Annotated in this window: 373 protein-coding genes, 11 tRNA genes, 1 other RNA gene, 4 pseudogenes, 1 CRISPR repeat array, 1 riboswitch and 1 other annotated feature (2 of these 392 only partly in view); of the genes and pseudogenes, 232 read left to right on the forward strand and 157 right to left on the reverse strand. The window is 55.3% G+C overall.

Going from position 1 to position 461,373, the window contains the following annotated elements:
- The 8 genes from EGO56_RS05220 to EGO56_RS05255 form a co-directional block, all read left to right on the forward strand.
- On the forward strand, nucleotides 1-582 hold the 3' portion of the coding sequence (locus EGO56_RS05220; protein ID WP_033733500.1) for a DsrE family protein. It extends 27 nt beyond the left edge of the window; 582 of the gene's 609 nt are visible here — the last part of the coding sequence; the start codon falls outside the window, past its left edge; the stop codon is at nucleotides 580-582.
- A 124-nt stretch (nucleotides 583-706) separates the two neighbouring features.
- Entirely contained in the window at nucleotides 707-1,729 is a 1,023-nt protein-coding gene (locus tag EGO56_RS05225; protein WP_135907880.1) for a LacI family DNA-binding transcriptional regulator, read from the forward strand.
- Nucleotides 1,713-2,735: an ABC transporter substrate-binding protein gene (locus EGO56_RS05230; RefSeq protein WP_135907881.1), complete on the forward strand. Its 1,023-nt coding sequence runs from the start codon at nucleotides 1,713-1,715 to the stop codon at nucleotides 2,733-2,735. The genes EGO56_RS05225 and EGO56_RS05230 overlap by 17 nt, the downstream gene beginning before the upstream one ends.
- A complete protein-coding gene (locus EGO56_RS05235; protein ID WP_135907882.1) occupies nucleotides 2,735-3,610 on the forward strand; it encodes an ABC transporter permease in 876 nt (291 codons plus the stop codon). The genes EGO56_RS05230 and EGO56_RS05235 overlap by 1 nt, the downstream gene beginning before the upstream one ends.
- A complete protein-coding gene (locus EGO56_RS05240) occupies nucleotides 3,607-4,422 on the forward strand; it encodes an ABC transporter permease (protein WP_135907883.1) in 816 nt (271 codons plus the stop codon). Before EGO56_RS05235 ends, EGO56_RS05240 begins: the two co-directional genes overlap by 4 nt.
- Complete coding sequence (locus EGO56_RS05245) at nucleotides 4,419-5,402, forward strand: ABC transporter ATP-binding protein (protein WP_135907884.1); 984 nt, start codon at nucleotides 4,419-4,421, stop codon at nucleotides 5,400-5,402. Before EGO56_RS05240 ends, EGO56_RS05245 begins: the two co-directional genes overlap by 4 nt.
- 10 nt (nucleotides 5,403-5,412) lie before the next feature.
- Complete coding sequence (locus EGO56_RS05250) at nucleotides 5,413-6,243, forward strand: phosphodiesterase (RefSeq protein ID WP_135907885.1); 831 nt, start codon at nucleotides 5,413-5,415, stop codon at nucleotides 6,241-6,243.
- 161 nt (nucleotides 6,244-6,404) lie between these two features.
- Complete coding sequence (locus tag EGO56_RS05255) at nucleotides 6,405-7,970, forward strand: sensor domain-containing diguanylate cyclase (protein WP_135907886.1); 1,566 nt, start codon at nucleotides 6,405-6,407, stop codon at nucleotides 7,968-7,970.
- Between the two features lie 108 nt (nucleotides 7,971-8,078).
- On the opposite strand, the gene bcp is transcribed toward EGO56_RS05255, so the two are convergent.
- Entirely contained in the window at nucleotides 8,079-8,546 is a 468-nt protein-coding gene (gene bcp, locus EGO56_RS05260; protein WP_010260016.1) for a thioredoxin-dependent thiol peroxidase, read from the reverse strand.
- 151 nt (nucleotides 8,547-8,697) lie between these two features.
- Nucleotides 8,698-9,279 (reverse strand): glycine cleavage system transcriptional repressor, encoded by a 582-nt coding sequence (locus tag EGO56_RS05265; protein ID WP_135907887.1) that lies wholly within the window; start codon nucleotides 9,277-9,279, stop codon nucleotides 8,698-8,700.
- Nucleotides 9,280-9,422: 143 nt separating this feature from the next.
- Between EGO56_RS05265 and dapA the strand changes: the two genes are divergently transcribed.
- The 6 genes from dapA (at nucleotide 9,423) to ypfH (ending at nucleotide 15,931) form a co-directional block, all read left to right on the forward strand.
- The gene (gene dapA / locus EGO56_RS05270; protein WP_010260008.1) at nucleotides 9,423-10,301 is read left to right on the forward strand and encodes a 4-hydroxy-tetrahydrodipicolinate synthase; all 879 of its coding nucleotides are present in this window, start codon (nucleotides 9,423-9,425) and stop codon (nucleotides 10,299-10,301) included.
- Between the two features lie 14 nt (nucleotides 10,302-10,315).
- Nucleotides 10,316-11,347 (forward strand): outer membrane protein assembly factor BamC, encoded by a 1,032-nt coding sequence (gene bamC / locus EGO56_RS05275; protein WP_013358687.1) that lies wholly within the window; start codon nucleotides 10,316-10,318, stop codon nucleotides 11,345-11,347.
- Nucleotides 11,348-11,492: 145 nt separating this feature from the next.
- A complete protein-coding gene (gene purC / locus EGO56_RS05280; RefSeq protein WP_013358686.1) occupies nucleotides 11,493-12,206 on the forward strand; it encodes a phosphoribosylaminoimidazolesuccinocarboxamide synthase in 714 nt (237 codons plus the stop codon).
- A 140-nt stretch (nucleotides 12,207-12,346) separates the two neighbouring features.
- Nucleotides 12,347-13,213, forward strand: a complete 867-nt coding sequence (gene ypfJ / locus EGO56_RS05285) for a KPN_02809 family neutral zinc metallopeptidase (RefSeq protein WP_061063085.1) — start codon at nucleotides 12,347-12,349, stop codon at nucleotides 13,211-13,213.
- The gene (locus EGO56_RS05290) at nucleotides 13,213-15,177 is read left to right on the forward strand and encodes a tRNA(Met) cytidine acetyltransferase TmcA (protein WP_135910528.1); all 1,965 of its coding nucleotides are present in this window, start codon (nucleotides 13,213-13,215) and stop codon (nucleotides 15,175-15,177) included. Before ypfJ ends, EGO56_RS05290 begins: the two co-directional genes overlap by 1 nt.
- 73 nt (nucleotides 15,178-15,250) lie before the next feature.
- On the forward strand, nucleotides 15,251-15,931 hold the full coding sequence (ypfH, locus tag EGO56_RS05295; protein WP_135907888.1) for an esterase: 681 nt from the start codon (nucleotides 15,251-15,253) through the stop codon (nucleotides 15,929-15,931).
- A gap of 46 nt (nucleotides 15,932-15,977) precedes the next feature.
- Here the strand turns inward: ypfH and EGO56_RS05300 are convergent, their stop codons facing one another.
- The 7 genes from EGO56_RS05300 to narQ all read right to left on the reverse strand — a co-directional run bounded on the left by EGO56_RS05300 (nucleotide 15,978) and on the right by narQ (nucleotide 24,225).
- Nucleotides 15,978-16,199 (reverse strand): hypothetical protein, encoded by a 222-nt coding sequence (locus tag EGO56_RS05300; RefSeq protein ID WP_098052656.1) that lies wholly within the window; start codon nucleotides 16,197-16,199, stop codon nucleotides 15,978-15,980.
- Nucleotides 16,200-16,388, reverse strand: coding sequence for a YpfN family protein (locus tag EGO56_RS05305; RefSeq protein ID WP_003848800.1), 189 nt, complete (start codon nucleotides 16,386-16,388; stop codon nucleotides 16,200-16,202).
- A 22-nt stretch (nucleotides 16,389-16,410) separates the two neighbouring features.
- A complete protein-coding gene (gene dapE, locus EGO56_RS05310; protein WP_013358682.1) occupies nucleotides 16,411-17,538 on the reverse strand; it encodes a succinyl-diaminopimelate desuccinylase in 1,128 nt (375 codons plus the stop codon).
- Nucleotide 17,539: 1 nt separating this feature from the next.
- A complete protein-coding gene (locus tag EGO56_RS05315) occupies nucleotides 17,540-17,908 on the reverse strand; it encodes an ArsC family reductase (protein WP_135907889.1) in 369 nt (122 codons plus the stop codon).
- Nucleotides 17,909-18,492: 584 nt separating this feature from the next.
- On the reverse strand, nucleotides 18,493-21,609 hold the full coding sequence (acrD, locus tag EGO56_RS05320) for a multidrug efflux RND transporter permease AcrD (protein ID WP_135907890.1): 3,117 nt from the start codon (nucleotides 21,607-21,609) through the stop codon (nucleotides 18,493-18,495).
- Nucleotides 21,610-21,777: 168 nt separating this feature from the next.
- Complete coding sequence (locus tag EGO56_RS05325) at nucleotides 21,778-22,407, reverse strand: response regulator (protein ID WP_013358679.1); 630 nt, start codon at nucleotides 22,405-22,407, stop codon at nucleotides 21,778-21,780.
- A 129-nt stretch (nucleotides 22,408-22,536) separates the two neighbouring features.
- Entirely contained in the window at nucleotides 22,537-24,225 is a 1,689-nt protein-coding gene (gene narQ / locus EGO56_RS05330) for a nitrate/nitrite two-component system sensor histidine kinase NarQ (RefSeq protein WP_135907891.1), read from the reverse strand.
- Between the two features lie 254 nt (nucleotides 24,226-24,479).
- Here narQ and EGO56_RS05335 point away from each other — a divergent pair, with 254 nt between their 5' ends.
- The 4 genes from EGO56_RS05335 to EGO56_RS05350 all read left to right on the forward strand — a co-directional run bounded on the left by EGO56_RS05335 (nucleotide 24,480) and on the right by EGO56_RS05350 (nucleotide 28,510).
- Nucleotides 24,480-24,752 carry a YdgH/BhsA/McbA-like domain containing protein gene (locus EGO56_RS05335; protein WP_013358677.1) on the forward strand — a complete coding sequence of 91 codons (273 nt, stop codon included), beginning with the start codon at nucleotides 24,480-24,482 and terminating at the stop codon, nucleotides 24,750-24,752.
- A 280-nt stretch (nucleotides 24,753-25,032) separates the two neighbouring features.
- Nucleotides 25,033-26,529 carry an L-asparagine permease gene (gene ansP / locus EGO56_RS05340; protein WP_135907892.1) on the forward strand — a complete coding sequence of 499 codons (1,497 nt, stop codon included), beginning with the start codon at nucleotides 25,033-25,035 and terminating at the stop codon, nucleotides 26,527-26,529.
- 142 nt (nucleotides 26,530-26,671) lie between these two features.
- Nucleotides 26,672-27,250, forward strand: a complete 579-nt coding sequence (nudK, locus tag EGO56_RS05345) for a GDP-mannose pyrophosphatase NudK (protein WP_033733476.1) — start codon at nucleotides 26,672-26,674, stop codon at nucleotides 27,248-27,250.
- Between the two features lie 186 nt (nucleotides 27,251-27,436).
- Nucleotides 27,437-28,510, forward strand: coding sequence for a DUF1176 domain-containing protein (locus EGO56_RS05350; RefSeq protein ID WP_135907893.1), 1,074 nt, complete (start codon nucleotides 27,437-27,439; stop codon nucleotides 28,508-28,510).
- Here EGO56_RS05350 and ampH read toward each other — a convergent pair.
- The 5 genes from ampH to amiA form a co-directional block, all read right to left on the reverse strand.
- Nucleotides 28,507-29,670, reverse strand: a complete 1,164-nt coding sequence (gene ampH / locus EGO56_RS05355) for a D-alanyl-D-alanine-carboxypeptidase/endopeptidase AmpH (RefSeq protein WP_033783837.1) — start codon at nucleotides 29,668-29,670, stop codon at nucleotides 28,507-28,509. The genes EGO56_RS05350 and ampH overlap by 4 nt on opposite strands.
- Before the next feature lie 258 nt (nucleotides 29,671-29,928).
- The gene (gene tkt / locus EGO56_RS05360; protein WP_033733471.1) at nucleotides 29,929-31,929 is read right to left on the reverse strand and encodes a transketolase; all 2,001 of its coding nucleotides are present in this window, start codon (nucleotides 31,927-31,929) and stop codon (nucleotides 29,929-29,931) included.
- Between the two features lie 57 nt (nucleotides 31,930-31,986).
- The gene (tal, locus tag EGO56_RS05365; protein ID WP_013358671.1) at nucleotides 31,987-32,937 is read right to left on the reverse strand and encodes a transaldolase; all 951 of its coding nucleotides are present in this window, start codon (nucleotides 32,935-32,937) and stop codon (nucleotides 31,987-31,989) included.
- 346 nt (nucleotides 32,938-33,283) lie between these two features.
- Nucleotides 33,284-34,198, reverse strand: coding sequence for an oxygen-dependent coproporphyrinogen oxidase (hemF, locus tag EGO56_RS05370; protein ID WP_135907894.1), 915 nt, complete (start codon nucleotides 34,196-34,198; stop codon nucleotides 33,284-33,286).
- A 100-nt stretch (nucleotides 34,199-34,298) separates the two neighbouring features.
- On the reverse strand, nucleotides 34,299-35,147 hold the full coding sequence (amiA, locus tag EGO56_RS05375; RefSeq protein WP_013358669.1) for an N-acetylmuramoyl-L-alanine amidase AmiA: 849 nt from the start codon (nucleotides 35,145-35,147) through the stop codon (nucleotides 34,299-34,301).
- A 207-nt stretch (nucleotides 35,148-35,354) separates the two neighbouring features.
- On the opposite strand from amiA, the gene EGO56_RS05380 reads away from it, so the two are divergent.
- From EGO56_RS05380 to EGO56_RS05425, 10 genes are all read left to right on the forward strand, one after another.
- Entirely contained in the window at nucleotides 35,355-35,780 is a 426-nt protein-coding gene (locus EGO56_RS05380; protein ID WP_003848834.1) for a GNAT family acetyltransferase, read from the forward strand.
- Nucleotides 35,770-36,237 carry a DUF2919 family protein gene (locus EGO56_RS05385; RefSeq protein ID WP_135907895.1) on the forward strand — a complete coding sequence of 156 codons (468 nt, stop codon included), beginning with the start codon at nucleotides 35,770-35,772 and terminating at the stop codon, nucleotides 36,235-36,237. Before EGO56_RS05380 ends, EGO56_RS05385 begins: the two co-directional genes overlap by 11 nt.
- 65 nt (nucleotides 36,238-36,302) lie before the next feature.
- Nucleotides 36,303-36,920, forward strand: a complete 618-nt coding sequence (locus EGO56_RS05390; protein WP_135907896.1) for an RpoE-regulated lipoprotein — start codon at nucleotides 36,303-36,305, stop codon at nucleotides 36,918-36,920.
- 254 nt (nucleotides 36,921-37,174) lie between these two features.
- The gene (locus EGO56_RS05395) at nucleotides 37,175-38,191 is read left to right on the forward strand and encodes a sulfate ABC transporter substrate-binding protein (protein ID WP_135907897.1); all 1,017 of its coding nucleotides are present in this window, start codon (nucleotides 37,175-37,177) and stop codon (nucleotides 38,189-38,191) included.
- Nucleotides 38,191-39,024, forward strand: coding sequence for a sulfate/thiosulfate ABC transporter permease CysT (cysT, locus tag EGO56_RS05400; RefSeq protein ID WP_013358665.1), 834 nt, complete (start codon nucleotides 38,191-38,193; stop codon nucleotides 39,022-39,024). Before EGO56_RS05395 ends, cysT begins: the two co-directional genes overlap by 1 nt.
- On the forward strand, nucleotides 39,024-39,899 hold the full coding sequence (gene cysW, locus EGO56_RS05405; protein ID WP_013358664.1) for a sulfate/thiosulfate ABC transporter permease CysW: 876 nt from the start codon (nucleotides 39,024-39,026) through the stop codon (nucleotides 39,897-39,899). The genes cysT and cysW overlap by 1 nt, the downstream gene beginning before the upstream one ends.
- The gene (cysA, locus tag EGO56_RS05410; RefSeq protein WP_013358663.1) at nucleotides 39,889-40,977 is read left to right on the forward strand and encodes a sulfate/thiosulfate ABC transporter ATP-binding protein CysA; all 1,089 of its coding nucleotides are present in this window, start codon (nucleotides 39,889-39,891) and stop codon (nucleotides 40,975-40,977) included. The genes cysW and cysA overlap by 11 nt, the downstream gene beginning before the upstream one ends.
- An 81-nt stretch (nucleotides 40,978-41,058) precedes the next feature.
- Entirely contained in the window at nucleotides 41,059-41,943 is an 885-nt protein-coding gene (gene cysM, locus EGO56_RS05415) for a cysteine synthase CysM (RefSeq protein ID WP_135907899.1), read from the forward strand.
- A gap of 168 nt (nucleotides 41,944-42,111) precedes the next feature.
- Complete coding sequence (locus tag EGO56_RS05420) at nucleotides 42,112-42,792, forward strand: response regulator transcription factor (protein ID WP_013358661.1); 681 nt, start codon at nucleotides 42,112-42,114, stop codon at nucleotides 42,790-42,792.
- Nucleotides 42,789-44,129, forward strand: a complete 1,341-nt coding sequence (locus EGO56_RS05425; protein WP_013358660.1) for an ATP-binding protein — start codon at nucleotides 42,789-42,791, stop codon at nucleotides 44,127-44,129. The genes EGO56_RS05420 and EGO56_RS05425 overlap by 4 nt, the downstream gene beginning before the upstream one ends.
- A gap of 61 nt (nucleotides 44,130-44,190) precedes the next feature.
- Here the strand turns inward: EGO56_RS05425 and crr are convergent, their stop codons facing one another.
- The 5 genes from crr to cysZ all read right to left on the reverse strand — a co-directional run bounded on the left by crr (nucleotide 44,191) and on the right by cysZ (nucleotide 49,145).
- Nucleotides 44,191-44,691 carry a PTS glucose transporter subunit IIA gene (gene crr / locus EGO56_RS05430; protein WP_008926530.1) on the reverse strand — a complete coding sequence of 167 codons (501 nt, stop codon included), beginning with the start codon at nucleotides 44,689-44,691 and terminating at the stop codon, nucleotides 44,191-44,193.
- Between the two features lie 42 nt (nucleotides 44,692-44,733).
- The gene (gene ptsI / locus EGO56_RS05435) at nucleotides 44,734-46,461 is read right to left on the reverse strand and encodes a phosphoenolpyruvate-protein phosphotransferase PtsI (protein WP_033783822.1); all 1,728 of its coding nucleotides are present in this window, start codon (nucleotides 46,459-46,461) and stop codon (nucleotides 44,734-44,736) included.
- 161 nt (nucleotides 46,462-46,622) lie between these two features.
- Nucleotides 46,623-46,880 (reverse strand): phosphocarrier protein Hpr, encoded by a 258-nt coding sequence (gene ptsH, locus EGO56_RS05440; protein ID WP_003848868.1) that lies wholly within the window; start codon nucleotides 46,878-46,880, stop codon nucleotides 46,623-46,625.
- Nucleotides 46,881-47,267: 387 nt separating this feature from the next.
- The gene (gene cysK / locus EGO56_RS05450) at nucleotides 47,268-48,236 is read right to left on the reverse strand and encodes a cysteine synthase A (RefSeq protein WP_033733457.1); all 969 of its coding nucleotides are present in this window, start codon (nucleotides 48,234-48,236) and stop codon (nucleotides 47,268-47,270) included.
- A gap of 141 nt (nucleotides 48,237-48,377) precedes the next feature.
- Nucleotides 48,378-49,145, reverse strand: a complete 768-nt coding sequence (gene cysZ, locus EGO56_RS05455) for a sulfate transporter CysZ (RefSeq protein WP_135907903.1) — start codon at nucleotides 49,143-49,145, stop codon at nucleotides 48,378-48,380.
- A 218-nt stretch (nucleotides 49,146-49,363) separates the two neighbouring features.
- On the opposite strand from cysZ, the gene zipA reads away from it, so the two are divergent.
- From zipA to EGO56_RS05470, 3 genes are all read left to right on the forward strand, one after another.
- A complete protein-coding gene (gene zipA / locus EGO56_RS05460; RefSeq protein ID WP_135907904.1) occupies nucleotides 49,364-50,362 on the forward strand; it encodes a cell division protein ZipA in 999 nt (332 codons plus the stop codon).
- 75 nt (nucleotides 50,363-50,437) lie between these two features.
- Entirely contained in the window at nucleotides 50,438-52,456 is a 2,019-nt protein-coding gene (gene ligA / locus EGO56_RS05465) for an NAD-dependent DNA ligase LigA (protein WP_135907906.1), read from the forward strand.
- Between the two features lies 1 nt (nucleotide 52,457).
- Nucleotides 52,458-52,676: a DUF3820 family protein gene (locus EGO56_RS05470; protein ID WP_135907908.1), complete on the forward strand. Its 219-nt coding sequence runs from the start codon at nucleotides 52,458-52,460 to the stop codon at nucleotides 52,674-52,676.
- Nucleotides 52,677-52,703: 27 nt separating this feature from the next.
- Here EGO56_RS05470 and EGO56_RS05475 read toward each other — a convergent pair whose 3' ends face one another.
- Nucleotides 52,704-53,714 carry a bile acid:sodium symporter family protein gene (locus EGO56_RS05475; protein WP_135907909.1) on the reverse strand — a complete coding sequence of 337 codons (1,011 nt, stop codon included), beginning with the start codon at nucleotides 53,712-53,714 and terminating at the stop codon, nucleotides 52,704-52,706.
- Between the two features lie 95 nt (nucleotides 53,715-53,809).
- Between EGO56_RS05475 and EGO56_RS05480 the strand changes: the two genes are divergently transcribed.
- Nucleotides 53,810-54,730 carry a LysR family transcriptional regulator gene (locus tag EGO56_RS05480; protein WP_013358651.1) on the forward strand — a complete coding sequence of 307 codons (921 nt, stop codon included), beginning with the start codon at nucleotides 53,810-53,812 and terminating at the stop codon, nucleotides 54,728-54,730.
- Here EGO56_RS05480 and EGO56_RS05485 read toward each other — a convergent pair.
- From EGO56_RS05485 to EGO56_RS05515, 7 genes are all read right to left on the reverse strand, one after another.
- On the reverse strand, nucleotides 54,727-55,068 hold the full coding sequence (locus EGO56_RS05485; protein ID WP_013358650.1) for a FlxA-like family protein: 342 nt from the start codon (nucleotides 55,066-55,068) through the stop codon (nucleotides 54,727-54,729). The genes EGO56_RS05480 and EGO56_RS05485 overlap by 4 nt on opposite strands.
- A 339-nt stretch (nucleotides 55,069-55,407) precedes the next feature.
- Nucleotides 55,408-55,541: non-coding RNA, RtT sRNA (locus EGO56_RS05490), on the reverse strand.
- Between the two features lie 43 nt (nucleotides 55,542-55,584).
- A tRNA-Lys gene (locus tag EGO56_RS05495) sits at nucleotides 55,585-55,660 on the reverse strand.
- 4 nt (nucleotides 55,661-55,664) lie between these two features.
- A tRNA-Val gene (locus tag EGO56_RS05500) sits at nucleotides 55,665-55,740 on the reverse strand.
- Between the two features lie 34 nt (nucleotides 55,741-55,774).
- Nucleotides 55,775-55,850: transfer RNA gene (locus EGO56_RS05505), tRNA-Val, on the reverse strand.
- A 34-nt stretch (nucleotides 55,851-55,884) separates the two neighbouring features.
- A tRNA-Val gene (locus tag EGO56_RS05510) sits at nucleotides 55,885-55,960 on the reverse strand.
- A gap of 40 nt (nucleotides 55,961-56,000) precedes the next feature.
- Nucleotides 56,001-56,076, reverse strand: a tRNA-Val gene (locus EGO56_RS05515).
- Nucleotides 56,077-56,348: 272 nt separating this feature from the next.
- Between EGO56_RS05515 and gltX the strand changes: the two genes are divergently transcribed.
- Nucleotides 56,349-57,764 (forward strand): glutamate--tRNA ligase, encoded by a 1,416-nt coding sequence (gltX, locus tag EGO56_RS05520; RefSeq protein ID WP_135907911.1) that lies wholly within the window; start codon nucleotides 56,349-56,351, stop codon nucleotides 57,762-57,764.
- 35 nt (nucleotides 57,765-57,799) lie between these two features.
- On the opposite strand, the pseudogene EGO56_RS05525 reads toward gltX, so the two are convergent.
- Both EGO56_RS05525 and EGO56_RS05530 read right to left on the reverse strand, forming a co-directional pair.
- A pseudogene (locus EGO56_RS05525) lies at nucleotides 57,800-58,133 on the reverse strand (YfeC-like transcriptional regulator).
- 111 nt (nucleotides 58,134-58,244) lie between these two features.
- Entirely contained in the window at nucleotides 58,245-59,033 is a 789-nt protein-coding gene (locus EGO56_RS05530) for a formate/nitrite transporter family protein (RefSeq protein ID WP_013358647.1), read from the reverse strand.
- Nucleotides 59,034-59,392: 359 nt separating this feature from the next.
- Here EGO56_RS05530 and EGO56_RS05535 point away from each other — a divergent pair.
- Nucleotides 59,393-59,468, forward strand: a tRNA-Ala gene (locus EGO56_RS05535).
- 44 nt (nucleotides 59,469-59,512) lie between these two features.
- Nucleotides 59,513-59,588, forward strand: a tRNA-Ala gene (locus EGO56_RS05540).
- A gap of 323 nt (nucleotides 59,589-59,911) precedes the next feature.
- Here the strand turns inward: EGO56_RS05540 and EGO56_RS05545 are convergent.
- Entirely contained in the window at nucleotides 59,912-61,102 is a 1,191-nt protein-coding gene (locus tag EGO56_RS05545) for a NupC/NupG family nucleoside CNT transporter (RefSeq protein WP_013358646.1), read from the reverse strand.
- Nucleotides 61,103-61,471: 369 nt separating this feature from the next.
- Here EGO56_RS05545 and EGO56_RS05550 point away from each other — a divergent pair, with 369 nt between their 5' ends.
- Nucleotides 61,472-62,713, forward strand: coding sequence for an Nramp family divalent metal transporter (locus EGO56_RS05550; RefSeq protein WP_013358645.1), 1,242 nt, complete (start codon nucleotides 61,472-61,474; stop codon nucleotides 62,711-62,713).
- Nucleotides 62,714-62,761: 48 nt separating this feature from the next.
- On the opposite strand, the gene EGO56_RS05555 is transcribed toward EGO56_RS05550, so the two are convergent.
- On the reverse strand, nucleotides 62,762-63,166 hold the full coding sequence (locus EGO56_RS05555; protein ID WP_135907913.1) for a DUF2502 domain-containing protein: 405 nt from the start codon (nucleotides 63,164-63,166) through the stop codon (nucleotides 62,762-62,764).
- Between the two features lie 170 nt (nucleotides 63,167-63,336).
- Entirely contained in the window at nucleotides 63,337-64,326 is a 990-nt protein-coding gene (mgrA, locus tag EGO56_RS05560) for an L-glyceraldehyde 3-phosphate reductase (RefSeq protein WP_135907915.1), read from the reverse strand.
- A 219-nt stretch (nucleotides 64,327-64,545) separates the two neighbouring features.
- Between mgrA and ipdC the strand changes: the two genes are divergently transcribed.
- Both ipdC and glk read left to right on the forward strand, forming a co-directional pair.
- Entirely contained in the window at nucleotides 64,546-66,198 is a 1,653-nt protein-coding gene (gene ipdC, locus EGO56_RS05565; protein WP_135907917.1) for an indolepyruvate decarboxylase, read from the forward strand.
- Nucleotides 66,199-66,358: 160 nt separating this feature from the next.
- Complete coding sequence (gene glk / locus EGO56_RS05570) at nucleotides 66,359-67,324, forward strand: glucokinase (RefSeq protein ID WP_135907919.1); 966 nt, start codon at nucleotides 66,359-66,361, stop codon at nucleotides 67,322-67,324.
- A 134-nt stretch (nucleotides 67,325-67,458) separates the two neighbouring features.
- Here glk and EGO56_RS05575 read toward each other — a convergent pair whose 3' ends face one another.
- The gene (locus EGO56_RS05575; protein ID WP_003848909.1) at nucleotides 67,459-68,187 is read right to left on the reverse strand and encodes a LytR/AlgR family response regulator transcription factor; all 729 of its coding nucleotides are present in this window, start codon (nucleotides 68,185-68,187) and stop codon (nucleotides 67,459-67,461) included.
- Nucleotides 68,184-69,854, reverse strand: coding sequence for a sensor histidine kinase (locus EGO56_RS05580; protein ID WP_013358640.1), 1,671 nt, complete (start codon nucleotides 69,852-69,854; stop codon nucleotides 68,184-68,186). The genes EGO56_RS05575 and EGO56_RS05580 overlap by 4 nt, the downstream gene beginning before the upstream one ends.
- A 278-nt stretch (nucleotides 69,855-70,132) precedes the next feature.
- Here EGO56_RS05580 and EGO56_RS05585 point away from each other — a divergent pair, with 278 nt between their 5' ends.
- Nucleotides 70,133-70,657 carry a GNAT family N-acetyltransferase gene (locus tag EGO56_RS05585; RefSeq protein WP_033733799.1) on the forward strand — a complete coding sequence of 175 codons (525 nt, stop codon included), beginning with the start codon at nucleotides 70,133-70,135 and terminating at the stop codon, nucleotides 70,655-70,657.
- Between the two features lie 116 nt (nucleotides 70,658-70,773).
- A complete protein-coding gene (alaC, locus tag EGO56_RS05590; protein ID WP_135907920.1) occupies nucleotides 70,774-72,006 on the forward strand; it encodes an alanine transaminase in 1,233 nt (410 codons plus the stop codon).
- A gap of 51 nt (nucleotides 72,007-72,057) precedes the next feature.
- Here alaC and ypdK read toward each other — a convergent pair whose 3' ends face one another.
- The 3 genes from ypdK to EGO56_RS05605 form a co-directional block, all read right to left on the reverse strand.
- Nucleotides 72,058-72,132: a membrane protein YpdK gene (gene ypdK / locus EGO56_RS05595; RefSeq protein WP_099257831.1), complete on the reverse strand. Its 75-nt coding sequence runs from the start codon at nucleotides 72,130-72,132 to the stop codon at nucleotides 72,058-72,060.
- 201 nt (nucleotides 72,133-72,333) lie between these two features.
- Entirely contained in the window at nucleotides 72,334-73,362 is a 1,029-nt protein-coding gene (locus tag EGO56_RS05600) for an HlyD family secretion protein (protein WP_013358637.1), read from the reverse strand.
- 2 nt (nucleotides 73,363-73,364) lie between these two features.
- A complete protein-coding gene (locus EGO56_RS05605) occupies nucleotides 73,365-74,963 on the reverse strand; it encodes an MFS transporter (RefSeq protein WP_135907922.1) in 1,599 nt (532 codons plus the stop codon).
- Between the two features lie 149 nt (nucleotides 74,964-75,112).
- Here EGO56_RS05605 and EGO56_RS05610 point away from each other — a divergent pair, with 149 nt between their 5' ends.
- The 5 genes from EGO56_RS05610 to EGO56_RS05630 all read left to right on the forward strand — a co-directional run bounded on the left by EGO56_RS05610 (nucleotide 75,113) and on the right by EGO56_RS05630 (nucleotide 79,108).
- The gene (locus EGO56_RS05610; RefSeq protein WP_010257875.1) at nucleotides 75,113-75,898 is read left to right on the forward strand and encodes an IclR family transcriptional regulator; all 786 of its coding nucleotides are present in this window, start codon (nucleotides 75,113-75,115) and stop codon (nucleotides 75,896-75,898) included.
- Nucleotides 75,899-75,905: 7 nt separating this feature from the next.
- Nucleotides 75,906-76,358 (forward strand): universal stress protein, encoded by a 453-nt coding sequence (locus tag EGO56_RS05615; protein ID WP_013358635.1) that lies wholly within the window; start codon nucleotides 75,906-75,908, stop codon nucleotides 76,356-76,358.
- 9 nt (nucleotides 76,359-76,367) lie between these two features.
- On the forward strand, nucleotides 76,368-77,174 hold the full coding sequence (locus EGO56_RS05620) for a hypothetical protein (protein WP_135907924.1): 807 nt from the start codon (nucleotides 76,368-76,370) through the stop codon (nucleotides 77,172-77,174).
- Nucleotides 77,175-77,438: 264 nt separating this feature from the next.
- The gene (locus tag EGO56_RS05625) at nucleotides 77,439-77,720 is read left to right on the forward strand and encodes a putative periplasmic lipoprotein (RefSeq protein WP_013358633.1); all 282 of its coding nucleotides are present in this window, start codon (nucleotides 77,439-77,441) and stop codon (nucleotides 77,718-77,720) included.
- Between the two features lie 512 nt (nucleotides 77,721-78,232).
- Nucleotides 78,233-79,108, forward strand: coding sequence for an SMP-30/gluconolactonase/LRE family protein (locus EGO56_RS05630; protein WP_135907925.1), 876 nt, complete (start codon nucleotides 78,233-78,235; stop codon nucleotides 79,106-79,108).
- Between the two features lie 47 nt (nucleotides 79,109-79,155).
- Here the strand turns inward: EGO56_RS05630 and EGO56_RS05635 are convergent, their stop codons facing one another.
- Entirely contained in the window at nucleotides 79,156-80,382 is a 1,227-nt protein-coding gene (locus EGO56_RS05635) for an L-lactate MFS transporter (protein ID WP_135907927.1), read from the reverse strand.
- A gap of 295 nt (nucleotides 80,383-80,677) precedes the next feature.
- On the opposite strand from EGO56_RS05635, the gene EGO56_RS05640 reads away from it, so the two are divergent.
- Nucleotides 80,678-80,911 carry a hypothetical protein gene (locus tag EGO56_RS05640; protein WP_033733431.1) on the forward strand — a complete coding sequence of 78 codons (234 nt, stop codon included), beginning with the start codon at nucleotides 80,678-80,680 and terminating at the stop codon, nucleotides 80,909-80,911.
- Between the two features lie 36 nt (nucleotides 80,912-80,947).
- Here EGO56_RS05640 and EGO56_RS05645 read toward each other — a convergent pair whose 3' ends face one another.
- The gene (locus tag EGO56_RS05645; RefSeq protein ID WP_135910529.1) at nucleotides 80,948-81,847 is read right to left on the reverse strand and encodes a DMT family transporter; all 900 of its coding nucleotides are present in this window, start codon (nucleotides 81,845-81,847) and stop codon (nucleotides 80,948-80,950) included.
- 177 nt (nucleotides 81,848-82,024) lie between these two features.
- Between EGO56_RS05645 and EGO56_RS05650 the strand changes: the two genes are divergently transcribed.
- From EGO56_RS05650 to EGO56_RS22270, 13 genes and pseudogenes are all read left to right on the forward strand, one after another.
- The gene (locus EGO56_RS05650) at nucleotides 82,025-82,903 is read left to right on the forward strand and encodes a helix-turn-helix domain-containing protein (protein ID WP_135907929.1); all 879 of its coding nucleotides are present in this window, start codon (nucleotides 82,025-82,027) and stop codon (nucleotides 82,901-82,903) included.
- A gap of 504 nt (nucleotides 82,904-83,407) precedes the next feature.
- Entirely contained in the window at nucleotides 83,408-83,944 is a 537-nt protein-coding gene (locus EGO56_RS05655) for a type VI secretion system contractile sheath small subunit (protein WP_167493420.1), read from the forward strand.
- A gap of 286 nt (nucleotides 83,945-84,230) precedes the next feature.
- Complete coding sequence (locus EGO56_RS05660) at nucleotides 84,231-86,582, forward strand: type VI secretion system Vgr family protein (protein WP_135907933.1); 2,352 nt, start codon at nucleotides 84,231-84,233, stop codon at nucleotides 86,580-86,582.
- A gap of 14 nt (nucleotides 86,583-86,596) precedes the next feature.
- Nucleotides 86,597-87,973 (forward strand): annotated as a pseudogene (locus EGO56_RS05665) (M23 family metallopeptidase); the annotation flags it as partial.
- 839 nt (nucleotides 87,974-88,812) lie between these two features.
- Nucleotides 88,813-89,421 (forward strand): hypothetical protein, encoded by a 609-nt coding sequence (locus EGO56_RS05670; RefSeq protein ID WP_135907934.1) that lies wholly within the window; start codon nucleotides 88,813-88,815, stop codon nucleotides 89,419-89,421.
- A 64-nt stretch (nucleotides 89,422-89,485) separates the two neighbouring features.
- Nucleotides 89,486-89,821 (forward strand): hypothetical protein, encoded by a 336-nt coding sequence (locus EGO56_RS22265; protein WP_167493421.1) that lies wholly within the window; start codon nucleotides 89,486-89,488, stop codon nucleotides 89,819-89,821.
- A 271-nt stretch (nucleotides 89,822-90,092) separates the two neighbouring features.
- On the forward strand, nucleotides 90,093-90,344 hold the full coding sequence (locus EGO56_RS22470) for a hypothetical protein (RefSeq protein ID WP_238348999.1): 252 nt from the start codon (nucleotides 90,093-90,095) through the stop codon (nucleotides 90,342-90,344).
- Nucleotides 90,345-90,759: 415 nt separating this feature from the next.
- Nucleotides 90,760-91,968 (forward strand): hypothetical protein, encoded by a 1,209-nt coding sequence (locus EGO56_RS05685; protein WP_135907936.1) that lies wholly within the window; start codon nucleotides 90,760-90,762, stop codon nucleotides 91,966-91,968.
- A complete protein-coding gene (locus EGO56_RS05690) occupies nucleotides 91,965-95,447 on the forward strand; it encodes an ImcF-related family protein (RefSeq protein ID WP_135907938.1) in 3,483 nt (1,160 codons plus the stop codon). Before EGO56_RS05685 ends, EGO56_RS05690 begins: the two co-directional genes overlap by 4 nt.
- Nucleotides 95,448-95,813: 366 nt before the next feature.
- Nucleotides 95,814-97,094 carry a PAAR domain-containing protein gene (locus EGO56_RS05695; protein ID WP_135907940.1) on the forward strand — a complete coding sequence of 427 codons (1,281 nt, stop codon included), beginning with the start codon at nucleotides 95,814-95,816 and terminating at the stop codon, nucleotides 97,092-97,094.
- Nucleotides 97,091-97,516 carry a DUF1240 domain-containing protein gene (locus EGO56_RS05700; protein WP_135907942.1) on the forward strand — a complete coding sequence of 142 codons (426 nt, stop codon included), beginning with the start codon at nucleotides 97,091-97,093 and terminating at the stop codon, nucleotides 97,514-97,516. Before EGO56_RS05695 ends, EGO56_RS05700 begins: the two co-directional genes overlap by 4 nt.
- A gap of 140 nt (nucleotides 97,517-97,656) precedes the next feature.
- Nucleotides 97,657-98,804 (forward strand): annotated as a pseudogene (locus tag EGO56_RS22645) (GIY-YIG nuclease family protein).
- Nucleotides 98,805-98,827: 23 nt separating this feature from the next.
- A complete protein-coding gene (locus EGO56_RS22270; protein WP_167493422.1) occupies nucleotides 98,828-99,004 on the forward strand; it encodes a hypothetical protein in 177 nt (58 codons plus the stop codon).
- Between the two features lie 427 nt (nucleotides 99,005-99,431).
- Here the strand turns inward: EGO56_RS22270 and EGO56_RS05710 are convergent.
- Nucleotides 99,432-99,506, reverse strand: a tRNA-Arg gene (locus EGO56_RS05710).
- A gap of 291 nt (nucleotides 99,507-99,797) precedes the next feature.
- Entirely contained in the window at nucleotides 99,798-100,733 is a 936-nt protein-coding gene (locus tag EGO56_RS05715; RefSeq protein WP_135907944.1) for a formate/nitrite transporter family protein, read from the reverse strand.
- Nucleotides 100,734-100,975: 242 nt separating this feature from the next.
- Here EGO56_RS05715 and ccmA point away from each other — a divergent pair, with 242 nt between their 5' ends.
- From ccmA to mlaA, 10 genes are all read left to right on the forward strand, one after another.
- Nucleotides 100,976-101,593 carry a cytochrome c biogenesis heme-transporting ATPase CcmA gene (gene ccmA / locus EGO56_RS05720; RefSeq protein WP_135910530.1) on the forward strand — a complete coding sequence of 206 codons (618 nt, stop codon included), beginning with the start codon at nucleotides 100,976-100,978 and terminating at the stop codon, nucleotides 101,591-101,593.
- A complete protein-coding gene (gene ccmB, locus EGO56_RS05725; RefSeq protein WP_135907946.1) occupies nucleotides 101,593-102,252 on the forward strand; it encodes a heme exporter protein CcmB in 660 nt (219 codons plus the stop codon). Before ccmA ends, ccmB begins: the two co-directional genes overlap by 1 nt.
- 67 nt (nucleotides 102,253-102,319) lie before the next feature.
- The gene (locus EGO56_RS05730; RefSeq protein ID WP_033783760.1) at nucleotides 102,320-103,060 is read left to right on the forward strand and encodes a heme ABC transporter permease; all 741 of its coding nucleotides are present in this window, start codon (nucleotides 102,320-102,322) and stop codon (nucleotides 103,058-103,060) included.
- Nucleotides 103,057-103,290, forward strand: a complete 234-nt coding sequence (gene ccmD / locus EGO56_RS05735; RefSeq protein WP_013358623.1) for a heme exporter protein CcmD — start codon at nucleotides 103,057-103,059, stop codon at nucleotides 103,288-103,290. Before EGO56_RS05730 ends, ccmD begins: the two co-directional genes overlap by 4 nt.
- The gene (ccmE, locus tag EGO56_RS05740; protein ID WP_013358622.1) at nucleotides 103,287-103,772 is read left to right on the forward strand and encodes a cytochrome c maturation protein CcmE; all 486 of its coding nucleotides are present in this window, start codon (nucleotides 103,287-103,289) and stop codon (nucleotides 103,770-103,772) included. The genes ccmD and ccmE overlap by 4 nt, the downstream gene beginning before the upstream one ends.
- The gene (locus EGO56_RS05745; protein WP_135907948.1) at nucleotides 103,769-105,727 is read left to right on the forward strand and encodes a heme lyase CcmF/NrfE family subunit; all 1,959 of its coding nucleotides are present in this window, start codon (nucleotides 103,769-103,771) and stop codon (nucleotides 105,725-105,727) included. The genes ccmE and EGO56_RS05745 overlap by 4 nt, the downstream gene beginning before the upstream one ends.
- Nucleotides 105,724-106,281, forward strand: a complete 558-nt coding sequence (locus tag EGO56_RS05750) for a DsbE family thiol:disulfide interchange protein (RefSeq protein WP_013358620.1) — start codon at nucleotides 105,724-105,726, stop codon at nucleotides 106,279-106,281. Before EGO56_RS05745 ends, EGO56_RS05750 begins: the two co-directional genes overlap by 4 nt.
- Nucleotides 106,278-106,730, forward strand: coding sequence for a cytochrome c-type biogenesis protein (locus EGO56_RS05755; protein ID WP_185948872.1), 453 nt, complete (start codon nucleotides 106,278-106,280; stop codon nucleotides 106,728-106,730). The genes EGO56_RS05750 and EGO56_RS05755 overlap by 4 nt, the downstream gene beginning before the upstream one ends.
- A complete protein-coding gene (ccmI, locus tag EGO56_RS05760) occupies nucleotides 106,730-107,941 on the forward strand; it encodes a c-type cytochrome biogenesis protein CcmI (RefSeq protein WP_135907964.1) in 1,212 nt (403 codons plus the stop codon). The genes EGO56_RS05755 and ccmI overlap by 1 nt, the downstream gene beginning before the upstream one ends.
- Nucleotides 107,942-108,089: 148 nt before the next feature.
- Nucleotides 108,090-108,854 carry a phospholipid-binding lipoprotein MlaA gene (mlaA, locus tag EGO56_RS05765; protein ID WP_013358617.1) on the forward strand — a complete coding sequence of 255 codons (765 nt, stop codon included), beginning with the start codon at nucleotides 108,090-108,092 and terminating at the stop codon, nucleotides 108,852-108,854.
- Nucleotides 108,855-109,201: 347 nt separating this feature from the next.
- Nucleotides 109,202-110,267: direct repeats of the CRISPR family, unit length 29 nt; unit sequence GTGTTCCCCGCGCGAGCGGGGATAAACCG.
- A gap of 248 nt (nucleotides 110,268-110,515) precedes the next feature.
- Here the strand turns inward: mlaA and fadL are convergent.
- Nucleotides 110,516-111,799 (reverse strand): long-chain fatty acid transporter FadL, encoded by a 1,284-nt coding sequence (fadL, locus tag EGO56_RS05770; RefSeq protein ID WP_013358616.1) that lies wholly within the window; start codon nucleotides 111,797-111,799, stop codon nucleotides 110,516-110,518.
- A gap of 358 nt (nucleotides 111,800-112,157) precedes the next feature.
- Here fadL and EGO56_RS05775 point away from each other — a divergent pair, with 358 nt between their 5' ends.
- The 4 genes from EGO56_RS05775 (at nucleotide 112,158) to sixA (ending at nucleotide 116,726) form a co-directional block, all read left to right on the forward strand.
- Nucleotides 112,158-112,454 (forward strand): YfcZ/YiiS family protein, encoded by a 297-nt coding sequence (locus EGO56_RS05775; protein ID WP_081093852.1) that lies wholly within the window; start codon nucleotides 112,158-112,160, stop codon nucleotides 112,452-112,454.
- Between the two features lie 158 nt (nucleotides 112,455-112,612).
- Nucleotides 112,613-113,923 carry an acetyl-CoA C-acyltransferase FadI gene (gene fadI / locus EGO56_RS05780; protein ID WP_135907965.1) on the forward strand — a complete coding sequence of 437 codons (1,311 nt, stop codon included), beginning with the start codon at nucleotides 112,613-112,615 and terminating at the stop codon, nucleotides 113,921-113,923.
- Nucleotides 113,923-116,019 carry a fatty acid oxidation complex subunit alpha FadJ gene (gene fadJ, locus EGO56_RS05785; protein WP_135907967.1) on the forward strand — a complete coding sequence of 699 codons (2,097 nt, stop codon included), beginning with the start codon at nucleotides 113,923-113,925 and terminating at the stop codon, nucleotides 116,017-116,019. The genes fadI and fadJ overlap by 1 nt, the downstream gene beginning before the upstream one ends.
- A gap of 224 nt (nucleotides 116,020-116,243) precedes the next feature.
- Nucleotides 116,244-116,726, forward strand: coding sequence for a phosphohistidine phosphatase SixA (sixA, locus tag EGO56_RS05790; RefSeq protein WP_013358611.1), 483 nt, complete (start codon nucleotides 116,244-116,246; stop codon nucleotides 116,724-116,726).
- A gap of 28 nt (nucleotides 116,727-116,754) precedes the next feature.
- Here sixA and smrB read toward each other — a convergent pair whose 3' ends face one another.
- Nucleotides 116,755-117,303, reverse strand: coding sequence for an endonuclease SmrB (gene smrB, locus EGO56_RS05795; RefSeq protein WP_013358610.1), 549 nt, complete (start codon nucleotides 117,301-117,303; stop codon nucleotides 116,755-116,757).
- 159 nt (nucleotides 117,304-117,462) lie between these two features.
- On the opposite strand from smrB, the gene prmB reads away from it, so the two are divergent.
- Genes prmB through EGO56_RS05825 form a run of 6 tightly spaced genes read left to right on the forward strand, consistent with a single transcriptional unit; the run spans nucleotide 117,463 to nucleotide 122,049 of the window.
- Nucleotides 117,463-118,395 carry a 50S ribosomal protein L3 N(5)-glutamine methyltransferase gene (prmB, locus tag EGO56_RS05800; RefSeq protein ID WP_033783751.1) on the forward strand — a complete coding sequence of 311 codons (933 nt, stop codon included), beginning with the start codon at nucleotides 117,463-117,465 and terminating at the stop codon, nucleotides 118,393-118,395.
- A gap of 45 nt (nucleotides 118,396-118,440) precedes the next feature.
- Nucleotides 118,441-119,526, forward strand: coding sequence for a chorismate synthase (gene aroC, locus EGO56_RS05805; protein ID WP_013358608.1), 1,086 nt, complete (start codon nucleotides 118,441-118,443; stop codon nucleotides 119,524-119,526).
- A gap of 4 nt (nucleotides 119,527-119,530) precedes the next feature.
- On the forward strand, nucleotides 119,531-120,355 hold the full coding sequence (mepA, locus tag EGO56_RS05810; protein WP_061063025.1) for a penicillin-insensitive murein endopeptidase: 825 nt from the start codon (nucleotides 119,531-119,533) through the stop codon (nucleotides 120,353-120,355).
- Nucleotides 120,356-120,363: 8 nt separating this feature from the next.
- Nucleotides 120,364-121,167, forward strand: a complete 804-nt coding sequence (locus tag EGO56_RS05815) for a sulfite exporter TauE/SafE family protein (RefSeq protein WP_013358606.1) — start codon at nucleotides 120,364-120,366, stop codon at nucleotides 121,165-121,167.
- A 19-nt stretch (nucleotides 121,168-121,186) separates the two neighbouring features.
- Entirely contained in the window at nucleotides 121,187-121,732 is a 546-nt protein-coding gene (locus EGO56_RS05820) for an elongation factor P hydroxylase (protein WP_041457001.1), read from the forward strand.
- Between the two features lie 32 nt (nucleotides 121,733-121,764).
- A complete protein-coding gene (locus EGO56_RS05825; RefSeq protein ID WP_003854283.1) occupies nucleotides 121,765-122,049 on the forward strand; it encodes a YfcL family protein in 285 nt (94 codons plus the stop codon).
- A 33-nt stretch (nucleotides 122,050-122,082) separates the two neighbouring features.
- Here EGO56_RS05825 and mnmC read toward each other — a convergent pair whose 3' ends face one another.
- Nucleotides 122,083-124,089, reverse strand: coding sequence for a bifunctional tRNA (5-methylaminomethyl-2-thiouridine)(34)-methyltransferase MnmC2/FAD-dependent 5-carboxymethylaminomethyl-2-thiouridine(34) oxidoreductase MnmC1 (gene mnmC, locus EGO56_RS05830; protein ID WP_135907969.1), 2,007 nt, complete (start codon nucleotides 124,087-124,089; stop codon nucleotides 122,083-122,085).
- Between the two features lie 154 nt (nucleotides 124,090-124,243).
- On the opposite strand from mnmC, the gene fabB reads away from it, so the two are divergent.
- Together fabB and EGO56_RS05840 are read left to right on the forward strand one after the other, a co-directional pair.
- Nucleotides 124,244-125,464 (forward strand): beta-ketoacyl-ACP synthase I, encoded by a 1,221-nt coding sequence (gene fabB, locus EGO56_RS05835; RefSeq protein ID WP_033783746.1) that lies wholly within the window; start codon nucleotides 124,244-124,246, stop codon nucleotides 125,462-125,464.
- A 174-nt stretch (nucleotides 125,465-125,638) separates the two neighbouring features.
- On the forward strand, nucleotides 125,639-126,184 hold the full coding sequence (locus EGO56_RS05840; protein WP_420371897.1) for a hypothetical protein: 546 nt from the start codon (nucleotides 125,639-125,641) through the stop codon (nucleotides 126,182-126,184).
- A gap of 49 nt (nucleotides 126,185-126,233) precedes the next feature.
- On the opposite strand, the gene EGO56_RS05845 is transcribed toward EGO56_RS05840, so the two are convergent.
- The 3 genes from EGO56_RS05845 to EGO56_RS05860 form a co-directional block, all read right to left on the reverse strand.
- The gene (locus EGO56_RS05845; RefSeq protein WP_135907971.1) at nucleotides 126,234-126,818 is read right to left on the reverse strand and encodes a hypothetical protein; all 585 of its coding nucleotides are present in this window, start codon (nucleotides 126,816-126,818) and stop codon (nucleotides 126,234-126,236) included.
- 320 nt (nucleotides 126,819-127,138) lie between these two features.
- Nucleotides 127,139-128,185: a flagella biosynthesis regulator Flk gene (gene flk / locus EGO56_RS05855; protein WP_033733397.1), complete on the reverse strand. Its 1,047-nt coding sequence runs from the start codon at nucleotides 128,183-128,185 to the stop codon at nucleotides 127,139-127,141.
- Nucleotides 128,186-128,398: 213 nt separating this feature from the next.
- The gene (locus EGO56_RS05860; RefSeq protein ID WP_033733395.1) at nucleotides 128,399-129,298 is read right to left on the reverse strand and encodes a DMT family transporter; all 900 of its coding nucleotides are present in this window, start codon (nucleotides 129,296-129,298) and stop codon (nucleotides 128,399-128,401) included.
- Between the two features lie 108 nt (nucleotides 129,299-129,406).
- Between EGO56_RS05860 and EGO56_RS05865 the strand changes: the two genes are divergently transcribed.
- From EGO56_RS05865 to hisP, 15 genes are all read left to right on the forward strand, one after another.
- Complete coding sequence (locus EGO56_RS05865; protein ID WP_135907973.1) at nucleotides 129,407-130,186, forward strand: AraC family transcriptional regulator; 780 nt, start codon at nucleotides 129,407-129,409, stop codon at nucleotides 130,184-130,186.
- A 55-nt stretch (nucleotides 130,187-130,241) separates the two neighbouring features.
- Nucleotides 130,242-131,375 (forward strand): 4-phosphoerythronate dehydrogenase PdxB, encoded by a 1,134-nt coding sequence (gene pdxB / locus EGO56_RS05870; RefSeq protein ID WP_135907975.1) that lies wholly within the window; start codon nucleotides 130,242-130,244, stop codon nucleotides 131,373-131,375.
- A gap of 174 nt (nucleotides 131,376-131,549) precedes the next feature.
- Nucleotides 131,550-132,557, forward strand: a complete 1,008-nt coding sequence (locus EGO56_RS05875; protein WP_013358595.1) for an aspartate-semialdehyde dehydrogenase — start codon at nucleotides 131,550-131,552, stop codon at nucleotides 132,555-132,557.
- Nucleotides 132,558-132,559: 2 nt separating this feature from the next.
- On the forward strand, nucleotides 132,560-133,363 hold the full coding sequence (gene truA, locus EGO56_RS05880; RefSeq protein ID WP_135907977.1) for a tRNA pseudouridine(38-40) synthase TruA: 804 nt from the start codon (nucleotides 132,560-132,562) through the stop codon (nucleotides 133,361-133,363).
- Nucleotides 133,364-133,392: 29 nt separating this feature from the next.
- A complete protein-coding gene (locus tag EGO56_RS05885) occupies nucleotides 133,393-134,055 on the forward strand; it encodes a DedA family protein (protein WP_033783739.1) in 663 nt (220 codons plus the stop codon).
- Nucleotides 134,056-134,199: 144 nt separating this feature from the next.
- Nucleotides 134,200-135,114, forward strand: a complete 915-nt coding sequence (gene accD / locus EGO56_RS05890) for an acetyl-CoA carboxylase, carboxyltransferase subunit beta (RefSeq protein ID WP_013358592.1) — start codon at nucleotides 134,200-134,202, stop codon at nucleotides 135,112-135,114.
- Nucleotides 135,115-135,208: 94 nt separating this feature from the next.
- Nucleotides 135,209-136,477 (forward strand): bifunctional tetrahydrofolate synthase/dihydrofolate synthase, encoded by a 1,269-nt coding sequence (folC, locus tag EGO56_RS05895; RefSeq protein WP_135907979.1) that lies wholly within the window; start codon nucleotides 135,209-135,211, stop codon nucleotides 136,475-136,477.
- A complete protein-coding gene (gene dedD / locus EGO56_RS05900; RefSeq protein ID WP_135907980.1) occupies nucleotides 136,467-137,249 on the forward strand; it encodes a cell division protein DedD in 783 nt (260 codons plus the stop codon). The genes folC and dedD overlap by 11 nt, the downstream gene beginning before the upstream one ends.
- Before the next feature lie 264 nt (nucleotides 137,250-137,513).
- Nucleotides 137,514-137,999, forward strand: coding sequence for a colicin V production protein (gene cvpA, locus EGO56_RS05905; RefSeq protein ID WP_003854265.1), 486 nt, complete (start codon nucleotides 137,514-137,516; stop codon nucleotides 137,997-137,999).
- A gap of 37 nt (nucleotides 138,000-138,036) precedes the next feature.
- The gene (purF, locus tag EGO56_RS05910) at nucleotides 138,037-139,554 is read left to right on the forward strand and encodes an amidophosphoribosyltransferase (protein WP_013358590.1); all 1,518 of its coding nucleotides are present in this window, start codon (nucleotides 138,037-138,039) and stop codon (nucleotides 139,552-139,554) included.
- Between the two features lie 113 nt (nucleotides 139,555-139,667).
- Nucleotides 139,668-140,237: a UbiX family flavin prenyltransferase gene (locus EGO56_RS05915; RefSeq protein WP_135907982.1), complete on the forward strand. Its 570-nt coding sequence runs from the start codon at nucleotides 139,668-139,670 to the stop codon at nucleotides 140,235-140,237.
- Between the two features lie 259 nt (nucleotides 140,238-140,496).
- Nucleotides 140,497-141,279, forward strand: coding sequence for a lysine/arginine/ornithine ABC transporter substrate-binding protein ArgT (argT, locus tag EGO56_RS05920; protein ID WP_095706851.1), 783 nt, complete (start codon nucleotides 140,497-140,499; stop codon nucleotides 141,277-141,279).
- A gap of 181 nt (nucleotides 141,280-141,460) precedes the next feature.
- Nucleotides 141,461-142,150: a histidine ABC transporter permease HisQ gene (locus EGO56_RS05925; protein WP_033733384.1), complete on the forward strand. Its 690-nt coding sequence runs from the start codon at nucleotides 141,461-141,463 to the stop codon at nucleotides 142,148-142,150.
- A complete protein-coding gene (locus tag EGO56_RS05930) occupies nucleotides 142,143-142,859 on the forward strand; it encodes an ABC transporter permease (protein ID WP_013358586.1) in 717 nt (238 codons plus the stop codon). Before EGO56_RS05925 ends, EGO56_RS05930 begins: the two co-directional genes overlap by 8 nt.
- Nucleotides 142,860-142,867: 8 nt before the next feature.
- Entirely contained in the window at nucleotides 142,868-143,641 is a 774-nt protein-coding gene (gene hisP, locus EGO56_RS05935) for a histidine ABC transporter ATP-binding protein HisP (protein WP_013358585.1), read from the forward strand.
- Between the two features lie 35 nt (nucleotides 143,642-143,676).
- Here hisP and EGO56_RS05940 read toward each other — a convergent pair whose 3' ends face one another.
- Nucleotides 143,677-144,576 (reverse strand): TIGR01777 family oxidoreductase, encoded by a 900-nt coding sequence (locus EGO56_RS05940; protein WP_135907984.1) that lies wholly within the window; start codon nucleotides 144,574-144,576, stop codon nucleotides 143,677-143,679.
- A gap of 182 nt (nucleotides 144,577-144,758) precedes the next feature.
- On the opposite strand from EGO56_RS05940, the gene yfcF reads away from it, so the two are divergent.
- Nucleotides 144,759-145,400 carry a glutathione transferase gene (yfcF, locus tag EGO56_RS05945; RefSeq protein WP_013358583.1) on the forward strand — a complete coding sequence of 214 codons (642 nt, stop codon included), beginning with the start codon at nucleotides 144,759-144,761 and terminating at the stop codon, nucleotides 145,398-145,400.
- 107 nt (nucleotides 145,401-145,507) lie between these two features.
- Nucleotides 145,508-146,032, forward strand: coding sequence for an NUDIX hydrolase YfcD (yfcD, locus tag EGO56_RS05950; RefSeq protein WP_003854255.1), 525 nt, complete (start codon nucleotides 145,508-145,510; stop codon nucleotides 146,030-146,032).
- A 109-nt stretch (nucleotides 146,033-146,141) separates the two neighbouring features.
- On the opposite strand, the gene pta is transcribed toward yfcD, so the two are convergent.
- Nucleotides 146,142-148,271 carry a phosphate acetyltransferase gene (gene pta, locus EGO56_RS05955; RefSeq protein ID WP_033733375.1) on the reverse strand — a complete coding sequence of 710 codons (2,130 nt, stop codon included), beginning with the start codon at nucleotides 148,269-148,271 and terminating at the stop codon, nucleotides 146,142-146,144.
- A gap of 86 nt (nucleotides 148,272-148,357) precedes the next feature.
- Entirely contained in the window at nucleotides 148,358-149,560 is a 1,203-nt protein-coding gene (gene ackA, locus EGO56_RS05960) for an acetate kinase (protein ID WP_033733374.1), read from the reverse strand.
- Nucleotides 149,561-149,897: 337 nt separating this feature from the next.
- Here ackA and yfbV point away from each other — a divergent pair, with 337 nt between their 5' ends.
- The 3 genes from yfbV to EGO56_RS05975 all read left to right on the forward strand — a co-directional run bounded on the left by yfbV (nucleotide 149,898) and on the right by EGO56_RS05975 (nucleotide 151,663).
- Nucleotides 149,898-150,350 (forward strand): terminus macrodomain insulation protein YfbV, encoded by a 453-nt coding sequence (yfbV, locus tag EGO56_RS05965; RefSeq protein ID WP_013358580.1) that lies wholly within the window; start codon nucleotides 149,898-149,900, stop codon nucleotides 150,348-150,350.
- 145 nt (nucleotides 150,351-150,495) lie between these two features.
- A complete protein-coding gene (locus EGO56_RS05970) occupies nucleotides 150,496-150,990 on the forward strand; it encodes a YfbU family protein (protein WP_033783734.1) in 495 nt (164 codons plus the stop codon).
- A gap of 13 nt (nucleotides 150,991-151,003) precedes the next feature.
- Nucleotides 151,004-151,663: a sugar phosphatase gene (locus EGO56_RS05975; RefSeq protein ID WP_135907986.1), complete on the forward strand. Its 660-nt coding sequence runs from the start codon at nucleotides 151,004-151,006 to the stop codon at nucleotides 151,661-151,663.
- A 29-nt stretch (nucleotides 151,664-151,692) separates the two neighbouring features.
- Here EGO56_RS05975 and yfbR read toward each other — a convergent pair whose 3' ends face one another.
- Both yfbR and EGO56_RS05985 read right to left on the reverse strand, forming a co-directional pair.
- Nucleotides 151,693-152,292: a 5'-deoxynucleotidase gene (gene yfbR / locus EGO56_RS05980; RefSeq protein ID WP_013358577.1), complete on the reverse strand. Its 600-nt coding sequence runs from the start codon at nucleotides 152,290-152,292 to the stop codon at nucleotides 151,693-151,695.
- A gap of 69 nt (nucleotides 152,293-152,361) precedes the next feature.
- Complete coding sequence (locus EGO56_RS05985) at nucleotides 152,362-153,579, reverse strand: pyridoxal phosphate-dependent aminotransferase (RefSeq protein ID WP_033733369.1); 1,218 nt, start codon at nucleotides 153,577-153,579, stop codon at nucleotides 152,362-152,364.
- 963 nt (nucleotides 153,580-154,542) lie between these two features.
- Between EGO56_RS05985 and lrhA the strand changes: the two genes are divergently transcribed.
- The 15 genes from lrhA (at nucleotide 154,543) to EGO56_RS06060 (ending at nucleotide 171,854) form a co-directional block, all read left to right on the forward strand.
- Complete coding sequence (gene lrhA / locus EGO56_RS05990) at nucleotides 154,543-155,466, forward strand: transcriptional regulator LrhA (protein ID WP_013358575.1); 924 nt, start codon at nucleotides 154,543-154,545, stop codon at nucleotides 155,464-155,466.
- Nucleotides 155,467-156,103: 637 nt separating this feature from the next.
- Nucleotides 156,104-156,547, forward strand: coding sequence for an NADH-quinone oxidoreductase subunit A (locus tag EGO56_RS05995; protein WP_010258058.1), 444 nt, complete (start codon nucleotides 156,104-156,106; stop codon nucleotides 156,545-156,547).
- 15 nt (nucleotides 156,548-156,562) lie between these two features.
- Nucleotides 156,563-157,240, forward strand: coding sequence for a NuoB/complex I 20 kDa subunit family protein (locus EGO56_RS06000; RefSeq protein WP_013358574.1), 678 nt, complete (start codon nucleotides 156,563-156,565; stop codon nucleotides 157,238-157,240).
- A gap of 113 nt (nucleotides 157,241-157,353) precedes the next feature.
- Complete coding sequence (nuoC, locus tag EGO56_RS06005) at nucleotides 157,354-159,153, forward strand: NADH-quinone oxidoreductase subunit C/D (protein WP_013358573.1); 1,800 nt, start codon at nucleotides 157,354-157,356, stop codon at nucleotides 159,151-159,153.
- 2 nt (nucleotides 159,154-159,155) lie between these two features.
- Nucleotides 159,156-159,671, forward strand: coding sequence for an NADH-quinone oxidoreductase subunit NuoE (gene nuoE / locus EGO56_RS06010; RefSeq protein ID WP_033733367.1), 516 nt, complete (start codon nucleotides 159,156-159,158; stop codon nucleotides 159,669-159,671).
- 2 nt (nucleotides 159,672-159,673) lie between these two features.
- Nucleotides 159,674-161,014: an NADH-quinone oxidoreductase subunit NuoF gene (gene nuoF, locus EGO56_RS06015; RefSeq protein WP_175501446.1), complete on the forward strand. Its 1,341-nt coding sequence runs from the start codon at nucleotides 159,674-159,676 to the stop codon at nucleotides 161,012-161,014.
- A 112-nt stretch (nucleotides 161,015-161,126) separates the two neighbouring features.
- Nucleotides 161,127-163,850 carry an NADH-quinone oxidoreductase subunit NuoG gene (gene nuoG, locus EGO56_RS06020; RefSeq protein ID WP_135907988.1) on the forward strand — a complete coding sequence of 908 codons (2,724 nt, stop codon included), beginning with the start codon at nucleotides 161,127-161,129 and terminating at the stop codon, nucleotides 163,848-163,850.
- Nucleotides 163,847-164,824 (forward strand): NADH-quinone oxidoreductase subunit NuoH, encoded by a 978-nt coding sequence (gene nuoH, locus EGO56_RS06025; protein ID WP_003854240.1) that lies wholly within the window; start codon nucleotides 163,847-163,849, stop codon nucleotides 164,822-164,824. The genes nuoG and nuoH overlap by 4 nt, the downstream gene beginning before the upstream one ends.
- Before the next feature lie 11 nt (nucleotides 164,825-164,835).
- The gene (gene nuoI, locus EGO56_RS06030) at nucleotides 164,836-165,378 is read left to right on the forward strand and encodes an NADH-quinone oxidoreductase subunit NuoI (RefSeq protein WP_003854239.1); all 543 of its coding nucleotides are present in this window, start codon (nucleotides 164,836-164,838) and stop codon (nucleotides 165,376-165,378) included.
- A 10-nt stretch (nucleotides 165,379-165,388) separates the two neighbouring features.
- Nucleotides 165,389-165,940, forward strand: coding sequence for an NADH-quinone oxidoreductase subunit J (gene nuoJ / locus EGO56_RS06035; RefSeq protein ID WP_003854237.1), 552 nt, complete (start codon nucleotides 165,389-165,391; stop codon nucleotides 165,938-165,940).
- The gene (nuoK, locus tag EGO56_RS06040; protein WP_003854236.1) at nucleotides 165,937-166,239 is read left to right on the forward strand and encodes an NADH-quinone oxidoreductase subunit NuoK; all 303 of its coding nucleotides are present in this window, start codon (nucleotides 165,937-165,939) and stop codon (nucleotides 166,237-166,239) included. The genes nuoJ and nuoK overlap by 4 nt, the downstream gene beginning before the upstream one ends.
- Nucleotides 166,236-168,071 (forward strand): NADH-quinone oxidoreductase subunit L, encoded by a 1,836-nt coding sequence (nuoL, locus tag EGO56_RS06045; protein WP_135907990.1) that lies wholly within the window; start codon nucleotides 166,236-166,238, stop codon nucleotides 168,069-168,071. The genes nuoK and nuoL overlap by 4 nt, the downstream gene beginning before the upstream one ends.
- Nucleotides 168,072-168,281: 210 nt before the next feature.
- Nucleotides 168,282-169,802, forward strand: coding sequence for an NADH-quinone oxidoreductase subunit M (nuoM, locus tag EGO56_RS06050; RefSeq protein WP_033733363.1), 1,521 nt, complete (start codon nucleotides 168,282-168,284; stop codon nucleotides 169,800-169,802).
- A gap of 6 nt (nucleotides 169,803-169,808) precedes the next feature.
- Complete coding sequence (gene nuoN / locus EGO56_RS06055) at nucleotides 169,809-171,266, forward strand: NADH-quinone oxidoreductase subunit NuoN (protein ID WP_003854230.1); 1,458 nt, start codon at nucleotides 169,809-169,811, stop codon at nucleotides 171,264-171,266.
- A gap of 129 nt (nucleotides 171,267-171,395) precedes the next feature.
- The gene (locus EGO56_RS06060; protein ID WP_135907992.1) at nucleotides 171,396-171,854 is read left to right on the forward strand and encodes a GNAT family N-acetyltransferase; all 459 of its coding nucleotides are present in this window, start codon (nucleotides 171,396-171,398) and stop codon (nucleotides 171,852-171,854) included.
- Nucleotides 171,855-171,886: 32 nt separating this feature from the next.
- Here EGO56_RS06060 and EGO56_RS06065 read toward each other — a convergent pair whose 3' ends face one another.
- A complete protein-coding gene (locus tag EGO56_RS06065; RefSeq protein WP_135907994.1) occupies nucleotides 171,887-173,545 on the reverse strand; it encodes a glucan biosynthesis protein D in 1,659 nt (552 codons plus the stop codon).
- Nucleotides 173,546-173,880: 335 nt separating this feature from the next.
- Between EGO56_RS06065 and elaB the strand changes: the two genes are divergently transcribed.
- Both elaB and EGO56_RS06075 read left to right on the forward strand, forming a co-directional pair.
- Nucleotides 173,881-174,192 carry a stress response protein ElaB gene (elaB, locus tag EGO56_RS06070; RefSeq protein WP_013358566.1) on the forward strand — a complete coding sequence of 104 codons (312 nt, stop codon included), beginning with the start codon at nucleotides 173,881-173,883 and terminating at the stop codon, nucleotides 174,190-174,192.
- A 239-nt stretch (nucleotides 174,193-174,431) separates the two neighbouring features.
- Nucleotides 174,432-175,628, forward strand: a complete 1,197-nt coding sequence (locus EGO56_RS06075) for a nicotinamide mononucleotide deamidase-related protein YfaY (protein ID WP_135907995.1) — start codon at nucleotides 174,432-174,434, stop codon at nucleotides 175,626-175,628.
- A 330-nt stretch (nucleotides 175,629-175,958) separates the two neighbouring features.
- Here the strand turns inward: EGO56_RS06075 and yfaE are convergent, their stop codons facing one another.
- The 4 genes from yfaE to ubiG all read right to left on the reverse strand — a co-directional run bounded on the left by yfaE (nucleotide 175,959) and on the right by ubiG (nucleotide 180,963).
- Nucleotides 175,959-176,219 (reverse strand): class I ribonucleotide reductase maintenance protein YfaE, encoded by a 261-nt coding sequence (yfaE, locus tag EGO56_RS06080; RefSeq protein ID WP_013358564.1) that lies wholly within the window; start codon nucleotides 176,217-176,219, stop codon nucleotides 175,959-175,961.
- A 2-nt stretch (nucleotides 176,220-176,221) separates the two neighbouring features.
- Nucleotides 176,222-177,352, reverse strand: a complete 1,131-nt coding sequence (gene nrdB / locus EGO56_RS06085; protein WP_135907997.1) for a class Ia ribonucleoside-diphosphate reductase subunit beta — start codon at nucleotides 177,350-177,352, stop codon at nucleotides 176,222-176,224.
- Between the two features lie 72 nt (nucleotides 177,353-177,424).
- A complete protein-coding gene (gene nrdA / locus EGO56_RS06090) occupies nucleotides 177,425-179,710 on the reverse strand; it encodes a class 1a ribonucleoside-diphosphate reductase subunit alpha (RefSeq protein ID WP_013358562.1) in 2,286 nt (761 codons plus the stop codon).
- Nucleotides 179,711-180,237: 527 nt separating this feature from the next.
- Nucleotides 180,238-180,963: a bifunctional 2-polyprenyl-6-hydroxyphenol methylase/3-demethylubiquinol 3-O-methyltransferase UbiG gene (ubiG, locus tag EGO56_RS06095; RefSeq protein ID WP_013358561.1), complete on the reverse strand. Its 726-nt coding sequence runs from the start codon at nucleotides 180,961-180,963 to the stop codon at nucleotides 180,238-180,240.
- Nucleotides 180,964-181,140: 177 nt separating this feature from the next.
- Between ubiG and gyrA the strand changes: the two genes are divergently transcribed.
- Nucleotides 181,141-183,813 (forward strand): DNA topoisomerase (ATP-hydrolyzing) subunit A, encoded by a 2,673-nt coding sequence (gyrA, locus tag EGO56_RS06100; protein WP_013358560.1) that lies wholly within the window; start codon nucleotides 181,141-181,143, stop codon nucleotides 183,811-183,813.
- A gap of 1,047 nt (nucleotides 183,814-184,860) precedes the next feature.
- On the forward strand, nucleotides 184,861-187,713 hold the full coding sequence (gene rcsC / locus EGO56_RS06105) for a two-component system sensor histidine kinase RcsC (protein ID WP_135907998.1): 2,853 nt from the start codon (nucleotides 184,861-184,863) through the stop codon (nucleotides 187,711-187,713).
- A gap of 63 nt (nucleotides 187,714-187,776) precedes the next feature.
- Here rcsC and rcsB read toward each other — a convergent pair whose 3' ends face one another.
- Genes rcsB through EGO56_RS06120 form a run of 3 tightly spaced genes read right to left on the reverse strand, consistent with a single transcriptional unit; the run spans nucleotide 187,777 to nucleotide 192,260 of the window.
- Nucleotides 187,777-188,427: a response regulator transcription factor RcsB gene (gene rcsB / locus EGO56_RS06110; protein ID WP_009089068.1), complete on the reverse strand. Its 651-nt coding sequence runs from the start codon at nucleotides 188,425-188,427 to the stop codon at nucleotides 187,777-187,779.
- Between the two features lies 1 nt (nucleotide 188,428).
- On the reverse strand, nucleotides 188,429-191,086 hold the full coding sequence (gene rcsD, locus EGO56_RS06115; RefSeq protein WP_013358558.1) for a phosphotransferase RcsD: 2,658 nt from the start codon (nucleotides 191,084-191,086) through the stop codon (nucleotides 188,429-188,431).
- Nucleotides 191,087-191,105: 19 nt separating this feature from the next.
- Nucleotides 191,106-192,260 carry an MFS transporter gene (locus EGO56_RS06120; protein WP_135907999.1) on the reverse strand — a complete coding sequence of 385 codons (1,155 nt, stop codon included), beginning with the start codon at nucleotides 192,258-192,260 and terminating at the stop codon, nucleotides 191,106-191,108.
- A gap of 739 nt (nucleotides 192,261-192,999) precedes the next feature.
- Here EGO56_RS06120 and EGO56_RS06125 point away from each other — a divergent pair.
- The 6 genes from EGO56_RS06125 to ompC all read left to right on the forward strand — a co-directional run bounded on the left by EGO56_RS06125 (nucleotide 193,000) and on the right by ompC (nucleotide 219,959).
- A complete protein-coding gene (locus EGO56_RS06125) occupies nucleotides 193,000-211,008 on the forward strand; it encodes an Ig-like domain-containing protein (RefSeq protein WP_135908001.1) in 18,009 nt (6,002 codons plus the stop codon).
- 345 nt (nucleotides 211,009-211,353) lie between these two features.
- Nucleotides 211,354-213,270, forward strand: coding sequence for an Ig-like domain-containing protein (locus tag EGO56_RS06130; RefSeq protein WP_135908003.1), 1,917 nt, complete (start codon nucleotides 211,354-211,356; stop codon nucleotides 213,268-213,270).
- A gap of 304 nt (nucleotides 213,271-213,574) precedes the next feature.
- Nucleotides 213,575-214,930 carry a TolC family outer membrane protein gene (locus EGO56_RS06135; RefSeq protein WP_013358552.1) on the forward strand — a complete coding sequence of 452 codons (1,356 nt, stop codon included), beginning with the start codon at nucleotides 213,575-213,577 and terminating at the stop codon, nucleotides 214,928-214,930.
- A gap of 16 nt (nucleotides 214,931-214,946) precedes the next feature.
- Entirely contained in the window at nucleotides 214,947-217,082 is a 2,136-nt protein-coding gene (locus tag EGO56_RS06140; RefSeq protein ID WP_135908005.1) for a type I secretion system permease/ATPase, read from the forward strand.
- Nucleotides 217,079-218,248, forward strand: a complete 1,170-nt coding sequence (locus EGO56_RS06145; RefSeq protein ID WP_013358550.1) for a beta-barrel domain-containing protein — start codon at nucleotides 217,079-217,081, stop codon at nucleotides 218,246-218,248. Before EGO56_RS06140 ends, EGO56_RS06145 begins: the two co-directional genes overlap by 4 nt.
- Nucleotides 218,249-218,846: 598 nt before the next feature.
- On the forward strand, nucleotides 218,847-219,959 hold the full coding sequence (gene ompC, locus EGO56_RS06150; RefSeq protein WP_135908007.1) for a porin OmpC: 1,113 nt from the start codon (nucleotides 218,847-218,849) through the stop codon (nucleotides 219,957-219,959).
- A 26-nt stretch (nucleotides 219,960-219,985) separates the two neighbouring features.
- Here the strand turns inward: ompC and EGO56_RS06155 are convergent, their stop codons facing one another.
- The gene (locus EGO56_RS06155) at nucleotides 219,986-220,180 is read right to left on the reverse strand and encodes a hypothetical protein (RefSeq protein WP_013358548.1); all 195 of its coding nucleotides are present in this window, start codon (nucleotides 220,178-220,180) and stop codon (nucleotides 219,986-219,988) included.
- A 149-nt stretch (nucleotides 220,181-220,329) separates the two neighbouring features.
- The gene (locus EGO56_RS22425; RefSeq protein WP_013358547.1) at nucleotides 220,330-220,440 is read right to left on the reverse strand and encodes a hypothetical protein; all 111 of its coding nucleotides are present in this window, start codon (nucleotides 220,438-220,440) and stop codon (nucleotides 220,330-220,332) included.
- A gap of 172 nt (nucleotides 220,441-220,612) precedes the next feature.
- Here EGO56_RS22425 and apbE point away from each other — a divergent pair, with 172 nt between their 5' ends.
- The 3 genes from apbE to EGO56_RS06170 all read left to right on the forward strand — a co-directional run bounded on the left by apbE (nucleotide 220,613) and on the right by EGO56_RS06170 (nucleotide 224,048).
- A complete protein-coding gene (gene apbE / locus EGO56_RS06160; protein ID WP_135908009.1) occupies nucleotides 220,613-221,659 on the forward strand; it encodes an FAD:protein FMN transferase ApbE in 1,047 nt (348 codons plus the stop codon).
- Nucleotides 221,659-222,300: a DNA oxidative demethylase AlkB gene (gene alkB / locus EGO56_RS06165; protein ID WP_135908011.1), complete on the forward strand. Its 642-nt coding sequence runs from the start codon at nucleotides 221,659-221,661 to the stop codon at nucleotides 222,298-222,300. Before apbE ends, alkB begins: the two co-directional genes overlap by 1 nt.
- A 95-nt stretch (nucleotides 222,301-222,395) precedes the next feature.
- A complete protein-coding gene (locus tag EGO56_RS06170) occupies nucleotides 222,396-224,048 on the forward strand; it encodes a multidrug ABC transporter permease/ATP-binding protein (protein WP_135908013.1) in 1,653 nt (550 codons plus the stop codon).
- 155 nt (nucleotides 224,049-224,203) lie between these two features.
- Here EGO56_RS06170 and EGO56_RS06175 read toward each other — a convergent pair whose 3' ends face one another.
- The 5 genes from EGO56_RS06175 to EGO56_RS06195 all read right to left on the reverse strand — a co-directional run bounded on the left by EGO56_RS06175 (nucleotide 224,204) and on the right by EGO56_RS06195 (nucleotide 227,790).
- Complete coding sequence (locus tag EGO56_RS06175) at nucleotides 224,204-224,920, reverse strand: 4'-phosphopantetheinyl transferase family protein (protein WP_135908015.1); 717 nt, start codon at nucleotides 224,918-224,920, stop codon at nucleotides 224,204-224,206.
- A 72-nt stretch (nucleotides 224,921-224,992) separates the two neighbouring features.
- Complete coding sequence (locus EGO56_RS06180) at nucleotides 224,993-225,196, reverse strand: hypothetical protein (RefSeq protein WP_003854174.1); 204 nt, start codon at nucleotides 225,194-225,196, stop codon at nucleotides 224,993-224,995.
- A 439-nt stretch (nucleotides 225,197-225,635) separates the two neighbouring features.
- Nucleotides 225,636-225,712: transfer RNA gene (locus EGO56_RS06185), tRNA-Pro, on the reverse strand.
- A 73-nt stretch (nucleotides 225,713-225,785) separates the two neighbouring features.
- Nucleotides 225,786-227,540: an LPS biosynthesis-modulating metalloenzyme YejM gene (gene yejM / locus EGO56_RS06190; RefSeq protein WP_135908017.1), complete on the reverse strand. Its 1,755-nt coding sequence runs from the start codon at nucleotides 227,538-227,540 to the stop codon at nucleotides 225,786-225,788.
- 22 nt (nucleotides 227,541-227,562) lie between these two features.
- Nucleotides 227,563-227,790, reverse strand: a complete 228-nt coding sequence (locus tag EGO56_RS06195) for a YejL family protein (RefSeq protein WP_010248348.1) — start codon at nucleotides 227,788-227,790, stop codon at nucleotides 227,563-227,565.
- Between the two features lie 158 nt (nucleotides 227,791-227,948).
- Here EGO56_RS06195 and yejK point away from each other — a divergent pair, with 158 nt between their 5' ends.
- The gene (gene yejK / locus EGO56_RS06200) at nucleotides 227,949-228,953 is read left to right on the forward strand and encodes a nucleoid-associated protein YejK (RefSeq protein ID WP_013358541.1); all 1,005 of its coding nucleotides are present in this window, start codon (nucleotides 227,949-227,951) and stop codon (nucleotides 228,951-228,953) included.
- A 344-nt stretch (nucleotides 228,954-229,297) separates the two neighbouring features.
- Here yejK and rplY read toward each other — a convergent pair whose 3' ends face one another.
- Together rplY and radD are read right to left on the reverse strand one after the other, a co-directional pair.
- Nucleotides 229,298-229,582 (reverse strand): 50S ribosomal protein L25, encoded by a 285-nt coding sequence (rplY, locus tag EGO56_RS06205; RefSeq protein WP_013358540.1) that lies wholly within the window; start codon nucleotides 229,580-229,582, stop codon nucleotides 229,298-229,300.
- A 163-nt stretch (nucleotides 229,583-229,745) separates the two neighbouring features.
- The gene (gene radD, locus EGO56_RS06210; RefSeq protein WP_135908019.1) at nucleotides 229,746-231,500 is read right to left on the reverse strand and encodes a DNA repair helicase RadD; all 1,755 of its coding nucleotides are present in this window, start codon (nucleotides 231,498-231,500) and stop codon (nucleotides 229,746-229,748) included.
- Between the two features lie 155 nt (nucleotides 231,501-231,655).
- On the opposite strand from radD, the gene rsuA reads away from it, so the two are divergent.
- The 3 genes from rsuA to EGO56_RS06225 all read left to right on the forward strand — a co-directional run bounded on the left by rsuA (nucleotide 231,656) and on the right by EGO56_RS06225 (nucleotide 234,234).
- A complete protein-coding gene (gene rsuA, locus EGO56_RS06215) occupies nucleotides 231,656-232,375 on the forward strand; it encodes a 16S rRNA pseudouridine(516) synthase RsuA (protein ID WP_033783707.1) in 720 nt (239 codons plus the stop codon).
- A 49-nt stretch (nucleotides 232,376-232,424) separates the two neighbouring features.
- Nucleotides 232,425-233,621 (forward strand): Bcr/CflA family multidrug efflux MFS transporter, encoded by a 1,197-nt coding sequence (locus tag EGO56_RS06220; protein WP_033733311.1) that lies wholly within the window; start codon nucleotides 232,425-232,427, stop codon nucleotides 233,619-233,621.
- Nucleotides 233,622-233,913: 292 nt separating this feature from the next.
- Nucleotides 233,914-234,234, forward strand: coding sequence for a YejG family protein (locus tag EGO56_RS06225; protein ID WP_013358536.1), 321 nt, complete (start codon nucleotides 233,914-233,916; stop codon nucleotides 234,232-234,234).
- On the opposite strand, the gene yejF is transcribed toward EGO56_RS06225, so the two are convergent.
- The 9 genes from yejF to yeiP form a co-directional block, all read right to left on the reverse strand.
- Nucleotides 234,221-235,816, reverse strand: coding sequence for a microcin C ABC transporter ATP-binding protein YejF (gene yejF, locus EGO56_RS06230; protein WP_135908021.1), 1,596 nt, complete (start codon nucleotides 235,814-235,816; stop codon nucleotides 234,221-234,223). The two genes, EGO56_RS06225 and yejF, sit on opposite strands and share 14 nt — an antisense overlap.
- Entirely contained in the window at nucleotides 235,817-236,839 is a 1,023-nt protein-coding gene (locus tag EGO56_RS06235) for an ABC transporter permease (RefSeq protein ID WP_135908022.1), read from the reverse strand. It lies immediately after the preceding gene.
- Nucleotides 236,836-237,930, reverse strand: coding sequence for a microcin C ABC transporter permease YejB (locus tag EGO56_RS06240; protein ID WP_061062943.1), 1,095 nt, complete (start codon nucleotides 237,928-237,930; stop codon nucleotides 236,836-236,838). The genes EGO56_RS06235 and EGO56_RS06240 overlap by 4 nt, the downstream gene beginning before the upstream one ends.
- Before the next feature lie 11 nt (nucleotides 237,931-237,941).
- Complete coding sequence (locus EGO56_RS06245; protein WP_135908023.1) at nucleotides 237,942-239,750, reverse strand: extracellular solute-binding protein; 1,809 nt, start codon at nucleotides 239,748-239,750, stop codon at nucleotides 237,942-237,944.
- 44 nt (nucleotides 239,751-239,794) lie between these two features.
- Nucleotides 239,795-241,291, reverse strand: coding sequence for a cyclic di-GMP phosphodiesterase (locus EGO56_RS06250; RefSeq protein WP_238349002.1), 1,497 nt, complete (start codon nucleotides 241,289-241,291; stop codon nucleotides 239,795-239,797).
- Nucleotides 241,292-241,579: 288 nt separating this feature from the next.
- A complete protein-coding gene (gene mepS, locus EGO56_RS06255; protein WP_013358530.1) occupies nucleotides 241,580-242,155 on the reverse strand; it encodes a bifunctional murein DD-endopeptidase/murein LD-carboxypeptidase in 576 nt (191 codons plus the stop codon).
- A 513-nt stretch (nucleotides 242,156-242,668) separates the two neighbouring features.
- Entirely contained in the window at nucleotides 242,669-243,376 is a 708-nt protein-coding gene (locus EGO56_RS06260) for a phosphatase PAP2 family protein (protein ID WP_135908024.1), read from the reverse strand.
- A 44-nt stretch (nucleotides 243,377-243,420) separates the two neighbouring features.
- Complete coding sequence (locus EGO56_RS06265; protein WP_135908025.1) at nucleotides 243,421-244,389, reverse strand: CobW family GTP-binding protein; 969 nt, start codon at nucleotides 244,387-244,389, stop codon at nucleotides 243,421-243,423.
- 75 nt (nucleotides 244,390-244,464) lie between these two features.
- Nucleotides 244,465-245,037, reverse strand: coding sequence for an elongation factor P-like protein YeiP (yeiP, locus tag EGO56_RS06270; protein ID WP_003854146.1), 573 nt, complete (start codon nucleotides 245,035-245,037; stop codon nucleotides 244,465-244,467).
- 163 nt (nucleotides 245,038-245,200) lie between these two features.
- On the opposite strand from yeiP, the gene EGO56_RS06275 reads away from it, so the two are divergent.
- The 4 genes from EGO56_RS06275 (at nucleotide 245,201) to fruA (ending at nucleotide 249,522) form a co-directional block, all read left to right on the forward strand.
- Nucleotides 245,201-245,455, forward strand: coding sequence for a YkgJ family cysteine cluster protein (locus tag EGO56_RS06275; RefSeq protein WP_135908027.1), 255 nt, complete (start codon nucleotides 245,201-245,203; stop codon nucleotides 245,453-245,455).
- Between the two features lie 272 nt (nucleotides 245,456-245,727).
- Entirely contained in the window at nucleotides 245,728-246,858 is a 1,131-nt protein-coding gene (fruB, locus tag EGO56_RS06280) for a fused PTS fructose transporter subunit IIA/HPr protein (RefSeq protein ID WP_033733297.1), read from the forward strand.
- Entirely contained in the window at nucleotides 246,855-247,793 is a 939-nt protein-coding gene (gene fruK, locus EGO56_RS06285) for a 1-phosphofructokinase (protein ID WP_033733296.1), read from the forward strand. The genes fruB and fruK overlap by 4 nt, the downstream gene beginning before the upstream one ends.
- A 16-nt stretch (nucleotides 247,794-247,809) precedes the next feature.
- Complete coding sequence (fruA, locus tag EGO56_RS06290; RefSeq protein ID WP_135908029.1) at nucleotides 247,810-249,522, forward strand: PTS fructose transporter subunit IIBC; 1,713 nt, start codon at nucleotides 247,810-247,812, stop codon at nucleotides 249,520-249,522.
- A gap of 246 nt (nucleotides 249,523-249,768) precedes the next feature.
- Here the strand turns inward: fruA and nfo are convergent, their stop codons facing one another.
- Both nfo and EGO56_RS06305 read right to left on the reverse strand, forming a co-directional pair.
- Nucleotides 249,769-250,614 (reverse strand): deoxyribonuclease IV, encoded by an 846-nt coding sequence (gene nfo / locus EGO56_RS06300; RefSeq protein ID WP_135908031.1) that lies wholly within the window; start codon nucleotides 250,612-250,614, stop codon nucleotides 249,769-249,771.
- A 52-nt stretch (nucleotides 250,615-250,666) separates the two neighbouring features.
- A complete protein-coding gene (locus EGO56_RS06305) occupies nucleotides 250,667-251,722 on the reverse strand; it encodes a YeiH family putative sulfate export transporter (protein WP_135908033.1) in 1,056 nt (351 codons plus the stop codon).
- A gap of 105 nt (nucleotides 251,723-251,827) precedes the next feature.
- On the opposite strand from EGO56_RS06305, the gene EGO56_RS06310 reads away from it, so the two are divergent.
- From EGO56_RS06310 to EGO56_RS06330, 5 genes are all read left to right on the forward strand, one after another.
- Nucleotides 251,828-252,202 (forward strand): YkvA family protein, encoded by a 375-nt coding sequence (locus EGO56_RS06310; protein WP_135908035.1) that lies wholly within the window; start codon nucleotides 251,828-251,830, stop codon nucleotides 252,200-252,202.
- Nucleotides 252,203-252,211: 9 nt separating this feature from the next.
- The gene (gene yieE, locus EGO56_RS06315) at nucleotides 252,212-253,078 is read left to right on the forward strand and encodes a DNA-binding transcriptional regulator YeiE (protein ID WP_135908037.1); all 867 of its coding nucleotides are present in this window, start codon (nucleotides 252,212-252,214) and stop codon (nucleotides 253,076-253,078) included.
- A 117-nt stretch (nucleotides 253,079-253,195) separates the two neighbouring features.
- Nucleotides 253,196-254,662, forward strand: a complete 1,467-nt coding sequence (locus EGO56_RS06320) for an amino acid permease (RefSeq protein ID WP_135908039.1) — start codon at nucleotides 253,196-253,198, stop codon at nucleotides 254,660-254,662.
- 306 nt (nucleotides 254,663-254,968) lie between these two features.
- Nucleotides 254,969-256,045 (forward strand): FecCD family ABC transporter permease, encoded by a 1,077-nt coding sequence (locus EGO56_RS06325; RefSeq protein ID WP_003854131.1) that lies wholly within the window; start codon nucleotides 254,969-254,971, stop codon nucleotides 256,043-256,045.
- A complete protein-coding gene (locus EGO56_RS06330; protein WP_033783692.1) occupies nucleotides 256,045-256,833 on the forward strand; it encodes an ABC transporter ATP-binding protein in 789 nt (262 codons plus the stop codon). Before EGO56_RS06325 ends, EGO56_RS06330 begins: the two co-directional genes overlap by 1 nt.
- A gap of 86 nt (nucleotides 256,834-256,919) precedes the next feature.
- Here EGO56_RS06330 and fghA read toward each other — a convergent pair whose 3' ends face one another.
- From fghA to ptrR, 3 genes are all read right to left on the reverse strand, one after another.
- Nucleotides 256,920-257,762: an S-formylglutathione hydrolase gene (fghA, locus tag EGO56_RS06335; protein WP_013358515.1), complete on the reverse strand. Its 843-nt coding sequence runs from the start codon at nucleotides 257,760-257,762 to the stop codon at nucleotides 256,920-256,922.
- Nucleotides 257,763-257,774: 12 nt separating this feature from the next.
- Nucleotides 257,775-258,899, reverse strand: a complete 1,125-nt coding sequence (locus tag EGO56_RS06340) for an S-(hydroxymethyl)glutathione dehydrogenase/class III alcohol dehydrogenase (RefSeq protein ID WP_003854127.1) — start codon at nucleotides 258,897-258,899, stop codon at nucleotides 257,775-257,777.
- A gap of 74 nt (nucleotides 258,900-258,973) precedes the next feature.
- Nucleotides 258,974-259,885 (reverse strand): putrescine utilization regulator PtrR, encoded by a 912-nt coding sequence (gene ptrR, locus EGO56_RS06345; protein WP_135908041.1) that lies wholly within the window; start codon nucleotides 259,883-259,885, stop codon nucleotides 258,974-258,976.
- A 117-nt stretch (nucleotides 259,886-260,002) separates the two neighbouring features.
- Between ptrR and EGO56_RS06350 the strand changes: the two genes are divergently transcribed.
- The 7 genes from EGO56_RS06350 (at nucleotide 260,003) to mglC (ending at nucleotide 268,246) form a co-directional block, all read left to right on the forward strand.
- Nucleotides 260,003-261,130, forward strand: a complete 1,128-nt coding sequence (locus tag EGO56_RS06350; protein WP_135908043.1) for a YbfB/YjiJ family MFS transporter — start codon at nucleotides 260,003-260,005, stop codon at nucleotides 261,128-261,130.
- Nucleotides 261,131-261,254: 124 nt separating this feature from the next.
- On the forward strand, nucleotides 261,255-261,920 hold the full coding sequence (gene folE, locus EGO56_RS06355; RefSeq protein WP_013358511.1) for a GTP cyclohydrolase I FolE: 666 nt from the start codon (nucleotides 261,255-261,257) through the stop codon (nucleotides 261,918-261,920).
- Between the two features lie 50 nt (nucleotides 261,921-261,970).
- Nucleotides 261,971-263,134 (forward strand): DUF418 domain-containing protein YeiB, encoded by a 1,164-nt coding sequence (gene yeiB, locus EGO56_RS06360; RefSeq protein WP_135908045.1) that lies wholly within the window; start codon nucleotides 261,971-261,973, stop codon nucleotides 263,132-263,134.
- A gap of 147 nt (nucleotides 263,135-263,281) precedes the next feature.
- On the forward strand, nucleotides 263,282-264,322 hold the full coding sequence (gene galS, locus EGO56_RS06365; RefSeq protein ID WP_013358509.1) for an HTH-type transcriptional regulator GalS: 1,041 nt from the start codon (nucleotides 263,282-263,284) through the stop codon (nucleotides 264,320-264,322).
- A 309-nt stretch (nucleotides 264,323-264,631) separates the two neighbouring features.
- Nucleotides 264,632-265,627: a galactose/glucose ABC transporter substrate-binding protein MglB gene (gene mglB / locus EGO56_RS06370; RefSeq protein WP_013358508.1), complete on the forward strand. Its 996-nt coding sequence runs from the start codon at nucleotides 264,632-264,634 to the stop codon at nucleotides 265,625-265,627.
- A gap of 68 nt (nucleotides 265,628-265,695) precedes the next feature.
- Nucleotides 265,696-267,216, forward strand: a complete 1,521-nt coding sequence (gene mglA, locus EGO56_RS06375; RefSeq protein ID WP_013358507.1) for a galactose/methyl galactoside ABC transporter ATP-binding protein MglA — start codon at nucleotides 265,696-265,698, stop codon at nucleotides 267,214-267,216.
- A 19-nt stretch (nucleotides 267,217-267,235) separates the two neighbouring features.
- Entirely contained in the window at nucleotides 267,236-268,246 is a 1,011-nt protein-coding gene (mglC, locus tag EGO56_RS06380; RefSeq protein WP_135908047.1) for a galactose/methyl galactoside ABC transporter permease MglC, read from the forward strand.
- Nucleotides 268,247-268,856: 610 nt separating this feature from the next.
- Here the strand turns inward: mglC and sanA are convergent.
- The 6 genes from sanA to metG all read right to left on the reverse strand — a co-directional run bounded on the left by sanA (nucleotide 268,857) and on the right by metG (nucleotide 276,027).
- The gene (gene sanA, locus EGO56_RS06385; protein WP_013358504.1) at nucleotides 268,857-269,576 is read right to left on the reverse strand and encodes an outer membrane permeability protein SanA; all 720 of its coding nucleotides are present in this window, start codon (nucleotides 269,574-269,576) and stop codon (nucleotides 268,857-268,859) included.
- 135 nt (nucleotides 269,577-269,711) lie between these two features.
- The gene (locus EGO56_RS06390; protein WP_013358503.1) at nucleotides 269,712-271,409 is read right to left on the reverse strand and encodes an NAD-dependent malic enzyme; all 1,698 of its coding nucleotides are present in this window, start codon (nucleotides 271,407-271,409) and stop codon (nucleotides 269,712-269,714) included.
- Nucleotides 271,410-271,678: 269 nt separating this feature from the next.
- Nucleotides 271,679-272,569, reverse strand: coding sequence for a cytidine deaminase (gene cdd / locus EGO56_RS06395; RefSeq protein WP_135908049.1), 891 nt, complete (start codon nucleotides 272,567-272,569; stop codon nucleotides 271,679-271,681).
- Nucleotides 272,570-272,689: 120 nt separating this feature from the next.
- Entirely contained in the window at nucleotides 272,690-273,382 is a 693-nt protein-coding gene (locus EGO56_RS06400; protein ID WP_135908051.1) for a CidB/LrgB family autolysis modulator, read from the reverse strand.
- Nucleotides 273,375-273,767: a CidA/LrgA family protein gene (locus EGO56_RS06405; RefSeq protein ID WP_095706884.1), complete on the reverse strand. Its 393-nt coding sequence runs from the start codon at nucleotides 273,765-273,767 to the stop codon at nucleotides 273,375-273,377. The genes EGO56_RS06400 and EGO56_RS06405 overlap by 8 nt, the downstream gene beginning before the upstream one ends.
- Nucleotides 273,768-273,993: 226 nt before the next feature.
- On the reverse strand, nucleotides 273,994-276,027 hold the full coding sequence (metG, locus tag EGO56_RS06410; RefSeq protein ID WP_135908053.1) for a methionine--tRNA ligase: 2,034 nt from the start codon (nucleotides 276,025-276,027) through the stop codon (nucleotides 273,994-273,996).
- 177 nt (nucleotides 276,028-276,204) lie between these two features.
- Here metG and apbC point away from each other — a divergent pair, with 177 nt between their 5' ends.
- On the forward strand, nucleotides 276,205-277,317 hold the full coding sequence (gene apbC, locus EGO56_RS06415) for an iron-sulfur cluster carrier protein ApbC (RefSeq protein ID WP_033733277.1): 1,113 nt from the start codon (nucleotides 276,205-276,207) through the stop codon (nucleotides 277,315-277,317).
- Here apbC and EGO56_RS06420 read toward each other — a convergent pair.
- A complete protein-coding gene (locus EGO56_RS06420; RefSeq protein ID WP_013358497.1) occupies nucleotides 277,314-277,769 on the reverse strand; it encodes a GNAT family N-acetyltransferase in 456 nt (151 codons plus the stop codon). The two genes, apbC and EGO56_RS06420, sit on opposite strands and share 4 nt — an antisense overlap.
- Before the next feature lie 234 nt (nucleotides 277,770-278,003).
- Here EGO56_RS06420 and ahpC point away from each other — a divergent pair, with 234 nt between their 5' ends.
- Nucleotides 278,004-278,567 carry an alkyl hydroperoxide reductase subunit C gene (gene ahpC / locus EGO56_RS06425; protein WP_135908055.1) on the forward strand — a complete coding sequence of 188 codons (564 nt, stop codon included), beginning with the start codon at nucleotides 278,004-278,006 and terminating at the stop codon, nucleotides 278,565-278,567.
- 71 nt (nucleotides 278,568-278,638) lie between these two features.
- Nucleotides 278,639-280,207 carry an alkyl hydroperoxide reductase subunit F gene (gene ahpF / locus EGO56_RS06430; protein ID WP_095706887.1) on the forward strand — a complete coding sequence of 523 codons (1,569 nt, stop codon included), beginning with the start codon at nucleotides 278,639-278,641 and terminating at the stop codon, nucleotides 280,205-280,207.
- Between the two features lie 54 nt (nucleotides 280,208-280,261).
- On the opposite strand, the gene EGO56_RS06435 is transcribed toward ahpF, so the two are convergent.
- A complete protein-coding gene (locus tag EGO56_RS06435; RefSeq protein ID WP_135908057.1) occupies nucleotides 280,262-281,221 on the reverse strand; it encodes an AEC family transporter in 960 nt (319 codons plus the stop codon).
- A gap of 97 nt (nucleotides 281,222-281,318) precedes the next feature.
- Nucleotides 281,319-281,516, reverse strand: coding sequence for a hypothetical protein (locus EGO56_RS06440; RefSeq protein WP_135910534.1), 198 nt, complete (start codon nucleotides 281,514-281,516; stop codon nucleotides 281,319-281,321).
- A gap of 266 nt (nucleotides 281,517-281,782) precedes the next feature.
- Between EGO56_RS06440 and EGO56_RS06445 the strand changes: the two are divergent.
- Nucleotides 281,783-282,450: pseudogene (locus EGO56_RS06445) on the forward strand (site-specific integrase); the annotation flags it as partial.
- 44 nt (nucleotides 282,451-282,494) lie between these two features.
- Here EGO56_RS06445 and EGO56_RS06450 read toward each other — a convergent pair.
- From EGO56_RS06450 to EGO56_RS06460, 3 genes are read right to left on the reverse strand one after another with little or no spacing between them, the layout of a single operon-like run.
- Complete coding sequence (locus tag EGO56_RS06450) at nucleotides 282,495-282,917, reverse strand: hypothetical protein (RefSeq protein ID WP_135908059.1); 423 nt, start codon at nucleotides 282,915-282,917, stop codon at nucleotides 282,495-282,497.
- A complete protein-coding gene (locus EGO56_RS06455; RefSeq protein ID WP_135908060.1) occupies nucleotides 282,898-284,277 on the reverse strand; it encodes a PAAR domain-containing protein in 1,380 nt (459 codons plus the stop codon). Before EGO56_RS06455 ends, EGO56_RS06450 begins: the two co-directional genes overlap by 20 nt.
- Nucleotides 284,277-284,747, reverse strand: a complete 471-nt coding sequence (locus tag EGO56_RS06460) for a PAAR domain-containing protein (RefSeq protein ID WP_135908062.1) — start codon at nucleotides 284,745-284,747, stop codon at nucleotides 284,277-284,279. Before EGO56_RS06460 ends, EGO56_RS06455 begins: the two co-directional genes overlap by 1 nt.
- Nucleotides 284,748-285,305: 558 nt before the next feature.
- Nucleotides 285,306-285,402, forward strand: a riboswitch (TPP riboswitch).
- A gap of 34 nt (nucleotides 285,403-285,436) precedes the next feature.
- On the opposite strand from EGO56_RS06460, the gene thiM reads away from it, so the two are divergent.
- Together thiM and thiD are read left to right on the forward strand one after the other, a co-directional pair.
- Entirely contained in the window at nucleotides 285,437-286,234 is a 798-nt protein-coding gene (gene thiM / locus EGO56_RS06465) for a hydroxyethylthiazole kinase (RefSeq protein WP_135908064.1), read from the forward strand.
- Complete coding sequence (thiD, locus tag EGO56_RS06470; RefSeq protein WP_135908066.1) at nucleotides 286,221-287,021, forward strand: bifunctional hydroxymethylpyrimidine kinase/phosphomethylpyrimidine kinase; 801 nt, start codon at nucleotides 286,221-286,223, stop codon at nucleotides 287,019-287,021. Before thiM ends, thiD begins: the two co-directional genes overlap by 14 nt.
- A 51-nt stretch (nucleotides 287,022-287,072) precedes the next feature.
- Here the strand turns inward: thiD and EGO56_RS06475 are convergent, their stop codons facing one another.
- From EGO56_RS06475 to EGO56_RS06535, 13 genes are all read right to left on the reverse strand, one after another.
- Nucleotides 287,073-287,759 (reverse strand): GntR family transcriptional regulator, encoded by a 687-nt coding sequence (locus tag EGO56_RS06475; protein ID WP_135908068.1) that lies wholly within the window; start codon nucleotides 287,757-287,759, stop codon nucleotides 287,073-287,075.
- Between the two features lie 100 nt (nucleotides 287,760-287,859).
- On the reverse strand, nucleotides 287,860-289,320 hold the full coding sequence (locus EGO56_RS06480) for a mannitol dehydrogenase family protein (protein WP_135908070.1): 1,461 nt from the start codon (nucleotides 289,318-289,320) through the stop codon (nucleotides 287,860-287,862).
- A gap of 67 nt (nucleotides 289,321-289,387) precedes the next feature.
- Entirely contained in the window at nucleotides 289,388-290,671 is a 1,284-nt protein-coding gene (locus EGO56_RS06485; protein WP_033733262.1) for an MFS transporter, read from the reverse strand.
- Nucleotides 290,672-290,752: 81 nt separating this feature from the next.
- The gene (locus EGO56_RS06490) at nucleotides 290,753-291,763 is read right to left on the reverse strand and encodes a Zn-dependent oxidoreductase (RefSeq protein ID WP_135908072.1); all 1,011 of its coding nucleotides are present in this window, start codon (nucleotides 291,761-291,763) and stop codon (nucleotides 290,753-290,755) included.
- Between the two features lie 10 nt (nucleotides 291,764-291,773).
- Nucleotides 291,774-292,988 carry a D-mannonate dehydratase ManD gene (manD, locus tag EGO56_RS06495; RefSeq protein ID WP_033783674.1) on the reverse strand — a complete coding sequence of 405 codons (1,215 nt, stop codon included), beginning with the start codon at nucleotides 292,986-292,988 and terminating at the stop codon, nucleotides 291,774-291,776.
- Nucleotides 292,989-293,519: 531 nt separating this feature from the next.
- A complete protein-coding gene (gene yegS / locus EGO56_RS06500) occupies nucleotides 293,520-294,419 on the reverse strand; it encodes a lipid kinase YegS (RefSeq protein ID WP_135908074.1) in 900 nt (299 codons plus the stop codon).
- A gap of 221 nt (nucleotides 294,420-294,640) precedes the next feature.
- Entirely contained in the window at nucleotides 294,641-296,023 is a 1,383-nt protein-coding gene (trhP, locus tag EGO56_RS06505) for a prephenate-dependent tRNA uridine(34) hydroxylase TrhP (RefSeq protein WP_135908076.1), read from the reverse strand.
- Nucleotides 296,024-296,290: 267 nt separating this feature from the next.
- Nucleotides 296,291-296,998, reverse strand: coding sequence for an envelope stress response regulator BaeR (gene baeR, locus EGO56_RS06510; protein WP_135908078.1), 708 nt, complete (start codon nucleotides 296,996-296,998; stop codon nucleotides 296,291-296,293).
- Between the two features lie 6 nt (nucleotides 296,999-297,004).
- On the reverse strand, nucleotides 297,005-298,393 hold the full coding sequence (gene baeS / locus EGO56_RS06515) for an envelope stress sensor histidine kinase BaeS (protein WP_135908080.1): 1,389 nt from the start codon (nucleotides 298,391-298,393) through the stop codon (nucleotides 297,005-297,007).
- A complete protein-coding gene (gene mdtD, locus EGO56_RS06520; RefSeq protein WP_135908082.1) occupies nucleotides 298,390-299,796 on the reverse strand; it encodes an MFS transporter in 1,407 nt (468 codons plus the stop codon). Before mdtD ends, baeS begins: the two co-directional genes overlap by 4 nt.
- 51 nt (nucleotides 299,797-299,847) lie before the next feature.
- Nucleotides 299,848-302,922, reverse strand: coding sequence for a multidrug efflux RND transporter permease subunit MdtC (gene mdtC, locus EGO56_RS06525; protein ID WP_135908084.1), 3,075 nt, complete (start codon nucleotides 302,920-302,922; stop codon nucleotides 299,848-299,850).
- On the reverse strand, nucleotides 302,919-306,041 hold the full coding sequence (locus tag EGO56_RS06530; protein WP_135908086.1) for an MdtB/MuxB family multidrug efflux RND transporter permease subunit: 3,123 nt from the start codon (nucleotides 306,039-306,041) through the stop codon (nucleotides 302,919-302,921). Before EGO56_RS06530 ends, mdtC begins: the two co-directional genes overlap by 4 nt.
- Nucleotides 306,041-307,279 carry an MdtA/MuxA family multidrug efflux RND transporter periplasmic adaptor subunit gene (locus tag EGO56_RS06535; protein ID WP_107319932.1) on the reverse strand — a complete coding sequence of 413 codons (1,239 nt, stop codon included), beginning with the start codon at nucleotides 307,277-307,279 and terminating at the stop codon, nucleotides 306,041-306,043. The genes EGO56_RS06530 and EGO56_RS06535 overlap by 1 nt, the downstream gene beginning before the upstream one ends.
- 239 nt (nucleotides 307,280-307,518) lie before the next feature.
- Here EGO56_RS06535 and EGO56_RS06540 point away from each other — a divergent pair, with 239 nt between their 5' ends.
- Complete coding sequence (locus EGO56_RS06540) at nucleotides 307,519-308,478, forward strand: aldo/keto reductase (RefSeq protein WP_135908087.1); 960 nt, start codon at nucleotides 307,519-307,521, stop codon at nucleotides 308,476-308,478.
- A 208-nt stretch (nucleotides 308,479-308,686) separates the two neighbouring features.
- Entirely contained in the window at nucleotides 308,687-310,030 is a 1,344-nt protein-coding gene (locus EGO56_RS06545) for a carbohydrate porin (RefSeq protein WP_167493424.1), read from the forward strand.
- A 225-nt stretch (nucleotides 310,031-310,255) separates the two neighbouring features.
- On the opposite strand, the gene yegD is transcribed toward EGO56_RS06545, so the two are convergent.
- The 3 genes from yegD to EGO56_RS06560 form a co-directional block, all read right to left on the reverse strand.
- Complete coding sequence (yegD, locus tag EGO56_RS06550; protein WP_135908089.1) at nucleotides 310,256-311,608, reverse strand: molecular chaperone; 1,353 nt, start codon at nucleotides 311,606-311,608, stop codon at nucleotides 310,256-310,258.
- A 75-nt stretch (nucleotides 311,609-311,683) separates the two neighbouring features.
- Entirely contained in the window at nucleotides 311,684-315,019 is a 3,336-nt protein-coding gene (locus EGO56_RS06555) for a diguanylate cyclase (protein ID WP_135908091.1), read from the reverse strand.
- A gap of 163 nt (nucleotides 315,020-315,182) precedes the next feature.
- Nucleotides 315,183-315,797: a phosphatase PAP2 family protein gene (locus EGO56_RS06560; RefSeq protein ID WP_135908093.1), complete on the reverse strand. Its 615-nt coding sequence runs from the start codon at nucleotides 315,795-315,797 to the stop codon at nucleotides 315,183-315,185.
- A gap of 284 nt (nucleotides 315,798-316,081) precedes the next feature.
- Here EGO56_RS06560 and udk point away from each other — a divergent pair, with 284 nt between their 5' ends.
- The 3 genes from udk (at nucleotide 316,082) to asmA (ending at nucleotide 319,222) form a co-directional block, all read left to right on the forward strand.
- Nucleotides 316,082-316,723, forward strand: coding sequence for a uridine kinase (udk, locus tag EGO56_RS06565; RefSeq protein WP_013358471.1), 642 nt, complete (start codon nucleotides 316,082-316,084; stop codon nucleotides 316,721-316,723).
- A gap of 81 nt (nucleotides 316,724-316,804) precedes the next feature.
- Nucleotides 316,805-317,386, forward strand: coding sequence for a dCTP deaminase (dcd, locus tag EGO56_RS06570; RefSeq protein ID WP_013358470.1), 582 nt, complete (start codon nucleotides 316,805-316,807; stop codon nucleotides 317,384-317,386).
- Nucleotides 317,387-317,398: 12 nt separating this feature from the next.
- Nucleotides 317,399-319,222, forward strand: a complete 1,824-nt coding sequence (gene asmA / locus EGO56_RS06575; protein WP_135908095.1) for an outer membrane assembly protein AsmA — start codon at nucleotides 317,399-317,401, stop codon at nucleotides 319,220-319,222.
- A 30-nt stretch (nucleotides 319,223-319,252) separates the two neighbouring features.
- On the opposite strand, the gene EGO56_RS06580 is transcribed toward asmA, so the two are convergent.
- Nucleotides 319,253-320,824 (reverse strand): TerC family protein, encoded by a 1,572-nt coding sequence (locus EGO56_RS06580; protein WP_135908097.1) that lies wholly within the window; start codon nucleotides 320,822-320,824, stop codon nucleotides 319,253-319,255.
- Between the two features lie 791 nt (nucleotides 320,825-321,615).
- Between EGO56_RS06580 and wbaP the strand changes: the two genes are divergently transcribed.
- The 25 genes from wbaP (at nucleotide 321,616) to EGO56_RS06705 (ending at nucleotide 357,907) form a co-directional block, all read left to right on the forward strand.
- Entirely contained in the window at nucleotides 321,616-323,049 is a 1,434-nt protein-coding gene (gene wbaP / locus EGO56_RS06585) for an undecaprenyl-phosphate galactose phosphotransferase WbaP (RefSeq protein ID WP_033733245.1), read from the forward strand.
- Between the two features lie 294 nt (nucleotides 323,050-323,343).
- Nucleotides 323,344-324,483, forward strand: a complete 1,140-nt coding sequence (locus tag EGO56_RS06590) for a polysaccharide export protein (RefSeq protein WP_013358466.1) — start codon at nucleotides 323,344-323,346, stop codon at nucleotides 324,481-324,483.
- Nucleotides 324,484-324,492: 9 nt separating this feature from the next.
- Nucleotides 324,493-324,927, forward strand: a complete 435-nt coding sequence (locus EGO56_RS06595) for an arsenate reductase/protein-tyrosine-phosphatase family protein (RefSeq protein WP_013358465.1) — start codon at nucleotides 324,493-324,495, stop codon at nucleotides 324,925-324,927.
- Nucleotides 324,928-324,939: 12 nt separating this feature from the next.
- Nucleotides 324,940-327,117, forward strand: a complete 2,178-nt coding sequence (wzc, locus tag EGO56_RS06600; protein ID WP_013358464.1) for a tyrosine-protein kinase Wzc — start codon at nucleotides 324,940-324,942, stop codon at nucleotides 327,115-327,117.
- A 270-nt stretch (nucleotides 327,118-327,387) separates the two neighbouring features.
- On the forward strand, nucleotides 327,388-328,524 hold the full coding sequence (locus EGO56_RS06605; RefSeq protein ID WP_013358463.1) for an EpsG family protein: 1,137 nt from the start codon (nucleotides 327,388-327,390) through the stop codon (nucleotides 328,522-328,524).
- Between the two features lie 128 nt (nucleotides 328,525-328,652).
- On the forward strand, nucleotides 328,653-329,570 hold the full coding sequence (locus EGO56_RS06610) for a glycosyltransferase family 2 protein (protein ID WP_135908099.1): 918 nt from the start codon (nucleotides 328,653-328,655) through the stop codon (nucleotides 329,568-329,570).
- 69 nt (nucleotides 329,571-329,639) lie between these two features.
- Nucleotides 329,640-330,392, forward strand: coding sequence for a glycosyltransferase family 2 protein (locus EGO56_RS06615; RefSeq protein ID WP_013358461.1), 753 nt, complete (start codon nucleotides 329,640-329,642; stop codon nucleotides 330,390-330,392).
- A 46-nt stretch (nucleotides 330,393-330,438) separates the two neighbouring features.
- Nucleotides 330,439-331,473: a glycosyltransferase gene (locus EGO56_RS06620; protein ID WP_135908101.1), complete on the forward strand. Its 1,035-nt coding sequence runs from the start codon at nucleotides 330,439-330,441 to the stop codon at nucleotides 331,471-331,473.
- An 82-nt stretch (nucleotides 331,474-331,555) separates the two neighbouring features.
- Nucleotides 331,556-333,772, forward strand: a complete 2,217-nt coding sequence (locus tag EGO56_RS06625) for a phage tailspike protein (RefSeq protein ID WP_135908103.1) — start codon at nucleotides 331,556-331,558, stop codon at nucleotides 333,770-333,772.
- A 159-nt stretch (nucleotides 333,773-333,931) separates the two neighbouring features.
- A complete protein-coding gene (wcaK, locus tag EGO56_RS06630) occupies nucleotides 333,932-335,194 on the forward strand; it encodes a colanic acid biosynthesis pyruvyl transferase WcaK (protein ID WP_135908105.1) in 1,263 nt (420 codons plus the stop codon).
- Nucleotides 335,195-335,198: 4 nt separating this feature from the next.
- Nucleotides 335,199-336,422: a glycosyltransferase gene (locus EGO56_RS06635; RefSeq protein ID WP_033733772.1), complete on the forward strand. Its 1,224-nt coding sequence runs from the start codon at nucleotides 335,199-335,201 to the stop codon at nucleotides 336,420-336,422.
- Complete coding sequence (locus EGO56_RS06640) at nucleotides 336,419-337,759, forward strand: lipopolysaccharide biosynthesis protein (RefSeq protein WP_033733234.1); 1,341 nt, start codon at nucleotides 336,419-336,421, stop codon at nucleotides 337,757-337,759. The genes EGO56_RS06635 and EGO56_RS06640 overlap by 4 nt, the downstream gene beginning before the upstream one ends.
- A 277-nt stretch (nucleotides 337,760-338,036) precedes the next feature.
- A complete protein-coding gene (gene galF, locus EGO56_RS06645; RefSeq protein WP_013358455.1) occupies nucleotides 338,037-338,939 on the forward strand; it encodes a UTP--glucose-1-phosphate uridylyltransferase GalF in 903 nt (300 codons plus the stop codon).
- A gap of 42 nt (nucleotides 338,940-338,981) precedes the next feature.
- A complete protein-coding gene (galE, locus tag EGO56_RS06650; protein ID WP_135908106.1) occupies nucleotides 338,982-339,995 on the forward strand; it encodes a UDP-glucose 4-epimerase GalE in 1,014 nt (337 codons plus the stop codon).
- A 546-nt stretch (nucleotides 339,996-340,541) separates the two neighbouring features.
- Complete coding sequence (locus EGO56_RS06655; RefSeq protein WP_135908108.1) at nucleotides 340,542-341,957, forward strand: mannose-1-phosphate guanylyltransferase/mannose-6-phosphate isomerase; 1,416 nt, start codon at nucleotides 340,542-340,544, stop codon at nucleotides 341,955-341,957.
- Between the two features lie 14 nt (nucleotides 341,958-341,971).
- A complete protein-coding gene (gene cpsG, locus EGO56_RS06660) occupies nucleotides 341,972-343,354 on the forward strand; it encodes a phosphomannomutase CpsG (RefSeq protein WP_135908110.1) in 1,383 nt (460 codons plus the stop codon).
- 48 nt (nucleotides 343,355-343,402) lie between these two features.
- Nucleotides 343,403-344,443: a GDP-mannose 4,6-dehydratase gene (gene gmd / locus EGO56_RS06665; RefSeq protein WP_135908112.1), complete on the forward strand. Its 1,041-nt coding sequence runs from the start codon at nucleotides 343,403-343,405 to the stop codon at nucleotides 344,441-344,443.
- 1 nt (nucleotide 344,444) lies between these two features.
- On the forward strand, nucleotides 344,445-345,347 hold the full coding sequence (locus EGO56_RS06670) for a GDP-mannose 4,6-dehydratase (protein WP_135908114.1): 903 nt from the start codon (nucleotides 344,445-344,447) through the stop codon (nucleotides 345,345-345,347).
- Entirely contained in the window at nucleotides 345,323-346,486 is a 1,164-nt protein-coding gene (locus EGO56_RS06675; protein ID WP_185948873.1) for a glycosyltransferase family 4 protein, read from the forward strand. Before EGO56_RS06670 ends, EGO56_RS06675 begins: the two co-directional genes overlap by 25 nt.
- Nucleotides 346,483-347,592: a glycosyltransferase family 4 protein gene (locus EGO56_RS06680; RefSeq protein ID WP_135908116.1), complete on the forward strand. Its 1,110-nt coding sequence runs from the start codon at nucleotides 346,483-346,485 to the stop codon at nucleotides 347,590-347,592. Before EGO56_RS06675 ends, EGO56_RS06680 begins: the two co-directional genes overlap by 4 nt.
- A 140-nt stretch (nucleotides 347,593-347,732) precedes the next feature.
- The gene (gene gndA / locus EGO56_RS06685; RefSeq protein ID WP_135908118.1) at nucleotides 347,733-349,142 is read left to right on the forward strand and encodes an NADP-dependent phosphogluconate dehydrogenase; all 1,410 of its coding nucleotides are present in this window, start codon (nucleotides 347,733-347,735) and stop codon (nucleotides 349,140-349,142) included.
- Between the two features lie 453 nt (nucleotides 349,143-349,595).
- Nucleotides 349,596-350,390, forward strand: coding sequence for an ABC transporter permease (locus tag EGO56_RS06690; protein WP_135908120.1), 795 nt, complete (start codon nucleotides 349,596-349,598; stop codon nucleotides 350,388-350,390).
- Nucleotides 350,390-351,670: an ABC transporter ATP-binding protein gene (locus EGO56_RS06695; RefSeq protein ID WP_135908122.1), complete on the forward strand. Its 1,281-nt coding sequence runs from the start codon at nucleotides 350,390-350,392 to the stop codon at nucleotides 351,668-351,670. The genes EGO56_RS06690 and EGO56_RS06695 overlap by 1 nt, the downstream gene beginning before the upstream one ends.
- Nucleotides 351,667-353,877, forward strand: coding sequence for a class I SAM-dependent methyltransferase (locus EGO56_RS06700; RefSeq protein WP_135908124.1), 2,211 nt, complete (start codon nucleotides 351,667-351,669; stop codon nucleotides 353,875-353,877). Before EGO56_RS06695 ends, EGO56_RS06700 begins: the two co-directional genes overlap by 4 nt.
- 13 nt (nucleotides 353,878-353,890) lie before the next feature.
- Nucleotides 353,891-357,907, forward strand: coding sequence for a glycosyltransferase (locus EGO56_RS06705; protein ID WP_135908125.1), 4,017 nt, complete (start codon nucleotides 353,891-353,893; stop codon nucleotides 357,905-357,907).
- A gap of 287 nt (nucleotides 357,908-358,194) precedes the next feature.
- On the opposite strand, the gene EGO56_RS06710 is transcribed toward EGO56_RS06705, so the two are convergent.
- The 14 genes from EGO56_RS06710 to hisL all read right to left on the reverse strand — a co-directional run bounded on the left by EGO56_RS06710 (nucleotide 358,195) and on the right by hisL (nucleotide 369,906).
- Nucleotides 358,195-359,493 (reverse strand): succinylglutamate desuccinylase/aspartoacylase family protein, encoded by a 1,299-nt coding sequence (locus EGO56_RS06710; RefSeq protein ID WP_135908127.1) that lies wholly within the window; start codon nucleotides 359,491-359,493, stop codon nucleotides 358,195-358,197.
- Nucleotides 359,494-359,599: 106 nt separating this feature from the next.
- Nucleotides 359,600-360,391, reverse strand: a complete 792-nt coding sequence (locus EGO56_RS06715) for an ABC transporter substrate-binding protein (protein WP_135908129.1) — start codon at nucleotides 360,389-360,391, stop codon at nucleotides 359,600-359,602.
- A 66-nt stretch (nucleotides 360,392-360,457) separates the two neighbouring features.
- Nucleotides 360,458-360,934, reverse strand: a complete 477-nt coding sequence (locus tag EGO56_RS06720) for a YbaK/prolyl-tRNA synthetase associated domain-containing protein (RefSeq protein ID WP_135908131.1) — start codon at nucleotides 360,932-360,934, stop codon at nucleotides 360,458-360,460.
- The gene (locus tag EGO56_RS06725) at nucleotides 360,921-361,253 is read right to left on the reverse strand and encodes a helix-turn-helix domain-containing protein (RefSeq protein ID WP_135908133.1); all 333 of its coding nucleotides are present in this window, start codon (nucleotides 361,251-361,253) and stop codon (nucleotides 360,921-360,923) included. Before EGO56_RS06725 ends, EGO56_RS06720 begins: the two co-directional genes overlap by 14 nt.
- Complete coding sequence (locus tag EGO56_RS06730) at nucleotides 361,250-362,566, reverse strand: type II toxin-antitoxin system HipA family toxin (protein WP_135908135.1); 1,317 nt, start codon at nucleotides 362,564-362,566, stop codon at nucleotides 361,250-361,252. The genes EGO56_RS06725 and EGO56_RS06730 overlap by 4 nt, the downstream gene beginning before the upstream one ends.
- A gap of 113 nt (nucleotides 362,567-362,679) precedes the next feature.
- The gene (gene hisIE, locus EGO56_RS06735) at nucleotides 362,680-363,291 is read right to left on the reverse strand and encodes a bifunctional phosphoribosyl-AMP cyclohydrolase/phosphoribosyl-ATP diphosphatase HisIE (protein ID WP_135908137.1); all 612 of its coding nucleotides are present in this window, start codon (nucleotides 363,289-363,291) and stop codon (nucleotides 362,680-362,682) included.
- Nucleotides 363,285-364,061 (reverse strand): imidazole glycerol phosphate synthase subunit HisF, encoded by a 777-nt coding sequence (gene hisF, locus EGO56_RS06740; RefSeq protein WP_033783632.1) that lies wholly within the window; start codon nucleotides 364,059-364,061, stop codon nucleotides 363,285-363,287. Before hisF ends, hisIE begins: the two co-directional genes overlap by 7 nt.
- The gene (gene hisA / locus EGO56_RS06745) at nucleotides 364,043-364,780 is read right to left on the reverse strand and encodes a 1-(5-phosphoribosyl)-5-[(5-phosphoribosylamino)methylideneamino]imidazole-4-carboxamide isomerase (protein ID WP_135908139.1); all 738 of its coding nucleotides are present in this window, start codon (nucleotides 364,778-364,780) and stop codon (nucleotides 364,043-364,045) included. The genes hisF and hisA overlap by 19 nt, the downstream gene beginning before the upstream one ends.
- The gene (gene hisH, locus EGO56_RS06750; protein ID WP_033733213.1) at nucleotides 364,780-365,370 is read right to left on the reverse strand and encodes an imidazole glycerol phosphate synthase subunit HisH; all 591 of its coding nucleotides are present in this window, start codon (nucleotides 365,368-365,370) and stop codon (nucleotides 364,780-364,782) included. Before hisH ends, hisA begins: the two co-directional genes overlap by 1 nt.
- On the reverse strand, nucleotides 365,370-366,437 hold the full coding sequence (gene hisB, locus EGO56_RS06755) for a bifunctional histidinol-phosphatase/imidazoleglycerol-phosphate dehydratase HisB (protein WP_135908141.1): 1,068 nt from the start codon (nucleotides 366,435-366,437) through the stop codon (nucleotides 365,370-365,372). Before hisB ends, hisH begins: the two co-directional genes overlap by 1 nt.
- Nucleotides 366,434-367,510, reverse strand: coding sequence for a histidinol-phosphate transaminase (gene hisC, locus EGO56_RS06760; RefSeq protein WP_135908143.1), 1,077 nt, complete (start codon nucleotides 367,508-367,510; stop codon nucleotides 366,434-366,436). Before hisC ends, hisB begins: the two co-directional genes overlap by 4 nt.
- Nucleotides 367,507-368,811 (reverse strand): histidinol dehydrogenase, encoded by a 1,305-nt coding sequence (gene hisD / locus EGO56_RS06765; protein ID WP_135908145.1) that lies wholly within the window; start codon nucleotides 368,809-368,811, stop codon nucleotides 367,507-367,509. The genes hisC and hisD overlap by 4 nt, the downstream gene beginning before the upstream one ends.
- Nucleotides 368,812-368,814: 3 nt before the next feature.
- The gene (gene hisG / locus EGO56_RS06770) at nucleotides 368,815-369,714 is read right to left on the reverse strand and encodes an ATP phosphoribosyltransferase (RefSeq protein ID WP_004571317.1); all 900 of its coding nucleotides are present in this window, start codon (nucleotides 369,712-369,714) and stop codon (nucleotides 368,815-368,817) included.
- A 48-nt stretch (nucleotides 369,715-369,762) separates the two neighbouring features.
- Nucleotides 369,763-369,883 (reverse strand) — a sequence feature (His leader region).
- Nucleotides 369,859-369,906: a his operon leader peptide gene (gene hisL, locus EGO56_RS06775; RefSeq protein ID WP_100396937.1), complete on the reverse strand. Its 48-nt coding sequence runs from the start codon at nucleotides 369,904-369,906 to the stop codon at nucleotides 369,859-369,861. It overlaps the preceding feature by 25 nt.
- Nucleotides 369,907-370,085: 179 nt before the next feature.
- Between hisL and EGO56_RS06780 the strand changes: the two genes are divergently transcribed.
- A complete protein-coding gene (locus EGO56_RS06780) occupies nucleotides 370,086-370,913 on the forward strand; it encodes an SDR family oxidoreductase (RefSeq protein ID WP_135908147.1) in 828 nt (275 codons plus the stop codon).
- Between the two features lie 165 nt (nucleotides 370,914-371,078).
- Here EGO56_RS06780 and EGO56_RS06785 read toward each other — a convergent pair whose 3' ends face one another.
- The 3 genes from EGO56_RS06785 to puuD are packed head-to-tail and all read right to left on the reverse strand — an operon-like array spanning nucleotide 371,079 to nucleotide 373,693.
- Nucleotides 371,079-372,356 carry an NAD(P)/FAD-dependent oxidoreductase gene (locus tag EGO56_RS06785; RefSeq protein WP_135908149.1) on the reverse strand — a complete coding sequence of 426 codons (1,278 nt, stop codon included), beginning with the start codon at nucleotides 372,354-372,356 and terminating at the stop codon, nucleotides 371,079-371,081.
- 19 nt (nucleotides 372,357-372,375) lie between these two features.
- Nucleotides 372,376-372,933, reverse strand: coding sequence for an HTH-type transcriptional regulator PuuR (gene puuR / locus EGO56_RS06790; protein ID WP_013358432.1), 558 nt, complete (start codon nucleotides 372,931-372,933; stop codon nucleotides 372,376-372,378).
- Complete coding sequence (gene puuD, locus EGO56_RS06795; RefSeq protein WP_135908150.1) at nucleotides 372,926-373,693, reverse strand: gamma-glutamyl-gamma-aminobutyrate hydrolase; 768 nt, start codon at nucleotides 373,691-373,693, stop codon at nucleotides 372,926-372,928. The genes puuR and puuD overlap by 8 nt, the downstream gene beginning before the upstream one ends.
- 204 nt (nucleotides 373,694-373,897) lie before the next feature.
- On the opposite strand from puuD, the gene EGO56_RS06800 reads away from it, so the two are divergent.
- Both EGO56_RS06800 and EGO56_RS06805 read left to right on the forward strand, forming a co-directional pair.
- Nucleotides 373,898-375,313 carry a glutamine synthetase family protein gene (locus EGO56_RS06800; RefSeq protein ID WP_135908152.1) on the forward strand — a complete coding sequence of 472 codons (1,416 nt, stop codon included), beginning with the start codon at nucleotides 373,898-373,900 and terminating at the stop codon, nucleotides 375,311-375,313.
- Between the two features lie 403 nt (nucleotides 375,314-375,716).
- Nucleotides 375,717-377,075 carry an APC family permease gene (locus tag EGO56_RS06805; protein WP_135908154.1) on the forward strand — a complete coding sequence of 453 codons (1,359 nt, stop codon included), beginning with the start codon at nucleotides 375,717-375,719 and terminating at the stop codon, nucleotides 377,073-377,075.
- 49 nt (nucleotides 377,076-377,124) lie between these two features.
- Here EGO56_RS06805 and ygbI read toward each other — a convergent pair whose 3' ends face one another.
- Nucleotides 377,125-377,886: a DNA-binding transcriptional repressor YgbI gene (gene ygbI, locus EGO56_RS06810; protein WP_135908156.1), complete on the reverse strand. Its 762-nt coding sequence runs from the start codon at nucleotides 377,884-377,886 to the stop codon at nucleotides 377,125-377,127.
- Nucleotides 377,887-378,153: 267 nt separating this feature from the next.
- Here ygbI and ltnD point away from each other — a divergent pair, with 267 nt between their 5' ends.
- The 5 genes from ltnD (at nucleotide 378,154) to EGO56_RS06835 (ending at nucleotide 383,223) form a co-directional block, all read left to right on the forward strand.
- On the forward strand, nucleotides 378,154-379,059 hold the full coding sequence (gene ltnD, locus EGO56_RS06815; RefSeq protein WP_135908158.1) for an L-threonate dehydrogenase: 906 nt from the start codon (nucleotides 378,154-378,156) through the stop codon (nucleotides 379,057-379,059).
- The gene (otnK, locus tag EGO56_RS06820) at nucleotides 379,059-380,321 is read left to right on the forward strand and encodes a 3-oxo-tetronate kinase (protein WP_135908160.1); all 1,263 of its coding nucleotides are present in this window, start codon (nucleotides 379,059-379,061) and stop codon (nucleotides 380,319-380,321) included. The genes ltnD and otnK overlap by 1 nt, the downstream gene beginning before the upstream one ends.
- Nucleotides 380,314-380,958, forward strand: coding sequence for a 3-oxo-tetronate 4-phosphate decarboxylase (gene otnC / locus EGO56_RS06825; protein ID WP_135908162.1), 645 nt, complete (start codon nucleotides 380,314-380,316; stop codon nucleotides 380,956-380,958). Before otnK ends, otnC begins: the two co-directional genes overlap by 8 nt.
- Complete coding sequence (locus EGO56_RS06830) at nucleotides 380,958-381,743, forward strand: HPr family phosphocarrier protein (protein ID WP_135908164.1); 786 nt, start codon at nucleotides 380,958-380,960, stop codon at nucleotides 381,741-381,743. Before otnC ends, EGO56_RS06830 begins: the two co-directional genes overlap by 1 nt.
- A gap of 124 nt (nucleotides 381,744-381,867) precedes the next feature.
- On the forward strand, nucleotides 381,868-383,223 hold the full coding sequence (locus EGO56_RS06835) for a GntP family transporter (RefSeq protein WP_135908166.1): 1,356 nt from the start codon (nucleotides 381,868-381,870) through the stop codon (nucleotides 383,221-383,223).
- A gap of 51 nt (nucleotides 383,224-383,274) precedes the next feature.
- Here the strand turns inward: EGO56_RS06835 and sbcB are convergent, their stop codons facing one another.
- Entirely contained in the window at nucleotides 383,275-384,702 is a 1,428-nt protein-coding gene (sbcB, locus tag EGO56_RS06840; protein WP_135908167.1) for an exodeoxyribonuclease I, read from the reverse strand.
- A gap of 668 nt (nucleotides 384,703-385,370) precedes the next feature.
- Here sbcB and EGO56_RS06845 point away from each other — a divergent pair.
- Nucleotides 385,371-385,856, forward strand: coding sequence for an Hcp family type VI secretion system effector (locus EGO56_RS06845; protein ID WP_135908169.1), 486 nt, complete (start codon nucleotides 385,371-385,373; stop codon nucleotides 385,854-385,856).
- Nucleotides 385,857-386,134: 278 nt separating this feature from the next.
- On the opposite strand, the gene EGO56_RS06850 is transcribed toward EGO56_RS06845, so the two are convergent.
- The gene (locus EGO56_RS06850) at nucleotides 386,135-386,641 is read right to left on the reverse strand and encodes a DUF2778 domain-containing protein (protein ID WP_135908170.1); all 507 of its coding nucleotides are present in this window, start codon (nucleotides 386,639-386,641) and stop codon (nucleotides 386,135-386,137) included.
- A 304-nt stretch (nucleotides 386,642-386,945) separates the two neighbouring features.
- On the opposite strand from EGO56_RS06850, the gene dacD reads away from it, so the two are divergent.
- From dacD to tmaR, 3 genes are all read left to right on the forward strand, one after another.
- Nucleotides 386,946-388,109, forward strand: coding sequence for a serine-type D-Ala-D-Ala carboxypeptidase DacD (gene dacD, locus EGO56_RS06855; protein ID WP_179291158.1), 1,164 nt, complete (start codon nucleotides 386,946-386,948; stop codon nucleotides 388,107-388,109).
- Nucleotides 388,110-388,368: 259 nt separating this feature from the next.
- On the forward strand, nucleotides 388,369-389,427 hold the full coding sequence (locus tag EGO56_RS06860; protein ID WP_033733196.1) for an FUSC family protein: 1,059 nt from the start codon (nucleotides 388,369-388,371) through the stop codon (nucleotides 389,425-389,427).
- Between the two features lie 160 nt (nucleotides 389,428-389,587).
- Nucleotides 389,588-389,914: a PTS system regulator TmaR gene (tmaR, locus tag EGO56_RS06865; RefSeq protein WP_004571340.1), complete on the forward strand. Its 327-nt coding sequence runs from the start codon at nucleotides 389,588-389,590 to the stop codon at nucleotides 389,912-389,914.
- Nucleotides 389,915-390,002: 88 nt separating this feature from the next.
- On the opposite strand, the gene EGO56_RS06870 is transcribed toward tmaR, so the two are convergent.
- The 4 genes from EGO56_RS06870 to EGO56_RS06885 form a co-directional block, all read right to left on the reverse strand.
- Nucleotides 390,003-391,064, reverse strand: coding sequence for a LacI family DNA-binding transcriptional regulator (locus EGO56_RS06870; RefSeq protein ID WP_135908171.1), 1,062 nt, complete (start codon nucleotides 391,062-391,064; stop codon nucleotides 390,003-390,005).
- Nucleotides 391,065-391,192: 128 nt separating this feature from the next.
- Complete coding sequence (locus EGO56_RS06875; RefSeq protein WP_135908172.1) at nucleotides 391,193-392,107, reverse strand: ketopantoate reductase family protein; 915 nt, start codon at nucleotides 392,105-392,107, stop codon at nucleotides 391,193-391,195.
- Between the two features lie 180 nt (nucleotides 392,108-392,287).
- Nucleotides 392,288-393,061, reverse strand: coding sequence for a phosphate/phosphite/phosphonate ABC transporter substrate-binding protein (locus EGO56_RS06880; RefSeq protein WP_135908173.1), 774 nt, complete (start codon nucleotides 393,059-393,061; stop codon nucleotides 392,288-392,290).
- Nucleotides 393,054-394,016 (reverse strand): fatty acid desaturase, encoded by a 963-nt coding sequence (locus tag EGO56_RS06885; RefSeq protein ID WP_135908174.1) that lies wholly within the window; start codon nucleotides 394,014-394,016, stop codon nucleotides 393,054-393,056. Before EGO56_RS06885 ends, EGO56_RS06880 begins: the two co-directional genes overlap by 8 nt.
- 208 nt (nucleotides 394,017-394,224) lie before the next feature.
- Between EGO56_RS06885 and EGO56_RS06890 the strand changes: the two genes are divergently transcribed.
- The 4 genes from EGO56_RS06890 to EGO56_RS06905 all read left to right on the forward strand — a co-directional run bounded on the left by EGO56_RS06890 (nucleotide 394,225) and on the right by EGO56_RS06905 (nucleotide 398,832).
- Entirely contained in the window at nucleotides 394,225-395,247 is a 1,023-nt protein-coding gene (locus tag EGO56_RS06890) for an LLM class flavin-dependent oxidoreductase (RefSeq protein ID WP_135908175.1), read from the forward strand.
- A 445-nt stretch (nucleotides 395,248-395,692) separates the two neighbouring features.
- Entirely contained in the window at nucleotides 395,693-397,912 is a 2,220-nt protein-coding gene (katG, locus tag EGO56_RS06895; protein ID WP_238349005.1) for a catalase/peroxidase HPI, read from the forward strand.
- 329 nt (nucleotides 397,913-398,241) lie between these two features.
- Entirely contained in the window at nucleotides 398,242-398,499 is a 258-nt protein-coding gene (locus EGO56_RS06900) for an AbrB/MazE/SpoVT family DNA-binding domain-containing protein (RefSeq protein ID WP_135910538.1), read from the forward strand.
- Nucleotides 398,500-398,832, forward strand: coding sequence for a type II toxin-antitoxin system PemK/MazF family toxin (locus EGO56_RS06905; protein WP_135908176.1), 333 nt, complete (start codon nucleotides 398,500-398,502; stop codon nucleotides 398,830-398,832).
- A gap of 105 nt (nucleotides 398,833-398,937) precedes the next feature.
- On the opposite strand, the gene EGO56_RS06910 is transcribed toward EGO56_RS06905, so the two are convergent.
- The 9 genes from EGO56_RS06910 to EGO56_RS06950 form a co-directional block, all read right to left on the reverse strand.
- Nucleotides 398,938-400,008, reverse strand: coding sequence for an ABC transporter ATP-binding protein (locus EGO56_RS06910; RefSeq protein WP_135908177.1), 1,071 nt, complete (start codon nucleotides 400,006-400,008; stop codon nucleotides 398,938-398,940).
- Nucleotides 400,005-400,985, reverse strand: coding sequence for an ABC transporter ATP-binding protein (locus tag EGO56_RS06915; protein ID WP_135908178.1), 981 nt, complete (start codon nucleotides 400,983-400,985; stop codon nucleotides 400,005-400,007). The genes EGO56_RS06910 and EGO56_RS06915 overlap by 4 nt, the downstream gene beginning before the upstream one ends.
- Nucleotides 400,982-401,929, reverse strand: coding sequence for an oligopeptide ABC transporter permease (gene opp4C / locus EGO56_RS06920; RefSeq protein ID WP_167493445.1), 948 nt, complete (start codon nucleotides 401,927-401,929; stop codon nucleotides 400,982-400,984). Before opp4C ends, EGO56_RS06915 begins: the two co-directional genes overlap by 4 nt.
- On the reverse strand, nucleotides 401,929-402,888 hold the full coding sequence (locus tag EGO56_RS06925) for an ABC transporter permease (protein WP_135908180.1): 960 nt from the start codon (nucleotides 402,886-402,888) through the stop codon (nucleotides 401,929-401,931). Before EGO56_RS06925 ends, opp4C begins: the two co-directional genes overlap by 1 nt.
- A 53-nt stretch (nucleotides 402,889-402,941) precedes the next feature.
- The gene (locus EGO56_RS06930) at nucleotides 402,942-404,549 is read right to left on the reverse strand and encodes an ABC transporter substrate-binding protein (RefSeq protein ID WP_238349007.1); all 1,608 of its coding nucleotides are present in this window, start codon (nucleotides 404,547-404,549) and stop codon (nucleotides 402,942-402,944) included.
- Nucleotides 404,550-404,918: 369 nt separating this feature from the next.
- Entirely contained in the window at nucleotides 404,919-405,968 is a 1,050-nt protein-coding gene (locus tag EGO56_RS06935; RefSeq protein WP_135908182.1) for an LLM class flavin-dependent oxidoreductase, read from the reverse strand.
- 22 nt (nucleotides 405,969-405,990) lie between these two features.
- A complete protein-coding gene (locus tag EGO56_RS06940; RefSeq protein WP_135908183.1) occupies nucleotides 405,991-406,941 on the reverse strand; it encodes an aliphatic sulfonate ABC transporter substrate-binding protein in 951 nt (316 codons plus the stop codon).
- On the reverse strand, nucleotides 406,938-407,792 hold the full coding sequence (locus tag EGO56_RS06945) for an ABC transporter substrate-binding protein (RefSeq protein ID WP_135908185.1): 855 nt from the start codon (nucleotides 407,790-407,792) through the stop codon (nucleotides 406,938-406,940). The genes EGO56_RS06940 and EGO56_RS06945 overlap by 4 nt, the downstream gene beginning before the upstream one ends.
- The gene (locus tag EGO56_RS06950) at nucleotides 407,789-408,922 is read right to left on the reverse strand and encodes an LLM class flavin-dependent oxidoreductase (RefSeq protein ID WP_135908187.1); all 1,134 of its coding nucleotides are present in this window, start codon (nucleotides 408,920-408,922) and stop codon (nucleotides 407,789-407,791) included. The genes EGO56_RS06945 and EGO56_RS06950 overlap by 4 nt, the downstream gene beginning before the upstream one ends.
- A 1,028-nt stretch (nucleotides 408,923-409,950) precedes the next feature.
- Here EGO56_RS06950 and EGO56_RS06960 point away from each other — a divergent pair.
- The 5 genes from EGO56_RS06960 to EGO56_RS06980 are packed head-to-tail and all read left to right on the forward strand — an operon-like array spanning nucleotide 409,951 to nucleotide 418,906.
- Nucleotides 409,951-412,545, forward strand: a complete 2,595-nt coding sequence (locus EGO56_RS06960; RefSeq protein WP_135908189.1) for a type I restriction-modification system subunit M — start codon at nucleotides 409,951-409,953, stop codon at nucleotides 412,543-412,545.
- Nucleotides 412,538-413,887: a restriction endonuclease subunit S gene (locus EGO56_RS06965; protein ID WP_135908190.1), complete on the forward strand. Its 1,350-nt coding sequence runs from the start codon at nucleotides 412,538-412,540 to the stop codon at nucleotides 413,885-413,887. Before EGO56_RS06960 ends, EGO56_RS06965 begins: the two co-directional genes overlap by 8 nt.
- Nucleotides 413,884-414,939, forward strand: a complete 1,056-nt coding sequence (locus EGO56_RS06970) for a PDDEXK nuclease domain-containing protein (protein ID WP_135908191.1) — start codon at nucleotides 413,884-413,886, stop codon at nucleotides 414,937-414,939. Before EGO56_RS06965 ends, EGO56_RS06970 begins: the two co-directional genes overlap by 4 nt.
- On the forward strand, nucleotides 414,936-418,199 hold the full coding sequence (locus EGO56_RS06975; RefSeq protein WP_135908192.1) for a type I restriction endonuclease subunit R: 3,264 nt from the start codon (nucleotides 414,936-414,938) through the stop codon (nucleotides 418,197-418,199). The genes EGO56_RS06970 and EGO56_RS06975 overlap by 4 nt, the downstream gene beginning before the upstream one ends.
- A complete protein-coding gene (locus EGO56_RS06980; RefSeq protein WP_227819530.1) occupies nucleotides 418,196-418,906 on the forward strand; it encodes a M48 family metallopeptidase in 711 nt (236 codons plus the stop codon). Before EGO56_RS06975 ends, EGO56_RS06980 begins: the two co-directional genes overlap by 4 nt.
- Nucleotides 418,907-418,992: 86 nt before the next feature.
- On the opposite strand, the gene EGO56_RS06985 is transcribed toward EGO56_RS06980, so the two are convergent.
- A tRNA-Asn gene (locus EGO56_RS06985) sits at nucleotides 418,993-419,068 on the reverse strand.
- A gap of 333 nt (nucleotides 419,069-419,401) precedes the next feature.
- Here EGO56_RS06985 and EGO56_RS06990 point away from each other — a divergent pair.
- On the forward strand, nucleotides 419,402-420,523 hold the full coding sequence (locus EGO56_RS06990) for a Gfo/Idh/MocA family protein (protein ID WP_135908193.1): 1,122 nt from the start codon (nucleotides 419,402-419,404) through the stop codon (nucleotides 420,521-420,523).
- A 94-nt stretch (nucleotides 420,524-420,617) separates the two neighbouring features.
- On the opposite strand, the gene EGO56_RS06995 is transcribed toward EGO56_RS06990, so the two are convergent.
- The 3 genes from EGO56_RS06995 to EGO56_RS07005 all read right to left on the reverse strand — a co-directional run bounded on the left by EGO56_RS06995 (nucleotide 420,618) and on the right by EGO56_RS07005 (nucleotide 423,559).
- Entirely contained in the window at nucleotides 420,618-421,448 is an 831-nt protein-coding gene (locus EGO56_RS06995; RefSeq protein WP_135908194.1) for a glycosyltransferase family 8 protein, read from the reverse strand.
- 12 nt (nucleotides 421,449-421,460) lie between these two features.
- Nucleotides 421,461-422,843 (reverse strand): D-arabinono-1,4-lactone oxidase, encoded by a 1,383-nt coding sequence (locus EGO56_RS07000; RefSeq protein WP_135908195.1) that lies wholly within the window; start codon nucleotides 422,841-422,843, stop codon nucleotides 421,461-421,463.
- A gap of 83 nt (nucleotides 422,844-422,926) precedes the next feature.
- Nucleotides 422,927-423,559, reverse strand: a complete 633-nt coding sequence (locus tag EGO56_RS07005) for a TetR/AcrR family transcriptional regulator (RefSeq protein ID WP_013358401.1) — start codon at nucleotides 423,557-423,559, stop codon at nucleotides 422,927-422,929.
- Between the two features lie 139 nt (nucleotides 423,560-423,698).
- Between EGO56_RS07005 and EGO56_RS07010 the strand changes: the two genes are divergently transcribed.
- Nucleotides 423,699-424,238, forward strand: a complete 540-nt coding sequence (locus EGO56_RS07010) for a DUF2058 domain-containing protein (RefSeq protein WP_135908196.1) — start codon at nucleotides 423,699-423,701, stop codon at nucleotides 424,236-424,238.
- Between the two features lie 16 nt (nucleotides 424,239-424,254).
- Here the strand turns inward: EGO56_RS07010 and EGO56_RS07015 are convergent, their stop codons facing one another.
- Both EGO56_RS07015 and EGO56_RS22590 read right to left on the reverse strand, forming a co-directional pair.
- A complete protein-coding gene (locus EGO56_RS07015; RefSeq protein WP_135908197.1) occupies nucleotides 424,255-424,953 on the reverse strand; it encodes an RluA family pseudouridine synthase in 699 nt (232 codons plus the stop codon).
- Nucleotides 424,954-425,025: 72 nt separating this feature from the next.
- Nucleotides 425,026-425,160 (reverse strand): hypothetical protein, encoded by a 135-nt coding sequence (locus tag EGO56_RS22590; protein WP_272949255.1) that lies wholly within the window; start codon nucleotides 425,158-425,160, stop codon nucleotides 425,026-425,028.
- Nucleotides 425,161-425,359: 199 nt separating this feature from the next.
- On the opposite strand from EGO56_RS22590, the gene EGO56_RS07020 reads away from it, so the two are divergent.
- Nucleotides 425,360-425,620 carry a hypothetical protein gene (locus EGO56_RS07020; protein ID WP_135908198.1) on the forward strand — a complete coding sequence of 87 codons (261 nt, stop codon included), beginning with the start codon at nucleotides 425,360-425,362 and terminating at the stop codon, nucleotides 425,618-425,620.
- A 338-nt stretch (nucleotides 425,621-425,958) separates the two neighbouring features.
- On the opposite strand, the gene EGO56_RS07025 is transcribed toward EGO56_RS07020, so the two are convergent.
- Nucleotides 425,959-427,881 (reverse strand): methyl-accepting chemotaxis protein, encoded by a 1,923-nt coding sequence (locus EGO56_RS07025; protein ID WP_135908199.1) that lies wholly within the window; start codon nucleotides 427,879-427,881, stop codon nucleotides 425,959-425,961.
- A gap of 681 nt (nucleotides 427,882-428,562) precedes the next feature.
- Here EGO56_RS07025 and EGO56_RS07030 point away from each other — a divergent pair.
- From EGO56_RS07030 to EGO56_RS07050, 4 genes are all read left to right on the forward strand, one after another.
- Nucleotides 428,563-429,459, forward strand: a complete 897-nt coding sequence (locus EGO56_RS07030; RefSeq protein ID WP_135908200.1) for an ABC transporter substrate-binding protein — start codon at nucleotides 428,563-428,565, stop codon at nucleotides 429,457-429,459.
- Nucleotides 429,456-430,379 (forward strand): amino acid ABC transporter permease, encoded by a 924-nt coding sequence (locus EGO56_RS07035; RefSeq protein WP_013358396.1) that lies wholly within the window; start codon nucleotides 429,456-429,458, stop codon nucleotides 430,377-430,379. Before EGO56_RS07030 ends, EGO56_RS07035 begins: the two co-directional genes overlap by 4 nt.
- Nucleotides 430,372-431,133, forward strand: coding sequence for an amino acid ABC transporter ATP-binding protein (locus EGO56_RS07040; protein ID WP_013358395.1), 762 nt, complete (start codon nucleotides 430,372-430,374; stop codon nucleotides 431,131-431,133). The genes EGO56_RS07035 and EGO56_RS07040 overlap by 8 nt, the downstream gene beginning before the upstream one ends.
- 348 nt (nucleotides 431,134-431,481) lie before the next feature.
- Nucleotides 431,482-433,767 carry a molybdopterin-dependent oxidoreductase gene (locus EGO56_RS07050; RefSeq protein ID WP_135908202.1) on the forward strand — a complete coding sequence of 762 codons (2,286 nt, stop codon included), beginning with the start codon at nucleotides 431,482-431,484 and terminating at the stop codon, nucleotides 433,765-433,767.
- A 4-nt stretch (nucleotides 433,768-433,771) separates the two neighbouring features.
- On the opposite strand, the gene EGO56_RS07055 is transcribed toward EGO56_RS07050, so the two are convergent.
- From EGO56_RS07055 to EGO56_RS07065, 3 genes are read right to left on the reverse strand one after another with little or no spacing between them, the layout of a single operon-like run.
- On the reverse strand, nucleotides 433,772-435,076 hold the full coding sequence (locus tag EGO56_RS07055; RefSeq protein WP_135908203.1) for an MmgE/PrpD family protein: 1,305 nt from the start codon (nucleotides 435,074-435,076) through the stop codon (nucleotides 433,772-433,774).
- The gene (locus EGO56_RS07060) at nucleotides 435,073-436,227 is read right to left on the reverse strand and encodes an amidohydrolase (protein WP_135908204.1); all 1,155 of its coding nucleotides are present in this window, start codon (nucleotides 436,225-436,227) and stop codon (nucleotides 435,073-435,075) included. Before EGO56_RS07060 ends, EGO56_RS07055 begins: the two co-directional genes overlap by 4 nt.
- Complete coding sequence (locus tag EGO56_RS07065; RefSeq protein WP_135908205.1) at nucleotides 436,224-436,769, reverse strand: GNAT family N-acetyltransferase; 546 nt, start codon at nucleotides 436,767-436,769, stop codon at nucleotides 436,224-436,226. The genes EGO56_RS07060 and EGO56_RS07065 overlap by 4 nt, the downstream gene beginning before the upstream one ends.
- 256 nt (nucleotides 436,770-437,025) lie before the next feature.
- Here EGO56_RS07065 and EGO56_RS07070 point away from each other — a divergent pair, with 256 nt between their 5' ends.
- The 3 genes from EGO56_RS07070 (at nucleotide 437,026) to EGO56_RS22685 (ending at nucleotide 439,914) form a co-directional block, all read left to right on the forward strand.
- Nucleotides 437,026-438,096: an iron-containing alcohol dehydrogenase family protein gene (locus EGO56_RS07070; RefSeq protein ID WP_135908206.1), complete on the forward strand. Its 1,071-nt coding sequence runs from the start codon at nucleotides 437,026-437,028 to the stop codon at nucleotides 438,094-438,096.
- 45 nt (nucleotides 438,097-438,141) lie between these two features.
- Nucleotides 438,142-439,443, forward strand: coding sequence for an LLM class flavin-dependent oxidoreductase (locus EGO56_RS07075; RefSeq protein ID WP_135908207.1), 1,302 nt, complete (start codon nucleotides 438,142-438,144; stop codon nucleotides 439,441-439,443).
- 303 nt (nucleotides 439,444-439,746) lie between these two features.
- Nucleotides 439,747-439,914, forward strand: a complete 168-nt coding sequence (locus EGO56_RS22685; RefSeq protein ID WP_371876272.1) for a hypothetical protein — start codon at nucleotides 439,747-439,749, stop codon at nucleotides 439,912-439,914.
- A gap of 153 nt (nucleotides 439,915-440,067) precedes the next feature.
- Here the strand turns inward: EGO56_RS22685 and fhuE are convergent, their stop codons facing one another.
- Nucleotides 440,068-442,230, reverse strand: a complete 2,163-nt coding sequence (gene fhuE / locus EGO56_RS07085) for a ferric-rhodotorulic acid/ferric-coprogen receptor FhuE (protein WP_135908209.1) — start codon at nucleotides 442,228-442,230, stop codon at nucleotides 440,068-440,070.
- 425 nt (nucleotides 442,231-442,655) lie between these two features.
- Between fhuE and EGO56_RS07090 the strand changes: the two genes are divergently transcribed.
- The 3 genes from EGO56_RS07090 to EGO56_RS07100 all read left to right on the forward strand — a co-directional run bounded on the left by EGO56_RS07090 (nucleotide 442,656) and on the right by EGO56_RS07100 (nucleotide 444,690).
- Nucleotides 442,656-443,744, forward strand: a complete 1,089-nt coding sequence (locus tag EGO56_RS07090) for a YncE family protein (RefSeq protein WP_135908210.1) — start codon at nucleotides 442,656-442,658, stop codon at nucleotides 443,742-443,744.
- Between the two features lie 285 nt (nucleotides 443,745-444,029).
- Nucleotides 444,030-444,383, forward strand: a complete 354-nt coding sequence (locus EGO56_RS07095; RefSeq protein ID WP_135908211.1) for a type II toxin-antitoxin system RelE/ParE family toxin — start codon at nucleotides 444,030-444,032, stop codon at nucleotides 444,381-444,383.
- Between the two features lie 4 nt (nucleotides 444,384-444,387).
- Nucleotides 444,388-444,690 (forward strand): helix-turn-helix domain-containing protein, encoded by a 303-nt coding sequence (locus EGO56_RS07100; protein ID WP_033733169.1) that lies wholly within the window; start codon nucleotides 444,388-444,390, stop codon nucleotides 444,688-444,690.
- Between the two features lie 89 nt (nucleotides 444,691-444,779).
- Here EGO56_RS07100 and EGO56_RS07105 read toward each other — a convergent pair.
- Nucleotides 444,780-444,855: transfer RNA gene (locus EGO56_RS07105), tRNA-Asn, on the reverse strand.
- Between the two features lie 505 nt (nucleotides 444,856-445,360).
- Here EGO56_RS07105 and EGO56_RS07110 point away from each other — a divergent pair.
- The 13 genes from EGO56_RS07110 to EGO56_RS07170 form a co-directional block, all read left to right on the forward strand.
- Entirely contained in the window at nucleotides 445,361-446,284 is a 924-nt protein-coding gene (locus EGO56_RS07110) for a sugar ABC transporter substrate-binding protein (RefSeq protein WP_013358384.1), read from the forward strand.
- Between the two features lie 32 nt (nucleotides 446,285-446,316).
- On the forward strand, nucleotides 446,317-447,801 hold the full coding sequence (locus EGO56_RS07115) for a sugar ABC transporter ATP-binding protein (protein ID WP_135908212.1): 1,485 nt from the start codon (nucleotides 446,317-446,319) through the stop codon (nucleotides 447,799-447,801).
- A 23-nt stretch (nucleotides 447,802-447,824) separates the two neighbouring features.
- Nucleotides 447,825-448,850, forward strand: a complete 1,026-nt coding sequence (locus tag EGO56_RS07120) for an ABC transporter permease (RefSeq protein ID WP_179291192.1) — start codon at nucleotides 447,825-447,827, stop codon at nucleotides 448,848-448,850.
- Nucleotides 448,851-449,303: 453 nt separating this feature from the next.
- A complete protein-coding gene (gene nac, locus EGO56_RS07125; protein WP_013358381.1) occupies nucleotides 449,304-450,221 on the forward strand; it encodes a nitrogen assimilation transcriptional regulator NAC in 918 nt (305 codons plus the stop codon).
- An 882-nt stretch (nucleotides 450,222-451,103) separates the two neighbouring features.
- Nucleotides 451,104-452,063: an HTH-type transcriptional regulator Cbl gene (cbl, locus tag EGO56_RS07130; RefSeq protein ID WP_013358380.1), complete on the forward strand. Its 960-nt coding sequence runs from the start codon at nucleotides 451,104-451,106 to the stop codon at nucleotides 452,061-452,063.
- Between the two features lie 160 nt (nucleotides 452,064-452,223).
- A complete protein-coding gene (locus EGO56_RS07135) occupies nucleotides 452,224-453,681 on the forward strand; it encodes an NAD-dependent succinate-semialdehyde dehydrogenase (RefSeq protein ID WP_135908213.1) in 1,458 nt (485 codons plus the stop codon).
- Nucleotides 453,682-454,124: 443 nt separating this feature from the next.
- Nucleotides 454,125-455,594, forward strand: coding sequence for an aldehyde dehydrogenase family protein (locus tag EGO56_RS07140; RefSeq protein WP_135908214.1), 1,470 nt, complete (start codon nucleotides 454,125-454,127; stop codon nucleotides 455,592-455,594).
- Nucleotides 455,595-455,621: 27 nt separating this feature from the next.
- The gene (locus EGO56_RS07145) at nucleotides 455,622-456,290 is read left to right on the forward strand and encodes a haloacid dehalogenase type II (RefSeq protein WP_135908215.1); all 669 of its coding nucleotides are present in this window, start codon (nucleotides 455,622-455,624) and stop codon (nucleotides 456,288-456,290) included.
- 10 nt (nucleotides 456,291-456,300) lie between these two features.
- Entirely contained in the window at nucleotides 456,301-457,578 is a 1,278-nt protein-coding gene (locus EGO56_RS07150; protein ID WP_041456961.1) for an NAD(P)/FAD-dependent oxidoreductase, read from the forward strand.
- 81 nt (nucleotides 457,579-457,659) lie between these two features.
- Nucleotides 457,660-459,267 (forward strand): ABC transporter substrate-binding protein, encoded by a 1,608-nt coding sequence (locus EGO56_RS07155; protein WP_135908216.1) that lies wholly within the window; start codon nucleotides 457,660-457,662, stop codon nucleotides 459,265-459,267.
- A gap of 41 nt (nucleotides 459,268-459,308) precedes the next feature.
- Nucleotides 459,309-460,265, forward strand: coding sequence for an ABC transporter permease (locus tag EGO56_RS07160; protein ID WP_013358372.1), 957 nt, complete (start codon nucleotides 459,309-459,311; stop codon nucleotides 460,263-460,265).
- Complete coding sequence (locus tag EGO56_RS07165; RefSeq protein WP_013358371.1) at nucleotides 460,262-461,113, forward strand: ABC transporter permease; 852 nt, start codon at nucleotides 460,262-460,264, stop codon at nucleotides 461,111-461,113. The genes EGO56_RS07160 and EGO56_RS07165 overlap by 4 nt, the downstream gene beginning before the upstream one ends.
- A protein-coding gene (locus tag EGO56_RS07170; protein WP_135908218.1) for an ABC transporter ATP-binding protein crosses the window boundary here: on the forward strand, nucleotides 461,110-461,373 show its 5' portion. Its footprint extends 1,401 nt past the window's final position; only the first 264 of its 1,665 coding nucleotides appear in the window; the start codon lies at nucleotides 461,110-461,112; the stop codon falls past the right edge of the window. Before EGO56_RS07165 ends, EGO56_RS07170 begins: the two co-directional genes overlap by 4 nt.

Genomic DNA, 461,373 nt, shown 5'->3' on the forward strand with positions numbered 1-461,373 from the left:
GCAGCCGTAGCAGGATTTATCGGAGGCAATGTTTTACAGTTGCCGGAATTATTCGATAAGGTCAGCGGAAAAATGGCAGATAATAAATCTGAGCCTGCTGATTTCTGGAGTACGCCTGCGATTGAAGGCTACGGCAAAATACATTATGTCGATACGCCAGCATTTAAACCCGGCACCACTGCGGGTCTGAGTAATAAAATTGTTTTCCAGATTAACCACAATGACGGCGATATTCGTAAGCCGAATCTGGGCCTGGAGCGTGTGGCACGTGTCACCAACCTCTATTATGCGGCGGGTGTGCCACTCGACCAGCTGAAATTTGTGGTGTCGATTAACGGCGACGCGGTGTCGTCAGCGCTGAATAATGACCAGTTCAGCAAAGCCTACGGCGTGGATAACCCGAACCTGAAGCTGATCAGCGAACTGAAAAAAGCGGGCGTTCAGGTCACTATCTGTGATCAGTCCGTGGCGTTTCATCAGCTCGATCGCAACTGGATCGATCCGATGGTCACCCACACTATCTCCAGCGGCACCACCGTTGCCACGCTGGAAAACAGCGGTTACGCCTTCCTGATGCTTTAATTCCCCGCAGCGGCGTCACTGCCGCTGTCACCTGCCGGTCATGTTACCGTGATGCGCCTGTCATATAACGCCGCTAGTTTACGTCGCAATGAGATCGATCTCATCGACGATAAACGAGGCAGTGATGACAGATTTAATCAGCGTAGCCCGACTGGCAGGGGTCTCCCGCGCAACCGCCGCACGCGCCTTCTCTGATCCTCATCTGCTGAAACCAGGCACGCTACAAAAGGTGCTTGCCGCCTCGGAACAGATCGGTTTTCGCCCGAATCATATTGCCCGTCAGCTCCGCACTCAACACTCCACCACGCTTGGCGTACTGCTGCCTTCACTGCTTAATCCGGTTTTTGCCCTGCAACTGCAGGCGATGGAGCAGCAGGCCCGTCAGGCTGGGTATGCGCTGCTGGTGGCAACCAGTGATTATCAGGCTGAGCGGGAAGTGGCCATTGTCGAACATATGCTGCACCAGCGTGTCGCCGGTCTGGTTCTGACGGTGGCAGACGCCGACCGCAGTGCGCTGCTGCCGACGCTGGCGGCAGCAAAGATGCCCTTCGTGCTGACTCACAACGTGCCGCAACAGCACGACTGGCCCGCGCTGTGCGTCGATAACCGTAAAGCGATGGCGGAAGCGACTGCCCATCTCATCAATCTCGGCCATCGCCACATCGTGATGGCCGCTGGACCTATGCAGCAATCTGATCGTGCGCGTCTGCGCTACCTCGGCTACTGCGAAGCCATGCAGCAGGCCGGTCTGACGCCGCGGGCAATGATTGAGATGCCCAGCCATATTCAGTCCGACTTCCGGCTGCTGCTGCCCCTGATGAATGCCCCTTCGCCACTGACCGCCGTGATTTGCAGTAACGATCTGCTGGCTATCAGCCTGCTGGGGGCTGCTGCGCGTGCCGGTGTCAGCGTACCGAATCAATTGTCAGTCATCGGCTTCGACGGCATTGAGCTGGGTGAACAGCTTTCACCATCACTGGCCAGCGTGGTGCAGCCGATTGCGCTGATGGGCACGCGCGCCATCGATCTGCTTCTGAATCCGGGCGGCAAAACCCACTTGCTGGCCCATCATTTACGGCTCGGGGAGAGTATCGCCCCGGCATTTCATGGTTCTATTTCAGGGAAACATCATGTCACTCAACCTTAATATCAGACAGGTCGCCAGCGCTGCGCTGCTGGCCGGATGCTCGCTTACCAGTTCGTGGGCGCAGGCGGCAGAAAATGCCATCTGCTATAACTGCCCGCCAGAGTGGGCCGACTGGGCCACGCAGCTTCAGGCGATTGAAAAAGCGACCGGCATTCATGTGCCGCAGGATAATAAAAATTCAGGGCAGGCGCTGGCGCAGCTGGTGGCGGAGAAAAACAATCCGGTCGCCGACGTGGTCTATTACGGCGTCAGCTTTGGTATTCAGGCTGTCAGTGCCGACGTGGTCAGCGCTTATAAACCGACTAACTGGGATCAGATCCCGGCAGGCATGAAAGATCCCAATGGCAAGTGGGTGGCGCTGCACTCCGGGACCATGGGCTTTATGGTTAATGTCGATGCGCTGGGTGGCGCGCCGGTGCCGCGCTCCTGGGATGATCTGCTGAAGCCGGAATATAAAGGTATGGTGGGGTATCTGGATCCGGCCAGCGCCTTTGTAGGCTATGTCGCAGCGGTCGCGGTGAATCAGGCCAAAGGCGGCAGCCTGCATGATTTCACCCCGGCGATTAACTGGTTTAAGGCGCTGCAGCGCAACCAGCCAATTGTGCCTAAGCAGACCGCCTATGCGCGTCTGATTTCGGGCGAAATCCCGATTCTGATCGACTATGACTTCAACGCCTATCGCGCCCGCTACAAAGATCACGCCAACGTTGAGTTTGTGATCCCGAGCGAGGGAACAGTCACGGTGCCGTACGTCATCAGCCTGGTGAAGAATGCGCCGCATCCGGCCAACGGTAAGAAAGTGATTGATTTCGTGCTGTCAGATGCCGGTCAGGCTATCTGGGCCAATGCCTGGCTGCGTCCGGTGCGGGCGGGGGCGATGTCACCCGAGGCGAAAAAATATTTCCTGCCTGACAGCGATTATGCGCGCGCCCACACGGTCGATTATCAGCAGATGGCCGATGCGCAGAAGGGCTTCTCCGCGCGTTATCTGAGTGAGATTCGCTGATGTCACTGTCAGAAATCAACCTGTCTGCCGCTGGCGGGCCGGTTCGCCACCGGCTCCGGCCGCTGGGGGCGAACTGGCTGTGGATGCTGCTGCCTGCGCTGCTCTTCTTTGCGGCCTTCTGGCTGCTGCCGTTTGCCCGCCTGTTGCAGATAGGGATGACGGAGGATCGTACCACGCACCACAGCGGCTACTGGACGGTGATCAGTCAGCCGCAGTATCTGCAAAGCCTGCTGAACACCGTGCTGCTCTCGGCGGCGGTCACGCTGGTGACGTTGCTGATTGCGGCGGTAGTCGGCTGTTTTCTGGCGCGGCAACGCTTTACCGGGCGCGGCACGCTGCTGGCGCTGCTGACCTTTCCGCTGGCTTTTCCGGGCGTGGTGGTGGGATTTCTGATGGTGATGCTGGCGGGGCGTCAGGGTGTGCTGGCGCAACTCAGCCTCAGCCTGTTTCATGAGCGCTGGGTTTTCGCCTATTCGCTCAGCGGCTTATTCATTGGCTATCTCTATTTTTCGCTGCCGCGTGCTATCGTGACGCTGGTGGCGGCGAGCGAGAAGCTGGATCGATCGCTGGAGGAGGCGGCCCGTTCGCTGGGAGCCAGCCAGTGGCGCATCATCATCGACGTGATCATACCGGGGCTGAAACCGGCGCTGCTCTCCTGTGGCGCGCTCTGTTTTGCCACCAGCATGGGTGCGTTTGGCACCGCCTTTACCCTGGGCACAGAGCTGGCGGTGCTGCCGCTGACTATTTATGGCGAGTTCACTAATTACGCCAACTTTGCCACTGCGGCGGCACTCTCGGTGGTGATGGGGGCAGTGGCCTGGCTGGCGCTGATGCTGGCTAATGGGCTTGCGTGCCGGAAGGAGCGTTCATCATGAAGCGCCGGGGTCTGTTCTGGCTGCAGGTGGCGATCACCAGCCTTACCGCACTGTTTATGATCGTGCCGGTGATGCTCTCAATGCTGGCGGGCGTCACGCAGAACTACTTCGCGGGCCTGCGCAGCGGGCTGACGCTGAAGTGGGTGGAACAGGTGTGGCAGATGTATGCCGACACCTTCTGGCTGTCGCTGCTGATCGCCCTGAGCTGTCTGGTGGTGACGGTCATCGTGGGTGTGCCCGCCGCCTGGGGCTTACTGAAGTCGCCATCGCGCTGGGCCTCACGCATTGAGGAGTGCCTGATGCTGCCGGTTGCGTTGCCGGGCCTTGCCACCGCGCTGGGTATCATTCTGCTTTATGGTCAGTTCAGCGCACTGCGCGACAGCTGGCTCTTCATCCTGATCGGCCATGTGCTTTTTACGCTGCCCTTTATGATCCGACCGGTGCTGTCGGTAATGCAGGCGATTGATCTGCCGCGGCTGGAAGAGGCCGCCGCGAGCCTGGGGGCGGGCTTCTGGCGTCGCTTCTTTACCGTGGTCGTCCCGAACTGTCGCAACGGCATTCTGGCGGGTGCGTTTATGGTGATTACGCTGTCGATAGGGGAGTTCAACATCACCTGGATGCTGCACACGCCCCTGACCAAAACCCTGCCTGTCGGGCTGGCCGACAGCTACACCTCGATGCGGCTGGAAGTCGGATCCGCCTACACCCTGATTTTTATCATGATGATTTTACCGCTGCTGCTGTTGCTCAACGCCTGTAATCACTGGCTGGAACGGCAATCAGCGCGGCAGCAGAGAGAGGAAACCCTATGAAAGAGGCCGTCAACGTGACGCTGCGCCACTGCTCGCGTCGCTTCAATCAGCAGGTCGCGCTGCATCCGCTCGATCTGCGGGTCCACGCCGGAGAAACGCTGGTGCTGCTGGGGCCATCCGGCTGCGGAAAAACCACGCTGTTGCGTATCATCAGCGGTCTGGAAAGCAGCGATGCGCCAGGTGAAGTCTGGTTTGATCAGCGGAATGTTACCGCGCTGCCGATTGAGAAACGCAACGTCGGCATGGTGTTCCAGAACTACGCGCTGTTCCCGACACTCAACGTGGCGCAGAATGTCGCCTATGGCCTGAAGGTGCAGGGCGTGCCGCGAGCCGAACGTGAGGCGCGGGTGGCAGAGATGCTGGCGCTGGTGGATCTGACGCATCTGTCACATCGCGCGATTGATAAATTGTCCGGCGGGCAGAAGCAGCGGGTGGCACTGGCTCGCGCGCTGGCCGCCCGGCCTAAAGTGCTGCTGTTTGATGAGCCGCTGGCGGCGCTTGATGCCAGGCTGCGCGATCGACTGCGGCTGGAGATCGGCGCACTGCTCAAGCGGCTGGCGATCACTGCCGTTTACGTCACGCACGATCAGCAGGAGGCGATGGCGCTGGGCGATCGCATCGCGGTGATGGAGCAGGGCCGTCTGGTGCAGCTCGATACGCCGCAGGGCATTTATCAGCGCCCGGCCTCCCGTTTTGTGGCCGACGTTGTGGGTGCCATTAACTGTATTGCGCACGATCCCCATGGTCAGCCCCTGCGTTTTTGCCGCCCGGAAGATGTGCTGCTGGCCGACGACATGCGCTATCCCCAGCGCGGCGTAGTGGTGGGCAGCACCTTCCTCGGCGCTTCGCAGCGCTTACTGATCGATATCGGAATGGATAGCCCCATTCAGGTAGAGCGTCATGCGCGCGAAATCTGGCAGGCCGGGCAGCGCATCAGCTGGTCGCTGACCAGTCAGGCCGCGCTGGAATTCAGTTGCTAAGGAGTCTGTTGTGTCTGTTCAACCCACGATGATTGCGCAAATCAGCGATCTGCATATCAAGGCCCATGGCCGCCTCTCTTACAAACAGGTCGATACCTGTGCTGCACTACTGCAGGTTATCGACACCCTTAATGCGCTGCAGCCGCGGCCCGATGTGGTGGTGATTACCGGCGACCTGGTCGATTTTGGCCGGGCGGAAGAGTACCAGACGCTGCGGGAAGCCCTGCAACGCCTGCAGCTGCCGTTTTACCTGATGGCGGGCAATCATGACGACCGCGAGGCGCTGCGTGCCGCTTTCCCGGATCACGCCTATCTGCAGACGGGACCCACCCTGAACTGGCAGCTTCGCGTCGGCGGCGTCAGGCTGCTGGCGCTGGACTCCAGCGTACCGCAACAGCCGTGGGGAGAGCTGGACGAACACCAGCTGCAATGGCTGGATCAGGCACTGAGCGCGGCTGCCGATCAGCCCACGCTGGTGATGCTGCATCATCCTCCTTTTGCCTGTGGCATTGCCCATATGGACCGGCAACGGTTACGTCATCCGGAGGCCCTTGAGGCGATCATCGCCCGCCATCCGCAGGTTGAGCGGGTGCTCTGCGGTCATCTGCATCGCAGTCTGCAGACCCGTTTTGCCGGCACGCTGGCCTGTGTTGCGCCAGGCGTGTCGCATCAGGTGGCGCTGGATCTGCACCCCGACGGGCCGGCTCACTTTATTCTGGAGCCGCCCGGCTTTTTGCTGCATTGCTGGCAACCCGGGCAGGGAATGATCACGCATCAGTGTGCGATTGGCCGCTTTTCAGGACCCTGGCCTTTTTACGATAGTCAGGGATTAATCGATTAGTGCCAGCTAAATCTGGATTCTCAGGCGTGAAATTTGTCTTAATGCTGCTCAAAAATGCCGACACCGTGTAGACTTAAGCCCGGATATCAGGGCTTCTGGCACACATTAAAAAAATAATCAGGCATTAACGACATGACATTTATCTTCGGGGCGGCGACGCCATGTTAAAGCTCTTTCGGCCCAAGGCCGATTTGCGCAATCTGATCGCCCTGCTGGTGATTGTCAGCATTGTTATCACGCTCGCGAATACGCTTTACGCTACCTGGCGGGTTCAGCGCCAGGTGCTGATTGACACCACGCTTGAGGCCAATCGCGCCTACGCCGCCAAACTGGCCTCAACCAGTGAGATTTTCTTTCAGCTGGCGCAGTCACAGCTGCACTACAGCGCTAATCAGCTCAGCCGCGACTTTAATAATGAGGCGCTGCTGGAAAGCGAAGTCAGCCGCCTGCGCGAGCAGACCAGCAGTTTCAACTCAGTGGCGATAGTGGATGCGCAGGGCGTGATCAAGGCGATTTCGCCTGAGTCGCTGACTCTGAAAGGTATGCATCTGACCAGCGACGCCTCACGGGAAGCGCTGACCCTGCGTCAGCCGATCATCAGTAAACCCACCCTTTCTGCTGCCAACAATCTGCTGGTGTTTGTCTCCTGGCCCGTCTGGAGTGCCGATGGCGACTACCTGGGATACATCGGCGGCACCATCTATCTGAAGAAAAAAAGCATTCTGAATGCGCTGCTGGGTGAGCAGTTCTACCGGGATGGCACCACGGTCTATGTGCTCGACAGCAATAATGAGGTGCTGTATCACCAGAACCGGCAGCTGGTGGGTAAAACGCTGCCGGCCATCGTCAGTCCGCGCGACGAGCAGACCAACGGCTCGCTGATGCTTGCCGGTCCGGGGGAGTCAGCTCAGCTGGCGGGCTTTGCGATCGTGCCGACCACCGGCTGGACGGTGGTGGCTCTGAAGCCGATTAACGTCACGCTGGATCCGCTGTCAGGCCTGTTAATGAAAGTCCTGAAAAATTCTGTGCCGTTCGCGCTGCTGACTCTGCTGGTGGCCGTGGTGCTGGCGCGGCTGATCGCCCGGCCACTCTTCCAGCTGGCCCGCAAAGCCAGCCGGATGGATGCGCAGGGGGTATCAAAAGAGATTGGTGGTATCACCGCCTGGTATTTTGAGGCGGCTCAGGTCAAACGTGCACTGCTCACCGGTATTGGTCTGGTGCAGGACAAGATTGGCCGTCTTAGCTCGGAAGCGCAGACCGATCCGCTGACCCAGTTGCTGAATCGCCGTGGTCTGAATGCGGTGCTGGAGTATTACCGCACGCTGCGCCAGCCTTTCTCGGTGCTGGCTCTGGATATCGACCATTTCAAAAACGTCAACGACAGCTGGGGTCATGATGTTGGTGACCGGGTGATTCAGCAGGTGGCGAGCACGCTGCGTGCCAGCGCCCGTCAGTCTGATGTGGTGTGTCGCAACGGCGGAGAGGAGTTTCTGATGCTGCTGCCGGGCACGGCCCTGGATGAGGCACAGATCATCGCGGAGCGCGTACGGCTGGGTATTGCCGAAGCCTGGCTTACGGATGTAGGACGAATTACCTTGTCTATTGGCGTTGCGGCCTGGAACGGCACCCAGGATGCCGGGCTGGAAACGAGTCTGAAACAGGCGGATGCCGCGCTCTACGCGGCGAAAAATGCCGGGCGAAACTGCGTTATCGTCGCCGCAGCTTAATCGCACGACTTAATCGCAAGTAGAGCAGATGTTTTTTTACGGCAGGCAAGCGTGAAAGGGAAAGAAGATAAGCAGGGCGCGGCGGTCGGGCTACCGCGCCCCTCAACATCAGGCTGACTTAACGTAATCCAGCACCATGTCGTGGTGATTCGAGGTCTTAAAGTTATCAAACACTTTCTCAATCCTGCCCTCAGCATCGATCAGGAAGCTGATGCGATGAATACCGTCATAGGTTTTCCCCATAAAGGTTTTTTCACCCCAGACGCCAAACGCCTGGCAGACTTCATGATTTTCATCTGACAGCAGCGTGAAGTTCAGCAGCTCTTTTTCGACAAACTTTGACAGTTTTTCCGGTTTGTCGGTGCTGATGCCCAGGACTTCCACGCCCGCTTTTTTCAACTCATCCATGTTGTCACGCAGACCGCACGCCTGCACGGTGCAGCCTGGCGTCATCGCTTTCGGGTAGAAGTACACCAGAACGCGCTGTCCCTGGAAGTCGGTCAGATTCACGTGTTCGCCGTCCTGGTCGGGCAGGCTAAATGCAGGTGCAGTATCTCCGGCTTTCAGTGGATTCATCACATCTCTCCATTTTCTTATTCAGGCTGTGGGTAATACACCATCTGGCCCGAAACGACCAGAGGGAATATGACCATCAGGGGGTATTTCACCACATAGCCGATCACGCGTCAGGCATGTGGAGAAATAACTCCGGTTTATTAACTAAAGCTTAGCGTACCGCGCTGACCGATTCGCTGTTGTCAGCGTCAGACACACTGTAGAGACGCAGTGTTCCCTGGGCATTCAGCTCCTGACACAGGGTATTAAAAGCCTGCTCAAAAGTGGTGCCACTGGTTCGTGTCGGACTGTGGGCGGTCATTTGAATATAGAGCGTTGGTGGCAAATCGTGTTGCGCGGGTGTGATGCGCGACACCAGTTCGGCCACGTTCATCTGATGCTTATCAATAAGATCGGTAAAGCGTTCAATAATATGCGGCGAGTCGGCCACTTCAACCTGAATGAACGCGGTATCGGGCATCGGCGGACGAACCCCGGCGTTGGTGCGCTTCATGACGATAAGCAGCTCCAGCTCTGCGCCTTTCAGCGGCAGCGTCGATTCAATCAGCGTAATCGCGTTCCAGCTGCCTGACAGCAGCATGATAAAGGTGAATTCATCCCCAAGCATGGCAAGACGGCTATCTTCAATATTGCAACCGCAGCTGCTGACGTGTCGGGTAATCGTATTGACGATACCCGGACGGTCAACACCGAGCGCGGTGATCACCAGATGATGGGGCTGAGATTGCGGCAAAATGGCTTTTCCTCTGCTTTCGCTAATAACCATAAGGTAAACATAAAAAAAACTGCTGACAAGCGCGGGAATGGCGTGGCTTGCTTGCTTTTCCCTAAGTGTAAAACGTACCATGAAGCACTTGTTTGTCGAGGGGATCGCCAATGTTTACGGGAAGTATTGTTGCACTCGTTACGCCAATGGATGACAGCGGTAATGTCTGCCGGTCGAGTCTGAAAAAACTGATTGATTATCACGTCGCCAGCGGCACCGCGGCGATCGTTTCCGTCGGCACCACAGGCGAATCTGCAACCCTGAGCCATGAAGAACATGGTGATGTGGTGATGCTGACCCTGGAACTGGCCGATGGCCGGATTCCGGTGATTGCCGGAACCGGTGCCAATGCCACCGCTGAAGGCATCTCTCTGACGAAGCGTTTTGAAAATTCCGGCGTAGTGGGCTGTCTGACTGTGACGCCATACTATAACCGTCCCACGCAGGAAGGGCTGTTCCAGCACTTTAAAGCGATTGCGAATAGCACCAGCCTGCCGCAGATGCTGTATAACGTTCCCTCGCGTACCGGTTGTGACATGCTGCCGGAAACCGTTGCCCGCCTGGCCGAAATTAAAAATATTATCGGAATCAAAGAGGCAACCGGGAACTTATCGCGGGTTAGTCAGATCCAAGAGCTGGTTAATGAAGACTTTATTCTGGTTAGTGGCGATGACGCGACTGCGCTGGACTTTATGCAACTGGGCGGCAAAGGCGTCATTTCGGTGACCGCCAATGTGGCTGCACGTGAAATGGTCGAGCTGTGTCAACTCGCACAGCAGGGCAATTTCGTTGAGGCACGCCGCCTGAATCAGCGTCTGATGCACCTGCACCAGACGCTTTTCTGTGAACCCAATCCTATCCCGGTGAAATGGGCTGCGAAACAGCTAGGATTAATCGCTAACGACACGCTGCGTCTGCCAATGACGCCACTGACTGCAGCCGGCCAGCCGAAAGTGGAGCAGGCGCTGGTGAAAGCGGGTTTGCGATAATTTAGGGAGTTTGAATGAATTACTCAGTAAAGCGGTCAACAGTAGCCACAGTAGTCGGGCTTTCTACTCTGATGCTGTTGTCGGCCTGTTCAAGCGATCAGCGTTATAAGCGCCAGGTCAGCGGTGACGAATCTTATCTTGAAGCCAGCCAGTTAAGTGAACTGAAAGCGCCAGCCGGAATGATCCTGCCGGTTCAGCGTGGTGACTATGATGTGCCGCGCACCAGCAGCCAGGCACCCACCGGCAAGCAGCTCGACATTCGTCCGCCAGCCCAGCCGCTGGCGCTGATGAACGGGACGCGCGCGCAGTTCAGTAACAATACCGGTGCGCTGATGATCGATAACAGCCGTGGTTCAGTCTGGTCCCGGGTCGTTAACGTCGTTGAGTCAAACAAATTCCCGATTGCTTCACGTAACGATGCCGGTCAGCAGCTGACGACCGACTGGGTGCAGTGGAACCGTGCTGATGAAGATCAGCAGTATCGTGGCCGCTATCAGATCAGCGTGCAGTCGCAGAGCTATCAGCAGCAGCTTACCGTGCGTCTGCTGGAGCTGCAGCAGGATGGTAAAACCATTACGTCACCTGTGCAGATCCAGCGTTACACCGCGCAGATGCTGAATGAAATCAGCACCGGTCTGGACAAAATTGATACCGCCAGTGAAAACGCCGCATCAGGCCGGGTAAGTGGCGCTATTGATGTGCAGAGCGGCGCAGATGACACCGGTCTGCCAATGCTGATCCTGCGTACGCCATACAACGTGGCATGGCAGCGTCTGCCAGATGCGATGAAACGCGTCGGGATGGAAGTGACCGATACCACCCGCTCAACCGGCAGCATGAAGGTGACCTACAAGTCACCGGGCAGCAGCGACTGGGATTCAGTCGGTGCGAAAGATCCGGAATTACCAAACGGTGATTACAAAGTGCAGGTCGGCGATCTCGACAACCGTACCAGTCTGCAATTCATCGACCCGAAAGGGCATGTGCTGACCCAGTCGCAGAACGATGCGCTGGTAGCCGTGTTCCAGGCGGCGCTGAACAAATAAAGTTGCCTCAGGCCGGAGATTCTCCGGCCTTTTTATTTTGTTTTTGGCATAATAGCGCGCGGCGAAGTAAACGATTGCGTCAAGGCAATCGCCGCAGCGGCACTGGTCGCTGAACACCCGTTATTTCAAGTCTGGAGTGAACAAGATGCAAAAGCGAGCTGAGTTGTATCGCGGTAAAGCGAAAACCGTATACAGCACCGATAACCCGGATCTGCTGATACTCGAATTCCGCAACGATACGTCAGCAGGTGATGGCGCCCGAATCGAGCAGTTTGATCGCAAGGGAATGGTTAACAACAAGTTTAACCACTTCATCATGACCAAATTGCAGGAAGCAGGTATCCCGACCCAGATGGAAGCGCTGCTGTCCGATACCGAAGCGCTGGTGAAGAAGCTGGAGATGGTGCCGGTCGAGTGCGTGGTGCGTAACCGTGCTGCAGGCTCGCTGGTAAAGCGTCTGGGCGTGGAAGAGGGCATTGTGCTCAATCCGCCGCTGTTTGATCTTTTCCTGAAAGATGATGCAAAGCACGACCCGATGGTCAACGAATCCTACTGCGAAACCTTTGGCTGGGTCAGCAAACAGAACCTGGCGCGGATGCAGGAGCTGACCTTTAAAGCCAACGACGTGCTGAGCAAACTGTTCGACGATGCGGGCCTGATTCTGGTCGACTTCAAACTGGAATTTGGTCTGTTTAACGGCGAAGTGACGCTGGGCGATGAGTTTTCGCCAGACGGTGCGCGCCTGTGGGACAAAGAGACGCTGGATAAAATGGACAAAGACCGTTTCCGTCAGAGCCTGGGCGGCGTGGTTGAAGCCTATGAAGCGGTGGCACAGCGATTGGGCGTAAAACTCGACTGAGTTTGTCTTAAGCGCACAAAGAAAGCACAAAGAAAGAGGAGAGCCCCGGCTCTCCTTTTTTCATTTCAGGGTAAAGCTGGTGATTGCTCCGTCACGCAACTAAAATCATGCCATCTGAAAAATGACTGAGGGAATACAGCATGCGCTGGCAAGGGCGTCGCGAAAGCGACAATGTAGAGGACCGTCGCGATCAATCGTCCGGTTTAGGTGGCGGAGGCCGCCAGATTCGTCTGCCGCGTGGCAAAGGCGGTATTGTATTGCTGATCGTGGTGGCAGTCGCCGGTTATTACGGATATGACCTGACCGGACTGCTGACGGGTGGCGAAGTCGCACCGACCAGCCAGCAGCAACAGCGCAGCGTCAGTGCCAATGATGACGAGGCCGCGAAATTCACGAAAGTGATTCTGGCCACCACGGAAGACACCTGGGGCAAGCTGTTCCAGCAGATGAACAAACAGTATGTGGCGCCGAAGCTGGTGATGTATCGCGGTGCAACCCGCACCGGCTGCGGAACCGGGCAGTCGGTGATGGGACCGTTCTACTGTCCTGCCGATCAGACTGTCTATATTGACCTCTCTTTCTATGACGAGATGAAAACCAAGCTGGGCGCAGGCGGTGACTTCGCTCAGGGCTACGTCGTCGCGCATGAAGTGGGCCACCATGTCCAGAAACTGCTGGGCATTGAGCCGAAAGTGCGTGAAATGCAGCAGGGTGCCAGCGAAAAGCAGGTGAATCAGCTCTCCGTCAAAATGGAACTGCAGGCGGACTGTTTTGCCGGTGTCTGGGGACACTACATGCAGAAGGAAAACATCCTTGAAGCAGGCGATCTGCAGGAAGCGCTGAATGCCGCTGAGGCGATTGGCGATGACCGTCTGCAGCAGAAAGGCCAGGGCCGCGTCGTGCCGGACAGCTTTACCCACGGCACTTCTGAGCAGCGCTACACCTGGTTTAAGCGCGGGTTTGATGGTGGCGATCCAGGACAGTGCAACACCTTCGCCAGCAACTGATGATCCCAACGCAGTTTATGCAACAGGCCGGTGTGCGTCGTCTGGCAGTCATCAGCGGCGACCCGGCCTGGTGCTTAGATCGGGCTGTGGCATGGCGTGAAGCGTTGCCAGGCGACTGGCTGGCGCTGAGTCCGGCGCCGCTATTCTCTGACGAGTCAGCTTTGCACAGGCAGCCTGGCGCGGTTCGCACGCTGCTGGGACGCGAATTCCATCATGCGATATTCGACGCCCGCCAGGGCTTTCATGCCGAGGCTTTCGCGGCGCTTGCCGGTACGCTCACCGCCGGAAGCTGGCTGCTGCTGCTGGTGCCGCCCTGGCAAGCGTGGTCGCAACAGCCTGACAGCGACAGCCTGCGCTGGGCAGATGTCGCTGAATCCATCGCAACACCTCATTTCGTTCACCACCTGCAACAGCTGATCCTGGCGGATGACCAGATGCTGCTGGAGCGGCAGCATCAGCCCTGCCGTTTTCCGGCTCAGCGTGACTGGCCGCTGTGGCACTGTCAGGCTCCGCAACAGCAGCAGGCGATACTCGATCAGCTGATGACGCTGCCCTCGGGTGTCGCTGTGCTGACCGCTGCCCGTGGACGGGGTAAATCGGCACTGGCGGGGATGCTGGCCCGGCAGAACAGCCATTGTCTGGTAACGGCACCGGCCAAAGCTTCAACAGAGGTGCTGGCCACCTTTGCCGGGGATCACTTTCACTTTATGGCACCCGATGCGCTGCTGGCGCTGGAGACGCCGCCACCGGCGGAGTGGCTGATTGTAGATGAAGCCGCGGCGATACCGGCACCGCTGCTGCAGGCGCTGGTCAGCCGCTATCCCCGCGTGTTGCTCACCACTACCGTACAGGGCTACGAAGGGAGTGGACGCGGCTTTATCCTTAAATTCTGCGCCGGGCTTGCAGATGCACACTATTTCACGCTGGATGAGCCGCTGCGCTGGTCGCGTTTCGATCCGCTGGAGCAGTGGCTGAACCAGGCGCTGCTATTTGACGATGCCAGCGCCACTGCGCCCGATACTCCGGCAATACCGCATCGTATTGAACGTCACGATTTCAGCGCGCTGGAAGCCGCTTATCGTCTGCTCACCAGCGCGCACTACCGCACGTCGCCGCTGGATCTGCGCCGCCTGCTGGATGCACCCGGTATGCAGCTGTGGCGGGCGGGAGATACAACCACTTTACAGGGTGCGCTCTGGCTGGTGGAGGAGGGCGGTCTTGAACCTGAGCTGGCGCAGGCGGTCTGGGCGGGCACCCGGCGACCGCGTGGCAATCTGGTTGCACAGTCGCTGGCAGCGCACGCCGGTCTGGCTGAAGCGGCAATCCTGCGCTCACAGCGCATCAGCCGGATTGCCGTGGCGGCGGAGAGCCGTCGTCGGGGAACCGGACAGCAGCTTGTTGCGGCGGCGGCTGATGCGGCTGCCGATCACGACTACCTCTCTGTCAGCTTCGGCTACACTGAATCACTCTGGGCGTTCTGGCGCGCCTGCGGTTTTACCCTGGTAAGAATTGGCAGTCAGCGCGAAGCCAGCAGCGGCTGCTACGCAGCGATGGCGATATTGCCCTGTTCTGCTGCGGGTGAGGCACTGACGCGCCGGGCGGCAGAGCAGCTGGCGCGTGACTGGTCGCGGTTGCGGCAGCATATCGCGCTGGACCTGCAGTTTGATCAGACCACAGATGACGGATTGAACGCTCAGGATAGCCATCTGGCCGTCGGTTTTGCCTGGGCGCAGCGGCCACTGGAGGCGAGTCTGCCAGTGTTGCAGCGTCTGGCAGAGGCCAGTGCCGTCTCCGTACCGCTGCTGGCCGCCGCGGTTGCTGCACCTGATGCGCTAAGCGACCTGTCCCGGCAGACGGGCTTAAGCGGCCGCAAGGCGTTGATAGCTAAGCTGCGTCAGCAGGCGGCTTCAGCCCTCGAAAGCCTGGGCGTTACTACGGACGCGCTGCACCGACCGTTGAAATAATTCGACCATCTGCCTCAAATTATCCTCATATCATTTTGTGCCAGGCGGCGTAGAGTGAACACAGGAGGTCAACATGACACTGAAATATGTAATCGTTCAACAGCCTGCTACCACCGCACAGCTGTTTCTGCTCTACCATGGCGTTGGCGATAACCCGGATTCTATGGGTGAGATTGGCAACTGGTTTGCGAAAACGTTTCCCGACGCGCTGGTGGTTTCTGTCGGCTCACCCGGCGCGGGTCGTCAGTGGTTCGGCGAAACCGACCTGCACGATCAGACCATCCAGCAGCGGGTGGATGCGGCGATGCCACAGTTTTTTGCGTCGGTGCGTCACTGGCAGAAAAAGAGTGGCGTGCGGCCGGAAGCGACAGCCTTAATCGGTTTTTCGCAGGGCGGCAGTATGGTGCTGGAAGGCGTCAAAGCCTATCCGGATCTGGCGGGTCGCGCAGTGGTGTTTAGTGGCCGGTTTATTACTCTGCCAGAGAAAGCGAGTACCCGCACCACGATTCACCTGATCCATGGTGATTACGATGAGCAGATCCCGATGCACCATGCCCGGCAGGCAGAACAGCGGCTGACCGCCTGCGGTGGCGACGTCACGCTGGATATCGTTGACGATCTGGCGCACGCCATCGATCACCGCAGCATGGAACTGGCGCTGAATCATCTGCGTTATACGGTGCCAAAACGCTATTTTGATGAGGCGTTAAGCGGCGCAAAACCCGGTGACGATGACGTTATCGCAATGATGTAAAAAAGCCCCTGCATAGCAGGGGCTTCTGACTAATGACATAACCAAATCAGGTTGAATCTGACAGCGACGAATAAACCCGAAGCGCAGGGAACACGGTCAGAAGAGGAAAGCGTCCCGCGCCATGGAAGGCGCGGGCCGAGCGTGTCATGGATGACAGCTTTTGCGTCTTTCCGATCTGACCGTGTTCCTTGTGCCAACTCGGTTTGATCGCCACCGAGCCGGACTTTAACAACATATTCAAGCCCCTGCATTGCAGGGGCTTTTTCATTTACTTCTTCTTCGGCCAGTTGTCGTCGTCATCCCACTTATCGTTGAAATCACGATGCGGCGGCAGGTCAGGTTTGTTATCCATAAATTTTTTGTGATCGATGCGTTTAAGATCTTTATAAACGTTCATCAGCACGCCAACCATCAGCAGGATCACCAGGATCCACCAGTAATCTTTAATAAATTCCATTTGATGCTCCTTAACATCGCCGTCAGGCGATCAGTTGTTCCATGATGCGCTGGTACATCCGGCTCAGCATCTGCAGGTCGGAGGCTTTCACACACTCGTTGATTTTGTGAATGGTGGCATTCACCGGCCCCAGCTCCACCACCTGCGCCCCCATCCGGGCGATAAACCGGCCATCGGAGGTGCCGCCTGTGGTCAGCAGCTGCGGTTTAATTTCATTATAGTGCGCCACAGCTTTCACGACGGCATCCACCAGCTTACCGCGTGAGGTCAGGAAGGGCTGACCCGAGAGTTTCCACTCGATGGTGTAGCGCAGCTGGTGACGATCCAGCAGTTCCGCGACTCGCTGACGGATCATCTCATCGGTGAGTTCAGTGCTGAAGCGGAAGTTAAACTGTACAAACAGCTCGCCGGGAATCACGTTGTTGCTGCCGGTGCCCGCCTGGACATTCGCAATCTGCATGCTGGTGGCCGGGAAGAACTCATTTCCCTGATCCCACTCCGTCGCGACCAGCTCCGTCAGCGCGGGCATCGCCCGGTGAACCGGGTTATCCGCCAGATGCGGATAGGCGACGTGGCCCTGCACACCGTGCACCGTCAGGTTGGCGGTAATTGAGCCGCGTCGGCCATTCTTTACCACGTCACCGACGACTTCTGTGCTGGACGGTTCGCCGACCAGGCAATAGTCGAGCCGTTCACGGCGCGCCATCAGTCGTTCAACCACTTTAACCGTGCCGTTGGTCCCGCTGGCCTCTTCATCCGAGGTAATCATAAAGGCGAGGCGGCCCCGGTGATTGGGGCGCACTGCCACAAAACGTTCGGCGGCCACCACCATGGCCGCCAGTGACCCTTTCATGTCAGCCGCACCACGGCCAAACAGCATGCCATCGCGGATCGTCGGTTCAAAGGGCGGGTTAATCCAGCGGCTGGCATCGCCAGGCGGCACCACATCGGTATGACCGGCAAACGCCAGCGTTTCACCTTCGCCACGGGTGGCCCAGAAATTCAGGGTGTCGTCGATGTTCATCGTTTCAATCTTAAAGCCAATGGCTTCAAGACGGGCGATCAGCAGAGCCTGACATCCGGCATCATCGGGGCTGAGAGAGGGGCGACGAATAAGCTGCTGCGTCAGCTCAATGACCGGGCAAAACATATTATAACTTCTCCTGAATAGCATTCTGATAGGTGGCTTCGCTGAAACCGGCGAGCAGGGAGCCATCCGGAGTACGCAACAGCGGACGCTTAATCATGGCGGGATGCACCAGCATCAGCGCTTTGGCGCTGCTGGCATCGTTAACCGCTTCACGATCAGCCTCGGGCAGTTTACGCCAGGTCGTGCCGCGTGTGTTAAGCAGGGCTTCATAGCCCAGCGCATCGATAAATTCCTGCAGCAGGGCATCGCTCAGGCCATCGGCACGGTAGTCGTGAAAGTGATAATCAACGCCTGCATCTGTCAAGAAGCGCCGGGCTTTTTTTATGGTGTCGCAATTTTTAATCCCGAACATCACCCACTGCGTGCTCATTGCCCGATCCTTATTATCCTGTGAGAAGAAAGCTGAAAAAAGCAGCCAAAGCGCGAGTTTAGCATAGTGTGATCGGTTGCGGCATCCGCGCTGGCGCGGGAATCGGTCCGGATATCCTGCGCGCCGTGTCGTTATTTCGTTGCGGGTAACCGCTATCAATTTCGCAGGCAATTATTACCCTGCTTATCGAAGAGTGCTTAAGAATTTCGCCATGTTGATAAAATAGTCTACCGCTGGGCTTATAATAAATTATCTTCAATCATGTTAAGGGGTTGCTGAAATGTGCGTCAGCTTCCAGAATCAGCAACATTCATGTTTTTGTGAGGTTTGCCGATAGATATAACAGGTGTAAACGTATTCACCTGCTTAAAAAAAGCGCGTAATATTGCCAGCACAATAAGAGAGGGCATTATGATTGATACTGAAATGGGAACCTGGAAAGAATTTATCGAAGCGATGTTACGCAACAAGTAACACGTGAAGATTAAAGCAGGTCAGTCCCACTTGCTGGAATTCTTACCACACACAGACCACACACAGAAATAAAGCGGCCACTGAACTCAGTGGCCGCTTTTAATTTAGCTTTAGTCGTGCGGTTTCTCTTTAAGTGGAAAGCGACGGCGGACCAGCACAAAGAACAGCGGCACAAAAAAGATTGCCAGCAGCGTGGCGGAGATCATCCCGCCCATCACGCCGGTTCCCACGGCGTGCTGGCTGCCGGAGCCTGCACCGCTACTGATTGCCATCGGCAGCACCCCAAAAATAAAGGCCAGCGAGGTCATCAGAATCGGCCGCAGACGCTGACGCGATGCCTCCAGCGTCGACTCCACCAGTTCACGGCCTTTGCTGTTAATCTCATTAGCAAACTCCACTATCAGGATGGCGTTTTTGGCAGATAGCCCCACCACCGTCAGCAGGCCAACCTGGAAGTAGACATCATTCTCCAGCCCGCGCATCCAGGTGGCGATAAGCGCACCCACCACGCCCAGCGGCACCACCAGCATTACCGAGAACGGGATCGACCAGCTCTCATACAGCGCGGCCAGGCAGAGGAACACCACCAGCAGCGAAATTGCATAAAGCGCTGGAGCCTGCGAGCCCGAGAGGCGCTCCTGATAAGAGGCTCCGGTCCACTGGAACCCGACGCCCAGCGGCAGGGCATTGACCAGCTTTTCCATTTCATCCATCGCCGTACCGCTGCTGACGCCATTGGCCGCTTCGCCGACAATCTCTAGCGACGAATAGCCGTTATAGCGTTCAAGACGGGGTGAACCGGTCTCCCAGCGGCTGCTGGCAAACGCGGAGAAGGGCACCATTTTGCCGCTGCTGTTGCGCACGTACCATTTGTTGATGTCGTCCGGCAGCATGCGGAATTCGGCGGCGGCCTGCACATAGACCTTTTTCACCCGGCCCCGATCCAGGAAGTCGTTCACATAGCTGGAGCCCCATGCGGTGGTCAGGGTGTCGTTGATGGTGTCCAGCGACACGCCCAGCGCCTGCGCTTTTCGGGCATCCACATCGATCTGCAGCTGCGGGCTGTCATCCAGTCCATTGTGTCTCACCCGCGATAGCGACTTATCGTTGCCCGCCATCTCCAGCAGTTTGTCGCGCATCGCCATCAGTTGCGTATGACCGATACCCGCGTGATCCTGTAGTTGCATGTCAAAGCCCGAGCTGCTGCCCATGCCGGTAATGGCGGGCGGACTGCTGGCAATCACACGCCCCTCTTTAATCTTCTGAAACGCCTGAGTCGCACGATCGATAATAGCGAATGAGGTGCGATCGGCACCGGGCCGATCTTCCCAGTCTTTCAGCCGCACAAACAGACGCGCCACGTTCTGCCCATTGCCGCCCGGGCCGGCACCGATGGTAGAGAAGACCGACAGCACGTTGGCCTTTTCCTCGGTGAGATAATAGTGTTCAACTTTCGCGACCACGCTGGCGGTTTGCTCCAGCGTTGCGCCTGCCGGAAGCTGAACCTGAGTCAGGAAGACGCCGCGATCTTCCAGAGGCAGAAACGAGGTAGGCAGACGCAGAAACAGAAACGCCATCAGGCCGATAATGCCGAGATAGAGCAACAGCCAGCGACCGCCCCGGCGCAGAATGCCTGCAACCCCGCGTTCATAGCGGTCAGCATTGCGATTGAAGTGACGATTGAACCAGCCGAAGAAGCCGCGACGTTCAGGCTGATCGCCTTTCTCCACGGGTTTCAGCAATGTGGCACACAGCGCCGGTGTCAGGATCATCGCGACCAGCACCGACAGCACCATCGCCGAAACAATGGTAATGGAGAACTGACGGTAAATCGCGCCGACGGTACCGCCGAAAAACGCCATCGGCACAAACACCGCAGAGAGCACCAGCGCGATCCCGACCAGCGCCCCCTGAATCTGGCCCATCGATTTTCGCGTGGCGGCACGCGGCGAGAGTCCCTCTTCGTGCATGATGCGCTCAACGTTTTCCACAACCACGATGGCATCGTCCACCAGCAGTCCTATCGCCAGCACCATGGCAAACATGGTCAGGGTATTGATGCTGAACCCGCAGGCATAGAGCACGCTGAAGGTACCGAACAGCACCACCGGCACCGCAATAGTCGGGATTAACGTGGCGCGGAAGTTCTGCATAAACAGGTACATTACGCCAAACACCAGCACGATCGCCTCCAGCAGCGTCTTCACCACATCGGTGATCGACGCTTTAACGAAAGGGGAGGTTTCGTAGGCAATTTTTGCTTCCAGCCCGTGCGGGAAGTAGTGCGACAGCTCCTCAATGCGCGCCCGCACCAGCTTATCGGTGTTCATCTCGTTAGCACCGGATGCAAGCTTCACCCCCAGACCGGACGCGGGCTGGCCGTTGTAGCGGCTCAGATAATCATACTTTTCTGCGCCCAGCGCCACGCTGGCGACATCACCCAGCGTCACCACGGAACCGTCGGGATTGTTCTTCAGGGTAATGGCCCGGAACTGCCCGGGGGTCTGCAGCATCGACTGCGCATTCACCGTGGCGTTCAGCGCCTGCTTCTCTACGGATGGCAGACCACCAACCTGACCCACGGCAACCTGGGTATTCTGCGACTGGATTGCACTGACCACATCGTCGGTGGTCAGAGAGTAGGCGATCAGTTTGTTGGGATCGAGCCAGATGCGCATCGCATATTGTGAGCCGTAAGCGTCTACCTGGCCAACGCCATCAATACGGCTTAACGGGTCCTGAATATTACTGGCGACATAGTCTGAAATATCCTGTTTATCCATACTGCCGTCGGTTGAGACGAAGGCGACCATCAGAATATTACTGTCACCGGTTTTATTGACCGTCACGCCCTGCGACTGTACCGCCTGCGGCAGTTTGCGCAGCGCTGACTGCAACTGGTTCTGAACCTGCTGACGGGCTTCATCGGGATTGGTCCCGGCGGTAAAGGTGAGGGTGATCTGTGCCTGACCGGTATTGCTGCTGTTCGAGGACATGTACATCAGATTATCGATGCCGGTCATATTCTGCTCGATGACCTGGGTAACGGTGTTCTCCAGCGTCTGGGCGGATGCGCCCGGATAGTTGGCGGTGATGCGCACGTTGGGGGGTGCCAGATCGGGATACTGTTCAACAGGCAGCGAAATAATCGAAAGCGTGCCACACAGGCACAGCAGAATCGCCAGAACCCAGGCAAAGATGGGACGGTCGATAAAGAAATTCGACATTAAATCGACACTCCTCAGGGACTTTTATAAGCGTTCAGGCCCAGCGGCAACGGGCGCACTGGCGGGCAAACCGGATGATCTATGCCACGATTTTCCGCCGCCATTTACTCTACGTGCGGCAGCGGGGGAAATCGTGGAGAAATTGAGGAGAAAATGTAAATTCGTTGGCTATTTGCGGCTTTCAAGCCACATCACCGTGGCGGCGACGCGTGAGCGGACATCCAGCTTACGCAGCAGGTTGCGGATATGCACTTTTACGGTCTCTTCGGAGATATGCAGATTAGCCGCGATCTCTTTATTCGACAGGCCGCGCGCCACCTCCTGCAGCACGTCGCACTCACGCCCGGTGAGCTGACGCAGGGGATCGGCACTGTGCTGGCGATTAGCCAGATAACGGGCCACGCCTTCACTGAAGACCTTTTCACCCTGCGAGGCCTGCAGAATATGCCCCAGCAGGATCTCCGGCTCGCTGTCTTTAAGCAGATAGCCATCGGCACCCGCATCCACCATGGCGAAGATATCACTGCGGGCGTCGGAGACGGTCAGGACCAGAATACGTGAACTGATCCCTTCATGGCGCAACGCCTTCAGCGTATCCAGCCCGGACATACCCTTCATATTCAGGTCGAGCAGAATGATATCGGGTTCCTGACGGCGGGCCTCGGCCAGCGCTTCCGTGCCGTTGTTGGCTTCTGCGATGACCTCAAGCCGGGGATCCAGCGCCAGCAGCTGACGGATACCACGGCGCATCAGCGGATGGTCATCCACAATCATCAATGTTAATGCGGGCTGTTGCATAGGTTCTCCATTTCATCGGCTTCAGATGGCGGCAGAAGAGCAGGGCTGGTACCAGATGGCGCCGTATCCGCTGGCCTGCGCGCTGAGACCGATAGATTATCTGAATAAGTTAACATCATGCCGGGCGCTTTATGTCAGTGAGCGCGCCGGCTGCGGTGGAAAGCGCAGTTCGACCCGGGTGCCGCGTTGCTGAGTATGGATAGTCAGATTGCCACTCAGGCGCTGGGCACGCTCTGTCATAATCGTCAGGCCGTAATGGCCCGCGGGTTCGTCAGTGCTGTTCATTCCCACCCCGTCATCCGTAATTGTCAGTAAGTGCTCACCTTGTTCGCTATGCTGATAATCCACCCGAATCACCTGCGCGCTGGCGTGACGAATGGCATTCAGCAGCGCCTCACGGGCGATCTGCAACACATGCACCTGCTGTTGTGCCTCCAGACTCTGCAGGCCTGTCTGGTAGTTAAAGTGTATCTCTGCGCCGCTCTTCTCCTGCAACGAGGCGATCATCGCCTGCATTGCCGCCACCAGATCCGCCTGCTCAATGGTCAGGCGGAAGGTGGTCAGCAGTTCACGCAGCTGACGATAGGCATCGGCCAGCGCCTGATCGAAGTCAGCGATAATCGCGTGGGCGGCGCTGTCATCCTTATCCACAGTGCGGCGCAGCAGGGTCAGCTGAATACGTAAAAACGAGAGCGACTGGGCCAGCGAGTCATGTAATTCCCGGGCAATGGTGGTGCGCTCTTCTATCAGCAGCATCTGCTGATACTGCTGCTGTGCCTGCCAGATCCAGATTGCCCGTCCCAGCATCGCCGCCAGGCTGCGCATCAGCTCATTGGGATGGGTGACGCCAGGCGACTGCCAGCGCAGTTCGCCAATCTGCTGATCGTCCTGTTGTAACGGCAGGCGTTGCCACTCACCGTCAGCCTGAGCATCCCCGGCGCAGAACTGAAACTGGTCGCTGTTCAGCCGGATCGCTGTCAGTTTTTCGCGCGTCAGTACAGTGGTTAACACTGACTCAAACAGTGCCGGGTGCAACGGGCTCGCCGTCAGCATCTGCGAGCTGTCGTAAAGCAGTGACAGCGTGCGATTCGCCTGGGTTAAGTCTTCCGTTTTCGCGCGTACCGTGCTCTCCAGCAGCTGGTAGTGCGAATGCAGACGTGCCGCCATGCCGCTGAAGGCGTGCGACAGTACCCGCAGTTCATTCTGCTGCTCAACGTGCAGCGGCGGAAAAGCAAAATTACCGCTTTCAACGTAGCGACTGGCCGTGACCAGCGCATTGAGTGGCCGCACCACGTGAAGCCGGGTAAAGCGAATCGTCATCAGTGCCAGCACGACAATCGCGATGACACCCGCCAGGCTGCTGGTCGCCACCAGACGCATTTTCAGCTCGGTATAGCGCTGCAGACCCAGCACAAAGCGATCGATTTCACCGACGTAGATCGGCACCTGCTGCTGGTATGCCACGGTATCACCCTGCTGCAACTGCTGTTGCAGGGAAGGCCAGGCAGCACGCAGTCGCTGATAGCGAGCGCTGACTTCACGTGGTACCCAGGGCCGATCCAGCTTTTGCAGCACCGGGGCATCCAGCGTTTGCTGATAGAGCGCAAAATGATGCGCCAGATTTTGTGGCTGACGGCTGGCATCCCACGCCATGCGATAGCTCTGCATGCGCAGGGATCCCGCCAGATTGATCGCCTCCGCATCGCGCTGACTGCTGAGCAGCGTGACTAAGGCCAGACCGGTGGTGAGTAGCGACAGCAGAACAATGGCGCTGAGCGCCTTAGCGATGCTTTGAGTAACGGAACGTTTAACAATCACATGGATGGCCCTGTTGAAAGTGCGGGAATTATAAGAGCGCAATAACGTAACGCAAATGATCCATCCCCTGTTTATCGCACAGGCGGTTACACATCGCACACAAAATGACCACAACTGACAGTTCCCAGGATGGGCTACCGTTTTGTGGTTAAAAAAGGAACAGGTTTACATCGCTCCGATGTTGCTTTTCATTGCAAGGCTAATAATTCATCCAGTCATCAGCTCAACCCCGATCGCAGATTAAGGAGCATCCAATGAAAAAACTGAATGCTGTACTGGCGGGCGCATTACTGGCTACCGCTTCTTTTGCCACTTTGGCTGCTGCGCCGGTCGACCCGTCACAGGCGCAGAATATGCAGAGCATCGGCAGCGTGTCGGTCTCCGGCGTTCGCGGCTCACTGGACGATGCTAATCGCCAGCTGTCGCAAAAAGCGGAAGAGATGGGCGCCAGCCATTACCGCGTTATTGGTATCGATAACCCAGGCGACTCCAGCCTGTGGAGCGGCACCGCAGAGATTTATCGCTAACCCAACCCTCCTGTTTCCATCCCTGTAGCTTTTACCGGCCTGAAAATGGCCGGTTTTTTTGTTTTTGTGCATCAGGATGGATTCTTACAAATCAGCCTGTGCATCTGCCCGGTATATTTTGCTTCGTTCTTGCAGAACGGGTAGGATTCATCGCCGTAAATTCCCGCGTTGCCCGGCACTCACTCACGGGCAAAGGCACAGAGGAAAATCCCCCATTTTGCAGGACGTTACGTCCGCACTGGGGAGACGACGACTGATAGTCAGGACAAACAGGAATGCTATGAAATCGAAAAAGAAAACCCCAAGTGAGATGCGCGCTGCCAAGCGCCGCTGGCTGAATTCTCACGATGCTGGTTACCAGAAGGCAATGGGTAACCGTCACGTACAGATGATTGCGATCGGCGGTGCCATCGGTACCGGTTTGTTCCTGGGCGCAGGTGGCCGTTTGCAGGCTGCTGGCCCCGCGTTAGCCATCATCTATCTGGTGTGTGGCATCTTCTCCTTCTTTATTCTGCGTGCGCTGGGCGAACTGGTATTACACCGTCCCAGCAGCGGCAGCTTTGTCTCCTACGCCCGTGAATTCCTGGGCGAGAAAGCCTCCTACGTGGCGGGCTGGATGTACTTCGTCAACTGGGCGATGACCGGCATCGTCGATATCACCGCCGTCGCGCTCTACATGCACTACTGGGGCGCGTTTGGTGATGTGCCGCAGTGGGTCTTCGCCCTGGGCGCGCTGGCGATTGTCGGCACCATGAACATGATCGGCGTTAAGTGGTTTGCCGAGATGGAATTCTGGTTCGCGCTGGTAAAAGTGCTGGCGATTGTCATCTTCCTGGTGGTGGGCGTGGTGTTCCTTGGCACCGGCAAACCGCTGGATGGCAACAGCACCGGCTTCCATCTGATCACCGATAACGGTGGCCTGTTCCCGCACGGTTTACTGCCTGCGCTGGTGCTGATTCAGGGCGTGGTGTTCGCCTTTGCCTCTATCGAACTGGTGGGTACGGCGGCCGGCGAATGTAAAGACCCGAAAACCATGCTGCCGAAAGCGATCAACAGCGTGATCTGGCGTATCGGCCTGTTCTATGTCGGCTCTGTGGTGCTGCTGGTGCTGCTGCTGCCATGGAACGCTTATCAGGCGGGTCAGAGTCCGTTCGTGACCTTCTTCTCAAAGCTGGGCGTGCCTTATGTTGGCAGCATCATGAATATCGTCGTATTGAGTGCGGCGCTCTCCAGCCTGAACTCCGGCCTCTACTCGACCGGGCGTATCCTGCGCTCCATGTCGATGGGTGGCTCTGCACCGAAATTCATGTCGAAAATGAACAGTCAGCAGGTTCCTTATGCCGGTATTCTGGTGACCGTCGCCGTCTATGTGATTGGTGTGGTGCTTAACTACTATGTGCCTTCTCAGGTGTTTGAGATCGTCCTGAACGTGGCCTCGCTGGGCATTATCTCCTCCTGGGCCTTTATCGTGGTTTGCCAGTTGCGTCTGCGCAAAGCGATCAAAGAGGGCAAGGCGGATGATGTCAGCTTCAAGCTGCCAGGCGCGCCGTTTACCTCGTGGCTGACGCTGCTGTTCCTGTTCAGCGTGCTGGTGCTGATGGCGTTTGACTACCCGAACGGGACGTACACCATCGCCTCCATTCCGCTGATTGCGGTATTGCTGGTGCTGGGATGGTTTGGCGTGCGTAAGCGCGTTCACGCCGTCGCTCAGACCGAACAGGATCATCACGAAGAAGAGCCTCAGCCGACCCGACTGGCTGACGACACCTCACGCTGATAAACTCTGCATATATCAGGCCAGCCTCCGGGCTGGCTTTTTTTTGGCTGCGAATCGACAGGTTACGACAAGAATTAGGATAGTTTTCCCGTAAGCCCCCCTCTATGATGAGAGGCTCCCTTTATGCGGTAGCGGAGTCATCATGTCGTTCAAGATCAACATCATCAAAGATAAGCTCCTGTCTGAAAACTGGTTTGTGCTGCGTAACTACACCTATGACATCACCGATCGCCGTGGCGAGGTTATCCGCCACAAACGCGAAGTCTACGATCGCGGAAATGGGGCAACCATCCTGCTCTACAACCGTGAAAAGAACAGCGTGGTCCTGACACGCCAGTTTCGTATCGCCACGTACGTCAACGGTAATGACGACGGCATGTTAATCGAAGCCTGTGCGGGCTTGCTGGACGACGACTCCCCGGAAGATTGCATCCGCAAAGAGGCGATTGAAGAGACCGGTTATGCGGTGGGCGAGGTGGAAAAACTTTATGCCTGCTATATGTCGCCGGGCGGCGTGACTGAGCTTATCCACTTTTTCGCAGCGGAATATAATGAATCGTTGCGCGACAATGCCGGCGGTGGCGTCGAAGATGAGTCAATCGACGTGCTGGAATTACGCTTCCCGGATGCGCTGGCAATGGTCGCTGAGGGTCGCATTCGAGACGGCAAAACCATTATGCTGCTTCAGCATGCACAGATTGCGGGCTGGCTGACGCCATAAAACCGTGCCACTAAGCCTGTTGCCGCGTGACAGCGTTGAGGGAGAGTGGTGAGCGTTAATCCACTTTATGCACGCTTTTTAAGCAGTTAACTGCGCTTTTTGCACAGGTTCACAGAATGCGAACCCTGTCAGGCCCGTTGATGCGCTATTCTCTCCACTCTGGGTATTCGGGGATCGATCTTCTTAATGTCGTATTGGATGAAATCGCTTTGGCTGTTGCCGTCTCTGTGGGTTGCCTCTGTTCAGGCGGAACCGTTGCAAAAGTCATTCAACGACTGGCAAATCACCTGCAACAATGAAGCCTTTTGCGTGGCGCGGAATATTCCGGGGGACAAAGGGCTGGTGATGACGATTTCGCGCCATGCGGGCGTCAACGATCGCCCTTTGCTGCGCATCGACTACGGCAGTGCCTACAGTGGTGCGCTGCCGGGTGGCCCGCTACAGGATAACCTGCTGCTCGATCAGCGCCGGCTTAAACCCGACCTCAAACACTGGACGGTAGAACCGCATCATCTCGCCACCAGCAATGCTATCGCCATTGATGAATTTTTTGATCTGGTGATGGAGGCCAAAAACCTGCAGCTCACCTACGATCCCAACGCGATGATCTCCCTGCGCGGCATGAAGGCCGCGCTGTTGCTGATGGATGACACGCAGGGACGGGTCAACAGCATGAGCGCGTGGATCAAACGTGGCGACAGAGCCCGCTGGGATGTTCCGCCACCGCCTGCACTGCCACCGCTGCCGCCTGCGGTCAGGTCACCCGCTGCGCTGACGCGCGATGAGACCAGCGGATTGATTGATTACGGCACCTGGCGGGTTAATACCGACTCCTGCTCACTCGATCCGCTGCGCCGCGAAGTCAGCGTGGCGCCGCTTACCGACCAGCGCGCGCTGCTGCTGGTGAGTTGTGAAATGGGGGCGTATAACGTGATCGATCTGGCGTTTGAAGTGACGCGCAGCCCGCCCTATGTGGCGCGTGGCATCACCCTGACTCTGCCTTTTACCCCGCCCGGAGCCAGCGATCGACAGCTTGAGCTGATTAACGCCGAATATGACGCGGCCAGCGGCCAGCTCTATACGTTTGGTAAGGGCCGTGGATTAGGCGACTGCGGCAGGGCGACACGCTGGCAGTTTGATGGCACACGTTTTGTGTTAGCGGAATATGCGGAAGAGTCGACCTGTGACGCCTGGCACAGCAGTGATGACTGGCCAACACTGTGGGTCAGCCAGTCTGACGGTGGTGTACAGCAGCGTTAACGAATGACCTGCACCATCATCGGTGAGCCAAGCTGGTTGCCGACCAGTTCGGCCAGCATATTATTCACACCGTCGCTCATTGGCGTAAAGCGGGTCAGCGGCGAGCGCGTCACCACCACAAAAACCCCCACGTTATGCTGCGGCACCATCGCCATATAGGTGATGAATCCACCACCGCCGCCGGTTTTCTGAATGATCCCAGGGCGACCACTTTTCGGTCCCATGTAGACCCAGCCCATGCCCAGCGCATCCGCTTTACCCGGGACATCCATGCCTTCGACTTTATTGAGCTGGTCGCGGCGATAGATCAGCGTCTGCAGGCGATCGATCTGCGGCGTGCGATGGTTAACCGACGAGTTCAGGAACTGCTGCATCCAGCGGCCCATGTCATCCGGCGTTGAGTAAACCCCGCCGCTGCCAATCGCGGCCAGCGTGTTATTACACGGACTGGCCCCTTTTTCCGCTACCATCAGGCGTCCGCACTGCTCAGGCGACGGCGTAAACGTGGTGTCCTTCATGCCGAGCGGGCGGGTAATCAGCTGCTGAAACAGCGCCGGATAGGGAGTTCCGCTGGCACGCGACAGCGCATCGCCCAGCAGATCGTAGCCCAGGTTGGAGTAGGCGGCACTGCTGCCTGGTGCCGCTTTGAGGTTCGCGCGCGCCAGCCATGCCCAGCGTTCGCTCTTCGTTGGCCAGACAAACACCGGACGCTGCGCTTTGCCGCCGGGCTGCTCGCGCGGCAGTCCGCTGGTATGGGTCGAGAGATTAATCAGGCGAATCGGCTGGCCATTGTAAGTGGGCACCCGTGCACCCGGAGGCGCATATTTACTCAGGGGATCGTCAAGGCGAATCTGTCCGCGCTCAGCCATTTTCACCATCACTTCACTGGTCATCAGCTTACTCAGCGAGGCGATACGAATCAGCGAATCTTTCTGCGGACGGACATTGTTGCCGGGACGGGTTTCACCGAAGCTGGCGAACACCCGCTGATTGCCATCAATCGCCACCAGCGCCATACCGGTTGCGCCGCTGCCGTAAAAGATATGTTCCGCATAGCGATCAACAATCTGTGAAGCCAGCAGCGGATCGGGCGCAACCTGCGCCATGCTTTTTAATGGAAGCAGTGAAACCATCAGGGCCAGTAAATAGGGTGTACGCATGTTCAACGGAAGTGGCTTCGCTATAAAAATCGGAGGAAATCTGCCTTCACTCATCAGGATGTATCAGGTCTCAGCCGCGTTATCCCGGCAGAATGACAGCAGGAAAAGACGGTCAGCCCGTACACAGGCAGCATTAAGTATGACGGCTCTATAGTAATCAGTTTGCGCGGAGCGGGAAGAGGGGAATGGATATTTTTTTATCTGCGAGGCTGCAAAATAAAATGGCCCTTCCCGATGAGACCGGGAAGGGCAAAAGCATTAAACCGGCTTGAGTAATGCTTCGGCGTGGCTGACGATGTTCTCAACCGTGAAGCCAAACTCCGGGAACAGCTGACTGGCTGGTGCGGATTCACCAAAGGTGGTCATGCCCACAATCGCGCCGTCCAGACCGACATACTTAAACCAGTAGTCAGCAATACCCGCTTCGACCGCCACACGCGCTTTCACGCCGCTCGGCAGTACCGATTCGCGGTAAGCAGCATCCTGCGCATCAAACAGGTCAGTAGAAGGCAGTGAAACCACCCGCACCTTGTGACCGCCTGACGTGAGCTTCTCAGCTGCACCCAGGGTGATCTCAATCTCTGAACCGGTCGCAATCAGAATGACTTCTGGCGTGCCGTCGCAATCCTTCAGCACGTAGCCACCGCGTTTGATGTTTTCGATCTGCTCCGGGGTGCGTTCCGGCTGCAGCAGGTTCTGGCGTGACAGGATCAGGGCAGTCGGCCCATGATGGCGTTCGACAGCGGCTTTCCACGCCACCGCAGTTTCAACCTGATCGCATGGACGCCATACGCTCATGTTTGGCGTCAGACGCAGGCTGGCGATCTGCTCAACCGGCTGGTGCGTCGGGCCATCTTCGCCCAGACCGATGGAGTCATGGGTGTAGACCAGAATCTGGCGTGCCTTCATCAGCGCTGCCATACGCGCGGCGTTACGCGCATATTCGACAAACATCAGGAAGGTTGCGGTGTAAGGCACGAAACCGCCGTGATGCGCGATGCCGTTACCAATTGCCGTCATACCAAATTCACGCACGCCGTAGTGGATGTAGTTACCCGCCGGATCCTCTTTGATCGATTTCGAACCCGACCAGATGGTGAGGTTACTCGGTGCCAGGTCAGCGGAACCGCCAAGGAATTCCGGCAGCATTTTGCCGTAGGCTTCCAGCGAGTTCTGAGACGCTTTACGGCTGGCAATTTTCTGCGGATTAGCCTGCAGATCCTGGATGAAACGGGTCGCTTCCGTTTCCCACGTGGCGGGCATTTCGCCATTCATCCGGCGCTCATACTCTTTCGCCAGCTCGGGATGGGCCTCTTTATAAGCGGCAAACTTCGCATCCCAGGCTTTTTCGCGTTCCGCACCCGCTGCTTTGGCATCCCACTGCTGGTAGATTTCAGCCGGGATCTCAAATGCCGGATAGTTCCAGCCAAGCTGTTTACGGGTCAGCGCCACTTCGGCCTCGCCCAGCGCTGCGCCGTGCGACTCCTCTTTACCGGCTTTGTTCGGTGAACCGAAACCGATAATGGTGCGGCAGATAATCAGTGAAGGCTTATCGGTGACGCTCTGCGCTTCTTTGATCGCCTCGCGGATAGCATCAGCGTCATGGCCGTCGATGTCGCCGATGACATGCCAGTTATAGGACTCAAAGCGTTTATGCGTATCGTCGGTAAACCAGCCCTCGGTTTCGCCATCGATGGAGATGCCGTTATGGTCATAGAAGCCGATCAGTTTGCCCAGACCCAGCGTACCCGCCAGAGAACAGACTTCGTGTGAGATCCCTTCCATCAGACAGCCGTCGCCCATGAACACATAGGTATGGTGGTCGACGATTTCATGGTCCGGACGGTTAAACTGTGCAGCCAGCGTGCGCTCAGCAATCGCCAGGCCCACGGCATTAGCCAGGCCCTGACCCAGCGGGCCGGTGGTGGTTTCAACGCCAGGCGTATAACCGATTTCCGGGTGACCCGGCGTTTTAGAGTGCAGCTGACGGAAATTTTTCAGCTCTTCAATCGGCAGGTCATAACCGCTCAGGTGCAGCAGGCTATAAAGCAGCATCGAGCCGTGGCCGTTGGAGAGGATGAAGCGGTCGCGATCAAGCCAGGCGGGATTGGTCGGATTGTGCTGGAGGAAGTCGCGCCACAACACTTCGGCTATATCGGCCATACCCATCGGCGCACCGGGGTGGCCTGAGTTTGCCTTCTGGACTGCATCCATGCTCAGTGCACGAATCGCGTTTGCCAACTCTCTGCGTGAGGACATAAAGTTCTCCCTTGTTATGCATCAGGGCGGGAAAGTGCCGCCCGATTAAAATAAAGACTACAGGCGTGCGGCGAGCACATCTTCCAGCTTCTGCTGGTCAACCGCGAACTGGCGGATGCCGTCAGAGAGTTTTTCGACTGCCATTGGATCCTGGTTATGTTCCCAGCGGAACTCCGCCTCGGAGAGCGGCGACGGCTGATGGAAGCCCTCGGTAGAGGGTTCCAGTTTGCGCTCCAGCGGCGCATCGCTGTTCTGCAGCTCTTCCAGCAGGTTCGGCGACAGCGTCAGGCGATCGCAGCCGGCCAGCGCGATAATCTGCTCCACTTTACGGAAGCTGGCGCCCATGATGATGGTGCTGTAACGGTGCTTTTTGTAGTAGTCATAGATACGACGCACAGATTTTACGCCTGGATCTTCATCCGCCACGTACGGTTCCAGTGGCTTGCGTGAGTTGTACCAGTCGTAGATACGGCCCACGAACGGGGAGATCAGGAACACGCCTGCTTCGGCACAGGCACGCGCCTGCGCAAAGGAGAACAGCAGCGTCAGGTTACAGTGGATGCCGTTCTTCTCCAGCTCTTCCGCTGCACGGATGCCTTCCCAGGTGGAGGCCAGCTTGATCAGTACGCGCGAACGGTCGATACCGTGCTCTTCATACATCCGAATCAGTTTTTCTGCTTTGGTGACACACATGCCACGATCGAAGGAGAGGCGCGCATCCACTTCGGTCGAAACACGGCCCGGTATACTTTTCAGGATTTCCATACCGAGGTTAATCGCCACTTTGTCGCTGGCATTGATAATCTGCGTCTCTTTGCTGCCGCCCTGTTTTTTCGCGTACTCAATCGCGTCATCCATCAGGTGCTTATATCCTTCCAGACCGGACGCTTTCAGAATGAGTGAAGGGTTGGTGGTGGCGTCTTCCGGGTGGTAATTACGAATCGATTCGATATCACCACTGTCCGCCACCACGGTGGTGAACTGTTTTAGGGCTTCTAGCTGGTTCATCTCTAAACTCCTTGAAAAGAAAAATGAAAGCGAACAGGGAGCACCTCAGGCCTCGCAGCCGGTCTGTGGCATGTTCTGCTACCGGTAACGCGAACCCATAACATTGCAACAGAGACTTTCTGATGGAAATGCGGTTTCTCTGATTGTTGCGCTGCGAGGCGGTGCGAAGGAGCCGTCATGCGGTTTTTACCGTGGGGTGCGCCATATTCCATCCTTAAGCATAGCAGTCAGGACGAATGACGCAGGTAACACTGTAGCAATCTGTGCCCTGTGAAACGGAACGGGTCTTTCGGGAGAAAGGTAAGCGCAGCGCGGGTTGCGGGCCGCGCTGCAGCAGGAGAAGCGATCAGACGGGGAGGTTCAGCCAGTTTTTTACCGGCAGGAAATCGCGATAGAGCGCAGCTTCAGGCGAGTCGGCATCGGGCTGATAATCATATTCCCAGCGCACCAGCGGTGGCATCGACATCAGAATCGATTCCGTACGGCCGCCGGTCTGCAAACCAAACAGCGTGCCACGGTCCCACACCAGATTAAACTCCACATAGCGACCACGGCGGTAGAGCTGGAACTGGCGCTCACGATCGCCCCACGGATGATCTTTACGGCGCGCCACAATGGGCCGATAGGCATCAATAAAGCCGCGGCCTACTGCCTGCATAAAGCTGAAGCTCTGCTCAAAGTCGGGCGTGTTGAGATCGTCAAAAAAGAGGCCGCCAATGCCGCGCTGCTCATCACGATGCTTCAGATAGAAGTAATCATCGCACCACTTTTTATAGCGCGGATAGACATCGTCGCCAAAAGGCTGACAGAGACTGGCTGCGGTCTGATGCCAGTGCAGCGCGTCTTCTTCAAAGCCATAAAACGGCGTCAGGTCAAAGCCGCCACCAAACCACCAGACCGGATCGGCCCCCGGTTTCTCGGCAATAAAGAAGCGCACGTTGGCGTGGCTGGTCGGCACATAGGGGTTATTCGGGTGGATCACCAGCGACACGCCCATCGCTTCAAAGCTGCGACCGGCCAGCTCAGGCCGGTGCGCGGTCGCTGATGCCGGCATCTGATCGCCATGCACATGCGAAAAGTTGACGCCCGCCTGCTCAAACACCGCGCCGTTGCGCAGGACGCGGCTCTGACCGCCGCCGCCGCCAGGGCGCTGCCAGCTATCTTCAGCAAACTGTGCACCGCCATCTTCAGCCGCCAGCTGGTTACAAATCTCATCCTGCAATGCGAGCAGGAACGCTTTTACGCGGGAAATATCAGCCATCTTTTCGCTTATCGTTTGTCAAAGTCTGACGCGATTATACGCAAAACCGCGCCGCTTGCATGAGCGCGGCGCGTCGCACGATGCAAACCAGCCAGACGAATCAGGCGTTGCGGCGGTCAAACTCATCGAAGTAGTTGACGATGCCGCTGGCAATCGCTGAAGCAATTTTCTGGCGAAACGCGGTAGTGCCGAGCAGCTGCTCTTCACGGGGATTGGTAATAAAGGAGGTTTCGACCAGCACCGAGGGAATCGACGGTGACTTGAGCACCGCGAAGGCCGCCTGCTCGGTATGCTGGCTGTGCAGATGGTGCACCGGGCGGATCTGATCCAGCACGTGCTTGCCCAGCGTCAGGCTGTTTTTGATGGTATCGGTCTGTACCAGGTCGAACAGAATCTGCTGCAGATAGTGATCCTGCTGCTGTGCCTTTACGCCGCCCAGTTTGTCCGCATCGTTCTCACGCTGTGAGAGATAACGTGCCATCGAGCTGCTGGCACCGCGGTTAGAGAGCGCAAACACCGAGGCACCGCTGGCATCGGGGCTGGTAAAGCCGTCAGCATGAATTGACATAAAGAGATCGGCACCGTGCTGGTGGGCGATTTCTACCCGCTGATAAAGCGGAATAAAGTGGTCACTGTCGCGGGTCAGGCGCACTTCAATGCGCGGATGACTCTGAAGCTGACGCTGCACGTTACCGGCAATCTCCAGCACGATATGCTTCTCTTCAGAACCCTCTTCACCAACCGCACCAGAGTCGATGCCACCGTGCCCCGGATCGATCATCACGATGCGTTTACCGTTTTTCGCTGGCGGGGCAGGGCGCGTATGACGATTTGCCCCGGTAAGGCCCGACTGCTCTTTAGCCTGGATCGCACGCGGCGATAAAATGGCCAGAGCCAGCCCGGAAAGAAGTAACTGACGACGATGAATCAAACGTTTAAGCAGCTGCATGTACGGGTCCGGTAACAGGAATCTTGCCGGTGTTATAGCCTAAGGCTCTGTTGCCTGCGATCACAGAACCATTTCAGGGCATTACTTTGTATTGCAGGTCGCGAACAGAAAATTTGCGCTTTTTTATTTTCCGCCGGTCATCGAGGGTTGCGTGCGGCAGAGAATGCGTGATAATCAGCAAATTGTGCTTATCTGCAGGTAAATAAGATGGAAATCCGCGCCTTCCGCCAGGAAGATTTTGAAGAAGTGATCACCTTATGGGAACGTTGCGATTTGTTACGGCCATGGAACGATCCGGAGCTGGATATCGAACGCAAAATGAATCACGACCCCGATCTCTTTCTGGTCGCTGAAGTGGGCGGCGTGGTCGTTGGCACGCTGATGGGCGGTTACGATGGTCATCGCGGCGCGGCTTACTATCTGGCGGTGCATCCTGACTATCAGGGACGCGGCTTTGCGAATGCCCTGATGAACCGTCTGGAGAAGAAACTCATCGCGCGCGGCTGTCCGAAACTGCATCTGATGATCCGCGAAGAGAACGATCAGGTGGTGGCGTTCTATGAGAAGCTCGATTACGAGCCGGTCGACGCGCTGCTATTTGGTAAACGTCTGATCGAAGATCGTGAATACTAATCCGCTGCCTGGCTATTCGCCGGACGAGTATGACGCCAGAGGGCAGCTGCGGCTGCCGTTTCTTTTTTGGCCGATCCTGTTACTTCAGGCGCGGACCTGGCTGCTGCTGGTGATGGCCGGAGCATCGCGACAGCAGGGCAACGACCTGCTGGCACTGTTCTATCCGGATCGTCAGGCGTTCTGGATCGGTCTGGCGCTGGGTTTACCGGCGCTGGCGGGCCTGTTGCTGACCGGATACCGCACGCGGCTGCCGCGCCTCTGGCAGCACTGGCGCAGCGTGTTAGCGCTGTCGCTGCTGGTGAATCTGCTCTGGCAGGGCTGGCAGTTTGTGCAGGGCGATCTGCTGAGTTCGCCGCTGCCGTTGCTGCTGACGCTGTTCGACCTGCTGGCGCTGTTCTGGCTGCAGTCGAATCGTCGCTGCCGCGACTGCTTTCTGCCTGAACATCATCTCAACTAAACTTTTTGTCGCTTTGCGACTCCAATCAGTTCCGCCTTTCCGGCATCGCATTTACAGGAGTTCTCATGAAAGCTGTTCGTTCCACGCTACTGATCGCCGCCGTTGTACTGAGCGGCTGTGCCAGTTCGGGTTCCGGCGCTGACAGCAGCCAGCAGGCAAGCTGGTGGAATCCGCTGACGTATCACTGGTCTTCGGCGCTGCCGTGGAACTGGTTCGGTTCCTCGCTGACCGCGACTGAACAGGGTGTGGGGGGATTAACCGCCTCCACCGCCATGAAAGAGGACGCGATTAAGGACGGACTGAACGGTGACTATACCCTGCGTCAGGGCATGCGCAGTCAGAACGGTCAGGTGGTCTCTTTCTGGCAGGCGCTGGATGACGGCAAGGTTAAGCTGGTGATTTACGGACAGTCGCAGATCGAACGTATTGAGGTGATGGACAGCGCGATTGCCAGCAGTGACGGCAGTAAAGTGGGCGACGCCTTCAGTAATAAGTTCAGTAAAGCCTTCGACAACTGCACACTCGCCAGCGGCACCGATGCGCGTGATGTAGCGTGTCGTGCGCCAGGCAGTCAGCATCTGACCTATGTCTATCATGGTGACTGGCACGGACCGGAGGGATTAATGCCTTCTGACGATACCCTGAAAAACTGGAAAATCAGCAAGATTGTCTGGCAGCGTTAATCTTTTTCTTCAGCGTGCCGCCCCTCCGGCGGTCGCTGAACCCTCGTAAAACCCCTGGCCCGCATGGGCTGCACGCGGTTCCTCTTCCCCATCGGCTTTTGCTGATTTCTGCATAAACTCTGCCGTCGTCTTATGCTTTTTTCGACTTTGAAATCATCAAACGATATATAAAACCGTTACTGGTTTTCACTGAGTTATAAATAAACTGATGCCTCAGCGGGTGAGATCCGCATCAAACTTTTTCAGGGTGCCAAATGACATTACAAGCGATGAAAAAAATCGTGAGCGGTATCGCGTTGTCGCTGAGCCTGGCCGGCGCAGCCAATGCCACTGAACTTCTTAATAGCTCATACGATGTGTCGCGGGAGCTGTTTGTCGCCCTGAATGCTCCGTTTGTTAAACAGTGGGATGCCAGTCACCCCACTGATCCCCTGACCATTAAGATGTCGCACGCCGGTTCATCGAAGCAGGCGCTGGCTATTCTGCAGGGACTACGCGCAGATGTGGTCACGTATAACCAGGTAACAGATGTGCAGGTGTTGCACGATAAAGGCAATCTCATTGCCGCAGACTGGAAAAGCCGTCTGCCGAACAACAGCTCGCCTTTCTACTCCACCATGGCGTTTCTGGTGCGCAAAGGGAATCCAAAGCAGATTCATGACTGGTCAGATTTGATCCGCAGCGATGTGAAGCTGATTTTCCCGAACCCGAAAACCTCCGGTAATGGCCGCTATACCTACCTGGCCGCCTGGGGCGCAGCAGATAAAGCGGACGGCGGCGATCAGGCCAAAACCCGTGCCTTCATGACGCAGTTCCTGAAAAACGTGGAAGTGTTCGACACCGGCGGTCGCGGCGCGACCACCACCTTTGCTGAGCGCGGTCTGGGCGACGTACTGATTAGCTTTGAGTCGGAGGTGAATAACATCCGCAACCAGTACGGTAAAGATGAATACGAAGTGGTGGTGCCGAAAACCAACATTCTGGCAGAGTTTCCGGTGGCCTGGGTGGATAAGAATGTCGCCACTAATAAAACCGCTGATGCGGCCAGCGCCTACCTGAACTATCTCTACACGCCAGAAGCGCAGAATATTATTACTCACTACTATTATCGTGTGAACAATCCACAACTGATGGCGGAGCAGAAAGATCGCTTCCCGCAGACCAGCCTGTTCCGGGTCGAAGATGCCTTTGGCGGCTGGGATAAAGTGATGCAGACGCATTTCGTCAGCGGCGGTGAGCTCGATAAATTGTTAGCGGCGGGGCGCGGATAATGTTTGCAGCCAGCCATAAACGCGTGTTGCCCGGCTTCGGTCTCAGCCTGGGTACCAGCCTGCTCTTTACCTGTCTGATCCTGCTGTTGCCGATTAGCGCCGTGATCATGCAGCTGTCGCAGATGACGCTGCAACAGTACTGGGATGTCGTGACCAACCCGCAGCTGGTGGCCGCCTATAAGGTGACACTGCTCTCTGCCGGTGTCGCGTCCCTGTTTAATGCGGTGTTCGGCATGCTGATGGCATGGATCCTGACCCGTTATCGTTTTCCTGGCCGGACACTGCTGGATGGCCTGATGGATCTGCCGTTTGCACTGCCGACTGCGGTAGCAGGTCTGACCCTGGCCGGACTCTTTTCGGTCAACGGCTGGTACGGACAGTGGTTCGCCCAGTTCGACATTAAAATTTCATACACCTGGATTGGTATCGCCATTGCCATGGCCTTTACCAGCATTCCGTTTGTTGTGCGTACCGTGCAGCCAGTGCTGGAAGAGTTAGGGCCGGAGTATGAAGAAGCGGCTGAAACGCTGGGTGCCACGCCGTGGCAGAGCTTCCGCCGCGTCGTGCTGCCGGAAGTGGCGCCTGCGCTGCTGGCCGGTACGGCGCTCTCCTTTACCCGCAGCCTGGGTGAGTTTGGTGCGGTAATCTTTATTGCCGGTAACATCGCCTGGAAGACGGAAGTCACCTCGCTGATGATTTTTGTCCGGCTGCAGGAGTTCGACTATCCGGCAGCCAGCGCTATCGCCTCGGTGATCCTGGCGGCCTCGCTGATTCTGTTATTCGCGATTAACACATTACAGAGCCGCTTTGGCCGTCGTCTGGGAGGTCACTAATGGCTGAAGTTTCACAGCTTAATCACGCGGCGCGTCAGCCTGTGAACTGGGGCAAGTGGCTGCTGATTGGTATCGGCGCGCTGATCTCGATTCTGCTGCTGGTAGTGCCGATGGCCTCCATCTTCTGGGAAGCGCTGAATCAGGGGCTGATTGTCGCGCTCAGCAATCTGGCCGATCCGGACATGCTGCACGCCATCTGGCTGACTGTGCTGGTGGCGCTGATTACCGTTCCGGTGAACCTGGTGTTCGGCACGCTGCTCGCCTGGCTGGTGACGCGTTTTACCTTTCCGGGCCGTCAGCTGCTGCTGACCCTGTTCGATATTCCTTTTGCCGTGTCGCCCGTTGTAGCCGGTCTGATGTATCTGCTGTTCTGGGGCGTGAATGGCCCGGCAGGCGGCTGGCTGGATGCACATAACATCCAGATTATGTTTGCCTGGCCTGGCATGGTGCTGGCGACGGTGTTTGTGACCTGTCCGTTTGTCGTGCGCGAGCTGGTGCCGGTGATGCTGAGCCAGGGCAGTCATGAAGATGAAGCGGCGGTGCTGTTAGGCGCGTCCGGCTGGCAGATGTTCCGTCGTGTGACGCTGCCGAACATTCGCTGGGCACTGCTGTATGGCATCGTCCTGACCAACGCCCGTGCGATTGGTGAATTTGGTGCGGTCTCGGTGGTATCGGGATCGATTCGCGGTGAGACCTACACCTTGCCGCTTCAGGTTGAATTATTGCATCAGGACTACAACACCGTTGGCGCGTTTACTGCCGCCGCCCTGTTAACCCTGATGGCAATTGTGACGCTGTTTCTGAAAAGTATTGTGCAGTGGCGTTTAGAGCAACAGCACAAACGCCTGCAACAGGAGGGAAATCATGAGCATTGAGATTAACAAGATCAACAAGTCCTTTGGTCGCACCTCGGTGCTGAACGATATCTCTCTGGATATTGCCTCGGGTGAAATGGTGGCGCTGCTTGGCCCATCAGGCTCGGGTAAAACCACGCTGCTGCGCATTATTGCCGGGCTGGAGCATCAGAACAGCGGTCAGATCCGTTTTCACGGCAACGATGTCAGCCGCCTGCATGCGCGCGATCGTCAGGTCGGCTTTGTCTTCCAGCACTATGCGCTGTTCCGTCACATGACGGTATTCGACAACATCGCCTTTGGCCTGACCGTGCTGCCGCGTCGTGAACGTCCTTCAGCGGCGGAGATCAAACAGCGTGTAACCCGTCTGCTGGAGATGGTGCAGCTGGCGCATCTGGCGAACCGCTTCCCGGCACAGCTGTCAGGCGGCCAGAAGCAGCGTGTGGCGCTGGCGCGTGCGCTGGCAGTTGAGCCGCAGATTCTGCTGCTGGATGAACCTTTTGGCGCGCTGGATGCTCAGGTGCGTAAAGAGCTGCGCCGCTGGCTGCGTCAGCTGCATGAAGAGATTAAATTCACCAGCGTGTTTGTGACCCACGACCAGGAAGAGGCGATGGAAGTCGCGGATCGCGTGGTGGTGATGAGTCAGGGCAATATTGAGCAGGTCGGCACGCCAGATGATGTATGGCGCGATCCGGCGACCCGCTTTGTGCTGGAGTTCCTGGGTGAAGTGAATCGCTTTGATGGCGAAATTCAGGGATCGCAGTTCCATGTCGGCGCGCACCACTGGCCGCTGGGTTATACCTCAGCTCATCAGGGCGCGGTTGAGCTGTTCCTGCGTCCGTGGGAAGTTGACGTGTCACGCCGCAGCAGTTTAGAAACGCCGCTGCCGGTGCAGGTGCTGGAAGTCAGCCCGCGTGGCCACTTCTGGCAGCTGGTGGTTCAGCCTGCTGGCTGGCAGAGCGAGCCGTTCTCACTGGTGTTTGAAGGTGAGCAGACAGCCCCGATTCGCGGCGAACGCCTGTTTGTTGGCTTGCAGCAGGCGCGTCTCTATAAGGGCGATACGCCGCTGCGCGCAGTTGCCTTTGCGCAAAGCGCCTGATATTTTCTCATCAACACCGGGCGGGAGTGTCACTCCCGCCTTTTTTTCGCCTCTTGTTTGTAAGATGCCAGGAACTGCACCGTGACGACTCTTGAACATACCATCGGCAATACCCCGCTGATTAAGCTGCAGCGCCTGACGCCAGCTAACGGCAGTGAGGTCTGGCTCAAGCTGGAAGGCAATAATCCGGCAGGCTCGGTAAAAGATCGCGCGGCCTGGTCAATGATCCATCAGGCGGAGCTGCGCGGTGAAATTTCACCCGGCGATCAGCTGATTGAAGCCACCAGTGGCAACACCGGCATTGCGCTGGCGATGATCGCGGCGATGAAAGGCTACCGGCTTCGCCTGCTGATGCCGGACAACATGAGTCAGGAGCGGCAGGATGCGATGCGTGCGTATGGCGCAGAGCTGATTCTGGTGCCGCGAGAGCAGGGCATGGAGGGCGCACGCGATCTGGCACTGGCGATGGCGGCGCGTGGTGAAGGCCGGGTGCTGGATCAGTTTAATAATCCCGATAACCCGCTGGGTCACTATCAGACCACCGGGCCGGAGTTGTGGCAGCAGTCGAACCAGCGCATGACCCATTTTATCTCCAGCATGGGCACCACCGGCACGATCACCGGGGTGGGACGTTTCCTGAAAGAGCACAATACGGGCGTGCAGGTGATCGGTTTGCAGCCGAGTGAAGGCAGCAGTATTCCGGGCATTCGCCGCTGGCCGCTGGCCTATCTGCCGGGGATCTACCGCCCCGACTTAGTGGATGATGTGATGGATATGACGCAGAAAGAAGCGGAAGAGACCATGCGTGCGCTGGCACGCCGTGAAGGTATTTTCTGTGGCGTCAGTTCGGGCGGTGCGGTGGCGGGTGCGCTGCGTATTGCGCAGGCTAATCCGGGCAGCGTCGTGGTGGCGATCGCCTGCGATCGTGGCGATCGTTATCTCTCGACCGGACTCTATCATCAGTAATCTCTGCTGATACGGAACCAGACCTGTGCGCGCCTTTAACGCCCACAGGTCTTTTTTTTAGCCAGCATTCCCACAACGGATAGACTGAATCTGTAAGGATCGCGTAAATCAGGCTGCGCGAATGCCCGGCACAGGACAAAATAGCGCCAATTCTGTCGAGAGATAACCATGAAAATTTTGCTTGTTGATGATGATGTCGAATTAGGCACGATGTTAAGCCAGTACCTTATTGCCGAAGGATTTGATGCCCAGCTGGTGCTGACCGGCAGCGCCGGGATTCAGGGCGCGCTCTCCGGCGAGTTCACTGCCATGATTCTGGATATTATGCTGCCCGACATGAGTGGCATCGATGTGTTACGTCAGGTGCGCCAGAACAGCCGGATACCGGTGATCATGCTGACTGCCAAAGGCGATAATATTGATCGCGTGATCGGCCTGGAGATGGGGGCGGATGACTATATGCCTAAACCCTGTTATCCCCGTGAACTGGTCGCCCGCCTGCGCGCGGTATTGCGCCGTTTCGAGGAGCAGGTACCGCAGCCGGATGCTAAAGAGCCGCTGCGCTGGGGAGACCTGACGCTTAATCCTGCCACCCGAATGAGTGAATGGCAGGGTAAAACCTTCGATCTGACTGCTTCAGAATTTAATCTGCTGGATCTGCTGCTGCGCGCGCCGGATAGGGTCGTGTCAAAAGATGAACTCTCTGAAAAGGGGCTGGGTCGTCCGCGTGAAGCCTATGATCGCAGTGTTGATGTGCACATCAGCAACATCCGCCAGAAGCTTAGCGCGTTAACCGCTGATAGCATCAATATCGAAACTGTACGCAGCATCGGTTACCGCATTCGATGAAACAGAGTTACCGTGGACGCATGTTCTGGAAGATCTTTATCGGCTTCTGGGTCGTTTTTGTCATCATGAGCCAGCTTATCTGGCTCGGTTTTTCGCTCTCCGGTAAACGGCATGAACCGCCTGAAATAATGGCTATCCGTCGCATTATTGATCTGCAGATGACCTCTGCTGCATCGGTGCTGGAGCGGGGCGGGCCTGATGAGCTGAATGCGATGCTGTCTGACTGGGATGAAACTGACCGTCAGTTCTTTCACGTTACGCAGCAGACTAAATCGCCCCAATCCCAGGACAGCGGCAACCTTGATTTCAGGGGCCGTCTTCCTGAAGAGGTGGTGCGCTGGGTACAGGGTGCGGATGGCAAAGAGTATCAGCTGCGCTACGACCTGGATGGCATGCGCATGAACAGCAAACAGAACATGATGCCGCGAAAATTTCTGAATATTCCCGAGCCGATGTTTGTCTTCGCCGGTTCGGTGGGGTTGCTGTTCAGTCTGCTGCTGGCCTGGAATCTGACGCGACCCATGCGTCAGTTGCGGGAGGGATTTTCCCGCGTCGCCGAGGGCGATTTAAGCGTGCGTCTGTTCCCGATTATGCGTAAGCGCCACGACGAGATTTCAAATGTCGCAGAAGCGTTTGATGCCATGGTTGAGCGGCTTGATACCCTGGTGCGCGCCCGGGAAGAGCTGCTGCACGATATCTCACATGAGCTTCGTTCACCGCTGGCGCGACTGCAGCTGGCGACCGGACTCGCCAGACAGACGCCAGAAAGCGTAAACAGTTCGCTTGATCGCATTGATGAAGAGGCGCGTCGCCTGGACAAAATGATCGGTGAACTGCTGACGCTGTCGCGGGCTGAACATGAAAGCATCCCAGATGAGCAATATTTTGACCTGACCGGATTGCTGGAGGCGGTCATCACCGATGTTCGCTATGAAGCACAGATCCCTGGCGTGCAGGTGGAGTTACAGGTTGACGAGCGGGGCGATTACACCGTGCGGGGCAATGCGGAGCTGATACGGCGCGGTGTCGAGAACGTCTTACGCAACGCGCTGCGCTTCTCTTTGCCGGGGCAGCGGATTGAGGTCGACTTACGCACAGAGCAGCAGTGGCTGGCGATTCAGGTACGCGATCAGGGGCCGGGTGTCGATGAGGAGAAACTCTCCAGTATTTTTGACCCGTTTGTGCGGGTGAATTCGCCGCTGATGGGCAAAGGTTATGGTCTGGGACTGGCTATCGTGCGTAAAGTGATACTGGCGCATCATGGTGAAGTTGAGGCGCGGAACCGGCCAGAGGGCGGACTTGAACTGACGCTGCGCCTGCCACACTGGCAGGGTTAAAACTTCATCCAGCAGAAACGATAACGGCACCCGCAGGTGCCGTTATGTTATAGACGAATGCTTACTTTCTGATGCGAATCACCGGCGTTTCGCCGACGGTGACCTGGCCAGACAGCTTAATCAATTCCTTGATTTCATCCATGTTGGAGATGACAACCGGTGTCAGGGTTGATTTTGCTTTCTCTTCCAGCAACGGCAGATCGAACTCAATAACCACGTCGCCTTTTTTGACCTTCTGGCCTTCTTCAGCGATGCGTTTGAAGCCTTCACCTTTCAGTTCAACCGTATCGATACCGAAGTGGACGAACAGCTCGATGCCGTTATCTGATTCGATCGAAAAAGCGTGATTGGTTTCAAAAATCTTGCCGATAGTGCCATCAACAGGCGCAACCATTTTGTTGCCGCTGGGTTTGATCGCAATACCGTCGCCCACGATTTTTTCTGCAAACACCACATCTGGTACGTCTTCAATGTTCACGATTTCGCCTGACAGAGGCGCTACGATGTCGATTGTCCCAGCGCTATCCGTTTTTTCGCCAAAAAGTTTAGAAAACAAACCCATGATCTTCTCCTAAGCAGTAATTTGGGGCCAGCATCATGCAGGTTAGCAGAGCGTTTTTTCCTTAATGAACTTGTTAACCAGGTTCATTAAGTCTTCCGCTGTCGGTTGAGCCAGTGCCTGCTCTGCCAATGCCTTCGCATCTTCAAAATTAGTATTACGAATGATTTTCTTGATGCCAGGGATAGAAATGGCACTCATGCTGAACTCGTCCAGCCCCATTCCCAGTAACAGTAGTGTAGCACGTTCATCACCTGCCAGCTCACCACACATGCCGGTCCATTTACCTTCAGCGTGAGATGCATCAATGACTTGCTTGATTAAGTTAAGCACAGACGGCGTCATTGGGTTGTACAGGTGCGAGATCAAATCATTACCACGATCGACCGCCAGAGTATACTGCGTCAGATCGTTTGTCCCAATACTGAAGAAGTCGACTTCCTTCGCCAGGTGATGGGCAATGACGGCAGAAGCCGGGGTCTCGACCATAATGCCGACTTCGATGCTTTCATCAAAGGCTTTACCTTCTTCACGCAACTGCGCTTTCAGCAGTTCCAGTTCCGCTTTCAGGCTGCGTACTTCTTCAACCGAAATGATCATCGGGAACATGATGCGCAGTTTACCGAAGGAGGAGGCGCGCAGGATGGCACGCAGCTGTGCATGCAGAATCTCTTTGCGGTCCATCGCGATACGGATAGCACGCCAGCCGAGGAACGGGTTCTCTTCTTTCGGCAGATTCATGTAAGGCAGATCTTTGTCACCGCCAATATCCATGGTACGCACGATAACGGCCTGTGAACCCATCGCTTCAGCAACGGCTTTATACGCCTGGAACTGCTCTTCTTCACTTGGCAGAGAGTCGCGATCCATGAACAGGAATTCGGTGCGATAGAGACCTACGCCTTCCGCGCCGTTACGCTCAGCACCGGCAATATCACGCACAGTACCGATGTTGGCACAGACTTCAACCTGATGGCCATCCAGCGTCACGGCTGGCAGATCTTTCAGCTTGGCTAATTCGTGTTTTTCCGACAGATACTGGTTCTGTACGGCTTTCAGCTCTTCCTGAATCGCTTCTGAAGGGTTGACGTGAATCGCATTGTTAACGCCATCCAGGATCAGGAAATCGCCGTTTTTAACCGTGACGGTTACATTGCCGGTGCCGACAATGGCCGGGATCTCCAGCGAGCGCGCCATGATTGAGGTATGTGAGGTACGGCCACCCAGATCGGTGATAAAGCCCAGCACCTTTTTCAGGTTCAGCTGTGCGGTTTCTGACGGCGTTAAATCTTTGGCCACCAGAATGGATTCGTCCGGAATCGCGCTCAGGTCAACGATGTGCAGACCGAGGATGTTTTGCAGCAGGCGCTTACCGATGTCACGCACGTCAGCCGCACGCTCTTTCAGGTATTCGTCATCTAACTCTTCCAGTGCTTTCGCCTGGCCATCAATGACCGAATAAGCAGCAGCATCGGCAGTCGCGTGATCTTTTTTGATCAGGTCGATGATTTCCTGCTCCAGCTCTTCATCTTCCAGCAACATGATGTGGCCTTCGAAGATGGCTGCTTTCTCTTCACCGAGGGTTTCACCCGCTTTGACGCGAATCGCTTCCAGTTGTAATGCCGCTTTGCTGCGGCCATCGAGGAAGCGCTGAACTTCCTGCTCAACCTGGTCATCAGAAATTTTCTTGCGGTTGATGACGATCTCGTCTTCTTTCAGCAGCAGTGCTTTGCCGAAAGCGATACCTGGTGATGCTAAAATGCCTGAAATCATAACGCTACCTTTTAATCACGATGGCTGATGGGACTCTTTGCGGTGCCATTGTCGCGGGACACGTACTCTACGAAAGCAATAACGCGGACAGGTTGTCCGCGATCAAGATGTTTGCACTCAATGGCGCAGAGGAGTCGATTGGCTGGAGAGCTGAGCGGAGATTACTCCAGTTCAGCCATCAGTTTGACCAGATGCTCAACTGCTTTCTGCTCGTCTTCACCTTCCGCGGAAAGGGTCACAACCGTTCCCTGGGTTAAACCCAGCGTCTGCAGTTTGAACAGGCTTTTCGCGCTCGCTGATTTGCCGTTAGAGGTCACGGTGATTTCTGACTGGAAAGCTTTGGCTTCTTTAACGAATTGCGCAGCTGGGCGAGTATGCAGACCGTTTGGTGCAGTAATGGTAACTTCTTGCTGGAACATTCTATTTCCCCAACGTTATCAGGATGAGTGTTATGGATCTAAAGTCTAGCCTGGAGCCTTCACTTTAGCCTGTGTAGGTGCGCGGGTATAGCTTCATGCTGACCAAAGACGCGCATGCGTCAAATCTACAATCCGTTGCGTCTCAAAACCGATTCTACACGTCACCGGTTAATTATGCCGTGATTCGCCGTTTCACTGAATCCGTAAATCGATTCAGCTTGATCCACTTCAAGCGCGGATTAATTTCAGGCATCGAAATAATTGGCAGTCTGAATACCAGATCGGCATCACTGAAATCAATCTGCCGGTTGGTGAAAGTGAGATCTGCACCACAAAAAAGCACCCGGATGGGTGCTTTTTTCGACATTTTCGGACTATCGGCCCCGGCTACTGCAGCTCTTTCTCAGTAAAGAGATCGGCGAACAGCGCGGTACTCAGATAGCGTTCGCCAGAGGAAGGCAGAATCACCACGATGTTTTTATTTGCGAAGGTTTCGTCTTCCTGCAGCTTCAGCGCTGCGGCGACGGCAGCACCGGAAGAGATACCGGCCAGGATACCTTCTTCTTCCATCAGCCTGCGCGCCGTACTAATCGCTTCTTCATTGGTAATGGCCACTACGCGGTCAACCAGGTTCAGCTCAAGGTTACCCGGAATAAAGCCGGCACCAATACCCTGAATTTTGTGCGGGCCGGGTTTAATCTCTTCACCCGCCAGCGCCTGCGCAATCACCGGCGAATCGGTCGGCTCAACCGCGACGGTAATCAGATCTTTTTTGCCTTTAGTGTTTTTGATGTAGCGACTCACGCCGGTCAGCGTACCGCCGGTGCCGACACCGGCAATAAAGACATCCACTTCGCCATCGGTGTCTTCCCAGATTTCCGGACCGGTGGTCTTTTCATGGATTTCCGGGTTAGCCGGATTGCTGAACTGCTGCAGCAGCACATATTTGTCCGGGTCGCTGGCGACAATCTCTTCCGCTTTGCCAATGGCACCTTTCATGCCTTTAGCACCTTCGGTCAGAACCAGCTTCGCGCCGAGCGCTTTCAGCAATTTACGGCGTTCCACTGACATGGTTTCCGGCATGGTCAGCGTGAGTTTGTAACCGCGCGCAGCAGCCACGTAGGCCAGCGCAATACCGGTGTTACCGCTGGTCGGTTCAACCAGCTCAATGCCGGGTTTCAGAATACCGCGTTTCTCTGCGTCCCAAATCATATTGGCACCGATACGGCATTTAATGCTGAAGCTCGGGTTACGGGATTCAACTTTCGCAAGAATGCGGCCGTTACCGATGCGGTTCAGTCGAACCAGCGGCGTATGACCAATTGTCAAAGAGTTGTCTTCATAGATCTTACTCATAGCCTGCCCTTAACTGTATGAATTATTGGGAACCCTATGAGCATACCTGTTCTGCCTGGGGGCGGAAGGAAAGAAATCGTATATCTATATGTCCCCCGGCAATAAGCCCTGCGAAAAAGAGCATAAGGCGCGCTGATGAGTCTAGCGCACCTCATTGCGTGCCAGCTGCGGCCGGTAGCGATCGACCCACATGGCGGTGGCACCGCAAACGGCAACCGGCATGATCACGAGGTTCAGGATCGGAATCATAGTAAACAGGCTGGTGAGTGCGCCGAATTGCATATTCGCGGTTTTGTGGCGACGCAGGGCGTTCCGCATCTGCTGAAACGGCACTTTGTGGTTGTCGAACGGATAGTCGCAATACTGAATGGATAACATCCAGGCACTGAACAGGAACCACAGAACGGGCGCAACCGTCTGACCAAAGCCAGGAATAAAGTAGAGCAGCAGCAGTCCCAGCGCACGGGGCAGATAATAGCCCAGCTTTTGCAACTCACGCTTCATAATGCGCGGCACATCTTTGAGCATTCCTGCCCAGCCGCTGTCAGGCAGGGGCTTGCCGGTCAGACGGCCTTCCAGCTGTTCGGCCAGCAGGCCGCAGAAAGGGGCGGCAATCAGGTTCGCCAGCGTCGAGAAGAAGTAGCTGAACACCAGCACAATCGCAATCACCGACAGCGGCCATAACAGATAGCTCAGCCACTGCAGCCAGTCGGGAATATGGGCCATCAGGCGTGGGATCCAGTCACCGAGACGATAGAACAGCCAGATGAATGCGCCACCGAGCATAATAATGTTAATCAGCAGCGGCATCACCACAAAGCGGCGAATACCAGGCAGACGGACCAGTTTCCAGCCCTGGCTAAAGTAGTGCGTGCCGTTAAAATCTGAGACCGAATTCTCAAGGGCCATAAAGCCATTTCTCCTGAAAGTGTTAAGGCGCGCCCACTATAACCTGGCTTTTTCTCCAGGCCAGGTGCCGTTTGGGTAAAAAAACAGCGAAAAAGCGTGGGTTGCCTATCTTATTTGTCAGAAAATAGTGCACAGACTTGCACTTGTGTAGCAGGGCAAATACAGTTAGAGGATAAAGTTTGCCGCGGTGGCAAGGTATTGGAACAACAGAGAATACAATGATGCAGGATTTGCGTCTGATATTAATCGTTGTTGGCGCGATCGCCATTATAGCGCTCCTTCTTCACGGGCTGTGGACCAGCCGTAAAGAGCGTTCGTCAGTGTTCCGCGATCGCCCGCACAAACGTCTGAAACAACGTGAAGAACATGATGAGCAGGACCTGATTGACGACGAAGATGACGGCGTCGGTGAGGTTCGCGTTCGTTCTGATCGCAGCACACACCAGGAACCGCGTTTCGATGAGATTCGTGAGCCACAGCCAGAAGCGCCGCGTAAGCAAGCGCCTGCTGAGCCTGTGCGTCAGCCTGCGCCACGACCCGCACCGCAACCTGAACCAGAAAGCGATCCGCTTTTCAACACGGCGCCGAAGCCTGCTCCGCAGCCGCGCCCTGAACCGGTTCGTCAGCAGCCTGCACCGACTTTTGTCGCGCCGCCCGTTCAGGCTGACCCGCTGCTGGATCTCGATCCGCTGGAATCTGTCCAGCCCGCTCCGCAGTACCAGGCAGAACCTGAGCCACAGCCTGAAGTAACGCCGGCTCCCGCGCCTTCACAGCCTGTAGCGAAAGCGCCAGCTGAAAAACCGAAAGAAGCGGTACTGGTGCTGCATGTTGCCGCCCATTCGGGCGGTGAGCTGAACGGTGAGGCATTGTTGCAGGGGATTCTGCAGGCGGGCTTCCAGTTTGGTGAGATGAACATTTTCCATCGTCATCTCAGTCCTGCTGGCAGCGGTCCGGTTCTGTTCAGTCTGGCTAACATGGTTAAGCCAGGCTCGTTCAACCCGGACCTGATGACCGATTTCAGCACGCCAGGCATCTCTATCTTTATGATGGTGCCTTCTTATGGTGACGCGAATCAGAACTTCAAGCTGATGCTGCAGTCGGCACAGCGTATCGCTGATGACGTTGGCGGTGTCGTGCTGGATGATGAGCGTCGCATGATGACGCCGCAGAAGCTGGAAACCTACAAAGCGCGTATCCGCGATGTGGTTGGCGTCTGAGACCTGCGCTGACCGCTATCTGAATTGTTAAAATAAACCCCCGCCTGTCGGGGGTTTTTTATCTGATGGGGCTATATGAAATCCGTCCAGGATCACATCACCGAACTGCGCACCACGTTGCGCCATCACGAATATCTCTATCACGTCATGGATGCGCCGGAAGTGCCGGATGCCGAATATGATCGTCTGATGCGTGAACTGCGTCAGCTGGAAGAGGAACACCCCGATCTCATTACCCCGGACTCGCCGACGCAACGCGTAGGTGCTGCGCCGCTGACGGTATTTGAGCAGGTCCGCCACGAAGTCCCGATGCTGTCGCTGGACAACGCCTTTGATGAAGCCACGTTCATGGCCTTCAACAAACGGGTGCAGGATCGGCTGAAAAGCAGTGACGACATTACCTACTGCTGTGAACTCAAGCTCGATGGTGCTGCAGTCAGCCTGATGTATGAAAATGGCCTGCTGGTCCGGGCCGCGACGCGCGGTGACGGTACTGCCGGCGAGAACATTACCGCCAACGTTCGTACCATTCGCGCGATTCCGCTGCGGCTAAAAGGCGACAATATCCCGGCCCGGCTGGAAGTACGTGGCGAAATATTTATGACGCAGCGCGGCTTCGAAAAGCTGAATGAGGAAGCGCGACGCACTGACGGCAAAGTCTTTGCTAACCCGCGTAACGCAGCTGCAGGTTCTTTGCGTCAGCTTGATCCGCGCATTACAGCGAAACGTCCGCTGACCTTCTTCTGCTACGGTTTTGGCCTGCTGGAAGGCGGGGAGATGCCGCATAGTCACATGGGGCGCCTGCAACAGTTCAAAGCCTGGGGCCTGCCGGTCAGCGACCGCATTAAGCTGGTGCACAACGCCGAAGAAGCCCTGGCTTTCTATCGGGATATTGAGCAACAGCGTCCGAACCTGGGTTTCGATATTGATGGCGTAGTGATCAAGGTCGATTCACAGGCATTACAGGAGCAACTGGGCTTTGTGGCGCGCGCACCGCGCTGGGCGATTGCCTTCAAATTCCCGGCACAGGAACAGCTGACCTGGGTACGTGACGTCGAATTCCAGGTTGGCCGCACGGGCGCTATCACGCCAGTGGCTCGTCTTGAGCCGGTGCAGGTGGCAGGCGTCATCGTCAGCAATGCCACGCTGCATAATGCGGATGAAATCGAGCGGCTGGGATTACGCATTGGCGACCGTGTGGTGATTCGCCGTGCCGGTGATGTGATCCCGCAGGTGGTCAACGTAGTGGTCGCTGAACGCCCTGAAGAGACGCGTCAAGTGGTCTTTCCTGCCCATTGCCCGGTCTGTGGTTCCGAGGTGGAGCGGGTCGAAGGCGAGTCGGTCACGCGCTGCACCGGCGGTCTGATCTGCGGTGCGCAACGTAAAGAGGCACTGAAGCACTTTGTCTCGCGTCGTGCGCTGGATGTTGACGGTATGGGCGATAAGATTATCGATCAGCTGGTGGAGAAAGAGTACGTCAATACGCCCGCCGATCTGTTCCGTCTCACGGCGGGCAAGCTGACCGGACTGGATCGAATGGGACCAAAGTCGGCGCAAAACGTCGTCGATGCGCTGGAGAAAGCGAAGTCGACCACGCTGGCGCGTTTCCTTTATGCGCTGGGCATTCGCGAGGTGGGTGAAGCCACCGCCGCCAATCTGGCTAACCACTTTGGTGAATTGCAAAAGGTGATGGATGCCGATCTTGAGGCGCTGATTGCCGTGCCGGATGTCGGCAAAGTCGTTGCCGCACACGTGCGCAACTTCATGGAGGAGGAGAGCAACCGTGAGGTTATCCGTCAGCTGACAGACGATATCGGCATTCACTGGCCGCAGGTGGTAGTGGTGAAAGCCGAAGAGATCGACAGTCCGTTCGCAGGCAAAACGGTGGTGCTGACCGGCTCGCTGTCGCAGATGAATCGCGATGATGCCAAAGCGCAGCTGATCGCGCTGGGGGCAAAAGTCAGCGGCAGCGTATCAAAGAAAACCGATCTGCTGATTGCCGGTGAAGCGGCCGGTTCAAAGCTGGCAAAAGCGCAGGAGCTGGGTATAGAGGTAATTGATGAAGCGGAAATGATCCGTCTGCTGGGTGCCTGAAATGGATGAGCATCAACTGGTGGCGATAGCCAATACGCCTATGCCGTTTGGCAAATATAAAGGGCGGATGCTGATCGATCTGCCTGAGCCTTATCTGCTCTGGTTTGCTCGCAGTGGCGACTTTCCGTCTGGTCAGCTTGGTGATCTTATGCAGCTGACCCTGACCATAAAAACAGAAGGCCTGGAGGGATTAGTTAAGCCGCTCCAGGCCCGCACATAATCGTGCCCGCACAGGCGGGCAACGGTTTTACTTCTGAGACTCCATCACTGAATCTTTCACCTGCAGAGCCTGCTGTTTCTCATTGGTCTTCTTGTAGCGACCGGCGATAAACGAGCAGACCATCAGCTGTACCTGATGGAAAATCATCAGCGGCAGCACAATAATCCCCACCGTACTGGCCGGGAACAGAATATTCGCCATCGGCACGCCATTCGCCAGACTCTTCTTCGAGCCACAAAACAGCACCACGATTTCATCGGCGCGCTTAAAGCGGAACAGACGCGAAGCCAGCAGATTGATGAGCAGCACGGCGGCCAGCAGAATAATGGAACCGGCCACAATCCACACCAGCGTCATTAACCCAACGCGATGCCAGATGCCATTAACCACGGCTTCACTGAAGGCGGAATAGACTACCAGCAGAATCGAAGTCTGGTCAGTTTTGCCAATCAGGCTGCGGTGTTTCTCAATCCAGCCACCGATCCAGCGACGTGAGAGGTGACCCAGGATGAAAGGCACCATCAGTTGCAGCATAATTTTACCGATTTGCTCCAGACCATCGCTCGGCGCGCTGCTGTGGATATCCATTACCAGATTCACCAGCAACGGTGAAATAAACACACCCAGCAGGCTCGATGCCGAGGCGCTGCACACCGCTGCCGCGACATTCCCGCCCGCCATTGAGGTAAAGGCTATAGCAGACTGGACGGTAGCCGGCAGGATACAAAGGTAGATAAAGCCGGTATAAATTTCCGGGCCGACATCAACCGGATGCCACCAGACCAGCAGCAGACCCAGTGCCGGAAACAGCACAAAGGTGCTGAACATGATCCACAGATGCAACTGCCAGTGACTGCTGCCTGCGATGATCTTTTCACGCGAAAGTTTGGCACCGTGCATAAAGAACAACAGCGCTATCGCTGCCGTCGCGAGGTAACTGAAGATATCAACGTAGATCCCTTTTGCTGGCAGGAAAGAGGCCAGCAGCACGGTGATGATCAGTTTAACCATCATCGGGTCGAGTTTTAAAAAGCCCATTGTTAAATTCCGGTAAATTATTCAATAGCGCGATTGTGCGGCAAGTAGTTTTAGAAATAAAATTGATTTATTGAATTAATCTATGAGCGCAATCGATGAATTACACCCTGCGTCAGCTGCGAACGTTTATTGCCGTGGCCCACTATGGTGGCTTCAGTCAGGCAGGGCAGGCGATAGGCCTGAGCCAGTCGGCAGTCAGCCACAGTATTAAAGAACTGGAAGCCGAAACCGGCGTGCGGTTGCTGGACAGAACCACCCGGGAGGTGATGCTGACGGAGGCGGGAAAACAGCTGGCGTCACGCATGGAGCGCCTGCTGGAGGAGATTCATACCACGCTACTGGATATCCGCAGTTTTGGCGAGCAGCGCAGTGGCACCGTCAGAGTGGCAGCCAGCCAGACCATTTCCGCGCATCTGATGCCGCAATGTCTGGCCGCCAGCCAGCATCATTTTCCCGATATCAAAGTGATTCTTCACGATCGCGCCCAGCAATGGGTGCTGCAAAGTGTGCGTAACGCGGAAGTCGATTTCGGCATCGTGATTGGGCCGCTCAGCGACAGCGATTTCGACAGCATTGCTATTCTGGATGAGCCTTTCCTGCTGCTATGTCGCGAAGATGATCCGCTGGCGAAAGTGGAAAGGGCTGAATGGGCGATGCTCGATGGCCGCACGATGGTATTGCAGGATTACGCTTCCGGCAGTCGGGTTCTGATTGATGCGGCAATGCAGCAGCAGAATATCAGGGCTGAAGTCGTGCAGGAGATTGGTCATCCCGCCACGTTATTCCCGATGGTACAGGTGGGAATCGGCATCAGTATTCTGCCTGCGCTGGCGTTACCCTTACCAGCGGATCGCGCCCTCACGGTGCGGCGTCTCTATCCGGAAATTAATCGTAGCCTGACGCTAATTAAACGTAAAAACCGCTCGCTGACCCCGGCTGCCGAAGCGATCTGGCAGGAGGTGCGCCAGCAGGCGATGCTGCTGGCGCAACAACGCGCGGTTAAACCGGCGTTTTAGATATAAACGTCAACTTTGTTAGTATCGGTTGGGCGGTTAATCCCGTCCGCTTTGATCTCACTGACGGGCGAACTGTCACTTTTTGGCTGATCCTGCTCAGCCTGCTTCTGTTCCAGTTGCGCAATCTGCGCCTGCAGCATGGTGATTTGTGACTGGTACATCTGCTGCATCTCAGACTTCTGTTCGTCAGTCAGTTCTTTATTGTCAGCCAGCTCCTTAACCTGCGTTAACACACCCTGAATCTGTTTATTCAGCGCCGCAACCTGCGAGGCCACACTGCCGCCGCCGCTGTCACCGCTACTGACCGCACTGCTTAAAATTCCGGAAATTGAAGACATCATTTTCTCCCTGTAAGTGGTCACATACGTTATCGGCACGCTGCGAAACGACTTGAGAGCTCAAAGTGTTAAGGTTCTGAAAAGGTAGGTGACGTTAAATCCTCACAGCAGAGCTGTGCCCTGGAAACGATAAAAGCGCCCCGAAGGCGCTTTTTTCTGAATGGGTGGGTCGTGCAGGATAGCCTCGGCCCATCGTGGGCCTCGCCCTCTGGGTGATGCTGTCGCATCAGCCTGTATCGCCGGGCGATTCAGTCGAACCTGCAGCAGGTTCTCATCCTGCACGGTAGAGACCGTGCCCCGGAAACGAAAAAAGCGCCCAAAAGGCGCTTTATTCTGAATTGGTGGGTCGTGCAGGATAGCCTCGGCCCATCCTGGGCCTCGCCCTCCGGGTGATGCTGTCGCATCAGCCTGAATCGCCGGGCGATTCAGTCGAACCTGCGGCAGGTTCTCATCCTGCACGGTAGAGTCCGCGCCCCGGAAACGAAAAAAGCGCCCAAAAGGCGCTTTATTCTGAATTGGTGGGTCGTGCAGGATTCGAACCTGCGACCAATTGATTAAAAGTCAACTGCTCTACCAACTGAGCTAACGACCCGAAGTGGTGGGTGATGACGGGTTCGAACCGCCGACCCCCTCCTTGTAAGGGAGATGCTCTACCAACTGAGCTAATCACCCACTTCGTACTTCGATACTGCTAACAGGCAAGATATGGTGGGTGATGACGGGTTCGAACCGCCGACCCCCTCCTTGTAAGGGAGATGCTCTACCAACTGAGCTAATCACCCACTTCGTACTTCGATACTGCTAACAGGCAAGATATGGTGGGTGATGACGGGTTCGAACCGCCGACCCCCTCCTTGTAAGGGAGATGCTCTACCAACTGAGCTAATCACCCATATCTTCATACCTGTTCACTGCGGGCACCCTGTTAAGAGTGGTGGGTGATGACGGGTTCGAACCGCCGACCCCCTCCTTGTAAGGGAGATGCTCTACCAACTGAGCTAATCACCCCCGCTGTGTGGAGTCGCATTATAGGGATAGTTGATTTTGAGTCAACGCTTTTTAAAACATAAATGTGCGTTCGGTTTATTTTTAAACATCCTGTTGCGCTTTTAGTCAATGTGCTGGTTTTACTGGCAGAAAAGCCCCTTTTCCCGGAGAGCAACCGGCGGGCATGCATTGAGGATTCACCGTCAGATGCTAGAATGTGCCCACTGTTTTTTCGCGTCTAACCTGTTTTTTGTCATCCAGACAGAGAACCCGCGCATCTAAGGCAATACTCAATGAAAATCAAAACACGCTTCGCGCCCAGCCCGACCGGTTATCTGCATGTCGGTGGCGCCCGTACCGCACTTTACTCCTGGCTCTTTGCGCGTCATAACCAGGGCGAGTTTGTGCTGCGTATTGAAGATACCGATCTGGAACGCTCCACGCCGGAAGCTATCGAAGCCATCATGGATGGCATGAACTGGCTCAGCCTCGACTGGAACGAAGGCCCTTACTACCAGACTAAACGTTTTGATCGCTACAACGCGGTCATTGATGAAATGCTGGAAGCGGGCACGGCTTACAAATGCTACTGCTCTAAAGAGCGTCTGGAAGCCCTGCGTGAAGAGCAGATGGCCAACAACGAAAAGCCGCGTTACGACGGCCGCTGCCGTGACAGCCATGAACATCATGCCAAGGACGAGCCGTGTGTGGTGCGCTTCCGCAACCCGCAGGAAGGATCGGTCATCTTCGACGACCAGATCCGTGGTCCGATTGAGTTCAGCAACCAGGAACTGGATGATCTGATTATCCGCCGCACCGATGGTTCGCCAACCTACAACTTCTGCGTCGTGGTGGATGACTGGGATATGGGCATCACGCACGTTATTCGCGGTGAAGACCACATCAACAACACACCACGTCAGATCAACATTCTCAAAGCCATTGGTGCGCAGGTTCCGGTCTATGCCCATGTCTCGATGATCCTGGGCGATGATGGTAAAAAGCTCTCCAAGCGTCATGGCGCAGTAGGGGTGATGCAGTATCGTGATGATGGCTATCTGCCAGAAGCGTTGCTCAACTACCTGGTTCGTCTGGGCTGGTCACATGGCGATCAGGAAATTTTCAGCGTGCCTGAAATGACTGAGCTGTTTACTCTGGATGCCGTCAGCAAGTCTGCCAGTGCGTTCAACACCGAGAAACTGCAGTGGCTGAACCATCACTACATCAATACGCTGCCGCCAGAATATGTGGCGACGCATCTGCAGTGGCATATTGAAGAGCAGAAAATTGACACCCGCACCGGGCCGGAACTGGCGAAACTGGTTAGTCTGCTGGGCGAGCGCTGCAAAACGCTTAAAGAGATGGCGGCGTCCTGTCGCTATTTCTATGAAGACTTTGCAGAGTTTGATGCTGATGCCGCGAAGAAACATCTTCGTCCGGTGGCGCGTCAGCCGCTGGAAGTGGTGCGCGATAAGCTGGCCGCCATCACTGAGTGGAACGCTGAAAACGTCCATCAGGCGATTCAGAGCACCGCAGATGAGCTGGAGGTGGGGATGGGTAAAGTCGGTATGCCGCTGCGTGTGGCGGTGACCGGCGCCGGTCAGTCACCGGGTCTGGACGTCACTGTTGAAGCGATTGGCCGCAGCCGCAGTGTGGCACGAATTGAGCAGGCTCTGACCTTTATCAGTGAGCGTGAAGCACAGGCTTAATAAACTTAGCCGGAAGCGTCACGCTTCCGGTTTCTTTACTCTTCACCAATTCCCAGACGCTGCATTACGCCCTAACGCGGTGAACTGATCCTGTTCATCCTGACTCATTTGCTGGATGGAACTTATCAATAACGCAGGTAAAGAATTAGCCACTGCACCATAGGTCGCGGCGGGTTCGTTGAGATTGCGTGTCGACTGAATAAAACTTTTTACGCGTTCATCAATATGAATCAGACGCGCCTTACCGCCTTGTACACCGGGCTTTGGCGTGGTTGTCCAATTCTCTCGCTTGATCCATTTATTCACCGTTTGCCGACTGTAACCCGTTTCTGCAGCCAGCTCTTCGGGAGTAAGCCATTCCTTTTTCACGATGCTATCCCTGTTAAATACATTAGCGGTACATATTACAGCAAAACGTAACGGGGGAAAGTAACTGAAGCTGAAATTGCCTTTTGTCTTTTGACAAAAGGCAAAACAGGATTACTGCGGGTTGCTGGCAGGTTCTGCGGCAGGGCGGAAGGCAAGGAAGTAGGCCAGGCCAACGAAGACGGCACCGCCCACGGCATTGCCCAGGAAGACGGCGACAAAGTTAGGCAGATACTCTGCCCAGCTCATCTGACCGGCAAAAATGGCAGCCGGGATGATAAACATGTTGGCGACAACGTGCTGGAAGCCAATGGCAACAAACGCCATTACCGGGAACCACATGCCGAAGATTTTGCCGACCACATCTTTACTGGCGAACGCCAGCCACACCGCCAGACACACCAGCCAGTTACAGCCAATGCCTGAAATAAAGGCGTGCAGGAAATCGGCATGAACTTTTGCAGAGGCAATCGCAACGGTTTTTTTCAGGTAATCGCCTTCGGTCATGCCCAGCATATGGCCAAAGAACCAGGCGACAGCCACGCTGCCGAGGAAGTTCGCCAGCGTCACCCAGAACCAGTTCCGCGCCACGCTCATAAAGCTGATGCGGCGGGCGAACCAGGCTACCGGCAGGGTCATCATATTACCGGTCAGCAGCTCACCCCCTGCCAGCACGGTCATGATGATACCTACCGGGAAGACAGCGGCACCTAACAGGCCACCAAACGAGCCCCACTCAGCCGGCAGGGTGTTTATCACGTGAAGATCCAGCAGGAAGCCGGTCGCAATAAATGCGCCCGCCATGAAGCCGAGAATCAGGAGGATGCTGACAGGCGCACGGCTTTTTGCCACGCCTGACTGGATCGCCAGTTGTGCGATTTCTTTAGGTGTATGCAGCGACATAGTATCTCAATAGTTTTTTTATGATTAATGGGACGATAACGCCTGGTGGACGCGTGGTGTGCGGGAGAGGGTCCCGGTGACCACTAAATTAGCGGGCTAAGTTTTGCACGCGAAAAAGACGAAGACAAGAAAATTCCTATAACATATTTAACCGGGAATTAACCTGACGGCAGACTGAATAACAGTTAAAAAACGGCCCTGCCGGGACAGACATGATTTTCAGCTGCGGCATGCTGCTGAAACTTCGCAGGTTGCCGCCTTTTTCAGCGATCAAACAGAGAATGTCATTTTGCCGTTGACACCCTGGAGGCGGTTTCATATTATGCCGTCCGTCGCTTAACGCGACAGTTTTTCGGTTCGGGGCTATAGCTCAGCTGGGAGAGCGCCTGCATGGCATGCAGGAGGTCAGCGGTTCGATCCCGCTTAGCTCCACCAAACTTCTTCCCAAAAGTTTGGCACTGAAAAACGATTCCAGATGTGGGGGTATAGCTCAGCTGGGAGAGCGCTTGCATGGCATGCAAGAGGTCAGCGGTTCGATCCCGCTTATCTCCACCATTTTCTGACACGTTGCTGTCAAATTTCTTTCCGATTTATCTTTCACTCGCCTTTTCCTGCGAATCTATATTCATTGCGATTTACATTACGCTGCTGCGTACGCTATTTACTGGCAAGACCTTCTGTAATGCCTCCAGCCCCCTGGCAGGACATTGTGCTGTCCGTCGCGCATGGGTTAACTCCAGACGTGACCAGGGTGTGCAGTGGAAGCAGGCATGTAAAAGAAGAGGCAAAGCGGAAAGGGTGAATCAGCGGAAGCTGAGCAGGGATGGCGCAAAATGAAAAGGGCGAGCCAGGCTCGCCCTTTGATGCTCAGAACCGTATCAGAACGCCAGAACCAGACCGGCTATAGCGGCGGAGAGCACGCTGACAAGCGTAGAGCCGTACAGCAGCTTCAGGCCAAAGCGGGAAACCACGTTACCCTGTTCTTCGTTCAGACCTTTAATCGCACCGGCCACGATGCCGATTGAAGAGAAGTTGGCGAACGACACCAGGAACACGGACAGAATACCTTCTGAATTTGGCGACAACTGACCCGCAATTTTCTGCAGATCCATCATGGCTACGAACTCATTCGACACCAGCTTGGTCGCCATAATGCTGCCGACCTGCAGCGCTTCGCCAGAAGGCACACCCATCATCCAGGCAAACGGATAGAAGACAAAGCCGAGAACGCCCTGGAAGCTGATGCCGAAGATCAGATCAAACAGCGCATTCAGGCCTGAAATCAGCGCGATAAAGCCAATCAGCATGGCGGCGACAATAATCGCGACGCGGAAACCGGCCAGGATATATTCGCCCAGCATCTCGAAGAAGCTCTGACCTTTATGCAGATCCTGCAACTGCAGATCTTCTTCGTTCTCAACGCGGTAAGGGTTAATCAGCGACAGCACGATAAAGGTACTGAACATGTTGAGCACCAGGGCAGCGACCACATATTTTGGCTGCAGCATCGTCATGTAGGCTCCGACGATGGACATCGAAACGGTCGACATTGCCGTAGCGGCCATGGTGTACATGCGGCGCTGTGACATCTTGCCCAGGATATCTTTATAGGCGATGAAGTTTTCTGACTGTCCCAGTATCAGAGAACTCACGGCGTTGAAAGATTCCAGTTTTCCCATGCCATTCACTTTCGACAGCACGGTACCGATACCGCGGATCACCCACGGCAGGATACGGAAGTGCTGCAGAATACCGATCAGAGCAGAGATAAAGACGATTGGGCACAACACGTTAAGGAAGAAGAACGCCAGACCTTTGTCGCTCATGTTACCGAAGACAAAGTTGGTTCCCTGAGCCGCATACTTCAACAGATGATCGAAGAAGCCCGCGAAGCCTTTGACGAAACCCAGTCCCGCTTCTGAGTTCAGGAAGAACCAGGCGAGCACAATTTCAATCACCAGTAGCTGTATAATGTAGCGAATGCGAATGCTTTTACGATCGTGACTGACCAGCAAGGAGAGTATCCCGACCACCACCAGTGCTAAAAGAAATTGCAAAATATGGGACATGGTTGCTCCAAATTTGAGGAGGGTTGTATTTTGTTGCGTATTCTATGTAACGCGTTACTTAAAAACGAGATCTGAACCACAATATAAGTATTCGCTATCGCTATATTTTCCAGAAAAGTTCCAGAGATCACGTCCTGTTTACAAATCATTCACGGCAGATAACCACATAATTATTGTCTATATTTTACACGGGGCGTAGAGTGACACTATTGCTCACATTTTTAGCAATCACCTCCTTTACTGTAAGATATAGCAATGGCTATACTTTATAGCAGCATCTATTACACCGATAACAATAAACGAATTTCACTTGCACATGCTAACCCCTAAGCTGGCGGGGCAGGCAAATGTTCAGACAGGGTACCGGATATGTTTGAAAGTCGTACCGCCGAGCGCGCCGCTCGCGGAGTCAGAAAAGTCAAACTCGCACTGCTGGGCCCCGCCTTTATTGCCGCTATCGGCTATATCGATCCGGGCAACTTTGCGACCAACATTCAGGCGGGCGCTGCTTACGGCTACAAATTGCTGTGGGTGGTGGTGTGGGCCAACATCATGGCGATGCTGATCCAGCTGATGTCCGCCAAGCTGGGTATCGCTACCGGCAAGAACCTCGCCGAGCACATCCGCGATCGCTTTCCGCGGCCCGCCGTCTGGTTTTACTGGGTGCAGGCAGAAATTATTGCGATGGCCACCGACCTTGCGGAGTTTATCGGCGCGGCGCTGGGCTTCAAGCTGTTGCTCGGTATCTCACTGATGCAGGGCGCGGTGCTGACCGGCATCGCCACGTTCCTGATATTGATGTTACAGAGCCGCGGTCAGAAACCGCTGGAGCTGGTGATTGGCGGACTGCTGCTGTTTGTGGCGGCGGCTTATATCGTCGAACTCTTCTTTTCTCAGCCCAACGTCAAAGAGCTGGTGGTTGGCATGGCGCTGCCCGCGCTACCAACGTCGGATGCCGTCTTCCTGGCAGCCGGTGTGCTGGGCGCGACCATTATGCCGCACGTAATCTATCTGCACTCCGCACTGACGCAGGGCAAAAGCGAGGACAGCAAAGGCCAGCGTTATTCTTCAACCAAACTGGATGTGGCGATTGCCATGACCATCGCCGGATTCGTTAACCTGGCGATGATGGCGACCGCGGCGGCGGCCTTCCACTTCAGCGGCCATAGCAAAATCGCTGAGCTTGACCAGGCCTATCTGACGCTGCAACCGTTGTTAGGTCAGGCGGCGGCGACGGTATTTGGTCTGAGCCTGGTGGCTGCCGGACTCTCCTCAACGGTGGTCGGCACGCTGGCGGGACAGGTGGTGATGCAAGGCTTTATCCGTTTCCATATTCCGCTCTGGGTGCGGCGAACTGTCACCATGCTGCCTTCCTTTATTGTTATCTGGGCAGGATGGGATCCAACAAAGGTGCTGGTGATGAGTCAGGTGCTGCTGAGCTTCGGTATCGCGCTGGCGCTGATTCCGCTGCTCTCCTTTACCGGCAACCGCGAGCTGATGGGCGATGATATGGTGAACTCACGCCTGATGCAGAACACCGGACGACTGATCGTGTTGCTGGTGATTGCGCTGAATCTTTATCTGCTGGTGGGCGAAGCGCTGGGGCTGTAAGGGTTCTAGGAAACAAAAAAACGCCCGGCATTTGCCGGGCGTTTTTAATTAGTGGCGATCGTGTCCGTGATGATCGGGACCACCAAGCCCAAAACCACGCGGGCCAGGACCACCCCGGTCATGACGATCCCAGTCACGATCGCGACGATGCTGATGTTCCCAGCGGCGCTCACGGTCGCGCTCATGCCAGCGGCGTTCACGCTCCCACTGCTGCTGACGACGCCACTCTTCGTGTCGCCACCAGCGGCGTTCGTTGTAGGAATAACGATCATTCCACCAGCGTGGTTCACGCCAGCGACCGCCATCCCAGTAATAACCACGATTGTCGCGATCGCCCAGATTCAGCGTAACGCCCGGGGCCAGAGTAATAGAGGCACTGGAGGCCTCTGCTGTGTGGTTTGCCAGCGGCGACAACACCGCCAGCAGGGCAGCAAAAATAAGAGCTCTTTTCATTATATTCTCCTCATCAACAGTCTGATGCTGTTGCGGCGCAGTGATTATGCCTGCGTAATGCTGTCGTTACCGCATCATTGTGTCGGAAGATTGTGAGGAAATTGGGGAGAGAAAGGGGATTGAGACTATTCTGGCGAGAAAACACCCGGCCTGCGCCGGGCGGTAAAACATTACATCAGAGCCGCGTCAATCGTCGCTAACTCCGTGTCGCTGAACTGACGTCGGGCGAGCATGGCCACCGCGTCATCGATCTGGGCCGTTTTACTGGCCCCTATCAGCACGGAGGTGACGCGATCATCGCGCAGTACCCACGCCAGCGCCATCTGCGCCAGCTTCTGCTCGCGCTGCTGGGCAATCACGTTCAGCTTACGGACCTTCTCCATCTTCTCATCCGTCAACTGATTCTCCGTCAGGAATTTGCTGCCGCTGGCCGCACGCGAATCTTCCGGAATGCCCTGCAGATAGCGATCGGTGAGCACGCCGCCCGCCAGCGGCGAGAAGGCGATACAGCCGACGCCCTCATCACCCAGCGTCTGAATCAATCCCTGTTCAGGCGTTCGTTCAAACATCGAATAGCGCGGCTGGTGGATCAGACAAGGCGTGCCGAGATCGCGCAGGATAGCAATCGCCCTGGCAGCAAGATCGGCCGGATAGTTAGAAAGGGCAGCGTAAAGCGCTTTGCCCTGGCGCACCACATGATCCAGCGCGCGCATGGTTTCTTCCAGCGGCGTTTCCGGATCGGGGCGGTGATGATAGAAAATATCCACATACTCCAGCCCCATGCGCTTCAGGCTCTGATCCAGGCTGGCAACCAGATACTTGCGCGAACCCCAGTCGCCATACGGCCCCTGCCACATGGTATAGCCCGCTTTAGTGGAGATAATCAGCTCATCACGATGGGCACGAAAATCTTCCCGCAGAATACGACCAAAATTCTCTTCCGCTGAACCAGGAGGCGGACCGTAGTTATTCGCTAAGTCGAAGTGGGTGATGCCAAGGTCAAATGCATGACGCAGCAGCTCACGGCTGTTATCGACCCGGGTACTGTCACCAAAGTTGTGCCACAGTCCCAGCGAAATGGCGGGCAGTTTAATGCCGCTGCGGCCGCTGCGACGGTATTCCATCTGTTGATAGCGATCGGGATGGGGGAAAGAGGACATTCAGCGCTCCTGAGTAAAAACGGGGATATGTGCCAAAAGTCTATCAGTGTATACGGTTACACTCAGTGACAGCGCGCAGCAGTTCGCGTTTTTACAGAATATTCCGCCAGCGTAACGCCGGCTTTCCAGCCATTGTGGCTGGCGTAAAGCGTGGCACTCCTCGCTAATTTCATCGGCTGTCAGATACTTAACCTAACTCTTCCCTGAAAGGATTGCGCAATGTCCACATTCACTGTTGGAGACTACCTGCTGACCCGTCTGCAGGAGATGGGTATAAAGCATCTGTTTGGCGTGCCGGGCGACTATAACCTGCAGTTTCTTGACTGCGTTATCGACCATCCGGAAATCAGCTGGGTGGGCTGTGCCAATGAGCTTAATGCCGCCTATGCGGCGGACGGCTATGCACGCTGCAACGGTGCTGGCGCGCTGTTAACCACCTTCGGTGTTGGCGAACTCAGCGCGATTAATGGCATTGCGGGCAGTTATGCTGAGTATCTGCCGGTGATCCATATCGTTGGCGCGCCTGCGACTTCAGCACAATTACAGGGTGACTGTGTTCATCATTCGCTGGGCGATGGCGATTTCCGGCATTTCATACGCATGGCCGCCGAAGTCAGTGCCGCAACAGCGCAACTTACTACCGACAATGCCACTGCTGAAATTGACAGGGTAATAGAGCACGCGTTACAGGCCCGTCGTCCCGGCTATCTGTCGCTGGCCGTTGACGTGGCAGCCATTGAGGTGCAGCCACCTGTTCAGCCCCTGAACCGTCATCAATCCTCTTCGCCCGCTGCGCGCCGCGCTTTCCGCGACGCGGCGGAGCAATTGCTGGCACCGGCAGAGCGCGTTTCACTGCTGGCCGATTTTCTGGCGCTGCGCTGGCAGCAGCAGTCTGCCCTGGCCGCGCTGCGTGAAAAGAGTGCGATTCCCTGCGCCAGCCTGCTGATGGGCAAAGGCGTACTGGACGAGCAGCAGCCGGGTTATGTGGGGACTTATGCCGGTGAAGCCAGCGCAGGTCAGGTGTGCGGGCAGATTGAGCAGGTGGATGTGGCGATCTGCGTCGGGGTGCGTTTCACCGACACGATTACAGCAGGATTTACGCAGCAGTTTGCGCCTGAGCGACTGATCGATCTGCAACCCTTCAGCGCCAGCGTAGGCGGTGAGCATTTTGCACCGCTGTCGATGGCGGATGCGCTTAGCGAGCTGCAACCGCTGTTTGAACACTACGGCCAGCAGTGGCAGCCCGCCATCGCACCGTCTGCCGTGCAACCGGCTGAACCGGCCGCCGTGATCAGTCAGCAGGCTTTCTGGCAGGCGATGCAGGCTTTTCTGCAACCCGGCGACCTGATTCTGGCGGAGCAGGGGACAGCCGCTTTTGGTGCCGCCGCGTTGCGACTGCCCTCGCAGGCGCAGCTGGTGGTTCAGCCATTATGGGGATCAATCGGCTATACTCTTCCGGCAGCGTTTGGCGCACAGACCGCTGACCCCGATCGCCGGGTTGTCCTGATTATCGGCGACGGTTCGGCGCAGCTGACGATTCAGGAACTGGGTTCAATGCTGCGGGATGAGCAGCGACTGACACTCTTTTTGCTGAATAATGAAGGCTATACCGTCGAACGGGCCATTCATGGCGCAACACAGCGTTATAATGATATTGCTCAGTGGAACTGGACGGCCTTACCGCACGCACTGAGTCTGCAGGGCCAGGCGCAGAGCTGGCGCATCAGTGAAACGGTGCAGTTAGACGAGGTGATGGCGCGACTTTCCGCGCCTCAATGGCTGTCGCTGGTTGAGGTGGTCATGCAGAAAGAGGATTTGCCGCCACTGCTACGAAAAGTCACCGCCTGCCTGAATCAACGCAACGGCGGCTAAGATTCAGATAGTTGCCGCTGTGCAGGGTGGACTATCGCGGTTAGGCTGTAGCACACCTGAGTAAGACGCTCACCAATCGCACCGGTGAGCGTTGTTGTTTTATGGGCAGAAATTTATAGTGTCCTCCAACTCTTAAGACCCCAAGCGGAGCAACAGAAGAATGACAACCTATGCCTTGGTCGGCGATGTCGGCGGTACTAACGCACGCCTCGCCCTGTGTGAGGTGGAAAGCGGCAGCATCACCCAGGCCAAAACATTCTCAACATCAGAATACGACAGCCTCGAAGCCGTCATCCGCCACTATCTTGATGAACAACAGCAGGATGTTAAAGATGGCTGTATCGCTATCGCCTGCCCGATTACCGATGACTGGGTTGAAATGACCAACCATGACTGGGCGTTTTCTACGCGCAAGCTCAAAGAGAACATCGGTTTTGAACACCTGGAAATCATTAACGACTTCACTGCGGTATCCATGGCGATTCCGATGCTGACCGACGACAACGTGATTCAGTTTGGCGGCACAGCCCCGGTTAAAGATAAGCCTATCGCGATTTATGGTGCCGGTACCGGATTAGGCGTCAGCCATCTGGTGCACGTGGACAAACGCTGGGTCAGCCTGCCGGGTGAGGGCGGTCATGTCGATTTCGCCGCTAACAGCGAAGAAGAAGATCAGATTCTGGAAGTGCTGCGTGAAGAGCTGGGCCATGTTTCAGCAGAACGTATCCTGTCCGGTGCCGGTCTGGTTAACCTCTATCGTGCGATTGTTAAAGTCGATAATCGTGTGCCGGAAAACCTGAAGCCGAAAGATGTCAGCCAGCGTGCGCTGGATGACAGCTGCATCGACTGCCGTCGGGCGCTGTCGATGTTCTGCGTCATCATGGGTCGTTTCGGTGGCAATCTGGCATTGAACCTCGGCACCTTTGGTGGCGTCTACATTGCGGGTGGCATCGTGCCACGCTTTCTGGAGTTCTTTAAGGCGTCAGGTTTCCGTGCCGCTTTCGAAGATAAAGGCCGCTTCCGCGACTACGTTGCCAGCATCCCGGTCTATATGATCACGCACGATCAGCCTGGCCTGCTGGGCGCGGGCGCGCATCTGCGTCAGACGCTGGGTCGCATTATCTGATGCAGTTACACCTCGCGCGCACGGCCACTTTGCGCGCGTTCGATTTTCCTGGCCTGCCTGCTTCAGCTGGGCAGGTTCGGGAAATCATTTTCGGCTTCATCACACGTTCTCCTGAAACATTCACCACTCCAGCGCTACAGGCGCATCAGTTGCCGAAACTGCTTCACCTTGCTGCGGCTCACCGGCACCTGAAACTCCAGATCGCGCAGCTTCAGCAGATAGGTGTTGTTAAACCACGGCTCAATTTCGCGGATCTTGCTGAGGCTGACACAGTAAGAGCGGTGGCAGCGGAAGAACTGCTGCTCCGGCAGACGTGAACAGAATTCGGTAATATTCATCGACATCACGTAAGACTCACGCCGTGTATACACAAACGTCAGCTTTTCATGGGCTTCTACATAGTAAATGTCATTCACGTCCGTGACGATAATGCGCTCATCTTTAATCAGGTTGACCGTCTGCGGGGCTGGCGTGGCGCTGAGATGGCTGACCGCCTGCTGCGCCTGCGCCGTGGCTTCCAGCTTGTTCAGCATGGTGACAATCCGCGACTCCTGATAAGGCTTGAGAATGTAGTCAAATGCCTCCAGCTCAAACGCCTCCACCGCATGCTCTTTCCACGCGGTGATAAAGACAATCAGCGGCTTGTGCGCAAACTGATGGATATTCTGTGCCAGCAGCATGCCATCCAGCGAAGGAATGTTGATGTCGAGAAAAATCACATCGACCCGATGCTGTTGCAGATACTTCAGCACGTCGAGGCCATCGTCAAAGCAGGCTTCAATCTCGATTTTGCTGTGATGCTGAATCATCCAGCTCAGCTCCTGCTGCGCCAGGAATTCATCTTCCACAATAATGGCTTTCATAACAGATTCTCCGCCAGGCGCTGACCATTCTTACTCAGCGTAAAGGAAATCTCGGTGCCCGGCTGGTGCCGCACGATGTTCAGTCCCTGACCCGACAGAAGTTTTACCCGATGATGCACATTCAGCAGGCCAATTTTGTTACCGGGCATCTCATTGCGTGCTACTCGCTCCATCACCTGGTCACTGATGCCCTGGCCGGTATCCCGAACTGAAACCCGCACCCGATCGCCCAGATCCCGCACGCTCAGCGTCACCACGCCTTTACCTTTACAGGGCTGGATGCCATGCACAATCGCATTCTCCACCAGCGGCTGGATCAGCAGACTCGGCAGCAGAAAATGCAGATCTTCATCGACGTCATAGATCATCGTCAGCTTATCGCCAAACCGCGCCTGCTCAATGGCGATGTAATCTTTGACCTGCCATAGCTCTTTACGGATATCGATCAGCTCATCATCGTTCAGCTCCAGGTTGTAGCGCAGGTAGCGTGACAGGTTAATCACCAGCTGGCGGGCGGTATCGGGATTAAGCCGGATAGAAGAGGAGATGGCATTCAGGGCGTTGAACAGGAAATGGGGATTTATTTTACTTTGCAGCGCGCGCAGTTCCGCTTTATTGGCCATCTCACGTAGCTGCTCGGCGCGCGACACTTCAAGCTGGGTAGAGATGATTTGCGACAGGCCGATGGCCATCTCCTTCAGCGAGCCGGTGATACGGTGCGCGCGGCGATAGTAGATTTTCAGCGTGCCGGTGACTTTGCCTTTTTCCCACAGCGGGATGACGATCATCGAATGGATATCTTTGGTGCGGTGCGCTTCATCATTGTTTTTAATGATAATTTTACCGCTGGCGATCGACTGCGCCGTGGTGGGGCTGATGCCATCATCCCCATGTTGATAGTTATGTTCGCCATAGCCGACGTAGGCCAGAATCTGTTTTTTGTCGGTCATCGCCACCGCATCGGCTTTGATCTCCCGCCGGATAATGTCACAGATGTTGCGAAGTGAGTCACTGTTCACCTGACGAAACAGCGGCAGGGTTTTGTTGGCGATCTCCAGCGCCAGCTTGGCCTGACGGGCGGCAATCGCCTCTTTCTCTCCCTCGACGCTCTGAACCAGCAACACAATGATACCGATGCTGGAGGCACCGAGGATCATGGGCAGCGCAATCTCCGACACAATCGCCAGCCCGAGTGAAGTTGGGCGCGCCCACAGAACGATCAGCACCATCGTCAGGGCTTCACACAACATGCCGCCGACGATACCGGCACGCCAGCGATGCTCTTTCAGCACCCGCCGGTTAATACCGCCCGCGACGATACCGGCAATAATACTGGTAATCAGACAGGGCACCGAGGTCACGCCGTGAATATCGATCAGAAAACGGTGCAGCCCCGCAATCACACCGGTGGCGATGCCAACCCAGGGACCAAACAGAATGCCGCCCGCCATCACGGCAATTACCCGCACATTCAGCAGCGAACCGTCGACATTAACGCCCGACCAGGTGCTAAACAGCGCAAACAGAGAAAAGATGGCCGTGACCGCCACTTTCTCCGCGCGGGTGTGTTCATCTTTTTGCAGCAGCTGACGAAACGGGCGGGTGCGCGTCAGGAAGAACAGGCAGATCAACATCAGGGCGGCGCGGTCAAATACAGCCAGTAACATCGTGAAGTGGGAGGACACAGGCGGCTCGTCGGCAATGGAAAGTGTCTCTATGATAAAAAATGTGATCGCGAACCGCTAGCGCCCCGCACAATCACGCCGGGACTTCGTGTTTCAGATCAATTTTTATGGCCTGGGCATAAAAAGAGGAAAGGTTGAGTGCAATAAAGGGGAACAGTTTTTCATCCTGCCAGCGCTGGTCGCTGTGATGCCGTTTTGCTATGTTGCGCGATGACGCGCGCCAGCGACCGCTGGAAAACCGCGCCCATCGGGAGCAGCAGATGCAACTTGTCACCGCCAGATTAACCCTGAATAAATTACAGCCAGAAGACTGGCAACTGTTTCGTGCCGTCCATGAAGATCGCGACACCATGACCTGGGTGAGCGAGATCCCCGATGAAGCGGATATTCGTCAGCGCTTCACCGAGCGTCTGGCTCCGTGGCAGCCAGGCAGTTTTCATATGCTCTGCCTGGTGGCACGACGACGCGACAGCGGTGAGCCGATTGGCCTGTTTGGCTGCAGCCCGGAGTGGGAGCCGCATCGTCAGGCGGAAGTCGGCTATATGCTGCTACATCGCCACTGTGGTCAGGGCTATGGCAGCGAAGCGCTGGCGGCCCTGTGTCAGTTTCTGCTCGAAGCGGATTTTCATAAACTCAAAGCGATGGTGGTTGAAGGGAACTGGGCGTCACGCCGGATTCTGGAGAAAAACGGCTTCCAGCTGGAGGGCACGCTACGGGATAATTATCTGCTGAACGGCTGCTGGGTGAACGATTGGCTGCTGGGACGACTGAATCCGCAAAAATAAAAATATTTTCTGCCCCCTCGACAAAATGATCCTCACCGCGTTATGTTCGTAACGGGTCACCGCAGTGACCCGCGTCGCTCGGACGGTCCGGGCGCTTACGTAATCCAGAGGACATCATGGCTGATAACAGCACACCCCGTCGTTTCTCACGTATTGAACGTTTACCCCCTTACGTTTTCAACATCACTGCTGAACTGAAGATGGCTGCGCGCCGGCGCGGCGAAGATATCATCGACTTTTCAATGGGCAACCCTGATGGCCCGACTCCGCCGCACATCGTCGAAAAGTTATGCCAGGTAGCGCAGCGCGACGACACCCACGGTTATTCCACCTCACGCGGGATTCCGCGTCTGCGCCGGGCGATCTCGCGCTGGTACGCCGATCGTTACCAGGTGGAGATCGATCCTGAATCTGAGGCGATTGTCACCATCGGCTCCAAAGAGGGGCTGGCGCACCTGATGCTGGCGACGCTGGATCATGGTGATACCGTGCTGGTACCGAATCCCAGCTATCCGATTCACATCTACGGTGCGGTGATTGCCGGAGCGCAGGTGCGCTCAGTGCCGCTGGTGGCAGGTGTCGACTTCTTCAATGAGCTGGAACGCGCCATTCGTGAGAGCTACCCCAAGCCAAAAATGATGATCCTTGGCTTCCCGTCCAATCCCACCGCACAGTGTGTGGAACTCGACTTTTTCGAGCGGGTGATTGCGCTGGCAAAACAATACAACGTGCTGGTGATCCACGATCTGGCCTATGCCGACATCGTCTACGATGGCTGGAAAGCGCCGTCGATTATGCAGGTACCAGGTGCGCGTGATGTCGCCGTCGAGTTCTTCACCCTGTCAAAAAGCTACAACATGGCGGGCTGGCGCATCGGTTTTATGGTGGGCAACAAAGAGCTGGTCGCCGCGCTGGCACGGATCAAAAGTTACCATGACTACGGCACCTTTACGCCGCTGCAGGTGGCAGCGATTGCGGCGCTGGAAGGGGATCAGCAGTGTGTTCACGACATTGCAGAGCAGTACAAACGCCGTCGTGATGTGCTGGTCAAGGGATTGCATGAAGCGGGCTGGATGGTAGATAACCCGAAAGCCTCGATGTACGTCTGGGCAAAAATTCCGGACCACTATGCGCATCTGGGGTCGCTGGAGTTTGCCAAACATATGCTGCAGGAGGCGAAAGTCTGTGTTTCGCCCGGTATCGGGTTTGGCGACTATGGTGATACGCACGTGCGTTTCGCACTGATTGAAAACAGCGATCGCATTCGTCAGGCAGTACGGGGAATTAAAGCGATGTTTCGGGCCGATGGCGTTTTGCCAGGCAGCATGAAAACAGAAGAAGAGCACTGACAGCCAGCAGGGGCGACGCAATGGTCGCCCCGTGGCGGCACTGTCACGCCATTACTTCAGCAGCAGAACAAAGGTTCCGAACCAAAGTAACGCGAAAAAAGATATTCCCATCAAGGCATATTTCACAAAGCAACTCCTCTGAGCGGTTACGATGATGGCGATCCCAAACCAGTGCAACGCGAACAGCTGTGGAAAAGAGATCGCCATTTCAGTAATGGTCTGCTCATTTCCGGGTCGATCTGAATAACTCAGAACAGGATCAGGCGCTAATTTACGCGTAATCCTGCCTAAATGAAATAGGTCCGTTCTGAGATATTGCTCACAATTTTACGGCACCTGGATTTCCGGGATCGCCGACATGCCGACACGTAACTGAGCCAGATGCTGTTGGTCACTATCCAGCACAATTTTAACCGGCAGACGTTGAACGACTTTAGTGTAGTTGCCGGTAGCGTTATCGGGAGCAATCGCGGAAAAAGTTGCGCCGGTGGCCGGTGCGATGCTGTCCACGTGGCCGGTAAAGGTCTTGCCTGGCAGGGCATCGACACGGATTTGCACGCGCTGACCCGGACGCACATCGCTTAACTGCGTCTCAAGGTAGTTAGCCGTAATATAGGTCTGCTGCAGTGGTACTACCGCCAGCAGACGGGTTCCGGCTGACACATAAGCGCCAATCCGCACTGAGCGCTGACCGACCATGCCGTCAACGGGCGCCGTGATTCGCGTGTAGGAGAGGTTCAGCCTGGCCTGATCGACGCTGGCTTTAGCCGCTGCGACATCCGCTTCCGCTGAACGCACCGCAGCCTGTAACACGCCGACCTGTTTCACTGCCGACGCCAGCGCAGCCTGACTCTGATGCACCGCTGCCAGCGCCGAGCGCTGGTTAGCGCTGGATTTTTGCTGATCGTCTGCGGCTACGGTACCGCTTTTATAAAGTCGGTTGTAGCGGTCGGCGCTCTGACCGGCATACTGCGCGGACGCCTGGCTGGCCGCGACGCTGGCTTTCTGCTGATCAATCACCGACTGCTGCTGCTCCAGCTGGGCCTGGCTGCTCAGCAGTTTCGCCTGACTCACCTGCAGGTCAGCCTCGGCACTCTCCAGCGCCACACGGTAGTCACGATCGTCCAGCGTTGCCAGCAGCTGACCGGCTTTGACCTGCTGATTATCCTGCACCTGCACATTGCTGATGTAGCCGGAGACTTTTGGCGCGACCAGAGTGTAATCCGCATTGACGTAAGCGTCGTTGGTGCGGTGATCGTTGCCGCTCATCAGTGACCAGACTGCAAAAGCGATGGCCAGTAACACCAGCAGCAGCAGGGTGAGCACCAGAGTTCTTTTCATTTCGAAAGCACGCATATTCAGTTATTCCGGGAGGGGTTTTGAAGCAAAGTTTGAGGCGGCCAGACCCGTTTTGGCAGGATGGCGGTAAGCAATAACAGGCAGGCGGCAAAACCGGTCAGCATCAGCCAGCTGTCGCTCAGACTCAAAACCGTAGCCTGATGACGAACCAGCGTGGCAAATCCGCTGAGATTATCACTGGCGCTGATGCTGCCGTCCGGCAACAGCGGCAGGCTGCGACTGGCCTGATCGGCCGCTGGCGCGGTCATCAGCCAGCTGCGGCTGGCGGCCTGATCAATCAGAACACTGGAGTGAAACTGCTCACGATGGGAGAGGAAAACCTCAACCAGCGTGGAGGCGGTAATGCTGGAGAAGCCGCGTACCGTATTGAACATCGCCGAGGTAAACGGGCCTTCTGGCGGGGCCACCACGCTGGTGGCGCTCATCAGTATCGGCAGAATAATCATCGGTTGCCCGAACGCCTGAAGAATCTGCAGCAGCCAGAAGTTCTGGCGCGCCCACTCACTGGTGATTTGCGAGCCCAGCAGACAGGACGTTACCAGCAAGCCGACGCCCGCCGTCAGCATCCAGCGGCAGTCAATCCAGCGAATATTCAGCAGGGCCGCAATCAGCGGTGCGATCAGCAGTTGCGGCAGGCCGACCGTCAGTGCCAGCGGGGCAAACTCCAGGGTGCGAAAGCCGCTGACCTGAGCAAAATAGGCCGACGGCAGGGCGGAGCCTGACAGACCAAGGATGAGCACGCAGGCCAGTCCCAGCAAGCCGTGCGCCAGATTGGGCCGCCGCAGCATCTGCAATTTAAACAGGGGCAGCGGGTGAAACCACTCATTAATCAGGAAAACCAGCAGCAGCGGCAGCGCGGTCAGCAGCATACCGGCGATCAGGGGCGAGTTCAGCCAGTCGAGACGCTCACCCTGAGTCAGCACCAGAACCAGCAGCGCCACCGCGCTGCAGCCGGTCACCATGCCAAACAGATCGATCTGCTGAAAGCGTTCCGGACGCAGCGGGTCCTGCGGTATCCCCCAGCTAATCAGCACCATGGCAATGAGCATGAATGGCACGACCTGCCAGAACACCATCATCCAGCTGACATGATCGGTCCATAACGACGCCAGTGAGGCCGCCATATTGGGGCCAAACGTCGCGGTCAGGGCATAGCCCGCCAGACCAAACAGCTTAAAGGGCGGCGGCAGAAAGCGCAGGGCGACGGTCATCAGCATCGGCGGCAGTGCGCCACCAAACAGGCCCTGCAGCACGCGCAGGCTGATAAAAAGCGTCGGATCCGGCACCAGCGGCAGCAGAATGCCGGTCAGCATAAATCCTGCCGATACGCCCAGTGTGAAACGCCGCAGCGACAGAGTGACGGCAAACCAGGGCGCGATCATCATGGCAGCGACTTCTGCCGCCTGATAACCGGAAATAATCCAGCTACCCTGATCGTAACCGATGCCTATAGCAGCCCGGATATCTGCCAGCGCGATATCACTGACGCGATCGTTCAGCCCGGAGGTCAGGGCTGCAATGAGCACGCCGACCAGGCCAAGCGCCAGTCGCAGTGTAAAAGGATGAGGGGCCGGCGCGGCGGCAGGCTTAGCATTCATTGCAGGCGATCTCGTTATTATGATGCAGTGTACTGCGATGTGATACAGGGCGTAATATTACATCCCGGTATACTGTATTGCAATGTGGTACAGACTGTAAAAAGTGCGGCATTCGCGCTACAGTAAGGCAGCTCAAACAGGACGACGCTATGGCACATCAACCCTCCAGCCGTGAGGATGAAAAAACGGGCGGCATTCAGGTCATCGCCCGTGCGGCAAAAATTCTTAACGCGCTGGGCGAACAGCCGGGCGGCATGAGCCTCGGCGAGATAGCTCAGGCAGTAGAACTGCCCCGTTCAACGGTGCAGCGCATCGTTGCCGCGCTCGACAGCGCCGAACTGGTGCGCAGCAGCGGGGCAGGCGGACTGCGCCTGGGGCCGGCGCTGTTAAAACTGATTTCCAGCGTGCATACCGATGTGGTCGATCTGGTCAGTCCGCTACTGGAAAAACTCTCTTCTGACACCAACGAGACGGTTTCACTGGCGCGCGCCAGCGGCAGCCAGCTGGCGATTATTCACCACGTGGTGGCATCGCGGGAGCTGCGGGTCGTTCCACATATGGGACTCAATCTGCCGCTCTACAGCACCTCCGGTGGACGGGCACTGCTGGCACTGGAGTGTGAAAAAGATGTGCGGACGATCGTCGGTGACGCCTGGCAGGAGTTAACCGATATGACGGTGAAAACCCTGCCGCAGTTGCTGCAACTTATCAGGGAAGTGCGCGAAACCGGTATCGCCGTGGATCGCGGTGAAACGCTGGAAGGTATCTCTACCATGGCGTTTGCGCTGGATACGCTGTTTGGTCGCTTTTCTGTCTCTTTGCTGGTGCCCTCTGCACGTTTTCTGCGTCACGAAGCCCGTTTTCGTGACGAGATGCTGAAGTGCAAAGAGGCGCTGGTGCGTGAAATCGGCAAAGTCGCCGCGATAGAAGGATAAGCATCTGATGAAAACCCTGCTGATGGCCATTGATCACTCTCCGGTGGCGGAGAAGGTGGTCGCCTTAACCATTGAAGAAGCGCTGGCGCATCGGGCCGATGTGGTAGTGCTGTGCTGCGTGGATCCTGCTTACTCCTCCTGCAATCAGCCGATGGAAATCGATGCGGGTGAAGATCCGGCCGATTTTGTGGCGGCGCAGGATGAGCAGAATACGGCGGAAATGGTGGTGCGCCATGCGCTGGCACCGTTATTGCGCGCGGGCATTAATGCGCGTGGCATGATCCTGGCGGGGGACGCAGCAGACACCATCGTTGCCCAGTCGCAACAGCTTAAGGCCAGTATGATTATCATGGGACGTCGCCATCTCTCCTCTTTTAATCGGCTATTAAAAGGCTCGGTTAGCGCTTCAGTTATTGAGCGTGCTCACTGCCCTGTGCTGATCGATGTGCGTAAGGATTAATCCCGCAGCATGAACTCTCTGCTTTTTATTACGCTGGCCGCGTTTGCGCCGCTGGCGCTGATCGTCATTGTGCTGATCAAAACCACCCGGCTGCGTTTGTGGCAGGGGCTGATCCTCTTTCTGCTGCCACTGATACTGGCAAATCTGCTCTGGTTCAGCTGGGTCGCGCCGCATCAGCAGCAGACTGCTCAGCATGAGCAGGCGGTGAATCAGCTGGCAGAGATGCCTGGCTATCGGGTATTGCAGACGCAGGAACCGGCATTATGGCTGTTGCTTACTCAGGAACTGACCCGGCGGATCCGTGCAGGCGAGCAGCCTGACAGGGCGACAGGTGAACTGCGTGGCTGGCTGATTGAGGTGATTAATCAGCGACTGATGCGCGGAACCGATGCGGCGGTCGTTAACTATATCAGCGTCTCGGTGGAAGAGATGCGGGCGCTGAACCACATCGATCCGGGCCTCTGCTTCCGTTATCTCTATCCGCAGGTGAGTGGTGGCATCAATTTGCAGACCACACTCCCAGCTTCTCTGAATCAGAAAGAGGCCGATGCCATGGAGCTGCTGCTGCTCAATAGCCCGCCACCCGAACAGCCCCTTGATAAACCGCAGGCGCAGGATGATCTGCAAAAGATTGTCGGCCGGCTTTATCTGAAGTGGGGCGATAAACTGCAGCAGCTGAATATGCCTGCCGACACGGCGGTGGATCGCTCTTCGCTGTGTGCCATGTCGATTGACCTCTACAGTGCCATTCTGGCATTACCTGACAAGCGCGCCGCTAACCTGTTACGTAGAATGGTGGCACTGACCGGTCAGTAAACTCGTGTTTAGCGGGCGAAAAAAAGCCCGCTAAGCGCGGGCAGGGAAGAGAGAGGAGCAGATTTTTATTTTTAGCATTTCCTGGTGTGGTGCAGTCTTCGTTTGGTCTGATTACATCCTGTCACTTCCGGCATGATAGTGATAGCCGTTTAATCGTATTACATTAATTGGTAAAAACTTCTCAAGTTTTAATTTTCGCGCATTAATCCTATGGATGCGTGGCATGCTGCGTCATACACTGCGCGGCAACGTGAGGATAACTAAATGAAAAAATTAATTACCGGCGCACTGGCGCTGATTCTGCTGAGTGGATGTACTGCCAGCAAACCCGGGGCATTTGAACGCGTTGATGAAGATCCCAGCTCGAATACCGTGCAGTACCGTTTTGACCCGGCAAAGGTCAATCGGGATGCAATGGATATCGATCTGGCGAATTACTGCAGTAATAAAGGATTTGATAAAGTTGAGGCGCTGCCTGCCCAGGAAAGTCATATTCCGGGGCTGAAGAAAGTGTGGTTCCAGTGTAATTATGCGCTGAAAAGCTAAATAAAACGGGCGGGATAATTATCCCGCCCTTAAAGTTTACTGCTTTTATTTTATGCTGTGTGACATCTTTGCCCGTTAGTGGCGATGGTGACCGCCATGATACCCACCGTGATAACCTCCATAGTAGCCTCCATGATATCCGCCGCCACCCCCGCGGTGCCAGCCATCGTCGTGTCTGGGGCTGATGATACAACCGCTTAGTAATGTCATCAGCGCAACCACCGAAGCGACTTTAATTAATCTCTTCATCGGAAGCCTCTCCTCTTTTTCAATGACTACGACATTACGCTGGAAAAGTGGAGTGAAGATGCAGGCTTTGTAGAGTTATTTAAGAAGATATGACGGAATATTTCAGCGTGCTGTATTTTTCCGCGGCAGGAAATAAGAAAATCGGAATGAGCTGAATAATAAATACTATCAAAGATAATAGTCTTAAAATCAAGCGAAAATAATTCTCATTTGAAAGTTTTTACCACTACATTATTAGCATGTCATTTCAATGGGAGAGAAACATGGCGCATAACGTAAAAAATATTCTGGCGTTACAGGCTGAACTGGGGGAATGCCCGCTCTGGTCATCAGAAGAACAGGTGCTCTATTGCGTCGATATTCTGGCGCCGGCCATTCACCGTTTTGATCCGGTCAGCGGTGAATTGCAGACCTTCCCGCAGGCGGAAGAGGTAGGGTGCATCGGTCTGCGTGAGCAGGGCGGGCTGATAGCCGCATTGCGCAATGGTGTCTGGCTGCTGGATGCGCAGGGTAAACCAGAGAAAAAGATCGCAGAAAATCCCGGTGTGGCCGCGCAAAGTCGCTTTAATGATGGCCGTGTGGATCCCTGGGGTAACTTCTGGTGCGGCAGCCTGTGGGAACCGCAGGATAAAAATGGTGGTCTGTTATGCCGCGTGACGCCTGACCTGAAGATGGAAGTGAAGGCGCAGGACATTAAAATTTCCAACGGGCTGGCATTCTCTCCGGACCGGCAATGGATGTATCACAGCGATACGCCGAATGAGGCGCTCTATCGCTATCCGTTAAGCGAGCAGGGCGAACCGGGTGAGCGCACACTGTTCCGTCGTTTTGACGCGAAAGGGGGTTTACCGGATGGTGCCGCGGTGGATAGCGAAGGTTTTTACTGGTCAGCACAGTTTGATGGCGGACGCGTGGTACGTATCGATCCGCAGAGCAGCGAAATCGTTGATGAGATCCTGCTGCCGGTGAAGTGGCCAACCATGGTGGCCTTTGGCGGTGCCGATCTTAAAACGCTGTTTATCACCAGTTCACGGGAAGATCGCACAGAAGAGGAACTGGCACGTTATCCGCAGTCAGGCGATATCTTTGCCGTGGATGTCGCGGTGGCGGGAATAGCAGAGCCGCGATTCCGCGGCTGAATGTTAACGGGCCGCGCATTGGCGGCCCGTGGTCGTTGCTTGCGAAGTTAGTGGCGCTGCAACACCGGCTCTGCTGTGACGGAACTCTGCGGCAGTCGGATGGTGAGCGACAGGAACAGAGAGATGACCAGCAACGTCATAATCAGGCTGAAGGTGACGGTGAAACCACCAAACAGTGAAGCGACCAGCGAACCCAGCACACTGCCGATACCAAAGCCCAGGTAGAGCAGGCCATAGTTTTTTGTCAGGTTGTTGAGGCCGAAAAAGTCACTGACCAGTGATGGGAACACCGTGATGGTCCCGCCAAAGCTAAAGGCCACACAGGCGAGTGACAGGAAGAAGGTGACCTCATTCATTCGGGTAAACAGCAGCACACTCATACCGATCAGCGACACAACCTGCGCCAGCGAAATGACCCGGATACGCAGCATTTTGTCGGAGAGCACACCCAGCACCAGACGACCACTCAGGTTAGCTATCGCAATCACCGTTACCGCGCTGGCAGCAGTTTGCGTGGAGAGATGCACCAGACCTTCGCCGATATCTTTGGCAACCCCTATCACATAGAGGCCACTCATACAGGCGGTCAGGAACATCAGCGCCAGCATCCAGTACTGCGGCAGACGCACTGACTGCGCCAGCGTGTAATCCCGCGCAAGTTGCTGACCTTGGGCGGTGGTCCCGGTCTGCTGCAGTGGCGCTTCACGCATCAGCAGCGCACCGAGAATAATCATCGACATGGCCAGCACGCCCCAGATCATAAAGGTCTGCTCCAGACCGACCGTTGCCAGCAGTGCTCCGCAGATAAACTTGAATCCCAGACTGCCAAGGCCGTAAGCGCCAATTGCACAGGCCGAGATCATCCCCTTACGCTCAGGGAACCATTTCACGCAGTTTGACAGCGTCATCAGGTAACCGGCACCATCGGCCAGACCGACCAGCAGTCCGGCACTGAAGTAGAGCATCATCAGGTTATTTGCGTGCGCGGTGAGCCAGAAGCCCAAAGCCATCAGTACACCCGCACCAATAGTGACGCGGCGTACGCCAAAACGTTCCTGTAATTTTCCGGCCAGTGAAGAGGCGATAGCCAGCCCTAAACTCAGCAGGCCAAAGGAAAATGCGACCTGACTGATCGGTGCATCCAGCTTTTGTGACAGCTGGCCGTTGAATAAACTCCATGTATAAACTGACCCCAGCGCAAACTGAGTGATTACCGTTCCGAACAATGTAAGCCAGCGGGAACGCTGGTAAGACGCCTGTTGAGTCTGGTTCATAATTTATCTCTCCCGTCCGGGAATCTGGAAACTGCGGTCAGAATAAAGCAGTGATTCGCGCGCGTGAGCAACAAAGGTATGAACGGAACATATCAGGGAATGAAATGCCATTCAGGCGGTATGAATGACACAACGCAGCTCTGCGGCGATAATGCAGCATTGCGTTAAAAGTAACCAAAGCGGCAGCTTAATCAATAAGCGTAACTACCCGTAATAGAATGTTTCAGCGAGCCGGTTATGTGAGCAACCTTCCGGATCTTTTGCCAGACTGAGAGTTCACTTATCAGGAGGAAATATGAAAGACCGGACATATGAATCCACCACCAGTGAGGACGAAGTTTGCTGCATCATCGGTCAGGCGGTGATTGAACTCAGTACAGAACAACAGCCTGTGACCAAATCGACGCTGGCATTGAAACTGCTGTCGATGGCCGACCGTGATAGTGACGATGAGCGTGTTCTGCTTTACTGGATTGCGCGCAAAGCGATCAATCAACCACAGAAACTTCTTCAGCAGCAGTGGGCATAACGCCCATCCGGACGCGGGCCTGAGCCCACCTCCGCGTCAGATGATCACCCGGCGACGGCTTGCCGGCCAGCGGGCAAACATGACGATATTGCCCAGTAGAATCATGACAAGGCCAGGGATGGCGCTGACATGCCATTCATACCCTTCGTAACGGGTCGAAAGTGCCAGCGCAACCAGTGGAAACAGAACGGTTGTATAGGCAGCCCGACTGGCTCCGATACGTCCCACCAGCGTAAAGTAGGCCCCGAAACCCATCACCGATCCCACGATAGCCAGATAGGTTAATGCGCCAATCCACTGGACATTCCATATTGGCTGTAGTGAAACACCCTGAAGCAGTGAGACCAGTGCCATCATCAGCGCGCCATACAACATGCCGTAACTGTTGGTTGTCAGCACGTCGCGTTGCAGACGCTGATGCCGCTGACTGATCATATTGCCGAATGAAAATCCCAGCGTGCCCAGCGCACTCAAACCAATTCCCCACATCAGCCCGGCAGAGGCCTGCGTACTGCGCAAATCGTGCCAGAACAGCGTAACAATGCCGGCCATGCCCAGCACGATTGCCGGAATCAGACGTGCGGAAGGGCGCTGACGGAAAAAGATCCAGCTGTTTATCGCATTGTACATTACCGCCATAGAGAAAATGACCGACTCCAGTCCGCTGCTGATATAGCCTGAAGCGTAATAGAAACAGACAAAGTTAAAACCAAAGACGCAGCAGCCCTGCAGCACGCAGAAAAGATGATCGCGCAGCGTCAGCCTGTGTAGTCGTTTTATCAGCTTAAGCAGCAATAACATGACCAGTGAAGCCAGTAAAAATCGCCAGAACACGGCAACCGTCACGGCCCCCATGCCAGCAGTCTGTTGTGCATAGATCGCAATCCAGGTTGTGCCCCAGATGAGTACGACAGAGAGATACAAAAACAGGTTCATTGCCAGGTTCTCCACCATAAAACGTCGAGTCTGCAATGGTAACGCGCACGGGTCTTGCAGCGGATTGCGCCGGGTTTGTAAAATCTTGCGCATTTTTATCCTCTGTCCCGATGTGACCTGTTTTCTGTCCCCCACAATCCGTAAACTGGCCTTCTGTTAATCTGAACTGATACCCCGATGCGTACCTATCAGACCTTTGAAATGCTGCAACGCCACAAAGCACAACTGCGCGATCAGGTACAACTCAATAATGGCATTCAGCTGGCCGCCTGGTTTAATAGTGGCGATCGCGTTACCAATCTGAGCGATCATCACACGCTGAGCCTTTATGTGGCGGGCGGCTACGATACCTGGCATAAAACAGCGCACGGCTGGCGTAACGGTGGTGCGCCGGATCGCTTCTGTCTGATGCCCGCAGGCACGGAATCAACCTGGGATTTGCGTGCCGACCTCGCTTTTGTTCATCTCTATTGCAGCGAGAATCAACTGCGGCACCTGGCCGAACAGGTCTGGGACCGCAGCCCGGCACAGTTAAATCTGCATGAGAAAGTCTTTTCCGCTGATGACCGCATTACCCAGCTTTATCGGCACTTTCTGCTGAGCAGCGACTGGCAACAGCCCGCCAGTCAGCTGACATTAAGCAGCGCATCAACCCTGCTTCTGACCCATCTGTTGCAGCACTACAGTGAGGTTAAATGGCAACTGCCACAGGTGCGGGGCGGACTGGCTCCCGTGGTGTTACGGCGTGTTCTGGAATTTATTGAAACCCATCTCGACCTGCCATTAACCCTTTCAGTGCTGGCGCAGGAAGCGGCATTGAGTGAGTTTCACTTTGCCCGTATGTTCCGTCATACCACTGGCGAAGCGCCGCACCAGTTCGTGATGCGTTGTCGTATGGATCGTGCGCGAACATTGCTTGATCGGCACGACCTGACGCTGACTGAGATAGCGCTTCAGTGTGGTTTCCACTCTTCAGCGCATTTCAGCCACCGTTTCCGTCAGGTTTATGGCATGACGCCTTCGGCATGCCGACAGGGGAGTCACGGAAAGTCTTAGCGGCAAATGAAGCGAAATACAGTGCACATCCACGCTATTAGTCATTAACATTACTTATGAAATTATCTAACTTTTTGAGGAGATGTTTCTTTTTCAATTTCTGTCTTAAACGAGCAATAACTTTCTCAGCCGCACTTTTTAGCAATCGGGTATTTCCAATCCTGACTCTGAAACTGATCGCTTCTTGAAACATCTCTTAGTGCATGATGACAAACATATTTACGCCGATTGCATGAGAAAATTCTTATATATCAGTAAGGTGCTGGGGTATCTGCAGTTCATTTATTATTTACATATAGTTACATTTTATAATTTTATTTATTCAGTCTGCTTTTTTTAAACTCGCAATATGAGTGTTTTGCTCAAACGCCCGTTACGGCTTTGCACTCTCGCAATACGTCACATCGCCAGTAAATGGAATGTACTCGCTAGTGACACAGCTCCTGCTTTTTACTGAATGTTTAAAGATGGGAATGTTCTTGCACTAAAAATACAAGGATGGTTATGTTCAGTGCTTATCAGTCCGAAATCCTCAAAACCCGCGTTATTAGCCAGTTCAGCATTCACTCCTGTCACCCACACAAGAACGTCGGGCTGCCCCTTAAAATAGTCCTGGCCGCACACGACACCCACTGCTGGGTACAGTGTCCGCTTTCCGGATGCAAAAAGACTAACGACAAGAATAATTTTGACAGCGCACCCGCTGATCTTGCCCCGGCTATAAGCCTGTCATTAGCGAATAATCTGGCGGGCGATGGTGCCGAAGAGGGCACTGACTTCACTTCTCACGCTATAAAAGATTTCGAACCAGAGGAGGTCATGCCTCAGCTCCCCCGGTGTGAAGCAATATTCTCAATGCGAAGCCTGCTTCATGACCTCAAAGCCAGACTGCTCAACAACATCACCTTTCTTAAAGAGCGGGGAAAATCACCTGGACCTGCACAGACGGCGACATCATTCATTCCTGTTGCGGGAACGAACAGGCCACGACGTAAGCCGCAGGTGGATCGTCTTCTCTGTCCACGTTGTTGTTTTTGCTGAACCTACGCCCGCTCGGGCGGTAAGCAAATAAAATCACAAACTACCCGCCCGACCGTATGCGCTTTGGTCCCTTTCTCAGGTAACAGCGATGGGCGGTAGCGTGTGCCACGTCGACTGCCGGTGCACGCAACGTTGACAGCCTGCTGAAACAATAAGTTTTGCCAGTGTTGAGTCTGTAACTGCTGGTCCACATGGATAACACACATAAATCTCAGTCCTTATACCTTAACTGGCCTGAGCAAAAGGATGTCGGGCTGGAATTTGACCGTACACAAGGAGTGCACGCATGAGCAGTAATCCCCCAATCTGGTTCAGCCACAATCATCACAGGCTTGCGGTAAAAGGCTGCGAAGCAGACCTCGATGTGCTGGCGTTTGAAGGCGATGAAGCCTTGAGCCGGCCATTCAGCTACCGTATTGAGTTCACCAGCAGTGACCATGCTATCAGCAGAGAGATGATGCTGATGAAAGCGGCTTCCCTGACGCTGCAGGCTCCGGTTGACCAGGGGTTTGGCATTAAAATGCAGCGGGTCGTGCGTACCCTGCAGGGGGTGGTAAGTGGATTCGAACGCCTCAGAACCTCCAAGGATGAAACGCTTTATGCCCTGACGCTCCAGCCACGTCTGGCGCTGCTAAATCGCTCGCACCAGAACGCCATTTACCAGGACATGTCCGTCCCGCAAATCGTGGAAAAAATTCTGCGCGAGCGCCACAACATGCGCGGTCAGGATTTTCTGTTCTCACTCTCAAAAGAGTACCCGCGCCGTGAGCAGGTGATGCAGTACGGCGAGGACGACCTGCACTTTATAACCCGCCTGCTGGGTGAGGTTGGCATCTGGTTCCGTTTTACCACCGACACGCGCCTTAACATTGATGTAGCAGAGTTCTGTGACAGCCAACTGAGTTACGAGAAAGGCCTGACGCTGCCATCCGTTCCGCCATCAGGTCAGCATTCAGAGGGCGTGGACTCGGTCTGGGGTATGGAAAGCCATTATAGCGTGGTTCAGAAGCAGGTCAGCACCCGTGATTACAACTATCGTCAGGCCACGGAAGACATGAACACCCTGGTGGATGCAACCCGCGGGGATGCCACCACCTATGGCGATGCCTATCACTATGCCGACAACTACCTGACGCCGGGCAGCATCTATGAACGCAACCCGGTGCCGGAGTCCGGTGCGTTTTATGCCCGCATTCGTCACGAACGCTACCTGAATGGCCAGACGCAGATCCGTGCCATCACCAGCTGCCCGACACTTTCTCCGGGTCAGGTATTAAAAGTGACCGGCGGGTACGAAGTGGCAGACGTGTTTGCGCATGGCGTGGTCGTCACCGCGATGCACAGCCATGCGCGGCGTGATGAAGATTTTGGCGTCAGGTTTGACGGGATCCCGGACAGCATGGATTTTGGTTTCCGTCCTGAGCCTGGTTCACGCCCGGTAATGGCCGGCACCTTACCCGCCCGCGTCACCAGTACCACCGAAAATGACACCTACGGACATATCGATAAAGACGGGCGCTATCGCGTCAACATGCTGTTCGACCGTGATAACTGGGAGACCGGATTCGAGAGCCTGTGGGTACGGCAATCCCGCCCGTATGCTGGCGATACCTACGGTCTGCATCTGCCGCTGCTGGCGGGCACCGAAGTGGCGATTGGCTTTGAGGACGGTAACCCGGACAGACCGTACATCTCCGGCGTGCTGCACGACTCGGCACATGGCGACCATGTCACTATCCGCAATTACAAACGTAACGTCCTGCGCACCCCGGCGAACAACAAAATCCGTCTCGACGATGAGCGCGGGAAAGAACATATCAAGGTCAGTACGGAGTTCGGTGGCAAGAGTCAGCTCAATCTCGGTCATCTCGTGGATGCTGAGAAGCAGAAGCGCGGCGAGGGGTTTGAACTCAGAACCGACAGCTGGGGTGCGATACGGGCGCAGAAAGGGCTGTTCATCAGCGCTGATGGTCAGACGAAAGCGCAGGGCCAGGTGCTGGAGATGCAGCCGGCGATGAGCAATCTGGGTGACGCCCGTGAGCAGATGACATCCATCTCCGATGACGCGCAGAAGGCGACCGCGAACCCGGCCGATCTCCAGGCGCAAATTAAACTGCTGGAACAGCAGCTGACAGACCTCAAAAAATCAGTACTGCTTCTCAGTGCGCCAGAGGGGATGGCGCTGACCAGCGGACAGCATCTGCAGGTATCTGCTGGCAAGAACCTGATAGCCACTGCCGGTAAAAATGCCGACGTCAGCGTGGTGAAAAATCTGTTCATCGGGGTGGGTAATGCCCTGAGCGTGTTTGTGCGCAAGCTGGGGATTAAGCTCATCGCGAACCAGGGGCCTGTGAGGATCCAGGCACAGAATGACCTGATGGAGCTTATCGCTCGTGGAGAAATCAGCGTCGTCAGTACCGAAGATCGTATCGAGATTATTGCCAGGAAGCAGGTCACGATCAACGGGGGTGGAAGCTATATCACCCTCGATGCCAATGGCATTGAATCTGCCACACAGGGGGAGTACCGGACTAAAGCCGGGCATTACGGACGAAAAGAAAAGGCTAACAAGCCAGAAGACTTCCCGAATGTGGCTCCTGAAACCACAGAACCTTCCAGTAAATTCAGCTTTTCCTGACAAGGAGTCAGTTTATGATTATCAGCCTACCGCTTTTGAAAGCGAAAGATGCCCATGAAACTGATGCGGCCTGGATTGAAAGAGTCATGACCGTAGTTGACCGCCGTGGGTATCCGGTTAACGGTTATGGTTCGTGGCATGGCGGAATACATATACGTCAGACTGACGAAGGGAGACCTGCTGAGAGCGTGCGGGCGATAGCGTATGGTACCGTAGTTTCACTCCGCAAAAGCTCAGACAAGCGCGATCAGGCACCATTTAACATCAACGCCGATAAACCCAATACAAAGGGGAGTGATGATGGTTATGTGCTGATAAAGCATGAAACCGAGATCGGTAGCGGTGATGAAGCAAAAGTGGCTTTCTACTCCCTATACATGCACCTGAAGTCGCTGGCTGAAACTGTTAAAGCCGGTGAGAAAGTTTACCGTAAGGATCCGTTAGGCCTTCCGGGCATGGTGGATGGAGTCAATGCTTTCCATTTCCAGATTTTCTGCGATGACGACAACATCAGCAAGCTGACGGGCAGGAAAACAGGAGAGCTGGATATTTCGAAGAATGGCCGCACTGATGCGGTTTACGGTGATATTCACTTTTATCTGCCTCCGCAGACAAAGTTTTATGACAAGGCCCCAGCAGATAACAGCACGTCTATCACCGGACTTTCTGAGCTCTATACCAGCAATGCGCCTCTGTATGCCAGCATGACTCTGGCCCAAGGCAACTGCACGATGGTAACGCGGCAGAAAAATACGCAGGTTGACGGGAAATATGATCTGCTGGGCGAGCCACTGGTTAATGCTGATGGCAATGACTACGAATACAATCTCTATAAAACCGCGATGCGGAATTATAAGGAAAGCCCGAGTGCCGGGTTCGAATTACTTCGCTTTGGGCGGGTAATCAACACGGACAATGAAACCCTCGTACCGGCAGACGCGCCATTATGGATGACGGTCAATTACCCCGGGGGAAAGGGGGTAGTCAATCTTGCTGATTCCGGTATTAAAAAGTTTAGTGACGCTGATTTCCCTCACTGGACGGGCTGGCAGTTGGTTGATGACGATAGTGACAGCGACAGCCAGTGTAATTCAGCCGCCATTAAGAAACTTCAGAAAGATGGTGAGTTCGGTAACCAGTGCGGAAAGCTAATCTGTCATTTCCCGTTTGAATGGGAAAGAAGTACGATCGACACCCGCTTCTCGTGGCTGAAAACGGGAAGTGAAGAGCATGATCCGATGACGGAAGAAGATTACGAAAAATTTAAAGCTCATGCAGAAGCGCTGTGCTTCGAATCAGCATTCAGTAGCGGAAGCATTTGGCACTTCAATCCCACTAAACTTATAAATAATTTGAGAGCGTGCGGCTGGCTTAGCCATGAAGAAATTTCCTCCATGATTCCAAGGAAATATTATGAAGGCTACCCCAGCAAACAAGTTAATGTGACTGTTCCATGGGCTACTTCGTTTGGTCGGTGGGAGAAGTATGTGAAAGATTTTAACAATACGTGTAATAAGTACAATATAATTTCCCCTCTAAGGCGTTCTGCATTTTTAGGACAGATTTATATTGAGACTGGAATGCTCAGGACAATGACTGAAGGCGGGAAGGGGCAGAAAAATAGTAAAGGTAAGTTTGTATCCCCAGCGGCTGAGTATTACCAGCCATTTTATGGCAGAGGTTTCATGCAGCTAACTTGACCGCAAAATTTCGATGACTATAGAAAATTTAGAACGAAAGAGAAGCTGCCTGATGAAACTTCAGGGTATGCTTACGATGATAGTCGAATAACAAATGTAAGTGAACACTACTGGGCAGATCCAAGAAAGACAGTTGTAGATAAGCATACCCATGAAAAACAAACGGTTATTGATGATAAACTATTAAAAAGATGGCACCCACGTTACGATCCTAAAATTGTTGCTGAAGATTCGTTCTGTGCAACTGATAGTGCTGGTTTTTATTGGGTTTCAAAACATCATAGCCACGAAATTAATATTAATCGAGTCCCGGACAATGGAATTACGTCAGAATCAATTGGTAGATGTTCAGTTCTGGTTAATGGTGGCGGGTATGGATATTTTGAAAGGCAAGCGTATACACGATATGCATTTTATTATTTAAATGATTCTATTATTACAAATTTCAAGGAAGTAATTGAAGTTCAAAAAGGAAGAAGCTCGGTAAAAATCATCGTTGATTATACAAAACAATGTAAGTGAGGTATGACGTGATTACGAAAAATATATTTTTATTGTTGGGTTTAGTTAGTTTTGTTAACTTTTATTCTTCAGGTGCACTTGCGAATGCCACGGATGTTTCAACAGCAGTAAAAAATTATACTTTTAAAGATGGGGAGCCTTACGGCCTCTCCCAAGTCTACCAAATTAATGCCCCTGATGCAGGGTTTCAACCTTACTATGTTTTTCTTAAATTAGGTTTTGATAATGCATACCCATTTGTATTTAATCGTGAAGGTGTGCCAGGGAAAGATGAGCCTTATAGTCGATGCAATGTAGTACTCAAGGTTAAAGATCAAAATTTTATACCAGATAGGAGGTTTAAGTCAGGATATGCAGAAGATTCTGAGCCATGTCTCGGTATAGAGAAACTGAGAGTTGTGCAAGGTAATAATGATATTAAATGGTATGTAACTTATGCTCTATATCAATCAGAAGGTGACACACCAGAAAAAACAGAAGAGGTTTACTTTTATTCAGGTGGCCATTTTTGCTTCTCAAAAGAAATTAGCAAAAAACTAGCTGCGGAGAAAATTTCAATGATAGAGTTAAAGAATATTAACTTAGGCAAGAAAGACTTCGAAGAATGCGCAAAGTAAAATTCAGAGAATCGACTCAAATATTCGCCTTGTTGTAAGTCTGAGGAAAAAATAAGGCATTATCATGAAATGTATTTTTTTCTTTCTGTGCTTTTTTACAAATTTTGCATTTGGTTTTGGTAATGACATTTTAGATGTTAATAGTGCAAAAAATATTTCTGCAAAGGTTTTGCTGAAAGATAATGATTCGTTGGAAGTATCAGTTTTAGAAGCCGGCAAGCAGGTTAATCTAGAAAATGTTGATGTGTCATCGGAGAAAAAAATCACATTACATTTAAAGATTACAATCGTGATGGCTATAAAGATTTTAGTATTTAACATCTGGATGAGGGAATGGGTACTTATAAAATCTATAGGTTTTTTCTCTTTTCCCCTGCTGGCAAAAAGTTCAAAGAGATAAAGCCTACATGTGGCGATAACTTTGTTAACGTAAGGGTTGAAGGTCATGATCTGATTAATATGATTTATGACGATAACACTCCAAAGTCATGCTCTATCTCCCTCAAACGTCTTAAATAACTACATTCGATATGTAAGCGTGAGAGATAGATTTGATGGAGTTAAAGAAATATTTAATTGAAAAATTGTATCAATGGCCGAAGTCCGGGGAAAAGTGAAATTCATAGTCATTAGGACATCCCTGAAAGGATGTACGCACAGGACGTAATGTTATGAAAAAAGTTTACATACCATTCATTATCGGTTTTAGTTCTTTCTCTATGGCTTCTGTTCTTGCTGCTAACGCAGGATTTGTATCTGTAACCAGAACCCTGTCACCTGATTCAAGTGCCAACATTTCTTCGTCATCCAGTTTGATGCATGCAATATGGATTTTAGTGAGTTTAAATAACCTGCATTGTCTGATGATGAGTACTTCCAAAAAAATCACCAATATCGGAGTGGACTTGCCTGTATTCTGGTGAAGCATTTGAAGCAGGATATTATGTAAAGCAAGTTAAAAAAAAGGGTGACAGTGTTAGTGTCACTGATAATAAAATTTTTATGACTACAAAAATAAGGTATGGAAATCAATTTCGGATGCTACATATGTGAAAAATGGTAAGGCAAATCATCCATCTCTATTTCAGGTTAAAAGTGAAAATGCATCTGGTTTTATGGCTGTTAATGCCATGGCGAAATTTAAAGATGGATCGCCAGGCCAGAGTGTTTGTTTTTTTTGATACATAATAATAATGCCCTATGTGGTTCTGGTGTTAATTCTTCGGATGATAAAGGTGAAGATTTATCTAAAAAAACATTGAAATTGCTTGGGAGCATTTAATTTGATGGTGACTAGCCTTAGTTAAAATTTGGAAATTTTAAAGTATGAGAGTGTGAATGTCGTATTCCCTGAAAGATCTTCCGAAATGTTATCCTCGGCAAGTTCCACCTAAAATATCCCGTTGGCTTGCCGTATTGGTTGCGATGCTGGGCATCAACGTGATCCTTATGCGGATATTCGGACGATACATCGATAACAGTCACTTCTGGATGTTGGCCATTAGCACAACATTAGTTATATGGATTGTGAGTTTCACTATTCGCATGTGGATCTGGTCATTACAGGACAGTAAAGCGAATGGTTTTGACCGGCGTCGGGAACAATGGATCTTGAGTGAGACCCGTAGGGCTCGTCGTGCGCTTCAGGTGCTGAATACGACATTTATTACAGCCCATCAGGAAGACGAACAGCGTTGTGTCGCTCTTAAAATACTCAATAATCACAGCATTATCATTTCGCAGTCGGACTGGAAAGGCGAAAAAAGCAGGAGGCTGAGTCGTATTAGGGCGGAACCAGAAGATACTCCTGCATTGGTCATCTCACGTCTGTTCTCTGAACTCATTACTGATCTTCCAGTTCACCACTTTCCAGAGAACACTTCGCTTGTTGTCATCCTCGATGTCTCGTCATCTCTGTCATTCCCTGCTGTCAGAAATATCTGGCAGGAAGCCTGGCAGGAGAGTGGCATGACCTGCGCTATTGAGTACACAGACAGCAATGGGCCGGGGGTAGTCAGCCACTGGCTGGATCACCGTATTAAAGACGATGCGATGTTATTGATTGTTGGCCTCCAGATTGATCCGGTTGTTTCTAACAATACTGCTGAAGCAGCCGTTGCACTGCTTCTTGGCAACCGCCTGACCCAGGAGGCACTCGAACCTCTCGCGCTGCTGCACCGGCCAGATGCTGCTCCAACCGGTGAGCTGAGGGAGGGGATGAACATGGCCGCCTATAACGTCCCGCTCAAAGAAAACATCGTGAAAAATTTATGGCTTGCCGGGCTGACGCGTGAGCAGCGTGCAGAATTTATCCAATGCCAGAATGCGCACCCTGCGCAGTCTGTAGAGGACGACGCTGTAGTTTCGCTCGATACATCCATGGGACATGCCGGTGCCGCGGCCCCCTGGCTGGCTATCGCTGCCGCCACTGAAATCGCCCGACAAACTCAGTTACCACAGATGATTATCTGCGGTGATACCACACAGAATGTGCTGTGGAGCACGCTCATTACCCCGATTGCTTCCCGACAGGAGATGGATCCGTGAAGCTACCTTTAGCCCCGAAGACTACGGAAGGCCGCTATCTTGCTGTCGCATTGATTTTCTTTTTGCTGTTAGCCGTTATGACTTTCATGGTCTGGAAGCATCCGGATATAGCCGGGATTGAAGACGGAAGTCAGCAGCAAATTTACTGGCTTATTGCCGGCGGATGTATTTCAGGCTGCGCCCTTATCGTATCAGTGGTACTTCTGGCGGCGGTACGCAGTGCCGGTAAGCAGGAGTTTAATGCGCTTGTCGACAATATCACCGGTGATGACGAGAAAGAGAAACAGGAAAATCATAAAGCGCCAGTTCATCCTGCAGTGGCCATGTGCGACAGGATTCGGAGACATCTGCGCTCCCGTATTGGATTTCACTGGCGTCGTAAAACCCGTCTGCTGTTAATCAGTGGCGATGAGGCGGCAATCGAACTGCTGGTACCTGGCCTGCAGGAAAAACAGTGGCTTGAAGGTAACCGTACCGTTCTGATTTACGGCGGCAGTCTGACTGCTGAGCCCGATAAGGAAAAATACGCCGCGCTGCGTAAACTGCGCCGCGGTCGTCCACTGGACGGTATTGTACGTGTCATGCCGCGGTCGCTTAATCTCACTCCGCAGATTAGTGATAACGATTTACGCGGACTGGAAAAAATCAGTGAACTGCTCCGTTATTCCACGCCGGTCTGGCTGTGGCAGTTGTGTGACAGCAAGTGGTCGCAGGCAAAACGCACTGAACAGACGGTAGGGGCCAGTTTCCCACTGCGTGCTAAGTCCGACGATATTAGCCGCCAGCTTGAGCTGATGCTGCCGGCCCTGCGAACGCAGGGCGTGAGTCAGGTCGCTGAGAACAATGGCCACGACTTCCTGCTGCGCCTGGGCCAGCACCTTAAAGACGGCGGCATCGCCCGCTGGGCTCAGCAACTGGTGCCATGGCTGGCTGCCTCTCAGCAGCGCGTTCCGCTGCGAGGCCTGATGTTTAGCCTGCCGGAGAATAAACCCGCCTCTACCGCAGGAGAAACAGCCGGTGCTGCACCTGCCGACGTTGAGAAATATATCCCGGAATCACAACGCCATGCGTTGACCCTGCCGGTAACCTGGCAGGGCATTGTGGATGACTGCACCCGCGTGCGTGGCCGCCGTGTTGGTATGGCCTGGGAACAGACGGTGGCTTGGACGCTGATGGCTATTATCGGTGTCTGGGGGGCAGGGACGCTGCTATCGTTTGCGGTCAACCGCCTGCAGATTGTCTCTGTGGCGCAGCAGGCGCATGCTCTGGTGGAGCATCCCTCCGTATCGGATTATCAGCTGACGGCTCTGCATACCCTGCGTAATGACGCAGGCCGCCTGCAGCACCGTATTCAGGAAGGCGCGCCATGGTATCAGCGCTTCGGTCTGGACCATAATCAGCAGCTGCTCGACGCGATGCTGCCCTGGTACGGCGTGGCGAACAATCGCCTGATCCGCGACTCGGCAAATGCCGCCCTGACGCAGAAGCTCAGCGTGCTGGCTGGCTCCGCTCCCGGCAGCGACCAGCGTGCACAGCTGGCGAAGCCAGGCTATGACCAGCTGAAGGCCTGGCTGATGATGGCCCGTCCGGATAAAGCCGATGGTGCGTATTACGCTCAGGCCATGAAAGCCGTGCAGCCGACGCGCATTGGCATCTCAACCGGCCTGTGGCAGAGCCTGTCGTCGGATTTATGGGCGTTCTATATCTCCGAATTACCAAAACAGCCGCAGTGGAAAATTACGCCTGATGCGCAACTGGTAAGCCAGAGCCGTCAGGTGCTGTTGCAGCAGATAGGCCGCCGAAACGCAGAAAGCACGCTGTATGAAAACATGCTCAAATCCGTGCGCCGTAACTTTGCCGATGTGTCTCTGGAAGACATGACCAGTGGTACTGATGCCCGCCGTCTGTTCACCACCGAGGAAGTGGTGCCGGGCATGTTCACCCGCCAGGCATGGGAAGGGGGCATTCAGCAGGCTATCGAAAAGGCCGCAAATTCCCGCCGGGATGAAATTGACTGGGTACTGAGTGAGAGCCGGAAAGCGGTTTCCTCAGACCTTTCGCCGGAAGCTCTGAAAGCGCGCTTGACGCAACGTTACTTCACCGATTTTGCCGGTAGCTGGCTGAGCTTCCTTAACAGCCTGCACTGGAATCCGGCAAACAACATTGCTGACGTTACCGACCAGCTGACGTTGATGAGTGATGTCCGCCAGTCGCCACTGATTGCCCTGATGAATACCCTCGCCTGGCAGGGGCAGACTGGCCAGCACAGCAAAGGCCTTTCTGATTCCATCATTAAATCGGCTAAAGACCTCGTGGGCAGAAAAGACAAGCCTGCGATTGACCAGTCTGCGTCAGGGCCGCAGGGGCCACTCGATGAAACCTTTGGCCCGCTGCTTCAGCTTCTGGGTAAAAACAAAGGTAGCAATGTGATGTCGGCTGACACCTCTCTGAGCCTGCAGACGTATCTGACCCGCATCACCCGCGTGCGCCTGCGTCTGCAACAGGTGGCCAGCGCCTCTGATCCGCAGGAAATGATGCAGACCCTTGCGCAGACCGTATTCCAGGGTAAAAGTGTGGATCTGACCGACACCCAGCAGTACGGCAGTCTGATTTCGGCAAGCCTTGGCGAAGAGTGGAGCGGTTTTGGCAGCACGATGTTTGTTCAGCCACTGACCCAGGCCTGGGAGACTGTGCTTCAGCCCTCGGCGGCGAGCCTGAATGATAAATGGAGCCGTTCCGTAGTGGCGAACTGGCACACTGCCTTTGATGAGCGTTTTCCGTTCGCTGCGAGTAAAAGTGATGCCTCTCTGCCGATGCTGGCTGAGTTTTTACGTAAAGACAGTGGACGTATTGAGCGTTTCCTGACGAGAGAGCTCAGCGGTGTACTGCATAAAGAGGGCAATCAGTGGGTACCGGATAAGGTTAACAGCCAGGGGCTGAGCTTTAACCCGGCCTTCCTGCGTGCCATTAACCAGCTAAGCCAGGTGTCGGACATCCTGTTTACTGATGGCAGCCAGGGGATCAGCTTTGAGCTGCAGGCGCGTCCGGTGCCGCAGGTAGTGGAAACCCAGTTAACCATTGATGGACAAAAGCTGCACTACTTCAACCAGATGGCCGACTGGCAAAGTTTCCGCTGGCCGGGAGACACCTACAAGCCGGGGACGATGCTAACCTGGACTACGGTCAACGCCGGCGCACGCCTGTTCGGAGATTACAGCGGGACCTGGGGCTTTATTCGCTGGCTGGACCAGGGTAAGCACCAGCAGCTTGACCGCAGCCAGTGGATGATGAGCTTAACCGCTCCGGACGGTCGAACCCTGCAGTGGGTATTGCGCTCACAACTCGGAAAAGGTCCGCTGGCACTGCTGGATCTGCGTGGTTTCACGCTGCCGGATCAGATATTCAGTGTCGACAGCGCGGCCACCGCGCAGGCGCTGATGGCCAGTGCAGGAAACAGTGACATGGATGGAGTCGAATAATGAGCATACTGCAGAATCTGGTCGCGGCCTGACAGGCTGACAAAACTCAGCTGCAGAAACAGACGTAGCCACGCACGGAAAATCAGCAGGGCTGGCTTGCTCCGGTAAGTGACAATGGCCGGAAAAAACCGTTATATGGCAATCATTTCCGGCGTATTCGCGAAGAGGTCAACAAGCTCTCTTTCATCAATACCGCACTGATTTCGCGTTTACCGCTTCACATGAAAACCACACGTAATAAAACCGATAAATCACAGCTTCAGCCTGAGATGCATCTGCTTCTGTTATGGCTGATTGCGATCCATCCGGCCAGCAATGCAATGCTGGCCGGATAACCAGGACAGAATTTAGCTATAAGGAAAAAATATGACAGCAGAGGGCTTTTATCTGGTGCAGGGCGACAAGACGACCTGCGGCGGGAAAATTATCACAGGTGCAGAGGATCATACACTGTTTGATAAACCCGTTGCCCGGGAGCAGGACAGCGTCACCTGCGGGAAGCACGCCGGGTTATACAAGATTGCCGGTGGCATCGACAACGATACCATTCACGACAGGCGAATGGCCGGAACCCTCGACAGCTACAGTACCTTCCCCTGTAATGCGAAGTTTATTCCGTCGATGATGGATGATACGTACGAGAAAAGTTCAGCATTAGCAGAAACTTCTGCTGAGGAGCCTGGGAAGACATCGATAGCGAATGCCGTTTTTCAGGCTTTTCTGGCAGGCGCGCAGGCTGATACGATGGTAGCTCCGGGATATCCTACGTTGATTAACACCTACACCGTTCCGGATGACAATGTGCGAGGGATGTTAAGACTTAACAAACATGATTTCTTCTTGCTGACGCTGGAGGAATGCCAGAGGATTATTGACGGCTGGGATTTCGTTAAAAAGAAATGGAAAGATGCCACAACAAATCCTGTCGGGAGTACTGTCAAAACATATGCAACGAATATAGATGATGTAGTTAATGCTTCAGCGATGGTTTACAAACTTGGAAGTATCGGTATTACCGCGACGGTGTTTGTTAATCACAAAGGAACACGGCTGATAAAGATTAGTGGTTATGCAGCTATCAGGAAAACTCTAAACGCTCCGGTCTTTGCAGAGATGAACCCAAAAATAATCGAAGCAGGCATAGGGAAATTTGGTTTGCAAAAAGCCATTGTCGATGGTGCGATTCTCGGTTTTGTCTATGTATCGGCAATAGATACAATTGACTTCATCTTGAATGATGAGACTACACTTGCAATGTTCCTTGGAACACTTGCTACCGACCTCGCCAAAGTAGGCATTTCTTCAGCAGTGCTTTACGCTGTTGGGTTATATACAATGTCGGCGTATGTTGTCCTGAACATAGCCATAGTCCTTGTTTTTGGGGCTGGTTTAGCTTGGGTGTTAAACACTATTGATAAGAAATATCATATTACAGATAACCTGGTTGATTTTATAGCTCCATACATCGAATCAGCCCAACAAGAGTTTGTTGAAAAATCCCGACAGGTTTCAGACGACGTACTGGATTTAGGCGCTATGTATATTGATGGAGTGCTTAGAAAAGGCCGGCAGGTCGTCGAGTCTGAGATAAAAAAGTACGTTAAAAAATACATTGGCGACTTAACTTCACAGGTGGTTGATTTATGAGTCCAAAACGTAGATTTATTGGAACCCTTATTATTTGGTGTATTTCATCTTTTGGTTGTTTATGGTTTGCATATGATGCATTCACTGGACTATTTGAATTCGGAAGTGAGATTGTTTTTTCACCAACGGTTTCCGCTCTACTAATGATACCGATAATCCTTCTTTTTCCATGTATATATTGGTATCTGGCTATGCGGCACGGAGAGAAACAGGCAATTATAAAATGCAAAAATACCAATAGAATTTTTATAGGTTTGGTTGGTTTTTTTCTCATAAGTTCTATCATTTTTTCTTTTGCATACACTTCGGCTCTTCAAAGTAAAGGCTATGTGAAATGCCCCGGCCGTCCTGATGGATGGATGCCGGGGATGGCTACAGAGTATGTGCTTACATCATCCTTTTGTGGTGGGGATAATAATTAATCACTATTTACCATCGCATAATTTTTATAGAAAAAATAAAAGAAATTAAACATGACAGGAAGAAAAAAGATGACAATGTGGCAGGTATTATCCTGGTCATTATTAGCGTCATTGTATGAGTTTTTTATGTCGCGGTAAAAATATTAATTAATCTTAATGGGCGATTCACTGAATCTGCGTAGAATCCGGCCGGAGTCATCGGTCTGTTCTTTGGTTACTCATAGCCGTTGCGTTGATAATGCGGGTTTTTATTTACCGGGGTTTCAGGAAAAAAGCAACAAAGTTTGAACTGGCAGCATCGGACCAGGCGCAGAGAGAAAGCCTTTGAAGAAACCGCTAGTATTGAAGTGGCTCGTGGTCTGTATTCTGAAAAGAGACAGCTTTTCGGTCTGTGCGACGAATTCCACAATGCCGGAAATAAGACCTCTAGGGCACTACAGCGTATTATGCATTTTGCTTATAAATTCAAAGTCAAAACACTGCTTTCCGGCTCCACGGTAAATAACTGCTAACGCAAATACGCCCAGCTCAGAAAGGAGGGAGACGCTTACGCTGCCATCAGCAAGAAAATCACCTTTCTGGAACTTGAAGATAATGCCAACTGGGAGGGCGGTAAACAGCAGTTTCTGGATAAGGTCTCTCTGCTGGACAAAGCGCAGAAAGAGTTTCAGGTCGAGCTTAAGCGTCAGATGCGGGAGGAAAGCAGTGTCAGAATGAACTGGACAGAAAGCAGAGCGAAGCGGAAGAGGAGGAGCTACGCCTTACTGAGCAGCAGCTTTTACTGGAGGAGGTCCTGCTCGCCGCTGAAGGTGTCCACAGGGAAGAGCTGGAAAGGCAGCGACTGACGGCGCTGGAGTAGAAAATACAGAATGCGCATTAGCAGTATGAGCGCGCCAAATCCATGCCCCAGCTCACGAAGCAGGGACATGTCTATGTGTTTTCGGATATCGGTTCCTTCGGTGAAAACGTCTTCAGAATTGGCATGACCCGACGGCTGGAACCTATGGAGCACGTGAAAGAACTGAGCGGGGCCGCCGTGCCGTTTGATTTTGACGTCCACGTCATGATTTCCTGCGATGACGCCCCTACGTTTGAAAAGATGCTGCATGACCATCTGGAAAGCTACCGTATTAACCGAATCAACCTGCGTAAGGAGTTTTTCCGGGTTGAACTCAGCCGGATTATTGATGAAGTGGAGCGTCAACACGGGCAGGTTGACTATATTGCTGATCCAGTGGCGCTACAGTATCTGCAGAGTCTCGAATATGCAGAAAACGAAGCCGCATAAGTTCATATTCTGAAGTTCTGATTATGGTGCTGTTGCAGTGTATTACTGATCCACAAGGCTGCCGCGCTTTACCTGCAGGTTTTGTTACTCCTTATTACATTGATTGCCCTAAAAAACGCTCCAGCGACTTAATTTTATTTATCAGTCAGGAGCCTGAAAAGGAACGGCTCTCTTATTTAAAGCCTGCAAAAAACAATTAGCGTAATTTATCGACCAGCCAGATTCTTTTAAGTTGTACAACCCGAGAGCTATTACTTCATTTCTTTTAAAGCTAAATTCTGCTAGTGAAACATCACAGTGCATTCCATACGATAGCCTTTTATTTTTAAAGGAAAATACATATTCCATGTGCCATTATTTTGAAGTATTAGTATTACCATAAGATAGAGACCCTGCTCCTGCGAGCTTATAAGGCTATATCTCTAAGCTTTATAATTTTGATCCGACAAGCATTTAAAAGGACCTCTTTTTACATTGAACAGGCTAAGCCGCAGCTTAAACACCAGAGATTAATTGAATTATATTGAAAGGTGCAGATGCCAGTTGAAAACACGCAGCCCGGATAAAGGCTTTATCACTGATTACAAAAGGGTGGGTGATACTGACAGGCTTCAGGATAGGTCCAGATGGTGTCCCCTGCAGGAATCGAACCTGCAACTAGCCCTTAGGAGGGGCTCGTTATATCCATTTAACTAAGAGGACTGCGGCGCGCAGTATAGCGCAAACAGGCTATGAGATTCACTACATCGCCGTCCGTTTGCTCATTCCGTCAGCAATCCGGCTTTCTGTACGCGCGAACATTACGTACAGAAAGCGGAAAGCAGCTGTTCTGAAGTCCAGGATGTCACCCAGACTGAAGCGGCACTCCGGCTCTGAATCTTCACTTCCGGCTACAGCAGACACTCCGGTAAACGTTTTTCAGCCGCCCGCATAGCAAATCGCCTCAGCCAACAGACCTGAAAGGCAAACAGAGTTAACTGTCTGCCTTGCCATCTACTCCGTGCCTTCCTGCTCTTCGCGCTGGCGGCGTTTCTCCTGCTTGCGCTTTTCAGCTTTCGCTTTCGCTACCGCCGCCTCACTCATGTCATTACGGATCTGCGCGTGGCTGATCAGGGCAAAAATCAGAGTGCCGCCGGTAATGTTGCCGAGCAGCGTCGGCAGGGCAAACGGCCACAAAAATTCATGCCAGCTGATGCTGCCGTTAAATACCAGATAGAGCACTTCGACCGAGCCCACCACGATATGCGCCAGATCGCCCAGCGCAACCAGCCAGGTCATCATCACAATGACCAGCAGTTTAGCGCCGCCCGCAGAGGGGAACATCCAGACCATGGTGGCGATAATCCAGCCGGAAATCACCGCATTGGCAAACATCTCGCCAGGGGTATGTTCCATCACCTTCATACTGATATTGGTAAAGGCCTGACGGGTTGCATCGTCAAATATCGGCATCTCATTGAACGCCAGCGCACCCAGCGCGGTGCCAATCAGGTTACCCAGCAACACAATGCCCCACAAACGTAACAGCAGACCCGCATTGCTCCAGGTCGGTTTGTGCATCACCGGTAAGACGGCGGTAACGGTGTTTTCGGTAAAGAGCTGCTGGCGCGCCATAATGACGATAACAAAACCAAAGGTGTAACCGAGGTTTTCCAGCAGAAACGCACCCGGTACGCCATCAAGATGCACCTGAAATATTCCCTTAGCCATCAGCGAGGCGCCCATAGACAGGCCTGCCGCGATAGCTGACCAGAGCAGCGCCATACCGTCGCGCTCCAGCTCCTTTTCACCATCCTGACGAATCTCTTCATGGATCGCCGCAGCGCGTGAGGGTAATGCCTCCTCATCGACTTCGATGTCAGTGCCCTTGTCCTTCTCTTCGCTCTCTACGTCGTTAGGACCCTGTTCATTACCTGATGAAGGCTTCATATTTTCTCCTGGTGATAGTGCTGTAGCGTAATAAGCGTAGCCGTTTTTTATTTGCTGATAATGTAACGACCAGTGCGAATAAGCGTAACAACGTTTTTCGGAACTGCATTTTTATTCAGACTTCCGTCGATACCGCACGAATAAGCTACTGGCAGCGAAACTGAGCGTTGGCTCACACTTCGGCCCACAGCAACATTGTGGTAATATCCCGGCCACTTTTAGCTGGTGCGATTCCCCCCTCGATGCTGGAAATCATTACGCTTACTTGTGCATACGACGAACGATCGCTGTTCCGGCGGCTCTCTTTTCGCGTCTCTGCTGGTGACATTGTGCAGATTGAAGGCCCCAACGGTGCCGGAAAGACCTCGTTATTGCGCCTGCTGGCGGGTCTGAGCCGTCCGGAAGAGGGTGAAATACGCTGGCAGCAGCAGCCGATCCTGCGACAGCGTGAAACCTGGCATCAGGCGATGCTCTATCTTGGCCACCATCCAGGTGTCAAAGGCGTGCTCACGCCGCTGGAAAATCTGCGCTTCTACCATCCCGATTGCACTGATGCGCAGATCTTTGCAGCACTCGAAAGTGTCGACCTTACGGGCGATGAAGAGGTGCCGGTCAGCCGCTTGTCGGCAGGTCAGCAGCGTCGGGTGGCGCTGGCGCGGCTGTGGCTCAGTCAGGCCCGTATCTGGATCCTCGACGAGCCGCTGACCGCCATCGACAAAGCGGGTATTGAAAAATTAATGGCGCAATTCGCCTGGCATGCCGATAACGGCGGTGCAGTGATCCTCACGACCCATCAGGATTTACCTGCGGATGCGGCGCGGGTGCGTAAAATTCGCCTTGGCGACGTGGAGGCAGAGTGATGCTGTTTCGCCTCATCCAGCGTGAATTGCGCATTGCCTTTCGCGGCGGTGCAGATGTGGTCAATCCGCTCTGGTTTTTCCTGATTGTCATCACCCTGTTTCCCTTGGGCATCGGACCGGACCCGCAACAGCTGGCGCGCATTGCGCCGGGCGTTGCCTGGGTTGCCGCACTGCTGGCGTCGCTGCTGGCGCTGGAACGGCTGTTTCGCGATGACTTCAGTGATGGCTCGCTGGAGCAACTGGTACTGCAGCCGACGCCACTGCCGGTAACGGTCATAGGCAAAGTGGTGGCGCACTGGCTGGTCACCGGCGTGCCGCTGATCATTCTGTCGCCACTGGCCGCGCTGCTGCTGTCGCTGGATTTTAATGGCTGGCGGGCGATGGCCCTGACGCTGCTGCTCGGCACGCCAACGCTGAGTTTTCTCGGTGCGATTGGCGTGGGTCTGACGGTGGGGTTGCGACGCGGCGGTGTGCTGCTGAGCCTGCTGGTGCTGCCGCTGGCGATTCCGGTATTGATCTTCGCCAGTGCGGCGATGGAGGCGGCCAGTCAGGGATTGCCGATTGGTGGTTATCTGGCGATTCTCGGCGCGATGCTGCTGGGCAGCGCCACGCTCGCGCCGTTTGCCACGGCAGCGGCGCTACGCATTACTTTGCAGTAACCTGCTTGTATCCACCGCGCGTAAAAGACGCGGCAATACTCTTTTATCGTTAATGTGAGCATCTGATATGTGGAAAGCGTTACATCAGCTGGCCAGGCCCGAACGGCTTTATCAATTTTCGGGGCGACTTGTGCCCTGGTTTGCCGTTGCAGGGCTGGCATCGTTGCTGCTGGGCTGGGTCTGGGGATTCGGATTTGCCCCTGCTGACTATCAGCAGGGCGACAGTTTTCGCATCATGTATATCCATGTACCCGCCGCGATGTGGTCGATGGGCATCTATGCCTCCATGGCTATCGCCGCCTTTACTGGTCTGGTGTGGCAGATGAAGATGGCCGATCTGGTCTCAGCCGCCATGGCTCCCGTAGGCGCGGTTTTTACCTTTATTGCGCTGGTCACCGGTTCCGCATGGGGCAAGCCGATGTGGGGCACCTGGTGGATCTGGGATGCGCGTCTGACGTCGGAGCTGGTGCTGCTGTTCCTCTATATGGGCGTGATCGCGCTTTATCACGCATTTGATGACCGCCGCACCGCAGGCCGGGCCGCCGGGATTCTGATTCTGGTTGGCGTGGTCAATCTGCCCATCATTCACTTCTCGGTGCAGTGGTGGAATACTCTGCATCAGGGCTCGTCAGGCATTCTTCAGCAGGCGATTGCGCCAGTAATGCGCACGCCGCTGCGCTGGTCGATCCTCGGTTATCTGCTGCTGTTTATCACGCTGACCCTGATGCGGCTGCGCAATCTGATTCTGTTAACCGAGCGTCATCGTCCCTGGGCGATTGATGTGGCGAAGCGGGGAGAGCAGGCATGACCCCGGCATTTACCTCGTGGCACGCCTTCTTTGCGATGGGCGGTTATGCCTTTTACGTCTGGCTGGCGGTTGCCTGCACGTTGCTTCCGCTTATCGGTCTGACGCTGCATACCCTGTTGCTGCGCCGCCGCCTGCTGGCTGAGATCCGCCAGCGTGATGCGCGGGAACGTCGCATCCGGGCGGCGAAAACGAAAAAAGCCGCGGCTGAAGCGGCAGGAGAGACACTGTGAATATCCGTCGACGCAACCGCCTCTATGCGGCAGTGGCGATCCTGCTCGGCCTTGGCCTTGCCACCGCGCTGGTCATGTATGCGCTGCGCTCAAACATCGATCTGTTCTATACCCCGGGTGAAATTCTCTACGGCAAAGGCGAGGCGCACGAGAAGCCTGAAGCGGGCCAGCGACTGCGCGTCGGTGGCATGGTGATGCCCGGCAGCGTCCGGCGCGATCCCAATACGCTGGCGGTATCCTTCAAACTTTATGATGCACGCGGCGTGGTCAGCGTCAGTTTTGAAGGCATCCTGCCGGATCTGTTCCGGGAAGGGCAGGGCGTTGTCGCACAGGGCGTGCTGACGACGGGCAACCAGGTTATCGCCAAGGAAGTGCTGGCGAAACATGATGAGAAATACACGCCGCCGGAAATTGAAGACGCGATGAAGAGTAATCACACCGGCCCGCAGTCGCTCTATCAGGCGGGAAATAAATCATCATGATGCCCGAAATCGGAACCTTTCTGCTCTGCCTGGCGCTGGGGCTTTCCCTGTTGCTGAGCAGCTATCCGCTGTGGGGCGCAGTACGTCAGGATGCCCGTCTGATGGCGATGGCGCGTCCGCTGGCCTGCGGCCTGTTTGTCTGCATCGCAGCGGCGTTTGCGCTGCTGGTCTGGGCCTTTATCAGCAACGATTTTACCGTTGCCTATGTCGTCACGAACTCCAACAGCCTGCTGCCGGTCTACTATCGCATCGCCGCCACCTGGGGCGCACACGAAGGTTCACTGCTGCTGTGGGTGCTGCTGCTCAGCACCTGGACACTGGCGGTAGCGATCTTCAGCCGAGGGATGCCGCAGGATGCGCTGGCCCGCGTGCTGGCCGTCATGGGAATGATCAACCTCGGCTTCCTGCTGTTTATCCTGCTGACCTCCAATCCGTTTGGCCGCACGCTGCCGGACTTCCCGATAGACGGGCACGACCTGAATCCGATGCTGCAGGATATTGGCCTGATCTTTCATCCGCCGCTGCTCTATATGGGCTATGTCGGCTTTTCAGTGGCGTTTGCCTATGCCATCGCCTCACTGATGGCCGGACGGCTCGATACCGCCTGGGCGCGCTGGTCGCGTCCCTGGACGACGGCGGCCTGGGTCTTTCTGACCATCGGGATTGTCCTTGGATCTGCCTGGGCCTATTACGAACTGGGCTGGGGCGGCTGGTGGTTTTGGGACCCGGTTGAAAATGCTTCGTTTATGCCATGGCTGGCGGGCACCGCCCTGATGCACTCGCTGGCGGTGACCGAAAAGCGCGGCACCTTTAAGGCCTGGACCGTGCTGCTGGCGATTACGGCGTTTTCGCTGAGCCTGCTCGGGACGTTCCTGGTGCGATCCGGCGTGCTGGTGTCGGTGCACTCCTTTGCCTCCGATCCGGCGCGCGGCATGTTTATCCTCGCATTTCTGGTGATTGTCATCGGCAGTTCACTGCTGCTCTACGCCATTAAAGGCGGGCAGGTGCGTGGCCGGGTTCAGAATGAAACCTGGTCGCGGGAATCGTTCCTGCTGGGTAATAACGTGCTGCTGATTGCCGCGATGCTGGTGGTGCTGCTCGGCACGCTATTGCCGCTGGTGCACAAGCAGCTGGGCCTGGGCAGCATTTCGGTCGGTGAACCCTTCTTCAACACCATGTTCAGCTGGCTGATGGCACCGTTTGCGCTGCTGATGGGGATTGGGCCGCTGGTGCGCTGGCGTCGCGATGAACCGCAGAAGCTGACAAAACGGCTGGCGCTGGCGCTGATGGTGACTCTGGCCTGTTCCGTGATCATTCCGTGGTGGCTGCAGGATCGTATTGAAGCGATGACGGTGGTTGGTCTGCTGATGTCACTCTGGATTATCGTGCTGACGCTGCTGGAACTGCATGAGCGCGCCACCCATCGTCATCCGTTCTTTTCGGGTTTACGTCATCTGTCGCGCAGCCACTGGGGCATGGTGCTGGGCCATCTGGGCGTGGGTGTCACGGTGATTGGCATTGCGTTCAGCACGCAGTACAGCGTCGAACGCGATGTGCGGATGAAGGCGGGCGATAGCGTCGATATTCATCATTATCACTTTGTCTTCCGTGGCGTGCAGAATCTGCAGGGGCCTAACTACAGCGGCGGCATGGGCATCATTGATGTCACGCGCAATGGCAAACATGAAGCGACGCTGCAGGCGGAAAAACGCTTTTATACCGCCGCCCGCACCATGATGACCGAAGCGGCGATCGATGGCGGTTTCAGCCGCGATCTCTACGCGGCGCTGGGCGAAGAGCTGGAGGATGGCGGCTGGGCCGTTCGCATCTACTACAAACCCTTTGTCCGCTGGATCTGGTTCGGTGGCGCGCTGATGGCGGTGGGCGGGCTGTTCTGCCTGTTTGATCCCCGTTACCGTTCGCGCAAAAAAGCAGAAACGGAGGTGCGGACATGAACAAGAAAATCCTGTTTATTCCCCTGATGCTGTTTCTGCTGCTGGCGGCTGCGCTGCTGTGGCAGCTGACGCGCAATGCCGATGGCGACGATCCGACCCGTCTGGAATCGGCCCTGATTGGCAAACCGGTGCCGCTGTTCCGGCTGGAAGCACTGGATCAGCCGGGCAAAACTTATGATCAGCGCGTGCTGACGGATGGCAAACCGATATTGCTCAACGTCTGGGCGACCTGGTGTCCGACCTGCCGCGCTGAACATCACTATCTGAATACGCTGGCAGAGCAGGGCATTCGTGTCGTCGGGCTGAACTATAAAGACGATCGTCAAAAGGCGGTTAACTGGCTGAATACGCTGGGTAATCCGTATGCGCTGAGCCTCTACGATGGCAACGGCATGCTGGGACTGGATCTCGGCGTTTATGGCGCGCCGGAAACTTTCCTGATCGACGGTAAAGGGATCATCCGTTATCGCCATGCGGGCGATCTGAATGCGCGCGTCTGGGAGCAGGAAGTGAAACCCTTGTGGATGAAATACAGTGCGGAGGCGGGATCATGAGAATGCTGTTACTGCTCTGCGGCCTGCTGATCAGCATTAACCTGTGGGCAAGCATCGACACGCTGCAATTTGACTCGGAGGCCCAGGAAGAACAGTACCGCGACCTGACTGCGTCACTGCGCTGTCCGAAATGCCAGAACAACAGCATTGCCGATTCGAATGCGATGATTGCCGCCGATATGCGGCTGAAAGTCTATCAGCTGATGAAGCAGGGCCAGAGTCGCCAGCAGATTATCGACTACATGGTGGCGCGCTACGGCAACTTCGTCAGCTATTCGCCACCGGTCACGCCTTCAACCCTTATTCTGTGGGCGGGTCCGGCGCTGTTTGCGCTGCTGGGTGGCGTGGTAATCATCCTGCGCAGCCGTCAGCGCAAAACCCGCAGTGAGCTGGATGAAAATGAGCAACAGCGTCTTAATGCGCTACTGAAGTCAGACAGGAAGCCGTAATGAGTGCATTCTGGATTACCCTTTTTCTGTTACTGCTGGCGGTCTGCACGCTGTTTCTGGCCGCAGGCTGGCGGCAGCGTCAGGCCAGCGCAGGCGATCGCGATCGCCTTAATCAGCGTTTCTACCATCAGCGGATAGATGAGCTGGCGCAGGATGAAGCGCAGGGCGTCGTTGCTGAGCGTCCGCTGATGGAACGGGAGCTACAGCAGACGCTACTGGCAGATATCCCGCCGGCACAGACGCTGCAGTCACACAGCAGCAGCCGCTGGATTCTGCTGCCAGGCCTGATTGTGCTGGTTGCGGTTTCGCTGGGAACTTATCTGAAAACCGGTGGCCTGGCACAATTCACCGGCTGGATGCAGGTGCAGCAGGCATATCCTGAGCTGCGTGCCCGCCTGATGGATCCCGGCGCAAAACCGCTGAGTATGGAGGAGCTGGCGCGTTTACAGCTCGGATTGCGTACCGCGTTGCAAACCGAACCGGATAATCTGGCCGACTGGACGATGCTGGGACGGCTCGGCATGGTGCTGAATAATGCGGAGATGGCCAGCCAGGCCTTTGAGCGTGCACTTCAGCTTTCGCCCAACGATCTGGCGCTCAAGCAGGATTATGCAGAGGTGCTGACAAGATCCTCCGATCCGCAGGATAACCGTCAGGCATCACTGCTGCTGCAATCATTGCTTAAAGTGGATCCGCAAAACCCGCGGACGCTGAGCCTGCTGGCGTATAACGCTTACGGTCAGCAGCACTACGATCAGGCTATCGATGCATGGCAGACCCTGCTGGGTCTGTTGCCTGCCGGTGATTCGCGACACGCGATGATCGCCCGCAGCATTGAAAAGGCCCGGAGTGATGCGGGGCAGCAGAGTCGTCAGCTGGCGCTGACAGTGACGCTGACGCCAGAGGCAGAAAAAATGTTACCTCAGGACGGAGTGTTGTATATTTCGGTTTCTGACGGGGATTCACCGGTACCGGTGGCGGTTAAGCGTATGCCGCTCAGCCACTTCCCGCTGTCGCTGACGCTGGATGACAGCGATGCCATGATGCCGGATCGCCTGCTTTCGGCGCAGCATCAGGTTGAGGTTCGGGTGCGGATTTCCCGCGATGGCAGCGCCAATCCGCAGCCGGGTGACTGGCTGGGTCTGAGCGCGGTGATGCCCTGGGATGGCCATCAGCCGATCGCGGTGGAGATCAATAAGCAGCTACCCTGAACGTCAAAATTGATAACGTTAAAAATGATGCGTGCCATTGCCTGCTGCCTCTGGCACAAAGTCAGCTATGCTCATCGGATAAGCCGATACGACAGGGCGATGACCTGAACGATGGGCTGACCTTTTTCATCCGCACAGGGAGATTGGAATGAATTATCGCCTGACCAGCCTGGCTATGGCCAGCGTCCTTCTGGTGGGTTGTGCCAGTTCAAAGCCGGCGAATAGCGATCCTGCGCAGCGCAGCGATCCATTCGAAGGCTTTAACCGCACGATGTTTAACTTTAACTACAACGTGCTGGATCCGTACGTGCTTCGTCCGGTCGCTGTCGCATGGCGTGATTATGTGCCGGTCCCGGCACGTACCGGCCTGAGCAATTTCCTCGGCAACCTGGAAGAGCCAGCCAGTATGGTCAACGCCATTCTGGTCGGTAACGGACGTGATGCGGGCATTCACTTCACCCGTTTCTTCCTGAACAGCGTGCTGGGGCTGGGCGGTTTCATCGACGTTGCTGGTAAAGCCAACCCGGAACTGGCGCGTGAAGAGCCGCATCGTTTCGGTACCACGCTGGGTCACTATGGCGTCGGCTACGGGCCTTATGTTGAACTGCCTGCTTACGGCAGCTTCACGGTTCGTCAGGATGGCGGCGACTATGTTGATACGCTCTATCCGATCCTCGGCTGGCTGACCTGGCCGATGTCGATTGGTAAATGGACGCTGGAAGGTATCGAGACCCGCGCTCAGTTGCTGGATTCTGATGCCATCCTGAAACAGCAGAGCGATCCATACGCCTTTATCCGTAACGCCTACTTCCAGCGGCACGACTTCCTGGCGCGTGGCGGTAAGCTCAAGCCGGAAGACAATCCTAACGCAGCCGCGATTCAGGATGACCTGAAGGATATCGATTCGCAGTAATGTCACGGTCCGTAAAAGGGCGCGACACAAATTTGTTGCTAACGTCTGCCCCGGTCTGCTGTAAGACCGGGGCAGAACAGAGTACAGGTTCAGCCTTTCCCTGACCGCCCGATTCTCGTTATTCATGCTACGGGACGGTTCTTTCCTCTGCCTTACTTCTGACTTTATCCGTAACAACCTTTCCAGTTTGAGACTGCTATTAACCTTCTGTCTTCCAGTATGAGCGTATTTTTTCGACAGATTTGGTGTCAGAGATTAACTGTTTATAGGGGCCAGATGCGGATGTAAAATTCAGTGGAATTTTCTGGTATGAAAAAGCGCTTTGTAATCAGTTGGATAAATTTAGAGTGTTCCCCGCGCGAGCGGGGATAAACCGCCATGAGACCTTCTGATCTTCTACTCGATTTTGTGTTCCCCGCGCGAGCGGGGATAAACCGTTCTTGTGCATAAAGAGCATTGTGATAAGTAGGTGTTCCCCGCGCGAGCGGGGATAAACCGCTTAGCTACACATCTGCTTATCGCTACGGCCCGTGTTCCCCGCGCGAGCGGGGATAAACCGTTGCCCACTATCGTCGCAGCCACGGCCCTAATGTGTTCCCCGCGCGAGCGGGGATAAACCGCTATTTCAGCCGCTGTCAGGTAGGACATAGCTGTGTTCCCCGCGCGAGCGGGGATAAACCGGCCAGCGGAAACAGCGGTGGTGGCTCACAGCAGTGTTCCCCGCGCGAGCGGGGATAAACCGTAACGCATTCTCCAACCAGTTATGGACGTAAAGTGTTCCCCGCGCGAGCGGGGATAAACCGCGACATTAATCACGCGCTCAGAAACAGCGATGGTGTTCCCCGCGCGAGCGGGGATAAACCGCATTAGTCCAAAATTTTATGGACACTCTCAGCGTGTTCCCCGCGCGAGCGGGGATAAACCGCGAGGAACGAACAGCTGGATCGAGGAAGCGTAGTGTTCCCCGCGCGAGCGGGGATAAACCGGCTGATGTGGGAGTGAAATTCATTCAAAAAACGTGTTCCCCGCGCGAGCGGGGATAAACCGAGAGGACACCGCCTCTCCGGCTGTCATGCTCCGTGTTCCCCGCGCGAGCGGGGATAAACCGATATGAGCGCACAAGAAGTCGCGCGTTTTGTTGTGTTCCCCGCGCGAGCGTGGATAAACCGGAGGCAGCGCCGGACGCTCCCCGGCTACGCCGGTGTTCCCCGCGCGAGCGGGGATAAACCGCCTCAGCCTGGCGGTCGCCACTTATCAGGCAGGTGTTCCCCGCGCGAGCGGGGATAAACCGGTTGGCAGTATATCGGCGCGTTTCTGGTTAGTGTGTTCCCCGCGCGAGCGGGGATAAACCGACGGCACGATGGATGTTGAATTTACTGGCGAAGTGTTCCCCGCGTGAGCGGGGATAAACCGTTGTTGGCATCAGCCAGCGCAACTATGCCTATATGTTCCCCACGCAAGCCGCGATAAACCTGTAATGGGAGAGTCCGGGAAAGGTGAGGATAAATCTTCTATCTGCGAGCGTTGATAAACTATGGTGAAGAAAGGCGTCGGGGAGTGAGAATCTCTGAAACTCCGGCACCTGCCGGGAATAAGCCGGAATTGGTGAGCAGTCTGAAGGCGACTCACCTGAGTCGCCTTTTTTTAATCTCGTCCCTCGGTCAGAACTTGTAGTTAAAGTTCGCGCCGTAAAGCCAGGCCTTACCTTCAGAGGTAAAGGTATAAGGACCTTCTTTCACCGTCACTTTCTGGCCATGCATATAAGAGATGCCCAAATCGACCGAGGCATCATCGTTAAAGGCATACGATGTACCAGCACTCAGCCATAAACGATCCTGGTCCGGAATAGAGATAGAACGCTTGTCAGCTGGTACCGGGCTATCATCAAACGCGATACCGGTGCGGAAAGTCCAGTTCTTGTCGTAGGAATAGGTGGTGCCCAGGGCAATGCGGTAAGCATCGCGGAAGCTTTCATCTTTATAGAACAGCGTCTGGCCATTTGAACCCGTGGCTTTCAGTTCCTGGAACTGGCTCCAGCTGGTATATGCCATGCTGTAGTGAACCGCCCACTGCGGAGCCACTTTATGCCAGCCCGATACTTCCCACATTTCTGGCAGATTCAGGGTTAATGCACCTGGAACGGTGGTGCCGTTGGTGCCAAACGGCACGCCTGATACTTCCGGGTTATTCACCGCATTCAGCCGGGATGAGAGGCTGCTCTTGTAATCACCATCAAAGTCGACTTTCACTTCGGAACGATAGGTAAAGCCGAAGCGGTTATTTTCATCCACTTCATACAGAATACCGGCGTTCCAGCCATATCCCCACTCATCGCCTTTCAGATGGGCAACCTGCGTATCAGCCGGAACGCCCAGTCTTGCACCAGACTCACCGGCATAGCGTTCAATTTTGGCTTTCGCATAAACCGCATCAAAACCGACGCCAAAACTAAAATGTTCATTTAAGCGGTACGCGGTGCTGAGATTAAAATTGCCGGTTACCAGATCGGTTTTACCGCCGTACCCCCCCGCGGTGTAACCATTATTAAACTCTGTTGCTAAGCCATAGTTAGAGGTTGCAGACGCGCCGATCCACCACTGATCGTTGATGGGCTGAACATAATGAATATTTGGGACCCACTGATTCGGGGCAATATTATTAGCATCCAGGCTGCGTCCGCTGGGACTGCGACCACTGATATTGACGTCTGGCGCAATATAAACCGCACCGATAGAAAATTCCGGACGATCCATCAACGCCATCGTCGCCGGGTTACGGCTGGCTGATGCCGCCGTATCACCCATTGCCCCTTCGCCTGAATATGCGCGACCTAAACCAATTGTAGAAAACTCATTTAACTGAAATCCAGCTGCGTAAACGTGTGAAGAGACAAGCGCCACTGCAGCCGCCACGGCTGACTTTGCAAACAGGTTTTTATGGTTCATGACCACAACCTCATGTGAATTATTATTTAACGCTATAACGTCGCGTAACAAAGGACGGCGGATTGTAGGGACTGATGTAAAACGCACATATCAGACCAGTGCGGAGAGTATAGGTCCGACCTGTGTGCATGTTGCAATATTGTTTTTAAAATATTTCAGGGTTGATCGCTTAAAATTCGATCTGCATAACAAAACTACCCTGATTCTGCACAGCATACCGATTCCAGTTTGTTCTGGATCAATTTTTATTGTGATATTCGTCACTTAGCGCCGTGTACATGGCACATCTTTACGCGAGCAGGTAAAATTTCGGCCATAAAATCGCTCAACCCACCAGATCGCTGGTCAGGAGAATGAAATGACTGATGCCATTAAAAAATGCAGTGCGACCGAAACAGCAGCCTGTTGTTGTGTTGATGTGGGTACGGTGATGGATAATACCGATTGCACCGCCAGCTGGTCGGAGTGGTTTGCTCAGCGTGCCGATGCGGAAGCCAAATTAGCGCTTCTCACCGAACGTGCACGTGAAGTTGAATCGGAACCCTGTGTGATTGAGTCGCGCTTCAGTGAAGTGGATCAGGGTGTGCAGCTGGATATCGATTTTACTTTCAGCTGCCAGGCTGAAACGATGATTTTTCAGCTCGGTTTGCGTTAAGTCTCATAACGCCGCGTTAATGCGGCGTTTTTCATTTTCGTGTCTCCCTTCGCACTTTTTCCTTTCCGGTATTGGCGGCTCACCCGCTTGTGGTTAACACTGATCAGGTCAGACCTCTTCAGGCAATGATGCCACAGTCCCAGCCACAGGTGAGAACAATGAGCAAAGCGCAGCCGCTGCTGACGCGTGATGGTGAACGCATCGCAATAACCCACGGGTTACGCACCCCTTTTTTGCGCCAGGCGACCGGCTTTCATGGCATTCCCGCCATTGAGCTGGGGCGGATGGTGGTCAGCGAATTAATGGCGCGCAGTGAACTGCCGGCTGAGGTGATCGAGCAACTGGTCTTTGGTCAGGTGGTGCAGATGCCGGAAGCGCCGAACATTGCGCGTGAAATTGTACTGAGCAGCGGTCTTGACGTGCACATCGATGCCTATAGCGTCAGCCGTGCCTGCGCCACCAGTTTCCAGGCGGTAGCGAATGTGGCAGAAAGTCTGCTGGCTGGCACGATTTCTGCGGGCATTGCCGGAGGTGCAGACTCCTCATCAGTACTGCCAATCGGCGTCAGTAAAACACTGGCCCGCGCGCTGGTGGATCTCAATAAAGCCCGCAGCCTTGGGCAAAAACTGCACATCCTTAAACGTCTGCGTCCGCGCGATCTGCTGCCTGTGCCACCCGCGGTGGCAGAATATTCGACCGGCCTGCGCATGGGTGACACCGCCGAGCAGATGGCAAAGAGTCATGGCATCACCCGTGAGGCACAGGATGCGCTGGCGCTGCGATCTCATCAGCATGCCGCCCGCGCCTGGCAATCCGGGGTACTCAATCAGGAAGTGATGGCAGCCTTTGTGCCGCCGTGGAAAGCCGCTATCGACCAGGACAATAACGTCCGCATGAATGCCAGAGCGGAAGATTACGCCCGCTTGCGCCCGGCGTTTGATCGTCAGCACGGCAGCGTCACGGCGGCCAACAGCACGCCACTCACCGACGGCGCGGCCGCCGTGATTCTGATGCGCGAAGGCCGCGCCCGTGAACTCGGTGTCACGCCGCTGGGCTATCTGCGTAGCTACGCGTTTACCGCGATTAGTGTACAGCAGGATATGCTGCTGGGTCCGGCGTACTCCTCCCCAATAGCGCTGGATCGCGCCGGGATTACGCTGGCCGATCTGACGCTAATCGATATGCACGAAGCGTTTGCGGCCCAGACGCTGAGCAATCTGCAACTGTTTCGCGACGAGCGCTTTGCCCGTGAGGTGCTGAATCGTCCGCATGCGCTGGGCGAAGTGAATGAAGAGCGCTTTAACGTGCTGGGCGGTTCAATCGCCTATGGTCATCCTTTTGCCGCCACGGGCGCGCGCATGATCACCCAGACGCTGAATGAATTACGCCGTCGCGGTGGCGGGTTAGGACTGGTCACGGCGTGTGCGGCGGGCGGTCTGGGTGCGGCAATGGTTCTGGAGGCCGAATAATGGAGCAGAATGCGTTTCACCTGAAGATGCGACTGGATCACGTTGGCATCATTACAATCGATGTCCCTGGCGAGAAGATGAACACCCTGAAAGCAGAATTTGCCGGGCAAATTACCGCCATCATTGCGGAGGCGCGACGCGATCCTCAGCTGGCAGGCCTGGTGCTGATTTCTGGCAAAGCGGACAGTTTTATCGCGGGCGCCGACATCAGCATGATTGATCGCTGTCAGAGCGCGCAGGAAGCCGAAGCGCTGGCAAAACAGGGGCAGGAAGTGATGGCCATGCTTGATGCGCTGCCATTCCCGGTAGTGGCCGCAATCCATGGTGCCTGCCTGGGCGGCGGGCTGGAACTGGCGCTGGCCTGCGATGCGCGCATCTGCTCGCTTGATGATAAAACCCGTCTCGGATTACCGGAAGTTCAACTCGGCTTACTGCCCGGTTCCGGTGGCACTCAGCGACTGCCGCGGTTAATTGGCGTGCAGCAGGCGCTGCCGCTGATTCTGACCGGCAAAACGCTGCGGGCGAAACAGGCACGTAAGCTGGGGGTGGTTGATGACGCGGTGCCTCAGGCGATTCTGCTGGAGACGGCTATCGCACGGGTGAAAAAGGGCAAGGTCAGCGGACGCACGCTGCCGCTGCGCGACCGTCTGCTGCACGGTCCGGTGGGCCGTCAGGCGCTGTTTGCGCTTGCGACCCGGCAGACTGCAGCCAAAACCCACGGTAACTATCCGGCGGCAAACCGCATTATTAAGGTAGTACGCATCGGACTGGAGCAGGGTAGCCGGGCCGGACATGATGCTGAAGCGCGTGCCTTCGGTGAACTGGCGATGACGCCGGAATCTGTTGCTTTGCGCGGGATCTTTTTCGCGACCACGGCCATGAAGAAGGAGCGGGGCGGTGAGGCGGAACCCGCTGCGGTGAAGCGTGTCGCGATTCTCGGCGGCGGTCTGATGGGTGGTGGCATCGCCAGCGTCACCGCAATCAATGCCGGGTTGCCGGTGCGCATCAAAGATATCAGCCTGGAAGGCGTTAACCATGCGCTGAAAACCAGCTGGGAACTGCTGAGCAAAAAGGTTAAACGGCGTCAGCTCACTCCGGCACAGCGTCAGCAGCAGATGGCCCGCATCACGGGCGGCATCGATTATCAGGGTTTCTCACAGCGCGATGTGGTGATCGAAGCCGTGTTCGAAGATTTAGCACTCAAACAGCAGATGGTCAGCGAAGTGGAAGCCCACTGTCAGCCGCATACGCTGTTTGCTTCTAACACCTCTTCGCTGCCGATTGAAGAGATTGCCGCCAAAGCACAGCGCCCGGAGAACGTCATCGGGCTGCACTACTTCAGCCCGGTCGATAAAATGCCGCTGGTGGAAGTGATTCCCCATCTGAACACCTCCACCGCAACGGTGGTGACGATTGTGGCGCTGGCGCGCAGCCAGGGCAAAACGCCGATAGTGGTGGCGGACAAGCCAGGTTTCTATGTTAACCGCATCCTGACACCTTATATAAATGAAGCGATGCGTTGCCTGCTGGAGGGCGAGCCGATTGACCATATCGATCGGGCGCTGGTGAAGGCTGGTTTTCCGGTCGGTCCGATTCAGCTGCTGGATGAGATAGGCATCGACGTCGGCAGCAAAATCAGTCCCATCCTGCATCAGGCTTATGGTGAACGCTTTGCCGCGCCCGCTGCATTTGATGCGGTGCTGAAAGATGGCCGCAAGGGACGTAAAAACAGCAAAGGCTTTTATCGCTATGACCAGCCGCGCTGGCAGCGAAAAAAACCTGACGCTTCACTGTATACGTTGCTGAAAGTCACGCCGCAGGCCAGACAGAGCGAAGCGCAGATTGCGGAACGCTGCATGATGATGATGCTGAATGAGGCGGCCCGCTGCCTCGATGAGCAGGTCATTCGCTGTGCCCGCGATGGCGATATCGGTGCGGTGTTTGGTATCGGCTTTCCGCCTTTCCTGGGGGGGCCGTTCCACTATATGGACAAACTGGGTGCGGCGGAGGTGGTCAACCGATTAACCCGCCTCATGCAGCAGCATGGCGAGCGATTTACGCCCTGCGAAGCGCTGGTTGAGGCGGCCACAAAGTAGACGAAATTTTACATTTATGCTGTAAATGGAATAACCAATCCGATTCAGCGGGTTAGAAAAGCGCCGCCAGAGTGTGCGGCGCAGCATGATTCTGAGAAGCGCTTATTTAATAAACAACCGGTTGACTATACTGAAGCCATTAGGGTAAAACACAGCGTTCATTCGCAGAGTGAAGAGTCAGGCGCCAGGCGTCGGGCGATGTCGACAAACAACAGCGGTGCTTTATGCAAGTTTTTATCATGCGTCACGGCGATGCGGCTCTGGAAGCAGCTAGTGATTCAGTCAGGCCTTTAACCTTATGTGGCTGCAATGAATCACGCCAGATGGCCAACTGGCTCAACAGCCAGACGCCGGACATAGAGCGTGTCCTGGTGAGTCCCTATTTACGCGCGCAGCAAACTCTCGCGACCGTGCGTGAAGCTTTTCCACTGCCGGAAAACCAGGATGTTCTGCCGGAGTTAACGCCGGGCGGCGATCCGGAAATGGTCGGGTGCTATCTGCAGACCCTGGCAAATGAAGGCGTGAAATCGGCGCTGGTGATCTCTCACTTACCGCTGGTGGGGTATTTAGTCTCTGAACTGTGCCCGCAGGAAGCACCCCCTATGTTTGCCACTTCCGCTATTGCCTGCGTGGAATTCGATCCAGCACAGCATGCCGGTAAACTCCTGTGGCAGGTCAGTCCCAAAAAGCTGGCGAAAGCGATCTGACGTCTGTGGGCCGATCCTCCGGCCCCTTTCACGGCAACTCAGGCGGTTGCCACTCCTCAATCTCAATCAAAACCAGCAGTGCGGCATCACCGCCAAACAGCTTCGGTGCCTGGTGAAAAGCCATCACCCACGGGTGCTGGGCCAGCCATAGCGGCGTCTGCTGCTTCAGGATATGCTTTCCATGACCGGTCATGACGCTGGCGCAGAACAGATGTTCACGGCGGCAGGCGGCGATCAGTGCGCCCAGTTCCTGCTTGGCCTGCTGCTGCGTTAAGCCATGCAGATCGAGGAAAATTTCCGGCGTATAGTCGCCACGACGCAGTTTTTTCAGCTCAAAGTGGCTGACATCGGCGCGCACATAACGGGTGGCGCCTTCGGTGGAGAGCAGCGGCTGAAACTCATCCGAAAAGTAATGGCTGTTGTCCGCCTGCTCTGAAAGCAGACGTTTTACCGGCAGTTCGCGGGTTTTAACCGGTAATTTATGCACGAAAGTATCTTGTTTCAACTGACGCGTGCCAGTCATCAACTGTCGGAACAGCGCCTGGTCATCCGGGCTTAAGGGTGTTTTTTTACTCATGACGGGTCAGTTATCTAAGAAAAGTCTGCTACACAGCATAGGCGATACCTTACCGATTAATGTCATTAAATGTCAGCTTTTTCACCTTGCTGCGCTGAATTCTCCCCGGCTTCATGGCACACTACTGGCCGATTTAGCAAAAGGCCTGCGGAGGGCTACGTGGACAAAATTTTCGTCGATGAGGCAGTGAACGAACTGCACACCATTCAGGACATGCTGCGCTGGGCGGTAAGCCGCTTTTCCGCTGCCGGAATCTGGTACGGACATGGCACAGACAATCCCTGGGACGAAGCCGTTCAACTGGTCCTGCCGTCACTCTGGCTGCCGCTGGATATTCCTGAAGATATGCGCAGTGCGCGTCTCACCGCCAGCGAACGTCTGCTGATCGTTGAGCGTGTCATTCGTCGCGTTAACGAGCGTATTCCTGTCGCCTATCTGACCAATAAAGCCTGGTTCTGCGGGCACGAATTCTTTGTCGATGAGCGCGTGCTGGTACCGCGTTCACCGATTGGCGAGCTGATTGAGAACCGCTTTGCCGGTCTGGTCAGCACACCGCCGCGTCACATTCTGGATATGTGTACCGGCAGCGGCTGTATCGCAATTGCCTGCGCCTATGCCTTCCCGGAAGCCGAAGTGGACGCCGTGGATATCTCCACCGGTGCGCTGGCGGTAGCCGAACAGAACATTGAAGAGCATGGACTCATCCACCAGGTGACGCCGATTCGTGCTGACCTGTTCCGCGAACTGCCACAGCTGAAATATGATCTGATCGTCACCAATCCGCCATACGTTGATGCGGAAGATATGGACGATCTGCCGAACGAATATCGTCACGAGCCGGAGCTGGGCCTGGCGGCTGGCAGCGACGGCCTGAAGCTGGTGCGCCGCATTCTGGCCTGCGCGCCCGACTATCTTAGCGAGCAGGGCGTACTGGTCTGCGAAGTGGGCAACAGCATGGTGCACATGATCGAGCAGTATCCCGATGTGCCCTTTACCTGGCTGGAATTCGACAACGGCGGCGACGGCGTTTTCACGCTGACGCGCCAGCAAATTGTCGACGCACAACACCATTTCTCTTTTTACAAAGACTAAAAGTGGGGCGAAGCCTCGCCCGCCGAACTCTGACAAGGAAACAGCATGGCCGGAAACAGCATCGGGCAATTTTTTCGAGTAACGACCTTTGGCGAGTCCCACGGTCTGGCACTGGGCTGTATCGTTGACGGTGTGCCGCCAGGCATCCCGCTGACCGAAGCAGATATTCAGCATGACCTCGATCGCCGCCGTCCTGGCACGTCGCGCTATACCACGCAGCGCCGCGAGCCGGATCAGGTGAAAATTTTGTCCGGTGTCTTTGAGGGTGTGACCACCGGCACCTCGATCGGCCTGCTGATTGAGAACACCGATCAGCGCTCGCAGGATTACGGTGCCATCAAAGATCTCTTCCGTCCGGGCCATGCTGATTACACCTACGAGCAGAAATATGGTCAGCGCGACTATCGTGGCGGCGGCCGCTCATCGGCGCGTGAAACCGCGATGCGCGTGGCGGCTGGTGCGATTGCCAAAAAATATCTGCAGATGAAACACGGTGTCGTGGTACGTGGCTATCTGTCGCAGATTGGTGATGTCGCCTGTGAGCTGAAAGACTGGAGCATCGTGGAAGAGAACCCGTTCTTCTGCCCGGATGCCGACAAGCTCGAGGCGCTGGATGAACTGATGCGCGGCCTGAAAAAAGAGGGCGACTCCATCGGTGCCAAAGTCACGGTTATGGCAGACAACGTGCCGCCAGGCCTGGGCGAGCCGGTCTTTGACCGACTGGACGCCGATCTGGCGCACGCGCTGATGAGTATCAACGCGGTGAAAGGCGTCGAAATTGGCGACGGCTTTGCGGTGGTTAACCAGCGCGGCAGTCAGCATCGTGACGAGATCCGCCACGACGGTTTCCAGAGCAACCACGCCGGCGGCATTCTGGGCGGCATCAGCAGCGGGCAGACCATCAGCGCTAATCTGGCGATGAAACCGACCTCCAGCATCACCGTGCCAGGTAAAACCATTACCCGCGACGGCGAAGAGGTGGAGATGATCACCAAAGGTCGCCACGATCCCTGCGTCGGGATCCGCGCTGTGCCGATCGCCGAAGCGATGATGGCGATCGTCCTGATGGATCATCTGCTGCGCCAGCGGGCGCAGAACGGTGACGTCAACAGCTCTGTACCGCGCTGGTGATGGCATGAAGGCTATTTTGCTTACTCTGAGCGCGCTGCTGATCAGTGCCTCCAGCCTGGCCGCAACGCCGTGGCAACAGATCCAGCAGCCGATCAGTGGCGCACCCCAGTCAATTGGTGGCTTCGCCAACGGCTGTATCGTCGGCGCACAGGCACTGCCGCTGAATTCACCGCACTATCAGGTGATGCGTCAGGATCAGCGGCGCTACTTCGGCCATCCCGATCTGATTCAGTTTATTCAGCGGCTCAGCACCCAGGTGCATAACCTGCAACTGGGTAACGTGCTGATTGGCGATATGGGCATGGCCGCAGGTGGGCGCTTCAGCAGCGGTCACGCCAGTCACCAGACCGGGCTGGATGTCGATATCTGGCTGCAACTGCCAAAAACACGCTGGAGCGCGCAGCAGTTGCTGAAGCCGCAGCCGCTGGATCTGGTCGGGCCGGGTGACAAAAATGTGATTGCCCGCCACTGGCAGCCGGAAATTGACAGCCTGATCAAACTCGCGGCGAAAGATGACGATGTTACGCGCATCTTCGTTAATCCGGCGATTAAAAAGCAGCTTTGTGCTGACGCGGGTAACGATCGCGACTGGCTGCGGAAAGTGCGCCCGTGGTTCGCGCATCGTGCCCATATGCATGTGCGACTGCGGTGCCCGGCGGGCAGTATCGGCTGTGAAGATCAGCCCGCACCGCCGGCTGGCGATGGTTGTGGCGCCGAGTTGCAGAGCTGGTTCCTGCCGAAACAGCCGGGTTCAGGCGCACCGGTGAAACGTGAGCCGCCGCCATTACCGCCTGCCTGTCAGGCTCTGCTGGATAAACATTTACTGTAAGGGATTCCATGGAGTGGTTTGTTGTCAGCCCGCTGCTGGTCGGGCTGCTGTTTTTAATCGCCATGCTGGCTGGTTTTATTGACTCCATCGCCGGTGGTGGGGGGCTACTGACGGTACCTTCACTGCTGGCAGCGGGCCTCTCTCCGGCGCAGGCGCTGGCGACCAATAAACTGCAATCGGTTGGCGGATCGTTTTCCGCAAGCCTCTACTTTGTGCGGCGTGGTGCGGTCAATCTGAATGAGCAGTGGCTGAACATCGCCATGACGCTGCTGGGGTCCATTCTGGGCGCGATACTGATTCAGCGCCTGCAGGCTGACTTCCTGCGCCAGATGCTGCCGCTGTTTTTGATCGCGATTGGCCTGTGGTTCCTGCTGATGCCAAAGCTGGGCGAAGTCGATCAGGCGCGCCGCCTGCACGGCCTGCCTTATGCGCTGGTGGGCGGCGGGGCAGTGGGATTTTATGACGGATTTTTCGGGCCGGGCGCAGGCTCGTTTTATGCGCTGGCTTTCGTTACCCTCTGCGGCTACAACCTGGCCAAAGCGACCGCGCATGCCAAGGTACTCAACTTCACCTCAAACATGGGCAGCCTGCTGTTCTTTATGTTCGGCGGCAAAGTGGTGTGGGGAACTGGTCTGATCATGATGCTCGGTGCCTTCTGTGGTGCGCGTCTGGGCGCACGGCTGGTGCTGAGCCGCGGACAGAAGCTGATCCGCCCGATGGTGGTGATTGTTTCTGCCGTCATGAGCATTAAATTACTGTGGGATAGCCACGGCAGCGAAGTTATGGCCTGGCTTGCCACGCTGCATTCGTAACCTGAAACGCGATACCGTCATGAACCCGACCCATCATTATGAACAGCTGATCACGCTGTTTGATCGCTGCTTCAGCGATGAATTTCAGACCCGCCTGATTAAAGGCGACGATGAACCGATCTATCTTCCTGCTGATGCGGAGTCGCCGTGGAACCGTGTGGTCTTTGCCCACGGCTTTTACGCCAGCGCCCTGCATGAGATCTCTCACTGGTGCATTGCCGGTGAAGCACGCCGCAAACTGGTCGATTTTGGCTACTGGTACTGCCCGGATGGCCGCGATGCACTGACCCAGAGTCAGTTTGAAGCGGTTGAAGTGAAGCCGCAGGCACTGGAGTGGATGTTTTGTATGGCGGCAGGCTTTCCCTTCAACGTGAGTTGTGACAATCTCGACGGAGATTGTGAGCCGGATCGCATTGCGTTCCAGCGTAAAGTGCATGCTCAGGTCATGAGCTATCTGACGTCGGGCATTCCCGACCGTCCCGCGCGTTTTATTACCGCTCTGGCGGAATTTTATGGCAGGCCTTCATTAACAGCGTCACAGTTTCCCTGGCCGGACGATCTGTGATGCAGGAAGGCATTATTAATAGAGGAATTGAGATGATCGCAGAATTTGAAGCGCGTATTCTGGCCCTGATTGACGACATGGTCGAGCATGCCAGTGACGATGAGCTGTTCGCCAGCGGTTATCTGCGCGGGCATCTGACACTGGCTGTGGCCGAAGTAGAGCAACTGGGCGAACATACGCCAGAAGCGCTGCAGATTCAGGTCTCCCGCAGCCTGCAAAATGCCATCGCTGCCGGAGAACTCTCACCGCGCGACCAGGCATTAGTGGTCGGAATGTGGGACAACCTGTTTGTTCAGGCACGCCAGCTCTCCGCATAACGTTGCAGGGCGGCGTGCCGCCCTCAGCATCGGCTAAACTGCTTTTCCCTTCAGTAATTTCCTCACCCAGTAACGATTCGGATTAAGCGCTGCCAGCGTACTCGCGTCCAGCGGCTGCGGCTCGCCCGTCAGCTGGGCTGCCAGCACTTCGGCTGCCAGCGGCGCACTGCACAGGCCGCGCGATCCCAGCGCACCAAACAGATACAGGCCCGCCAGATCGGGCGCATCAGCGATATCGTGACTTGCGGCCAGCTGAGCCGGTAAATCAGCGTACTGCATAAGCGTAGCGTCATAATCCGGCACGCCACCCACCATCGGCAGGTGATCCCGCGTAGCGCAGCGCACACCCATCCTTGCCTCACCGCTACTGACATCCACGCTCTCTGCCCAGCGACGGTCAGGCAGGCAATCCAGCAGTCGGCTGCGGTTCTCCTGCTGATCCTCTTCCCGGTAATCCGTTGCGGTTTCGCCACGATGATAGCTGGCACCGATACAGTGGGTGCCGAACTGCGGGCTGACGGGCGTCAGATAGCCGTCGTAACAGAGCACGGTCTGCAGCGCGTCGAGGCCTGGGGTTGACGGAACATGGCTCACCTGACCGGCCACCGGATAGGTTGGCAGCGGGGCGCTCTGCGCAACGTCGGCAATCGCATGGCCGTTAGCCAGCACCACCGTCGGATGACGGACCGCCGGGCGATCGCTGAACGTCAGCGTCCAGTGATCATCATCCCGTGAAAGGCTGCTCACCCGGTGCAGCCAGTGAATGCGTAAACCCTGGGTTTCGCCATAAGCCAGCAGCGCGGTGGTCAGCTCGGCTGGTGCGAGCCAGCCACCTTCAGGGTAGAAAATGCCGCTACAGCCATGGTCAACATTCGCCAGTTTCTCCGCCTCTGCGACATCCACGCCCCGAGCGATGGATTCAGGCAGGCCCATCGCCAGCATCTGATCAATCTTCTTACGGCTTTTCTCATCCCAGCCCAGTTGAAGCACGCCGCTCCAGTGATGCTCATAGGTGACGGTTAACTGATCGTAGAGCCGACGGGCGAAGCTGAAGGCCGCCGGGAAAAAGGTGGCGAGCGCCGGGTCGTGCTGGTTGAGCAGCGGATAAAGCGCGCCCTGACGATTACCGGACGCGCCCAGCGCGGGTGCTTCGTCGGCACAGTAAAGGGTGACCCGCCAGCCGCGACGCAGCAGCGCCAGCGCTAAGGTGGCACTGGCGACGCCGCCGCCAATCAGGGCAACATCACGCTGCTCCGCAGATTGACGATGATACCAGGGCTGCGGGCTGGGTAACGGAGGCGCATCCTGCAATGGTCCGCACAGCATTTCACGCTTCGGGCCAAATCCCTTGCGGCGGATAACGGTAAAGCCTGCCTCCTGCAGACCACGCCGCACGATGCCTGCGGCGGTAAAGGTTGCGAAGGTGCCTTGTGGACGCGCCAGCTTTGCCATCATGCCGAACAGTTCCGGCGTCCACATATCCGGGTTCTTCGACGGTGCGAAGCCATCCAGGAACCAGGCATCCACCTGACGATACAGGCTCTCATCCAGCTCTCCCATCAGCTGGTTAATATCGCCCAGCCACAGGTCGAGCGTGATCCGTCCCCCGTCAAACAGCAGACGCTGACAGCCGGGCAGGGCCGCGGGCCACTGTGCCTGTAATGCCTCTGCCCATGGAGCCAGTTCCGGCCAGTGCTGCTGCGCAGCAGCCAGATCTTCACGGGTTAACGGAAATTTCTCAAAGCTGATGAAGTGCAGACGTTTTAACGTGGCATCAGGCTGTTCGCGCTGAAACGCATCGAACGCCTGCCACAGCGTCAGAAAGTTGAGGCCGGTGCCAAATCCGCTTTCCGCCACGATCAGCAGATCGCGCGGATGCGCTGCAAAACGCCCGGGAAAACCGTTGCCGCCAAGGAAGACATAGCGTGTCTCTTCCAGACCATTGTCATTAGAGAAATAGACGTCACCAAACGCTCGGGAAACAGGTGTACCCTGTTCATTCCAGTTTAGCTGTGCATGTTCAACCGGGGTTAATTTCACGGTAAAGGCTCGTTTTTCAGGCAGTGGCGCGATTCTAACGACCCACGTGACATGACGCAAATTTACAAAAGGAAATAGCTGATCGGACTTGTTCGGCGTACAAGTGTACGCTAGAGTGCATGCCAATTAAGAAGAAGTGGATGAGGAAGATTGAATGAAACGTGCTGTGATTACTGGCTTAGGGATCGTTTCCAGTATTGGTAATAACCAGCAAGAGGTGCTGTCATCTCTGCGTGAAGGACGCTCTGGCATCACCTTTTCTGAAGAGATGAAAGATTCCGGCATGCGTAGTCACGTCTGGGGTAACGTTAAATTAGATACCACCGGCCTCATCGATCGCAAAGTTGTGCGTTTTATGAGTGATGCGTCCATCTATGCTTATCTTTCCATGGAAGAAGCGATTAAAGATTCCGGCCTCACCACTGAAATGTATCAGAGCAACCCACGTGTGGGTCTGATTGCGGGTTCAGGCGGCGGTTCTCCACGCTTCCAGGTGTTTGGTGCGGATGCTATGCGCAGCCCACGCGGCCTGAAAGCGGTTGGCCCCTATGTGGTCACCAAAGCGATGGCCTCTGGCGTTTCTGCCTGCCTCGCCACGCCATTCAAAATTCATGGCGTAAACTACTCGATTAGCTCCGCCTGTGCCACCTCTGCGCACTGTATCGGTAATGCCGTTGAGCAGATTCAGCTCGGCAAACAGGATATCGTTTTTGCGGGCGGCGGCGAAGAGCTGTGCTGGGAAATGGCCTGTGAGTTCGACGCCATGGGCGCGCTCTCTACCCGTTACAACGACACGCCAGAGAAAGCGTCACGTACTTATGACAATGAGCGCGACGGCTTTGTTATCGCCGGTGGCGGTGGCATGGTGGTGGTTGAAGAGCTGGAGCATGCGCTGGCACGTGGTGCGCACATCTATGCCGAAATCGTCGGTTACGGCGCGACGTCAGACGGTGCAGATATGGTTGCCCCATCAGGTGAAGGTGCAGTGCGCTGCATGAAGATGGCGATGAACGGTGTCGATACGCCAATCGACTATCTGAACAGCCACGGAACCTCTACTCCGGTAGGTGATGTGAAAGAGCTGGGTGCGATTCGTGAAGTATTTGGCGATAACACGCCATACATCTCTGCCACCAAAGCGATGACCGGCCACTCACTGGGTGCCGCTGGCGTGCAGGAAGCGATCTACTCGCTGCTGATGCTGGAGCATGGTTTTATTGCGCCAAGCATCAACATCACCTCGCTGGACGCTGCCGCAACCGGTATGAACATCGTCACTGCGCCGATGGAAAAAGAGCTGACCACCGTGATGTCTAACAGCTTTGGTTTCGGCGGCACCAACGCCACCCTGACCATGCGTAAATATCAGGCATAATCGCTCAACAATTTGACATAAGGCCGCCATTGCGGCCTTTTTTTCGCATCTAATTATTTAACTACGTTTCGTTGTTGAAAATCGATTAGTTTTTATTTATAAAAAGCCTTCTGATAATTCAAAGGCCGATCAGGCAAGAAAAAATAAGTGATAATGTTAGTCAAAGGAGCTGATGTGTTTAAAAAATGGGTGTTTGCCGCAGGGATGATTTTAAATTTAACCGGGTGTTCAGTCGCGACCTATAGTCATAAACTCCAGGATGTGGAAACCGGTGACCGCGTTGGAATTACATTCGATAACCGAAATCTGGATTACATTCGCGTTTATCCTGAAACCAAAACCTGTGTCAATCTGGACGCCAAAGATAATGGTTACACCAACAATGCCATTGGCTTTCAGACGCAATTAAATAATAAGCTGCTGGGGTTCCCTGAAATCCCGGAGACGCCAGAACTCCGTCGGGAATTTTGGGTAAGCGCAAAAGATAATATAGCCATTCGCATGATCCAACCCAATGGCGCCTATGATACCGTCTCATTTCGGCCTAAAGTCGGTTCGTTTTATTACGTGACCGGGCTTTTCACCAGTCCGTATACGCCGCGCAGCCTCTCAGTGGTGGAAGTTTATAAAACGGATAAAGGATATTATGATCGCAAGCCGGTAGAGAATCTTAAACTGGATAACTGTGAAGACGGCTCTTTTCGGTTACAGCATTTTTGATGGGCAGGAGAGCCTCGCTGCTGACAGCGAGGCTCGCACCTAACCGGTGTCAGGTAAACTGCTTGCCGATAAAACGCTTGCCATACCAACTATCCAGGGTTTCCAGCATTTTTTCCGCTTCCTGGACGGTAAAGCCGTAATAGCGCGTGCTTTTTGAAACATTTATCACCAGCATCGGCACATCTGCTCGCGTATGCACAAAATCAAAGCTGTAATCCACCTCAGTATTTTCAAATAAATAGCCCGCAATATTACCTGCCGGGCGTTTCATCACGATACGTTTATTGTCAGTCGCGTTGCGCTTTGCCCATGCTAAAAAGTCACGTATGGGTTGAGTTTGTGCTGCATAATTATCTCGGGTGAAACCGAGATAGCTAACCTCGTCGTTGTGATTAATATATTTTGACAGCGCAATTTTATTGTTGTCATCCGATATCTTAATGTCGAAATCCATCTTTTCCGCGCAGTCGGTAAATTTGACTTTGTAGTTGCAGGCAGAAAGATTGCTAACGGTATACATTTCATAGTAACGGCCGTTGGCATACTTATCAAACTTATCAAAAGCGGTGCAAGCGGATAATGAAGCTGCACAAAGGAAAATTGCTGGAATAAAATAAAATTTCAAAATATTCATCTCCATTGAATTAAAGCAGGATAATACAGTACCTCATTTCGCATGAGAAGAACGGAAGACAGGACGAATAGAATAAAAAAATACACGAGGCGCAGATCTGACTAAACCAACAGGGTAATGATTCGCCATATCCAATCGCGGCGTTACCCTGTGAACGATGCACGCTGCTGCTCAGGCGTCACCTGGTATCATGAGTAAAAGCGCTTCAATCCGGTAAATCGGGGGCCAAAACATCAGATAAAGGTTGATTCCGCTGACCTGGGGTGATGCAGCGGGCGAATGGCCTGCCGCCGCGCCCATAGCATCCTGTGGCTGCTGACTCAGAGTACCAGCCAGAGTAACAGCGTGATAACCACCAGTGCGACAAAGAATCCCAGCAGGGGACGCTGCGCCAGCGGCTGTATCGCGGGCGGCAGCGATGCAACAAACGGCGACCAGATTGGCTGAGGTTTAATCTCGCTGGGTGCCAGCGGCTGCTCGAGAAGTTTTTCTGCCCGGTCAGCGCGACGGCTGAACAGGAAGTTCAGCAGATCCTGCGTCTGTGCCGTGGTCAGAACCATCTGCGGCGTCGCCTGAAAACGCTGCTGACTGTAATCCTCCAGCTGCTGCCGTTCCTGCTGATCGAGCGGCTGCTTCAGGGACGCTTCCAGCAGTTGCAGCGTCGGCGCGCTGTGCTGACTCAGCGTCTGGCGCACCTGCAGATATTGTGTCAGCAGCGGGAAGTGGCGTGAGGGAATCGGGTCGCCGCTGGTCAGATTCACCAGTTTCAGCGCCGCCGACCACAGCTTACCGGTGGATTCGCCGGTGGCGGCGGCCAGGCGCACCACCTGCTGATTCAGGGTATGGTGCTCGGCAGGCAGCAACGTGCGATCGCTGACGCGGATCTGCTGCGGCTGGGGAATCGTCATCTGTCCGTTCTGCAGCATTGTCAGCACCTGGCGCAGCTGATCCTGGCTCAGCGCGCTCAGGACGGTCTGACCAAACTGCTGACGGATAAAATCGCTGACGGCCTGGCGGTTATTACCTTTCGGCAGCAGCTCGGTGAGCTGAGTCATCAGCTGGCGGGTGCCATGCCCGTTCTGCGCCTGCGTCAGGCGACTATTCAGATACTGTTCTGCCGCCGGAAAATGACGCGACTGTAACTCGGCTTCACTCTTTACACCCACTTCATGACGGACGCCCGCCCAGAGTTCAGGCGCTTTAAGATTGCTGAGCGATAAGATACGCACGATCAGGCGCTCTAGCGTCGTGCGCTGGGCAGGGGAGAGAGGTTGTTCGCCCGCCACAGAACCGTGACGGGGCACGCCGGTTTGCGGATTGACAGATGAACGATCGACCGGCGCACCGGGGCCGCTGAGAGGTTGCATGGCGGATTCCTTGGGAAAGCAGAACAGCGTGGGGTGCGCCGGAAAACGAATAGGCCATGATAGCAAAAGCCCCCGGGAAATCCCACGGGGGACTCGCGTTTCGGCGCGAGATTTACGCTTCAGTTGTGAACCTCAGCCGCCTTTATTTACCATTATCTTCAGCTGCATCTTTACTCACCGCAGCCATCCTCCGTCATCCGCAGAGGGTGCGATTCAGGATGGTGGCTGAGTTACCGGTTTATGCCGGGTTAAAGGTGTACGCAGCCGCTGCGCCAGTATCACACCGCCCAGCGTCAGACCCCCGCCAATCCAGTGGTAACTGTGCAGTTGCTCATGCAGAAACAGCACGGCGATCAACGCGGTGAACAGTGGCGTCAGATTCATAAAGATGCTGGTGGTGCTGGCCCCAAGGCGCTGCACGCCATGGATCCATAAAAAGGGCGCGATGATGGAGGCGAACAGTCCGGCAAACGCCACCAGTGGCAGGTTATGCCAGTTTAGCGACACGTCTGGCGCCAGTAAAAAGCCGGGCAGTAACAGCAATACGCCGAATACGATCTGCACATAGAGACTCTGCCAGATTGGCAGTGGCAGCGCCCAGCGTTTGGTCAGGACGCCATACAGCGCATAAGAGGTGGAAGCGGCCAGCATCATCAGTTCACCTTTTCCCATACCGTGATTCAGCAGTTGCATCACGTCACCCTCACTGACCAGCCACACCAGCCCGCAAAAAGAGATGACACTGCCGAGCAGGATACCGAGCGTTGGCGCAATTCGCAGGATAACCACGCTCAGCAGCACGGTGAGCAGCGGAATCAGCGCGCCGATAATGCCCATAAAGAGCGCGCTGACGCTGTGTGCGGCGTAATAGGCGAGGCTCTGATAGAGCACCATGCCGAGCAGCCCAAGGATCGCCAGCCGCCAGAGGTGCGGTCTGATGATCTTACGCGTGCGCCACACGCCAGGCAGCACAAAGGGGGTCAGCACCAGCAGCGCCAGCAGCCAGCGATAGAATGAGATCGCTGCCGGATCGATCGCACTGGCCGACAGTTTGCTGACAATTGAGTTGATCGACCAGATCATCACCGCAAAGAGTGGGTACAGGAAAAACATGCTGACTCTCCATACATCATCACACGCCATTAATGAGGCGCAGTGTACGCTTGTCCGGATTTATCCAGATAGTTAATATCGGACAAAATGAGCGAGTGAGCGGACAGAATGAGCCTGAAAGTGACCTACCAGCCGCCGGTGAATGCACCGCAGCTACGCTACTTTATGCGCTATGAACAGGCCAATGCCCGCACCGAATATCTGCCACATTCACATGCCTGGGGCCAGCTGATCATGGTGAAAAGCCACGTCCTGGAGATGCAGGTCAAGGGCGAGCGCTTGCTGACGCCGGCCGACATTCCGGTCTGGATCCCGCCAGGTCAGCTGCACAGTAGCTATAACCATCGTCAGGCGCAGTTCCGCACCTTTAATCTGGCGGCCTCGCTCTGCACCGATTTACCCCGGCGCGCCTGTCTGATGCTGGTGGATCCCATTGCACACGCCATCATGGACGATTTCGCTGAGCAGCAAATCGAGCAACCCGCAACGGATGCGCAGTGGCGGCTGTGCGAGGTGCTGCGCGATCGTCTGAAGCTGGCGCAGGTGCAGGAGAGTTATCTACCGACTTCAGATGATAAATTTCTGGCACCGGTGTTACATGCACTGGAAGCGCATCCTGGCGATAACACCACGCTGGCGGGCTGGGCGGCGCGGGTCTTTACCACCGAACGGACGCTGGCGCGGCGCTGCCAGCAGCATCTGCATATGACATTTGGTGAGTGGCGGCAGCGCCTGCGGTTTCTGCGCGCCATCGTGCTGCTGGAGCAGGGAGAAAGCGTGCAGAGTATCGCCCATGAGCTGGGATACAGTTCCGCCTCGGCGCTGATTGTGATGTTCCAGCAACAGGCAGGCACCACGCCCGATCGCTACCGTGCGCGGTTAGGCTAACGCGTCGCTTTGTGCCAGAATAATTGCCTCACATGTAACAGACAGGAAAGCCGTGGTGAAAATTCTGGTCGATGAAAATATGCCTTATGCCCGTGAGTTATTCAGCCGCACCGGCGATGTGGTCGCGGTGCCAGGGCGTCCGCTGCCGGTGGCTGAACTGGCCGATGCCGATGGCCTGATGGTGCGCTCAGTCACCCAGGTGAATGAATCGCTGCTGGCTGGAAAGCCGGTGAAATTTGTCGGCACCGCGACGGCGGGCACCGATCATATCGACGAGAACTGGCTGCAGCAGGCGGGCATTGCGTTCTCTGCCGCTCCCGGTTGTAACGCCATCGCGGTGGTGGAATATGTTTTCTCTGCGCTGCTGCTGCTGGCGGAGCGCGATGGTTTTGAGCTGCGTGACCGCACAGTCGGCATTGTCGGCGTCGGTAACGTTGGCGGGCGGCTGCAGAAGCGGCTGGAAGCCTGGGGCATCAAAACCCTGCTGTGCGATCCACCACGCGCCGATCGCGGTGACGTAGGCGAGTTCCTGTCACTGGAGGCGGTGACAGAGCAGGCAGATATTCTGACCTTCCACACGCCGCTGTTTAAAGACGGCCCCTACAAAAGCTGGCATCTGGCGGATGCAGCGCTGCTGATGGCGCTGAGGCCCAACACCATCCTGATCAACGCCTGTCGCGGCCCGGTCGTGGACAACGGCGCGCTGCTGGAGGTGCTGAAAATGCGCCATGACCTCAGCGTGGTGCTGGACGTCTGGGAGCCGGAGCCGGATCTCTCGCTGGCGCTGCTGGATAAGGTCGACATCGCCACGCCGCACATTGCGGGCTACACGCTGGAAGGCAAAGCACGCGGCACCACGCAGGTCTTTGAAGCCTGGTGTGACTTTATCGGTCAGCCGCAGCAGGTGCCGCTCAGCACCTTACTGCCGGAGCCGGAATTCAGTGAAATTACCCTGAATGGCCCGCTGGATCAGCCAACACTGAAACGCCTGGCGCATCTGGTGTATGATGTGCGCCGCGATGATGCCCCGCTACGTAAAGTGGCGGCGAAACCCGGCGAGTTTGATCGCCTGCGCAAGCAGTATCTGGAGCGCCGCGAATGGTCTTCGCTGCAGGTCAACTGTGATGACGCCTCAACGGCTGAGATGCTGAACCAGCTGGGCTTTAACGCAATCTACTCTCCGAAGTAACGGGCGCTGCAGGCATGGCACCGTTTTCTGCACTGAATCAGTCGGTGACCAGAAAACGCGCGTAATCCATGCCTGCCAGTGTGGCGGCAGGTTTCGGGGGGGGATAAATCTGAATCCCTGGGCGGTGAATATCACCGCCTTCTGTTTTTATGTCATTGTCTGGAGTAAACCAACATGTCTGACGGCTGGAATATTGCGCTACTTGGCGCGACAGGCGCAGTAGGGAACGCTGTACTGGAACTGCTGGCGGAACGCCAGTTCCCGGTTGGTGAATTATATTTGCTGGCCAGCGAAAACAGCGCGGGCGAAATCAAGCGTTACGAGGGCCGCTCGGTACGGGTCGACAACGCAGAGACGTTCGACTGGTCACAGGCGCAGCTGGCCTTTTTCGTGGCAGGCCGTGACGCCTCGGCACGTTTTGCCGATGAAGCGGCCAATGCGGGTTGTCTGGTGATCGACAGCAGTGAGCTGTTTGCGCTGGAACCCGATGTGCCGCTGGTGGTGCCGGATGTGAACCCGCAGGTGCTGGCCGATTATCGTAATCGCAATATCATCAGCGTGGCGGACAACCTGGTGAGCCAGCTGCTGACCGCGATTAAACCGCTGGTAGATGCTGCCGGGCTGAGCCGTTTACAGGTGACGAATCTGATCTCAGTTTCCAGCTACGGCAAAGTGGCGGTCGATGCGCTGGCGGGGGAAAGTGCCCGCCTGCTGAATGGTATTCCGGCTGATGAACATCACTTTGGTCGTCAGCTCGCGTTTAACCTGATGCCACAACAGGCCGACGCAGAAGGCAGCGTGGAGAGTGAACGTCGTCTGATTGATCAGGTGCGCAAAGTCCTGCAGGACGAAGGCTTACCGATTGCGGTCAGCAGCGTTCAGGCCCCGGTGTTCTACGGTAATGCGCAGATTGTGCATATCGAAAACCTGCGCCCGCTCTCTGCGGAAGAAGCGCGTGCCGAGCTGGCGCTGGCGTCAGATATTCGTCTGAGCGAAGAGGATGACGTGCCGACGCCGGTGACGGATGCGTCTGGCAACGGCGAACTGAGCATCGGCGCAGTGCGCAACGACTACGGTATTCCGGAGCTGCTGCAGTTCTGGTCAGTGGCGGACAACATTCGTTTTGGCGGCGCGCTGATGGCGGTGAAAACTGCTGAGAAACTGGTTCAGGAGTATCTGTAAGCATGTCCGATGGTCAGACGCAAAAACTGGCGCTCGGCATCGAGTATGACGGCAGTCGTTACTACGGCTGGCAGCGCCAGAATGAAGTCCGCAGCGTGCAGGAGAAGGTAGAGCGCGCGCTGTCGAAAGTTGCCGATCATCCGGTCAGCATTTTTTGCGCTGGCCGCACCGATGCGGGCGTGCACGGCACGGGGCAGGTGGTCCATTTCGAAACCACATCGCAGCGGCCTGATGGCGCCTGGACGCTGGGCGTCAACGCCAATCTGCCGGCAGATATTGCCGTGCGCTGGGTGAAAGCGGTGCCGGATGAATTTCATGCCCGCTTCAGCGCCACGGCCCGACGCTATCGCTACCTGATCTACAATCAGCGTCTGCGTCCGGCGGTGCTGGCGCAGGGCGTGACGCACTTTTACCATCCACTGGATGCAGAGAAGATGCAGCGCGCCGGGCAATGTTTGTTAGGCGAGAATGATTTCACCTCATTCCGCGCGATGCAGTGCCAGTCACGTACACCCTGGCGCAACGTGATTCACCTCAACGTTACGCGTCAGGGTCCCTACGTGATTGTGGATATTAAAGCCAACGCGTTTGTGCATCACATGGTGCGCAATATCGTGGGCAGCCTGATGGAGATAGGCTGCGGCAATAAGCCGGAGTCATGGATGGCAACGCTGCTGGCGGCGAAGGATCGGACATTAGCCGCAGCCACAGCCCGGGCAGAGGGGTTGTATCTGGTGGCGGTGGATTACCCATCCCACTTTGCGTTACCACAGCCGTTGATGGGACCGTTGTTCCTCGCGGATTAATTCACTTTCAGGACTTAAAAGGGCGCGCTATGGAGTTTCTCCATTTTCTGGTCGATTTTATTCTGCACATCGATGTGCATCTGGCCGAGCTGGTTGCACAGTACGGTATCTGGATTTACGCTATTTTGTTCCTGATTCTGTTCTGCGAAACCGGGCTGGTTGTGACGCCTTTCCTGCCAGGCGATTCGCTGCTGTTTGTGGCGGGTGCACTGGCTGCACTGCCGGGTAACGATCTCAATGTGCATGTGATGGTGGCACTGTTAGTGGTGGCCGCGGTGCTGGGCGATGCAGTGAACTACACCATTGGCCGCCTGTTTGGCGAGCGGTTGTTCAGTAATCCGAACTCGAAGATTTTCCGTCGCAGCCATCTGGATAAAACCCATGCGTTTTATGCCCGTCACGGCGGAAAAACCATTATTCTGGCGCGCTTTGTGCCGATTGTCCGCACGTTTGCGCCGTTTGTTGCCGGTATGGGCCACATGTCCTATCGCCACTTCGCGCTGTTCAACGTGACCGGTGCGCTGTTATGGGTGCTGCTGTTCTCCTATGCCGGCTACCTGTTTGGCGATCTGCCGGTGGTGCAGGAAAACCTGAAGCTGCTGATTGTGGGCATTATCCTGGTCTCGATTCTGCCGGGTGTAATTGAAGTCTGGCGTCATCGCCGTCAGGCGAAGCAGCAGAAGCTGCCGTAAGACTTCGCTCAGGGGTAAGACCAGATTTTTATCCACAGTCTGAACAGGTTGTGGTTTAATGAGCGACATTTACCGTCTGCTGAAGCGGTTTTCAGCAGTATCAAGACGACTGGACCAGGTCAGTTTTAAACAGAAAGGTCATCAATGAGCTGGATTGAACGCATTCTTAATAAAAGCACCACGACGCCAACGCGCAAAGCCAGCATCCCGGAAGGGGTCTGGACCAAGTGCGACAGCTGTGGCCAGGTTCTCTACCGCGCCGAGCTGGAGCGTAATCTTGAGGTTTGCCCGAAGTGTGACCACCACATGCGTATGCACGCGCGTGAGCGCCTCGGCAGTTTCCTCGATCAGGGAACGATGGTTGAGCTTGGCAGTGAACTTGAACCCAAAGATCTGCTGAAGTTTCGCGACTCCAAGAAGTACAAAGATCGTCTGGTCGCCGCACAGAAAGATACCGGCGAGAAAGATGCGCTGATCGTGATGAAAGGTCAGCTGCACAGTATGCCGGTGGTTGCGGCAGCTTTTGAATTTGCCTTTATGGGCGGTTCAATGGGCTCTGTCGTCGGTGCACGTTTTGTACGTGCAGTTGAGCAGGCGCTGGAAGATAACTGTCCGCTGATCTGCTTCTCCGCCAGCGGCGGTGCCCGTATGCAGGAAGCGCTGCAGTCGCTGATGCAGATGGCGAAAACCAGTGCGGCTCTGGCCAAAATGCGCGAGCGCGGTCTGCCCTACATTTCCGTGCTGACTGACCCGACCATGGGCGGTGTTTCGGCCAGTTTCGCCATGCTGGGTGACCTCAACATCGCGGAGCCTAAAGCGCTCATCGGCTTTGCCGGCCCACGCGTTATCGAGCAGACCGTGCGTGAAAAACTGCCGCCGGGCTTCCAGCGCAGTGAGTTCCTGATTGAGAAGGGCGCGATTGATATGATCATCCGCCGCCCGGAAATGCGTTACAAACTGGCAAGCCTGCTGGCCAAAATGATGAACCTGCCGGCACCGCTGCATGACGGTGAACCGTCCGCTCCCGCGACGACTGAATCGGAAAGCAACGAGGCCTGACAGGAGATAGAGAGGCGCGCCTGTCGCGCCTCTTACCAATGCACCGTATACCGCAGCACCAGTCTGCCAGGTATAAATAAGCAAAACGGGACATATGGACAATCTTCACCTTCCTCAAGCCACGTCGCCTTTGGCCACGTGGCTTTATTATCTTGAGCACCTGCATACTCAGGCCATCGAACTGGGTCTGGACCGTATTCGTCAGGTAGCACTTCGTCTCGACCTGCTGAAACCCGCTCCGTTTGTCTTTACCGTGGCCGGTACCAATGGCAAAGGCACCACCTGTCGCACCCTGGAAACGCTGCTGATCGCTGTGGGCTACCGCGTTGGCGTCTATAGCTCGCCGCATCTGGTGCGTTATACCGAACGCGTCAGGGTTCAGGGCGAGGAGCTGAGTGAAGCGCAGCACTGCGCCAGCTTTGCGGAGATTGAAGCCGGACGGGCTGATATTTCGCTGACCTACTTCGAATTTGGTACGCTCTCCGCGCTGAATCTGTTCCGCCAGGCGCAACTGGATGTGGTGATCCTCGAAGTCGGCCTCGGTGGACGACTGGATGCCACCAACATCGTGGATGCCGATGTCGCCGTAGTCACCAGCATCGCGCTGGATCACACCGACTGGCTGGGCCCGGATCGCGAAAGCATCGGGCGCGAGAAAGCGGGTGTGTTCCGGGCAGGGAAACCGGCAGTCGTCGGTGAACCCGATATGCCACACAGCATCGCTGTGGTCGCACAGGAAAAAGGCGCTCAGCTGTTACAGCGCAACCGCGACTGGTCCTGGCATGCGCAGGCCGAAAGCTGGTCGCTGCGTGATGCGCAGGGCGAGCTGAACGATCTGCCGCTGCCTCAGGTGCCACTGCCAAACGCGGCGACCGCGCTGGTGGCGCTGCGGGTCTCAGGGCTCAAGGTCAGTGAGACGCAGATTCGCGCCAGCCTGCCGCTGGCGATGCTGCCAGGGCGGTTTCAGACGATAAGTGAATCACCGCGCGTGATTCTGGATGTCGCTCATAACCCGCACGCGGCAGGCTATCTGGCGTCGCGTCTGGCGGCGCTGCCGAAACGCGGCAAAGTACATGCCGTCGTGGGCATGCTGCATGATAAAGATATCGCCGGAACGCTCGCGGCATTGGCTCCAATGGTTGATGCCTGGTATTGTGCACCGCTTGACGGTCCGCGCGGTGCCAGTGCAGAGCAGTTGCTGGATGCGCTGCCGCAGGGCGAGGCCTTTGGTTCGGTTGAACTCGCCTGGCAGCAGGCGCGCGAGCGGGCTGCGCCGCAGGACACTGTGCTGGTCTGTGGTTCATTCCACACGGTGGCACAGGTCATGGAATCGATTGAAACGGAGAAAGGACGTGGCAAGTAAGTTTCAGAACCGTTTAGTCGGCACCGTTATTCTGGTCGCCGTTGGCGTGATTGTGCTGCCAGGGCTGCTGGATGGTCAGAAAAAGCATTACAAAGAGGAGTTCGCCGCCATTCCGCTGGTGCCGAAACCTGACGATCAGCAGGACAGCGAAATGGTGCCGCCGGTAACCCAGTCGCTGCCCGCTCAGCCGCCGGAAGGCGCAGGCAGTGCCGTCAATAGCAGCAATGGCAATGGTAAAACCAACGCCACGGCGGAGCAGGGACGGACGCAGCCGGATGAAGAGAGCGATCCGGTCGTGGTCTCGCCGCCGCCGGTTCATCAGTCTGTGCCTGTGCAGACGGTGACGAAGCCGAAAGTGGCAGAGCAGCAGAAACCTAAAGTCACCGAGCAGCCTAAGCAGAAGCCGGTTGAACAGCAGAAGCCAAAAGTCGTGGAGCAGCCTAAACCGAAGCCGGTTGAGCAACCTAAAGCGGTTGAGCAGCCGAAGCAGGAAGAAGCGCCAAAAGCGGCAGAGACCACGGCTCCGGCGGGGCAGGCTTATGTGGTGCAGTTAGGTGCGCTGAAGAACGCCAGCAAGGTAAATGAGATTGTCGCGCAGTTGCGGCTGTCGGGCTATCGCGCCTTTACCGTGCCGTCAACGCCGGTTCAGGGTCAGATTACCCGTATCTACGTTGGCCCTGATGCCTCGAAAGCTAAAATGCAGAGTGCAGTGGGTGAACTGAAAAACATCTCAGGACTGGGCGGTGTCGTTAAGCCGTACAGCGCCCGCTAGCGCGGTGATTGGCGCTGCCGATAGCAGTAACAGGCAGCGTCTTTTGCCGGGCAGGCACTACGCTTAACGCGCACTGCCGCATAAAATAGTGACGATTTTCAACGGCCTGTCCGGCTGAGAATCACAAGGGCGATTGCGGTTTTTTTCATCGCCTTTTTTATGGATGCAGAAAAAGAAAACCGCTACGCAAACGTTTTCTTTTTCTGTTAGAATGCGCCCCGAACTGGATGCAGGGGTGCAATTGCACTGGCGCTGGAAGAGTTCATGATCTGGATTGATTACGTCATTATTGCGGTAGTTGGTTTTTCGGCTCTGGTCAGCCTGGTTCGTGGGTTTGTCCGGGAAGCCTTATCTCTCGTTACCTGGGGATGCGCGTTTTTTGTCGCCAGTCATTACTACGCCTACCTTGCAGTCTGGTTTACAGGTTTTGACGACGAACTGGTTCGTAACGGTATTGCCATCGGTGTGCTGTTTGTGGCGACCCTGATTGTGGGCGCCATTGTGAACTACGTTATCGGCACGCTGGTGGAAAAAACCGGCCTGTCGGGAACCGACCGGGTGTTGGGCGTCTGTTTCGGGGCGTTGCGTGGTGTGCTGATCGTAGCCGCTTTGCTGTTCTTCCTTGATACATTCACTGGCTTTTCCAAAAGTCCGGACTGGCAACAGTCTCAACTCATTCCCGAGTTCAGTTATATCATCAGGTGGTTCTTTGATTACCTGAAAAGCACGTCGAGTTTTTTACCCCGGTGATGTGACCGGGTGTGCGGCTAAATGAGGAAATGACAACATGTGCGGTATTGTCGGTATCACCGGTTTCATGCCGGTCAACCAGTCGATCTATGACGCGTTAACGGTGCTCCAGCACCGCGGGCAGGATGCCGCAGGCATTTGTACTATCGATGCGCTGAAATGTTTTCGCCTGCGAAAGGCAAACGGCCTGGTCAGCGACGTTTTCGAAGCACGCCACATGCAGCGACTGCAGGGCAATATGGGGATCGGTCACGCGCGTTATCCCACCGCGGGCAGCTCCAGTGCCTCTGAAGCGCAGCCATTCTATGTAAACTCCCCGTATGGCATCACCCTGGCGCACAACGGTAACCTGACCAACGCCCATGTGCTGCGTAAGCACCTGTTTGAAAAGGGTCGCCGTCACGTTAATACCACTTCAGATTCTGAAATCCTGCTGAATATCTTTGCGCAGGAGTTAGATCGTTTTCAAAACGATCCGCTGGAAGCTGACAACATTTTTGCTGCGGTGGCTGCGGTACATCAGCAGGTTCGCGGTGCCTACGCCGTCGTAGCGATGATTATCGGCCACGGCATGGTGGCCTTCCGCGACCCTAACGGCATCCGTCCGCTGGTGCTGGGCAAGCGCGTTATCGCTGATGGCCGCACCGAATATATGGTCGCCTCCGAGAGTGTTGCGCTGGATACGCTGGGCTTTGAATTCATCCGTGACGTTGCACCGGGTGAAGCGGTTTATGTCACTGAAGCGGGCCAGCTTTCGACCCGCCAGTGTGCTGAAAACCCGAAAAGCAATCCGTGCCTGTTCGAGTATGTCTACTTTGCGCGTCCGGACTCCTTCCTGGACAAAATCTCCGTCTACAGCGCCCGCGTCCGCATGGGCACCAAGCTGGGCGAGAAAATTGCCCGCGAGTGGGAAGATCTCGACATTGATGTCGTGATTCCAATTCCGGAAACCTCAACCGATATCGCGCTGGAAATCGCCCGTATTCTCGACAAGCCTTATCGTCAGGGCTTCGTGAAAAACCGCTACGTTGGCCGTACCTTTATCATGCCGGGACAGCAGTTACGTCGCAGCGCAGTACGCCGCAAGCTCAACGCGAACCGCGCTGAATTCCGAGATAAAAACGTGCTGCTGGTGGATGACTCTATCGTGCGCGGTACGACTTCAGAGCAGATTATTGAGATGGCGCGTGAAGCGGGTGCAAAACGCGTTTACCTGGCCTCAGCGGCACCGGAAATTCGTTTCCCGAACGTCTACGGCATCGATATGCCGAGCGCCACGGAACTGATTGCGCACGGCCGCGAAGTGGAAGAGATTCGCCAGCTGATTAAAGCCGATGCACTGATTTTCCAGGATCTCGACGATCTGATCGAAGCGGTGCGTGAAGAGAACCCGGACATTGCACAATTTGAGTGCTCGGTGTTCAACGGCATTTACGTGACGAAGGATGTCGACCAGCAGTATCTGGAGTATCTGGAGTCGCTGCGTAATGATGATGCCAAAGCGCTTCAGCGCCAGAACGAAGTCGAAAACCTTGAGCTGCACAACGAAGGCTGATACCCATCCATAGTCGGGCAGCATAAAACAGGGCGGGAGCAATCCCGCCCTGTTTGTTTTCAGAAACCCGCTGGCCGCGTATGATGGCGCATTGGCTGACATAAGGTTGGAATATGAAACGACTCATCATTGGCATCTCTGGCGCAAGCGGGGTGATCTATGGCGTGCGCATGCTGCAGGTGTTGCAGCAGGTGGAAGAGGTAGAAACGCATCTGGTCATGAGCCAGGCGGCACGTCAGACACTGGGGCTGGAGAGCGACTATTCGCTGCGTGACGTGCAGGCGCTGGCCAATGTGGTGCATGACGTGCGCGATATTGCAGCAAATATCTCGTCGGGATCGTTCAAAACGCTGGGCATGGCGATTTTACCCTGCTCGATGAAAACGCTTTCAGGGATTGTGCACAGCTACAGTGACTCATTGCTGACCCGTGCGGCTGATGTGGTATTAAAAGAGCAGCGTAAGCTGGTATTGTGCGTACGTGAAACCCCACTGCACGTCGGCCACCTGCGGATGATGACCACCGCGGCTGAACTGGGTGCCATTATCATGCCGCCCGTGCCAGCGTTTTATCATCGGCCTGAAACCATCGATCAGCTCATCGACCAGACCGTGAATCGGGTAATCGATCAGTTCGATATCGAATTACCGGAAGATCTCTTTATGCGCTGGCAGGGTGCATAAAGTTCCGCTGGCGCACTTATTTAGTGCATAAGCGCGCCTCGGATCACTCTTCGTGCATTTGACGCACCAAAAGTTAACAACGTCGCTTTTTCTCTTTTACTTCACTGCTATATTCCCCTCACAAACACAGCGTTTTCGCCTGTCTGTCATCACGTTAACGGCGTGGATAACTTGCAGAACTGGCATGAAACATGCAAATTACTTTGCGCAAACACATCACGAACCACATAACAAAAAGCACTTCACTTGAGGGTAATCTATGAAAAAGCGTGTTCTGGCTCTTTCCCTGATGCTGGGCTTAACCAGTGCTGCCAGCGTCTTCGCGGCAGTTCCGGGTTCAATCCGTATCGGCACAGATCCAACTTACCCACCGTTTGAGTCGAAAGACGCGCAAGGCAAGTTAGTGGGCTTCGATATCGACCTCGCTAACGAAATCTGTAAACGCATTCATACCCAATGTACCTACGTTGAAAGCGACTTTGATGCGCTGATCCCTTCCCTGAAAGCGAAGAAAATTGATGCCATCATCTCCTCACTTTCCATCACAGCAAAACGTCAGGAAGAGATCGCCTTCTCGGAAAAACTTTACGCCGCTAACGCACGTTTAGTCGCACCGAAGGGATCGAAAATTCAGCCGACTATTGAGTCACTGAAAGGCAAAAATATCGGCCTGCTGCAGGGCACCACGCAGGAAACCTATGCCAATCAGAACTGGCGGCCAAAAGGGGTTAACGTCACCCCTTATGCTAACCAGGATCTGGTGTATCAGGATCTGAATGCCGGTCGTATTGATGCAGCCTTCCAGGATGAAGTGCAGGCCAGCGAAGGTTTCCTGAAGCAGCCGGTGGGTAAAAACTACGCCTTCGCCGGTCCTTCGGTGAAGGATGACAAGATCTTTGGCGTTGGAACCGGGATGGGACTGCGTAAAGATGACAGCGAACTGAAAGCCGCCATCGACAAAGCCTTTGCTGACATGCGTAAAGATGGCACCTACGACAAGATTGCGAAGAAATACTTCGATTTCAATGTGTACGGCGACTAACCATCCTGTCGCTTTACCCTCTGTGTCCGTTTTGCCGGGACTGAGCCGGTTCTGCCTGGTGCAGAAACCGGAGCCGACCCGCTAATGGCGGATGGCATCTGCAACGGAGAGGTAAAGCTAAACTGCCCGTCAATCACTGGCGGGCAGCGTTTCGTTTTCACCCCACGACAGGACCCTCTCAATGCTGTATGGCTATTCTGATGTAATTCTTCGGGGCACGCTGGTGACGCTGGAGCTGGCGCTCACTTCCGTCGTGCTGGCAGTGCTGCTGGGCCTGATTGGCGCAGGCGCGAAACTGTCGCGCAGCCGGCCACTGGCGATGATTTTTGAAGGCTACACCACGCTGATTCGTGGCGTGCCAGACCTCGTACTGATGCTGCTGATTTTCTACGGTCTGCAGATTGTCCTCAACCAGGTTACCGACGCACTGGGCATGGCGCAGTTTGATATCGACCCGATGGTCGCCGGTATCATCACGCTCGGCTTTATTTATGGTGCCTATTTCACCGAAACATTCCGCGGTGCCTTTATGGCGGTGCCGAAAGGGCAGATTGAAGCGGCCACTGCGTTTGGCTTTACCGGCGCGCAGGTGTTCCGCCGCATTCTGTTTCCGGCCATGATGCGCTACGCGCTGCCGGGCATCGGAAATAACTGGCAGGTAATCCTGAAAGCCACCGCGCTGGTTTCGCTGCTGGGACTGGAAGATGTGGTGAAGGCGACGCAGCTGGCGGGGAAAAGTACCTGGCAGCCGTTCTACTTCGCCATTGTCGCCGGTGTGATCTATCTGGTGTTCACCACGCTGTCGAACGGCGTGCTGTGGTGGCTGAACCGTCGCTATACGGTCGGTGTGAAGAGGGCGAGTTATGATTGAGATTATTCAGGAATACTGGAAATCGCTGCTCTGGACGGACGGTTATCGTTTTACCGGTGTGGCGATCACCCTGTGGCTGTTAATTCTCTCAGTCACTATTGGCGGCTGTCTGGCCATTCTGCTGGCGATAGCCCGGGTTTCGCCAAACCGGTTTATCAGCTTTCCGGTCTGGCTCTTTACCTACGTATTTCGCGGCACGCCGCTCTATGTACAGCTGCTGGTCTTCTACTCCGGCATGTACACGCTGGAAATTGTTAAAGGCACGGAACTGCTGAACGCTTTTTTCCGCAGCGGCCTGAACTGTACGCTGCTCGCCTTTACCCTGAATACCTGCGCTTACACCACGGAAATCTTTGCGGGTGCGATTCGCTCGGTACCCCACGGTGAGATTGAGGCAGCGCGGGCTTACGGCTTCTCCACCTTCAAACTCTATCGCTGCATTATCCTGCCTTCCGCGCTGCGTACGGCTCTGCCCGTCTACAGCAACGAGGTAATTCTGATGCTGCACTCCACGGCATTAGCCTTCACCGCCACGGTGCCGGATCTGCTGAAAGTCGCACGAGATATTAACTCAGCAACTTATCAGCCGTTTACCGCCTTTGGTCTGGCGGCAGTGTTGTACCTGATTATCTCTTACGTGTTGATCAGCCTGTTCCGCCTGGCGGAACGTCGCTGGCTGGCCCACGTGAAACCCTCTTCATCGCATTGAGTAGAACTATGGCTGACAATAAATTAAGCGTCACCGAATTGCATAAGCGTTACGGTGAACATGAAGTGCTGAAAGGGGTCTCGTTAACTGCGAAAGCGGGCGATGTGATCAGTATCATTGGATCGTCCGGTTCAGGGAAAAGTACCTTTTTACGCTGCATCAACTTCCTCGAAAAACCGAGTGAAGGCACCATCGTGGTCAATAACCAACACATCACGCTGGTCCGTGACAAAGATGGTCAGCTGAAAGTCGCTGACAAAGAACAGTTGCGCGCATTGCGCACCAGTCTGACCATGGTGTTCCAGCATTTCAATCTCTGGAGCCACATGACGGTGCTGGAAAACGTCATGGAAGCGCCGATTCAGGTGCTGGGGCTGAGCAAAGCGGAGGCGCGTGAGCGGGCCATCCGCTACCTCGATAAAGTGGGCATCGATGCGCGGGCGCAGGCCAAGTATCCGGTGCACCTCTCCGGGGGGCAGCAGCAGCGTGTGTCGATTGCGCGTGCACTGGCGATGGAGCCGGAGGTGTTGCTGTTTGATGAGCCGACCTCGGCGCTGGATCCGGAACTGGTCGGTGAAGTGCTGCGCATCATGCAAAAGCTGGCGGAAGAGGGCAAAACCATGGTGGTGGTGACCCACGAGATGGAGTTTGCCCGTCACGTCTCAAATCACGTGATTTTCCTGCATCAGGGTAAAATCGAAGAGCAGGGGCCACCTTCGGAGGTATTCGGCAGCCCGAAAAGCCCGCGTTTACAGCAGTTCCTCAAGGGGTCGCTGAAGTAATCCAGCGCCCGCGTCTGACAGGCGCGGGCGTCAGGTTAATGCTTCACCACATCCTGCAACGCCTGCTGCAGATCGTACCAGCGGAAGCTAAAACCCGAGGCTTCCAGCCGCTTTGGCAGCACATGCTGTCCTCCCAGCACCAGCACCGACGATTCGCCCATCATCAGTTTAATGGCGCTGGCTGGCGTGCGCATAAAGGCAGGGCGGTGCATAACCTGGCCCAGCGTGGCGGCAAACTGCTCATTGCGCACGGCGTAAGGCGCGACCATATTAAACGGACCACGCAGATCATCATGATCCAGCAGCCAGATAATGGCGTTAAGCATGTCATCAAGGTGGATCCACGGCATATATTGCTTGCCACTGCCGATAGGCCCGCCGATGCCGAGCTTAAAGGGCAACTTCATTTTGCTGAGTGCGCCACCTTCGGGGGCCAGCACCACGCCGGTCCGCATCAGGCAGACGCGGGTGCGCTCACTTTCTGCTGCAAGCGCCAGCTGCTCCCAGCGGGCGCAGAGCTGATGCGTAAACTCATCCTGCCCCTGATCCTCTTCAGTCAGCACCAGATCGCCGGTATTGCCATAAAAGCCGGTTGCCGAACCAGAGATCAATACTGAGGGCGGCGTAGCGCTGGCGTTGATCAGTGAGGCGATCTGCTCAGTGATCTGCCAGCGGCTTTCGCACAGCTGCTGTTTATGCGGCTCCGTCCAGCGCTTGTCGGCGATGGGTTCTCCCGCCAGATTAATCACCGCATCGATGTTATCCAGATTCGACTGTTGCGCCAGGCCTGACCAGAGTGCGACGTTCTCGCCCAGTTTTTCACGCGCGCTGACCACGTCACGTGTCACCACGCTGATCTGATGCCCCAGCTGCTGCAGGCGCGGGATCAGGTGACGGCCAATCAGTCCCGTGCCACCGGTAATTAGAATGTGCATGTTGCGGCTCCCTTGATGTTTTTGTTATTTGCACCTTTCAGCATAGAAGAGTCGAGCCATTCCAGAGTGAGTCGCGTCGCGCTTTCTGGTTCCGGTGGCAGAGATCGGAGCAGCTCAGCGTTGCCTTCGCAAAAAAAAATCGGTAAACATGATGCAACCCTGACAGCCAATTGAGGTAACCGATGAATTATCCGTCCATCACCCTGTGGTCAGATTCATCATTTTTCAGTCCTTACGCTATGTCTGCCTATGTTGCTCTTACCGAAAAAGGGATCCCTTTCCAGCTGAAACGTGTCGATCTGTCACAGAATCAGCAATACGCCGCAGCATACCGCGAGCTGTCGCTGACCTGCCGCGTGCCGACTCTTCAGATTGATGACTTCCTGTTAAGCGAATCCTCGGCGATTACCGAATATCTCGAAGAGCGTTTTCCGGCACCCGAATTTGAGCGCCTCTATCCACGCGACCGGGAAAAGCGCGCCCGTGCTCGTGAGATTCAGGCCTGGCTGCGCAGTGACTTCCTGTGGATCCGTCAGGAGCGTCCGACAGAAGTGCTGTTCGCCGGTGAACGTTTTGCGCCACTGACTGCGTCAGCGCAGCAGGCGGTGGATAAACTGGTTACCGCTGTCGATCGTCTGCTGCCTGAGGGGCAACAGAACCTGTTTGGTGAGTGGTCCATTGCGGATACCGATCTGGCTGTAATGCTTAACCGGCTGGTATTACATGGCGATCCTTTGCCCGTCCGTCTGCGGCATTATGCTGAGTTTCAGTGGCAGCGAGCCTCGGTACAACTGTGGTTAGCAGAAAGTGGTAAAAATCGGTAACAGCCAGGGCTTGCTCAGGCTGTCGGAAGTGATTACCTTACGCCACATAAAAATAACAGGTGGCAAACTGCGTACACAACTGTACGCCAAACAGGAAAGGGTTACTGATGGTGGATCAAACTGCGGGTGACGGCATCGAGTGGGTCGATATCGTAAACGAAGAGAATGAAGTCGTTGCTCAGGCGACACGTGCGCAGATGCGTGCTCAGTGCCTGCGTCACCGCGCTACCTATATTGTGGTTCATGACGGTATGGGTAAGATTCTGGTACAGCGTCGCACCGAGATAAAAGATTTTATGCCGGGCAAACTGGACGCAACCGCGGGCGGCGTGGTGCAGAGCGGTGAAGATATGCTGGAATCTGCGCGACGTGAAGCAGAAGAGGAGTTAGGGATTGCCGCGGTGCCGTTTGCTGAACATGGCAAATTCTACTTCGAAGACCAACACTGTCGTGTCTGGGGCGGTCTGTTCAGTTGTGTATCACACGGGCCATTCGCCATGCAGGAATCGGAAGTCGATGAGATTATCTGGATGACGCCTGATGAGATTACCGCACGTTGTGATGAGTTCACCGACGATTCGCTGAAAGCACTCTCCCTGTGGATGAGCCGCAACGGCGATAACCGGGCCTGAAAACAGGCATTTTAATTCAGGTTATTCATCCGCATCAGACATAGCCGCTTTGTTACCGGCGAAAAAAAGGCATGCTCTGGGGCATGCCTTTTTCGTTATGACCCGCCGCTTAGCCTTCAGCCTGCTGGGACTGAATCGCCGTCAGGGCGATGGTATAAACGATGTCATCCACCAGCGCACCGCGCGACAGGTCATTGACCGGCTTACGCATACCCTGCAGCATCGGTCCGATGGAGATCAGATCGGCTGAACGCTGTACCGCTTTGTAGGTGGTGTTACCGGTGTTGAGATCCGGGAAGATAAACACAGTAGCGCGACCGGCAACCTGAGAATTCGGCGCTTTGGATTTCGCCACATCCTCCATGATCGCGGCGTCATACTGCAGCGGACCATCGATTACCAGATCAGGCCGTTTCTCCTGCGCAATACGCGTTGCTTCACGCACTTTCTCAACGTCGCTGCCCGCACCTGACGTGCCGGTAGAGTAGGAGATCATCGCAACACGCGGATCGATACCAAAGGCGCTGGCTGAATCGGCAGACTGGATAGCGATCTCCGCCAGCTGCTCCGCAGTCGGATCCGGGTTAATCGCGCAGTCGCCGTAAACCAGCACCTGCTCCGGCAGCAGCATAAAGAACACCGAGGAAACCAGTGAGCTGTTAGGCGCGGTTTTGATCAGCTGCAGCGGCGGACGAATGGTGTTGGCCGTGGTGTGAACTGCACCTGACACCAGGCCATCCACTTCGCCGCTCTCCAGCATCATGGTGCCGAGTACCACGTTATCTTCCAGCTGCTCCTGAGCAACCACCTCGGTCATGCCTTTGCTCTTACGCAACTCAACCAGACGCGGCACGTAGTTTTCACGGACCTGTTCCGGGTCAACAATCTCAACGCCTTTGCCCAGTTCAACACCCTGAGCCGCAGCGACACGCTGAATCTCCTCCGGGTTGCCTAACAGTACGCAGGTAGCGATACCGCGCTCGGCACAGATAGCGGCCGCTTTAACCGTACGCGGCTCATCGCCCTCTGGCAGTACCACGCGTTTGCCCGCTTTACGCGCCAGCTCGGTAAGCTGATAGCGGAAAGCAGGTGGTGACAGGCGACGGCTGCGCTCAGATGTGGCGGTCAGTGACTCAATCCACTCTGCATTAATGTAGCTGGCGACATATTCCTGCACCTTTTCGATGCGCTGCGTGTCATCAGCAGGCACTTCAAGATTAAAGCTCTGCAGGCTCAGTGAGGTCTGCCAGGTATTGGTTTTCACCATAAACACCGGCAGGCCGGTCTGGAAGGCGCGGTCGCAGAGACGGGCAATGCGATCGTCAATCTCGTAGTTACCGGTCAGCAGGATTGCGCCAATCTCAATGCCGTTCATCGCAGCCAGACAGGCGGCGACCAGCACATCCGGACGGTCAGCCGAAGTCACCAGCAGTGAGCCAGGACGGAAATGCTCCAGCATGTGCGGAATACTGCGGGCGCAGAAGGTAACGGATTTAACCCGACGGGTCTGAATCTCGCCTTCGTTAATGATGCGTGCATCCAGGTGACGGCACATATCGATAGCGCGGGTGGCAATCAGATCAAAGCTCCACGGCACGCAGCCCAGCACCGGCAGCGGGCTGTCTGAGAACAGCTGCTTAGGATCGATATTGGCGATGCTGGCTTTTGAGGAATCATCAAAGATTTCTGACAGGTCAGGGCGGGTACGTCCCTGATCGTCAACCGGCGCGTTGAGTTTGTTGATGATCACGCCAGTGATGTTTTTGTTCTTCTGACCGCCGAAGCTGCTTTGCGTCAGTTCAATGCGCTCTTTCAGCTGTGCCGGAGAGTCATTGCCCAGCGCCATCACGAAGACGATTTCCGCGTTCAGGGTTTTAGCGATTTCATAGTTCAGCGCGTTGGCGAACTGATGCTTACGGGTCGGCACCAGACCTTCAACCAGCACCACTTCCGCATCCTGAGTGTTGGCGTGGTATCGGGAGATGATCTCTTCCATCAGTACATCCTGCTGGTTGGAACCCAGCAGTGACTCAACGCGCGACATCTGCAGCGGTTCAGCGGCAGGAATCGATGAGTTCTTACGGATGATGGTGGTGGTTTGATCCGGAGTGTCGCCGCCAGCACGTGGCTGAGCAATCGGCTTAAAGACGCTAAGGCGAACACCTTTGCGCTCCATGGCGCGGATAACGCCAAGGCTGACGCTGGTCAGGCCGACGCTGGTGCCGGTCGGAATGAGCATAATTGTACGTGACACGTTTGAACCTCTCAGTAATGGCAGGGTGTCAGAAACAACTCCGTCAGCCTGAGCTGACGGAGAGAAGTGTTTTACGCAGTCAGACGCGCGGCGTCCTGGGCGATGACCAGCTCTTCGTTGGTCGGAATCACCAGCGCCGGGCGGGTGCCTTCTTTATTGATGTAGCCTGATTTGCCGAAACGGGCCGCCAGGTTGCGCTCATGGTCGACGTCGAAGCCCAGCAGTGCCAGTTTTTTCAGTGAAAGTTCACGGACCATCGCGGCGTTTTCACCGATGCCGCCAGTGAACACGACGGCGTCAAGACGGCCATCCATCAGCGCGGTGTAGCTGCCGATATATTTCGCCAGGCGATGACAGAAGACATCCATTGCGCGCTTCGCATCTTCTTTGGTGGTGTAGTTGTCTTCTACGTAGCGGCAGTCGCTGGTGACTTCGGTCAGCCCTAACAGGCCAGACTCTTTGGTCAGCAGTTTATTGATGGCGTCAACGCTCATACCCAGCGTATCGTGCAGGAAGAAGATGATGGCCGGATCGATGTCGCCACTGCGGGTTCCCATCACCAGACCTTCCAGCGGAGTCAGGCCCATAGAGGTGTCTACGCACTCGCCGTTACGAATAGCAGAAACTGAACCACCATTACCGAGGTGACAGGTGATAATGTTAAGTGACTCAAGCGGCTTGTTAAGCATTTTAGCGGCTTCGTGAGTCACATAGAAATGGCTGGTGCCATGCGCGCCATAGCGACGAACGCCATGCTCTTTATATAATTTGTACGGCAGCGCATAAAGGTAAGACTCTTCCGGCATTGTCTGATGGAAAGCCGTGTCGAATACCGCGACATTCTTATCTGACAGGTGCGGGAAGTTTTTCATCGCTTCATCAATACCGATCAGATGAGCCGGGTTGTGCAGCGGTGCAAAAGAAGAGGCGTCCTTGATGCCCTGTACCACGTCTTCAGTAATGATGACTGACTGAGTCAGCTTCTCGCCGCCATGAACGATACGATGGCCGATTGCAGCAATTTGTGCCGAAAGCTCAGGTTTTTGTGCCAGAATGGTCTTAACAATAAAGTTCAGCGCTTCGCTATGCGCTGCGCCAGCACCCAAAGGCGCTTCCTGTTTTTCGCCTTCCAGCTTCCATTTGATGCGGGCCTCAGGAAGGTGGAAACATTCCGCCAGGCCTGACAGGAACTCTTCACCGCTGGCAGGGTTGAGAATGGCAAACTTCAGGGAAGAGCTGCCACAGTTCAGAACCAGAACTAACTTACTCGACATGGAAGTACCTATTTTTTGAGAGTGGCTAAATAAAACGCAATCAGACTAACAGCGTAGCCCATGAAAGCTGGTAGATTAATGACAAACATCATGCGGTAGACAGAAATCTGCATTTCCGCAAAAAATTTCAGCAATCTTACGCGAAAATTTGAAGATTGCCTTGTCGAAACATGGCTCAGGCCTCTTCCCAACGGCGCATCCCGCGTGCGGAAAGGTGTTAAAACGGCGTCAGAATAGCTGGAGTCATCTTTAAAGACAAAAATAATTGAAGGATGTTACGTAAAGTTGTGTGGTTATAACTATTTTTTAATCTTTGCAGTATTAATTGAGGTGAGCCATGGCGAATGAATCTGGCAGTACCAGTTGGTTTCGGATGTTTCAGCGCGGCCAGCACTATATGAAGACCTGGCCTGCTGATAAGCGCCTGGCCCCGGTGTTCCCGGAAAACCGCGTTTCATCAGCAACGCGTTTCGCCATTCGCTTTATGCCACCGCTGGCGATTTTTACGCTGACCTGGCAGATCGCGATGGGCGGTCAGTTAGGTCCTGCCGTGGCGACGGCGCTGTTTGCCTGCAGCCTGCCGATGCAGGGACTATGGTGGCTGGGTAAGCGTTCAGTCACGCCGCTGCCGCCGACGCTGCTTAACTGGTTTCATGAAGTGCGTGCCCGGCTGGAAGAAGCGGGGCAGGCGATAGCGCCGGTTGAAGGCAAGCCGACCTATCAGGCGCTGGCCGATCTGCTCAAGCGGGCGTTTAAACAACTCGACCGCACTTTCCTGGACGATCTCTGACCCCTCCGGGGCTGGCGGTAAAATAATTACCGCTAACCTGCGGCCAAATCAAAGAAAGGCGATACGGCGATTTCCGTGTCGCTAACACTGTGCAATCATTTCTCCATTGTCGATTAACTGAGCGGTCTCTGACCGGGAGTGAATGATGGAAATGACCCATGCGCAGCGTCTGATTCTTACCAACCAGTACAAAATCATGGCCATGCTTGAGCCGGAAAATGCAGAACGTTTTCGCCGTTACCAGACCATTATCGAACGCGGTTATGCGCTGCAGATGCGCGAGCTGGATAAAGAGTTTGGCGAACTGAGTGAAGCGATCTGCCGGACTGTGATCGATATAATGGAAATGCATCATGCGCTCCACGTCTCCTGGTCGAACCTGAAGGATAAAGGTCAGCTGGAAGAGCGCCGTCTCGCCTTTCTGGGCTTTGATGCAGCAACGGAAGCACGCCTGCTGGGTTACGTCCGTTTTATGGTCAATACAGAAGGGCGTTATACCCACTTTGATTCCGGTACCCACGGTTTTAACGCGCAGACCCCGATGTGGGAAAAGTATCAACGCATGTTAGCTTTGTGGCAGACTTGTCCGCGCCAGTACCATTTAAGTGCAAACGAAATTGCGCAAGTGATTAATGCCTGATGAGGAGGAGCGCGTGACCTACAGAGGTTTTCTATTTGATTTAGACGGCACGCTGGTGGACTCACTGCCAGCGGTTGAACGAGCCTGGAGCCAGTGGGGTGCCCGTCATGGTATCGCCGCTGATGAGATCCTGGATTTCATCCATGGCAAACAGGCGATTACCTCTCTGCGTCATTTCATGGCAGGCCAGTCGGAAGAGGCTATTCAGGCGGAGTTTGTCGCGCTGGAGCAGGCTGAAGCGGCAGACACCGACGGTGTGCAGGCGCTGCCAGGCGCCCATGCGCTGCTGAACCGGCTGAACGAGCTGCAGATTCCCTGGGCGATAGTCACCTCTGGCTCGGTGCCGGTCGCTCATGCTCGTCACAAAGCCGCAGGATTACCGAAGCCCGCCGTCTTCATTACCGCTGAGCAGGTCGCTAAAGGCAAACCTGAGCCCGATCCTTATCTGCTTGGTGCAGAGAAGCTGGGATTAGTGGCGACGTCATGCGTGGTGGCAGAAGATGCACCCGCCGGTATTCTGTCCGGCCTGAACGCTGGCTGTGCGGTGATTGCCATCAACGCCCCGGCGGAAACGCCACGGCTGGATGAGGTAGCGCTTCGGCTCGACTCACTGGCGTCTCTGGTAGTCACTCGTGAGTCTGACGGCAGCTTTACCTTCAGCCAGCAGGCTTAAAGATCCGCCCGGCGGCCATGCCGTCGGGTTTACAGTGGCGTATCCTGCGAAATTTCATCCAGCGACAGGCTGAAGCTTGGAATAAACACCTCAACGAAGTAATCCATCTCTGGCGAACGCCGCTGTGCCAGGGTCTTTTCCAGCCGCGCTTTGGCCAGCAGGAATTCGTTATTGCCGGCAGACAGCTCCTCAAGACATTTTACATAGGCACAGAGCGCATCAGCCTGTTTCACCACGGCCTGCTCCTCTTCGCTATGCAGATGCTCGTCGATTAGCGGGCGATAGATCGCCTGAAACTCTTCAGGCAGCATCTCAATCAGTTTCTGCTGGGCAATCTTCTCGATTTTCTTATATTCGTGGGCAATCTGTGCGTTGTAGTACTTCACCGGGGTGGGTAAATCGCCGGTGAGCACCTCGCTGGCATCGTGATAAAGCGCCAGCATGGCAATGCGGTCGGCGTTAAGCGACCCACTGAATTTAAGATTTTTGATGACGGCCAGCGCGTGCGCCACCATGGCGACCTGCAGACTGTGTTCAGAAACATTCTCGGTACGCACATTGCGCATCAGTGGCCAGCGGTTGATCAGCTTAAGACGGGAGAGGTGAGCAAAGAAGTGGCTTTGTGTCATGAGCGTTCCTGTTAGCAGGCAGGGGAGAGACAGGCTCTCCCCAAATAGCATCAGTATACGCGGGCGTGATTACTGGCGATAGCCTTGCAGGAAGCGACCAAATTTATTAATCGCCATCTCCAGATCATCCACACGAGGCAGCGTAACAATGCGCAGGTGATCGGGCCATGGCCAGTTGAACGCACTACCCTGTACCAGCAGCACCTTCTCCTGAAGCAGAAAATCCAGCACCATTTTTTGATCGTCAAAAATATTGAATTTTTTGGCGTCAATTTTCGGGAACATGTAGAGCGCGCCCTGCGGCTTCACACAGCTGACGCCGGGAATATCGTTGATCAATTCCCAGGCACGCTGGCGCTGCTCATAAAGACGACCACCAGGCATGATAAATTCGCTGATGCTCTGGTAGCCGCCCAGCGCCGTCTGGATGGCATGCTGGGCCGGTACGTTGGCACACAGGCGCATAGACGCCAGCATCTCCAGCCCTTCAATGTAGCCTTTCGCATGTTTCTTTGGCCCGTTCAGTACCATCCAGCCCTGACGGAAACCGGCTACACGATAGGTTTTAGAAAGGCCATTGAAGGTCACGGTCAGCAGATCGGGGGCCAGGGCTGCGATGCAGTGGTGCTGTGCCTCGTCGTAAAGGATCTTATCGTAGATCTCATCGGCAAAAATAATCAGGTTATGCTGACGCGCAATCTCAACCACCTCTAATAGCAGCTCTTTGCTGTAGACCGCGCCGGTCGGGTTATTCGGGTTGATAATCACGATACCGCGGGTCCGCGGGGTGATCTTGCTGCGGATATCATCCAGGTCAGGGAACCAGCCTGCTGACTCATCACACAGATAGTGCACCGCTTTTCCGCTGGAGAGGGAAACCGCAGCCGTCCACAACGGATAGTCAGGCGCTGGCACCAGCATTTCGTCGCCGCTGTTCAGTAACGCCTGCATCGCCTGCACGATGAGCTCTGAAACGCCGTTGCCAATGTAGATATCTTCTACCGTGACATCACGCATGTCGCGCGCCTGATAGTGCTGCATGATCGCTTTTCGGGCGGAATAGAGACCCTTAGAGTCGCAATAGCCCTGAGCGCTGGGAAGATTACGAATCACATCGACCAGAATCTCATCCGGTGCTTCGAAACCAAACGGCGCCGGATTGCCGATGTTCAGCTTAAGAACTTTATTGCCTTCTTCTTCGAGACGCTTCGCCTCTTTCAGGACCGGGCCACGGATGTCATAGCAGACGTTATCGAGTTTTCCGGATTTATCTATTTGAAAAGTCATTGTTACCGCCTTAACGGGCAGAATCCTTTTTGGCTGCCACTGAAATCGAACCAGCACAATGTACTCTCCTGTCGGTCACAAATGAAGGGTGCCGCCCCGTTTTGGCGGGTTCAACAACTTTTTAGACGGTGAGTAGCGTAAAAAATATTTACTAAGGCGTGAGGTGGTTGATAAAACCAAAGATGATGCATATAGAAATATTTTAAACTATCTAAAGTGGGGCTGAGACAACATATGGCTTGGGTATTGTGAAATGAAATATGAACGTTATGGAAAGGACGCTTTTCTTTGCTCCTGAAATATACACTCAGGTAAATAGTTAAAGGATATTTTATAAATGTTCACTTTGTGGACAATTTTATGACGCGTGCAACGACTACGCCTTAACACTGCTTAAGAGTGGCCTGTTTAAGGCCTTGTGATCGCCGGAAAAGTACCAAATGAAGAGGTGTTTCTGGCACGCTTTTATCAGGATTGTAAGCAGTACTTAACACTTCTTCACTAAATTTCGGAACGCTGAAGGCTTAAAAAGTGATCAATAATGTGGCATAAGGGTCCGGAAATGCCTTTAGCACAAAATTTACAGCGCTTTTCACAAAATCATTTCCATTTTGAAGTCAAAAATGATTAAGTATAATTTATTATTTAATGCACATGGCCGCTTCGTCTTGCTGGCCTTAAAAGTGCGATTTTTATCCCGCCCGATTATTTCTGGTGGGAATAAGACAACTACGCAGCTTCCTGCATTTGCGCACCCCAGCGCCATCGGTTCAGAAGTTGTATCTGTCTTGAGAGCACCATGACCCTTTCAGTTGAGTCAGCAGTGCCGGTTCCAGATGAATTTTTTTTGTGTCAGTCTTCACACAGGACTGTCATTAAGCACCATTACTGCTTATCACTTTGATAAGCTTGTAATAACACCAGGGTAGTAGTTCGTAAAAATCTTATAAGTGAAGAAAAAACATGACTAATGCAAATCGTCCGATACTCAATCTCGACCTCGATCTGCTGAGAACTTTCGTTGCCGTTGCGGATTTGAATACCTTTGCAGCGGCCGCTGCAGCGGTCTGCAGAACCCAGTCAGCAGTCAGTCAGCAGATGCAGCGTCTGGAACAATTGGTAGGTAAAGAGCTGTTTGCCAGACATGGACGTAATAAGCTGTTAACAGAGCACGGGATCCAGCTTTTAGGCTATGCCAGAAAAATCCTTCGTTTCAACGACGAAGCCTGCACTTCGCTGATGTACAGTAATATTCAGGGCGTGCTGACCATTGGTGCCTCTGATGACACCTCTGACACTATTCTGCCTTTCCTGTTAAACCGGGTAACCTCGGTTTATCCGAAACTGGCAATCGATGTTCGGGTTAAACGTAATCCGTTTATGATGGAAATGCTCAATCAGGGTGAAGTGGACCTGGTTGTGACGACCTCCAGCCCGGGTAATTTTACCTATCAGGTACTGCGTACTTCACCTACCTTGTGGTACTGCGCAGCGGATTATATCTTCCAGCGCGGCGAAGCTATTCCATTGGTGCTGCTGGATGAGCCAAGTCCTTACCGCGATATGGCGATTGATCATCTTAATGAAGCCGGCATCCCGTGGCGTATCTCGTACGTCGCTTCCACACTGGCTGCAGTACGCGCCGCGGTGAAAGCGGGACTCGGCGTGACAGCGCGTCCGGTAGAGATGATGAGCCCGGAACTGCGTGTGATGGGTGCGGCGGAAGGGCTGCCGGTATTGCCGGATACGCAATATCTGCTGTGCCGCAATCCTGACAGCGATAATGAGCTGGCACTGGCTATCTTCAACGCCATGCAGTCCACCAACGACCCGTATAACCTGAGCAATAATCCAGACGGTACGCTGTTACTGGATGACGAAGAGTAATTTCGCTAACGTGTTGTACTCAACACTGGCGCAGTTGTCTTAACAAACGCTTATAAATAGGCCTCTCATTCCCTGAACAGAACGAGAGGCTTTTTTATGTCTGCGCCTCGCCCGACTCTCCCACCAGCTCCTCTCCCTGACGTTGCCCTCCTGAATAATTTCATCCTGCAATGAACTGAAACGTAAAGACCGAAAAAACGAACCATTTGTTCCGGATCGCTGTTTCATGTGGAGAAAATTAGCGCATAAAGGACAGAAGTGTGTTCTGGATCAAGAAAATACCCCTGAGAAGGGGAAGGAAAACAGGATGATACCTGTCAAAATATGTTTGTTAAATGCACGATCCATGCATGTGAATACCCGCTACACTAAAATTAACCCTACAGACTGAAGCGATTTAGCTGGAAAGCGGGGCATCATTTGTTAATAATATGATGCAGGTGTGAAATAATGTTTGGATACTTTTGTCAAAGTTGACAAAAGGTTATAGAAAGGAGTAAAAAACCCCATAAAATGGCTGCTTATTACCTGATAACAGCAATATTTAAAAGGTTTTTACCCTTCCCTTGAATCGATGTGGTCAGTTTGCTGCGGGAAACGCGTGCAGGATGCCAGCGCCACTTTTGATGAGTAAGCAATGAGTATGTCAACTACCACCGAAATCATCGCTCAGCACTGGGCGTTTATCGTATTTATCGTTATTGCCTTTGGCCTGTGTGCTTTCATGCTGACCGGAGGATGGCTGCTTGGCGGCAGAGCGCGCGCCCGCTACAAAGACACGCCATTCGAATCGGGCATCGAATCCGTTGGTGATACCCATATCCGCCTGTCGGCGAAATTTTATCTGGTTGCGATGTTTTTCGTCATTTTCGACGTCGAAGCCCTCTTTTTATACGCATGGGCGACTTCAATCCGTGAAAGCGGTTGGATCGGCTTTGTGGAAGCCGCAATTTTCATTTTGGTGCTCCTGGCGGGTCTGGTCTATCTGGTACGCATTGGCGCACTGGACTGGGCACCAGCTCGCCGTCGCGTGGTGGTGAAAACCACTACGGTCAGCCACACCAATCCTCATAAGCAGTAAAAGAGAGGCAATAAGATGGACTATACGCTCACCCGCATAGACCCGAACGGTGGTGAGAACGACCGTTATCCTCTGCAAAAGCAGGAAATCGTCAGCGATCCGCTGGAGCAGCACGTTCATCGCAGCGTGTATATGGGCAAACTCGAAAATGCCCTGCATGACATGGTGAACTGGGGACGAAAAAACTCCCTCTGGCCCTACAACTTCGGCTTGTCCTGTTGTTACGTAGAGATGACCACGTCGTTCACCGCGGTTCACGACGTAGCGCGTTTTGGTGCGGAAGTGATGCGCGCCTCGCCACGTCAGGCGGATTTCATGGTTATTGCCGGTACGCCGTTTACTAAAATGGCCCCGGTTATTCAGCGTTTGTACGATCAAATGCTGGAACCAAAATGGGTGATTTCCATGGGTGCCTGCGCCAACTCGGGCGGCATGTATGACATCTATTCGGTGGTGCAGGGCGTCGATAAATTCCTGCCGGTCGATGTTTACATTCCTGGCTGCCCGCCACGTCCTGAAGCCTACATGCAGGCACTGCTGCTGTTGCAGGAGTCGATCGGCAAAGAGCGCCGTCCGCTTTCGTGGGTTGTCGGCGACCAGGGCGTTTACCGCGCCAACATGCCTTCAGAGCGTGAAAGAAAACGCTCAGAGCGCATCGCAGTCACAAACCTGCGCAGCCCGGACGAAGTTTAAAACCGTATGGATGGAAAACCGCGCCTGCAGCAGAACATCACAATTTAATGCATGGCCCCATCCTGACGCCTTCATTTGAGTGCCTGAGACCAGGCCGGAATGGTGAGTAACGTATGACAGATTTGACCACGCAAGATCTCGCTCAGCCTCTATGGCAAACCCGTGATCACCTTGATGACCCGGTGATCGGCGAGTTGCGTAATCGTTTTGGGCCGGATGCCTTCACTGTTCAGCCAACCCGCACCGGCATTCCGGTGGTCTGGGTTAAGCGTGAACAGATACTGGAAATTACCGAGTTCCTGCGTAAATTACCCAAGCCTTACGTCATGCTGTATGACCTGCATGGCGTGGATGAGCGTTTACGTACCCACCGTGCAGGCCTGCCTGCGGCGGATTTTTCCGTTTTCTACCACCTGTTGTCGATCGAGCGCAACCGCGACATCATGCTCAAGGTGGCACTCTCTGAAAACGACATGCATCTGCCGACCATCACCCGTCTTTTCCCGAATGCCAACTGGTATGAGCGTGAAACCTGGGAGATGTTTGGTATTACCTTTGATGGCCACCCGCACCTGACCCGCATCATGATGCCGTCGACCTGGGAAGGCCATCCGCTGCGTAAAGATTACCCGGCGCGCGCCACCGAATTCGACCCTTTCACGCTGACTAAGCAGAAAGAAGATTTAGAGATGGAAGCGCTGACCTTCAAGCCTGAAGACTGGGGCATGAAGCGCAGTACTACCAACGAAGACTTCATGTTCCTCAACCTCGGGCCTAACCACCCGTCGGCGCACGGTGCATTCCGCATCATTCTGCAGCTGGATGGTGAAGAGATTGTCGACTGCGTGCCTGACATCGGTTATCACCATCGTGGTGCCGAAAAGATGGGTGAACGTCAGTCGTGGCACAGCTACATTCCTTACACTGACCGTATTGAATACCTCGGCGGCTGCGTAAACGAAATGCCGTACGTGCTGGCAGTGGAGAAACTGGCTGGTATCGTGGTGCCCGATCGCGTTAACGTGATCCGCGTAATGCTCTCTGAGCTGTTCCGCATCAACAGCCATCTGCTCTATATCTCCACCTTTATTCAGGACGTCGGTGCCATGACACCGGTGTTCTTTGCCTTTACCGATCGCCAGAAAATCTATGACGTGGTTGAAGCCATTACCGGTTTCCGTATGCACCCGGCCTGGTTCCGCATTGGTGGCGTCGCGCACGACCTGCCGCGTGGCTGGGAACGTCTGCTGCGTGATTTCCTGGACTGGATGCCGAAGCGTCTGAAGGAATATGACAAAGCTGCACTGCGTAACACGGTGCTGATTGGTCGTTCCAAAGGCGTGGCTGCCTACAACATGGAAGAGGCGCTGGCGTGGGGCACCACGGGTGCCGGTCTGCGTGCAACGGGTCTGGACTTTGACGTGCGTAAATGGCGTCCCTATTCAGGCTACGAAAACTTCGATTTCGAAATTCCTGTCGGCGATGGCGTCAGCGATGCCTACAGCCGCGTTCAGCTGAAGATGGAAGAGATGTGGCAGTCGCTGCGTATTCTTGAGCAGTGTCTCAACAACATGCCAGAGGGGCCATTTAAAGCGGATCATCCGCTGACCACGCCGCCACCGAAAGAGCGCACGCTGCAGCACATTGAAACGCTGATTACCCACTTCCTGCAGGTTTCCTGGGGACCGGTGATGCCAGCCAATGAATCGTTCCAGATGATTGAAGCGACGAAAGGGATCAACAGCTACTACCTGACCAGCGATGGCAGCACCATGAGCTACCGCACCCGCGTGCGTACGCCGAGCTTCCCGCATCTGCAGCAGATTCCTTCCGTAATCCGTGGCAGCCTGGTATCCGACCTGATCGTATATCTGGGTAGTATCGATTTTGTTATGTCAGACGTGGACCGCTAATTATGCACGATCAACACATTGCCATTAAAACGATCGACCCTAACGAGGTCTTCGTGCTGAGCGCGGAAGAGCATCACGCTATTGAGCACGAAAAACACCACTACGAAGATGCGCGTGCAGCCTCGATTGAAGCGCTGAAGATCGTGCAGAAACAGCGTGGCTGGGTGCCGGACGGCGCGATTAACGCGATCGCGGATGTGCTGGGTATCCCGGCAAGCGACGTTGAAGGTGTGGCGACGTTTTACAGCCAGATCTTCCGTCAGCCGGTTGGCCGTCATGTGATCCGTTACTGTGACAGCGTGGTCTGTCACATCACCGGTTATCAGGGCATCCAGTCCGCACTGGAACAGCAGCTGAATATCAAACCGGGTCAGACCACGGCTGATGGCCGCTTTACGCTGCTGCCAACCTGCTGTCTGGGCAACTGCGACAAGGGCCCAACGATGATGGTGGATGAAGACACGCATGTGCATCTGACGCCGGAAGGCATTCCTGGTTTACTGGAGCAGTATCAATGACAATTAAACAGATCATTCGTACTGCTGAAACCCATCCGCTGACCTGGCGGATGCGTGACGACAAGCAACCTGTCTGGCTTGATGAATACCGCAGCAAAAACGGCTATGCCGGTGCGGAAAAAGCGCTGAAGAGCATGTCACAGGATGAAATCGTCGCGGCAGTGAAAGATTCCGGCCTGAAAGGGCGCGGCGGTGCTGGCTTCTCTACCGGTCTGAAGTGGAGCCTGATGCCGAAAGATGAGTCGATGAACATCCGTTACCTGCTGTGTAACGCCGATGAGATGGAACCCGGCACCTATAAAGACCGCCTGCTGATGGAGCAGATGCCTCACCAGCTGGTGGAAGGGATGCTGATCAGCGCCTTTGCACTGAAGGCCTACCGTGGCTATATCTTCTTACGTGGCGAATACATAGAAGCCGCGGTGCATCTGCGCCGTGCGATTGCGGAAGCGACGGAAGCGGGTTATCTCGGTAAAAATATTCTTGGCACCGGCTTCGACTTTGAGCTGATCGTCCACACCGGCGCAGGACGTTATATCTGCGGCGAAGAGACGGCACTGATTAACTCACTGGAAGGCCGTCGTGCTAACCCGCGTTCCAAGCCGCCATTCCCGGCAAGTGCGGGCGCGTGGGGCAAACCGACCTGCGTGAACAACGTGGAAACCCTCTCCAACGTCCCGGCGATTCTGGCTAACGGCGTCGAGTGGTACAAAAACATCTCTAAAAGCGAAGATGCCGGTACCAAAATGATGGGCTTCTCCGGACGGGTGAAAAATCCTGGCGTCTGGGAGCTGCCATTCGGTATCACCGCGCGTGAAATCCTTGAAGATTATGCGGGCGGCATGCGTGACGGGCTGAAGTTCAAAGCCTGGCAGCCGGGCGGCGCAGGCACCGACTTCCTGACCGACCAGCATCTGGATCTGCCGATGGAGTTTGCCAGCATCGGCAAAGCAGGCAGCCGTCTGGGCACCGCGCTGGCGATGGCGGTCGATCACGAAATCAATATGGTCTCGCTGGTGCGCAACCTGGAAGAGTTCTTTGCCCGTGAGTCGTGCGGCTGGTGTACGCCGTGTCGCGATGGCCTGCCGTGGAGCGTGAAAATTCTGCGTGCGCTGGAGCAGAAACAGGGACAGCCAGGGGATATCGAAACCCTGCTGCAACTCTGCCGTCAGCTTGGCCCGGGTAAAACCTTCTGTGCGCATGCGCCGGGTGCGGTTGAGCCGCTGCAGAGTGCGATTAAATATTTCCGTGAAGAGTTTGAAGCTGGCATGGCACCGCAGGTGTTTGGCAATACCCGCGCCATTGGCGGGATCCAGCCAAACCTGCTGAAAGCGCGCTGGTAATTCGCCACAGCATACGGAAAAGGCCTGGTGCCGCCGCCCCGACAATGTCGTGCGTCGGGGCAAGAATATGATTAACGCTCGTCTCTGACGAGCCTTACGGAAGCATGTCACTATGGCTACAATTCATGTAGACGGTAAAGAGTATGATGTGAACGGAGCGGACAACCTGCTACAGGCATGTCTCTCTCTGGGCCTTGATATTCCTTACTTTTGCTGGCATCCGGCGCTGGGAAGCGTTGGGGCCTGCCGCCAGTGTGCGGTAAAGCAATTCCAGAATGCCGAAGATACCCGCGGCCGTCTTGTCATGTCCTGCATGACGCCGGCCTCTGACGGCACATTCATCTCCATCGATGATGGCGAAGCGAAAGAGTTCCGCGAAAGCGTGGTGGAGTGGCTGATGACCAACCACCCACACGACTGTCCGGTGTGTGAAGAGGGCGGTAACTGTCACCTGCAGGATATGACAGTGATGACCGGCCACAGCTTCCGCCGCTATCGCTTCACTAAGCGTACCCACCGTAATCAGGATCTCGGCCCATTCATCTCTCACGAGATGAACCGCTGTATCGCCTGTTACCGCTGCGTGCGTTACTACAAAGATTATGCCGATGGCAAAGATCTGGGTGTCTACGGCGCGCACGACAACGTCTACTTTGGTCGCCCGGAAGATGGCACGCTGGAGAGCGAATTCTCCGGCAACCTGGTTGAAATCTGCCCGACCGGCGTCTTCACCGACAAAACCCACTCCGAACGCTATAACCGTAAATGGGATATGCAGTTTGCACCGAGCATCTGCCAGCAGTGCAGCGTTGGCTGTAATACCAGCCCGGGTGAGCGTTATGGTGAGTTACGCCGTATCGAAAACCGTTATAACGGCACCGTAAACCACTACTTCCTGTGTGACCGTGGCCGCTTTGGCTATGGCTACGTGAACCGTAAAGATCGCCCACGTCAGCCGATGCTGCTACGCGGCAACGACTGGGTCACGCTGAACGCAGAGCAGGCGGTTAACGCTGGTGCAGATTTGCTGCGTCAGGCGAAGAAAGTGATCGGTATCGGCTCGCCGCGCGCCAGCATTGAAAGTAACTTCGCCCTGCGTGAACTGGTGGGTGCAGAGAACTTCTCAACCGGCATGCCAGCGGACGAGCAGGCCCGTCTTGAACTGATGCTGAAAGTCCTGCGCGAGGGCGGTATCTACACGCCATCGCTGCGTGAAATTGAAAGCTACGACGCGGTGCTGGTGCTGGGTGAAGACCTGACACAGGTGGGCGCACGCGTGGCGCTCTCTGTACGTCAGGCAGTGAAAGGCAAAGCGCGTGATATGGCCGCTGCGCAGAAAGTCGCAGACTGGCAGATCGCCGCCATCATGAACATCGGTCAGAACGCCAAACATCCGCTGTTTGTTACCCACGTTGATGAAACCCGTCTGGATGATATCGCAGCATGGAGCTATCGTGCGCCGGTTGAAGATCAGGCGCGCCTCGGCTTCGCTATCGCCAGTGCACTGGATGAGTCTGCACCTGCGGTCACCGATTTCGACAGCAAACTCAGCGGGAAAATGGATGTTGTCGTGCAGGCGCTGGCCGGCGCGAAAAAGCCCTTAATTATCTCCGGTACACACTCAGGCAGCAGCGCAGTCATTGAAGCCGCGGCTAACGTGGCGAAAGCCCTGAAGGCACGTGGTGCAGATGTCGGCATTACCCTGCTGGCAGGTCACGCGAACAGCATCGGCCTGGGCATGATTGGCGGCAATCCGCTGGAGCAGGCGCTTGAGCAGCTGAGCAACGGTGAAGCCGATGCGCTGGTGGTGCTGGAAAATGACCTTTATCGCCATGCGCCGAAAGCGCTGGTAGATGCGGCACTGGCTCAGACCACTAACGTGATTGTGGTGGATCATCAGCGTACCGCAACGCTGGAGAAAGCGGGTCTGGTGCTTTCAACCGCCAGCTTCGCTGAAAGTGATGGCACCTCAATTAACCATGAAGGCCGCGCCCAGCGCTTCTTCCAGGTTTACGATCCTGCTTACTACGATAACAACATTGTGATGCTGGAAAGCTGGCGCTGGCTGCACTCGCTGCACAGCACGCTGGAAAGCCGTCATGTGGACTGGACCCAGCTCGATCACGTGATCGATGCGGTAGTCACCCGTCTGCCACAGCTCGCGGGAATTAAAGAAGCCGCACCTGACGCCAGTTTCCGCATCCGTGGTCAGAAACTGTCGCGCTCTCCGATCCGTGCCAGTGGACGTACTGCCGCGCGCGCGAATATCAGCGTTCATGAACCGCGTCAGCCGCAGGATCAGGACACGATGTTCGCCTTCTCAATGGAAGGTAACAACCAGCCATCGGCACCGCGTTCACAGATTCCGTTTGCCTGGGCACCAGGCTGGAACTCACCGCAGGCGTGGAACAAGTTCCAGGCAGAAGTGGGCGGCAAACTGCGTCATGGCGATCCGGGCGTGCGCCTGTTTGAAGCCAGCGCAGGTGAGTTACCGTGGTTCACTAGCGTGCCAAAAGCCTTTGTCAGTGATGCGCAGTGGCGCGTGGCACCTTTATATCGGCTGTTCGGCAGCGAAGAGATGTCACAGCGTTCACCGGTCTTCCAGCAGCGTATGGCTGAGCCTGCGCTGGTGATTAACCCGGAGGATGCGGCAAAACTGGGCGTCAACAATGGCGCGGCGGTGGAGTTCAGCTGTGCCGGTGAGACAGTGCGTCTGCCGGTCCGTTTCTCGGCGTCACTGCAGGCGGGACAGATTGGTCTGCCGCTGGGTATGCCGGGCGTTCCGCCATTCCTGGCGAACGGTAAAATCGACACTCTGCAGGAGGCGGCGCAATGAGCTGGTTAACACCGGACGTTATCGACATTCTGCTGGCCATTGTTAAAGCCATCGTGATTCTGCTGGTGGTGGTGGCCTGCGGCGCGTTCATGAGCTTCGCCGAGCGTCGTCTGCTCGGCCTGTTCCAGAACCGTTACGGGCCAAACCGCGTAGGCTGGGGCGGCTCGCTGCAGCTGGTGGCGGACATGATCAAAATGTTCTTCAAAGAGGACTGGGTCCCGCCGTTTACCGACCGCTTTATCTTTACCCTTGCGCCGGTTATCGCCTTTGTTTCACTGCTGCTGGCTTTTGCTATCGTGCCGGTTTCGCCCACCTGGATGGTAACAGACCTGAATATCGGTCTGCTGTTCTTCCTGATGATGGCGGGCCTTGCGGTTTACGCGGTGCTGTTTGCTGGCTGGTCGAGTAACAACAAATACTCGCTGCTGGGTGCGATGCGCGCCTCGGCGCAGACCCTGAGCTACGAAGTGTTCCTGGGTCTGTCGCTGATGGGTGTGGTAGCGCAGGCGGGCTCGTTCAATATGAACGATATCGTCAACAGCCAGACACATCTGTGGAACATCATTCCGCAGTTCTTCGGTTTCGTGACCTTCTGTATTGCGGGTGTGGCGGTGTGTCACCGTCATCCGTTTGACCAGCCAGAAGCGGAGCAGGAACTGGCAGACGGCTACCACATTGAATATGCCGGTATGAAGTTCGGCCTGTTCTTTGTCGGCGAATATGTGGCGATTACCACCGTTTCAGCGCTGATCGTAACGCTGTTCTTTGGTGGCTGGCACGGACCTTTCCTGCCGCCGTTCATCTGGTTCGCCCTGAAAACGGCGTTCTTTATGATGATGTTCATCCTGATCCGTGCTGCGCTTCCGCGTCCACGCTACGACCAGGTGCTGTCATTCGGCTGGAAAGTGTGTCTGCCGTTGACGCTGTTGAACCTGCTGGCGACTGCCGCAGTGATTCTCTACACAGCGCCGTAAGGGGTTAACAAATGACTTTGAAAGATATTGTCGTAGGTTTCGGCACGACAGTTCGCAGTATCTGGCTGATCGGGCTGCACGCCTTCGCCAAACGTGAAACGCAGATGTACCCGGAAGAGCCGGTTTATCTGCCACCGCGCTATCGTGGCCGTATCGTGTTAACCCGCGATCCGGACGGCCAGGAGCGTTGCGTTGCCTGTAACCTGTGTGCGGTTGCCTGTCCGGTTGGCTGTATTTCACTGCAGAAAGCCGAAACCAAAGATGGCCGCTGGTATCCGGAATTCTTCCGCATCAACTTCTCACGCTGCATCTTCTGTGGCATGTGTGAGGAAGCCTGTCCGACCACGGCGATTCAGCTGACCCCCGATTTTGAACTGGGTGAGTTTAAGCGTCAGGATCTGGTGTATGAAAAGGACGATCTGCTGATTTCGGGACCGGGTAAATATCCGGAGTACAACTTCTACCGCATGGCAGGTATGGCGATTGACGGTAAAGATAAGGGCGAAGCGGAAAACGAAGCCAAGCCTATCGACGTCAAAGGCTTATTACCTTAAGGAGCAAGGCATGGAATTTGCGTTTTATCTTTGCGGACTGGTGGCGGTGCTGACGACGTTGCGCGTCATTACCCACACTAATCCGGTACATGCGTTGCTGTACCTGATCGTCTCGCTGTTATCGATCGCCGGCGTCTTCTTCTCAATGGGGGCCTATTTTGCTGGTGCCCTGGAGATCATCGTCTACGCCGGGGCCATCATGGTGCTGTTCGTCTTCGTGGTTATGATGCTGAACCTGGGCAAACAGACTGAGAAGCAGGAGCGCGAGTGGCTCAGTCCGTCGCTGTGGATTGGCCCGGGCATCGTTTCATTACTGCTGCTGGTGGTAATGATCTACGCCATCCTGACAGCCAATGACCAGGGCATTGATGGCACCATCATCGACGCCAAAGCGGTCGGCATCAGCCTGTTTGGTCCTTACGTGCTGGCGGTTGAACTGGCTTCGATGCTGCTGCTGGCGGGTCTGGTCGTGGCGTTCCATATCGGTCGTGAAGAGCGTCAGGGCGAAGTCCTGAGTAACCGTAATGCTGACGCCGCTCAGGTGAAAAAGGAGAACGCATGATCCCGTTACAACATGGATTGATTCTTGCTGCCGTGCTGTTTGTCCTTGGACTGACGTCGCTGGTGATACGCCGCAATCTACTGTTTATGCTGATCGGCCTTGAAATCATGATCAACGCCGCCGCTTTAGCTCTGGTGGTTGCCGGGAGCTACTGGGGTCAGGCCGATGGACAGGTGATGTATATCCTGGCGATCAGCCTGGCGGCAGCGGAAGCCAGTATTGGTCTGGCACTGCTGCTTCAGCTCTATCGTCGTCGTCAGACGCTGAACATTGATACTGTGAGCGAGATGCGCGGATGAATCTTCTCTATTTAACTGTCTTGTTTCCGCTGATCGGCTTTCTGCTGTTAGCGTTTTCCCGCGGTCGCTGGTCAGAGAACCTGTCGGCCACGGTGGGTATGGGATCGGTGGGTCTGGCAGCACTGACTACGGCAATGATCGGTTTCGACTTCTTCGCCAATGGCCAGCAAGTCTACACCCAGGCACTCTGGACGTGGATGCATGTCGGCAATTTCGACATGAAGGTGAATCTGACGCTGGACGGCCTGTCGCTGACCATGCTGTCGGTCGTGACCGGCGTCGGCTTCTTCATTCATATGTTCGCCTCCTGGTACATGCGTGGAGAAGAGGGCTACTCCCGCTTCTTCGCCTACACCAACCTGTTTATCGCCAGCATGGTGGTTCTGGTGCTGGCCGATAACCTGATGCTGATGTATCTGGGCTGGGAAGGGGTAGGGCTTTGCTCTTATCTGCTGATCGGTTTCTACTACAGCAATCCGGAAAACGGCAAAGCGGCGATGAAAGCCTTCATCATTACCCGCGTGGGCGACGTCTTCCTGGCATTCGGTCTGTTTATTCTCTACAACGAGCTGGGCACGCTGAACTTCCGCGAGATGATGGAACTGGCTCCGGCGCACTTTGCTGCAGACAACCATATGCTGCAGTGGGCGACGCTGATGCTGCTGGGTGGCGCGGTCGGTAAATCGGCACAGCTGCCGTTACAGACCTGGCTGGCAGATGCGATGGCCGGTCCGACACCGGTTTCGGCACTGATCCACGCCGCGACCATGGTAACGGCGGGTGTGTATCTGATTGCCCGCAGCCACGGTCTCTTCCTGCTGACGCCGGAAGTGCTGCATCTGGTGGGTATCATCGGGGCAATCACGCTGGTGCTGGCGGGCTTTGCCGCGCTGGTGCAGACCGACATCAAACGCGTTCTCGCTTACTCCACCATGAGCCAGATTGGCTACATGTTCCTGGCGCTGGGCGTTCAGGCGTGGGATGCGGCGATTTTCCATCTGATGACGCACGCCTTCTTTAAAGCATTACTGTTCCTCTCCTCGGGTTCAGTGATTCTGGCCTGCCATCACGAGCAGAACATCTTCAAAATGGGTGGCCTGCGTAAGAGTATTCCGCTGGTCTACACCTGCTTCCTGGTCGGTGGCGCGGCGCTGGCGGCACTGCCGCTGATTACGGCGGGCTTCTACAGTAAAGATGAGATTCTGTTTGGTGCACTGGCTAACGGCCACATCAATCTGATGATAGCGGGTCTGGTCGGGGCGTTCCTGACCTCTATCTATACCTTCCGCATGATCTTCATCGTGTTCCATGGCGAAGAGAAAATTCATGCACACGCCGGTAAAGGCATTACCCATCATCTGCCGCTGATTGTGCTGCTGCTGCTCTCCACCTTTATTGGTGCGCTGATTACGCCTCCGCTGGCGGGTGTACTGCCAGCCAATGAGTTCGGTGAGGCGGGCAAAGTGGGACTGGAAATCACCTCAGGTGTGGTCGCGATCGTTGGCATTCTGATCGCAGCCGCACTGTGGCTGGGCAAACGTGAGCTGGTAACCCGTATCGCAAACAGTGCACCGGGCCGTTTCTTCGGCACCTGGTGGTTTGCGGCCTGGGGCTTCGACTGGCTCTACGATAAAGTGTTCGTCAAACCTTATCTGGGTATTGCGTGGCTGCTGAAGCGCGACCCACTGAATGGTCTGATGAACCTGCCTGCGCTGCTGTCACGCATTGCCAACAAAGGTCTGGTGGTCAGTGAAAATGGCTACCTGCGCTGGTACGTGGCGTCAATGAGCGTGGGTGCCGTGCTGGTGCTGGCTCTGCTGCTGGTGATTTAAAGATTGATGAGCGGGGCAGGTTAGTTAATCTGCCCATTGAGAATGTCAAAAATTGTCCTGAGCAAGGGCGTTATCGTCGCAGCCAGTTTGGTTACCGCCAGCGCGCAGCAACCGCAGCATACCGAGGTATGTGAGGATTGCGGGCACTGCCGGAGATCAAAATGGCAAGTAAGATAGCCCGAACTAAGACAAAGAAAAGGGAAGTGTGCCGTGTTATTACCTTGGCTAATTATCATACCCTTCGTCGGCGGTCTGATCTGCTGGCTCACTGAGCGCCTTGGCGCGAAGGTGCCACGCTGGATCGCGCTGATCACCATGGGGCTGACGTTGGCGCTTTCACTGCAACTCTGGTTGCAGGGAGGCTATTCACTGACGCAGGCAGCGGGCATTCCGCAGTGGCAGTCAAGTTTCTCCGTTCCGTGGATCCCACGCTTCGGCATCAGCTTCCATTTAGCCATTGATGGCCTGTCGCTGCTGATGGTGGTGCTGACCGGCCTGCTCGGTCTGATGGCGGTACTCTGTTCCTGGAATGAGATTTCAAAGTATCAGGGCTTCTTCCATCTGAACCTGATGTGGATCCTGGGCGGCGTAATCGGTGTGTTCCTCTCCATCGACCTGTTCCTGTTCTTCTTCTTCTGGGAAATGATGCTGGTGCCGATGTACTTCCTCATCGCGCTCTGGGGTCATAAAGCATCGGACGGTAAAACCCGTATTTCCGCTGCGACCAAATTCTTCATCTATACCCAGGCGTCGGGTCTGGTGATGCTGATTGCGATTCTGGGCCTGGTGTTTGTCCACTACAACGCGACCGGCGTCTGGACATTCAACTACGAACAGCTGCTGCAGACGCCAATGTCGAGCGGTGTTGAATATCTGCTGATGCTGGGCTTCTTTATCGCCTTTGCGGTCAAGATGCCGGTAGTACCGTTGCACGGCTGGCTGCCGGATGCGCACAGTCAGGCTCCAACGGCCGGTTCTGTTGACCTGGCGGGTATCCTGCTGAAAACCGCGGCTTACGGCTTACTCCGTTTCAGCCTGCCGCTGTTCCCGAACGCGTCAGCCGAGTTTGCGCCGATCGCCATGTGGTTAGGCATCATCGGTATCTTCTACGGTGCCTGGATGGCCTTCTCGCAGACCGATATCAAACGTCTGATTGCCTATACCTCGATTTCGCACATGGGCTTTGTGCTGATTGCCATCTACACCGGCAGCCAGCTGGCGCTGCAGGGTGCGGTGATCCAGATGATTGCACACGGTCTGTCCGCTGCGGCACTCTTCATTCTGTGTGGTCAGCTGTATGAGCGTCTGCATACCCGTGATATGCGTCAGATGGGTGGCCTGTGGTCGCGCATCAAATGGATTCCGGGCCTGTCGCTGTTCTTTGCGGTCGCCAACCTCGGTATGCCGGGCACCGGTAACTTCGTCGGCGAATTTATGATTCTGACCGGCAGCTTCCAGGTGGTGCCGATGATTATTGTCATCGCAACCTTTGGTCTGGTGTTCGCCTCCGTCTACTCGCTGGTGATGATGCAGCGCGCTTACTACGGCGAAGCGAAATCGAAAGATCCGCTGCCAGGCATGTCACCGCGTGAGTTTATGACCATCGGTGTTCTGGTGGTGCTGCTGGTGCTGCTGGGCGTCTATCCACAGCCGATTCTGGATACTTCGCACGCTGCCATGAGCAATATTCAGCAGTGGTTTACCGCTTCAATTTCAACTACAAGGCCGTAATTCGCCATGACAATAACTCCTCACCAATTGATTGCGTTGCTACCGCTGTTAATCGTCGGATTGACGGTGGTGGTTGTGATGCTGTCCATTGCCTGGCGACGCAACCACTTCGTTAACGCCACGCTAACGGTAGTTGGCCTGAACCTGGCGCTGCTCTCGCTCTACTTTGTCGGTCAGGTCGGGGCGATGGATGTCACGCCGCTGCTGCGCGTCGATGGCTATTCGATGTTCTATACCGCGCTGGTAATGCTGGCGAGTCTGGCAACCTGCACCTTTGCCTATCCGTGGCTGGCAGGCTACCCTGACAACAAAGATGAGTTCTATCTGCTGGTGCTGATTGCGGCGCTCGGTGGCATCGTGCTGGCCAGCGCTAACCATCTGGCCTCGCTGTTCATCGGCATTGAGCTGCTGTCGCTGCCGCTGTTTGGTCTGATTGGCTACGCTTTCCGCCAGAAACGTTCGCTGGAAGCGGCGCTGAAATACACCATTCTTTCCGCGGCGGCCTCATCGTTCCTGCTGTTCGGCATTGCGCTGATCTACGCTGATTCCGGTAACCTGAGCTTTGTTGCACTGGGTCAGAGCCTGACGGATAGCATGATCCACGAGCCACTGCTGCTGGTGGGTCTGGGCATGATGATTATCGGTCTGGGCTTCAAGCTCTCTCTGGTTCCGTTCCACCTCTGGACGCCCGATGTTTATCAGGGTGCGCCTGCACCGGTTTCAACCTTCCTGGCCACCGCCAGCAAGATTGCGATCTTCGGTGTCATCATGCGTCTGTTCATGTACGCGCCGGTGACCGACAGCGAAGCGGTGCGTACGGTGCTGGCCATGATCGCCTTTGTGTCGATTCTGTTCGGTAACCTGATGGCGATTTCGCAGAGCAACATCAAGCGTCTGCTGGGTTACTCCTCTATCGCCCATCTTGGTTATCTGCTGGTCGCGCTGATTGCAGTGAAAGATCATCAGCTGTCGCTGGAAACCTCGGGTGTTTACCTGGCGGGTTATCTGTTCAGCAGCCTGGGTGCCTTTGGTGTGGTGAGCCTGATGTCCAGCCCGTATCGTGGCCCGGATGCCGACTCGCTCTACTCCTATCGTGGCCTGTTCTGGCATCGTCCTATCCTGTCAGCGGTCATGACGGTGATGATGCTGTCGCTGGCAGGTATCCCGATGACGCTGGGCTTTATCGGCAAATTCTACGTTATCGCGTCAGGTGTCAGTGCTCACCTGTGGTGGCTGACCGGTGCCGTGGTCGCGGGCAGTGCGATTGGTCTCTATTACTATCTGCGCGTGACGGTCAGTCTCTACCTCAGCCCGCCGGAACTACATACCCGTGACACCCCGGCTAACTGGGCATTTACGGCCGGTGGTGTGGTCGTGCTGATCTCCGCCATTCTGGTGCTGCTGTTAGGGGTTTACCCGCAGCCGCTGATCAGACTGGTACAGATGGCTCAGCCGCTGATGTAAGCAGCTATCTGCAACTGATGAATCAGGCCTCCGGGCCTGATTTTTTTTGCCTTTAAGACGAGGTGACTCGCAGATGCTGGATGGCGGCACCGTTCTGATGTAGCGTGTTGTGATTAGCAAGGAGAGACCATGAACATTGACTGGCAGGATAAACACCATAGCGAACTCACCGCCCGGGAACTTTACGACTTACTGGCATTGCGCAGTGCCGTGTTCGTCGTGGAACAGCAGTGCGCGTATCAGGATGTGGATGGCAAAGATTTGCAGGCGGCAAACCGGCATCTGCTGGGAATAGCGGATGGTCAGCTGGTGGCCTATGCGCGACTTCTTTCGCCGGAGGATAAGAGCAGTCCGGCAAAAATCGGACGGGTGATTGTGTCCGATCGGGTGCGTGGTGCGCGGCTGGGCAGCCGTCTGATGGAGAAGGCGATCAGCCGTTGTCAGCTACACTGGCCGGGTCACGATCTCTTTCTTTCCGCTCAGGCGCATCTGGAAAAATTCTACGGGCAGTATGGCTTTGTGGCGGCAGGGGAGAGCTACCTGGAAGATAGCATTCCGCATATTGATATGGTGAAGACCGCGCTATAAAAAAGGCGAGGCCTGAGCCTCGCCTGTTTCCATCAACCCACCGTCATCTGACGGTCATCGACATATTTGCGCTGATCCGGCGCAGGCGGGAAATACTGATAAAGCCACGTTTCGCTCAGCGTTTCATCCTTGCTACGCAGGAACAGACGCATCTCCACCGGCTGAGTGGAATCACTGTTCGGATACCAGTCAAACAGAATGCGGAATCCCTTCAGCGGATCGACATACAGAATTTCTACCTGCTTCACGCTGCCGGATGAGACAGTAATCACCGGTTCAATGCCTTTCGGCGCGGCAGCCTGCAGATCACCACCAATAAAATCGATGGCGAAGCGACGGCACCAGGTTTCAGGGAAGTGCTCGCCAGGCGCCCAGCCTTCCGGGAAGCCACCGATACCGGTACGGGTGGCATCCACGCGTGCCAGACCGCTTCGCACTGGCGGCAGACCACTCCAGTAGAGTTTGTAGGAGAAGTTCAGCTCACTGCCCGCTTTGACCGGTTCCGCCGGTTGCCAGAAGCAGACGATGTTATCCAGCGTTTCACCCGTGGTTGGGATTTCCATCAGGTTGATCGCGCCTTTGCCCCACTTGCCGACCGGCTCAACCCACAGGCTCGGACGTTTGTCATACCAGCCAATCACATCCTGGTAATCTTTGAAGTCGTGATTCAGCTGCAGCAGGCCAAAGCCCCGCGGATTCTCATCTTCATAGGCGTTGAACTGCAGACGCTGCGGATTATTCAGCGGGCGCGCAATCCATTCGCCTTTACCGGTCCACATCGCCAGACGATCGGAGTCGTGGATCTGCGGATGGTAAGTGTTGCACATGCGACGTTCGTTGGTGCCGCAGCTGAACATGCTGGTCATTGGCGAGATGCCGATCTGACGGATCTCTTTACGGGCAAACAGGTGGTTTTCTACTTCCATCACCACGCGTTTCTCTTCGCAATGAATGATGAACTTATAAGCACCGGTCAGGCTGGCACCATCCAGCAGGGCGTAACAGGTGAAAGTGGTATCTTCCGCTTTTGGCGTTTCAAACCAGAAGGCGGTGAAGTCCGGGAACTCTTCCTGACCGTTGCTGAAAGTGTTAATCGCCACGCCACGCGCCGAGAGACCGTACTGGAAGGTATCGTCAACGGCACGGAAGTAGCTTGCGCCGAGGAACGAGACGATGTCGCGACGGGCCAGCTCCGGCTTTTTAAAGGCGCGGAAACCGGCGAAGCCGAGGTCAGTTTTGCCCTCCAGCTGCTTTGTATCCACGTGGGCGTTGTTGTAGTTGAACAGCTCGGGGCGGAAATGAATTTCGCGCGCCTCGCGGCTTGCGCCGTCAACAGAGAACATACGGATGCGACGCTTAAAGCCCATACCAACATGGAAGAACTGCACATCCAGCTGACGGTCAGGCAGGTTATTCCACAGTGAGTGGTTAGCGTCATACTGAATTTCGTTGTACGCCTGCGGGGTCAGTGTAGCCAGCGTCTCCGGCAGCGCGCCTGGTGCACCGCCCCAGGGTTTTTTCGCCAGCGCGGCCGCGTTTTTCTTCAGTACGTCAAAATCGAAGCGTACGGCGGTTCCGTCAGCAATGCCATCTTCTGCCCATGCGGATTGCGCAAACAGCGTTGACAGGCCGGTCATGCCGCTGACGGCGGAGAAGGCCATTGACGCTTTCATAAACATTCTTCGATTCATGCCAGAGATCATTCCTTAGCTGTTCGAGGGTGTCGTGACTGTCGTGCAAAATGCACTTTCATGGCCCGATAATCACAGGCAACAGAGGGGTACGACAGTAGGGTTACTGGAAAATTCAGTCCCGACAAAATTTATCAGATTAATCAAAGAAGCGAAGCGAAATTCGGCGGTTGCTGTGGCGTCTTACACTTCTTTGCGCAGCGAAACGGCGCACCGCCTGAACTAAGCAACTTTAGCAGATGAAAAATCAGGTGATTCCTGGATCAGGAAAACAGCAGAGCGCCAGATTATGACTATAGTTAATGAACTGCTTTGCAATTCACACGGAGGAAACGATGGTAAACCAGACAAATCAATTCGAAACGAACCTCGATGACGATATTGCGTTACTGACCGAAACGCTGGAAGAAGTGCTTAAGGCATCAGGCGATCCGGCCGATCAGAAGTACATTGAGCTCAAAAGCAAAGCCGAACAGGCGCTGAACGATGTGAAATCCCGTGTCAGCCAGGCGTCAGATAGCTACTACTATCGCGCTAAACAGGCGGCTTACCGCGCTGACGATTACGTGCATGAAAAACCGTGGCAGGGCGTCGGTATTGGCGCAACTGCCGGTCTGGTGCTCGGTCTGCTGCTGGCCCGTCGCTAATCGCGACCTGCACTGTAGCTGACAACCGTAGTAAAAAAACGGCGGGGAAATCCCGCCGTTTTTGTTGATTTTTCACTGCCCTGAATTCATTCATCTGCGCCATTGAATCCCGCTCAACCCTCTGACTTTTAAGCGCAACGTGCTGCCTTAGCCGCAACAATCACAATCGCTGGTCATGCCGATTGTGTTTCCCGGGTGGACTTCATACAGTGAAGCAAACGTGAAAAGGAGAATCCGACGTGATTAGAGTTGAGATGCTGTCAACCGGGGATGAGGTGCTGCATGGCCAAATCGTCGATACCAACGCAGCCTGGCTGGCGGACGTACTGTTTCAGCAGGGTTTACCGATGACCAGCCGCACCACTGTAGGGGATTCACTCGAGTCGCTGATCGCCACGCTGCAGGCGCGCAGTCATGAGGCCGATGTGCTGATCGTCAATGGCGGTCTGGGGCCAACCAGTGATGATCTTAGTGCGCTGGCTGCGGCCCGCGCTAGTGGGGTTGAACTGGCGATGCAGCAGGCGTGGCTGGAGCAGATGGAAGCCTGGTTCGCCAGCCGTGGACGGGTGATGGCGGCCAGCAATCGCAAGCAGGCTGAAATCCCGGCCAATGCGGAGCTGATTGATAATCCGGTCGGAACCGCCTGTGGCTTTGCCCTGCAACTTAATCGCTGCTGGATGTTCTTCACGCCTGGCGTGCCGTCTGAATTTAAAGTGATGGTGGAGCAGCAGATCATTCCGCGTCTGAAAGCAAAATTCTCGCCGCCTGAGCCGCCGGTTTGTCTGCGGCTGACCACCTTTGGTCGCGGTGAAAGTGATATTGCCGCCGAACTGGAGCCACTCGCCCTGCCGGAAGGGGTGGTGATGGGGTATCGTTCGTCAATGCCAATCATTGAGATCAAGCTTACCGGCTCGGCCAGCCAGCGGGTGGCGATGGAGCAGGTGTGGCAGCAGGTGCGTCTGCTGCTGGCGGAGTGCACCATTTTTGAAGGCACCGAAGGCTTACCAGCACTGCTGGCCCGCGAGCTGGAGCAGCGTGGTGAACAACTGGCAGTCAGCGAGCAATACACCGCCGGGCTACTTTACTGGCAACTGGCGGCCGCCAGCGTGCCGTTGAGGGGCGCTGATATCCTGCGCCCTCAGCAGGAGACGCTGGAGCAGCAGGTGAGCCGTACCCGCGATCTTGCCGCGCAGCAGCAGGCAGCGCTGGCGCTCTCGATTGGCAGCCTGGAACAGGAAGAGATTTCGGTGGCGTTGCATACGCCAGAGGGCAGTTTTGGTCAGCGGGTGAAGTTCAGCACCGGTCGCTATAACCTTGAAACGCGGCAGAAGGTGGTGGCGATGATGGCGATGAACATGCTGCGTCGCTGGTTGCATGGCAGTGAAGTCAGCACCGGTCACGGCTGGATTGATGTAGTTGAAACTGTCAGACAGTAATGTCAGTGGAAGTAAAACGGGCGCCTGAGGCGCCCGTTTTATTTGTGACTGCGAATTACCCCAGGGGCACTCCCACAGCAATAAATAAGCTCAAAGCGCGGGGAACACGGGCAGAGGAGGAAAGCGTCCCGCGCCATGGACAAAAACGCCGGGAGCGTTTTTGAACAACGCAACGCGTTGGCCCGGCTACGGGCGCACCTCAGGGATGAGGTGCGTAATCGCGCGGGCCGAGCTGTCAGGGATGACGCTTTTTGCGTCTTTCCGATCTGACCGTGTTCCCTAAGCGGACTCGATCCCACAGCAAATCAAGCCAGATTTGTTCCGCCTCAGTTATAACTCAAGCTCAATCTCGCCTTTAGCTTTGCAGCAGCAGGGCAGGATCTCATCCTGCTGCACAAAAGCCAGCGGCCGCTGTGGGTAATGCACTTCGCCTTTCAGCAGCCGCATCCGGCAGGAGCCGCAGTAACCTTCGCGGCACTGAAACTCCACGCAGAGATTATTGGCTTCCAGCAGCGTCAGCAGGTTGGTGTGCTCGTCTGTGCATTCCAGCCGGGTGCCGGAAGTGCGCAGAATAACAACGTCACGGCTCATGATTAAAGCTGGAAGTCGTCGAAGTCGTTAGCGCCCACTTCAGAGTCGATCTGACCGACCAGATAAGAGCTCACTTCCACTTCCTGCGGCGCAACCTGCACGTTGTCCGACACCAGCCATGAGTTGATCCATGGAATCGGGTTAGAGCGCGTCTGGAAAGGCAGATCAAGGCCAACTGCCTGCATACGGATATTGGTGATGTACTCAATGTACTGGCAGAGAATGTCTTTGTTCAGGCCGATCATCGAGCCGCCGCTGAACAGATAGTCTGCCCACTCTTTCTCCTGCAGCGCCGCCTTCTTAAACAGCTCGAAGCACTCTTCACGGCACTCTGCCGCAATCTCTTTCATCTCCGGATCGTCTTCACCGCTGCGCAGCAGGTTCAGCATGTGCTGGGTGCCGGTCAGGTGCAGCGCTTCATCGCGGGCGATCAGCTTGATGATTTTAGCGTTGCCTTCCATCAGCTCGCGCTCGGCGAAAGCGAAGGAACAGGCGAAGCTGACATAGAAACGGATAGCTTCCAGCGCATTGACGCTCATCAGACAGATATAAAGCTGCTTCTTCAGCGCACGCAGGCTGACCACAACCTCTTTATCGTTGACCTGATGGGTGCCTTCGCCCAGCTGATGCCAGTAGTTGGTCATCTCAATCAGATCGTCGTAATAGCGTGAGATATCCTGAGCACGCGCCAGAATCTGCTCATTGGTGACGATATCGTCAAACACCACCGCCGGATCGTTCACGATGTTACGGATGATATGGGTGTAAGAACGGGAGTGAATCGTCTCAGAGAACGCCCAGGTTTCAATCCAGGTTTCCAGCTCCGGAATGGAGATCAGCGGCAGCAGGGCGACGTTCGGGCTGCGACCCTGAATCGAATCCAGCAGCGTCTGGTACTTCAGGTTGCTGATGAAAATATGCTTTTCGTGGTCCGGCAGCGCCTGATAGTCGATACGGTCGCGCGAGACGTCCACCTCTTCCGGACGCCAGAAGAAGGAGAGCTGCTTTTCGATCAGCTTTTCAAAGATGTCATATTTCTGCTGGTCAAAGCGCGCCACGTTGACTGACTGACCGAAAAACATCGGCTCTTTCAGCTGATCATTTTTGTTCTGCGAGAAAGTGGAGTAAGCCATAAAAGTTGTCCAAAAGTAGACGAAGCCAGGCCTCGTGAAATGAATGAGGCGGGAGAATCTCCCGCCTGACCATTAGATTTTACAGGCGCCGCTCTCGCAGCCATCATCCTGGATAGAAGGTGCCAGGTCATCCTGCGCATCTTCTGCACCGTCACGGGTATTCTGATAGTAGAGCGTTTTCACGCCGAACTTGTATGCCGTCAGCAGATCTTTCAGCAACTGTTTCATCGGCACTTTGCCGTTGGCAAAGCGTGACGGGTCGTAGTTGGTGTTGGACGAAATCGCCTGGTCAATGAATTTCTGCATCAGACCCACCAGTTGCAGGTAGCCGTCGTTGTTCGGCATTTCCCACAGCAGCTCATACTGATCTTTCAGACGCTCATACTCCGGCACCACCTGACGCAGGATGCCATCTTTCGATGCTTTGATGCTGATGTGGCCACGTGGCGGCTCAATGCCGTTGGTGGCATTGGAGATCTGCGACGAGGTCTCAGACGGCATCAGCGCAGACAGGGTCGAGTTGCGCAGGCCGTGCGTTTTAATCTCTTCACGCAGGCTCTCCCAGTCGAGATGCAGCGGTTCGTTGCTGATCGCGTCCAGGTCTTTCTTGTAGGTATCGATTGGCAGAATGCCCTGCGCATAGGTGGTTTCATTGAACCATGGGCAGGCACCTTGCTCTTTCGCCAGCTCGTTTGACGCTTTCAGCAGGTAGTACTGAATCGCTTCAAAGGTTTTGTGGGTCAGGCCATTAGCACTGCCATCGGAGTAGCGGACACCGTGCTTCGCCAGATAGTAGGCGTAGTTGATGACGCCGATACCCAGGGTACGACGACCCATGGCACCACGCTGGGCAGCCGGAATCGGGTAATCCTGATAGTCGAGCAGGGCATCCAGCGCACGCACCGCCAGGGTAGCCAGCTCTTCCAGATCGTCCAGGCTTTCGATGGCACCGAGGTTAAACGCAGAAAGCGTACAAAGCGCGATCTCACCGTTTTCGTCGTTAACATCTTCCAGCGGTTTGGTCGGCAGGGCGATTTCCAGGCAGAGGTTAGACTGGCGAACCGGCGCGATGCGCGGATCAAACGGGCTGTGGGTGTTGCAGTGATCAACGTTCTGAATGTAGATACGGCCAGTTGAAGCACGTTCCTGCATCATCAGCGAAAAGAGATCGACCGCTTTAACACGCTGCTGGCGGATGCTCTTATCCTGCTCATATTTAGTGTAGAGGCGCTCAAACTCATCCTGATCGGCGAAGAACGCGTCATAGAGGCCAGGCACGTCAGACGGGCTGAACAGGGTGATGTCTTCGCCTTTCAGCAGGCGCTGATACATCAGCTTGTTGAGCTGAACGCCGTAGTCCATATGACGCACGCGGTTGCCTTCAACGCCACGGTTGTTTTTCAGCACCAGCAGGCTTTCGATTTCCAGATGCCACATCGGGTAGAACAGCGTTGCTGCGCCGCCACGTACGCCGCCCTGAGAACAGGACTTCACTGCGGTCTGGAAATGCTTATAGAACGGGATACAGCCGGTGTGGAACGCTTCACCGCCGCGGATCGGGCTGCCCAGCGCACGGATACGACCGGCGTTGATGCCGATACCGGCACGCTGAGAGACATATTTCACAATCGCACTGGAGGTGGCGTTGATGGAGTCCAGGCTATCGCCGCACTCGATCAGCACACAGGAGCTGAACTGACGTGTCGGGGTACGCACACCCGACATGATTGGTGTCGGCAGCGAGATTTTAAACGTGGAGATCGCATCATAGAAACGCTTGATGTAATCCATACGCGTGTCGCGCGGGTAGCCAGAGAACAGGCAGGCAGCAACCAGAATGTAGAGGAACTGCGCGCTCTCGTAAATTTCACCCGAGACGCGGTTCTGGACCAGATATTTGCCTTCCAGCTGCTTCACTGCGGCGTAGGAGAAGTTCATGTCACGCCAGTGGTCGAGGAACTCGTCCATCTGTGCGAACTCTTCCTGACTGTAATCTTCCAGCAGATGGCGATCGTATTTGCCCATGTCGACCATCTTAACGACCTGGTCATAAAGCTTCGGCGGCTCAAACTGACCATACGCTTTTTTGCGCAGGTGGAAGATCGCCAGGCGGGCAGCCAGATACTGATAGTCAGGGGCATCGCGAGAGATGAGGTCTGCTGCGGCCTTGATGATGGTCTCATGAATGTCAGAGGTTCTGATGCCATCATAGAACTGAATGTGGGAGCGCAGTTCGACCTGTGAAACTGAGACGTTGTTCAGCCCTTCAGCTGCCCAGTCCAGCACACGGTGAATTTTGTCGAGATCAATGCGCTCCTGGCGGCCATCGCGTTTAGTAACGAGCAGACTCTGGTTCATGTCGCGTTTTTACCTTTGCGTGAGTATCCAAAAATTAAAAGAAATCCCGGCTTATGCACAGCATATTCATTGTGAATAATGTGTGGATAAACACTACATCTTGGGGGTGATGGGAAGTACCATAACTACATGGGGGCTTATTTTAGTATTTTACGGCCGCTTAACAAGAGCAAAAAATGATGGATAGAGGGGTTGTATTTTTGACGAAAATTCTTAGGCCATGCCTTGTAAGGCCTGGCAACATGTCAACCAGATCACACTTTTTTTTCTAACTTTGATCGGACGCGTATTTCTTATTCAATCCTCCCTTTTCGGCCCTGAAGGGGAGGAAAAAAGGCGAAAAGAGACTACCTGCCCAGGGCGTTGCCAGATGGCGCGGACTGAAATCTGAGGCAGAAGAGAGTGGGTGTGACGTAACCCACTGGCAGATAACACTATGCCTCTGTTGCGGATGATTTCGGGGTCAGCAGGCGATGAAAAGCGGAAAGGGAAGAACAAGCCCGCCCTGATTCAGGCGGGCCGATCACTTATACGGCGCGATGAGTGTGCACCATATAATTGACATCCGTACCCGGGGCCAGTTTGAAGCGATTGGTCACCGGATTGTAGTGCAGGCCGATGATGTTACGTTCACGTAGCGTCGTTTCATCGACCCAGCCCAGCAGTTCGGAAGGGCGGATGAATTTCTTCACGTCATGGGTACCGCGCGGCAGCATGCGGAGCACATATTCCGCGCCAAAGATCGCCAATAGCCAGGCTTTAGGGTTGCGGTTCAGCGTAGAGAAAAAGACTTCGCCGCCGGGTTTGACCAGCTTCGCACAGGCGTGAATCACCGAGCGCGGATCCGGCACATGCTCCAGCATCTCCATGCAGGTCACCACATCATATTTTCCGGCGTGCTGCTCGGCATGCTCTTCAACGGTCTGCTGTACGTAGTCCAGCGTCACGCCGCTCTCCAGAGCATGCAGGCGTGCCACGGCCAGCGGTTCAGCGCCCATATCCAGGCCCGTCACCACTGCGCCTTCACGCGCCATGCTTTCCGCTAAAATGCCGCCGCCGCATCCCACGTCGAGCACGGTTTTACCAAACAAACCGTTGCTGTGCTGCGCGATATAGCCCAGGCGCAGCGGGTTGATGCGATGCAGCGGTTTAAATTCACCCTCCAGATCCCACCAGCGCGAGGCAACCGCCTCAAACTTGGCAATTTCCTGCGCATCGACGTTCTGCTGATGATTCTGCGGTTGTGCATTCATTGAATCGTAACTCCTGACAAAATGTGCCCACAGTATAAACGCTTAACCGCGGATGGCACACCTTTCAGGCGTAAGGAAAAGCGGGCGATATCGGTGGTTAACGTTCACCCGGGCATTGCAGTGTGATATACTTTCGCACCTTTAAAATCCGGGATTAAGTAGAGGGATAGCGGCTCCATGAGCGACCTTGCGAGAGAAATTACACCGGTCAATATCGAAGAAGAATTAAAAAATTCTTACCTCGGTTACGCCATGTCGGTCATCGTTGGCCGAGCTTTACCCGATGTGCGTGATGGCCTGAAGCCGGTTCATCGTCGCGTACTCTATGCGATGAGCGTACTGGGTAACGACTGGAACAAACCCTATAAAAAATCTGCCCGCGTCGTCGGTGACGTTATCGGTAAATATCACCCGCATGGTGATTCTGCCGTTTACGACACCATTGTACGTATGGCCCAGCCTTTCTCCCTGCGTTACATGCTGGTGGACGGACAAGGCAACTTCGGTTCCATCGACGGCGACTCCGCTGCAGCGATGCGTTATACCGAAATTCGCATGTCGAAAATCGCCCACGACCTGTTAGCTGACCTGGAAAAAGAGACCGTCGATTTCGTACCGAACTATGACGGCACTGAGCAGATCCCTGAAGTTCTGCCGACCAAAATCCCTAACCTGCTGGTGAACGGTTCGTCCGGTATCGCCGTGGGTATGGCAACCAATATTCCACCGCACAACCTGCGTGAAGTGATTAACGGCTGCCTGGCGTACATTGAAGATGAGAACATCAGCATTGAAGCGCTGATGGAGCACATTCCGGGGCCTGATTTCCCGACCGCCGCCATCATCAATGGTCGCCGTGGCATCGAAGAAGCGTACCGCACCGGACGCGGCAAGATTTACATTCGCGCGCGTGGCGAAGTGGAAGCCGATGCGAAAACGGGCCGCGAGACCATCATCATCCATGAGCTGCCGTATCAGGTGAACAAAGCCCGCCTGATTGAGAAGATTGCGGAGCTGGTGAAAGAGAAGCGTGTCGAAGGCATCAGCGCACTGCGCGATGAGTCTGATAAAGACGGCATGCGCATCGTGATTGAGATCAAGCGTGATGCGGTCGGTGAAGTGGTTCTGAATAATCTCTATTCACTGACCCAGCTGCAGACCTCGTTTGGTATCAATATGGTGGCGCTGCATCAGGGCCAGCCGAAGATTATGGCGCTGAAGGAGATTCTGGACGCCTTCGTTCGCCATCGTCGTGAAGTCGTAACGCGTCGTACCATCTTTGAACTGCGCAAGGCCCGTGACCGCGCGCATATCCTGGAAGGTCTGGCGATTGCGCTGGCGAATATCGATCCGATCATCGAGCTGATTCGTCGTGCGCCAAACCCGGCAGAAGCGAAAGCGGGTCTGATTGCCCAGGCGTGGGATCTCGGTAACGTGTCAGCGATGCTGGAGCGTGCAGGTGATGACGCCGCGCGTCCTGAGTGGCTGGATCCGCAGTACGGTATCCGTGATGGGCAGTACTATCTGACCGAGCAGCAGGCTCAGGCGATTCTGGATCTGCGTCTGCAGAAACTGACCGGCCTTGAGCACGAGAAGCTGCTGGATGAGTATAAGGCGCTGCTGGAGCAGATCGCTGAGTTGCTGCACATTCTGTCGAGCGCTGAGCGTCTGATGGAAGTGATCCGCGAAGAGCTGGAGCTGATGCGCGATCAGTTTGGTGACGATCGTCGTACCGAGATCACCGCAAACACCGCCGATATTAATATCGAAGACCTGATCAATCAGGAAGATGTTGTGGTGACCTTGTCGCATCAGGGCTATGTGAAGTATCAGCCGCTGAGCGACTATGAAGCGCAGCGTCGTGGTGGTAAAGGCAAGTCAGCCGCGCGTATCAAAGAAGAGGACTTCATTGATCGTCTGCTGGTGGCCAATACTCATGACACGATTCTTTGCTTCTCAAGCCGTGGCCGTCTGTACTGGATGAAGGTTTATCAGCTGCCGGAAGCAAGTCGTGGCGCGCGTGGACGTCCAATCGTCAACCTGCTGCCGCTGGAAGCTAACGAGCGTATTACGGCGATTCTGCCGGTACGTGAGTATACCGAAGGCTTCAATATCTTTATGGCGACCGCGCTGGGTACCGTGAAGAAGACGGCGCTTAAAGAGTTCAGCCGTCCGCGCAGCGCCGGTATTATTGCCGTGAATCTGCGTGATGACGATGAGCTGATCGGCGTGGCGCTGACTAACGGTAACGATGAAGCGATGCTGTTTTCCGCAGCCGGTAAAGTGGTTCGCTTTGCAGAGTCCGCAGTTCGTGCCATGGGTCGTACCGCTTCTGGCGTGCGCGGCATCAGGCTGGCTGAAGGCGATCGTGTGGTGTCGCTGATTGTGCCGCGTGAAGAGGGTGCCATTATGACCGTGACGCAGAATGGTTACGGTAAGCGTACGGCCAACAGCGAATACCCGACGAAGTCGCGTGCGACGCAGGGTGTTATTTCAATCAAAGTGACCGAGCGTAATGGTCCGGTGATTGGCGCGGTTCAGGTTGTCGATGGCGATCAGATTATGATGATCACCGATGCCGGTACGCTGGTGCGTACCCGCGTGTCAGAAGTGAGCGTCGTGGGTCGTAATACCCAAGGTGTGATCCTGATTCGTACCGCTGAGGATGAGAACGTAGTCGGACTGCAGCGTGTTGCCGAGCCGGTTGAAGAGGAAGAGCTGGATTCAATCGACGGCAGCGTGGCGGAAGGTGAAGATGATATTGCGCCGGAAGCTGAGATCGACGATGAAGAGATTGCACCGGAAGCGGATGCAGAAGACGAAGACGACGCAGCAGAAGACGAAGAGTAATTTGTCTGACGTGAGCTGAGGTTCGTTGCAGAAACGGCAGGTCAGGGGAAATCCGGCCTGCCGTTTTTTTTTGGAGATCGGGTGTGGGTGGCTGTGAGCCGGGAGCCGGAAGCCGGTGGCTGCGGGATGGGAGCCGCCGAAAGGCCCGCTATGCCCGATCGCAAAGAAATCCCGCATCCCTGCGGATCGGCCACGCCATCCGTGGCGTGGACGCTTTGCTCTTCGGGCATAGCCAGCCTTTCTCGCTGGGATTACGGTGTTGCTTTGAGTGGAGGCAGGGTAGCAAAGAACGGGCATCGAAAGCCTGAAGCCGGTGGCTGTGGGATGGGAGCCGCCGAAAGGCCCGCTATGCCAGATCGCAAAGGATTCCCGCATCCCTGCGGATCGGCCACGCCATCCGTGGCGTGGACGCTTTGCTCTTCGGGCATAGCCAGCCTTTCTCGCTGGGATTACGGTGTTGCTTTGAGTGGAGGCAGGGTAGCAAAGAACGGGCATCGAAAGCCTGAAGCCGGTGGCTGTGGGATGGGAGCCGCCGAAAGGCCCGCTATGCCCGATCGCAAAGGATTCCCGCATCCCTGCGGATCGGCCACGCCATCCGTGGCGTGGACGCTTTGCTCTTCGGGCATAGCCAGCCTTTCTCGCTGGGATTACGGTGTTGCTTTGAGTGGAGGCAGGGTAGCAGAGAACGGGCATCGAAAGCCTGAAGCCGGTGGCTGTGAGCCGGGAGCCGCCGAAAGACCCGCTATGCCCGATCGCAAAGGATTCCCGCATCCCTGCGGATCGGCCACGCCATCGGTGGCGTGGACGCTTTGCTCTTCGGGCATAGCCAGCCTTTCTCGCTGGGATTACAGTGTCGCTTTGAGTTCTTACGGGCAAGCCTGTACGCAAGCCTTCTTGTGCACTTATAGCTGGCTGCTTTCACTATCTTAAAAGATTCCCAAACCTTCCGCTAAGCCTGCGGCTGGCTGGCTTTTTTCGCCTGATAAAGCTAGTGTATGGGCATTAAAAATCGATGATGCGACTAACCTTGCCAACTGCGAGTTACCTTTGAAATATCCTGTCTCTTTCCGCACTACGCTTCGCATCTCGCGCTATCTTTTCCGCGCGCTGGCGCTGCTAATCTGGACGCTGGGCGCTGTTCTGACGGCGTTTTACATCATCAGCGTGCTGCACAATAAAGAGACGCAGGTCCGGCAGGAGTTCGCCAGTAACTACGGCACGATTCAGTGGTATGTGCGCCATTCGGCGGACATGATGCGTGAGCTGAAATATATCACCGAGAACCGCTTAACCAACGCCAGCAGTGGTCTGGATGTGCTGACCGGCATGATGCCGGGCAAAACTACGCAGCCGCAGTTTACGCCACTCTTTTCGGATGGCGACTGTACCTCAATGAGCAATACCTGGCGCAACTCGCTCGATTCCCTCAGCTACTACATCAATTACTGGAAGAGCAACTTCGCCTCGTCGTATGAGCTTAATCGGGTGTTCTTTATCGGTGGCGAGAGTCAGTGTCTGGCGGACTTTACCATTGGCAGCAGTAATGCCGATCGGGAACGCAGCCTGAAATCGCTGCGTGAGAATGTACTGCGCTATCGTAATAGCAGCGAAGAAGATCGCCGCAATCCAATGTACTGGATCAACAGCAGTGCGCAGCCCGGCGTCGGCACCTTCTATATGGTAGTGCCGGTTTATGTCGCCAATAAGTTACAGGCGCTGCTGGGTGTTGAGCAGAACATCCGGCTGGATGAGTTTATTCAGCCGGGCAGCCTGCCGATTATTGCGTCCATTACCGACGAAAATTACCGTCCGCTGCTTAACTCGCGGCGCGGCGGGCTGGGCTTCTCGCTGGATAATCTGCCGGATGATAAAACCTGGTTCGGTTATCTGAATGGGTATCGTCAGCTGGTGCTGAAGAAACCGCTGCCGCCATCCGATCTTAACGTGGTGTGGTCGATACCCACCGACGTGATGGTGGATCAGCTTAAGCTGATGATTATCAATGCGCTGCTGCTTAATATTTTCAGCGCCGTGATCCTGTTTACTCTCGCATGGGTGTTTGAGCGACGGATGTTCCTGCCGGCGGAGGAGAATGCGCACCGGCTGGAAGAGCATGAGCAGTTTAACCGTAAAATTGTGGCTTCTGCGCCGGTCGGGATCTGTATTTTACGCACCAGCGACGGTACCAATATTCTGAGTAACGAGCTGGCGCACAATTATCTGACGTTGCTGACGCAGGAAGATCGTCTGAGGCTGAATGAGATTATTGGCGGGCAGCAGGTCAACTTTGTCGATGTGCTGACCGGCAGTAATACTAACCTGCAGATCAGCTTTGTGCATTCGCGCTATCGTAATGAGAACGTGGCGATTTGCGTGCTGGTCGACGTTTCGGCGCGCGTACGAATGGAGCAGTCTCTGCAGGAGATGGCCCACGCGGCAGAGCAGGCCAGCCAGTCTAAATCGATGTTCCTGGCTACCGTCAGTCACGAGCTGCGCACGCCGCTGTATGGCATTATCGGTAATCTCGACCTGTTACAGACTAAAGAGCTGCCCAGCGGCATCGACTCGCTGGTGACGGCGATGAACAACTCCTCCAGCCTGCTGCTGAAGATTATCAGCGATATTCTCGACTTCTCGAAAATTGAGTCCGAGCAGCTGAAAATCGAGCCACGTCCGTTTGCACCGCGCGAAATCGTCACCCACATCGTCGGCAACTATCTGTCGCTGGTGGTGAAGAAGCGGCTGACGCTCTACTGCTTTATCGAACATGATGTGCCGCAGGTGCTGGACGGGGATCCGCTGCGTCTGCAGCAGGTGATCTCGAACCTGCTGAATAACGCGATTAAGTTCACGCACACCGGCTGTATTATCCTCCACGCCTGGGTTGCTGAAGGCTATCTGGCCTTCCGCGTCCGTGATACCGGCGTCGGCATCCCGGCGAAAGAGCTGCCGCGTCTGTTTGATCCTTTCTTCCAGGTAGGCAGTGGCGTGCAGCGTAATTTCCAGGGCACCGGGCTGGGACTGGCGATCTGTGAAAAGCTGATCAATATGATGGACGGTGACATTGAAGTTGACTCAGAGCCCGGCATGGGCAGCCAGTTCATTGTGCGTATCCCGATCTACAAAGGGCAGAAGCCGTCACTGATGCTGCTGGAGGATTTGAAAGAGAACAAAATCTGGCTGGCGATGCGTAACGACTATCTTGCGGAGTTTATTACCCGCCAGATCCAGCAGCAGGGCATTGAGGTCGCGGAATATAACGGTAAGCCGGGTCACGACGATGTGGTGATGACCGATTACGACCTGGAAATCGACTTACCGCTGCGGGCGCTGATCACCTTTGACGGATCGCATGTGGATATGCCGCGTGAACGTCAGCCGGGACGCTGGATCCACTCGACAGCCACGCTGCACGAGGTGCCGGCGCTGCTGGCGCGCATCTACCGTATTTCGCTGGGTCACGATGCGGCGGATGCGTTGCTGCTGGCCGCGCCGGTCGAAGAGAAAGTGCATAACGATGACATCATGGTGCTGATTGTCGATGACCATCCGATTAACCGCATGCTGCTGTCGGAACAGCTTGGCACGCTGGGCTATCAGGTCAAAACCGCGCAGGATGGTGTTGATGCGCTTAACGTGCTGAGTCGTAATGAAATCGACATCGTGCTGACGGATGTGAACATGCCAAACATGGATGGTTATCGCCTGACGCAGCGGTTGCGTCAGCTGGGCCATCTCTTCCCGGTCGTCGGCGTGACGGCGAATGCGCTGGCGGAAGAGAAACAGCGTTGTATGGATGCGGGCATGGATAACTGCCTGTCAAAACCGGTGACGCTGGATGTGCTGAAAGTGACGCTGGCCATCTATGCTGATCGGGTGCGTAAAACGCGGATAGGATAGGGCAGGATAAAGCAGGATAGGGCAGAGGTAAGGCGGTGCAGGCTGCACCGCCTCAGACGTAACTTAGTCTCTTTCGACCTGAGTCTGGCTGACAGACGACAGGTAGTTCAGCAGCGCGATATCGTTATCCACGCCCAGTTTCATCATCGCTGATTTCTTCTGGCTACTGATCGTTTTGATACTGCGGTTCAGTTTCTTGGCGATTTCCGTTACCAGGAAACCTTCAGCGAACAGACGCAGTACTTCGCTCTCTTTTGGTGACAGACGCTTGTCGCCATAACCACCTGCGCTGATCTTCTCCAGCAGTTTCGCAACGCTTTCCGGCGTATATTTCTTGCCTTTCTGCAGTGCAGCCAGTGCTTTCGGCAGATCGGTAGGTGCGCCCTGTTTCAGGACAATCCCTTCGATATCGAGATCCAGCACAGAACTCAGAATCGCCGGGTTATTGTTCATGGTCAGAACAATAATCGACAGATCCGGATAGTGGCGTTTAATGTATTTAATCAGCGTAATGCCATCGCCATACTTCTCACCTGGCATGGAGAGGTCGGTGATCAGGACGTTAGCGTCAAGCTTGGACAGATTATTGATCAGTGCTGTTGAGTCTTCGAACTCACCTACAACGTTGACCCATTCAATTTGTTCCAGAGACTTTCGGATACCGAAAAGGACAATTGGATGGTCATCGGCAATAATTACGTTTAAGTTATTCATCTTATTGGTTACCTTGCTGCAGCAGTTGATTGACGTAAGCGTCAATATCACTGGTGGTATTTGTAATGTTTGAATCGTCACACGCTTTAATGTGGTGTTCTAACTCTTCACAAAGCTGTTTGCCGGGAGTCAGATTGAGCATGGCAAACACGCCCTTTAGGCGATGCGCTGTCTGAGCAAGCGAGGCGTAGTCCTTTTCCGCCGACTCAGTATACAGTCTCTTCACATCAACCGGTACTGTCTCCGTAAACAGCTGGAAATAGCCGCCGCTCATCAATGGCGTGGCCGTGTCGTCTTCCATGTCATTATCCATCACATCATGCGACAGTTGCTTCTCAATCAGGGCCAGTAAGGCATCCAGCATCGCATTACTGAGATTGAAATTGACCCGATACTGCTGGTCGTTCAGTGCATGATGACCCAGTTCATCTTCCGCCAGCAGCAGTGCCCAGCCGCTAAGCTTTGAGGGATCGTCGGTCACCAGCACATCGTGATCCTGACCGGAAATGCGCTCATCGGGTGTCAGACACCGTGCGCCCCAGTTCTCCAGATGGCGGCAGACGATTTTATGCACGTCCTCCACGGTGATCTCCACCAGCGCGGTCACACCATCCAGAATCTTTTCCTCTTCTTCTTCGTGCTTCTGCTCCAGCACCAGCGGCAGCTGCATGTTATAGCGCGTGCCGATATCCGCTTTTGCCACGATATCGAGGCTGCCACCCATCTGCTTGCAGAGCTGCTTGCACAGGAAGAACGCCATGCCGGAAGCCTGTCCGTAGCGATCCTGACTGGTATCGCCCAGGAACGGGAAGTCGACATTCGCCAGCTCATCCACCGTCAGGCCCGCACCGGTGTCCACCAGTTCGATGATCACTCTATCGGCCTGTTTGTCCGCAGCCTTAACCTCCAGGGTGATTTTTCCCCAGCGGGTGGTGGTCAGAGCATAGTGCATCAGCGTGGTCAGCACTTTGCGCAGGGCGCGACGGTCGCCAAAGCGCGTCTCGTCATTCGCCAGATGATTATTCACCACCAGCGACAGCCCTTTGCGACGCATCAGCGGCAGGCTTTCCAGTGCGATTTCGTCCAGCAGCTCCTGCAGGTTAAAGACGGTGGCATCCGGTGACCAGTCATGCGCCTCAAGCCGGTTCAGCAGCACGATATCATCCACCAGTCGCGCCAGCCCCTGGCTCTCATCGAGCAGGTCCAGCACGGTCTCATCGGCGTCACGCTGGCTGAGCTGCACCAGCTGCGTCACCATCTTCTCCAGTGGCTGATTCAGCGCATGACCCAGATTGTGCAGCAGCTGCTGACGCATCTGATGGTTGCGGTCCAGCACCTGCTGCGCTTTCTGCAGTTTCTTGTTCACCAGCAGCTCACGATCCTGATCACGCATCATAAACAGCTGGGTATGTGGCGACAGCACGCTGCGGGCGTGGCGAATTTCATACACTTCGTTATTGATAGTGGCCTGCAGCACGCCCTGATGCTGGTCGGACATATTAATAATCTTCTGCAGATTGAGGTGAGGCAAAAGATGTTCAGCAATCTTATTGCTCAGCAGGGTGCGGTTGCTGGCAAAGTCATACACCAGCAAGCCGACCGGCAGGCTGGCGACAATCTCCTCATTCAGTACCCGTAGCGAGTCGAGTTCAGCGCTCTGATTCTCGCTGGGACGCAGCGATTGCTGGCGCAGCAGCACGATACCCGCCAGCGACAGCAGGAACAGCAGCAGGTTGATGAGCAGCGGCCAGAGCAGGTTGTGCAGGCTGTCGATAATCAGGCGGGTAATCGGCACCTGATAGACCAGCTGCAGCGACGTACTGGGCAGGGTGGCCGTAATCTCAATGTTGGGATTAACCAGCGTGATGCGGGTGTTTTCTACCTCCTGCTGATCGGCTGTCGTGGCAGGCATTGAGCTGTCCTGACGCAGCTGGAAGTTTTCCAGCGGCATGTTCTGCGGAACAATATCGTTAACCGGCAGATCAAAGGCGACCACCGTGGCCAGATGGCCCGGCTGATTAAAGGTGGTGCGCAGCGTGAAATAGTGGTCGTTCTGGAAGGCGAGGTGGCGCAGCGGCGAGAAGCTCTCGCGTTCATCCAGCGCATTAGCCTGTTGCAGCATCTCCGCGCGGCGACTATCCACCATTGCGCTGATAGCGCTCTCTTTATAGCGCGTCGCCATATCTTTCAGCGGCAGGGTCGAGATCATAATCAGGCTGTTGTCCTGACCGTTTAAAAAGTACATCGACCAGGTAGGATTTTCTGCGCCCCACAGCGTGTCGAGATAGTTCGACATCCGCATGGTCATATCCAGCGTGCTGCTGTCGTGTGAGCCGAAAATCAGCGCTTCGGTTTTACGGCGGGTTTTTTCCAGGTAATAGACGTCAGGACGCAGTCGCGTCTCCTGCAGATTGCTGCCGGGTGTGGCGCCTGCTGCACTGGTGGAGAGATTTTCATAGATTTGCCAGGTGGCAAAGCGGTAGGCGTCGATGCGCTTCTGCACGTCACGCGCCAGATCGTCCATCGCATAGCGTTTGCCGGTCAGCCAGGCATTGACCGAGTTATGCACCATAAAGCCCAGCGCCAGCAGCAGCACCAGATTGAAAACCACAAAAAAGCGGGTGACATTGCCGGAGGTCAGTGGAAACTTATACAACATAGCGTGTCAGGTACCTGAATTATCGCGCAACTTTTCGCGCACTGGCGGCTACCGCTAACAGCAACAGCGCGATCATTAAAAATGCGCCGCTGAGGCTGATCCATTGCGAAATGAATCCGATTAAAGCCGGACCTGAGAGAATACCCGCATATCCCAGCGTTGTCATGGCAGAAATCGCCAGGTTCGCAGGCATATCCTGTTGATTCCCGGCAGCATTGAACAACATCGGCACCGTATTGGACAAACCAAAGCCCACCAGCAGAAATGCCAGCAGGGCGATCTCCGGCCACGGCAGCCAGACGGCCAGCGTCATACCCGCTGCGGCAGTCAGTGCGCCCGTCAGCATCACCGGATAGCGGCCAAAACGCTGGATGATCTTATCGCCGCTAAAACGGCCCAGCGTCATCGCCACCGAAAAGACCGCATAGCCCAGACCCGCATAAGCGGGTGACATCGCCGGATTCTGCAGCAACAGCAGTGCGCCCCAGTCCAGCACTGCCCCTTCCGCGAGGAACAGGATAAAGCAGAGCAGGCCAAGAAATGCGACCCAGCCGCGTGGGATCACCAGCCAGGGCTGATCGGGCTGATGCAGGCGCTGATTCATTAACACCGGCAGTCGCCACAGCAGCAGTAACAGCATCACGGCCATCACCACCAGGGTCGCGTGCAGCGGCGTAAACGCGCGGCTCAGCAACAGGCTCACCGTGCCCGCTCCCAGAATCCCGCCCAGGCTGAAGAAGCCATGAAAGCCGGACATCATCGGTTTATCGGCAGCCTGCTCAACCTGCACCGCCTGATAATTCATCGCCACATCCAGCATGCCCAGCCCGGCTCCAAACAGCATCAGCGCCGCTGCCATCACCAGATGAGAGTCAGCGGTGGCCAGCAGCGGCATCATAAGCAGCACTAACAGCGTGGAGAAGCCCATGACCCGACGGCAGCCAAACCGTGCCACCAGCGTGCCGGTCACCGGCATCGCGGCCAGCGAACCAATTCCCAGGCAAAGCAGTAACGCGCCCAGTGAGGCGCCGCTGAGCTGCAAACGGTCGCGCGCAAACGGCACCAGCGGTGCCCAGGCTGACATCCCTAAACCATTAATCAGAAAGATGGTGCGTGTGCCCCAGTTCAGGCGGCTCTGATGCTTATGTTGTTGTGCAGCGTCCAGTGCAGTCATAGGTCAGATTCATCAAGGGTAAAGCGGAAAAGTGTAGCACTGGCCGTGAGTTCAGTGGCCGTTGCGCCTTTTATTAAAGTGGTGCAGCAACATCGTTTAAATGGCAAAACCGGGAGTTTACCGACTTTTGCTGCGCCGCGAATTTTTTCCAGAACTTTCCTGGTATGACCACCACCCACGCAGTATGACTTAACTCAAATTTCAATGCTGCTTTTCAACAACTTGCCGCCCAACAAGTCGGAACAGGACCAGCCATAAATGATGGCTGAATCGCATAATTAACAAATTTATTTTTCCGCTCTAAGGTTTTCGAAAGGGTGGTTTTTTGACCATTTTGCATCATTTACGGAAACAGTCAGCAATAAATTGACATGAAAAAACAAGGGCAAAGCGAATTTTTCGAAAACCGAATTTCATCTTTTGTTAATGTAATAAAGATTAAATCATAATGAAATCTGTACATTGAAATTGATTTTTAACACGGTTACGCTAAAAATTACCTTGTCAGAACCGTTACGTTTGGCATCAGTCCGTACAAATAAATCTAACAATTATACCGCCACACTTCGCTTTTTAAGGGGGTTGTGACGCAGCTTTGCTTTGCCATTTCTACATACGCCAGGTTGAGACGCCTTCTGTGATTCAGAAGGTGAAACTATGTGTGAAGGCTGTAACCATAAATTAATTTTATGTTTATAGATTCAGTATATTAGCTAATCTGGTGGAATAGAGGTTACAAATGGCAGAACTCACGCAAGGCCGTGTAGACATCATCTCGCGCGAAAACGGCACACTCCTCTCACAGACCGCTGGCGGTTCGTCACAATCCATTAACCTCACCGAGCCCAGCGTTGTGCGCATCAGCGGCACGCGCGACATGGTGACGCAGTTCGAGCGCCAGGGTAACGATCTGGTGCTGAAAATGCGTGACGGCAGCACGGTACGCTATCAGAAATTCTTCCTTGATGACGCCGAAGGCCAGCACAGCGAACTGGTGTTCGATGATGGGGTTAATCCACCGGAACATGCGCTCTTTCCCCAGACTGCCGAGGGCGCTGAACTCGCCTCCAGTTCGGTTACGCCCACCTATGAGTCACTCGACAGCGTAGAGCCGCTACTGCTGGCGGATAACACCAACACCTCAATGGGCGTGATCACCGCGGGCGGTCTGGGTGTGCTCGGCTTAGCCGGACTGGCCGTGGGTGTAGGTCGTGGTGGAGGCGGCGGTGGAGGGAATGGCGGCGGCAACGATGGCGGCACCGATCCCGGTACACCGGTTACACCGGGGACGCCTGCCATCACCCTGAATGCATTCGCTGGCGATGATGTACTGGATAACGCGGAAAAAACCACCGATCAGGTACTGAGCGGCACTACCAGCAATGTTGAAGCAGGTCAGATTGTTACCGTCACGCTGGGCGGCCAGACCTACAACGCCACCGTAGGTGCGGACGGCAGCTGGAGTGTTACAATCCCGGCTGCGGCGCTGGGAGGACTCGCCGCAGGCACCACCACCATCGACGTCAGCGTCACTAACGCAGCAGGCACGGCAGCCACCGGCAGCCTGCCGATTACCGTCGCCGCCGCCGATCCCGGCACGCCCGCGACCCCAGCTATCAGCCTGAACCCGTTTGCAGGCGATAACCTGCTGGATAACAGCGAAAAAACGACGCCACAAACCGTATCCGGCTCCACCAGCAATGTTGAGGCTGGTCAGACCGTTATCGTCACGCTGGGCGGCCAGACCTACAACGGCACCGTGGGTGCGGATGGCAGCTGGAGCGTTGCGATTCCGGCTGCGGCACTGGCGGGACTCGCCGCAGGCACTACCACCATCGGCGTCAGCGTCACTAACGCAGCAGGCACTGCGGCCACCGGCAGCCTGCCGATTACCGTCGCCGCCGATCCCGGCACGCCTGCGACGCCGGTCATCAGCCTGAATCCGTTTGCGGGCGATAACCTGCTGGATAACAGCGAAAAAACCACGCCACAAACGCTGTCCGGCTCCACCGGCAATGTCGAAGCAGGGCAGATCGTTACCGTGACCCTGGGCGGCCAGAGCTACAGCGGCAGCGTAGCGGGCGACGGCAGCTGGAGCATCACCGTGCCTGCCGATGCGCTGAGCGCGCTGGCCTCCGGCACCACCACCGTCACGGCAACGGTCACTAACCAGGCGGGAACCGCCGCCAGCGGCAGCCTGACTCTTACCGTAGAGGCACCGCTGACCCAGCCGGGTACGCCGGTCATCACCATCGACCAGTTTGCCGGGGATGACATCCTCAGCAATGCTGAGAAAAGCAGTGACCAGCTGCTGAGCGGCTCGACCACCAACGTCGAAGCCGGGCAGATTGTCACCATCACGCTGGGCGACCAGACCTATAGCGCGCTGGTGGATGCGCAGGGCAACTGGAGCATCACGCTGTCGCCTGCACAGCTGAATGCGCTGGCCGCCGGGACGGTTGCCATTTCGGCGGTCGTCACCAGTCAGGCTGGCATTGAGGCCAGCGAAAACCGTGCCATCAGCGTCGATACGCCGGTGGTTACGGGCCCGCCAGCGGTCACCGTGGATGACTTTACCGGTGACAATCAGCTGAGTAACGCGGAGAAAGCCACCGACCAGACGGTGACCGGCAACACCAGTAACATCGAACCCGGGCAGCTGGTGACGGTGACGCTGGGCGGTCAGACTTACAGCGGCAGCGTGGACGCGCAGGGCAACTGGAGCGTCACATTGCCATCAGCAGCCCTGAGCGCACTGGCGGCAGGTGAAAACACCCTGACGGTTTCGGTCAGCAATGCTGCCGGTAACACCGTGACCGGCAGCCTGCCGATCAGTGTGGAAGCGCCAGTGACGCAGCCGGGCGAACCGACCGTGACCATTGGCCAGTTTGCCGGGGATGACATTCTCAGCAACGATGAAAAAGGGACGGCCCAGACACTCTCCGGCACGACCACCAATATCGAAGCGGGCCAGACGGTAACCGTCACCCTGGGGGGGCAGACTTACCTGGGCACCGTCGATGGCAGTGGAAACTGGAGTGTGATTATTCCGGCAGCCGCGCTGGGCAATCTGCCCGCGGGCTCGAATGCCATTGGCGTCACCGTCAGTAACGCCGCGGGCGTCACCACCAGCGAAACCCGCGATATTTCAGTGGATGCGCCGACAACAGAGCCAGGCGTACCGGCCCTGACTCTGAATGATTTTGCTGGCGATAACGATCTGAGCAACGAAGAAAAAGCGGTTGATCAGCTGGTCAGCGGCACCACCAGTAATGTTGAAGCCGGACAGCTGGTGACGGTTACCCTGGGCGGCCAGACCTACAGCGCCAGCGTGCAGGCTGATGGCAGCTGGAGCGTCACCGTTCCGTCAGCTGCGCTCAACGCGCTGGCAGCTGGCACGACCACACTCACCGTTTCGGTCAGTAATGCGGCGGGCGATGTCGCAACTGCTGCACAGCCAATCACCGTCGAAGCCCCGGCGACGCAGCCGGGTCAGGCCACCGTGACCATCGACGCCTTTGCCGGGGATGACATCCTCAGCAACAGCGAGAAAGCCAGCGACCAGTTACTGAGCGGCACCACCACCAATATCCCCGAGGGGCAGCAGGTTACTGTTACGCTGAACGGAGAGACCTTCACCGCCACGGTCGGCGCAGATGGCAGCTGGAGCGTCACGATTCCGGCCAGCTCGCTGGCTGCGCTGACAGCCGGAAGTGCGACTCTGAACGCCACCGTTAACGATTCGCTCGGCACGCCAGTCAGCGAAACCCGCGACTTCCTCGTCGAGTCATCAGGCACCGCGCCAGGCACCCCGACATTAACCATCAATGCCTTTGCTGGCGACAACGTCCTGAGCAACGATGAGAAGCTGGACGCTCAGGCGGTCTCGGGCAGCACCACCAATGTCGAAGCCGGACAGATTGTCACGGTGACGCTGGGCGGTCAGAACTACAGCGGCACGGTCGGCGCCGATGGCAGCTGGAATATCGCGATTCCGGCCAACGATCTCCTTGCCCTGGCTTCGGGCGCTGCCTCACTGGTTGTGACGGTCAGCAATGCGGCTGGCACGCCCGTCAGCGATACGCTGGCGATTACGGTAGAACCTCTGGTTACCGAGCCAGGCCAGCCGGTGATCATAATCAATCAGTTCGCGGGTGATGACGTCCTGAATAACGATGAGAAAACCAGCGACCAGCTATTGAGCGGTACCACCACCAACGTTGAGGCGGGCCAGATTGTCACGGTCACGCTGGGTGATCAGACCTACAGCGCCACAGTCGGTGCGGATGGCAGCTGGAGCCTGAGCGTCCCTGCCAGCGCGCTGGCGGCACTGGCAGCGGGCAGTGCCACTATCGCGGCCACGGTTACTAGTCAGGCGGGGGTAACGGTAAGTGAAGATCGGGTGATCGCAGTTGAAGCGCCTGCGGAGCCGGGCACGCCGACAGTCACGATCGCCCTGTTTGCCGGTGACGATCTGGTGGATAACAGCGAGAAGGCCGTCGATCAGACGCTGTCCGGCAGCACCAGTAACGTGGAGGCGGGCCAGACGGTCACCATTACCCTGGGCGGTCAGAATTACAGTGCGCTGGTCAACCCGGACGGCAGCTGGAGCACGCCGATCCCGTCTGCGGCGCTCAGTGCCCTGGCGGCAGGCACCACGGCCATCACGGTCAGCGTCACGTCGGTAGCCGGTGCCTTAGCCACCGACAGCCGTGACATCAACGTCGCGCCGGCAGCCGGTGAACCGGGTGTGATCACTATCAGCGAGCCTGTCAGCGTTGATGGTTTCCTTAACCTGCAGGAGCTGAGCAGCGATCTGATCATCGGCGGCTCGGCGGTGGGCGTCAATCCGGGCCAGGCGGTGCAGCTTAACTTCAACGGCAACAATTACAGTGCGGTGGTGGGCAGTAACGGCTTCTGGAGCGTCACCGTTCCGGCTGGCGATCTCAGTGGCATCACCGACGGTGTGAAACTGATCTCGGTTACCGCAACCGACGCCAGTGGTGCGCTGCTGACCGACTCCGCTCAACTGTATGTGGTCACCACCACGTTGCCGCAGATCACGCTGGATGAGAGCGCGCTTACCGATGGCATTCTTAATCAGACCGAAGCGGGCAGCGATCTGCTGATCGGTGGCAGCACCGGTAAAGCGGTGGCGGGCCAGTTGGTCGAAGTACAGCTCAACGGCAAAACCTACAGCACTACGGTTAATGACGATGGCAGCTGGAACCTGACGCTGCCTGCCGCCGATCTCGCCTTACTGCCGCAGGGCGCTAACGGCCTGACCATTACCGCGATTGATGAGGCGGGCAACCGCGTGGACGAGACGCTGAACTTCAGCGTCGACACGCTGCCACCGAACCTGATTGTGGCGGAGGTGGCAGGTGGCGATGGCATTCTTAACAGCACGGAAGTGGCTGCAGGCGTGCCGGTCAGCGGTTCAGGTGCGCTGCCGGGCGAACTAGTGACGGTCTCGCTGAACAACGTCATTTACAGCGCAACCGTGGATGGGCAGGGCAACTGGACGGTGGATCTGCCGCCAGCGGCGCTGCAGGCACTGTCAGATGGCAGCAGCTATACGCTGGTGGTTACCCTGACCGACGCCAGCGGCAACATCGCGACCCAGGCGCAGACGCTGGCCGTCAGCACGCAGCCGCCGGTTGCCACCGTCACCGCACCGGGCGGTGATGGCGTTCTGACCAGCAATGAACTCACGGAGCCGCTGTTGATCAGCGGAACCGGCACCGCAGGCGACAGTGTAGCGGTCGGGTTAAACGGTAAAACTTACGTTGTTATCGTGGACGAAAACGGTAACTGGAGTGCATCAGTCCCGGTTGCCGATCTTGCCACGCTGAGCAACCAGACTTATCCGGTGACCGTGACCGTGACCGATCCGGCTGGAAACAGCAGCACGCAGGATACCGATCTGCGGGTTGCTACCGAAGCGCCTGCTCTGACTCTGAACCCGCTGGACGCTGACGGCGTGATCAACATCAGCGACGCGCAGCAGCCGCTGATTGTCAGCGGAACCGGCGACGAAGGTGACATCATTCGTGTCACGCTCAATAACCTGACCTACAGCGCCGTGGTGGCACAGGGTGGCAACTGGAGTGTAACCGTTCCGGCTGCCGACCTGGCGGGTGTGCCCAACGGTACTCAGCTGGTATCTGTCGTCGCGACGGACGCGGATGGCAATACCACACCAGCCAGCAGTTCACTGATTTTCGCGACCACGCCGCCACTGCTGGAGGTCTCGACGCCGGGCAGTGATGGTTATATCAACATTGCTGAACACACGCAGGATCTCACCATCGACGGGCGCGGGGGGACGCAGGGCGACACGGTGGCAGTGAGTTTCAATGGCGAAACCTACTCCGCCACGGTTGACACCAATGGCACATGGAGCGTGACGGTGCCCGCCGCCATCATCAGTCAGCTGGGCGATGCACTCTACCCGGTTGACGTGGTAATCAGCGACGCTTATGGCAACAGCACGACCGTCGCCTCCAGTGTCACGGTGCTGGCGGCAACGTCACCGGCGCTGACCATTGATCCTGTGACCGGCGATAATCTGGTCGACAGTGCAGAACAGCTCACTGACATTCTGGTCACCGGTAACGTCACCGGCGTACCGGCAGGCCAGCCGGTATTACTGACCATTAACGGTCAGTCTTACGACGGTGTAGTGCAGGCGAACGGAAGCTGGAGTGTGACCCTGCCCGCCGGATCGCTGGGTGCCGCAGGCGATAAAACCTTTACCGTGGCGATTACCGACGTGGCCGGAAATCCGGCGCTGCCTGCCCAGGGGCAGTTCACCGTGATCACGACCAACGTACCGTCGCTGTCGATTGCCCCGATCAGTGACGACAACGCACTCAACGTGCTGGATGCGCAGAGCGATCTGATCCTCAGCGGCGGTTCCGCAAACCTGCCGGCGAACAGCCCGATCAGCGTGACGCTGGTGCCCGGCGGCACCCTTTACAGCACCACAACCGATGAAAACGGTAGCTGGACCCTGACCGTGCCAGCCGCCGACCTGGCGAACCTGGCGCAGGGTAACACCACCGTTACCGTCACCTCGGGGGATGTACAGACCAGCCAGACGCTGCTGGTGGCAACGACGCCGCTGGCAGAACCCCAAATCAACACGCCTTTCACAGACGGCATTCTCAACACTGAGGAAGCCAGCACAGCGCAGACGCTGACCGGCTCCGTCCAGCCAGGCCAGGCCGTGAGCGTGACCCTGGGGGGCATCAGCTATCCGGCAACGGTAGCAGCAAATGGTGACTGGAGCGTCACGCTGCCGCCAGATGCGCTACAGGCCCTGGCGCAGGGCAGCAATCCCGTTACCGTGACGGTGAGCGATGTCGCGGGTAACAGCACCAGCATCAGCGTACCGATAACGGTGGATACCGGGGTACCGGCGCTGACCGTTAACCCGATTGCCACCGATGGCATTATCAATGCGGCTGAAACAGCCAGCGATCTGACCGTCAGCGGCACCGTCGCCCCGGGCAGCAGCGTCAGCCTTGTGCTTAATGGTGAGACCTACAGCGCCACGGTCGCCGCGGATGGCAGCTGGACCGCCACCGTACCCGCTGCCGATCTGCAACAGCTGGCTGATGGCCGTTACGATCTCAACGTGACCGTTACCAGCGTCAGTGGCAACGTTGCCACCACGCCATTGCCGGTCACCGTGGATACCACCGCACCCGACTTCAGCATTAATGCGCCCGCTGGCGATGGCGTGCTGAACATCGCGGAGCAGGCTGCTGGTTTCAGCTTCAGCGGCGCAGGCAGTGAAGGCGACCGCGTCAGCGTAACGCTGAATGGCGTCACCTACACCGGCACGGTTGATGCGGACGGAAACTGGGGGCTGGCCGTACCGCCTGCTGCGCTTGCCGGTCTGACCAACGGCACCAGCTATCCGGTGGTGGTCACCGTCACCGACGCGGCTGGCAACAGCAGCAGCCAGAACAGTGCGCTGACGGTTGCCACCACGCCGCCTCCGCTGGTGGTCGCGCCGGTCAGCGGGGACAACGCGCTGAACACCGCTGAACTGGCGGAGCCGCTGGTCGTCAGCGGCAGCGGTCAGAACGGCGACATTGTCACGGTCCAGCTCAATGACCAGCTCTACAGCACCACCGTCGGCGTGAATGGGCAGTGGACGCTGCAAATCGATGCTAATGATCTGGCGGCGCTGCCTCCGGGCACGAATCCGCTCACCGTTACCGAAATCAATGCTAACGGTAACCAGAGCAGCCAGGTGGTTGATCTGAATGTGGCAACCTCGCCGGACGTGCAGCCTGTGCTGACCGTCGATAGCAGCACCTTTGCCGGCGACGGTATCGTCACGGCCGCCGAACAGTTACAGCCGGTTACGGTGCGCGGCAGCAGCAGTAACGTCGAGGCGGGCCAGCAGGTCGTCATCACCCTGAACGGCACGGACTACAGCGGTGTGGTTGGGGCCAGCGGCAGCTGGAGCATTACGCTGCCTGGGGGCGCACTGGCGGAACTGGGCGAGGGCAGTCAGACCCTGACCGTCAGCGTGATCAACGCCGTCGGCAATACCGCCACCAGCCCGCTTGACTTCACTGTGGACAACACGCTGCCATCGCTCGCGCTGGCACCGATCGGCGACGACAACTACCTCAATGCCCAGGAGCTGGGCGGTGCCGTTGTGGTCAGCGGCAGCACCAGCGGCCTGCCTGAGGGCAGCATTATTACCGTGCTTGCCAGCGGCACCACAGCCAGCACCAGCGTGGCGGCCGATGGAAGCTGGAGCCTGACCTTACCGGCTGGCACCTTTAACGGCGCGGCCGATGGCCCGCAGACGATTACCGCCACGGCCACCGACGGCAGCGGACAACAGCTTGCCACCAGCGACGCTACCCTGACGGTGGTGGCCAGCGCACTGCCGGTGGCCACCCCTGGCGTGGCCTTTGATGACGGTATTCTCAACGGCGACGAAGCCGTCAGCGGCGGCGTGATCACCGGAAACACCGGCGTACCTGGTGACGGCCAGACGGTTATCGTCACGCTGGGCGGAACTAACTACAGCGGCACGGTCGACGCAGCGGGTAACTGGCAGGTCGCGGTTCCGCCAGCGGCGCTCTCTGCGCTGCCACAGGGCAGCACGCCTTACACCGTGGTGGTCAGTGATGTGGCAGGCAATAGCAGCCAGGCTGACGGCAGCCTGGTGGTGGATACCCTGCCACCGGTGCTGAACTTCATTACTCCCTCCGATGGCATTATCAATGCCGCTGAGAGTCAGCAGCCGCTGACGCTGACCGGCAGTAGTGAAGCCAATGCGCTGATTGTGGCCAGCTTCAACGGCACCAGCCTGAGCACCACCGCAGACGTCAACGGTAACTGGTCGCTGGATCTGCCCGCCACGGTTTATACCGGGCTGGGCAACGGCTCCTATCCTCTGACCGTGACCGCCAGCGACACAGCAGGCAATGCCACCACCACCAGCCGCGATCTGGCGCTGAAAGTGGAGGCGGGCACGCTGCCGACCCTGACGCTGGATGCCTTTGCCGGTAATAATGTGGTCGATGGTGCGGAACGCCTCACCGATCAACGTCTGACCGGCACCACCACCAACGTCGAAGCGGGCCAGCTGGTCACCGTCACCCTTGATGGCACAGTCTACAGCGCCGCCGTGCAGGCGAGCGGAGCATGGAGCCTGATCGTGCCAGCCGGTGCGCTGGCGGCAATTGCGGATGGCAGCGCCAGTTTCACTGTGGCGGTCAGCGACGTGGCGGGCAATACCACCACCACTAATCTCACCTTTGACGTTAACAGCAACGCGTCTGGCCTGGCGATGGATGCCATCAGTCAGGACAACTATCTGAATGCGCAGGAGCTGGGTCAGCCGCTGATTGTTACCGGCACCTCGGCGAATGTGCCTGAAGGCAGTCTGGTCACGCTGCTGTTTAACAACATCAGCTACACCGCGCAGGTCTCGGCCAGTGGTCGCTGGAGTGTGATCGTCCCGGCTGAGTCACTGACGGCACTCGCCGACGGGCCTTACACCGTCACGGTCACCACGACGGACAGCGGCGGGGCGACCCTGAGCAGCGAAGCCGCGCTCAGCGTGCTGGCGACACTGCCAGCACCGCAGATCGTCTCTGCTTTTGGCGATGGTCTGCTTAACAGCAGCGAAATCATCACGCCACAAACCCTGAGCGGCACCACAGGTGTGACAGGTGACGGCCAGACGGTGAGCGTGGTTCTCAACGGCGTGACCTACAACGGCACGGTCGACAACAATGGCAACTGGCAGGTCAGCGTGCCTGCTTCCGCGCTGGCCGATCTGCCGGAGGAGACGCTTAACTACACCGTTAACGTGCAGGATGCGGCGGGTAATACCGGCAGCAGCCAGGGCAGCGTCACGGTCGATCTGACGCCGCCAACCCTGTCGCTTGATCCGGTTGCGGGCGATAACAGCGTCAATATTGCCGAAAGCACCGCGCCGATTGTGCTCAGCGGCAGCAGTAATGCCGAAGCCGGTCAGCAGGTCACCCTTACCCTTAACAACCAGATCTGGACCACCACCGTGACCCAGGATGGCGACTGGAGCCTGACACTGCCTGCGGGTGCCCTGGCAGGGATTCCGGCCGGTGCATATATCCTGACCGTGACGGTCAGTGATGCGGCGGGCAATCCGGTTACTGAAACGCGTGAAATCACCGTCGCAACCGGTGCCCTGTCGGTCAGCATGAATACGCCGTTTGGCGATGGCTACCTTAGCCAGGCTGAAACGGCGGTCAGTCAGACGCTGAGCGGGAGCACCGGTGTGGCGGGCGAGGGCCAGACCGTCAGCGTGACGCTGGGCGATAATGACTACACTGCCGCAGTCGATGCGCAGGGCAACTGGACGCTGACCTTAACGCCAGCGCAGGTGCAGGCACTGGCTGAGGGCGTGACGACGCTGGTGGTCAATGCCAGCGATGCCGCCGGTAACAGCGGTTCGCTGACCAGCGCCGTCACGGTCGATCTCACCCCGCCTGCGTTAAGCATTAACCCTATCGGCGGCGACAACATCATCAATTCAGTTGAGGTGCTGGAAGCTGTCGCTATCAGCGGAACAGCCTCAGTTGCGGATGCCGGACAGACGGTCACGGTCAGCTTCCAGAATGCTGATTACACCACCCGGGTACTCTCTGATGGCACGTGGCAGGTGACCCTGCCTGCCGGTGTCGTGCAGGGGCTGGCGGATGGCAGCTATCCGGTCGATGTGACGATCAGAGATGCGGCGGGTAACCTGACCACGGCGACCCAGACGCTGACGCGTGATGCGGACAGCCTGAATCTGCCGACCCTGACTATCGGGGCAATCAGTGACGATAACTTCCTTAACCAGGCAGAGTCGCTGCAGGATCTGAGCATCGGCGGCACCAGCACCAATCTGGTGGAAGGCCAGCTGGTAACGGTAACGCTGAACGCCATTCAGTACAGCGGCACGGTGGCCGCAGATGGCAGCTGGACCGTGACCGTTTCGGCCGCCGATCTGGGCAATCTGCCGGATGGCGATCAGCTGCTGATCGTGGTCTCAGCGGATACCTCTGGCAACCCGGCCAGCGCCAGCGCCAGCCTGGTCGTGCTGGCCAGCGCGCTGGTTCAGCCAACGCTGACCCTGAACGTGGTAGCAGGCGATGATGTGATCAATGCTACTGAGGCTACTGCGGATGTCGCGGTCAGCGGTGGCAGCACCCTGCTGGCGGCAGGAACGCCGGTAACCGTGTCGTTTAACGGTACTGACTACAGCACCACGATTGACGCTGACGGCAACTGGACGGTGACGGTACCGTCTGCAGCTTTCATCAACGTCGCGCCGGGCAGCACGCAGACCTTTACCGTCACCGCCAGTGATGTTGCCGGTAACCCGGCGGTCGCCACGCAGGAGGTCAGCTTCAGCACCACACCGCCTGTCCTGACGGATATTACGGTCAATGCGGGTGACACGCTAAACCTGGCGGAGTCGCTGCAGGATCTCACCATCAACGGCACTACCACGGGCGCACTGCCGGTGACGGTGACGCTGAATAACGTCAGCTATACCACCACGGCGGATGCGGACGGGAACTGGACACTCACCATTCCCACAGCCGACGTGCAGCAGCTGACAGACGGCCCTAACGTCATCACCGTGTCGGTCACTGACGCGGCGGGTAATGTCACCACCGACACCACCACCACACTGGATGTGGCGTTTAATACCCTGCCTGCGCTGACCCTGAACACGCCGTTTGGCGATGCGCTGATCAGTGCAGCAGATGCCGCCGCGCCATTAACGCTGAGTGGTGACAGCACTAATCTGCCGGAAGGCAGCGTAGTGAATATTACCGTCGGCACACAGACTTTCAGCACCACCACCGATGCCAGCGGCAACTGGACGCTGAACCTGGCAGCGGGCGCACTGACGGACCTGGACGATGGACTGACACAGGTGGTGGTCACCGCCACGGATGCGGCAGGAAATCCGGCGCAGGTTACCGCAGGCGTGGAGATCCTGCTGACCCCGCCGGTTTCAGCTCTCTTCGCTGACACGCAGTTTGGCGATAACGTGATAAACATCAGTGAAGCGGGTTCCGTTCAGCTGGTAACGGGCACGTCTAATCCTGTTGCGGGCCAGACCCTCAGCGTCACAGTCGGCGATGACAACATCCCGCTGTCGGTGACGGTTGATGCCAGTGGCAACTGGACGGCCAGCCTGACGCCGGAGGTGATCGCCAGCCTGGGTGCCGGTGAACACACGCTGACCCTCACCACCACGGATCGGGCCGGTAACAGCATTACAGAGACGCAGACCTTTGTCTCAGCGATTACCCCGATTGCCGCGCCAACGCTGGATACGCTGTTTACGGATGGCCGTCTTAACGCGGCGGAAGCGGCAACGGACGGTACCCTGACCGGTACGGTCAACAGTGCTGATCCGGCCTCGGTGGCGGTGACTATCAATGGCACCGTCTATGCCGCGACGCTCACTGCTGGCGGTGCAGGCTGGTCACTGACTCTGCCGCCTGCCGTATTGCAGTCACTGCCGGATGGCAACCTGCCGGTCAGCGTGACCGTTACCGACGTGAACGGCAACATCGGCACCACCAGTGGTTCGCTGCTGGTCGCCGTCAATACGCTGCCGGATGTCACGCTGATCCTGCCGTTTGGTGACGGTGCGCTGAACGCCAACGAAGCGGGAACAGAGCAAATCCTCAGTGGCACCACCGGCATTACCGGTGCAGGACAGACGGTATCGGTGCTGATCGCCGGCTTTAACGGCGACCAGCCGCTGGCCGCCACGGTGCAGAACGATGGCAGCTGGTCGCTGACCCTGTCGCCGGCACAGTTAGCCACCTTCACCAGCGGCACGCATACCATTACCGTGACCGCTACCGACATTGCGGGTAACAGTGACGTGACGGCCCTGAGTGTGGTAACCGAAGTAGCTGTGCCGGTGCCGACCTTCACGCCTGGCGCGTTTGGCGGTGATAACGTCCTGAACATCAGTGAAGCCGCGGCAGGGGTCACCCTGACCGGCACCACCGGCAGCGTGGGGGATAATCAGGCGGTCAGCATTACTGTCGATCTCAATGGCAGCCTCTATTCCGGCAGGGTGGATGGCAACGGTAACTGGACCGTTGACCTTCCTGGCAACGCGCTAAGTTCTCTGGGTAACGGGACGCAAATCCTGACGGTTAACGTCGTGGATGCGGCGGGTAACAGCGCATCGGCGCAGCTGCCGTTCACCACCGATCTCAGCGCGCCGCAGCCTGCGGTCAATCCGCAATTCCTTGGCGGCTATGTGAATAGCGGCGATGTTGCCGCAGGGATTACGCTGAGCGGCACCACCGGTGAGGCGGGCGCGAATCAGACGGTGCAGTTAACGCTGGGCGGCACGACTTACCCTGCAACAGTGGATGCCAATGGCAACTGGACAGTGCCGCTGACTCAGGCGCAGCTTTCAGCGCTGCCGGATGCTACCTATCCGGTTACCGTGACGGCCACCGATGCGGCAGGCAACAGCACGACGATTAACAGCTCACTGGTGCTCGACACCAGGCCACCGGTACTGACCACTAACGCCTTTGCCGGTGACAACGTACTGAACTACGCCGAGAGCATTCAGCCGCAGATCCTCAGCGGCACGGCAACGGGCGCAGAGACGGGCGCCGTGGTCACGGTCTTGCTGAATACCACGACCTTCGGCACCGCCGTGGTTGACGGTAACGGCAACTGGAGCGTGACGCTGACGCCAGAGCAGATGGCCACCTTTGGGGCATCCACAACCCTGGCGCTGGCAGTGACTGACCTGGCAGGTAACACCGCCAGCGGCACCGTCGCGGTGACGGTGGATCTGACGCCACCGCCAGGCCCGCTGGTGACGCTGGGCACGGTTTCGGGCGACAACATCATCAGCACCCAGGATGTCGCGGGTGGCGTCGTCCTGAGCGGCACCTCGGCTAATCTCGGTGCAGGTGGGGTGGTAACGGTGGTGATGAATGGTGTGACCTACGCCACCACGCTGGATGGGTCAGGCAACTGGTCAACGGCTGCGTTGCCGGTCAGCGCCTTTGGCAATGCGGACGGCAGCGTCGCCATCACGGTGAATGCCACCGATGGCACGACTCCTGTCACCGTCAGCGGTAACGTGCTGATTGATCTGACGCCACCGGCTCTGACGATCAATGCCTTTGCGGGTGACAACCAGGTTAATGGCAATGAAAGCGCCACCAGCCAGACCCTCAGCGGCACCGCCGATGTCGCTGAAGCAGGCCGCACGGTGGTTGTGACCTTCAATAACCAGACATACAGCGCGGTGGTGCAGAGTAACGGCAGCTGGTCCACCACCGTTCCTGCCAGCGCGATGCAGGCACTGACCGATGGCAGTACGCCGGTGATCACCGCGCAGCTGTCAGATGTCGCCGGTAACGTGACGACTGCGACACAGCAGGTGACGGTGGATACCGCCGCGCCGCTGGTGCAGGTTGACGCGCTGGCGGGCGATAACGTGCTTAATGCCGCTGATCTGGCCGTCAGTCAGGTGCTGACCGGCAGCGCACAGGGCGCGGAAGGCCAGACCATCGGCCTCTACCTGGGCGATGCCGCGCCGATCGCTACCGCAACGGTGGGTGCAGATGGCCGCTGGAGCATTGATCTTGCACCGAATGTCCTGTCGGGTCTCACTGACGGCGCGCTGGTGTTTGGCGTGCGAGTCAATGACAGTGCAGGAAATCAGACCGACGCGACGCTAACGGTCAACAAAGTGGTTAACAGTGCGCTGACGCTGGTGGTTGATTCGGTATTCGGCGACGGCACGCTCAGTGCGCTGGATACCACGGTGGCGCAGACCATCTCCGGAACTGCGACGTCGGCAGGTGTCGGGGCCACGGTATCGGTGGCACTGGGAGGCACCACGCTCTCTGCTTCTGTAGGTCAGGATGGTAAATGGGCCATCGTGGTGCCTCCTGCGGTGCTGGATCTGGTCACCGACGGCAATCTTGCCGTTAACGTCACCCTGACCGATGCAGCGGGCAACACCCGCACCGTGGGTGAAGCCGTAACGGCGATTGTCGATGCGGTGCCGGTGGTGGGCGCGCTCACCGGGCTGTTTGGCGGCGATAACCTGCTGAACATTGCGGAAGCGGCAGCCGGACAGCTGGTGGGGGGCGTAATCAGCAATGCGGCGGCGGGTTCCCAGGTGACGGTGACCTTCGGCAGGAAAACATACAACACCACCGTGCAGGCGGGCGGAGCCTGGAGCGTTAGCCTGCCGGGCAGCGATCTCACCTCACTGCTGGATGGCAATCTGACGCTGGGCGTCAGCGTCCGGGATGCGGCGGGTAACGTCGCCTCGAATAGCGCGTCGATTGGCATCTTTACCCAGACACCATCCATTTCCCTGACCTCTCTGTTTGGCGATGGCGTGCTGAATCTGGCCGATATCGCCACCGGCCAGGTGATCAGCGGGGTGGTGAACAACGTTGCGCAGGGCAGTGTGGTGACGCTTTCGGTGGGCAACAGCCAGCTGACCGCGACCGTGGGGGCGGGCGGTGCCTTCAGCGCCACGGTGACGCCGGATATCCTGGGCACCCTGGCGCAGGGCAACCTGACGGTCGGTGCGTCAGTAACGGATGCAGCGGGGAATACCGCCAGCACCAGCGCCGGTATCCGCGTCGATACGCTGCTGCCAACCATCACGGTAAATCCGCTGTTCGGTGACGGTCTGCTGAACGTGGCGGATGCGCTGGTTACACAGGTGATTGGCGGCGTCGTCGGCGGTGCAGAAGCGGGATCGCGTGTCGTCGTATCGGTGGGTTCTCAGCAGTTTGTGACGGCAACCGATGCCAGCGGCAACTTTAACGTCTCGCTGACGCCTGCGCTGTTGCAGGGCATTGCGGATGGCAATCTCACCGTCGGCGTCAGCGTCACCGACAGCGCCGGTAACACCAGCAGCACCACCGCCGGCGCGCTGGTGGGTATTCACAATCTGCCGAAGGTTACGCTCAATCCGTTGTTTGGTGATGGCGTGCTGAACCTGGCGGAATCGCTGGTGAGCCAGACCATCAGCGGCACGGTCTCCGGCGTGGCAGCGGGCAGCAGCGTCAGGCTGGCGATTGGTAGCACCATCGCTACTGCGCTGGTCAACGCCGATGGCACGTTCTCCACCACCGTTTCGCCCGCTGTGCTCTCGACGCTGCTGAACGGTAACTTTACCGTCAGCGCGGCGGTCACTGACCCGGTCGGCAACGTCAGCAGCACCAGCGCAGGCGTGTCACTGGGACTGGTGCAGCCAACCCTGACGGTGAATACGGTGTTCGGCGATGGCGTCCTGAGCGCAGCCGATCTGGCCTCGAACCAGACCCTGAGCGGGACCTCCAGCCTGTCAGCCGGTTCGACCGTCAGCGCCACGCTGAACGGCCTGACCTATACTACTAAAGTGGTGAGTGGCGGTAACTGGAGCATCAGCGTTCCGAAAGCGGATCTTGCCGCAATCACTGACGGCAGTAAAACCGTGACGGTGACCGGCACCGATGCCTACGGTAACGTGGCGAACAGCAGCGGAACACTGAGCGTTATCAGTCAGTCAACGCCTGTGGTCGCCATTACCTCACTGTTTGGCGACAGTGCGCTGAGTGCAGCCGATGTCAAAACCGCGCAGACGATTTCAGGCACCGCCAGCAACGCCGAAGGATCGGTGGTACGCGTTACGCTGGGTGGCCAGACTTACAGCACCACGGTGAGCAGTAACGGCAACTGGAGTCTCTCTGTGCCGGCGGCTAACCTCGCCGCAATTGCGGATGGTCTGCAGACCGTGACCGCCAGCGTCATCAACGGCGCAGGCACCAACGGTTCCACCTCGGCGTCGCTGGGTGTGGTGAGTCACACCACGCCGACCGTCACTGTGAACAGTTTCTTTGGTGGCGATGGTTATCTCAACATTGCGGAAGCCAATACGGCTGAAACCATCAGAGGAACCAGCACCAACGCGGCGGGCGGCACCGTAACGGTTAACGTGGCAGGTAATGTCCTTACCACGACCATTGGCGCGAATGGGGCATGGAGCATCAGCGTGCCGTCAGCGACGCTGAAAGGGATTGCAGATGGCAGCCATCCGCTGACCGTCACGGTGACGGATATTGGGGGCAATACCGCGACCAGCACCAGCAGCTTTACTGCGCTGTCCCATAATCAGCCGCTGGTCGGGGTTGATCCGGTGCTCAGCATCGTCGGTTCTCTGCTTACCGGTCTGGTCGTGCAGGGGGGATCGCTGAATGCGGCTCAGGGATCGAAAGTCAGCGTGACGCTGCTGCTCTCCAACGGCAGCAACGGACCGACGCTGAATACCACCACCGATGCCCTGGGGCGTTACGCGGTTAACTTCTCACCGTCACTGCTGTCAGTTGGAGGACTGCTGCTGTCGCTGAACACGCTGGCAAAAGTCTCCATCACTGACGTGGCCGGTAACAGCTACACCACTACCAACACCCTGTTGCTGGGTTCACTGCTGCCGGTGACGCTGGCGGCCACCGAGTCTGTGGCACTCTTCTCGGTGGCGGACGACAGCGCTACCGTCGCCAGTGCCAGCGTGGAAACGCAGCATAACAGCAGCACCAGCAGCGACGATAACAGCGCCCATGTAGCCGTGGTCTCGACGCTGATTACCGAAGCGGATACGGTGACGCCGGTCAGCAGCAGTGAAACCGTGGTGGCCAGTGACACCGCTGTGGCGGCGGCACCGGCAGAGGAGGTGGGTTACACCATTGGCGGCGTCGTGATTACGCTGGCCGATGGCAGTACGGCAGAAGGCGCTTCGGTAACCGGCAGCAGCGGGGCGGATACCGTGACGGTCAGCGACCTTAACTTTACCCATATTGATGGCGGCGCGGGCACCGATACCCTGGTGCTGAATGGTGAATATCTCAATCTGGATCTCACCGCGCTGGGCCTTAAAGTTGAACACATTGAAGTGCTCGATTTGGGTAAAACCGGCACCAACTCTGTGAAACTCGATCTCAATGAGGCACTCAATATTACGGACAAACAGAGTGATGATTTGCTGATCAAAGGCGCAGATGGCAGTCAGGTCACACTGGCGAACAGCAACGGCGGTATCTGGGAAGTGACTGGCGAGCGCACGGTGGAGGGCAGAGTCTTTGAGATCTACCACAACTCGGCGCTGAGCAGTGAAAATACCCTGGGTGATGTGCTGGTGCAGCAGAATCTGCAGGTCCACGTGGCGTAGTCACAGCAACGTCTGTCAGGTCGTTCTGAGAAGCGGGTGCGCAAGCACCCGCTTTTTTTGTTTTAGTCACGTAATAATTTCACTTTCCAGATTATCGCCACTATTCATTAGCAGAATGAAAGATTAGGGTAAGCGCAGCAAACGGCGTGACGCCGTAAATCAGCATTCTGGCTCCATTTGTCGCTTTTATCAGCGTCTTCTTTCATCATCCCTGTTACCTGCGGGTAATCAGTTCCGACCAGCGGAAACGGGCAGCGTCAGCTGACCCACTACCCATCGTCAGTCTTAACCTCCGGTTTATCCGGGCGTTTTGGTCTGCGTTTCTGTTCTGAACTGAGGTTACCTATGTCAACACGCGATACGCTTCGTTCCGTCCGGTTCGAATCCATTTTCCAGACGGCGGTGAGCGACTTTGCCGTCGCCGACAGCGCGCTGCCCGCCATTGCGCCAGTCGCAACGCAGAGTCTTAATCTGCCCGTCACCCCTTTCTCTGCGGAGTCACCGCATAGCAGCCCGCTCAACTACAGTGCCCTGGCGGTCAGCGCGGTGGAAAGTTCGCCACCCGCTGCACTGCGCCCCTATGAACCGATTGCCAGAGATGGCGTCATTGCCGCCTGGGAGGCGCAAAAGCCGGTGCATCTGCGTGGCCGGGCTGAAGGCGAAGCGGGCTCCACCGTCACGCTGACGTTCAACGACCAGAGCTGGCACAGCACCGTTAACAAGTGGGGCTACTGGAACGCCACCATGCCGGCTAATGCCCTGAAAGGCGTGCCGGATGGCAATCACAGCCTGGCGCTGACCATCACTGATAAAGCGGGCCACAGCACCACGACCGACGTCGATTTTGGTCTCTATGTTGATCGCACCATCAAACCGACCCTGACAGTAGACACGGTCAGTGGCGACAACGCGGTAAATATTGCTGAGAGCATTTACGGCGTTGAAATCAGCGGCAGCGCAACGCACCTGCCGGCAGGGTCATTGCTGAAATTAACCCTGGGCACGCAGACCACCACTGCCCACATGGAAGGCGACGGCAAGTGGTATGGCACTTTCCAGGAAAGCGATATGCAGGCGCTGCAGGATGGCGTCTACAGCCTCAAAGTGACGGCGACCGATCCGAATGGAAAAACCGTAACCGACTATCACGACCTGACGCTGATTACCCACCTGAGCAGCCTGCCAAAAATTACCTTTGATAAGGTTACGTCGGACGACGTGATTAATCTGGCGGAAACCCAGCAGGATCTGCTGCTGAGCGGCACGCTCTCTACCGTGATGCCGGGTCACCGGCTGGTGATCACCGGGGCCAACCAGAAAGATTATGCTGCCACAATAGGCGAGGATGGCCACTGGCAGGTGGTGATCCCGGCGGCGGATGTGCACGACTTTATTAATATTGGCGAGATCCGCGCCTGGTCGATCGACGGGGCCAATAACTACACGGATGCCACGCATGAGCTGAATATCCACACCGGCTTTATTCCGATCTACACCGAAATGGATCTGGGCGATGACATGACGCTTAACTATCAGGAGGCGCAGCACGATCTGAGCTTCTACGTTGAGGGCTGCAACACGCTGGAGATCAACGGCAAAACCTACCAGCCCGATGCGCAGGGCATGGTGACGCTCACCTCCGGCGACCTGATGGCGCTGCCGGATGGTCCGGTCGCCGCCACCTTCTATCGTCAGGATCAGTACGGCAACAGCGACACGCAGAACCGGGAGACCCTCTTTACCGTGGCCGTGCATCAGCGGCCAACTCTGACGCTGGACACCGCCTTTGATGACAACAAAATTGATGCCGCCGATGTCAACAGCTGGCATCTGATCCAGGGCAGCTCCAGCCATCTGCAACCGGGCAGCCTGGTAGAATTAACCCTGGGCGATCAGCATTACAGCGCCAGCGTAAAAGCGGATGGTGGCTGGGCACTGACCATTCTGGCCGGGGAGCTGGCACCGCTGGATGATGGTGAGTACCAGATGACGGTCAGCGGTAAAGACAGCGCCGGTAATCTGGCCACGGCCAGCCAGACGGTGCAGGTGGCATCGCATACCGAAACGGGCAGCCTGATGGCGGATCAGACGGTGGATAACCTGCTGGAAACCGTCACGCTGACCCAGCAGGCGGAGACCGCGCACGTGGCACACGCCTCTACGGCCTCTGCCGTTCCGCAGGAGAGCCATCTCTTCTCCGATGTTTCTTACACCCTTGCCGATCATCTGCTGCAGCATCCTGCAGCACAGCCGATAGTCTGACGCTAACACATTAGTAAAATAACTGCCTTCCGGACAGGTCTGTTAAGCCTGTCTGGATTGGCACAGATTTGTTTGATGGTTATTTTTTGTCCATACAGGAGAAATATTAAAGAATTCATCTGTTTTTTGCAGGAATAAGCGCGGGATATGATCTAATAATGTTAAAGGTCGTTTAGCGTCCCGCTTGCGAATCATAAATAAAATAACGCAATAACGCTGTCTGGCTATGAGATACACCCCTTTTTGCTCGCTTTGTTCACCAGGAAAAACACCATGATGATAAGAACCTCTGCTGGTATGGATAATGAACAAAGCGCGATTAACTTTTTTGTTGTGCGCCCTGAGTGGCGTGGCAGTGCCCGCGGCCTTTGCCGCACCGTTACCGAAAGCCGAATTTAACTGGCGCGCCGCGCCAACCGAAGAACAGATTGCCAGCTTAACGCTGCGCGACGCCATTCTCCGGGCCTTTGCCCGCAATCCGAAAATCTCGGAAGCGGCGGCACAGATCCACGTCGGTGAGGGAGATCTGGATGCCGCCCGCAGCGCCTGGTATCCGCAGATCTCACTGCAGGGTGCCGCGGGACGCTCTCACCAGACCGACTCCGCTGGCAGTCTGAACAATAATGGCTCCGGCGGTATCACGCTCAGTCAGCTGCTTTACGACTTTGGCCGCACCGGCAGCGCCATCGATGAACAGCATGCCCTGTCAGAGGCCTATCGTTTCGGCCTGTTCGATTCGATGACGACCGTGGCGGAAGATACGCTGCAGGCCTACCTCGAAGTCAAACGCTACCAGGCGCTGTCTGAAACGGCGCACACTAATATCGCCTCGCTGCAGCGGGTACGGGATATTGCGAAACTGCGCGCCGATGCCGGGCTCAATTCCCAGTCAGATGTTTTGCAGGCGGAAACCCGCATCGCCGCGATGCAGGCCACGCTGGAGCAATATCGCGCCCAGCTGCGTTCCGCCACCGCGCAGCTGACCGTGCTGACCGGTGTCGTGCCCGCCACGTTGCCCGAACTGCCCCAGGCGTTGCTGAAACAGCAGATCACCCTCGACAAAATTGCCTATGAAAGCAGCGCCGCAGTACGCAGCGCGCAGTCTAAACAGGAAGCCGCCCGTGAGCGGGTGCGCCAGGCCCAGTCCGGTCACTGGCCGACCATCAAAGTGCAGGCGGGCCGGACCCGCTATGAAAACGATCGTTCGTCTTACTGGGATGATGAAGTACAGCTGCAGGTGGAAGCGCCGCTTTATCAGGGCGGCATGGTGAATGCCAAAACTGAGTCAGCGGAGGGCGACCGTGAAGCGGCACAGGCTGCGGTGCAGCAGGCCAAACTTGCCATCAATCAGAACGCCTCGACTGCCTATGCCGACATGATCGGGGCACAGCAGCGGCAGGCCGCCGGAGAAGTGCAGCTGGCCAGCGCCGACCATACCCGTAATGTCTACGCCGATGAATATCGTCTGAGTAAGCGCAGCCTGAACGACCTGCTGAGCGTGGAACAGGATGTGTTTCAGGCCGACAGCTCACGTATCACCGCGCTTTACGATGGCTGGGACGCCACCGTGCGCTATGCCGCCGCGGTAGACAATCTGCTCGATATCATGGGTATCGATCGCCAGCAAAGCAGCGGCGATCTCCTTCCTTCGCTGCAATAGCGATAAGGCATTAATAATGAGTACATCAACCCTGAATACCGATAACTGGATTGCCGCCATGCTGCGTGTCGCCGCGCGATTCGGTAAACCTGCCGATGGCAAAACCCTGCGTCAGCAGATGCGCTGGTTTGAACATCTGCCGGTGTCGCAGCAGCTGGAGCGGCTTTCCGGGCTGCTGGGACTGCATCTGACCATGGTACCGCAGAACAAACTGCGCTGGCGTCAGGAGATCACCCCGGTGGTGCTGGTGCTGGAAAATGCCAGCGTGGCGGTGCTGGAGAATATCGATTCTGACGGCAGCGCACGCTACTGGCTCAGTGAAGGCGGCGATGTGGTGCGTGAAAGCGCCTTATCAGAACTGCTGACGCGCGCGCAGGGCGATGTCGGCGTGATTGGCGTGGCGGCGCGTGGCCGTGATGCGCGTATCGACGAATTCATTCAGCCCTATGAGCCGCACTGGTTCTGGAAAAACTTTCGTGGCATGGGTCGCCGTATTACCGAGATCTCGCTGGCCTCGGTGATCAGCAATGTGCTGGCGCTGGCCGGTATTCTCTTTTCGATGCAGGTCTACGATAGGGTGATTCCGGCGCAGTCGCAGTCCACGCTGTGGGTACTGTTTGTCGGGGTGCTGATCGCCGCAGCCATTGAGTATGTGATCCGGCTGATGCGAACTCAGGTGTCAGACTTAATGGGCAAACGCATCGACCTCAAAGTCTCCGCCATGCTGTTTGCCCGGGCGATGAGCATCCGTAACGAGGCGCGGCCAAAATCGACCGGCTCCTTTATTTCGCAGTTGCGTGAGATCGACCAGGTGCGTGAGTTGCTGACGTCAACCACGGTGGGTGCAGCAGCCGATCTGCCGTTTGTCATCCTGTTCCTGTTTATCATGTCGTTTGTGGGCGGCTGGCTGGTGCTGATCCCGCTGGCGGCGATCCCGCTGATCGTCATTCCCGGCCTGCTGGTGCAGATCCCGATGGCGCGGCTGGCTAAAGAGGGGCTGCGCGAGGGCGCGCTGCGCAATGCGGTACTGGTGGAAACCATCGAAGGGATTGAGGATATCAAGGCGCTTCAGGCAGAACCCTATTTCCAGCGTCAGTGGGAACAGACTCATGAAGTCAGCGCTTCAATCAGCAATCAGCAGCGGTTATGGGGCGCACGCCTTACCGGCTGGGCGTCGACCGTGCAGCAGCTCACCTATGCGGGGATGCTGGTGTTTGGTGTCTATCTGGTGCTCGATTCGCAAATCACCACCGGTACGCTGGTCGCCTGTAGCCTGCTCTCGTCCCGCACCATCGCCCCGCTGATGCAGCTGACCATGGTTTTCTCACGCTGGCAGCACGCCAAAATGGCGATGAAAGGGCTGGATGAGCTGCTGAAAAAGCCGCTCGATCAGCCTGAAGCCACGACACTGGCGCACTGTCCGACGCTTACCGGCCAGTACGATCTGCGCAATGTCCATTACAGCTATGACGAAGAGAATGAAAAGAACGTGCTCAACGTGCAGCAACTGCAGATCAAGCCCGGCGAGAAGATTGCCATTCTGGGCAAAGTCGGAGCAGGGAAGTCAACGCTACTGAAGATCCTGGCCGGTCAGGCGCAGGCCACTCAGGGCAAGGTGATTGTCGATGGCGTCGATATTGAGCGTATCGATCCTGTCGATTTACGCCGTCAGCTCGGCTGGCTGTCGCATGACTCCCGTCTCTTTTTTGGCACGTTGCGGCAGAACCTGATGCTGGGTAATCCCCACGCCAGCGAACAGGAGATGCTGCAGGCGCTGCGCATCAGCGGCGCGCTGTCGCTGGTCCAGCAGGATGCCGCCAGTCTGGATCGCATTATCAATGAAGGCGGACGCGGGCTGTCAGGCGGGCAGCGTCAGATGGTGATGCTGAGCCGGATGATCCTGCGGCAGCCGCAGGTGGTGCTGCTGGATGAACCGACCGCGGCCATGGATGAACAGCTCGAGGAGCATGTGATCCGTCAGCTACAGGGCTGGATCAGTGGCCGGACGCTGGTGCTGGTGACGCACCGCCCGGCGCTGCTGAAGATGGTTGATCGTATTGTGGTGATGGATAACGGCCGGATTGTGGCCGATGGTCCGCGTGACGAGATCCTGCGCCGTGCGACGACGCCAGGGAAAGGAGATGCTGCATGAGTCTGGTTATTGTTGATAAAGATCTTGCCCGTCATGAGCGCCGGACATCGGCAATTATCTGGCTCTGCACCGCCGCGCTGGCGATTTTTCTCATCTGGGCGCACTTCGCCATTCTGGATGAGGTGACTGTCGGCACCGGCAAAGTAACACCCTCCAGCCGCGCGCAGGTGATTGACAGCCTGGACGGCGGCATCGTCAAACAGCTGAATGTGCATGAGGGCGATATTGTTGAGAAAGGGCAGGTGCTGGCGACGCTTGATCCGACGCGCTTCCAGTCCAACTTCGGCGAAGCGCAGGCCAAAGTGCGCACGCTGCGTGCCTCATCCGAAAGGCTTGAGGCGGAGTTGTCGGGCACGCCGCTGACGTTCAGCGCCGAAACCCTGAAGGAGCCGAATCTGGTCACGCGCGAACGGCAACTCTACGAATCGCGTCGTCGTAATCTCACCGAAACCATCAGTAACCTGCAGCAGTCGCTGAAACTGGTACAGGATGAATTGCGGCTGACGGAACCGCTGGTGGCTAAGGGCGCGGCAGGGCAGGTCGAGGTGATTCGTCTGCGCCGTCAGGTCAGCGATCTGCGCGGTAAAATTGATGAGGCGCGTAACGACTATCTGGTGCGTGCCCATGAAGAGCAGGTGAAAAACAATGCCGAACTGGATGCACAACTGCAGGTTGCTGCGGGCAAAGAGGATCAGCTGACGCGTGCTACGCTCTACTCGCCGGTACGCGGCATCGTCAAAGATATTCAGGTCACCACGGTTGGTGGCGTACTGGAGCCAGGCGGTAAGCTGATGGAAATCGTGCCGCTGGAGGATCAGCTGCTGATTGAGACGCGCATCAATCCACGTGATATCGCCTATATCCGCCCCGGTCTGGCCGCCACCGTAAAAGTGACCGCCTATGACTCTTCTATTTATGGCGACCTGCCCGGCGAAGTTGAAACGGTGTCGCCCGATACCCTGCAGGATGAGGTAAAACGCGATCAATATTACTATCGTGTTTACGTTCGTACCCAGAAAGCGGAGCTGACCAACCGTGCCGGACGAAAATTCCCGATTGTGCCGGGTATGGTGGCCAACGTGGAGATTAAAACCGGTCAGAAATCGGTCATGGATTATCTGATTAAACCGCTGAATAAAGTCAAAGAATCGCTGCGCGAGCGCTGAAAATCAGCACCCTCCCCACTATCCGCCTGCTTAATTACGGTGATAAATTAACATGGCGGATATTTCATCATTCCGTGTGCAAAGCGTGCGCAATTTAACACTCTGTGCGGAAATGAGGCGGAGTTAATTTAACCCGCTTAAGAAAGTTTACGCGGATATAACGGAACGGCAAATTTCAGGCAAAAAAATGCCGGACGATTTGTCCGGCGGGAAATAATAAGTTGTACATCTCATTCGGGGAGAATGAAGGTAATAATGGAATAAATGATGATAGCGGGGTCTATTCTATTACCAGATCCCGCAAAAGTTTTATCATTCAGTGCTTCAGAAGTGTCTGATGCAACCTGTTGATAACAAAGAATACAAATTGAGATTGACGATTCGTGCGCTGATTTTTATCGATCCGTGCTGATTATTAGTTCCCCGATATTTACATTAAGAAATAACTGTTTCGATCTGTGAAACACTTTTGGGAATTTAGTAGCATTTTCCTGGTGGATTATTGCCCGTTATAAAACAACAATGGCCTGCCGGCTGAATTTTTAATCATTCAGTTCGCAGTGGCAAATAATAAAGGCACATAACAGAGGGTAATAAAATGAAACGTCGCGTTCTCTCCCTGGTGATCCCTGCATTGCTGGTTGCAGCAGGATCAGCAAACGCAGCTGAAATCTATAACAAAGACGGCAACAAATTAGATCTCTTCGGTAAAGTTGACGGCCTGCACTACTTCTCTGATAACGACAGTTCTGATGGCGACCAATCCTACGTTCGTTTCGGCTTCAAAGGCGAAACCGAAATCAGCAATGAGCTGACCGGTTACGGCCAGTGGGAATATCAGGCTGCGCTGAATAACGCCGAGTCTCAGGGTACTGCTGACAGCTTCACCCGTGTCGGCTTTGCCGGCGTGAAATTTGGGGATGCGGGCTCGTTCGACTACGGTCGTAACTACGGCGTAGCCTACGACATCGGCGCATGGACCGACGTGCTGCCCGAGTTTGGTGGCGATACCTATGGCGCGGATAACTTCATGTATCAGCGCGGTAACGGTATGGCGACCTACCGCAACAATAACTTCTTTGGTCTGGTGGATGGCTGGAACTTTGCAGTCCAGTATCAGGGCAAGAATGGCAACAGCAGCGAATCACCTAATGGCCGTGACGTACTGGGCCAGAACGGCGACGGCTGGGGTCTGAACACCACCTATGATCTGGGTCAGGGCTTCGGCATTGGTGCAGCGGCTTTCCAGTCTGACCGTACCAACGATCAGAACAGCGCAACGTCAGGTATTCTTGGCCGAGGCGATAAAGCGGAAGTGTACACAGGCGGTCTGAAATATGACGCGAACAATGTCTATCTGGCAGCGATGTACTCACGTTCATTTAACGCAACCCGCTTCGGCAGCAGCGACTCTGAAGCCTATGGCTATGCGGATAAAGCGGATAACTGGGAACTGGTTGCACAGTATCAGTTTGACTTCGGCCTGCGTCCATCCCTGGCCTATGTCACCTCACGCGGCACCGATGTTCAGAACTGGGGCAAACAGAATCTGAAAAAATATATCGATGTTGGCGCGACGTACTACTTCAACAAAAACATGTCCACCTATGTTGATTACCAGATCAACCTGCTGGACGATAACGCGTTCACCGACGCAGCCAATATCAATACCGACGACGTGGTGGCACTGGGTCTGGTTTACCAGTTCTAAGCGTTCTGAGTTGTCAGGGAGCGCAGTTACCGCTGCGCTCCTGCATCGCCTTCCGGGCTGAGCGCTTCAGCCTTTTGCCACTTCGTGGGTTCTGGTGCTGTTGTTACCGACGACACAACACTGCCGAATCGTGCACCTTCAAATGCGACACCTGCCAGCGTAAAGGCTGAAAAGCTCAGCCAGTGATGCCATGCTGTTGGCCACTTCTGTGAATTTTTCATTCTGCACCTCTCAGAGATAAACACTGTTTCAACAGTGCAGAATTCATGCCAGCTTTACCGCTCTCACAGCCACAGACGGCGCGCCCGTTTTGGTACACTTGCCGCGCGCGTCAGAGAGGCATTGCCCCAATCAGGTGCAGCCAGGCCTGTTAATGGCGCGGCCGGGAAGGCGTCATATGACGATGACGACGCTGTTCGACCACTTTATAACTTCCGTAAACAAACAAACCCAGGGCAATAACGAGAATCGCATAAATCATCTGTAGCTCCTTACTTTGAATTAATGTTTATCGCCTGTCGGGAGGCGGGGTCAGGATAGATGACCGATGAATGTTCTCGTGATTCAGAAAAAGATTCAACGCTATTTAAGCTAATTTACCCGAAGTTTATGCTTTGTAGCAGAGCTGAATAAAGTGTTACAAGTGAGGTAAGATGCGTTCTCAGATTAATCTGCTGTTTATAGCGATGTTAGCACTGATGTTAGCAGCCTGTGATAAGCCAGCGGCAACAACCGCACTGGTACTGGAAGGAAAAACGATGGGAACCGTCTGGCGTGTAAGCCTGGCGGGAGTAGAGAGCGAACGTAAAGCGGAGCTGCAGCAGCGCATTCAGCAGCGGCTGGACGCGGACGATGCCGAACTCTCAACCTGGAAAGCCGATTCCGTGTTATCGCGCTTCAACCAGAGCCGGGATCTGTCACCGCAGCCGGTGAGTGAAAATATGGCGGATATTGTCACCACCTCTCTGCGAATTGGCCGCAAAACCGGCGGGGCGATGGATATCACCGTCGGGCCACTGGTTAACCTGTGGGGTTTTGGGCCGACGAAACAGCCAGGTCATACGCCGGATGCGGCACAGATCGCTGCCGCCCGGGCGCAGACCGGGTTACAGCATCTGCGGGTGGTGCAGGGTGCAGACGGGCAGTGGCTGCAGAAAGATCTGCCTGACCTTTATGTCGATCTCTCAACGGTGGGCGAAGGCTTCGCTACCGATCATCTGGCGCGGCTGATGGAGCAGCTCGGCATCAACAACTATCTGGTGTCGGTCGGGGGCGCGGTGCTGAGTCGTGGTCTGAATGCGCAGCAGCAGCCGTGGCGGGTAGCAATTCAGAAACCGACCGATCGCGAAAATGCGGTTCAGGCGCGCGTTGATCTGCAGGGACACGGTATCAGCACCTCCGGCAGCTATCGCAACTATTATGAACTGGACGGCAAGCGCATTTCTCACGTGATCGATCCCGTTACCGGACGGCCCATTGAGCATAAACTGGTCTCCGCCACGGTGATCGCCACTACGGCACTGGAAGCCGACGGCTGGGATACCGGATTGATGGTACTCGGCACTGAAAAAGCCAAAGCGCTGGCGATAAAAGAGCATCTGGCGGTCTATCTGATCAGTAAGCAGGGCGATAAATTTGTCAGTTGGATGTCGCCGCAGTTTGCTGCCTTCCTGATCCCCGACAAATCCGGAGAACCCTGATGTTAGATCTTTTTAGTGAAGAGCAACCCTGGCAGGAGCCGCTGGCTGACGGTGCCGTGATCCTGCGGCGTCGCGCGCGCGAAGATGCAGAAGCGCTTTATCAGCAGATCATGACGATTGCGGAACAGAACCCGTTTGCCCATCGCATTACGCCCGGCGGCCATCGCATGTCGGTGGCGATGACCAACTGCGGCGATTTTGGCTGGTCGGTGGATTCACGTGGCTACAATTATCAGCAGCAGGACAACCTCAACGGACGTCAATGGCCACCCATGCCGCCGCTGTTTCGTACTCTGGCACAGCAGGCGGCATCAGAGGCAGGATTTCCTGAGTTTAATCCGGATGCCTGCCTGCTTAATCGTTATGAACCGGGCGCGAAGCTGACGCTGCATCAGGATAAAGATGAGAAAGATCTGCGCCAGCCTATCGTTTCGGTGTCGCTGGGCTTGCCTGCGGTTTTCCAGTTTGGCGGCTTCGAGCGCGGCGACACGACTCAGCGTGTGCTGCTGGAACATGGCGATATTGTGGTGTGGGGCGGGCCGTCGCGCCTGCGTTATCACGGCATCCTGCCGCTGAAGCCAGGCGTTCATCCGCTGGCCGGTCCCTGGCGTTATAACCTGACGTTTCGCCGCGCCTTTTGACCCGCCACGCCGGTCATGGCGTGGTGAGAATAACTATTGCTATCATTTGGCATCCCATTACACTGCAGGCTGTTTTTAGCTGATGGATTGCCTGCATGACGTTGTTAAGCGTTGTTTTTCGCCAGTTCCGCTGGCCTTTTCTTGGGGTGATTGCGCTGACGTTGTTAAGCGCCGTGCTGGGTATCGGCATGATCGCCTTCATAAATCGCGAAATGATTGTCGCCATTAACACCTCCTTTGCGGTATTGCCGCAGTTTCTGTTGCAGCTGGTGGTGCTGATGGCGGTGACGCTGGCCTCGCAGCTGGCGCTGACGATGCTCGGCCATCAGTTTGTCTGGCGACTGCGCGGCGAGTTTATTAAGCGTATCCTCGATTCCCGGGTTGAGCGCATCGAGCAACTCGGCAGTGCGCAGCTGCTGGCGGGACTGACGAGCGATGTGCGGGCGATTACGCTGGCCTTTGTACGCCTGCCGGAGCTGTTCCAGGGCGTCATCATTACGCTTGGCTCGGCAATTTATCTCGCCTGGCTGTCGCCCAAAATGCTGCTGGTGACCAGTCTCTGGCTGGGTGTCACGCTGGTGGGCGGCTGGATGCTGGTTTCACGCGTCTATCAGCACATGGCAAAGCTGCGGGAAATCGAAGATAACCTCTATCGCGATTACCAGACGGTGATTGAAGGGCGCAAAGAGCTGCAGCTTAACCGCTCCCGTGCGCAGCAGGTCTATGACACCGTGTATCAGGAAGATGCCCGCGCCTGGCGTCACCACATTGTACGCGCGGATACTTACCATCTCAGTGCGGTTAACTGGTCAAATATCATGACGTTAGGCGCTATCGGCATGGTCTTTTTTATGGCTAACAGCCTGGGCTGGGCTAATACCGCCGTCGCCGCCACCTTTTCCCTGACGCTGCTGTTCTTACGCACGCCGCTGCTCTCGGCGGTGGGTGCGTTACCGACGTTGCTCAGCGCCCAGGTCGCTTTCCGTAAGCTCAACGCCTTTGACCTCGCGCCTTATCAGCCCGGGTTTCACGCGCCATCCGCCGTCTCTGACTGGCAGACACTGGAGTTGCGCGACGTCTCTTTCCACTATGGTGATAATGGCTTCCAGGTGGGACCAATTAACCTGACGCTGCGCCGGGGGGAACTGGTGTTCCTGATTGGCGGCAACGGCAGCGGAAAATCGACGCTGGCGATGCTGCTGACCGGACTTTATCAGCCGCAGTCCGGCACGCTGCTGCTTGATGGTAAAGCGATCACGGCTGACGAGCTGGATGTGTGGCGCAGCCAGTTCTCGGCAGTCTTTACCGACCTGCATCTGTTTGACCGGTTAATCGGACGGGAAGGGGTTGCGGCTAATCCGGCGCTGGTTCAGCAGTGGCTGGAGCGGCTGAAGATGCAGGACAAACTGAAGATTGAAGGCAACAAAGTGCTGAACCTGCGGCTGTCTAAAGGGCAGAGTAAGCGACTGGCACTGCTGCTGGCGGTGGCGGAAGAGCGCGATGTGCTGTTACTGGATGAGTGGGCGGCCGATCAGGATCCCCATTTTCGCCGCATCTTTTATCGCGAGCTGCTGCCGTGGTTGCAGCAGGCGGGTAAAACGGTATTTGCCATCAGCCATGACGATCATTACTTCATTCATGCCGACCGGCTGCTGGAGATGCGCGAAGGCCAGTTAACGGAGCTGACCGGTAATGAGCGCGACCTCGCCACGCTCGACTCGGTAAAGCGCACTGACACCGGACTTTGACGGCAGCTGGCAAAACTTAGCAGAAAAGCGCACTGGCGTGCTGCGCGTCAGACAGGCTACTTTAGCAATCAGCAGAAACGTCGGTTTCTGCCATCCTGAAACGTCTTCTTTCGTCTGTGTTTACCCCGGCTAAATACTCTTGTTTAGCCGGTTTTTTAAAGCTGATGTGTGACCAGGGTGATGACCTGATTCTCCTGCCACATAAAGTCCGCTTCCAGTAACGTCCCTCTCACAAAATACTCGCCGACGTGCTGAGTCAGCCTCAGCGTGGCACTTTGCTGCGCGAAATCTACCGACACCAGTGCCGCATCCAGAAAATCCATCGGCTGATGCAGTTGTGGCCATAGCGCTTTATATACGCTCTCTTTGAGCGAGAAGAGCAGGGTGGCGGCCGCACTGAAGGAGACGGGCAGCGTCCGCAACAGCTGCTGTTCCTGCTCGTTCATCAGCAGCGTTGCCGTTTCCTGTGCCGTGGTCTCTGACATCAACTGCTCGACATCAACGCCAACGGCGCAGGGCTGATGGGTAGCCGCCACGACGACGACACCACTACTGTGTGACAGTGACGCCTGAATGCCGGCAGGCCAGAGGGGGGATCGGTCAGGAGCGTTAGTCAGAATGAAATCATCAATGCCCAGTTCTGCCATTACTGACCGGGCAAGTAACCGGCTGGCAAGATATTCCGCACGTCTTTTATTGACCGCCTGCTGCAGTCGGGTGGGCAGTTGAATACCCCATTCGACAGCCAGCGCGTCATGGTATTTTTGTGGGTCAAAGTGACTCACCGCCAGCAAAGGATCGCTGTGGTTAAGATGACAGGAAAGGATAAAGCCGCCTGCAACAGGCGGCAGCGGCAGGTCGGGATAGCGCATGCGAAACCATCATCAGAACCCAAAAAGGCATTTAATCAGGCGCGATGGTTCAGGGCAAGCAGCCCGCCGCAATCAGTCGTTGGGAGGAATGGCAAAACTTTTAAGAGAAACAACGAAATGGTGGTGACCCCTGCTGATGCGTGCACCCCGGTCGCACCAGTGGCTCGCCAGACGAAAGAAATCGTCGCTGCCAATGTCATACGCCAGTTCCACTTTGCTAATGCCTGAATGAAGTAACGCTTCTGCATCTTTCAGGCTTTTCGCTTTGATCGCCATAAAAATTATCCGTCAATTTCTGGGGAGTTCAGGGTAGTTATTTTCTGTGACATTTTTGTTTCAGTTTGATGAAAAAGCGCAGCGGGTGGCTACTTTTGTGAGGCGGATCAGGCTTTCTTGCAAGCTTTAACCTGATGATTACATGAGGAATGCTAGCCCCGTTCGGGATTAATCTGAATATTAAGCAATGGGAAGCAGCGACAGAGAAAGGCCGCGTCAGACGCGGCCCTGTGGGTTACTTTTCGTCTGGCGGGGAAGGTTGCTTATCGCCGGACTCAGGTGCTTCGGTTGGATCGTCTTTTTCAATTACCGTCATAAACTCTCCTCTTGTTACCCACTCGTTTTTAAGTATAGATCGGATTGCTGGACGCGCGAGGAGAGTTAAAGTCTGACGACAGAAACGAAAAAAGCAGCCTTTTGGGCTGCTTTTCAGGGAATTTGGTCGGCACGAGAGGATTTGAACCTCCGACCCCGGACACCCCATGACCGTGCGCTACCAGGCTGCGCTACGTGCCGAACACTGGAAGATAAGTCTACTGGTTATCGTCATGAATGCAAGATACCCGCAAACTATTTGCCTGATAATTAATCAGTTAGCGATAAACCGCTTCTCCTCGGTGAGCACCTGCAACAGCAATGCCAGCTCTGGCTTGTGATCTTTCAGCGCGTTGCCCTGCGCATCATAAGCGCGATAGCTGCCGTTGTTGTTGAGCACCAGCGTCACCTGCGGCGTGGTAATGACCAGTTTATTCTCTTCGCTGCTGGCGACCCAGTCATGGCGACGACGCGCTGCAAACAGATCTTCACCCTGCGAGTAATTCACCGGATTGGTCCGCACATGCAGCAGGCGCTGCATCAGCGTCGCCATTACATCCTGATGATCCGAAAGGCGATCAACCGTCTGCGCGGGGGTGTCAGGCCAGTGAATCACTAACGGCACCTGCAACGTCTGGCGGTTTCCGGCACTGTCAGGATTGCCATCCAGCGCCAGACCACGCTGCGCGGTGATCACCACGACGGTGTTCTTCAGCAAATCACGTGCCTGCAGGCTGCTGAGCACCGCGTGAATCTGTTCATCAACAGCCGGAGCCTGACGCAGATAGCTGCGCTGACGCGCTTTGGCACTGTCGCCGGTCACATCAGGGCCGTTCAGGGCGATCCATGAGAACCAGGGCGCCTGTGAATCTTTCTGTTTCTCCAGCCAGTTCTGCCATTGCGCCACGGTGCTGGCGTTGGGCTGACTGTTGGTGGCAGGCAATGAATAATCGGTCAGCAACGCCTGACGGTAGAGCGGCGGATTAAAGCCTTCTGAGGAGAACAAGCCAAACTGATAACCCTGGGTACTCAATGCACCCAGCAGGGCAGACGGCGTCCGGGAGGCCAGAATGCCGTTCATGTAGCTGGAGGAGATACCGTAGAACAGGCCAAATAAGCCTTTCTCCGGCGTATCACCCGCGCTGTAGTGCTGCGTGAAACGCACGTTCTCGCTGGCAAATTGATTGAGTTGCGGCAGCGCTTTGGCCAGCGTGGCGTTGTTCAGACCATCGACGGTCAGCACCAGCAGGTTATTGCGTGTCCCGGCGTCACGGAACGTAATGTCGCTCAGCGGATACTCTACCGCCAGCGCTTCCGGATCTCCCTGCTGAACCAGGCGGCGCTGATACTCCTGCGCATCCAGCAAGCCGTGACGCTCCAGGAAGCGGCGCGCGGTCATCGGATAGGAGAGCGGCAGATTGGCACGCTGCATGGTAATCGGGCGATAGAAGTTGGCATCGGCCCAGATATACATCAGGTGGCTGGCAAAGAAGGCGCTGATAAACAGAGCAGCGACAGGTTTACCAAATGAACGGCGATTGAGGCTGCGCAGCTTCTGCCAGCTCCAGGTCGCAAACAGCATCTCGACCAGGAAAATCAGCGGCACGCTGATAAACATCAGCTGCCAGTCACGCGCCATCTCGCTCTGATCGGGGTTAATGACCAGCTCCCACACCACCGGATTCAGGTGCAGGTGGAAACGGCTGAAGACCGCACTGTCGACCATCACCAGCGTTAACCCGGCAGTAGCGACCACCGCAGATAACACCCGCATCAGCCGCTGCGACATCACCACAAAGGTCAGCGGGAAAATAATCAGCAGATAGGCGGCAAACACGACAAAACTGAAGTGGCCAACCCAGCTGGTATAGGCGTAGATACGCCCCGCCAGCGAAGAAGGCCAGTCGGCGACCAACAGGTAGCGACTGCCTAAAATCAGCGCGAATAAGATATTAAACAGAGCAAACCAGTGCCCCCAACTGATCATCTGGGAGACTTTTTCGCGGTAGCGCTGCCGGTTGGTTACCATATTATGAAGTCAAATCAGCCAATTAATGAGCGTTGTCGTCGCGCACAGATGCCTGAAGGGCATCGGCGAAAGAGCGTGCCAGTGAACGACGTTGCGCCGGAGCGACATCGCTGTTAATTAAGTTGGTCACCATATTTCCCAGTACCATCAGGGAGAGGTCGGTGGGGGCTTTGTCCTTGTGCAGGATTTGGGCCATTTCCGCGAGGAGTTGTTCCACGCGTTCGTCACTGTAGCGTGATGATTGTGCCATATCGTCGTCTAAGCTCATTTCAAAAGGCGATATATTACCGGAACAGCGCACTTTTTACCGCAATTTTATCGAAAGTACCGCGTTCGCTTTCAGCATGGAGTTGAAAGCCGATGCTGGCGGTGTTTGAATACGCGCCTGTGCTAAAAGGAGAGTCTACCATGAGTCTGGATATCGACCAGATTGCCCTGCATCAGTTAATCAAACGCGATGAAAACCAGCTTGAACTGGCGCTGCGCGATTCGCTGCTGCCTGCCACCAACACGGTCAACGCGATGGTGGAGGAGTTACACCGGGTTTACAGCGCAAAAAGCAAAGCCTATGGCCTGTTCAACGCTGAGAGTGAACTGGCAGAAGCGCTGCGTAATTGTCGTAAGGGCAACGATGATTTTCTCGCTTTTAGCCGTGCCGCGACCGGTCGTCTGCGCGACGAGCTGGCAAAATACCCGTTTGCGGAAGGCGGCGTGGTGCTGTTTATTCACTATCGCTATCTGGCGGTGGAGTACCTGCTGATTGCGGTGTTGAACAGCCAGTCCAGCATGCGCGTCAATGAGCAGCTGGATATCAGCAGCACGCATTATCTCGATATCAATCATGCGGACATCGTAGCGCGTATCGACTTAACCGAATGGGAAACCAACCCGGAATCGACCCGTTACCTGACCTTCCTGCGCGGCCGCGTTGGTCGTAAGGTCGCTGACTTCTTTATGGACTTCCTCGGAGCCGAAGTGGGATTAGACACTAAGGCGCAGAACCGCGGTCTGTTGCAGGCGGTCGATGACTACTGCAACGAATCGGAACTGGACAAGCAGGAGCGGCAGAACTATCGCCAGCAGGTTTACAGCTACTGCAACGAGCAGCTGCAGGCGGGCGAAGAGATTGCGCTGGAGGATCTGTCGAGCGAACTGCCACCGCTGGGCGAAAAAACCTTCCAGGCCTTTACCCAGGAGCAGGGCTACGAGCTGGAAGAGAGCTTCCCTGCGGATCGCAGCACGCTGCGTCAGCTGACAAAGTTTGCCGGAAGCGGCGGGGGACTGACCCTGAACTTTGATGCGATGTTGCTGGGTGAACGCATTTTCTGGGATCCGGCCACGGACACCCTGACGATTAAGGGCACACCGCCTAATCTGCGCGATCAGCTCCAGCGCCGCACCAGCAGCAAATAAAAAAGCCGGGCTTAGCCAGGCTCAAACTGCTGACTATCTCAAATCGGGTTTAAACTGGCCGCAACCGAATAATTGCGCAGAGAACACGGGCAGAGGAGGAAAGCGTCCCGCGCCATGGACGGCGCGGGCCGAGCGGCCAGGGAGTGGCATTAGCGTCTTTCCGATCTAACCGTGTTCTCTTCGCTGGCTCAATCTTTCAGCAAAGCCGATGCAGACGTTATCAAACCTAAGTCGGGTTTAGCCCGACTTTGATTCCCTGCCCACGGCGATGATTTGGCTGGCAGCGACAAAATAAAAGGGCCGGTTTCTCAACCGGCCCTTTTATTTTTCAACGTAATTCGCGATTAAGCGCGAACGAAGTCGATGTGGAACAGTTTTGGCTTGAACGGGTGACGCTGAACAGCCTGAACTTTCACTTTAGTTTCTTTACCGTCAACTGACAGGGTCAGAACTTCGTCGTAGAAACCTGGCTTAGCTTGCAGGTTCATTACTGAGTCGTGATCCAGATCGATGGCAACAGCCGCTTCAGAACCACCGTAGATGATGGCCGGGAAACGGTTTGCTGTACGCAGGCGGCGGCTCGCACCCTTACCCTGCTCTTTACGTTCTACTGCATTGATAGTGAGCATTAATATATCTCTTTATTTAATCCTGCTACAGGCGACCCAGTAACAGGCAGGTTATTCAATCCCGCTGATGCACATGCAAAAGCGGGCGGCAGTATAGCCGTTATGCCGGGTGGTAGCAAACGATATACCCGCCAGCCGGGTTTCGGATCGCCTGCGTAATCCATTAACGCAGCTCATTGGCGCGGCGATAGCGACCCTGATAATCGAACATTTTCTCGCGGATCTGCCAGAACTGGCCTTTAGCACGCGCGACGACAAAGTCGGGATGACGCAGCAGGGGCTGCAACGCCAGCACGTCAGCGGCGGTCTGCCAGCCCAGCGGTACGCCGGGCGCGCGCTGATGCGGGCGCATAAAGAGCTGTTCAAACGCTTTACGCTGGGCGGGTGTCTGCAGGCGAAACCGTTCGCTGACGCTGGTGCCTTCCTCATCATGATAAGTTGCCTTCAGCCATTCGCCTTTGGCGTCGCGGCCCTGTTCCAGCGTCATGCCGCCACAGCGCAGCACCAGCGCATCCTTCAGTTTCAGCGCGGCTTTAAGCATATCGTCCGGGTCGACCAGAATTTTGTCGCACTGATGACAGCGCCGGGCGGCAATATCATTCTCTGCGCCGCAGTCGGGGCAACTTTTAAAGCGGAAGCGGAAATCACACTGTTCGCGCTCACCCTCATCATCTTCCAGCACGCCCTGACAGCGTCGGCCAAAATGCTCAATCACCATGCCATCGGCGGTCGCCTTGCCCCAGAAGGTATTGGCGAAACCGCAGGCGGGACAGAAAACCTGAACCGGCTGATTGTCGCTCTTACCTTTAGGCGCGCCGACTTCGGGCGTAAAAAGGTCATGCGGGTTACCGGCGTAATCCAGAATCAGACAGTCGGTTTTACCGGGCGAGAGCCGCAGCCCGCGTCCGACGATCTGCTGGTAGAGGCTCACCGACTCGGTCGGGCGCAGGATCGCAATCAGATCCACGTGCGGGGCATCAAAACCGGTAGTCAGCACGGCGACGTTCACCAGGAATTTCAGCTGCTGCGCTTTAAACGCCAGAATCAGGGCATCACGCTCGCGGGCGGGGGTGTCGGCGGAGACCAGCGCGCTGTTATCGGGCAGCAGCTGCAGAATTTCCCGCGCATGCTCTACCGTTGAGGCGAAAATCATCACCCCCAGCCGATCTTCAGCGAACTCCACAATCTGCCGGATGATATGGGGCGTTACGCGCTGCTGCTGTTTCAGTTCGCGATTCAGATCGGCTTCGCTGAACAGGCCGTTAGACTGTGCCGTCAGGCGGCTGAAATCATACTGCACCACCGGCATATCCAGCCGCTCCGGCGGCACCAGGAACTGGTGCTTGATCATATAGCGCAGCGGCAGCTCATAGATGCAGTCGCGGAACAGCGATTTTTCGTCGCCACGCACCATGCCGTGATAGTGGAACTGATAAATCCAGCCTTTGCCCAGCCGGAACGGCGTGGCGGTCAGGCCGAGTAAACGGAGCTGAGGATTGTGCTGACGCAGATGGTTGAAGATCTGCTGATACTGGCTTTCTTTATCATCGCCGATGCGGTGGCACTCATCGACGATCACCAGCGAGAAGGCGCTGTCGAACAGGTCGAGGTTACGTGCCACCGACTGTACGCTGCCAAACACTACTTTGCGCTGGCTCTCTTTGCGCTGCAGTCCGGCGGCAAAAATATCGGCCTCCAGTCCGTAAGCCTGATATTTGCTGTGGTTCTGTGCCACCAGCTCTTTGACGTGCGCCAGCACCAGCACCCGGCCACGCGCCAGCCGTGCCAGCTCGGCAATCACCAGACTTTTTCCGGCACCGGTTGGCAGCACAATAACGGCGGGCTCCTGATGGCGACGGAAATGCGCCACGGTGGCATTCACCGCATCCTGTTGATAGGGGCGTAAGGTAAAAGACATGTTGCTCACTTTTATAAAACTGGTGGTAATTATGCCATGAAAGGGCGGTAAACGCGCTGTCAGGCTGGCGCGGATCACGTTATACTTCCCGCACATTTTCAACGGTTAACCAGGCCGTTTCAGATTCCCTCCGCAGTAACAGGCAAAACGAATTCATGCGACTCGACAAATTCATCTCTCAGCAACTGGAAATCAGCCGCGCTATCGCTCATCGCGAGATCCGTGGTCAGCGTGTCACCGTCAACGGTGAAGTGGTACGCGACACCGCGTTTAAACTGCTGCCCGACCACGAAGTCGCCTACGACGGCAACGTGCTGCAGATGCTCACCGGCCCACGCTACTTTATGCTGAACAAACCGCAGGGCTACGTCTGCTCAACCGACGATCCCGATCATCCGACTATCCTCTATTTCATCGAAGAGCCAATGTCATTCAAACTGCACGCGGCAGGGCGTCTCGATATTGACACCACCGGGCTGGTGCTGCTGACAGATGATGGCCAGTGGTCACACCGCATTACCTCGCCACGTCATCACTGCGAGAAAACCTATCGCGTCACCCTGGAATCGCCGCTCGGTGACGATACGGCCGCGCAGTTTACCGCGGGCGTGCAGCTCCACAATGAGAAGGACCTGACGAAACCGGCACAGCTGGAGGTGATTACCCCCACAGACGTGCGGCTGACCCTGAGCGAAGGCCGCTATCACCAGGTGAAACGGATGTTTGCCGCCGTCGGTAACCGGGTCATTGAGCTGCATCGCGAACGTATCGGTGACATTGCGCTGGACGACGATCTGGAACCGGGCGAATACCGGGCGCTGACAGAAGACGAGATCGCCAGTATCGGTCTGCCAAAAGAGCTGCAGGCAAAATAACCGGGCGGGCCAGGCGGCCCGTACCTGATTCATTTGTGCAGGAGAGGGTGTGCGTAAGGAAAAGAATTCGCCAACAGGACTGGTTGTCATCCTTGGTCTGTTAGCCATGCTGATGCCATTGTCGATCGACATGTATCTGCCTGCGATGCCGCAGATTGCGCGTGAGTTCGGCGTGTCAGCCGGTAGCGTGCAGATGTCGCTTAACCTCTACATCCTTGGCTTCGCGATTGGCCAGCTTATCTATGGGCCACTGGCAGACAGCTATGGGCGTAAGCCGGTGATTGCACTCGGCACCCTGATCTTCGCCTGTGCCGCCGCGGCCTGTGCGCTGTCGCAGAGCATCGACCAGCTGATTCTGATGCGCTTCCTGCACGGGCTGTCGGCTGCCGCTGCCAGTGTGGTGATCAATGCCCTGATGCGTGACAGTTACTCGAAAGAGGACTTCTCGCGCATGATGTCCTTTGTGATGCTGATTACCACCATTGCGCCGCTGCTGGCCCCGATTATCGGCGGCTGGTTGCTGGTGCTCTGGAGCTGGCATGCCATCTTCTGGGCACTTGCGGGCGCGGCACTGGTGACGACCGTGCTGGTCACTACCCAGATCCGCGAAACCCTGAAGCCGGAGCAGCGACAGCGGTTTCACCTGCGCACTACGCTGGGCAATTTCGTGACGCTGTTCCGCCACAAGCGGGCGTTCAGCTATATGCTGGCGAGCGGCTTCTCCTTTGCCGGACTCTTTACCTTTCTCAATGCCGGCCCCTTCGTTTACATCGAGCTGAATCACGTCTCACCGCAAAACTTTGGCTACTACTTTGGCCTTAACGTGGTGTTTCTGTTTCTGCTGACGCTGATTAACAGCCGCGCCGTGCGCCGCTTTGGTCCGGTGGCGATGTTCCGGCTGGGCCTGCTGATTCAGTTCTGCATGGGGATCTGGCTGCTGCTTGTCAGCGCTTTCAGCCTCGGTTTCCTGCCGCTGGTGATGGGGATCGCGCTGTTTATCGGCTGCGTGTCGATGGTCTCATCGAATGCGATGGCGGTGATTCTGGATGAGTTCCCGCACATGGCGGGCACGGCCTCGTCCCTGGCGGGCACGCTGCGTTTTGGCGTCGGCGCGTTTGTGGGGGCGTTGCTGTCGCTGGTGAGTTTTAACAGCGCCTGGCCGATGGTCGGCACTATCGCACTCTGCGCAACAATCTCTCTGCTGCTCTTTTTCTACGCTTCACGTTCCCGCACTGCGCCCCGTTAATCGGGCGCAGTGGTTTCCCCGCCCTTGTCCGCAGTGATGCACATCTCGCCGGTTTTGTTTCTTACTTGTGAAAACTTTTAGTTAAAAAAGTAACCACAATGCGTCTAAAATGATTGTTAACGGCGTGTGAACGCGGTACATATAGGCTGAAGTGCGATGTAAGTCGCAAAAAATGCGCTTCTGCAATCCGCACGGACGGGCCAGCCATCCCTGTCCTGACTCTGCGGGGATCAACCCGTTTTCAGCCGGGCAGGTCGGTGTTGCGACATAAACTCATCGGGGAGAGTAACCTATGCTGCAACTTTCAATTGTGCATCGTCTGCCACAGCGTTTTCGCTGGGCCAGCGATCACCACAGTGCCATTGAATCCGATGACACAATGCTGGATGAGCAGGAGTTCGTGGCGTTGCGTCTGATCAGCCATGACGGCATTCCGGCGTGGGAGATCCTGCAGCAGCTGAAAGAGGTGCTGGCGGATATTCAGGTCGATTGCAAAGTGGCCGAGTGCGAAGGGCAGCCCTGCCTGTTTATTCAGCGTCGCGACGAAAGCGCCACTAACTGCTGCCTGAAGAATCAGGGCGTGGCGATTGCGGAAACCTTTATCGCAGGTTGAGTTGCGCCGACTGCAGCAGCTCGCGGGTATACACAGCCGTCGGTGACGCAAATAACGTTTCACACTCTCCCTGTTCCACTACCTCCCCCTGACGCAGCACAATAAGCTGGTGACACAGGGCGCGAACCACATCCAGGTCGTGACTGATAAACAGATAACTGAGCTGACGCTGCTGCTGTAAGCGGCGTAACAACGTCAGAATCTGCTTCTGCACCGTGCGATCCAGCGATGAGGTGGGTTCATCCAGTATCAACAGCTCCGGCTCCAGAATCAGTGCCCGTGCGATAGCAATACGCTGTCGCTGACCGCCAGAAAATTCGGCCGGATAACGATGCCGGCTTTCCGCTTCTAGTCCTACTTCCTCCATCACCGCAATCACCCGCTGCGCACTGTTGAGTTCGGGCTGATGCACCGCCAGACCTTCAGCAATGATCTGCTGCACCGTCATACGCGGATTGAGGGAGGAATTGGGATCCTGAAACACCACCTGAATGCGCTGACGCAGCGGCAGAAGTTGCCGGCGCGACAGCTGATGCAGCGGCTGGCCGTCAAACCAGACGTCGCCACGTGAGGAAATCAGCCGCAACAGCGCCAGGCCGGTGGTGCTTTTACCCGACCCGGACTCGCCCACCAGGCCCAGACTTTCGCCCCGCCGCAGGCTGAAACTCAGCCCGGAAAGCACCTGCTTTTCGCCGGTCTGCCGCCGGAACAGTCCGCGCCGCTGCGCAAAACTGACCTGAAGCTGTTCGACCCGAAGAATGACCGGCGCGTCTGCGGGTAGCGGCAGCGCTTTTCCTTCCGGCTCCGCAGCCAGCAACTGCTGGCTGTAAGGATGTTGCGGCTGGTTCAGCAGTATCTGGCTGCGATTCTGTTCCACGATGTGACCCTGACGCATCACGCTGACGTTATCCGCCAGCTGACGCACGATGTTCAGGTTATGGGTGATAAACAGCATGCCCATATTCAGCTCCCGCTGCAGTTCACGCAGCAGCGCCAGAATCTGCGCCTGTACCGTCACATCCAGTGCAGTGGTCGGCTCATCGGCAATCAGCAACTGCGGCTCGGTCAGCAGCGCCATGGCGATCATCACCCGCTGGCGTTCTCCGCCGGAAAGCTGGTGGGGGAAATCGTTGAGCCGGGTAGCGGGCTGACGGATACCGACCCGATCAAGTACGCTGAGAATCTCACCGCGTGCCGCCGGGCGACGCAGCCCGCGATGCAGCGACAGCACTTCAACCAGCTGTTTCTCCACGGTGTGCAGCGGATTCAGCGATACCATCGGCTCCTGAAAAATCATCGCAATCTGGTTGCCGCGAATCGCGCGCAGACGCTGTTCGCGGGCGCGCAGCAGATCTTCACCGTTAAACAGAATCTCTCCACGGGGATAAACTACCGCCGCCTCATGCAGCAGTCGCATCACCGACAGCGCCGTAACGCTCTTCCCGGAACCCGACTCGCCCACCAGCGCCAGCGTTTCGCCCGCGTCAATGCGCAGTGAAACGTCATTCACGACCTGGCGAAGCTGCTCGCCCTGACGAAAGGCGACCGAGAGATGATTGATGGCAAGCAGTGGCGTTGTCATTCAGGCTCCTTTGCCCGGATCAAAGGCGTCGCGCACCGCTTCGCCGATAAAAATCAGCAGCGAGAGCAGGATCGCCAGGGTGAAAAAGCCCGCCAGGCCCAGCCAGGGTGCCTGAAGATTATTTTTGCCCTGCAGCAGTAACTCGCCCAGCGAAGGCGAACCCAGCGGCAGACCAAAGCCCAGGAAGTCGAGGGAGGTGAGCGTGGTAATTGATCCGCACAAAATAAAGGGCAGAAAGGTCAGGGTAGCCACCATCGCGTTAGGCAGCATGTGACGCAGCATAATCCGGCCATCGCTGACGCCCAGCGCCTGTGCTGCGCGGATGTAATCAAAGTTTCGGGTTCGCAAAAACTCGGCCCGGACCACGCTCACCAGGCTCATCCAGCCGAACGCGACGGTGACCAGCAGCAGCCACCAGAAACCGGGCTGAATGACGCTGGAGAGGAGGATCAACAGAAACAGCGCAGGCATGCCGGACCAGACCTCAATCATCCGCTGCCCGATCAGGTCAATCCTGCCGCCGAAATAACCCTGCACCGCACCGACCACAATCCCGATGACGCTGGAGATAAGTGTCAGCAGTACGCCGAACAGCAGGGAGATGCGCGTGCCATAGAGCAGACGAGCCAGTACGTCGCCGCCGTTGGCGTCCGTGCCGAGCCAGTTCTGCGCAGAGGGCGGAGAGGGGAACGGTACCTCGGTGGCAAAATTGATGGTGCTGTCGCTGAAGCGAATCGGAGCCCATAAAGCCCAGCCGTTCTGCGCAATGCGCTGCCGCAGCCAGGGATCCTGATAATCCGCCGCTGTCGCCAGTACGCCGCCATAGTCGGTTTCGCTGTAGTCAAACAGCAGCGGCACCGTCCAGCGCTGCTGGTAATGCACCAGCAGCGGCTTGTCATTGGCGATCAGTTCAGCACACAGCGACAGCAGGAAAATGACCAGAAAGATCCACAGTGACCAGTAGCCGCGCCGGTTATGGCGAAAGCGCTGCCAGCGCTGTTGATTCAGCGGAGAGAGCGTCATGAGCGGCTCCCGAAATCGATGCGCGGATCGACCAGCGTATAGGTCAGATCGCTAAGGATATTCATCAGCAAACCGATCAGCGTGAAAATATAGAGCGTGCCAAACATCACCGGATAATCACGTTGCAGCGTTGCGTCATAGCCGAGCAGGCCGAGTCCGTTGAGCGAGAACATCACTTCGATCAGCACCGAACTGGTAAAGAACATGCTGATAAACGTGGCGGGGAAGCTGGCGATGACCAGCAGCATCGCATTACGAAACACATGGTGATAGAGAATACGGCGTTCCGGCACGCCTTTAGCGCGCGCGGTGACGACGTAGAGCTTGCGGATCTCATCCAGAAAGGCGTTTTTCGTCAGCATTGTCAGCGTGGCGAAGCCGCCAATCACCGTCGCCAGCACCGGCAGGGCGATATGCCAGAAGTAATCCAGCACTTTGCCATACCAGGGCAGGGTGTCGTGCTGCGCAGACGTAAGCCCGCGCAACGGAAACCAGTCGAGGTAGCTGCCACCGGCAAACAGTACGATCAGCATGATGCCGAACAGAAAAGCCGGAATGGAGTAGCCAATGATAATAAACGCGCTGCTCCAGACATCAAAGGCGCTGCCGTTGCGCACCGCTTTGCGGATCCCCAGCGGGATCGAGACCAGATAGATGATCAGCGTGCTCCATAATCCCAGACTGATGGAGACCGGCAGGCTCTCCTTAATCAGCCCGATCACCGAGGCGCTGCGAAACAGGCTGTCGCCAAAATCAAAACGCAGGTAGTTCCACAGCATCTCGCCGTAGCGCTGCCACAGCGGTTTATCGAAGCCGTAACGCTTTTTAATTTCCGCAATCACTTCGGGATCCAGCCCGCGCGCGCCACGGTACTGATTATCGGCGGGATTAAGATGACTGACGCTGGCGCGTGAACTGGCGCTCTCCGCGCCGCTGCCGGGCAGGCCGGTGGTCTGACCAAACTCAATATTCGCCAGCGCCTGATCGACCGGTCCGCCGGGCGCGATTTGCACGATAAAAAAGTTAAGCGTGATGATCGCCCATAAGGTCGGGATAATCAGCAGCAATCTGCGCAGAAAGTATGCGGCCAACGGTCATCTCCTTAGCGTTTGCTGGCCGGCAGGCGTCCGGCTTTGTTTGTGTCGTACCACCAGTTTTCCAGCCCGGTGCTGTAGGCAGGCTTGCGGGCAGGGTGAGAAAACTTATCCCAGTACGCCAGCCGCTGTTCAGCGTTGTACCACATCGGGATCATATACGCATTCCACAGCAGTACCCGATCCAGCGCCTGTGCCAGCGGCCGCAGCGCGGCAGGGTCGCCCTGATGCGCCACAATCTGTTTCACAAAGTGGTCGACGATTGGATCTTTGACCCGCGCGGTATTCCACGACGAGGTGATGTAGTCGGACTGCCAGAGGATCTGCAGACTGGAGGTCGGGATTGGCATCGCCCCATAAACGGTGGCAATCATGTCATAGTCGCCTTCACGCAGGCGCCGCAGGTACTGCGAGCTGTCGATCTGCCGCAGGTTCAGCGTAATGCCGAGCCGCGCAAGGTTGTGCTGCAACGGTAACGCCCAGTCGTTGTTAGAACCGCTGCGCAACAGCAACTCGACGGTGAACGGCTGACCGGTTTTATCGTTAATCAGTCGGCGATTTTTAATCTGCCAGCCCGCCTGTTTCAGCAGGTCAAACGCGCTTAACAGACTGGCGCGGTCATAGCCGCTGCCATCGATTTTGTGCGGCAGGTAAGGCTGGCTGAACAGCGCAGGTGGCAGCTGCGCGCGCCAGGGTTCAAGCAGCGCCAGCTGCTGTGCATCCGGCACGCCGCGGGCCGCATACTCTGTATTCTGGAAGTAGCTGCTGGCACGCTGCCATGCACCGTAATAGAGCGCTTTGTTCATCCACTCGAAATCGAACATCAGTGATAACGCCTGACGCACGCGGCGATCGTGGAATAGCGGTTTTTCATTGTTGAATGCCAGCCAGCGGGTATCGATAGCGGCGTCATTGGGCGCGGTTTCTTTAACAATGCTGCCATTGTCGAAATTGCGACCGCGATACTGGGTCGCCCATTTCTTCGCCGATGTCTCTTCACGCCAGTCGTACGCACCCGCTTTAAAGGCTTCGAACGCCACATTGTCATCCAGATAGTAGTCATAGCGCATGCGATCAAAATTAAAGCGTCCGCGATTCACCGGCAGATCGGCGGCCCAGTAATCTTTTACCCGGCTGAACTCAATAAACTGACCCAGCTTCCAGCGCGTGATGCGATAAGGTCCACTGGAAAGCGGTGGTGCGCTTAATGGCTCGTTAAACTTCTTATCGCGCCAGAACGACTCGGGGATAACCGGTAGCGTCAGTAACCCAAGCAGCAGATCTTTATCCGGTTTCTGTGCCCCGATGCGGACCGTGTGATCGTCCAGCGCCCTGACGGTCACGCCACGGTAGACGACGCGGAACTGAGGCACGCCCTCGGTCATGAACTTCTGAAAGGTGAACGCTACGTCGCGGGCGGTGACTGGTGTGCCGTCATGGAACCGGGCGCGGGGATTCAGGCGGATCTCAATCCAGGTAAAATCGCTGGCGTAGCGGGCTGATTCAGCAATCAGTGGATAATAGCTGCCCGGTTCATCGTCTGAGCTGGTGTACAGGCCGTCATAAAGCGTGCCGGTGTTGATGCCCGGATTGCCGCGTGAGGCGTAGCGGTTAAAGTTGTCGTAAGTGCCCACTACCGCCAGGGTAATGCTGCCGCCTTTTGGCGCGCGGGGGTCAGCGTAATCGTAATGGCTGAAGCCGGGCGGATATTTCGCTTCGCCGGCCTGTGTGAAGGCGAACGTTTGCAGGACCGATGCAGCCAGCAGCGGGGCGCTGAAGAGGCCGCACAGCAGCAGAAATCCTAAGCGAAATAGCATGTTCTCTCCTGTTAAATGTCCGGCGCGATTCGGGCCAGAGAGTCTCAGGCGTTATGACGCCGGAAATAGTCTATCAGCGTTTCCGGTCGCAGCGGACGGCTGAAGATGTAACCCTGCAGATGGGTCACGCCACGATGGATCAGCCAGGCGGCCTGTTCGCCGGTTTCTACCCCTTCCGCCACACTTTTCAGATTCAGTTTCTTCGCCAGCTGCAGCACGGTGTCCAGCACCGGCGAGGTCAGGGTTTCTGTGCCGATGCTCTGGACAAAACCGCGATCGATTTTCAGGTAATCAAACGCATAACGTTCCAGATAGATCAGCGCACTGTGGCCGGTGCCAAAATCATCAATGGCAATATTGATATGCTGCTGATGCAGCCAGTCAAACAGTTCCCCGACGTTTTCATCGCGCACCATGGCGCGCTCGGTAATCTCAAACACGTAATTAAAGTGAGCCGCAGGCATGGTATCAAGCCAGCGCAGCACATCCTGCCGGAAACAGCTGTCAGCCAGATGCAGCGGAGAGATGTTGAGGCTGAGGCAGGCATGACGGGGAATGGTATGACACAGCTGGTGCGCATCACGTGAAACCAACTGAAACAGATGCCGGGTCAGAGGAATAATCAGGTTCTGTGACTCGGCATACTGAATAAACACATCCGGCGGGATCGGGCCTTCAGTCGGATGGGTCCAGCGCAGTAACGCTTCCATACCATAAGGCTGACCATCATGGGAGGTGACCAGAGGCTGATATTCAACGTGAAACTCGCCGCGCTTCATGCCCCGAATCAGCTCTTTCCCCGGACGCTGATAAACAGATAACAGCAGCCAGCAGCCGCCGGAAACCAGCAGTGACAGCAGCAGGCTGCACAGCAGGATATTCTGATAATCACTGAACGCCAGAACCGAACCGAACAATACAAACTTCAGCGGATAGCCTGTCAGCGCCTGCTGATGCAGCGGCGGCGGCAGATTTTTATTTTTCATCACGCCAGGCTGCCAGCTGGTTAAAGCACTCTTTTGCGCCATCAGCGCCATACCGGTAATTTCCGGATGCCCGGAGACCTGCAGCTGGTAGGGAGCCAGACTGATATTCAGCGTCGCGAAGACACCTGACTGCTGACTGCCAGGATTTTTAATCCACAATCCCAGCGCCGGTTTATTTGGCTGAAGCGGCGTGCCTGACATCAGCTGTAGATCGATGTCACGTGAGACATCACTATCAGGTGCGATCACATTAAGCGGCAGGCTAAAACTGCCGGTGGCCGAGGAGCAAAAGGCATTGCCGTCGTTAACCAGCAGGATGGCGCGGAGATTACCGGCAAACGCGGCGCGCGAGGTCAGTTCACGATTAATGGTATGACAGGCAGTGTGGGTGAACGGAAGCAGGGGACTGAGGGTGCTGTTGAGCAGGCTGGAAAGCGTTTGCTGTAATGCTGTGCGGCTGTTCTCCAGCAGTTGCTGATGCTGTCGTTCGCGCTTCTGCCAGGTCTGGTGAAATGACAGGGCGGCAAACAGAAGAAAGAATACGCCACCGGCCATCGCACTACTCCATGCGATTCGGCGAGGATAGGTGGCATGGCGCCTTAGCGCCCCCGACAGTGGCATGAGGAACTTCCCCTGATCAAATTATTATTATGTTATTGCACACGACTGCTTCGGTTTAAGCGACCGAGAATATAACGAGAGTGTCCGAAATGTCTCGTTATTAATCTGAAATACAATGCTTTTATCTGATAAAACGACTGCCGCTAAGAATAAGGCACGAAAAAAAACGCTGCGTAAGCAGCGTTTCATGTTCTCTGGCTGAGAGAAGATCGAAGGTGATAATCAGGTCGGGTTACGACTTAATACACGGCGTCCTTCACGGTAACGCTTTTTCCAGTAGTCATCATTGAGACTGGAGATCATGACGCCGCTGCTGGTGGAGGCATGAACGAAATTGTCGTTACCCAGATAAATACCCACATGACGACCAGTCGAACCGGCACGGAACATCACCAGATCGCCAGGACGCAGTTTACTGCGGGTAATCTCTTTACCGGTGTCCTGCTGCTCAGAGGTCGAGCGCGGTAATTCTAAGCCAAACTGATCGCGGAAGGTGCGTTGTACAAAGGCGGAACAATCGATCCCGCGTTTGGTATCGCCACCGAGGCGATAGCGCACACCTTTCCAGACGGCGTATTGTTCCATGATGCGCGACTTAACGTCGACGTTACGCACCATTTCTTCAAACTCATCCTGAGACGCCTGAAGTAAAAAACCATTGTGGTTGTTAACTTCATGATTCTCGTTATTCGCGTTTTGACTGCTATGGGTACTGCTACAAGCTGAGAGGAGTGTGGCCAGCGCCAGTGCGGGCACGATCCGCAAGATATATCTCAGTATTGGTTGAGACTTGACCATTATTCGGGTTTTCCTTCGATTTCCTTACGACAAAATTGTCGCCAGCCAGATGACAAAACAGGGAGATTAATAAGCGAAACAGCCTAAGACAAATCCTTAATTACTAAAATGTGTTAATGGACACATTTTAACGGTAAAAAATCCGAATTTTCTGCCGCTGTAGCCTCACTGCGACTGAGGTTAACTGATTACAGACGCCGTGGCGAGTGCTTTTAATCAATTTCATATAGGTTTTTTTGATGTGAAATCAAACCGTAACACACTGACTACTTTAGCAACAATTGTGGTGAAATGATGATGAGAACAGGCAGTGAAAGGGGCGTCAATTCAGGGCATAGCCTCTGTTTTTGGAGTTTTCTTAATTGACAGAGGATATTGGTGGCTATTTAACCTGTCAGCAGGGTCATAACCTTTTCTTTTCGTGAATTTAATTAGCAGGCTAATAGTGGTGGGCTGTTTTTTATAAGCGCGGACGGTTAAGACCAGGGCGATTAAATCGTCCGCGCTTAACATTTACGTCACGGGCTTATATTTACCCGGTAATTTGCGATAAAACCAGTTAACCAGCACGTCACTGGCCGGCGTTAATAGCCACCAGCTCAGCCCCACTAATATCACTGACATTGAACCGACGGCAATATCGGTAAACCAGTGTGCACCCGCCATGACGCGCGGCAGTGAAAATATCACCACAATAGCGGCGGCAATTAAAAAACGGCTGAAACCAAAATAACGCCAGATAAAGCAGGCGAAAATAATCAGCATCATACCGTGGTCGCCAGGGAAGCTGTCTTTCGAGGCATCTTTAGCGGGGATACCGGTCAGTTCGCTGACGCGATGCACGTTCTCAAAGAACAGCGTCGGACTGGAGTGTTTCACCGGCAACAGGTGGCCCAGCTGGTTAAGCACCACGGCGGTGAGCAGCATAGTGATGCCGATTGCCAGCATCCGCCGCCGCGCCTGTGGCGTTTCACGTCGCCAGATCGACAGATAAAGCAGGCCCATGGCCAGCAATGACACTGCATCAAAACCACGAAAATTGGTGATGGCGACGATCAGTGCGAACAGCGGATGGCTCACCATCTGATTGTTGAAGCCATAGAATATAGTTTTATCAATGCCGAACCAGAAACCATGTTCTGGCGGCAGATACCACGAAAGAAAGAGCACTACGCCCAGTGCATTAAGCAGCAGGATAGTAATAAGGCGGGTTGCGCGCATAATCAAAACTCATTTAAAAAAAATAACCGCCGACAATACCTGTGTTAGCGTAAACGGCACTTCAACAACGCCGATTGTAGCCGATTCCAGTCAGCCTGCTGAGAATGGATGATCTCAATGCGGCTATCGGGTGGCGGTGTGGCGAGGGTTTCACTCTGCAACTCTTTTGCCTGGCAGTTAATACGCATTGTGCCTTCTGGCGTGCGCATCACACCTTTAACACGATCGACCGCTGCCTGCCGCACCCACTCCAGCAGTGCGCCGCTGTCAAAAAGCGTATCAGCATCAAACAGCCAGCCGCAGGCGCTGTAACCCTGGCCGTGATTCAGCGCCCGACGCCAGCGTGCTTCGCCATCCAGACGTAACGCCGCCAGACCGCTGGTGGGATTTGCCGGATGATGATGATGCGGCAGAGGGAGAGCGCGGGGCTGATACGGCATATCCAGCAGGGAAAGGGGGACCTGACCAAATTCTGTCTGTATTAATGGACGCGGAGGCTGCATCTGCTGCTGCCATTCCGCCAGGCGCTGACGGTCCGCTTCATCCCAGCAATCGCGCTTGTTGGCGATGACAATATCGGCAGCCGCGAGCTGATCGCGGAAATTTTCATTGGCAACGATGCGAGGATCGGCCAGCTGACGCGCATCCAGCAGCGTCAGGGTGGCATTCAGTTGCAGCCACGCCTGATAAACCGGCGCGCTTAACATCTGCAACACCTGACGCGGATGACCCAGGCCGGTTGGCTCGATCAGCAGCCGATCGGGCTTGCTCCTGAGCAGCATATTCAGCCCGACCTGCATCGGCAGGCCATTCACGCAGCACAGGCAGCCGCCGGGGATCTCTTTCAGCGTGGCGCCGCGATCGGCCAGCAGAGCACCGTCGATCCCGATATCACCAAATTCGTTGACCAGCACTGCCCACTTTTCCCCGGCGGGCCTGGCGGCCAGCAGATGGCAGAGCAGCGTGGTTTTGCCGCTACCCAGAAAGCCGGTGATCAGGTTAACGCGTGTCATAAGACCAACTCCTGCCAGAGAATAGCGTGATAATGTAATACTATAACATTATCACGCCAGGCAGAAGGCTACCGGTCAGTCTGCACGACCCATGTAGCGGCGTTCAGCGATATGGATACGGATGCGATCACCATTGCTGAGGTATTCCGGCACCTGGATAGAGAGACCCGTGCTCATGCCGGCCGGTTTGGTGCGGGCACTGGCGGAAGCACCTTTAATGCCGGGAGAGGTATCCACGATTTCCATGTCTACGGTTTGTGGCAGTTCCAGTGCCAGCACCTGACCTTCCATCGTCAGTACGTGAATGCCAGGGATGCCGCCTTCAGGAATAAACAGCAGCTCTTCTTCAATCTGCTCCTGTTTAAAGGAGTAGGGGGTGTAATCCTCATCATCCATAAAAATGTATTCGTCACCATCTATATAAGAGAAGGTCACGCTACGGCGGCTGAGCGAAATTGCATCAATAATCTCGTCGCCCTTGAAGCGCTCTTCGACTTTTAAACCGGTGCGGACATCGGTAAAGCGCATTTTATACAGGGTGGCGGCACCGCGTGCGCTGGGGCTCTGGACATCAATGTCCTTAACCAGCAGCAGTTTACCGTTGTGCGTGACGGCCATCCCTTTTTTGATTTCATTGGCTTTTGGCATTGCTGTTCTCGCTATCTTGAGAGTGAAGTGCGCGCAACGTTACTCGCGCCGGTGAAAACTGGCAATATCATGGATGCGAAATTTTGTGTCAGGCCGCGGCTTTCATGGTAATTAGCGCGGTGGACTGCTATTGTCGCCGCGACTTTCTCTGCCGGAGCACAGCATGCAATGCCGTAGCCAATGCGGTGCCTGTTGCACGGCACCTTCGATCTCCTCGCCGATTCCTGGCATGCCTGACGGCAAGCCCGCCAACACGCCCTGTATTCAGCTTGATAACACACTTCGCTGCAAACTGTTTGGCTCACCACTGCGTCCAGCCGTCTGCGCAGGTCTGCAACCCACACACAGCATGTGCGGAGATTCCCGCCACCAGGCGATGACATATCTGCTGCAACTTGAAGCGGATACCGCGCCCTGAGGCGCTGACGCTGCTGAAATTTCTGGTCCGGTAATCTCTGGTTTACAGCAACCGCGTCAGCCTGTTCACTTTTTATTCGCCTTAACCACCCAGAAGTGTGCGTAACGTCAAAAATCTGTTACGCCATTTGCGCATTTTCTTGCCTCCGGAAAGTTGCTGTACCACAATCCCTGAAACGTTTCAGCGGTGACTGCGCCACCTGTTTTCAACAGTATGGCGTAAAAAAATCCCCACCGGCTGAAACGATTCAATCTCAGCAAGCGAGGAGAATTATGTTCCAGCTCGAATTGCAGGCCATCCATACCGGAGCCAGCGCCCAGAACAAAGAAGAGGCCATTCGTCAGGTTGCTGCCGCGTTAACCGCTGCAGGCAATGTGACGGAAGGCTACGTCAACGGCATGCTGGCGCGCGAACAGCAGACCTCAACCTTCCTCGGCAACGGCATCGCCATCCCTCATGGCACCACCGATACCCGCGATCTGGTGCTGAAAACCGGTGTTCAGGTGTTCCAGTTCCCGCAGGGCATTGCCTGGGGAGAGGATCAGACCGCCTATGTCGCTATCGGGATTGCTGCTAAGTCAGATGAACATCTGGCGCTGCTGCGTCAGCTTACGCATGTTCTGAGCGATGACTCTATTGCCGAACAGCTTAAAACCGCCTCTGCTGAAGATCTTCGTGCGTTGCTGATGGGCGAGAAACAAGCCGCCGAGTTCAGCTTCGACACTTCATTAATTACGCTGAACGTCGCCGCCAGCGATCTGATTACCCTGCAGGCAATGAACGCCGGTCGGCTGCAGTCCGCGGGCGTGGTGGATGCCAGCTACGTCGCAGATGTGGTTTCAACGACGCCGCTGAATCTGGGGCAGGGCATCTGGCTCAGCGACAGCAGCCTCGGCAACCTGCGCAGCGGCGTGGCTATCAGCCGTGCTGAACATGCCTTCGACCATCAGGGCGAACAGGCTGCACTGTTAATCAGCGTGTCGGCGACCGATGAGCGTCCGCTGGAAGTGCTGGGTTACCTCAGCGCATTACTGCAGCAGGGCAAAGCCGATCGTCTTCTGAAAGCCGATGCGGCAGGCGTCTACGCGCTGCTGACCAGCGAAGTCGATGAGCAGGCTGAGGTGCTGACCGCCGAATACACCATCCGTAACGAACATGGCCTGCATGCCCGTCCGGGCACCGCACTGGTCAGCGTGATCAAGCAGTTCAACAGCGACATCACCGTGACCAACCTCGACGGCAGTGGTAAACCAGCCAATGGCCGCAGCCTGATGAAAGTGGTTGCGCTGGGCGTGAAGAAAGGTCATCGCCTGCGCTTCACTGCCAGCGGTGACGATGCACAGCAGGCGCTGAACGCGATTGAAGAAGCGATCACCAGCGGTCTGGGCGAGGGGGCATCATGAGCAGACGCGTCGCCACCATTACGCTGAATCCGGCGTATGACCTGGTGGGATATACCCCTGAAATTGAACGTGGCGAAGTCAACCTGGTGAAAACCACCGGGCTGCATGCTGCGGGCAAGGGCATCAACGTCGCCAAAGTTCTGAAAGACCTGGGTATCGATGTCACCGTGGGTGGCTTCCTGGGTAAAGAGAATCAGGATGGCTTCCAGCAGCTGTTCAGCGAGCTGGGCATTGCTAACCGTTTCCAGGTGGTGCCAGGCCGTACCCGTATCAACGTTAAACTCACTGAACAGACCGGCGACGTTACCGATCTGAATTTCTCCGGTTTTCAGGTAACGGGTCAGGACTGGGATCGTTTTACCACCGACTCGCTGACCTGGCTGGGCCAGTTCGATATGGTCTGCGTCAGCGGCAGCCTGCCGGAAGGTGTCGATCACGATGCCTTTACCCGCTGGATGACCGAACTGCGCACCCACTGCCCATGCATCATCTTTGACAGCAGCCGCGAAGCGCTGGTGGCAGGACTGAAAGCCGCACCGTGGCTGGTTAAACCGAACCGTCGTGAGCTGGAAATCTGGGCCGGTCGCAAACTGCCAACCCTGCAGGATGTCATTGGTGCTGCGCACGAACTGCGCGAGCAGGGCATCGCCCATGTGGTGATTTCGCTGGGCGCAGAAGGCGCGCTGTGGGTCAACGCCTCGGGTGAATGGATTGCTAAACCGCCGGTGTGTGAAGTTGTCAGCACCGTGGGTGCAGGTGATTCCATGGTTGGCGGCCTGATTTATGGCCTGCTGATGCGCGAATCCAGCGAACACACGCTGCGTCTTGCGACTGCCGTGGCGGCAATGGCCGTCAGCCAGAGCAATGTCGGCGTTTCCGATCGTACTCAGTTGGCCGCAATGATGGCGCGCGTCGACTTACAACCCGTTAACTGACAGCAGGAGAGCGATAATGAAAACGCTGCTGATTAAAGACCCTGTACTGGGACTGGCTTCCGCTTATATGGCGCAACAACGTCTGGCTGCGGCCGCACCTGCTGCGGGCCTTACTCTGACTGACAACCCTGCCGACGCTGAACTGGCGATCGTGCTGGGCAAAAACGTGCCGGACGATGCGGCGCTGAACGGTAAAGCGGTCTGGCTGGGCGATATCCAGCTGGCAGTCCGCGAGCCGGACACTTTCCTGAACCGGGCGAAAGCCGAAGCCAAAACCTGGCAGGCAACCGCTGCGGTGGCCACACCGGCTGGCGCTGCTGCTGCGGCACCGGCTCAGACTGGCGCGCCGAAACGCGTGGTTGCCGTTACCGCCTGTCCGACCGGCGTGGCGCACACCTTTATGGCTGCCGAGGCGATTCAGGCCGAAGCGACCCGCCGCGGCTGGTGGGTGAAAGTTGAAACCCGCGGTTCCGTGGGAGCCGGTAATGCGATTACCCCGGAAGAGGTGGCTGCTGCCGATCTGGTGATCGTCGCTGCTGATATCGAAGTCGATCTGGCGAAATTTGCCGGTAAGCCGATGTACCGCACCTCAACCGGTCTGGCGCTGAAGAAAACTGCGCAGGAACTGGATAAAGCGGTAGCAGAAGCGAAGCCGTATAAAGCGGCGGCTGCCGGACAGAGCAATACCAGTGAAGAAGAGAAGAAAGGCGGCGCGGGGGCTTATCGTCACCTGCTGACCGGTGTTTCTTACATGCTGCCGATGGTGGTCGCGGGTGGTCTGAGCATCGCCCTGTCGTTCGCTTTTGGTATCACAGCTTTTAAAGAGCAGGGCACACTGGCTGCGGCACTGATGCAAATCGGTGGGGGCAGCGCCTTTGCCCTGATGGTACCGGTGCTGGCGGGCTTTATCGCCTTCTCCATCGCTGACCGTCCGGGCCTGACGCCAGGTCTGATTGGCGGTATGATCGCCACCAGCATCAACGCAGGTTTCTTAGGCGGTATCATCGCAGGCTTTATTGCCGGTTATGCGGCGAAGCTGATCAGCGGCAAAGTTAAGCTGCCGCAGAGTATGGAAGCGCTGAAGCCGATACTGATTATTCCGCTGTTTGCCAGCCTGATTACCGGCCTGCTGATGATCTACGTGGTGGGTAAACCGGTTGCAGGCATCATGAATGGCCTGACGCACTGGCTGGCCAACATGGGTACGGCGAATGCGGTCCTGCTGGGTGCGATTCTGGGCGGCATGATGTGTACCGATATGGGTGGTCCGGTAAACAAAGTGGCTTACGCATTTGGCGTCGGCTTACTGAGCTCGCAGACGTATGCACCGATGGCAGCCATTATGGCCGCCGGTATGGTGCCACCGCTGGCGATGGGTCTGGCTACGCTGGTTGCCCGTCGTAAATTTAACAAAGGTCAGCAGGAAGGTGGTAAAGCGGCACTGGTTCTGGGTCTCTGCTTTATCTCTGAAGGGGCGATTCCGTTCGCTGCCCGTGACCCGATGCGCGTGCTGCCTTGCTGTATCGTCGGCGGCGCGGTTACCGGCGCGATCTCCATGGCGATTGGCGCGAAACTGATGGCACCGCACGGTGGACTGTTTGTCCTGCTGATCCCTGGCGCAATCACCCCGGTTGTCGGCTATCTGATGGCGATTATCATCGGCACCGCGATTGCAGGTCTGAGCTATGCGGTTCTGAAACGTCCGGAAGAGCAGCTGGCGAAAGCCTGATGTGCAGAAGTGCATAATCTGCTGAAGTGAAAATAACAGGGAGCCGGATGGCTCCCTGTTTGCTTTTACAGACGGCTCTCGAAATTAAAGCGATGGGAGCATACGCCTGGAGTAAAGCATCGCGGGCCAGGGATGGCCCGCGTTGAGCCTGCCAGGGATGGCGTTTATTGCGTCTTTACGGAAGGCGTATGCTCCCTGAGCCAGCGTTCGATCTAAACGAAAAGGGAGCCAACTGGCTCCCTTTTTCTATCCCTGCTGCTCGGCTTTCAGCCAGGCAATCTCATCTTTCCAGATATCGGGATTGATGGTCTCCAGAATCAACGGAATGCCATCAAACCGGGGATCTTTCATCAGCCAGCTAAACGCCGTTTTGCCGATATTCCCTTCACCCAGACTGTGATGGCGGTCAACGCGACTGTCAAAGGCGCTTTTGGCATCGTTCAGGTGCATGCCGCGCAGATAGTCAAAGCCGACAATGCGCTCAAACTCAGCAAAGGTCGTTTCGCAGTCCGCTTCGGTGCGCAGGTCATAACCGCCGGCAAACGCATGGCAGGTATCAATGCAGACGCCGACGCGCGACTTATCTTCGACGTGCTCAATAATGGTGGCGAGATGCTCGAAGCGGAAACCCAGGTTACTGCCCTGACCGGCGGTATTCTCAATCACGGCGGTCACGTTCTGCGTCTGATCGAGCGCAATGTTAATCGACTCTGCAATCCGCTTCAGGCACGCTTCTTCTTCAATCTGATGCAGATGGCTGCCGGGATGGAAGTTAAGCAGCGTCAGGCCAAGCTGATCACAACGTTTCAGTTCATCAATAAAAGCCACGCGGGATTTCTCCAGCGCCTCTTCAACCGGATGACCAAGGTTAATCAGAAAACTGTCGTGCGGCAGGATTTGCTGCGGACTGAATTTGTACGTCTCGCAGGCGGCGCGAAAAGCATCAATCACCTCGGTGGAGAGCGGGGCGGCCTTCCACTGACGCTGATTTTTAGTAAAGAGGGCGAAGGCGGTGGCTTCTATTTCATGGGCGCGGATCACGGCCTGATCCACGCCACCTGCCGCACTCACGTGTGCGCCAATATATTTCATGCCTTTCTCCTGGTGGCTATGCACGGTTGAAGCGGCATGATACCCGATGCCGCTAGCCCATGAAATGTTGCACCAGCAGATTGATGGTGCCGCCGCCCGCGATTAACCAGCCAAATACCAGCGCGCCCAGCAGCAGCGGTTTAACGCCGGCCTCACGCAGCGCGCCAAAACGGGTGGTTAAGCCCAGCGCGGCCATCGCCATTGCCAGCAGCAGACCCGCCACCTCATTCAGCATGGCCACCAACGCCGCAGGCAACAGTTGCAGCGAGTTAAACAGCGCAACCGCGATAAACAGCAGGGCGAACCAGGGAAAGGTCACTGCCTGACGTGCCTGACTCGCGTTGCGTTTGCCGCGGATTACCGCACTCAGGCAGAGCAGGAACGGCGCCAGCATCATTACCCGCAGCATTTTGGCAATCACGGCGCTGTTCTCAGCCTCCGGGCTGATGCTATGCCCGGCAGCCACGACCTGCGCCACTTCATGAATGGTTGAGCCAGTGAAAACCCCAAAATGCGCGGCACTCAGCCCCGGAAACAGGTGATGCGCCAGCGGCCACAGCAGCGGATAAATAAAGATCGCCAGCGTGCCAAACAGCACCACGGTCGCGATAGCCACCGCGACTTTTGACGGCGCGGCTTTCACCACCGGCTCGGTCGCCAGCACGGCTGCGGCACCACAGATACTGCTGCCTGCGCCAATCAGCCAGACGGTATCGCGATCCAGCTTCAGCAGCCGGATGCCCAGCAGGCAGGTTATAAAGAAGGTGCTGCTCAGCGTCAGTGCATCAATCAGGATGCCGCTGAAACCGACGTCAGCGATCTGTTGTAAGGTAATGCGAAAGCCAAACAGGATGATCCCCAGTCGCAGCAGCTTCTGTTTAGCCAGCGCCACGCCGCTGTCGCAGCGCGACGCCAGCGGGGTATAAAAGCTATTGCCAACCAGGATGCCCAGCATAATCGCCAGGGTCAGTGAACCCAGCCCTGCTGCTGCAATTGCCGGTTGCTGCGCCAGCCAGCTGGCAGTCCCGGCAATGGCGGCAGTCAGCAGCAGACCAGGGAACCAGAGCGCAACGGGGTAATGCGTTTTAGGGATGCTCAGTTCGGTCATGGTGTCACTCCTCGTGGTTGAGTCATGATCATGAGGGCGACTGGCTTAAAAGTGAAATTGATAATATATTTATAATTGACCAGAATAAACGATAAGGCAGCAATCATGATAGTTTCGCGTCTGCGCCGCTGGGCGACGCTGATCAAAAAAGATGTGTTCGTGCTGTGGTTCGCCTTTCGCGATCCGCGCACGCCCTGGTGGAACAAGCTGGGCATGCTGGGGCTGGTTGCTTATGGGGTCAGCCCGATCGATCTCATCCCGGATGTGATCCCGTTTGTTGGTCTGCTGGATGACGCGGTGATTATTCCCACGGGCGTCATGATTCTGTTGCGTCTGCTGCCGCGTGAGGTGCGCATCAGCAGCAGCGAACGCGCACAGTCCCAGCGTTCGCGCGGCAAAAAGATGGCAGGCTGGCTGGTAGTCATCGGGCTGATCTGGCTGGCGTTAATCATTTACCTTGTCAGGCACTCACTGAGTTAAGAGGCAACGATGCACATTACGCTGCGACAAATCGAAGTGTTCACCGAAGTGCTGAAGAGCGGCTCCACCACTCAGGCGTCGCAACTGCTGGCGCTGTCGCAGTCGGCGGTCAGCGCGGCGCTGGCCGATCTGGAGAGTCAGCTCGGGGTACAGCTGTTTGATCGGGTCGGCAAACGGCTGGTGCTGAATGAGCATGGTCGGCTGCTCTATCCGCGTGCGGTCGGGCTGCTGGAGCAGGCGGGCGAAATTGAGCAGCTGTTTAAAGAGGATAACGGCGCGATCCGTATCTTCGCCAGCAGCACCATTGGTAATTATCTGCTGCCGGGCATGATGGCGGCCTACCGTCGCGATTTTCCCGGTCTGCCGCTGGAACTGAGCGTCGGCAACAGTCAGGATGTGATTCAGGCGGTTTCCGATTTCCGCGTGGATGTCGGCCTGATTGAAGGGCCGTGCCATATGACCGAACTGGTCAGCGAACCCTGGCTGGAAGATGAGCTGGTGGTGTTTGCCGCGCCCGATGCCGCGATTCTGCAACAGCCGGTGACGCTGAAAAGCCTGGCAGAAGCGCCGTGGATCCTGCGTGAACGCGGATCGGGCACCCGGGAAATTGTCGACTATCTGCTGCTGTCTCACCTGCCAAGTTTTCAGCTGGGTATGGAGCTGGGCAACTCCGAAGCGATCAAGCATGCGGTGCGGCACGGCATGGGCATCAGCTGTCTTTCGCGCCGGGTGATTGCCGATTTGCTGGAGGCGGGGACGCTGACAGAACTGACGATTCCGTTGCCGCGTCTGACCCGGACGCTCTATCGCATCCATCATCGGCAGAAGCATATTTCAAAGGCACTGACGCGCTTTTTGTCCTATTGCCGTGAGTGATTGCTAATAATTCTGGCGCGATCATGAACTTAACTTATAACAGCATGGCATCAGCTATACAGAGGCGGTCTGGCTGCTACAATCGCGCCTCATTTTTACCCAGCGTAGCGTTAACACATGCATAATGACTCAAAAACAACACAACAACCTGCATTACGACGTGCGTTAAAAGCCCGTCATCTGACGATGATCGCCATCGGCGGCTCCATCGGTACCGGCCTGTTTGTCGCTTCCGGCGCTACCATTGCTCAGGCTGGCCCCGGCGGGGCACTGCTCTCCTACATGCTGATCGGCCTGATGGTCTACTTCCTGATGACCAGTCTCGGTGAGCTGGCTGCCTTCATGCCCGTATCCGGTTCTTTCGCCACCTACGGCGCAAAATATGTCGAAGAGGGCTTTGGTTTCGCACTCGGCTGGAACTACTGGTACAACTGGGCGGTGACCATCGCGGTTGACCTGGTGGCGTCCCAGCTGGTGATGACCTACTGGTTCCCCGACACGCCAGGCTGGATCTGGAGCGCGCTGTTCCTGGGACTGATATTCCTGCTCAACTACATCTCAGTGAAAGGCTTTGGCGAGGCGGAGTACTGGTTCTCGCTGATTAAAGTGGCCACCGTCATTATCTTTATCATCGTGGGCGTGCTGATGATCACTGGCATCATGCGCGGTGCAGAGCATGCGGGCTGGCAGAACTGGCAGGTGGGCGATGCGCCATTTGCGGGCGGCTTTGCGGCGATGATTGGCGTGGCGATGATTGTGGGATTCTCCTTCCAGGGCACCGAGCTGATCGGTATCGCGGCGGGCGAATCTGAAGACCCGGCAAAAAATATCCCGCGCGCCGTGCGGCAGATTTTCTGGCGTATCCTGCTGTTCTATGTGTTCGCTATCCTGATTATCAGCCTGATTCTGCCGTACACCGATCCGCAATTACTGCACAACGACATTGACGATATCAGCGTCAGCCCGTTCACTCTGGTGTTCCGCAACGCGGGCCTGCTCTCTGCGGCAGCGGTGATGAATGCGGTGATCCTGACGGCGGTGCTGTCTGCCGGTAACTCCGGTATGTATGCCTCAACGCGCATGCTGTACAACCTGGCCTCTGAAGGTAAAGCGCCGCGCATTTTCGCCAAGCTCTCAAAGGGCGGCGTGCCGCGCAATGCCTTATGGGCGACGACCGTCGTGGCGGGGCTGTGCTTCCTGACCTCAAAATTTGGCAATCAGGAAGTTTATCTGTGGCTGCTGAACACCTCAGGCATGACCGGTTTTATCGCCTGGCTGGGTATTGCCATCAGTCACTATCGCTTTCGTCGCGGTTATGTCGCCCAGGGCCGTGATCTGAACGATCTGCCATACCGTTCCGGCTTCTTCCCGCTGGGACCGATTTTTGCCTTCGTGCTCTGCCTGATCATCACGCTGGGTCAGAACTATCAGGCCTTCCTCAACGACAGCATCGACTGGTATGGCGTAGCGGCAACCTATATCGGTCTTCCGCTGTTCCTGATTATCTGGTTTGGTTACAGGCTGACGCGTGGGAGCCGTTTCGTGAAGTACAGCGAGATGGAGTTCCCGGTTCATAAAGAGTAGTTCTGTGCGCTGACTCGTGCGCACGGTGCCTGCCGCAGTTCTGGCAGGCCGCAGGAATCGTGAAGCGATGGGAGCCTGTGCCTGTAGCAAAGCATAGCGGGCCAGGGATGGTCCGCGCTGAGCCCGCCAGGGATGGCGGGTTTTGCGTCTTTGCGAAAGGCGCAGGCTCCCTGAGCCATTCTCCCGTCTGCAACACCGGTTTTTACCCTTTTTTCACGTCTCGCTTATCTTCACGAATTGATAATTATTATCACCTGCACTATTGTGGCTGCGTTTTCTGACGTGATAGCCACACAGGGTTCAAACATGACTACCGAAACTTCGCTGCTGGCGGGGGAAGAGACGCTTCACCACACCATGCAAAATTACCATCAGGTGCTGCGCCGCCGCCTGATCTGGATTGGCGTATTACTGGTGGCCATTGTCGCCTCGCTGATCCTCGACTTCACGCTGGGTCCGGCCGGACTTTCACTTGATACGCTGTGGAATACGCTGCTCAGCCCTGACAGCGTGGATGCCGGCACCCGCGTTATCGTCTGGGACATTCGTTTACCCTATGCGCTGATGGCGCTGGTGGTAGGGCTGTCACTGGGCCTGGCAGGTGCAGAGATGCAGACCATCCTGAACAACCCGCTGGCCAGCCCGTTTACCCTCGGTGTCTCCTCGGCGGCGGCGTTTGGTGCCGCACTGGCGATCATCCTCGGTGTGGGTATCCCCGGCATTCCTGATCAGTGGTTAATCTCTGCCAACGCCTTTGTCTTTGCGCTGTTTGCCGCGCTGATGCTGGATGCCGTGACCCGCTGGACGCAGGTTTCATCGGCGGGCGTAGTCCTGTTCGGTATCGCACTGGTCTTCACCTTTAACGCGCTGGTCTCAATGATGCAGTTCATCGCCAGCGAAGATACCCTGCAGGGTCTGGTGTTCTGGACCATGGGCAGCCTGGCGCGTGCTTCCTGGGAGAAACTGGGCGTATTAACCGTTGCGCTGGCCATTCTGGTGCCGTTCTCGATGATGAGCAGCTGGAAGCTGACGGCGCTGCGTCTGGGTGAAGATCGTGCGGTGAGCTTTGGTATTGATGTACGTCGTCTGCGCCTTACCACCCTGCTGCGCATCAGCATTCTCTCGGCGCTGGCGGTGGCGTTTGTTGGCCCGATCGGCTTCATCGGTCTGGTGGCACCGCATATTGCCCGCATGATGTTTGGTGAAGATCACCGCTTCTATCTGCCCGCCAGTGCGCTGGTCGGCGCGCTGGTGCTGTCGCTGGCGTCGGTCGCCTCGAAAAACCTGCTCCCCGGTGTGATCATCCCGGTCGGCATTGTCACCTCACTGATTGGCGTGCCGTTCTTCCTGAGTATTATTCTGCGTCATCGGGGGACGGTGTGATGGAACAGGGTCTGACGTTACGCGGCTTCAGTGCCGGGTATCCCAAACATAAAGTCATTGAAAATCTCAACGTGGCACCACTGCCACGCGGTGAGATCACCGTGCTGCTCGGGCCGAATGGCTGTGGTAAATCGACGCTGCTGCGCGCGCTGGCCGGGCTGAACAAAGGCCAGGGCGAGATGTGGCTCAACGGTGAAGATCTGATGACCCAGCCGTTTGCCCGTCGCGCAAAGAACGTAGTCTATCTGCCGCAGTCGCTGCCTGCTGGCGTACATCTGCATGTGCTGGAGTCGATCATCGTGGCGCAGCGCGCCTCGGGTGGACTGCACAGCGCCAGCAGCGAAGCGGAAATCATGCATCTGCTGGAACAGCTGGGGATTGCGCATCTCGCGATGCGTTACCTCGACCAGCTCTCCGGCGGTCAGAAGCAGCTGGTCGGGCTGGCACAGTCACTGATCCGTCGCCCTAAGCTACTGCTGCTGGATGAACCGCTGAGCGCGCTGGACCTCAATTACCAGTTCCACGTGATGGATCTGGTCCGCCGCGAAACAGCCCAGCGCAACATCGTGACGGTGGTGGTGGTGCATGACATCAACATCGCGCTGCGTCATGCGCAACACGCACTGATGCTGAAGCAGGGCGCACTGGTAGCGGAAGGGCAGCCGGATAAGGTGATCACGCCGGCTACGCTGGCGAAGGTGTACGGTGTGAATGGCCGTATCGAACACTGCTCGCGCGGCATTCCGCAGGTGATGATCGACGGGCTGACGGGGCCGGCACTGGTCTGAGAATCGGGCAGGCCTGGCCTAGAGCCAGCGTTTGCGGCAGTAGAGCTTGCAGAAAAATTCAGGGCCGCAATTGCGGCCCTGATGATTTACGCCAGCAGATGCTGTGCATGGAAGCGCAGATGATCTTCCACGAAGCTGGCGATAAAGAAGTAGCTATGGTCATAACCCGGCTGAATACGCAGCGTCAGCGGGAAACCGACTTCTCTGGCGATCTCCTCTAACCGCTCCGGCTGCAGCTGATCGGCCAGGAACTGATCGCTGTCACCCTGATCGATCAGGACTGGCAGACGATGCGACACCTCCGCCATCAGCTGGCAGCTGTCATATTCCCGCCATGCTGCCTGGTCATCGCCCAGATAGGCCTGAAACGCTTTCTGGCCCCACGGCACCTGCATCGGGTTCACAATCGGCGCAAACGCAGACGCCGATGCAAAGCGGTTACCCAGACGCAGCGCCAGCATCAGCGCGCCGTGTCCGCCCATGGAGTGACCCATAATCGACTGACGCTCACTGACCTTAAAGTTGTCCGCAATCAGGGCGGGCAGCTCGCTGCTCAGATAGTCGAACATACGGAAATGCGTGGCCCAGGGTTGCTGAGTGGCATTGAGATAAAATCCCGCGCCCTGACCCAGATCGTAGCCCTCATCGTTGGCAACGCCTTCGCCGCGCGGGCTGGTATCCGGCATAATCAGCACCAGACCCAGTTCCGCCGCCACGCGCTGCGCGCCCGCTTTGGTGGTGAAGTTCTCATCGTTGCAGGTCAGCCCGGCCAGAAACCAGACCACCGGCGGCGGCGCATCACCGTGCGGCTCAGGCAGATAGATGCTGAAGGTCATCGGGCAGTTCAGCACGGCCGACTGATGACGCCAGCGCTGCTGCCAGCCGCCAAAAATACGGTGTTCTTCCAGTAGCTCCAGAGTGGATGCCATAACGCCTCCTGATTATTTGTTAAAGTGCACGACCGAGCGAATCGATTTTCCTTCGTGCATCAAATCAAAGGCGTCGTTGATCTCTTCCAGCGGCATGGTGTGGGTGATGAAGTCGTTCAGGGCAAACTTACCATCAAGGTAATCCTGCACAATGCCCGGCAGCTGTGAACGGCCTTTCACGCCACCAAAGGCGGAACCGCGCCAGACGCGACCGGTCACCAGCTGGAACGGACGGGTAGAGATCTCTTCACCGGCACCGGCGACGCCGATAATCACAGACTCGCCCCAGCCTTTGTGGCAGCACTCCAGCGCAGAGCGCATTACGTTGACGTTACCGATACATTCAAACGAGAAATCCACGCCGCCGTCGGTCAGCTCGACAATCACATCCTGAATCGGCTTATCGTAATCTTTCGGGTTAATCAGATCGGTGGCACCCAGTTTGCGCGCCAGATCGAATTTGCTGGTGTTTAGATCGATTGCGATGATGCGGCCGGCTTTCGCCATTTTCGCGCCGATGACCGCAGACAGACCGATGCCGCCGAGACCGAAGATTGCGACAGTGTCGCCTTCTTTCACTTTGGCGGTGTTCATTACCGCACCCATGCCGGTGGTGACGCCACAGCCCAGCAGGCAAACTTCTTCCAGCGGCGCTTCTTTACTGATTTTCGCCAGTGAGATCTCCGGGATCACGGTGTATTCAGAGAAGGTCGACGTGCCCATATAGTGGAAAATCGGTTTGCCATCTTTGAAGAAGCGGGTGGTGCCGTCCGGCATCAGACCTTTACCCTGGGTGGCGCGGATCGCCTGACAGAGGTTGGTTTTGCCCGACAGACAATATTTACATTTGCCACACTCTGGCGTGTAAAGCGGAATGACATGGTCACCCACTTCTACGCTGGTCACGCCTTCGCCCACGGCTTCCACAATGCCGCCGCCTTCATGGCCGAGAATCGCCGGGAAAACGCCTTCCGGGTCGGTGCCGGAGAGGGTATAGGCATCTGTGTGACAGACACCGGTCGCGACGATGCGCACCAGCACTTCGCCTTTCTGCGGTGGCATCAAATCCACTTCTTCGATTTTCAGCGGTTCACCAGCGGCCCAGGCAACAGCGGCACGGGTTTTGATCATGTTCATGCAATCCCTCTTCCAGTCAGATTGTGACGCGCGATGGCGTCGTGTGGTTATGGTTTAAACATAGCGTGAAACGCTTATTCCGCCGCCTGTAATGGGTGGATCAGCTCATCGTTGAGCGGACGATCGTCAAACTGTTCAATAATCAGGTATTTCAGCGCTTCAACGTTCGGGGTAAAGGCGTCGCGTCGCCACATCAGCCAGGTGGCGGTGTCGCGATAAGCCGCAGGTAAGGTATGCGCCTGTACCCGCGATCGGTCTGCCATCTGCTTCAGCACCGAAGCCGGGATCATCGCAACGCCTGCGCCGCCCGCCACGCAGGCCAGCATGGCGTGATAGGACTGAATCTCCATCACGTTGTCGGGCGCGGTATGGCTGTCGCGATACCAGCTCTCCAGCTTCACCCGGTAAGAGCAGCTGTTGCGGAAGGCAAACAGGGTATCGTCCTGCACATCGCGCGCCGTGGTAATAGGCGCGTGATCCAGCCCGGTGATCAGCACCATCTCCTCGCGAAATGCGATGCAGCCATTCAGATCGTCATGGGAAACCGGCCCATCCACCAGCGCGGCGGCCAGGGTGCCTTCGCGGACCCGGTCAATAATTTCGCCCGAGGTGCCGGTAATCAACGATAGTGCGACTTTAGGAAAGCGCTGGTGATAGGCGGCGAGCAGACCAGGCAGGCGGGTCGCTGCGGTGCTCTCCATGGAGCCCAGCGCAAAGTTGCCTGCCGGTTCGCCGGTGCGGGTCATGCTCATCGCTTCTTCGCTTAATGCCAGAATACGCTGCGCATAATTCAGGAAATTATGGCCCATTGGTGACAGGCGAATGCGCTGCTTCTCACGAATAAAGAGATCCACACCTAATTCTTCTTCCAGCTGGCGCAGCCGCGTGGTGAGATTAGAGGGAACGCGATGCAGCTGTTCGGCTGCGCGCGCCAGGGAACCCGTTTCGGCGACGGAACAGAACATACGCAGCTGAACTAAATCCATATCTTCTCTTCCCGTAAACAAGTTGGTTAATATTATTCACTTTCCGTGAGTTTAATCATCCTGCATGCTGTTAGCAAGTCAGAAGAGATCTCAGGGCAGAACAACAGGAGTTCAGCAATGGCGTTACGCGTCGCGCTCAGCGCGTTTTTAACCTTATTTGTAGCGATGGGCATTGGGCGATTCGCCTTTACGCCGCAGGTGCCGCTGATGATTCAGGCGCACCAGCTGACGCTCACGAGTGCCAGCCTGGTCGCGGCGCTCAACTATCTTGGCTATCTGTGTGGCTCGTTTGATGCCATGCGCGCGCACCGGCGTGTCGAGCTGCGTTTGCAGGCGGGCGTGTGGGGCGCAGTGATCCTGACGCTGCTCTCTGCACTGGCGACCGGACCGTGGCTGCACGGTGCGATTCGCTTTCTGATTGGCTGGGCCAGTGGCTGTGCGATGGTGCTGGTGGCGGCCTGGAGTAACGAACAGTTGCATCGGCATGGCCGGGCAGGGCTGTCGGCGGCCGTCTTTGCCGGGCCGGGCTGCGGCATTTTTGTCAGCGGTCTGCTGGGAGTGGCGCTGCACACATGGCAGGTCTCCGCCGGTCTGGCCTGGGCCGCTTACGGTGCGCTGGCACTGCTGCTGATTGCGCTGATTACGCGTAACCTGCCGCGTCGGGGCGAACTGCATCGCCCGGATCAGGCACCGGAGCCGCTGGTGCTGGATCGCAACCTGAAACGTCTGGTGCTGAGTTACAGTCTGGCGGGCTTTGGTTATATCCTGCCCGCCACCTTTTTGTCGCAGATGGCCGCTACGCGTTTTCCTGACGGTATCTTCGCGCAGTTTGTCTGGCCGGTATTTGGCGGCGCGGCGATGATTGGCATCGTGCTGGGGATCCTGACACGGCGCTGGGGGCACAGTCACGTCCGTCTGGCGATAGTACTCTGGGCACAGGCACTGGGCGTTTTTGCTGCGGCACTGCTGCCAGGCTTTAGTGGTCTGCTGGCCGGGGCGCTGCTGGTGGGCGGCGGCTTCCTCAGCGTGGTGCAGCTCTCGCTGCTCTGCGCCCGTGAACTGGCGCCCAACCATCTGCGATACATGGCTGGCCTGCTGACCACCGGCTACGCGGTGGGTCAGCTGGTCGGTCCGCTGCTCTCTTTTCTCTCTACTGCCCTGTTACACCGGCTGGAGCCTGCCCTGTGGGTGGCCGGGGCCAGCCTTGTCTGGGCGGGCCTGCTGGTCTGGCGAAGAAGTGAGTGAAAAGCTTTCATCACCAATCTGATTGATTGCTGGATTCCCCGCAAAGAAAGTTTCACAATACGCGCCTGATTACAGGGCCCGCAGGCAAAAGCTTGCGGGCGCAACACCAGCCGGAGAAGAGTAGATGAGCACCCTAAGTCAGGAAGCTGCCCTGGTTCACGAAGCGCTGCTGGCGCGTGGACTGGAAACGCCGTTACGTGCACCGACGCGCGACATAGATAAAGAGACGCGTAAGAGCCTGATTGCCGGGCACATGACGGAAATCATGCAGCTGCTGAATCTGGATCTTGAAGATGACAGCCTGATGGAAACGCCGCATCGCATCGCCAAAATGTATGTGGATGAGGTTTTTTCCGGTCTCGATTACGCCAACTTCCCGAAAATCACCGTCATTGAGAATAAAATGAAGGTTGATGAGATGGTGACCGTGCGTGATATCACCCTGACCAGCACCTGTGAACACCACTTTGTGATCATCGATGGCAAAGCCACGGTCGCCTATATTCCCAAGGAAAAGGTGATTGGCCTGTCGAAAATCAACCGCATCGTGCAGTTCTTCGCCCAGCGCCCGCAGGTGCAGGAGCGTCTGACGCAGCAGGTGCTGGTTGCCCTGCAGACGCTGCTGGGCACCAATAATGTGGCGGTCTCGATTGATGCAGTGCATTACTGTGTGAAAGCGCGTGGCGTAAAAGATGCCACCAGCGCCACTACCACGACATCTCTGGGCGGCCTGTTCAAGTCCAGTCAGAATACCCGCCAGGAATTTTTGCGCGCGGTACGCCATAGTTGAGTTAACGGCGGGCACATGATGTTGCCCGCGTCGTCAATGCAGGGTGCCGCATGCAACAACGCTATCACGCGCTGGATTTCATTCGTGGATGTGCCATTCTCGGCATCCTGCTGCTCAATATTGTCGGCTTCGGCCTGCCTTCTGCTGCTTACCTGAACCCGGCCTGGCAGGGCAGCGTTAGCCTCTCCGATGTCTGGACCTGGGCACTCTCTGACGTCTTTGCTCAGCTCAAATTCCTCACCCTGTTTGCACTGCTGTTTGGCGCAGGTCTGCAAATGCAGCTGCCGCGCGGCAGTCGCTGGCTGACTGCCCGGCTTTCCATTCTGGTACTCATCGGTTTTCTGCATGGTGTCTTTCTCTGGGAGGGCGACATCCTGCTGGACTACGGCATCATCGGGCTGGTGGTCTGGCGGGTGCTGCGTGATGTGCCTTCAACCCGCAGCCTGATGAATACCGGTATTCTGCTCTATCTGGTGGGCTGCGGCGTGCTGCTGGTGTTTGGGTCGATCTCCGATCCCGAACCGACGCGATCCTGGCTGCCGGGCGCAGCCGATCTGCAATATGAGCAGTACTGGAAGCTGAGCGGCGGCTGGGAAGCGATACAGAACCGGCTGGACCATCTCTCGTCAGGGCTGATGGCGCTGGCGGCGCAGTATGGCTGGCAGCTGGCGGGCTTAATGATGATCGGTGGCGCACTGCTGCGCAGCGGCTGGCTGACAGGGGAGTTTCCCCTCCGGCACTATCGTCAGGCGGCGGCCCTGCTGCTGACAATGGGCTTCTCCATTGCGGTGGCCGGTGTGGCAGCGCAATGGCTGTTACATTGGGAATTCCGCTGGACGGCTTTTTACCTGCAGGCTCCGCGCGATCTCGCCAGCCCGCTGATTAGCCTGGGCTATGCCGCGCTCTGCCTGGCGTACTGGCCGCTGATCTCGCGCTGGCGCATCAGCTACGCCATCCAGTGCGTGGGCCGTATGGCGCTGACTAACTATCTGCTGCAAACGCTTATCTGTACCACGCTGTTCTATCGCTTTGGCTTCTATATGCACTTCACCCGGCTGGAACTGGTGATGATGGTGCCTGCGGTGTGGCTCATCAATATCCTGTTTTCACTCATCTGGTTACATTTTTTCTCCCAGGGTCCGCTGGAATGGCTGTGGCGGCGGCTTACGCTGCTCTCAGCCGGCAAATCACGCATTACCGACAACGCCAGATAATGACCGCCATCACAAAGGTTACAGAATTGTATGTAACCGTTTTCATTGATGTGACGCAATTCACGCTGTACGCCTCCTGCCCCTGACAGAATAGCGCCGGTGTTCAACCCGGCGTGATGCCCTATTTTTCCTTTCTGGAACTGCTGCATGATAACTATTCGTGATGTTGCCCGTCAGGCTGGCGTGTCAGTGGCGACCGTGTCGCGCGTTCTCAATCAGAGCAACGCCGTGACCTCTGACACCCGCGACGCCGTGTTGCAGGCGGTTGAGGCGCTGGGCTATCGCCCCAACGCCAACGCCCAGGCGCTGGCGACGCAGGTCAGCGATACGATCGGGGTGGTGGTGATGGATGTCTCAGATCCCTTCTTCGGGGCGCTGGTTAAAGCAGTGGATACCGTGGCGCAGCGCGTGCACAAGCATGTGTTAATCAGCAACTCCTGGCATCAGGAAGAGAAAGAGCGTCATGCTATCGAGGTGCTGATCCGGCAGCGCTGCAGCGCCCTGGTGGTTCACGCGAAAACGCTGCCGGACGCGGAGCTAGCGGACTTTATGCAGCACGTGCCTGGCATGGTGGTGATTAACCGCATCGTCCCAGGATTCGAACACCGCAGCGTCAGTCTGGATAACGTCACCGGGGCGCTGATGGCCTCAAGAACCCTGTTGCAACAGGGGCATAGCCGCATTGGCTATCTCTGCTCCAGCCATCCCATCGAGGATGTCGCGCAGCGCCGTGAAGGGTGGATGCAGGCGATGGCAGAGCAGGGCATCCGGCCGCAGGAGAGCTGGATTGCCAGCGCAGAGCCAGATATGCAGGGGGGCGAAGCGGCGATGGTGGAGCTGCTGGGGCGTAACCTCAACCTGACTGCGGTGTTTGCCTATAACGACGGCATGGCAGCTGGTGCCCTCACTGCGCTGAAAGACAACGGCATCCAGGTGCCACAGCATTTTTCTGTCATTGGCTTTGATGACATTCCGATTTCACGGTACACCGATCCGCAGTTAACCACTGTGCGCTATCCCATTGTATCTATGGCAAAAATCGCCACTGAGCTGGCACTGCAGGGTGCAGCGGGACTGCTTGATGACACCGCAACTCACATCTTTATGCCAACCCTGGTGCGGCGTCATTCGGTGGCGCAGCGGCAAAATGTGGAGTCCGTCACTAATTCAGGGGATTCAGGCATGTAACCGTTTTCAATCTGTGATTGTATTCACAGTTAATTAACATTGCCCTCACTATGATGGCAGCGTCTTACCGGACTGAAACATTATGTAACGCCAGTGTAACGGCATCAGTTGTGGTCTCAGTAGCCGGTTAAAGGGTTTAACCCCTCTTCATGGAAGCGTTGTGGCACAGGGAAGTCAGGTTTTAGACGGCGTTTAACGGCTTAACATCTTCATTATGTTAGCCAGCGCGCCGATCTGTTTTACCGATTGCGCTCCCGCACGCTTGGCGGAAGCGCTAAAAAGACCCTGCATAATAAAACCGGAGATACCATGAATAAGAAGGTTTTCACGCTTACAGCACTGGTTGCCAGCATGATGTTTGGTGCAACCGCTCACGCAGCTGACACCCGTATCGGCGTGACCATTTACAAATATGATGACAACTTCATGTCAATGGTGCGCAAAGACATCGAGAAAGAAGCGAAAGCGATCGGTGGCGTACAGCTGCTGATGAATGACTCGCAGAACGACCAGTCCAAACAGAACGATCAGGTTGACGTGCTGATGGCAAAAGGCGTGAAAGCGCTGGCGATTAACCTGGTTGACCCGGCTGCCGCTGCCGTCATCGTAGACAAAGCGCGTGCCAACGAAGTGCCGGTTGTCTTCTTCAACAAAGAACCCAACGCCAAAGTGCTTGCCGGTTATGACAAAGCTTACTATGTCGGCACCGACTCCAAAGAGTCTGGCATCATTCAGGGTCAGCTGATCGAGAAGCACTGGAAAGCGACTCCAGCCTGGGATCTGAACAAAGATGGCACCATTCAGTTCGTCCTGCTGAAAGGCGAGCCGGGCCATCCGGATGCTGAAGCCCGTACTAAATATGTCATCGACACGCTGAACAAAGATGGTCTGAAGACGCAGCAGTTAGCGATGGATACGGCGATGTGGGACACCGCACAGGCCAAAGATAAGATGGATGCGTGGCTGTCAGGCCCGAACGCCAAGAAAATTGAAGTCGTGATTGCCAACAACGATGCGATGGCGATGGGTGCCGTTGAAGCGCTGAAAGCGCACAACATGACCTCCATTCCGGTCTTCGGTGTCGATGCCCTGCCTGAAGCGCTGGCGCTGGTGAAATCCGGTGCGCTGGCTGGTACCGTGCTGAACGATGCGGAAAACCAGGCGAAAGCGACGCTGGATATTGCCAACAACCTGGCGAACGGCAAAGCGGCAACCGACGGAACGAACTTCAAGATGGTCGATAAGATCGTCCGCGTTCCTTACGTTCCGGTTGATAAAGAAAATCTGTCTCAGTTCTCGAAATAAGATTGATTACGGGCGCGACCGCTGTCGCGCCTTTTTTATGTCACCACCGTTTTTTAGCCAGGTAAAATATGGCCAGTGATAACACGACCGCGCAGCGAGAATATTTGCTGGAAATGACGAATGTTTCAAAATCATTTCCCGGCGTAAAAGCGTTAGATAATGTGAATTTAAAAGTGCGGCCTCACTCTGTTCATGCATTAATGGGCGAGAACGGTGCCGGGAAATCCACCTTATTAAAATGCCTGTTTGGTATTTATAAAAAAGATACCGGCAGTATCCTGTTTCAGGGTAAAGAGATCGACTATAAAAGCTCCAAAGAGGCGCTGGAAAATGGCGTGTCGATGGTGCATCAGGAATTAAACCTGGTTCTGCAGCGTACCGTGATGGACAACATGTGGCTGGGGCGTTATCCGCGCAAAGGCTTCTTTGTCGATCAGGATAAAATGTACCAGGATACCAAAGCGATTTTTGACGAGCTGGATATCGATATCGATCCGCGCGACAAAGTTGCCAATCTCTCTGTATCACAGATGCAGATGATTGAAATTGCCAAAGCGTTCTCCTACGACGCGAAAATTGTGATTATGGATGAGCCGACTTCTTCGTTAACCGAAAAAGAGGTGAATCACCTGTTCACGATTATTCGTAAGCTGAAAGATCGCGGCTGCGGTATTGTTTATATTTCGCACAAGATGGAAGAGATTTTCCAGCTGTGTGATGAGATCACGATTCTGCGTGATGGTCAGTGGATTACCTCTCAGCCGCTGGAAGGGCTGGATATGGATAAGATCATCGCCATGATGGTCGGCCGTTCACTGAACCAGCGTTTCCCTGACCGTACCAACGTGCCAGGCGAGACGATTCTTGAGGTGCGTAATCTGACGTCACTGCGTCAGCCATCGATTCGCGACATCTCATTTGATCTGCGTAAAGGGGAGATACTCGGCATTGCCGGGCTGGTGGGCGCTAAACGTACCGATATCGTCGAAACGCTGTTTGGCATTCGCGAGAAATCGGGCGGCACCATTAAACTGCATGGCAAACCGATTAATAATCACAGCGCCAATGAAGCGATTAACCACGGTTTTGCGCTGGTGACTGAAGAGCGTCGTTCGACTGGTATTTATGCTTACCTGGATATTGGTTTTAACTCACTTATTTCCAATATTAAAAAATATAAAAACAGTATGGGACTGCTGGATAATAAACGCATGAAGAGTGACACCCAATGGGTTATCGATTCAATGCGCGTAAAAACGCCAGGTCATCATACACAAATTGGTTCGCTTTCGGGCGGTAACCAGCAAAAAGTGATTATTGGCCGCTGGTTATTGACCCAGCCTGAAATCCTGATGCTTGATGAACCAACTCGCGGTATTGATGTTGGTGCGAAATTCGAAATTTACCAGCTGATTGCTGAGCTGGCGAAAAGAGAAAAGGGCATCATTATTATCTCCTCCGAAATGCCGGAGCTGTTAGGCATTACCGATCGTATTCTGGTAATGAGTAATGGTCTGGTAGCAGGCATAGTTGATACCAAAACGACCACGCAGAACGAAATATTGCGTTTAGCGTCATTACACCTTTAATGAAGCAAGGGCTGTTAACATGAAAGCGACTACAAAAAAGAATGCGCTAACCTGGTTAAAAGAGGGCGGCATTTATGTCGTTCTGCTGGTATTGCTGGCTATTATTATTTTCCAGGACCCGACATTTTTAAGTTTGATGAACCTGAGTAATATTCTGACCCAATCTTCGGTGCGCATTATTATTGCACTGGGTGTGGCGGGTCTGATTGTGACCCAGGGTACTGACCTGTCAGCCGGACGTCAGGTTGGCTTAGCGGCGGTCGTTGCCGCAACGCTGTTGCAGGCGATGGATAACGCGAACAAGGTCTTCCCGACACTGGATACCGTGCCGATTCCACTGGTTATCCTGACCGTGTGCATCATCGGCGGTGTGATTGGTCTGGTCAACGGTGTGATTATTGCTTACCTGAAGGTAACGCCGTTTATCACCACGCTGGGCACCATGATTATCGTTTATGGTATCAACTCACTGTATTACGACTTTGTGGGTGCCTCACCGATTGCCGGTTTTGATGCAGGGTTCTCGAAATTTACCCAGGGCTTCTTACGCTTTGGTGATTTTAAACTCTCGTTCATCACTTTCTACGCCGTGATTGCCATTATTTTCGTCTGGGTGCTGTGGAACAAAACCCGCTTCGGCAAAAACATTTTTGCTATCGGCGGTAACCCTGAAGCGGCGAAAGTGTCAGGCGTGAACGTTCCGATGAACCTGATCATGATTTATGCCCTGTCAGGTGTGTTCTACGCCTTCGGCGGGATGCTGGAAGCGGGTCGTATCGGTTCGGCGACTAACAACCTCGGCTTTATGTATGAGCTGGATGCCATTGCGGCCTGTGTGGTCGGCGGCGTCTCCTTCGCCGGTGGTGTGGGTAGCGTGGCGGGCGTCGTGACCGGTGTACTCATCTTCACCGTTATCAACTACGGTCTGACCTATATCGGCGTTAACCCTTACTGGCAGTACATCATTAAAGGCGGCATCATCATTTTCGCCGTTGCGCTGGATTCTCTGAAATATTCTCGTAAGAAGTAAGACTGATTCAACGCTAAGGAAGCGACCTTCGGGTCGCTTTTTTTATGGGGGTAATGCTGGGGTCGTCGCTTTAAGATGGAGTATGCGAAGGGAACACGGTCAGATTGGAAAGACGCAAAATCTGTTATCCGTTACATGCCCGGCCTATAACATCCTTAGCGTAGGGAGCTTTTAATGGGGTAAGTGCTGGAGTTGCTGCTTTGATACGGAGTATGCGAAGGGAACACGGTCAGATCGGAAAGACGCAAAAGCCGCCATCCATGGCACGCTCGGCCCGCGCCGTCCCTGGCGCGGGACGCTTTCCTCTTCTGACCATGTTCCCTGCGCTTCAGGCTTATTTAATGCTGTTAGATTCGCCCTGATTCAGACTTATAAGCTGTCTGCTTGAAGATCGCAGCGGAGTGGCCTTCTGTCAAACGGCGACAAAACTTAAAGCGATGGGAGCATACGCCTGTAGCAAAGCATCGCGGGCCATGGATGGCCCGCGCTGAGCATGCCAGGGATGGCATCTTTTGCGTCTTTGCGAAAGGCGTATGCTCCCTGAGCCCTGCACGTTACCACCAGCCCTCATCACAGCAGTAACAAGCTAAAAGAAACCGTAGCGCGTCAGCTATTTCCGCAGCTTCTGTTCCAGCTCCAGCAGCTGCTCCGGCGTCACCGCCGGGTAACTCTGTGCATCCTCAGGAACATCGTGTACGGCGGGAATCGGCACCAGCGGGCCTAAGAAACGGGGTTCACGCTTGAGCAGGAAGAGATCCGCCAGTGCGCCCAGCCGGGCACCCACTTCACGGAAGCGCACGCTCAGCATGTTTTTCGGTGAAGGCACCGCATAACACTGCGCCTGAATACCCAGCTGCAGGGCGATAAACAGCGCGCGCTCACAGTGGAAGCGTTGCGTGATAATAATGAAGTCGTTGGTATCAAACACTTTGCGGGTGCGCACAATCGAATCCAGCGTCCGGAACCCGGCATAATCGAGCACGATATCGGCCGGGTCGACACCGGCTTTGATGAGATCGCGGCGCATCGTCATCGGCTCGTTATAGCTTTGCAGCGCGTTATCACCGCTGAGCAGCAGATAATTGACCTTGCCGCTGTTGTAGGCATTCAGCGCACCCTGCATACGATAGAGGTAATACTGATTAATGACGCCGGTACGATAATATTTAGCCGTCCCCAGTACCACGCCCACCTGACGATGCGGCAATGAGGCGACATTTTCGTAAATAAAAGGCGCAGTTTTCCAGCTGATCCAGCGATCAAGGCCGAGCGCCGTTGCCACCATCAGTAAGATGATGAAAAGCAGACCAATGAGAACGCGTTTCAGCATGCGCCTGGAGACTCGATGTCAGAATGTTGAGATGGGACAAGGCTACTTGAGCAGCCGCAGCGAAGCAAGTTACTGCCGGCTGGCTGTACTCTTTTTGAACACTGCCGGATCAAGGGCGATCCGGCAGCGGGAAGATTAAATCGAGGTACGACGATAGTGACGATACTGCGGCAGCCAGAAGTTGTTGGCGATAGCCTGTGACAGCACATCTTCTGAGGTCACCACGGCGACACCGGCCAGCTGAGCGGCTTTACCCACTTCCATCGCAATGATTTTCGACACGCCCTGAATATCTTTAATCTCAGGCAGCACCGGGCCTTCGCCTTCGTTTACCAGCGGAGAGCAGTCGGCGAGCGCGCGGCTGGCGGTCATCAGCATCGTATCGGTAACACGGCTGGCACCTGCGGCAATCACACCCAGACCAATGCCTGGGAAGATGTAGGAGTTGTTGCACTGCGCAATCGGGTAAGTTTTACCGTTCCAGCTCACCGGCGAGAACGGGCTGCCGGTTGCGACCAGCGCAGCACCGTCAGTCCAGGCGATAATATCGGCTGGCGTCGCTTCCACGCGTGATGTCGGGTTCGACAGTGGCATTACGATAGGGCGCTTACAGTGCTTGTGCATCTCGCGGATGATCTCTTCGGTGAACAGACCCGGCTGGCCGGAAACACCAATCAGAATATCGGGCTGCGCATTACGCACCACATCCAGCAGCGAGATTGCATCATTGGTCACATCCCAGTGCTGCAGGCTTTCGCTCTTCTGCACCAGCTTGCTCTGGAAATCGAGCAGGTTAGGCAGTTTGTCCGTCAGCAGACCAAAGCGATCCACCATCATCACCCGGCCACGGGCTTCCGCGTCGCTCAGCCCTTCTGATTTCATCTGCGCGATGATCTGTTCAGCGATACCACAACCCGCGGAACCGGCACCCAGGAACACCACTTTCTGCTCGCACAGGCGGCTACCGGCTGCGCGGCTGGCGGCAATCAGCGTGCCGACAGTAACGGCGGCGGTGCCCTGAATATCATCGTTAAAGCAGCAGACTTCATCGCGATAGCGGTTCAGCAGCGGCATGGCGTTCTTCTGGGCAAAATCTTCAAACTGCAACAGTACTTTCGGCCAGCGGCGCTTAACGGCCTGAATAAATTCGTTCACGAACTCGTCATACTCTTCGCCAGTAATGCGCGGATGACGCCAGCCCATATAGAGCGGATCGTTCAGCAACTGCTGATTATTGGTGCCGACATCCAGCACCACCGGCAGGGTGTAAGCCGGGCTGATGCCTCCACAGGCGGTATAGAGTGACAGCTTACCAATCGGGATACCCATCCCACCGATGCCCTGATCGCCCAGGCCCAGGATGCGCTCGCCATCGGTCACCACAATCACCTTCACATTCTGCTTGGTGGCGTTTTGCAGCATATCTTCGATGCGGTCGCGGTTAGGGTAGGAGATGAACACGCCACGCGCACGACGGTAGATTTCAGAGAAGTGTTCGCAGGCTGCGCCGACGGTGGGCGTATAGATGATGGGCATCATCTCTTCAAGATGGTTATCCAGCAGGCGGTAGAACAGCGTTTCGTTAGTGTCCTGGATGTTACGCAGGTAGACATGCTTATCGTTATTGTTTTTGAAGTCCTGGAACTGACGCCAGGCACGCTGCGCCTGCTCTTCAATCGATTCCACCGCTTCTGGCAGCAGACCGTTGAGGTTAAATTCGTTACGTTCTTCGATGCTAAAGGCGCTGCCTTTGTTCAGCAGGGGAAATTCCAGCAAAATCGGGCCAGCATAAGGAATGTACAGCGGGCGTTTACTTTCGTAGTCGAGTTCCATGCGGTAATGCTCCGGTTGCAGTGTTGTCTGGCGTCACGCCGGAAAGGTAGCGCCAGTTTTCTCACCCGTTATAGCTCAGACTGCAGGTTCGGCAGCGGCAGGGTAACCGCTGCAGAAACAGTCACGACCGTGCTGCTATCCTGCAACCTGAATTATTCAGAGTAATTTGTAATGACGTGAATTCTGGCGCCAGATCCTATGAAATTTCCCACAGAAGTACAGCGTTTGTTAATAAAAGCTCACAAAACTGTGGCCTCTCTGACAGCGGGTTATGCTTTGTTCAGCGTCACCTGCAGCAGCTCACCGCAACCAAATGTCTCAAGCGTCGCCTGCGTGGCGGCGAACTGGCTTAACGTGGCATTTTCTACTTCAGCTAAAACCGCTTTTTTTATCTGACGAACATCGCCGCCCTGCATGTTCAGCAGGACCAGTGCCGCCTGAAGCGGTGGGAAGCTCGGGTTAAACGCGGCATTTTCCGCATAACGACCAGCCACAATCCTGCCATCCGCGGTCAGCAGCGCAACACCGGCGTGTGACTGGCTGTAGGGCGCGTGGCTGGCATTGGCGGCGGCAACTGCAGCCTGCACCAGCTCATCGCCTTCGGCCACATAGCCGTGATCGACTTCGTCCATCAGGAAGGTGGTGATGTTGAGATCGCGCGGGCCAAACGCATCCGGCAGATAATCGGCCAGAGTGCTGGTGGCACGCTGCGGCAGGCTGATGCGAATGCTGGTGCCGCTGTTCAGCTCGTTCATAAACTGACGGCAGTGACCGCACGGCGTGTAATTAACGGTGATGGTCTCAAGCTGGCGCTCACCGCGCAGCCATGCATGGGTAATGGCGCTCTGCTCAGCGTGAACCGTCTGCTGCATCGGGGTGCCGACAAATTCCATATTAGCGCCGAAGTACCAGTTGCCGCTGACGCCACGGGCAATCGCCCCGACGTTGAAATGCGACACCGTCGCTACCGCGCAGGACGCCGCCAGCGGCAACAGCGCCAGCGCCAGCGCATCGGCATTCATCTGCGTCTGTTGCTGCAGTGCGGCGACCTGGTCGGCGCTGAGTACCGCGTGGAAGTCAGGATCGTCCAGCAGGGGAGCGATTGCAGTTTGCAGCGTTGACGGCAGTGCCTCAAAAGCAGAGAGGAAACGGGAATGCATGTGAGCCTCATTAAATTCAGCAGGGCGATGTGCCAGTCACCGGTTTATATGTGATCCACATCGCTCTGACAATGTAACCTGTGTTGCATGTTTCAACTTTGCGAGATCTCTCGCAAACTTTCAGCCAAACCAGTGCATCAGCAGCGGAAAAATAAAGGGTGCCAGCAGGGAGGTGATGATGCCGCAGATCACCAGCGCCAGTGAGCTGAATGCCCCTTCCTGATAGTCAAGTTCCGCGGCGCGCGCGGTGCCCAGCGCATGCGACGCATTGCCAATTGCCAGTCCGCGTGCCGCTTTCGATTTCACGCCCAGCAGATTCAGCACCGTGTGTCCGAATACCGCACCCAGTACACCCGCAATCAGCACGCAGATGGCGCTGATGGCGGGAATGCCGTGCAGCGAGCCGGAGACGGCCATCGCGATGGGCGTGGTCACGGATTTAGGCACGATGGTGGCGGCAATTTCAGGCGTGGCGCCCATCCACAGGGCAATGGCGGTGCCTGAGATCATGGCGGTCAGGCTGCCGATAAAGCAGACGCCAATAATCGATTTCCAGCGGGCACGAATCTGATGCATCTGCTCATACAGCGGCAGCGCCAGCGCGACTACAGCCGGTTGCAGCAGCTGATTAAGAATCTGGCTGCCGGCGAAATAGCGTGAGTAAGGAAGCTGCAACAGCAGCAGGATCGGGATAATCATCGCCATCGCGACCAGCAGCGGATTAAGCAGCGAGATTTTCAGCCGTACCGCCAGCTTGCGCGCCAGAAAAAAGGCCGCCAGCGTCAGTGGCAGTGACCACCACATGTCACTCATCGGCTGACTCTCCGGCTGGACGGCGGCTGTGAAGCTGGTGGGCGCTGACGCCGACAATAGAGAGCACCAGGAAAGTACTGACCACACAGGAGACAACAATCGGGCCAAACTGTGCGGTGAGGATATCGGTGTAGCTCATCACCCCGACGCTGATCGGCACAAACAGCAGCGCCATATAGCGAATCAGCAGATGACAGCCCGGTTTTACCCAACTGACCGGCAGGATTTGCGACGCCAGCAGGGCGAACAGAATGAGCATTCCCAGGATGCTGCCAGGCAGCTTAATGGGCAGCAGCGAAGCGATGCCGATGCCAGCGTATAAGCAGAGATAAATGATGATAAAGGCGCGAAGATATTGTCCGCAGACAGACAGCACGGTGAGCATGGCAGGCTCCTGTTTTCACTGAGCTTCATCATACGCATTAACCGCTTAGCGTGCTAGCGATCACATTTATGCCGCGGAGTAGCAGCAACGGGCAAAGCGTTTCAGCAGAAGGAAGCGGGGCAGTAGCGGTGAGAATGCGAAGGGGAAAATAACCCTTCGCGCCAGCGATACGGCGCGAAGGGTTCAGAACGGCACTGCGCTTAACCTGTTAAGCGTCGGCAGGCGATTACTTAACCGGCATACCCGGCACAGCACCGCTGTCGACGGAGAGCACGAACAGATCTTTGCCGCCCGGACCCGCTGACAGCACCATGCCTTCAGAGATACCAAAGCGCATTTTACGCGGCGCCAGGTTAGCCACGATAATAGTCATTTTACCGACCAGCACGGCGGGATCAGGATAGGCGGCACGAATACCTGAGAAGATCTGACGCTTCTCGCCGCCCAGGTCGAGTTGCAGACGCAGCAGCTTGTCCGAACCTTCCACCAGTTCCGCCTGCTCAATCAGCGCGACGCGCATATCGACTTTGGCGAAATCATCAATGGTGATGGTTTCACCGATCGGCGCATCAGCCAGCGGGCCCGTGGCGGCCGGTGCACTGGCGGCAGCGGCATCCTCTTTCGAAGCCTCAATCAGTCCTTCGACTTTCGCCATTTCAATGCGGCTGTAGAGCGCTTTGAACGGCGCAACCTGATGATCCAGCAGCGGCTGCGCAATCGCATCCCAGCTCAGTTCACAGTTGAGGAAGCCTTCTGCACGGGCGCTCAGTGACGGCAGTACCGGCTTCAGCCAGGTCATCAGAATGCGGAACAGGTTAATACCCATTGAGCAGATCGCCTGCAGATCGGCATCACGGCCTTCCTGCTTCGCCACCACCCACGGAGCCTGTTCATCGACATAACGGTTCGCCAGGTCAGCCAGCGCCATGATTTCACGGATAGCACGGCTGTATTCGCGTGCTGCCCAGGCGTCACCAATCTTCTCTGACGCATCAACGAAGGTCTGATAGAGCCCCGGATCGGCAAGTTCAGCCGCCAGTTTGCCGTCAAAGCGTTTGGTGATAAAGCCCGCGTTACGTGACGCCAGGTTAACCACTTTGTTAACGATGTCAGCATTCACGCGCTGGACGAAATCTTCCAGATTCAGGTCGATATCGTCGATACGTGAAGAGAGTTTTGCCGCGTAGTAGTAACGCAGGCTGTCGGCATCCAGATGCTGCAGCCAGGTGCTGGCCTTAATAAAGGTGCCGCGCGACTTCGACATCTTGGCACCGTTGACGGTGACATAGCCGTGTACAAACAGGTTGTTTGGCTTGCGGAAGTTGCTGCCTTCCAGCATCGCTGGCCAGAACAGGCTGTGGAAGTAGACGATATCTTTACCGATGAAGTGATACAGCTCGGTCGTCGAGTCTTTACGCCAGAATTCGTCGAAGTCGATGTCGCCGCGCTTGTCGCACAGGTTCTTGAACGAGCCCATGTAGCCGATAGGCGCATCCAGCCAGACGTAGAAATATTTGCCTGGCGCGTCCGGAATTTCAAAGCCGAAATAGGGCGCATCGCGGGAGATATCCCACTGCTGCAGGCCCGATTCAAACCACTCCTGCATTTTGTTCGCCACCTGATCCTGCAGCGCCCCGGAGCGGGTCCAGGCCTGCAGCATGGCGCTGAAGGACGGCAGATCAAAGAAGAAGTGCTCGGAGTCGCGCAGGACTGGCGTCGCACCGGATACCACTGATTTCGGATCGATCAGCTCGGTCGGGCTGTAGGTCGCGCTGCAGACTTCACAGTTGTCGCCATACTGGTCAGGCGACTTACATTTCGGGCAGGTGCCTTTCACAAAACGGTCCGGCAGGAACATCCCTTTTTCCGGATCGTAAAGCTGGGAAATAGTACGGTTCTTAATAAAACCGTTCTCTTTCAGACGGCCGTAAATCAGCGCAGACAGCTCACGGTTTTCGTCGCCGTGAGTCGAATGATAGTTGTCATAGCTGACATTGAAACCGGCAAAGTCGGCTTCATGCTCGCTTTTCATCTCTGCAATCATCTGCTCCGGTGCAATGCCTAACTGCTGAGCTTTCAGCATGATCGGCGTGCCATGCGCATCATCGGCGCAGATGAAGTAAACCTGATTGCCACGCATTCGCTGATAACGCACCCAAATGTCTGCCTGGATATGCTCGAGCATGTGGCCGAGATGGATTGATCCGTTCGCGTAAGGCAATGCGCACGTTACCAGAATTTTTTTAGCGACTTGAGTCATAGTTTGCGTAGCTTTCTGTTGATTGAAAAAACGGGCTTAGATGGTAACTGAAGGCTTCTCCTGCGTAAACACAAGGGATTCACCCCTGCCAGTCGCCGCAGATCCACGAGCATCTGATATCATTGACAATACATCGCTGAAACACAGCGTAAGCACAGCAGAAATAAGGAGCAGGGGATGACAGTACAATCCCGGGAACCGCATACGCCAGAGGGCCTGCGCGCCATCGTGGCCGGCGTATTGAGAAGCTTTGAGCATCCGACCCTTAAGCAGAATCTCACCGCCCTGAAGGCGTTGCATCATGTGGCGCAGCTGGATGGAACGCTGCATGTTGAACTGCTGATGCCGTTTGCCTGGGCCAGTGGGTTCGACGACCTCAAAGAACAGGTCAGCGCCGACCTGCTGCGTCAGACCGGCGCCAGTGCCATCGACTGGCGGCTCAGCCACGATATTGCCACCCTGAAGCGGGTGAAAAACCAGCCGGGTGTGAACGGCGTCAAAAACATTATTGCGGTCAGCTCCGGCAAAGGCGGCGTCGGTAAATCCAGTACCGCCGTAAACATGGCGCTGGCGCTGGCAGCAGAAGGCGCACGGGTGGGGATTCTGGACGCCGATATCTATGGCCCGTCAGTGCCGAACATGCTCGGCACCCAGGATCAACGCCCGACCTCGCCGGATGGCACCCATATGGCGCCGATTATGGCACACGGTCTGGCCACCAACTCCATCGGCTATCTGGTGACGGACGACAATGCGATGGTGTGGCGCGGGCCGATGGCCAGCAAGGCGCTGATGCAGCTGCTGAATGAGACGATGTGGCCGGAGCTGGATTATCTGGTGCTGGATATGCCGCCCGGCACCGGCGACATTCAACTGACGCTGGCGCAGAATGTACCGGTCACCGGTGCGCTGGTGGTGACCACGCCGCAGGACATCGCCCTGATTGATGCCCGCAAAGGGCTGGTGATGTTTGAAAAGGTCAATGTGCCGGTGCTGGGCGTGGTGGAAAATATGAGCCTGCATATCTGCAGTCAGTGTGGCTTCCACGAGCCAATCTTCGGCACCGGTGGCGCGCAGAAACTGGTGGAGGATTACCAGACGCAGCTGCTGGCCCAGCTGCCGCTGCACATCGATTTGCGTGAAGATCTTGATGAAGGTGAACCGACGGTAATTCGCCGTCCCGACAGCGAGTTTACCGCGCTCTATCGCCAGCTGGCCGGACGCGTTGCGGCTCAGCTTTACTGGCAGGGCGACGTGATCCCCGGCGACATCGCCTTCCGCGCGCTTTAAGCCCGACCCGACCCGCTGGCATAGTGTGAGGCCAGCGGGTAGTGCATCAACACGTAGCCGCCGTGCTCGCCTTCGCCCTGTGAAATCATCTTCCAGCCATGTTGCAGGTAAAAGGCCTGCGCCGCTTTGTTCTTCTGCAGGCACTTCAGCGCGCCGGTTGAGGTAAAGCGAGCTTCAACGGCTTCAAGTAAAGCGCTGCCCACGCCGCGTCCCTGCCAGTCAGGATCGACATAAAGGCTGTGCAGGAAGTTGTCGTTTTCCAGCAGCCCCGCAAATCCGACGCGCTGTCCCTCAGCTTCCGCGACCAGCACGGTTTCCCCCAGAATCACTCCATCAAAATCTTCCAGCTGCCACTCGCTGCCGTCGAGCCAGCGCCAGTTGTGTCGCCGCGCCGCCAGAAACAGCGTACGCAGGAAAGGACGATCGGCTTCCGTAAACGGACGAATCTCCACAGGTCAGCTCCCTTATCATCGTGTCTTACAAAACTAGCAGTGATTCGTGAAGACGGGCGAAAAGATAAAGCGGGTTAAATGTCATGTAAATCGCTGTACACTGCCTGCCGGGCCAGAGAGCATCAGGCTCTCAGCGTTTGATAGCTTTCGTTTATCAGATTGATAACGACCGCATATTAGATGTTGGCCCGAAAATTATGTAACCTGCATCACATATTTTAACGGAGGCCACAGATGTCTATTATCAATACCAAAATCAAGCCGTTCAAAAACGCAGCATTCAAAAACGGCGAATTCATCGACGTAACCGAGAAAGACGTTGAAGGTAAATGGAGTGTGTTCTTCTTCTATCCAGCTGACTTCACCTTCGTCTGCCCGACCGAACTGGGCGACGTGGCTGACCACTACGAAGAATTCCAGAAACTGGGCGTAGATATCTACTCCGTTTCTACCGACACCCACTTTACCCACAAAGCCTGGCACGGTTCTTCAGACACCATCGCGAAAATTCAGTACGCGATGATCGGTGACCCGACTGGCGCGCTGACCCGTAACTTCGAAATTATGCGTGAAGACGAAGGCCTGGCTGACCGTGGTACGTTCATCGTTGACCCGAAAGGCGTTATCCAGGCTATCGAAATCACTGCTGAAGGCATTGGCCGTGACGCCTCTGACCTGCTGCGCAAAGTGAAAGCGGCTCAGTACGTGGCTTCTCACCCAGGTGAAGTGTGCCCGGCTAAATGGAAAGAAGGTGATGCAACACTGGCTCCGTCTCTGGACCTGGTTGGCAAAATCTAATTCCGCTTCGCCCTTTCGACCATTCTCCAATCGGGTGCTGCGGCACCCGATTTTTTGACCAGGATATCACTATGCTCGACACAAATTTGAAGACGCAGCTCAAGGCTTACCTTGAGAAATTAACCAAACCTGTTGAGTTGATCGCCACCCTGGATGAGGGTGCAAAATCAACCGAGATCCGTGAACTGTTGGTTGATATCGCCGGCCTGTCTGACAAAGTCAGCTTCCGCGAAGAGAACGATCGTCAGGTGCGTAAGCCCTCATTTCTGATTACTAACCCAGGTTCGAACAGCGGCCCGCGTTTTGCCGGTTCTCCACTGGGTCACGAATTTACCTCACTGGTGCTGGCACTGTTACAGACCGGTGGGCATCCTTCGAAAGAAGCACAGAGCCTGCTGGATCAGATCGCGGCGCTGGACAGTGACTTCCATTTCGAAACTTACTATTCACTCTCATGCCATAACTGCCCTGACGTGGTTCAGGCGCTGAACCTGATGGCGGTGATTAACCCGCGCATCAGCCACACCGCTATCGATGGTGGCCTGTTCCAGAATGAGATTCAGGAACGCAACGTGATGGGCGTGCCAGCGGTTTACCTGAATGGTAAAGAGTTTGGTCAGGGCCGCATGAGCCTGGCGGAAATCGTCAGCAAAGTAGACACCAACGCCGATAAACGCGCGGCGGAAGAGCTGAACAAGCGTGACGCCTATGAAGTCCTGATTATCGGCAGCGGCCCGGCGGGCGCAGCGGCAGCGGTCTACTCAGCACGTAAAGGTATCCGTACCGGTCTGCTGGGCGAGCGTTTTGGCGGCCAGGTGCTGGACACGGTGGATATCGAAAACTATATCTCCGTGCCGAAAACCGAAGGGGCAAAGCTGGCAGGTGCACTGCGCGCACACGTTGATGATTACAACGTGGACGTCATCGAAAGCCAGAGCGCCATCAAACTGATTCCGGCGGCGAAAGAGGGCGGACTGCACGCCATCGAAACCGCCTCCGGCGCAGTACTGAAATCACGCAGCATCATCCTGGCGACCGGCGCACGCTGGCGTAACATGGGTGTGCCGGGTGAAGAAGAGTACCGCACCAAAGGCGTGACCTACTGCCCGCACTGCGATGGCCCGCTGTTCAAAGGCAAGCGCACGGCTGTGATAGGTGGCGGTAACTCCGGTGTTGAAGCGGCTATTGACCTGGCGGGTATCGTTGAACACGTTACGCTGCTGGAGTTTGCCGGTGAGATGCGTGCCGACCAGGTGCTGCAGGATAAACTGCGCAGTCTGAAGAACGTGGATGTGATCCTGAACGCGCAGACCACCGAAGTGAAAGGCGACGGCACTAAAGTGACCGGCCTGCACTATATTGACCGTACGACGCAGACCACCCACGAGCTGCCGCTCTCCGGTATCTTCGTTCAGATTGGTCTGCTGCCGAACACCCCATGGCTGGAAGGCGCGGTTGAGCGCAACAAAATGGGTGAGATCATTATCGATGGTAAATGCGAAACCAGCCTGAAAGGCGTGTTCGCTGCGGGTGACTGCACCACCGTGCCGTACAAGCAGATCATCATCGCCAGCGGCGAAGGTGCCAAAGCCTCACTGAGCGCATTTGACTATCTGATCCGTACTAAGTCGGCTGAATAACGTTTCGTCAGCCAGACAACAGCCCTTCAGCATCCATGCTGAGGGGCTTTTTTATTAATAGCCCGCCAGCGTCATCAGCATCATCCATACTGGCGTCGTCACCGCCGCAAATACCGTTGAAAAGAGCATACTCGCCGCCGCCGGGCCAGGAATGACATTGAACTTCTGCGACATCAGATAGACGTTAACTCCGACCGCCATCGACCCCAGCAATACCACCACTTTACTCTCCAGCGGCGGCAAGCCGGTCAGCCAGGCAATCGCCCATACCGTCATCGGCTGCAGGACCAGCTTCAGCAGGCAGATGGTATAGCTCTCTTTAAGTCCATCCCGCACCCGATAGTGCGCCAGGCTCATGCCCAGTGTGACCAGCGACAGGGGCGCGGCCAGTGAAGCCAGCATCTTTAACGGTTCCGCGGCGAGCATCGGCAAAGGACGTTGCAGAAAACTCCAGGCCGTTCCGCTGAGAATGCCGATGATCAGCGGATTCTTCAGCACGCCAGTCAGGGTGTGCCACACGCCTTGCAGCGAGAAGCTGCCCTGTTTCGCCCACTCGACCGAAACGGTGAGTAAGGTCCAGAGGATCAGGCTGTTAAACACCAGCACCAGCGCCACCGGGGGCAGGGCTTCTGGCCCGAGCAGCACAGTAGCTACCGGGATCCCCAGCATCACGTTGTTGGAAAAGATGCCGCCCAGGGCAAAGACCGAAGCCGCCACGCCATCCAGATTAAACAGCCTTGTTGCCAGCACTCTCCCCACGATAAACACCAGCAGGCAACTGCCGAAGAAGGCCAGGAGCAGACGCGCATCCACCGGCGGACTTTGCGAGAAGGTGCTCATCACCCGAAACAGCATGCAGGGCAGCGCGACGTTAAACACAAAGCGGTTCATCCCTTCACTGATGCTGGCGGGCCATTTTCCGAGGCGCGTCAGGCAGTATCCAAGCAAAATCAGGATAAACAGCGGAGCTGACAGATAAATTTGATGGCTAAGGCTTTCAAACAGCAGTGGCATAGGGAGAGTCTGGTCAGACGATGATTAGTTACCAGACTAACAAATTGCTAACTAACTGTTAACTATAACGGTGTCCGGATTGAGTGCAGCAGGGACGCTAGCCTAACCAGCGGCGTGCCTGCTGGTCACTGATATCGCGATAATAGACGCGATGAATGATTTCGCCGCAGCCCGAACAGTGCGCGGAAATATAGGTGGAAAGATAAGATCTGCCATTTGGCGCGATAGCACCCCGACGTTCAATAATAATATCCTGCCATCGATGGCGGTGAGGAATAAGCGCTGATAATCGCATCATACATCCTGAATAGTATGAAGTTCCGTTTCAGGAGTTGTTAACTCCATGAAATGTGGTGTTTTTTACGATGACGCTGCGAGCAGGTTAATTATTATGGGGCGATCGTTGAAACTATGGGAAATAGCCTTCCTGAGGTTAGTAGATTGAATATACCTATAAAGAGGTATCCCTGAGGCCCGCAGCATTAAGCCTTTTTTTGCCCCGCTAAGCGTTGATCGGGATCATGTGAATGGGTTCAGCGGTGAACATTCCCGGGACGGTCACTGCTTGCTTTCGCAGCACGCCACAAGCATCTCAAGATTTACAAATCACTGTTCAAAATATCTATCACTGAACGCTAAGACATTGTGTCTAAGTCGCCAACTGATGGCTTTGTGCCAGCATCATCGAAAGTAAGATTCGGCGCGTATAGTGCGGTAAAGATGGATCACGTTGTATTGGCATACACGGAAGCAAGAAGAGGTGAGATCGCTAAGATAGAGAAGTCACAAATTAAATTCGACAAAGATACCCAGCGCTACCATCTCCTGATCGCCCAGGGAGGGCAAAGGAAAGACGGAGAATGCTGCAAGACAGGTAGTCGCCACCCTAAATTGATCGAACGGGGAGTAATAGAATACGTTGATCGCCAATGGAAAGATCGAATTTTCTCCGAAGTGGCAGGTACGAACATGACTCAGATCGACAAAGTGTTTGCTGATCTGCGTGATCAGCTTGAGTTTTGTATCTGGATGACTACGGAAAACGGTGGTTGCTGAATTCCATTCGTCATAGGGTTTGCTCTTCGGCAATAGCTGGTTGGGTGAAAAACATTCTGCACCTACAGCAAACCGTAGGTCACGAAAAAAGCGGAGGGATCACTAAACGCTATTTGCATAAGTTTCCCTTATCCTCAGTTTCTTATGTAATTGATGGTATTGATTGGGAGTGAATAAAATAGCCAAGTTCTGTGCTTGGCTATTTATTTTATTTCCGTTAAATGAATGGTGGTAAATAGAAAGCTGATAACATCATGAATAGAAAAATAATACCGACAATGGAAAGTCGCACTTTTACCCGTAACCAATCGGTGTACTGATTAGGAAGTTCTTTAATAAATCGAATTTGTTCATTATCCATTCCTCGCGTATGGAATGAGTTTTCTTTAAAGTATAACGCTTTAATAAAGAATGCATCACGCATAAACGAGAAAAAGAACCCCCCATCCTGATAAATTAAAACTTCTGCTGGTCTTGCTCCAAATTTATCGACAAATAGCGAGCAGAGAGTAATGAATTTATTTTTCGAAATGTAATTGTAAATAATAGAAATAATTGTTATGAGTATCAGACATAAACACAATACCAATCCAATAGAGTTTCGATGCATAATTATAAAATCAATTACCGATAGTTTCATACAACTCTTCTCCACCCCATTCACCGAATGCGCCACCTGCATTACTACCGACATAGCCTAAACCAGCCCCAGCGATCACAGAGCAAGCAAGCCCTCCAGCACCAGCAGTACCAATGCCGATAGCTATACAAAGAGGTATTGCTAAATAACCAGCGGCAACACCAACTCCCGTACTCAAAGCAAAACTACCTATCTCAGTATACCTTTTCTTAGTACATTCAGCTTCGCGACCAACAGAACATGCCTCATGGATTTCGTTAAGAGAATGGAGTCCGCTAAAACCAATGCCCAAATAACCAGTGTAACGCATTGCTTTTACGTATTTAGCTGCCTTTTCGATGTGGGTTGCATAACCTTCAATGTCACTAATCCCCGTTTCATTCCATTTGTGGGTAATAGAGCTACTGGACAGGCCAAGCGCATTTTTTATTTTGGTATACTCTCCGAATTTCATAGCCTTATTCAGGAAGTTCACTTTGAGTATGGATTCAAGCTCTTTAAAAAACTGGCTACGTCGGACATAAAATTGTTCACCAATTAATGCACCACGTGTTATGTAGGTGTTTTTATATGTTTCCTGGATCTCTTTGAGTATTTTTTCGATACTCTCAAAGTATTTTCCAACAGGATCAGCAGCAAGGCCAATTCCTGTATCAGCGTAGCTAGTAAAATTAGCTATGGTAGCGTAATGCTTATGTAGGAAGTTAGCTTCCTTGTGCGTCAATGGTGCCAATGCCGCATCAACTCGCGTTTTAGCATTCTCCATGTGGGCGATCTGTTCGTCATCCTGCTGATCGGGATGAACCAGAAGCATTATAGAACCGGCTTTATAGCTTTGGTCAGCACCGTTAAGCGTGGCGAATAGTTCCTTTGCTCCGGCTGGTGGGTTCTCAGTGAATAGCAGACGCTGCCAGGCCTCTGTAGTCCCTCCATAGGGGAGAACGGCAAAACCTGCATCAATACCTGTTTTCTTTTTCGCTGTCTGGGCGTGTTGTTCTGGTGCTGGCTCAATCGGCCCTGGTAGTACAGGCATTTTGACGAGGTGAGATAGATCGGTGTGCGTTACGGTTGGTTCTCCAACCAGTTCATAATAATCATCCCAGTTTGAAGGAACGAACTTCGATTTGCAGGGGCAGGAGCTATAACTGTCCAGTGTTCCGGCAATCTTTTTACCATGTATGTCATCGTCATTAAGCCCGCCGCAAATACGGTAATGGCCTGGATGTTTGCCGCAGGAAACTTTATGACCTTCGCACGCCATGTCTTTATCGAAAAATTGGTGATCGGTACAACCTTCGAGGATTCTTCCGCCGCAAACAGTCTTATCACCTCTGAACAAAAAGTAACCTTTGACCCCCATTAGTGCTTAATCCCTTGCATGGTTAAGAATCCTTTCGGGAGTGTGTCACCTTCACGGAAAACCAGTCTGCTGCCGGATTGTGGTGTGGAGATTATTTCATCGCCATTATCAAGCATACTGCCAACCAGTGCAGCAGATGCGCCATGCATAATACGCGCTTCACCAGCACCGGAAATAATAGTGGCTTCACTGCCGTCAGCGTAAACAACTTTATCACCAACTCGTGCCATCTTATAACCGCCAGCCGTACTACCTCCCGTAGCATTGCGGATTACTCCCCCGTTGCGGGTAACGCTTCCCACTACAGCGAATCGGAAAATGTAAGTTACCGGGCGGCTAGCTTGTTTGTTGAACTGTTCAAACTCTTCATGTGTTTTGCTGCCAAAGTTTGGTAAAAAATCTTCGTCGTAGAGTGGCTGTGAAGAGGATTCCCGGAGTTCAGGCGTGATCTCGTTGGTGTATTGCTTCATAAGTCCCTTTACTTGTTATGGAAATAATCACGATGGTCATTTTACAAACAATGGCTACATGCGCAACAAGAATCAGACGTAAGCGAAACTGCATTTCGAAATTGAAAGTTAGTGGATAGGGCGATGCTTTGTATGATTGACTGAACTATCAAACCTGCATTTTGGGCACTTCCGGTTTTTATGTCGACAATTGCTAACTATCAGGTGCTAATATTGAGAGCTCGGAGCTTCGAGGATCCCGTGAACGTTAATAAGTTTTAAGGGAGGCTTACCCTCCCGTACTTTCTTAATGATGTTACAGGCTGCACCTGTTAGGTTATGGATCCCATTCTTTGCTTTATGCTAGTCGCGGATCTGTTCGGGTAGCTTGTCATTCACCGGGCGTTGCCTGTACAGACGGTGAAAGCATCAAAGGAATATCTGCTCCTTTTTAATTCTCTGGGGTTGAGGTCAAAAAGGGGGGATAGGTATTTTCACGGTGAACAAGCAATAGCTTGAAGGGTCGGCTTGCATCAGTAAGCAACTTCTCCTAATCTGGCAAAAATATAGAGATTCAATCAACACGACTCGGGGTGCCCTTCTTTGTGAAGGCTGAGAAATACCCGTATTACCTGATCTGGATAATGCCAGCGTAGGGAAGTCTGATGCCTGACCGCATTCGCCTTCTTGTTCGCCGGTTGGGAGCTACGATGACACATCAATCTCAACACCTTTCTGCTGCGCACTTCGCGCCCGTTCTGCACACTTTCCGCCGTCAGTCACCGCTGGTGCACTGCATGACCAATGACGTGGTCCAGAATTTCACTGCCAACGTCCTGCTGGCACTCAATGCCTCACCGGCAATGGTGATCGATGCTGACGAAGCGGCACAGTTCAGCCGCTTTGCCGATGCGTTGCTGATTAACGTCGGCACCTTAACCCGTGAGCGTCAGCAGGCGATGCAGGCTGCTGTGAGCGCCGCCAGAGAGGCGGGTACCCCCTGGACACTCGATCCGGTAGCCGTCGGCGCGCTGACGTTGCGCAGTGACTTCTGTCAGCAACTGCTCAGCCAGCAACCAGCGGTGATTCGCGGCAATGCGTCAGAGATTCTGGCGCTGGCGCAGCAGGCCAGTGGCGGGCGCGGTGTTGATACGCTGCATCAGGCGGATGCAGCACTCGATGCGGCACAGCAACTCGCTGAGACCTGGCACACGCTGGTCATTGTCACCGGAGAAGTGGACTATGCCACCGACGGTCAGCGAATCCTCGCCATAAGCGGTGGAAGTCCGTTAATGACGCGGGTGGTCGGCACCGGCTGCGCGCTCTCTGCCGTGGTCGCGGGATTCAGTGCTCTGCCGGGCGATCGGCTGATGAATGTGGCGGCAGCCTGTCAGGTCATGGCCCTGGCGGGGGATAAGGCAGCGGCGCAGGCGTCCGGGCCGGGCAGTTTTGCCACCGCGTTTATTGATGCACTCTGGACGCTGGAGGTGGAGCATGAAGCGCATTAATGCTCTGACGATTGCCGGTACCGATCCCAGCGGTGGCGCAGGCATTCAGGCCGATCTGAAAACTTTCTCTGCCCTGGGTGCTTATGGCACCAGTGTGATTACCGCGCTGGTGGCGCAGAACACGCAGGGCGTGCAGTCGGTTTATCGCATTGAACCGAATTTTGTTGCCGCCCAGCTCGATTCGGTACTGGATGACGTGCGTATCGACAGCGCAAAAATCGGCATGCTTTCTGAAACGGCCATTGTGGAACAGGTTGCGGCCCGGCTGAGGCGTGCAGAGATCCCGTTTGTGGTGCTGGATACGGTGATGGTCGCGAAAAGTGGCGATGCGCTGCTCTCGCCAGACGCCGTGGCCAGCGTACGGGAGCGGTTATTACCGCAGGTATCGCTCATCACCCCAAATCTGCCGGAAGCGGCGGCGTTGCTGGATTGCGCTATCGCCACCGATGAGGCAGAGATGCGCGAGCAGGGGCGGGCCTTGCTGGCACTCGGCTGTCAGGCGGTGCTGATGAAGGGCGGTCATCTGGCGGCGGCGGAGAGTCCGGACTGGCTGATTACTCACTCAGCGGAACAGCGATTCAGCACGCCACGCGTGCATACCCGTCATACGCACGGCACCGGCTGCACGCTGTCGGCCGCCTTAGCCGCATTACGTCCGCGCCATGCTGACTGGGCAGAGACGATTGAGGAAGCGAAAAACTGGTTGCAGCAGGCGCTGTTACAGGCGGATTCGCTGGAGGTCGGGAAGGGGATTGGACCGGTGCACCATTTTCACCAATGGTGGTGACGGCGAAGGCCCGCATCGGCTGGTATTCAGGCGGTGCGGGCAGTTTCAGTTTCAGGGCGCTTCAAACCAGGCGCTGTTACGCTCGGCAATCGGGGTGATTGAGAAGATCATCTCCTGCAGGTGACGGCGCATCGCCGCTTCGGCGGCATCGGCATCATGGCGCTTCAGCGCGGCAAAAATCTCTTCATGCTGCTCAATCAGCCTCTCCGGGGGTGAGACTTCACTCAGCGTCAGAAACCGCACCCGGTCCATGGCCGCTTTTATGTTTTCCACCGTCTCCCAGGCAAGCTTGCAGTCAATGCTTTCAGCGATCAGGCGATGAAACTCATCGTCCAGAGTGAGGAAAGCCTGGCTGTCATGCCGCCCGGCGGCAATGCGCTGCAACTGCAGATTGTGTTCCAGCGCCATCAGGGCGGGATCGTCAATCTCCACCGCTGCCCGCCGCACTACTGACACTTCCACCGCCTCACGGATAAAACGGCCATCCGCGACACGCTTAGCGGAGATTTTGCGCACGAAGGTGCCGCGCTGCGGCAATACCTGTACCAGTCCGGCTTCAGCCAGCTTAATGAACGCTTCACGCACCGGCTGGCGCGAAACGTTGAAGCGTGCGGAGACCTCTTTTTCAGAGAGCAGCGAACCTGGCTGAATTGCACAGGTGACAATATCTTTGCGCAGATAACGGTAAATCTGCTGATTTACCGGTTCGCTGGTAGTAATGGTATAGGCGATCGACATGCAGCAATATCCATATTACGGCTGGCACAGGCCAGCACGATGGGAAAGTGTCAGTCTAATCAGGGTACTGCGCCTGCGCCAGTGCTTTGTGACCGCAGCATTAGCTGCGGTTCAGGTACTGATGCACTGTAGCTCGTGCGCCCTGGGTGGTGAGTTGCTGATAACAGGCCGTCAGCCGGGCGACCACGTCGCCATTCTGCGCCAGATCCTCGCCGAAGACTTCGCGGATGGCGAGTAATGCCCGTACGCGAGCCTCACCCTCCTCGCTGGCGGCAACGCACTCTGCAAGCTGCGCTTTCATCGGGTCGCGGATTTCAATCGGCTGGCCCTGTTCATCAACGCCACCGACATAGCGCATCCAGCCCGCTACGCCCAGCAGCAGCAAATCGCAGTCACTGCCGCGCTGCAGGTGCCAGCGCAGGCTGTCGAGCATACGCTGTGGCAGTTTCTGTGTGCCGTCAGTGGCAATCTGTCCGGTGCGATGTTTAATCGCTCGGTTTTCATAACGGGCGATCAGCGAGTCGGCATAGGCATTGAGATCCACGCCCTGGGTGCGCAATGTGGGTGCCTGCTCATCGATCATCAGGGAACGGGCGGCGGCACGGAAATGGGGATCGGCCATGCAGTCGCTGATGTACTCATAACCTGCCAGGAAGCCGAGGTACGCCAGGAAAGAGTGGCTGCCATTCAGCATGCGCAGTTTCATCTCTTCATAGGGCAGGACATCACTGACCAGTTCTGCGCCCGCCTTTTCCCACGCCGGACGACCATTGACGAAGTTATCTTCAATCACCCACTGGAAGAAGGGTTCCGCTTCAACCGCAACCGGGTCGCTGGAACCCAGGCGCGCGCTCAGGGCCGCAAACGCCGCATCGGTCATCGCCGGGACGATGCGATCCACCATGGTTGAGGGGAAGGTCATGTGCTGCTGAATGTACTCTGCCAGTTCCGGATCCTGCTGTCGGGCCAGTTGCACAATCACATTACGGGTGACGTGACCATTTTCCGGCATGTTGTCACAGGACATCACGCTGAAGGCAGGTAACCCCTGGTCACGGCGGCGGCGGATCGCTGCCAGAATCAGACCCGGCAGCGAGCGCGGCGCATCCGGATGCTGCAGATCATGGACGATATCGGGATGATCGGGATTTAAATTGCCACTGGCGGGCTGATGGCAATAGCCTTTCTCGGTAACGGTCATGGAGACAATCGCCACTTCAGGCTGACTCATGGCGTTAATCACCGCCTCAATACCGTCACTTTTGCCGTGCAGCGCCTGTGTGATGACACCAATCACACGGGTGTGCAGGGAATCATCGGCCATCTCTGTCAGGGTATAGAGCAGATGCTGCTCACGCAGGGCCTGAATCAGCGCGCCGCTGTTGAGGTTCACTTCGCAGTATCCCCAGTCGCTGCCCTGTTCAGCCAGCTTATCGCTGCAGAGTGCCTGATGGGCGCGATGAAACGCACCAAAACCGATATGCACCATGCGGGTTTTTAACTGGCTGCGGTCGTAAGCGGGGCGCCGGACCTCAGCGGGCAGGCGATCAATCTGTAACATAGTCCGTCCTTATGGCAAACGGGGCGCAAAGCGCCCCAGAATCATCATTCTGTTAGCGGAACAACACTCAGACCGAAACCGGTTTATCTTCAGGTTTTGGACTGCGAATCACGAACAGCACCAGGAAAGCCCCCAGCGCGGCGACACAACCCGCCAGGATAAAGGCGCTATCGAACTTACCGGTGTGCTGAACAATAAAGCCGGTGACGATCGGCCCGATGATGCCGGAGAGGCTCCCCACCAGATGGATAAAACCGCTGATGCTGCCAATACGGCTCTTGTGCACCACATCCTGAATAATCGCCCAGTAGATCGCGCCGGTGATGTAGAGAAAGAAAATGGACACCGACATCATCATCACGGCCGGAACCACCTCTTTTATCGTACCCGCCAGTGCCACACAAATTGCGGCTGCCAGCAGTGAGACCACCAGCACAATTTTGCGGGACAACAACAGTTTGCCGGTGATATTAAAGATTCTGTCAGAGATCCAGCCACCCAGCGCCAGGCCAACGAAACCGACGATCCATGGGATCATGGTGGTGATGCTCATCGATTTGATATCCAGGCCGTGCGCCTGCACCAGATAAGCCGGGAACCAGCTCAGGAAGAAGAACAGAATGTAGTTGTAGCAGAAGAAGGCAAACGCCGTGACCAGGATAATCGGCTGGCGCAGGTAGTAACCAAACGGATGCGGCGTTTCAGACAGGTCGACCTCGTCATTCGGGCTGGTGGCTTTCAGGCGATCGATCAGCAGGCGCTCTTTTTCGGTGACAAGTTTGCTCTTCGCCGGATTATCAGCGGCAAAGAAGAGCCAGAACGCCATCCATACCAGACCGATACAGCAGACGATCACAAAGGCCGGACGCCAGCCGTAGGCCAGCGCCAGATAGCCGATGATTGGACCGGCTACCGCGCCGCCCAGCGGTGATCCGGCACTCAGTAAGCCCATCGCCGTGGCGGCCTGCTTTTTCGGGAACCAGCCGTTAATCGCTTTGTTAGCCGAAGAGCAGATCGGGCCTTCAGCCATGCCGAACAGCACTCGCAGGATCAGCAGCGACCAGAAGCCGGTAGCCAGCGCGGTCATACCGCAGAAAATGGACCAGGCACCCACGGCCACGGCCAGCACGATTTTGGGGCCATAGCGGTCAGTGGCGAGGCCACCGACAAAGTTAAACAGGGCGTAGCCGAAGAAGAAACTGCCGAAGATCATGCCGAACTGCTCAGCATTAATCGCCAGATCTTTCTCAACCAGCGGTACGGTCAGGGACAGGGCAACACGATCGAGGTAATTGATCATGTAAACCAGGAACAGCAGCAAAACGAGGGTCCAGCGCAGATTCTTGAACATACAAACTCCGTGATCTGTTTTATCTTTTTAATTATGCCGGCGGGTACACACCGGCAGAGGACACCTGGTGTTCAGCGGGCATTAACCCATCTGAAGGATCACTTTGCAGCAGGTGCGCGGATCTTTTTCGAACAGGGTCATCGCGCGTTCAATCTCCTGCAGCGGGAAGTAGTGGGTGACCAGCTTCTCTGGCTGGATTAACCCCTTTTCCATCCATTCAATTACATGCGGGAAGCGGTTGCTGTTAAGACGTGAGGTAAACAGCGACAGCTCTTTGCTGGTCAGGCTTTGCTGGGTAATGCTGCACGGTTCGCCGGAGAAGCCCAGCAGACCGATGCGCGCGGCCGGTGAGGCCAGAGCGGCCGCTTCTGCCAGAATGGCGGGATGGCAGGCCGCGTCGATAATCAGCGTGGGCTGCACGCCTTCAAGCTGAGCCGCTAACGGGATTTCGCTGTTATCAAACAGCTGATCGGCACCACTCTGCTCAGCCAGCGCCAGACGTTCCGGCAGGCGATCCACGACCATCACCTTTTTCACCTGATAGACGCCCTTCAGCACCTGAATGGCAGTGAGCCCCATCGGACCGGCACCATAAATCAGCGCCACATCATCCGGCTGCGGCTTGATAAACGCCGTGATGTTGGCTGCGATAGTGAAAGGCTCGACCAGGCTGGCGAGCTTATCGGGAATCGCGTCCGGCAGGTGCCAGGCATTTTTAGCCGGGGCCAGCGCATACTCGCTGAAGCCGCCGTCGCGGTGCACACCAATTACCTGCAGGGTGGTACAGACATTCGGACGGCCCACCGAGCAGGGATAGCAGTGACCGCAGCTTACCACCGGATCGACTGCGACGCGCTGGCCCAGTCGTGCCGCGTCGACACCGTCACCCACCGCATCGATCACGCCAAAAAATTCATGACCAATCACTCGCGGATATTTCGCGAACGGGTTATGACCGTGCCAGATATGCACGTCAGAGCCACAGATGCTGGCATAGGCCACTTTAACCCGGACTTCGCCCGCCGCGGGTTGTAGCAGTGGACGTTCAGCAACCACCAGTTCACCTGGCTGTTCAATTACTACGCTTTTCATGGGTTTCTCCTTACCAGTTCCACAGGGTGCCATCTTCAAGACGGGCGACCGGCAGATAGGCAGGTTCATAGGGATATTTCGCCGCCAGTTTCTCGTTGAATTCAATGCCGAGGCCCGGCTTGTCGCCCGGATGCATGTAGCCCTGGTCAAAGGTCCAGTTAGCATCAAACAGCTCCATCATCTGTTCCGAGAAGCCCATGTACTCCTGCACGCCGAAGTTCGGCACCCAGAGGTCAAAGTGCAGCGCAGCCGCCATGCAGACAGGGGAGAGATCCGAAGGACCGTGCGAGCCAGTACGCACCTGATAGAGTGACGCAAAATCAGCAATACGACGCATTCCGGTAATGCCGCCCGCGTGGGTGATGGTGGTGCGGATGTAGTCGATCAGCTGTTCTTCAATCAGCTGCTTACAATCCCAGATGCTGTTGAACACTTCGCCTACCGCAATCGGCGTGACGGTGTGCTGGCGAATCAGACGGAAGCATTCCTGATTCTCAGCAGGCGTCGGATCTTCCATCCAGAACAGACGATAATCTTCCACGCTCTTGCCGAAACGCGCGGCCTCAATCGGTGTCAGGCGATGGTGCATGTCATGCAGCAGATGCTCATCGAAACCAAACTTATCGCGGATCGCCTCAAACAACTTTGGCGTGAAATCGAGGTATTTCTCGGTTGACCAGAGCTGCTCTTCCGGCCAGTTACCTTTGGTCGCAGGTTCGTAGGCCAGGCCTTTACCTTTTGCCATGCCGTAAGTGGTTTTCATGCCCGGTACGCCGCACTGTGCACGGATCGCTTTGAACCCCAGCTCTTTGTGCTTCGCATAGTCATCCATCACTTCATCGATGGAGTGGCCGGTGGTGTGGCAATAAACCATCACGCCGGTGCGTGAAGCGCCGCCCAGCAGCTGGTAGAGCGGCATGTTGGCGGCTTTACCTTTGATATCCCACAGCGCCATATCGACAGCCGAGATCGCAGACATGGTAACCGGGCCACGACGCCAGTAAGCGCCTTTATAGAAGTATTGCCAGATGTCTTCGATCTGATGCGCATCGCGGCCAATCAGCTGCGGGCAGACGTGATCTTTCAGGTAGGAGGCGACCGGCAGTTCTCGGCCATTCAGCGTGGCATCACCCACGCCAGTCAGCCCCTGATCGGTGGTGATCTTCACGGTAACAAAGTTTCTGCCTGCGCAGGTTACGAATACTTCCGCCTTAACAATTTTCATCCTGGTTGCCTTTCAGTCAGCGTTCAATGATGAAAAAGTACGCGCTTTAATACTACCATACAAGTTAGTCTGGCAGAGTTGTGAAGCCAGTCACAGAGAGTTTTCTGGGGCGAAAGGGGGTAATGAACTGGCGTATTATTTGGCGACAAAAAGGGCGGCGTGGTAGTAAAACGACGGTCGGCCAGCGTGAAAAAGGGGCTTTCGCCCTCTTAAGATTATTGACAGCGTCTGCCCCTGCTGGCTGTAAGACCCAGCCGACGAAGGGAACACAGTCAGATCGGAAAGTCGCAAAAGCCGCCATCCCTGGCATGCCCGGCCCGCGCGATTACGCACCTCATCCCTGAGGTGCGCCCGTAACAGGGCCAACGCGTTGCGTTGTTCAAAAACGCTCCCGGCGTTATTTTCCGGACGGCGGGACGCTTTCCTCCTCTGCCCGTGTTCCCTACGCTTTAAGCTAATGTGTTGCTGCTAAATTCGTTCAGCTGTGAGTTTGTCAGAAATCTGAAGGGGCTTTCGCCCCCTGAACCATACTCAGGAAAGGAGTTCACACTGCGGCGGCAGGCGACAGCTCAGCGCGCCCGCCATCACCTCAATCACGAATTCGCGCCCGGAGAGCGGTTCACCATCCAGGTTAAAGGTCATCTCGTGCGGAGAGCGAATCGTCAGCGACTCCAGCTGCGTGGTGACGATGCCGGGGTTGTCATCGTCACCGGTCAGCGAGTGCAGCAGCGTCGGCAGCAGCTCCTGCGCGGTCACAATACTGACGTCAAGCCGGCCATCGTTGATCAGCGCACCAGGGCATAAGCGCTGACCGCCGCCCGCCTGACGCCCGTTACCGATACCGATAACCAGCGCATCACCCTGCCAGGCGAAATCGGGACCGCTGATCTCGCAGGTATCGGGTTTCAGCGTATCCATGCGCATCAGGCCGTGAATAAAGTAGGAGACACCGCCCAGCGCCGACTTCAGTTTTTCCGGTGTTTCTGTGGTGATGCGGGTGCCAAATCCGCCCGTCGCCATATTGATGAAGTAGTGGCTCTGGTTCACTCTGGCCAGGTCGATGGCATGCGCTTTGCCCTGAATCGCCAGTCGCAGTGCCGGTTCCATCTCTTCCGGAATACCGACGCTGGTGGCAAAGTCGTTGGCAGTGCCCAGCGGCAGGATACCCAGCACCGGGCGATGATCGGCATCTGATGCCGCCAGCGCAGTGGCAACCTCATTAATGGTGCCATCGCCGCCACCGGCTACGACGGTCTCCGCCTGTAGCCCAATCGCCTCTCTGACGTACCTGTCGCCATCGCCTTTTTCGAACGTGACACGCACCGCAATGTCGAAGCCTTCTTCACGCAGGGTGGTAATGGCTTCGCGCAGATCATCATTACCCGCGCCTTTCCCATTCAGGATGAGCAGCGTAAGCGGTTTATTGTCCATTTTGCGTTCCTTGAAGATCTACAGAGTAAGAAGGGAATATATAGCACAGCTGCCAGCAGTAAATTATTGGCGAAAGAGAGAAAAAAGAAAACCCGCACGGGGGAGCCGGGCGGGTAAATGAGGTGGTTCCTGGTAAATCTGCCGTTTGTTGTTACTCGTTAGCAGCAGGCGGGACTATAAAGCAGCGCTGAGCAGGGGTCTGTGATCCTGTTCTGATTTCCTCAAATTGTTTCCGTTGGTAAACGATTATGAGGATCACGGGTATCTTCGCCGTGATCAAAATTGCGCAGCAGCAGCGCAAAACGCAGATCGACCTCTTCCGGCACCCGCAGCCAGACGCGATGGCCATCGCCGGGAGCAACCTCAGTGGGTTCACCACGCGCATTCTGCAGTGCATCCAGCTGGCCATTCAGGTTGCCTTCGGGCGTCATGATCTCCACGCTGTCGTGCAGCATAAACTTGTTCTTCACAGCCACTTCCGCCCATTCGCCCCGACGCTCGCCGGTAAATTCACCGACAAACTGCTGGCGATCCGAGACCGAAAAGCCCTGCTGATAATTCTGGTAGCTGTCATGGGTATGACGGCGCAGGAAACCTTCGGTATAGCCGCGATGGGCCAGGCCTTCCAGCTTTAACAGCAGTGAGGGGTCAAACGGCTTACCGGCCGCGGCATCGTCAATCGCCCGGCGATAAACCTGAGCGGTGCGGGCGCAGTAGTAGTAGGACTTGGTGCGTCCTTCAATTTTCAGCGAATGCACGCCCATCTCGCTGAGCCGCTCCACGTGTGCCACTGCGCGCAGATCCCGCGAGTTCATGATGTAGGTGCCGTGTTCATCTTCGAACGCGCTCATCACCTCACCCGGCTTCATCTTCTCTTCCAGCAGAAATACCTTGTCGGTGGGCTGACCGATGCCCAGCGTGGGCGTCACATCCTGTACCGGGATGGGCTCATGAATACCGACGATATTCCCCACTTCATCCTGCTGGCCTTCCGCCACTTTATACTCCCAGCGGCAGGCGTTGGTGCAGGTGCCCTGATTCGGATCGCGTTTGTTCATATAGCCTGACAGCAGACAGCGACCGGAATAGGCCATACAGAGCGCACCATGAACAAACACTTCCAGCTCCATCTCCGGCACCTGCTGGCGGATCTCAGCGATCTCCTCCAGTGACAGCTCGCGTGACAGAATCACCCGGCTCAGCCCCATCTGCTGCCAGAATTTTACCGTGGCCCAGTTTACCGCATTGGCCTGCACCGACAGGTGAATCGGCATTGACGGGAACGCGTCACGCACCAGCATGATCAGGCCGGGATCGGACATGATCAGTGCGTCAGGCTGCATCGCTACCACCGGCGTTAAGTCACGAATAAAGGTTTTCAGCTTGGCGTTGTGCGGTGCAATGTTCACCACCACGTAGAATTTTTTGCCCAGCGCGTGCGCTTCGTTGATGCCCAGTGCGAGGTTCTCGTGGGTAAATTCGTTGTTGCGCACCCGCAGGCTGTAGCGTGGCTGGCCGGCATAGACAGCATCGGCGCCATAAGCAAAGGCATAACGCATGTTTTTCAGCGTGCCGGCGGGGGAAAGCAGTTCGGGTTTCATGATGTTCTCACTGATGTCAGGTCAGTATGCCGCCTGAAGCGGCAGGTGCAGGGCCGTTAAGAGCCTATCCCATTCGGCTATTTTATTTGTCAGTCTGAACCTGGGCAGTGCTCACAATCCTCACGTACTACGTGTACGCTCCGGTTGTTCCGCGCTGTCCGTGTCCAGACTGCCTGCAACAATTACGCCTACTGGGATAGGCTCTAAGCCCTGCAAAAGGTGCGGAATTGTAGGCAGTGAGAAAAGGGAAGTAAATTGATCGGGATCAAACTAGATCAAATGACAGGCGTCGGCTTCCCAGCGATAGCCCATGCCGTAGACCGCACGGATAAAGGGTTGCTCGCTGTCGAGATTCTCCAGCTTGCGCCGCAGATTCTTGATATGGCTGTCGATGGTGCGATCCGTGACCACGCGATAGTCATCATAGAGATGGTTGAGCAGCTGTTCGCGTGAAAAGACTTTGCCCGGTTCCAGCGACAGGGTTTTTAGCAGCCGGAACTCCGCCGGAGTAAGATCCAGCGGCTTGTCGCGCCAGCTGGCGAAGAAGCGGCTCTCATCAACCCGCAGTAACGAGGCGCTTTGCGGCTCTTCCGCTGACCGTTTGACCCGGCGCAGAATCGTTTTAACCCGCGCCACCACTTCACGCGGGCTGAAGGGTTTGCAGATGTAGTCATCCGCGCCCAGCTCCAGCCCCAGCAGCCGATCAATCTCTTCGGTGCGGGCGGTGACCATAATAATCGGCAGTTCGGAATGACGACGGATTTCGCGGCACAGCGTTAAGCCGTCGGTGCCCGGCAGCATCAAATCCAGCAGCATCAGGTCGGGTGGCGTCTGGCGCACATACTCCAGCACCGCATTGCCGTCGGCGATGTGATGGGTACGGTAGTTCGAGGCGTGCAGATAATCGATCATCAGCTGCGCCAGTTTCGGCTCATCTTCGACCACCAGAATCAGCGGGTCGTGGTTTTCCTGGCTCATAAGCGTCTACACAGGGGGAACATAGCGCAAGTGTAGCGCGATTTTCAGTCCACCTAAATCAGAGTGCGCCGCATGAATATCGCCGCCGTGTGCATCTGCGATATTTTTACAGATGGCCAGGCCCAGGCCCGAACCGCCGCTGGCGCGATTGCGCGAGCCTTCGGTGCGGAAAAAGCGCTCAAAAATCTGCACCTGATGTTCTCTGTCTACGCCCGGTGCGCTGTCATCAAACTCAATGTGCCAGTGGGGCGCTTCATACTTCAGCGTCACTTCAACCCGTCCACCGCTGTCGGTGTAGCGCAGGCTGTTTTCCAGCAGGTTAGTGAATAACTGCATCAGGCGGTCGGGATCGCCGAAGAAAGGCGCGTTGTCGGGCAGATTCAGCTTCAGCGTCAGGCCGTGCGCGCGATAACGTTCGGCAAAGCTGCCAGCGGTCACTTCCAGCAGCTGCACCAGATCGGTCGCCTGCTTGCGGTAAGCGAGGGCACCCACGTCCGACAGCGATAGCTGATGCAGGTCTTCGACCAGCTTAGTCAGCACCACGACTTCACTCTGCAGGGAGGCGATCGCATCCGGCGTCAGTTTGCGTACGCCATCCTGCATCGCTTCCAGTTCACCGCGCAGGATCGCCAGCGGCGTGCGCAGCTCATGGGAGATATCAGCCATAAAGGCGCGGCGCATGCTTTCGTTTTTCTCCAGCGAGCTGGCCAGCAGGTTAAAGTCACCGGCCAGCTGGCCCAGCTCATCCCGGCTGCTGACCTCAACGCGGGTGGCAAAATTGCCGGCCGCCAGATGATGCGTGCCATCGACCAGCCGCTTAACCGGCGCCAGCAGGCCCCGCGCCATCAGCCAGGTTGCCAGCGCCGCCAGCAGCGTTGACAGCCCCACGATAATCCAGCTGGTGCGCCGCTGCTGTTGATCAAAGTTAATATCGGTACTGCGCGTCAGCCGCTCCGGTGGCGAGCCGATCACCCAGCCAACCACCTTACCGGTACTGGTCGTGATATTGCGTCTTGTGCCTTCCGGGGGCACCGGCCCCGGCGGTCCGACCATCACTTTATATTTCTGATCGAGGACCCAGAACTGGGTGCGCCAGCCGTGTGGCGGCAGCTGACTGCTGCTGTCAGGATTCTGCTCCAGCGAACGCAGCATGGTGAAGATCAGCCGATCGTTGTGGCGCAGAAAATCCCAGTTCCCATGCTGCTCATACTGATCGGCCAGCGCATCGCTGAGCAGATTCAGGCGCTGCTGATTGCCGCGCTTGATGTAGTCGACAAAGCCGTGTTCGAAACTGAGGCGAACACCCCAGTGCATGGTGATCAGCACCAGCATGCAGGTGGCGAAAATCGCCATAAACAGTTTGGCCCCGATGCCCAGGCGCAGGTTAACTCTCATTTTTTTCTCCGGCGTCGCAGATCAACGTTGGTACTTACCTGTGGCGGGACGCGCCAGAACACCAGCGCGGGCAGGATGATAATCAGCGACATGCAAAGGTAGGTATAAATAAACATCTGGTGCTCCGCTGCGCTGTTTGCTGCGCTCTCCTGGGCAAACGCGCCCAGCAGCAGACCGGCCACGGTGACGCCAATACTCATCGACAGCTGCATAATCATCGACAGCAGGCTGTTGCCGCTGGAGGCCAGCTCATCCGGCAACTCCTTCAGCGTCAGGGTATTCATCGAAGAGAAGCGAATGGCGTTGACCATGCCCTGCAGAAACAGCACCAGCGGCAGCAGCCAGACCCAGCCCATGAGCGCCACCAGCGGGAACAGCAGGACCACCAGCGCCAGTGACACGGTCGACATCACCAGCACATTACGGTAGCCATAGAGATTGACGATGCGCACCACAATACGCTTCATTCCCATATTGCCCAGCACCATCGGAATCATCATCAGACCGGCGTGAAACGGGCTGTAGCCCATGCCGAGCTGCAGAAAGATTGGCGTCATAAAGGGCAGCATGCCGCTGCCGATGCGGCCGGTAAAACTGCCGAGCAGGCCAATAGAGTAAACGCGATTATCAAACAGCTTCAGGCTGAACAGCGCGTTATCATTGCCGCGCGCATGCATCAGGTAAAACAGCAGAGAAAACATGCCAGTGAGGATCATGGCACCCAGCAGCAATGGCGAACCGCCGCTGCTGCGCTGACCATCCAGCGCCAGTGTCAGGGTAGCCATTCCGGCGGCCAGCAGGATAAAACCACCGAAATCAAAGCGGCGCGTCTGCATGCGGTAGTTGGGCATCAGCATCAGGGTGGCGATAGCGCCTGCAATGCCGACTGGAATATTAATCAGAAAGATCCAGTGCCAGCTGGCGTACTCCACCAGCACGCCGCCCAGCGCCGGACCCAGCAGCGGACCAATCTGGCCGGGCAGGGTGACAAAGGTCATGGCCGACATGTACTGTTCGCGCGGCACGATTTTCATCACCGTCAGGCGACCCACCGGCACCATCATGGCCCCGCCAATCCCCTGAACCACGCGCGACAGCACCAGCTGATCCAGTGTGCCGGAGATGGCGCACAGCAGCGAACCCAGGCTGAACAGCACAATCGCGCAGAAGAAGATGTTGCGCACGCCAAAGCGATCCGCCAGCCAGCCGCTGACCGGCAGCATCACGGCCACCGTCAGCACGTAATAGACGATCACCGAGTGCATGTGCAGCGGACTGACGCCCAGGTCGTGTGCCATCGACGGGATCGCGGTATTGACGATGGTGGTATCCAGCGTCTGCATAAAGAAACCGATGGCAACAATCCACAGTTGCCAGCGGACGTTTGTGCTTTGCGTAGTCATCAATCCCCCCGATCAAGGCATCACATCCGCCGTCCGTCGCAGCCAGACCCATTACGGCTGCTGTGCGGCGGCCAGCGGGCGTTTTCTGCGCCGCAGCTTATCCATCATCAAATAGACCACCGGCGTGGTGTAGAGCGTCAGCAACTGACTCATCACCAGGCCGCCCGCGATGGTAATCCCCAGCGGCTGGCGCAGTTCAGCACCGTCGCCGCTGCTCAGCACCAGCGGCAGCGCGCCAAACAGCGCCGCCAGCGTGGTCATCATAATCGGCCGGAAGCGCAACAGGCAGGCCTGGAATATCGCCTCCCGCGCGCTGAGCTGGCCGTTGCGTTCGGCCTCCAGCGCAAAGTCGACCATCATGATGGCGTTCTTTTTCACGATGCCGATCAGCAGCAGAATCCCGATTAGCGCGATCAGGCTGAAGGGCGTATCAAACAGTTCCAGCGCCAGAAGCGCCCCCACACCCGCCGAGGGCAGGGTTGAGAGAATGGTCAGCGGATGCACATAGCTCTCATAGAGGATACCCAGCACGATATAGACCGCCGCTATCGCCGCCAGCATCAGCCAGAGCTGGCTGCTCTGCGACTGCTGAAACACCTGCGCGGTTCCGGCAAAGCTGCCACGCACGCTGGATGGCACGCCGATCGCCGTCATGGTGCGTTCAATCGCCTCCGACGCCTGTGACAGCGACACACCCTCTGGCAGGTTGAATGAGATGGTCGATGCCGCCGACAGCCCTTCATGATTGACCGACAGCGGCGCATTCGCTGGCTGCCAGTGGGCGAACCACGACAGCGGTATCGCTTTGCCTTCGCTGTTAATTACGAACATCTGCGACAGGGCGCTGATATCCTGGGTGTAGCGTGGATCGACCTCCATCACCACTTTGTACTGGTTAAGCGGCTGATAGATGGTAGAGATCTGACGCTGACCAAAGGCGTTGTTCAGCAGGGCATTAGCCTGAGAGACGTCGATACCGAGACGCGCCATGCTTTCGCGGTCATAGGTCAGCGCCATCTCGCTGCCTTTATCCTGCTGATCGGAGTTCACGTCCGCCAGCTGCGGCAGGGCAGAGAACGCCTCACGGATTTTCGGCTCCCACATTCGCAGCGCGGCGAGATCGTCCGACAGCAGCGAATACTGATAACCGGCATTCGACTCCCGGCCACCGACCCGCAGATCCTGCACCGCATTCAGGTAGAGGCTGGCACCCGGCTCTCTTGCCAGCTTTGTGCGCAGCCGCGCGATGATCTCCACGGCGCTCTCTTTGCGCTCTGACAGCGGTTTCAGTGAGATAAACATTGAGCCGCTGTTGGTACGCATGCCACCGGTAAAGCCCACTACGCTGTCAACAGCGGGATCGGCGCCGACAATCTCCATAAAATCCTGCAGCTTACTGCGCATCGCCTGAAACGAAATGCTCTGGTCAGCAGAGATAAAGCCGGAGAGCCGACCGGTATCCTGTTCCGGCATAAAAGTTTTCGGAATATGAACAAACAGCCAGCCAGTCAGGAAGATGGTGGCGAAAAACAGCAGCATGATCCAGCGAGCATGGTTCAGCACCACGTTAAGCGAACGACCATACCCCTGCTGGATCGCCATCAGCAGCCGACCCGCGCCGCGCCGGCGGGGCTGGCTGCGTGGCCCATGCGGCTTCAGCAGATACGCGCACATCATCGGTGTCAGGGTGATGGAGATAAACAGCGAGATAACAATCGACACCGACAGCGTAATGGCAAACTCAGAGAAGAAACGGCCAATCAGCCCGCCGATCATCAGCAGCGGCAGGAACACGGCAACCAGCGACAGGCTCATCGACAGCACGGTAAAGCCGACTTCCCGAACCCCTTTCAGCGCGGCGGCCAGCGGTTTCATGCCCGCTTCGACGTGGCGGGCAATGTTCTCCAGCACCACGATCGCATCATCCACCACAAAGCCGGTGGCGATGGTCAGCGCCATCAGCGAGAGGTTATTCAGGCTGAAGCCGCACAGGTACATCGCTGCAAAGGTGCCGATCAGCGAAACCGGCACGGCGACGGCGGGGATCAGCGTGGCACGACCGGAGCGCAGGAAAACAAACACCACCAGAATCACCAGCGCCACGGCGATTAACAGAGACTGCTCCACTTCATGCAGCGAGGCGCGAATGGTGGGCGAGCGATCCTGAGCAATCTGCAGATCGATGGCGGCGGGGATCACCTCATGCAGCAGTGGCATTTCGGCACGGATCCGGTCAACCGTATCGATGACGTTGGCTTCAGGCGTTTTGCGGATCAGCAGCAGCACCGCCGGTTTACCGCGCGACATCCCGGCGTTACGCACGTCCTGCACTGAATCCTCGACGGTCGCCACATCTGACAGCTTCACCGCTGCGCCGTTGTTGTAGTGCACTACCAGCGGCTGATACTCACGGGCGGTCTGCAGCGCGTCATTGGTACGCAACTGCCAGCGCTGCTGCGCGTCGTCCAGTGCGCCCTGCGGCCGACGCTGGTTGGCGTTCGAGATCGCGGTGCGCACCGCATCCAGCGACACGCCCTGATTAAACAGCGCCTGCGGATTGAGCGCCACGCGCACCGCAGGCAACGAACTGCCGCCCACGGTGACGTCGCCCACGCCCTCGATCTGTGACAGTTTTTGTGCCAGCTGGGTCGAGGCGTAATCATAGAGCTGACCGGGATTATAGGTATCCGAGGTCAGCGTCATGATCATAATTGGCGCATCCGAAGGGTTCACTTTGCGATAAGTGGGACGCGACGGCATGCCGGTGGGCAGCAGGCTTTGCGCTGCATTGATCGCGGCCTGCACATCACGCGCCGCGCCGTTAATGTCGCGATCAAAATCGAACACCAGAATGATGCGGGTGCTGCCCAGCGAACTGGTAGAGGTCATTTCACTGACGCCCGCGATGCGTCCCAGCGAGCGCTCCAGCGGCGTGGCCACCGACGACGCCATAATCTCCGGCGACGCGCCCGGCAGTGACGCCGAGATAACGATCACCGGAAAATCGACCTGCGGCAGCGGCGCCACTGGCAGCAGCCGGAAACCCAGCATACCCGCCAGGGCGATGGCCAGCGTCAGCAGGGTCGTCGCGACGGGCCGGTTGATGAACAGGGCAAAGAACTTCACTCTGCGGCCTCCGTGCGGCCAAAGCGGCGACGGGTGGCGTGAGCCAGTCGATCAAACAGCAGGTAGATCACCGGCGTGGTGAACAGCGTCAGCACCTGGCTCAGAATCAGCCCGCCGACCATGGCAATGCCCAGCGGATGACGCAGTTCGGCCCCGACGCCGGTGCTGAGCATCAGCGGCAGCGCGCCGAGCAGGGCCGCCAGGGTGGTCATCAGAATCGGGCGGAAGCGCAGCAGGCAGGCCTGATAGATCGCATCATAAGGCTTCATACCCTGTTCACGCTCCGCCGCCAGCGCAAAGTCGATCATCATGATGGCGTTCTTTTTCACGATGCCGATGAGCAGGATGATGCCGATAATCGCCACGATATCCAGCTCATTGCCGCTGAGCATGAGCGCCAGCAGCGCGCCGACGCCCGCGGTGGGCAGCGTCGAGAGAATGGTGATCGGGTGAATAAAGCTCTCATAGAGCACGCCCAGCACGATGTACATCGCCACAATGGCCGCCACAATCAGCCAGACCGTGCTGCTGAGCGCCGCCTCAAAGGCCAGCGTGCTGCCCTGGAACTGGGTCATCAGCTCGGCAGGCATGCCAAGCTGCGCTTCCGCCTGTGACACGGCTTTTACAGCATCTTCCAGCGAATAGCCGTCAGCCACGTTGAACGAGAAGGTCGCCGACGGGAACTGGTCGAGATGGTTAATGCTCAATGGCGTGTGGCGCTGCTCGATGCGGGCAATGGCGCTCAGCGGCACGCTGCCGCCGTCGCTGCTGTTCAGGCGAATCGCATCCAGACTCGCCAGCCCTGGCGTGGCGTTATTATCCTGCTCCAGCACCACGCGATACTGATTCGCCTGGGTATAGATGGTGGAGATCAGCCGCTGCCCAAAGGCGTTATACAGCGCGTTATCGACGTCCGCCATGCTGATGCCGAGGCGGCTGGCACTGTCGCGGTCCACGTTGACATAGGCTTCCAGTCCCTGATCCTGCCAGTCACTGCTGACATCGCGCAGCTGTGGCAGGGTGCTGAGCCGGGTCAGCAGGGCCGGAACCCAGGTGCTGAGCGACGACAGTGAACCCGATTGCAGTGTGAACTGGTACGGTGTGCGGCTCGCCTGGGTATCAATGGTGAGATCCTGCACCGCCTGCAGCCACAGCTGCACGCCCGGCACCGCACTGACCTGCTGTTGCAGGCGCTGCTGTATAGCAGGAATCCGGTTGTCGCGCTGATCCAGCGGCTTGAGGTTGATCTGCAGCCGCGCGCTGTTCAGCGAAGCATTGGTGCCATCCACGCCGACAAACGAGGTCATGCTCTCAACCGCCGGATCTTTCATAATGATGGAGGCAACATCGCGGGTGCGCTGCGCCATACTGGCGTAGGAGACCGACTGCGGGGCCTGCAGCGTACCCTGAATAATGCTGTTGTCCTGCTGCGGGAAAAAGCCTTTCGGGATCACCATCCACAGCAGCAGCGTCAGGACCAGCGTGCCCAGCGCCACCGACAGCGTCAGCCAGGGGTGATTCAGCACCCGGCTCAGGCCTCTACCGTAGGTGGCGACGATACGATCAAACATCGCTTCACTGGCCCGCGAAAAGCGGTTCTGTTTGCGCAGCGACTCCGCGCTCAGCATCCTGGCGCACATCATCGGCGTCAGGGTCAGTGACACCACCGCTGAAATCAGAATCGCCACCGCCAGCGTGACGGCAAATTCACGGAACAGGCGGCCAATCACGTCGCCCATAAACAGCAGCGGGATCAGCACCGCAATCAGCGAGAAGGTCAGGGAGATGATGGTGAAGCCGATCTCTCCGGCCCCTTTCAGCGCAGCGGTCAGCGGTTTTTCTCCTTTCTCGATATAGCGTGAGATGTTCTCAATTACCACGATGGCATCATCGACCACAAAGCCGGTGGCGATGGTCAGCGCCATCAGCGTCAGGTTATTGATGGAAAAGCCCAGGAAGTACATCGCCGCAAAGGTGCCAATCAGCGAAAGCGGGACCGCCACCGCCGGGATCAGCGTGGCGGGCACGTTGCGCAGAAACAGATAGATGATCATCACGACCAGCGCCATCGCCAGCATCAGCTCAAACTGCGTGTCGTTCACTGAAGCGCGAATATTGGTGGTGCGGTCGGTGAGCAGTTTAACGTCTACAGACTTTGGCAGAGCGGCAGTCAGGGCGGGCAGCATGGCACGGATATTATCCGCCGTGGCGATGATATTGGCGCCAGGCTGACGCTGAACGTTGAGCACAATCGCCGCATCGCGGTTAGCCCAGGCTCCGAGCCAGCTGTTTTCAGCTCCCTGTTCGATAGTTGCCACATCACCCAGACGTACCGGCGCACCATTTTTATAGCTGATGATCAGCTGGCGATAATCTTCCGCCGATTTCATCTGGTCATTGGCTGACAGGGTGACGGAGCGGGTCGGGCCATCCAGGCTGCCTTTGGCAGAATTGACGTTGGCATTGCTGATGGCAGTCCGCACCGTTTCGCTGGTCAGACCCAGCGCCGCCAGCGCCTGCGCATTCATCTTCACCCGCACCGCCGGACGCTGGCCGCCCGAAAGCGTCACCAGCCCGACGCCGCTGACCTGAGAGATTTTCTGTGCGACACGCGTTTCCACCATGTCCTGCACCTGCGTCAGCGGCATGCTGCGCGTGGTGACGGCCAGCGTCATGATCGGCGGATCGGCAGGATTCACTTTGCTGTAGACCGGCGGATTAGGCAGGTCGTTGGGCAGCAGGTTGGTCGCTGAGTTAATGGCCGCCTGCACTTCCTGTTCGGCCACATCCAGCGGCAGCGTCAGCTGGAACTGTAGCGTCACGACCGAGGCACCGCCGGAGCTTTGCGACGCCATCTGTTTCAGGCCGGACATCTGACCAAACTGGCGCTCAAGCGGGGCGGTGATGGAGGAGGTGACCACATCCGGGCTGGCACCCGGATAGAGCGTGACGACCTGGATGGTCGGATAGTCAACTTCGGGCAGCGCCGAGACCGGCAGGAAGCGGTAGCCCAGTATCCCGGCCAGCAGAATCGCAATCATCAACAGCGTGGTGGCGACCGGGCGCAGAATAAACTGGCGTGACGGCCCGCCACTGTGATCGGGAGGCATGACCTGCATTACTCACGCTCTCCTTTTGACGGCAGGGTCGCGCGGGTGGCGCGCGGTGCGTTGCTCTGCGGCGCGACCACCTCAACTTTCGCACCTTCGGTCAGGCGATCCAGCCCGTCGGTCACCACGCGTTCACCCGCCTCCAGACCGGCGCTGATCACGACTTTTTCACTATCCTGCAGGCCGGCCATCACACTTTTCTTGCTGACCTTGTTGTCACTGTTGACCACCCAGACAAAGTGGCCCTCATTGCCCATCTGTAATGCGGCAGGCGGAATGACCACTGCATCCTGCAGGGTGTTGACCTTCAGTCGCACATTGACGAACTGGTTAGGGAACAGCGTGTCGTCCTGATTATCAAAACGCGCTTTGATTTTGATGGTGCCGGTAGTGACATCAATCTGGTTATCGAGGCTCAACAGTTTGCCGCTGGCGATCAGATTCTGATTACTGCGATCCCAGGCCTCCACCAGCAACGGCTGGCCGCTTTTCTGCGCCTGCAGAATCGAACTGATGCTGTTTTCTGCCAGGGTAAAAACCACATCAATCGGGTGCGTCTGGGTGATCACCACGATACCGGTGGTGTCGCCGCTGGTGACATAGTTGCCAACATCCACCTGTTTTAGCCCGACCCGGCCAGCAATCGGCGCGGTGATCCGGCTGTAGGTCAGATTAAGCTGTGCACTGGCAACGCCGCCCTCATCCGCTTTCAGGGTGCCGAGCGTTTCACTCACCAGGGAGCGCTGAGTGTCCAGCTCCTGTTGCGACACCAGCGAGGTTTTTGCCAGCTTCTCGAAGCGTGCCAGGTCGCGACGGGCATTCGCCAGCGTCGCCTGATCTTTCGCCAGCTGGCCCTGAGCCTGGGTTAACGCCACCTGATAAGGCCGCGGGTCGACTTCTGCCAGCAAATCGCCTGCGTTAACCTGCTGGCCTTCGGTGAAGTGGATCGCCAGCAGGTCGCCATTGACCCGACTGCGCACCGTGGCCGTGTTAGCGGCGGTCACCGTTCCCAGTCCACTAAGGAATTGCGGCACGCTCTGGCGGGTGGCGGTTGCCGCCTGAACCGGGGCGAGGGGACGACGCGCGCCATCACCCCCGCCTTTGCCGCCACGTGGCGCTGGCGAATCCGTCTGGCTGCTGCTCTGCGGCTGGGCATTGCGCTGCCAGGCATAGTAGCCGCCAGCGGCCACGGCGATCAGGGCCAGCACGATCAGGGTTTTCTTCATAACAGGATGTCGGGTGCTCATGATTGTTGATGCTCTCCAGCAGTGACGTAGTCCCAGGCGCAGGCATGAAAGGGGTAGCCTGCAAACGAAAGATTGTAGTCGCCTCTGACGGGCAGAAGTTGAAGGAAATAAGGATATCTGTCAGGGCGGGGTAATTATGCCTGTTCCTGCATTAATCGCAGCACAATCGTCATAAAGGCGTGAAATGACTTTGCTATGCTAAAAAACAGACCGTTTGTCAGGCAAATCAGGAGCAGATAATGAGTCAGAATCAAACCCGGCAGTTGGGTGACAGTGGTATTACGGTGCCGTTACTGACGTTTGGCGGCAACGTGTTTGGCTGGACAGTGGATCAAACCACCTCCTTTTCTCTGCTGGATGCGCTGGTGGATCGAGGCCTGTGGTTTATCGACACCGCCGATGTCTATTCCCGCTGGGCACCCGGTAACAAGGGCGGTGAGTCGGAAACCATTATTGGGGAGTGGCTGAAAAAAAGCGGCAAGCGCGATCGGATCGTGCTGGCAACTAAAGTCGGTATGGAACTGTCGCCGGAAAAAACCGGGCTGAAGCCGCAATATATCCGTCAGGCGGTCGAAGATTCACTGCGCCGGTTGCAGACCGACTACATCGACCTCTATCAGGCGCACCGTGACGATCAGGACACGCCGCTGGCGGACACGCTGAGCACCTTTGACAGTCTGATTCGCGAGGGGAAAGTGCGGGCTATTGGCGCCTCGAACTACAGCGCGGCGCGGCTTGAGGAGGCATTGCAGATCAGTGAAACGGAGGGGCTGGCGCGTTATGAAACCCTGCAACCGGAATACAACCTTTATGACCGCCAGCCCTATGAGTCGGAGCTGGAGCCGGTGGTCAGGGCGCACGGTTTAGGTGTGATCAACTACTACTCCCTCGCCAGCGGTTTTCTCAGTGGCAAATACCGTGATGCAGCGGATGCCAGTAAAAGCGCACGGGGTCAGGGCGTGGTAGACAAATACCTCAACCCGCGTGGTTTGCGGATCCTTGACGCGCTGGATGCGATCAGCGATGCGCATCAGGTGACACCGACGCAGGTGGCGCTGGCCTGGCAGATTGCCCGGCCCGGTATTACTGCACCGATTGTCAGTGCTACCTCACTTAAGCAGCTCGACGATCTGACTGGCGCGACGCAGCTCACGCTGACCCCGGAACAGATTGATCAACTGGACCAGGCCAGCCGCTAATTACAGGGGCGCTAGCGCCCCTTTTTACTTTGTGCCTGTTAAAAAGTGCGCATCCTGCCCGAAGAATAACCAATCAGCGATCCCGATCACAAATGCGTTAATAAACTGATGTTTCAGGAAATTATGCGCACGTATTTACAATAAATGATGATTAGTCAGCATTATCCTCTGCCCGTCACTTTCCGTAACTTACATAAGAATAAGCAAGATGAAAAACAGACTCGCAGAACAGCGTTTTCCGCTGCGCCGTGTGGCAACCGGCACCCTGATCATGGCCATGTTTTCCGCACAGGCCATCGCCGCTGATGCTTTCAGCCCGGACTCTGAATGGATGTTTGGTGACTGGGGGGGTTACCGAACGCAGTTGCAGGACGACGGCATCAAGTTTGACGTCAACTACACCATGGAAAGCGCCGCTAACTTAGGCGGCGGAGCCGATACCAATACCACCATGCGCTACAGCGATCAGTGGACGTTCGGCACCAATTTCGATCTGCAGAAGCTGCTGGACTGGCAGGATGCCGAGTTTCAGATGACCGTCACCAGCCGTAACGGGCAGAATCTTTCCGATCAGGTCGCCGATCAGCGCACCGGTATGCTCTCTTCGGTGCAGGAAGTTTATGGTCGCGGTCAGACCTGGCGTCTGACGCAGTTCTGGTTGCGCAAAGGGCTGTTCAACGATGTGGTCGATATCAAAGCCGGACGGGTAACGGTGGGTGAAGATTTCGACAACTTCGATGGCAATCTGTTCCAGAACCTGGCGCTGGGTAGCGGACAGGCGGGTAACTGGCGCGGCGATCGCTGGTTCAACTGGCCGGTGTCGCAGTGGGGCGGCCGGGTTAAGTTGACTATCACGCCGGATGTCTTCTTCCAGGTCGGTTTCTATAATCAGAACCGCGCTAACTACGATCGCGGCGATGGCTTCCGTCTGGATACCAGCAACTCCGAGGGGAATCTGGTGCCGGTGGAACTGGGCTGGAAACCGACGTTCGGGCCGGAGAAATTACCGGGTAACTATCGCATCGGTTATTACTATTCGTCAGTGGATGGCGATGTCTATGGCAGCTGGCGCAACGGCGGCTATCAGGATCAGGCGCATTCCTACGGCGGCTATCTGTTATTGCAGCAACAGCTGACCGCGCAGGATGGCAATGTGAACCGTGGTCTGGGCGTGCGTGTTCAGGCGGTGATGAACGATCACAAGACCTCGAAGACCGATAACTATCAGTCTATCGCCTTTACCTGGACAGGGCCGTTCGATGCCCGTCCGCAGGATGAGATCGGTGTGGGCGCGTCGCGTATTCATGTGAACAGCGACTATACCCGCTCACTGCGTCAGCAGAATCAGGCCAATGGCGAGAGCCGCTTTGACAGCCCGACTTATCTGCCGATTCAGGAAGGTTCAGAGTACAACTATGAGGTTTACTACAACGCCAAAGTGACCAACTGGATGTCACTGCGACCTAACCTGCAGTATGTGGTGGCGCCGGGCGCGGTGAGCGAAGTGAAGGATGCGTTTATCGGCGGTATCAGCGCCAATATTGCCTTCTGATAGCAGGCTAAAACGGCATCCTTAAAACCATTGCGGGGAGATCGTGCACAGGCTCAGGGAGCATACGCCTTCCGCAAAGACGCAAAAGACGCCATCCCTGGCAGGCTCAGCGCGGGCCATCCGTGGCCCGCGATGCTTTGCTACAGGCGTATGCTCCCATCGCTTTAAGATTCTGAGCTGCCTGTACGGAAAAGCGAGGAGCCGTTTTTACATCGATGCGCCACATTAGCGGAACATCACTTCCGCCCAGCGGGCCAGGCCTGCGGTGACGGAGGCGAAATCATCGCCGCCCGCAATCGGCTTGTCCGGCAGCGTCTGCTGCAGCGCTGCGCGCAGCAGTGGTGAACGCGCACTGCCACCGGTCAGATAAATCACATCAGGCTTGATCTGGCTGGTGGCCAGCGCGAGCTGCACCTGCTCCAGAATTTTCTCCAGTGGCTGACTGATGGCGTCCTGCAGCTGACCCACCCCAATCTCTGTCTCTAATGCCGCGGCAATAAAGTCGAGGGAGGCGGTATGCGCCGGGCTGGCTGACAGCGCAATTTTGCTCTCTTCTGCCGCGCGCACCAGCCGGTAACTGAGCTTCTGCTGCCACACTTTCAGCAGGCGAGCCACGACGTCACCCTGTTCAGCATCCCGCACCAGATCCCTCAGCCACTTACCGCAGGCCGGACTGTAAAAGTCACTCTGCGCCGGAACATCATTGATGGCGATGGCGTTCCACCACGGAAGGGCAGGCAACGCGGTGCCTTTCAGGGTGTTACCGCCCAGGCCCAGCAATGGCATCAGGGTCTTAAACGTCAGCATAATATCCAGGTCGTTCCCGCCAACGCGGCAACCGCTGTGACCCAGCAGGCTTTCACGGCGGTCTGCCTTATCACGCCATTTTGGCCCCATCAGCAGCATCGAGCAGTCGGTCGTACCGCCGCCGATATCCACCACCAGAACCGTCGTTTCCTGCTTCAGCGTCGCTTCGAAATCGAGTCCGGCGGCGACCGGTTCAAACTGAAACTCCACATCACGGAAGCCGGCGCGGTGAGCGGCGCGCAGCAGAATGCCTTCTGCCTGCTGGTTAGACTCTTCGCTGCCTAAGCCCTGAAAGTTGACCGGCCGCCCGATCACTGCCTGATCGATGGCCTGATCAAGCTGGCTTTCACCCTGCTGACGGATGTGCAGCATCATGGCGCAGACCAGATCTTCAAACAGGGCGACCTGCTGTGGCTTCAGGCCACTGGCACCGAGGAACGATTTGGGGGATTTAACGAACCAGACATCTTCGGGGTCGACCATGTAATGCTGCAGCGCGGTGAGGCCGAACTGCACGCTGTTGGGCTGGACCTCGATATCCTCTTCGCGGTTATAACGCATGGCACGTTGCAGCAGCGCCGTGGTTTCGCTGTCCGGTGTCGCCACCTGATGATGACGATAAAGCCATTCGCTGATCGACTCGCGGGTCGGCGCACAGATCATTGACGGCAGCAGGCGCTGATCGTTTTCCAGCGTTAACAGACGTGGCGTGCCATTTTCGCTGACTGCAATAGAGCAGTTAGCCGTGCCGTAATCGAATCCTATGAACATTTTCGCCCCCATGCCGGAAAAAAGGGGGCGACTTTAGCGCAGCTTCAGCAGGGTGGCAAGCAGGCAGCGCGGGAATTAACGGATAGCGAAGATGCGATCTTCAGCCAGAGAACGCAACGGCTGATGCTCGGCCACGGCACTGCCCCAGACGCCATCCACATCAAGGGTCGCCAGCGTGCTGAGTACGGCGGGTACTGAAATCGGACCGGCCAGCACCGAGATATTGCGCTGCGTTGCCTGGCCCTGAATGATGGTCAGCAGCATCTCATCCATCAGATTATTATGGACGTTAGCAACCAGTTCAGGGGCCAGCACCAGATAATCAACCACTTCGTCACTCAGCAGATTGAAGGCATCCAGGTTACGGCCAAAATGCTGCAACACGACACGACAGCCACACTGCCGCAGTTGCATCAGCGCGGCATAGAGCTGATCGCCTTTGCTCAGCACGCTGGCGGCAGGGAAAGCGAAACCACAGCGGCTGTCAGAGAGTCCCTCGGCAACAAAGCGCTGACAGAGTTGCTGCACGAAGACGGCATCGTTCAGTACCTGTGCATTGAGTGGCAGGATCACCGGAATGCCTTTGCTATTCAGCCTCTGCACATCGTGACGGAAAAAAGTATCCAGAATATTGTTATCCAGCCGGCGACGCAGCGAATCGTCAGGCAGGTTATTGCGCAGCAGGGTTTCATCCACCAGCAGCCCGTCAGCCGTTAAAAGCTGCACCTCAAGCAGCCAGATAAAGGCCGCCTGCGGTGTTTTAGGTGGCGCAACGGCCCAGGCCGGCAGTTCGATCTGCAGCGCATCAATCATTGCTGCATCCATGCCCTGATGATTACCCGGCAGCGGTAAACGATGCTGTTCGTAGATGACCAGCCGTCCGCGCCCGCTGCGTTTGGCGTTGTAACAGGCGATATCCGCCTGCGAAAGCACATCGCCGCTCTGGCAGTTATCCGCTGAAATCTGCGTGACGCCCGCGCTGGCACCCACATGATAAAGGCGGCCCAGCCACTGGAACCGGTAATCATTGACCGCGGCGACGATGCGCTGCACCACGTCATGCGCCTGATCGACTTCGCAATCGGGCATCAGCAGCGCAAACTCGTCGCCGCCCAGCCGGGCCAGGAAATCACTGCTGCGCAGGTGATGCTGCATTAAATCGGAGAGCTCACGCAGTAATGCATCGCCTGCGGCATGTCCGGCGCTGTCATTGACCGCTTTAAACTTATCCAGGTCGATAAAGACCAGCACATGCTGATGCTGATGTTCGGCCGCATCAAACAGCAGACGTTTAAGCTGAAGCTCGAAACTGGCGCGGTTCGGCAGGCGGGTCAGGGTGTCATGCAGCGCGCTATAGCTCAGCCGTTTCATCAGTTTGCGCGACTCACTCACATCCTGAATAACCATTACGGCACCCTGTTCCAGGCCCGCTTCGGAGCGCAGCGGTGTGATGCTGTAGTGAATATCGATATGGCCACCATCGGGCGTATGCAGCACCAGATCTTCCGCCAGACCGGGGGTGATTTTTTCCGCTGGTAGCTGGCATAACAGCAGATTCTCGACTTCGGGGCCGTTACGCCCCTGAGTGATATGCAGCAGTTCACTCAGCGGCTGACCGGCTGCCTGTTCCTGCGACAGGCCACTCATCTTCTCTGCTACCGGGTTCATAAAGGCGACGCGCATCTCTTTATCGGTGCTGATCACCGCTTCGCCGATGGAATCCAGGGTGATCGCCATGCGCTCTTTCTCCTGAAACAGCGCCTCATTAAGATTGCGCAGCGGCGTGATGTCCTGGCAGATGCCCAGCATGCGCTCAATGCGCCCCTCTTTGCTCAGTTGCCGGTTAGCCTGGGTGCGCACCCAGCGCTGTCCCTGGGCATCGACCACGCGGTACTCCATATGAAAAGCACTGCGCAGCTCAATTGCCTGCTGCACCGTCAGCGCGGCATACTCGCGATCGGCAGGATGGAGCAGATGGACCCAGAGGTCATAGCTGGGTGACTCATGCGGCGCAAGGCCAAACAGGGCGTACATGCGCTTGTCCCATAACATCTCGCCGGTCAGCAGGTTCCACTCCCACACGCCGATGCCGCCCGCCTCGTTGGCCAGCGTAATACGCTCCATCAGCCGGCGGTTCACCTGCTCACTCTGCTTCAGTTCTGAGATATCGATAATCTGCGCAATAAAGTAGAGCGGGGCATAGCTACTGTCGCGCACCAGCGAGACCGTCAGCCGCGCCCAGACAATTTCGCCATCTTTACGGAAATAGCGCTTCTCAAAAGTGTAGGTATCAATCTCACCCTCCAGCAACCGGGTCGCATGTTCCAGGTCGAGGCTGAGATCGTCGGGATGGGTAATCTGCTGAAAGGTCAGACGCTTCAGCTCTTCTGCCGGATAGCCCAGAATCTGACAGAGAGATCGATTCACCTGCAGCCAGTTGCCCTGCGGCGCGACGAGAGCCATACCGATGGCGGAATACTCCATGGCGTGACGAAAGCGGGTTTCACTGTCGGTAATGTGAAGTTTTTCGCGCCGGAACGCGTCCATCACCAGCGACATAATGTGACTGGGGATTAACACCAGCAGAAACGGCAGCCAGCTGGAGACCGGGCCGAGGGCGCTGTTGTTATTGACCACGTTGACCAGATCAAAAGCCAGCAGCATCGAGATAAAACTGGCGTTCAGGAAGAAGAGGACAAACGCCTGCAGCTTGGGCAGACGAACCGCGCACCAGAACAGGATCACCACAATAAAGGTAAAGGGCCACGGCAGGAAACGCAGTGCCAGATAACTGGCACCGAGGGTAAGCACCAGGGTCAGCAGCGATTCGGCCAGCCGCAGATCGCTGAACTGCGCGCGCCGTAGCGGCCAGGGCAGCAGCAGCAGCATCGGGCCTAATACCAGCATCCCGATGATCTCGGAGATGACCCAGGTATAGAAGAAGGGAAACGAGGCATGGCCACTGACCTGCAGCGTCCAGATCGCCAGCACGCCGCCGAGCAGCGGGGTCACGATGCCGACTGACACCACCATCCTTGCCCAGTCATGCAGCGAATTCAGCGGCGCGCGCCGATCCAGCAGGGCGCGCAGCAGCATGCCACCCACGCTGGCCTGAATAAGATTAAGCAGCGCGAATTTAATATTAGCGAGGGCAGGTCCGATGATGATGGCATTCGCCCCCGCAGTGCCCAGCACACAGGCGGTCAGCAGCAGCGGCAGCTGTCGTGACGGGCAGCGGAAAACCACGACGGTCATTAAGGTGGTCGGGAACCAGAGCGGGGAAATCTTCCCGCTGACAACGATCAGTTCAAGACAGAACATCGTCAGGACAAACACCACGCAGCCAAGCACCAGGGCCGAGAGCCAGCGGTTTGGCGGGTTATTTTGCGGGGACAGGATCTCTATCGTCATGCGGACTTCCGGCAGGGTGCAGGGCTCCGCAACGGCGAATCAGGCACCAGTCATTCTCTGACTGCATGCTAGCACATTCGGCAAAGAAAAAAGGGGTGAAATCAATATTGCCCGTTATTCGGCGAATTGACGGGCAGGGTAAAATTGATTGCCAGCGTGTTGATTACTGGCGGAAAAGATCGGCGCGGGTATAAGGTTTCTCCAGGCCCGCGAGGCTGGCAGAGAAGCGCTCCAGAAACTGCTGCGTCGTTGCGACGCGACCGTGACTCATCAATACAAACGGCACTAACAGCGCGGCACCCACCTGCGGCCAGCTGAAGCCTTTTAATGAGGTGCGGCGCTGCGAAATCAGAAACGCGGTGCTCAGCGTAAAGCCCAGCAGCAGACCGGTAGCGACCTCACTTTTAGAGTGGGCGTGGATCACCAGGCGTGAGAAACCGACCATCAGTGGGATCAGGTAACCGACGCCAATCGCCGCGATACGCCATTTTGCTGACCAGCGCCCGGAGATCAGCCATAACATGACCGGCCATAGCGTCGCGGACATGGCGCTGTGACCGCTGAAACCGGTGAAATTAAACCGGGCGCTGCCAATGCCAAATCCCAGAAACAGAATTTTCGAGAGGCTGACGGTCAGGCCAGCCAGGCCAAAAGCCACAATCCAGTAAAAGACCGTAAGACGATTGTCACTCTTCCACGGCAAAATCAGCGCAATAATCACCGCTGTCGGAATCAACAGCATGCTGTCGCCAAAATAGGTCAAAGTCTTCCAGTGCATACCACTCCTGATGCATCATTCGGTCGAAACGATTGCGGCGCGCGTCGTCAGAACAGCGCGCCGCGCAGGCCATTTTATTTATAGTATGGTGTGACGTTAGTTTATCGGTGAAATGAGTGGCGTCCAAAGGAGAAAGTCTGAAAAGTCGCCGACGCCATTTTTGTGGCATCAAAAGGCCGAAATCCCTATACTTAGCGCGAACACACCCTCTCCATTTCGGCCCGTCCGCTGCCCGCGTAATGTGTGACCAGTGGCAGGCTCCAGTTATCAGGTCCTAAAATAGTATGACTGACAAGTCTCATCAGTGCGTGATTGTAGGCATTGCCGGCGCTTCCGCATCCGGTAAAAGTTTAATTGCCAGCACGCTCTATCGTGAAATCCGTGATCAGGTAGGTGACGAGCACATCGGGGTGATCCCGGAAGATGCTTATTACAAAGATCAAAGTCACCTCACCATGGAAGAGAGGGTTAAAACCAATTATGACCATCCGAGTGCGATGGATCATGATTTGCTGTTGCAGCATCTGCAGGCGGTGAAAGCCGGCCAGGATATTGAGCTGCCGGTTTACAGCTATGTTGAACACACCCGCACCCAGCAGACGCATCACCTGAAGGCCAAAAAGGTCATTATTCTTGAAGGCATTCTGCTGTTGACTGACGCCCGTTTGCGCCAGGAACTCAACTTCTCTATCTTCGTGGACACGCCGCTCGACATCTGTCTGATGCGCCGCATGAAACGTGACGTCAACGAGCGTGGCCGTTCAATGGATTCGGTAATGAGTCAGTATCAGAAGACCGTGCGTCCGATGTTCCTGCAGTTTATCGAGCCATCAAAACAGTACGCCGATATTATTGTGCCGCGCGGCGGAAAAAACCGTATCGCCATCGATATCCTCAAGGCGAAAATCAACCAGTTTTTTGAATAACGCACGTCCTTCCGGACGTGGTGCAGACCGGCGGCAGGCACGCATGCCGGTTTGCTACACTTATGTCATGGAGTTACCGCAATGAGATTATGCGATCGCGATATCGAAGCCTGGCTGGACACTGGCAAACTGGCCATTGAGCCACGCCCGCCGGTCGAGCGCATTAATGGTGCCACGGTCGATGTGCGTCTGGGTAATCAGTTCCGTACTTTCAGCGGTCATACCGCGGCTTTTATCGACCTGAGCGGCCCGAAACAGGAAGTGAGTGCGGCACTGGACCGGGTGATGAGCGATGAGATCGTGCTGCCGGATGGCGAAGCCTTTTTCCTCCATCCGGGTGAACTGGCGCTGGCGGTGACGCTGGAATCGGTGACGCTGCCCGACGATCTGGTCGGCTGGCTGGATGGCCGCTCCTCGCTGGCTCGCCTTGGGCTGATGGTTCACGTGACGGCTCACCGCATAGATCCAGGCTGGCAGGGTCGTATCGTGCTGGAGTTCTACAATTCAGGTAAACTGCCGCTGGCGCTGCGTCCCGGCATGTTAATCGGCGCGCTGAGTTTTGAACCACTTTCAGGTCCGGCTGCACGTCCCTACAACCGGCGTGAAGATGCAAAATATCGCGGTCAGCAGGGCGCTGATGCCAGCCGTATCGATAAAGACTGATTTGAGGATGTAATGAAAAGAGTGATAACCACGCTGGCCATCCTGTTAGTGGTGGTCGTAACGGGAATGAGCGCGCTGGTACTGCTGGTCAATCCCAACGACTTTCGTGCCTATATGGTGCAACAGGTCGAACAACGCAGTGGTTATCGCCTTGAAGTCAGCAGCGATCTGCGCTGGCACGTCTGGCCTCAGCTCAGTATCCTGGCAGGGCGGATGAGTCTCACCGCGCCGGGTGCCAGCCAGCCGCTGGTCTCGGCAGAAAACATGCGGCTTGATGTCGATCTCTGGCCACTCTTATCCCATCAGCTCAGCGTCAGTCAGGTGCTGCTGAAAAATGCGATCGTGCGGGTCACGCCAGAGAGCAGCGCGCAGCGTGCTAAAAATGCGCCTCAGGGTCCGCGCGATGCGGAGCCAGCCCCGGCGTCCAGCGGCTGGTCATTTGATATTGCTAAGCTGCGGGTAGCTGACAGTCTGCTTATCTGGCAGCAGCCGGGCGGTGACGAATATAATTTCCGCGACCTCAACATCAATATGGAACAGGACGCGAACAAGCTGGCGACCCTGTCGCTGAGCACCAGCCTGATGCGCAATCAGCGCAACGCGACTCTGAATCTCAAAGGCCAGCTTGATGCCGCGCAATATCCCCATCGTCTCAGCGGCCAGCTGCAGCAGCTTGATTACTCGCTTTCCGGTGCCGATATCCCGGTTCAGGGAATTAAAGGCTCACTGAGCCTGCAGGGCGAATGGGATGGCGACCGCCAGCAGTTCTCTTTCAGCAATCTGCAGCTCACCGCCAACGACAGTACGCTGACCGGGCAGGGTAGCGGACAGGCTATTCCGCCACAGCAGCTGGCGCTGGATCTGAAAGCCAGCACGCTGAATCTGGATAATTTACTCACCAGCACGCCGGTCTCTGAAACGCCTGGCGTGCAGCATGCCTCTGTGGCCCGTTCGCCGGTGATCGCGGCCCCACGGGAGCGTAGCAACGCCGACTCTCCGCTGAATGACCTGAACCTGGCGCTGAAATTACAGGCGGACAGTGTGGTATGGCGCGGCCTCACCCTGACCGGCCTTGCGGTAAACGCCAGCAATCAGCAGGGACTAATGACGCTGAACACGCTCAGCGGCAAACTGGGCAATGGCAGCTTCTCGGTTCCCGGCAGCATTGATATTCGTCAGCCGGAAACGCAGGTCAGCCTGAAACCCCAACTCCGGTTGATTGCCATTCAGCCACTGCTGAAAGCGTTTGAACTGCCGGAAAGTCTGCAGGGAAACCTGAGTCTCGACGGCGAGCTGTCGGGCAATACGCTGACGGTTGAGGCGGCGAAGCGCAGCTGGCAGGGCAGGGCGACCATCAGCGCCAGTAACCTGAAGCTGGCACAGCTTAATCTGCAGCAGATGGTGCAGCGTGCCGTGGCTCGGGTCAGTGATAAAGTCAGCAGCCAGGAAGCCGTCGATGAAGGCATTGAGTCGATCAGTGGTCAGGTCGCGCTGAATAAAGGTGTACTCAGCTTCAGCGATATCAATGGCAATGGTCAGAATCTGGGCCTGCAGGGCGCGGGTAAAGTCGACATGGTGCAGCAACAGCTGGACGTCACGCTGGGACTGAAAATCAGCGGCTGGCGTGGCGATGAGGCGCTGGTGAAGACACTCTCCAGTCAGCCGGTTCCGCTGCGTATGTATGGTGACTGGAACAGTCTGCAATATTCCCTGCCGGTGGATGCCGTGCTGCGTGACCGTCTTCAGAGTGAAGCGAAGTCACGGCTGAATCAGTGGATCGATCGTCAGAAAGAGGGCGAGAATAAAGAGAACCTGAAGAAAATCATGCGCCCGTAGCGGGCGCATGCTGTCAAACCGGGTGACGGGTTAAACCTCGTAATCGCTATCAGGCTGCAGCAGAATTTCGACTTTCTGAACCCGATGATTTTCCACCTGCAGGGTTCTCAGCCGGTAATCACCCAGCTGCAACACTTCCCCTTCCTGAGGGATATGCTGCAGCTTATCCATCAGTAAACCTGCCAGCGTATGATAGTCACGCTGCTCGTCCAGCGGCAGTTTCACATAGAGCGCCAGATCTTCCAGTGGCATATGGCCGTTGGCAATCCAGTGCCCCTCTCCCTGAATCTGAATATCGTAGCGGGCATCAATCTCTCCCGCCTCATTCGGCAGATTGCCCGCAATGGTCTCCATCACATCGCTCAGGGTCACCACGCCCTCTACTGAACCAAACTCATCCACCACAAAAGCAAAATGCGTATGGGCCTGCCGGAACTGTTCCAGCGCCTGCAGCAGCGTCAGACGTTCAGGAAAGACCAGCGGCTGCCGAACCAGGGCGCGCAGATCGAGTGAATTGTGGTGCAGCGACTGGTGAAGCAGATCGATAACGTGCACCACGCCCAGCGGTTCGCTGGAGTTGTCCGTTATCAGGATGCGCGTGTGCTGATTGCGGTCGAGGCGTGACATGATCTCTGCCGGATCGTCACTGAGGTCGATATGGTCGACGTCATGGCGCGAGGTCATTATGCTGTTGACGTGGCGCTGGCCCATGCCCAGCACCCTGGCAATCATCACCCGTTCCTGACGATTGAACAGCATGCTGGCGTCGCTGTCAGCAATCAGTGACGAGGTTTTCGCATCCAGTTCCGCCGGTTCCGCTGCACCCCGCAACATGCGTAACACCGCTTCCGCCGTGCGCTGGCGCAGCGGACGACCCGCCGACAGCACACGCCGACGGTTAAAGTGAGCCAGCTGGTTCAGTGCCTCAATGATGACCGAGAAGCCGATAGCCGCATAGAGATAGCCTTTAGGGATGACAAAGCCAAAGCCTTCCGCCACCAGGCTGAAGCCAATCATCAGCAGGAAGCTTAAACATAGGATGACAATCGTAGGGTGGTTATTCACAAAGCGGGTCAGCGGCTTGCTGGCGAGCAGCATCAGCAGAATGGCGATGGTGACCGCAATCATCATGACCGGCAATTCATTCACCATGCCGACGGCGGTAATTACCGCATCCAGCGAGAAGATGGCATCCAGCACCACGATTTGCGCCACCACCGGCCAGAATTTAGCGCCGCCTTTTTGTTGACCGGCATCTTCATCATGACCTTCAAGGCGCGCATTCAACTCTGTTGTGGCTTTAAATAGCAGGAAAATCCCGCCTGACAGCAGCAGTAAGTCGCGCGCACTGAAGGGGTGGCCCGCCAGCGTAACCCAGGGTTCTTTGAGCGTAACCAGCCAGGAAAGCGAAGCCAGCAGCAATAAGCGGCACACTAACGCCAGCAGCAGTCCGATGACGCGCGCGCGGTCGCGAAGGGGGCTGGGAAGCTTCTCAACCAGGATGGCAATGAAGATCAGATTGTCGATGCCTAAAACCAGTTCCAGAACGATTAGCGTTACTAATCCCGCCCATAGCGAGGGATCTGCAATTACCTCCAGCATGCCTTGTTCACCTGAATGTCTTAAATTGGGTTTTCTCTGATGATAGTGGAGTGCGAAGCCGCGTACAAATGGCAGGGCAGGGGGGTGATAACCGGCACAGCCCGATATATTGTGCAAAATCTGAACATAACAGTGTGACGCTTTGATTAAATTCGCAGGGTTCAGGGGAGACTATTCTGAGTCATTTTGTCACGGGAAAGCGATATTCACCTGCCGGGCTTATGCGATTTATCTCACCACGAGTATGGCATTAATCCGAATTGTACAGAAAGGATTGCACTGCCTGTCAGGCATCAATACTAATTGCTGGTAGTCTTTTTCCTAAAATAGTCCAGGGATGGCGGGACCTGCTTGTAAACAAGCCAGTAATAACTAGTATAGCAACAAGTTAGCAAACTCTGCCCCAGAGTCGTAATTTGCGTACCGATTCTACATTAATCGCAATGTAAGGAATCAGTAATTCATCTATGAACACCTGTATGATGCGTTACGGTTACCTATTACGGGGAGCAATATGAATGATGACAGCGATATTGGCAGCGACAGCCAAGGGCGGTAGCGTGCCTGAATCGCGTTTTTCGTTGATAAAATGAGCAATGCTGGCGGTGATTAAAGTCAGAGTAATCTGTTGGTATTCATCACAATATTATTGGTGTCATGGTTAAGATCACTGGCGTAAACGCCGCAGGAGCTCCCCTTAGAAACGGCTCAGTCTGGAAAGGTTTCATCGCTTAACGATTAAACGGGCGATAGCCGTTGCGGGTTTAAGGAAATAAAATAAAGAGTTAAATATGCGCGATACAGAATTTACGTTTAAAAGTCTTATTACCAAATTAATGCTGGCATGTTCAGATTTAATTTGTTTCAACGCAGCGTTATTTGTGGCGATGATGCTAATTAATGTTCAGTCAGGTTCGCCGCTGGCAGATATTTCTGAAAAAGAAATGAATTTAAAAATTGCCACACACATTTGTCTGTCGGTAATTTGTATTGGCTGGTTCTGGGTAAGGCTGCGTCACTACACATACCGCAAACCTTTCTGGTTCGAATTAAAAGAAGTTTTTCGTACCATTCTTATATTTTCTGTTATCGACCTGTCGATTACCGCACTGTCGCAGTGGCAGATGTCGCGTTTCGTCTGGTTACTGACATGGGTACTGGCGCTGATTTTAATTCCGACGTGTCGCGCGCTGGCTAAACGTCTGCTGAATAAAAATGGCTTGTGGAAAAAACAGACCATTATTATCGGCAGCAGCAAAAATGCGCACGAAGCCTGGCAGGCGCTGCAAAGCGAAGAGGTTATGGGTTTTGACGTCATCGCCTTTTATGACGTTGACGGAACCTGTCCGCAGGAGATCATGAACGGTGTACCGGTTCTGCGCGACGAGCAGGAGCTCTGGAGCCTGACTAACAGCGAAACCCAGTTTATCGTGGCAGTAGAATATGAGCAGAGCCAGTATCGTGATGTGTGGCTGAAATCGCTGGCGATGCACAACTGCCGTTCAGTCTCTGTCATCCCGACGCTGCGTGGTGTACCGCTTTACGGTACTGACATGGCCTATATCTTCAGCCACGAAGTGATGATCCTGCGGGTTCAGAATAACCTGGCAAAACGCACCTCGCGTTTCCTGAAGCGGGCCTTTGATATCGTCGGTGCGCTGTCGATTATTCTGATGCTGATGCCGGCGCTGCTGGTCCTCGGCTTCCTGGTTGGACGTGATGGCGGACCACCGATTTATGGTCACGAACGTGTCGGCATGAATGGCCGTAAATTCAAATGTCTGAAATTCCGTTCGATGGTGATTAATTCAAAAGAAGTGCTGGAAGAAGTGCTTCGTACCGATCCGATTGCGCGTGCGGAATGGGATAAAGATTTCAAACTCAAAAATGATCCACGTATTACTAAAGTGGGCCACTTCATCCGTAAAACAAGCCTCGATGAGTTACCTCAGCTCTGGAACGTGGTGCGCGGTGATATGAGTCTGGTCGGGCCTCGTCCGGTCATTGAAGATGAACTCTGTCGTTATGCTGGTGATGTTGATTATTACCTGATGGCTAAACCAGGCATGACGGGATTGTGGCAGGTCAGCGGTCGTAATGATGTTGACTATGAAACCCGCGTCTATTTCGACTCGTGGTACGTGAAAAACTGGTCACTGTGGAATGACATCGCCATTCTGTTTAAAACAGTGGGCGTGGTGTTGAAACGCGACGGTGCCTATTAATCGTGAGTCGGAATGAGCGTGCTCACGCGCGCTCCGAGGTGTTGTGCCGTTGTCAGGCGTGTCGTTAATAGCGGCCATCATCAGGGATATCGCAGTGCATTCATAGTCCGCTATGATGCAAGGCGTTTCGGGTACACCCTGGTTGATGGTCACTACTTATAACAAGTGGAGCAAGGATAATGAACGACAGGTTCAGAGCTTAAGGCTTAAGTCAGCCAGGATTTACTTTTTGTTGGACGCTTACACAGCGGCGGTTTCGCCTCTATCAATAAATAACTGATAGCGAAGATCTAAATGATTACAATCAAAATGAAATTGATACCTTTGCTGGTATCCGCCACATTCCTTGTCGGGTGTACAGTCGAACCCGGTTCTCGTCTTTCTACATCAGGAAAAGATGTTATTGAGCAACAGGATAGCAACTTTGACATCGATAAATATGTCAACGTCTTCCCGTTAACGCCTTCACTGGTTGAGAAAATGCGTCCTAAGCCTCTGGTGGCTCAGGCGAACCCTTCACTGCAGAACGAAATTCAGAACTACGAATACCGTATCGGTGTGGGCGATGTCCTGACCGTGACGGTCTGGGATCACCCGGAACTGACGACCCCTGCGGGTCAGTACCGTAGCGCTAGCGACACCGGTAACTGGGTGCATTCTGACGGCACCATCTTCTATCCCTACATTGGCCGTGTGCGTGTAGCGGGCCGTACCGTTGGCGAAGTGCGTAACGAAGTGGCACGCCGCCTGGCACAATACATTGAAAGCCCACAGGTTGATGTGAGCATCGCCTCGTTTAAATCACAGAAAACCTATGTCACCGGTTCGGTAACGACCTCAGGTCAGCAGCCAATCACTAACGTGCCATTGACGATTCTGGACGCGATTAACGCCGCTGGCGGCCTGGCCGCTGATGCTGACTGGCGTAACGTCGTGCTGACGCACAACGGTCGTGAACAGCGCGTCTCGCTGCAGGCACTGATGCAGAATGGTGACCTGAGCCAGAACCACCTCCTCTATCCGGGCGATATCCTTTACGTTCCGCGTAACGATGATCTGAAAATCTTCGTGATGGGTGAAGTGAAGCAGCAGGCGACCCTGAAAATGGACCGTAGCGGCATGACGCTGGCGGAAGCACTGGGCAACGCGGCCGGGATGGATCAAACCACCTCTGACGCCACCGGCGTCTTCGTTATCCGTCCACTGCGCGGCACCGATCGCAATAAGATTGCCAACATCTATCAGTTGAACACCAAAGATGCGGCATCCATGGTGATGGGAACCGAATTCCAGCTTCAGCCCTATGACATTGTCTATGTCACCTCAACGCCGCTGACGCGCTGGAACCGTGTGATCTCGCAATTACTGCCAACCATTGCGGGTATCAACGATGTGAGCGAGAGCGCACTGCGTATCCGCAACTGGTCGAACTAAGGTCTGACCATGATTACGTCCGTGTTAGTCGTTTGCGTAGGCAACATCTGCCGCTCTCCGACCGGAGAGCGCCTGTTTAAACGTGCGCTGCCCGATTTAGATGTTCGCTCTGCCGGCCTGGGGGCCCTTGTCGGCCACCCGGCCGACAAAATGGCATCTTCCGTAGCCGAAGCGCAGGGTCTGTCGCTGGAAGGCCATCAGGCACAGCAGTTGACGGCCGAAATGTGCCGCAACACTGACCTGATTCTGGTCATGGAGAAGCGGCATATTGAACAGGTGAATCGCATCGACCCCGCCGCACGTGGCAAAACCATGTTGCTTGGGCACTGGCTCAATCAGAAAGAAATTGCGGATCCGTATCGAAAAAGCCGTGAGGCCTTTGAAGAGATTTACGGATTACTGGAAAACGCTACCCAGAAATGGGTCAACGTATTAAGCCGATAGTTGGGATTATCCATGAATATAAAAAATAAGGTCAGAACCGCGCCGGGAGAGGAGTCGAATGGATGGGATCTGGCGCATCTTGTGGGACAGCTAATTGACCATCGCTGGATCATTGTTGCCGTTACCGCTTTTTTCATGCTGGCGGGAACACTCTACACACTGTTTGCGACACCGATTTATAGCGCCGATGCGTTAGTTCAGGTTGAGCAGAAGAATGCCAGCACCGTTCTGAACGAAATCGACAGCATTCTGCCACCGACGCCTGCCTCTGATACGGAAATCGAGATTCTGGAATCCCGTATGGTCATCGGCAAAACCGTTGACGATCTGGGTCTGGATACCGTGGTTGAGCAGAACTACTTTCCGGTCATCGGCAAGGGTCTGTCGCGCCTGATGGGCAACAAACCGGCCAGTATCGCGATTTCGCGTCTGGAAATCCCACGCACTATCGACAAACGTAACGTTGAACTGGAAGTGACCGGTCCGGATAGCTACACCGTCTCGAAAGATGGTGATGAGCTGTTCAAAGGTAAAGTCGGCCAGCTGGAGTCGCACGGCGATATCAGCATGCTGGTGAGCGAGATTCACGCCGATGAAGGCACCAGCTTCACCGTGACCAAGCTGAATGACCTGCAGGCGATCCGTTCTGTGCTCTCTAACCTGACCGTGGCAGACAAAGGTAAAGATACCGGCGTGCTGGGTCTGGAATATCTGGGTGAAGATCCGGAGCAGATCAGCAAAGTGCTGAACCAGATCGTGAACAACTATCTGTTACAGAACGTTGAACGCAAGTCAGAGCAGGCCGAGAAAAGCCTGGAGTTCTTACGCACTCAGCTGCCTGCCGTTCGCAGCAAGCTGGATGAAGCGGAGAACAAGCTGAACACCTTCCGCCGCCAGAACGAATCTGTTGACCTGTCGCTGGAAGCGAAATCTGCCCTGGACTCCTCTGTCAGCGTGCAGAGTCAGCTGAACGAACTGACCTTCCGTGAAGCAGAAGTTTCTCAGCTGTTTACCAAAGATCACCCGACTTACCGCGCGCTGCTGGAAAAACGCAAAACGCTGGAAGGTGAGCAGGCTCAGCTGAACAAGAAAATTTCTGGCATGCCACAGACTCAGCAGGAAATCCTGCGTCTGACCCGTGATGTTCAGTCAGGTCAGGAGATCTACATGCAGCTGCTGAATCGTCAGCAGGAGCTGGGCATCAGTAAAGCCAGCACCGTAGGTGATGTCCGCATCATCGACAACGCGCAGACGGCTAACGCGCCGGTTGCACCGAAGAAGATGCTGATCATTGCCGCAAGCCTGATTCTGGGTCTGTTCGTGTCAGTAGGTCTGGTTCTGCTGAAAGCACTGCTGCATCACGGCATCGAGAACCCGGATCAGCTGGAAGAGCTGGGCATGAATGTCTATGCCAGCGTTCCCCTGTCTGACTGGCAGCGTAAGAAAGATACCGAAGCACTGGCGCGTCGTGGCAGCAAGGTGAAAACCGATCCGCACGAAACGCTGCTGGCGCTGGGTAATCCGACTGACCTCTCCATCGAAGCGATTCGTAGCCTGCGTACCAGCCTGCACTTCGCCATGATGGAAGCGAAGAACAACATCCTGATGATCACCGGTGCCAGCCCGGGTATTGGTAAAACCTTTATCTGTGCCAACCTGGCCACCCTGATTGCCAAAGCAGGCCAGCGTGTCCTGTTCATCGATGGTGACATGCGTCGTGGTTATACCCACGAACTGCTGGGCGCGGATAACAAATCTGGCCTGTCCAACGTGCTGTCCGGTAAAACCGAATTCAGCCCGGCGCTGATTCAGCAGGGCGTGTACGGTTTCGATTTCCTGCCACGTGGTCAGGTTCCGCCGAACCCGTCTGAGCTGCTGATGCATCGTCGCATGGGTGAGCTGCTGGATTGGGCGAGCAAGAACTACGACCTGGTGTTAATCGATACGCCGCCAATCCTGGCCGTCACCGATGCGTCAATTATCGGTAAGCTGGCCGGCACCTCACTGATGGTGGCGCGTTTCGAAGCCAACACCACCAAAGAAGTGGACGTCAGCTTCAAACGCTTTGCCCAGAACGGTATTGAGATTAAAGGTGTGATCCTCAACGCCGTGGTACGCAAAGCCGCGAATGCCTACGGTTATGGCTATGACTACTACGCCTATGACTACGGTAAGACCAACAAAAGCTGATCATTGAGTAACAACGAGGGGGCGGTCTGACCGCCCCTTTTTATCGTCCCTTTGAATGACGACACGCATCAATTTACACAGGTTATTCTGTCCAAACCCACAAAAGCGATACCTCTATAAATCGCATGGCGAGCGTCACTCAACAGAATTCATGACCGGCAGGGTATCGCCCGCACGCATAGCCGCTATCAGGCTCGCTGAAAAGCCAGCCGGGAAGGCGAAGCGTCATTGTTGCTGGCATGAGAACTTGTGGAATTAAGGAATCACACCATGGCTCCCTATTGGTATGTATCAGGCTTTTTGCTGCTGCTTTCGCTGTTTGAAATAGCGCTGAAAAAAGACGAACGCACAAATCATATTTTGACCTGGCTGCTCTGTTTTGCTGCCGTTTTGCTGATTATCTTCGGGGGAATACGCGGTCTCGGCACCGGCATGGATGATTTTCAGTACCGGAGCTTCTTTGAGGACTTTGTAAGACGCATTGAAATTAACGGCTTCTTTAAAACCGTTGCGTTTTTCCGTTACGAACCGCTGATTTTTGCGATGGCCTGGCTCACCAGTCTGGTTTCGCACAATGCCAGCATCTTCCTGTTTGTTTTCTGTGCCACGGCTGTTTCCATCAATACCTGGTTTTTCAGGAAGATGTCACCCTATCCGGTGCTGGCGCTGGTGCTCTATTCGGCCCACATCTTTATCAACAAAGACATTAACCAGATTCGCTTTGGCCTCAGTTCGGCGCTGTTCCTGGGCGTCCTGTGGTCGATCTATCTCAAGCGCTACTGGTGGGCGTTTACCTTCTTCATTCTGTCGTTCACGAGTCACAACACCGGTGTCATGGTCGTCACGCTGATACCGTTCCTGTTTATTCGTGACTGGCGCTGGTGGCCGGTCATTATCATCGTTGCCAGTCTGCCGCTGTCCGTGGTGGGCGGTTCCAGCTTCATTGCTCTGATTGCCGGTCATCTGGGGTCGCTGGGGGAGAGGGCATCGGGCTATAACAATGACCCGTCCTATGCCATGGGTGGCAGCATCCTGGCCGTGTCGAACCTGAAGAACATTATGCTGGTGTTCGTCTTCTTCTACTTCATGCTGACCGACGAGCTGAAGCGCGAAAACTACGCCCAGTATCGCCTTAACTACCTGCTGATTCTGAGCTTTGCTATCGGCGGTGCGATCAGGATCTTCCTGTACAACTTCCCGTCAGGTTCGCGTCTGTCCAACTATCTGCAACAGGTCGAGCCGATCATCCTGACCTCGCTGATTTACCAGGCCAGACGATCGTGGAAGCCCGCGCTTTACGCCATGCTGGTCTTCTTCCTGCTCTATTACCTTTACTACAACACCATTTCGACCAAGCAGGCGGTTACCGGCTATGAAGTGGCGCGTGAGTTTTGGCTGGTCCACTAATTAACCCATCGATCGCCCCTGCGTGAAGAGATTCACACAGGGGCGATCGACGGTAAGCACACCGGTTTTTTGTCGACCCTTGTCGATTGAACGGATTATTTTTGAACTATTTTAATGAGGTGCTGGCAATGAAGGACATTCGTTTCTCCATCGTAATTCCGGCTTATAACGCGTCAGAATCGATTGTCACGACGCTGGATTGCGTTAAAGCACAAACGTATCGCAATTTTGAAGTCATCATCGTGGATGATAAATCTGCGGATGCCGCCGCGCTGGCGGAGGTGGTTCGCAGCGACCGCTACCAGGATCTCGACATCAATCTGGTGCTCTCTGAGGTTAAGCTCAACGGGGCCGGTGCGCGTAACAAAGGCATTGAGCTGGCGACCGGTGACTATGTCAGCTTCCTTGACGCCGATGATGAGTGGGCGGCAGATAAACTGCAGCAGGTGAGTGAAAAGATTGCTCAGCTGGAAGCCCAGGGTAAAAAGAACTTCGTCATTTTCAGCCAGGTGAACATTTATCAGGACGGCACGTTCCTGAAAGTGATGCCAATGCAGCCACCGGGCAAAAATGAAACCGTCGCCGAGTATCTGTTCGGCTGCTACGGCTTTATCCAGACCAGCACCATTGTGCTGAAGCGCGAAGATGCGGCGAAGATTCAGTTCGATACCCGTTACATCCGTCATCAGGATTATGATTTCTGCATTCGTGCCGACCGCATGGGCTATGACTTTGTGATGATCGCCGCACCGCTGGCGAACTACCACCTGGTCACTAAGTTTGGCTCAAAACATAAAGGCGAATCGGTGAACTACTCGATGTTCTGGCTCGATAGCATGAAGCCGCATCTTACCCCGCGTGATATCCACACCTACAAAGCCTTTAAGCTGCCGCTGCGCTACAAAATGGATGGCAAGTCGCTGATGGCAAGCCTGAGCTTTGCGCGTTACTTCTTCCTCACTAACAAAGACAACCGTGCTTATTTTATGAACCGGGTTAAAGACAAGGTCAAAGCACGTTTTGGCGGTGAGAAAGCACTCTCCTGACGCGCGCCGCGCCTCGTTCTGCTCCTGACGCCAGGAGCACCTCTCTTTTCGTTTAATTCAGGGTTGAAGATGAATACTTCTGTTGGAACCGTTGGCATTGTCATGCCTATGTATAATGCACGTCAGACGGTATTACGCGCTGTGCAATCGGTTATCAATCAGCACTATACCGACTGGCACCTCTATCTGGTCAACGATAAGTCCACGGATGACTCGCTGGAATTTGTGCGTGAGCATTGTCAGGATCCGCGCATTACCATTCTGGATAATGCGGTCAACATGGGCGCAGCAGAGACCCGCAACGTTGGACTACGCGCGGCGACTGAAGAGATTATCGCTTTTCTCGACAGCGACGATGAGTGGCATGCCGATAAGCTGAGCCAGCAGGTTGCGGCCATCGCGGCCGGTGATGATTTTGTGATTACCGAATATCACTATAAAACCCGCAAGGCCGAGCACGACATTACCTACAGCAAACCGTACCTGCAGCAGGAAAACTTTGTGAAGAAGCAGTATCGCGTCTGCTTTTCTTCCGTCTGTTTCCGCCGTCCACCTCAGGGGCTTTTCTTCCAGCGCAAAGGCCACGAAGATTTCCTGTTTTTGTATGAATTATTCACCCGCTATAAGCAGGCACGCGTAATTCAGACGATTCTGGTCAACTATTACGAATTAGGCGATTCCCTTTCACGTAATAAGAACAAAGCCGCCCAGTGGCACCTTGAATTATTAAGAATTATCTATAAAAACAATCCTTTAAAAATCTATTACTATTACGCCTGGTATATGGTGAATGGTGTGCTGTTTACCCTTAAGCATCGTTAAGCCTGTCGGCAGGATTGTCTTTAAAATTTGAGGTGGATAGCGTTTCATGAAAAAAATTGTCCTGGTGATCAAAGATGCTTATTCGTATGCGGGCACCGAGAACATCTGTAACTTTATGTCAGAGTGTCTTGGCGAAACGCATGACGTCACCATCTACTCGCTGGAAGGCAGCGGTAAAACCTTTTATCCGTTTGAGCATGTCAGAGAGATCGTCAGCTTCGAAGGGCAGAGCAACCCGATTAAAAGCGCGGTAGCGCGCATCAACGAAGAGGGTTTCGATACCGTCTTTCTGATCAGCATGGGTCGCCTGAGCGTGATGTTCGCTTTCTGGAATCTGCTGGCCATGAAGAAGAAGCGTGGCAAAGCCTACGCCTGCGAACATATAGCCATTAACTCCTTCAGCAAACCGATTAAGTTCCTCAAGTTTCTGCTGCTGCGCTACTACGACCGCGTGATTGTTCTGACCGAAAAAGATCATCAGGTGTTCAGCCGCTGGCGCATTCCCAGCAAGCCTATCCCCAACCCGGTGGTATACAAAGGCTATCAGCGTCAGACCCGCCATCGTCAGGCGCTGGCGGTGGGCCGTCTGGATAACCAGAAGGGCTTTGATCTGCTGCTGGATATCTGGCGCGACTTCGCCCGTACGCATGCCGACTGGACGCTGGTGATTGCCGGTGACGGCGAACTGCGTCAGCAACTGCACGACCAGGCGGCCGTGCTGGGCATTACCGACAGCGTGAAGTTTGTCGGCAAGGTCAGCAATATCAATGACTACTATCGCGACAGCGACATGGCGCTGATGACGTCGCGCTATGAAGGTTTGCCACTGGTGCTGCTGGAAGCGAAATCCTGGTCACTGCCGGTGGTGGCGTATGACTGCCCGACCGGGCCACAGGAGATCATCAACCACAGTGAAGATGGGTTCCTGGTCCCGATGAATGACAAAGCCACGTTTCTGGCCCGAATGGAGCAGCTTGCCACCGATGATGCGCTGTTCTATGCCATGAGCGAAAAAACCAAACAAACCGCGCTGAAATTCGACGGTAACCAGATTAAGCAAAGCTGGCTGTCATTGGTTTAACCGGAGCTGGAAAAGCTCACTTGCGACGTGCCTCAGGGACACCGCCATGGCCAATGGCCTTATTGACTACGGGAATTGATGCATGAAAAGAAGAGAAGTTTTACAGACCGCCGCCTCCGCTCTGGTGGGGGCTCTCTCCGTGAGCACCTTTTCCAGCTACGCTGCAAAAAGTAACGGCATTGCCCTGAAGCCGGTTGATGCGGCGGCTATCCCTAAAGGCGACGTGCCTATCCTGACGCCTGAGAATGTTTACGCCATGCCGCCGCAGTTCTGGCAGGGCTTTGAGGGCAAACTCTGGATTGGTAAAGCGGGTGCGGATGCCAGCAAACCGGGTAACCAGATCCCGGTCTTCCTGCGTGATGCCAGCGGTAAAGTGTCTGAGATTGCCCAGCCTATCACGCTGAACAAGGGCAACTTTGCCCAGTTTATTCAGGACAACGCTGCACTGATTGCCGATCCTTCGCATTCGATGACGGTCGAGGACAATAACGGTCAGACGCTGTTTAACATCGCCGATGTCAGCCGTCCGGGCGCCGCCGATTTCAGTCAGCGTCTGGCGCAGCCGGCGGGTTATCAGCTGATTGGTGAGATCCCGTCCGTGGCGGAGTTACGTAAAACCCGACCGCTGTTTGAAGGGGCCAAGGTTAAGCTGAAAAGCTGGCATGAAGGACGGGAAGTGGGTGGCGGCGAGTTTGTCGGCAGCTTCCAGACCGTTCCGAATGATGGCGGCGTAAATTTTGCCGGTGAGGGCTTCTCCTGGCGTCGCGTAGTCGATGATTTTAACCGCCTGACACTGTTTGATTTCGGTGCGATTGCCGATGGTCAGACCGATACGGCGCCCGCCATTATGGCGATGTTCAACTGGTCGCAGCAGGCTAACCAGCAGATCTGCGTCCAGTTCCCGGCCGGTACCTTTATGGTTTCCGCCTGTAACCTGGGCGACAAGTATCTCAACTTCTTCCGCATGTCCGGTGCGATGGTGAACTTCGGCTACTTCCCGGCGACCACGATTGTCTCGGATGGTAAGTCAGAGTTCGTCTTCCAGATGAACGCCCGTCGTGTTGAGCTTTCCAACCTGAATTTCAACGGCAACAGTGATAAAAGTCCGAACCAGCAGGGCTTTTTCCATAACATCTGTCCTGGCGGACAATATTTCCGTGGTGCCTGCCTGCGCTTTAACGCCGTTGGCGGCACGGCCATCAGCCTGCAGGATACCCTCGATTGTAAAATCGACCAGTGGTACGCCTCACGCTGCAGCGGCGATGTGATCAAATCGGGCTGGTCAGGTCAGAAGCAGGGCAAATGGGACCACAGTACCGCGATTGAGCTGTCAAACTTCAATGCGCAGTACTGCCGTGGCGGCAAAGTGCTTAACCTGCCGCGCTGCGGCCAGTCGATTATCCATAATGGCTGGATTGAACACTGTGACAACCCTGGCGACCTCTCTAACGGTCAGTGGATCGTTGATGCGCTGAGCCTGGAGGATTGTAAGAATCCGCTGATCGCGCACAACACCCGTCTGAATATGCGTCAGACCAGCCTGCAGTCGGGCAGCTGGATCGACAACTCCATGCAGGGCGACCGTCTGCTCAGCATCTGGGAGATGGGATCGACCCGCGTCGAGTCCTATGGTGTCGCGCTGGATGGCAGCCTGAAGTACAACTACATCACCTCACGCTGGCGCTTAGAGAACAATACGAACCAGGAGACCTGGTTTGATCTCGGCAGCCTCTACTCACCGACGGTGGGTGATTCGTGGGAGATCGAAATTTTTGGTCAGTCGCAGTTCAGTAACGGCAGTGGCGATAAGCCGCTGATGAACCTGATTGGTGACAAGACCACCGGTGGTCGCGCAGTGATCCACGTGCAGCGTAAGAAAGACCTGTCGGAAGCGAGCTGGTCGGCCGAAGGCAGCAGCCCGATTGTGGATGTGCGCTATGTGGCAGAGCATGACACCGATGTCCGTATCTTCGTCAAACTGGCGGGCTGGACGCCGTCGGCTGCCGTGCTGGTAAAAACCACCGGTAAAGATCGCTTTGTGACCGGTCGCTGTGCGCGGGTCAACGCGAAGATGGAGAAGGGCAATCCGCCATCGGGCGACGCGACCAAACGCGCGCCGCAGCGTTTCAGCCTGCATAACGGCAAAGCGGGCGTGGGGGCCAACGAGCAGGGCGATCTGCTGATGGCTTCCCGTCCGCTCTCCGCCGATCAGGTCGATACCAGTAAGCCGGAAGGCTTTGTTTCCGTGGTGATCAACGGTAAACAGGTTGCGCTGCCTTACTTCGCGATTAAGTCTTAACCCCTTGTTTCAGGGCCGCCACGATGGAGGCGGTCGGTTTAACAGGAGCAGTACCTTTGGGTGCGTTATCCCGTAAAGCATTACTTTAAACAGAGTTCATTTTGCCCATTTCGGATCTGGGCGGCTTACAGAATTAAAAAAAATTCATTCGGAGTTGTTATGAAAATTTTATTGGTGGGTAACCATACGTGTGGGAATCGCGGGGATGGCGCGATTCTTCGTGGACTGATCGATTCGATGAAGTCTGCACGCAGTGATTTAGACATTGATGTTATTAGCCGTTATCCAACCAGCTCCGGTTATCTGCTCCAGCAGGATATTCAGCAGGATGCGCTGTATCTGCACAACAGCAAATCTGGTAAAGGTCTGGTCGGTTCGTTTAAGCGTAAAGTGGCGAACCGTCTGATGCCCGATATCATGATGGCGCATCTGGGCAAGGGCGGGATCTTTAAGTCATTCTCTGTGCCGCCGCACCTGAAGGCCTTTACCGAAAGCCTGGCAAAATATGATGCGATTATTCAGGTTGGCGGATCCTTCTTCGTCGATCTCTATGGCGTGACCCAGTTTGACCATGCGCTCTGTGCGCTGATGGCGAAAAAGCCAATCTACCTGATTGGCCATTCAGTGGGACCTTTCCAGAACCCGCGCGTCAATGCGCTGGCGAACTTTGTCTTTGATCGGGTCGACAGCCTGGTACTGCGTGAGTCGGTCAGCCTTGACCTGATGAAGCGCGATGGCGTGACCAGCTCTAAAGTTGCCTCTGGCGTGGATACTGCATTCCTGGTGCGTGCGCGTGAAGTGGAGAACCCGAGCCACAACCTGCTCTACTGGCAGGGCATTATCGCTGGCCGTAAAACCATCGCGATCACCGTGCGTGAACTGGCACCATTTGATAAACGTCTGGGCGTGACGCAGAAAGAGTATGAAGCAGCCTTTGGCCGGGTAATCAATGCGATGATTGCCGAAGGCTATCAGGTTGTCGCGTTCTCCACCTGTACCGGCATCGACAGCTACGCCAAAGATGACCGCATGGTGGCACTGACACTGCGTGACCACGTGGCGCAGCCTGAACATTACCATGTCATCATGGACGAGTTTAACGACCTGGAGCTGGGCATCCTGCTGAGTCACTGCCATCTGACCATCGGTACCCGCCTGCACTCGGCGATTATCTCCATGAACTTTGGCACCCCGGCTGTGGCGATCAACTATGAGCACAAGTCGATGGGTGTAATGAACCAGCTTGGTCTGCCGCAGATGGCAACCGATGTGAAAAGCCTGATGGACGGCTCGCTGATCGACAAGGTGAAAACCGTTCTTGCCGACTACGACAACATCAAGCTTAAGGTCGACACGGCCGTTGCGAATGAAAGGGAAATTGGCAACCGGATCACTGAAGAGATTCTCAAAGTATTAGGGTAATGTGATGAAACTGACTTTTTTCACCATGCGTTTCCCGGTTGCCTCTGAGACATTCGTACTAAATCAGGTGACCCATTTTATTGATGCCGGTTACGAGGTGGAGATTATTTCAGTCTTTCCCGGCGATTTAGTGAACCGGCATGCGGCGTTTGATGAGTATGGTCTGGCGGCGAAGACCCACTATCTGCTGCCGGAAGAGAAAGTCTCAATTGTCGATAAGCTCAACCAGCGTATCAAACTGGTGCTGCCAAAAGTGACGAAGCCGTCGCTGCTGCGTTCGCTGAATGTGCGCCGTTATGGCGCGCAGTCCAGCAAACTGCTGCTGCCGTCGATTGTGGCGAATGCTAAGCAGACCTTTACCGCAGATGTGTTTCTGGTGCATTTCGGCTATGCCGGTGCACTGGCAAACAAGCTGCGTGAACTGGGTGTGCTTAAGGGTAAACAGGCGACCGTGTTTCATGGCGCTGATATTTCCCGTCGTCACATTCTGGAAGAGCACAAACTCGACTACGTGAATCTGTTCCGCCAGAGTGAGCTGATGCTGCCTATCAGCCATCTGTGGGAGAACAAGCTGATTGAGATGGGCTGCCCGCCGGAGAAAATTCACGTGACGCGTATGGGCATTGAGCCGGAGAAGTTTAACTTCCAGCCGCGCCAGGCGTTCCATACGCCGCTGCGTATCGTTTCAGTGGCGCGTCTGACTGAGAAAAAAGGCCTGGATGTGGCGGTGAAAGCCAGCGCCATCCTGAAGCAGCGTGGCGGTCAGTTTCAGTACACCATTATCGGCAACGGCGATCAGGATGAGATGATGCGTGATTTCATTGCCCGCGAGGGGATGGAAGATTGTGTCAGCATGCCGGGCTTTAAGCCGCAGGAGGAGATTCGTCGTGCGCTGAGCGAGGCTGACATCTTCCTGCTGCCGTCCAAAACCGCCGCAGATGGCGATATGGAAGGGATCCCGGTCGCCCTGATGGAGGCGATGGCGGTCGGCTTGCCGGTGGTCTCTACCTTCCACAGCGGCATTCCGGAGCTGATTGAGAACAACGTGTCTGGCTGGCTGGTGGAAGAGGACGACCCCGAGGCGCTGGCGGAAACGCTGCTAAAACTGTCTCAGGGTGAAGTGGATGTGGCGCCGGTCGTCGCAGCCGCACGTCATAAAGTTGAGACTGAATTTAATCAGCATATCGCCTATGGCGAACTGGCACAGATTCTGGAGCGACTGGTGTGAGTGGATTTAAGTCACAGGCGATTTGGCTGTTTGGCAGCACCTGCTTTTCCGCAGTGCTGCAGGTTGCACAGCTGAGCTTTCTCGCCCGCAAACTGGAAACCCACGAGCTGGGGCTGTTAGCTATCATCAACGCCATCCTGGCGGTGGCGGGTGTGCTGCAGGATATGGGGATGAGCAGTTATCTGGTGCATCGCCAGAACATTACCCGTCGTGAGCAGAGCACCATCTATTGGGTGAACGTCTCTCTCAGCCTGTGTACCGGGTTGATCATGTTGCTGATCGCCTTCCCGGTCTCCTGGTTCTATCACCTGCCGGAGCTGACCGGGCTGATCATGCTGACCAGTCTGAACTTCCTGGTGCTGGGTCATCTGTCGCAGTATCAGGCGCACTACATCAAAACCAAGCGGATGGTCTCGCTGGCGAAGATTGAGATGGGTACCAAGCTGTTTGCCTTCCTCTGTGTGGTCGCGATGCTGGAGTTCACCTCGTTGACGGTGGCCGCGGCGATTCTGGGTCTGTTTATCAACGCCTTTACCCGCATCCTCTGCATGATTGCGCTGGGTGAGAAGTCATGGCGTCCGACCTGGGAGTTCGACAAAGCGACCTTCTTCGGCGCAATTCGCTACGGTAGCTATCAGCTCGGCTCTCAGACCATTAACCAGCTGCGTACCCAGGCCGATGCGCTGGTGGTCGGTAAAGTTATGGGCGCAGAGATGCTGGGCGTTTACTCACTGGCGAAAGAGCTGGTGCTGCAACCGCTGAAGCTGGTCACGCCGGTGATTAACCGTCTGGCACTGCCGCGCTTTGCTGAGAAACAGCACGATGCCGAGCAGCTGAAAAAGCTGTTCCTGAAGGGTACGCTGGGGATCATGCTGTTCAGCAGCGCCATGTATCTGGCTATTGGTATCTTCTCGCCGGTTATTGTGCGTGTGCTGTATGGCGCGTCACATGAGCAGGTCTATCACCTGATCCCGCTGATGCTGCTGTTTGGCATGCTGCGGCCGATGGGCGGACTGACCGGGGCGATTTCGCAGGCCAACGGACGCACTAACGTGGAGTTCTACTGGAACATCGTGGCGAGCATTGTGGTTCTGGCGGTACTGGCGACCACCTTTATCTGGCCAAACGTGCTCTACGTCGCACTGACGCTCTCTATCTCGCAGATCCTGATCTCGGCACTGGCGCATCCGTTCTTTATCAAGCCGGTGATTGGCATTCGGTTTATCCCGTATGCCCGGCAGTGGGTGGCAGTATCGGTGGTATTTGTTGGCGTGATGCTGCTGGTAAATCATTTTAATCTGTTTGTGATGCCAGAGTGGTTTGAAGGCTGGCTCTGACTACAAAGCGTTATATAAACGGGCGGCCTCAGGGTCGCCCGTTTTCATTTATGGCTGGTCTCAGCCATGCAGCGAATAGTGCGCCGGATCACAGTGGCAATATTCGATTACTGATTGTCTTTGTTCAGTTTATGGTGTCGCTGGCAATGGGCAAAATGCCGAATTTCCAAGTTATGACAGAGAGTTACTGTCCGCTTTTCAGATAAAGATTATACTTGCTCTTCCGGCCGATCCTGCATAATCGACCCACATCTTCATTTTATTAAACGGAATAAATATGACCAAGCTTAAAGCAGTAATCCCGGTTGCGGGCCTCGGTATGCATATGCTCCCTGCGACTAAAGCCATTCCGAAAGAGATGCTGCCTGTCGTCGACAAACCGATGATCCAGTACATCATTGACGAGTGTGTTGCCGCAGGTATTAAAGAGATTGTGCTGGTCACGCATGCATCAAAAAATGCCGTTGAAAACCACTTCGACACCACCTATGAGCTGGAAGCGCTGCTTGAAGCGCGCGTGAAGCGTCAGCTGCTGAGCGAAGTGCAGTCTATCTGCCCGCCAGGCGTAACCATCATGAACGTGCGCCAGGCGCAGCCACTGGGCCTGGGTCACTCCATTCTCTGTGCCCGTCCGATGATCGGTGATAACCCGTTCGTGGTGGTGCTGCCGGACGTCCTGCTGGATGACTCTACCGCTGACCACATGCGTTATAACCTCGCAGCGATGGTTGCCCGTTTTGAAGAGACCGGCCACAGCCAGGTCCTGGCGCAGCATATGCCAGCGTCCGATCTCTCTGAGTACTCTGTGATCACCACGGAAGAGCCGATCGATCACCCAGGCGACATCAGCACCATCACCGATTTCGTTGAGAAGCCTGAAGATACAGCCGGACTGAGCTCTGACCTGGCTGCGGTAGGCCGCTATGTCCTTTCTGCTGATATCTGGGCAGAACTGGAGCGCACTGAGCCAGGCGCGTGGGGCCGTATCCAGCTGACCGATGCGATCGCCAGCCTGAGCAAGCACAAAACGGTTGATGTCTCTCTGCTGACTGGTCACAGTTTCGACTGCGGTCGTAAACTGGGTTACATGCAGGCGTTCGTCTCTTACGGACTGCGCAACAACGCGCAGGGTCGCGATTTCCGCGAAGCTATCCAGACGATTCTCGCAAAACAAAAGTAATTAAATCGCCGCGTCCTGCGCGGCAGATTGAAAGGAGCTCACATGGCAATTTTAGTAACGGGCGGAGCAGGCTATATCGGCTCCCATACGGTACTGGCGCTGTTGCAGCGCGGTGATGATGTTGTGGTTCTGGATAACCTCTGCAACGCCTCACGCGAAGCGATTAACCGCGTTGAGAAACTGGCGGGTAAAAAAGCGACCTTCGTTGAAGGCGATATCCGTGACCGTGCCTGTCTGCGTGACCTGTTCGCATCCAACAGCATTTCAGCGGTGATCCACTTTGCAGCGCTTAAAGCGGTGGGTGAGTCGACCCGCATGCCGCTGGAGTACTACGAGAACAACGTCGCAGGCACCGTGGTGCTGCTGGAAGAGATGCGTAATGCCGGCGTCTGGAACTTTATCTTCAGCTCATCAGCGACTGTCTATGGCGCAGATGCACCGGTTCCTTACGTTGAGACTACGCCAATCGGCGGCACCACCAGTCCGTACGGTACCTCAAAGCTGATGACCGAATTCGTTATGCGCGACTTCGCCAAAGCAGAACCGAAGTTCAAAGCGATTGCCCTGCGTTACTTCAATCCGGTTGGCGCGCACGAGTCTGGCGAAATCGGTGAAGACCCGACCGGCATCCCGAACAACCTGCTGCCGTACATCGCGCAGGTCGCGATTGGCCGTCTGGAGAAGCTGGGCGTATTTGGCGGCGACTACGATACGCCGGATGGCACCTGCCTGCGTGACTATATCCATGTGGTTGACCTGGCAGAAGGCCACCTGAAAGCGCTGGACCATCTGAACAAAGTTGAAGGTTACACTGCCTTTAACCTGGGCGGTGGTAAAGGCTTCTCCGTGCTGGAGATGATCAAAGCGTTTGAGAAGGCTTCCGGCAAGGCGATTCCGTTTGAAATCAAGCCACGCCGCGATGGCGACCTGCCTGCGTTCTGGGCCGATGCGTCACTCGCAAACAGTACGCTCGACTGGCGCGTGACGCGCGGTATCGATGAGATGATGCGCGATACGTGGAACTGGCAGAGCAAGAACCCGGATGGGTTTCGGTAGTTGAAAAAATATGCAAATACCCGGCTTCGGCCGGGTTTTTTTTTGCCTGTGTTAAGAGGAACTGCATATTTCTCCGCTTCACTTTTACCCATAAGCCAGCCAGAGACCGGTCAATAACGCAATACGGATTTATCCTGGCCTGAATTACGTTCAGTTTTAATAAAAGCAGAACGCAAACCTACTCTGTGAAGAGATGCAAAGTGTGATTCTTCAATCGCTACTATGCTGTTTTGCCGGTTTTTATTTTTAACAAAGCCTCTCTGTGTCAATGTTTAGTCACTCTTAAGTTTTATCAGTGGCAATGAAAGATTAGGCATATTATTTTTGCCGCACAAAATGTACTATTTGCAGTTATCCCGGAACCCGTATGCGTTTGAATAAAATATAATCAGCGCATCGACAAGCTAACCTGTGATGGAGAGATTCCCATCACACAGCGCATTGGTTGCTGCAAGCCAGGGGCGGTAGCGTGGCTATTTATTCGTAATGAGTAAAATTTGACCCGCGTATATGCATAGCATGTTTAAATTTGTTAGAGGATATGGAATGTTACTTCCCGTAATCATGGCCGGAGGAACCGGCAGCCGCTTATGGCCCCTTTCCCGCGAACTTTACCCTAAGCAGTTCATCTGTCTGCACGGTGAGCACTCAATGCTGCAGGAGACGGTAAATCGTCTGGGCGGCATTGAGGCGCGCGCACCTATGGTAATTTGCAACGAAGAGCATCGCTTTCTGGTTGCCGAGCAGTTACGACAAATCAACAAGCTCTCTCATAACATTATTCTTGAACCCGTAGGCCGCAACACCGCTCCTGCTATAGCACTGGCTGCTCTGAACGCCGTAGAGCAGGGCGATGATCCGGTTCTGCTGGTGCTGGCTGCCGATCATGTAATTGAAGATCGTGCTGCGTTTCATCAGGCAATTAAAGTCGCTACCGCCTATGCGAAACAGGGCAAACTGGTGACTTTCGGCATCGTACCAACCGGCCCGGAAACGGGATACGGCTATATTCAGCGTGGCGAAACGCTTCCGGGTGCAGAACACGGTCCTTATCAGGTTCAGCGCTTTGTCGAAAAACCAAATCAGAGCACCGCAGAGCAGTATCTGGAGTCCGGAGAATATTACTGGAACAGCGGCATGTTCATGTTCCGGGCTAAGCGTTATCTGCAGGAACTCGAAAAATTCCGTCCGGATATTCTGGAAGCCTGCCGTCGTGCCATGGCTAACGTCAAAGAAGGCAACGATTTCATCAGTATTGATAAAGATGACTTTATCGCCTGCCCGGATGAATCAGTCGATTACGCGGTGATGGAACAGACCGATGCGGCTGTGGTTGTGCCTCTGGCAGCGGGATGGAGTGACGTTGGCTCATGGTCTGCGCTGTGGGAAGTAAACGATAAAGATGCACACGGGAACTCCCTGAAGGGTGACACCTTCCTGCACAACACCAAAAACTGTTACATCAACAGCGAAGATCAACTGGTTGCCGCCATTGGTGTTGAAAACCTGGTGATCGTGAACACCAAAGATGCGGTGCTGGTCGCGCGCAAAGATCAGGTTCAGGATGTTAAGCGTGTGGTTGAGTTCCTGAAGAGCGAATGCCGCAGCGAATACCGCCGCCATCGTGAAACCTACTGGCCATGGGGACGTTGTGATCTGGTGGTCAACACGGGTCGCTTCAACGTGAACCGTATTACGGTGAAGCCGGGCGAAGCCTTCCAGCTGCAGATGCACTATCACCGTACTGAACACTGGGTGATCCTCTCAGGCACAGCACAGGTCACCATTCAGGATAAAACCCTGTTGCTGACAGAGAACCAGTCAACCTTTATTCCCATCGGTCATCCACACACCTTAGAAAATCCGGGCAAAATTCCACTGGAACTGCTGGAGATTCAGTCGGGTTCTTACCTTGGCGATGACGACCTCATTTTGATTAAACAACAGTTTGCAAGTAAGTAAGGACAGACACGATCATGGCAGCACTGACCTGTTTTAAAGCTTATGACATCCGTGGTGAATTAGGCACTGAACTGAACGAAGATATTGCCTACCGTATTGGCCGCGCCTATGGCGAATTTATCCGCCCGAAAACAATCGTGGTGGGCGGTGATGTCCGACTGACCAGCGAATCGTTAAAGCTGGCACTGGCCAATGGACTGCGGGATGCAGGTACTGATGTTCTGGACATTGGTATGAGCGGAACAGAAGAGATCTACTTTGCCACGTTTCATTTAGGTATTGATGGCGGCATTGAAGTAACGGCCAGCCATAATCCGATGAACTACAACGGGATGAAACTGGTACGGGAAGGTGCCCGCCCGGTTAGCGGTGACACCGGTCTGCGCGACGTTCAGCGACTGGCAGAAGCCAATGATTTTGCTCCGGTTGAAGAGGGCAAACGCGGCAGTTATAAACAAATCTCTGTGCTGGATGCCTATGTCGATCATTTGATGGGCTATATCGACCTGAATAATTTCACTAAGCCGATGAAGCTGGTGATCAACTCAGGTAACGGTGCTGCAGGTCATATCATCGATGAGATTGAAAAACGCTTTAAGCAGTCGAATGCGCCTGTGTCGTTTATCAAAGTGCATCATGAAGCAGACGGGAACTTCCCGAACGGTATCCCGAATCCGCTGCTTCCTGAGTGTCGTAAAGACACTTCTGACGCTGTGCGTGAGCACCAGGCGGATATGGGTATTGCCTTCGACGGAGATTTTGACCGCTGTTTCCTGTTTGATGAGAATGCTGAGTTCATTGAAGGCTATTACATTGTCGGGCTGCTGGCCGAAGCGTTTCTGAAAAAAGAGGCTGGCGCGAAAATCATTCACGATCCGCGTCTGACCTGGAACACCATTGATGTCGTGACCCGTGCAGGCGGTATTCCAGTCATGTCCAAAACCGGTCATGCCTTCATCAAAGAGCGCATGCGTGAAGAAGATGCGGTCTATGGTGGCGAGATGAGTGCGCACCACTACTTCCGTGACTTCGCTTACTGCGACAGCGGCATGATTCCGTGGCTACTGGTGGCAGAACTGCTGGCGGTGAAGGGTGAGACACTTTCCGGACTGGTATCGGAAAGAATGAAGGCGTTTCCATGCAGTGGTGAGATCAATTTTAAAGTTTCAGATTCGAAAGTGGTTATCGCTGCGCTTAACGACAGATATTCATCTTCTTCAGTTGCTCAGGATAATACCGATGGCGTGAGTCTCGATTGTCAGAGCTGGAGATTCAACGTCAGAACCTCAAACACTGAACCTTTGCTGCGGCTTAACGTCGAAACCAAAGGTGACACTGAGGCCCTGAGCAAAATACTGAAGGAAATTGATTCGATTATTAAAGCATCATCGATTTAGTTTAACACCTAGATACTAATTTTAATTTTCTTAATCATGGGTTTACGAATGACGAATAAAACTGCAGTAATTACCGGAATTACAGGTCAGGATGGTGCTTATCTTGCTGAGCTACTCCTGAATAAAGGTTATACCGTTTATGGTACCTACCGTCGTACCAGCTCAGTAAATTTCTGGCGTATCGATGAACTGGGTATCCGGGCTAACCCTGCTTTGCATCTGGTTGAATATGACCTCACTGACCTGTCATCAAGTATTCGTTTGCTGCAGGAAAGTAAAGCGACTGAAGTCTATAACCTTGCTGCTCAGAGTTTTGTAGGGGTCTCTTTCGATCAGCCGCTGACAACTGCTGAAATTACCGGTATTGGCCCGGTGAATTTACTGGAAGCGATTCGTATCGTTAATCCAAAAATTCGCTTCTATCAGGCATCTACTTCCGAGATGTTTGGTAAAGTGCAGGCTATCCCGCAAAAAGAAGACACACCTTTCTACCCGCGCAGCCCATATGGCGTGGCGAAACTCTATGCACACTGGATGACTATTAACTACCGTGAAAGCTACGACATTTTTGCGTCCAGCGGCATCCTGTTTAACCATGAATCTCCTCTGCGTGGACAGGAATTTGTAACACGTAAGATTACTGATTCAGTTGCTAAAATTAAGCTCGGCAAACTGGATGTGCTTGAGTTAGGTAACATGGACGCCAAGCGTGACTGGGGCTTTGCGAAAGAATACGTTGAGGGTATGTGGCTGATGCTGCAGGCTGATGAGCCAGATACTTTTGTCCTCGCTACTAACCGCACTGAAACAGTACGTGATTTTGTCACAATGGCATTCAAAGCAGCAGGTATCGAATTGCGCTTTGAAGGTAAAGATGAGCAGGAAGTCGGTATCGATGTTGCGACCAGCAAAGTGGTCGTTAAGGTCAATCCTAAGTTCTACCGTCCTGCTGAAGTAGAATTGTTAATCGGTAATCCTCAGCGGGCTAAAGATATCCTTGGCTGGGAACCGAAAACAACGCTGGAAGAGCTTTGTGCCATGATGGTTGAAGAAGATCTGCGTCGTAACAAACAGGGATTCTCCTTCTGATATGACTAATGGCAAAAAAGCATTGATCACAGGGATCAAGGGCTTTACCGGCCAATATATGGCAGCGGAATTATCCGCTGCCGGATATGACGTATTTGGTTTCGGTTCTTCCCCTGCCCAGAATAAGCCAAACTATTTACAGGTCGACCTCACTAATTCTGCAGCGGTAAAACACGCGGTAGAAGCTGCTTCACCTGACGTGGTTGTTCATCTTGCAGCAATAGCTTTTGTCGGACATGCTGATCCCAAAGCATTCTATGACGTTAATCTCTGCGGGACTCGTAATCTGTTACAAGTGCTATCTGAATCTGCAAAACGTCCTGAAGCAGTCCTGATTGCCAGTAGTGCGAATGTTTATGGTAATAACACACCCGGTAAACTTCCGGAGTCAACGTTCGCCCGGCCCGCAAACGACTATGCAGTCAGTAAGCTGGCTATGGAATATATGGCCGGGCTGTTCTATGACAAATTACCTATCATCATTACGCGGCCATTTAATTATACCGGCGTTGGGCAGGCAGATAATTTCCTTATCCCGAAAATTGTTAAACACTTCCGTGAGCGCCAACAAGTTATTGAGTTAGGAAACATAGATGTCTGGCGTGATTTTTCTGACGTTCGCGATGTGGTGAAAAACTATCGGGCATTATTACAGGCTCGTGCTTTTGGTAAGACTGTGAATGTTGCTTCAGGTCAAATGCATTCGTTACGTGAGGTTATAAACCTCTGTGAAGAGTTAACTAATCATGAGATCCGAATTAATGTTAATCCTCAATTCGTTCGGCCTAATGAAATAAAAGAGCTTTGTGGCGATATCAGTTTGCTGGAAAATTTAATTAGCAATAATTCCGCCAGAATCACTCTCAGAGAAACGCTCAAATGGATGCTACAGGCAAAAGAATAAACGTTGTTTTTTCAACGGACTGTATCAAATATCCACTGACCGGGATTGGCCGTTACGCGTTTGAACTTGCTAAGCAACTTCACGAAAGAGACGAGCTTCAGCTCACGTTTCTTCATGGTACTAAAGTTCGCGATTCACTGAACGTGGCTAGTGAGTCAACACAGTCTGTTCAGTCTTTTAAACGCAGATTACAAAAAAGCAAAGCCATAAGTGAAATTTACCGCCTGACCTTTCCAGTAATGAAAAGCGTTGCACTCAGAAACTTCAAAGATCATATTTTTCATAGTCCTAACTATTATCTGCCACCTCGCGTCAAACATTGCGTAGCAACTTTTCATGACTTGTCTGTTTTTCACTGGCCGCAGTTTCATCCTGCAGGCCGGGTGCATCTTATGCAAAAAGAATTGAGGAATACGGTCTCGCGATCCGCGATGCTGATTACTGATTCGCACTATACCAAAAGAGAATTGATGCAATTTTTTGGTATTGAAAATGAAAAAATCACTGTTGCACCACTTGCATACAACGAGCAATTTCGGCCAAGACAAGAAACTGAAGTCAGCGCCGTTCTCGGCAAGTATCAGCTTAAATGGCGCAATTATTTTCTGTATACCGGTACGATTGAGCCAAGAAAAAATATCATCACGCTATTAAAGGCCTTCGACTCTCTGCCTTATAGCGATAAGCGTGCGTTTCCATTAGTCATTAGTGGTTACAAAGGCTGGGAGAACGAAGAGTTGTTCAGGCTCTTCAAAAAGGGTGAGGCTGAAGGCTGGTTAAAATATCTGGGTTTTGTGCCAGGCAAAGAGTTACCACATCTTTACAGTGCAGCGACCAGCTTCGTTTTCCCATCGATATATGAAGGTTTCGGTTTACCGGTTCTGGAAGCCATGGCTTCAGGAACTCCTGTCATCTGTTCTGATGCGACATCACTGCCTGAAGTAGGTGGGGATGCTCCTCTGATGCATTCTCCCGAGGATGTTGATACGTTGACTGCCCATCTCCGGTTAATGATTGAAGATGCTGAAGAAAAAAGCCGCATGACAGCTTTAGGGCTTGCTCGTGCCGGGCAATTTTCATGGTCCAGATGCGCGGATAAAACCATTGAAGCCTACGAGCAGGTTGCTAAATTTATATGATTAAGGTTCTTCACTGTTATAAAACATACTACCCAGATACATTTGGCGGCATTGAGCAGGTTATTTATCAACTGGCTGAAGGCGGGGTAAAGGAAGATATCCTGTCGAGAGTATTCACTCACAGCCCCGCTTTTAACGAGAAAGAGAGCCAGTTAGCTCATCATTCCGTCTATCGGGTCAAAACATTCCTCGAGCTGGCATCGACACCTTTTTCATATTCAGCAATCCGGGAATTCAGAGAACTGGCTGAAAGTGCTGATATCATTCACTACCATTTCCCTTATCCATTCATGGATTTCATGCATTTTGCTGCCGGTATAAACAAACCGTCGGTGGTGAGCTATCATTCTGATATTGTTAAACAGAAGTTGTTACTGAAACTCTATACGCCACTGATGAATCGTTTTCTCTCAAACGTGGATCGTATCGTAGCCGCCTCACCGAATTATGTCGAAAGTAGTCCGATTCTGCAGCAGTACAAAGACAAAGTTGAAGTAATTCCTTATGGTCTTGATAAAAAATTCTATCAAAATAACGATCCTGCCGTTCTTCAAAAATGGCTGACAAGATTTCCGAATGGCTTCTTTCTTTTCATTGGCACATTTCGTTATTACAAAGGGCTGCATATATTAATTGAAGCGGCAAAAAATAGCCGTTATCCCATCGTGGTGGTGGGCGCAGGTCCGATTGAAGCAGAACTGAAATCTCAGGCGCAGCAACTGGGTGTGGATAATATCCATTTTCTGGGAGCGCTGGAGGACACTGAAAAATCGGCGTTATTGCAATTATGTACTTGTCTCGTTTTCCCTTCTCATTTACGTTCAGAAGCTTTCGGTATCTCACTACTCGAGGGCGCGCTTTATTCAAAACCGCTTATCTCCAGCGAGATTGGAACCGGAACGACCTTTATCAATATTGATCGGGTCACGGGATTAGTCGTACCTCCATCAGATCCCGCAGCTTTACGAAAGGCGATGGATGAAATTTGGCAAAATCCCGAGCTGGCAAGGACCTATGGGGCCGCTGCGCTGGCGCGCTTTGAATCGCTTTTTACAGCTGACAAAATGATTCAAAGTTATACGAATCTATATAAGTCTTTGTTATAAATATGATTTTTATAAAAAGATTTCATCTGTACGACCGCACCATTCATTACCTTTAATCTGCGATCCTGAGTTAACATACTGATCACTTATAAAGTGGTGTTACTGGTAACACCATGCGAGACCACAGACAGGAGTATGTAATGTCCAAGCAACAAATTGGTGTTGTAGGTATGGCAGTGATGGGCCGCAATCTGGCTCTTAACATTGAGAGCCGCGGTTACACTGTTTCAATCTTCAACCGTTCACGCGAAAAGACTGATGAAGTCATCGCCGAGAACCAGGGCAAGAAGCTTGCTCCTTTTTACACCGTTGAAGAGTTTGTAGAATCGCTGGAAAAACCACGTCGTATTCTGCTTATGGTTCAGGCGGGTGAAGCAACCGATAAAACTATCTCCTCGCTGACACCACATCTGGATAAAGGTGACATTCTGATCGATGGCGGTAACACCTTCTACAAAGACACCATCCGTCGTAACAAAGAGCTATCCGATCAGGGCTTCAACTTCATTGGTACCGGCGTTTCCGGCGGTGAAGAGGGGGCACTGAAAGGCCCATCCATCATGCCTGGCGGCCAGAAAGAAGCGTACGAGCTGGTTGCACCGATTCTGGATAAGATCGCAGCACGTGCCGAAGATGGTGAAGCCTGTGTGGCTTACATTGGCCCGAATGGCGCGGGTCACTATGTGAAGATGGTTCATAATGGCATTGAATATGGCGACATGCAGCTGATCGCAGAAGCCTATGCATTGCTGAAAGGCGCACTGGGTCTGAACAACGAAGAGCTGGCTGAAACCTTCACCGACTGGAACAATGGCGAGCTGAGCAGCTATCTGATCGACATCACCAAAGATATCTTCACCAAGAAAGATGAAGACGGTAAATACCTGGTTGATGTGATTCTGGATGAAGCAGCAAACAAAGGTACTGGTAAATGGACCAGCCAGAGTTCACTGGACCTGGGTGAACCTCTGTCACTGATCACCGAGTCTGTCTTCGCCCGTTACCTCTCGTCACTGAAAACGCAGCGCGTAGCGGCCTCTAAAGTACTTAGCGGCCCACAGGCTAAAGCTTTCACTGGTGACAAAGCGGAGTTCATCGAGAAGGTTCGTCGCGCACTGTATCTGGGTAAAATCGTCTCTTATGCGCAGGGCTTCTCACAGTTGCGTGCTGCGTCAGAAGAGAACAACTGGGATCTGCACTACGGTGAAATCGCGAAGATCTTCCGTGCTGGCTGCATCATCCGCGCCCAGTTCCTGCAGAAAATCACAGATGCTTATGCAGCTGACGCAGGTATCGCTAACCTGCTGCTGGCTCCGTATTTCAAAGATATCGCTGATCAGTATCAGCAGGCGCTGCGTGATGTCGTTTCCTACGCGATTCAGAATGGTATTCCGACGCCTACTTTCTCTGCGGCGATTGCTTACTACGACAGCTACCGTTCAGAAGTGCTGCCTGCCAACTTGATTCAGGCGCAGCGTGACTACTTCGGTGCGCATACCTATAAGCGCATTGATAAAGACGGTATGTTCCACACCGAGTGGTTAGATTAAAAAAAGAATGAGGCTTCTCGCGAAGCCTCATTATTCTAGTCCAAACTGACCATATTAATTTAATAACCTAGCTTACGATTATTTTTAGCAATGCTTTTAATAAGAAATCATGTAGTAGCAGATAGCTATAAAATAGCACGGCATATAAATAAATATTTAAATAAATTTTATTTAAAATAACTTTGATTTATGTTGTTTATTCGGTTATTTGCTTTGATTTTATGTAGAGTTATCAAATTAATTCATCATTCATCGTACTGCAGGTTGCGTTTAAGCAGTCGCTACAGTAAGTGTGGTTAAGTCATTTCATAGCTAATTATAAATATGTGGACGATATTATATAAGTGTTGTTTGTGCCATTATGCGCAGTGCTTTGCATAAAATAATTTACAGCTTTAACACTGAGTTCACAGGAAATGAATTAATGAAAAATTTAACATTAAGAAAGGTGCGATAGTGAATTTTATAAAGCTGATTTGGGAGTATCGCGGATTTATCATTGGTAATGTGAAAAGAGAATTTCAGTCGAAATATAGAAACTCTCTGCTGGGTGTGACGTGGAGTGTTTTAAATCCTCTGTCAATGATAATAGTCTATACAGTGATATTCTCTCAGGTTATGCGTGCTAAATTGCCGGGGGTTGATTCTCAATATGCTTATAGCATATATATCTGCTCCGGTATACTTACATGGGGTCTTTTTGCCGATATAATCCTAAGGTCGCAAAATGTTTTCCTTGATAATGCCAACCTGATAAAAAAACTCAATTTCCCTAAAATCTGTTTACCTGTAACTGTTATCGGTGGAGCTTTAGTTAACTTCTCAATTATTTTCTCCTTATTTACGATTTTTTTAATTATTAGCGGAGATTTTCCAGGGTTACCGTATTTGTCATTGTTTCCTGTACTTGTCATTATGATGATCCTGGCAATTGGCTTAGGCATTATTGTTGGTGTAATGAATGTGTTTTTCAGAGATGTAGGGCAATTTTTTGGGATTGTACTCCAGTTCTGGTTCTGGTTAACGCCAATTATTTATCCTTCAACTATCCTTCCGGAAAGTTTGCGACCTATGATTAGCTATAATCCGATGGCGGGGGTAGTTGATGCTTGCCAAAAAATTCTCGTAAATGGAATTTATCCCAACTGGGTATCTCTGATATATCCGGCTTGCCTGGGTTTAATTTTATGTGTGGTTGGATTGAACCTTTTCAGAAAACACATTGGTGAAATGGTGGATGAATTATAATGGGAAGTATCATTGTCAGTAATCTGAAAAAAGAATATAAAAGTTACACAAGTAAATGGGGCAGACTAAGAGACTGGTGGGGAATTACTAAAAATAAGAATTTTAAAGCAAAGCCTATCTTGCAGGATATTAATTTTACGATTTCTGAGGGGGAGTCCGTCGGAATTATTGGAGTTAATGGTGCAGGTAAAAGTACATTATTAAAATTAATTACAGGCACTACTCAACCGACTAGTGGTGAAATAAAGGTCAACGGCCGTGTCGCCGCACTGCTGGAACTTGGGATTGGATTTCATCCTGATTTTACAGGTCGACAAAATGTGTACATGGCAGGTCAGCTGTTAGGTTACTCCTCCGTAGAGATCGATAGCCTGCTTCCCGGAATCGAAGCTTTTGCTGAAATTGGAGAATACATAGAGCAGCCCTTAAGAATGTATTCATCTGGTATGCAAGCTCGACTTGCATTTGCAGTAGCCACAGCAACTAAGCCAGATATATTAATTGTTGATGAAGCGTTGTCTGTAGGTGATGTGTATTTTCAGTCGAAATGTTATTCAAGAATTGCTGAATACAAAAAGCAAGGAATGACATTATTGTTAGTTTCTCATGCTGTTATGGATATATCTAAGCAATGCGACAGGGCAATTTTTCTTAAATCTGGCCGTATATATTCAGATGGTCCTTCTCGTGAAGTTGTCAACATGTACATGGACGATCTTTTTGGTAAGAAAAAGGTCCAGAATAAAGAAGCAAAAGCGCCAAAGCTAAATCTTAGTGCTGAACATCTCTATCATACGAGGCCAGGTTATCTCAAAGAAGAGCATCGGTGGGGACAGGGTGGCGCTAAAATTATAGATTTTCTTACTGTTTCTAGTGGCGTTGAATATCCCACTGTAATCAATACAAATGACAAGCTGGACATATACATTAAAGTTTTATTTGAAAAGGATTTCGAACACGTTACTCCTGGTATTTTAATTAAAAGCCTTGAGGGTGTTTTCATTTATGGCAGTAATTCCTATCTTTCTACAAAAGGTAAGGTTTTGCCAAGTGCTAAGGAAGGGAATGTAGCTGTATTTAAGTTTAGTTTTAATCTTTGCTTAAACGAAGGAAGCTATCTCTTATCTCTTGGTTTGTCAGCAGGAGATCCGACACAAACTACAGATCCTATTGATAGAAGATATGATTCAGTGCTGTTAAAAGTTACTAACCATTCCCATATGTGGGGGATGGTCGATATGCAGGCAGATTTCATGCAGGTTGAGGAGTTTTTCGGATGATTAATCAAGAGCAGTCAATTAAGAGCCTGGTTGAAAAATTACCAGAGGTTTACCAGCCAATTTTTAAGCATCCAGAATTTACAGCCCAGGCATCCCGAAGTTGTCTTGATAGATTAGAAAAGATTGCGTCTGTTTACGATTATATTTCTAAGGAAAAAGGACGACCTTTAAAGGTTCTGGATTTAGGATGCGCTCAGGGTTTTTTCAGTTTAAATCTTGCTGAGCGTGGAGCGATTGTTACTGCTGTAGATTATAGTCAGCCGAATGTTGATGTTTGCAATAAACTTGCTAGCGAAAATCAAAATTTTAAGGTCGATTTCTTGCTAGGTAGTATTGAAACAATAATTAATGAAAAAGTAAGCGAAGGTGAATTCGATCTTGTCCTTGGGCTCAGTGTTTTCCACCATTTAATATATGAGCATGGCGCTGATTATGTATTTGAACTTTTTCGAAATTTAGCTCAGAAAGTAGAAACTGGTATATTCGAATTTGCTCTTAATACTGAGCCACTTTATTGGGCTGATTCACAACCTAAAGATCCAAGAGAACTAATTAGTTACTATTCATTCAGCCATTATCTTTCAATGTATGGAACGCATCTTTCATCAGTAGAGCGTCCTCTGTTTTTTGCGAGTAATAAATACTGGCATATTGAGAATATGTATGGTGTTATCGATTCTTACATGCAACGCTCACATCAGCTGGATAACTTTTATCACGGAAATAACAGACGATATTTCTTTTCAGAAGACAAAACCATAAAGATATTCCTGGACAATGAGTCCGATACTAATCATAAGGAACTCCTTAATGAATCTCTGTTTCTTGAAAAGAAGGTTGAAGGTTTCAGAGCAGCCGGGTTAATTTCATACGGAAGTTTCGAACATGAATCCTGGATGGTGAGAACAACAATACCCGGAAAGTTATTACTGGATATTCTTATCAATAATGAAAGTTATGATGATGAGAAAGTTATTTCTGGTGTACTTGAACAAGTATGTGTGCTGGAAAAAAATGGCTTGTACCATAATGATCTTAGACCATGGAATATCCTTATTGGAGATGATGGGTTAGTTTATCTTATAGATTATGGTTCTATCAGTCCGCAGGTTCTTGATGGAGATGATTTATATGGCCAATTACTTTCATTTTTCATTTTAATAAAAGAGATTGCTCAACATCGCATTCGAGAGCAGGGTAGCCAGAGGCCCCCATATATTTCTCCATATGATTTCCCCGAAAAGTATCAGAAGTGGTTGTCTCAGGTTTGGTCTCTGCCAAGCCAAAAATGGAACTTTGAGACTATTCAGTCGCTATTTAATGAAGTCTCTGAAGTTGATGTCGATATACCTTTTTCAGCAATGCTTGAAAGCCATCTTTCTACGACCGTAAATTATCTTAGCTGGCAGTTCTCTCAGTTGCAAAATAAATTTTCTTTAAACATGGATGAGATAAAGAATAATATGGATGAGTTAAGCAGGAAACTTGACGGGGATGATCGCCTCCAGATTAATGAAATCATAGATAGGATTGAATCGGATTCCCTGAGTCGTGAGAAACAATCAAAAGAATATTTTAATGATTTCATTATTAAATTAGATGCTGTGATTAATGACCTTAAAACTGCTCAAGAAAACGATAAGCTAATTTTGAGTAATAAAATTGATCTCATTTTGCATAGACTTGAAAACTCGTCTATTTCTCAAAGTGCTAAGTATGAATCAACAAATGCCGATAAATTTTTAGCTAATTCTGAGCTTAATAAAGATCGTCTCGTTGCTGAACAACTACGTAATGAGCTTGATTTAGTGTATAGCTGTAATTCATGGAAAGTAACCTATCCATTAAGGATTGTATCTAAATCAGCACGATTGTTATTTAAGCCAAAAGCTGTAGCAGGTAGAATCAAAGCATTGTTCAAAAAAAAAAGTAATGCCTTAGTTCCTAAGATAAAGCTTTTTATAGAAAGTCGCCCGCATCTGAAGCAGCGGGCGATGCTATTTTTAAACAAAAATCCTGCATTAAAATATAAAATAAAAAAACGCATGCATGCTGTTAATGAAAACAATGTTTCAATCTCGCCTCTCAGTACAGTTGACGCGCCTGAAACAAACGCCGCACATTCAGAACAGAATCAGTCTTATACACCAAATAAATGTGGTGTGAATGAGAAACAAAAGTCAGTTCTTGAGTCATGGCTCAATTAATGGATTATAAATAATGAAAAAAATACTCGCTCTTAACTTTTTTCCTGCTTTCGTACCAGTATCCAACGGCGGAGAATCAAAGCTTTATAACTTTTATAAAGTATTAAGCAAGTATCATCATATTACTTTGCTGACGTCCACACATCCTGATGTTAGTGAAGAAGTGATTTATCATACTGCTACATTTGTTGAGCGCAGAATTCCTAAAGACAATTATTTCATGAATTGTTGGGCAGAATTATCGGAGCATCTGACTAAAGGTCATGGTGATCTTTCTGCTCCTGCTATTGCTGCAAGTGCTGCTTACCCAACATTAATGCATGCAGCCTATCTTCAGGAATATGAAACTGCAGATATTATTATCCATGACTTTCCATTTACTGTCGATTTTGACATATTTATGGGGTTCGATGATAAACCGAGAGTTTATAATTCTCACAATTGTGAAACAGTTCTGTACAGCTCATTGCATGCATCAGAAAAGTCAAAGCCTATTGTCGACATAGTCGCTAAAGCGGAGAAGAAATTACTAGAGCATGCAGATCTTATTTTGTACTGTGGAGACGGTGACTACGAATCTTTTAAAGAGTTAGCACCACATAAAGAATCTGTCATGTTTTATTCTCCAAACGGGATGATTGAGCAGGCAAAAGTACCATTACCTCAATCTGAAAAAAAGAAACACTCAGCTGTTTTTGTAGGAAGTGCTCATTTACCTAATGTTTCTGCAGCATTGCATATAGCAGAAAATATTGCGCCTAAATGTCCACAGGTTACATTTGATATTATTGGTGGATGTCTCCCAGAAGGGAATTACGCTAGCAATGTTATACGACATGGTCGCGTAACTGATGCTGAAAAAGTGCGTTTGTTTTCTAATGCCAGCATAGCCTTAAACCCAATGCTATCTGGCAGTGGATCTAATATCAAAGCACTCGATTATTTTTCCTATGGGCTGCCTATCTTATCAACATCTTTTGGTATGCGTGGTTTCAATACTCAGCCTGGAAAACATTATATTGAAAGTGATTTAAATAACTTTCCAGAAAGAATAAATGAAATTCTTAGCGAAAAATCCTTTAGCAATACATTAGATATTGGGGTTGAGGGGAAATCATATGCATCAACTCACTATACCTGGGAAGCAATAGTAAAAAAATTATTGCCACAACTTCATCTTCTGAATATGAAGAACCAAAATTTTGCATTGGTTTTAAATGATTACAATTCTTTTTCAGGCGTTGGAGGAGGAGCGACCCGAACCAGAGGCTTATATCAGGCAGTTAATGATATTGCCAATGTGGTCTTTTTGTGTTTTTCCGATGATGATAAAATTCACTCATATCAGTACGACCAGAAAACGCATGTAATCAGCCTGCCAAAGACTGATGCACATTTGCAGGAAGTAAATAAATTAAATTCACAGTTTCATATCTCCTGTGATGATATTATTGCAAGCAATCATTGTACAAGTAATAATTTCCTTGTCTCTGTCTATAATATAATAAAAAAAGCAGCAAGGTACATTATTGTCGAGCATCCTTACATGACTCCATTACCAATCAAATTTCATGATCGATTTGTTTATTCATCTCAGAACGATGAAACTAAACTAAAATCTGAACTGCATAAATGGAATCCTTGTAAAGATTATTTAGTTAACATGGTCACTATCGTCGAAAAAAATGCAGTTGAAAAAGCGGCTATGACTATTGCTGTTTCTGAAGACGATGCGTATAGCATGCTCGTTGGCAAACGTGCTTCGGGGCCGATGCTTGTCGTTCGTAATGGTTCGCAAGTGCCTGTGAGTATTAGTGAAAGCATTAACGAAGACGTAAAGAGCAAACTGGATGGTAAATCAGCTGTTTTTCTTGGCTCTGCTCATATGCCCAATGTGGATGCAGTTAATTTTTTACTGCAGCACGTTGTTCCCCTTTGTCCTGATGTCCAGTTCAACATTGTCGGCTCAGTCTGTAATGCTATTGCCATTAAGCCAGCCAAAAATGTGGTGCTGTGGGGCGTGGTTGACGAGGAAACTAAATGTGCGATCCTCAGTAATTCCCTCTTTGCGATTAACCCAGTTATCACAGGGAGTGGATCAAATATTAAACTTGCAGATTTCTTTGCTAATGGGTTATTTGTAGTCAGCACCGGTTTTGGCCTTCGTGGCTACCCAGACATTATCAAAAAGCATATCGCATTAGCTGAGACTGACAAGTTCTCCGACGTTATAAACAATCTCAGTGTTTCAGATTCTATTTTTTCTGAGAAAATGCGTCACGAAAGAAAGAACATTTTTTTGTCAGAACTTTCTATGGTCGGGATCGCCCGAAAATTTGTTGGCGCGTTAGAGAATCTTGAGAAGCCTAAACGTAAGGTTCTTTTCGTTACATATCGCTACACACATCCTGAGTTGGGCGGGGCGGAGTCGAACTTAAAACGTTTTCTTAAGGCATTAGGCGATACTGACGAATTTGAAATTGACGTTGTAACAAGTGAAGTTAGTAAGATAAACAATAATGCAAGATTTATGGAAAACTATGAATTCGATTCTGCACTTGGCGCACCCATTGAAATGTCGAATTTGAGATTTGCTCGTTTTCCTGTATTACAACAATTAGAAACCAGGACCAATAAAGCGCTGCACTCGGCATGGCGTATACAACCCGCTTTTGAAAAAGCTGTTTTTCAAAAATCGAATATAAGCCTATATGATGGTCTTGCATGGGGTTGGTCTGATGTCGAAGGAGTTGCATCAGAAGCCTATCGTTGGGGATACTCATCCTGCTGTATTTATGCTTCAAGTGCAGGGAATGTTCTGATTAAAGGATATGCCCCTGTAAAATCGATGCTAACTTTGCAGGCTGAATCTGGTGCAATTTATTCTTATAGTGAAGTGGAAGGAAGTTTCTCCCTTAACATTGCTGTTGAGAGCGGTGCTTTAGAAATCTTCACTTCATCACCTTTCACAAATAGTCATGACCCTCGTCCATTGGCTTTCATTCTTCATGAATTAAAAATTAACGACCAATTGATTGATATCACCCGTCCGGTGTTGGCAGACAAAAGTCGTATCCCAGCAGATGAAGTTTTTTCAACGCTATCTGAAGCGGCAGAGGAAACAAGATTTCCTCTTAATATCAATCTTACAGCCATGAGAGGTCCTCATTCACCATCAATGGAAGATTTTATATCCTCCAATGTTAGTAAATATGACCTGGTCGTTACACACAATATTGTTTTTAAACCTGCCGTGTTTGCATTAGAAATGGCGAAACAGAACAATGTTCCTTCGCTTCTGATTCCTCATGCTCATCTTGATGATGATTATTATCATTTTCCCGATTTGATGGAAGCAGCTCGCAACGCTACGCAAGTTCTGACGGTCCCTAAAGCTGCCAGTGAGTTCTATACTTCCAGAGGCTGTAGCTCAACCTATCTGCCCGGCGGGGCAGATATACATGAAGAGTTTTCTGAGAGTGACAGCAACGCTTTCAGAGAGATTTACAAAGATAAGCGGAATTTTGTCCTTATACTGGGGCGTAAATCTGGTGCAAAAGGCTATCGTTCAGTTGTACAGGCGGTAGAAAAAATAAACCAGTCTGGCAAAAAAATTAACGTAGTTATGATTGGTCCTGACGACGATGGTATCGAACTTGATTCGCCATTCGTTACCTATTTGGGAAGACAACCCCGGCAAGTTGTCAGGGGTGCGCTTCTGGAGTGTCTTGCGCTGGTAAATATGAGCACCAGCGAAAGCTTCGGTATAGTTCTTCTTGAAGCGTGGTTGGCAAAAAAACCAGTTATCGCTAACAATCTTTGTGTTGCTTTCCATGATATGGCTGTGGACGGTGAGAATGCTTTATTAGTGACGCCTGACGGGCTTCAGGAGGCTCTTGAACGTGTTACCGATGATGCCGAGTTATGTAAGCGCTTAGCTAATAATGGATACAGGACAGCACAGAATTTCAGCTGGGAAACCGTGGAACAGCAATTTGTTGATTTCTGTCGCAAGACTGTCAAAAATTAGCCTTATCCATTTTTTATAATTTAACCCATATATTGGTTGCCAGGTTTTTTCAGCAGTATAACTATTTTGGTTAGACCTATACTGCAGTCAAGGGATGGAGTTTTATAATCTGTATGACATTTATTTTGATAGGGATTTTTCGAAAATTTGCGTCATCACTGGTTAAATAAGATTCTCCTGCAACAATATGAATTTTATAATGTTTTATAATCGATGTTTTTGTTAAGTATGGTGTTGTAATTCTGGCATTTGTTGTTGAAAAGGGCTTCCTCCGGGAAGCCCTTTTTTTATCCCACCAGCAAATCCCCGCTCCGAATCTCCCGCTCTCCCGCCAGCCGCACAACCAGCATGCCTGCCGTCGCAAACCTTACCCAGTGTCTCGCATAGAGAATACCGCCATGCTCCGCCACCAGTGGGGTGATGTGGTCCGTAATCGGATCAATAATCTCAGCCACTACTTCTCCCGGGCGAATCTGCGCACCGAGCGGTTTGCGGTGCAGGATCAGCCCTGACACCGGCGAATGAATGTATTCACAACCTGATAACGGCGTAGCGGGGTTTTTCAGGGCAGGGGAGGCCGTCGCCATTCCCTCGCTATGACGTTCTTTAATCACACCTGCTTCTCCCGGTGCTTCAGCCACGTCAGGCACGGTTAAGCCAATCGGCCCGTCATTGATCGCCACAACATCATCACCGCCCGCGTTGGCCGGAACCAGTTCATCACCACCAATAACGGGCGCAGCTACCTCTACTGAAATCGATGGCTCGCTGTAGCCGATATAGCCGCCTTCCTGCATCGCCGAAATAATCGCATCTGCATCTTTCTCCGCTTGTTCAGGCGACACATCACGGACACCACGCAACTCAAGCGTCACCGGCAATAAGCCGCGCGGCATCGGGTAATCCTTGCCGAACCGCTCTGCCAGCGTCAGCCAGGGTTCGCAGCAGGCTTCGTCAAATGGTTCACCACCGGAGATCTGCGCCAGCAGCTGTACTTCACTGCCTAACCAGCGCGCCAGCGGCTCAATGTCCGGCCAGGCATGAGGCGTGGTGTAGAGATGCGGTACAGCTTCCCAGTCACAGTGCAGGTCAATCATCAGATCCGCCTGACTGGCCATCCGCATCAGCGTATAGCGCTGCGCATCCAGCTCGGTCTTTGGCACGGTATCGCGATAATGACGATCAATCGCATCGCGAATAAGGTTCCTGTTCTGTGATTCACTCTGGGTCAGACTCTCAGCCAGCCCTGCAGCCAGAGTATTGCCCAGTGACGGAAAACGGCGATTGAAGTCCTGACCGGAGAGGGTATGAAAGCGGCCCAGATGGGTGCCGTGCCAGTGCTGTCCCAGTGCCAGCGGATTAGCTACCGGAACCAGGGTAAATGCAGCTTTAAGCTGTCCGGCGGACTCCAGCGCCTGCAGCCGCTGCTTTAAATACCAGGCCACCGCCATACCGGGCAGTTCGTCGCCATGCAGCGCAGCCTGGATATAAACCTGACGTTCATTGTCCTCAGCAAAGTGAAAACTGATGATTTCACGCTGGGTGCCTAAAGAGGCGCTTAACAGTGGATGATGTTGTTGATGCATACCGTGTTAATGTCCTTTAATCGGCAAAGGACGACAGCGCGCCGTCCCGAAAAAGTTAGAGTATAGTGCCGGATCGCGGTGAGGACGAAAAAGGGCGACCGCGAGGTTACTGCTGAATAGAGATATCCGTGGCGAAGTAGCGCTTCTGAATCTGATCGAAGGTGCCATTCTTTTTGATTTCGGCAAAGGCGTTATCCAGCGCCGTTTTCAGTTCGGTATCGCCTTTGCGCAGGCCAATTGCCGTGCCGGGGCCGATAATCGGATCCTGAATAATCGGGCCAGCCAGTTCAAAATCTTTGCCCTGCGGATGCTTCAGGAAGCCAATCGCTGCCTGTGCCGCGTCGGTAAAGACGGCATCCAGTCGGCCTGAAACCAGATCGCTTTCAACCTGTGCCTGATCGCCATAGGGCACCACGGTCACACCGTAGGGCTGCCATTTCGCCAGCGCATAACGCTCCTGAACCGTTCCCTGTTCCACGCCGACCGTTTTCCCTTTCAGAGACTCGACGGTGGGCAGGATGCCGGCGCCTTTACGGGCAATCAACTGGGTGTGGGTGTCATACAGCGGCACGGTAAAATCGATCTGCTTCAGGCGCTCTTCGGTAATACCCATGTCAGACAGAATGGCGTCAAACTTACGCGCTTTCAGCGCCGGGATCATGCCGTCAAACTGGCTTTCAACCCAGACGCATTTCGCCTGCATCTGCGTGCAGAGCGCATTACCCAGATCGATATCAAAGCCGACCAGCTTGCCCTGTGGCGTTTTTGATTCAAACGGCGGATAGGTCGGATCGACCGCAAAACGCACCTGTTCAACTTTTGCCTGAGCGCTAAACGCGCAGCCTGCCATAACCGCCACAGCCAGCGTCTGGCGCAGGCGTTGAGTAAAAATGTTCATGATTTTGCTCTTATTCTGTCGTGATGAGTGATTATGCAGAGTATCGCCGGGCTGCCGGGATGGCAATTACTGCGTTATCTCAATCACGTCAGCTTTGCACAGCGCCCGGTAATCTTCGGTGTTCAGGATCACCGAGCACTCCAGCAGACCGGCGTTAAAGGCGATCTCCGGATAACGCTCAAACAGCGCGGGATCAACCACCAGTCTGAGGTCGGGATGAAAGCTGAACGGTGGGATAGCGCCAAACACGCAGCCGGTCAGCAGATCGGTCTCCGCCGGACTGGCGAGTGAGGCCCGGCGTCCACCGACCGCCGCGGCGACTTTGCCCAGGTCGGCCTGCCGATCGGCCGGTAACACCGCCAGGACATGCTGTTTAACGCCGTTGCCTTTCACATGACAGACCAGCGCTTTGGCGCCCTGGCCGATTTCGGTGCCGCGTATTGCCGCGACGGCTTCACATTTACCGGTCGCCTCATGTTGCATCAGGCGATAGCGCGCCTGATGCTGGTCGAGCAGGGCGATTAATTTTTCATGGGTTGTCACGGTTCTCTCCTGCGGTCAGTTGCATCATCAGTGTCTGCAGCATATGCGATTGACGCGGCACGATGCCGGTTTTCAGACCCAGCGGCTTAAGCGCCCGGTTGAGGGTAGCCAGCGTGGTATTCTCCCTGTCCTGTTCGATATCTGACAGTGTCCGGCGGCTAATCCCTGCCAGCGCGGCATAACGTTCCTGAGAGAACCCCAGCACGTTTTTGCGAAGCTGCATCAGGAGCTCGCCCTGTGACAGTTTCTCTTCAAGAAACTGCTGAAGAAGATCCAGCAGCATCGCTTCACGTTCAAAAGGTGACAGCGTTTTTTTCATAGTTGCCAGCCTTCAATACGCTGATCCAGATAATCGAATCCCATCGCTGGCATAGTCAGAATTGATGCCGGAACGCCTCGCTGCTGCAGGCGCTCTCTGAGTCCGGTTAGCTGGCGGGCCAGCGCGGCCAGTTCGGCCAGTAATCTGTCAGAGGGGATCAGATCATCTAAAGCCTCAGCAATCAGCTGCCATTGATAATGTCCCCCCTCTTCAAACGGTGATCCCCATTGCGTCGTTCGTACCACGCCTTCGGGATCGGCTTTCATCGGGGCAAAATCATAGATGGGTGCAAGCCACATACCGGTGTTCTGTTTCAGGATTGCGCTGTTACGGCCATGATTATCAGAATTGCCAAACGCAATATTCAGCATGTCGCGTTTTACCCACTCAATCACGAATCCCTCCTGCACAGCCCTTTCAGGATTAAGTCGTTTGAGTAGAGTGCGGATCACCTCGAAATGATTGAGATAGCTGCCCGGCGGTTTTTGAAGTATCGAATAGACAGACTCCAGGCCATACATCACTTTTTCGCCCTCAATGTAACTTACATCAAAGCGAGGCAACCATAAGGAAGGATAACGGCTACCTTCGCGCAACTTCATGTGCTCACAAGGAATTGTGTCGAATCCCATTGCCTCCAGTTCATGATAGTAGTGGTATTCGGCGCGAAGTATATCGCAGTCGATTGCACTGCGTGTTCCGCGCGGATACTTGACCAGATAATGGGCATCCTGATTGTGTAAATCATCCTGCCAGGTATCTATCCATACCTCATCCTCCGGCGTACAGCGTAATAAGAGTTTTGGTGCCTCACCGCCGGCCCCGGTCGCTCCGCCGCTGGCTGCACCCATTTGCTGTGCGTACGCCAGAAAATCACTGTCACGTTCGATGACCCATTCAGAGGGGAAGCGACGATCGCGCAGCTGACTCTGAGCGGGCAATGCGGGTACTGACTCTTTAATACGCAGATTTCCCACGGGCGCAATCGTGCCGGATTTCAGCAGCCAGTAGTCCTGTTCAGCCGCAGATTTTCCCTGTAACCCCAGTTGCTGAACCCAGTAACGTCGGCTGGCACCGGCAGGTATGATGTCATCAAGGAACGTAAACCACGGACGTGCGGCATAACTGCCAATAAGCATGACCGGATAATTCAGACTGCAGCTGGCGTAATCATTACGATCAAGATAATCAACAGCGTAGTCAAAGTCGTAAGCAAGTAAGGCGGCGCTTTCACGCCCCTGGAGGGGATGCTGAATATTGAGTTGAGCGGCATCATACCAGCGGCCTTTAATAAATAGCTGGAGCGTAAGCATGGCAACACCTGTTGAGCAATATTATGCTCAACAATAACGTTTAATTTAATTTTTGAGAAGTATTCTGCTCAGAATCTGCATAAAAACGAAATTCTGAGCAGGTTATTGCACAATTACTTGTGGCGGGCGCGCAGGTTATTGATCACGGCGCTGAAGTCGAGATCCTGATCCTGCAACAGCACTATCAGGTGATAGACCAGGTCTGATGCTTCATTGGTCAGCTCATCCCGATCGTTGACGGTCGCCGCCAGCGCGGTCTCAACGCCTTCTTCGCCCACTTTCTGCGCGATGCGCTTGGTGCCGCTGGCATAGAGGCGTGCGGTATAAGAGCTTTCAGGGTCAGCTGATTTGCGTGACGCCAGCAGCTCTTCCAACTGATAAAGGAAGGTCCACTCAGGCACAGCCGGCGAGAAGCAGCTGGTGGTGCCCAGATGGCAGGTCGGGCCAATCGGATTCGCCAGCACCAGCAGCGTGTCATTGTCGCAGTCAGGCGTGATGCTCACTACCTGCAGAAAGTTGCCGGACGTTTCGCCTTTGGTCCACAAGCGGTTTTTGGTGCGGGAGAAAAAGGTGACATTGCCTTCTGCCAGCGTTTTTTCCAGCGCCTCCGGGTTCATGTAGCCATGCATCAGCACTTCGCCTGAGACGTTGTGCTGAACGATGACCGGCATCATGCCCTCTGTTTTATCCCAGTCGAGAAGAGCCTGTTGTTGTTGAGTTAGCACGCGCGAATCTCCACTCCGTTGTCGATCAGAAAGCTCTTCAGCTCACCAATATTAATAATCTGCTTATGGAATACCGAGGCGGCTAAGGCGCCATCGACGTTAGCCTCAGTAAACGCCTCCAGGAAGTGCTGCATGGTGCCTGCGCCGCCCGAGGCGATCAGGGGCACGTTGCAGACTTCACGCATTTTCTTCAGCTGCACCAGGTCATAGCCGTTACGCACGCCATCCTGATTCATCATGTTCAGCACGATCTCGCCTGCGCCCAGCTTCTGCACTTCCTGCACCCACTCCAGCGTTTCCCACTGTGTTACGCGGGTACGCGCTTCGTCACCGGTATACTGGTTCACCTGATATTTGCCGCTGGCTTCGTCAAACCAGGTATCTATGCCGACCACGATACACTGCACGCCAAACCGGTCCGCGAGGCGGGTGATGAGCGTGGGATCGGCCAGCGCTGGCGAGTTAATTGAAATCTTATCCGCACCAAACTCCAGAATGCGCGCTGCGTCTTCCGGGGTTTTGATGCCGCCCGCCACGCAGAACGGAATATCGATCACTTCCGCGACGCGCGACACCCAGCTTTTATCGACAACCCGGCCATCAGATGAGGCGGTGATATCATAGAAGACCAGTTCGTCGGCACCTTCGGCGGCGTAACGCTGTGCCAGCGGCACGATGTCGCCGATGATCTCGTGATTACGAAACTGTACGCCTTTGACCACCTGGCCGTCACGTACGTCCAGGCAGGGAATTATCCGTTTTGCCAGCATGAGATCGCCTCCGAAACTGTGAATTTATCTTCCAGCAGCGCACGCCCGACAATCACGCCCTGAACACCGCTGCCGCGCAGTGCGGCGATATCATTGAGGTCGCCAATGCCACCCGATGACTGAAAAGCAATCGTCGGGAAGCGCGCCGTCACTTCCTGATAGAGCGCGACGTTGGAACCGCTCAGGGTGCCGTCACGGGAAATGTCGGTGCAGAGCACGTGTTTCAGGCCCACCTGCTGAAAATCGGTAATTACCTCTTCCAGGGTGACGCCCGCCGCTTCCTGCCAGCCACTGATCGCCACTTCTTTGCGGTTACTGGCATCAATACGCACATCTAACGCGAGCACAATCGCCTCTGCGCCAAACTCCGCGAACCACCGTTTGACCTCTTCAGGCTCTTTCACAGCGGTGGAACCGACCACCACACGACTCGCGCCCGCTTCCAGCAGCGCGTGCACATCGTCACGGCTGCGAATGCCGCCACCGACCTGCACCGTGACGTCAACGCCATCCAGCAGGGTTTTCAGCAGCGCAATCTGGCGTTTCGCCGGATCTTTCGCACCGGTTAAATCCACCAGATGCAGGACGGTCGCGCCCTGGCTGACGTAATCCTGCAGACGTGGCAGCGGATCGCTGCCGTAATCACGCTGCTGGCCATAATCGCCCTGATGCAGACGAACCACTTTGCCGTCAATTAAATCTAACGCGGGGATAATCATTACATCTCCAGGAAGTTTTTCAGCAGCTGCGCGCCCGCTTTGCCCGAGCGTTCCGGATGGAACTGGACGCCAAAGAAGTTATCTTTCTGCACCGCGGCGGTGAAGGCTTCACCGTAATGACACTGAGCGATGGTGCTGGCGTTGACCGGCATGGCATAGCTGTGGACGAAGTAGAAATATGATCCTTCATCGATGCCACGGAACAGATGATTGCCCGCCTGCGCGGTAATCTGGTTCCAGCCCATGTGCGGCAGCGGCAGGCCGTGGGTGTCCATCAGCGACACCGGCTCATCAATAATGCCCAACGTCGGCACGCCGCCGTTTTCATCGCTGCCGCGTCCCAGCAGCTGCATACCCAGACAGATGCCCAGCACCGGCTGGGTACAGGCTTTCACCAGATCGATCAGGTCACGCTCTTCCAGCTGATTCATTGCCGCCTGCGCGGTACCGACACCTGGCAGAAACAGTTTGTCGGCGCGCAGCACCACATCGGAATCGCGGCTCACTTCCGGGGTATAGCCCAGACGTTCAATCGCCCATTTCACCGACGAGAGGTTGGCGCAACCGGTATCCATGATCACCACGTTCATCACAGCACTCCCTTCGAGCTCGGCAGGGTATTACCCTCAACGCGGATCGCCTGGCGCAGCGTACGGCCAAAGGCTTTGAACAGGCTTTCGACGCGATGATGGTCATTCTTGCCTTTGGTTTTCAGATGCAGGGTGCTCATCATGGCGTAGGAGAGCGAGCTGAAGAAGTGCTCGACCATCTCAGTACTGAGGTCGCCCACGCGCTGATAGTTGAATTCGGCTTTGAACTCGATGTGCGGACGGCCGGAGATATCCAGCGCGCACCGCGCCAGGCATTCATCCATCGGCAGCACAAAGCCAAAGCGGCCAATACCGCGTTTGTCGCCCAGCGCTTTCAGCAATGCTTCGCCCAGCGCCAGACCGGTATCTTCCACCGTGTGGTGATCGTCAATATAGAGATCGCCTTTCACTTCAATGTTCATGCGGAAGCCGCCATGTACCGCAATCTGGTCCAGCATATGGTCGAAGAAACCCACGCCGGTATTAATCTTGCTGCCGCCTTCCCGATCCAGCCACAGTTCGACCCGAACCTGGGTCTCTTTGGTATTACGCTGCACCAGCGCATGGCGGTCACGCTGAGTCAGACGCTGCTGGATGGTCTGCCAGTTCTCGCCGTCAGCGCCGTAACGTATAGGCTGAATGCCCATGTTCTCCGCCAGCTGCACGTCGGTCAGACGATCGCCAATCACATAACTGTTGGCGGTATCCAGCGCGCCTTCTGCCAGCCAGGCTTGCACCATTCTGGTTTTCGGCTTGCGGCAGTCGCAGTGATCGTCCGGCATGTGCGGGCAAATCAGCACATCGTCGAACGCAATGCCCTGTGAGGTCAGGACCTGCATCATCAGATTGTGTGGACCATCGAAATCCGCCTGCGGGAAACTGGCGGTGCCAAGCCCATCCTGGTTGGTGATCATCACCAGGCGATAACCGGCGGCCTGTAGCGCCAGCAGCGCCGGGATAACGTCTGGCTCAAACGCCAGCTTATCCAGTCGGTCGACCTGATAATCCTCAGGCGGCTCAGAGATTAACGTCCCGTCGCGGTCAATAAAAAGGGTCTTCTGACTCATGCTTGCTCCAGAGAAAAGGCTTGCAGCGCGGCGATCGCTCGTTCGCACTCTTCACGCGTGCCGATGGAGATGCGCAGGCATCCCGACAGGCCCGGATTTTTGTTCTGATCACGCAGGATAATGCCCTGATCCCATAAGGTTTTGAAGACTTTTGGGGAATCGGTAAAGCGCGCCAGCACATAGTTGGTTTCGCTGGGGAACACCTGCTCAACGCAGGCCAGCTGCGCCAGTTCAGCCAGCAGCCAGCTGCGATTGTCATTCAGCTGGACCACATGCTCACGCATCAATGCAATGCCCTGCTCACTCAGCGCCTGTCCGGCGACGTCGGCAACCGGCGTCGCCAGCGGGTAGGGCGCAATCACCTTCATCAGCAGGTCGATCACCGGCTTATTCGCCAGCGCGAAGCCGCAGCGAAGGCCCGCCAGCGCAAAGGCTTTAGAAAGGGTACGCAGGATCACCAGATGCGGATAATCCTTCAGCCAGCCGGTCAGCGTCGCCTGCGGGCAGAACTCAATATAGGCTTCATCGGCTACCACCAGCGCTTTACCGGCGGTCATCGCCAGCAGCTGGCGGATGTCATCCTGATCGATCAGGTTGCCGGTCGGGTTGTTCGGGCTGCAAAGATAAACGACTTTGACGCCATCCAGCTGTTCGGCGATAGCAGGCAGGTTCAGCTGCCAGTCGCTCAACGCCGGCGCGGTACGATATTCAATGCCGATGGTTTCGGCGCTGACGCTGTACATGCCATAGGTGGGCGGGCAGAACAGAATGGCATCCTGCCCCGGCTCACAGAAGGCGCGCATGATCAGTTCGATGGCTTCATCCGCGCCACGGCTGACCAGCACCTGCTCTGGCGTTAAACCCGCGTAAGCCGCATAACGCTCAATCACCAGCTTAGGCTGACATTCCGGATAACGGTTCAGCGTCTGCTGCGACAGCTCAAACGGCACCGGCAGCGGGAATTCGTTGGCATTGAGCCAGACATCACCGTTGCCACCCAGACGACGCGCCGACATATAGGGCGTCAGGGCACGCACATTCGCGCGCGCCAGCTGCTCAATATCCTGACTCATGCTTGCTCCTTCAGTGCGGCAACGCGCAGGGTGACGGCATTCTTGTGGGCATCCAGCTGCTCGGCGGCGGCCAGGGTTTCAATCGTGGCGGCCAGATTCAGGAAGCCCTGCGGCGTCAGCTCCTGCACCGTCATGCGTTTCTGGAAATCGGCCAGGCCCAGGCTGGAACAGGTCGAGGTATAACCGTAGGTCGGTAATACGTGATTGGTGCCCGAGGCGTAATCGCCCGCAGACTCCGGTGACCAGTCGCCTAAGAAGACTGAACCGGCGCTGGTGATCGACTCAACCAGATCGCGCGGCTGACGGGTCTGCAGAATCAGGTGCTCCGGGCCGTAGAGATTGGAAATCTCAACGCATTGCTCAAGGTCGCGCGCCACGATCAGGCGGCTGCTCTCCAGCGCCTGACGCGCCGTTGCCGCACGCGGCAGCTGCGCCAGCTGCTGTTCAACCGCCTCCGCGACTGCTTCTGCCAGCGTCAGTGAAGGCGTCAGCAGAATCACCTGCGAGTCGGGACCGTGCTCGGCCTGTGAAAGCAGATCGGAGGCAACAAACGCGGGCGTGGCACCTTCATCGGCAATCACCAGCACTTCTGACGGCCCGGCAGGCATATCAATGGCTGCGCCATCGAGTCGCTGACTCACCTGACGTTTCGCTTCGGTCACCCAGGCGTTACCCGGACCAAAAATCTTATCGACGCGTGGTACGGTTTCAGTGCCAAAGGCCAGCGCGGCGATAGCCTGCGCGCCACCGACCTGGAAGACCTCCTCTACACCACACAGTTGCGCGGCATAGAGGATCTCATCGGCGATCGGCGGGGGCGAACAGAGCACCACGCGACCACAACCGGCGATGCGGGCAGGCGTCGCCAGCATCAGTACGGTAGAGAAGAGCGGGGCGGAACCGCCAGGAATGTAGAGCCCGACCGATTTCACCGGGCGGGTGATCTGCTGGCAGCGCACGCCGGGCTGCGTTTCCACATCTACCGGCGGCAGAATCTGCGCGTTGTGGAAGGTTTCGATATTACCCACTGCGACGGCCATCGCCTGCTTCAGCTCGTCACTCAGACGTAAACTGGCTTCTGCGATTTGCTGCGGCGTCACACGCAGATTTTCAACCTGCGCCTTGTCGAAGCGGGCGCTGAACTCGCGCAGCGCGTCATCACCGTTCAGCTTTACCTGCTCCAGCACATTGCGCACCGTCAGCGTGACGTTTTCAGAGGCGGCGATGGCAGGACGCAATAGCAGCGCCTGCTGCTGTTCGGGGGTGCACTGCTGCCACTCAATCGGGGTAGAAAAGGCCATGGCTTACTCCATCATCTTCTCAATAGGCAGCACCAGAATTGAACTGGCACCCAACGCTTTCAGTTTTTCCATGGTTTCCCAGAACAGGGTTTCGCTGCTGACCATGTGCATCGCCACGCGGCTGACATCGCCTGCCAGCGGCAGAACGGTCGGACGCTCAGCGCCAGGCAGCAGGCTGATTACTTCTTCCAGCCGCTCACTCGGCGCGTGCAGCATGATGTACTTCGATTCACGCGCTTTAATCACGCCCTGAATACGGGTCATCATCTTGTCGATCAGCTCCTGCTTGGCGGCGGGCATCTCGCCGTCGCGCTGGATCAGGACGGCTTTTGAACGATAGATGACTTCCACTTCACGCAGGCCATTCGCTTCCAGCGTGGCACCGGTGGAGACCAGATCGCAGATGGCATCCGCCAGGCCGGCGCGGGTCGCTACTTCTACTGAACCGTTCAATAAACAGGTTTTGAAGCTGACGCCTTTCTTGTCGAGGTACTGTTTGAGCAGATGCGGATAAGAGGTGGCGATGCGGGATTTATCGAGGCATTCCGGGCCGGTGTACTCGGCGTCTGTCGCCATTGCCAGTGAGAGACGGCAACCGCCGAAATCCAGGCGGCGCAGCGTAAAGTAGCGCGGGTCTTCACCCTGAGCGCGGCGTGAGAGTAACTCCTCTTCCAGCACGTTTTCACCGATGATGCCGAGATCGACCACACCATCCATGACCAGACCAGGGATATCGTCATCGCGCACACGCAGGATGTCGATCGGCATGTTCTCCGCAAACGCAATCAGGCGCTGTTGCTGAAGGTTGATTTTAACGCCGCAGCGCGCCAGCAGTTCGCGTGAATCATCACTTAAACGGCCAGATTTCTGCATAGCTATGCGTAAACGGGTGTTATCTAACATGGTTCCTGTCCTCTTAATCCTGTCCTGAAAGTGTGGTTGCGTCAGCCCATAAAAAAACCCCCGGAAGACGATCTTCCGGGGGTTCTCTTGCGTTCACACCACTGGAAGATCTTGAAAGTCTTCCAGCACCAATCGCCTGAAAGACTAGTCAGGATGATGGTGGTGATGATGGTTGAACTGAACGCGTGTCATATTAATCTCGTCGATGAATGAGTATTCATTTGTGGGGTTTAACCTAGCGAAGATGGGAGCACTTGGCAACACTTTTTTAAACAGCCGGTTCGGAAAGCGCTGAAACAGGTTGTTCTGGTTTGCAATACGGGGGCAAACTACGGTGAAGTCAGGATTGATGTTTCACGTCAGGAGTCAAAATGAAGAAGGTCGCGATTGTGGGACTGGGCTGGCTGGGTATGCCGCTGGCCACGGCGTTAACGGCGCGAGGCTGGCAGGTTACCGGCAGCAAAACCACGCCAGACGGTGTTGAAGCCGCACGCCGCTGCGGCATTGAGGCGTTCCAGCTGGAGCTGACACCGGAACTGCTGTGTGATGCTGCCGATATCGAGCCGCTCTTTAACGTCGATGCATTAATTGTCACGTTACCTGCCAGCCGTACTGCGGAAGGCGGCGAAGCTTATCTGCAGGCGGTGCAGAATGTGGTCGATACCGCGCTGGTGTATAAAGTGCCACGCATCATCTTTACCAGCTCAACGTCAGTCTATGGCGGCAGCTCTGGCATTAAACGGGAAAACAGCCCGCTGACCGCCGAAACGGTAGCCGGTAAAACGCTGGTTAAGCTGGAGAGCTGGCTGCACGATCTACCGGGAACCAGCGTGGATATTGTGCGTCTGTCCGGTCTGGTCGGGCCAAAGCGCCATCCGGGACGCTTCCTGGCCGGTAAGCAGGACGTGGCGAATGGCTCGCAGGGCGTGAATCTGGTGCATCTGGATGACGTGGTCGAGGCGATTACGCTGCTGCTGCAGTCGCCAAAAGGCGGCCGGGTGTACAACCTTAGTGCGCCGAAACATCCGACGCGCGACACCTTCTATCCCGCAGTTACGCGCCAGCTTGGTCTGCAGCCGCCGCAGTTTGCGCCAGAGGCCGTCAAAGACAGCGGCAAGCTGATAGATGGATCCCGTATCTGTAATGAACTCGGCTTCGAGTATCGCTATGACGATCCGGTGAAGATGCCGCTGGAGTGACAGGCGGCTGACGTTGGTGTGGGGGCAGGGTGCCCCCGCTGAAACACCTCTGTTTCGCTGCCTACATAGTTACAACATACTTATTTATCCTATTCTGCAGGACAGAATGTGCCCCTCAGAAAGACCTTTATCCGGCTGGCCAGACGTAATGCCTGGCCCTTAGTCTTACACCCCCAGCCGATCCCTCAACGCATACCACACCGCGCCCATCGCTGTCAGCGGCACCTTAAAGCGTCGGCCACCCGGGAACGGCAGGTGAGGCAGGCGGGCAAATGCGTCAAACCGCTCGGCATCGCCGCGTAATACTTCGCTAATCAGCTTGCCGGAAAGATGGGTACTGGTGACGCCATGACCGCTGTCGCCCTGCATAAAATAGACATTCTTCTCCATCCGGCCAAACTGCGGCATACGCGACAGTGTCAGCAGGAAATTGCCGCTCCAGCTGAAGTCCAGCTTCACGTTCTGCAACTGCGGGAAAGTGCGGCGCAGCTTGGGCCGGATCAGCGCTTCAATGTCAGCCGGTTCCCGCGCGCCGTAGACCACACCGCCGCCATAGAGCAGCCGGTTATCGGCGGTCAGACGGAAGTAATCCAGCAGATAGTTACAGTCTTCCACACAGTAATTGTTCGGCATCAGCGACAGTGCCTGGTCGGGTGTCAGCGGCTCGGTTGCCACAATCTGTGATCCGCAGGGCATGCTTTTTCTGCTCAGGCGCGGCTCCAGTTGGGGTGACAGATAGGCGTTACCGGCGAAGATCACAAACGTCGCACTGACCTCGCCGTGAGCGGTTTTCACCCGGTTAGGTGCGCCATAAACCACATTTGTCGCTGCGGACTGCTCATAAATGCGTCCGCCGTGTCGCCGGATGGCTTCCGCTTCTCCCAGCGCCAGATTTAGCGGATGCAGATGGCCGCCGCGTCGATCCAGCAGCCCGCCGACATAACGTTCAGTAGCGACTTCGCGGCGAATAGCGCGTTCGTCCAGCAACTCCAGGTCATGATTACCGTACTGCTGCCATAGCGTTTTCTGCTTTTGCAGATGGGCCATCTGTCTCGCATTCAGCGCTGCAAAAATGCCGCCGGGCCGGTAGTCGCACTCAATCGCATACCGCTTAATGCGATCGCGGATAATCTCAGCGCCTTCAAACATCATGCTGCCCAGCATGCGGGCACTCTCTTTGCCGTAGCGTTGTTCAATCACATCCACGTCGCGGCTGTAAGAGTTCACCACCTGACCGCCGTTTCGCCCGCTGGCACCAAAGCCGACACGCGCCGCTTCCAGCACGACCACGTCGTAGCCCACCTCAGTCAGATGCAGCGCCGCTGAGAGACCGGTAAAACCACCGCCAATGATGCAGACGTCGTACTGAATGCTCTCCTGTAAGATCGGCCAGGGCGCATGCGGATTGGCGGTCGCTGCGTAATAACTTTCCACATAATTCATAACAACCTCCGGGAAGCGCCTAAAAGTTGGCTGGCGTGTGGGCACTGACAATGCGGCAGGGGATTTCAGCCCTATTGGTGAAGCTGTGCGGTAAGCCGGTATCAATGACATAGCTCTCTCCGGCGGAGAGATGAAACTGCTGACCGTTAATGACCAGCGTAATTTCACCTTCCAGCAGCGTGCCGGTCTCTTCGCCCGGATGACGCAGCTTCTCGCCGGTGCTGGCGCCGGGTTGATAGGTTTCCAGCAGCATGCCCAGCGTGCGCTGCGCACGGCCATTGTCGATGAGCTTCAGCGACACACCCTGGCTGCCAATTTCCAGCAGATCGCTGGCGCGGACAATCACCTTTGGCTCTGCGTGGGGTTTAGGTTCCGAAAAGAATTCCGACAGCGACAGCCCATAGACTTTCAGCAGTTTCTGCAGGGTGCTGACCGCCGGGCTGACCTTATCCTGCTCTATGGTGCTGATGGCGCTGTGGGTCAGTCCGGCCAGTTCAGCAACGCGACGTTGCGACAATCCCATCGTCTGCCGAATCTGCGCCAGCCGTCGTCCCGGTGCCAGCGTGACATCACTCATCTGCTTTTCCCCTGTGATAGCGAATGGCGGCCTGAATAAAGCCGCTGAACAATGCCTGCGATCCCGCCGTACTTTCCGGCTGCCATTCGGGATGCCACTGCACCGCGAGGGCGAAGGGATGATGACGCAGACTCACCGCCTCAATCAGGCCATCCGGCGCGCGCGCCTCAACGCGCAGCTGCGGCCCCGGTTCACGTACGCCCTGATGATGCAGAGAATTGACCGCAAGCGGCTTGCTGCTGTCCAGCAGCGTTGCCAGCAGGCCATCCGGTTCGATAGCGATTGGATGCGCTGTCGCATACTGCTGATCCAGTGGCAGCGTCTCATCTTCATGATGACGCTGAAATTCTGACTGCTCACTGAGATCCCGCCACAGCGCGCCACCGTTGGCCACCACCAGCTCCTGCAGTCCACGGCAGATACCAAACATCGGCATTTTATGGCTGGTGACCCAGGTGATTAACTGAAAGGCGAGACGGTCGCGGCCCGGATCGGCGTGCGGTTCTTCACCGGCTTCGCCATAATGCCAGGGTTCGATATTGCTGGGACTGCCGGTGAACAGCAGACCATCCAGCACAGCCATAGCGTTTTCTGATAGATGAGGCGCATTAATAAGACTATGGGGCAGGGCGAGAGGCACGCCACCCGCCAGGACAATCGCATCAATATATTTGTTATGCACCGTCTGAGTCGCATGGCCGCCCAGATCTTTCTGGCACATCACTACGCCAATCAACGGTTTGTCAAAAATAATGCCCATCTTACGTCCTCGCATCACTGGTCGAAATATCTACCGAAAGGGCACATCTGGCGGTTAAGTGTGCAATATTTTTTCAATCTAGCAATCTGCTGTTTGTTCTTCAAACAGATTTGTTACATTTGCACACTTTTTATGTTGGCGCTATGTTAGTGGTGTGGCTGTTATTTTGAGCATTACGCAAACCTAATAGGGGCGGGTGAGATCATGACTAACCTGGTAGAAGTGGAAGACTTCACGCTTCACAGTGAAGAGAAACGAACCAGCGCGTTCCAGCTTGAGGTGAAAGCCTGGCTGGAGCGCCATCCTGAAACGCAGTATGTCGACATCCTGTTAAATGATTTAAATGGTGTGTTCCGCGGCAAGCGCATTCCGGTCTCTGCGCTGCCTAAGCTGGAAAAAGGATGTTATTTCCCCGCCTCAGTGTTTGCCATGGATATCCTCGGCAACACGGTGGAAGAAGCGGGACTCGGCCAGTCTCTTGGTGAACCCGATAATCTCTGCCTGCCCGTTAGCGGCACGTTAGTTCCCTCCGCCTCTGACCCTAAACACATCGCGCAGCTGCTGTTAACCATGTGCAACCAAGATGGCACTCCCTTTGACGTTGAACCCCGAAATGTCCTCAACCGGCTGTGGCAACAGTTGCGCAACCGAGGTCTGTTTCCGGTGGTAGCGGTAGAGCTGGAGTTCTATCTGGTGGACAAGAAGCGCGATGCTGAAGGCTTTATCCAGCCGCCCTGTTCGCCTGGCAGCGATGAGCGCAATATGCAGAGCCAGGTCTACTCGGTCGATAATCTCGATCATTTCGCTGATGTCCTGCGCGATATTGACGATCTGGCCCGTCAGCAGGGCATACCGGCTGATGGCGCGCTGGCGGAAGCCTCGCCCGGACAGTTTGAGATCAACCTGCATCATACCCGCGACGTGCTGCGTGCCTGCGATCATGCGGTGCAGCTGAAGCGCCTGATTCGTCAGGTCGCGGAAAATCACGGCATGACCGCCACCTTTATGGCGAAGCCTTACGAGGAGTACGCAGGCAGCGGGATGCATGTGCATATAAGCATGCTGGATGCCGCCGATCACAACGCCTTCGCCTGCGATGATGGCAGTGATTCACCGCTGATGAAGCGTGCGCTGGCGGGCATGATCGACCTGATGCCCGCGTCAATGGCGCTGCTGGCACCCAACGTGAATGCCTATCGCCGCTTTGTCCCTGAAGCCTATGTGCCGTTGCAGGCTTCGTGGGGGCATAACAACCGGACCGTCGCGCTGCGCGTGCCGTGCGGAGATATCGACAACCATCGTATTGAGTATCGGGTGGCGGGCGCTGATGCCAATCCCTATCTGGTCGTCTCGGCTATCCTGGCCGGGATGCTGCATGGGCTGGATACGCAACTGCCATTGCCGAATCCGGTCACCGGCAACGGACACCATGCCGAAGGGCTGGCCCTGCCGATCCGGCAGAGCGATGCGCTGTATGAGTTTGACAGCAGCTATCCGCTGCAGAAGTTACTAGGCGAACGCTTTGCCAGCGTCTGGCACAGCTGCAAAAACTATGAACTGATGCAGTTTGAACGACTGATTACGTCTACGGAAATAGACTGGATGCTGAAAAACGCCTGATGGGCTTCTCAGCGTTACTTTGTCGCGCTTTTTTTTGCATAAGGTGCCCCAACGGCTTGTATTACTGCCACGGGTTAGGGCAGAATACGCGGCCTGCAAAATCAGATGATAACCGACGCTTAACGCGCCGGTTATTTTTTTGCATCCAGTTTTAACAGAGCGTTTTTGCTGACTTAACCGAGGCCGGGCACGCACCCGGATAGATAAACACTGAAAACACGCGTAAGCGTGAGATTGAGGATTACAAAGATGGGGATGTTTTTCACTCTGCCAGCCAACGCTGGTACGCGTTTTCGTGATGACTACGGCGCCGCGTCAACCGCTAACCTTACTCCCTGTCGCTTAATGCGCAGTTGCCCTGTGACCCAGCCCAGCCAGGTTGTCGCACATGGGGGACTGAAGCATGTCGCTTAATACCTCCGCCGCACCGCAGCGTGCGCAACTCAAAAAGACGCTTACGTTACTTCCGGTCGTCATGATGGGCTTAGCCTACATGCAGCCTATGACCCTGTTCGATACCTTTGGAATCGTTTCCGGGCTGACCGATGGTCACGTCGCCACTGCTTATGCTTTCGCGCTGATTGCGATTCTGTTCACTGCCGTGAGTTACGGTAAGCTGGTACGCCGCTTCCCCTCTGCGGGCTCCGCTTATACCTACGCTCAGAAGGCGATCAGTCCGCACGTCGGCTTTATGGTCGGCTGGTCATCACTGCTGGACTACCTGTTCATGCCGATGATCAACATCCTGCTGGCTAAAAACTATTTCGAATCGCTGGTGCCGGGCATCCCGTCGTGGATCTTCGTGGTGTTGCTGGTCGGCTTTATGACGCTCTCAAACCTCAAGGGCATCAAAACCGTCGCCAACTTCAACAGTGTGATTGTGGTGCTGCAGGTGGTTGTCATGGTCGGGATCACCGGCATGGTGATCTACGGTGTGGCGAGCGGCGTCGGCTCCGGTACGCTGGTGAGCAGCCGTCCGTTCTGGTCTGAGAATGCGCATGTGGTGCCGATGATTACCGGTGCAACCATACTCTGCTTCTCGTTCCTGGGCTTTGATGGCATCAGTTCGCTGTCGGAAGAGACTAAAGATGCAGAACGTACTATTCCACGCGCGATTTTCCTGACGGCGCTGATTGGCGGTGTGATCTTTATCGCGGCATCTTACTTCCTGCAGCTCTACTTCCCGGACATCACCCGCTTCCAGCACCCGGACTCCTCACAGCCTGAAATTATGCTGTTCGTGGCCGGTAAAGCGCTGCAGGTCGGCATCCTGATCTTCTCGGTGGTCACGGTACTGGCATCCGGTATGGCGGCGCACGCTGGCGTATCGCGTCTGATGTATGTGATGGGCCGTGATGGCGTGTTCCCGGAGCGTTTCTTCGGTTATGTCCATCCAAAATGGCGTACCCCGTCGCTCAACGTGCTGCTGGTCGGTGCGATTGCGCTGATGGCGATTAACTTTGACCTGGTGACGGCTACCGCGCTGATTAACTTTGGTGCGCTGGTGGCGTTTACCTTCGTTAACCTGTCGGTAATCGCGCAGTTCTGGGTCCGTGAGAAGCGTAACCGCACGCTGAAAGATCACGTTCAGTATCTGCTGCTGCCGCTGCTGGGTGCACTGACTGTCGGTGCGCTGTGGGTAAACCTGGAAGCGAGTTCTATGGAGCTGGGCCTGATCTGGGCCGCCATCGGAATTATCTACCTGGCATTCGTGACCCGCAGCTTCCGTAATCCGGTGCCGCAGTTCAGCGAAGAAGTTTAATTGCGCTAACGTTGCCGCCTTCCGGCTTTATCGGGAAGGCGGCGACAGCTTAACCGGCCAGCACCAGTTCCCAGTTGCCCGCACTCAACAGTTCCCGCCCCGCATCACTCAGTTTGTTGTCCGTCACCACCTGATCAAATCTCTCCAGCGGTAACGCCAGAAACGTCGCTATTCTGTTGTACTTCGAACTGTCACTCAGTAAAACCCGTTTGCTGCTCACATCACACACTGCCTGCTTCACCATCACTTTATCTTCATCCGGTGTAAACAAGCCGCGTGGCCCCCAGCAGGAGGCGGAGATAAAGGCGATATCAATGGCCAGATTGCGCAGGCTGCGTGCTGCCGACTCGCCGACGCAGGAGCGGTTCTCCCGGCATACGGTGCCGCCCGTGTGGATGACCCGGCACTGACTCGCCTCCATCAGCAGATTCGCCACCATGAAATCATTGGTCACCACCAGTAAATCATCACGATCCACCACTTCCTGTGCCAGCGCTAACGTCGTAGTCCCGGCATCCAGATAGATGCAGCTATTACGGGGGATGTGACGGGCAGCGGTGCGGCCAATGGCGCGCTTCTCATCGTTGTAGAGGGTGCTTTTCGTCAGATGGGACGGTTCAGCTGCCAGTCGATCGGCGGAGCGCACGCCGCCGGAAACCGACAGCACGGCGCCTTGTTCTTCCAGTTTCTGTACATCCCGGCGTATCGTCATGTGCGATACGCCCAGCCGCTCAGTTAACTCTGCAATGCTCACTACGCCCCGATCGGCCACCAGTGCCAGAATCTGTTGATGACGTTCAACCGGAATCATATCTGCTCCCTGATAATTACCATTTTTTCACATTATAAATTATCTGCCGGTCAACCAGAACAAAAAATAACAGCTGATACAGGGCGGGCAGCTGCACTCACCGGGCTAACGCAAGGTGAGGCCGGTAAAACAGGCAGTGTTAAAAATTGTTCCTGTTCACACGGGTGATGTTTTTTTGTGAGGAGTGACACATTTTTACCGACAGGAAGCTGGCAGGATTAACAGTAACAAACAAATAATCACTTAATTTAACAGTGGAGGCGTAACGTGCCAGCTGAAAACATCTGCGTTATCGGATTAGGTTCCATGGGTATGGGGGCGGCGAAGTCCTGTCTGCGTGCTGGTCTCAACACCTGGGGCGTCGATTTGAATCCTGCTGCCCTGGAGAGCTTACGTCAGGCCGGCGCACGTGATGCGCAGTCATCCGCCTCAGCCTTTGCAGATCAGCTTGATGCCGTTTTGCTACTCGTGGTCAATGCAAAGCAGGTTAACGCCATTCTGTTCGGTGAAGATGGCCTGGCCGCAAAACTGCGTCCGGGCACGGTGGTGATGGTCTCATCCACACTCTCAGCGCAGGATGCGCAGCAGATTGAACAGCGGCTGGCTGAACATCAGTTGCTGATGCTGGATGCCCCGGTGTCGGGCGGCGCGGCCAAAGCGGCCAGCGGTGAAATGACGGTGATGGCATCCGGCAGTGATGCGGTCTTTGCACAGCTGCAGCTGGTGCTGGATGCGGTGGCTGCCAAAGTCTATCGCGTGGGCAATGAAATTGGCCTCGGGTCAACCGTCAAAATTATTCATCAGCTGCTGGCGGGCGTTCACATCGCGGTCGGCGCAGAAGCCATGGCGCTGGCGGCGCGAGCCGGTATTCCGCTGGAAACCATGTATGAAGTGGTCACCAATGCCGCGGGTAACTCCTGGATGTTCGAGAACCGTATGAAGCATGTGGTAGACGGTGACTACAGCCCGAAATCGGCTGTCGATATCTTCGTGAAAGATCTCAACCTGGTGGCCGATACCGCAAAATCGCTCCACTTCCCGCTGCCGCTGGCTTCAACCGCCCTCAACATGTTTACCGAAGCCAGCAACGCCGGTTATGGCCGTGAAGATGACAGTGCGGTCATCAAAATCTTCAGCGGCATCACGCTGCCGCAGGCAGGGGAGAACAGCTGATGCGTCTTGGCGTAATAGCGGATGATTTTACCGGCGCAACGGATATCGCCAGTTTTCTGGTGCAGAACGGCCTGACAACCATTCAGTTCAACGGCATCCCCGCCAGCGAAGAGAGGACCGGGGCGCAGGCGATTGTGGTAAGCCTCAAGAGCCGTTCCTGTCCGGCAGATCAGGCGGTTGCGCAGTCGCTGGCCGCGCTGGCGTGGCTGCAGAAGCAGGGCTGTGAACGCTTCTACTTCAAATATTGTTCCACGTTCGACAGCACCGCGCAGGGCAATATCGGTCCGGTGACCGATGCGCTGCTGAATGCACTGGGTGAGACGCAGACGGTCATCTGTCCGGCGCTGCCGGTGAACGGGCGCACCGTCTATCAGGGCTATCTGTTTGTCGGCGATCAGCTGCTGTCCGATTCCGGCATGCGGCATCATCCGGTCACGCCGATGCAGGATAGCAACCTGCTGCGTCTGATGACGGCACAGGCAACCGGCAAAGCCGGGCTGATCGCGGCGGCACAGGTCGATCAGGGCGCAGCGTCAGTGCGTCAGGCGCTGGACCAGCTGGCGGAGCAGGGCATTAATTACGTCGTCACTGACACCCTGCATCAGGCGCATCTGTTGACGCTGGGTGAAGCACTCAGTGACAGGCGGCTGGTGACCGGCGGTTCCGGGCTGGCCATCGGTCTGGCGCGGCAGTGGGCGACGGCTGAGACAGATTCAGAGGCGGAAAAGGCAGGCCGTCCGCGCGGCGATCGCGCCGTGGTGCTGTCCGGATCCTGTTCGCAGATGACCAATCGTCAGGTTGCCGCGTACCGCCAGCTGGCACCGGCCTGCGAAGTAGAGATTGAGCATTGTCTGGAAGATGCAGAAGGGTATGCCCGGCAGCTGTGCGACTGGGTGGAAGCTAACAGTCATCAGACGCTGGCCCCGCTGCTGTTTGCCACCGCGGACGCGCAGCAACTGCAGGTGATTCAGCAGCGCTATGGCGCGCAGCGCAGCAGCGAAGCCGTTGAGCAGCTGTTCGCCGCCGTCACCCGCGAGCTGAAAGGGCGCGGCTGGCAGCGCTTTATCGTGGCCGGAGGAGAAACCTCCGGTGTAGTCGCGCAGAGTTTGGGCGTAACCGCCTTTCACATCGGCCCGACCATTTCGCCCGGCGTGCCCTGGGTGCGCGACATCCATCAGCCGCTCTCGCTGGCACTGAAATCGGGCAATTTTGGCGACGAAGATTTCTTCCGCCGCGCGCAAACGGAGTTTACCTATGTCTGAATCTTTCCTTTTAGCGGAACAGCAGGCGCGTGACGAAATGGTCCGTCTCGGCGCCTCGTTCTTTCAGCGCGGCTATGCCACCGGCTCTGCGGGCAACCTCTCCATGTTGCTGGCGGATGGCAATCTGCTGGCGACCCCTACCGGTTCCTGCCTGGGAGAGTTGCAGGCTGAGCGGCTGTCGAAAGTGACGCCTGAGGGGGAATGGCTCTCCGGCGATAAACCCTCCAAAGAGATTGCGTTTCACCGCGCGCTCTACCTGAATAATCCCGACTGCCGCGCAGTGGTGCATCTGCATAGCCACTACCTGACGGCGCTCTCCTGTTTACAGGGGCTGGATACGGACAATTGCATCCGTCCGTTTACCCCCTATGTGGTCATGCGCGTCGGTGATGTGCCGGTCGTGCCTTACTACAAGCCGGGCGATGGGCGTCTGGCCGAAGATCTGGCGGCGCTGGCGCCGCGTTACCGCGCCTTTTTGCTGGCGAATCACGGCCCGGTGGTGGTGGGAAAATCCTTACAGGAAGCGGCGGACAACACGGAAGAGCTGGAAGAGACCGCCCGTCTGATCTTTACCCTGGGCGACCGCCCGATTCGTTATCTCAGCGATGCCGAAGTGTCAGAACTCAGGAGCCGATAATGCCGAAGTTTGCTGCTAACCTTTCGACGCAGTTTAATGAATATCCCTTTGCCGAACGCTTCGCTGCAGCGGCGAAAGCCGGTTTCAAGGCGGTCGAATTTCTGTTTCCTTATGACTATCCCGCCACGCAGATAAAACAGTGGCTCGATGATAACCAGCTGCAACTGGTGCTGTTCAATACCGCGCCGGGCAATGTCGCAGCGGGTGAGTGGGGCGTCTCCGCCATCCCCGGACGGGAAGCGGAAGCAAAGGCAGATATCGACCGCGCCCTGAGCTATGCGCTGGCGCTGAACTGCCCGCAGGTTCACATCATGGCGGCGACGGTGCCGCCCGATGCCGATCGTCAGCGCTATGTTGAGACCTTTATCAGTAACATGCGCTATGCGGCTGAGTGCTTTGCACCGCACGGCATCAGCCTGCTGATCGAAGCACTTAACCCGATTACCAAACCCAATTATCTCTACGCCAGTCAGTATCAGACGCTGGAGATGGCTGAGCAGATTGATCGACCCAACGTGTTCACTCAGCTCGACCTGTTTCACGCACAGCGGGTGGACGGCAACCTCAGCCATCTGATTCGCCACTATGCGGGACGGTATCGTCACGTACAGATTGCGTCGGCACCGGATCGTCATGAGCCGGATGAGGGGGAAGTTAATTATCCGTACCTCTTCTCGCTGCTGGATGAGGTTGGCTATTCTGGCTGGGTCGGCTGCGAATATATCCCGCGAGGCAGTACGACCGAGGGTCTTGGCTGGTTTGCACCCTGGGCGCAAAAAAACTGATTTAACGGGCTGAAAAACCGGTGTTAAAGCACCGGTCGGGAGCGGCTTGCCCTTTTTCTGACTCTGCACCTGCTATTTCTGTACGCCTGAAACCCAAAAAATATAACAATTTCTGAGGTTTACTATGTCCACCGCACTGCTGTTAGCCATAGCGACCGCCAGCATCGTGATCCTGCTGCTGCTGGTCATCAAAGCCAAAGTTCATCCGTTTGTCGCCCTGCTGATTGTCAGCCTGCTGGTGGCGATTGCGACCGGCATTCCGGCCGAGAAAATCATGGAGACGATTATCACCGGGATGGGCGGCCTGCTCGGTCACATCACCATCATCATCGTGCTGGGTGCCATGCTTGGGGCGATTATTGAAGCCTCCGGCGGGGCTGAATCCCTGGCGCAACGTTTCAGTAAAACGCTGGGGCTGAAGCGAACCGTTGCTGCATTGACCATGGCGGCTTTTATCCTGGGCATTCCGGTCTTTTTCGAAGTGGGCTTTATCATCGTCATTCCGTTGATTTATGGCTTCACTAAGGTGGCGCGGGTCTCACCACTGAAGTTTGGCCTGCCGATGGCGGGCGTGATGCTGACGGTGCACGTGGCGCTGCCAACCCATCCGGGTGCGGCGGCGGCGGCCGGGATCCTGCACACCGATATGGGCTGGCTGATGATGCTGGGTATCGCGATTTCCGTGCCGGTCGGGATCATTGGCTACTACGTAGCGAAAATGATGAACCGTCGCCATTACCATCTGTCTGTTGAGGTGCTGGAGCAGTTGCAGATGGCGAAGCCAGAGGGACAGGAAAAGAAAAATGAACCGGCCCCGCCTGGCGCGCTGACTATCAGCGGTCTGATTGTGGTCCCGATTGTATTGATCGTGCTGGGAACGCTGTCCCACACCCTGCTGGTGGAAGGCAGTCTGCTGCGTAACGTCATGACCGTGATCGGCACGCCGCCGATTGCCCTGCTGATTGCCTTGGGGCTGGCGGCCTGGCTGCTGGGCGTGCGGCGTGGCTGGAGCAAAGATAAGCTGGAAGATCTCACCGGGCGGGCCATTCCCACCTCTGCCAGCGTGATTCTGGTGGCCGGTGCGGGTGGGGCATTTGGCAAAGTGCTGGTGGAGTCAGGGGTCGGGAAAGCGCTGGCGGTCACGCTGGAAACGCTGCATCTGCCGCTGGTGCCGGCTGCCTTTATCCTGTCGCTGGCGCTGCGCGCCTCACAGGGGTCCGCCACGGTAGCCATCCTGACCACCAGCGGTCTGCTGACACAGGCGGTGACCGGCGTGACGGATATGCAAAGGGTGCTGGTGACGCTGGCAGCCTGTTTCGGCGGGCTGGGGTTGTCACATGTCAATGATGCGGGATTCTGGGTAGTGACGCGCTATCTGGGGCTTTCCGTGGCGGACGGTTTACGCACCTGGACGGTGCTGACGACGATAATGGGGTTAAGCGGTTTTGTGCTGACCTGGCTGGCGTGGACGGTGCTCTGATTCAGCAAGACAGTAAAGCCTGACCCTGCAGGGTCAGGCTTTGTCATTGGTTCAGGAGACCAGTTCCTGCGCATAAAGATAGAGCGCTTTGAGCTGCCCAACCTTTTCTGCATCCGCTTCATGCAGATTCGCCAGTCCCTCCAGCTCCTGCATAAACGCCTGTACCCGATCACCATTCAGTACTTCACGGCGATGCTGCAACCAGCGCTGCTGCTCGGCATCATCCAGCGTGCCGGGGAAGTTACGCGCCCGGTAGCGGAACAGCAGTTTCGCCACTCGCGCACTCTCAAAGCTCAGGTCCAGCGCAGGCAGATTGGCGGGCGCGGTCTGGCGGATAATATTCATTCCGGCACGGTCGGCATCACTGAAAAACCCATCATAGAGCTGCGTGTCCACGTCGTCTGACGGCGTAAACGGCTCGGCTTCGGCAAACAGCGTGACCAGTTTTTCCCGCACGTCAGGCTGCTGACGCAGCAGCGCCAGATTCGCCAGGCAGTGCTGACGATCAATGCCCAGCCGGGCCGCATCTTCCGGACGCAGCGTACTGGCAGGTGCCAGCACAGGACACTTGTTGATATGCACCAGTTTAACCGGCACCGCAGGCAGATCGCCCAGGTCGTTTTTCGGCGTGTAAAGACGCTCACGCAGTGTATCGGCATCCAGTTGCAGCAGCGGCGACATATCGCCCGCCAGATCCACCACGATCAGCGCATTGCGGTTATCAGGATGCCAGGCAAGCGGTACGATCCAGCTGGTGTTGCCGCGCGCCGCGCCGAACATGCCGGAGACATGGACCAGCGGTTTCATCTGCGGGATGTCGATCAGGTTCATCAGCTTGTTTTTGTTGCGGTGGGTAAACAAAAACTCAAACAGTTTCGGCTGCTTCTCTTTTACCAGCTTCGCCATCGCCAGCGTGGCGTAAACATCGGACATCGCATCGTGCGCATTTTCATGGGCCACGCCGTTGGCTTTGGTCAGATGCTCCAGCCGGAAGCTGGGGAAGCCTTCTTCATTTTCCGGCCAGTTGATCCCGTCAGGCCGCAGCGCATAGCAGGCACGCATCACGTCGAGCAGGTCCCAGCGTGAGTTGCCGTTTTGCCAGGCCCAGCCGTAAGGGTCGTAAAAGTTGCGATAGAAGATATTACGCGTCACTTCATCATCGAAACGCACGTTGTTGTAGCCCACCACGCAGGTTTGTTCGGTAGTGAACAGCTTATGAATGCGTTCGGCAAACTCAGCTTCGATTACGCCCCGGCTCATCGCTATCTGCGGGGTAATGCCGGTAATCATCACCGCTTCGGGCTGTGGCAGATAGTCATCAGGCGGACGGCAGTAGAACACTTCTGGCTCGCCAACAGGATTGAACTCACTGTCGGTGCGCAGGCCGGCAAACTGGGCGGGCCGGTCACGAGAGGGGCTGGTGCCGAAGGTCTCATAATCATGGAAGAGAAAAGTAGGCTGTACGCGGTCGTTATTCAAATTTCATATCCGTTCATTGCGTTCACTGACTTTATGAACAGAAAGCCTGCAGCTTTCTGTTCGCTCTGAATTTCTCTGCGCGCAGCAGGATGAGTTTTGATCGTTGTGTCTGAGTCGTTGAGCAGGGCAGATTATAGTGCTCCGGAGCAACATCTGACCTGACACATGGTAAACCATGTTCTGCCTCGTCTCCAAAGCATCCTGTCACACGTGCTCCTGCAGCAAGCATCCTGCCAGAGCGGAATCGTACTTTCATAGTTTATTGACTTGACCTTTTATGGTCTTAATAATCATAAAGTGGTGATTATTTTCACTAATAACAATCAGTTAAGTTCTTTGAGTTTCAGGTGGAACATTTCATCTGTTTAATAAACACAACCAGTCGGAAGCTTATCCAGCCAGATTATCTTTAAGATTATGTGAGAGGGTTCTCAAAGCTTATAAGAGATAATAATGTCCGGGCAGGGATGCAGGCTTATTTATAAAGAATGGTGCTTTAATATTACTGAGTGCCGTAAGTTAATCTCATTATTATTTTCATTCAGTTGAAATCAGTTTCTGCCTCCTCTGTTCCGGATTTTTAAATAGCCTATTGGCCGGTTCCATATGGAAATTTACAGTGAGGGGTTATACTATGCTGAGGCACTTAATGAAAAAGGAGTTTTAGTATGCCAATTCCGGCTTATTTGTGGCTCAAAGATGATGGCGGGGCCGACATCAAGGGCTCAGTCGATGTTAAGGATAGAGAGGGCAGTATAGAAATAATTGGCTTCAGTCATGGTCTCAATATCCCTGTGGACAGTACCAATGGTAAAATAACCGGCACGCGTTCCCATTCTCCCATGTTGCTTGAAAAAGAGTTCGACTCATCGAGTCCTTATCTTTATAAAGCAGTTGCCCGAGGGCAGACCCTGAAAAGCGCTGAAATTCGCTGGTACCGCATAAACCATGCGGGACAGGAAGAGTGCTATTTTGTGATGACAGCAGAAAACGTCAAGGTTACTGGCGTGAATCCGGCAATGCCGAATACTAAACGGCAAAGTAATGACGCTATCAATCATCTGGAAAGCGTCTCTTTTCTCTATGATAAAATCACATGGCGATATGTGGACGGCAATGTTCAGTTCACCGATGACTGGAATGTCAGAAGCTGAAGCTTGAGGCGGATCAACTCCGCCTTTTCTTCCAGAGGAAAGTTATCAATTCAGTTGTAGTAATGTAAAATATTATCGTGCCGAAAATTGTTATAAAGAAATTAATATAAAAGTAAACATCATCTGTTTCTTCAGGAAAAGCATGCCCATTGAAATGCTCTGCTATTTTTGACGCCAAATTCACGGGGATTATGGCGTAATAGTATGGATGATATAAATGGCTGGCAACCATAAGCAAAATACAAAAATAAAATATCTTTAGCGCTTTCAACGTTATCTTAGCCATTTGTGGTCACCCTGATAGTGCCATACGCCATCATGTTCTTCATGCAGATTACAGGGGTTTTTGTAGTTCTTAATAAAGCGTTACGCAGCAGACTATAGTCAGTATTATGCGCCAGAGTAATGCACCCTTCAGACAGCTGACCCGGATGAAGCCGAAATCCGCCACGACGTATCCCATCAATCCACAGACTATCTTTCACATTGCCCCAGTTGTCAGGAAATAACGCAAACCATTCGCTATGAGAAAAAACCGCACCTTTAAAAGTACGATTAAATGTATCACCCACTACTGCTCTGACCTGATTGAATGCACTTCCCTCAGGACGATCAACAATCCAGTACAATCCCTCTGGCACAGGTCCCTGAGTTGGGATAGCCCCGCAGATAGCATGATTACGGCAGGCCCCATTACCTGAGAACGCCAGAAAAGTACCCAGGCCGGGAAAAGTCAGTGGTGAATAATCAGCATCATTGAGTTCAAACTTTCCATGCAAAGCCATATTGCCTCTTCCTTAAGCCCGGCTGATAAATCAACAAATCGCCTGTCATTCCATGAACAACTGCCCGCAAAATCGGGTCAATTAGCCACACATAAAATAAGGCCATACGCGCATTTTGTAAACAATCAGATGAGTGCCGTTCTCGATTCGGCATAACAACGTTTAACGGGGTCTCTGAATATCTCCCGCAGTTCATACTTTTTTTCAATTTATTCAAACCTTCACAACGCTTTTGCCGTAAAACGTGCGGCTGTTTCCGTTTCGTTTTAGAAATTTTCTCTCCCGTGCAATTAAGGATGAAGTGTTGAAAAGGCGTCTGTTGTTCACCGTTACCGCTACTGTTTTTTGGGCCTCGCTGGCGCAGGCTGATGCGATTCCCTTTCCTGTGACGCCCCCGGCGATTGATGCGGCTTCCTGGGTATTGATGGATGCCACTACCGGGCAGGTGCTGACCGCGGGCAATCCCGATGAACGCCGCAATCCTGCCAGCCTGACCAAACTGATGACCGGCTACGTAGTCGACCGCGCTATCGACCAGAAGAAAATCAGCCGTGACGACATGGTCACGGTCGGCAAAGATGCCTGGGCGGCGGGAAATCCGGTGTTCAAAGGTTCCTCACTGATGTTCCTGAAGCCAGGCGATAAGCTGAGTGTCCGCGATCTAAGTCGTGGCGTGATTATCGATTCCGGCAATGACGCCTGTGTTGCACTGGCGGATTACGTGGCCGGCAGCGAAGCGAACTTCGTCGGCATGATGAATCATTATGTTGAGAAGCTCGGCCTGCAGAATACCCACTTCGAAACCGTTCATGGTCTGGATGCGCCGGGTCAGTACTCAAGCGCGCTGGATATGGCGAAGCTGTCACGCGCGATTATCGATGGTGAGCCTGACTTTTATGCCATGTACAGTGAGAAAACCCTGAGCTGGAACGGCATTACCCAGAACAACCGTAATGGCCTGCTGTGGGATAACAACCTCCACGTTGATGGGCTGAAAACCGGTCACACGGAAACCGCGGGCTTTAACATCATCGCGTCAAATGTGGTGGGTAAACATCGCCTGATCGCCGTCGTGATGGGCGGGAAAAGCCCGAAAGGCCGCGAAGAGCAGGCGCGTAAACTGCTGGTCTGGGGCCAGAACACCTTTGATACCGTTCAGCTGTTCCATGCCGGTAAGAAGATTGGCAGCGAAAACGTCTGGTACGGCAATCCGCATCAGGTAGAGGTGGGAACGGCAGAAGATGTCTATCTGTCATTGCCGCGCAGTGAAGTGCAGAACGTGAAGGCGAAGTACGTCATCGATCGCAAAGATCTGGAAGCGCCGCTGAAAGCCAATGAAGTGATTGGTGAAATTCAGGTGATGGATAAAGATCAGCAGATTGCTCACTATCCGCTGGTGGCGCTGAGTGCGGTTGAACCTGCCGGTGTGATTACCCGCCTGACGGACTATCTTAAACAGAAATTCTGATTAACCGCCGGGCAGTACAGAAACGGGCAGCCTGCGGGCTGCCCGTTTTCACATTTACACCCTGAGCCTGTTACTGATTCCTGAGAAAGGTTAAAAAGCCGTATTCAGTTGTTCATGACTTCCGGTCAGGTATGTGAGTCGGATGTTGATAATTGTAAGCGAACGTCAAAACTGTTTTGAAATATCCGGCCCGTGCTAAGCCCGAGCCGCGTTCAGGGTTAAGATAGCCACATCATGTTCCCGTAACCGGAAAGTCACTTTGCGTCCTGACAAGCCCATCTCGAAACTGGAGTTCTGGTTTTATCGCCATTACCGATCCGTCCACGGCGTGCGTATTGCCATCGCCTTTTTACTCTGCTTTATCTTTGTCCGGGCGACCGGTATTCCGGAAGGCACCTGGCCGCTGATTACGCTGGTGGTGGTAATGGGACCGATTTCCACCTGGGGAAATGTCTTTCCGCGCGCCCTGCAGCGCATCTGCGGCACGGTGGCGGGGTCGATTTCCGGTCTGATTGCCCTGAAGCTGGAGCTGATCTCCATGCCGGTGATGCTGGCCTGGTGCGGCATCATCATGGTAATCAGCGGCTACCTGACGCTGGGCAAGCATCCCTACATGGCGCTGCTGATCGGGATTACGCTGAGCGTGGTGGTGGGCGCGCCAACCGGCGACTTCACCGTGGCGCTGTGGCGCGGCGGAGATGTGATTCTGGGATCGCTGATGGCGCTGCTGTTTACCGCGATCTGGGCGCAGCGCGCCTATACACACTGGCGCATTCAGCTCTCCGACACGCTGGCGGGCATGGCAAAAATCTATCACGCTGGTTTCTCGCCCAACCTGGTTGAAAAGCCACGCCTCAACAAGCCGCTGGGCAAATTGCTGACCAGCGTGATCAAAATGCGGGCGCTGCTGGAGCCGTCGAGCAAAGAGACCCGCATCCCGAAGTCGGTGCTTGAAGCGATTCAGACCATAAACCGTAATATGGTTTACACCATTGAGATGCAGATTAATGCCTGGTGGGCCTCGCGTGAGAGTCACCTGATAATGCTTAACGCGCCTGCTCTCCGCCGTACACAGCAGATGACAGAGAACACGCTACGGGCGCTCTCGGTCATGGCGATTGAGGGTGAAACAGAAGAGGTGATAGCCAACAGCCATGAGCTGACCGAAATCAGTGGCGAACTGCGCAGACTGATCGCCGAAGCGGGCAGCGACGGGCTGGAAGAGACGCCAATCTACGGCTATGTCTGGCTGACGCTGGAACTGGCGAAACAGCTGGAGCGCATGACCGATCTGATGCGGATGGCGCTGCGCAAATAATCACCTCAGACAATGACTTAATGTGAAACCGGGTTTCTTTGCGCTAAGATAAGAGCCAGTCTGAATTTAGCTGTGAAAATTGCTTACCTGGCGGGCTAGCCGCTAAGCTGATCGTTTTGACTCTCTCCCTGCGTCAGCAGGCTTAAAGAAAGGTGCCATCATGGAAAATGCCAAGCAGTCATTTCAGGACGTACTGGAGTTCGTGCGTATGTTCCGCCGCAAAAACAAACTGCAGCGTGAAATTGTCGACAACGAGAAGAAAATCCGCGATAACCAGAAGCGCGTTCTGCTGCTCGACAACCTGAGCGAATATATCAAACCCGGCATGAGCGTTGAGGCTATTCAGGAAATCATCGCCAGCATGCGTGTGGATTATGAAGACCGCGTGGATGAGTACATCATCAAAAACGCCGACCTGTCGAAAGAGCGTCGCGAGCTGTCGAAAAAAATCAAAGCGATGGGCGTGGGCGAACACCCGAAAGCATAAGAACAGAGCGCTTATGCGTTTTGCGTTCCATGCGAACCCGCATTCACTTCGGTGGTGCGGGTTTTTTATTGCCTGTCTCAGCGCAGAATTATTTACCTGCCAGCCTGCGGGCAATCTCCTGTAGCTGACGGGAGAGCGCCACGACATCGACCCGCTCATCCGCGGGCGGGGCGGTGGTCTCACGGATCACCAGCGTGGTTTCCAGCGCGTTGTCTGGTGCTTCTTCACCCTGAAGCCGCGCCAGCATCCGCTCAACACTCTGCGCGCCAAGATAGTGTAAATCCTGCCGCACCGTGGTCAGCGGCGGCTGATACCACGCGCTCTCGGCGGTATCGTCATAACCAATCACGGAGATCTCGCCAGGAATGGCGACGCCATATTGATGCAGCGCGCGCATTGCACCCAGCGCCATCTGATCGTTGGCCACCAGCAGCGCCTGCGGCAGGTCATCGGGCAATTGTGTCAGCAGCGCCTGATAACCCGACTGCGCGCTCCAGTCACCGCGCAGCGCGCAATGCGGCGTTAGCTGATGATCGGCCAGCGCCTGACGCCATGCGTTTTCGCGCTGACGGGCTGACACCGAGCGCAGCGGCCCGCTTAACAGGCCAATCTGACGATGCCCCAGCGCAACCAGATGTTCAACGGCGGCACGTGCGCCGGACTCATTGGGATACTGACACTGCGCCACCGACGCCTGCGGTTCGACATCCAGAAACAGCACCGGCTTGCCGCCGCACAGCAGCTGGATCTGCTGCGCTTCATCGGCATCCAGCGGCAGGTTAATCAGCAGCCCATCAACCCGCTGAGCCAGCAGTTCATTCACGATGGCGGCCGCATCGTGGCCGCTGTCCATCGCAATCACCAGATGATAACCCGCCCGTGCAGCACGCTGCTGAATCGACGAGGCGATCTGCGCCGGTGCCATCAGGGCCAGGTCGCTGGTCGCGAGACCTAACGTGCGCGTCGCCTTGCCCGCCAGCTGCTGCGCCACCCGGTTGGGCACATAATTGAGCTGCTGCATCGCCGCCTCAACCCTTTCCCGCGTGCGGGCTGACACCTGTTCAGAACGATTTAAAACACGTGAAACGGTTTGATATGAGACGCCGGCCAGTTGAGCGACATCATCAAGGGTCACGGAGCGGGAAGTCATTGAACTCTCCAGTAGATGAAGCGACGAGTGTAACAAATTTTCATGCTGTGCTGCTGCTGCCAGCCACACGTTCACCGCCACGCCAGCGGGAAACGTGGCGGCAGCCGACCCGCGAACGCTGCCGGTTGTTAACGCTGCTGCAGATAGACCTGCAGGTTTACAACCACCACATTCAGCAGCGGCGTGGCAAGCCCGTTTCGTTTCGCCCGCAGCAGCAGGTCGCCGATGATCTGATCGGCTTCAATATCATAACCCTGGGTGAGATCGCGGTACATTGAGGAGGTCATCGGGGTCGCGGGATTGTTTAACAGTTCAAAAATGCGGGCCGTCACCGCCGGGCGCGGCTGATAGCCTTCGGCAGTAATGACGGACAGAATCTCCGTAAAGATCCCCTGAAGCAGCGCTTCGCCGCCGCGCGCGGTGAGGATCTGCCGGGTATCGCCGCGTGCCAGGCAGCAGACTGCGCCGAGGGTGCTGAGCAGCAGCCACTTTTCCCACAGCTCATCCATAATGTTATCGCTGAACAGGGTATCAACCTGACAGTCGCGCAGCGCAGCATCAACCCGCTGCAGCCGTTCATCATTGCTGCCGTCCAGCGCGCCGTATAAGAGCTGGTGCAGCGGCGTCATCTGGATGACTTCGCCCTGTTCACCCAGCGTGGCGTTGATTTTGCACAGGCCACCAATCACCTTATCTTCGCCGAAACGCTGTTGCAGCGTTGCGATATGCCGCATTCCGTTGAGAATCGGCATGATCAGCGTGTCCGGGCCGACGGCCGGCGAAATGTCCTCCATCACCTGATCAAGGGCAAAGCTTTTCACCGTCACAATAATCAGATCAAAGTGACCCGTCAGGGTGCTGGCCTGCGTCAGTTGCGGCTGTAACTTTTCGGTGCCCTGCGGCGTCTGCAACACCAGCCCATTGTTTTGCAGCTGCTGATAACGGCGTTCACGCACCAGAAAAGTCACGTCCTGACCCGCCTGAGCCAGTCGTGCACCAAAGTATCCACCGGTCGCGCCGGCGCCTGCCATCAGAATCCGCATTCCACTCTCCCTTTGCTGAAAGCCTTTACCTTAGAACGCCGTGAGTGCACTTACCAGCGTTAGCCTCCGGCGCAGCGTATCGGGGTGCGTGAAAAAACAGGCAGGGAAAGCGTGAGCAGTGAGGCGGGGATGCAGAAAAATCAGATTTTCCCGGTCAGAAGGGCGAATCAGCGTGCGGCGTTAAAGCCGGGTAACGCCCAGCGCGGCGGCCTGCTGTTCCCACGCCAGCACGTCCTGATAGTCGTCTCGCTGCACCGGGCTGAATCCACTGATGAGATTGTCGTCGCAGACGCCGCGCCAGGCGGGATCGCTTACCAGCTGATGCAGCGCCGTGCGTAATGTCGCCAGCCGGGCCGCTGACGTTGAGGCGGCCGTAATCAGCGGCAATCCGGGTGCGGCGGGCGTCTCACCGATGATATGCAGGCCGCGCAGTTCATCCGGCGCATAGCGCGCCAGCAGCGCCCAGCTCACACAGTCGATAGCGGCGATATCTGCCTGCGAATCACGCAGCGCTGCCAGCGACTGACGGTGTCCGCCGCTCAGCAGCAGCTGTGAAAAGGTCACGCCCTGACGCGCCGCCACAAACCGCAGCGCGTTATAGCCGGATTGTGAGTCCGGGCTGTTAGCCACGGCCCGCTGACCGTTGAAATCGGCCAGCGTCGCCTGTTTATCCCGCGCCACCAGCCAGCTGCGATAATCGCGCCCGCTGCAGCCCGCAGCCAGATAGTGAAAGGTGCCGACCAGCTGAACCGCCGGTAACTGGCTGACCAGCGGATAGCCGCAGGTCTGACTCAGCAGCAACCGGTCATCCCGCCAGTGGACCAGCAGATCGTCAGGCCAGACCGGCTGCGCGTAGGTGTTGTGCTGCGCCAGCAGCGTAACCACAGCCTGCATCAATGCCCGCGTGGCAGGCGGATGGAGGGCATACATGGGCAAAGCGAGCAGATTATTCATGGGTTTTCTCCCCTGAGCGGCCCGGATGGGCATTGACGCTAACCGGTCTGGCCCAGAACTGACGCAGCCAGACCTGATAGCCCGCCACCCGAAAACCGTGGTTGCGCTGATAGTATTGCTCGCGGTCGCGAAGATAGAGCGGGCGCAGGCCATACCAGGGAACGCCAGGCAGATCGTGATGCACTGAATGGTAGTTCAGATTCAGGAACAGTATGCGCCAGGGCCAGGCCGCTTCATTATTCACCGAACGTGCCAGCGGGTCGTCCGCCGCACGATGCTCATAAAAGGATCGTATCTTGGTCAGTGCCAGCGCCGGATAACTTACCGCCAGCAGATACCACAGCGGCGAAAACCCGAGCTCCGCCATCCAGTAAAACAGCAGAGCCAGCAGCGCGCCATGCAGCAGCCACATGCCCGTCGCAGAGCGATCGCCACGGCGCAACGTCGGCCACATCCCGCCAAGGGTCGACGCGATATCCAGTAGCGGGCCAAGCAGCAACCGTCCCGGAAACGTGTTGCGCAGATGAATCAGCCGCTGCTGCCAGCGCGGCAACTGCGCCCAGCGTGCAGCGGAAAAATAGTAGGTTTCCGGGTCTTCGTCCGGCTCGGTCAGGGTGTGATTGCGATGATGGGCCAGATGAGAGTCACGATAGAGCCCATAGGGATACCAGACCGCCAGCGGCAGGGTGCCGAACAGCTGATTCACCCGCGGCCAGCGCGTGGGATGACCGTGGATCAGCTCATGCTGCAGTGACATATACCAGGTGGTGAAAACGATCAGCAGCAGGGTAGCGGGCATCTGTCCCAGCGTCTGCCAGTTCAGCATCACCGAGAACCAGCCACCGTAAATCACGGCCATCAGCAGCCAGGTTGGCAGTTCGCTGCGCCAGAGCCAGCTGCGCGCGCGCTGTTTCAGCCAGGCGCGCTGCTGTAAAGAGAGATAACCGTTGTGCATCGTTCACCTGACAGCAGAAGCGGGAGTCTGGAGAGTGAAAGAAAGCGCGGACAAAGACAAAGTGGATAATCTGCTTAGCTATGTCGAAATTCCTGAATATGGCGCTTAAAGATATTGACTATCAGTGGCGGCGCGGAGGGCGTAACCTTTCCCTATCAAAAATCGACTCATGCCCACAGGCGTTTATCGCCTGTCAGGAGAAATACAGATGAAAAATATCGGCTTCTTATCCTTTGGTCACTGGACGCCTTCGTCGCAGTCCGCCACCCGCACCGCGCAGGATGTGTTACTGCAATCGATCGACTTAGCGGTCGCCGCCGAAGAGCTGGGCGCAGATGGTGCTTATTTCCGTGTCCACCATTTTGCCCGCCAGCTCAGTTCGCCGTTTCCGCTGCTGGCTGCCGTGGCAGCACGCACCAAAACGATTGAGATCGGCACCGGTGTCATCGACATGCGCTACGAAAACCCGCTCTACATGGTGGAAGACGCCAGCGCGGCAGACCTCATCTCCAACGGTCGTCTGCAACTGGGTCTGAGCCGCGGTTCCCCTGAGCAGGTTATCGATGGCTGGCGCTACTTTGGCTTTGAACCGAAAGCGGGTGAAAGCGATGCGGATATGGGCCGTCGCCACACCGAAGAGTTTCTGGACGTGCTGCGCGGCGAAGGCTTTGCTAAGCCGAATCCACAGCCGATGTTTCCGAATCCGCCAGGTCTGCTGCGCCCTGAGCCGCTTTCGGAAGGGCTGCGTGACCGTATCTGGTGGGGATCCGGCTCCAACGCCACCGCAGAATGGGCGGCGAAAATGGGCATGAATCTGCAAAGTTCAACCCTGAAAGATGATGAGACCGGCGAGCCGTTCCACATTCAGCAGGCGAAACAGATCCGCGCCTACCGCGAGGCCTGGAAAGCGGCGGGGCATCAGCATGCGCCACGCGTTTCCGTCAGTCGCAGCATCTTTGCGCTGGTAAATGATATGGACCGCGCCTACTTTGGCCGCAGCGGTAACGATCAGGATTCCGTTGGCTTCCTGGATGAGAAAACCCGCGCCATCTTTGGCCGCAGCTATGCCGCAGAGCCAGAAGTACTGATTAAGCAGCTGGCGCAGGATGAGGCGATTGCCGAAGCGGACACGCTGCTGCTGACCGTGCCTAATCAGCTTGGTGTCGCCTACAACGCCCATGTGATTGAGGCGATTCTGAAGTACGTCGCCCCGGAACTCGGCTGGCGTTAAATCTGAAGTCGAGCGCCCGCGTAAGCCGGGCGCTCTGTTGTTTCTTTCATAAAGCGGTGTTACCTGCCATTCACCTCTGCAATCGTTAACGCTTTTTAATCATTTTCTCTTCTCGTATTTCTGCCGTTTCTGCTTCGCACCTCTTTCGTCCATCCCTGCAACTACACCGGTTTAGCCAGCGAATGCGGCCATAGCAGGTCTGGCCGCTGCTCAGCCAGCCATGAATAAGACGGTTGTGTAACCGGTTGTGCCGGAATAGTCTGATTAGCATCGATGCCGCTTCGTTGATGATTCCGGGTAGTAACATCCGTTGCGCCATTGCTGGAAGCTGTTGAAACAAACCTTATTCAAAGGGATAAGCTATCAATCTTATAGGATGAGACAGGTGTGAGTTCCTGAAAATCCTCTATAGAGTAGCGATGAAAATACAAAAAGAGGTGTGACCATGAGCAATTCCATTGATGAAGATGCAAAAGATGCAAAGCCTATTGTTGAAGCCGATCGCGAAGCGCCTGAAAGCAAATGCCCCTTTCATGCGGGCAAGCCAGCGCAGCCCAATCAGGCGCCGGGTGGCGGCACAACCAACCGCGACTGGTGGCCTAACCAGCTCCGCGTTGACCTGCTGAACCAGCACTCATCCCGTTCGAACCCGCTTGATGAATCCTTCGACTACCGTAAAGAATTTGCCAAATTAGATTACTCTGCGCTGAAAGCTGACATTAAAGGGTTGCTCACCGAGTCACAGGCCTGGTGGCCCGCCGACTGGGGCAGCTATATCGGCCTGTTCATCCGCATGGCCTGGCACAGCGCCGGAACCTATCGCTCCGTAGACGGACGCGGTGGTTCAGGCCGTGGTCAGCAACGTTTCGCCCCGTTAAATTCCTGGCCGGACAACGTCAGCCTGGATAAAGCGCGCCGCCTGCTGTGGCCGATTAAACAGAAATATGGTCAGAAAATCTCTTGGGCTGATCTCTACATCCTGGCGGGTAACGTTGCGCTGGAAAACTCCGGCTTCCGTACCTTCGGCTTTGGTGCCGGACGTGACGATGTCTGGGAACCGGATATGGACGTGAACTGGGGCGAAGAAGCCGCCTGGCTGGAACACCGTCACCCGGAATCCCTGGCACAGTCGCCACTGGGTGCCACCGAAATGGGTCTGATCTACGTGAACCCGGAAGGCCCGGAACACAGCGGCGATCCTGCCTCTGCTGCCCCGGCGATTCGTGCCACCTTTGGCAACATGGGCATGAACGACGAAGAGATTGTGGCACTGATCGCGGGTGGACATACGCTGGGTAAAACCCACGGTGCCGCACCGGCCAGCCACGTGGGTGTCGATCCGGAAACCGCACCGATTGAAGCGCAGGGCCTGGGCTGGGTTAACAGCCACGGCACGGGCGTCGGCGCAGATGCGATTACCTCTGGCCTGGAAGTGATCTGGTCGCAGACACCGACCCAATGGAGCAACTACTTCTTCGAGAACCTGTTCAAATATGAGTGGGTCCAGACGCGCAGCCCGGCGGGTGCGATTCAGTTCGTGGCAGCTGATGCGCCGGATATCATCCCGGATGCGTTTGATTCCACTAAGAAACACAAGCCGACCATGCTGGTCACCGACCTGACGCTGCGTTTTGACCCAGAGTTTGAAAAAATTTCGCGCCGTTTCCACAACGATCCGCAGGCGTTCAACGAAGCCTTTGCGCGTGCGTGGTTTAAGCTGACGCACCGTGATATGGGACCGAAAGCGCGCTACATCGGACCTGAAGTGCCACAGGAAGATCTGATCTGGCAGGATCCACTGCCTGCACCGGTTTATCATCCAACCGTGGCAGATATCGCCCAGCTGAAAGAGAAGATTGCCGCATCCGGCCTCAGCGTCAGCGAGCTGGTCTCTGTTGCCTGGGCTTCGGCATCGACGTTCCGTGGTGGCGACAAACGTGGCGGGGCCAACGGTGCCCGACTGTCACTGCTGCCGCAGCGTGAGTGGGACGTCAATGCCGTCGCAGCACGCGTCCTGCCTGCGCTGGAAGCCATTCAGCGCGAAGTCCACAAGGCTTCACTGGCGGATGTGATCGTGCTGGCGGGTGTTGTCGGTGTTGAGCAGGCGGCGAAAGCGGCTGGCGTCTCGATCGACGTACCCTTTACCCCGGGCCGTGTCGATGCGCGTCAGGATCAGACCGACATTGAGTCGTTCGATCTGCTTAAACCGCGTGCGGATGGTTTCCGTAACTACGGCACCGGCTTTGGCAAAACCACCACCGAAAGCCTGCTGATCGATAAAGCGCAGCAGCTGACTCTGACCGTGCCGGAGTTAACGGTGCTGGTGGGCGGGATGCGTGCCCTGGGCGCTAATTTCGATGGCAGCCAGCACGGTATCTTCACCCACCATGTGGGATCGCTGAACACAGACTTCTTCGTGAATCTGCTGGATATGCGTACCGAGTGGAAAGCGACCGATGGCAGCAATGAGAAATTCATCGGACGCGATCGCGTGAGTGGTGAAACCCGTTTCACCGCCACACGCGCCGACCTGGTGCTTGGTTCCAACGCGGTGTTACGCGCCTCGGCGGAAGTCTATGCCAGCAGCGACGCCCGCGAAAAATTCGTCAAAGACTTTGTCGCCGCCTGGACCAAAGTGATGAATCTGGACCGGTTCGATATCTGATTGCTGTTGACGTTATTAAAGCTGTAATTCGCTAATACTCAACTGCACCCTAAAAGTCGGAGATCCGACTGATTAAGGTGCAGTTTTTTTTGCCAGATTTCTTCTGATTACTGGCCCTGTCTTCTGCGTATGGAAGCCACGCCGCAACTTTTTCATCGGATTTAGCCCAATCCTTTGCCTCCCCGGAAACGTTTTTTATTCTCATCCTGATGAAGACAGTTGATCCCCGTGCAGGTCCGGTTCAGGAGAATAAGAGAATGGAACTGATTAATAATTGCTCGCCATTGTCCGCCGGTGTTATATTAAAATATAACATCAGGAGGTGTTTTATGTTTATCACGCGTCTTAAAAAGGTTGGCGGATCGGTCATGCTGGCGGTTCCTCCCGCCGTTCTGAAAACCCTGGCATTGTCGACAAACAGCGAAGTCGGTATGACTATCGATAATGGTTATCTGATCGTTAAGCCCCAGAATCGCCCGCGATATTCACTCGAGGAACTGCTGGCGCAATGCGATCCACACGCTCAAATGAGCACAGAGGATCGGGAATGGATTAATGCGCCTGCAGCAGGTAAGGAGAACCTCTAAATGGAGAGAGGGGAAATCTGGCTGGTGACACTCGATCCCACCGCAGGTCATGAACAAAGTGGAAAACGTCCGGTACTGATCGTTTCTCCGGCCTCGTTTAACGCGTTCACCCGATTACCGATTGTGGTGCCGGTCACCAGCGGCGGAAATTTTGCCCGCTCAGCAGGTTTTGTGGTTTCACTGGATGAGGCGGGTTGCAGGACAAAGGGCGTCATTCGCTGCGATCAGCCGAGGACGCTCGATATGGAAGCCCGCGAAGGCAGGCGGCTTGAACAACTACCTGACGCTATCGTGAATGAAGTGCTGGCACGTCTTGAAGCCATTCTGAACTGAACAGATGATTTGGCTAAAAAACCCGCTCCGGTTTCCCTGAGCGGGTTTACGAATCTGGCTCATCTGACCGGGCACGTCTTTGCCAGTAACTGACTACTCATCACGCTAAGCCTGAATGATATTTCTGTCAGGACCGCCCTGATGACCACCAGTAGTTGCGGGTTTCACAAATCTGGTTGCACTGTCTGATGTAACTCCCTCTCTGTTTTGCTGGATCAAATGACACGCCACATGATGCCCGGGCGACACTTCACGTAATTCCGGTACTGCCTCGCGGCACTGCGTTTCCGCCTGCGGGCAGCGTGACGAGAAGCGGCAGCCGGATGGCGGGTGCGACGGATCCGGAATCTCCCCCTTAATCACCGCGATGGGTTCATGTTGTGGGTCGAGCGTCGGTACGGCGGCCAGTAGCGCCTGCGTGTAGGGATGCAGCGGCTGACTGAAAAGGGCGTCGCGGCTGGCGGTCTCCACCAGTTGCCCGAGATACATTACCGCCACGTCATCACAAAGATGTTCCACCACGCCGAGGTCATGCGAAATAAACAGGAAGGTGACGCCGAGGTCATCGCGCAGATCGGAAAACAGGTTGATGATCTGCGCCTGAATGGAGACATCCAGCGCTGAAATGGGCTCATCGGCGACAATAAAGTCCGGATTGAGAATCAGTGCCCGGGCAATGCCAATGCGCTGGCGTTGTCCCCCCGAGAATTCGTGCGGGAAACGCGGGTAATGTTGCGGAGCCAGCCCGCAAATCTTCATTACCGCGATTACCCTGTCGTACAACTCCGCTCGGGTGCAGAGTTTATGCGCCAGTAGCGCCTCACCAATGGCATCGCCGATACGCATACGCGGATTGAGAGAGCTGTAGGGGTCCTGAAACACCAGCTGGATTCTGGGGCGCAGCGCCTGCATTTCCCGCGCCGTCAGCGTCGACAGGTCCTGTCCCCGATACTTAATCGTGCCAGCGGTTTTATCATATAAGCCCAGCAGAGTGCGGCCTACGGTGGTTTTGCCGCTGCCGGATTCGCCCACCAGACCGAAAATGGTGCCCGGACGGATGCGAAAGCTGACACCGTCAACGGCACGAAGCTGACCGGTTTCCTGACCAAACAGGCCATCGCGTATCGGGAAGTGCTTCTTCAGCGCGTCCACTTCAATGATGTATTCAGAACTCATGCGAAAGATTCCACTTTTTCACGGTGAAAACAGGCGGCCTGCCGCGTTGTACCCACCAGCGGCGGTATGCCTGCCCGGCAGATTTCGCTGGCGCGTTCGCAGCGGTCAAAAAAAGCGCAGAATGCGGGCAGCGCGGCAAGGTCTGGCACCTGACCGGGGATGGAGTAGAGCCGACGTCGCCGCTCGCCGGGAACCGGTCGGGACGCGATCAACCCCTGGGTATAGGGATGCAGCGGATTACGCAGTACCTCTGCGGTGGGGCCGTATTCAACAACCCGCCCGGCATACATCACGACTACCTGCTCCGCCATCCGGGCAATGACGCCCAGATCGTGGGTGATCAGCATCAGCGCCATCTGGCTGGCACGGGCCTGATCGCGCAGCAGACGCAGAATCTGAGCCTGAACGGTGACGTCCAGCGCCGTGGTTGGCTCGTCGGCAATCAGCAGTTTCGGCTGGCAGCTGAGTGCCATCGCAATCATGATGCGTTGCAGCATGCCGCCGGAAAGCTGGTGCGGGTAGCTGGTCATCAGACTCTCCGCGCGCGCCAGTCCGACCTGGCTAATCAGCGCGATCGCCTGCTGCCAGGCAGCTTTAGGTGATTCTCCCCGATGGCGAATCAATGGCTCACACAGCTGCTCGCCAATGGTCAGCACCGGATTCAGGGCGCTCATCGGTTCCTGAAAAATCATCGCCAGCTGGTTGCCTCGCAGGTCGGCCATCCTGGCGGGATTGAGTGTCAGCAGATCCTGCCCCTGGAAGCGGATGGCTCCGCCTTCAATACGCGCGGCCTGCGGCGGCAACAGTCCCATCAACGACATGGCGGTAACACTTTTGCCACAGCCGGATTCGCCGACAATACCCAGGGTCTGTCCGGCATGAATAGTAAAGGAGACCTCCTGCACGGCCTGTACACGCCCCTGTTCGGCGGCAAAGGAGACGGATAACTGTTCGAAGGTGATCAGTGGCTGGCTCATTTCTGGCTCCGTTTCATGCGGGGATCGAGCGCATCACGCAAGCCGTCGCCCAGTACGTTAATGGCAACCACGGTGATAAAGATGGCGATGCCCGGTGGCATCCACAGCCACGGGCGACGCTGGAAGTCGATCAGGCTATTGGCGGCATCCATCATATTGCCCCAGGAGGGGGTCGGCGGGACGACGCCAAGACCGAGATAGCTCAGCGCCGACTCGCTCAGAATGGCGTTCGCCACAGCCATCGTCGCCATGACCACCAGAATCGGGATGGTATTGGGCAGCAGATGACCAAACAGGCGGCGACGTGATGACAGGCCCAATACCTGCGTTGCCAGCATAAAATCACGCTCGCGCAGCGAAAGGATTTGCCCGCGCACCAGCCGCGCCAGTTTAGGCCACTCCAGCAGGCTCAGCATGATGACCACCATATAGATGCGCGCATCCGCAGAGAAATCGAGCTCCGACAGCATGGCGCCGGCGACAATCAGCAGCGGCAGGCTGGGTATGGTCATGACCAGATCGGCCAGACGCATAATCAGCTTGTCGGTCAGGCCACCCGCGTAGCCCGACACGGCACCGAGCAGATAACCCAGCGCCACCGACAGCAACATCGTCAGCAGGCCAATGGTCAGCGAAATGCGCCCGGCAAGGAGCAAACGGGTGTAGACGTCCCGCCCCAGGAAATCGGTTCCCAGCCAGTGCTGCGCCCCTGGCGGTTTATTGATCATCAGGGCATCCGTGGCGTCATCCTGCCACGGTGACCAGATTGGTCCCAGCACGCACCAGATTGCCATGACAATCAGTAAAACCAGGCACACCATCGCCAGCGGATTGCGCCGTAATGCCTGCCATGCCTGGCGCCACGGTGAGGGCGTGGCCTGGGCCAGTGCCGGGATTACCGCTTTGCGCAGGCGGCGTTGCGTGGAAAAAAGTGAACTGATCATCATGAACTCACCCGAATACGCGGGTCAGCCCACGCGTAAAGCACGTCGGCCAGCAGATTGCCGAGGATAGTTAATACCGCCAGAAACAGCGTGAAACCCATCAGCACCGGATAGTCACGCGCAGCGAGCGAATCGATGTGGATATGTCCTGCACCCGGCCAGTTGAAGACTTTTTCGGTGATAATGGCACCCGAGAACAGGCCCGGCAGCTCAAAGCCGAGCAGGGTAATGATCGGCAGCAGCGCATTGCGCAATGCATGTTTCATGATCACCGTGCGTTCGCGTAAACCTTTTGCCCGGGCAGTGCGGATGAAATCCATTTTGATGACGTCGAGCATGCTGGCGCGGAAATAGCGCGTCAGGCTGCCCGCCTGCAACATCACCAGTGCCAGCACCGGCAGCATCAGGTGGGCCGCCACCTGGACAATGTAGGCCCAGCCGCTGTCATCACTGCCGGTGTTGGTCATGCCGCCGACCGGCAACCAGTGCAGATCTACCGCGAACCATTTGATTAACAGCAGGCAGAGAAAAAAGGTCGGAAAAGACATTGCGGCAAACACCAGCACGCTGACCAGATGATCGAACCACGAGTTGGGTTTGATTGCCGACGCGATACCGGCGGCAAGGCCAATTCCCCAGTAAAATACCAGCGCGACACTGGCGAGCAGGAAGGAATTCCAGACGTACTGGTTAAGCAACTGAGTGACAGGAATCTGGTATTGCAGTGAGAAACCCAAATCACCCCGCAACAGCTGGCCGAGCCAGTGCAGATAGCGGGTGAGCAGCGGCTGATCAAGGCCATAAATCGCCTTCAGCTCAGCCGCGCGCGCGGCGGTCAGCGTCACGTTGCCATCAATAAAGTCACCGGGTGTCTTTGCAAACAGCATAAAGATGATAAAAGAGGCAAACAGCAGCATGGGCAGGGTGTTCAGCAGCCGCCTCAGGATAAAATTTCTCATGGTCTTCTCATATCAGCCGTCAGGAAGCCCTGACGGCTGAACAGTGGGCAAGGTTACTTAACGATTTTGACGTCCGGCAGACTGCCGGTCAGGCCGTTATAGATATCCGGTTTAAAGCCGGTCACGCGGGCGCTGCTGGCGGAGAGGATCTGGCGATAGCCGAGCAGGATCACCGGTGGGTCATCTGCCAGCACTTTATACAGCTGGTGGTAAATCGGTTTGCGCTGTGCCACATCCAGCACGGCATTGCCTTCATTAATCAGCTTATCCACCTGAGGATTGTTATAACCAGACTCCTTAGCTTCGGTGCTGTAGTAATCCCATACCCCGTCATGCGGATCGTTTAACGTACTGGTACTAAAGGACGCCAGGTCGTAATTGCCCGCTTTGCGCTGGGCCATCAGCGCATTGAAGTCCACCACCTGGGGTTTCAGCAGCACACCAATTTGCTGCCAGTCCTCTTTGGCGATCGGGATAAGCGCGTCGTTCAGCACTTTTTTGCTTGCCAGTAAGGTCAGTTCAAGACGTTTGCCGTCCTTTACGCGAATACCATCGGCTCCGGGTTTCCAGCCCGCCTCATCAAGCAATTTTTTCGCCTGTGCCGGATCGTATTTGTAGGGATTCACGCCATCCGGGTTATACGCCCAGGAGATAGGCGCGATAGGTTCGACAGCAACCTTGCCATACCCCTGGTACACCACATCGATTAGCTTCTGACGATCCAGCCCGTAAATCAGCGCCTGACGCACTTTCGCATCCTGCAACGCGGGGCGGCGAACGTTGAACTCGACTTTGCTGTAATCACTGGACCCGTAGAGGTTGATATTGGCAAAGCCGAGCAGTTTCAGCTGTTCAATATCATCCGGTCGTGAAGTAAAGGCGTCGTAATCCGTTTCACCGGTCTGGAACAACTGGAAATTGGTTGAGGGGTTAGTGACGCGATAAATAAAACGAGGCGTTGGCGGTGTGCCACGATAAAAGTGGCTATTGGCATGAAAACGAATTTCCTGCCCGGGGATGTATTTGTCATAGACATAGGGGCCATTGCCCAGCGGTTTGCCATGCAGGGTGCGCAGATAGTCAAGATTGCCACGCTTATAGCCTTTGCCGTAATAAGCTTCCGACAGCACCGGCCCGCCAATTTTTGCCAGTGTGGTTGCGCCAGGTTGTGTGGTGGTGATCTGGAGCGTGAGGGGATCGATCACTTTCAGGCCACTGACGCTGTCGGCTTTACCTGTTTTATATTCCGCGCCCCCGGCAATATTGGCGAGGGTGATGTCGGTGTCGCCATCATATTTCGGGTCGTACAGGACGGTAAGGGTAAAGGCGACGTCTTTAGCGGTGAGTGGGGAGCCGTCGCTGAACGTCAGATTGGGGCGCAGCTTGATGGTATAGACTTTGTTATCCGGGCTTACCGTCCAGCTTTCCGCCAGACCCGGCACCAGATTGCCGTGGCTGTCCCAGTCAATCAGGCGTGAAAAAATGACGTTGGTGACATTTTCATCCCAGCCGTTGACAAAAAAGTAAGGGTTAAAAATTCCCTGAGGTTCAGAAATGCCCGCCACCACCGTGTCTTTGCGCAATTTCGCCGTCGCCGGAATCTGGCTGGAATCGGTCGCCGGGGTGATACCTTCTTTAAGGGTATCGTCGGCAAACGTCATAGAGCTGAAGGCTGCCAGGCTGCTGAAGAGTGCTATTTTAAGTCTGAACTGTATGCTTTGTTTGTTTATTAAACTGAGCAAAAGAGATCCCTCAAAAATATAATGACAATGTTCATTTACAAAAACTGAAAATTAATCTTCCCCTGATCCGGTGTCTAACAATCAAACGCTATAACAAATAACGAAATGTCCTTATGTTATTTATGGATAAGCTTGGGAATAATTGTCTTTATTATAAGAATGCGACTCAGATCAACGTTACGGCATAATAAAAAGATCGGTTAAGAATCCGGACGTCCGCGCTATTTTTAACGCGTTAAGCCGGAATGCTACGGTTAGGATATTTGCCGGTGACTGTCATTTTGGATTTCATTCAGGCTCAACGGGCGAGACATGCGGCAGTGCTGTCCAGCCCAGCTCCGGCGCAATCAGCGTCGCAAAATCGCTGATAATCTGGCTGTACTCCGCATAATGCAATTCATAAGGCAGTTCAATTCTCAGCTCATTCACCAGACGTAAGACGGGATCGTGAAACAGCCGTTCGAGAATCTGCTCCGCACTGCCCACGATATCCTGAGAGAACAGGGTGCGTCGGGAGCCTTGGGGTGCCAGAGTGCGCGGGTAGCGGCTGGCGGCAAACTGCTGATAATGTCTGCGGGTGGTGGCATCCGCACTGTCGGTGGGAATGATGACGCGTCCCAGGGCGATGCGCGCCGCATGCCGACCGGCAGCCGCGAGATTTTCACGATACAGCTGGATTTGCGCCCGCTGTGCCTGGTAAAAATCGTCCGTTTCTTCACCGGAGGTGAGATTACCCGCGAGCAGATTAAATCCGTGGCTGCCTGCCCAGCGCGCCGAGCGGAGTGATCCTCCGCCATACCACAATCTGTCGACCAGACCGGCCGCAAAGGGCTGAATACGCGGGCGTTGCGTATTGCCGGGTGAGAGAATAACCGTATTGTCATCGCCGAAGAAGCGGCCACTCAGGTTATCGCGCAGAGTCAGGACGCGCTGGTAAGAAAAATCCTGCTGCTGCCAGGCATCACCCCAGACAGAATGACCGATTAACTCAAGATGATTGGGTGCGCCTGCGCTCAGGCCGACATTCAACCGCCCCCTGGCGAGGATATCGACTGTCGCCAGGTCTTCAGCCAGACGAAATGGACTCTCATAACCCATCTGAATCACGGCGCTGCCCAGTTCTATCTGGCGGGTACGTTGCGTGGCGGCCGCGAGAAAGGTGCTGGCTGACGATACGCCATGTTCCAGATGTCGCTGGCGTACCCATGCACCATTAAAACCCAGCTGCTCACCGCGTTCGAACAGCTGTAACGTCTGTTCAAGACCCTGAAGCGGAGCGTCATCAGGATAATTTCCCGGTGTCAGAAACGAGATATGCGAGATAGCCGGTTGCGTCATTCTGTTTTACTCATACCGGGGCTTAAGGCGTCAGCGTGACGACATGCTGGCGAATATCCGGATGGCTGGCGATCAGACCCTGTTGCTGATACCAGTCGGCTATATGCCCGATATGGGTTATCGCGGCGTCATCGACCGGCGTAACAGGAACGGTGTTGACCTTGCCCAGCAGTGCTGCCAGTGTGCTTCCCTGCTGCCCCATCTGTGAAGCCCAGATCTTACCTGCCTCAAGCGGATGGGCTTTGGCCCAGTGGTTCTCTTGCTGCAATACGTCATAAACCCAGTAAAGCACTTCAGGATGCGCCTGATAAAACGCCTCGCTGACGAAATAACCTGCTGCATTTTCCGAACCAATCTGCTGACCCGTACTTAGCTGGCGGGCGTCATAACTCTGTCTGGCCAGAGAGAGGAAGGGATCCCAGGTCGCCCAGGCATCGACATGTCCCCCTACAAATGCCGTACCGGTGTCGGAAGGGCTGAGATAAACTTTGGTCACCTCCTGCTCCGGAATCCCGGCACGATCCAGTGCGCGTGAGAGCAGATACTCGCCGGTCCCGCCTTTGTTCACCGCCACTTTTTTGCCGCGCAGATCCTGCAACGAATGGATATCACTGCTATTGCGCACCACAATGCCTTCACCTTCAGCGGGCATGGCCTGATAAGCAAAGAAACGCAACGGCAAACCCGCAGCGATGGCGGTAACAAACGCTGTGGAGCTGCCGGTGGTCATGTCAATTGAACCGGCATTTAACGCCTCATAAGCAGGGGCGGCAGCCGCAAACGGGCCCGACCAGACGACATTCACCTGATGCGCGGCCAGCGCTTTTTCCAGCGTTCCTTTCTCTTTAGCCAGCGCTAAGTCCGTGGGACCACGCAGAAAACCAATGCGCAGCGTGAGCGGTTCAGTCGCCATGGCCATCCCGGCACACAATATCAGCGCAGCAACAGCGGTACGGGTTATCCAGCGGGTCATGTCTGTCTCCTGGCGTTCAGTGATAAAGCCGGCGGGATGAAACCCACGGCAAAAAGATCGTCAGCCTGCTGCTGCTGTTCGGCTAACAGAGCGTCACTGGCCGGGGTGATACCCCAGGGACGCCCGCGTATTGTTTTCAGCCACTCATCAGGCAGGATGGCCGGGTTGAGTTTGTCGGCAAGAATCTGCGCGGCGGCTACCGGATGCTGCTCAATCCAGGCATCATTTACGCGCAACTGTTTCACGACCCAGGCTGCGACTTCGGGGTAGCGTTGCTGCCAGGCGGCACGCGTCCAGAACAGTGAACGGTTAATGATTTCATCGCCGACGGTGGAGCGCGCAACGACATCCTTTATCTGTAACGCGCGAGTCAGCCAGGGATCGATCGCCAGCCAGCCATCAATGTCGCCATTGCGTAACGCAGTCATGGCATCCTGCCCCTGCAGGTCCAGCAGGGTGACATCGGTGCGGCGCAGGTTCTGTTTTTGCAGCAGACGCGCCAGAAAATGATCGGTGAAAGAACCGGGCATGCCCGCCAGTCGCTTACCACGCAGCGAGGAGATAGCGTTGCTTTGTAATGTCAGCAACGCGCAGTTGTTATTACGTGGCGGCGAGCTGGCGAGATAAGCGACGTCCAGCCCGGTGGCCTGCGCACTTATCGGCGGGGTTGACCCGGTGCCAACCACATCGACCTGTTCATCAGCCAGCCACTCGCCGCTGCGTGCGCCCTGGGTATAGTCGAACCATTCCAGCTGCCAGCCCCGGTCTCTGGCGGCAGGTTCGATGACACCGCGATGGCGCAGAATAAACAGCGAGAGATTACTGGGATGGCTTCCCAGACGGATTTTCATTGTGCTGGATCTCCACTTCCGACCGGACGATCCCACAAATTTCCCCAGGTAAAGGTATTCTTTGCCGCGTCATCCGGCGGGGTGAGTGACAGTCGTGGCATCACCAGTTCGCTAAAGCGATAGGCTTCCTCCAGCAAGGGGAAACCGGACAGGATAAACACCTCAACCCCCGCCTGCTGATAGGCTCGCAGGGTCCGTTCTACCGTCTCCGGACTGCCGACGATAGCGGTGCCAGGTCCGGGACGCACCAGGCCAATGCCCGCCCACAGTCCAGGGTAGATCTCCAGCTCGCGCGGATCAGCGGGTTTCTGATCATTGTGCAGGGCACTCATACGGGACTGGCCTATGGAGTCTGAACCGCGGGCCAGCTGCTGCCGGGCGGCAATGGCGCTGTCGTCCATCGAGGCATAAAGCGCGTCTACCGCCTGCCACGCAAGCTCATCGGTTTCGCGCACGATCACATAAAGACGAATGCCGTAGCGTAACTGGCGATGGTGTTTATCGGCTCTGACTTTCACCTGGGCGATTTTCTCTGCGGCTTGCGGCGGGGTTTCCCCCCAGGAGAGATAGGTGTCGATGTGCTTTGCCGCGACTTCCTGTGCCGCTTCAGAGGAGCCACCAAACCACAGCGGTGGTGGGGGATATCCGCCATTGCTTAATGCCAGCCTGGCGTTCTCAATATCCAGGTGTTCCCCTTTGAAGCTGACATTTTCTTCATTAAGCAGGGGACGTAATACCTGCAAAAATTCGTCACTGAGATCATAGCGGGCATCGTGATCCAGGTGCATGCCGTAAGCACCCAGCGTATTTTTATCACCGCTGACCACGTTGAGCAGCACCCGGCCTTTCGAAAACTGGTTAAACGTCACGGCCATTTTGGCAAGCAGGGTGGGTGAGATCAGACCCGGCTGGATAGCAATCAGGAACTTCATGCGTTCGGTATAGGGAATGAGTGACGCCCCCAGAATCCAGGGGTCATGGGCCCCGGTCGCCAGCAGCGCGCCGGTAAAACCCAGATGATCTACCGCACGGGCGACCTGCTGGAAATAGGCGTAGTTAACCTGCCGGCTGCCGGAGGCGGCCCAGGGTTGATGACCGTCTGGCGCGGTCAGATACCAGTAAATTTCCACGGTGGTTCTCAAAGTAATACAAACAGGAACCAAAGGAATAACAAAGGGTTATTGCGAGGGGAAATACCAATTATGGCAAAGTTTATCTATATCCAGGCTTAAGGTTATTTATCAAGCCGGGTTATGAGTGTTGTTAAAATAAACGGGACCCTGCTGGGCCGTTATTTATCCGTTACTAACAGTGATTCGCTTTCAGGTCATATTTTGACGCTTTACGGCGTTAAATAACGTATCAACAGGTGGATATCATTGGCAGGAGATAGTGATTGCGGTTTTTTTGTCAGGCTATGTTGTGCGGAGTTGGTATCAGTTACCCGCTTGCCCATTTCAGGCTGGCATCATCACAATCAGCGTTTATTAAACAGAAACAGGCTCGCCTGATTAGGGAATGATGACGCATCGCGGATTGCTTTCCCTGTGAGTTATTCTCTGTGGCGTTGTCTGTCATTGAATATTTGTTGTGGAACATTTGAACGGACATCAGAAAAGCAAAAAGCCCGCTCAGTTTCCTGAGCAGGCTTGCCGAATTTGGCTCTCTGACTGGGATCGCCTTTGCCAGTAACTGGCTAATAAATAAGCTAAACCTTAATCCTCTGCCTGTCAAGACCACCAGAATGACCCCCAAATTGAACGATGTTTATACGGCAAGAGTGCGGCAAGTAAAGGGTTATGAGATGAGGTACTTGTTAAGCGTTGGTCGATCAACACGCCAGGCGACTTAAAAGGAAGATCTCTCTAACCGTACCCTCGTCATCAAGTTGTCAGGCTGATACAATTCAGGGCATCGTTTAGTGCAACCAAACCATCCGTCAGTAAGAGTCGCATCTCCGTAAACGCCATAAATACAGTGTTTATATCCTTCCCTGAGGCAGGGCAATGGTCGAACCGAACTTCAAAAATAGCGACCGTGATTTCGCTGGCTGCTATGAAAAATGGGATCAAAACCTGTCTCATTGCTCTTGTGATCGACTTTCTGATGGCGTTGGGTTAATCCCAGCGACAATTAAATCCGAGGTACAGATTCACCAATGTCGTCTCCTAAACTTACACTCGCCCGCCTTGAAAGCCTGCTGTTGACTGCATGTGATGACCTGCGCGGCAATATGGACGCCAGTGAATACAAGGAATATATCTTTGGTATGCTGTTCCTGAAGCGTGCCAGTGACCTGTTCGATCAGCGCCGTGAAGAAATCAGGAAAGAAGGCAAAATAGCTGGCCTGTCGGAAGCAGACATCGCCCTCAACCTGGAAGATCCGGACCAGTATTTCGGCAAATATTTTTACGTTCCGCCGCGTGCGCGCTGGAACGACCCCTGGATAAATGCTGCGGGCAAGCCTCAGCCTGCGTTAAAACATGTTAAAGACAACGTTGGCTCAGCGCTTACCAAGGCCCTGGAAGAACTGGAAGACTGTAACACTGACGCTCTGCAGGATGTGCTTAAGGGCACCATCAACTTCAACCGCAAGATTGGCCAGAACACACTTGATGACGATACTCTGGTTGATTTTATCCAGAACTTCGAAAAGATTCCGCTGCGGGATGATGATTTTGAATTCCCTGACCTGCTCGGTGCTGCCTATGAATGGCTGATTAAGCACTTCGCCGATTCCGCGGGCAAGAAGGCGGGTGAGTTCTACACCCCAGCAGAGGTGGTGCGCATCTGCGTTGAGATTTGTGACCCACAAGCTGGCATGAGTGTCTACGATCCAACGGTAGGTTCGGGCGGTATGCTGATTCAGGCGCGTGACTATCTGCGTGAGTGTGGCGCGGATGCCAGCGAACTGTCGCTTAACGGACAGGAAAAAATGGGCACCACATGGTCTATCTGCAAGATGAACATGCTGCTGCACGGAATTTCGCACGCCGATATTCGTAATGCCGACACCCTGGTTGACCCGCGGCATAAAGCTGAAGATGACGAACTCAGGCGCTTCGACCGCGTGCTGGCCAATCCCCCGTTCAGCCAGAACTACGCACGCAGTCAGTCCAAAGACGACGGTACAGGTACTAAGAAAAAAGTCCCCATTGCCTACCCTGGCCGTTTCCACGTGTGGATGCCGGAAAAAGGGAAAAAAGCCGATCTGATGTTTGTACAGCACATGTTAGCAGTGCTCAAAAGCGATGGCCGCATGGCTACCGTGATGCCGCACGGCGTGCTGTTCCGAGGCGGGGAAGAGCGCGAGGCGCGCCAGTATTTTATTGAGCGAGGCTATCTTGAAGCGGTGATCGGCCTGCCTAGCAATCTGTTTTACGGTACTGGTATTCCAGCCTGTATTCTGGTGCTCAACAAGGCGGGTGCCGCAGAACGTAAGCATGTACTGTTTATTAATGCCGATCGCGAATACCGCGAAGGCAAGGCGCAGAATCACTTGCGACCGGAAGATATCGACAAAATTGTTCAGGCTTATCGTGCCGGGCAAGATATTCCGGCCTACGCGAAACGCGTGGCAGTGGCGGATATCCAGGCCGAAGAATACAACTGCAACATCCGCCGCTATGTTGATAATGCACCGCCGCCGGAACCGCACGACGTGCGCGCTCATCTGCACGGTGGCGTACCGGTCAGTGAGGTGGATGCTCTCGGCCACTTCTGGCACAACTATGCCGGTCTGCGTGAGAGCTGCTTTGTTCCGCGTGCCGTCAGCGCGTCTTCGGGTGATGGTGCGGTGGCCTATGCTGATTTTTCTCCAGCGCTGCAAGACAAGCGTGCTATTGCCGAACATATTAATAACCATCCTGGTGTTTCCCAACGACAAGCTCAATTTATGACCGGGCTGCAAAGCTGGTGGCAGCAATACCTGCCCGTGGTTGAAGCGCTGGCACCCGATGCGGATAACCAGCAGGCCAAGACCACTAATGTCTATCAGATGCGGGCCACGCTGCTCGATAGCATTGAGCGCACCTTTGCCAGCCAGCATCTGCTCAATAACTACCAGGTGCGGGGTGCCTTTGCCAATTACTTCAAACTGCTTGCCTCTGATTTTAAATCCATCGCCGCCAGCGGCTGGGGACCTGAGCTGATCCCCGATCAGGATATCCTGCAAAGCCAGTTCCCGCAGGTGCTGGTCGAACTGGAGCAACAGCATGCTCGTCTGGCTGAACTGCAGGCCCTGTTTGCTGCCGCTGGCGAAGAAGACTTTGAAGACACTGACGATACCGGCGTTCTGCCTGCCGATGAAGTTAAGGCCCTGAAAGCAAGCCTGAAAGAAGCTAAGAGCACAATGAAACTGGCCAAGCGCGACAGCGCCTTTGGTAACTGGCAAAGCCATCAGCGGGAAGTGGTTCGTATTGAAGCACAACTGGCTCGCCATAAAGCGCTGGAAGATGAAGCAAAAATACTGAAGACAGCAATTAAATCCACCGAGTCGAAAAAATATGAACTGGTTGAGCAGGCGCGTCTGAAGATCGGTAAAGATGACGCGAGGAAGGTGATTGTCGAGCGCTTAGGTAAAGTACTGTTCGACAGCTATCGCCAGTATCTGCGCGCCGATCAACGATCCTGCATTGCGGCGATTGAAAATCTGTGGAGTAAGTACGCGGTCACGGCTAAGCAGATTGAGGCAGAGCGTGATGATGCAGCCAAAGCCTTGCAGGCGTTTTTGATGGAGTTGGGCTATGAGTGAACTGCGTTATTCAGCTTGGAAAAAAGTCAGACTTGGTCAGTTAGTTAAGGGATTTAGAGGGGTTTCATATCACCCTGAGGATCTTCTGGCTCATGAATCAGAAACTTCAATTACTTTGTTAAGGTCAACAAACATCCAGAACGGTAGTTTAGTGTTCGATGATGTGCAGTTTGTACCATCTTGGTTAGTGTCTCCAACACAGATATTGAAAAATGGAGACATTGCCGTTTGTATGTCAAACGGGAGCAAAGCCCTCGTTGGAAAGTCAGCCCAGTATCACGATGAAAACGTCACTGTGTTTACGGTTGGAGCTTTTTGCTCAATTTTTAAACCGATTGAATTAGCTGAGGCTGATTTCATTTTCCATTTGTTTCGTAGTCAAACTTATCAGCATAATGTTGACTTGGTATTAGCCGGAAGTGCAATAAACAATCTCAAAAATTCAAGTATTGAAAACATTATTTTTTCTGTGCCAACATGCGGAAAGTTACGCCAAAAAATTGCGACAATTCTCACATCAATCGATAGAACCATAGAAAAAACCGAAGCTTTGGTCGCCAAATATCAGCAAATCAAGGCTGGTATGATGCACGACCTGTTCACCCGAGGAGTGTTGCCTGATGGCCAACTTCGTCCTTCTCTCAGTATGGCTCCCGAACTATATCAGGAAACGGCGATTGGTTGGATTCCGAGAGAGTGGAAGGTCCCCACTCTCGAAGAATTGCTTGCACCACTACCGAACAATATCCGCAGCGGACCATTTGGTAGTGCCTTACTTAAACATGAACTGGTTGAGAATGGCATTCCATTATTAGGTATCGATAATGTTCATGTAGAGCGCTTTGAACCTGAGTTTCGTCGGTTTGTAAATGAACGGAAATTTAAAGAGTTAGCCAAGTACAGAGTTCGTCCCCGTGATGTGGTCATCACCATTATGGGAACTGTCGGTAGATGTTGCGTCATACCTGATAATCTTGAACTAGGGCTCTCTTCCAAGCACCTTTGGACGATGACATTTGATCTTGAGAAAGTTATCCCTGAATTGATCTGCTGGCAGCTTAATCATTCAGCTTGGGCTAAAGCGTGGTTTCGCCGTGCTATGCAAGGGGGGATAATGGATGCAATTCAGTCCAGTACATTAAAGACTCTGCATTTGCCTGTTCCCGGTATTAACGAGCAAACATTAATTTATGCTCGGTATATCAAGATTTCGGAGCAAATTCAGCATGAAAGTTCGCTACTGAAAAAACTCAGAAAACAAAAACAAGGCCTTATGCAAGATCTGCTCACCGGCAAAGTGCCGGTGCAGATTGAGGAACCTAACATAGAGGTAACGGCATGACGCCAGAGCGCCCGGTTTCGATGACACCAATGCCCAGTGACTACGCCGACTGGCTGGTCGACCTCAAGGGCCGTATCCATAGCGCCCAGCAGCGTGCTGTACTGGCGGTCAACCGGGAACTGGTGGGACTGTATTGGCTGATAGGCCGGGATATCCTGGTTCGTCAGGCTGAACAGGGCTGGGGGGCCAAAGTCATTGAACGGCTGGCGCATGATTTACGCGCAGCCTTTCCTGACATGAAGGGATTTTCACCGCGTAACCTCAAATACATGCGTGCTTTTGCCGAAGCCTGGCCGGATGAGGAATTTGTGCAAGCGGTGCTTGCACAATTGCCCTGGTATCACCAGCTAGCCCTGCTGGACAAACTTAAGCGCCCGGAAGATCGTCGATGGTATGCCACCAAAGCTATCGAACACAGCTGGTCGCGCAACATATTGGTGATGCAAATCGAAACCGGTTTGCTACAGCGTAGCGGTACAGCAGTAACCAACTTTGATGACAGCCTGCCTCAGGCGCACTCTGACCTGGCGCGGGAATCACTGAAAGATCCGTACCGTTTTGATTTCCTCGGGCTGACTGAGGAAGCACAGGAACGTGAGGTGGAAAAAGCGCTGGTAAAGCATGTGACCGAGTTTCTGCTGGAGCTGGGCGCGGGTTTTGCCTTTGTCGGGCGACAGGTGTTGCTGGATGTTGGCGGTGACGAGTTCTTTATCGACCTGCTGTTCTACCATCTCAAACTGCGTTGCTATGTGGTAATTGAACTCAAAGGCGGTAAGTTCAAACCCGAGCATCTTGGGCAATTGGGATTCTATCTGACGGCAGTGGATCGGCAGGTGAAAGACGAGCAGGACAACCCGACCATTGGTCTTTTGCTCTGTAAGAGCAAAAATAAAGTCGTTGCCGAATATGCCTTAGGGGATAAGTCCCAGCCGATGGGTATTGCTGAATACAAGTTAGTTGAATCACTCCCGGCTGAGTTGCGAACCAGCTTACCAAGCATCGAACAACTGGAGCAGGAACTGGCAGGGAATGCAGAAGAGGACTCTGTATGAGCGAATACCGCGAAGTCGAAAAGCCGTTTCTGGACCAACTGGCTGAACAAGGCTGGACGGTAATTGACCAGGGCAGCGGCATCCCACAGCAGGCAGTTCCCAGCCTGCGCAACAGCTTCCGGCAGTGGCTTTTGCCGCAGGTGTTCGACAACGCCGTCCGCGCCATTAACCGTACCGACGATAATCGTGAATGGCTGACGGACAGACAGCTGGAAGAGTTGCGAGGCCAACTTCTGCGCCAGCCTAATCGTACCCTGCTGGAGGCTAACGAGGCGGTGCAGTCGCTACTCTTCAAGGCGCAGACCGACAGCAACGAACTGACTGGTGAGGCCGATCCGGTGGTGCGCCTGATTGACTTTCACACACCAGCGAACAATCAATTTCATGCCGTTAACCAGTTCCGCATTGATACGCCGGGCTGTGTGAAGGCATTTATCATCCCCGATATTGTGTTATTCGTGAATGGTATTCCGCTGGCGGTGGTGGAATGTAAGAAAGGATCGGAAACCTGCGCTAACCCGATGCAGGAAGCCTTCGTGCAGTTGCAGCGCTATATGGGACGACGGAAGGAAACCACAAACGCGGGCCTGAAAGAGGGGGAGCCGCGCCTGTTCCACAACAACCTGTTGCTGATCCGCACTTGTGGCTTGGAAGCGGACTACGGCAGTATTACCTCTGGCGAAGAACATTACTACGCCTGGAAAACGCTTTACCCGCAAGATGATGCCGCCCGCGAGGGCATGAATGCCCAGCAGCAACTGATTGCCGGGATGCTGAATAAGACCAATCTGCTACAGATTTTGCGCACCAGTGCGGTTTTTATGGATACCGACGGTGGGCCACGCGTCAAAGTGGTATGCCGCTATCAGCAGTTTCGTGCCGCGGGCAAGATCATCGAGCGCCTGCGTCAAGGCGATACAGTGCTGGAGCGTAGCGGTGTGGTGTGGCATACCCAGGGCTCAGGCAAGTCGTTGACCATGGTTTTTTTGGCCCGAACGATCCGTGCCAGTCTCGACCTGAGCGATTACAAGCTGGTTCTGGTGAATGACCGACAGGATTTGGAAGAACAGTTGTGTAACACCGCTACCCTGATCGGCGGGCGGGTGAATGTGATTGAAAGCCGCCAGGGCTTGCGTGCACATCTTGCCACTGATAGCTCGGACGTTAGCATGGTCATGGTGCACAAGTTTCAGGAGCAAAAACAGACGTTGACTAATGCAGTCGCCGAGGCGCTGGGTACCTATCTGGCCATGCCCGCAGGTAAGACCTTTGGCGTGGTGAACAGCTCTGAACGCATCATTTTGATGATTGATGAGGCGCACCGTACGCAAAGTTCGGACCTGGGTGATAACCTGTTTGAGGCCTTTCCCAATGCGGCCCGGATTGCATTCACTGGCACGCCCTTGATTACCGATCGTCATGGCGAAAAGAAAACCCACAAGCGTTTTGGCGAGTACATCGATACCTACCGGCTGATGGATGCGGTGAACGATGGCGCTACGCTACAAATCCTCTATGAGGGCAAAACCGCTGACAGTGCTCTGAACGAGAAGCATGCTTTTGATACGGCGTTTGAAGATTTATTCAAAGACCGCAGTGATGAGGAGTTGCTGGCGATCAAGAAGAAATACGGCGCTACCGGCGACATTCTGGAGGCAGAAAACCGTATCAACGCCATTGCTCGCGATTTGGTTGCACACTATGTTGACAACATCCTGCCAAATGGCTTTAAGGCACAGGTGGTGTGCCATTCCAAGCTGGCCTGTGTGCGTTACCGCAACGGTATCGAAGCGGCATTAGCTGAACGAATAGCCAAGGAAGAAGGGTTGACTCTGCCAGATACAGCGTTGATTGAGCGCCTGCGTTTTCTGAAAACTGCGGTGGTGATCTCCAGCGATGGCACTAACGAAGCAGCCTTTATCACCTCTGCGCGCAAACAGGCACAGCGCATGAATGCGGTGGAGAACTTCTGCCGTAGCTTCGATTTGAATGATCCCGACAAAGCAAATACCGGCATTGCCTTTCTGATCGTGTGTGACATGCTGCTAACGGGCTTTGATGCGCCGATTGAGCAGGTGATGTATATCGATAAAAAATTACGTGAGCACAATTTGTTACAGGCTATCGCGCGTACCAACCGTGTGAAAAAGGGTAAACAGCGGGGATATATCGTTGATTATATCGGTCTGGCCAATCATCTGACCGAGGCACTGACGCTGTACGCCGCCAGTGATGAGTTGCAGGAACTCCACGACGGAATGCAGAATATCACGTCAGAGTTGCCGGTGCTGGAGGAACGCTATCAGCGGTTGCTGCAACATTTCAGCGCCTTGGGGATCAGGCAGATTAGGGCCTTCGTTAATGGTGAGTTGCCTCATCTGGATGCTGAGGCCGTCATCGTGCATGAGGCGGTCAAGGCGCTTAAAGACGAGAAAAAACGTGCAGACTTCGAGGTCTACCTCAAAAAGTTTCTGATGAGTCTGGATATCATCCTGCCGCATCACTCTGCTCAAGCCTATCGTGTACCTGCAAAACGGTTCGGCTACATTTTGCAGGTCGCCAGAGAGCGTTATAAGGACACCAGTCTTGACCTTGGTAGCGCGGGTGAAAAGGTTAAGGCCCTGATTAATGAGCATCTGATCAGTCTTGGAATCAACCCGAAGGTGCCACCGGTAGAGTTATTATCAGAAGACTTTCTTGAGAAGCTGGCCAGTCATGCTGGGCAGAACAGTGAAGCCAAAGCGAGCGAGATGGAACATGCTATCCGCAAGCACTGTACCGTCCACCACGATGAGGATCCTGCCTTCTATAAAAGCCTGTCTGAAAAGGTGAATGCACTGATCGAGAAGCACCACGACGAATGGGAATTGCTGGCTGAAAAACTGACTGCTCTACGTAAGGAGGCTATTGCAGGCCGACAGCAAGGTGAGGGGGGGATGAGTAAGGAAGTGACCACTTTTTACCAGCACATTGCTCGGCTTGGCTTTGCCAGTGGTACTGTTAATGATGCGGATAAGCCCGCGTTCAAGGTATTGATGGGTACCTCGGTGACAATACTGCAAGAAAGCATTGCCAGCATCGACTTTTGGCTGAATCCTGACAAACAAAAACGTGTGCGTGGTTTGATTAAAACCGAGATCGCCAGGACCGGAATCGAGGAGTTGAAGCTGAATCGTGAGCGAGTTGCCGTGGAAATCATGAAACTTGCTAAAAATCGCCATGATGAATTGATTAACATGGTACGGACGGAGGATATATGATGCAACGCCGCCAGATTCGCGATATTGAATATCAATTATTGCCAGGAAGCGATCGTCAGACTACCGACATTGTGATTGAACGCAACGGTGCTATTACCGTGCGGCCTCCCCAGCGAATGACTCCTGAGCAGGTAGATGAAACCGTGTTCAGCAAGCGCATGTGGATCTACCGTAATCTGGCTGAGTGGCGCGATCTCAATGCTACTCGAGTAGTGCGCGAATGGGTTAACGGTGAGACTTTTCTCTATCTGGGGAGGGGCTATCGACTTCAGTTAGTCGCGGGACAGAACGACGATCTCAAGCTTAAGGATGGTCGCTTCTGCCTGCGGCGCGATATCGTCCAACAGGGAGACGACTTCGCGGCCCATCAGGCGTTCGTACTTTTTTACCAGGTTAAAGGTTTGCCTCGTATACGTAGCCGAGTGGCTTTGTTTGCAGCCAAAGTGGGTGTAAACCCCGGTACAGTACAAATTAAAGATCTGGGTTACCGCTGGGCTTCATGCGGCATGAACGGCGAACTCCATTTCCACTGGAAATGCCTGATGGCGCCGCTAAGCGTCATTGACTATATCATCGTCCACGAGCTTTGCCATCTGCGTTATCGGGATCACTCGGATGCGTTCTGGAACGAGGTAGACAAGGTATTGCCGGATTATCGCGAAAGAAAAGAGTGGCTCAGGGGCCGTGGGGCTGGATTGGATCTGTGAGAAACTGGTTGTCTCTCTATTTAATGAAAATCCCTGTCGTTATATAAAAAACCGCCCAGGTTTCCCTGCGCGGTTTTTTAAAATTTTGGCTCCTCTGACTGGACTCGAACCAGTGACATACGGATTAACAGTCCGCCGTTCTACCGACTGAACTACAGAGGAATCGTTTGAACGGGGCGCATAGTAACGGCCACGCCGGATCATGTCAAAGCTCTTTTTCACAAATCTGCGCGACTGCTGAAATAGTCACCACAATAGCGATTCGGACCATGAATGAATGGTCATCTCAGCGGCTTCCTGCGTTAAAAAGAGGCAGGTCAGACTGAGGTGTTTATGAGGTGTTCTGACGCGGTAAAGCCCTTGTCAGACCGCACTACGCATGATTTAACCGGATAGTTTTTTACAGGCGTCACAAAGTCTCGATTCTGACTTTGTCAGCAACAAATATGAAACGTAGATTCCATTTCAACCCTGAACTGAGTATCCGGAGTTGAAATGAACAAAGTCAGAATCGGCATGATTGGCAGCGGCTATATCGGGCGCTGCCACGCAATAGCCTATGCCCAGGCCCCCACTGTATTCGCGCTGAAAGGCGAAATCGTGCGGGAGATGCTGGCCGAAGTAAATCCTGAGCTGGCGGCGCGTCAGGCGGCGACCTTTGGTTTTGCGCGGTCCACCGGTGACTGGCGCGCGCTGGTCAGCGATCCGGCGATTGATGTGGTAGATATCTGCGCACCCAACTTCCTGCATAAAGAGATGGCGCTGGAGGCGATACGCCACGGCAAGCACGTCTATTCAGAAAAGCCGCTGTCGTTAAGCGTGGCGGATGCGCAGGAGATGGTGGCAGCTGCTGAGGCGGCAGGGGTGAAAACCCTGGTTGGTTTCAACTACATGAAAAACCCGACCAGCCAGCTGGCAAAAGAGATTATTGCCAGAGGCGAGATTGGCGACGTGGTGCATTTCTACGGCACCCATAACGAGGATTACCTCGCCAGACCGGAGACGCCGCTCGACTGGCACTGCCAGAAAGCGCTGGCAGGCCTTGGCGCGCTGGGCGATCTGGCAGCGCACATCGTCAATATGGCGCACTATCTGGTCGGCGATATTGCTGAGGTGAGTGGCGATATGATGACGGTGATCACCTCACGGCCTGATCCAAAAGAACCTGCCCGGCAGTTACCGGTTGAAAACGAAGATCAGGCCAGCGCGCTGCTGCGCTTCCGTAATGGCGCACACGGCGTGATTGAAACCTCACGCATTGCCTGTGGCGCAAAAATGGGCCTGACCTATGTTGTCACCGGCACCAAAGGCACGCTGCGTTACACTCAGGAGCGCATGGCTGAACTGGAGATTTATCTGCATGACGAACCTGCCGGGCGACAGGGATTTAAAACCATCCTGACCGGACCGGCCCATCCTGATTACGCGAACTTCTGTGTCTCTGCCGGGCACGGAATCGGGTTTAACGATCAGAAAACGGTGGAAATCCGCGACCTGATTAACGGCATCGCAGCCGGCGATCGCATGTGGCCCGATTTTGCCGAGGGACTGCAGGTGCAGAAGGTGCTGGAAGCGATTGCACACTCCGCTGAGCAGCGCCGCTGGGTCGAGGTGTGAGGTTGAATATGAGGCAGAGTGGACCTGGCGAACTGGCAGGCTACCGGGTTGAGTGAACAGGTGGGAAGGGCGGGAGTATCCCGCCCGTATACAGTCAGATCAAACCGCTTTTTTCCCACCACAGCTTATCCAGCGCATAGAAGCGATCGCGATCACTTTCGGGCTGGTTGAGATCGCGCTTCCACGGCTTCGCCAGAATATAGTGCAGATTCTTCACCTCATCACCCTGCCACAGCCCGCTGTGCTGGAACGGCAGCGTTTTTAACGCATTGTAGATATAAGAGAGCGGCTTCCAGCGTTCGGCGAACACTTCATTCAGCAGATCCTGCTCGGAGAAGGGATAGACGCTGAGATCATCAATCGCGGCAATGCGCTTCTCAAGCATATCGAACACCGCATTGTCAGGCTTCAGTACCAGAAAACCGCCGTTCAGGTAGTAGTCAACGCTCTCCGGAGCCTGCTCACCGCGTGCCTGCCAGGTATAGTGACACTGCTCTGGCTGCCACTCCGGCGGATAAGAGGCGATCTGGTTGGGATTACAGCGGCAGGCGTGACAGGCCGCCAGCGGATTATCGTCCAGATCCAGGGTAAATAGCTCATCCATGTTCTGCAAGACCAGCATATCGGCATCCAGAAACACTACGCGCTCATAATCGGTGAGCTGCCAGGCACGCAGCTTGGTCCAGACCTCGCCAAACTGCGCCGAAGCGTAATGCTGAGCCAGATCGGCGCGCGGATAGAGTGGGTCGACCGGTTTAATCACACAGCCTTCATCCTGCAAAATCTGACAGTCAGCGTCAGAAATAGCTGGCGTAGTCATCACTACCAGCGGCCACTGGCTGTGGCTCTCCTGCAGCGAACGGTGTAGCGCTTTGACGCCCACCAGATAGTCGGGTTGTGTTAACAGTGTTACCCAGGCAAACATAGCGTTCCTCAATCAGTCAAAAAGTGGCGTGATGTAGTCGTTCCCCAACCGGCCCTGCGGGTCGAGCTGGTGGCGCAGCGCGCGGAAGGCGTCCCACTGCGGATAGATCTCACGCCAGTTGTAGCGTTCTTCATCGTAATACTTGCCCCAGTGCGGGCGTCCGCCCTCTTCGGCCAGCAGTTTTTCCACTTCGGTCAGGAAGTGCAGGCCTTCCTGTGACAGCGAGCCATCGTCGGCGTAATAGACTACAAAGCCGAAGAAGCAGGTTGGCTGGTCAGCGGCCGGACTGAGCCAGGCTGAGGACGCGCCGGTGCAGCGCAGGATAATCGGGTAGTGCATATGCGGACGGTTCTCCGCATACCACGCCTTAATCCGGCGGATGATGGCCGGGGTTTTTGCCAGCGGCACGCCGATTTCCACATTAATCTGTGGCACCGCAATGCCGCGACAGAAGAGCTGGTAGATGTCACCGGTAACATCGGTGAAGTCGCGAAAGCGGGTGACGGTACGAAACTGCTTGCCGCCTTTGCCCTGAATCTGCGTGTCGCGGTGCATGTGCGCCAGCGTCTGGTCGATAGTGTCATTGAGACTGTCGTCAGCTTCACCCTCATGTTCCACCACCTGACGCCCCTGTGCGTCGTAACGCTGGCGCTCCTCGTCACTCGCCTCATGGGCGTTCCAGACGTGCATCAGGTTGTCATCAACAAACCACCAGGCTTTGCTCAGCGGATAGTCGTTGTTCCAGCGCAGCAGATCCTCTTCCAGCGTATCGGCAGAAACAGCATTTTTGTGGCAGGTGAAGATCTTAAACGGCTGGGTACGCAGGGTGACGGTGGTAACAATGCCCAGCGCGCCCAGAGAGACCTGCGCCGCCGGAAAGTCAGCGTCGCCGCGGACAAACTCACGCACGCTGCCGTCGGCCAGCACCATGCGTATCGCCAGCGCTTCATCGGCAATCGAACTCTGCTGCAAACCCTGACCGTGCGTGCCGGTCGCCATTGCGCCCGCCAGCGTCTGAATCGCAATCACGCCTGGCGATGAGGCCAGCATGCGGTTCATTTCAGTCAGGCGGTGATAAACCTGTTCAAGCGGCGTTGCGCCACCGAAGGTCACGCTCTGTTCATCACTGGCGATCTGGCCGCTCAGGGCACTGAGATCAAGCAGCACATCGTCGTCACCGACATGCAGCATCCGGCCCGGTGAGAGCTTGCTGCCGATCACCCGAATCTGCCCGCGTGACTCCCGGATAATTTTCTGTAGTTCCGCTTCGCTGGCGGGACGCTGAACCTGCTGACGGCTCCCGATCTGCGCGTTCTGTGCCCAGTTCCACAGCGCATCATCATCGGGTTCAATATGGGTCTCGCGAAGCGGATAGAGGCGTGCATCTCTGCTCACAACAGCATTCCTTATTATTGCATTTTAATGGCAAGTTAAACTAAGCGTAGACCATTACTAAGCGGAGCCCGGCAAGCGGGCATTTATTTGCGGATGTAGCGTAACGTTGCAGTAACAGCGAGCTGCCGATTGCGGCGGATACTCTCGGCTTCACTGTTGTCAGGACTGAACAGGGCGTTGAAGGTGTAGCGGTTTGAGACGTGATGAACGCAGATACTGCTGATCAGGCGATGAACATCGATGGTCTGTACATCGCCAGTAAATACCCCCTGCTGCTGACCGCGCGCCAGGATGTCATCCAGCAGATCCAGCGCGCTGCGGTTCAGCGCTTTAATCTGCGGCGACTGGGTGATGTAGCGACCGCGCAGCAGGTTCTCACTGCAGACCAGCCGGATAAAATCGGGATGCTCAACATGGTAATCAAAGCTGGCTTCCACCAGCCGGGTCATGGCCAGTTCCGGCGCCATCGACGCCAGGTTCAGGCCGGTTTCATGCTGACGTATCTGCTGATAAACCCGCTCAAGCACGGCGATATAAAGCTGCTCTTTACTGCCAAAGTGATAGACCACCATGCGTTTCGTGGTTTGCGCATGCTCAGCAATCTGCTCCAGTCTGGCACCCTGCATACCAAATTCAGCGAAGGTTTTCAGTGCGCCTGCGATGATGCGTTTTTTCAGCCCTTCAGGGTCATTTTTACGTTTTGTTAGCTCTGACATGGTGCTCAATAAGGTGATTTTGACCGGGGAATGTTAGCACAGTGTTGAGGCGTAACCCGCAATCGCGGCGTCAGCCTGGCACAGCCCGAAAGATTACAGGTATAATCCCGGACAAAATTTCACAGGTTCAGAGACGACAATGACAAAACTCACCTTGCAAGAGCAGATGCTGAAAGCGGGCTTAGTATCCAGCAAAAAAATGGATAAGGTTCAGCGTACCGCGAAGAAATCCCGGGTTCAGGCGCGCGAAGCCAGAGCGGCGGTAGAGGACAACAAAAAAGCGCAGCTTGAGCGGGATAAGCAGCTGAACGAACAGCAGAAGCTGGCTGTGCTGTCGAAAGAGTACAAAGCGCAGGTCAAGCAGCTGATTGAAATGAACAAAATTGACGTGGCGCGAGGCGACATCAGCTTTAACTTTACCGACAACAACCTGATTAAAAAAATCATGGTGGATAAGCTGACGCAGACGCAGCTGATCAATGGTCGTCTCGCCATTGCCCGCCTGACTGCTGACAAAAGTGGCGAGAGCCAGTACGCCATCATCCCGGCCAGCGTGGCGGATAAAATTGCCCAGCGTGATGCCAGCGCCATCGTCTTAAACAGCGCGCTGAGCGAAGAAGCACAGGACGAAGATGATCCCTATGCAGATTTCAAAGTGCCGGATGATCTGATGTGGTAATTGTCTGCTGATGCAGTCAGAAGGGGCTGGCGGCAGAGAGAGACAGCGTCTCGCCGCTGACAGGATGAACTAACGTTAATCCGCTGGCGTGAAGCATCAGCCTCTCTGTCTGCTCAGTGCCTGGCAGCATCAACCCGCCGTAAAGATCACAGCCCAGAATCGGGTGACCCAGTTGCTGACAGTGAATGCGCAGCTGATGGGTGCGTCCGGTTTCTGGGGTCAGCTCAACCCGCGTAACCGGCAATTCTTTTCCCTCTTTTCCCCGGTAATAACTGCGTTCAGTGACCCGATAGCGTGAGCGTGCGGGCTTACCCTGAGCGGCGCATATCACCATCCGGGGAAACAGCGCCGGATCTTTGGCTATCGCGGCGTCAATCACGCCTTCATCATCGGCAAGGTGTCCGCACAGCAGTGCCTGATAGGTTTTGCTCACCGTGCGCTGGCTGAACTGCTGACAAAGTGCGGCATTAATGGCTTTGTTACGTGCCACCACCATCAGCCCGGAGGTGCCAAAATCGAGCCGATGAACCAGCGTGCAGCCTGGAAAACGTTTTACCAGCCGATGATGTACTGAATCGAGGTTTTGCGGATTTTTACCTGACAGGCTCAGAAGCCCGGTGGGTTTGTTGATCACCAGCATATGATCGTCCTGAAACAGGAGAGTGATCTCATCAAAACAGGGTGGGGCGATAAACGTATCGATAATGGCAGACATCGGGCAACCGGCAGCAGAATGGCAGGGGATCATAACCGATTGCCGGTGCACTGACGACGCCGGACTTAACCCTTATTCTTCCGTAACCGTTTCACCGCTTTGAGCGGAAAGCGACAAGCTGGCCTGATGCGTGCCGAATCCACCATGGGCAGCAAACACCAGGTAGACCGTTGCGGCTAACAACGTGAGAAGAACAGAGAGTTTCATAGGTGCATCCGTTGCTGATAAGGCCAGCCAGTCTGGCAGGATGAACGGCAGAGACAAACAGAACAATCCGGAAAAAAACATAAAGTGTATTCGATCAGCAGGTTGCGCGATTTTCAGTGATTTATTCGGGCAGGTCTTGCTTTTACGACTACAGTCTCTGGTGAGGTTGTCATCAATTCGTACTAATGGAGGATTTTCTGTGTTAATTCAAAACGACGAGAAAGGCCACGTCATTATTGGCGAAGCGGCACTTAGCCTTGCCCTGGGTGAGAAAGAAATCAGTATCGCAACACTCTTTACTCAGCTGGGATACATGGCGAAATCTGAAAGCAACGCTGAACGACTGACGCAAATCGCTGAAGCCAGAAACTGGTTAAGCAGTTTTAAGTCACCGGAAGTTGCCCAAAAGCAGGTGCCGTACCTGCAGACACTTGCAGGCCTGAACGAAGAACTGAACTAGCAGTAACTGAACTGACGCCAGTGGACGTAGTCCGGCTCCGGCCGGAAAACGACGAAGCGGACGACCTCATCGGTTGCGCGAAAGCGTATACCGGCCGGAGAAACTGTCATGGACGACACTTCTCCTGCCACCGCGATTCGATACCCATCTTAAAAGCCTTCTAAGCCACAACCCTGCCGGACCCGAAACAATAACAGACCCGGGCGAATAGGCTCCCGTACCTGCTTTTTCTGTGATTACTCTGATGCCTTGTCTGTGGCGGATGTGTACTTCAGCCAGCCTCATTAAATCAGGCTGGCTGTATCCGCATGACGCTTAACTCAAAGCAGCGCGGTGTATCAGAAGCTTTCCCAGCTGGATTCTGTTGATGCTTTAACCGGCATCGCGGGCACTAAACGCGGTGCCAGGGCAGGTGCAGGCCGGCTGGTGCTGTTTTGCCCGGCTGATAAGCGGAACACCGCCACCGTTTTTTCCAGATCGTCCGCCTGCGCTTCCAGGGAACTGGCTGCGGCAGAAGACTCTTCAACCAGCGCGGCGTTCTGCTGCGTGGTGGTATCCATTTCGGCCATTGCTGTCGCAATCTGGGAAATACCGCGATTCTGCTCGTCGGATGCGGCAGCAATCTCACCCATGATGTCTTTGACCTGACTGACCGAGCGGACGATATCATCCATGGTGCTACCCGCGCGTTCTACAAACTCCGAACCATCATGAACCCGATCCAGTGACTCGCGAATCAGTGTTTCAATCTCTTTGGCCGCCAGCGAACTGCGCTGGGCCAGATTTCTGACTTCCCCGGCCACCACCGCAAAGCCGCGACCCTGTTCACCGGCGCGAGCCGCTTCAACTGCGGCATTTAATGCCAGAATATTGGTCTGGAAGGAGATGCTGTTGATGACGTGAATGATTTCGCCGATTTTGCCTGAACTCTGGCTGATGTTGTTCATGGTGACGATAACGTCACGGATAATTTCACCACCGCGTCCGGCATTCACCGACGCATCGGTTGCCAGCTGGCTCGCATGGTGAGCATTTTCCGCATTCTGTTTCACCGTAGATGAGAGCTCTTCCATGCTGGCAGCCGTCTGAACCACGGCGGCAGACTGCTGTTCGGTGCGGGAGGAAAGGTCGGTATTACCTGCTGCAATCTCCGCCGAGGCGCGCGCCACACTGCTGACGCCATCGCGCACATTGGTAATGATATTCTGCAGGCTGAGATTCATTGCATCGACGGCCTGCATCAGCTGGCCCAGCTCGTCACCCCGGGTGGTATTCAGTGAGGTGGTTAAATCACCGCTGGCAATACGCTGCGCTGTATTCAGCGTCTCTTTCAATGGCAGCGTAATGTTGCGGGTAATCCGCCAGGCAATCAGCAGGCTCAGGACGACACAGATCAGCGCAGCAAAGGCGATGCGCCACTCTGCCTGTTTGATAAATTCAGCCGACAGACGGGACTGGAAGGCAAAGGTATCAGAAACGGCCGCATTGAGCCGCTCTGCGGCTGCGGTCAGGCCCGCAGATTCGCTCTTTTCTTTCTCTGAAGCATCAACATACTGCGTCAAAGCCTGACGCTGCTGCGCAAGGGTAGTGATGACATTTTGCGTAACGGCATTGATCGCTGGCTGATTAAAACTGTCCAGTTGCTCACTCAGCGTGTTAATGGCGGTGTACTCCTCAATAACCGCATCTCTGCTGGCTGCTGTGGGCTTATCAAGAAACGCTTTTTCAATATTTGAGGCATCGAACAGCGCGGCGGCCAGTTTCATGACCGGCAGCGCGGCGTCGGGCGCCATAGCCATATCGAGTAATTCAGACTGATGAGCCAGACCGATCAGCGCGCCCGGTTTAATGGCAGCAAAGGCGGCAGATGTTACCTCCGCAGATGCCACAAACTTCTGGCGCTGACTCTGATAATCATTAAGTAACTGGCCCATCAGCGTGATTTTTTGCTGACCTTCATCATCCCATTTAAATCCACTCAGTCGTTGATAAAGGGTATCCAGCTCCTTAAGTGCCTGAACGTTCTTCGCGGCAAATTCAGGATTTTTGGTGTACTGGTAAAGCGTGCGATTAAGACGTGCCTTGCTTAACGTATTGACCATTTCCACGGTTGTCGTGCGGCGTGCAGAGTTGTCTTTAATACTGCGGAAACAGTCAAAAGCGATAAAGGTTATGGCGAGAGACGCCGCGATGACGACGATAAAACCGACGCCAAGTTTTTTCCCGATTTTAATACTGGAAATGCGTTGAGCAAGGCCCATGAGGTTCACCTTTATTGAGGTTCAAAAGCAGACAAAAGAAATTCAAATAATTTATTCCTGATCTTTTTATCGTCAGCTTCTGATAATACTTTAAAGCTATTTATTATTTATTCAGTAATCTTACTAATTAGAACTCCATTGTTTTGCGATGTAATTATCTGCCTGCTAATTGATATATTTTATATTTAAATGATTGATTGATATGGATTATTTAAAAAAATGGTTAGCATGCGAGAGGCTTTACAGTACCTGAATAAATATTTATTGATTTTGATCAATTAAATGACTGATGAAAATTCGCCTGAAAATACTCAGGTGATTTTAAAGATAAACTTATCAATAAAATGACACTTTCAGAGGCTGTTCGGCCGTTAACGAACCGCTGCGGAAACTACTATTATTTCGCCAGCGCCAGCAGACCTGCCCCATGTTCTTGCTCTGCAACATCTCACTCCCCCGATTAAAAAGCGGAGAAACCTCTTCATTGCCATATTCCGGCTAAATAATCCCGGTTTTAGCATTTGTGATCGCCGTCGGTCTTCACTGAGAATGACAACAGAACGTTACGAGGATGATAAAAGCACTGAAGCCCGCTGCTTCTCTGGCTTCCGGTGCTGACAACAGATCGCGATAACTTTTCCCTCTGGGGGGAACATTTTAACTATCAGGAGAAAGGTTCCAGTGAAATATATAAAAGGAATGACCCTTTTTGCCCTCGCGCTTAGTGCGCACGCCAGTTTTGCAGCCGAACCTTCAGTGCCTGCTGAAAGCAGCTTACATGTCAAAGCCGATCCGGCGCTGAAAAGCCTGATACCCGCGGATATCCTTAAGCGTGGCTATATTGTGGCGGGTACTAACCCGAACACGCCGCCCACCACCTTCTATAAAGAAGACAACAAAACGTTGGCTGGTCGTGAAATCGACATCATGAATGCGGTCGGCGAGCGTCTGGGCATCACCGTTCAGTGGCGCGACACCGGCGGCTTCGACAATATTATTCCCGGCCTGAAGACCGGACGTTACGACGTGGCGCTGTCAAACATCAATGCCACGCCGACCCGTCTGAAACAGATCGACTTTGTCGGTTATTACAACGCCAGCCTGCTGGGCATTATTTCCCGCAAAGACGCTGATATCCCGCCCTTTAAATCCCTCAGCGATGTGTGTGGCAAAGAGGTGGGCGCCGGCTCCGGTACGACTCAGGTGACGCGGCTGGAAGAGGCCAGCAAAGCCTGTGAAGCCGCCGGTAAGCAGCCCATCAAGGTAGCGATATTCCCGGATCGTCCGGCGGGCGTGCAGGCTGTAGTCAGCGGTCGCGTTCCCTTGTTCCTCGGTCCTTATGAAGGGCTGTTGTGGCAGACCAAAGTGATCAAACCGCTGACCATGAGCGGTGAAATCACCGTGAATGATGCACCGGTCTCTGTCGCTTTCCCGAAAGACTCGCCGCTGGAGCCAGCCGTACAGGCGGCACTGAATTCGTTAATCAAAGATGGCAGCTACCGGAAAATCCTCGATAACTGGGGAATCGGTTTTGGTGCCGTGACCGAAGCCCGACGCAACGAAGAGATCTTTAAATGAGAGAAACTCCGGACCACACCGACGACCTGAAAATCGTCGGTAAACGCTACTACGGTCGCTGGCTGAGTGCGCTGGTGGTGCTGTTATGCGTGGTGGCGATGGCGCATTCGATGATTAACAATCCGCGCTTTGAATGGCAGGTGATTGCAGAGAACTTCACTGCGCCCTCCATTCTGCAGGGTGTGTTAATGACGCTGCAGCTCACGGCCATCTCGGTGGTGCTGGGATTCGCTTTTGGCACGGTGCTGGCACTGATGCGCCTCTCTTCTAACCCGGTGCTGGTGGCGGTGAGCTGGGCTTACACCTGGTTTTTCCGCGGAGTGCCGATGCTGGTGCAGCTGTTTCTCTGGTACAACATCGCCGCGCTCTATCCCCGCATCGCGCTGTCGATTCCGGGATTGGGCGAACTCTGGAGCGCGCAGTCCAATGCGCTGGTGAGTCCGTTTAGCGCGGCGGTGATCGCGCTGGTGATGCATCAGTCTGCCTATGCCGCAGAAATTGTGCGTGCTGGTATCCAGAGTGTGGGCAATGGACAGATTGAAGCGGCTCGCGCCCTGGGATATCGCCCGGCGCAGATTTTCCGTCACACCGTTTTACCGCAGGCGATGCGCGCCATTATGCCGCCAGCGGGCAATGAGATTATCGGCCAGCTAAAAACCACCGCAGTGGTGTCGGTGATCTCTCTGCAGGATGTGCTGTTTTCGGCGCAGATTATTTATCAGCGCACCTATGAAGTGATCCCGCTGCTGCTGGTCGCAACCTTGTGGTATCTGCTGATGACCTCTGTGCTCTCTGTCGGCCAGTACTATGTCGAGCGCTACTTTGGTCGCGGTGTGACGCGGCGAGAAAAGCGCAGCCTGCTGTCATCACTCCCGCGCTTTTCACTGCCGAAAACGCAAAGGAGCGTGAGCAATGGCTGAAGCAATCGCACTGCGCAAAGTCACCAAGCGCTTCTCCGGTGTCACCATTCTCGACGAGGTTAATCTCGATATTCCTGCCGGATCGGTGACCGTAATTCTGGGGCCATCGGGTTCCGGTAAATCCACGCTGCTGCGCTGTATTAATCATCTTGAAAAGCTGGATGGCGGCACGATCCGCATCGGCGGCCAGATGGTGGGATACCGGCAAAAAGGCCAGGCGCTGCACGAACTCAGCAGCAGTGCTATTGCCCGCCAGCGGGCGGAAATTGGCATGGTTTTTCAGCAGTTCAACCTGTTTCCGCACCGCACTGTGCTACAGAACATTACGGATGCGCCGATGCGGGTGAAAAAGCAGAGCCGTCATCAGGCCACGACCAAAGCGCTGGCGCTGCTGAAGCAGGTGGGGCTGTCAGGCCGCGAAGATGAGTGGCCGCAGAACCTCTCCGGTGGTCAGCAGCAGCGGGTGGCAATTGCCCGCGCGCTGGCGATGGATCCCGGCGTCATGCTGTTTGATGAACCGACCTCGGCACTTGACCCTGAGCTGGTAGGGGAAGTGCTGCAGGTGATTAAGCAGCTGGCGCACTCCGGTATCACCATGGTGGTGGTCACGCATGAGATCGGCTTTGCCCGCGAAGTTGCCGACAACATCGTATTTATGGAGAGCGGCAGAATTGTGGCAGCGGGTCCGACGCAGCAGGTCCTCGACGATCCGGACAACGGGCGTGTCAGAAACTTTATTGCAACGGTGCTTTAGGCGCAGTTTCAGACTGCTGACAAACCCAAATCAGGGTGAGTCTGGCAGCAATGAATAAGCTCAATGCGCAGGGAACACGGTCAGAGGAGGAAAGCGTCCCGCGCCACGGACAAAAACGCCGGGAGCGTTTTTGAACAACGCAATGCGTTGGCCCGGTTACGGGCGCACCTCAGGGATGAGGTGCGTAATCGCGCGGGCCGAGCGGGCCATGGATGGCGGTTTTTGCGTCTTTCCGATCTGACCGTGTTCCCTTCGCTGGCTCGCACTTACCGCTACCGGGCCGGACTTTATCAACAATCTCCAACGGTGCTCTGAGCACCGTTTCTTTTTTGGTAATCAGGAATCAGCATGACCCAGAAACCGGTAATGCACAGCGCCCACTGGGGCGCTTTTCACGTCCAGCACAGGGACGATCAACTGCTGATTGAGCCGTTCCACCGCGATCCCGATCCCAGCCCGCTGTTGCAAAACTTCCGTCATGCACTCAATCATCCGGCGCGTGTCGCGCAGCCGATGATACGGCGTGGCTGGCTGGAAAACGGGCCAGGCCCGGATCAGCGTCGTGGTGCTGATGAGTATGTCGCGGTCAGTTGGGAAGAGGCCAGTCAGCGGGTGGCGCAGGAACTCAAGCGGGTTAGTGAAGCATACGGCCCGGAAGGCATCTTTGGCGGATCGTACGGCTGGTCAAGCGCAGGCCGTTTTCATCATGCGCAAAGCCAGGTGCACCGATTTCTGAACACCACGCTGGGCGGTTATGTCCGTTCGGTCAACAGCTACAGTTCCGGCGCGGCATCTGTCCTGCTGCCACACATTGTCGGTGACATGAACGAGATCGCCCGACGCGGCGTGAGCTGGGAGGAAATCGCCGCGCACAGCGAGGTGGTGCTGGCGTTTGGCGGCCTGGCGCTGAAAAATGCGCAGGTGGCCAGCGGCGGCCTGAGCGAACACACCGAGCGCGGTTTTATGCAGCGAGCGGCACAGCGCGGAACGCGGTTTATCTCAGTGAGCCCGCTGAAAAGCGATCTGCCTGAGGAGGCGCAGGGCGAGTGGCTGGCGCTGCGGCCCGGCACGGATGCGGCGTTTATGCTGGGTCTGCTGGCGGTGCTGATTACAGAAAAGTTAACCGACGAGGCGTTTCTGGCGCGTTACTGTGTCGGCTGGCCACAGATGGTCGCTTACATTCGCGGTGAAGAGGATGGCATAGTCCGTGACGCGCACTGGGCGGCTGAAATCTGCGGCGTCAGCAGCGATCTGATCGGCCAGTTTGCACGGCAGCTGCACGGTAAGCGTGTACTGGTGACTGTGGCTCATGCTTTGCAGCGTGCCGAGCATGGCGAACAGCCGGTGTGGCTCGGCCTGGTGCTGGCGGCGGCGCTCGGACAGCCTGGACTGCCCGGCGGTGGATATACCTATGCACTGGGTGCGCTGGGCCATTATGGCAAGCATCATAATCTGGTCAGCTTTCCGGCCCTGCCGCAGGGTAAAAATAGCATTGACCGCTTTATTCCGGTGGCGCGTATCGCCGATATGCTGCTCAATCCCGGCACAAAGTTTGACTACAATGGCCGCCAGCTGACCTATCCCCACATCCGTCTGGCTTACTGGGCGGGAGGCAATCCGTTTCACCATCATCAGGATCTGGCGCGGCTGCGTCAGGCTTTCTGCCAGCTGGATACGCTGATCGTGCATGAAAGCGCCTGGACCGCCACGGCGCGTCATGCGGATATTGTTCTGCCCGCCACCATGACGCTGGAGCGCGAGGATATCGGCGGTGCGCCGACCGATCGCCATTTAATCGCCATGCAGCCGGTGGCTGAACCTTACGCCCAGGCCCGGGATGATTATACGATTTTTCGTGACCTGGCCCGGCGGCTGGGCAGGGAAGCGGCATTCAGCGAAGGGCGTGATGCGCGTGGCTGGCTGCAGCATCTTTACGGTCAGCTGCAGGAAAAACTGGCCGCTCATCAGGTGCAGACACCCGATTTCAGTCAGTTCTGGCAGCAGGGCGTGCTGGAGCTGCCGCAGTTAAAGAATGGCGGCCGGATGATCAATGCGTTTCGCGCCGACCCCGACGCCGCGCCACTGCCAACGCCAGGCGGAAAAATTGAGATTTTCTCTGCTACTATCGCCAGCTTTGGCTATGAAAATTGTCCCGGCCATCCGGTATGGCGTGAACCGCAGCAAAAACCCAGCGCCGACTATCCGTTCTGGCTGATTGCCAATCAGCCCGCGACGCGTCTGCACAGCCAGCTCGATTTTGGTGATTACAGCCAGCGCAGCAAGCGGGGCGGGCGCGAAGTCTGTAGCCTGAACCGGGACGATGCGGCCGCACAGGCAATCGCGGATGGCGACATCATCGAACTCTTTAACGCGCGCGGCCATGTGCTCGCCAGCGCGCGTCTCACCGACACCATCATGCCTGGCGTGGTTCAGCTGCCAACCGGCGCCTGGTACGATCCGGTCGAGCCTGCTGCCGCCCGTCCGTTATGCCGCCACGGTAATCCCAATGTGCTGACCATGGATATCGGCACTTCGTCGCTGACGCAGGGCTGCAGCGGCCAGATTACGGTAGTGCAGGTGCGGAAATTTGCCGGTGAGGTTACGCCGGTTCAGGCCTTCGTTCCGCCGCGTTAAGCCACTATCGGGTCAGCGCCCCGGTCAGCCTCTGCAACTCTGCCGTGGAATGCAGCGCAGTGGCAGAAAGCAGTTCTGGCGACGCGTCACCCAGCGCCTGATGAAGCTTACTGCTGACATTCACGCCCTCCGCCAGCGATTGCTGGCGCGTACGGCGCTGATGCAGCGTTGTGCCATCCGCGAGCGTCAGCGTGACGACGTGAAAGCGCAGCGCGGGATTGAGCGCATCGGGCGGCGCACTCTGATCCGGCGTCCGTCGCACACGGGCAGCCAGCGGCATAACCTGATGATTGAGATCGCCTTCTGCAAAATCCTGCAGGCGCAAATCGCCATAAATCAGCATGGCGGAAATCACATATTCCAGGCTGAAGCGTGCTTCAATACCGTTAACCGGCACCCGTATCGAGGCGGCGATGTCACCGCCTGGCGGGAAGGCGACGGTGATATCAACAATCTGGCTCAGCAGCGCATCCAGCGGTTTACCCGCCGCCAGCCACTGCTGGCGCAGGATGCGGGCCGCTTCTGCCGCACTATGCGTACCGGCGCAGGTCGGGAAGGGTTTGAATTCCAGTCCCGGCGTGCTGATACGCCACGGGCTGCCCCAGTTTTCCAGCAATTTCTCCGGCTGTGCCTGGTCCGCGCTGCTGGCGGCAACAAAGGCTTCAATGACCCCCTGCTGGCGGCCATCGATTCCGGCCAGGGTCAGCTGAGCCGCTGTCACGGCCCGTTCGGCGGCAAAGCCCGCGTGCAGCGGTTTTACCGCTGAACCAAACTGGGCGCGTAAACCGCTGGCCTGGGTCGCCGCAATCCCCAGCAGGGTGGCCGCGGCATCACTCTTCATCCCCAGCAGACGCGCCAGTGCGGCCGCCGCCGCAAGGGTCCCCAGCGTCGCCGTGTTGTGATAGCCCAGTGCGTAATGTTGCTGGCTGACCGCCAGTCCCAGACGACCGGCCATCTCTACCCCCGTGACGTAAGCATCCAGAAACTGCTCCAGGCTTCCGGGCTGAACCCGTTGCCAGGCGAAAAGTGCAGGCAGGATCACCACGCTGGGATGACCGCGAAAATCGGCATGAAAGTCGTCGTAGTCCAGCGCATGTCCTGCATAGCCCAGCAGCAGCGCCTGTGAACGCACGCTGCCATCGCTGTAGAGGGTGCGCAGAGCCGGTAAGCCGCTATCCGGTACCGTGCCCTGCAGCACCGGCCAGCTCACCGCCAGAAAATCCCGGATGCCTTCGCGCGCGTGCTCACGTGCCGGGGCATCCGGCTGGCCGCTGAGAATCGCATCCGCCAGCGCGGCAGTCAGGCTCATTGTGGTCGCTCCGGAGAAAGGAGTGCCGCCCGTGCCAGGTCGGCCAGATAGCGCGCCGTTGGCAGCAGCACCTCATCATTGATGCGAAAAGCAGGGTGATGCAGCGCATAGGGTTCACCGGTGCCCACCATCACAAAGGCACCGGGCAACTGTTGCTGATAGAAAGCAAAATCTTCACCAATCGGACTTGCCTCGACCACGCGTGCTTCCAGTCCGCTGTTCTCAGCCTGCTGCAAAGCAAAGTCCGCCCAGTGCGCATCATTTACTACCGATGGCGGCCCGGCGTGCCAGGTAAAGCTCACCTGCGCATCAAAGGCTGCCGCGATGCCCGCCACAATCGCCCGGAAGCGCTGCTCAAGACGCTGGCGGGTGGATGATGAAAACGAGCGCACCGTGCCCTCCAGCCATGCACTGTCCGGGATGACGTTCCAGGTGCTGCCGCTGTGGATCTGGGTGATAGAGACCACCGCGTTATCGGCAGAAGGGGCATTGCGGCTGATCAGCGTCTGCGCCGCCGAGACAATCTGTGCCGCGATGACAATCGGATCGTTGCCCTGATCGGGTTTGGCGGCATGGCTGCCGATACCGGTAATCGCAATTTCAAAACGGTCGACGGCGGCAGTGAGCGGCCCGGCTCTGGAACCGATGACGCCAGCAGGCAGTGAAGGATCGTTGTGGATACCGAAAATCGTCAGCGCGTCAGTCAATGCGCCGCTGGCAATCACCTCTGGCGCACCCTGGCCGGTCTCTTCTGCGGCCTGAAACAGAATCCGTACCCGGCCTGGCAGGTTCGCTTCCTGCTGCTTTAACAGGATCGCCGCGCCCAGTGCCGCTGCGCTGTGAAAATCATGACCGCAGGCGTGCATCACGCCCGGACGCTGCGAGCGAAAGCTGACGCCAGACTGCTCTTCAATCGGAAGCGCGTCGATATCGGCCCGCAGTATAATCAGCGGCCCCGCTGATGCCCCGATTTCCGCCACCAGGCCGGTTTTCAGCGGCAGATCGAGAATGCGTATCTGATGCTGTTCCAGCTGATCGCGCAGTCGGCGCGTGGTCTCAAACTCCTGATTCGACAGCTCCGGGAACTGATGCAGTTCGTGACGGAAGGCGATCAGCGGTTCGCCTAATGTCGGGGGGATAGTGATGCTCATTGTGGGTTTCCTTGTGCTGCTGTCTGGCGGCTCAGCCAGGCATCGTGTGCCACCGGGTCCAGTACTTTCTTCATATAGAGGGTGATATGACCCTTGCCGAGGTCGCGGGTATGCATTGGCAGGAAGCCGCGCTTCAGGTACATCGCCTGCAGCCAGGGGTGACTGGTGGCCGTTCCCAGCGAGACCGCAGGAGCACGCAGCTGACCGATCAGAATCGCCTGTTCGACCCGTTCCAGCACCTGACGACCAAACTGCTGGCCGGGATAGTCAGGGTGCGCGCCGAACCAGCCAATATGCGGCAGACCAAACGGGCCGGGCAGCGGCCCCCAGGGATAGCGGACGGTCACTGACGAGACCATCTTCTCATCAGCATAGAGCGCATACACCCCGTGGCTCTGCAGGTGGCGCAGAGCCATAGCGCGGTCTGCGGTGGCGGCATCAAACTTAATGCCCAGCGCTTTCACCGGCGCATAAGCCGCATGCATCAGCGCCAGATAAACATCTGTTTCGTCTTCTCTGACCTGACGAAAATCGAGTTGCATATTCTTTCCCGGAACACTGCCTGATAAGCAGTGAATTAATTCAGCCAGAGGGGCAGGTTAACAGTAAAAAGCCGGGTCGCTATATGTGAAAAATAACTAACCTCATGCAGATTTGTGAATAAACAATGGCCGGTTTTCAATTGCTTAAATTGCTGGTTGTCGTAGTATTTAAATAAAGAAATAACACTACCCTCTCGTTAATAAATAAATGTAATTAAAGCCTTTTTGGCCTAATTCTTATAATCAGGATGCCGCTGTGTTAGCGATTACTTCTCCGCGAGCCTATGCACATGAGGCGGGCCTGCGTGCACGCGTCGGTGAGTTTATTAAACCCTACGCCAGCCATATCCGGATATTGACCTCGCCGCACGCGTGGCAGGCGGTTAATCCGGAATTAAGCCAGAGTCTTGAGGCATCGGGCATTCACTGGCAGCTGGATTATTTAGCGGGTGAATGTACTGAAGAGGCGATTGCCCGCGTAAAACAGCAAACCGAACAGCAGGGCGCAGAGTTGCTGCTGGCGATTGGCGGTGGACGGGTGCTGGATGCTGCCAAAGCCGCCGCCAGCCAGTTACCGGCACTTACGCTGGTTAACTTTGCTACTCAGGCAGCGACCTGTGCCGCCTGGTCACCGATTGCCATCATCTATAACGAAGCGGGCGGGCATCAGCGCAGCCAGCCTCTGGGCAAAATGCCGGAACTGTTGCTGGTGGACAGTGAGGTCATTGCCCGAAGCGACGTGCGCTTTCTGAAAGCGGGCATTGTGGATGCGTTGGCAAAATATTACGAATTCCGCCCTTACCAGCGACATAACCCCGACGATCTGGCGCTGGATTTAAAGGTGATGACCGCGCGGCAGGCGGCAGATGTGTTTCAGCAATATGGCGAGGCCGCGATAGCCGCCTGCCAGCAGCAGCGGGTCACACCCGAACTGGTCAAAGTCATCGATGCCAGTATCGTGCTGGCCGGGCTGGCGAACAGCGTGCGCGACGCGCTGCCGACGCCAGGGCTGGCGCATGCCATCCATAATCGTCTGACCCACCAGCCGGAACTCCATCACTGGCTGCACGGCGAAAAAGTGGGCTTCAGCCTGCTGGTGCAGTCGCTGATTGAGCATGGCGGGGAGCCGGATGCTGAACTGCTGGCGCTGCTGCGCTATTACGGCATGCCACTCAAGCTTCCTGCATTGCCGGGCGATCGTGACACCGCGCTGCGCAACATTGCGCAGCAGATTAAATTTCCCAAAGCCTGCGCAGAACGCCTGCCGTTTACCGTCTCTGCCAGCACGCTGGAACAGGCACTGCTGGCGACCGACACCCTTCTTTAAGCGCGCTGCGGCGTGCTTTTTCATCTTTCAGACCAGGAATCGTTTATGAACTCTGCAACTTCACCACGTCGCCTGCGGCTCGGCCTGTTTGTTCAACCTGTGGGTCAGCACGTCAGTGGCTGGCGTCTGACCGAACAACTGGGCGATCCCACCGATATTGACTGGCTGATCGCCCTGGCGAAAAAAGCCGAAGCGGGTAAGTTCGACCTCTTCTTTGTGGGTGATGCTCTGGCAACCAGCATGTATCGTCTGCCGTCCACCATGGCCCGTCTTGAACCCCTGACGATGCTGGCGGCGCTGGCAGTCAATACCCGGCGCATTGGCCTGGCCGCGACCGCCTCCACCACCTTCAGCGATCCCTTTACGCTGGCGCGCAGCTTCTCATCGCTGGATCACATCAGCCGGGGCCGTGCCGCGTGGAACGTCGTCACCTCGTTTTCCACAGACGTTGCGCGTAACTTCAGCCGCAGCGACATGCCCGATCATGCTTCACGCTACGCCCGTGCGCGTGAGTTCCTCGAGGTGGCCTGTAAACTGTGGGCGGGCTGGGAAGAGGGCGCCGTGCAGCCGGATAAAGCGACCGGAAACTATTTTGTTGATGAGAAGATCCAGCCGATTAATCATCAGGGTGAACATTTTCAGGTGCAGGGTCCACTGAATATCACCCGTTCGCCGCAGGGCCGTCCGGTGATTATCGAAGCGGGTTCTTCAGCGGATGGTCAGAAGCTGGCGGCGGAGACGGCGGAAGTGATCTTTACCGCCTCTGCCAGTCTGGAAGAAGCGCAATCTTTCTATCGCGCGCAGAAGGCGCAGGTGGTGGCTGCCGGACGCAACCCGGATCAGGTGGTGATCATGCCTGGCGTCATGCCGATTATTGGCCGCACGCGCGAAGACGCTAAGGCACTGTGGAAAGAGCTGAATACGCTGGTGGATATTGAGAATGGGCTGCGTCAGCTCTCACTGCGGTTCAGCATGGATCTCAGTCAGTATCCGCTGGATGGCTCGGTGCCGGAGGTGCCGCTGGGCGAAGGGAACCAGAGCCGCGTTAAGCTGATGACCGATATGGCAAAACGCGAAAACCTGACGCTGCGCGAACTGGCCGCCGTCGCCGCCGGTTCACGCGGACACCGCGTGATTGTCGGTACGGCTGAAGATATCGCCGATGACTTCCAGCTGTGGCTGGAGCAGGGTGGTGCGGATGGCTTCAACATCATGCCCGCCATCATGCCGGAACAGCTCGATCTGTTTGTGGAACTGGTGATCCCGGAACTGCGTCGTCGCGGGCTGTTTCGTGAGGAGTATGAGTTTGCCACGCTGCGGGAGAATCTGGGGCTGGATGTGATATAAGAGCCGCGCTCACTCTCATCGCGTGGAATGTTGTCGCCTGTACCGCACGGAGTCTGCCAGAAGATGACGTGCGGTTAGTTTAACCAGCACGAAATCTGTATCGTGCCCCATGCTTTACCAAAACCGTTTTGCAAATCACTGACTGCCCGATATAACAGACATTCACTCTACTGACCGCGAGCTCACTGAATGTCAGACTACAGATTCTATTCCAGAGGCAAACACACCGTTGCATTGAAAAGATCAGACGTAAACCGGGCTTCAGATCTGACAGAGCAGGGGTATAAAAAAGAGTTTGAGGAAGTGCGTGCATCAGATGAAACAGAGGCGCTGGCACGCTTCGCGGATATCCGCAGGAACCAGCGTATCGACCAGCACAACTTTCTGGCGGGCGCAGCGACCATGCCGCTGATTGGTGTGTTAACCGCGGTGGTTGCTTTTGTTTTCTGGCGTAATAAATCGATAAAATAAGCCAGCTACAATTCAGACATATTCACGTATGACTCTTTTCATTAACCCTTTTAAAAGGATAGTCAGCTGCACAGGAGTCACCGCCCTCGTTGCTGAAAAACAAAAAAGCCCGCGATATTCATCGCGGGCTTTTTGATATCTCTGGCAGGCCATTCAGAACTGATACGAAACGCTGACGTTCACATTACGTGGCTCACCGTATACGTAACTGTTCATATAGCTGTAATACTCGCGGTCGAAGAGGTTATCGACGTTGGCCTGCACCGCGACCTGCTTATTCACCTGATAGCGGGCAAACAACGACGCCAGGGGATAACTGCCCTGATAAACCCGTACGCTGTCGCCGCTGGCATTAGTGACATCTTTAAATACCCGGTTCTGCCAGTTGATGCCGCCGCCGACAGTCAGGTCGGTGATTGCGGCCAGTTGATAACGGGTAAAAAGCTTAAATGAGGTTTGTGGCTGATAGCTGTTAAAGCGGCCACTCTGGTCACGTGCCACATAGCGGGTTGCGCCAAAGGTAAGTTGCAGATTATCAGTCAGCGCACCATTTAGTTCGAACTCAGCACCTTTACTCACAGCACCTTTGGCTGCAACATAGGCCTGCTCACTGCCACTCAGGTAGACGCCATCCAGCGCCTGACCGACGTTATCCTGCTCGATGCGGAAAATCGCCACGCTGGCCGTCAGCAGCCCATCGTTCCATGCCGATTTCAGACCGGTTTCGTAGCTTTTCCCGGTGACAGGCGAGAGATAACTGCCATGAGTATCACGATAGGTCTGCGGCAGGAAAATGGCGGTGTAACTGCCATAGGCGGACCAGGTGTCATCGATGTCATAGACCAGCCCGGCGTAAGGCGTGGTGTTGTTTTTGGTCATCTCTCCGCTGCTGCCGTTCGTGCTCCACTGGGTATAGCGTGCGCCAACGATCAGTGACAGCGGATCGGCCAGCGAAAGACGTGCAGCACTGTACACCGATTTCTGACGAACCGTGTCATCATCGTTGAGATACCAGCCCTGCCACTCAGGCTCCGCGACGTTACCGCTCCAGTGATTATTGAAAATACCCATATCAGCAGTGGCGATCTCACGAGCCTCTGCATCGCTGAAACCATCCTGACTGTAAGCGGCATTATGCTGGCGACTGTAGCTCGCACCCGCCATTAACAGGTGCTGACGGCCCAGTAAGTCAAACGGTCCGCTGGCGAAACCATCAATGGAATCCATTTTACGCTTGCCGCGATCCATGCTGCCGTAGCCGGTGGTGCCTTCACCGCTCTCCTGATCGGGATTGCCCATCACATAGAGCAGCTTATCGCTAAAGGTGTTTTCGGCGTGCGTGCCGTTGATATGAATATTCCAGCCGTTATCAAAGTTATGCTCGATGTCCGCAAAGACTTTGCGCGAGTTAGTGTTGTAACGTGTCCAGTTGGCTGACGAATTCAGGCTGCGATCGTAATGTGTGGTGGCGTTGTTGCTGTAAAACATCGGCAGGCCACCCCAGGTCGGATTGCCGGTATTGTTATCTTCATAGTCGTAACCCAGTGACAGCGTGGTCTTCTCAGAGAGATCGGCATCCATCACACCGTAGATAAATTTTTGGGTTTTCTGATAGCGGTCCAGCCAGTTCTGCTGATCGGTATAACCGGTTACTACACGCCCACGCAGACTGCCGTCGCCGTTTAGCGGAGAGGAGAGATCCGCCACATACCGCTGTTTGTTCCAGCTGCCATAGCTGGCGCTCAGCGTACCGGTGGCGGTTTTGCTGTCGGCATGTTTACGCACCATGTTAATTGAGGCTGAAGGGCTGCCCGCGCCGGTCATCAGCCCGGTTGCTCCGCGCACGATTTCAATGCGGTCATAGATAGCCGTGTCAGACGCCGCATCGCCGTAATTCCATGTATCGTTAACCGACGTCGGAATATCATCGAACGTGAAGTTGCTGACCTTAAAGCCGCGTGAATAGTATTCGGAGCGTTCACTGTCGATCAGATTGGTGGAGATACCGGTGGCGTTAGTCAGCACATCGTTGACCGATTGCAGATCCTGATCCTGCATCCGCTGTTGTGTCACCACGCTAAGGGATTGCGGCACATCGCGTGGTGTCAGCATTAGTTTAGTGCCCGCGCGGGTGGTCTGGACTGCGTAATTCTGCTTTTCACTTTCACTGTTATCGGCGGGCGTCGCGCTGACTACCATATCCTGCGATGTTTCCGCTGCCGCCAGAGCGGGGTTGAGAAGGGCATGCACCGTCAGTGCCAGTAATGAAACGCTGAAAACGTTTTTAAAATCTGATTCCCTGCCACTACGAGCCATAAATTTTCCATTAAATGTTGGTATTGCGTTAAGTCATTACGCTTTGATCGTTATATTTCTCAGCCCATCACAGGAAGAGAGACGCTGAATCCATTTTGAGAATGCCAATGATAATCATTTGCTTTATAAATTCCCTGTAAGATTCAACTGAAGATGTAACATTGTATTAATTTCAAATAAATCAGATAAATAAGCGAGATAAAAGCCTCATACTTGCTGGCGTTTACATTATTCTGGCGCTGAAAAAGGGCGAATTGACCCTAATAAAAAGCGGAAGTTGAAGGTTTATGGCGTGAGAACGCACTGGAGCGCTACAGGAATCTGAGCCGTAGTTTGCTTAGCGACTGTTAATGAGTATGATTCGCATTCTTTATTCTGGCCGATCAGAATGGCCCGGCACCCTTTATTCCCTGATGGAGTTCTGCATGAAATCGTTAAGCCCGCGCAAAGCCGCTGTTGCCATGGCTGCCGCCGCTGCCATTAGCCTGACAGCGTGTCAGGCACCTGCTAGAAAAGTTGATGCGCCTGCTGCAGAAGCCTCTAAACCAGTCGACAGCGCGGTAACGCAGCGCGCCCTGGGGGATGGTCTGTATGAAATGGCTTATTCTCCTGCAGCAAAAGCGTTATTTGTTGCCAGTGCGCAGGCGTTTAAGGATGTGAACGGCGGCATGATCTACCGTCTTGACCCCGCCACACTAACTACTCAGGGTGAAACACATACCGACATGAAAAATTTCGGCACCGCTATCAATGAAGCGGGTGAGGTCTTCTACACTACCAACTCGCTGGATGGCGCGATTTCAAAAGTGGATGCCCAGAGCGGCAAAGTGCTTCAGCGTCTGGTGTTCCCCGGCAAAATCAGTAAAGAGGGCTATCCGGCTGGTGCGCGTGAAGTCCTGTGGCATGGCAACGAACTTTATGTAGGCCGTGTAGCCGATCCGGGCTATATCTCCGTGGTAGATACCCGCACCTTTAAGCTTAAAACCGAAATTAAAAATGCCGGTAAATGGGTGACCGGTATCATTTACTCGCCGCTGACTGAGCGCATTTATGCGGCCAATGGCTCGGGTGAAATCCTGGTGATCAATCCGCGCAGCCACAAAATTGAGAAGCGCTGGACGGCAGGCGATGGCAAAGCGTACCTGTTCCTGAACATGGCGGAAGATCCAGCAACCGGTCGCCTGTTTGTGACCGACGATTCCCAGGGCAAAGTCACGCTGATATTTGATGAGCGCACCGGAAAGGTCATCAAACGTATCGAAGGGGATGCGCTGGGCATTAAGTTCAACGCTAAGCGCAATGAGCTTTACATCAGCCAGCGCGAATCGAAGAAAGTGCTGCAACTGGATGCCACGACCTATGCGGTGAAAAACAGCTGGTCGTTCGAAAAAAATCCCAACAGCCTGCTGATAGGTCCGGATAACAATACCCTTTTTGTCACCCTTAAAGCGGAATTTAACAAAGATTCTTCCACGAAGGGCACTGACGAAATTGTTCGTATCGTGTTGCCATAAGCACGCGCCAGGCGTTACCTCTTAGCGTTTAGCCGCTAGCCTTCTTAAAGCCCACTCAGTGAAGTCTGAGTGGGCTTTCGTCTGACCGCCATGAGATCACCATAACCCGCAGCAAATCAGATACAGCTCGCGAATCTGTGCAGATCTTGTGCGGTTTTCACTGACATAACTGAATACTTCTCTCGCATCTCATTTAAGACCCATGATTTTGACATTCCGCTACATCACACTCGGTTATCGCTTTACACCTATATAGTATCTGACCTATATTGATAAGGAGATCCCGTGTGGATGATTAAAACGACAGAGCGGTTTGATCTCTGGTTTACGTTGCTTAATGACAGCGATCGCGCCTGCGTTCTGGCTGCATTGATGGTGTTGCGGGAAAAGGGGCCGGGATTAAGCCGACCCTATGCGGATACGATTAAAGGTTCCGCTTATATCAATATGAAAGAGTTACGTATCCAGAGCCGCGGCGACCCAATAAGGGCTTTCTTTGCTTTTGACCCGAACCGCACGGCAATTGTGCTGTGTGCCGGTAATAAGGCGGGCAATGAAAAGCGATTTTATCGGGAGATGCTTCCGGTTGCCGATCGGGAATTCACACACTGGCTAAAAAGCTTTAACCATAAGGAGTAACGTGATGGGCAGAACGCTGGAACAGCTTATTGCGGATGAAAAACCGGAAGTCGTTGCCGACGCACAGGCCATGGCGACCGAAATCCTGCTCAACATTCACCTTGCCGAGCTGCGTGAGAAAGTGCAGAAAACGCAGGTCGAAATGGCGCAGGCGCTGGGCATCACACAGCCGACTGTGGCGGGTATGGAAAAGCCGGGGCGTGACCTGAAGCTTTCCACGCTCAAACGCTATGTGGATGCGGCAGGGGGGAAACTGCGGCTGGTGGTGGAGCTGCCGGATGGTTCCCACTACGGGTTCGTGGTGTAAGCCTCTGGCGTGAAAACCATGCCACCGTGATTAAAAATCATAAATGCAAAAAGCCCGCTCAGGTTTCCCTGAGCGGGCTTTTCTAATTCTGGCTCCTCTGACTGGACTCGAACCAGTGACATACGGATTAACAGTCCGCCGTTCTACCGACTGAACTACAGAGGAATCGCTTGAACGGGGCGAATATTAACGGCGCTGATCCCGCTTGTCAAAGCCCTGTTTACTGAATTGCGTTCAGATGCTCGTAAAAGCAGCGGATTGGCGGTTTTTACGCAAATCTGCTGGCTTTTCAAACTGCCAACAGGATCTCACTTTGCGGGCATTTCTCGGCAGATGTTAGAGGCATGTCAAAGTTTTGTTGTTTGCCGATGTTAAAACAACCGTTTCAGTGCTTTTATGATAAAAATTTCAAAACGACATTATATGGAACAAATAAACTGCTTATCATCACGGTCGTGATTATCATCCGGAAATGAAACGGCATTTTTAAACTAACTGTTTGCAGATCAAGTGATTGTGAAAAGGAGTGGTCGATCACAAAAATAGCCATAACCTGAAGTCTTACCTCAAATTTCCCGAAACAGACGCCAGACAGGCTGGGTGAATGTAAAAGATATTTTTCATTCGCGGGTTCAGCCGCTGAGCAAGTTAACAAATAAGAAGGGTCCCTATGAACATTAAAAAAACGATTGTCGCCTCACTGTTAGCCTGCATGTTACCTGCCGCGGTTATGGCAAAAGATATCTCAGTGGGCGTCTCGATGGCGCTGTTTGATGACAACTTCCTGACGATTCTGCGTACGTCAATGCAGAAAGAGATGCAGAAGGATGGTGTTAAAGGCCAGGTTGAGGATGCAAAAGGCGACGTTTCACAGCAGCTTCAGCAGGTTCAGAACTTCATCGGCCAGGGTGTTGATGCCCTGATCGTTAACCCGGTCGACACCAACGCGGTGAAACCAATTATGGATCAGGCAAGCAAAGCGGGCATTCCGCTGGTCTTTGTTAACCGCCGTCCAGGGGCTGAACTCACCGGCAAAATGGCCTATGTGGGTTCCGATTCAGAACTGGCCGGGCGGTTACAGATGGAAGCGCTGGCGAAAGCAATGAACGGCAAAGGCAACGTCGCCATTCTGATGGGTGACCTGGCGAATGAATCGACTCGCGACCGTACCAAAGGCGTGGAAGAAGTGGCCGCTAAATATCCTGGCATCAAAATTGTTCAGAAGCAGACCGCCAAATTTACCCGTAACGACGCGGTGGATGTGGTCAGTAACTGGATGACGGCCGGTGATGAAATCAATGCTATCGCGTCGAACAACGATGAAATGGCAATCGGTGCGCTGCAGGCACTGGGTAAAAACCCGAACAAAATCCTGATTGCTGGCGTCGATGGTACACCTGATGCGCTGCAGATGCTGAAGCAGGGCAAGATGGTCGCCACCGTATTCCAGGATGCGAAGGGCCAGGGTGAAGGCTCAGTACAGACGGCGATCAAACTGGTGAAAGGCGAACAAGTCCAGAAAATTATCAACATCCCTTACCAGCTGATTACCAAAGAAAATATGGAACAGTTTACCCAGCGTAACCTGAAATAATCGTTCCCGACCCAGCTGTACGGAGGTGATGTATGAACGCGTTTGCGCTTGAAGCCGAAGGCATCAGCAAGTTCTTCCCCGGCGTCAAAGCCCTCGACAACGTGTCGTTGCGGGTGCGTCCGGGAACGGTACATGCCTTGATGGGCGAAAATGGCGCGGGCAAATCCACTTTAATGAAGTGCCTTATCGGGATGTATCGTCCCGATAAGGGCACCATCAAAATTAAAGGGGAGCCGGTGCAGTTTCAGGACACCATGGACGCGTTGCGTTCCGGCATTTCAATGATCCACCAGGAACTCAATCTGGTGCCTTACATGACCGTCGCCGAGAATATCTGGCTGGGCCGTGAGCCGATGAAGTTTGGCTTTGTCGACCACGCCCGACTTAATCTGAAGACGCAGGAACTGCTCAACCGCCTGAATATCCGCCTGAAAGCCGAGCGGATGGTGGGCGAGCTGAGCATTGCGTCGCAGCAGATGGTCGAGATTGCCAAAGCGGTCTCCTGGGATTCAGACATCGTCATTATGGATGAGCCGACCTCCGCGCTGACGGAAACCGAAGTGGCGCATCTGTTTACCATCATTCGCGATCTGCGGGAGCAGGGTAAAGCCATCATCTACATCAGCCACAAGATGGATGAGATTTTCAACATCACCGATGAAGTCAGTATTTTCCGCGACGGCAGCTGGATCGCCAGCGATCAGACGGCGAAATATACCCGTCAGTCGCTGATTACACAGATGGTAGGACGCGAGCTGACACAGCTGTTCCCGAAATTCAACAGTGCCATCGGGGAAGAAGTGCTGACGGTGCGTAATCTCACCTGCAAAGATCGTTTCACCGATGTTAGTTTCAGCGTGCGCCGGGGTGAAATCCTTGGTGTCGCCGGGCTGGTGGGGGCTGGTCGCAGCGAGGTGATGGAAAGCCTGTTCGGCATGGAGAGTTTCGACAGCGGTGAGATCCTGATTGATGGCGTACCGGTGACGATCGACTCACCCTCTACCGCGATTGAAAAGGGCATGGCGTTCCTGACCGAGGACCGTAAAAAGTCCGGTCTGTTTCTGGTGCTGTCGGTGATGGAGAACATGAGCATCGTCAACATGCCGGAGTACATCGGCAAAAGCGGTTTTGTCAGTCATGTGAAGATGGCGCAGGACTGCATGGAGCAAATCCGTCGGCTCAATATCAAAACGCCGACCATGGATCAGATCATCAATAACCTCAGCGGCGGTAATCAGCAGAAGGTTCTGATTGCCCGCTGGCTGCTGGCACAACCGAAGATTCTGATTCTGGACGAACCGACGCGCGGTATAGACGTCGGTGCTAAAGCGGAGATTTACCGCTTAATCAGTGAACTCGCCAACCGTGGCGTGGCTATCATCATGGTCTCCTCTGAACTGCCGGAAATCCTTGGCATGAGCGACCGGGTGATGGTGATGCACGGCGGGCGTATAACCGGCATCCTCGATAAAGAAGAAGCCGATCAGGAAACCATTCTGTCGTTGGCATCCGAGTGAGGCGCGAGACCACTATGAGCAATATGAAAGCTACTGCTACCCCGGCAGCCCCGCAGCAACCCTCTTTTTTTGCCAGCCTGCGCCATAAACTGCCGAAAGATACCGGCATTTTTGTGGTGATGGTGGGGATTGCATTGATTTTTGAAATGTTCGGCTGGTACGTGCGTGACCAGTCTTTCCTGCTCAACACCAACCGTCTGATCCTCATTGTCCTGCAGGTGGCGATTATCGGGATTATCGCCGTTGGCGTGACCCAGGTCATTATCACCACCGGTATCGATCTCTCGTCCGGTTCCGTCATCGCCCTGGCGGCGGTGGTCGCCGCCAGTCTGGCGCAGACCTCTGACAGCCTGTCGCCGATGTATCCGTCGCTGGTTAATATGCCTGCGGTGATCCCTATTGCGGCCGGTATCGGTGTTGGTCTGCTGGCGGGTGCGGTCAATGGTGTACTGATTACCCGCACCGGCATTCCGCCCTTCATTGCCACGCTGGGCATGATGGTGTCGGCACGCGGTCTGGCGCAGTATTACACCCAGGGCAATCCGATCAGCTTCCTTTCCGATGGCTTTACCTCAATCGGTCAGGGTGCCATGCCGGTCGTGATTTTCCTGGTGGTGGCACTGCTGTTCCACATCGCCCTGAAACATACCCGCTACGGTAAATATGTTTACGCCATCGGCGGCAACATGACCTCGGCGAAAGTCTCCGGTATCAACGTTAATAAGTATCTGATCATCGTCTACACCATTGCCGGCGCGCTCTCTGGCCTGGCGGGTGTGGTACTGGCGGCGCGCGTCAGCAGCGGCCAGTCGAGCATGGGGATGTCCTACGAGCTGGATGCGATTGCCGCAGCCGTTATCGGCGGCAGCAGCCTGATGGGCGGTGTCGGCCGTATCACCGGCACATTAATCGGTGCCGTTATCCTTGGCCTGATTAAAAGCGGATTCACCTTCGTGGGTGTCGATGCCTATATTCAGGACATCATCAAAGGGGTGATCATCGTCGCTGCGGTCTCTATCGACATGCATCGTAACCGTAAAAAACGTTAATCAGCAGGCGTTGCCTTCTTCCGCAACGGGAGAGGGCAACGGTTGCTTTTTTGTCTTCAGGAAGCGTCAGCGATAAGAAATCCCGCTGATAGCGGTTACATTCTCAGCCTGTTGGTTAATGCTTTCCTGTAAGTCCGGCAAGCCTTCATCCGGTGCAATACGTTTCCACTGCACTAAAACTGTACAGCCCGTCATCACTTTTCTGCACGTCTGACTCGCAGCATCTGCACTGCCACAGTGCGCCCGCTCGACTCCTCTGTTGCTATTACGCATTCCTGATCCTTATTAACCCTTAAGAGGTAATCAGAAACGCTTATTTTCCGGGCCGTTAGGAAAAATCTGGCTGACGGGCAAGGCACAGGATTTAAACCTGGCCTGCATCTTGCAAAATCTCTGTCATCAGAGCGATGGGCCAGACCCCTTTCGCTATTCAGGGTAAGTGACGGAGGCAAGATGAATTTAAGACGACTGAAGTACTTCGTGAAAATCGTCGATATCGGCAGTCTGACGCAGGCAGCGGAAGTGCTGCACATCGCGCAGCCTGCACTCAGTCAGCAGGTGGCAACGCTGGAGAATGAGCTGGATCAGCAGCTACTGATCCGCACCAAGCGCGGCGTCACGCCAACGGAAGCCGGAAAGATTCTCTATGGTCATGCGCGTACTATTCTGCGCCAGTGCGAGCAGGCCCAGACGGCGGTCATTAATGCCGGTCAGGTGCTGAGCGGCCAGGTATCAATTGGTCTGGCACCCGGCACAGCAGCCTCCTCGCTGACCATGCCGCTGCTGCAAACCGTTCGCGATCAGTTTCCTGAAGTACTGGTCTACCTGCACGAAAACAGCGGCAGCGTGCTGAATGAGAAAGTGATGAACGGTCAGCTGGATATGGCGGTACTGTACGATCGCGCTCCGACTGCCGGCATCAACAGCATGCCGCTGATGAAAGAAGATCTCTTCCTGGTCGGCGCTACCGACTACCCAGGTGCCAGCGTCGATCTGGCCGATGTAGCGCAGATGAGCCTGTTTTTACCACGCGACTACAGCGCAGTGCGCAAACGGGTTGATGAGGCCTTTTCACTGCGTCGCCTGAGTGCGCGCATCATTGGTGAGATCGAATCGATTTCAACCCTGACCGCAGCCATTTCCAGCGGCATGGGTGTCACCGTGTTACCTGAATCGGCCGCCCGTGCGCTGGTAGGTTCAACCGATGCCTGGATGTCCCGCATCAACAGCCCGTCACTGAGTCTTCCGCTGTCGCTGAACATCTCAGCCCGTCTGCCGCTGTCGCCTTCTGCACAGGCCGTTAAAAATATCCTGCTGTCGCTGCTGAATAAGCCGCTTAATGAGGAGCGGGAGTTGATGTTAGTGGGGTAGGGGGGCGAGCTTTGCAGCGGGCTGAGTCTGAGAAGGTTACGCCCGCCAGGCGGTGGGGAGTTTCAGGTTGCTTTCGCCTTGCAGCGGGCTGACATTGAGCAGGTTACGCCCGCCAGGCGATGAGGAGTTTCAGGGTGCCTGTGCAGGCGGACGCGTCAAGGGGCGGACGCCCGCCCCTTAACAATCCCGGCGTCCGGCAGCCTGCGCGCCCCGCTTTGCGGGGTGCCTTCGTCACGCCCTGCGGCCGACGGACCGTCCGGACGCGCCATCCCTGGCGCGAACCGTCCTTTCGCCGACGTCCTGTCGGCTCATCCTGGCCTCCGGTTGTTCCTCAGCACTTCGGATGCCTCTCCCAAACCCCCGCCTGCAAAATTTTTATGTTTTTTTAGTGCAGCGTTGTCTGCTGCCTAAAGACCCTTCCGGAAACGTAAAGCGATAACGTGCCTAACAAAGAAAGAAGAAATAACAGCGAGGGGTAAGGGAGGCCGTCAGAGCCGCTGAGCGGATGAGGGATTTCAGGACGAGCGACAGGGATGTCGCGAAGAGGCGGGTTCGCGCCAGGGATGGCGCGTCCCGGCGGTCCGTGAGAAATCCGGAAGAAGCGAAGGGACCGCGAAGCGGCGGTGAAGCAGGCCGGAGCCGGGGGTCAAGGGGCGCGGCGACTGGCGCCCCTTGTCGGTCGCCTGCAAAGGCGATTCTGAAACTGCCCGGCCCGTCAGGCGAACGAAACCTTCTCATAGCCCGTTCGCGCAGCGAACACCTCAGCGCATCCGCGGCCTCTTTATTCCCTAAAGTCATAAAGCCAAATTTTTTAGTATTTCCTGTTATCAATAATAGTTCTTAACATCAGGGAATCAGATTATGTAAAGAGAGGTAAATGTCGTGAATTTCCAGCAGCTTAAAATCATCCGCGAGGCGGCCCGCTGTGAGTTTAACTTAACGGAAGTCGCTAATACGCTGTTTACTTCTCAGTCAGGTGTCAGTCGGCACATTCGTGACCTGGAAGATGAGCTGGGTGTTGAGATTTTTATTCGTCGCGGTAAGCGCCTGCTGGGAATGACCGAACCGGGTAAAGCGCTGCTGACCATCGCCGAACGCATCCTCGATGAAGCAGGGAAAGTACGACGTCTGGCCGATGTCTTTACTAATGAAACCAGCGGCATCCTGACTATTGCAACGACCCATACTCAGGCGCGCTACAGCCTGCCGAAAATCATTAAAGCGTTTCGTCAGCTCTATCCCAACGTTCGTCTGGAACTCAACCAGGGATCGCCGCAGGAAATTGTCACCATGCTGCTGGCGGGTGAAGCGGACATCGGCATCGCCAGTGAAATGCTGGTCAATAACAGCAGTCTGGCGGCATTCCCCTGGTTCAGCTGGCATCATGCGTTACTGGTGCCGAAAGATCATGAGCTGGTGCAGAATCAACCGGTTTCACTGAGCACCCTCAGCCGTTATCCCCTCATTACTTACCGCCAGGGTATCACCGGCCGTTCGCGGGTTGACCGTGCCTTCCAGTCGGCGGGTTTAAAACCGGACATTGTGCTCAGCGCCCAGGACTCCGACGTGGTGAAAACCTACGTTAAACTTGGTCTCGGCGTCGGGATACTGGCCGATCAGGCGTGTGAAACGGAAGAGAGTGAAGAGCTGGTACGCATCGACGCCACGCATCTGTTTGATGCCAGCACCGTCTGGCTCGGCCTCAAGCGTGGACAGCTGCAGCGTAATTATGTCTGGCAGTTCCTGGAACTCTGCAATGCAAACCTGTCGCTGGAGGAGATCAAACGTCAGGCACTCTCCTACAGTAATGACGACGAACCGGTCATCGACTTCCAGATTTAAGGCGCGTGCGCATCCCACCGGATGCGCGCCCATTTCCGTACAGCATAAAATTTCAAATCCCCGCGAAAAACTCGCTTAGCGACCTTTCTGACCCCGCACAACAACATCCTGCGCTGACCCGGCGCGATAAAGTGGAATCAGCTGACCACAAGGGGATGTTATGTCGCGATTACAACTTAAAGACAGCGATCTGTTGCGCCAGCAGGCGCTGTTTGCCGGACGCTGGCAGGATGCACATCAGGGTGCCACGCTGCCGGTTACCGATCCCGCCACGGGCGAAACGCTGGCGACCATACCGGCGCTGGGCCGTGCTGAAACAGAGCAGGCGATAGCCTATGCGGAAACGGTTCGCATCAGCTGGGGAAAAACCACTAACGCCAGCCGTGCCGCGCTGCTGGAAAAATGGCATCAGCTGATTATTGAACATGCTGACGACCTGGCGATCATCATGACCGCAGAGCAGGGAAAACCGCTGGCGGAAGCCAGGGGCGAAGTGCTCTACGGGGCCAGCTTTGTGAAATGGTTCGCGGAAGAGGCGCGCCGTATCTATGGCGACACCATTCCCGCGCCCAGTGACGACCGGCGCATTCTGGTGCTGAAACAGCCGGTAGGCGTTGCCGCCGCCATCACACCCTGGAACTTCCCGATAGCGATGATCACCCGCAAGGTGGCCCCCGCGCTGGCCGCCGGATGCCCGATTATCGTCAAACCCTCTGAATTAACGCCGCTCTCGGCACTGGCCCTCGCGGTGCTGGCAGAGCGTGCCGGTTTCCCGTCAGGCGTATTACAGGTGCTGACCGGCCTGCCCACGGAGATTGGCGCGGCACTGACTGAAAGCCGCACGGTACGTAAAATCTCCTTCACCGGCTCGACCCGCATCGGGCAGCTATTAATGCAGCAGAGCGCTGACAGCATCAAACGTCTGAGCCTGGAGCTGGGCGGCAACGCGCCGCTGATCGTGTTCGATGATGCCGACATCGAGATTGCGGTCGCGGGCGTCATGCTCAGCAAGTTCCGCAACGCCGGGCAGACCTGCGTCTGCGCCAACCGCATCCTGGTACAGCGCAACATCTATCCGCGCTTCACCGCGCGACTGCTGGAGGCGGTCGCCACCCTGAAAGTGGGTGATGGCTTTGCGCCCGACAGCACCATTGGTCCGCTGATCAACCCACGCGCGGTAGAGAAGGTGAATGGTCACATCGATGATGCGCTCAGCCAGGGTGCCACGCTGCTGACCGGCGGCATCAGCCAGGGCAATGGTACTTTTGTTCAGCCTACGGTGCTTGGCGATGTTACGTCCAGCATGCGCATTGCCCATGAAGAGACATTCGGTCCGGTCGCGCCGCTGTTTATCTTTGATGATGAGGATGAGGCCATCGCAATGGCGAATGACACGCCCTACGGACTGGGCGCCTACTTCTTTACCGAAAGTATCCGGCGGGCCTGGCGGGTGGCGGAAGCGCTGGAGTTTGGCATGGTCGGCTTTAATACCGGCGCGATTTCTCTTGAAGTTGCCCCCTTTGGTGGCGTGAAACTTTCCGGTATTGGCCGGGAAGGATCCCGCTACGGAATTGATGAATATCTGGAACAGAAAACTTTTCACATTGGCAGTCTGTAATTAAATATGACCAAAACGCCAGCCGGACGATCCGGCTGGCGTTTTTGCCTGACACACAGAATTATTTCTGCTGCGTCAAATAATCCTCTTTAAAAAGTAAAGAATTTATCAGGGATGTGAGGCCGGTCGGTAAATCGGTGTGTTATGAGTGCAGAAGTAAGCAGCCTGAGCCGGAATATCCGCTTTGGTGCAATTTCCGTGCAGGTTGCACCAGCAGGGCGCATAAATTTTGTGAAGTAAATCATCTGTTTAATTGTTCGGCAAATCCGCAAAAATTACCCCGGCAATACGGCAGAAAATTTTTTTGCGCTGTTTTAAACGCATTTTTATTTTTTGCCCGGCTGGCATACTTTCTGCATTAGCTTATTAACAGCGCAGAAATCGCCAGTTAAAAACGCTAATAAGCCAGCAACTGATGGGTGTTACAAATAAGGAATTCTTCCATGTTAAGTTTCGACCCTGAAAAAATTTCTCTTCCGTCTGGCCATTATATTGGCGGCCAGCACTGCCAGAGCCAGGGCCCAGCCTTTGAGGTTAAACGGCCCTCTGATGGCAGGGTCTATGCCACGCTGCAGGACGCCACGTCTCAGGATGTTGATCGTGCCGTCACCGTGGCGCATCAGGCGTTGAAAACCAGCGGCTGGTCTGGCTGTCCACCGCGTGAACGCGGTCGCGTGTTACGCCGCTGGGCCGATCTGATTGAGCAGGACGCGCTGCTGGCACAGCTGGAAGCGCTGGGCTCAACCCGGCCCATCAGCGACGTGGTGCTGCACGAAATTCCGTTTACCGCCGAAGCCATTCGCTTTTACGCCGAATGCGCCGACAAATACAGCGGCGATCTCTTTCCCACCCGCGACAGCAGCCTCGGCATGCTGATTGCCGAACCCTATGGCGTCATCGCCGCCATTACCCCGTGGAATTTCCCGCTGTCGATGGCGTCGTGGAAATGCGGACCCGCGCTGGCAGCAGGCAATGCGGTGGTGCTGAAACCCTCTGAACTCACCCCGTTTTCGACGGTGCGCATGGCCGAACTGGCGATTCAGGCGGGCCTGCCAGCGGGCGTGCTGAACATTGTGCAGGGCAGTGGCGCGGTGACCGGCAGTGCGCTGGTGAAACATCCACTGGTGCGCAAAGTCTCGTTTACCGGCTCGACCCTGACCGGCGCGCGCATCATGAGCGATGCCGCGCAGCACGGCATGAAACCGGTGACGCTGGAGCTGGGCGGCAAAAGCCCGCAGCTGGTATTTAATGATGCGGGTGACCTTGAGGTGCTGGCTCAGCGCATTCTGCGCGGCTTCACCGCCAACGGCGGTCAGGCCTGCGTGGCGGGCACCCGTCTTATTGTGCAGCGCAACATTGCCGATCCGCTGGTTGAGCGGCTGGCCCAGCTTTGCCGGGAAGTGAAACCGGGCGTTACCTGGCAGGAGGGCAGCCGCTACGCGCCGCTGATCGATGAACGCCAGGGCAACAAAGTCTGCTCGGTCATTGAAGCTGCAAAAGCGCAGGGCGCAGAGGTGCTGGTGGGCGGAGAACGCTTTGCCGACACCGACAACGGCTGGTTCTGGCAGCCGACGCTGCTGAGCCATGTATCGCAGGATAACCCGGCGGTTCAGCAGGAAATTTTTGGCCCGGTGCTGACGGTACAGACGTTTGATGATGAAGAGCAGGGGCTGGCGATGGCTGCACACGACACCTACGGCCTCTGCGCCGGTGTCCACACCCTGAGCCTGCCACGCGCGCTGCGGGCGATGCGGGCGATTGACGCAGGCACCGTCTGGATTAACCGCTATGGCCGCTCCGGCGACTTCATCATTCCCACCGGCGGCTTTCTCGGCTCCGGCATTGGTAAGGATTTAGGGCGTCAGGCGTTTCAGGCCTGCCAGCGCCAGAAGAGCGTACTCATCGATTTCTAAGCGCAACTGACAAGACGAGGGTGTTACATGGCACTGTTTAAACCGAAATTCATCACGTTTGACTGTTACGGCACGCTGATTCGCTTCGATATGGCCGGTGCGGCGGAACGCTGTTTCAGCAACCGCGTCGACCCTGAGGCCATGCACGCCTTCACCGCTGACTTTGCCAGCTACCGGCTGGATGAGGTGCTCGGCGCATGGAAACCTTATTACGACGTGGTCAGCAATGCGATCCAGCGCACCTGCAAAAAGTGGGGCGTTAAGTGGGATAAAGCCGACAGCGACTTCATTTACACCGATTGCGCCAGCTGGGGTCCGCACCTCGACGTGCCGGCCGGGCTGGCGAAAGTCGCAAAAGAGTTTCCGCTGGTGCTGCTGACCAACTCGATGAAAGACCTGATCCCGCACCATATACCGCGTCTGGGTGCGCCGATCCACATGACCATCACGGCGGAAGAGGCGGGTGCCTATAAACCGCAGATGAAGGGCTTCGAGTACATGCTGGATAAGCTTGGCTGCGGCCCGGAAGAGATCCTGCACGTCTCCTCCAGCTTCCGCTATGACCTGATGACCGCCTACGATCTCGGCATCAAAAACAAAGTCTGGGTCAATCGCGGTCATGAACCGGCGAACCCGTACTACCAGTACACCGAAATCAAAGATATCGGCGGCCTGCCTGGCGTCGTCGGACTCTGAGGAACCCCCCATGAAACTGGAATCGTTCTGGCAGGCCACGGCTCCGGCCTTTGCCGGTGCTGCCCGCGAACCGCTGCCCGCCCAGGCGGACGTGGTGGTGATTGGCGGCGGCTTCACCGGCGTCTCGGCAGCCCTTAACCTGGCGCGCAGCGGCATCAGCGTGGTGCTGCTGGAGAGTGGCGACGTCATGAGCCAGGCATCGGCGCGCAACGGCGGCCACTGCAATACCGGTGTGGCGCAGAACTTCGCCTCGCTGGTGGCGAGTCAGGGTCTGGAGCAGGCCAGCCGCTTTTACCGGGCATTTGACGACGCGGTGAGCTACGTCCAGCAACTGATTCAGGATGAAGCGATCGACTGCGACTTTCGGCTGTGCGGCAAACTTAAGCTCGCCAGCAAAGCCTCGCACGTCGCCGGGCTGCGGGAGGCGTATGAACTGATGCGCCGTACCGTGGACCCGGAGATCGAACTGCTCGACAAAACGGCGGTGCGCGACGAGATCGCCAGCGACAAATTCCACGGCGGCCTGCTGCAGAAGCGTGGCGGTCAGATGCACATGGGCAAATTTGGCATCGGGCTGGCTGAAGCCGCCGCGCGCAGCGGGGCGAAGATTTATCCGCATCATGCCGTGACGAAACTGGAACGTCTGAAGGGTTATCAGCACCGGATTCACACTGCAAACGGCACCCTTCTGGCGGATAAGGTGCTGATGGCGACGGGCTGCTCCAACGTCGGCCCTTTTCCCTGGTTTCAGCGCCGCATCGTGCCGGTCGGCAGCTTTATCGTGGTGACCGAAGCACTCGACCCGGCGCTGCTGCGCCAGGTGCTGCCCAACAATCGGACCTATGTGACGTCGCTGAATATCGGCAACTACTTCCGCACCACTGCCGACAGCCGGCTGGTGTTTGGCGGCCGGGCGCGGTTTGCGGTCAGCAACCCGACCTCTGATTCGCGCAGCGGCGAGATCCTGCGCCACGCGATGACGCAGATGCTTCCGCAACTCGGCCAGGCAGCGCTGGATTACTGCTGGGGCGGCATGGTCGATATGACCGCCGACCGTCTGCCGCACGCGGGTGAACAGGATGGCCTCTTCTATTCGCTGGGCTACAGCGGCCACGGCACGCAGATGTCGGTGTGGATGGGACGGGTAATGGCCGATCTGCTGGCCGAAAAGCGCACTGAAAATCCCTGGCAGCGCGACGCATGGCCCGCGCTGCCCGGTTATCACGGCAAGCCATGGTTTTTACCGCTCGCAGGACTCTATTACAAAGCAAAGGATCGCCTTTCTTAACGTCCCGTCGGGTGCTGGCCGCCAGGTTGCCAGCACCGCCAGAACATGATCCCGGTTCGCCTGACTATTGAGGGTAGAGAGATGAGTAAATTTGATAATAACGACGCTGATGCGGTAAATCCGGCACTGACGCGCATGATCACCGAAGGCTCGCTGTCACGCCGCAGCCTGATGAAGATTCTTTCCGCCGGTGCGGTGATGAGCAGCGGGCTGGTGGGCTTTTCCGGGGCGGCACTGGCGGACGACAAGCCGGTCAAAGGCGGTAAACTGCGGGCGGCAATGTCGAATGCTTCCGCCACCGACACACTCGATCCGGCGAAAAGTAACAACAGCGCGGATTATACCCGTCAGTTTATGTTCTACAGCGGCCTGACCGAACTGGACAAAAACCTGATGGCGCAACCGGCGCTGGCCGAATCAGTGGAATCCAGCGACGGCATCACCTGGCATATTAAACTGCGGAAGGGCATCACCTTCCATGATGGCAAACCGCTGACTGCTAAAGACGTGATCTTCTCACTCAGCCGACACAAAGATCCGGCCATCGCCTCAATCGCCTTTAAGCTGGCCGATCAGTTCAAAACCTTCAGTGCGGTCAATGATAACGAGGTACAGCTGGAGCTGAACAGCGCCAACTTTGACGTCCCTTACATGCTGGCGACGCCGCCATTTTTGATTGTCAAAGACGGCACCACCGACTTCAGTAAAGGCATCGGCACCGGTCCGTTTGTCTGCAAAACCTTTATGCCAGGCACGCGCACCATCGGCACCAAAAATCCCAACTACTACAAGCCCGGTCTGCCGCATCTGGATGAGGTGGAGCTGATTGGCGTCACTGACAACGCGGCGCGTGTCAATGCCCTGATGTCGGGCGATCTGCAGATGGTCTCCACCCTGAGCGCCGCAGACTGCAAACGCATCAAAGCCAGCAGCGAGTTTGGCATACTGGAAAGCAAATCAGGCATGTACACCAACCTGATTATCCGTACCGACGTGAAGCCGGGTAACAACGAAGATTTCGTGCTGGCGATGAAATATCTGCAGCCGCGCGAAATGCTGGTGAAAACGGTACTGCAGGGTTACGGCGACGTCAGTAATGACACTCCGGTTCCGCCGTGGCATCCGCTTTACAACGCCGATCTCAAACCGCGTCCGCTCGATATAGAAAAAGCGAAGTTCCACATTAAAAAAGCCGGCATGGCGGGCGCTACGGTAGAGATCATCACGACGCCCAACATTGAAGGGGCGAACGAAGGCGGGCAGATGATCCAGCAGATGGCGCGCGGGGCAGGGCTGAACATAAAAGTGCGACGCGTGCCGTATGACGGTTACTGGTCTTCGCACTGGATGAAAGATCCGGTGGGATATGGCTCGATAAATCCGCGTCCGACGCTCGACATGCTCTTCTCACAGTTTTATCTCTCTACCGCACCGAATAACGAGTCGGGCTGGAAAAATCCGCAGTTTGATCAGCTGGTGGTCGCCGCGCGCGGAGAACGCGATCAGGCAAAGCGCAAACAGATGTATGGCGACATGCAGACGCTGATTTATGACCACTGCGGCACGATCATCCCGACCTTTATCAGCTCCACCGATGGCTACAACAAAAAGGTCAAAGGGGTCGAAGCCTGGCCGTCAGGCATGATGATGGGCTATCGCTTCCATGAGTTTGCCTGGCTGACCGCCTGATCTCAGCCTGTCCCATCAGGCTATTTATAAGGAGTTCGCCGATGAACCGATACATGCTGTTCCTGATTGCCCGGCGCATTGGCGCCGGCATCCTGACGTTGCTTATCGTCTCGGCGGTGGTGTTTTTCATCACCAGCCTGCTGCCGGGTGACGCGGCGCAGATGATCCTCGGCCAGAACGCCACGCCGGAAACGGTGGCGGCGTTACGGCAGCAGCTGGGTCTCGATCAGCCTTTACTGGTGCGCTACCTCCACTGGCTGACGGGTATGGTGCAGGGTGACTTTGGCATCTCGTTTGCCAGCCATCTGCCGGTCTCGCAGCTGGTGGCGCAGCGCATACCCGCCACCTTTGAACTGGCGGGCATCACCACGCTGATCTGCGTACCGCTGGCGCTGATTATCGGCATTATCGCGGCGATGAACCGCGGTTCAAGGCTCGATCGGGCGCTGGTTATCGGCACCATGGCGACGGTGGCCGTGCCGGAGTTCCTGGTCGCGACCGTGGCGGTGCTGATTTTCGCCGTCAAACTGCACTGGGTGTCGGCGATGTCGTTCGGCAGTCCGGACAGCGACCTGCTGAGCTACCTCAAAGCCTATGCGCTGCCGGTGCTGACGCTCTGCTGCGTGCTGGTGGCGCAGATGGCCCGCATGACGCGGGCCGCCATTATCAACCAGCTAGACAGCCCCTACCTGGAGATGGCGCTGCTGAAAGGGGTGTCGCCGCTCCGCGCCGTGCTGCGTCACGCGCTGCCCAACGCGGTCGGACCCATCGCCAATGCGATCTCTCTCAGTCTCTCCTACCTGTTTGGCGGGGTGATCATCATCGAAACCATCTTCAGCTATCCCGGTCTGGCCAGCCAGCTGGTGGATGCGGTCAGCAACCGCGACCTGCCGGTGGTGCAGCTCTGCGTGATGCTGTTCGCCGCCTGCTACCTGGTTCTGCTGCTGGCGGCCGACATTCTGACTATCGCCTTTAACCCGAAATGGAGAAGCGCATGAATACACTCTTGTTGCCCTGGCGTTTCTTACAGTCGCTCTCCTGGTCGGGCCGGCTGGGTCTGATCATGTCGCTGTTCTGGCTGCTGATGGCGGTATTTGGCACGCCACTGGCCCCGCACAGCATTGATGACATCGGCGGCGGCCCGCTGATGGGCGGCATGACGGCCGATAACCTGCTGGGGACCGACTACCTGGGGCGCGACATGCTGAGCCGTATCCTCTACGGCGCGAAGTTCTCCATCGGCCTGGCGCTGAGTGCGGCGCTTCTGGCCAGCCTGATCGGCACGCTGCTGGCCCTGCTGGCGGCGGTAACGGGACGCTGGCTGGAGGAGCTGCTGGGCCGCGTCAACGATGCCCTGCTGGTGCTGCCGGGCAAGGTACTGTCGCTGATGATTGTCGCGGTGTTTGGCTCCTCGCTGCCTATGCTGATCCTGACGGCGGTGTTCACCTACTGGCCGGGCGCATTCCGCATTGCTTTTGCCATGGCCAGCTCGCTGCGCAGCATGGATTACGTCCGGGCATCACGGCTGCGGGGCGAAAGCCGCTGGTATATCGCCATTCACGATATCCTGCCTAATATGGTGCACCCGATGCTGACGGACTTTGGCCTGCGCTTTGTCTACATCGTGCTGCTGCTGAGCGGCCTGAGCTTCCTCGGCCTGGGGGTGCAGCCGCCGTACGCCGACTGGGGCACGCTGGTACGTGAAAATATGCAGGGGCTGTTTGATGGCTCGCCCGCGGTACTGATGCCCGCACTGGCAATTGCCAGCCTGACCATTGGCGCCAACCTGTTTATTGACAGCCTGCAGGCGATGCGTCCGATGACGCTGGCGAAGGAGGGAGCATGAACGTGACACCACATACCGCTATGCCGGTGATTTCGGTGGATAAACTGCGCGTTACCGCGCAGACCGATCGCGGCGAAGAGATCGACCTTGTGTCGGACATTCACTTCACGGTGCAGAAGGGCGAGGTGCTGGCGCTGATTGGCGAATCCGGCTCCGGAAAAACCACCATCGCCATGGCACTGATGGGCTATGCCCGCAATGGTTGCCGCATCGCTGAGGGCAATATTCACGTTGCGGGTACCGACGTTAACAGCCTGACG

This window comes from Pantoea vagans (genome assembly GCF_004792415.1).
Classification (GTDB): Bacteria; Pseudomonadota; Gammaproteobacteria; order Enterobacterales; family Enterobacteriaceae; genus Pantoea; species Pantoea vagans.

Excerpts from the sequence above, each read along its gene's own strand:
- alaC (WP_135907920.1), top strand. The coding sequence starts at position 70,774 with ATGGCTGATAACAGCACACCCCGTCGTTTCTCACGTATTGAACGTTTA.
- EGO56_RS05575 (WP_003848909.1), bottom strand. The coding sequence starts at position 68,187 with ATGAAAGCCATTATTGTGGAAGATGAATTCCTGGCGCAGCAGGAGCTG.
- EGO56_RS05610 (WP_010257875.1), top strand. The coding sequence starts at position 75,113 with ATGGCACATCAACCCTCCAGCCGTGAGGATGAAAAAACGGGCGGCATT.
- EGO56_RS06135 (WP_013358552.1), top strand. The coding sequence starts at position 213,575 with ATGAACAAAGCGCGATTAACTTTTTTGTTGTGCGCCCTGAGTGGCGTG.
- bcp (WP_010260016.1), bottom strand. The coding sequence starts at position 8,546 with ATGAATCCACTGAAAGCCGGAGATACTGCACCTGCATTTAGCCTGCCC.
- nuoC (WP_013358573.1), top strand. The coding sequence starts at position 157,354 with ATGACAGATTTGACCACGCAAGATCTCGCTCAGCCTCTATGGCAAACC.
- truA (WP_135907977.1), top strand. The coding sequence starts at position 132,560 with ATGTCCGATGGTCAGACGCAAAAACTGGCGCTCGGCATCGAGTATGAC.
- EGO56_RS06275 (WP_135908027.1), top strand. The coding sequence starts at position 245,201 with ATGCAATGCCGTAGCCAATGCGGTGCCTGTTGCACGGCACCTTCGATC.
- apbE (WP_135908009.1), top strand. The coding sequence starts at position 220,613 with ATGCGTTCTCAGATTAATCTGCTGTTTATAGCGATGTTAGCACTGATG.
- thiM (WP_135908064.1), top strand. The coding sequence starts at position 285,437 with ATGACACATCAATCTCAACACCTTTCTGCTGCGCACTTCGCGCCCGTT.
- EGO56_RS05820 (WP_041457001.1), top strand. The coding sequence starts at position 121,187 with ATGAACCCGACCCATCATTATGAACAGCTGATCACGCTGTTTGATCGC.
- EGO56_RS05485 (WP_013358650.1), bottom strand. The coding sequence starts at position 55,068 with ATGTCTTCAATTTCCGGAATTTTAAGCAGTGCGGTCAGTAGCGGTGAC.
- yeiB (WP_135908045.1), top strand. The coding sequence starts at position 261,971 with ATGCAACAACGCTATCACGCGCTGGATTTCATTCGTGGATGTGCCATT.
- mglC (WP_135908047.1), top strand. The coding sequence starts at position 267,236 with ATGAAAGCGACTACAAAAAAGAATGCGCTAACCTGGTTAAAAGAGGGC.
- EGO56_RS05235 (WP_135907882.1), top strand. The coding sequence starts at position 2,735 with ATGTCACTGTCAGAAATCAACCTGTCTGCCGCTGGCGGGCCGGTTCGC.
- ptrR (WP_135908041.1), bottom strand. The coding sequence starts at position 259,885 with ATGGATTTAGTTCAGCTGCGTATGTTCTGTTCCGTCGCCGAAACGGGT.
- glk (WP_135907919.1), top strand. The coding sequence starts at position 66,359 with ATGACAACCTATGCCTTGGTCGGCGATGTCGGCGGTACTAACGCACGC.
- mglB (WP_013358508.1), top strand. The coding sequence starts at position 264,632 with ATGAATAAGAAGGTTTTCACGCTTACAGCACTGGTTGCCAGCATGATG.
- EGO56_RS22270 (WP_167493422.1), top strand. The coding sequence starts at position 98,828 with ATGGTGCTGTTGCAGTGTATTACTGATCCACAAGGCTGCCGCGCTTTA.
- EGO56_RS05730 (WP_033783760.1), top strand. The coding sequence starts at position 102,320 with ATGTGGAAAGCGTTACATCAGCTGGCCAGGCCCGAACGGCTTTATCAA.
- EGO56_RS05550 (WP_013358645.1), top strand. The coding sequence starts at position 61,472 with ATGTTTGAAAGTCGTACCGCCGAGCGCGCCGCTCGCGGAGTCAGAAAA.
- wzc (WP_013358464.1), top strand. The coding sequence starts at position 324,940 with ATGAATATAAAAAATAAGGTCAGAACCGCGCCGGGAGAGGAGTCGAAT.
- EGO56_RS06830 (WP_135908164.1), top strand. The coding sequence starts at position 380,958 with ATGCCGAAGTTTGCTGCTAACCTTTCGACGCAGTTTAATGAATATCCC.
- EGO56_RS06890 (WP_135908175.1), top strand. The coding sequence starts at position 394,225 with ATGAAAAATATCGGCTTCTTATCCTTTGGTCACTGGACGCCTTCGTCG.
- fadI (WP_135907965.1), top strand. The coding sequence starts at position 112,613 with ATGAGCAAAGCGCAGCCGCTGCTGACGCGTGATGGTGAACGCATCGCA.
- amiA (WP_013358669.1), bottom strand. The coding sequence starts at position 35,147 with ATGCAGCTGCTTAAACGTTTGATTCATCGTCGTCAGTTACTTCTTTCC.
- EGO56_RS06125 (WP_135908001.1), top strand. The coding sequence starts at position 193,000 with ATGGCAGAACTCACGCAAGGCCGTGTAGACATCATCTCGCGCGAAAAC.
- EGO56_RS06945 (WP_135908185.1), bottom strand. The coding sequence starts at position 407,792 with ATGAAAATCCGTCTGGGAAGCCATCCCAGTAATCTCTCGCTGTTTATT.
- EGO56_RS06700 (WP_135908124.1), top strand. The coding sequence starts at position 351,667 with ATGATTAATCAAGAGCAGTCAATTAAGAGCCTGGTTGAAAAATTACCA.
- EGO56_RS05640 (WP_033733431.1), top strand. The coding sequence starts at position 80,678 with ATGAAAGACCGGACATATGAATCCACCACCAGTGAGGACGAAGTTTGC.
- EGO56_RS06450 (WP_135908059.1), bottom strand. The coding sequence starts at position 282,917 with ATGAAACTATCGGTAATTGATTTTATAATTATGCATCGAAACTCTATT.
- EGO56_RS06925 (WP_135908180.1), bottom strand. The coding sequence starts at position 402,888 with ATGAGAAATTTTATCCTGAGGCGGCTGCTGAACACCCTGCCCATGCTG.
- ahpF (WP_095706887.1), top strand. The coding sequence starts at position 278,639 with ATGCTCGACACAAATTTGAAGACGCAGCTCAAGGCTTACCTTGAGAAA.
- EGO56_RS05655 (WP_167493420.1), top strand. The coding sequence starts at position 83,408 with ATGTTCAGTGCTTATCAGTCCGAAATCCTCAAAACCCGCGTTATTAGC.
- EGO56_RS06455 (WP_135908060.1), bottom strand. The coding sequence starts at position 284,277 with ATGGGGGTCAAAGGTTACTTTTTGTTCAGAGGTGATAAGACTGTTTGC.
- mepA (WP_061063025.1), top strand. The coding sequence starts at position 119,531 with ATGAAGGCTATTTTGCTTACTCTGAGCGCGCTGCTGATCAGTGCCTCC.
- hisG (WP_004571317.1), bottom strand. The coding sequence starts at position 369,714 with ATGTTAGATAACACCCGTTTACGCATAGCTATGCAGAAATCTGGCCGT.
- EGO56_RS05395 (WP_135907897.1), top strand. The coding sequence starts at position 37,175 with ATGACATTACAAGCGATGAAAAAAATCGTGAGCGGTATCGCGTTGTCG.
- EGO56_RS06730 (WP_135908135.1), bottom strand. The coding sequence starts at position 362,566 with ATGCTTACGCTCCAGCTATTTATTAAAGGCCGCTGGTATGATGCCGCT.
- EGO56_RS07120 (WP_179291192.1), top strand. The coding sequence starts at position 447,825 with ATGAAAGCTACTGCTACCCCGGCAGCCCCGCAGCAACCCTCTTTTTTT.
- hemF (WP_135907894.1), bottom strand. The coding sequence starts at position 34,198 with ATGGCTGATATTTCCCGCGTAAAAGCGTTCCTGCTCGCATTGCAGGAT.
- apbC (WP_033733277.1), top strand. The coding sequence starts at position 276,205 with ATGACAGTACAATCCCGGGAACCGCATACGCCAGAGGGCCTGCGCGCC.
- EGO56_RS06880 (WP_135908173.1), bottom strand. The coding sequence starts at position 393,061 with ATGAATAATCTGCTCGCTTTGCCCATGTATGCCCTCCATCCGCCTGCC.
- EGO56_RS06715 (WP_135908129.1), bottom strand. The coding sequence starts at position 360,391 with ATGAACATTTTTACTCAACGCCTGCGCCAGACGCTGGCTGTGGCGGTT.
- EGO56_RS07055 (WP_135908203.1), bottom strand. The coding sequence starts at position 435,076 with ATGAGCCTGACTGCCGCGCTGGCGGATGCGATTCTCAGCGGCCAGCCG.
- EGO56_RS07025 (WP_135908199.1), bottom strand. The coding sequence starts at position 427,881 with ATGGGCCTTGCTCAACGCATTTCCAGTATTAAAATCGGGAAAAAACTT.
- EGO56_RS06245 (WP_135908023.1), bottom strand. The coding sequence starts at position 239,750 with ATGCTATTTCGCTTAGGATTTCTGCTGCTGTGCGGCCTCTTCAGCGCC.
- EGO56_RS06970 (WP_135908191.1), top strand. The coding sequence starts at position 413,884 with ATGACGCCAGAGCGCCCGGTTTCGATGACACCAATGCCCAGTGACTAC.
- fadL (WP_013358616.1), bottom strand. The coding sequence starts at position 111,799 with ATGAACCATAAAAACCTGTTTGCAAAGTCAGCCGTGGCGGCTGCAGTG.
- EGO56_RS06620 (WP_135908101.1), top strand. The coding sequence starts at position 330,439 with ATGAAAAAAATTGTCCTGGTGATCAAAGATGCTTATTCGTATGCGGGC.
- EGO56_RS05545 (WP_013358646.1), bottom strand. The coding sequence starts at position 61,102 with ATGTCCCATATTTTGCAATTTCTTTTAGCACTGGTGGTGGTCGGGATA.
- EGO56_RS07015 (WP_135908197.1), bottom strand. The coding sequence starts at position 424,953 with ATGTCTGCCATTATCGATACGTTTATCGCCCCACCCTGTTTTGATGAG.
- udk (WP_013358471.1), top strand. The coding sequence starts at position 316,082 with ATGACTGACAAGTCTCATCAGTGCGTGATTGTAGGCATTGCCGGCGCT.
- EGO56_RS05585 (WP_033733799.1), top strand. The coding sequence starts at position 70,133 with ATGCAACTTGTCACCGCCAGATTAACCCTGAATAAATTACAGCCAGAA.
- EGO56_RS05915 (WP_135907982.1), top strand. The coding sequence starts at position 139,668 with ATGAAACGACTCATCATTGGCATCTCTGGCGCAAGCGGGGTGATCTAT.
- hisC (WP_135908143.1), bottom strand. The coding sequence starts at position 367,510 with ATGAGTCAGGATATTGAGCAGCTGGCGCGCGCGAATGTGCGTGCCCTG.
- EGO56_RS06480 (WP_135908070.1), bottom strand. The coding sequence starts at position 289,320 with ATGTTACAGATTGATCGCCTGCCCGCTGAGGTCCGGCGCCCCGCTTAC.
- EGO56_RS07050 (WP_135908202.1), top strand. The coding sequence starts at position 431,482 with ATGACCCAGAAACCGGTAATGCACAGCGCCCACTGGGGCGCTTTTCAC.
- EGO56_RS05650 (WP_135907929.1), top strand. The coding sequence starts at position 82,025 with ATGCGTACCTATCAGACCTTTGAAATGCTGCAACGCCACAAAGCACAA.
- mlaA (WP_013358617.1), top strand. The coding sequence starts at position 108,090 with ATGAATTATCGCCTGACCAGCCTGGCTATGGCCAGCGTCCTTCTGGTG.
- baeR (WP_135908078.1), bottom strand. The coding sequence starts at position 296,998 with ATGAGCCAGGAAAACCACGACCCGCTGATTCTGGTGGTCGAAGATGAG.
- argT (WP_095706851.1), top strand. The coding sequence starts at position 140,497 with ATGAAAAAGCGTGTTCTGGCTCTTTCCCTGATGCTGGGCTTAACCAGT.
- ampH (WP_033783837.1), bottom strand. The coding sequence starts at position 29,670 with ATGCGTACACCCTATTTACTGGCCCTGATGGTTTCACTGCTTCCATTA.
- EGO56_RS06725 (WP_135908133.1), bottom strand. The coding sequence starts at position 361,253 with ATGAAAAAAACGCTGTCACCTTTTGAACGTGAAGCGATGCTGCTGGAT.
- yeiP (WP_003854146.1), bottom strand. The coding sequence starts at position 245,037 with ATGCCAAAAGCCAATGAAATCAAAAAAGGGATGGCCGTCACGCACAAC.
- nuoH (WP_003854240.1), top strand. The coding sequence starts at position 163,847 with ATGAGCTGGTTAACACCGGACGTTATCGACATTCTGCTGGCCATTGTT.
- cysZ (WP_135907903.1), bottom strand. The coding sequence starts at position 49,145 with ATGGCCCTTGAGAATTCGGTCTCAGATTTTAACGGCACGCACTACTTT.
- purC (WP_013358686.1), top strand. The coding sequence starts at position 11,493 with ATGCAAAAGCGAGCTGAGTTGTATCGCGGTAAAGCGAAAACCGTATAC.
- EGO56_RS05815 (WP_013358606.1), top strand. The coding sequence starts at position 120,364 with ATGGAGTGGTTTGTTGTCAGCCCGCTGCTGGTCGGGCTGCTGTTTTTA.
- EGO56_RS06870 (WP_135908171.1), bottom strand. The coding sequence starts at position 391,064 with ATGACTTCCCGCTCCGTGACCCTTGATGATGTCGCTCAACTGGCCGGC.
- EGO56_RS06235 (WP_135908022.1), bottom strand. The coding sequence starts at position 236,839 with ATGACGCTCTCTCCGCTGAATCAACAGCGCTGGCAGCGCTTTCGCCAT.
- EGO56_RS06900 (WP_135910538.1), top strand. The coding sequence starts at position 398,242 with ATGTTTATCACGCGTCTTAAAAAGGTTGGCGGATCGGTCATGCTGGCG.
- nfo (WP_135908031.1), bottom strand. The coding sequence starts at position 250,614 with ATGAAATATATTGGCGCACACGTGAGTGCGGCAGGTGGCGTGGATCAG.
- EGO56_RS06590 (WP_013358466.1), top strand. The coding sequence starts at position 323,344 with ATGATTACAATCAAAATGAAATTGATACCTTTGCTGGTATCCGCCACA.
- EGO56_RS05865 (WP_135907973.1), top strand. The coding sequence starts at position 129,407 with ATGAGCCTGAAAGTGACCTACCAGCCGCCGGTGAATGCACCGCAGCTA.
- EGO56_RS05315 (WP_135907889.1), bottom strand. The coding sequence starts at position 17,908 with ATGAGCACGCAGTGGGTGATGTTCGGGATTAAAAATTGCGACACCATA.
- EGO56_RS05245 (WP_135907884.1), top strand. The coding sequence starts at position 4,419 with ATGAAAGAGGCCGTCAACGTGACGCTGCGCCACTGCTCGCGTCGCTTC.
- EGO56_RS06000 (WP_013358574.1), top strand. The coding sequence starts at position 156,563 with ATGGACTATACGCTCACCCGCATAGACCCGAACGGTGGTGAGAACGAC.
- hisA (WP_135908139.1), bottom strand. The coding sequence starts at position 364,780 with ATGATTATCCCCGCGTTAGATTTAATTGACGGCAAAGTGGTTCGTCTG.
- EGO56_RS06605 (WP_013358463.1), top strand. The coding sequence starts at position 327,388 with ATGGCTCCCTATTGGTATGTATCAGGCTTTTTGCTGCTGCTTTCGCTG.
- ygbI (WP_135908156.1), bottom strand. The coding sequence starts at position 377,886 with ATGATTCCGGTTGAACGTCATCAACAGATTCTGGCACTGGTGGCCGAT.
- EGO56_RS07140 (WP_135908214.1), top strand. The coding sequence starts at position 454,125 with ATGTTAAGTTTCGACCCTGAAAAAATTTCTCTTCCGTCTGGCCATTAT.
- EGO56_RS06915 (WP_135908178.1), bottom strand. The coding sequence starts at position 400,985 with ATGAGCCAGCCACTGATCACCTTCGAACAGTTATCCGTCTCCTTTGCC.
- EGO56_RS06995 (WP_135908194.1), bottom strand. The coding sequence starts at position 421,448 with ATGTTTGCCTGGGTAACACTGTTAACACAACCCGACTATCTGGTGGGC.
- EGO56_RS06175 (WP_135908015.1), bottom strand. The coding sequence starts at position 224,920 with ATGCGCTATCCCGACCTGCCGCTGCCGCCTGTTGCAGGCGGCTTTATC.
- EGO56_RS06935 (WP_135908182.1), bottom strand. The coding sequence starts at position 405,968 with ATGACGCAACCGGCTATCTCGCATATCTCGTTTCTGACACCGGGAAAT.
- yfbR (WP_013358577.1), bottom strand. The coding sequence starts at position 152,292 with ATGACACAAAGCCACTTCTTTGCTCACCTCTCCCGTCTTAAGCTGATC.
- EGO56_RS06490 (WP_135908072.1), bottom strand. The coding sequence starts at position 291,763 with ATGAAAAGCGTAGTAATTGAACAGCCAGGTGAACTGGTGGTTGCTGAA.
- EGO56_RS06225 (WP_013358536.1), top strand. The coding sequence starts at position 233,914 with ATGCTGCAACTTTCAATTGTGCATCGTCTGCCACAGCGTTTTCGCTGG.
- EGO56_RS05475 (WP_135907909.1), bottom strand. The coding sequence starts at position 53,714 with ATGGGCTTTTTAAAACTCGACCCGATGATGGTTAAACTGATCATCACC.
- EGO56_RS07115 (WP_135908212.1), top strand. The coding sequence starts at position 446,317 with ATGAACGCGTTTGCGCTTGAAGCCGAAGGCATCAGCAAGTTCTTCCCC.
- EGO56_RS05300 (WP_098052656.1), bottom strand. The coding sequence starts at position 16,199 with ATGAAAAAGCCCCTGCAATGCAGGGGCTTGAATATGTTGTTAAAGTCC.
- EGO56_RS22470 (WP_238348999.1), top strand. The coding sequence starts at position 90,093 with ATGAAAAAAGTTTACATACCATTCATTATCGGTTTTAGTTCTTTCTCT.
- opp4C (WP_167493445.1), bottom strand. The coding sequence starts at position 401,929 with ATGATCAGTTCACTTTTTTCCACGCAACGCCGCCTGCGCAAAGCGGTA.
- fhuE (WP_135908209.1), bottom strand. The coding sequence starts at position 442,230 with ATGGCTCGTAGTGGCAGGGAATCAGATTTTAAAAACGTTTTCAGCGTT.
- EGO56_RS06800 (WP_135908152.1), top strand. The coding sequence starts at position 373,898 with ATGACTAACCTGGTAGAAGTGGAAGACTTCACGCTTCACAGTGAAGAG.
- gltX (WP_135907911.1), top strand. The coding sequence starts at position 56,349 with ATGAAAATCAAAACACGCTTCGCGCCCAGCCCGACCGGTTATCTGCAT.
- otnC (WP_135908162.1), top strand. The coding sequence starts at position 380,314 with ATGTCTGAATCTTTCCTTTTAGCGGAACAGCAGGCGCGTGACGAAATG.
- gmd (WP_135908112.1), top strand. The coding sequence starts at position 343,403 with ATGACGAATAAAACTGCAGTAATTACCGGAATTACAGGTCAGGATGGT.
- EGO56_RS06780 (WP_135908147.1), top strand. The coding sequence starts at position 370,086 with ATGAAGAAGGTCGCGATTGTGGGACTGGGCTGGCTGGGTATGCCGCTG.
- EGO56_RS06460 (WP_135908062.1), bottom strand. The coding sequence starts at position 284,747 with ATGAAGCAATACACCAACGAGATCACGCCTGAACTCCGGGAATCCTCT.
- cvpA (WP_003854265.1), top strand. The coding sequence starts at position 137,514 with ATGATCTGGATTGATTACGTCATTATTGCGGTAGTTGGTTTTTCGGCT.
- EGO56_RS06910 (WP_135908177.1), bottom strand. The coding sequence starts at position 400,008 with ATGAGTTCTGAATACATCATTGAAGTGGACGCGCTGAAGAAGCACTTC.
- nuoJ (WP_003854237.1), top strand. The coding sequence starts at position 165,389 with ATGGAATTTGCGTTTTATCTTTGCGGACTGGTGGCGGTGCTGACGACG.
- sixA (WP_013358611.1), top strand. The coding sequence starts at position 116,244 with ATGCAAGTTTTTATCATGCGTCACGGCGATGCGGCTCTGGAAGCAGCT.
- hisH (WP_033733213.1), bottom strand. The coding sequence starts at position 365,370 with ATGAACGTGGTGATCATGGATACCGGTTGCGCCAACCTCTCGTCGGTG.
- EGO56_RS06595 (WP_013358465.1), top strand. The coding sequence starts at position 324,493 with ATGATTACGTCCGTGTTAGTCGTTTGCGTAGGCAACATCTGCCGCTCT.
- EGO56_RS06535 (WP_107319932.1), bottom strand. The coding sequence starts at position 307,279 with ATGAGCACCCGACATCCTGTTATGAAGAAAACCCTGATCGTGCTGGCC.
- EGO56_RS06905 (WP_135908176.1), top strand. The coding sequence starts at position 398,500 with ATGGAGAGAGGGGAAATCTGGCTGGTGACACTCGATCCCACCGCAGGT.
- EGO56_RS05755 (WP_185948872.1), top strand. The coding sequence starts at position 106,278 with ATGAGAATGCTGTTACTGCTCTGCGGCCTGCTGATCAGCATTAACCTG.
- katG (WP_238349005.1), top strand. The coding sequence starts at position 395,693 with ATGAGCAATTCCATTGATGAAGATGCAAAAGATGCAAAGCCTATTGTT.
- yfbV (WP_013358580.1), top strand. The coding sequence starts at position 149,898 with ATGGCGAATGAATCTGGCAGTACCAGTTGGTTTCGGATGTTTCAGCGC.
- puuR (WP_013358432.1), bottom strand. The coding sequence starts at position 372,933 with ATGAGTGATGTCACGCTGGCACCGGGACGACGGCTGGCGCAGATTCGG.
- accD (WP_013358592.1), top strand. The coding sequence starts at position 134,200 with ATGAGCTGGATTGAACGCATTCTTAATAAAAGCACCACGACGCCAACG.
- EGO56_RS05750 (WP_013358620.1), top strand. The coding sequence starts at position 105,724 with ATGAACAAGAAAATCCTGTTTATTCCCCTGATGCTGTTTCTGCTGCTG.
- alkB (WP_135908011.1), top strand. The coding sequence starts at position 221,659 with ATGTTAGATCTTTTTAGTGAAGAGCAACCCTGGCAGGAGCCGCTGGCT.
- EGO56_RS05630 (WP_135907925.1), top strand. The coding sequence starts at position 78,233 with ATGGCGCATAACGTAAAAAATATTCTGGCGTTACAGGCTGAACTGGGG.
- yejF (WP_135908021.1), bottom strand. The coding sequence starts at position 235,816 with ATGACAACGCCACTGCTTGCCATCAATCATCTCTCGGTCGCCTTTCGT.
- EGO56_RS05775 (WP_081093852.1), top strand. The coding sequence starts at position 112,158 with ATGACTGATGCCATTAAAAAATGCAGTGCGACCGAAACAGCAGCCTGT.
- hisB (WP_135908141.1), bottom strand. The coding sequence starts at position 366,437 with ATGAGTCAGAAGACCCTTTTTATTGACCGCGACGGGACGTTAATCTCT.
- EGO56_RS06320 (WP_135908039.1), top strand. The coding sequence starts at position 253,196 with ATGCATAATGACTCAAAAACAACACAACAACCTGCATTACGACGTGCG.
- EGO56_RS06675 (WP_185948873.1), top strand. The coding sequence starts at position 345,323 with ATGGATGCTACAGGCAAAAGAATAAACGTTGTTTTTTCAACGGACTGT.
- dcd (WP_013358470.1), top strand. The coding sequence starts at position 316,805 with ATGAGATTATGCGATCGCGATATCGAAGCCTGGCTGGACACTGGCAAA.
- zipA (WP_135907904.1), top strand. The coding sequence starts at position 49,364 with ATGATGCAGGATTTGCGTCTGATATTAATCGTTGTTGGCGCGATCGCC.
- yfcF (WP_013358583.1), top strand. The coding sequence starts at position 144,759 with ATGAATTATCCGTCCATCACCCTGTGGTCAGATTCATCATTTTTCAGT.
- EGO56_RS07010 (WP_135908196.1), top strand. The coding sequence starts at position 423,699 with ATGACAAAACTCACCTTGCAAGAGCAGATGCTGAAAGCGGGCTTAGTA.
- hisD (WP_135908145.1), bottom strand. The coding sequence starts at position 368,811 with ATGGCCTTTTCTACCCCGATTGAGTGGCAGCAGTGCACCCCCGAACAG.
- EGO56_RS06485 (WP_033733262.1), bottom strand. The coding sequence starts at position 290,671 with ATGTTCAAGAATCTGCGCTGGACCCTCGTTTTGCTGCTGTTCCTGGTT.
- EGO56_RS05625 (WP_013358633.1), top strand. The coding sequence starts at position 77,439 with ATGAAAAAATTAATTACCGGCGCACTGGCGCTGATTCTGCTGAGTGGA.
- EGO56_RS06170 (WP_135908013.1), top strand. The coding sequence starts at position 222,396 with ATGACGTTGTTAAGCGTTGTTTTTCGCCAGTTCCGCTGGCCTTTTCTT.
- EGO56_RS06265 (WP_135908025.1), bottom strand. The coding sequence starts at position 244,389 with ATGACACGCGTTAACCTGATCACCGGCTTTCTGGGTAGCGGCAAAACC.
- EGO56_RS05225 (WP_135907880.1), top strand. The coding sequence starts at position 707 with ATGACAGATTTAATCAGCGTAGCCCGACTGGCAGGGGTCTCCCGCGCA.
- EGO56_RS05240 (WP_135907883.1), top strand. The coding sequence starts at position 3,607 with ATGAAGCGCCGGGGTCTGTTCTGGCTGCAGGTGGCGATCACCAGCCTT.
- rcsB (WP_009089068.1), bottom strand. The coding sequence starts at position 188,427 with ATGAATAACTTAAACGTAATTATTGCCGATGACCATCCAATTGTCCTT.
- EGO56_RS06330 (WP_033783692.1), top strand. The coding sequence starts at position 256,045 with ATGGAACAGGGTCTGACGTTACGCGGCTTCAGTGCCGGGTATCCCAAA.
- EGO56_RS07040 (WP_013358395.1), top strand. The coding sequence starts at position 430,372 with ATGGCTGAAGCAATCGCACTGCGCAAAGTCACCAAGCGCTTCTCCGGT.
- EGO56_RS05230 (WP_135907881.1), top strand. The coding sequence starts at position 1,713 with ATGTCACTCAACCTTAATATCAGACAGGTCGCCAGCGCTGCGCTGCTG.
- EGO56_RS07150 (WP_041456961.1), top strand. The coding sequence starts at position 456,301 with ATGAAACTGGAATCGTTCTGGCAGGCCACGGCTCCGGCCTTTGCCGGT.
- EGO56_RS06325 (WP_003854131.1), top strand. The coding sequence starts at position 254,969 with ATGACTACCGAAACTTCGCTGCTGGCGGGGGAAGAGACGCTTCACCAC.
- nudK (WP_033733476.1), top strand. The coding sequence starts at position 26,672 with ATGTCGTTCAAGATCAACATCATCAAAGATAAGCTCCTGTCTGAAAAC.
- EGO56_RS05600 (WP_013358637.1), bottom strand. The coding sequence starts at position 73,362 with ATGCGTGCTTTCGAAATGAAAAGAACTCTGGTGCTCACCCTGCTGCTG.
- cdd (WP_135908049.1), bottom strand. The coding sequence starts at position 272,569 with ATGCATTCCCGTTTCCTCTCTGCTTTTGAGGCACTGCCGTCAACGCTG.
- EGO56_RS06560 (WP_135908093.1), bottom strand. The coding sequence starts at position 315,797 with ATGCACTGGAAGACTTTGACCTATTTTGGCGACAGCATGCTGTTGATT.
- ompC (WP_135908007.1), top strand. The coding sequence starts at position 218,847 with ATGAAACGTCGCGTTCTCTCCCTGGTGATCCCTGCATTGCTGGTTGCA.
- EGO56_RS06350 (WP_135908043.1), top strand. The coding sequence starts at position 260,003 with ATGGCGTTACGCGTCGCGCTCAGCGCGTTTTTAACCTTATTTGTAGCG.
- ptsH (WP_003848868.1), bottom strand. The coding sequence starts at position 46,880 with ATGTTCCAGCAAGAAGTTACCATTACTGCACCAAACGGTCTGCATACT.
- EGO56_RS05940 (WP_135907984.1), bottom strand. The coding sequence starts at position 144,576 with ATGCACATTCTAATTACCGGTGGCACGGGACTGATTGGCCGTCACCTG.
- yieE (WP_135908037.1), top strand. The coding sequence starts at position 252,212 with ATGCACATTACGCTGCGACAAATCGAAGTGTTCACCGAAGTGCTGAAG.
- galF (WP_013358455.1), top strand. The coding sequence starts at position 338,037 with ATGACCAAGCTTAAAGCAGTAATCCCGGTTGCGGGCCTCGGTATGCAT.
- EGO56_RS06195 (WP_010248348.1), bottom strand. The coding sequence starts at position 227,790 with ATGGCACAATCATCACGCTACAGTGACGAACGCGTGGAACAACTCCTC.
- EGO56_RS06655 (WP_135908108.1), top strand. The coding sequence starts at position 340,542 with ATGTTACTTCCCGTAATCATGGCCGGAGGAACCGGCAGCCGCTTATGG.
- ligA (WP_135907906.1), top strand. The coding sequence starts at position 50,438 with ATGAAATCCGTCCAGGATCACATCACCGAACTGCGCACCACGTTGCGC.
- EGO56_RS07075 (WP_135908207.1), top strand. The coding sequence starts at position 438,142 with ATGAACTCTGCAACTTCACCACGTCGCCTGCGGCTCGGCCTGTTTGTT.
- mglA (WP_013358507.1), top strand. The coding sequence starts at position 265,696 with ATGGCCAGTGATAACACGACCGCGCAGCGAGAATATTTGCTGGAAATG.
- yejK (WP_013358541.1), top strand. The coding sequence starts at position 227,949 with ATGAGTCTGGATATCGACCAGATTGCCCTGCATCAGTTAATCAAACGC.
- EGO56_RS07065 (WP_135908205.1), bottom strand. The coding sequence starts at position 436,769 with ATGCAACTCGATTTTCGTCAGGTCAGAGAAGACGAAACAGATGTTTAT.
- ccmA (WP_135910530.1), top strand. The coding sequence starts at position 100,976 with ATGCTGGAAATCATTACGCTTACTTGTGCATACGACGAACGATCGCTG.
- EGO56_RS05860 (WP_033733395.1), bottom strand. The coding sequence starts at position 129,298 with ATGTTTTTCCTGTACCCACTCTTTGCGGTGATGATCTGGTCGATCAAC.
- ccmB (WP_135907946.1), top strand. The coding sequence starts at position 101,593 with ATGCTGTTTCGCCTCATCCAGCGTGAATTGCGCATTGCCTTTCGCGGC.
- metG (WP_135908053.1), bottom strand. The coding sequence starts at position 276,027 with ATGACTCAAGTCGCTAAAAAAATTCTGGTAACGTGCGCATTGCCTTAC.
- tmaR (WP_004571340.1), top strand. The coding sequence starts at position 389,588 with ATGGAAAATGCCAAGCAGTCATTTCAGGACGTACTGGAGTTCGTGCGT.
- EGO56_RS06885 (WP_135908174.1), bottom strand. The coding sequence starts at position 394,016 with ATGCACAACGGTTATCTCTCTTTACAGCAGCGCGCCTGGCTGAAACAG.
- wcaK (WP_135908105.1), top strand. The coding sequence starts at position 333,932 with ATGAAAATTTTATTGGTGGGTAACCATACGTGTGGGAATCGCGGGGAT.
- dapA (WP_010260008.1), top strand. The coding sequence starts at position 9,423 with ATGTTTACGGGAAGTATTGTTGCACTCGTTACGCCAATGGATGACAGC.
- EGO56_RS06555 (WP_135908091.1), bottom strand. The coding sequence starts at position 315,019 with ATGACGATAGAGATCCTGTCCCCGCAAAATAACCCGCCAAACCGCTGG.
- tal (WP_013358671.1), bottom strand. The coding sequence starts at position 32,937 with ATGAACCAGCTAGAAGCCCTAAAACAGTTCACCACCGTGGTGGCGGAC.
- baeS (WP_135908080.1), bottom strand. The coding sequence starts at position 298,393 with ATGAGAGTTAACCTGCGCCTGGGCATCGGGGCCAAACTGTTTATGGCG.
- purF (WP_013358590.1), top strand. The coding sequence starts at position 138,037 with ATGTGCGGTATTGTCGGTATCACCGGTTTCATGCCGGTCAACCAGTCG.
- EGO56_RS06580 (WP_135908097.1), bottom strand. The coding sequence starts at position 320,824 with ATGCTGGAGGTAATTGCAGATCCCTCGCTATGGGCGGGATTAGTAACG.
- EGO56_RS06615 (WP_013358461.1), top strand. The coding sequence starts at position 329,640 with ATGAATACTTCTGTTGGAACCGTTGGCATTGTCATGCCTATGTATAAT.
- yfaE (WP_013358564.1), bottom strand. The coding sequence starts at position 176,219 with ATGAGCCGTGACGTTGTTATTCTGCGCACTTCCGGCACCCGGCTGGAA.
- EGO56_RS06435 (WP_135908057.1), bottom strand. The coding sequence starts at position 281,221 with ATGCCACTGCTGTTTGAAAGCCTTAGCCATCAAATTTATCTGTCAGCT.
- EGO56_RS05380 (WP_003848834.1), top strand. The coding sequence starts at position 35,355 with ATGGAAATCCGCGCCTTCCGCCAGGAAGATTTTGAAGAAGTGATCACC.
- crr (WP_008926530.1), bottom strand. The coding sequence starts at position 44,691 with ATGGGTTTGTTTTCTAAACTTTTTGGCGAAAAAACGGATAGCGCTGGG.
- EGO56_RS05700 (WP_135907942.1), top strand. The coding sequence starts at position 97,091 with ATGAGTCCAAAACGTAGATTTATTGGAACCCTTATTATTTGGTGTATT.
- hisP (WP_013358585.1), top strand. The coding sequence starts at position 142,868 with ATGGCTGACAATAAATTAAGCGTCACCGAATTGCATAAGCGTTACGGT.
- EGO56_RS06310 (WP_135908035.1), top strand. The coding sequence starts at position 251,828 with ATGATAGTTTCGCGTCTGCGCCGCTGGGCGACGCTGATCAAAAAAGAT.
- EGO56_RS06785 (WP_135908149.1), bottom strand. The coding sequence starts at position 372,356 with ATGAATTATGTGGAAAGTTATTACGCAGCGACCGCCAATCCGCATGCG.
- EGO56_RS06990 (WP_135908193.1), top strand. The coding sequence starts at position 419,402 with ATGAACAAAGTCAGAATCGGCATGATTGGCAGCGGCTATATCGGGCGC.
- nuoK (WP_003854236.1), top strand. The coding sequence starts at position 165,937 with ATGATCCCGTTACAACATGGATTGATTCTTGCTGCCGTGCTGTTTGTC.
- yegS (WP_135908074.1), bottom strand. The coding sequence starts at position 294,419 with ATGGACAATAAACCGCTTACGCTGCTCATCCTGAATGGGAAAGGCGCG.
- EGO56_RS06635 (WP_033733772.1), top strand. The coding sequence starts at position 335,199 with ATGAAACTGACTTTTTTCACCATGCGTTTCCCGGTTGCCTCTGAGACA.
- nuoG (WP_135907988.1), top strand. The coding sequence starts at position 161,127 with ATGGCTACAATTCATGTAGACGGTAAAGAGTATGATGTGAACGGAGCG.
- EGO56_RS05970 (WP_033783734.1), top strand. The coding sequence starts at position 150,496 with ATGGAAATGACCCATGCGCAGCGTCTGATTCTTACCAACCAGTACAAA.
- EGO56_RS06140 (WP_135908005.1), top strand. The coding sequence starts at position 214,947 with ATGAGTACATCAACCCTGAATACCGATAACTGGATTGCCGCCATGCTG.
- yfcD (WP_003854255.1), top strand. The coding sequence starts at position 145,508 with ATGGTGGATCAAACTGCGGGTGACGGCATCGAGTGGGTCGATATCGTA.
- lrhA (WP_013358575.1), top strand. The coding sequence starts at position 154,543 with ATGACTAATGCAAATCGTCCGATACTCAATCTCGACCTCGATCTGCTG.
- EGO56_RS06145 (WP_013358550.1), top strand. The coding sequence starts at position 217,079 with ATGAGTCTGGTTATTGTTGATAAAGATCTTGCCCGTCATGAGCGCCGG.
- cysA (WP_013358663.1), top strand. The coding sequence starts at position 39,889 with ATGAGCATTGAGATTAACAAGATCAACAAGTCCTTTGGTCGCACCTCG.
- yegD (WP_135908089.1), bottom strand. The coding sequence starts at position 311,608 with ATGTTCATAGGATTCGATTACGGCACGGCTAACTGCTCTATTGCAGTC.
- wbaP (WP_033733245.1), top strand. The coding sequence starts at position 321,616 with ATGCGCGATACAGAATTTACGTTTAAAAGTCTTATTACCAAATTAATG.
- mgrA (WP_135907915.1), bottom strand. The coding sequence starts at position 64,326 with ATGTCCTCTTTCCCCCATCCCGATCGCTATCAACAGATGGAATACCGT.
- EGO56_RS22265 (WP_167493421.1), top strand. The coding sequence starts at position 89,486 with ATGAAATGTATTTTTTTCTTTCTGTGCTTTTTTACAAATTTTGCATTT.
- gndA (WP_135908118.1), top strand. The coding sequence starts at position 347,733 with ATGTCCAAGCAACAAATTGGTGTTGTAGGTATGGCAGTGATGGGCCGC.
- ackA (WP_033733374.1), bottom strand. The coding sequence starts at position 149,560 with ATGTCGAGTAAGTTAGTTCTGGTTCTGAACTGTGGCAGCTCTTCCCTG.
- otnK (WP_135908160.1), top strand. The coding sequence starts at position 379,059 with ATGCGTCTTGGCGTAATAGCGGATGATTTTACCGGCGCAACGGATATC.
- EGO56_RS06805 (WP_135908154.1), top strand. The coding sequence starts at position 375,717 with ATGTCGCTTAATACCTCCGCCGCACCGCAGCGTGCGCAACTCAAAAAG.
- EGO56_RS05825 (WP_003854283.1), top strand. The coding sequence starts at position 121,765 with ATGATCGCAGAATTTGAAGCGCGTATTCTGGCCCTGATTGACGACATG.
- fabB (WP_033783746.1), top strand. The coding sequence starts at position 124,244 with ATGAAACGTGCTGTGATTACTGGCTTAGGGATCGTTTCCAGTATTGGT.
- asmA (WP_135908095.1), top strand. The coding sequence starts at position 317,399 with ATGAAAAGAGTGATAACCACGCTGGCCATCCTGTTAGTGGTGGTCGTA.
- tkt (WP_033733471.1), bottom strand. The coding sequence starts at position 31,929 with ATGTCCTCACGCAGAGAGTTGGCAAACGCGATTCGTGCACTGAGCATG.
- cysK (WP_033733457.1), bottom strand. The coding sequence starts at position 48,236 with ATGAGTAAGATCTATGAAGACAACTCTTTGACAATTGGTCATACGCCG.
- EGO56_RS22425 (WP_013358547.1), bottom strand. The coding sequence starts at position 220,440 with ATGATTTATGCGATTCTCGTTATTGCCCTGGGTTTGTTTGTTTACGGA.
- ipdC (WP_135907917.1), top strand. The coding sequence starts at position 64,546 with ATGTCCACATTCACTGTTGGAGACTACCTGCTGACCCGTCTGCAGGAG.
- EGO56_RS05470 (WP_135907908.1), top strand. The coding sequence starts at position 52,458 with ATGGATGAGCATCAACTGGTGGCGATAGCCAATACGCCTATGCCGTTT.
- fruA (WP_135908029.1), top strand. The coding sequence starts at position 247,810 with ATGAAAACGCTGCTGATTAAAGACCCTGTACTGGGACTGGCTTCCGCT.
- EGO56_RS05480 (WP_013358651.1), top strand. The coding sequence starts at position 53,810 with ATGAATTACACCCTGCGTCAGCTGCGAACGTTTATTGCCGTGGCCCAC.
- EGO56_RS05580 (WP_013358640.1), bottom strand. The coding sequence starts at position 69,854 with ATGTTACTGGCTGTATTTGACCGCGCCGCCCTGATGTTGATCTGCCTG.
- fruB (WP_033733297.1), top strand. The coding sequence starts at position 245,728 with ATGTTCCAGCTCGAATTGCAGGCCATCCATACCGGAGCCAGCGCCCAG.
- EGO56_RS06340 (WP_003854127.1), bottom strand. The coding sequence starts at position 258,899 with ATGAACATGATCAAAACCCGTGCCGCTGTTGCCTGGGCCGCTGGTGAA.
- folE (WP_013358511.1), top strand. The coding sequence starts at position 261,255 with ATGAGCACCCTAAGTCAGGAAGCTGCCCTGGTTCACGAAGCGCTGCTG.
- EGO56_RS06965 (WP_135908190.1), top strand. The coding sequence starts at position 412,538 with ATGAGTGAACTGCGTTATTCAGCTTGGAAAAAAGTCAGACTTGGTCAG.
- puuD (WP_135908150.1), bottom strand. The coding sequence starts at position 373,693 with ATGGGCATTATTTTTGACAAACCGTTGATTGGCGTAGTGATGTGCCAG.
- EGO56_RS05985 (WP_033733369.1), bottom strand. The coding sequence starts at position 153,579 with ATGACTTTTCAAATAGATAAATCCGGAAAACTCGATAACGTCTGCTAT.
- EGO56_RS05425 (WP_013358660.1), top strand. The coding sequence starts at position 42,789 with ATGAAACAGAGTTACCGTGGACGCATGTTCTGGAAGATCTTTATCGGC.
- EGO56_RS05930 (WP_013358586.1), top strand. The coding sequence starts at position 142,143 with ATGATTGAGATTATTCAGGAATACTGGAAATCGCTGCTCTGGACGGAC.
- EGO56_RS07160 (WP_013358372.1), top strand. The coding sequence starts at position 459,309 with ATGAACCGATACATGCTGTTCCTGATTGCCCGGCGCATTGGCGCCGGC.
- EGO56_RS05420 (WP_013358661.1), top strand. The coding sequence starts at position 42,112 with ATGAAAATTTTGCTTGTTGATGATGATGTCGAATTAGGCACGATGTTA.
- EGO56_RS07100 (WP_033733169.1), top strand. The coding sequence starts at position 444,388 with ATGGGCAGAACGCTGGAACAGCTTATTGCGGATGAAAAACCGGAAGTC.
- EGO56_RS05530 (WP_013358647.1), bottom strand. The coding sequence starts at position 59,033 with ATGTCGCTGCATACACCTAAAGAAATCGCACAACTGGCGATCCAGTCA.
- EGO56_RS05290 (WP_135910528.1), top strand. The coding sequence starts at position 13,213 with ATGATCCCAACGCAGTTTATGCAACAGGCCGGTGTGCGTCGTCTGGCA.
- rplY (WP_013358540.1), bottom strand. The coding sequence starts at position 229,582 with ATGCTCACTATCAATGCAGTAGAACGTAAAGAGCAGGGTAAGGGTGCG.
- cysW (WP_013358664.1), top strand. The coding sequence starts at position 39,024 with ATGGCTGAAGTTTCACAGCTTAATCACGCGGCGCGTCAGCCTGTGAAC.
- EGO56_RS06545 (WP_167493424.1), top strand. The coding sequence starts at position 308,687 with ATGAAAAACAGACTCGCAGAACAGCGTTTTCCGCTGCGCCGTGTGGCA.
- EGO56_RS06400 (WP_135908051.1), bottom strand. The coding sequence starts at position 273,382 with ATGAGTGACATGTGGTGGTCACTGCCACTGACGCTGGCGGCCTTTTTT.
- EGO56_RS05645 (WP_135910529.1), bottom strand. The coding sequence starts at position 81,847 with ATGAACCTGTTTTTGTATCTCTCTGTCGTACTCATCTGGGGCACAACC.
- pta (WP_033733375.1), bottom strand. The coding sequence starts at position 148,271 with ATGCTCATTCCGACCGGCACCAGCGTCGGCCTGACCAGCGTCAGCCTT.
- EGO56_RS05305 (WP_003848800.1), bottom strand. The coding sequence starts at position 16,388 with ATGGAATTTATTAAAGATTACTGGTGGATCCTGGTGATCCTGCTGATG.
- EGO56_RS05695 (WP_135907940.1), top strand. The coding sequence starts at position 95,814 with ATGACAGCAGAGGGCTTTTATCTGGTGCAGGGCGACAAGACGACCTGC.
- smrB (WP_013358610.1), bottom strand. The coding sequence starts at position 117,303 with ATGAGTAAAAAAACACCCTTAAGCCCGGATGACCAGGCGCTGTTCCGA.
- galE (WP_135908106.1), top strand. The coding sequence starts at position 338,982 with ATGGCAATTTTAGTAACGGGCGGAGCAGGCTATATCGGCTCCCATACG.
- EGO56_RS06060 (WP_135907992.1), top strand. The coding sequence starts at position 171,396 with ATGAACATTGACTGGCAGGATAAACACCATAGCGAACTCACCGCCCGG.
- EGO56_RS07005 (WP_013358401.1), bottom strand. The coding sequence starts at position 423,559 with ATGTCAGAGCTAACAAAACGTAAAAATGACCCTGAAGGGCTGAAAAAA.
- EGO56_RS06710 (WP_135908127.1), bottom strand. The coding sequence starts at position 359,493 with ATGCATCAACAACATCATCCACTGTTAAGCGCCTCTTTAGGCACCCAG.
- EGO56_RS05885 (WP_033783739.1), top strand. The coding sequence starts at position 133,393 with ATGGAGTTTCTCCATTTTCTGGTCGATTTTATTCTGCACATCGATGTG.
- mdtD (WP_135908082.1), bottom strand. The coding sequence starts at position 299,796 with ATGACTACGCAAAGCACAAACGTCCGCTGGCAACTGTGGATTGTTGCC.
- thiD (WP_135908066.1), top strand. The coding sequence starts at position 286,221 with ATGAAGCGCATTAATGCTCTGACGATTGCCGGTACCGATCCCAGCGGT.
- EGO56_RS05635 (WP_135907927.1), bottom strand. The coding sequence starts at position 80,382 with ATGAACCAGACTCAACAGGCGTCTTACCAGCGTTCCCGCTGGCTTACA.
- fadJ (WP_135907967.1), top strand. The coding sequence starts at position 113,923 with ATGGAGCAGAATGCGTTTCACCTGAAGATGCGACTGGATCACGTTGGC.
- EGO56_RS06625 (WP_135908103.1), top strand. The coding sequence starts at position 331,556 with ATGAAAAGAAGAGAAGTTTTACAGACCGCCGCCTCCGCTCTGGTGGGG.
- EGO56_RS06540 (WP_135908087.1), top strand. The coding sequence starts at position 307,519 with ATGAGTCAGAATCAAACCCGGCAGTTGGGTGACAGTGGTATTACGGTG.
- EGO56_RS05995 (WP_010258058.1), top strand. The coding sequence starts at position 156,104 with ATGAGTATGTCAACTACCACCGAAATCATCGCTCAGCACTGGGCGTTT.
- EGO56_RS06405 (WP_095706884.1), bottom strand. The coding sequence starts at position 273,767 with ATGCTCACCGTGCTGTCTGTCTGCGGACAATATCTTCGCGCCTTTATC.
- cpsG (WP_135908110.1), top strand. The coding sequence starts at position 341,972 with ATGGCAGCACTGACCTGTTTTAAAGCTTATGACATCCGTGGTGAATTA.
- nuoN (WP_003854230.1), top strand. The coding sequence starts at position 169,809 with ATGACAATAACTCCTCACCAATTGATTGCGTTGCTACCGCTGTTAATC.
- EGO56_RS05335 (WP_013358677.1), top strand. The coding sequence starts at position 24,480 with ATGAAAAAACTGAATGCTGTACTGGCGGGCGCATTACTGGCTACCGCT.
- EGO56_RS06180 (WP_003854174.1), bottom strand. The coding sequence starts at position 225,196 with ATGGCGATCAAAGCGAAAAGCCTGAAAGATGCAGAAGCGTTACTTCAT.
- EGO56_RS05925 (WP_033733384.1), top strand. The coding sequence starts at position 141,461 with ATGCTGTATGGCTATTCTGATGTAATTCTTCGGGGCACGCTGGTGACG.
- EGO56_RS05845 (WP_135907971.1), bottom strand. The coding sequence starts at position 126,818 with ATGAATATTTTGAAATTTTATTTTATTCCAGCAATTTTCCTTTGTGCA.
- yejM (WP_135908017.1), bottom strand. The coding sequence starts at position 227,540 with ATGGTAACCAACCGGCAGCGCTACCGCGAAAAAGTCTCCCAGATGATC.
- EGO56_RS06940 (WP_135908183.1), bottom strand. The coding sequence starts at position 406,941 with ATGACCCGCTGGATAACCCGTACCGCTGTTGCTGCGCTGATATTGTGT.
- elaB (WP_013358566.1), top strand. The coding sequence starts at position 173,881 with ATGGTAAACCAGACAAATCAATTCGAAACGAACCTCGATGACGATATT.
- EGO56_RS06835 (WP_135908166.1), top strand. The coding sequence starts at position 381,868 with ATGTCCACCGCACTGCTGTTAGCCATAGCGACCGCCAGCATCGTGATC.
- EGO56_RS06260 (WP_135908024.1), bottom strand. The coding sequence starts at position 243,376 with ATGCGCGCAACCCGCCTTATTACTATCCTGCTGCTTAATGCACTGGGC.
- acrD (WP_135907890.1), bottom strand. The coding sequence starts at position 21,609 with ATGTCGAATTTCTTTATCGACCGTCCCATCTTTGCCTGGGTTCTGGCG.
- galS (WP_013358509.1), top strand. The coding sequence starts at position 263,282 with ATGATAACTATTCGTGATGTTGCCCGTCAGGCTGGCGTGTCAGTGGCG.
- EGO56_RS06155 (WP_013358548.1), bottom strand. The coding sequence starts at position 220,180 with ATGAAAAATTCACAGAAGTGGCCAACAGCATGGCATCACTGGCTGAGC.
- EGO56_RS06065 (WP_135907994.1), bottom strand. The coding sequence starts at position 173,545 with ATGAATCGAAGAATGTTTATGAAAGCGTCAATGGCCTTCTCCGCCGTC.
- folC (WP_135907979.1), top strand. The coding sequence starts at position 135,209 with ATGGACAATCTTCACCTTCCTCAAGCCACGTCGCCTTTGGCCACGTGG.
- manD (WP_033783674.1), bottom strand. The coding sequence starts at position 292,988 with ATGAAAATTGTTAAGGCGGAAGTATTCGTAACCTGCGCAGGCAGAAAC.
- dapE (WP_013358682.1), bottom strand. The coding sequence starts at position 17,538 with ATGTTTTGCCCGGTCATTGAGCTGACGCAGCAGCTTATTCGTCGCCCC.
- nuoL (WP_135907990.1), top strand. The coding sequence starts at position 166,236 with ATGAATCTTCTCTATTTAACTGTCTTGTTTCCGCTGATCGGCTTTCTG.
- EGO56_RS06475 (WP_135908068.1), bottom strand. The coding sequence starts at position 287,759 with ATGTCGATCGCCTATACCATTACTACCAGCGAACCGGTAAATCAGCAG.
- EGO56_RS05685 (WP_135907936.1), top strand. The coding sequence starts at position 90,760 with ATGTCGTATTCCCTGAAAGATCTTCCGAAATGTTATCCTCGGCAAGTT.
- nrdB (WP_135907997.1), bottom strand. The coding sequence starts at position 177,352 with ATGGCTTACTCCACTTTCTCGCAGAACAAAAATGATCAGCTGAAAGAG.
- EGO56_RS06695 (WP_135908122.1), top strand. The coding sequence starts at position 350,390 with ATGGGAAGTATCATTGTCAGTAATCTGAAAAAAGAATATAAAAGTTAC.
- EGO56_RS06980 (WP_227819530.1), top strand. The coding sequence starts at position 418,196 with ATGATGCAACGCCGCCAGATTCGCGATATTGAATATCAATTATTGCCA.
- EGO56_RS05390 (WP_135907896.1), top strand. The coding sequence starts at position 36,303 with ATGAAAGCTGTTCGTTCCACGCTACTGATCGCCGCCGTTGTACTGAGC.
- mepS (WP_013358530.1), bottom strand. The coding sequence starts at position 242,155 with ATGGTCAAGTCTCAACCAATACTGAGATATATCTTGCGGATCGTGCCC.
- EGO56_RS05615 (WP_013358635.1), top strand. The coding sequence starts at position 75,906 with ATGAAAACCCTGCTGATGGCCATTGATCACTCTCCGGTGGCGGAGAAG.
- ahpC (WP_135908055.1), top strand. The coding sequence starts at position 278,004 with ATGTCTATTATCAATACCAAAATCAAGCCGTTCAAAAACGCAGCATTC.
- EGO56_RS06850 (WP_135908170.1), bottom strand. The coding sequence starts at position 386,641 with ATGGCTTTGCATGGAAAGTTTGAACTCAATGATGCTGATTATTCACCA.
- rsuA (WP_033783707.1), top strand. The coding sequence starts at position 231,656 with ATGCGACTCGACAAATTCATCTCTCAGCAACTGGAAATCAGCCGCGCT.
- gyrA (WP_013358560.1), top strand. The coding sequence starts at position 181,141 with ATGAGCGACCTTGCGAGAGAAATTACACCGGTCAATATCGAAGAAGAA.
- nuoE (WP_033733367.1), top strand. The coding sequence starts at position 159,156 with ATGCACGATCAACACATTGCCATTAAAACGATCGACCCTAACGAGGTC.
- radD (WP_135908019.1), bottom strand. The coding sequence starts at position 231,500 with ATGTCTTTTACCTTACGCCCCTATCAACAGGATGCGGTGAATGCCACC.
- EGO56_RS05555 (WP_135907913.1), bottom strand. The coding sequence starts at position 63,166 with ATGAAAAGAGCTCTTATTTTTGCTGCCCTGCTGGCGGTGTTGTCGCCG.
- rcsD (WP_013358558.1), bottom strand. The coding sequence starts at position 191,086 with ATGTTGTATAAGTTTCCACTGACCTCCGGCAATGTCACCCGCTTTTTT.
- EGO56_RS06670 (WP_135908114.1), top strand. The coding sequence starts at position 344,445 with ATGACTAATGGCAAAAAAGCATTGATCACAGGGATCAAGGGCTTTACC.
- EGO56_RS06250 (WP_238349002.1), bottom strand. The coding sequence starts at position 241,291 with ATGGCCGGTGGCGTATTCTTTCTTCTGTTTGCCGCCCTGTCATTTCAC.
- ypfH (WP_135907888.1), top strand. The coding sequence starts at position 15,251 with ATGACACTGAAATATGTAATCGTTCAACAGCCTGCTACCACCGCACAG.
- ubiG (WP_013358561.1), bottom strand. The coding sequence starts at position 180,963 with ATGAATGCACAACCGCAGAATCATCAGCAGAACGTCGATGCGCAGGAA.
- EGO56_RS06390 (WP_013358503.1), bottom strand. The coding sequence starts at position 271,409 with ATGGAACTCGACTACGAAAGTAAACGCCCGCTGTACATTCCTTATGCT.
- EGO56_RS05325 (WP_013358679.1), bottom strand. The coding sequence starts at position 22,407 with ATGCAACAGCCCGCATTAACATTGATGATTGTGGATGACCATCCGCTG.
- fruK (WP_033733296.1), top strand. The coding sequence starts at position 246,855 with ATGAGCAGACGCGTCGCCACCATTACGCTGAATCCGGCGTATGACCTG.
- EGO56_RS22590 (WP_272949255.1), bottom strand. The coding sequence starts at position 425,160 with ATGAAACTCTCTGTTCTTCTCACGTTGTTAGCCGCAACGGTCTACCTG.
- EGO56_RS06930 (WP_238349007.1), bottom strand. The coding sequence starts at position 404,549 with ATGACGTTTGCCGACGATACCCTTAAAGAAGGTATCACCCCGGCGACC.
- EGO56_RS05620 (WP_135907924.1), top strand. The coding sequence starts at position 76,368 with ATGAACTCTCTGCTTTTTATTACGCTGGCCGCGTTTGCGCCGCTGGCG.
- EGO56_RS05605 (WP_135907922.1), bottom strand. The coding sequence starts at position 74,963 with ATGAATGCTAAGCCTGCCGCCGCGCCGGCCCCTCATCCTTTTACACTG.
- ccmD (WP_013358623.1), top strand. The coding sequence starts at position 103,057 with ATGACCCCGGCATTTACCTCGTGGCACGCCTTCTTTGCGATGGGCGGT.
- sanA (WP_013358504.1), bottom strand. The coding sequence starts at position 269,576 with ATGCTGAAACGCGTTCTCATTGGTCTGCTTTTCATCATCTTACTGATG.
- EGO56_RS06875 (WP_135908172.1), bottom strand. The coding sequence starts at position 392,107 with ATGCGGATTCTGATGGCAGGCGCCGGCGCGACCGGTGGATACTTTGGT.
- EGO56_RS07060 (WP_135908204.1), bottom strand. The coding sequence starts at position 436,227 with ATGAGCATCACTATCCCCCCGACATTAGGCGAACCGCTGATCGCCTTC.
- EGO56_RS07110 (WP_013358384.1), top strand. The coding sequence starts at position 445,361 with ATGAACATTAAAAAAACGATTGTCGCCTCACTGTTAGCCTGCATGTTA.
- EGO56_RS06305 (WP_135908033.1), bottom strand. The coding sequence starts at position 251,722 with ATGACCGAACTGAGCATCCCTAAAACGCATTACCCCGTTGCGCTCTGG.
- ansP (WP_135907892.1), top strand. The coding sequence starts at position 25,033 with ATGAAATCGAAAAAGAAAACCCCAAGTGAGATGCGCGCTGCCAAGCGC.
- EGO56_RS06610 (WP_135908099.1), top strand. The coding sequence starts at position 328,653 with ATGAAGGACATTCGTTTCTCCATCGTAATTCCGGCTTATAACGCGTCA.
- EGO56_RS06680 (WP_135908116.1), top strand. The coding sequence starts at position 346,483 with ATGATTAAGGTTCTTCACTGTTATAAAACATACTACCCAGATACATTT.
- nuoI (WP_003854239.1), top strand. The coding sequence starts at position 164,836 with ATGACTTTGAAAGATATTGTCGTAGGTTTCGGCACGACAGTTCGCAGT.
- aroC (WP_013358608.1), top strand. The coding sequence starts at position 118,441 with ATGGCCGGAAACAGCATCGGGCAATTTTTTCGAGTAACGACCTTTGGC.
- EGO56_RS05715 (WP_135907944.1), bottom strand. The coding sequence starts at position 100,733 with ATGAAGCCTTCATCAGGTAATGAACAGGGTCCTAACGACGTAGAGAGC.
- EGO56_RS06120 (WP_135907999.1), bottom strand. The coding sequence starts at position 192,260 with ATGACTGCACTGGACGCTGCACAACAACATAAGCATCAGAGCCGCCTG.
- EGO56_RS06960 (WP_135908189.1), top strand. The coding sequence starts at position 409,951 with ATGTCGTCTCCTAAACTTACACTCGCCCGCCTTGAAAGCCTGCTGTTG.
- EGO56_RS06530 (WP_135908086.1), bottom strand. The coding sequence starts at position 306,041 with ATGCAGGTCATGCCTCCCGATCACAGTGGCGGGCCGTCACGCCAGTTT.
- fghA (WP_013358515.1), bottom strand. The coding sequence starts at position 257,762 with ATGGCATCCACTCTGGAGCTACTGGAAGAACACCGTATTTTTGGCGGC.
- flk (WP_033733397.1), bottom strand. The coding sequence starts at position 128,185 with ATGCAACCTCTCAGCGGCCCCGGTGCGCCGGTCGATCGTTCATCTGTC.
- EGO56_RS07145 (WP_135908215.1), top strand. The coding sequence starts at position 455,622 with ATGGCACTGTTTAAACCGAAATTCATCACGTTTGACTGTTACGGCACG.
- nac (WP_013358381.1), top strand. The coding sequence starts at position 449,304 with ATGAATTTAAGACGACTGAAGTACTTCGTGAAAATCGTCGATATCGGC.
- nrdA (WP_013358562.1), bottom strand. The coding sequence starts at position 179,710 with ATGAACCAGAGTCTGCTCGTTACTAAACGCGATGGCCGCCAGGAGCGC.
- EGO56_RS07165 (WP_013358371.1), top strand. The coding sequence starts at position 460,262 with ATGAATACACTCTTGTTGCCCTGGCGTTTCTTACAGTCGCTCTCCTGG.
- hisF (WP_033783632.1), bottom strand. The coding sequence starts at position 364,061 with ATGCTGGCAAAACGGATAATTCCCTGCCTGGACGTACGTGACGGCCAG.
- EGO56_RS06130 (WP_135908003.1), top strand. The coding sequence starts at position 211,354 with ATGTCAACACGCGATACGCTTCGTTCCGTCCGGTTCGAATCCATTTTC.
- EGO56_RS05745 (WP_135907948.1), top strand. The coding sequence starts at position 103,769 with ATGATGCCCGAAATCGGAACCTTTCTGCTCTGCCTGGCGCTGGGGCTT.
- EGO56_RS07090 (WP_135908210.1), top strand. The coding sequence starts at position 442,656 with ATGAAATCGTTAAGCCCGCGCAAAGCCGCTGTTGCCATGGCTGCCGCC.
- cysT (WP_013358665.1), top strand. The coding sequence starts at position 38,191 with ATGTTTGCAGCCAGCCATAAACGCGTGTTGCCCGGCTTCGGTCTCAGC.
- EGO56_RS05875 (WP_013358595.1), top strand. The coding sequence starts at position 131,550 with ATGTCTGACGGCTGGAATATTGCGCTACTTGGCGCGACAGGCGCAGTA.
- ccmI (WP_135907964.1), top strand. The coding sequence starts at position 106,730 with ATGAGTGCATTCTGGATTACCCTTTTTCTGTTACTGCTGGCGGTCTGC.
- ptsI (WP_033783822.1), bottom strand. The coding sequence starts at position 46,461 with ATGATTTCAGGCATTTTAGCATCACCAGGTATCGCTTTCGGCAAAGCA.
- EGO56_RS07035 (WP_013358396.1), top strand. The coding sequence starts at position 429,456 with ATGAGAGAAACTCCGGACCACACCGACGACCTGAAAATCGTCGGTAAA.
- EGO56_RS06440 (WP_135910534.1), bottom strand. The coding sequence starts at position 281,516 with ATGCGATTATCAGCGCTTATTCCTCACCGCCATCGATGGCAGGATATT.
- EGO56_RS05660 (WP_135907933.1), top strand. The coding sequence starts at position 84,231 with ATGAGCAGTAATCCCCCAATCTGGTTCAGCCACAATCATCACAGGCTT.
- EGO56_RS05255 (WP_135907886.1), top strand. The coding sequence starts at position 6,405 with ATGTTAAAGCTCTTTCGGCCCAAGGCCGATTTGCGCAATCTGATCGCC.
- EGO56_RS07155 (WP_135908216.1), top strand. The coding sequence starts at position 457,660 with ATGAGTAAATTTGATAATAACGACGCTGATGCGGTAAATCCGGCACTG.
- bamC (WP_013358687.1), top strand. The coding sequence starts at position 10,316 with ATGAATTACTCAGTAAAGCGGTCAACAGTAGCCACAGTAGTCGGGCTT.
- EGO56_RS06975 (WP_135908192.1), top strand. The coding sequence starts at position 414,936 with ATGAGCGAATACCGCGAAGTCGAAAAGCCGTTTCTGGACCAACTGGCT.
- EGO56_RS05350 (WP_135907893.1), top strand. The coding sequence starts at position 27,437 with ATGTCGTATTGGATGAAATCGCTTTGGCTGTTGCCGTCTCTGTGGGTT.
- ypfJ (WP_061063085.1), top strand. The coding sequence starts at position 12,347 with ATGCGCTGGCAAGGGCGTCGCGAAAGCGACAATGTAGAGGACCGTCGC.
- EGO56_RS06705 (WP_135908125.1), top strand. The coding sequence starts at position 353,891 with ATGAAAAAAATACTCGCTCTTAACTTTTTTCCTGCTTTCGTACCAGTA.
- EGO56_RS06845 (WP_135908169.1), top strand. The coding sequence starts at position 385,371 with ATGCCAATTCCGGCTTATTTGTGGCTCAAAGATGATGGCGGGGCCGAC.
- EGO56_RS07135 (WP_135908213.1), top strand. The coding sequence starts at position 452,224 with ATGTCGCGATTACAACTTAAAGACAGCGATCTGTTGCGCCAGCAGGCG.